This window comes from Rubripirellula reticaptiva, from assembly GCF_007860175.1.
GTDB lineage: Bacteria > Planctomycetota > Planctomycetia > Pirellulales > Pirellulaceae > Rubripirellula > Rubripirellula reticaptiva.
Window position 1 is genome coordinate 507,380 of the sequence record NZ_SJPX01000003.1, and the last position, 461,373, is coordinate 968,752.

The 461,373-nt window shown below is 54.6% G+C and carries 285 protein-coding genes, 2 tRNA genes and 4 pseudogenes (1 of these 291 running past the window's edge); 141 read left to right on the forward strand and 150 right to left on the reverse strand.

Features of this window, described 5'->3' with window-relative positions; genetic code table 11:
- Positions 1-454 precede the first annotated feature (454 nt).
- A complete protein-coding gene (locus Poly59_RS14875; RefSeq protein ID WP_246151662.1) occupies positions 455-1,162 on the forward strand; it encodes a hypothetical protein in 708 nt (235 codons plus the stop codon).
- Between the two features lie 1,065 nt (positions 1,163-2,227).
- Here the strand turns inward: Poly59_RS14875 and Poly59_RS14880 are convergent.
- A complete protein-coding gene (locus tag Poly59_RS14880) occupies positions 2,228-2,602 on the reverse strand; it encodes a hypothetical protein (protein WP_186776274.1) in 375 nt (124 codons plus the stop codon).
- A gap of 431 nt (positions 2,603-3,033) precedes the next feature.
- On the opposite strand from Poly59_RS14880, the gene Poly59_RS14885 reads away from it, so the two are divergent.
- Positions 3,034-3,420: a hypothetical protein gene (locus Poly59_RS14885; RefSeq protein WP_146534894.1), complete on the forward strand. Its 387-nt coding sequence runs from the start codon at positions 3,034-3,036 to the stop codon at positions 3,418-3,420.
- A gap of 582 nt (positions 3,421-4,002) precedes the next feature.
- Positions 4,003-4,476, forward strand: coding sequence for a hypothetical protein (locus Poly59_RS14890; protein WP_186776275.1), 474 nt, complete (start codon positions 4,003-4,005; stop codon positions 4,474-4,476).
- A 482-nt stretch (positions 4,477-4,958) separates the two neighbouring features.
- Here the strand turns inward: Poly59_RS14890 and Poly59_RS14895 are convergent, their stop codons facing one another.
- Positions 4,959-5,312, reverse strand: coding sequence for a VOC family protein (locus tag Poly59_RS14895; RefSeq protein WP_146534896.1), 354 nt, complete (start codon positions 5,310-5,312; stop codon positions 4,959-4,961).
- A 54-nt stretch (positions 5,313-5,366) separates the two neighbouring features.
- Positions 5,367-5,975: a GyrI-like domain-containing protein gene (locus tag Poly59_RS14900; protein WP_222436111.1), complete on the reverse strand. Its 609-nt coding sequence runs from the start codon at positions 5,973-5,975 to the stop codon at positions 5,367-5,369.
- Positions 5,976-6,255: 280 nt separating this feature from the next.
- Between Poly59_RS14900 and Poly59_RS14905 the strand changes: the two genes are divergently transcribed.
- The 3 genes from Poly59_RS14905 (at position 6,256) to Poly59_RS14915 (ending at position 10,393) form a co-directional block, all read left to right on the forward strand.
- Positions 6,256-6,642: a group II truncated hemoglobin gene (locus Poly59_RS14905; RefSeq protein WP_146534898.1), complete on the forward strand. Its 387-nt coding sequence runs from the start codon at positions 6,256-6,258 to the stop codon at positions 6,640-6,642.
- A 232-nt stretch (positions 6,643-6,874) separates the two neighbouring features.
- The gene (locus tag Poly59_RS14910; protein ID WP_146534899.1) at positions 6,875-8,173 is read left to right on the forward strand and encodes a Gfo/Idh/MocA family oxidoreductase; all 1,299 of its coding nucleotides are present in this window, start codon (positions 6,875-6,877) and stop codon (positions 8,171-8,173) included.
- A gap of 72 nt (positions 8,174-8,245) precedes the next feature.
- Positions 8,246-10,393 (forward strand): HEAT repeat domain-containing protein, encoded by a 2,148-nt coding sequence (locus tag Poly59_RS14915; RefSeq protein WP_146534900.1) that lies wholly within the window; start codon positions 8,246-8,248, stop codon positions 10,391-10,393.
- Positions 10,394-10,465: 72 nt separating this feature from the next.
- Here Poly59_RS14915 and Poly59_RS14920 read toward each other — a convergent pair whose 3' ends face one another.
- Both Poly59_RS14920 and Poly59_RS14925 read right to left on the reverse strand, forming a co-directional pair.
- The gene (locus Poly59_RS14920) at positions 10,466-11,725 is read right to left on the reverse strand and encodes a FecR family protein (protein ID WP_146535310.1); all 1,260 of its coding nucleotides are present in this window, start codon (positions 11,723-11,725) and stop codon (positions 10,466-10,468) included.
- Positions 11,725-12,267, reverse strand: coding sequence for a sigma-70 family RNA polymerase sigma factor (locus tag Poly59_RS14925; RefSeq protein ID WP_146534901.1), 543 nt, complete (start codon positions 12,265-12,267; stop codon positions 11,725-11,727). The genes Poly59_RS14920 and Poly59_RS14925 overlap by 1 nt, the downstream gene beginning before the upstream one ends.
- A 213-nt stretch (positions 12,268-12,480) precedes the next feature.
- On the opposite strand from Poly59_RS14925, the gene Poly59_RS30190 reads away from it, so the two are divergent.
- The 3 genes from Poly59_RS30190 (at position 12,481) to Poly59_RS14945 (ending at position 18,676) form a co-directional block, all read left to right on the forward strand.
- Positions 12,481-16,296, forward strand: a complete 3,816-nt coding sequence (locus Poly59_RS30190) for a DUF5060 domain-containing protein (protein WP_246151728.1) — start codon at positions 12,481-12,483, stop codon at positions 16,294-16,296.
- 388 nt (positions 16,297-16,684) lie between these two features.
- Positions 16,685-17,914 (forward strand): pyrophosphate--fructose-6-phosphate 1-phosphotransferase, encoded by a 1,230-nt coding sequence (locus Poly59_RS14940; RefSeq protein ID WP_146534902.1) that lies wholly within the window; start codon positions 16,685-16,687, stop codon positions 17,912-17,914.
- Positions 17,915-18,250: 336 nt separating this feature from the next.
- Positions 18,251-18,676 (forward strand): hypothetical protein, encoded by a 426-nt coding sequence (locus Poly59_RS14945; protein WP_246151663.1) that lies wholly within the window; start codon positions 18,251-18,253, stop codon positions 18,674-18,676.
- Between the two features lie 26 nt (positions 18,677-18,702).
- Here Poly59_RS14945 and Poly59_RS14950 read toward each other — a convergent pair whose 3' ends face one another.
- On the reverse strand, positions 18,703-19,143 hold the full coding sequence (locus tag Poly59_RS14950; RefSeq protein WP_186776276.1) for a methyltransferase family protein: 441 nt from the start codon (positions 19,141-19,143) through the stop codon (positions 18,703-18,705).
- 213 nt (positions 19,144-19,356) lie between these two features.
- On the opposite strand from Poly59_RS14950, the gene Poly59_RS14955 reads away from it, so the two are divergent.
- Positions 19,357-22,479, forward strand: a complete 3,123-nt coding sequence (locus Poly59_RS14955; RefSeq protein WP_146534904.1) for a PVC-type heme-binding CxxCH protein — start codon at positions 19,357-19,359, stop codon at positions 22,477-22,479.
- 22 nt (positions 22,480-22,501) lie between these two features.
- On the opposite strand, the gene Poly59_RS14960 is transcribed toward Poly59_RS14955, so the two are convergent.
- The gene (locus Poly59_RS14960) at positions 22,502-23,965 is read right to left on the reverse strand and encodes a prolyl oligopeptidase family serine peptidase (protein WP_146534905.1); all 1,464 of its coding nucleotides are present in this window, start codon (positions 23,963-23,965) and stop codon (positions 22,502-22,504) included.
- A 256-nt stretch (positions 23,966-24,221) separates the two neighbouring features.
- Between Poly59_RS14960 and Poly59_RS14965 the strand changes: the two genes are divergently transcribed.
- The 11 genes and pseudogenes from Poly59_RS14965 to Poly59_RS15020 all read left to right on the forward strand — a co-directional run bounded on the left by Poly59_RS14965 (position 24,222) and on the right by Poly59_RS15020 (position 31,462).
- A complete protein-coding gene (locus Poly59_RS14965) occupies positions 24,222-24,506 on the forward strand; it encodes a hypothetical protein (RefSeq protein ID WP_146534906.1) in 285 nt (94 codons plus the stop codon).
- Positions 24,466-24,729, forward strand: a complete 264-nt coding sequence (locus Poly59_RS14970) for a spherulation-specific family 4 protein (protein WP_146534907.1) — start codon at positions 24,466-24,468, stop codon at positions 24,727-24,729. The genes Poly59_RS14965 and Poly59_RS14970 overlap by 41 nt, the downstream gene beginning before the upstream one ends.
- A gap of 182 nt (positions 24,730-24,911) precedes the next feature.
- Positions 24,912-25,145, forward strand: coding sequence for a hypothetical protein (locus Poly59_RS14975; RefSeq protein WP_146534908.1), 234 nt, complete (start codon positions 24,912-24,914; stop codon positions 25,143-25,145).
- Between the two features lie 256 nt (positions 25,146-25,401).
- Positions 25,402-25,623, forward strand: a complete 222-nt coding sequence (locus Poly59_RS14980; protein ID WP_146534909.1) for a hypothetical protein — start codon at positions 25,402-25,404, stop codon at positions 25,621-25,623.
- Positions 25,624-25,726: 103 nt separating this feature from the next.
- The gene (locus tag Poly59_RS14985; RefSeq protein WP_146534910.1) at positions 25,727-26,254 is read left to right on the forward strand and encodes a transposase; all 528 of its coding nucleotides are present in this window, start codon (positions 25,727-25,729) and stop codon (positions 26,252-26,254) included.
- A gap of 268 nt (positions 26,255-26,522) precedes the next feature.
- Positions 26,523-26,939, forward strand: coding sequence for a TadE/TadG family type IV pilus assembly protein (locus tag Poly59_RS29560; RefSeq protein WP_261343496.1), 417 nt, complete (start codon positions 26,523-26,525; stop codon positions 26,937-26,939).
- 54 nt (positions 26,940-26,993) lie between these two features.
- Positions 26,994-28,109 (forward strand): vWA domain-containing protein, encoded by a 1,116-nt coding sequence (locus Poly59_RS14995; protein WP_146534912.1) that lies wholly within the window; start codon positions 26,994-26,996, stop codon positions 28,107-28,109.
- A gap of 8 nt (positions 28,110-28,117) precedes the next feature.
- On the forward strand, positions 28,118-28,567 hold the full coding sequence (locus Poly59_RS15000) for a TadE/TadG family type IV pilus assembly protein (RefSeq protein WP_146534913.1): 450 nt from the start codon (positions 28,118-28,120) through the stop codon (positions 28,565-28,567).
- 509 nt (positions 28,568-29,076) lie between these two features.
- Positions 29,077-29,883, forward strand: a pseudogene (locus Poly59_RS30195) (spherulation-specific family 4 protein).
- Between the two features lie 550 nt (positions 29,884-30,433).
- Positions 30,434-30,628 carry a hypothetical protein gene (locus Poly59_RS15015; RefSeq protein WP_146534916.1) on the forward strand — a complete coding sequence of 65 codons (195 nt, stop codon included), beginning with the start codon at positions 30,434-30,436 and terminating at the stop codon, positions 30,626-30,628.
- A gap of 111 nt (positions 30,629-30,739) precedes the next feature.
- Positions 30,740-31,462: a YebC/PmpR family DNA-binding transcriptional regulator gene (locus tag Poly59_RS15020; RefSeq protein WP_146534917.1), complete on the forward strand. Its 723-nt coding sequence runs from the start codon at positions 30,740-30,742 to the stop codon at positions 31,460-31,462.
- Here the strand turns inward: Poly59_RS15020 and Poly59_RS15025 are convergent.
- The 10 genes from Poly59_RS15025 to Poly59_RS15070 all read right to left on the reverse strand — a co-directional run bounded on the left by Poly59_RS15025 (position 31,435) and on the right by Poly59_RS15070 (position 56,340).
- Positions 31,435-33,663 carry an efflux RND transporter periplasmic adaptor subunit gene (locus tag Poly59_RS15025; RefSeq protein WP_146534918.1) on the reverse strand — a complete coding sequence of 743 codons (2,229 nt, stop codon included), beginning with the start codon at positions 33,661-33,663 and terminating at the stop codon, positions 31,435-31,437. The two genes, Poly59_RS15020 and Poly59_RS15025, sit on opposite strands and share 28 nt — an antisense overlap.
- Positions 33,663-35,654, reverse strand: coding sequence for an efflux RND transporter periplasmic adaptor subunit (locus Poly59_RS15030; protein WP_146534919.1), 1,992 nt, complete (start codon positions 35,652-35,654; stop codon positions 33,663-33,665). Before Poly59_RS15030 ends, Poly59_RS15025 begins: the two co-directional genes overlap by 1 nt.
- A 54-nt stretch (positions 35,655-35,708) precedes the next feature.
- Positions 35,709-36,542 carry an efflux RND transporter periplasmic adaptor subunit gene (locus tag Poly59_RS15035; protein WP_146534920.1) on the reverse strand — a complete coding sequence of 278 codons (834 nt, stop codon included), beginning with the start codon at positions 36,540-36,542 and terminating at the stop codon, positions 35,709-35,711.
- Positions 36,543-36,614: 72 nt separating this feature from the next.
- Positions 36,615-38,552: a preprotein translocase subunit SecA gene (locus Poly59_RS15040; RefSeq protein ID WP_146534921.1), complete on the reverse strand. Its 1,938-nt coding sequence runs from the start codon at positions 38,550-38,552 to the stop codon at positions 36,615-36,617.
- Positions 38,552-40,408 carry a TolC family protein gene (locus Poly59_RS15045; RefSeq protein ID WP_186776279.1) on the reverse strand — a complete coding sequence of 619 codons (1,857 nt, stop codon included), beginning with the start codon at positions 40,406-40,408 and terminating at the stop codon, positions 38,552-38,554. The genes Poly59_RS15040 and Poly59_RS15045 overlap by 1 nt, the downstream gene beginning before the upstream one ends.
- A 206-nt stretch (positions 40,409-40,614) precedes the next feature.
- Positions 40,615-51,183 carry an SdrD B-like domain-containing protein gene (locus Poly59_RS15050; RefSeq protein ID WP_146534923.1) on the reverse strand — a complete coding sequence of 3,523 codons (10,569 nt, stop codon included), beginning with the start codon at positions 51,181-51,183 and terminating at the stop codon, positions 40,615-40,617.
- A gap of 237 nt (positions 51,184-51,420) precedes the next feature.
- Complete coding sequence (floA, locus tag Poly59_RS15055) at positions 51,421-52,401, reverse strand: flotillin-like protein FloA (protein WP_390621487.1); 981 nt, start codon at positions 52,399-52,401, stop codon at positions 51,421-51,423.
- Positions 52,402-52,667: 266 nt separating this feature from the next.
- Positions 52,668-53,732: a sensor histidine kinase gene (locus Poly59_RS15060; protein WP_146534925.1), complete on the reverse strand. Its 1,065-nt coding sequence runs from the start codon at positions 53,730-53,732 to the stop codon at positions 52,668-52,670.
- 508 nt (positions 53,733-54,240) lie between these two features.
- Positions 54,241-54,861 carry a response regulator transcription factor gene (locus Poly59_RS15065; protein WP_315852595.1) on the reverse strand — a complete coding sequence of 207 codons (621 nt, stop codon included), beginning with the start codon at positions 54,859-54,861 and terminating at the stop codon, positions 54,241-54,243.
- 222 nt (positions 54,862-55,083) lie between these two features.
- Entirely contained in the window at positions 55,084-56,340 is a 1,257-nt protein-coding gene (locus tag Poly59_RS15070) for a hypothetical protein (protein ID WP_146534927.1), read from the reverse strand.
- A 528-nt stretch (positions 56,341-56,868) separates the two neighbouring features.
- On the opposite strand from Poly59_RS15070, the gene Poly59_RS15075 reads away from it, so the two are divergent.
- Together Poly59_RS15075 and Poly59_RS15080 are read left to right on the forward strand one after the other, a co-directional pair.
- A complete protein-coding gene (locus Poly59_RS15075) occupies positions 56,869-57,540 on the forward strand; it encodes a HEAT repeat domain-containing protein (RefSeq protein ID WP_246151665.1) in 672 nt (223 codons plus the stop codon).
- 57 nt (positions 57,541-57,597) lie between these two features.
- Complete coding sequence (locus Poly59_RS15080; RefSeq protein WP_146534929.1) at positions 57,598-57,849, forward strand: hypothetical protein; 252 nt, start codon at positions 57,598-57,600, stop codon at positions 57,847-57,849.
- Positions 57,850-57,981: 132 nt separating this feature from the next.
- On the opposite strand, the gene Poly59_RS15085 is transcribed toward Poly59_RS15080, so the two are convergent.
- Complete coding sequence (locus tag Poly59_RS15085; protein ID WP_246151666.1) at positions 57,982-59,205, reverse strand: DUF255 domain-containing protein; 1,224 nt, start codon at positions 59,203-59,205, stop codon at positions 57,982-57,984.
- Positions 59,206-60,130: 925 nt separating this feature from the next.
- Here Poly59_RS15085 and rho point away from each other — a divergent pair.
- Entirely contained in the window at positions 60,131-61,522 is a 1,392-nt protein-coding gene (gene rho, locus Poly59_RS15090; RefSeq protein WP_146534930.1) for a transcription termination factor Rho, read from the forward strand.
- Between the two features lie 182 nt (positions 61,523-61,704).
- Positions 61,705-61,786: transfer RNA gene (locus tag Poly59_RS29565), tRNA-Ser, on the forward strand.
- Between the two features lie 105 nt (positions 61,787-61,891).
- Here Poly59_RS29565 and Poly59_RS15095 read toward each other — a convergent pair.
- From Poly59_RS15095 to Poly59_RS15120, 6 genes are all read right to left on the reverse strand, one after another.
- Complete coding sequence (locus tag Poly59_RS15095; RefSeq protein ID WP_246151667.1) at positions 61,892-63,187, reverse strand: CehA/McbA family metallohydrolase domain-containing protein; 1,296 nt, start codon at positions 63,185-63,187, stop codon at positions 61,892-61,894.
- A 23-nt stretch (positions 63,188-63,210) separates the two neighbouring features.
- Positions 63,211-64,629: an SLC13 family permease gene (locus tag Poly59_RS15100; protein WP_146534931.1), complete on the reverse strand. Its 1,419-nt coding sequence runs from the start codon at positions 64,627-64,629 to the stop codon at positions 63,211-63,213.
- A gap of 107 nt (positions 64,630-64,736) precedes the next feature.
- Positions 64,737-65,477, reverse strand: coding sequence for a dienelactone hydrolase family protein (locus tag Poly59_RS15105; RefSeq protein WP_146534932.1), 741 nt, complete (start codon positions 65,475-65,477; stop codon positions 64,737-64,739).
- Between the two features lie 53 nt (positions 65,478-65,530).
- On the reverse strand, positions 65,531-66,430 hold the full coding sequence (locus Poly59_RS15110) for a hypothetical protein (protein WP_146534933.1): 900 nt from the start codon (positions 66,428-66,430) through the stop codon (positions 65,531-65,533).
- A 58-nt stretch (positions 66,431-66,488) separates the two neighbouring features.
- Positions 66,489-68,024 carry a sulfatase-like hydrolase/transferase gene (locus Poly59_RS15115; protein WP_146534934.1) on the reverse strand — a complete coding sequence of 512 codons (1,536 nt, stop codon included), beginning with the start codon at positions 68,022-68,024 and terminating at the stop codon, positions 66,489-66,491.
- A gap of 96 nt (positions 68,025-68,120) precedes the next feature.
- A complete protein-coding gene (locus Poly59_RS15120; RefSeq protein WP_146534935.1) occupies positions 68,121-68,777 on the reverse strand; it encodes an RNA polymerase sigma factor in 657 nt (218 codons plus the stop codon).
- A 123-nt stretch (positions 68,778-68,900) separates the two neighbouring features.
- Here Poly59_RS15120 and Poly59_RS15125 point away from each other — a divergent pair, with 123 nt between their 5' ends.
- Positions 68,901-71,165 (forward strand): serine/threonine protein kinase, encoded by a 2,265-nt coding sequence (locus Poly59_RS15125; RefSeq protein ID WP_246151668.1) that lies wholly within the window; start codon positions 68,901-68,903, stop codon positions 71,163-71,165.
- Positions 71,166-71,230: 65 nt separating this feature from the next.
- Here the strand turns inward: Poly59_RS15125 and Poly59_RS15130 are convergent, their stop codons facing one another.
- Together Poly59_RS15130 and Poly59_RS15135 are read right to left on the reverse strand one after the other, a co-directional pair.
- On the reverse strand, positions 71,231-72,061 hold the full coding sequence (locus Poly59_RS15130; RefSeq protein ID WP_146534936.1) for a hypothetical protein: 831 nt from the start codon (positions 72,059-72,061) through the stop codon (positions 71,231-71,233).
- 116 nt (positions 72,062-72,177) lie between these two features.
- Positions 72,178-72,591 (reverse strand): hypothetical protein, encoded by a 414-nt coding sequence (locus Poly59_RS15135; RefSeq protein WP_146534937.1) that lies wholly within the window; start codon positions 72,589-72,591, stop codon positions 72,178-72,180.
- A gap of 231 nt (positions 72,592-72,822) precedes the next feature.
- On the opposite strand from Poly59_RS15135, the gene Poly59_RS15140 reads away from it, so the two are divergent.
- The 3 genes from Poly59_RS15140 (at position 72,823) to Poly59_RS15150 (ending at position 76,077) form a co-directional block, all read left to right on the forward strand.
- Positions 72,823-73,773 (forward strand): hypothetical protein, encoded by a 951-nt coding sequence (locus tag Poly59_RS15140; RefSeq protein WP_146534938.1) that lies wholly within the window; start codon positions 72,823-72,825, stop codon positions 73,771-73,773.
- 75 nt (positions 73,774-73,848) lie between these two features.
- Complete coding sequence (locus Poly59_RS15145; RefSeq protein ID WP_146534939.1) at positions 73,849-75,054, forward strand: S1 family peptidase; 1,206 nt, start codon at positions 73,849-73,851, stop codon at positions 75,052-75,054.
- Positions 75,055-75,270: 216 nt separating this feature from the next.
- The gene (locus tag Poly59_RS15150) at positions 75,271-76,077 is read left to right on the forward strand and encodes a hypothetical protein (RefSeq protein ID WP_146534940.1); all 807 of its coding nucleotides are present in this window, start codon (positions 75,271-75,273) and stop codon (positions 76,075-76,077) included.
- On the opposite strand, the gene Poly59_RS15155 is transcribed toward Poly59_RS15150, so the two are convergent.
- The 3 genes from Poly59_RS15155 to Poly59_RS15165 form a co-directional block, all read right to left on the reverse strand.
- Complete coding sequence (locus Poly59_RS15155; RefSeq protein WP_146534941.1) at positions 76,074-78,377, reverse strand: 4Fe-4S binding protein; 2,304 nt, start codon at positions 78,375-78,377, stop codon at positions 76,074-76,076. The two genes, Poly59_RS15150 and Poly59_RS15155, sit on opposite strands and share 4 nt — an antisense overlap.
- 119 nt (positions 78,378-78,496) lie before the next feature.
- A complete protein-coding gene (locus Poly59_RS15160; protein ID WP_146534942.1) occupies positions 78,497-79,795 on the reverse strand; it encodes an FMN-binding protein in 1,299 nt (432 codons plus the stop codon).
- Between the two features lie 126 nt (positions 79,796-79,921).
- Positions 79,922-83,005 (reverse strand): hypothetical protein, encoded by a 3,084-nt coding sequence (locus tag Poly59_RS15165; RefSeq protein ID WP_146534943.1) that lies wholly within the window; start codon positions 83,003-83,005, stop codon positions 79,922-79,924.
- Positions 83,006-83,346: 341 nt separating this feature from the next.
- On the opposite strand from Poly59_RS15165, the gene Poly59_RS15170 reads away from it, so the two are divergent.
- The 5 genes from Poly59_RS15170 to Poly59_RS15190 all read left to right on the forward strand — a co-directional run bounded on the left by Poly59_RS15170 (position 83,347) and on the right by Poly59_RS15190 (position 89,571).
- Entirely contained in the window at positions 83,347-84,300 is a 954-nt protein-coding gene (locus tag Poly59_RS15170) for a GDP-L-fucose synthase family protein (RefSeq protein WP_146534944.1), read from the forward strand.
- A 63-nt stretch (positions 84,301-84,363) separates the two neighbouring features.
- Positions 84,364-85,380, forward strand: coding sequence for a GDP-mannose 4,6-dehydratase (gene gmd, locus Poly59_RS15175; protein WP_146534945.1), 1,017 nt, complete (start codon positions 84,364-84,366; stop codon positions 85,378-85,380).
- Positions 85,381-85,444: 64 nt separating this feature from the next.
- Positions 85,445-85,777, forward strand: a complete 333-nt coding sequence (locus tag Poly59_RS15180; protein WP_146534946.1) for a co-chaperone GroES — start codon at positions 85,445-85,447, stop codon at positions 85,775-85,777.
- Between the two features lie 208 nt (positions 85,778-85,985).
- Positions 85,986-88,457 (forward strand): dockerin type I domain-containing protein, encoded by a 2,472-nt coding sequence (locus tag Poly59_RS15185; protein WP_146534947.1) that lies wholly within the window; start codon positions 85,986-85,988, stop codon positions 88,455-88,457.
- Positions 88,458-88,605: 148 nt separating this feature from the next.
- Positions 88,606-89,571 (forward strand): ZIP family metal transporter, encoded by a 966-nt coding sequence (locus tag Poly59_RS15190; protein ID WP_146534948.1) that lies wholly within the window; start codon positions 88,606-88,608, stop codon positions 89,569-89,571.
- A 13-nt stretch (positions 89,572-89,584) separates the two neighbouring features.
- Here Poly59_RS15190 and Poly59_RS15195 read toward each other — a convergent pair whose 3' ends face one another.
- The 4 genes from Poly59_RS15195 to rsmG form a co-directional block, all read right to left on the reverse strand.
- A complete protein-coding gene (locus Poly59_RS15195) occupies positions 89,585-90,286 on the reverse strand; it encodes a hypothetical protein (RefSeq protein ID WP_146534949.1) in 702 nt (233 codons plus the stop codon).
- Between the two features lie 155 nt (positions 90,287-90,441).
- Positions 90,442-92,388, reverse strand: coding sequence for a sulfate adenylyltransferase subunit CysN (cysN, locus tag Poly59_RS15200; RefSeq protein ID WP_146534950.1), 1,947 nt, complete (start codon positions 92,386-92,388; stop codon positions 90,442-90,444).
- A 113-nt stretch (positions 92,389-92,501) separates the two neighbouring features.
- Complete coding sequence (gene cysD / locus Poly59_RS15205; protein ID WP_146534951.1) at positions 92,502-93,413, reverse strand: sulfate adenylyltransferase subunit CysD; 912 nt, start codon at positions 93,411-93,413, stop codon at positions 92,502-92,504.
- A gap of 81 nt (positions 93,414-93,494) precedes the next feature.
- Positions 93,495-94,160 (reverse strand): 16S rRNA (guanine(527)-N(7))-methyltransferase RsmG, encoded by a 666-nt coding sequence (gene rsmG / locus Poly59_RS15210; RefSeq protein ID WP_146534952.1) that lies wholly within the window; start codon positions 94,158-94,160, stop codon positions 93,495-93,497.
- Positions 94,161-94,253: 93 nt separating this feature from the next.
- On the opposite strand from rsmG, the gene Poly59_RS15215 reads away from it, so the two are divergent.
- Entirely contained in the window at positions 94,254-94,679 is a 426-nt protein-coding gene (locus Poly59_RS15215) for a gamma-glutamylcyclotransferase family protein (protein WP_146534953.1), read from the forward strand.
- Positions 94,680-94,707: 28 nt separating this feature from the next.
- Here the strand turns inward: Poly59_RS15215 and Poly59_RS15220 are convergent, their stop codons facing one another.
- From Poly59_RS15220 to Poly59_RS15245, 6 genes are all read right to left on the reverse strand, one after another.
- Positions 94,708-95,301, reverse strand: coding sequence for an HAD family hydrolase (locus Poly59_RS15220; protein ID WP_146534954.1), 594 nt, complete (start codon positions 95,299-95,301; stop codon positions 94,708-94,710).
- Positions 95,302-95,403: 102 nt separating this feature from the next.
- Entirely contained in the window at positions 95,404-96,690 is a 1,287-nt protein-coding gene (locus Poly59_RS15225) for an outer membrane protein assembly factor BamB family protein (protein ID WP_146534955.1), read from the reverse strand.
- 76 nt (positions 96,691-96,766) lie between these two features.
- Positions 96,767-100,045: a transcription-repair coupling factor gene (mfd, locus tag Poly59_RS15230; protein WP_146534956.1), complete on the reverse strand. Its 3,279-nt coding sequence runs from the start codon at positions 100,043-100,045 to the stop codon at positions 96,767-96,769.
- 94 nt (positions 100,046-100,139) lie between these two features.
- Positions 100,140-102,710 (reverse strand): alpha/beta hydrolase-fold protein, encoded by a 2,571-nt coding sequence (locus Poly59_RS15235; protein WP_146534957.1) that lies wholly within the window; start codon positions 102,708-102,710, stop codon positions 100,140-100,142.
- Positions 102,711-102,851: 141 nt separating this feature from the next.
- Positions 102,852-103,325 carry a hypothetical protein gene (locus Poly59_RS15240; RefSeq protein WP_146534958.1) on the reverse strand — a complete coding sequence of 158 codons (474 nt, stop codon included), beginning with the start codon at positions 103,323-103,325 and terminating at the stop codon, positions 102,852-102,854.
- Between the two features lie 134 nt (positions 103,326-103,459).
- The gene (locus Poly59_RS15245; RefSeq protein ID WP_146534959.1) at positions 103,460-104,185 is read right to left on the reverse strand and encodes an FkbM family methyltransferase; all 726 of its coding nucleotides are present in this window, start codon (positions 104,183-104,185) and stop codon (positions 103,460-103,462) included.
- 224 nt (positions 104,186-104,409) lie between these two features.
- Between Poly59_RS15245 and Poly59_RS15250 the strand changes: the two genes are divergently transcribed.
- Positions 104,410-106,095, forward strand: a complete 1,686-nt coding sequence (locus Poly59_RS15250) for a cation:proton antiporter domain-containing protein (protein ID WP_146534960.1) — start codon at positions 104,410-104,412, stop codon at positions 106,093-106,095.
- An 81-nt stretch (positions 106,096-106,176) separates the two neighbouring features.
- Here Poly59_RS15250 and Poly59_RS15255 read toward each other — a convergent pair whose 3' ends face one another.
- Positions 106,177-110,733, reverse strand: a complete 4,557-nt coding sequence (locus Poly59_RS15255; RefSeq protein WP_146534961.1) for a DUF6797 domain-containing protein — start codon at positions 110,731-110,733, stop codon at positions 106,177-106,179.
- Between the two features lie 81 nt (positions 110,734-110,814).
- Positions 110,815-111,252 carry a VanZ family protein gene (locus Poly59_RS15260; RefSeq protein WP_246151669.1) on the reverse strand — a complete coding sequence of 146 codons (438 nt, stop codon included), beginning with the start codon at positions 111,250-111,252 and terminating at the stop codon, positions 110,815-110,817.
- A gap of 176 nt (positions 111,253-111,428) precedes the next feature.
- On the opposite strand from Poly59_RS15260, the gene Poly59_RS15265 reads away from it, so the two are divergent.
- From Poly59_RS15265 to Poly59_RS15275, 3 genes are all read left to right on the forward strand, one after another.
- Positions 111,429-112,214 (forward strand): 3-keto-disaccharide hydrolase, encoded by a 786-nt coding sequence (locus Poly59_RS15265; protein WP_146534962.1) that lies wholly within the window; start codon positions 111,429-111,431, stop codon positions 112,212-112,214.
- Positions 112,215-112,238: 24 nt separating this feature from the next.
- On the forward strand, positions 112,239-112,736 hold the full coding sequence (gene tadA, locus Poly59_RS15270; protein WP_146534963.1) for a tRNA adenosine(34) deaminase TadA: 498 nt from the start codon (positions 112,239-112,241) through the stop codon (positions 112,734-112,736).
- Positions 112,737-113,081: 345 nt separating this feature from the next.
- Complete coding sequence (locus Poly59_RS15275; protein ID WP_146534964.1) at positions 113,082-114,287, forward strand: hypothetical protein; 1,206 nt, start codon at positions 113,082-113,084, stop codon at positions 114,285-114,287.
- A gap of 236 nt (positions 114,288-114,523) precedes the next feature.
- Here the strand turns inward: Poly59_RS15275 and Poly59_RS15280 are convergent, their stop codons facing one another.
- Together Poly59_RS15280 and Poly59_RS15285 are read right to left on the reverse strand one after the other, a co-directional pair.
- The gene (locus Poly59_RS15280; protein ID WP_146535315.1) at positions 114,524-114,706 is read right to left on the reverse strand and encodes a hypothetical protein; all 183 of its coding nucleotides are present in this window, start codon (positions 114,704-114,706) and stop codon (positions 114,524-114,526) included.
- 204 nt (positions 114,707-114,910) lie between these two features.
- Positions 114,911-118,345 carry an aminotransferase class I/II-fold pyridoxal phosphate-dependent enzyme gene (locus Poly59_RS15285; RefSeq protein WP_315852601.1) on the reverse strand — a complete coding sequence of 1,145 codons (3,435 nt, stop codon included), beginning with the start codon at positions 118,343-118,345 and terminating at the stop codon, positions 114,911-114,913.
- Between the two features lie 240 nt (positions 118,346-118,585).
- On the opposite strand from Poly59_RS15285, the gene Poly59_RS15290 reads away from it, so the two are divergent.
- Positions 118,586-119,998: an asparagine synthase-related protein gene (locus tag Poly59_RS15290; RefSeq protein ID WP_390621479.1), complete on the forward strand. Its 1,413-nt coding sequence runs from the start codon at positions 118,586-118,588 to the stop codon at positions 119,996-119,998.
- Positions 119,999-120,016: 18 nt separating this feature from the next.
- On the opposite strand, the gene Poly59_RS15295 is transcribed toward Poly59_RS15290, so the two are convergent.
- A complete protein-coding gene (locus Poly59_RS15295; protein ID WP_246151671.1) occupies positions 120,017-121,150 on the reverse strand; it encodes a 5-(carboxyamino)imidazole ribonucleotide synthase in 1,134 nt (377 codons plus the stop codon).
- Between the two features lie 35 nt (positions 121,151-121,185).
- The gene (gene purE, locus Poly59_RS15300) at positions 121,186-121,692 is read right to left on the reverse strand and encodes a 5-(carboxyamino)imidazole ribonucleotide mutase (protein ID WP_246151672.1); all 507 of its coding nucleotides are present in this window, start codon (positions 121,690-121,692) and stop codon (positions 121,186-121,188) included.
- 399 nt (positions 121,693-122,091) lie between these two features.
- On the opposite strand from purE, the gene Poly59_RS15305 reads away from it, so the two are divergent.
- From Poly59_RS15305 to Poly59_RS15330, 6 genes are all read left to right on the forward strand, one after another.
- A complete protein-coding gene (locus Poly59_RS15305) occupies positions 122,092-122,781 on the forward strand; it encodes a ribonuclease H family protein (RefSeq protein WP_146534966.1) in 690 nt (229 codons plus the stop codon).
- Positions 122,782-122,872: 91 nt separating this feature from the next.
- Positions 122,873-125,176, forward strand: coding sequence for a 1,4-alpha-glucan branching protein GlgB (gene glgB / locus Poly59_RS15310; RefSeq protein WP_146534967.1), 2,304 nt, complete (start codon positions 122,873-122,875; stop codon positions 125,174-125,176).
- A 232-nt stretch (positions 125,177-125,408) separates the two neighbouring features.
- A complete protein-coding gene (locus Poly59_RS15315; protein WP_146534968.1) occupies positions 125,409-125,822 on the forward strand; it encodes a bifunctional nuclease family protein in 414 nt (137 codons plus the stop codon).
- Between the two features lie 5 nt (positions 125,823-125,827).
- Positions 125,828-126,664 (forward strand): pantoate--beta-alanine ligase, encoded by an 837-nt coding sequence (gene panC, locus Poly59_RS15320; protein WP_146534969.1) that lies wholly within the window; start codon positions 125,828-125,830, stop codon positions 126,662-126,664.
- Positions 126,665-126,742: 78 nt separating this feature from the next.
- Positions 126,743-128,062, forward strand: a complete 1,320-nt coding sequence (locus Poly59_RS15325) for a hypothetical protein (protein WP_146534970.1) — start codon at positions 126,743-126,745, stop codon at positions 128,060-128,062.
- An 8-nt stretch (positions 128,063-128,070) separates the two neighbouring features.
- Complete coding sequence (locus Poly59_RS15330; RefSeq protein WP_146534971.1) at positions 128,071-129,144, forward strand: hypothetical protein; 1,074 nt, start codon at positions 128,071-128,073, stop codon at positions 129,142-129,144.
- A gap of 31 nt (positions 129,145-129,175) precedes the next feature.
- Here the strand turns inward: Poly59_RS15330 and sdhB are convergent, their stop codons facing one another.
- The 3 genes from sdhB to Poly59_RS15345 all read right to left on the reverse strand — a co-directional run bounded on the left by sdhB (position 129,176) and on the right by Poly59_RS15345 (position 133,151).
- Complete coding sequence (gene sdhB, locus Poly59_RS15335) at positions 129,176-130,030, reverse strand: succinate dehydrogenase iron-sulfur subunit (RefSeq protein ID WP_146534972.1); 855 nt, start codon at positions 130,028-130,030, stop codon at positions 129,176-129,178.
- Positions 130,031-130,156: 126 nt separating this feature from the next.
- Entirely contained in the window at positions 130,157-132,145 is a 1,989-nt protein-coding gene (sdhA, locus tag Poly59_RS15340; RefSeq protein ID WP_146534973.1) for a succinate dehydrogenase flavoprotein subunit, read from the reverse strand.
- A 151-nt stretch (positions 132,146-132,296) separates the two neighbouring features.
- Positions 132,297-133,151 carry a succinate dehydrogenase cytochrome b558 subunit gene (locus tag Poly59_RS15345; RefSeq protein ID WP_146534974.1) on the reverse strand — a complete coding sequence of 285 codons (855 nt, stop codon included), beginning with the start codon at positions 133,149-133,151 and terminating at the stop codon, positions 132,297-132,299.
- Between the two features lie 162 nt (positions 133,152-133,313).
- Here Poly59_RS15345 and Poly59_RS15350 point away from each other — a divergent pair, with 162 nt between their 5' ends.
- The 4 genes from Poly59_RS15350 (at position 133,314) to Poly59_RS15365 (ending at position 140,183) form a co-directional block, all read left to right on the forward strand.
- A complete protein-coding gene (locus Poly59_RS15350) occupies positions 133,314-134,753 on the forward strand; it encodes a GntP family permease (RefSeq protein ID WP_146534975.1) in 1,440 nt (479 codons plus the stop codon).
- A 127-nt stretch (positions 134,754-134,880) separates the two neighbouring features.
- On the forward strand, positions 134,881-135,426 hold the full coding sequence (locus Poly59_RS15355; protein ID WP_146534976.1) for a DUF2760 domain-containing protein: 546 nt from the start codon (positions 134,881-134,883) through the stop codon (positions 135,424-135,426).
- Between the two features lie 4 nt (positions 135,427-135,430).
- Entirely contained in the window at positions 135,431-137,284 is a 1,854-nt protein-coding gene (locus tag Poly59_RS15360) for an Hsp70 family protein (protein ID WP_146534977.1), read from the forward strand.
- Position 137,285: 1 nt separating this feature from the next.
- Positions 137,286-140,183 carry an Hsp70 family protein gene (locus tag Poly59_RS15365; protein WP_246151673.1) on the forward strand — a complete coding sequence of 966 codons (2,898 nt, stop codon included), beginning with the start codon at positions 137,286-137,288 and terminating at the stop codon, positions 140,181-140,183.
- 24 nt (positions 140,184-140,207) lie between these two features.
- On the opposite strand, the gene Poly59_RS15370 is transcribed toward Poly59_RS15365, so the two are convergent.
- Together Poly59_RS15370 and Poly59_RS15375 are read right to left on the reverse strand one after the other, a co-directional pair.
- Positions 140,208-140,567, reverse strand: coding sequence for a hypothetical protein (locus Poly59_RS15370; protein ID WP_146534978.1), 360 nt, complete (start codon positions 140,565-140,567; stop codon positions 140,208-140,210).
- A gap of 14 nt (positions 140,568-140,581) precedes the next feature.
- Complete coding sequence (locus Poly59_RS15375) at positions 140,582-141,925, reverse strand: outer membrane protein assembly factor BamB family protein (RefSeq protein WP_146534979.1); 1,344 nt, start codon at positions 141,923-141,925, stop codon at positions 140,582-140,584.
- A gap of 232 nt (positions 141,926-142,157) precedes the next feature.
- Here Poly59_RS15375 and Poly59_RS15380 point away from each other — a divergent pair.
- The 7 genes from Poly59_RS15380 to Poly59_RS15410 all read left to right on the forward strand — a co-directional run bounded on the left by Poly59_RS15380 (position 142,158) and on the right by Poly59_RS15410 (position 150,399).
- Positions 142,158-142,231: transfer RNA gene (locus tag Poly59_RS15380), tRNA-Arg, on the forward strand.
- A gap of 850 nt (positions 142,232-143,081) precedes the next feature.
- On the forward strand, positions 143,082-143,837 hold the full coding sequence (locus Poly59_RS15385) for an IS4 family transposase (RefSeq protein WP_186776281.1): 756 nt from the start codon (positions 143,082-143,084) through the stop codon (positions 143,835-143,837).
- Positions 143,838-143,891: 54 nt separating this feature from the next.
- Positions 143,892-144,410, forward strand: coding sequence for a transposase (locus Poly59_RS15390; RefSeq protein WP_186776282.1), 519 nt, complete (start codon positions 143,892-143,894; stop codon positions 144,408-144,410).
- A gap of 485 nt (positions 144,411-144,895) precedes the next feature.
- On the forward strand, positions 144,896-145,600 hold the full coding sequence (locus tag Poly59_RS15395; protein WP_146534982.1) for a TetR/AcrR family transcriptional regulator: 705 nt from the start codon (positions 144,896-144,898) through the stop codon (positions 145,598-145,600).
- Positions 145,601-145,803: 203 nt separating this feature from the next.
- Positions 145,804-147,147 carry a DUF1254 domain-containing protein gene (locus tag Poly59_RS15400; RefSeq protein WP_246151674.1) on the forward strand — a complete coding sequence of 448 codons (1,344 nt, stop codon included), beginning with the start codon at positions 145,804-145,806 and terminating at the stop codon, positions 147,145-147,147.
- Positions 147,148-147,238: 91 nt separating this feature from the next.
- A complete protein-coding gene (locus Poly59_RS15405; protein ID WP_146534984.1) occupies positions 147,239-148,777 on the forward strand; it encodes a DUF1254 domain-containing protein in 1,539 nt (512 codons plus the stop codon).
- 74 nt (positions 148,778-148,851) lie between these two features.
- Positions 148,852-150,399 (forward strand): DUF1254 domain-containing protein, encoded by a 1,548-nt coding sequence (locus tag Poly59_RS15410; RefSeq protein WP_222436113.1) that lies wholly within the window; start codon positions 148,852-148,854, stop codon positions 150,397-150,399.
- 573 nt (positions 150,400-150,972) lie between these two features.
- Here the strand turns inward: Poly59_RS15410 and Poly59_RS15415 are convergent.
- Complete coding sequence (locus Poly59_RS15415) at positions 150,973-152,016, reverse strand: tyrosine-type recombinase/integrase (RefSeq protein WP_146534985.1); 1,044 nt, start codon at positions 152,014-152,016, stop codon at positions 150,973-150,975.
- A gap of 1,662 nt (positions 152,017-153,678) precedes the next feature.
- On the opposite strand from Poly59_RS15415, the gene Poly59_RS15425 reads away from it, so the two are divergent.
- Positions 153,679-154,272, forward strand: a complete 594-nt coding sequence (locus Poly59_RS15425; protein WP_146534987.1) for a hypothetical protein — start codon at positions 153,679-153,681, stop codon at positions 154,270-154,272.
- 36 nt (positions 154,273-154,308) lie between these two features.
- Complete coding sequence (locus Poly59_RS15430; protein WP_146534988.1) at positions 154,309-155,349, forward strand: hypothetical protein; 1,041 nt, start codon at positions 154,309-154,311, stop codon at positions 155,347-155,349.
- 969 nt (positions 155,350-156,318) lie between these two features.
- On the opposite strand, the gene Poly59_RS15435 is transcribed toward Poly59_RS15430, so the two are convergent.
- Positions 156,319-157,602, reverse strand: a complete 1,284-nt coding sequence (locus tag Poly59_RS15435) for an outer membrane protein assembly factor BamB family protein (RefSeq protein WP_186776283.1) — start codon at positions 157,600-157,602, stop codon at positions 156,319-156,321.
- 522 nt (positions 157,603-158,124) lie between these two features.
- On the opposite strand from Poly59_RS15435, the gene Poly59_RS15445 reads away from it, so the two are divergent.
- Both Poly59_RS15445 and Poly59_RS15450 read left to right on the forward strand, forming a co-directional pair.
- The gene (locus tag Poly59_RS15445; RefSeq protein ID WP_146534991.1) at positions 158,125-158,508 is read left to right on the forward strand and encodes a BlaI/MecI/CopY family transcriptional regulator; all 384 of its coding nucleotides are present in this window, start codon (positions 158,125-158,127) and stop codon (positions 158,506-158,508) included.
- A gap of 36 nt (positions 158,509-158,544) precedes the next feature.
- Positions 158,545-161,631 (forward strand): M56 family metallopeptidase, encoded by a 3,087-nt coding sequence (locus Poly59_RS15450; protein ID WP_146534992.1) that lies wholly within the window; start codon positions 158,545-158,547, stop codon positions 161,629-161,631.
- 159 nt (positions 161,632-161,790) lie between these two features.
- On the opposite strand, the gene Poly59_RS15455 is transcribed toward Poly59_RS15450, so the two are convergent.
- Positions 161,791-162,660, reverse strand: a complete 870-nt coding sequence (locus Poly59_RS15455; RefSeq protein WP_146534993.1) for a hypothetical protein — start codon at positions 162,658-162,660, stop codon at positions 161,791-161,793.
- A 216-nt stretch (positions 162,661-162,876) separates the two neighbouring features.
- On the opposite strand from Poly59_RS15455, the pseudogene Poly59_RS15460 reads away from it, so the two are divergent.
- Positions 162,877-163,191, forward strand: a pseudogene (locus Poly59_RS15460) (IS3 family transposase); the annotation flags it as partial.
- A 114-nt stretch (positions 163,192-163,305) separates the two neighbouring features.
- On the opposite strand, the gene Poly59_RS15465 reads toward Poly59_RS15460, so the two are convergent.
- Both Poly59_RS15465 and Poly59_RS15470 read right to left on the reverse strand, forming a co-directional pair.
- Positions 163,306-163,461, reverse strand: a complete 156-nt coding sequence (locus Poly59_RS15465) for a thioredoxin domain-containing protein (protein ID WP_146534994.1) — start codon at positions 163,459-163,461, stop codon at positions 163,306-163,308.
- 69 nt (positions 163,462-163,530) lie between these two features.
- Positions 163,531-163,908 (reverse strand): RNA polymerase sigma factor, encoded by a 378-nt coding sequence (locus Poly59_RS15470; RefSeq protein ID WP_146535321.1) that lies wholly within the window; start codon positions 163,906-163,908, stop codon positions 163,531-163,533.
- Positions 163,909-164,067: 159 nt separating this feature from the next.
- On the opposite strand from Poly59_RS15470, the gene Poly59_RS15475 reads away from it, so the two are divergent.
- The 5 genes from Poly59_RS15475 (at position 164,068) to Poly59_RS15495 (ending at position 175,671) form a co-directional block, all read left to right on the forward strand.
- The gene (locus Poly59_RS15475) at positions 164,068-166,065 is read left to right on the forward strand and encodes an adenylate/guanylate cyclase domain-containing protein (protein ID WP_146534995.1); all 1,998 of its coding nucleotides are present in this window, start codon (positions 164,068-164,070) and stop codon (positions 166,063-166,065) included.
- Between the two features lie 34 nt (positions 166,066-166,099).
- Complete coding sequence (locus tag Poly59_RS15480) at positions 166,100-166,462, forward strand: hypothetical protein (protein ID WP_146534996.1); 363 nt, start codon at positions 166,100-166,102, stop codon at positions 166,460-166,462.
- Positions 166,463-166,748: 286 nt separating this feature from the next.
- On the forward strand, positions 166,749-168,935 hold the full coding sequence (locus Poly59_RS15485) for a c-type cytochrome domain-containing protein (protein ID WP_146534997.1): 2,187 nt from the start codon (positions 166,749-166,751) through the stop codon (positions 168,933-168,935).
- An 86-nt stretch (positions 168,936-169,021) separates the two neighbouring features.
- The gene (locus Poly59_RS15490; protein WP_146534998.1) at positions 169,022-170,380 is read left to right on the forward strand and encodes a hypothetical protein; all 1,359 of its coding nucleotides are present in this window, start codon (positions 169,022-169,024) and stop codon (positions 170,378-170,380) included.
- Positions 170,381-170,511: 131 nt separating this feature from the next.
- A complete protein-coding gene (locus Poly59_RS15495; RefSeq protein WP_186776284.1) occupies positions 170,512-175,671 on the forward strand; it encodes a CHAT domain-containing protein in 5,160 nt (1,719 codons plus the stop codon).
- Positions 175,672-175,719: 48 nt separating this feature from the next.
- On the opposite strand, the gene Poly59_RS15500 is transcribed toward Poly59_RS15495, so the two are convergent.
- Entirely contained in the window at positions 175,720-176,844 is a 1,125-nt protein-coding gene (locus Poly59_RS15500; RefSeq protein ID WP_146535000.1) for a hypothetical protein, read from the reverse strand.
- 113 nt (positions 176,845-176,957) lie between these two features.
- Here Poly59_RS15500 and Poly59_RS15505 point away from each other — a divergent pair, with 113 nt between their 5' ends.
- Positions 176,958-177,416 carry a cupin domain-containing protein gene (locus tag Poly59_RS15505; RefSeq protein WP_146535001.1) on the forward strand — a complete coding sequence of 153 codons (459 nt, stop codon included), beginning with the start codon at positions 176,958-176,960 and terminating at the stop codon, positions 177,414-177,416.
- Between the two features lie 313 nt (positions 177,417-177,729).
- Here Poly59_RS15505 and Poly59_RS15510 read toward each other — a convergent pair.
- Positions 177,730-177,900 (reverse strand): annotated as a pseudogene (locus Poly59_RS15510) (deoxyribose-phosphate aldolase); the annotation flags it as partial.
- Positions 177,818-178,012, reverse strand: coding sequence for a hypothetical protein (locus tag Poly59_RS30680; protein ID WP_186776285.1), 195 nt, complete (start codon positions 178,010-178,012; stop codon positions 177,818-177,820). The gene Poly59_RS30680 and the pseudogene Poly59_RS15510, both read right to left, overlap by 83 nt.
- Positions 178,013-178,551: 539 nt before the next feature.
- Here Poly59_RS30680 and Poly59_RS15520 point away from each other — a divergent pair.
- Complete coding sequence (locus Poly59_RS15520) at positions 178,552-179,094, forward strand: hypothetical protein (RefSeq protein WP_146535002.1); 543 nt, start codon at positions 178,552-178,554, stop codon at positions 179,092-179,094.
- Positions 179,095-179,259: 165 nt separating this feature from the next.
- Here the strand turns inward: Poly59_RS15520 and Poly59_RS15525 are convergent, their stop codons facing one another.
- The 4 genes from Poly59_RS15525 to Poly59_RS15540 all read right to left on the reverse strand — a co-directional run bounded on the left by Poly59_RS15525 (position 179,260) and on the right by Poly59_RS15540 (position 184,082).
- On the reverse strand, positions 179,260-179,559 hold the full coding sequence (locus tag Poly59_RS15525; protein WP_146535003.1) for a type II toxin-antitoxin system RelE/ParE family toxin: 300 nt from the start codon (positions 179,557-179,559) through the stop codon (positions 179,260-179,262).
- On the reverse strand, positions 179,546-179,797 hold the full coding sequence (locus Poly59_RS15530) for an addiction module protein (protein WP_186776286.1): 252 nt from the start codon (positions 179,795-179,797) through the stop codon (positions 179,546-179,548). Before Poly59_RS15530 ends, Poly59_RS15525 begins: the two co-directional genes overlap by 14 nt.
- 827 nt (positions 179,798-180,624) lie before the next feature.
- Positions 180,625-181,971: a DUF1552 domain-containing protein gene (locus tag Poly59_RS15535; RefSeq protein WP_146535005.1), complete on the reverse strand. Its 1,347-nt coding sequence runs from the start codon at positions 181,969-181,971 to the stop codon at positions 180,625-180,627.
- Positions 181,972-182,036: 65 nt separating this feature from the next.
- Positions 182,037-184,082, reverse strand: coding sequence for a DUF1592 domain-containing protein (locus Poly59_RS15540; protein ID WP_246151676.1), 2,046 nt, complete (start codon positions 184,080-184,082; stop codon positions 182,037-182,039).
- Positions 184,083-184,346: 264 nt separating this feature from the next.
- On the opposite strand from Poly59_RS15540, the pseudogene Poly59_RS30790 reads away from it, so the two are divergent.
- A pseudogene (locus Poly59_RS30790) lies at positions 184,347-184,484 on the forward strand (IS256 family transposase); the annotation flags it as partial.
- A gap of 368 nt (positions 184,485-184,852) precedes the next feature.
- On the opposite strand, the gene Poly59_RS15550 reads toward Poly59_RS30790, so the two are convergent.
- From Poly59_RS15550 to Poly59_RS15565, 4 genes are all read right to left on the reverse strand, one after another.
- Positions 184,853-185,350, reverse strand: a complete 498-nt coding sequence (locus tag Poly59_RS15550; RefSeq protein ID WP_246151677.1) for an FKBP-type peptidyl-prolyl cis-trans isomerase — start codon at positions 185,348-185,350, stop codon at positions 184,853-184,855.
- 225 nt (positions 185,351-185,575) lie between these two features.
- The gene (locus Poly59_RS15555; protein ID WP_390621488.1) at positions 185,576-185,860 is read right to left on the reverse strand and encodes a hypothetical protein; all 285 of its coding nucleotides are present in this window, start codon (positions 185,858-185,860) and stop codon (positions 185,576-185,578) included.
- A gap of 134 nt (positions 185,861-185,994) precedes the next feature.
- Positions 185,995-187,824 carry an SMP-30/gluconolactonase/LRE family protein gene (locus Poly59_RS15560; RefSeq protein WP_246151679.1) on the reverse strand — a complete coding sequence of 610 codons (1,830 nt, stop codon included), beginning with the start codon at positions 187,822-187,824 and terminating at the stop codon, positions 185,995-185,997.
- Positions 187,825-188,014: 190 nt separating this feature from the next.
- Positions 188,015-190,750, reverse strand: a complete 2,736-nt coding sequence (locus tag Poly59_RS15565; protein ID WP_246151680.1) for an endo-1,4-beta-xylanase — start codon at positions 190,748-190,750, stop codon at positions 188,015-188,017.
- A gap of 228 nt (positions 190,751-190,978) precedes the next feature.
- Between Poly59_RS15565 and Poly59_RS29575 the strand changes: the two genes are divergently transcribed.
- Positions 190,979-194,248 (forward strand): oligogalacturonate lyase family protein, encoded by a 3,270-nt coding sequence (locus Poly59_RS29575; RefSeq protein WP_186776289.1) that lies wholly within the window; start codon positions 190,979-190,981, stop codon positions 194,246-194,248.
- A 131-nt stretch (positions 194,249-194,379) separates the two neighbouring features.
- On the opposite strand, the gene Poly59_RS15585 is transcribed toward Poly59_RS29575, so the two are convergent.
- The 8 genes from Poly59_RS15585 to Poly59_RS15620 form a co-directional block, all read right to left on the reverse strand.
- On the reverse strand, positions 194,380-195,186 hold the full coding sequence (locus Poly59_RS15585) for an HAD-IIB family hydrolase (RefSeq protein ID WP_146535009.1): 807 nt from the start codon (positions 195,184-195,186) through the stop codon (positions 194,380-194,382).
- A complete protein-coding gene (locus Poly59_RS15590) occupies positions 195,179-197,185 on the reverse strand; it encodes an alpha-amylase family glycosyl hydrolase (RefSeq protein ID WP_146535010.1) in 2,007 nt (668 codons plus the stop codon). Before Poly59_RS15590 ends, Poly59_RS15585 begins: the two co-directional genes overlap by 8 nt.
- Positions 197,151-199,391 carry an HAD-IIB family hydrolase gene (locus Poly59_RS15595; RefSeq protein ID WP_246151681.1) on the reverse strand — a complete coding sequence of 747 codons (2,241 nt, stop codon included), beginning with the start codon at positions 199,389-199,391 and terminating at the stop codon, positions 197,151-197,153. Before Poly59_RS15595 ends, Poly59_RS15590 begins: the two co-directional genes overlap by 35 nt.
- Before the next feature lie 370 nt (positions 199,392-199,761).
- Complete coding sequence (locus Poly59_RS15600) at positions 199,762-201,027, reverse strand: hypothetical protein (protein ID WP_246151682.1); 1,266 nt, start codon at positions 201,025-201,027, stop codon at positions 199,762-199,764.
- A gap of 217 nt (positions 201,028-201,244) precedes the next feature.
- Entirely contained in the window at positions 201,245-203,248 is a 2,004-nt protein-coding gene (locus Poly59_RS15605) for a glycoside hydrolase family 32 protein (protein ID WP_146535012.1), read from the reverse strand.
- 316 nt (positions 203,249-203,564) lie between these two features.
- Positions 203,565-204,455, reverse strand: a complete 891-nt coding sequence (locus Poly59_RS15610; RefSeq protein WP_146535327.1) for a helix-turn-helix domain-containing protein — start codon at positions 204,453-204,455, stop codon at positions 203,565-203,567.
- A gap of 207 nt (positions 204,456-204,662) precedes the next feature.
- A complete protein-coding gene (locus Poly59_RS15615; RefSeq protein ID WP_146535013.1) occupies positions 204,663-206,417 on the reverse strand; it encodes a LamG domain-containing protein in 1,755 nt (584 codons plus the stop codon).
- Complete coding sequence (locus tag Poly59_RS15620; RefSeq protein WP_315852597.1) at positions 206,414-206,971, reverse strand: sigma-70 family RNA polymerase sigma factor; 558 nt, start codon at positions 206,969-206,971, stop codon at positions 206,414-206,416. The genes Poly59_RS15615 and Poly59_RS15620 overlap by 4 nt, the downstream gene beginning before the upstream one ends.
- A 261-nt stretch (positions 206,972-207,232) precedes the next feature.
- On the opposite strand from Poly59_RS15620, the gene Poly59_RS15625 reads away from it, so the two are divergent.
- The 9 genes from Poly59_RS15625 (at position 207,233) to Poly59_RS15665 (ending at position 222,930) form a co-directional block, all read left to right on the forward strand.
- Positions 207,233-208,465 carry a DUF1559 domain-containing protein gene (locus tag Poly59_RS15625; RefSeq protein WP_146535015.1) on the forward strand — a complete coding sequence of 411 codons (1,233 nt, stop codon included), beginning with the start codon at positions 207,233-207,235 and terminating at the stop codon, positions 208,463-208,465.
- Between the two features lie 80 nt (positions 208,466-208,545).
- Positions 208,546-208,728 carry a hypothetical protein gene (locus tag Poly59_RS15630; RefSeq protein WP_146535016.1) on the forward strand — a complete coding sequence of 61 codons (183 nt, stop codon included), beginning with the start codon at positions 208,546-208,548 and terminating at the stop codon, positions 208,726-208,728.
- Positions 208,729-208,933: 205 nt separating this feature from the next.
- Positions 208,934-211,405 (forward strand): family 78 glycoside hydrolase catalytic domain, encoded by a 2,472-nt coding sequence (locus tag Poly59_RS15635; RefSeq protein WP_246151683.1) that lies wholly within the window; start codon positions 208,934-208,936, stop codon positions 211,403-211,405.
- 101 nt (positions 211,406-211,506) lie between these two features.
- Positions 211,507-212,949, forward strand: coding sequence for a Gfo/Idh/MocA family protein (locus tag Poly59_RS15640; RefSeq protein WP_146535017.1), 1,443 nt, complete (start codon positions 211,507-211,509; stop codon positions 212,947-212,949).
- A gap of 89 nt (positions 212,950-213,038) precedes the next feature.
- Complete coding sequence (locus Poly59_RS15645; RefSeq protein WP_146535018.1) at positions 213,039-214,439, forward strand: sulfatase family protein; 1,401 nt, start codon at positions 213,039-213,041, stop codon at positions 214,437-214,439.
- A gap of 42 nt (positions 214,440-214,481) precedes the next feature.
- Complete coding sequence (locus tag Poly59_RS15650; protein WP_146535019.1) at positions 214,482-215,795, forward strand: sulfatase family protein; 1,314 nt, start codon at positions 214,482-214,484, stop codon at positions 215,793-215,795.
- 26 nt (positions 215,796-215,821) lie between these two features.
- Entirely contained in the window at positions 215,822-217,786 is a 1,965-nt protein-coding gene (locus tag Poly59_RS15655) for a hypothetical protein (protein ID WP_186776290.1), read from the forward strand.
- Positions 217,787-217,841: 55 nt separating this feature from the next.
- Positions 217,842-221,315, forward strand: a complete 3,474-nt coding sequence (locus Poly59_RS15660) for a glycosyl hydrolase (protein WP_146535020.1) — start codon at positions 217,842-217,844, stop codon at positions 221,313-221,315.
- A 364-nt stretch (positions 221,316-221,679) separates the two neighbouring features.
- Positions 221,680-222,930, forward strand: a complete 1,251-nt coding sequence (locus Poly59_RS15665; protein WP_146535021.1) for a DUF1559 domain-containing protein — start codon at positions 221,680-221,682, stop codon at positions 222,928-222,930.
- A gap of 124 nt (positions 222,931-223,054) precedes the next feature.
- Here the strand turns inward: Poly59_RS15665 and Poly59_RS29580 are convergent, their stop codons facing one another.
- The gene (locus tag Poly59_RS29580) at positions 223,055-223,228 is read right to left on the reverse strand and encodes a hypothetical protein (protein ID WP_186776291.1); all 174 of its coding nucleotides are present in this window, start codon (positions 223,226-223,228) and stop codon (positions 223,055-223,057) included.
- 728 nt (positions 223,229-223,956) lie between these two features.
- Between Poly59_RS29580 and Poly59_RS15670 the strand changes: the two genes are divergently transcribed.
- The 15 genes from Poly59_RS15670 to Poly59_RS15740 all read left to right on the forward strand — a co-directional run bounded on the left by Poly59_RS15670 (position 223,957) and on the right by Poly59_RS15740 (position 249,626).
- Positions 223,957-225,378: a sulfatase-like hydrolase/transferase gene (locus Poly59_RS15670; RefSeq protein WP_146535329.1), complete on the forward strand. Its 1,422-nt coding sequence runs from the start codon at positions 223,957-223,959 to the stop codon at positions 225,376-225,378.
- A 60-nt stretch (positions 225,379-225,438) separates the two neighbouring features.
- Positions 225,439-226,947, forward strand: coding sequence for a sulfatase (locus Poly59_RS15675; protein WP_246151684.1), 1,509 nt, complete (start codon positions 225,439-225,441; stop codon positions 226,945-226,947).
- Positions 226,948-227,206: 259 nt separating this feature from the next.
- Positions 227,207-229,117 (forward strand): endo-1,4-beta-xylanase, encoded by a 1,911-nt coding sequence (locus Poly59_RS15680; protein WP_246151685.1) that lies wholly within the window; start codon positions 227,207-227,209, stop codon positions 229,115-229,117.
- A 62-nt stretch (positions 229,118-229,179) separates the two neighbouring features.
- Positions 229,180-230,574, forward strand: coding sequence for a sulfatase family protein (locus tag Poly59_RS15685; RefSeq protein ID WP_146535022.1), 1,395 nt, complete (start codon positions 229,180-229,182; stop codon positions 230,572-230,574).
- Positions 230,575-231,313: 739 nt separating this feature from the next.
- Positions 231,314-232,603, forward strand: a complete 1,290-nt coding sequence (locus tag Poly59_RS15690) for an L-rhamnose isomerase (protein WP_146535023.1) — start codon at positions 231,314-231,316, stop codon at positions 232,601-232,603.
- Positions 232,604-232,690: 87 nt separating this feature from the next.
- A complete protein-coding gene (locus Poly59_RS15695) occupies positions 232,691-234,121 on the forward strand; it encodes a purine-cytosine permease family protein (RefSeq protein ID WP_146535024.1) in 1,431 nt (476 codons plus the stop codon).
- Positions 234,118-234,315, forward strand: a complete 198-nt coding sequence (locus tag Poly59_RS15700; protein WP_146535025.1) for a hypothetical protein — start codon at positions 234,118-234,120, stop codon at positions 234,313-234,315. The genes Poly59_RS15695 and Poly59_RS15700 overlap by 4 nt, the downstream gene beginning before the upstream one ends.
- 62 nt (positions 234,316-234,377) lie before the next feature.
- Positions 234,378-237,776, forward strand: coding sequence for a glycoside hydrolase family 78 protein (locus tag Poly59_RS15705; RefSeq protein ID WP_146535026.1), 3,399 nt, complete (start codon positions 234,378-234,380; stop codon positions 237,774-237,776).
- 72 nt (positions 237,777-237,848) lie between these two features.
- On the forward strand, positions 237,849-239,810 hold the full coding sequence (locus Poly59_RS15710) for a sulfatase (protein ID WP_146535027.1): 1,962 nt from the start codon (positions 237,849-237,851) through the stop codon (positions 239,808-239,810).
- 17 nt (positions 239,811-239,827) lie between these two features.
- The gene (locus Poly59_RS15715) at positions 239,828-241,231 is read left to right on the forward strand and encodes a sulfatase family protein (RefSeq protein WP_146535332.1); all 1,404 of its coding nucleotides are present in this window, start codon (positions 239,828-239,830) and stop codon (positions 241,229-241,231) included.
- A gap of 50 nt (positions 241,232-241,281) precedes the next feature.
- Positions 241,282-242,670 carry a sulfatase family protein gene (locus tag Poly59_RS15720; protein ID WP_246151730.1) on the forward strand — a complete coding sequence of 463 codons (1,389 nt, stop codon included), beginning with the start codon at positions 241,282-241,284 and terminating at the stop codon, positions 242,668-242,670.
- Between the two features lies 1 nt (position 242,671).
- A complete protein-coding gene (locus Poly59_RS15725; RefSeq protein WP_146535029.1) occupies positions 242,672-244,621 on the forward strand; it encodes a sulfatase-like hydrolase/transferase in 1,950 nt (649 codons plus the stop codon).
- An 82-nt stretch (positions 244,622-244,703) separates the two neighbouring features.
- Positions 244,704-246,347, forward strand: a complete 1,644-nt coding sequence (locus Poly59_RS15730; protein ID WP_146535030.1) for an arylsulfatase — start codon at positions 244,704-244,706, stop codon at positions 246,345-246,347.
- Positions 246,348-246,408: 61 nt separating this feature from the next.
- Entirely contained in the window at positions 246,409-247,782 is a 1,374-nt protein-coding gene (locus Poly59_RS15735) for an outer membrane protein assembly factor BamB family protein (protein WP_146535031.1), read from the forward strand.
- 80 nt (positions 247,783-247,862) lie between these two features.
- Entirely contained in the window at positions 247,863-249,626 is a 1,764-nt protein-coding gene (locus tag Poly59_RS15740) for a hypothetical protein (protein WP_186776292.1), read from the forward strand.
- 227 nt (positions 249,627-249,853) lie between these two features.
- On the opposite strand, the gene Poly59_RS15745 is transcribed toward Poly59_RS15740, so the two are convergent.
- The 4 genes from Poly59_RS15745 to Poly59_RS15760 form a co-directional block, all read right to left on the reverse strand.
- Positions 249,854-250,396, reverse strand: a complete 543-nt coding sequence (locus tag Poly59_RS15745) for a response regulator (RefSeq protein WP_146535033.1) — start codon at positions 250,394-250,396, stop codon at positions 249,854-249,856.
- Positions 250,397-250,413: 17 nt separating this feature from the next.
- Positions 250,414-250,800 (reverse strand): response regulator, encoded by a 387-nt coding sequence (locus tag Poly59_RS15750; protein ID WP_146535034.1) that lies wholly within the window; start codon positions 250,798-250,800, stop codon positions 250,414-250,416.
- Positions 250,790-252,427 carry an ATP-binding response regulator gene (locus Poly59_RS15755; RefSeq protein WP_146535035.1) on the reverse strand — a complete coding sequence of 546 codons (1,638 nt, stop codon included), beginning with the start codon at positions 252,425-252,427 and terminating at the stop codon, positions 250,790-250,792. The genes Poly59_RS15750 and Poly59_RS15755 overlap by 11 nt, the downstream gene beginning before the upstream one ends.
- Positions 252,428-252,848: 421 nt before the next feature.
- The gene (locus Poly59_RS15760; protein WP_146535036.1) at positions 252,849-253,964 is read right to left on the reverse strand and encodes a cis-3-hydroxy-L-proline dehydratase; all 1,116 of its coding nucleotides are present in this window, start codon (positions 253,962-253,964) and stop codon (positions 252,849-252,851) included.
- A 550-nt stretch (positions 253,965-254,514) separates the two neighbouring features.
- Here Poly59_RS15760 and Poly59_RS15765 point away from each other — a divergent pair.
- Both Poly59_RS15765 and Poly59_RS15770 read left to right on the forward strand, forming a co-directional pair.
- Positions 254,515-255,672 carry a c-type cytochrome gene (locus Poly59_RS15765; RefSeq protein WP_186776293.1) on the forward strand — a complete coding sequence of 386 codons (1,158 nt, stop codon included), beginning with the start codon at positions 254,515-254,517 and terminating at the stop codon, positions 255,670-255,672.
- Positions 255,669-258,038 carry a PVC-type heme-binding CxxCH protein gene (locus tag Poly59_RS15770; protein WP_146535038.1) on the forward strand — a complete coding sequence of 790 codons (2,370 nt, stop codon included), beginning with the start codon at positions 255,669-255,671 and terminating at the stop codon, positions 258,036-258,038. The genes Poly59_RS15765 and Poly59_RS15770 overlap by 4 nt, the downstream gene beginning before the upstream one ends.
- Here the strand turns inward: Poly59_RS15770 and Poly59_RS15775 are convergent, their stop codons facing one another.
- From Poly59_RS15775 to Poly59_RS15785, 3 genes are all read right to left on the reverse strand, one after another.
- A complete protein-coding gene (locus tag Poly59_RS15775; RefSeq protein ID WP_146535039.1) occupies positions 258,039-261,278 on the reverse strand; it encodes an efflux RND transporter permease subunit in 3,240 nt (1,079 codons plus the stop codon).
- Positions 261,275-262,765: an efflux RND transporter periplasmic adaptor subunit gene (locus Poly59_RS15780; protein WP_146535040.1), complete on the reverse strand. Its 1,491-nt coding sequence runs from the start codon at positions 262,763-262,765 to the stop codon at positions 261,275-261,277. The genes Poly59_RS15775 and Poly59_RS15780 overlap by 4 nt, the downstream gene beginning before the upstream one ends.
- A gap of 111 nt (positions 262,766-262,876) precedes the next feature.
- Entirely contained in the window at positions 262,877-265,684 is a 2,808-nt protein-coding gene (locus tag Poly59_RS15785) for a sulfatase-like hydrolase/transferase (RefSeq protein WP_146535041.1), read from the reverse strand.
- 94 nt (positions 265,685-265,778) lie between these two features.
- Between Poly59_RS15785 and Poly59_RS15790 the strand changes: the two genes are divergently transcribed.
- The 3 genes from Poly59_RS15790 (at position 265,779) to Poly59_RS15800 (ending at position 271,296) form a co-directional block, all read left to right on the forward strand.
- A complete protein-coding gene (locus Poly59_RS15790; RefSeq protein ID WP_146535042.1) occupies positions 265,779-266,381 on the forward strand; it encodes a sigma-70 family RNA polymerase sigma factor in 603 nt (200 codons plus the stop codon).
- Between the two features lie 168 nt (positions 266,382-266,549).
- Positions 266,550-268,550 (forward strand): hypothetical protein, encoded by a 2,001-nt coding sequence (locus Poly59_RS15795; RefSeq protein ID WP_146535043.1) that lies wholly within the window; start codon positions 266,550-266,552, stop codon positions 268,548-268,550.
- A 214-nt stretch (positions 268,551-268,764) separates the two neighbouring features.
- The gene (locus Poly59_RS15800; protein ID WP_146535044.1) at positions 268,765-271,296 is read left to right on the forward strand and encodes a serine/threonine-protein kinase; all 2,532 of its coding nucleotides are present in this window, start codon (positions 268,765-268,767) and stop codon (positions 271,294-271,296) included.
- Between the two features lie 151 nt (positions 271,297-271,447).
- Here the strand turns inward: Poly59_RS15800 and Poly59_RS15805 are convergent, their stop codons facing one another.
- Positions 271,448-272,404, reverse strand: a complete 957-nt coding sequence (locus Poly59_RS15805) for a ThuA domain-containing protein (RefSeq protein ID WP_146535045.1) — start codon at positions 272,402-272,404, stop codon at positions 271,448-271,450.
- Between the two features lie 506 nt (positions 272,405-272,910).
- Between Poly59_RS15805 and ppk2 the strand changes: the two genes are divergently transcribed.
- The 3 genes from ppk2 (at position 272,911) to fbaA (ending at position 275,950) form a co-directional block, all read left to right on the forward strand.
- Positions 272,911-274,080: a polyphosphate kinase 2 gene (ppk2, locus tag Poly59_RS30200; protein ID WP_146535046.1), complete on the forward strand. Its 1,170-nt coding sequence runs from the start codon at positions 272,911-272,913 to the stop codon at positions 274,078-274,080.
- An 82-nt stretch (positions 274,081-274,162) separates the two neighbouring features.
- On the forward strand, positions 274,163-274,579 hold the full coding sequence (locus Poly59_RS15815; RefSeq protein WP_186776294.1) for a CBS domain-containing protein: 417 nt from the start codon (positions 274,163-274,165) through the stop codon (positions 274,577-274,579).
- 288 nt (positions 274,580-274,867) lie between these two features.
- The gene (fbaA, locus tag Poly59_RS15820; RefSeq protein WP_146535048.1) at positions 274,868-275,950 is read left to right on the forward strand and encodes a class II fructose-bisphosphate aldolase; all 1,083 of its coding nucleotides are present in this window, start codon (positions 274,868-274,870) and stop codon (positions 275,948-275,950) included.
- A gap of 151 nt (positions 275,951-276,101) precedes the next feature.
- Here the strand turns inward: fbaA and Poly59_RS15825 are convergent, their stop codons facing one another.
- The 6 genes from Poly59_RS15825 to Poly59_RS15850 form a co-directional block, all read right to left on the reverse strand.
- Positions 276,102-277,718 (reverse strand): sialate O-acetylesterase, encoded by a 1,617-nt coding sequence (locus Poly59_RS15825; protein ID WP_146535049.1) that lies wholly within the window; start codon positions 277,716-277,718, stop codon positions 276,102-276,104.
- Between the two features lie 83 nt (positions 277,719-277,801).
- Positions 277,802-281,242 carry a family 43 glycosylhydrolase gene (locus tag Poly59_RS15830; protein WP_146535333.1) on the reverse strand — a complete coding sequence of 1,147 codons (3,441 nt, stop codon included), beginning with the start codon at positions 281,240-281,242 and terminating at the stop codon, positions 277,802-277,804.
- Between the two features lie 57 nt (positions 281,243-281,299).
- Positions 281,300-283,402: an arylsulfatase gene (locus tag Poly59_RS15835; RefSeq protein ID WP_146535050.1), complete on the reverse strand. Its 2,103-nt coding sequence runs from the start codon at positions 283,400-283,402 to the stop codon at positions 281,300-281,302.
- A 170-nt stretch (positions 283,403-283,572) separates the two neighbouring features.
- Positions 283,573-284,739 carry a XylR family transcriptional regulator gene (locus tag Poly59_RS15840; protein WP_186776295.1) on the reverse strand — a complete coding sequence of 389 codons (1,167 nt, stop codon included), beginning with the start codon at positions 284,737-284,739 and terminating at the stop codon, positions 283,573-283,575.
- Between the two features lie 228 nt (positions 284,740-284,967).
- Positions 284,968-288,129 (reverse strand): glycoside hydrolase family 2 TIM barrel-domain containing protein, encoded by a 3,162-nt coding sequence (locus Poly59_RS15845; protein ID WP_146535051.1) that lies wholly within the window; start codon positions 288,127-288,129, stop codon positions 284,968-284,970.
- Between the two features lie 205 nt (positions 288,130-288,334).
- Positions 288,335-288,613: a hypothetical protein gene (locus Poly59_RS15850; RefSeq protein ID WP_146535052.1), complete on the reverse strand. Its 279-nt coding sequence runs from the start codon at positions 288,611-288,613 to the stop codon at positions 288,335-288,337.
- A gap of 146 nt (positions 288,614-288,759) precedes the next feature.
- Here Poly59_RS15850 and Poly59_RS15855 point away from each other — a divergent pair, with 146 nt between their 5' ends.
- Positions 288,760-290,346 (forward strand): sodium:solute symporter, encoded by a 1,587-nt coding sequence (locus tag Poly59_RS15855; RefSeq protein ID WP_246151686.1) that lies wholly within the window; start codon positions 288,760-288,762, stop codon positions 290,344-290,346.
- Positions 290,343-291,746 carry a sulfatase-like hydrolase/transferase gene (locus tag Poly59_RS15860; protein ID WP_146535054.1) on the forward strand — a complete coding sequence of 468 codons (1,404 nt, stop codon included), beginning with the start codon at positions 290,343-290,345 and terminating at the stop codon, positions 291,744-291,746. Before Poly59_RS15855 ends, Poly59_RS15860 begins: the two co-directional genes overlap by 4 nt.
- Before the next feature lie 342 nt (positions 291,747-292,088).
- Here the strand turns inward: Poly59_RS15860 and Poly59_RS15865 are convergent, their stop codons facing one another.
- The 6 genes from Poly59_RS15865 to katG form a co-directional block, all read right to left on the reverse strand.
- On the reverse strand, positions 292,089-293,063 hold the full coding sequence (locus tag Poly59_RS15865) for an alpha/beta hydrolase (RefSeq protein ID WP_146535335.1): 975 nt from the start codon (positions 293,061-293,063) through the stop codon (positions 292,089-292,091).
- A gap of 205 nt (positions 293,064-293,268) precedes the next feature.
- Complete coding sequence (locus Poly59_RS15870; RefSeq protein ID WP_186776296.1) at positions 293,269-295,155, reverse strand: sialate O-acetylesterase family protein; 1,887 nt, start codon at positions 295,153-295,155, stop codon at positions 293,269-293,271.
- Positions 295,156-295,435: 280 nt separating this feature from the next.
- Positions 295,436-296,476: a fatty acid desaturase family protein gene (locus Poly59_RS15875; RefSeq protein WP_146535056.1), complete on the reverse strand. Its 1,041-nt coding sequence runs from the start codon at positions 296,474-296,476 to the stop codon at positions 295,436-295,438.
- Between the two features lie 742 nt (positions 296,477-297,218).
- Entirely contained in the window at positions 297,219-299,117 is a 1,899-nt protein-coding gene (locus Poly59_RS15880; RefSeq protein WP_146535057.1) for a cation:proton antiporter, read from the reverse strand.
- Between the two features lie 318 nt (positions 299,118-299,435).
- Positions 299,436-303,386, reverse strand: coding sequence for a DUF4347 domain-containing protein (locus Poly59_RS15885; protein ID WP_186776297.1), 3,951 nt, complete (start codon positions 303,384-303,386; stop codon positions 299,436-299,438).
- A 243-nt stretch (positions 303,387-303,629) separates the two neighbouring features.
- Positions 303,630-305,996: a catalase/peroxidase HPI gene (gene katG / locus Poly59_RS15890; RefSeq protein ID WP_146535059.1), complete on the reverse strand. Its 2,367-nt coding sequence runs from the start codon at positions 305,994-305,996 to the stop codon at positions 303,630-303,632.
- Positions 305,997-306,239: 243 nt separating this feature from the next.
- Between katG and Poly59_RS15895 the strand changes: the two genes are divergently transcribed.
- Positions 306,240-307,130 (forward strand): LysR family transcriptional regulator, encoded by an 891-nt coding sequence (locus tag Poly59_RS15895; protein WP_146535060.1) that lies wholly within the window; start codon positions 306,240-306,242, stop codon positions 307,128-307,130.
- 193 nt (positions 307,131-307,323) lie between these two features.
- Here the strand turns inward: Poly59_RS15895 and Poly59_RS15900 are convergent, their stop codons facing one another.
- Together Poly59_RS15900 and Poly59_RS15905 are read right to left on the reverse strand one after the other, a co-directional pair.
- Positions 307,324-308,052, reverse strand: coding sequence for a 3-keto-disaccharide hydrolase (locus Poly59_RS15900; RefSeq protein WP_146535061.1), 729 nt, complete (start codon positions 308,050-308,052; stop codon positions 307,324-307,326).
- A gap of 83 nt (positions 308,053-308,135) precedes the next feature.
- Positions 308,136-309,494, reverse strand: coding sequence for a DUF1549 domain-containing protein (locus Poly59_RS15905; RefSeq protein WP_186776298.1), 1,359 nt, complete (start codon positions 309,492-309,494; stop codon positions 308,136-308,138).
- Positions 309,495-309,654: 160 nt separating this feature from the next.
- Between Poly59_RS15905 and Poly59_RS15910 the strand changes: the two genes are divergently transcribed.
- Complete coding sequence (locus Poly59_RS15910) at positions 309,655-310,416, forward strand: AraC family transcriptional regulator (RefSeq protein ID WP_146535063.1); 762 nt, start codon at positions 309,655-309,657, stop codon at positions 310,414-310,416.
- A 21-nt stretch (positions 310,417-310,437) separates the two neighbouring features.
- Here the strand turns inward: Poly59_RS15910 and Poly59_RS15915 are convergent, their stop codons facing one another.
- The 15 genes from Poly59_RS15915 to Poly59_RS15985 all read right to left on the reverse strand — a co-directional run bounded on the left by Poly59_RS15915 (position 310,438) and on the right by Poly59_RS15985 (position 335,466).
- A complete protein-coding gene (locus tag Poly59_RS15915) occupies positions 310,438-311,628 on the reverse strand; it encodes a kappa-carrageenase (protein ID WP_146535064.1) in 1,191 nt (396 codons plus the stop codon).
- Positions 311,629-311,845: 217 nt separating this feature from the next.
- Entirely contained in the window at positions 311,846-313,033 is a 1,188-nt protein-coding gene (locus Poly59_RS15920) for a winged helix-turn-helix domain-containing protein (protein WP_222436114.1), read from the reverse strand.
- Positions 313,034-313,143: 110 nt separating this feature from the next.
- Positions 313,144-314,565, reverse strand: a complete 1,422-nt coding sequence (locus Poly59_RS15925; RefSeq protein ID WP_146535065.1) for a DUF1501 domain-containing protein — start codon at positions 314,563-314,565, stop codon at positions 313,144-313,146.
- A 9-nt stretch (positions 314,566-314,574) separates the two neighbouring features.
- Positions 314,575-317,103, reverse strand: a complete 2,529-nt coding sequence (locus Poly59_RS15930) for a PSD1 and planctomycete cytochrome C domain-containing protein (RefSeq protein ID WP_146535066.1) — start codon at positions 317,101-317,103, stop codon at positions 314,575-314,577.
- A 462-nt stretch (positions 317,104-317,565) separates the two neighbouring features.
- Positions 317,566-318,933: a sulfatase family protein gene (locus tag Poly59_RS15935; RefSeq protein WP_186776299.1), complete on the reverse strand. Its 1,368-nt coding sequence runs from the start codon at positions 318,931-318,933 to the stop codon at positions 317,566-317,568.
- 205 nt (positions 318,934-319,138) lie between these two features.
- The gene (locus tag Poly59_RS15940) at positions 319,139-320,887 is read right to left on the reverse strand and encodes a sulfatase (RefSeq protein WP_146535068.1); all 1,749 of its coding nucleotides are present in this window, start codon (positions 320,885-320,887) and stop codon (positions 319,139-319,141) included.
- Positions 320,888-320,945: 58 nt separating this feature from the next.
- A complete protein-coding gene (locus tag Poly59_RS15945) occupies positions 320,946-321,872 on the reverse strand; it encodes a hypothetical protein (protein ID WP_146535069.1) in 927 nt (308 codons plus the stop codon).
- Between the two features lie 149 nt (positions 321,873-322,021).
- A complete protein-coding gene (locus tag Poly59_RS15950) occupies positions 322,022-323,842 on the reverse strand; it encodes a sulfatase family protein (RefSeq protein WP_246151687.1) in 1,821 nt (606 codons plus the stop codon).
- Positions 323,843-323,921: 79 nt separating this feature from the next.
- Positions 323,922-327,038, reverse strand: coding sequence for a DUF6797 domain-containing protein (locus Poly59_RS15955; protein WP_246151688.1), 3,117 nt, complete (start codon positions 327,036-327,038; stop codon positions 323,922-323,924).
- A 76-nt stretch (positions 327,039-327,114) separates the two neighbouring features.
- The gene (locus Poly59_RS15960) at positions 327,115-328,512 is read right to left on the reverse strand and encodes a FecR family protein (RefSeq protein WP_186776300.1); all 1,398 of its coding nucleotides are present in this window, start codon (positions 328,510-328,512) and stop codon (positions 327,115-327,117) included.
- Positions 328,509-329,042, reverse strand: a complete 534-nt coding sequence (locus Poly59_RS15965; protein WP_146535073.1) for a sigma-70 family RNA polymerase sigma factor — start codon at positions 329,040-329,042, stop codon at positions 328,509-328,511. The genes Poly59_RS15960 and Poly59_RS15965 overlap by 4 nt, the downstream gene beginning before the upstream one ends.
- Before the next feature lie 772 nt (positions 329,043-329,814).
- A complete protein-coding gene (locus Poly59_RS15970; RefSeq protein WP_246151689.1) occupies positions 329,815-330,696 on the reverse strand; it encodes a hypothetical protein in 882 nt (293 codons plus the stop codon).
- Positions 330,697-330,809: 113 nt separating this feature from the next.
- Entirely contained in the window at positions 330,810-331,976 is a 1,167-nt protein-coding gene (locus tag Poly59_RS15975; RefSeq protein ID WP_146535074.1) for a tRNA-uridine aminocarboxypropyltransferase, read from the reverse strand.
- Positions 331,976-332,908, reverse strand: coding sequence for a transglutaminase family protein (locus Poly59_RS15980; RefSeq protein ID WP_146535075.1), 933 nt, complete (start codon positions 332,906-332,908; stop codon positions 331,976-331,978). The genes Poly59_RS15975 and Poly59_RS15980 overlap by 1 nt, the downstream gene beginning before the upstream one ends.
- A 5-nt stretch (positions 332,909-332,913) precedes the next feature.
- Complete coding sequence (locus Poly59_RS15985) at positions 332,914-335,466, reverse strand: circularly permuted type 2 ATP-grasp protein (protein WP_146535076.1); 2,553 nt, start codon at positions 335,464-335,466, stop codon at positions 332,914-332,916.
- Between the two features lie 134 nt (positions 335,467-335,600).
- Here Poly59_RS15985 and Poly59_RS15990 point away from each other — a divergent pair, with 134 nt between their 5' ends.
- Positions 335,601-336,710 (forward strand): acyl-CoA dehydrogenase family protein, encoded by a 1,110-nt coding sequence (locus Poly59_RS15990; protein ID WP_146535077.1) that lies wholly within the window; start codon positions 335,601-335,603, stop codon positions 336,708-336,710.
- An 8-nt stretch (positions 336,711-336,718) separates the two neighbouring features.
- On the opposite strand, the gene Poly59_RS15995 is transcribed toward Poly59_RS15990, so the two are convergent.
- Complete coding sequence (locus Poly59_RS15995; RefSeq protein WP_146535078.1) at positions 336,719-337,552, reverse strand: DUF1853 family protein; 834 nt, start codon at positions 337,550-337,552, stop codon at positions 336,719-336,721.
- 111 nt (positions 337,553-337,663) lie between these two features.
- Between Poly59_RS15995 and Poly59_RS16000 the strand changes: the two genes are divergently transcribed.
- The 3 genes from Poly59_RS16000 to Poly59_RS16010 are packed head-to-tail and all read left to right on the forward strand — an operon-like array spanning position 337,664 to position 342,012.
- The gene (locus tag Poly59_RS16000; protein WP_246151690.1) at positions 337,664-338,401 is read left to right on the forward strand and encodes an ABC transporter ATP-binding protein; all 738 of its coding nucleotides are present in this window, start codon (positions 337,664-337,666) and stop codon (positions 338,399-338,401) included.
- Complete coding sequence (locus tag Poly59_RS16005; RefSeq protein ID WP_146535339.1) at positions 338,401-340,764, forward strand: ABC transporter permease; 2,364 nt, start codon at positions 338,401-338,403, stop codon at positions 340,762-340,764. Before Poly59_RS16000 ends, Poly59_RS16005 begins: the two co-directional genes overlap by 1 nt.
- Before the next feature lie 9 nt (positions 340,765-340,773).
- Positions 340,774-342,012, forward strand: coding sequence for an efflux RND transporter periplasmic adaptor subunit (locus Poly59_RS16010; protein ID WP_146535079.1), 1,239 nt, complete (start codon positions 340,774-340,776; stop codon positions 342,010-342,012).
- Positions 342,013-342,065: 53 nt separating this feature from the next.
- Here the strand turns inward: Poly59_RS16010 and Poly59_RS16015 are convergent, their stop codons facing one another.
- Positions 342,066-342,926: an alpha/beta hydrolase family protein gene (locus Poly59_RS16015; protein WP_146535080.1), complete on the reverse strand. Its 861-nt coding sequence runs from the start codon at positions 342,924-342,926 to the stop codon at positions 342,066-342,068.
- A gap of 270 nt (positions 342,927-343,196) precedes the next feature.
- Here Poly59_RS16015 and Poly59_RS16020 point away from each other — a divergent pair, with 270 nt between their 5' ends.
- From Poly59_RS16020 to ndk, 6 genes are all read left to right on the forward strand, one after another.
- Complete coding sequence (locus Poly59_RS16020; RefSeq protein WP_186776302.1) at positions 343,197-344,456, forward strand: efflux RND transporter periplasmic adaptor subunit; 1,260 nt, start codon at positions 343,197-343,199, stop codon at positions 344,454-344,456.
- Between the two features lie 2 nt (positions 344,457-344,458).
- Positions 344,459-345,700, forward strand: a complete 1,242-nt coding sequence (locus Poly59_RS16025; RefSeq protein ID WP_146535082.1) for an ABC transporter permease — start codon at positions 344,459-344,461, stop codon at positions 345,698-345,700.
- Positions 345,701-346,435 (forward strand): ABC transporter ATP-binding protein, encoded by a 735-nt coding sequence (locus Poly59_RS16030; protein WP_246151691.1) that lies wholly within the window; start codon positions 345,701-345,703, stop codon positions 346,433-346,435.
- 111 nt (positions 346,436-346,546) lie between these two features.
- Complete coding sequence (locus Poly59_RS16035) at positions 346,547-348,589, forward strand: TolC family protein (protein WP_146535083.1); 2,043 nt, start codon at positions 346,547-346,549, stop codon at positions 348,587-348,589.
- A gap of 133 nt (positions 348,590-348,722) precedes the next feature.
- Positions 348,723-350,042 (forward strand): DUF3472 domain-containing protein, encoded by a 1,320-nt coding sequence (locus Poly59_RS16040; protein ID WP_186776303.1) that lies wholly within the window; start codon positions 348,723-348,725, stop codon positions 350,040-350,042.
- A 158-nt stretch (positions 350,043-350,200) separates the two neighbouring features.
- On the forward strand, positions 350,201-350,656 hold the full coding sequence (gene ndk / locus Poly59_RS16045) for a nucleoside-diphosphate kinase (RefSeq protein WP_146535084.1): 456 nt from the start codon (positions 350,201-350,203) through the stop codon (positions 350,654-350,656).
- 33 nt (positions 350,657-350,689) lie between these two features.
- On the opposite strand, the gene Poly59_RS16050 is transcribed toward ndk, so the two are convergent.
- The 7 genes from Poly59_RS16050 to Poly59_RS16080 form a co-directional block, all read right to left on the reverse strand.
- The gene (locus Poly59_RS16050; RefSeq protein WP_146535085.1) at positions 350,690-350,929 is read right to left on the reverse strand and encodes a hypothetical protein; all 240 of its coding nucleotides are present in this window, start codon (positions 350,927-350,929) and stop codon (positions 350,690-350,692) included.
- Between the two features lie 156 nt (positions 350,930-351,085).
- Positions 351,086-352,294, reverse strand: coding sequence for an amidohydrolase family protein (locus tag Poly59_RS16055; RefSeq protein WP_146535086.1), 1,209 nt, complete (start codon positions 352,292-352,294; stop codon positions 351,086-351,088).
- Between the two features lie 158 nt (positions 352,295-352,452).
- The gene (gene ispG / locus Poly59_RS16060) at positions 352,453-353,586 is read right to left on the reverse strand and encodes a (E)-4-hydroxy-3-methylbut-2-enyl-diphosphate synthase (protein WP_146535087.1); all 1,134 of its coding nucleotides are present in this window, start codon (positions 353,584-353,586) and stop codon (positions 352,453-352,455) included.
- 64 nt (positions 353,587-353,650) lie between these two features.
- A complete protein-coding gene (locus Poly59_RS16065; RefSeq protein ID WP_146535088.1) occupies positions 353,651-355,321 on the reverse strand; it encodes a hypothetical protein in 1,671 nt (556 codons plus the stop codon).
- A gap of 39 nt (positions 355,322-355,360) precedes the next feature.
- Positions 355,361-355,897 carry a CinA family protein gene (locus tag Poly59_RS16070; RefSeq protein WP_146535089.1) on the reverse strand — a complete coding sequence of 179 codons (537 nt, stop codon included), beginning with the start codon at positions 355,895-355,897 and terminating at the stop codon, positions 355,361-355,363.
- A gap of 9 nt (positions 355,898-355,906) precedes the next feature.
- On the reverse strand, positions 355,907-356,251 hold the full coding sequence (locus tag Poly59_RS16075; RefSeq protein WP_146535090.1) for a hypothetical protein: 345 nt from the start codon (positions 356,249-356,251) through the stop codon (positions 355,907-355,909).
- Between the two features lie 131 nt (positions 356,252-356,382).
- Positions 356,383-356,793 carry a hypothetical protein gene (locus Poly59_RS16080; RefSeq protein ID WP_146535091.1) on the reverse strand — a complete coding sequence of 137 codons (411 nt, stop codon included), beginning with the start codon at positions 356,791-356,793 and terminating at the stop codon, positions 356,383-356,385.
- Positions 356,794-357,100: 307 nt separating this feature from the next.
- On the opposite strand from Poly59_RS16080, the gene Poly59_RS16085 reads away from it, so the two are divergent.
- Positions 357,101-357,637: a hypothetical protein gene (locus Poly59_RS16085; RefSeq protein ID WP_146535092.1), complete on the forward strand. Its 537-nt coding sequence runs from the start codon at positions 357,101-357,103 to the stop codon at positions 357,635-357,637.
- A 178-nt stretch (positions 357,638-357,815) separates the two neighbouring features.
- Positions 357,816-358,790 (forward strand): serine O-acetyltransferase EpsC, encoded by a 975-nt coding sequence (gene epsC / locus Poly59_RS16090; RefSeq protein ID WP_146535093.1) that lies wholly within the window; start codon positions 357,816-357,818, stop codon positions 358,788-358,790.
- Between the two features lie 72 nt (positions 358,791-358,862).
- On the opposite strand, the gene Poly59_RS16095 is transcribed toward epsC, so the two are convergent.
- From Poly59_RS16095 to Poly59_RS16130, 8 genes are all read right to left on the reverse strand, one after another.
- Positions 358,863-360,854, reverse strand: a complete 1,992-nt coding sequence (locus Poly59_RS16095) for a SulP family inorganic anion transporter (RefSeq protein WP_146535094.1) — start codon at positions 360,852-360,854, stop codon at positions 358,863-358,865.
- Entirely contained in the window at positions 360,851-362,404 is a 1,554-nt protein-coding gene (locus Poly59_RS16100) for a proton-conducting transporter transmembrane domain-containing protein (RefSeq protein ID WP_146535095.1), read from the reverse strand. Before Poly59_RS16100 ends, Poly59_RS16095 begins: the two co-directional genes overlap by 4 nt.
- 1 nt (position 362,405) lies before the next feature.
- The gene (locus tag Poly59_RS16105; protein ID WP_146535096.1) at positions 362,406-363,800 is read right to left on the reverse strand and encodes a proton-conducting transporter transmembrane domain-containing protein; all 1,395 of its coding nucleotides are present in this window, start codon (positions 363,798-363,800) and stop codon (positions 362,406-362,408) included.
- Complete coding sequence (locus tag Poly59_RS16110; protein WP_146535097.1) at positions 363,797-367,003, reverse strand: DUF2309 domain-containing protein; 3,207 nt, start codon at positions 367,001-367,003, stop codon at positions 363,797-363,799. The genes Poly59_RS16105 and Poly59_RS16110 overlap by 4 nt, the downstream gene beginning before the upstream one ends.
- Before the next feature lie 339 nt (positions 367,004-367,342).
- Positions 367,343-368,284 (reverse strand): cysteine synthase A, encoded by a 942-nt coding sequence (gene cysK / locus Poly59_RS16115; protein WP_146535098.1) that lies wholly within the window; start codon positions 368,282-368,284, stop codon positions 367,343-367,345.
- Positions 368,285-368,364: 80 nt separating this feature from the next.
- Positions 368,365-369,372, reverse strand: coding sequence for a 2-oxoacid:ferredoxin oxidoreductase subunit beta (locus Poly59_RS16120; protein WP_146535099.1), 1,008 nt, complete (start codon positions 369,370-369,372; stop codon positions 368,365-368,367).
- An 80-nt stretch (positions 369,373-369,452) separates the two neighbouring features.
- Positions 369,453-371,327 (reverse strand): 2-oxoacid:acceptor oxidoreductase subunit alpha, encoded by a 1,875-nt coding sequence (locus Poly59_RS16125; protein ID WP_146535100.1) that lies wholly within the window; start codon positions 371,325-371,327, stop codon positions 369,453-369,455.
- Between the two features lie 290 nt (positions 371,328-371,617).
- Complete coding sequence (locus Poly59_RS16130) at positions 371,618-372,250, reverse strand: DOMON domain-containing protein (RefSeq protein WP_246151692.1); 633 nt, start codon at positions 372,248-372,250, stop codon at positions 371,618-371,620.
- A gap of 305 nt (positions 372,251-372,555) precedes the next feature.
- Here Poly59_RS16130 and Poly59_RS16135 point away from each other — a divergent pair, with 305 nt between their 5' ends.
- The 3 genes from Poly59_RS16135 to Poly59_RS16145 all read left to right on the forward strand — a co-directional run bounded on the left by Poly59_RS16135 (position 372,556) and on the right by Poly59_RS16145 (position 375,862).
- Positions 372,556-374,310 carry a hypothetical protein gene (locus tag Poly59_RS16135; protein ID WP_146535101.1) on the forward strand — a complete coding sequence of 585 codons (1,755 nt, stop codon included), beginning with the start codon at positions 372,556-372,558 and terminating at the stop codon, positions 374,308-374,310.
- Positions 374,311-374,433: 123 nt separating this feature from the next.
- Positions 374,434-374,997, forward strand: a complete 564-nt coding sequence (locus tag Poly59_RS16140) for a hypothetical protein (RefSeq protein ID WP_146535102.1) — start codon at positions 374,434-374,436, stop codon at positions 374,995-374,997.
- 151 nt (positions 374,998-375,148) lie between these two features.
- Complete coding sequence (locus Poly59_RS16145) at positions 375,149-375,862, forward strand: CDP-alcohol phosphatidyltransferase family protein (protein ID WP_186776304.1); 714 nt, start codon at positions 375,149-375,151, stop codon at positions 375,860-375,862.
- A gap of 87 nt (positions 375,863-375,949) precedes the next feature.
- Here the strand turns inward: Poly59_RS16145 and Poly59_RS16150 are convergent, their stop codons facing one another.
- Entirely contained in the window at positions 375,950-376,531 is a 582-nt protein-coding gene (locus Poly59_RS16150; RefSeq protein WP_246151693.1) for a superoxide dismutase family protein, read from the reverse strand.
- Positions 376,532-376,733: 202 nt separating this feature from the next.
- Positions 376,734-378,740 (reverse strand): LamG-like jellyroll fold domain-containing protein, encoded by a 2,007-nt coding sequence (locus Poly59_RS16155; protein ID WP_146535104.1) that lies wholly within the window; start codon positions 378,738-378,740, stop codon positions 376,734-376,736.
- A 317-nt stretch (positions 378,741-379,057) separates the two neighbouring features.
- Here Poly59_RS16155 and Poly59_RS16160 point away from each other — a divergent pair, with 317 nt between their 5' ends.
- Positions 379,058-380,095, forward strand: coding sequence for an endonuclease/exonuclease/phosphatase family protein (locus tag Poly59_RS16160; protein ID WP_146535105.1), 1,038 nt, complete (start codon positions 379,058-379,060; stop codon positions 380,093-380,095).
- Positions 380,096-380,149: 54 nt separating this feature from the next.
- Here Poly59_RS16160 and Poly59_RS16165 read toward each other — a convergent pair whose 3' ends face one another.
- The 3 genes from Poly59_RS16165 to Poly59_RS30210 form a co-directional block, all read right to left on the reverse strand.
- Complete coding sequence (locus tag Poly59_RS16165) at positions 380,150-380,464, reverse strand: cupin domain-containing protein (protein WP_146535106.1); 315 nt, start codon at positions 380,462-380,464, stop codon at positions 380,150-380,152.
- A 64-nt stretch (positions 380,465-380,528) separates the two neighbouring features.
- The gene (locus Poly59_RS16170) at positions 380,529-381,380 is read right to left on the reverse strand and encodes a YwiC-like family protein (protein ID WP_146535107.1); all 852 of its coding nucleotides are present in this window, start codon (positions 381,378-381,380) and stop codon (positions 380,529-380,531) included.
- A gap of 222 nt (positions 381,381-381,602) precedes the next feature.
- Positions 381,603-381,980 (reverse strand): GxxExxY protein, encoded by a 378-nt coding sequence (locus tag Poly59_RS30210; protein ID WP_246151694.1) that lies wholly within the window; start codon positions 381,978-381,980, stop codon positions 381,603-381,605.
- Between the two features lie 427 nt (positions 381,981-382,407).
- On the opposite strand from Poly59_RS30210, the gene fucP reads away from it, so the two are divergent.
- From fucP to Poly59_RS16235, 13 genes are all read left to right on the forward strand, one after another.
- Complete coding sequence (fucP, locus tag Poly59_RS16180) at positions 382,408-383,868, forward strand: L-fucose:H+ symporter permease (protein WP_146535108.1); 1,461 nt, start codon at positions 382,408-382,410, stop codon at positions 383,866-383,868.
- Between the two features lie 21 nt (positions 383,869-383,889).
- Positions 383,890-384,174, forward strand: a complete 285-nt coding sequence (locus Poly59_RS29595) for a hypothetical protein (RefSeq protein ID WP_186776305.1) — start codon at positions 383,890-383,892, stop codon at positions 384,172-384,174.
- On the forward strand, positions 384,171-385,532 hold the full coding sequence (locus Poly59_RS16185) for a vWA domain-containing protein (RefSeq protein WP_146535109.1): 1,362 nt from the start codon (positions 384,171-384,173) through the stop codon (positions 385,530-385,532). Before Poly59_RS29595 ends, Poly59_RS16185 begins: the two co-directional genes overlap by 4 nt.
- Positions 385,533-385,572: 40 nt before the next feature.
- Positions 385,573-388,173, forward strand: a complete 2,601-nt coding sequence (locus Poly59_RS16190) for a tetratricopeptide repeat protein (protein WP_146535110.1) — start codon at positions 385,573-385,575, stop codon at positions 388,171-388,173.
- A gap of 101 nt (positions 388,174-388,274) precedes the next feature.
- Positions 388,275-390,233: a fructose-bisphosphatase class III gene (locus Poly59_RS16195; RefSeq protein ID WP_146535111.1), complete on the forward strand. Its 1,959-nt coding sequence runs from the start codon at positions 388,275-388,277 to the stop codon at positions 390,231-390,233.
- Between the two features lie 62 nt (positions 390,234-390,295).
- Positions 390,296-391,297, forward strand: coding sequence for a family 43 glycosylhydrolase (locus Poly59_RS16200; protein ID WP_146535112.1), 1,002 nt, complete (start codon positions 390,296-390,298; stop codon positions 391,295-391,297).
- Positions 391,298-391,448: 151 nt separating this feature from the next.
- Positions 391,449-392,645, forward strand: coding sequence for a DUF6786 family protein (locus Poly59_RS16205; RefSeq protein ID WP_146535113.1), 1,197 nt, complete (start codon positions 391,449-391,451; stop codon positions 392,643-392,645).
- Positions 392,646-392,717: 72 nt separating this feature from the next.
- A complete protein-coding gene (locus Poly59_RS16210) occupies positions 392,718-395,120 on the forward strand; it encodes a glycoside hydrolase family 95 protein (protein ID WP_246151695.1) in 2,403 nt (800 codons plus the stop codon).
- A 199-nt stretch (positions 395,121-395,319) separates the two neighbouring features.
- Positions 395,320-397,476, forward strand: a complete 2,157-nt coding sequence (locus Poly59_RS16215; protein WP_246151696.1) for a glycoside hydrolase family 172 protein — start codon at positions 395,320-395,322, stop codon at positions 397,474-397,476.
- Between the two features lie 67 nt (positions 397,477-397,543).
- Positions 397,544-399,976, forward strand: coding sequence for a glycoside hydrolase family 95 protein (locus Poly59_RS16220; RefSeq protein ID WP_246151697.1), 2,433 nt, complete (start codon positions 397,544-397,546; stop codon positions 399,974-399,976).
- Positions 399,977-400,077: 101 nt separating this feature from the next.
- On the forward strand, positions 400,078-402,468 hold the full coding sequence (locus tag Poly59_RS16225) for a glycoside hydrolase family 95 protein (RefSeq protein ID WP_146535114.1): 2,391 nt from the start codon (positions 400,078-400,080) through the stop codon (positions 402,466-402,468).
- A 45-nt stretch (positions 402,469-402,513) separates the two neighbouring features.
- The gene (locus Poly59_RS16230; RefSeq protein ID WP_146535115.1) at positions 402,514-403,674 is read left to right on the forward strand and encodes an alpha-L-fucosidase; all 1,161 of its coding nucleotides are present in this window, start codon (positions 402,514-402,516) and stop codon (positions 403,672-403,674) included.
- Positions 403,675-403,870: 196 nt separating this feature from the next.
- Complete coding sequence (locus tag Poly59_RS16235; protein ID WP_246151698.1) at positions 403,871-404,290, forward strand: hypothetical protein; 420 nt, start codon at positions 403,871-403,873, stop codon at positions 404,288-404,290.
- Positions 404,291-404,458: 168 nt separating this feature from the next.
- On the opposite strand, the gene Poly59_RS16240 is transcribed toward Poly59_RS16235, so the two are convergent.
- The 4 genes from Poly59_RS16240 to Poly59_RS16255 form a co-directional block, all read right to left on the reverse strand.
- The gene (locus Poly59_RS16240; RefSeq protein WP_186776306.1) at positions 404,459-405,082 is read right to left on the reverse strand and encodes a sugar-binding protein; all 624 of its coding nucleotides are present in this window, start codon (positions 405,080-405,082) and stop codon (positions 404,459-404,461) included.
- 298 nt (positions 405,083-405,380) lie between these two features.
- Positions 405,381-406,850, reverse strand: a complete 1,470-nt coding sequence (locus tag Poly59_RS16245) for a DASH family cryptochrome (RefSeq protein ID WP_146535117.1) — start codon at positions 406,848-406,850, stop codon at positions 405,381-405,383.
- 396 nt (positions 406,851-407,246) lie between these two features.
- A complete protein-coding gene (locus Poly59_RS16250; protein WP_146535118.1) occupies positions 407,247-411,212 on the reverse strand; it encodes a serine/threonine protein kinase in 3,966 nt (1,321 codons plus the stop codon).
- A gap of 194 nt (positions 411,213-411,406) precedes the next feature.
- Positions 411,407-412,024 (reverse strand): RNA polymerase sigma factor, encoded by a 618-nt coding sequence (locus Poly59_RS16255; RefSeq protein WP_146535119.1) that lies wholly within the window; start codon positions 412,022-412,024, stop codon positions 411,407-411,409.
- A gap of 176 nt (positions 412,025-412,200) precedes the next feature.
- Here Poly59_RS16255 and Poly59_RS16260 point away from each other — a divergent pair, with 176 nt between their 5' ends.
- Both Poly59_RS16260 and Poly59_RS16265 read left to right on the forward strand, forming a co-directional pair.
- Positions 412,201-435,648: a PKD domain-containing protein gene (locus Poly59_RS16260; protein ID WP_146535120.1), complete on the forward strand. Its 23,448-nt coding sequence runs from the start codon at positions 412,201-412,203 to the stop codon at positions 435,646-435,648.
- Between the two features lie 150 nt (positions 435,649-435,798).
- Positions 435,799-436,359 carry a hypothetical protein gene (locus Poly59_RS16265; RefSeq protein WP_146535121.1) on the forward strand — a complete coding sequence of 187 codons (561 nt, stop codon included), beginning with the start codon at positions 435,799-435,801 and terminating at the stop codon, positions 436,357-436,359.
- Positions 436,360-436,445: 86 nt separating this feature from the next.
- On the opposite strand, the gene Poly59_RS16270 is transcribed toward Poly59_RS16265, so the two are convergent.
- Both Poly59_RS16270 and Poly59_RS30405 read right to left on the reverse strand, forming a co-directional pair.
- Entirely contained in the window at positions 436,446-439,274 is a 2,829-nt protein-coding gene (locus Poly59_RS16270) for an SHD1 domain-containing protein (RefSeq protein WP_146535122.1), read from the reverse strand.
- A gap of 275 nt (positions 439,275-439,549) precedes the next feature.
- A complete protein-coding gene (locus Poly59_RS30405; RefSeq protein ID WP_146535123.1) occupies positions 439,550-439,972 on the reverse strand; it encodes an RNA recognition motif domain-containing protein in 423 nt (140 codons plus the stop codon).
- A 391-nt stretch (positions 439,973-440,363) separates the two neighbouring features.
- On the opposite strand from Poly59_RS30405, the gene uvrA reads away from it, so the two are divergent.
- Entirely contained in the window at positions 440,364-443,213 is a 2,850-nt protein-coding gene (gene uvrA, locus Poly59_RS16280; protein WP_315852599.1) for an excinuclease ABC subunit UvrA, read from the forward strand.
- A gap of 1 nt (position 443,214) precedes the next feature.
- Here uvrA and Poly59_RS16285 read toward each other — a convergent pair whose 3' ends face one another.
- From Poly59_RS16285 to Poly59_RS16300, 4 genes are all read right to left on the reverse strand, one after another.
- A complete protein-coding gene (locus Poly59_RS16285) occupies positions 443,215-445,935 on the reverse strand; it encodes an MGH1-like glycoside hydrolase domain-containing protein (protein WP_146535124.1) in 2,721 nt (906 codons plus the stop codon).
- Positions 445,936-446,114: 179 nt separating this feature from the next.
- Positions 446,115-447,869 (reverse strand): DUF1559 family PulG-like putative transporter, encoded by a 1,755-nt coding sequence (locus Poly59_RS30555; protein WP_146535125.1) that lies wholly within the window; start codon positions 447,867-447,869, stop codon positions 446,115-446,117.
- Positions 447,870-447,996: 127 nt separating this feature from the next.
- Positions 447,997-448,953, reverse strand: a complete 957-nt coding sequence (gene ylqF / locus Poly59_RS16295; RefSeq protein WP_146535126.1) for a ribosome biogenesis GTPase YlqF — start codon at positions 448,951-448,953, stop codon at positions 447,997-447,999.
- Positions 448,950-449,912 carry an SMP-30/gluconolactonase/LRE family protein gene (locus Poly59_RS16300; RefSeq protein WP_390621489.1) on the reverse strand — a complete coding sequence of 321 codons (963 nt, stop codon included), beginning with the start codon at positions 449,910-449,912 and terminating at the stop codon, positions 448,950-448,952. Before Poly59_RS16300 ends, ylqF begins: the two co-directional genes overlap by 4 nt.
- Positions 449,913-450,156: 244 nt before the next feature.
- Here Poly59_RS16300 and Poly59_RS16305 point away from each other — a divergent pair, with 244 nt between their 5' ends.
- Positions 450,157-453,336 (forward strand): mechanosensitive ion channel domain-containing protein, encoded by a 3,180-nt coding sequence (locus tag Poly59_RS16305; protein ID WP_246151699.1) that lies wholly within the window; start codon positions 450,157-450,159, stop codon positions 453,334-453,336.
- On the opposite strand, the gene Poly59_RS16310 is transcribed toward Poly59_RS16305, so the two are convergent.
- Both Poly59_RS16310 and Poly59_RS16315 read right to left on the reverse strand, forming a co-directional pair.
- Positions 453,333-454,961, reverse strand: coding sequence for a proprotein convertase P-domain-containing protein (locus Poly59_RS16310; RefSeq protein ID WP_146535128.1), 1,629 nt, complete (start codon positions 454,959-454,961; stop codon positions 453,333-453,335). The genes Poly59_RS16305 and Poly59_RS16310 overlap by 4 nt on opposite strands.
- Positions 454,962-457,685, reverse strand: a complete 2,724-nt coding sequence (locus Poly59_RS16315; protein WP_146535129.1) for a secretin N-terminal domain-containing protein — start codon at positions 457,683-457,685, stop codon at positions 454,962-454,964.
- A gap of 359 nt (positions 457,686-458,044) precedes the next feature.
- Here Poly59_RS16315 and Poly59_RS16320 point away from each other — a divergent pair, with 359 nt between their 5' ends.
- On the forward strand, positions 458,045-459,157 hold the full coding sequence (locus Poly59_RS16320; protein ID WP_186776307.1) for a redoxin domain-containing protein: 1,113 nt from the start codon (positions 458,045-458,047) through the stop codon (positions 459,155-459,157).
- A gap of 95 nt (positions 459,158-459,252) precedes the next feature.
- On the opposite strand, the gene Poly59_RS30685 is transcribed toward Poly59_RS16320, so the two are convergent.
- From Poly59_RS30685 to Poly59_RS16330, 4 genes are all read right to left on the reverse strand, one after another.
- On the reverse strand, positions 459,253-459,684 hold the full coding sequence (locus Poly59_RS30685; RefSeq protein WP_390621481.1) for a hypothetical protein: 432 nt from the start codon (positions 459,682-459,684) through the stop codon (positions 459,253-459,255).
- 30 nt (positions 459,685-459,714) lie between these two features.
- The gene (locus Poly59_RS30410; protein WP_261343497.1) at positions 459,715-460,152 is read right to left on the reverse strand and encodes an IS3 family transposase; all 438 of its coding nucleotides are present in this window, start codon (positions 460,150-460,152) and stop codon (positions 459,715-459,717) included.
- 133 nt (positions 460,153-460,285) lie between these two features.
- Positions 460,286-460,486 carry a transposase gene (locus Poly59_RS30415; protein WP_261343498.1) on the reverse strand — a complete coding sequence of 67 codons (201 nt, stop codon included), beginning with the start codon at positions 460,484-460,486 and terminating at the stop codon, positions 460,286-460,288.
- Between the two features lie 75 nt (positions 460,487-460,561).
- Positions 460,562-461,373, reverse strand: the 3' portion of a protein-coding gene (locus Poly59_RS16330; RefSeq protein WP_246151700.1) for a TIGR03032 family protein. The gene runs 328 nt beyond the window's last position; only the last 812 of its 1,140 coding nucleotides appear in the window; its start codon lies off the right edge, out of view — the gene reads right to left on this strand; it ends in the stop codon at positions 460,562-460,564.

Below are 461,373 nucleotides of genomic sequence, written 5' to 3' on the forward strand. Positions count from 1 at the left end.
CCCACTACATAGCGCCCACACCGAAACCGCAGGACGGCGGCGAACCATGAATTGCAACGAAGTACGCGAGCAAAGCAACTTGGCCATCACAACGTCGTCCGCGCGTACTCGCTGAATTCCAACGTTCTGGCATTGAATGTTCGACGCAAAGCTCGTTCCGCTCCAGGCCTAGCGTCGATTCAATCGCTCCAATCCGTAATTTTGTCAGTGCAGCACTGCAAAATCGAGACGGAATAGTACGTCTCGCATGCAACGAATCGTACACGTCAAGTTCGCGTCCTAATTTTCCGGGTACTCAACCCGAATCGAAAGACGCACGATGAAACCGACCGTTCTTATTATCTTTGCATGCACCTGTTCTATTGGGATAGGCGTGTGTGGTACGTATTGCTTAACCGGCGGCACGAATGCCGAGTCGAATTCCTTCGCTCCGGTCACGCTTGTCAGCAGTAGCATGACATCTAAGGACTGTCGTGATGTCGTTATCGAGGCTGTCTCCGCTGAAGATCCCGACGCGGATCAAAGTCTTGATCCGTCACAATCGGATTCAACCGCGATGGACGCGGAAGCACGGGTTGAACCGACCGAGCCAATCGTAGAGGTCGTGAAGTTGGAGCAGAAGGTTGTAAAACGAACGAAGAACTACGTCTATCGCGGATGGAGAGTAGATGTTGCGAACACGCTGGACACCAATGTCGAAATATACATTGAGGTGGAATGGCTAGATGCGGATGGATTTCGTGTTGACTACGCAAATGAATCGAGAGTCTTGGCACCCGGCGTCAACGTAATTTCGAAAGTCGAAACGTTTGATCAGCAGGAAAACTCCAACGTAAGCTCATTTAGAGTCGTTCGGATCCAAGGCGAAACAGCAGACCGATCCGATCTCGGATTCGCTCGAATCAAAGACAAAGTGACCAAACGAACCAAGGCCTATGTCTACCGGTCGTGGCGCGTTGATGTTGTCAATAATTCTGATCATATGATAGATGCATACGTTGAAGTCGAATGGCTTGACAAGGACGGATTTCGTGTTGACTACGCAAACGAGTCACGAAAGTTGTCGCCAGGCGTTAGCGTAATTTCAAAAGTGGAGACCTTCGACAAACTTGAGAATTCACGCATCAAATCATTTCGAGTTGTGAAGCTCAGTGGTCGATAGGACATTCACAGGCACTTATCCTATTCCAATCGAATATATGCGGAAATGAACAGCACCAAATCTGTGAACCTATCTTCGACGTACAGTGAATCCGAATGGATCAAATTAGGCGATTCGTTCTGGCTGTCCGCAACGCCGGAAATGTTTAAATGGCTTGGCTGGACGGCAGCGATCGTCGGGCTCGCATACGCCGCCGAAATCAGTGGCGATCCTGTGACCGGGGCTCTTCTTGGTGTGTACCTCGTTGCGATGTTCTTTTATTTCTCTGCGTACTTTTATTCTTTTACATTCAAAATTCGGCCTTTCGCAAATCGACCCAGGACACAACGACTCTTTTCGTTGGGCTTGTCCGCCGTCCTTTCTACGGGTGCTGGATTGCTGGCGTTGCACGCAGTACGCATAATATCGATTGTTCGATCCTAGCTGAAACGATGGATCCATCATGTCGGTACCCGCATCGAAACAGCCAGAACCATGTGGTGCACCGAAGTCGGACCTGCGCCTTTGCTCGGCCATCACAACGTCCATCGTTCCGACTCGGTGACCACCGACGTTACCGGGGCTTGCCTATAGCGGTATTGCATCCGCTCCCAAACTCTACCGTTGGCACATCGGCTTGCGGTGGGCAACGCCGCTATGGTCGTGGTGTCGATCACTAGTTCCCCGCCATGATTTCTGGCTTCGCTAACACCGATGGTCGATGATGGGATGCTTTGGTTGGCGTGGTAGCCCGATGGCGATCGACACTGGTTCTGTCCGCATTGGTCACTCAACCGATGTTGCAATCGCTAAGACGCTGTTTCGGACTGTGGTATCGAGACGGGACGCAGTTTGGCCGCCGGCATATTTCCGGTTGCCAACGAACGGTTTGTTGCTCGGTCGGCTTAGCGTCGGCTACAATGCTTTCAACACAGCGGGCAAACCGTAGGCAATGGAGCACGCGGTATCCGGTAACCAAAAAATGCACGTGAGCACGGGTGGTGTGGTTTTTGGTCTGCTTGCATGTCAACTGCCCGTGCCTCGTGATTTTAAACGTTATCCGACTGACCTAAGTCGAACGCAATGCTAATCTTTGTCGTCGCATTCCTGATTGTTGCCATTGGACTTGGCATCGCTTCGTTCGCGATTCTCCACGAATGCGATTGGCGAAAGCGCTTGCGGAACTCCGTTGTGGTTGACGGAATCGTCATCGCCGAACACAGTGAACCTGAGTGGGAAAACACTCGGGCCGAAATCGAATACGAAATAGACGATCATGCACATAGGTTCGTATCCAGATACGGGACTGGCATGCTTGCCGTTGGTGATCACGTCCGTGTATTCGTGGACACGACAACGGGTGACGCTGAACGACTTGCATTCGCGACGCGGTGGGTGTTTACTATTGGCCCAATCCTTCTTGGAGCCTTTTTTGTGTACTTCGGCCTTTCCATCGCCCATCAATACGGCGGATAACCATCACATGCACCGGAGGACGGGTGGTCCGTTTCATCATCTGCTTGCAAGCGGTTCGCCCGTCCCCGGTGATGTGGAACGTTATGCACCCAGAGAATTTAATCTGAATGGCTAAGCAAGGACGTCGCCGCAACAAGAAATGTGCGTATTGTGGAGAGGTTAAACCGTCTTCGCGGGATCACGTTATTCCCCGATGCTTGTTTACTCGACCACTGCCGGAACACATGATCACTGTTCCCGCCTGCGATGATTGCAACGGCCAAAAGGCGCGTCACGACGATTTTCTCCGCGACCTGTTGGTAACTGATTACGCTGGTTCGCAGAGCCCTATCGCCCAACAAATTTTCGCTGATAAGACAATCCGGTCGCACCGACAAGACAAATCTCTGCTTGGTCGTATCGCAATGAGTGATTCAATGACCGAACTACCAATCCGCGACGAATCCGGCGCTGACGATGTTGCCGTGTTCGGGACATTTGACTTTGATCGCGCGATGGAAATGTTCTCGTTGATTGTTCGCGGTCTCTATTTCTCATTTCGTTCGGTCGTGTTGCCTCAAGACTGCAGCTTTCGGGTCGGTCGATTGTTCAAGGATGATCTTGATACATGGGTTGCGTTTTTCAATGACAACGGGGCCTTTGGTCCTCACCGAATTGGTGACGGCGTGTTTTCATGTGTTTACAACTACGGCGCGACTACGGAAGATGCCACTTTTTGGCTTTTGGAATTCTACGATCGTGTACAATATTCGGTGTTGACCACTCCCGCTGGATTCAAACCGAAACTCGAATCTGGTGCATAACAAAGGGTTGCACACGGAGCCGCGGGTCGCGCGGCTTTTGAGATCAAACCGGTTTGCCGCGGCCCGGTGAACCCGGTCGTTATCCAATAGAGATGCAGCACCGACCCGGCCACGTATCGACCACGGCGACAGCGTTGATCCGACACGTCGGCGATCGGCCCTTCCGTCCACCATGGCTCCGATACAACCCACAGATGTTTGCTTGCGCAAGTCCAGAACTTGACGGAAGCAACGCCACCTGGGATATCGTCACACGTTCGTTAGCTCCTGCCACGAAAGATTGGGACTACAGAATCGTTTTTCAGCTTGCCGCCCATCGTGGTCCCCACGATGCGTTGTCCGCCGGGCTCCGTTTTGACCTTTGCGAAGGCCATCGTTTGCCTATCTGGACCGGTATAATACTATCTACCGAAATTAAACCACGCGATCCTTCGTACTGGTACCGCACTGAACGATTCTGGACTGAGCGATATGGATAACCATGGCATGCACACGGAGCGGGGCTTGCGGCCGAATTTAAAATGGACAACTTTACTCTCCCCGCCCGGTGATGCCGGTCGTTCGCCGACTGAACACATGATCGTGCGTCATCACATTGTTTTCGCTTTGATTGGATGCCTGCTTCTGCTTGTCGTTGGGTGTGGAGCGAGCGCCGAATCCTTCGATACGGCATCCAGCATTCCCGCCAACTCAATCGTTGAGGTTCCGTCGAATGCGACGCAAATTTCGGTAACCTATGGCTCCGGACAGCACAGCGCGACATTCACTGCTGATACAAGCGATGTTGAGTCGTGGGTCGCGAGCCTGCGGAAGCTGAAACCTGAGCTGAACTCCAACCCACCTTCACCACTTTGGCTTGCCGACGCCAACGAATACCTGAAGCCAACGCTGATTGCTGACGAACGCGACACATTTTCGCTTCGGATCGGATCACCAAACGGCTTCACCGAACACATGCTAAAATTCATCATCGTACGTTCTGCCCGCGGTGGCGTGACGACCGTTTGGCACGATCCTGACAAATCACACAACTACCTCTGGGCCGTGTACAAGTAGCGGCGAACCAAACGATGCAACCGAGCGGCGAAATCGGGCGTTTTGAAGTGGATGATCTTCCGTCGCCGCCGGCTGATCGTAGACGTTCCCTCAATGAGTTGACATGTGATACGTCGCACCCTCATTTGCACTGCGATCCTTCTGGCCATCGCGGCGGGATCGTGGGGCGTGTGGATCGCGTCTCAGGTCGCCGGAATACCACGCGAGTTATACCTGTTCCCATTCCGAACACAGCAGTCAAGCTTTGTGAGTCGATGATAGTGCCTACCAGTGCGAAAGTAGATATTGCCAGATTTTTAAACCCTTCTTTGACTTCGGTCAAAGAAGGGTTTTTTTATGCACACTCAAGATCGCATGCCAAATAGGGCTTCGGGTGTCTCAAGAAGAACTGAACGCTCACGCGTTGCGGCTTACGAATTTTAGAAGTCCTTACAGCCTTCGAAACGTTTTTTCGATGGTTTAGTGCATGGACGTCGTTTCGGCTATTTGTCGGTCCAGGCAGCCAGTTCGTTGCCGGTAGGCTCGGTGAAGTGAAAGCGTCGGCCACCAGGGAATGTGAACATTGGTTTGCAGATTGTTCCGCCGTTGAGTTGGACTTTGTCAAATGTCTGTTCGATGTCTTCGCTGTGCTGCACAATCAGCGCCGAACCGTCGTCGGGCGAGGCGGCCAAATCAGCCTTGAAGAATCCACCGTCGAGTCCCGATCCTTCGAAGGCAGTGTATTCCTGTCCGTAGTCGGTGAACGTCCATCCGAAACACTTTGCAAAGAACGTCTTTGTGACCGCGAGGTTGCGAGATGGAAATTCGATGTAGTTGATCTTTTCGTGTTTATTCATTGCTTTGAAGTCTGATTGAGAGTTCAAATTGATAAGTTGCTTGGGTGGGGCTGGCTAGGTCGTGACGGGTTGTCTGAGCATCGTGCGCAGTTTTTCGGGGGCAACTTTGCGGAAGTCGTTGAAGTAGATTTCGTGATGCTTGCCTCGCATTTGAAGTCCATTGTTGGGGATAAACTTCTCGTGCATTTCCTTCAACACAGGGCCTTCGTCGCTGTACGAGCCGATATGCATCGTTTGTACGCAGATACCCTCGTCAATTTGCGTAAGCCGAAGCTTGTCGATACTGGGCGGTGCTTTTTTGGCGGTGACGTCCGATAGGCTCGACTGGACCATTGCATCGGTGATCCAATCGGGGACCATGATCATCGCGGTCCATTCCCATTGCGATTGGTCAAATTTTGTTGTGAACGCGTCCATGTCTCTCGCCCACCAGATTGCTTCGAGCGGTGGGACGACGTAATCCTTTTCAAGCGATCGTTTCGACATGAATTTCAGATGGTAGGCAACGGGATAAAGCGTCTCGATTGCCGCGGTAAATTCTTTGGACGCTGGCCCCTTGTCGCCATTGATCGCAATGAAGTTCATGGTGGGTACTTCAATCACCGAGAACTGCCCTGACTTCGCTTTGTAGCTGGCAATTGATTTTTTGAAATCGACTTTCACTGAGACTGCCTCTCGCGTGCTGATAATTTGGAATTCTGGTAAAAATTTAACAGATGTTCTCATGCGTCGGCGTCGCATCGCATAGCGGGAAGATAACGCTGGTGCAGCCGTCTGTTCGCAACGATGCGGCGAGGTATCTTTGTTGTTGGATTCTGCTTTCAACGGCAATTGGTTATTGCCTGTGGTTTGTCAGTTTCGGTGGCTTCGGTATTGAACGTGGCAGCGCGAATCTGCTTTGCGCGAAGTCGTTTGCCTGACAGTACTTTTGGGGGACACCAGAATGGACAGCATTACCACTTACGACAGACTAGGCGGCGAGACGGGCCTTCGTCAGTTGGTCGATCGCTTTTACGATCTGATGTCAGAATTGCCCGCCGCGGAACCGATTCGGGCGATGCATGCGGATGATTTGACCGATTCGCGAGCCAAGTTGTTCAAGTTTCTATCGGGATTGTTCGGCGGTCCATCACTGTATATCCAAGAGTTCGGGCATCCGATGTTACGAGCTCGCCATTTGCCTTTTGCGATTGGTGAAAACGAACGAGATCAGTGGTTGTTGTGCATGAATCAAGCAGTTGACGAGTTGGTCGTTGACAAACAGCTTGTCTTGCAATTGAAAAACGCCTTTTTTCGAACGGCTGACCATATGCGGAACAAGCAAGGTTAGTCGGAACTGCGATTGTGACTTTTTTCGTCGTTCTTTGTCGCTTTTCAAGCTTCGGAGCCGCGAATTTGCTTTGGTGGACGCATTCGGTTTTCGTCGCAGCATTGAAAAGGTCACGGCAAACGTGGAATTGCGATTTCCGTGACGCTATGATCTGAGGGTATAGGGATTCACGTCCCCTGCGTCGTGTGTGTTGGCACGTATGCATTGGATTTACTCGATCAGATGAGCAGTCATGTTGAAAACGAATACTCGAGTGCCTCGACGCCAGTTCCTGAAGACATCTGCCGCGACGGGAAGTGCGGCGTTGTTGGCGCCGACAATCATCCCTAGCTCGGCACTTGGGCTCGATGGTGCGACCGCGCCGAGTGAGCGGATTGTGGTTGGCGGCATTGGTATCGGCCGTCGCGGAACATACGACTTGGGTTGTTTCTTGGAACAGAAGGACGTTCAGTTCATCGCGATTTGTGATGTGAAAGAAAAGCAACGCACCGCTGTGAAGAAGATGGCCGACGAGAAGTACGGCAACCAGAACTGCGCCACGTACATCGACTTTCGCGAACTGCTTGATCGCAGCGACATTGATGCGGTGTTGATTGCTACAGGCCCGAACTGGCACGCGACGGCCGCGATGAATGCGGCTCGTGCCGGCAAAGATATGTACTGCGAGAAACCTGTTACGAAGAACATCGCCCAAAGTTTAATTCTGGCCGAAACGATGCGCCGGACGGGACGTGTGTTTCAAGCCGGGACCCAGCGACGCAATTTGCCGCACTTTGCATTCGCCTGCGAACTCGCACGATCCGGAAGGCTTGGCAAACTTAAAAAGGTCTACGCACACCCGGCCGGCATGCAGGCGCTGATGAGTGGATGGTTGGTTCCTGAGACCGAGCCAGACAAAGAAGTGGTCGACTGGAACATGTACCTCGGTCCTGCTGCGTGGCGACCGTACAACGCAAAATTGCTTGACGGTTTCAACTTTGAAAAGGGCGGTGGCTTTGTTGGTGCGTTTAACGGCGGCGGTGTCTTGGAGTGGGGATCGCACTGCGTTGACCTGTGCCAATGGGCGGTCGGTGATTGTCCTCCGCCCGTTCAGTACGACGCGCCGAAGGATGGCGAGTTAGTGGCTCGATACGAAAATGGAACCGAGTTGATTTTCCGCGAGAAAGGCTGGATCCCGCTCGGTTCGTGCCCTGTGCGTTTTGAGGGTGAGAACGGTTGGGTCGAGGCCGGCGATAGCGGGAAGATGGTGCTGAGTTCGCCGGAGTTGCTTGCTGGTCGAGAAGTGGCCGAAATTGGAGGCTATCCAGCAACCTATCACGTACGCGATTTCCTGGACTGCGTGAAAACTCGCAGCCAGCCCAAGGGGAACGCCGACGCGGCTTGCAACGCTCACATCGCTTGTCACGCGGCAAACATCGCGTTGCAATTGGGACGCCAAGTGAATTATGACAACGCGACCAATATGTTCATTGATGACGAGCCAGCGAATCGTTTGCGATCGGAGGCACTGCGAGAACCGTGGCGAGTGTAGGGACAGTTCAAACGTCCTGCCACGGTCCTGTCGTCTGTTTTTCTATCGCTCTGATTTGTCTGGAACTATCTCATGAATACCCTTCGATTTTTTTCTCTGTTGCTCACGCTGATGGTGGCGGTTGCATTTGGTGCGGATAAGCGTGCGTTTTCCGATGAAACGCAGGCGTCTGCAAGTCCGAAAGAACAGGCGTTGTTGGCCGTTCTTCGCTCTGAATCTGCGGGGGCCGAAAAAGCCATCACGTGCAAGAATTTGGCAATCTACGGAAGCAGTGCTTCCGTTGCCGAGCTTGCAAAACTGTTGCCCGATCCTCAGTTGGCTTCTTGGGCGCGGATCGCGCTGGAAGTGATTCCGGGGCCAGCGGCTGACCAAGCGCTGCTCGCCGCAACTGATGAACTGGACGGCTTGCTGTTGGTTGGCACGATCAATTCGATCGGTGTTCGACGTGACGCCAATGCGGTTGAAAAGTTGGCGGCTCTGTTGCAGGACAGTGATACAGAAGTCGCGTCGGCGGCCGCCGTCGCGTTGGGACTCATTGGCGACGCGGCAGCCGGCAAATCGCTTCGGCAAGCTTTGGCTGCGGCGCCTGCGGATGTTCGATCGGCGATTGCCGAAGGCTGTGTTTTGTGTGCCGAGCGATTTCTTGCCGATGGCAACGCTGAAGAAGCGATCGCGACCTATGATGAAGTCCGTAAGGCCGACGTCCCCGGGCAACGTGTTTTGGAGGCGACTCGCGGCGCGATATTGGCTCGCGGCCAAGACGGCATTCCGTTGTTGATCGAGCAATTCCGTTCACCCGAAAAAGCCATGTTCCAGTTGGCGCTTGGGACGGCGCGTGAGTTTCCGGGGGATCGCATTGACCAGGCTTTGGCTGACGAAATGGTTAAATCGGCCCCCGGTCGGGCCGCATTGATCGTTCATGCGATGGCCGATCGGCCGAATACGGTTGTTTTGGCGGCGATCACAAAAGCTGCCCAGCATGGCGACAAGCAAGTGCGGGTTGCGGCCATCGACGCGCTCCAACGAGTCGGTGACGAATCTTGCCTAGCGGCGTTGTTGGAGATTGCGGTGGATTCAGATGCGGATCTGGCCCAGGCTGCTCGGGAAACGTTGGCGTCGCTTCCGGGCGACAAAGTTGACTCGCAACTAGTTTCGCAACTGGCCAGCGCGCCGCGAGAGAGTTCTGCGTTGCTGATCGAGCTGATTGGCAAGCGGCGCATTGATGCGGTTGCTGAAGTGTTGGAATTTGCGGATGATTCGGATTCAAAAGTGCGGCACGCTGCGTTAGTCGCACTCGGTGAAACCGTGTCGCTGAAGCGTTTGCCAGTGCTGGTCGATCGCATGATCGAGCCAAAGTATTCTGAAGATGCTGCGGTTGCCCAGCAAGCATTGAAAGTGGCCAGTGTGCGGATGCCGGATCGCGAGGCATGTTCGGCTGAGCTTGCTATGGCGGTGGAGCAATCGCCAGCGGCGGCTAAGACAAGCTTGCTAGAAATTCTGAGCGAGGTTGGTGGCACGACGGCGCTGCAGACTCTCGCTTCGGCGGCAAAGAGTGACGATCCACAGTTGCAGGACACGGCTAGCCGGTTGCTCGGCAAATGGAACGGTGTTGATGCAGCGCCGGTGTTGTTGGATCTGGCGGAAAATGCGCCGGCAGAGAAGTATCAAGTTCGCGCACTGCGTGGTTATATCGGTTTGGCAAGAAAGTTTGCGATGCCTGAGCCTCAGCGTGTCGAGATGTGCCGAAACGCGATGGATGCAACACAAAGGTTGCCTGAACAAGAGCTAGCGTTGGACGTGCTGAAGCTTCATCCGAGTCACGCCGCGCTGCGATTGGCAATCGATGCGATGCAAAAACCGGCCGTCAATGAGCAGGCGACTCAGGCCACGCTCGTCATTGCTCAAGCGCTTAGCCGTAAGGGTTCCGACGTTTCGGGGCCGCTGGCGAAAGCTGGATTTGCGAACATCAAGTTGGAGATCGTGAAGGCGACCTACGGTGCTGGAGCGGTTCAGAAAGACGTCACCAGTGCGTTGCAAAAGCAAGCGGGGGATTTGCCGCTTATTAGCTTGGCATCAGGTAACTACAACGCCAGCTTTGGTGGTGATCCGGCGCCCGGGAGTGTGAAACAACTGAGCGTCAAATATCGAATCGACGGGGTGCCCGGCGAGGCGACGTTTGCCGAAAACGCGCTGATCATTTTCCCGTTGCCGAAACGCTAAGTTTCGCGGCGGGCAGTTTTAATTTTTGCGAGCGAGCGTCGTTCGCGGCTCAGTCGTTCACGGCTCAGTCGTTCACGGTTCAAAGGTGAGGACCAGTTCAGGTGGTGTGTCGGATTCTCGGGATCCGAACCAGATATCGTCTTCACCCGTTTTGTCGAGTGTGATGATGATCGTTAGCGGTCCCGGTTTCTGGACCGCTGCGGTCACATCGACCGCGACGACTTGGCCGCGTCGAACGACGCCTCGATGCTGTGCCACTTCCCGAAGTGGTTGGGGGACACCGTCTTTGGTAAGGTCGTTCTCGTTCCAATCGCTGTGGTCGCCGACGAAGAACTTCAGCGTGCCGCTGCCGGAATCAACGTCCTGGGTTAGTCGTACTTTGGCAGAACGAAGGCCCGCGATATCAGGGATCTCAAATCGCAAGTAGATCGTGCGTCGCTTTCCCTCCACCTTCAAAAACTGCTTGTTTCTTTCCAACTCGCCGTGGTCGAGCGTCAAGTCATCGGTCGCCAACAGGGTTTCGGTCTTGATTGGCGATGACGAGAGTTCTTGAACGGCCAGGTCATCGGTTGTTGCCATTTGTTGCGAGCCGACATTCACTGCGGCATGATCACTGCTTCGGGTCAGCGTGACGCTGCCCTCGTAGACCTTTAATTCAGTGTGCCCCGTTGCGACCAGTGAAAACACGGTCCCCATAACGGCAATGGTAGAGTGGCCTGTTTGCACCTCGAACGGAGGATCTCCATCGTGGCGCGGTGCGATTTCGAAATACGCTTCGCCTTGCTGCAGGACGACTTGCGGCGCGGTGGCAGCCAGTCGCAATTGTGACCCCGGTTCCATCGAAAGGATCGAGCCATCGGTTAGTCGCAACATCGCTTGAGTTTGGGAGTCGCAGGTTACCTGATCGCCGACTTGTAACGCATAGCCAGACGTTGCGACATCTGATTCGGTGTTGCGTTTGACGGTCAGTTGGCCGCTCCCGGACACGCTCATGCAGGTACCCATCGCTGGTTCTTCATCCGTGACGCCTCGCAAAATTAGAGCACCGCCGAACAGTAGCCCAATCAGGGCCGCAGCGGTTGCGGCGATCGCGATTCGGCGCCATGCAAATTGCTTGCCCCGCACCGGTTCGGTTGTTCTGGCAAGTGATTGCAGTTCGACTCTTTCGCTAAGCGTTTCGCGAAGCAGCACGTTAACGCGAGTCTGTTCTTGAAACCGCTGCCGAAGCGAGTCCGAACCGATTACTGCGGCGTGCAGTTCGGCCAGTTCCGTTTCAGACAGCTCGCCGTCCAAGTAGCAAGCCATCAATTCGTCAAATCGTTGATCTAGCATCATGCGTTTCCCTTGTGACCGATCGGGTTGATTCGGCTTTCCTTGGCTTCGATGCAGACTCGCAACTGAGCACGCAGGCGGGCCAGGGTGGTTCGGATGGATCCTTGTCGGATCGCCGCAGACTCGGCAAGCGCTTGCCCCTTGATGTTGTGGCCGTACCGCAACAGCAGCAGGTTCTGCATCCGATCAGGCAACTTTTGGATACAGCGTCGCAGTTCAATCCGCTCGCGGCGCCACATGTCATCATCGCCCTGCGACGCGACCATTGCCAATTCGCTAAGCATGTCTGTTAGCCCGTTTGATGGCATCTTGGCTTGTCGGCGCCAATGCTGAAGAACCACATTCTTGGCGATGCCGCACGCCCAAGGGACAAAACTTCGTGCGGGATCAAATCGTTCCTCGCTTTTCAGGATCTCGATGACCGTCTCTTGGAACAGATCCTCTGCGACCTCGAAGTCGCCGACCATCGATACCAGCACCGCCAAAATACGAGAACGATTCTCGCTGATGGTCAAAAACGCGGCAATTGATCGATCGTCCATGGATTCCGTCAAGAAAGGAGTGTGAGACTAGACTATCGTCCCGATTGTCATTGCAGCGAAGTCGCCGACCGTGCACAACCAATTTGCAATTTTCGGAGTCGCCAATTTTTATGTGCACGATTCTCACCTTCGAGTCAATGTTTCGGTAAAGCGGAACGTTTCGGTTCGCTTTGGACTGAAAACACATCATGAAAGGCGGAAACCGTGAGTCGAATGATTGGATTGTCAGCATATTGTCTGGGTGCATTGCTGCACCTTAGTTTGCCGGGGCTAGTCGCTAGCGCGGCGCCAATTGATCCGGTAGGTGCGGATCAGACCGGCGTGTCGGTGTCGGGTGAACTTCAACAGTGGCACAAAGTGACGCTGACGTTGGATGGGCCGCAGGCTTCCGAAGATGGCGAACCCAATCCGTTTCTCGACTACCGATTGCAAGTCACGTTTCGCCATCCGGCAACGGGACTGACGTATTCGGTTCCGGGCTACTATGCAGCCGATGGTGACGCGGCCAATTCATCGGCGACCTCGGGCAACAAATGGCGTGCCCATCTAGCGCCCGATCACGAAGGCGAATGGACGTACTCGGTCTCGTTTCGTCAGGGGCCAAGTGTCGCGATCTCGGACGCTGAAGACGAAGGGACGCCTGTCGAGAAGGTTGACGGTTTGCAGGGCTCATTTCAAGTTGCCAAGACCGACAAATTATCGCCAGACTTTCGCAGCAAGGGACGCTTGAACTACGTTGGAAAACACCATTTGCAGTTTGCCGGCACTGGCGAGTTCTTTTTGAAGGCGGGCGTCGATGCACCCGAGAATCTGCTTGCCTACGAAGACTTCGACGGCGACTTCAAGACCGACGGCAAGAAAGACAACCTGATCAAGAACTGGGCTCCCCATGTTCAAGACTGGAAGGCTGGCGACCCGACTTGGCAAGACGGAAAAGGCAAAGGGCTGATCGGTGCCATCAACTACTTGGCCTCCGAGGGACTCAATGCGTTTTCATTTTTGACGCTGAATATTAATGGCGATGATTGCAACGCGTTTCCGTACACGGATTACGACGAGCGTGAACGGATGGATTGTTCGCGGATGGACCAGTGGGAAACCGTTTTCGCCCACGGGACAAACCTGGGCATGCACTTGCACTTCAAGACTCAAGAGTGCGAGAACGTTCACTTGTTGGACGGCGGGCACATGGGGCCAGAACGAAAGTTGTACTACCGCGAATTGATCGCACGTTTTTCGCACCACTTGGCGATGAACTGGAACCTTGGCGAAGAAGTTGGTTTGAATAGCGACCCAACGACTCAAGACAAAATAGACTGGGCCGAGTACTTCTGGACTCACGATCCGTACCAGCACCCGATTGTCATCCATAACGGTGACAACCACTACGAGATGCTCGGTGAGGCTTCCAAGTTGACTGGTTTTTCATTGCAGACCAATAAGGCGGACTTCAGCCGTGTCCACAACGCGACTCTCGATTACATCAATCGATCAGCCAAGTCGGGTAAGCCTTGGGTGGTTGCCTGTGACGAACCCGGCGATGCTTCGCATTCGTTGGTTCCCGACGACGAAGATCCAACCCGCGATAACGCCCGCAAGAATGCGCTATGGGGCAACATCATGGCCGGCGGTGCGGGTGTCGAATGGTACTTTGGTTACAAGCACGCGCACAGCGACTTGACGTGCCAAGACTACCGAGTGCGCGGGACGATGTGGAAACCTTGCCGCATCGCACTTGAGTTCTTTACTACGCATAAAATTCCGTTCTGGAATATGACCAATGCCGATGATTTGGTCGCGAACCAGGAAGCGTATGGTTTGGCTGATTCGGGCAAGCTGTATTTGGTTTACAGCAAACGAGGGAAGCAGATAAAACTGAACCTCGCCGGCACGGAAGGCGTGTTCCAAATTCAGTGGTTTAATCCTCGCACGGGTGGACCTTTGCAGTTTGGGTCAGCCCAAGCCGTCCGCGGTGGTGGCATGGTTTCGATCGGTGATCCGCCGGGGAACGACGGCCAGGACTGGTTAGCGATTTTGCGTCCCGGTGATTCCGCGCGCGACTATCCGCCTGCGGTCAGTGCGGGAGCGAATTTGTCAATCATGATGCCGCAATCGAGCGATTCGGTAGCCGTCAAATTGAGCGGCGAAGTCAGCGATGACAAAACGAATGCTGCGAGTTTGGATTCACTGTGGACCAAGACAAGCGGTCCAGGAACTGTCACGTTTGCGGATGCAAGTTCGGCAACCACCACGGTAAAGCTTGGAAAAGTTGGGACGTATGTGTTGAAGTTGACGGCAAGTGACGGGGCAGGCGAGTCAGCGTCGACCGTCACGATCACCGTCGATCCGTTTCAAGCCAAAGTGACGCGGGCGATCAGTCCGATAGACGACGCCTACGTGGAAGACGCAAACGTTTTCAGCAATCAACATTTGAAGGTTGAAGGCAAGCGGAGATCCGCGTTTATCAAGTTCAACATTGATGGGCTTCCGGCGAATTTGATTGACGTCCAACTTCGGTTGACCGAAGGCGGTGACTCGGGCAGCGGAAAACTGAAAGTGTTTCGCGCGTTGCATTCAGACTGGATTAGCAAGTCGCTTGATCAGTCGTCCTTTCCCAAGCAAGATGAACTACTTGGCGAGCAAACGGTAAACGTGGGTGAAGGCGATTCGGTAACGATTCCTTTGAAATCGATGTTGACTGGTGACGGCGTTTACACGTTGGTGGTCAAGCTTGACGAAGGAAGTGACGACATTTGGTTTGGTTCCGGTAAAAGCAAGAACGGCCCCAAGCTATTGATCACTTTCGAAGACCCGGATGGACGCTATGAATCGTTCGGTCGGAATTCGGCGAAATCGGGTGACGGTGCTGATGCTGGCGATGCGACCGTGCTTTCCGCGTTGACTGACTTCGAGCTTGCGCCTGCCGATCAGTTTGTGCTGGGATACAAAGACCAAGCACGACGAGCTCTGGCGATCAACGCGGCGAAGTATCGCGACAAGTTCGCGGCAGCGGAATCGAAATACAACGGCTCGGCTGGAATCTACGATCTGGTTCTGACCACGCTGACTGAAACGGATGGTGAATCGTCGTATCGGTTGCTCGTTTCCGGCAAGCAGATCGGCGCGGTGCAAAACCCAGAAGCTAAACGCGACTACGAACCAATCAAGCATCGATTCAGCGGTGTGAAGTTGAAAGCGGGTGACACGATCCGGGTCGAGTTCAATTCCGACTCCAATAGCTCGATTCCCGAAGGTGATGGTTTTGCGTACTCACGTGGACGTTGGCAGTCGGTCGCGATCGTCAAGCCAAATCAAACGACGTCTCACTCGCCCCAGGCGGCAAAAGAACCAGCACCGGCAGTTGTGTTCGAAACGACGTACGATCCAGGGAACGCGTCGAAGGTACATGTTCAATCGGGCAGTTCCGTGGTCGTCGAAGCGGAAGACTATGACGCGGTCGATCATCAAGAGCATCGCCAGTGGATGCTAACGACTGCGGATATAACGCCCAGCATCAAGCCCGATCCGGATGGCAACCACAGCAAAGGAGCGGGCGGTGGAGCTTACCTTGAACTTTTGCCCGACACGCGAGTGACACATAGCGATCCCTTGGTCAACGGCGTCAGCTTTGCGGGGCAGGGTGGCCAGTGCAGCGTGCTGTACTATCCGATCGAATTTGCAGAACCTGGTCGTTACTACGTTTGGGTGCGAATGTGTTGCACCGGATCGGAAGACAACGGATTGCATGTCGGACTCGATGGGGAATGGCCCGAGTCGGGAGCCCGAATTCAGTTCACTGGACATCACGGTCAGTGGCAATGGGATTCACGTCAGAGAACCGAAAAAGTCCACACCGGCGTGCTTGGTCAAATCTGGCTGGACATCGACAAACCCGGTCTTCACACCGTCATGTTTTCGATGCGAGAAGACGGGTTCGAGTTGGACCGTTTTCTGTTGACCAAGGAAAAGGACGCGATGACGAGCAAGAGTCTTGAACTCGGTCCAGCGACGAGCCCGAAACGCAATTAGATTTTTGCGCACTCTCATCAACGGAGAGCCTGTCTCGAATCGGATGATCGAGGCAGGCGGTGAAAAAACGAACGAGTTTAGTGCTGTCGTTTCTGGTGTAATCTCCCCCCGAACGTGGTTGGCACGCCAGTTGGCCGCGAGTTATCGACGGCTATCCAGCCCCTAAGGCCTGATTGGATGCGGTTTCCCGGCCTACGTGGGCTGGCCAAGAATGACGGGGCACTTCCGTCTAAAGTTGAAGGCAAAATGAGTGGTTGTTGCGACCATTATCGTGCCTCGTAACCCTGGCAAAGAACCTGGAAAAGGCCGATAACTAACGTCGTTACGAAGGTGCGAGCTATGGCAGCATCGCGGATTTATTACCTCCACCAGTTCAGGAACAAAGATCATGTCGGTTAAGCGAGTTGGGATTCTGACGGCCGGGGGACTTGCCCCTTGTCTTTCGTCGGCTATCGGTGCGTTGATCGAGTCCTACACCGCGCTGGCACCTGAAGTTGAAATTCTTTGCTACCGTTCTGGTTACAAAGGTCTGCTTCTAGGTGACAGCTTTGTCGTCTCGCAGTCGTTCCGCGACAACGCCAGCGTGCTGCACAAACATGGCGGCAGCCCGATCGGCAACAGCCGCGTCAAGCTGACCAACGTTGCCGATTGCGTGCAGCGCGGGTTGGTTCAAGAAGGCCAGGATCCGCTGCAAGTTGCAGCCGAACGATTGCAATCGGACAAAGTTGATGTCTTGCATACGATCGGTGGCGACGACACCAACACAACCGCAGCCGACTTGGCGGCGTACTTGGCCGAGCATGGTTATGACCTCGCTGTGGTCGGTTTGCCCAAGACGATTGATAACGACGTCATTCCGATCAAACAGAGTCTGGGTGCTTGGACGGCGGCCGAAGAGGGTGCGAAGTTCTTTGAAAATGTTGTTGGCGAGCATAGTGCCAATCCAAGAATGCTGATCGTACACGAAGTCATGGGACGCAACTGCGGCTGGCTGACCGCAGCGACCGCAGCAAAGTATCGCGAGCGACTCGATAGCCTGGATTTCTTGCCCGAAGCAGGACTCAGTCGCCAACGCCGCGAAATTCACGGCGTCTACGTGCCTGAAATGCACATGGACCTAAAAAAGGAAGCGGAACGTTTGAGCGTGATCATGAAAGAAAATGATTGCGTCAACATCTTTATCTCCGAAGGCGCGGGGCTGGATTCGATTGTCGAGGAAATGGAGTCGCGCGGCGAGGAAGTGCCCAAGGATGCTTTCGGTCACTACAAACTTGATTCCGTGAATCCAGGCAAGTGGTTCGGCAAGCAGTTTGCCAGCATGCTTGGTGCCGAGAAGACTCTGGTTCAAAAGAGCGGCTACTACAGCCGTGCGGCACGAGCTAACGCCGAAGACATTGCCTTGATTGGGCGTTGTGCGCGGAAGGCCGTGGAGTGTGCGTTGGTTCACGATGGTGGCGTCATCGGCGAAGACGAAGACCAAGGCAACGAACTGCGTGCGATTGAGTTCGAACGCATCAAAGGTGGCAAGCCGTTCGATATCAACGTCGCTTGGTTCGGCGAATTGCTAAAAGGCATCGGCCAACCCAAAGGCGACGTCGTCGAGACCGCCCACGCGTAAGTCGCCTTCGCGCATGTTGAAGTCTCAGACGTCGGTCGGCGACTGAGACTTCAAACGATGCGCGCCCCTTGGGACGTGTTCCCCTGCCTCTTGCACATCCGAAACGCGACGGAATCGCTCATCTGTGCGGCACAGCACATTCTGGTGAGACTCTTTCGCTGATTTCCCTATCAATCTTCGTTGGCACTGGGAATGCATTGGATTGAAAGTCACCACGGGCTCACAACCGAAATCGTGGCGACTTTGCATTGGCGGATTCGCTCGCCGCTTTTTCTCGTTGTGATGCTTGGTTTTCACTTCGCGGGCTTGCCGCTATCCACAGCTATGGGAATTGCCATGAAACGTCTTCTACTTTGTGCCCTCGTGTTGACGACTCTTTCGTTCGCTTTCGGCGAAACTCCGGTCGATAAGAATGACGACGGTCCTCTGCCAACCAAGCTGACGCCGTTGATGCAAATGAAGTTGGACAAATCGAAAGCGATCTTGGAAGGTTTAACTCTGGAGGACTTCGACAAGATCAAATCGAATGCTCGTTCGCTGCACCTGTTAAGCACAGAATCAGGGTGGAGTGTTATTCAGACTCAAGAGTACGCAGACCAGAGCCGAGATTTTCAACGGGCAGCAAACTTGGTTGTTGATGCTGCCGAAGCCAAAGACATCCATCGGGCCACGCTGGGTTACGTCGCGATGACGGTTCGCTGTGTCGAATGTCATTCGTACATGCGAAAGCACCGATTAGAATCCAACAAGCTGAATCCGTGATTACCGTTTGATTTTCGATCTGCGCATCACTGTTTCGAAGATCTCCACGTCGGTAGCAATCGCCCGACTCGAGATCGATAGTCCGTGTAATCCACGAATCGCTCGGACATCGCTGCTTCTTCTTCGCGAGTTTTCAGCAGCAAGACTCCAAGCAAAGCGACCCACACGCTCAATCGCCACCACGCGAAGTCGCTTGCCAACAGTGCCGCAGTGAACCACAGCAATCCGGTGTACATCGGGTGGCGGACGATGCCGTAGGGACCAGCGGTGATCAGCCGAGTTTGGTCGGTGGTGCTGGGGTGGATCCGGATTCTTCGCAGTCCCATCGCCCCCCAAGCCCACAAGGCGAAGATCAATCCCGGCATCGAAATCAGTAAAGTCCCCCACGGGATTGGCAACCATTTTACCGACAGAACGAGTGCTGCGGCGAGCACAAACTGGCCAGCGATCAACAGTGAATGAAACATTTGACCATCCGTTGTGGGTGTGCTTCGACAGCGGTGGGAGACACGTTGCCCGCTGAATGATAGCCGAGATGGAGGCAATGCGAACGCCGTCGGTTCCTGCAATCTGGAACAACGATAATTGGCAAATTCTTGCATGTGGGGCGTTGCGCACCTACAACTCAGTGCCGTTAGAAACTGCCATTCGCGTACGTCCCGCCTGCCTTGAATTTGTTGATGTATCCATTCAGCCCCGCCGCTCAGTCTCGGTTTCTGTTGCCCTTCGCGCTGACGCTGCTGTTCGCAAACGCGATCCCGATCCCGATCCCGATCCCGATCCCGATTGCCACAGCGCAGGAAAGCTCGCAACCGGATGATCAAACCGTTAGCGAGTCTGATCGTTCGGTTGCTGGTAACGAGCAGGTTGCTGAGATCATTCGCACGTTTGCCGGGCGCGGCGTGATGCGAGATGATTCGCAACCGACGTCGGCGGAAGTTGCCGTGGACCAATTTCGCGTTCTCGATGGATTCGAAGTCGAATTGGTGGCGTCCGAGCCCGATGTCTCGCAGCCGCTGTTCTTGTCATGGGACTCGCGAGGACGCATGTGGGTCGTCCAGTACCGGCAATATCAATTCCCCGCGGGCTTGAAAGTCGTTCGTTACGACCAGCACCTTCGTGCGGTGTTTGATCGTGTCCCCGAGCCACCGCCGCATGGGACACGCGGACTCGACACGATTTCAGTTTACGAAGACACCGATGGCGACGGCGTTTACGACACTCACAAAGACGTGATCACTGGATTGAACATCGCCACATCAGTCCAGGTGGGACACGGCGGCATCTGGGTACTGAACCCACCCTATTTGTTATTTTACCCGGACAAGGATCAAGACGATGTGCCGGATTCGGATCCCGAAGTGCATCTGTCGGGATTTGGATTGCAGGACACGCATTCGGTCGCCAATAGTTTGACTTGGGGACCGGACGGATGGTTGTACGGTTGTAACGGCAGCACGACGGTCGGCGATGTCAGTTCGGAAGTCAGCAAAGGGGTTCGCTTTCAAGGTCAATGTGTTTGGCGTTATCACCCGGATACGAAGGTGTTCGAAATCTATGCCGAAGGTGGCGGGAATACGTTTAGCTTGGACATCGATTCCAACGGCCGCGTCTTCACCGGCACCAACGGCGGCAACACGCGAGGCTACTATTTTCCGCAGGGCAGTTACAGTGAAAAGAACTGGGGTAAACACGGCCCGCTCACCAATCCCTATGCCTTTGGGTTTTTCACTGCAATGAAATTCCAGGGCGACGGTCGACGTTTCCCGCAAGCGTTCTGTATCTACGAGGGTGGGCTGTTTCCAAGCGAGTTTGATCAGACGATCGTTGCCCCGAATTCGCTGCACAATCTGGTTTGGCACAGTCAACTGCTTGCCGATCAGTCGACGTTTCGCACGGTCGATTTGCCGAATCTGATCGAAACGCCCGACCGTTGGTTTCGTCCGGTCTATTCGGGGGTCGGGCCGGACGGTGCGGTCTACCTAGCCGATTGGTACGACACGCGGCTAAGTCACGTCAGCCCGGTGGATGATTGGCACAAAGAAAGCGGTCGAGTTTACCGCGTCGTTCCCGAGGGTCGCCCCGCAATCTACCAAGACGGCGACCTGTCCAGCGCCGACAATAAATCGCTCATGCAGAAGTTCTCGCATCCCAACAAATGGGTTCGCCAGCGAGCCTCGCTCGAGTTGGGGTGGCGAGCAGATCCGACGATCGCTGATGAACTGATCCAACGCGTTGAAAACGACGCGTCGCTGGAATCGTTGTGGACGCTCAATTCGATCGGCAAACTCGACCGTACGCTCGCCGCTCGCTGGCTTTCACATTCTGACAGTGATATTCGCCGCTGGATCGTGCGGCTGATCGGTGATCGACACGAGGACCTTGCCGCGCTCGCTGAACTTGCTCGGTCCGAATCGGATGTCCACGTCCGCAGCCAATTGGCGTCGACGGCGAAGCGATTGTCGGCGGACGTTGGTCTTTCCATCGTGTCTGCACTGTTGCGGCATGACGAAGACGCAAACGATCCGCACTTGCCGCTTTTGAATTGGTGGGCGATCGAGGCGCATGCTGAATCATGGCCAGCGATCGAAGCACTGTTCACAGACCCGGGGCTGTGGCAAGCAGCGCAGGTCCAGCAGACGGTGTTGACGCGACTGGTCCAGCGATACGCGTCGGCCGGTGGTGCCGAAAACTTTGAACGCTGCAGCCGACTGATCGAACTGGCGCCTAACGATGTGTCCAAGACTCGGCTGATTCAAGGAATCAGTTTGGCGTTCCAAGGTCTGGCGATCCCGGAATTGCCCGCGTCACTTGACCTGGCGCTTGCCGACTACCGAGCGTCGATTGGGGAATCGGGATTGATTTTGTCGCTGCGGCGCGGTGATTCAAATGCGATTAAGGATGCGATGAATCTGCTTGCGAAACCGCAAACGGATTTGCCGTTGGCGATCGAAGTCGCAAACGTCTTTGGCGAAATCCAAGTCGCTGACGCTGCCGAATCGCTGCTTGCTTTGGCGACCGGGCAACGTGCGTCTGATCCCGCACTACAGCGTGTCGCGATTGCTTCGCTGCGAAAGTACGACGATGTCGCGATTGGCAGCAAGTTGCTAGCCGCATTCGGTAGCCGCATTTCCGAAGAACACGGTGTGCGAGCTGCAGCGTGTCGCACCCTGGCGTCTCGGCCCGTCTGGGCAAATCAATTGCTAACCGAATTAACTGAGTGGCGTGTAAAACGAGAACAAATTCCATCGGATGTCGTTCAGCAGCTTCGTGCCTACGAAGATCCTGTGATTGCGAATCAGGTTGACGCGGTGTTTGGATCAATTACCGCATCGGCGACTGCGGAACAAATTGCCGAGATGAAGCGTTTACGTGACTTGTTGGGATCGACGCCCGGTGATGCAAACGCCGGGAAAGCGATTTTCACCAAGACGTGTGGTGCGTGCCACCAACTGTTCGGCGAAGGAGGCAAAACGGGACCGCCGCTTGACGGGTACGAACGAGGCAAAGTCAGCTTTTGGGTCGACGCGATCGTATCGCCCAGTATGGAAATTCGCGAAGGCTACCAGTCGTATCTGGCGCTGACCGTCGATGGCCGCGCGATCAACGGGATCATCGCCGATCAGACACCCCAAACCGTGACGCTGAGAAATGCCGACAACCAAAACACCATGATCCCGCGTAGTGAAATCGAAATGCTTCGCGCGCTGCCCACTTCGTTGATGCCATCCGGGCTTTTGGTCGGAATGACCGACGAACAAGTTTGCGATCTGTACGCCTACCTGTCATTCGGTGCAAAATAGTCGACAGCGTTGGGTACGGACTTTACTTGGCTGTAACGCCCCATAGGTTGGTTAGCAATTCAAAGGCGGCAGGGTCGTGCGACGCCAGTTCCTTTTGGTCGTACGGAAAGAAGTCGTTGCGGCTAAAGTACGCCTCGCTCGTTTCAGCAAAGTACTCTTGCGGCGTCGTCATCGCGTAGGCTCGGTCGCGGTGCGTTTGACCTTTGGCATCTCTGCGTTCGACGTCATCGTACTTGCCCGATGCTTTCGCTTTTTCGTAGACCGATTTGACTTGTGCGTTGCCGAAACCGTCGGCGAGCACGCGGTGGTGGTACGCATGAGCAAGTTCGTGCAACGCAAAGTTTGGCATTCTGCGAGTTTCTGCTTCGAAGATGCGGACATTGGTGAACTCAACGCTTCGCGCCATTCGTGAATCGCGTCCGTTGTTTGCGAGCCATTTAGGATTGGGATGATAGGCCGCGTGCGGAGCTTCATTGGGATACTGTGGCGACATCCACAGCGAAACCTTTTGCAGTTCGGCAACGGCCGGCGCTGGGACGACGCGCACGATCTCGTCCAATTGGTCCTTTAGCAGTTTCAGCGCTGTTGCCGTCGCCTCCGCGTTTTGTGATTGCAGCGATCGGTTCACGTTAACCGTCCAGCCCGACAAGACTTGCGTGTCGTATGACTTCGACAAGTCGTCGCCTGCGCGAGTGTGGGTCAGCACAAAGTCAACCAACCGAGTTGGATCGGTGAGCGAATGGGGATGATGGCCGACGCCAGGCTTGTGGATCACTTCGATCGGTCCGCCGAGTGCTCGATAGCGTGTTTCGACAATGGCCGTGTTTTCGGCGACCGGCACTACATCGTCATCATCGCCGACGACGTGCAAAAGCGGCACGTTTTGCGCGGCAAGCACTTCAAGGTTGTCGATGGGATTGCCTGGGTACTCGAGTGCCTCCGGTTCGGTTAGCCCGTACGCCGCAAGGCAAGCTTGCCAGCTCTTGGAATCACCCTTTCCCTTGCCTTGCTTGCCCGGCCAAGTTTTGAAATCGCAAACAGGTGCGTCGGCATAGATGCAGGCAACGCGTGTCGGATTTGCAATCGCCCAGTTGTAGACGATCAACCCGCCGCGGCTCATTCCTTCGAGTGCGGGCTTGTCCGAAAACCCTTGGTCTTCCGTCATGAATCGGTAAAATTCGTTCCAATGGGCGACTGCTCGAGGACTGCCAAATAGATTCGAGACATCGCAATACGCGACATGAAAGCCTTGCTTTAGAAGGGCAACGTCGAGCTGTGGTTCGTGGCCAAAAAAACGAGCACGCCAAATCCAGGGTCGACCCTCGGCAGTCGTTTCCGGCTCAACGACAATGCAATCGCGATTGTCGACTGTAAAATCGTGTCGTTTGAAACCTTTCCACTGGGATACTTTCCCAGGAAGATCAGCGGCAACGCCTACTGATGCCCAGGCCATAGCCATCAACATGGCGACACTCAACTTATGCACTCTGCTGCTCCTATCATTCAAAATCAATCAAAGGTGATACGTCATCGGCCGAGGCCGCCGCCGCCAATTGTAGGCCCGGGCAATTAGACCGCATGGCGGCAGTTCGCGTTTCTCGTCACCGGCCTTACTAGCAAGCAGCTTATCTGAACGTTCGCCGACGCGGGCTCCAAATTGCTCAATTGACAATCTGGCATTAATCGAGACCGAGCGAGTGCAATCGCGAGCCCATTCGTGCCACTCGTCGGACACCATTGAAATGGCTTTCCTACGAAATGTCTACATTGCACCGATTGCTTTTTACCTAGCAATGCCTGGGGCGACCACGCTGTGGGCGGCCACCGTCGATGTGCTGGTTCTGGCATATGCAAAACCTTGCTGTGATGCTGGCCCCAACATGTGGTTGTCACTAATTACGATCGCAAGCGACCCGAATCGCAATTTTCAGTTGCGCGTCAATTTTAATTCAGCGTCTGGTCCTGGTGCGGCCCGTGACGGGAACTATGTTGACGCCACCGGAATGGCCTTTACGAGGTCTTCGTAGCGCCGGCGTAATCACGCATGGATACGTGGCGACGGGCTTTGGCGATCGATCCATTGCCGCAGTCAACGCTGACATCACTGCGTACCTTACCAGGTATGATGCCGGCTTTGTCGACGGCGTATTCTTCGATGAAATGTCCAACGGCTTGGCTGACCTCGGATACTATCAAGACCTAGAGAGCTCTGTCGATTCGGTGAAGACGCCAAAGGGTGCACAGGCCTGAATGCCGCGTGGGCAAGCAGTGAATCACTGCATGTAGTCGATCTTGGTGCTTGCTGGCACTGCGGGTAGCGATAGCAAAAGTGGTACGGCACCTTGCGCGCCAACCAAACCTTCAAACACGACCGAGCTCTGTTCTGATGGACTGAACTTCAAAACCCAGTTCTCCAAAACAAGAGCCCAGTCGTGCCCTCAGAGTTCAACCGATTGTTGGCCAAAGTGGCCGCCAGTCTGCAAGCCGAACCGGAACAGTCGTTGCTCTTTGAGCGGTTCTTGCCGGCCGCTGAAATCAACCAAGTCTGTCACGATCTTGACCACTCGTTTTGCGATCGAATCTACAGTCCCGTGGTCACGCTCTGGATGTTCCTCGGGCAGAAGCTTTCATGGGATCACTCTTGCGAGATGCTGTGGCCCGCGTGAACGCATGGCGGGTAGAACATTCAAAACCGAAAGCCGATGGCAATACAGCCGCGTACTGCGAAGCCCGGCAGCGTCTGCCTGAGGCGGTCGTTGCAGAAATCGCTCGACGCAGTGGGCAGCGATGCCAGGCAACCGCCGACTCGAATTGGCAGTGGAAGGGGCGAAACGTCAAGCTTGCCGACGGGACCACATTGACGATGCCTGACACAACCGAGAATCAAAAAGCATATCCTCAGCAACGAGGCCAGAAGAAAGGGTGTGGTTTCCGATCCTGCGTTGTGTGATGTTGTTCTGTCTCGCCAGCGGCGCGGTCTTGGATATCGCCACGGCCCCTTATCGTGGCAAGGAGACCGGCGAGAACAGTTTGCTGCAAACGATCATCGACCTGATTTTTCCCGGCGAAATCTTGCTTGCCGATCGTTACTACGCCACGTCGCGAACATTCACCGAGCCTATCGGAAAGGTTACGACGTTGTGATGCGGTCGCATCACAAACGCAAGATCGCGTTCCGAAAAGGCTAAAACTAGGCAGTTACGATCAGATCGTTGCGTACCACAAACCAGCCGACCGGTCAGTCTGGATGTCGAAAAAGGAGTTTGACGATCTTGATGATTTCGTTCTCGTCCGCCACCTTCGCTATTGCTTCAAACAAAAAGGCTTTCGAGTTCGCTATGTCCTTTTTGCGACAACGCTTCTTGATGCATCGGAGCACTCGGTAGAAGACCTTGCCGTTCTGTACGCGCAGCGATGGCAAGTCGAGTGGGACATCCAAAGTCTGAAGGCCCACATGCAAATGGAACACCTTCGTTGCAAGAGTCCTTCGATGGTTCGCAAGGAGATCTACGCTCACCTGATCTCGTTTAGTCTGATTCGTTACCTGAGCGTGCGAACGGCACTACGGCACTCGACGGCCCCGAAATATTTAAGCCACACGGCCGCGGTCCAGTCGCTCAATGCGTTTTCGGGAAACTGCAAGCCGGAAGTTGCGGAATTGATCAACTCGAAAGGGTCCGGTTGGAGTCAATCAGTGAGCATCCGGTCGGCGACCGAAAACCCAGAGTTCACCCTCGAGAAATCAAACGCCGCCCCAGTTCATACAAGCCAATGAATCGTCCCCGACACGCCGGCCGAAGCTCAGCAGCGTGAACAACTTACGTCTTAACCACGCGGCATTCGGGCCAGTCCCCCTTCGATCGGGGTCGGTGATTCCCGTCAACAACAACCGCCATATTCGTTATATCTGGGCAACTGTCAATCGATGCGCTGATTTTTCAGTGATCGAGAGCCTGAAGCTGCTTAAACGTGACATAGCGTTCCAATGCATTGTTGTCTTGACCCGCCAGAGCCGTGTCGCGTTCCCTTACCATTTGATTTCTATGTTTTGCACCCGTCACCATAGAACACCTAATTGCAGTACCCGGAAAGCCGTTGCTGTCGTCGAACTAGCGATTTGCATGCCGATTTTGGTCTTGGTTTTGTTCGCCACGATCGAAGCTTGCGTGATGCTACAACTGCAGCACAACTTGGCAATTACGGCTTATGAGGGCGCTAGAATTGGCATCATGCCGGGGACCAACGCTACCAGTGTTCAAACGCAGTGTGAAATGTTGTTGGTTGACCGAGACATCGCTGGATATACCATCACCCTCGATCCACCCGATCCATCGACAATGGATGTTGGCGATGCATTGACGGTGACAGTCGAAGCCGACTGCGTCGCTAACACCGTTCTAGCGGCGATGTTTTTTGACGGAAAAATACTCAGTGAGTCGGTCGTCATGCTTGCCGAATGACCCTTTCACCTGGCACCCCTGCCGATTCTTATCATACACCTGCGAGCTAACGCGATGAAAAGTATATCCAATCAGCATCGAGCCGGATCGGCGATGGTGGCGGTCGTCATTTTGGTGTCCGCCCTGTTCGTTGTCGCCGCGATGGTGATCAACCTCGCGCACATTCAAGTCGTCAATGCAAAGGTCCAAATTGTCGCCGATGCGTCAGCGCGTGCTGCGGGACGAGTTTACGCAGAAACCGGCAATGAAGCCCATGCCTTGGTTGCCGCTCAGCAGCTCGCCGCGATGAATCCGATTCAGTCGGTGGTCGTACCGATCGAAGCAGGCGATCTGGAGTACGGGTTGAGTACGCGAAATTCCAAGAATAAAGCTTATACATTCACTGCAGCCGAAAACGGCAACTCCGTCCGTGTGACGACCAATGCGTTCGCCAACGGTAGCGGTACTGGCGTTTCAACTGTTTTTCCCGCGTTCGGCCAGGGCATGGAGATCCGACCGGCCCGCACCGCTACCAACACTCAATCGACGCTTGACGTGTGCTTGATCGTCGACCGCAGCGGATCCATGCGGTATGCAGCAAATGAAGATAGCCGCAGCGGGTCACGGCCGGCTTCCGAACCATCGGGTTGGAGCGCGGGTGATCCGGTGGCACCCAACAGTCGCTGGCTTGACCTGGTTGCGTCGGTCAATGGTTTTTGTGACGAGCTATCGCTGACTGCAAAGTCCGAAAAAATTGGTTTGGTCAGCTACGCGAGTGATGTCACCCGCGAAGTGGACCTGACCACGGACTATTCGGAAATCAGTGCCTCCAACTTTGCGATTTCATCCAGTTATTACAATGGGATGACCAATGTCGGTGGGGGCATCGAAGACGGATTGCTCGCGGTAACGCATCCAAAATACGCGCGGCCTTGGGCCAACAATGCTTTGGTGCTGATGAGCGACGGGAATCACAACACCGGTACTGATCCCCTGGAAGCGGCAGCTTCTGCAGCGAGCCAACAAGTTCCGATTTACACCGTCAGCTTCAGTGATGAAGCGGATCAAGTCCTGATGCAGCAAATTGCGGATATGACCGGCGGTACGCACTACCACGCCGTTGATGCTGCCCAGTTAAACGAAGCGTTTCGAAACATTGCGCGACGACTGCCGTCGATGCTGACCGAATAGGATTTCCGATGTCTGCTGTCCGTCAAAGAACCGTCAATCGTCATCCTCAACGTCACGGTGCAGTCGTGGTTGAGTTTGCGATCGCGATCAGTATTTTGTTGCTGCTCGTCTTCGCGTCGCTTGAGCTTTTTCGGCTAAATATGCTCAAGCACTCCGTCGAACAAGCCTCGTACCAGGCGGCGCGAAAAGGCATTATCATCGGTGCAAAGGTCAAGGACGTTGAGCAAGAAGCTAAGAACCATCTCGCCAATCTAGGCGTTTCTAACGCGGCGGTGACAATCAGTCCTGGGACGATCACTGACGACACGCAAGTGGTCCAAGTTGACATTGACGTTCCGATCACCGGCAATAGTTGGGTCTCACCAGTCTATTTTTTCGGCAATATCCATGGAAAAACACGCATGCTTGCCGAACGTGCCGCCGCAGACATGATGGGAACGGTCGCACCACCGCCTTGACCACCATCATCGGATGCAGTGAATGGAACTCAGTTGATCGGGTGTGTTTAACCACAAATCACACGTCGATGGTGGTATCAATTTAACACATCAACGGAAGTCACGACGTTTCGTGGTTGAATCGCCATTGCACTCAGCTATCGGATTGAGCAGTCGCAATGATGCGATCCAGAAACGGTCGGAAAAGGTCCGCGTAGGTTCCGTCAATCAAGTCAACACGGTCAATCAACGGTGACATCCGCAATGAATTCATCAAGTGTCCGCGTGCAGTGGCGGAGTGACCTGGAAACTCGGGTGGATTGTCGGCATGGGAGTGAGGGATCGCTCTTCAGATAGACGAATCAATTCTTGCCGTTGAGGGAAAATTGCGTGATCGACCATCTGGAATATGCGTCGTCGGAATGAGCACAATCGAGTAACTATTCAAGCTTTTTGTCGGACGCCGTCCAAGTGATCTGCCTGCAAATGTTTTCGTTGCACTTGTCGCAATTAGGCTAGGAATATCAGGGATGACCGCACTGTGGGCGGCTACCGTCGATGTGCTTGTTCCGGCGTATCCAAACCCTTGTTGTGATGGTGGCGCAAACATGTGGTCGGCACTGATTTCGACCGCAAGTGATCCGAATTGCAACTTTCAGTTACACGTCATTTTCAATCCAGCGTCTGGACCGGGAACGTCACGTGATGGCAACCATGTGGATGCCTCCGGAGCGGGACCGTTGCGAGATCTACGAGGTGCCGGCGGGATCACATACGGATACGTGGCGACGGGATTCGGCGACCGATCCATTGCGGTAGTCAAAGCCTAGATTGATGCGTACCTTACCGGGCACTGTGCCGGTTTTGTCGATGGACTGTTCTTCGATGAAATGTCCAACGACTTGGCGGACGTCGGATCCTTTCAAGATTCAAACGGCGATGTCGATTCGGTTCAGTCGGGTGTCCACACGTTCGGCAATCCCGGCACAACCTTTGTGAACAATCCGAGTTCGCAATCTACCTTCACGGCAGCCGACTATGTCGATTCGCTCGACACAATTGTTTCGTTTGAAAGCACCAGCAACGATTACACCAGCAACTACAAGTCGTTTCTTTATCGAGAGGGCTTGGCAAGTAAGAAAATGGTTCCCATCGTCCACACCCAGGCAGATTGGAATCGGTCACTTGTTGAAACGGCGTCGCAGCGAGGTGCCGGCTTCTTATACGTGACGAATGGCTCCATGGCAGGCGACGATAATCCTTATGACACGTTGTCGACCTTCTGGACTGATATGGCGGATTGGTGTTTCGGCGTTCAATGCAAGCGATGTTCCTGAACCATCAACAATGGCGATTGGCTGGATGGCTTTTGTTGACATTGATTCGCAGACGACCGCTGCGTCGAGTTTGTCGAATTGTTTGAAAGTTTGACGCTGGATGTCGCGCGGCCGTTTGGTGGCTTCATGGAAGTGAGGCCTTCAAGCTGATTTGGCTGCGGGCTACTTTTCAAGTCGAAACTATCCTGCGAGTTAGCCGTTCGCTCTATCCGGCTATGGCTGCTGTTGCCGGCTATGGCTTGCTTGCGATACCGCTTGCAATTGCTGTTGGCCAAGGTTCTCGGGTCAGCAGACTGCGTTTTCGTGCGGTCTTCGACAGCGCATCTCATTCGTTTTTTGTGGTCGACCATAACGGTTGATTTGCCGACGTCAATTGTCGAACCTGTTTGTCCTTAGGATACCAGCGTGAAGAACGATTGAAGATGCGGTTGACCGACATCACGCCGCGGTTGTCACATGGCTGAATTATTGTCAGGTTTTTCTCATTTTGGTCGTCAATGCTCGCGACTGGTGCTAGCGGTCGTGTTAAGAGTCGGTTGGTTCGATCGATGTGGTCAGTGAGGTGGGGGGCGGCAGTCCCTTCATCATTCCGCTGCCGTCCCATCCGCTCGGCAAATGTGAGATCAAAGTTCAGACGGCCGGATCGCGAATCGTCAGCGGCCTGCCGTTTTCGCTCGGTGAACTGTCAGAGGGCGTTCAGAAAGCGATCGCGGCCAGCGACGATGTCGTGAACATCGCTAAGTGACCGGAAATTAGCAGCGTTGATCCAGGGTGGCTAGTAATTTCCCATTGCCAGACGGTAACATTTGCTCCATTGTTAATCTCTTTGGCACATTTTGTTCACGAGTATCATGCGATGGGTAGAGGATTTGAGGTCCGCAAAGTTTCGATGGCCAAAACGGCCGCGCAAAAGTCGAAAGTCTATTCAAAGTACGGCAAGCAGTTGTATGTGATGGCGAAGAATTCGGGGGCGGACCCGGACTGCAATCCTTCGCTTCGCACATTGATTGAGAAAGCCAAACGCGACCAAGTGCCCGCGCACGTGATCGAAAAAGCGCTGGAAAAAGCGAACGGAGTCGGTGGCGAAGACTATATCGCCGCACGCTACGAAGGTTTTGGCCCGGGTGGTTGCAGCGTGATCATTGATTGTCTGACCGACAACAACATGCGAACAATCACCGATGTTCGAAATTGTTTCACGAAGACTGGATCAAAGCTGGGGGCGCCCGGGTCCGTCGCTCACAGTTTTGACCACTTCGCGATTCTGTCGTTCAAGGGTGAAGACGAAGAGCATTTGCTTGAAGCGATGCTGAATGCGGAAGTCGATGTTACCGAAATCGAGTGCGAGAACGGAAACCTAACTCTGTTTGCTCCGGCGACCGAACACCACAAGGCAAAACAGGCGTTGTTAGAGGCCATTCCCGACGTTCAATTGGAAGTCGACGAAATCACGTTTGTGCCGCAAATGAGTGCCGAGGTTTCAGCAGACGATGTGCCATTGTTCGAGAAGTTCATGAACATGCTAAACGACTGTGACGATGTCCAAGACATCTACCACAACGCAATTTTGCCAGCGTAGTCGTCGGCGAGGCTCCAAATCTTGGTGGCGACACTGCGTGGATAGCGGCCAGGTTCAACTTGGCCGGTGACGCCCGCTGGCAACCGATCGGCGTTGGACAGCAAGGCTCGTGCTGCGAAGCGTGGCTGGACGAGTTCAACGTCGTCGGCCGATTCTGTACTGGCTGATCTCGTGTCTGCCGATCCAACGCCGGCTGCATGCCGGACGGCGAGGGGGCCGCCACCGCTGGCCATCAATCGCGGATCGGTTTTGATTTCGGCATGCGGCTGGATCAGCGTCAAGGTTGCCGTAACGTCGCTAGGGAAACTCGACGATACGAAACGCACCTCGCGACCAAGTCGTTCGGCGAAGTACTCTCCGTCGTTTTGAGCGATCGAGACGATGACTTCTTTGTTTGCCGGATCGACGATTTGCAAAATCGCATTTCCTTCGGAAAGATAGACTCCCATTTGGTCGTTCAATCGCCGCCGGGAATCAAGCGTCATGACTGTGCCTGCGATTGGGGCTCGTAAAGTCAGTTGTTCGATTCGTGACTCGGTTTCAGACAGTCGCGCGGCCAACGCATCTGCAGTCGCGATCTCTGCCTGATAGGTCGCAATGTTGCCGGCCAATTGCTCCTTTCGAGCTCGCAGACGGGTGATTTCCATGGTCGCCCGCATTCGTTTTGCTTGGGAAAGCAGTTCGACGTTCTCGAGTCGGGCCAACGGTTGCCCTGGGGTGACAACTTGGCCTTCGGCGACGAACAATTCGGCCACAAAACCATCGGCTCCGGCACGGATGGTTTCAGCATTGGCGAACCCAACGACAGCGGGCGCGGACACACCGACTGGCCACGGCATGATCATTGCAGCAGTTAACATCGCGAAGCCGCACGGTGCCGTTCGTGTCAATAAATAACGGCGACAATTGGCGGACTGAATCGTTCGCTGAGATAAGAATCGAATCGTTCGCAACGCTGGAATCCCCCACCACATCGCCAGACTGATGATGGCCAGAATCAAACCGAATCCGTGCATCAAATGTGCCGCCGCTACTGCTAAACCGATGCATACGATCACTCGCCATACCGATGCCGCGATTCCGTAGACAATCAGTGTCTTCCACCGATGTGCGATGTCCATCGATAGAGTTGTGTTTCGTCCTAACAGCCAGCGGTTGGACAGTTGCGACAGGACTTGTCGTGACGACGCTGCCAAGTTGGGAAGGTCCAGCATGTCGGAAAGCAGATAGTAGCCGTCGAAACGCATTAGAAAGTTGGCATTGAACAGTAGCGTTGTCAAACTACCCGTCAGCATCACATTGAACAGATGAAACCGCATGACAGGATCGGTTACGTGAGTCCAGATGATCGCCGCGATCGCAGCAACGGTGAGTTCGGCTAACATCCCCGCCGCGGATACAGCGATTCGGTGCCGTCTCGATGCAAAGCTCCAACATGATGTGACGTCGACGTAGGGGACCGGGACGAACAAGATGAACACAACGCCGAACTCACGCACTCGCCCACCCAGCCGGTCACAAACGATCGCGTGACCCAATTCATGAACAATCTTTAGCCCTATGAACGTGGCCAACAACCATACTGCAGAGTTTGCCGACACGACTCCATCAAGGGACTGCGCAATTGCGGCTCGGTCATCAAGAACGAACCACGCCGCGACAAAAAACAAAACGGCCAACAGCACCAGCGTGAAACGCCGTTTCACACACTCGAACCGAATACAAAACCGTTCGAATCGCTCGCCGGGTGATCCGAGCGGAACTTTCAAGAACAGTGGATTTGCATTCGCAGTTGCCGCAGCTCGACGGGCGCTGGACCGTTGATCTTGTAATCCCGAAACGTGATCAATCGTTCGGCCCTGCGAATCGACTGCGACCGCCAAACGACTGTCGATCAGCCATCGGCACGTGTCAGCAGCTTCGGCCATCGTGATTGCCGACTCGCCCATACGCGTAGCAATTTGCGAAACCGCACTGTGCAACGTGGTGTTCCCGTCCATCAGCGACATAAGTGCGTACTGGGTCAGGCCGATTTGAAAGAAATCGGACGAGACCGAATCTTCGACGATGTAGGATGTTTCAGCGTCTTTACTGGAGGGCATGATTTTGAGGTCACGTCGCAGCTTCAAGCGAGTGTTCGCCAGCTCAAAAGTATCAGCATCAAACGCGACTTCACTGTCATTGGGATTTTGCGAGTTCACTATCGGAAGCTCCCGTAGACGCTTTCCCAAGCATGGTGAAACATGACCCAGCCGAGTGGACGATGATCGGCGGTGATCTTTGTTGTCCCTCGCATTCCGGGTCGCAGACGGTTGCCGTCATTCTGCAGGATGACCTCTGCCAAAAACACATTGCGAGAGTTCCGAATTTCGGACATTGGACGCAGGTTGTCGACCTTTCCCGACAACGTGTCGAGCGGGTTACCGTCAATGGCCAGTCGTACGGACTGGCCCGGTTGAACGTAGGAAACGTCGCGTTCGGGGACTTCCAGTTCGGCTCGCAATGTGTCCAGCGGGGCCACTTGCATCAGTACATCGCCGACATGCACCATTGCGCCTCGAGCGTCATGCCAATCACCTTGCAAAACGATGCCGTCAACATCAGCGGTGATTTTTAGATGGTCGCGTTGATGGGCGATCAAGTCCAGTTGGGCCGTCAACTGAGTGACTTCGAGTGATGCAATTTGGGTCGCCGATGGGTCCCGTAACGTTCGTTGAACATCAACCCGTTTGATCGCCCGTTCGCGTTGAGCGGACAAGTCGGCGTGCTTCAGTTCGAGTTCGACGCCATCCATTTCTGCCAGCACTTGTCCCTGCTTCACGTGGTCGCCGGGACGAACGTGGGCCATCTTTAGGATGCCCGTGTGAGGCGCAGTGGCGAATCGCTGGGACGTTGGCTGCAGAATGGTTGGGCATTCAATTCGATGCGGCACGGGAACGATCATCGCCGCGGCACCAATCAGCATGCCGGCGACCAGAATTGAAGGCCGGACCAAAGATCCCGCCACAGAAATTTTTCGTCGTGATCGTGCAACGACTCCTTCGCTCGAACGACGTGCGCCTGAAAGCCCATCAGCAAGGTACGGTGTTACGGTTTCGGCGAAGCGATGGCTGCCTGAGTTCGCCGGCGTTTCGGCAGCGAAACTGGCCATCCAGACACCGACCACGGTTCCCTTCGAAGTGACGAGGGGATAGCTGACGATACGCCCTACTTTCGTGGATTCTGCAAGCGATTGATGCGCTAATTGCATCAGTCCGGTTTCGGACCGATCAACACGGAAATCCGTTGACGATTCGCCCAGCGAATCGTACCGCACTAACGATTCAGACATAGCCGCGGTGATCAGTTTCGCGGTTGCAGCGCCTTGATCAACTTTGGTGGTCGAAGATATCCCTTCGATACGCGCTCGGCCATGTGATACCGCGACAGAGTCCCGATCGACCGAGTAGGGACGGCAACTGCCCAGTACGACTGATTCGGCGTTTAGAAAGTCGGCGATTCGGTTCGCGGCGATCAGGTGTGCGTCCGCCAAGTCGGTTGCCGATGCCATCTCGGCTAGCAATTCCGCGATCGCAGCTGTCGCATCTGCCTGCCAGTCGGTTTCACGAAGGGTACAGCGGTCATCGAATCGTTGTACGCATGCAGCAGCGAGCTGCCCGACCAGCAGGAACGGTTCGACATCTCGGGCTGGCAGTTCTAACACCAATGAAATGCATTCGGCGTCCGTGGCGTTTGCCGAAATCGGGATGCATAAAACCGATAGCGGCGTCAGAAAGGCAACTTGGGCTGTGTTGGTCTCGAATGTTTTCTGGATCGTTGGCAGGAAGGTCGAATGAGACAAAGCGAGGTTTTGTGATGCCAATCGATGGTGCTCACTTACGATCTCGATTGACTCGGCGTTTTCCGTTTGAGCAATTCCTACCCAGATCGCATTCGTGACACCACTAACGGCTCGAACGAGAAGACCTAGCATTTCGGCGCGATCAATCGACGCCGTGGACAATGTTTGTAGTCGACGTTGCAAAGAGTCAATCGAGAGGTCTTCGTGGGAAGCATGCGCAGCGTCAAAGCGAAAATCGTCAGCCAGGTGGCAAGTCGCTGAACGTACTTCGCTGTTCGTCACGGTGGGCGACGAACGTCGATGCCGCTCGGCGTCGGTTGGTTTCTCAGGCTTTGCAGAGGACAGGTTCAAAACGATTGCTCTCGAAAAAAGATATTTTGTTAGAGACGAAGGTCGCCTTTCCCATCAACGTCGCTGGGCAACTTGAGCGGTCTCGCGCTGCAGGACGCATCGAACGCCGCTGCGATAAGTTCCATCGCGGTTGTCGATCAGCACTTCGACGCGGACGGTTCCACTGCTCGAGTCTGTTACGGCGGCGATGTAGTCGATTTTCGCGGTCACCGTTTGATTGGTTTCTGGAAAATGGATCGCCAACGCCTCACCGACTCGAAGCGGTGCGGCGATCTGGGTCGCCAAGTCGTAACGAACTCGCAATTGATCTAGCCTGACCAGCTTTGCAACGTAACCGTCTGTCGCGTTGACTCGCTCGCCCACTGAAACAGGGAGTTCAACGACGACCCCGTCAAACGGTGCCACGACTGAGCGACGCCGAATTTGCGACTGAATTTGAGCGATTTCCTGCTTGGCGACCTGCAGTTGATCTTCGGCACTTTGGCGACCCGCCATCGCGACTGCGACGTCTAGCTTGGCATCGATCACTTCCTGGTCGCTGGCGTGTTCCTTTTCGTGCAACAGTTCAAGTTGTGATAGGTGGTTCTGGCGATGAGCGAGCGTGGCTTCCGCAGCTGCTAGATTGCCGCGACTATTCCAGCGCGCTTCTGCGGCGGCGAGAGAAGCACGCAGGACCCCTGAGTCAAGTGCACAAATTAACTCGCCCGAGCGAACTTGGGCACCTTCACGAATTCCGATTTCGGCCAAGACGCCCGAGTCGGCAACCGCCAATTCAACCTGTTCGACCGGGCGAGTGAATCCTTCGTGCGCATGAAGTTCTGCCATGCTAGTGGAGGCAATCGCGATCAAAGACGCTATTGCGATTGCTACGATTGATTTGATTCGCATGTCGAAAACTCGGCAAGTTGACACCTGCAGCTCGGATTGCGGCAGGCGAGGTAGGTTTGCTAGTAAAATTGGCTAGGCGACTTGGTGACGGAGTAGGTTCAGTTGGGTTTCATTTCGGACCATTGCTTCGCGAATTTCGGTCTGTTCTCGTTCTGCGGTCTGCTGCAATCGAGTGATTTGGCGGTCCCATTCACTGTTGGCTGTTGTTGCGCAGAGTTTGCTCAATTTGGATTGCAAAGCCGGATCGTAGCGATGGACGAGTGTGTCGTTGGCGGAAACAAGAAACTGTCCGCTGCCGGGTTGCCCTTGGCGACCAGCCCGTCCGAGCAGTTGGCGATCGACTCGAGACGACAGGTTGCGTTCGATCCCGATCACGTGCAGTCCGCCGGCCGCAATCGCATGGTTGTCTGGCACGATGTCGGTGCCGCGTCCTGCCATGTTGGTTGCCACGGTGACTGACCCGTACCGACCGGCGATCGAGACAAGTTCGGACTCGGGCTGATCTTGCAAACCGTTTAACATCCGGTGACTGATTCCGGCGGCTGTTAATGCCGCCGACACTTGATGCGTTTGATCAATCGACTGAGTTCCGATCAAAATCGGTTGCCCAGCCGCTTGGCGTTTGGCAACGTCGGATTGAAGATATCCAAGCTTGTCGGCAAACGAGGCAAAGTACTGCGTCGGCAACTCGTCGCGCTGGGATGGCAAACGAGTTGGGATGCTGTGGACTTGCATCGAGTACGTGTCCAGCCAACTTCTCGACTGGTTCCCTGCCGTTCCGGTCATTCCGCACAGCAACGCGTAGCGACCGAAGTAGCGTTGACGCGAAATGCGTGCCATCGTTTGGCGTTCTTCGGTGATCGTGACGCCTTCGATAATCTGCACGGCTTGGTGCAAGCCTTCGTTCCATTGCCGATCCGGAACGATGCGGCCGGTTGGTCCGTCAACAATTTGAATCTCGCCGTCGCGGACGACGTAGTCGACGTTCTTCTTGAGCAAGTGTTTGGCTCTTAACGCCGCAGTGATGTAACCGTTCCAGGGCCGAGCGAGTTCCCAATTCACAGACGCAGCTTTTCGGCCAAATTGTTCGGCTGCGAAACGTTTTCCCGATTCAGTCAGCCGCAGCGACATGTCGTCGCGATTCGCGACAAAGTGAGTCGACGATTCCATCATCAAGACAGTCTCGTTCGCCCACTGGGCGACAACTTTGGTCTTGTCTTGGTTAGTTGACTGAGAAGCACTTAGCACCAAAGGCGTCATTGCTTCGTCGATCAGCACGCTGTCGACTTCGTCGATGACGGCAACATGGTGGCTTCGCTGGACACGTTTCGACGACGCCTGAGGATGCGACAGCGACTGACGCAAGCGACGACCAAGAATTCGTGGTCCGCGAGCTGCTAGGCCGAGTTGGTCGCGTAGGTAGTCGAACCCCAGTTGGTAGCCAGTCGCGTAGGTAATATCGCACTGGTAGGCGGCGGCTTTCTGGTCGACCGATTGATCCGCATCGGACAGCCCTGTCGTCAGGCCGAGCGATTTGAAAACCGGTTTCAGCAAACGCTGGTCTCGTTCGGCCAAGTATGTGCTGGTGGTTGCGACGTGGACTTGTTGTCCATTTAAAGCATGCACGATCGCCGGGATGGTGCCAGCGATGGTCTTGCCTTCGCCCGTCTGCATTTCAGCGATCCCACCGTCGACCATGGCCGCACCTGCGATCAACTGGACGTCGTAAGCCTCGACTCCTAAGCCGCGGCGAATCGCTTCGCAAGCAAATGCAATGGAGCGACGGTTGCGAGCTGTCGCTGATGCACTTGTTTTTTCGATGGAATCGGCACTGCAGCGATGCTGTTGTGCGCTGGACTTTAGATCCGACGCTGTGAGCGGTCGCAGTTGTTCCGACATTTCGCGAATGGATTGGATGATACGATCAGCGTTACGTTCGCCGATCGTCGTGACCGATCGGCCGTGACCATTCCATGCGCGTCGAATCGTTTCACTCCAAATCGCGAACATTATTCGATGAGTCCCGTTTCGATCATGCCGCCGCTCGATTCCAATTGATACGGGCTGATCGACTCGCTTGGCTGCGATTCGAAAACTGGCTGAACTGACAACGCCGAGACTCGGTACATGTCTTTTTCAACGATCGTGGTTGGAAGTCCCTCAAGGCACGCTGTTCCTTCGACGATTTCTTCGGACTGTAGCAAGGTTCCGGTGGCTCGTTTCAAATTCATCAGCGACAAGTTGTAGGTCGTTTGTGCTTTTGCAAACTCGTACTCGTTTGCTGTGACTTCTGCTTGAGCCCTCAGGACGTCTTCCAAGTACAGTCCGACCGACTGGTTTTTGCCCGGCAAATGAGTCCATCGTTGGCGGACACTGTCTAGCCGTTGGTTGCTGGCCACCATCGACGCAAATTTGGCTTGGGCGTCTCGCTGGGAGGTTCGGACTTCGCGTGCAGCCACCTTCGTTTCCATCAACAGCGTTTCGACCGTCGATCGGAATTGGTTTTGCAGTTGCCGGACCTCAAGTTTCCGACGCGTCAGACGAGCCTTTGCTGCACGATTGTGAATCGGCATCTGATACTGTAAGCCGACGGCGTAGCTTGGCCGCCCAGTATCGAATTGATCCGACCAGGCACCGCCAATGTCGCTATTGCCTCGCAAACCTGCAACGTAAGTCTCACCGATGAAGTCGAACTGAGGCATCAACTCGTTGCGTGACATTCCCAAGCGGATGCACGCAGCACTGATCTGCTTGATCGCTTGCGAGACTTCCGGACGCGACTGCAACGCGGTCGACAACGCATCGCCAATGTCCAACGTGGTTGGGTCGTTGGTCGGCAAGTGCGTGGGAATCATTTCCAGATTCAAGGCCAACGCAAATTCCGGATCGTTCACCAGCGCAAGGATCCGGTCCTGCGCGTTTCGGACCGCCATTTCGGCGCGTACCAAGTCCGACCGACGTTCGGCAACCGCCGCCGACACGCGAAGCAGTTGGCTGCCGACAACATCGACACTCGCTCGAGCCTTCAAATTGACCTCGATCTCTTCGCCCATCTCCAACAGACGTCTCTTCTGCAGCAGCGAAACTCGTTCGAGATATAGCCCCCAGTAGGCTCGCGTGACTTCCAGCAGATGCGATTGCAACTGGCGAGAGAACTCGTCCTTCGCAACGCTCGTATCGATCTTGGCTAAGACGACCAGGCTTTCGTTGTAGACCTTTCCGCGACCACGGGCTAGAGGTTGAACATAGCTAAGCCGGATCCGTGACGTGCCTTGGTTGTTGGGCTGGAAGAACGTGCTGTTGGTGTTCTGGTGTCCCAGATCTTGAGCCACTTCGAAACGGCCGCCAAGCGTGTTTCGGCGAGCCAGTCCGGCGGTTCCCGTCCATTGATGATTTTCGTAGCGGGAGGCGCCGCCCGTGGTCAGCGTATTGCCGACTGGATCGTTAGCATCGTCCCAGCGGGTGTTCATGAACGCCGACCAATCGAACGCGGCGCAGGCTTCGGTGATAGCCGTTTGGCGAATCAAGGGCAGATCGCTAAACACCTTCACTTGTGACGAGTGCTCGAGCGTTCGAATCAACAACGATTCGACATCAACGGGTGTGACCGTCGATGCCGGTTGCATCGGTGATGCCAGCGCATTGTTCCACCAGGGAACATAGTCGGTGGGAATCGCACCGACATTGACCATGCTGGACAATTCAGCAGCGTCGGAAGACGCGGCGTTACTGATGTACGGCTGGAATGATTCCGCCGTCGCAGGTGCGTTGGAATACTGCGCTGTTACAACCGTGGGCGGCAACGAGATTGCTGCCGCTAGTAACGAGGCAGACGATAAGCATGCACGCTGAAATCGTGTCTTCATAGGCTCGAGCATTAGTTTGGTAGACTTCAGCGTGGGGCAAACGTAAAATGAACCACAAGCGAACTTTTCCGCTGCGATACCCTTTCCATCGGGCTATTCGAGATGCAATTGTTAACGGCACGCCGTAACGATCGCATGTACACGTCGCATCGTTTTGTCCACCTAAAACGGAATGCTCAGTTGCGCCGGTTAGCACCCCTCAACTATCAATGCGATGCAACGTTGCTTGACGCGGCGTTGAACTGATAAAGGTGAGCTCGCAGCCCCAAGCTAAGCGGGTTCAAATGAGCCTGGTGCATTGCCTCGACCGTTTCACTTGGCGTCTCTCTCATCACGCCACCGACCGTGGGGCGTTCGGTCATGTAGAGCGAATGATGCGAAGCGGGGTGAAAGTATCGACGCAAGTTGAATCCGGCATCGGCCGCTTCGTTTTGAATCGCGGCGACTTGTTCGATCTCCATTCGATGCGGATGTTTCCAGATCACAGAACCCGGGAACGTCGCCAACCAGTTGCCGCCAACATCGGCGACGACTTGTCGCTCGCCCATCACACGGCCAGATTCATCGTAGATGCGGATGCTAAGGGTCGTGCCAGGTTCGGCCAATCCGCTAAAGATCGGATCGACCGGCAGAGGACGAAGCATGCGATCGGGCCACAACGCGGCGGCTGGCAATCCGTAAGCCTGTTGATCTTCGTGAACGTCTTTGCTGAAGTTCTGGAATGAATCAAAGGCAAATGTTGTCAGCTCGTCGAGAGTCGGCGCGACATTGTTCAGGTAGGTCGTTTCGGGACCACTGAGTCCGTCGTCGGCAACCACCGCAACCGTCACAATCTGGTCCGCCAACGGATCCGCCGGTACTAATGGAACACTGACCGACAAAACCAACGTCCGTGATTGACCGACGTCCAGGTTGCCTACGTTCCAACGAAGGTCGCCGGTTGCCAGGTCAACGGTCGTGTTGCTCGGATCATCACTGGCGATCGAGTTCGGATCGAGAATGTCGATCGGCAGTGTGTCAGTGACGAAGACTCCTGTTCCATCTCGCTGGCCCGTGTTGGTGACAACGATTTCATAAGTAAACGAATCTCCACCGCGTGCTGCTTTGGTCAAGGACGACTTGTTCGTCACCGCATAGTCGACCTGACCCGGATATCCGAAATCGACGGCGTCTTGACTAACGCCGGGGGACAGAGACACCAAAGTTTGGCTGTCTAACGTTCCGTCTAATTCGTAAGTTGATGTTGTGATGACGCTATCGCCAAGCGTCGATGGGTCAACGGTGACTCGGTAGTCGGCCGCGATCAGATGATCGAACGAGTACCGACCGTTTGAATCCGTCAGCATGGCCAATTGATGGTCAAAGTTGCCGTCGCCGTCAAAATCTAGATCAAGCGTCACCAATGCGCCGACGATGCCGCGATCACCGTCAGCAGTGTCAAACACGCCGCCATCAGCGTTATGGTCGATGAAAATGGTGTCACCAATTGAAAGCGTTCCTGCAAAACCGAAATCTTCGTCAAGGTCAACGCCGCCGATCGAAAGCGAAACGTCGACCGTGCCAACCTTCGAATCTGGTCCCGAAATCGCAATGATATCAGCGGGAAGATCCGCATCGCTCGTATCAACCGACACGCGAAAGTCGCCAGCCGGCAGCCGGTCAAACAAGTAGCCGCCCATGCTGTCCGTAATCGTTTGCATTGCGAAGTCGTCGGTCGTTCCGAAGGTATTGTCTGGGCCTGCGTACGTCAGCCGCACGCTAACGTTTGCCAGGCCAGGTTCGCCGGACTGACGGGCACCGTCACCGTCGGAATCTAGCCAAACCAAGTCGCCGATTACCCCTGTTCCACGATATCCGAAATCTACCTCCAGTCGATCGCTGCCCGCGACCGCAATGTTCGATGTTCCGTCGATGATGACGGTTGCATCATCGGTCTCGAACGTTCCAACCATTCCAAGCGGCAAGTCGCCAGCAGTGACCGTCACTCGGTATTGGCCGTTGAACTGATCGAGAAACTGGTAGGCTCCGTTGGCGTCAGTCGTGGTCGTTGAGATTAGGTCGTCACCATCACCGAACAGATTGTTCGATCCGGCGTAGTGCAAAGTAATTTCGACGTTCCCGAGTCCTGGTTCGTCGCCCGATTGAACTCCGTCACCGTCGACATCAAACCAAACGGTGTTGCCGATGTCCCACAGTGCCTCGCCAAAATTCTGGCCAGTCAATCCGGTCAGCGGCAGAGTCACGTTCAAGTTGTTTGGCGAGGTCGTCGTGTAAAGTCCTGGTTGTAGCTGGACGATTTGGTAGTCACCGGCAGGACGATTGATGAAAAGGTAAGTTCCGTCGGCGCCCGTGACTTGAGTTTCCAATAGAGTCGTACCGGACGCGTCCCACAACTGGATCGTAACGCCACCGACGCGAGTGGGCTCGTCGCCTTGCAAGACGCCGTCACGGTTGTCGTCTAAGAATACTGTGCCGCCGATTCCGATCCCTCGTTCACCGAAGTTGTATAGGGTTCCGTCGGTATCTTGATTCAAATTGATGCTGCTGATCACATTGCTAACCGACACGTCGCCGTTACTTAGTGAGCCGTCGGAATGAATGCCGTCGACAAAGTTGGACGGCTGGGTTTCGACAATTCGATATCCTGTTGCGTTGGATGGTCGCAAGTTTGTGAATGTGTAAGCGCCGGTTCCGACGTCGGTTGTGGTGGCCAAGTTGATGCTGTTGCCAAGGTCGTCGGTTCCTAGCAATGAAATAGAGACTCCGCCGATCGCTGTGTCAGTGCCGCCGAACAGGCCATCGTTGTTCTTGTCGTTGAAGACAAATCCCGACAAGCTGGACGGCAAGACTTCACCAAAGTTGTTTTCAGTGCCATCGGTGTCCGATACCACTACGGACGTGATGGTATCGGCACCCAGGGTGCCGCCTTGGCTGCCAACGGAATCAATCCCGTCCAAATATCCAGCCGGTGTCGTCTCGGAAATCTGGTAGCCCGATGAGTCGCTTGGCCGCAGTCCCGTGAACGCATAGTATCCAAGCGTCCCGGCGGCTGACGATGTGGTTGTTGTGATATCCACGGCGACACCCAAATCGTCCGTGCCGGTCAACCGAACTGTGACTCCGCCAAGCCCTGTTTCGCCGGTTCGGCTGCCGTCGTTATCGGTGTCGTGATAGACGTAGCCCGAAACGACGCTGCGGACAACTTCGCCAAAGTTGTAGTTGGTCGCAGTACTGGAAGCGACAAGCTCGATTGACGAATTCGTGTCGTTGGTTGAAACGTTGCCATTGTTCAAACTGCCGTCGGTGTCACGTCCGTCGGCGTAGGCGCGACCGGATGGTGCGTTGAAAGTTGGCTGTGTCTGAGAGACCGTGTAGGTTCCCGGTCGCAGCTTGTCGAACGAGTAAGAACCATCGCTATTGGTAACGACGTTCTGTGCCGTGATGGCACCAAAATCGTCGACGCCGGAAAGCGTAACGGTGACGCCGCCGATGCCGGACTCGCCAACGTCCTTGACGGCATTGTTGTTTGCGTCGTGATAAACGAAGCCGCGAAGTTCGGCCTCTTCGAGTTCGCCAAAATTGTTGTTCAAACCATCGATCTCTGAATTTGATGGTAAAACGATATTGGTGAATCTGTCATTGATCGATGCGTCTCCGCCCGGTGTGCCAATCGTGTCAAGTCCGTCCAGATAATCTTTGCCCGATGTTGCGACGGTTGGCTGGGACTGTTGGATGGAGTACGTGCCGGGACGCAGGTCGACGAAGGAGTACGAACCATCTGCTAACGTCTGGATCGTTGTATCGACAGAGTTCCCCAAGTGGTCATTGCCTTGTAACCTTATGTTGACACCAAGGATGCCTGCTTCCCCTGAATCCTTTACGCCGTCATTGTCAGCGTCAAAGTAGACAAAGCCAGCGAGCGAGTGTTCGCGGATCCGTACTGAATCATTCGACGTATCGCTTCCGTCTGAATCTGGATCAGTGTCATTGCGTTCGCCTGTCACGGCGCCCGACAAAGTGCTGGCCTCTTCGATGGTCGCAGTGTTGATCAAGACTGCGTCGGTTGCGACCGTGTCCAAAAGATCAACGGTGAACGTGAAGGTCGCTGTTGCACCGGCGGCGATGGTGCCACCGGAATACGATAGATTGCCGGTCGAAGAGACATAATTGGCCGTGAACGATGCTGGGTAGTCGACTCCCGAATTCCCCAGCGCTACGCTGTTGCGATCGTACTCGGCGGCGGACAAAATGTCTTGGATTTTCACGTCGTAAGCGTCAGCGAGTCCGGTGTTGGTCACGGACAATTCGATCGTCATCGTTTCGCCTGCGTTAGCAAGCAATGCCACAATGTTCTTGGTGATCGCCAAATTCGATTCGACGACAGCGACATTCACTTGGTTACTTGCAATCGGAGCAACGCCGTCGCCAGCGACATCGATCGTTCCAACGTTTGTCAACGTTGTCTGGCCAGATCCATATCCAACGTTGCTCGCCACGTCGCTTACTTGCGCGGTTACCAAGATCACGAAAGCGTTGTTGCTTGAATCATTGTCGACGGTGGTGTTGATCGTTCCGAACGTGAACTGAACGTCGGCACCGTCCGTCGCTCCACCTGTGATTGTCGGCGTGCCGACCGATCCGGCGTAGTCAGCCGCCAATAAACCGCCCGACGACGCGGCGTCGGTGATGAGTGAGTATCCCGAATAGATCAAGCCAGTTGGCAATTGATCTTCGACAACGAGTCCAGGCGAGGATCCTTCGGGCATGCGGACCACAAACGCGAAAGTCACGTTCTCGCCAATCGTGACATTCGATCCCGACGTTTCCGTCTGGTCGGTACTGAACAACGACTTGTTAAGTGTTACGGGGTTGATCGTGATCGCAGCCGGATCGCTCGCCGTGTAGTCATAGCGAGTGTCCGCCGCATTGGTGCCATCACGTTCGCCATCGTCGAGGGAACTTGCGGACGACCGAGTGACGACGTCTCCATTCAGGCTGGTCCACTGGACCGACGGAGTGTTTGCGATCGATTGGTTAGGTGTGACTTGGCTGGAAATGGTTCCGTCAACAGTGATCGTGACCACGCGTCCCGTTTGCGACTTCAGAAGATCGAAGTCCACGCTGCTCCCAATGGACAACGTGTATCCGGCCGCATCGCTGCCCGACAACACAAAATCGCTTGACGACAAAAGACCGGCAGAATCTGTGACCGAGAAAGTTACGCCCGTGATCGCCGAGTTTCCGCTGGTGACGGTGGGTAACTCATCGACAAAGTCCAAGTCGAACGCATCGACGGGGCCTGGGTTGGACAAAGTGATCGTATAGCGAGCCGAATCGCCTGCGTCGCCAGTCGTTTGGCCTGGATTGCCGGCCACCATGATGGTGTTGTTGATCGCGACCACGGCTTCGCGAACGGTGACGTCAGTTGCATCGACGGTGATTGCCGTTGACGCGTCGCCGCCCCACTGGAATGTCGCCGAGTTGTCCAACGCCGTGTTGGCTTGGTTGCTGGCCACGTTCAAGACAACGGCTTGATAACGCAGCGTGATCGTGCCATCGGTGTCGTTTGCAACGTTCGCGTCGGTGACGGTGCCTAGGTTCCAGGTAATCACTTGTCCATCCGACGTGACCACTGGTGTCGTCGACCCAGAGTAGGTGACGTCGTTGGACGAACTAGACACCATTCCTAAAAAGGCAAGTCCGGCGTCGAGCGTGTCGACAATAGTCGCACCAGGCACCGTGGCCTCGGGGAAGGTCACCGTCAATTCATAAGTCACCAGTTCGCCGATGACGACGTCCAAGTTGCCATTGGAAGCGTTGACGATCTCGCTAGAAACAAGCGTCTTGGTCAGTGCCGTCACGGCGTCGATTGTTACGGTCGCCAAATCCGAATCAAAGTAATCGTTCGGGTTGCCGGAAGCTCCGCCTGATCCGTTTCGTTCGCCCGAAGTTGCACCGCTGGTTGAATCGTAGGTTGTCGATCCGGTTTCGCCCATTCCGTTGTTGGTACTTAGACCATTGATCGACGCAAGCGAACTGCCGGTTGCGTTGGCACCGGTTCCAAACTCGCCCGGCAAACTGCTGTAGATGACGGTGGCGTTGTTTTGCAGCGTTTCTTCCGGCTCGACGGCGATGTTGATCGTTGCCGTGTAGACGACCACGACTTCTTCGCCTTCGTTAACTCGGTCAAACGTCAGGTCCAGAGTGTTGCCGGACGAAGCGTTCGTTGGCGTCACATTGACGCCCGCTTTGGTGGTAGACGTGATCGATCCGAAAGTCATGTTGGTCGGCAACGTGTCGGTCAACCGAACATCGAATGCATCGCTGTTGTTGATTGATGAAGTTGGCGTGAATTTGATTGTGTAAGTAATCGTGTCGCCAGCATCGCCGGAAGATGAACTTGCCGTCTTGTTGACATTGTTGATCAAGGGTTCGACGATCGTGATCGCCGGACGAGCGCCGCTGGCGATCGAATAGAACGCGGTTGCGCCTGTGTTGATTGTTAGAGAATTGTAAAGAGTCTCGCCGGCGTCATTGCGCGCGGTCGCATTTTGGCTGTTGTTATTGACCAACGCGTTGAACTCGATGATGACGTACTCGGCGTTCGTGTCACTTTCTGAGTTCACGATGTCACCCAGCTTGAAGCTGAAGTCAGATCCGGGCGCGTAGTTATCGTTGTTGGCTGTGGACTGAGTCGAAAGTGCTGCGTCGGGCAGGACAAAGGTTGGCGTGACCGACGAGGACGTCGATGCCAGGCCAACGCCGGACAGCATCGATGAGGTGATCGAATCAGTGTCCGAAACCAATGCGATGGTTGCTGTGCCGTCGTCGATGAATGTCAATCCGGATGGCAATTGGTCACGGATCTGCATGTCGGACACGCTTCCTTCGGGCAGAAGCACGGAAATGCGGTATCGTACGATTTCACCGATCGTGACTCGTTCCCGCCCGCTCTCAAATCCCGTGTCTGCTTCGCTGGTTGCGACGATCGTTTTCGTTGCGTTTACATTGCTGATGGTGACCGAGGCGTCATCGGTCAGGTCGATTTCGGTGTGATCGGCACCGCTTTCGCGGCCGGCGTAATTGAAGAGCGTCGCGGTGTTGACGAGCGTTTCGTTTGGCGCCACGGCTGTATCGGCAATAGCGTCATAGAAAACGATGACGACATTGCGGCCACTCGCTGCGTCGTATCCATCGATCGCACCTCCATTGGTGCCGTCCGGATTTGCCGGCGTCGCGCCAGGGTCACTGAGTTCGATGCCACCGCCGAACAAGCCCGGATCGCCTCCATCAACGTCGCTGAACCCGACCGACGCACCCGTTCCATCGACGATTTGCAGACTGCCGCCAACGTATGTCATTCCGGTCGGCAGCAGGTCGCGAAGCTGGACATCGAACGCGCCCGTCTGGCTGTTGCCCGTGTTTTCAATCACGATGGCATATCGCACGATATCACCAGCATCAATGCCGCTGGTGATGTCGGCGTTGATTCCTTGGATCGCCAAATCGTCGGATCCGATTGTGCCGCCACTAAATGGTGATCCGATGGTTCCGGCGGTTGCAAACGAAATCCCCGATGGTCCAACCACGTCACTGAACGAAACGCCGGCCTGGTTGGTGCTGACGACACCTTTTTGGATGCTAAGCGACGGCTGGGTGACTTCGATTTGAATGATTCGGTCGATGATCGTTGGGGTTTGCTGTGTCGTGCCTTCCTCGACTCGGACGATGTTGGTCAGGAACAATCCATCGGCAGTTGGTTCGTCCTGCGCTGTGACGCTTAAGTACAGCTCGATCGTATTCCCTTGGCTTGTCGGATCATCGTAGTCGCCAAAGAAGATCTCGACGCCGTTACTGTTGTTGACCGTCACGGTCGGAACGATATTTGAGTTTGGGGAAACTGAGTTGTAGAACGTATCGCCTGCACCAAACTCGATCTCGCCCGAGCCCGGGACCGCGGAATCAAACGAGTTGCTAATGTTGAAAGTCCAAGAATCACCGCCGACACCGTCAGCGTTGTGGTCGTCGGCGCTAAAGATTGGCAACGGCAGGAAGTCGGTAAGTACTAAATCCTCGAAGTCACTGGTCGGAACTTCGTATCGAATTCGGTACGTCACAAGGTCCCCTGCAACCAAGACAGGTAACCCGTTGTCGCCCATAGGCAAGGTCGTGTTTCCGTTGATCGCGTAGACTTCCTTTGTCAGCGTACCGCTGCGAATCGCGATGCTCGCCGAGCTGTCATCGCTCTCGGTGCCAATCACGTTGGTGATGTCGCCGGTCAAACCATTGATCTCTGCATTCTCGCGCGTGGTTCCAGAAATTTGCAACGTACTGTTGGTGATGACGTCACCTTGGTCGACACTTCGGTCGCCGGATTGGAACGTGTCGCTGTAGTCTTCTTGGATCACCGTGCGAAAGCGAATCGTCCCAGTGGCCGCACCACGATTGATATTGTCGTCGTCATCAAGCGTCAGCCCACCCTGCAGCACGCCATCAACCGCACCGCTATCGACCAGCACTTTTGAAATGTCAAACGTCAACGACGTTGACCCATCGCTGCCGTCCGGTGTTACACCATCTTCGCTGCCATCATCGGACGTGTTGATCTGTGTTTGGTCGACGACCAACGTGGTCGTACCGTCGACATTGGCGACTTCATGAACGGTGAATGTCCCTGAAACGTTGCCATTTGAATCTGTAATGTCGAAAGTTGCGCCGTACGTAAAGTCGAATCTTTGGCCATCCTGGAAAGTGTCATTGACGATCAGATCCCCGAACGTGAAATAGTCCGAAATTTGGAATGTCATCGTGTACTCTAACGTGTCGCCTGGTGTTGCACCGGTATTTCCGGTGTCGGTAATCACCGCAACTGATTTCTGAATCGCAATTGACTTGTCATCAAGCGTGTGCTCAAAGCCGGTTGGATCAGCGACAGCATTGTCGGTTCCGCCGGCGTCTCGAATGTCGGTCGGAGTCCAATCGCCCATCGCTTTGGCGTCATTAAAAGACCGTGAATCCGGATTAGACACGGTGTCATCTTCGCCGTCGGTTGGGATGACACGATTCGACGCGGCGTCAAATTCCGCGACATAGAAGCTGAACTGAACCCGCACGTCCGTCGATGAAGCCGATCCCGTGACCGGGTTTGTCAACGTGACTATCAACTCTTGATTGGCACCTGGTCCAGTCAACGTTGATAAGTTGTCGGTGTAGGAAGCGACGACGCCACCGACAGTGACACTATCAATCGATGTGACCACGATGTTGTCGGGTAAAGAATCGATGATATCCAGATTGGCGATTACTTGTCCCGAGGCGATATCGACGTCGATTTGGTATCGTCGCTCGAAGCTTGGCCCAGTCGCGGTCTCGGACTCGGGCCCAAGATAGGTTTTGCTAAGCGTCATTAGTGTCGGTGTCACCGCCATCTGCTGCGTCCAGCTTTGCGACGCGACGGCGGTGTCCGTCACGTTGTTCACCGTGTCGCTCAGCAATGAGGGATCGGTCGACGGATTGTCGAGAGCATCTTCGCCATATCGAAAACCGCTTCGAGCCTGCACGACAAGGGCATTACCTAAGTCCGCCAATTCGCTGACCGTTGCCGAGACTTGAACCACGATCTCAGGCTGTCCGAATGTTACAGAGCCAAATGGCAACTCAATCACCACCAACTTGTCGCCCGCGACACCGGTGATCTCAAGCGGTTGACCACTGCTGTCAACTGCAAAGGGATGATAGACAACGCCAGTTCCGCCGCCGTCGTCCGGAAACGTCAATTCAACGACGTTGAGTGATTGCCCCAAATACGTGGCATTGTTGAAATCGATTCCGTCTGCGGTGTCGCCGCCCGCCGCACCATCGGCTCCATTGACCGGAAAGATTAGATCGATAAATGGCCCGTATCCGGTGTCGGCACCGGTATTGTCGAACACGACGGTGAACTGAAAGTCACTGCCGATCTGTATGTCCTGATCCGCAGAAATTGTGACCTCGGGACCGGCCGCTAAGACGCTTTCGTAGGAAGCTTGAATTTGAGCCGAAAACGGAATCGACACATTGATCGATCCTGTTTCGTATTCCAGTGTCCAGTCGCCGCCTAAGTCCACGTTGCCAGTGTCATTCGAACTCGCGGCAACGTCTGCTGACATCAGCATCGCAAGCGAGTCAACAAAAAATTGACCTTCGTCCGACTGAGCAACGTCACAGCCATAGATCAACAAGTCGCCGCCTTCGCCGAGTGACGCGCCCCACATGGCGACATCGCCGGCGTGTGCGGCAAGGTTGTCGTTGGTCAACCACGTGCTGCCGATCCGAACCGATGCATCTTCCCCGTGCGAAATCAGATGAATCGCGTCGAGTCCCTGCCGCAATTTCAGCAGTTCTGTGATCTGCTGGACGCCTTCTTTATCGCTGTCCAAAAAGACGATTTCCAGACTGCTGGCACTGTCCTGATTCTGCATCAAGTCATCGACGAGTTCTTGATAGTTGTCGACGCTGGTGTCAACGATCAATAGTTCGTTGCGAGTGACCTTAGCAACGGAACGGGAACTGGATCGAAGTTCACTTGACGAGGAACTTGCCAGATCTGCATCGGCCGAGGCGGCATCTTCCGCGTAGGCATGAACGGATGCGTCAAATGAGCTAGCGCCGGCACTGGCGTCGACTTCTTCGCCGTTAACGGAGGCGTCCATCGCAGCATCAAAGAGGACACGGTCCTCGAGCTTACGAAGGATCAGGGACGATGCGCGCTTGCGCAGGCGTCTTGGTAACGTCATGTCAATTTTCTCGGAGCTTCGTGCTTCGGTCGGGTTCCACCCATCAGAGGCTGACAAGTCCCAGCGGGACAGAGTCAGGGGGCAAACAACCCTAGCTCACGAATCTGGGTTAGGCAAAAAAATGGAGCTAGCGAAGCTCTACTTTTTGCGAAACCGGTTTGGGTTGCGATGACTTTGACGAATCTTACGGTTTGTCATCGCATTGACGTTCTTGATTGATGCGGCGGTGCCAGTTCGCTAGCTGGGACTGACACGTTTACGGCGCAGTTGGCCATTGTTGAACGCGACGGCCAAGGCGGCAGGAACTTCGCCTTCGGCGAGTACAAACAGGGCTTGGTTTTCGGTGACCTTGGCCTTCATTTGCTGTTCAAGAGCAACGGCTTCGGCGCGTTGTCCTTCGGCGTGCGCCCGCGCGATCCGCATGTCGGCCGCGGCTTGGTCGGTTTGCAGGCGAGCACCGATGTTTTCGCCCACATCGATGTCGTAGATATCGATCGACACAATTGCAAACGCAGTGTTCGCATCTAGCCCATTGGAAAGTGCGCCTTTTGAGATTCGGGCCGGCTGTTCAAGAACGTCCATGTGAGTCTCGGCTGATCCGATTGCCGTGATGATGCCTTGCCCAACGCGTGCGACGATCGTTTCTTCGGTCGCACCACCAATCAGTTGATCCAAGTTGGTACGCACGGTCACGCGAGCACCAACTCGCAGTTCGACTCCGTTCTTGGCGACGGCGCTTAGCGTCGCTGCGCTTCCTTGTCGGTCACTAGGACAGTGGATCACTCGCGGCGAGACACTTGTTTGTACGGCCAACAGCACATCGCGTCCGGCCAAGTCGATGGCCGCGGCACGGTCAAAGTCCAAATCGATGTTCGCGCGATGTGCGGCAATTTGCGCTTGCACCACGTTCATCACATCGCCGCCGGCCAAGTGGTGGGATTGCAGACGCTCGGTGCTCATGCCCGAGCGGCGATCGATCGACAAGCCGGCTTGTCTTGCCATGATCTTCGCCGTGACGATCAAACGCTGATCGATGCCCAAGAAGGTCATCGCGATCAGGCTGGTCCAGCTGACGTCAGCACCCGACATGTAAGCCTGGAACCAATACGATCCCCATTTGGCAAAAATACCAACTACGAAAATCGCTGCAAACAAGGCGACGATACTAAGGCCGGCGATCCATGTCGACGAGCCGGGGAAACTCACTGCCGCAATCATATCCATTGCTGCTGCATCCTTTGTGGTGAGCAGAATCATGCAGCATGTTGAAAAAACGACTGTTTCCGACAGAGGCCTACCCCAAGTTGTACTTCAAATGCATCGTGCAACGCAGGGCGGGATCAAAAACCCGGCAAGACGCAGGCTTTTTAAGGCAATTTAACGAGAAATTGGCGTCGACTCGATGCTCTTGTCCGTGCCGTGGCTGCCTAGCGAGCCAGCGATTTCACGACCGGTCCCTCTCGGTTGGTCCCACATCTTCCCGGCTAGTCCCACAGTCGACGAGCAAACCGGCGGCTAAGGGTTTGCGATTGACCGGTTCCGTGAGGCTGCATCGATAGTTGAAACCCGATGCAGGCCGACGGGTTGTCGCTGGGTGATAGGACTTTGAACACGATCGAATTGGCGCTTGCGATCGCTTTGCACGATTCCAAAGTTACGGAACTTCGGATCTGTTTTGATGACACGCCGAACAGTTGAGTCTGCAAGGCGAAATCCGTTTCTACTCTAAGCTCAAGTCTCGACTTGTCAGCGTCAAACTCAATCGTGACCTTCGGGGACAATTCCTGATTCGGGTTGCTCGTGCGAAAGATGACCAGAAGGCTAGCGAGTAACACATCAAACTGAACGCGATCGATCATCACATGGAAAGGGGCATCAGGCCGTTGGAATTCAATCCATGAATCAAGTGTCGCGTTGAACTTCGAAACGAAGTCTTCGATCAAGACTACTAAGTCCCATTTTTTCAAATTCGAAAACCATGGTGACACCGCTTCTTTGAGGGTTGCGATCGTTTCTGACGCACTGGCCGAAGCGTCCTGCAGCAGATCCAAGCACGGCTTGATTGCTTCGGCGGTGTCGGTGCCGGCGTTGCGACGCATCTCGATGATGGACACTGCGTTTTGAATCACGTGAATCGGCTGGCTTAGTTCATGAGAAATCGATGCCGTCCACTGAGCCATTGCGGCTGAGTTGGCTTCGTCGGTCAATCGTTGAACCTCGCTCCGGTGGATTCGGATCATGCTGAGGATCGCGTACCGACCTGATTCTAATTTGCGCAGCGAGCAAATGGCTTGATGTCTTTCAAGTCGGCGGACCAGCGCGTCGCCGTCAACGTCCAATTGGCCGATTTCGGATATCGTGAGTCGGACTTTTTCGAGACAGCTTTGCACATCAATCGCGTCGAGCATCGCTTCGCCAACCGAAAACAAATCTCGCGCCACGTTGTTGATCGCCAACAGTGACATCTCCCCGCGTTCGAGCGAGAAAATGGCGTAACCGTCTTCTTGGGAACCAAATTGGTGTTCCCAAAGTACGTTGGCAATGTCCATGAATGGCCCGTACGGCAACAATTAGAAAGCGAGCACAGTCGTGTTCGCAGAGGGCAAATGAGGAGGATGCAAGAATGTCCGATAAGTGAACACCCCCCAACAGAGAAAGAGGGTTGGGATCGCAGGGCATTCAGTCAACCGTTTGCCCCGGCCCGCTAACCACCATGCAAATGGCGGTCGCGGACACAGTTGTTGAATGCTGCCCCTGCGAAACCGTGGTTTGGCATCGGCGATTCCAGAGCGAAGACGCCGTGCCTCCAGCGAGAGTATCGGCCTGAAAGCCGCCTTGATCAATCGCTTTTGAGCGGATTTGCGGTCATCCGCGATTCTTTGGGCTTGGGCAGGGTGCGCGAATCTGTTTGGAGCATGTGTGAATCTAATCTGCGTTGCTCCTGTTTCAGCAATGGTCCCACGTGTTTGGGGAAGATCGTGACAGCCTAGTGCACCGGAGCCGACTTTGCGCAGGAAAGTCCCTGGGCCTCCGACGTGCATCGACACATCGCAAACTTTACTCGGATTGACCTGCCAGCCAGACTTTGACCATTCCAGCGATCGAATTGACGTCAAATTTCTTAAGAATTCTCGCCCTCCGAGCTTCGATGGTTCGCAGACTGACATCCAGTTTGGATGCGATAACCTTGTTCGCTAATCCGTCGAGCAACAATCTTGCTACTTCAATTTCATGTCCATCTAGAGACTCAATTTTCGTCTTTGCATCACTTCGCTCGGCATCCAGCACGCTATTGCGAGCGTCCAAGCGGATGGCTTCCAAGATTCCTGCCCACAGTTTTTCGTTGCTGCAAGGTTTTTCGATCAAGCTAATCGCTCCGCCGCGTATCGCCCGAACAGTCATCTGGGTATCGGGGAATGCGGTGACGACCACGACGGGGATCGTCAAACTTGCAGTCTGCAATGTCTCGATCAACTCAATGCCGGACATGCCTGGCATTCGTTGGTCTGTCACGATGCACGCAGGTCGTTCTCCTCTGTAATCAGCTAAGAACGCTTCGGCGGAAGAGTAGTCCTGTACAGGCAGAGACATAGTTTTGATCGTTTCAACGATCATTTTTCGAGAGTTATCGTCATCATCGATGACAAATACGATTGGACCCTGCATCACATCGCCCATTTGTTGGGTGCCGCAGTTGAACCGGTTCCCTGGATCCGCCGCCAAACGGAAGTTTCACGTAACAGCGTAAGAGTACTACAGCCGACATTACCACACTCTGTTGGGGATTTCAATGCCTTAGCATCGGGCTATGTGCCATGACGCACATCGTTTTTTTATTCAGTCGCGGTCAGCTTGGCGTCGCGAAACCAGACTGGCTTTGTGTCTAAACCTGCGCACGACCTACTTTGCTCGAAACACAATCTGTTTCGCTTCCCATGTTGCGGTTACGCCCGCCATGTTTGCGATCGTGTCAATCAGTTCTTTTAATGTTTGATCGACAGCCTCGATTGTGATGATTCGTTCACAAGTGGACGCTGCGTCAGCTTGGATCACACAAGTTCGGTTGGCAGCTTGGCAAAGTTGCGTCAGCGCGTTTCTAGCGGACGTCGTTGACTTCAGCGAGAAACGCGGCTCGTCAGTTGCACCAGCAGCGTCTGGTTGGTTTGCGGCGCGTCCATTTGCATCTATCGCTGGGGCGGTGGCGAGCATCGCTTGGGTTGCGATCCGGTGTGCCGTCGCGAGTGCGTGCACTTCGAGTCCTCCGTCGGCTGGGCGGATGCGAGCCGCCGGGTCGCTCGCCATGACGGCGCGGCGAATGGACGCCAAGTCGGGTGACTCATAGCGACGTCGAAACCGTTCGCTCATTTTCGCTTTGGGGTGCGGCGCGCGGTTGTCACTATTTGTGTTGGTTGTTTCGGTTACCGATTTGCCCAACTCGACAGAAAAGAATTGGTGACGGACTAGCGCTTCGGCAACCGAGCGATCAATTTGTTTCCACTCGGCCGCAGGCCAAAGGTCATGCGGCAACGTGGTATCGGAGTTAGTGGGCGGCGATTGTTTCGACTTGTTTTCGTTTGAAAATATGGTTGCAGCAAGTGCTTCGGTGGGTGTCGAGAGCCGTGGCCACCGGATGTCGGCTAATTCCGGTGTTTGCCTGGCTGTCTTGTTTGCCGCCTGCACCAAGTCGATGGTCACCGCATCGACCCAGTCTGCGGGGCCGATGATTACGACTCCCGCCACGTATTGAACCTCACAATTCGCAGCCTTAGCGATTTGCTGGATCGCGGCGAACGTCGTCGGTCCAACTGGGCCCGTCTTGATCGTTACCGACGGGTCGACGCTACGGCAAACCCACAGATTGACGTCAGCACCGCTGGCCAGGCGTACCAATGCATCACGCCGTTTCAGTCCATCGACAATCCCCTGCATCGGCGCCGCTAGCCGAGCGGCCGACGGGTCTCGTAGCGACAGTTCAGACGCTCGGTAGGACTTGTTATCTGCCGCAAATATGGCGGAACAAAACAGCAAACCGGACGCCATCCCCACTACCGTGCCCAATAGTCCCAGCAGTCGAGCGGTCTCAAACCCCAAATTTCTTACGAAATTTTGGCCGGTGGATGCCGAATCTGACGGTTTGGCGGCTCTTGGTCTCAACATTGGATAGCCTGGGCATTTTGCGTTGTGATGGAATCCATGTCGGGTGATGTCTGTCATCACTCGTGCATGATCGCCGTCGGATCGGTTTGTAAGCGAGCGCTGGTGCCACCGATTGAGCCTGCCGGATGCGTTTGGTGCCGTTAAATACGCCTATCTGGTAGTGGAATGTGTCTCCCATCAGACACGAAACTCGCTCGGGATGCAGCGATCCGAGCCCATTGTAGCCTGTCAAGCAAGCCGATTCGTGGGCGATTATGGTCGACTCGACTGGCAACCTGGCGATACCAATGAACCGTCCAGCGGGGCTACGGCAAGGCCGGCGAATTTGCCACTAAGGCCAATCTAGGTCATTCGAACCGTACATTTGTCGATCTCGGCCTCTGTGATTTGCATCTGGCGCAGTCGCGCACGCTGGGGGCATGGCTTGTCCGGCAACTGCAGGTGACTAATATGCCCACCGATAGCAATGTCGTTCTGAGTTTATGGCGTTGCCGGAGTGTGACGCGAAAACCATATGACGGAGAGACTGTGACTACACCCCTGGTTCGGACCACTCATCTTGCAGCCGCGTATCGTCGTTATCTCAACTCAGCCGATGCGCCCCGATTTGCTTCGGATGTTGACGATCGATATTGCGGATCAACATTGACTTCGTTGCTTCGCCGCGGTGACGTTGAACTTCGTCGTGCAGCCGCATTGTCATTAGGAACGCTTGGCGATCATTCTGCGATCGAGCCACTCGGACGCGCACTGGGCGATTCGGATCGTGGTGTCCGATTGGCGGCGGATGATTCGTTCCGTGCCCTATTGGTTCGCGACGCCGCGCCGCTGCATCATCAGCAGTTGTTGAAAGTCATGCACCTCAATGATGGTGGCGAGTACGCAGGGGCACTCGCGCCGACCATGATTTTGGTCGACCAAGCACCACGTTACGCCGAGGCGCACCATCAGCTCGCGATCTGCTGGCACGGTCTGGAAAACTTTTTTCAAGCTGAGGCCGCTTACACAGCTTGCCTGTGGCATTGCCGATATCACTATCCGGCATGGCAAGGTCTGGCGCGATGCCGTTTGATGTTGGGCGACGGAGAGGCGGCGATCTCGGCACTGAAGCGTTGCTTGGACATTTGTCCGGATATCGAGAACGCCCGAGCCCAGATTCGCATCATCGAACGTAAGTTGCGCCAAGCCAACGATTCTTGAGCGTAGACATCTGAATGCGTGCGTCAGTTTGCCCCTTTTGATTTGCGAGTTTCGCGAATGAGTTACGACGAACCGTTGGTAGGCGGGCTGTCGATCGTGATGTCGATGATGGCCATGTTCATTGCGGTTGGTCCTTGGGACCAGCCCTACCAATTGAAAACCATCCACGCGGTCCAGCATCGTTTCGGTAAGTTGGCCGCGCGAATCGTGTGGGCTGCAATCGCGATCGCTGCCATGGCCGCCGGAATCGCGATCCTTTCGGGCATGCGGCCAAGCTATGCCACGCAAACGGTTACAACCGCCGAATAGTCGCCGGTTCATAGCCGTCGGTTCCTCGTTCGGTTCGGACGTTCGTTTCACACACGCGAGCGCGCACAAAAAAACCTTGCGAAGAAGACGTTCGCAAGGTTTTCAAATTCTAAACCGTTCGTTCCTGTTCCACTACGGATTGGATTCTTGGACAGCAGTTTCCATCACCTTGATGGCTGCGTCGACGTAGCGGTCGTAGCTGTTTTCGAAGTGCAACATCGCGGCTTTGTCAGCGAAGAAGAACATACGGCGGTTGGTAGGATCTTGCAGAGCCCATTCGCGTTTGCCTTGAACGATGACGCGTTCTTCGAAGAACCGTACCACGTCGATTTCATTCAGCATCGGCGTGTAAGGAATCGGCTTGGCCAAGAACGTTGCCATCTTTTCTTTGCTGGCGAATAGATACAGTTTGCCGAGGTGAATCACACCAAACTCTGGACTTCCTTCGACCCACTTGGCGTCGTCGACCACCGTAACAGCACAATAGCCGTCCATTGCCAGTTCGGGCTGTGATGCATCCGTGGCGATTGCAGCGGATGCATTCGAATTGGTTGCCTTTGAAACTGCTGCGTTCGCTGCAGTCGCAGCGGCAGCAAGCGGAGCCGATACGCTGATCGATGGAGTCTTCGTTTCCGGTCCACTAAGTTGCTCAGGAAGCGACATCGCCAGGTCTTCGACACGCGAGCTGGCAAGCTTGGTGTTGTCAGCAATCGTCGAAACTGATTTTGGAAGTTCCAGGCTGCTGGCTTTCTTTTCGACAGCTAGCTTGGCCGAGTCAATCGCTTCGCTTGCAGCGACTTGCTGAGTTGCGATCTTCGTCGATGCTGGAGTAACCGCATAAGTTGGTGCCGCAACGGCCGATTTGGCTGGTATCGAGGCTGGTGCAGCAGTTGGAGCGTTCGAAGCAATTGCTGACGATGAAGCGGCCGCCGGGTTGGGGGCGGGCAAGTTCGAAAGCGTGCTTGCCAACATCGCGGTGTAGCGAGTCGCTTCTTGCGGGCTGACGCCGTGCGACAAAGTCTTGCCGTCGGTCGTGACAATCACGTCCATCGGAAACTTAGTGACTTTGAACATCTCGGCCAGTTTTGGACTTTGCCCAGCGTGAACTTTCACGGCGACAAAGTTTTGCGAGATCGAAGCGTTGACGCGTTCGTCTTGGAACGCTCCCGCTTCCAGCTTGTCGCACCAGCTGCAATTATCGGTGAAGAAATGCAACAGCAACAGTTTGCCTTCGGCCTGAGCCTGGGCGTGTGCAGTGCGAAGATTGGTTTGCCAAGCGATTTCGGCGTTGGCGGGGCTAACGACCAATAGCGTGATCGCCAACGTGGTCATCAGAGTGAGGGCTACCGCTTTCATGAAATCTGCTTCCTAATCGGCCAGTGGCATCGTGAATCTTGTTTTGGGAGGCGAAAACACTTTCCGCGCTGTTGTCGTATCGGCCATGCCGCTGGTAACACTTCAGTCGATTCTGATGAAAGTGCAGATTAGGTCGACTTTGATGATTAGGCGGGCGTGATGGCTCGGACAGCTGAGTGTCGAATGCACGTAAAACACGGAATTTTTGTGTCTCCCGTCGACGGCTGAGGTATTAAAACCCCCGCGATTGTCCGCCCGCGGGGTTTGACTACGACGAAAGATGTGGTCGCATGTCCACTCGTGTTTCACGCTGGACTTGACAAGACCAGCGCAACGGGTATATTTCAGAAAAGTCATGAAGGTACTCTCTTGTTACCCGTGTTCGATGACAACGATGTTGCGACCGGGTTCTAAAAGACTCCTCTCCCTGGACGACCTGACACCGTCCTTCTCAAATAGCGATCACGCTCGATCAATTAATTTCGATGCGACCGCACGATCTCAAAGGCGAAATTTGCCTGCCGAGGAAACTGGCACGAGATCGGAACTGAGAAAGGATGCCCAGGTCAGATCAATTGTTTCGGAGCATTACAACGGTTCGATAGACCGTTTGCTCTAAGGGTGATTCCTTTGGCGGCATAAAATGCCGCGTCGGGGATTACTGAATTCGAGTGTGATTCGCAGCCAATTGCTGCGTGTTGCGTTAGAGAAACTTGTTGAAACTCGTTTTCGATTCGACCAGTCACTCCGATGGAAATGAACCGCGATTTCCATTTCCGGAGTTCAACTCCTTCTTTCCTTCGATGCGGCACTTCTTCAATCTCGCTGATCTCTCTGCAGGCACAGGCCTCACGTCATCTGGTTTTCTGGACTGACATGATGCGTTTTGTTCCCCGCAAAAATTGACCAGTCTTCTGGATGACAAATGGCAAAGAAACGCACCAATCGCAATCGGAATGGTTCCGGAAATCAAGGCAACGGCAGTCCCAATGGCGGATCCGGTAACGGCGGCGGCTACAACGGTGGCGGAGGCGGCGGAAACGCAAATGGTGGTGGCGGCGGAGGAAGCGGCAAGCCTCGCGTTCGGAGACGTCGCCGAGGTGGTGGCGGTGGCGGAGGCGGCGGAGGAAACTCAAACGGTGGCGGCGGAGTAGATCGCGAACCGGAAATCGCCAACGATGCACCGCTCGTCGAAGGCGAAGGCATTCTGGAATTGCACCCCAACGGATATGGTTTTCTGCGAACTGCCGAAAGTAACTATTCTCGCGAACGAAGCGATCCGTTTGTGCCCGGCACGATGATCGAAAAGTTCGGCCTTCGCCAAGGTGTCTATATCAAGGCGATGGTTCAAGAAGCACGCCGCCAACAGGGGCCGCGTGTTCGTGAAATTTTAGAAGTCGAAGGCATCAAGCCAGAAGACTATCCCGAAGTCGCCAACTTCGACAATTTGACAGCGATCAATCCCGAAAAATGGCTGCGGCTCGAAACGGGACAGCGCCCCATCACGAACCGCGTCATCGATTTGCTCGCTCCGATGGGATTGGGGCAACGAGCTTTGATCGTCGCACCGCCTCGCAGCGGTAAAACGATCATGTTGCAGGACATCGCCAGCGGAATCGCAGCGAATCATCCAGATGTCAAATTGATGGTGCTGTTGATCGACGAACGACCGGAGGAAGTCACGGATATGAAGCGAAGCATTGTCGGTGGCGAAGTCATCGCAAGCTCGTTAGACATGGATGTCGAAAGTCACGTTCGACTGAGCCAGTTGGTCATTGATCGGGCCAAGCGTATCGCTGAATCGGGCCAAGATGTCTTTCTGATGCTCGATTCGATCACGCGTTTGGCGCGGGCGTTCAACAAATGGGTTGGCCGAGGCGGACGCGGTGGCGCGACCATGTCGGGCGGCTTGGACATCAAGGCGATGGACATTCCGAAAAAGCTGTTTGCGACCGCACGTGCCTTCCAGGAAGGCGGATCGTTGACGATCGTCGGCACTTGTCTGGTCGATACGAATAGCCGCATGGACGAAGCGATTTTTCAAGAGTTCAAAGGCACCGGTAATATGGAATTGGTGCTGGACCGTAAACTCGCCGACCGCCGTGTTTGGCCGTCGATCGACATTTCGCAAAGCGGTACACGCCGCGAAGAACTGTTGCACGACGAAGAAACTTACGAAGCCGTTACGATGCTCCGCCGGACGCTCAGCTCGATGCATCCGTGCGATGCGATGGAACAGTTGACCAAACAACTGGGCCGTTTTGTCAGTAACGATGAATTTATTAAGCTGATCAGTGGCGCGAAAACGTCGCTGTAATTGCCTGATTCGTGGACTCTTTGACGACCGCTGACCCGCAACCTCGATTGCGGGAACCGGTTGTCCGAAATCGGCACTCCGCGAGCTGGATTTGCAATTGCCGAGGCGCTTTGAAACGAAGCAAACCCGACCTTGCAAAATACTGTCTTAAACGCCAAAATAAGCGTACGCGAAAATCACCCGGAGGATAAGCGAATGGTGAGCGGCCTCACTGGAACTGAGGTACCCCGCAAGGGGCTGCGAGTTCGAGTCTCGTGTCCTCCGCTTTGATGCAAAACACCCCAGGCAACGCAAGTTCCCTGGGGTGTTTTTGTTTGTCTAAGATATATTCTTAGATCAATCGAATACGTGGTTCATTCGAGCCGCCGCTTATCGCAACTCGCGCCATCCCACCGGCTGTGTCCATGCTTGTTGTTTCTGGCCGGTGAACGATGGATCTTTCGGTGGTTCGCTGCTGGTCACCACCGCGCGAAGATACAGTTCTTTGCCAGTCATCGTGTACTTAGCCGATGTTTGATCTGAAGTGGCCACGACGACTCCGATCCGGTGCTCGTCAATCGACTCCGATTCCTTTCCATCCTCGCTGGATTGATTTGCAAGGGATGCGATGAAGTCCGTTCGATAGGTAACGCCAGGCTGTGCGTCGATTTCGATTGCCAGAGTTTTTGTCGAGTCATCGAAACGTACGTCGGTCAGCGAAACACCGCTGGACGCATAGAAGTCGCCCCGCTTCATCGCGCGAATCAAATGCTCGGGTGTCAAATATCGGCTGCGAACCATTACCCATCCGCGACCCGGACGCGAGCCCGGTTTGCCGTGGTACTCATGGGAATCATCGGTGGCGATTCCCATCATTGGTGGAATATTCAGCGAGTTTTGCCGGATCGCGTTGATCAGATCCCACATTCGCTCGATGCTGGGGTGATCATCGTCACCGAGTTGGTTCACACCCGGGTGTCCGTTGTAAACTTCGAAAAACTGTTCAGAAATCACCGCCGCCAAGTCTTCCGCTGTGATCGCATATCCAAAGTTGGGATGATTCACGTGAGGCAGGACTTCACGTCCATGCGACTTCTCGTGTTCTAGGATTGCTCGCAGATTGTTTTCGATGGTTTCGCGAACCGTGTCGCCACCGACTGGCTGTAACGCTTCGGCAACGTTGGTGGCATTGATGTGGACCGGCTTTCCTTCGGATTTGTCGCTAATCTCCTCTGCTGGAATTAGGATGAATTTTCCCGATTGTTCCAGCAAATATCGAAATTCGTCGAGCGGTTTCAAACGCACTTGATGGTCTTTTTCGCCGGTCTCGCCGGTTGTTTCGACCCAGTCCTCGCCAAACCGCTGGCGATACCGATCCAAGATTCCAGCGTCACTTCGCTCGATAATTTTCGCCATCGGCATCCAACGCATCCCCTCGCTTAGCACGTTGTGATCGGTGAGCGCTAGAAAGTGGTAGCCTCGTTCGCGATACCAGTCCGCAATCATTTCGGGGAACTGGTCACCGTCGCTCCAAAGCGAATGCGTGTGCAGATTCCCTTTCCACCAAGTTGCAGGCAGCCTGGTGGAAGGTGGATCAGTGGAAGGAAGTTGCTTTTCCGGTTCGTCTGCAAAAACGTTGCACGCAAAAGTTAACGTCAAAACGATCAAAAGTGTCCACGGTCGCATCGCATTTATCTTTCAGTGGAGGGCTAATTTCCGATGCCTGATTTTAGATCAAGAACGAAGTAACAAACTGCGGTAATCACAACGACGCCGATCAAATTAAGTGCAAAACCGGCTTTGACCATTTCTCGAATCGTGATCTGGTCCGATCCAAAAATGATCGCGTTCGGCGGCGTCGCAACCGGTAACATGAAAGCACAGCTGGCCGACAGGGTGGCGGGAATCATCAACGCCGACGCATCGAATCCCGCACCGACCGACGCTGCGCCTAAAATAGGCATCAGCAATGTCGTGGTTGCCATGTTGGATGTGACTTCGGTCAAGAAAGTCACCGTCAAGCAAACGATGCCGATCAACAGAGCCGGATGAATTCCGTCTAGCATCGCTAATTGGTTTCCAATGCTCTGGGACAATCCGGTGACCTCAGCCGCTTTGGCGATCGCCAGTCCACCACCAAACAGAATCAGTATGCCCCAGGGAATGTCGTGTGCGGTTTCCCAGTCCAGTAGTGGTTTGGGACTGCCCTGCGAGTCGACTTCGCCGCTGGGGACCAAAAACATCAGCACGACAGCCGCTAGTCCCACGGTCGCGTCATGTGCCATCGGCATGTCCAGCCATGCCGCCCAGCCGCCAAACGGAGCGCTGCGAGTCATCCAAAGCACGGCAGTGCCGGCTATGATCGCCAACACTCGCTTTTGCGCCGGTGTCCAAGGCCCCATTTGATCGGTTCTGGGTGTCACCGCTTTTCCCAAGCCTCGAGTCAGCCAGGCACCGGCGACAACCAACATCAACGCCGAAACCGGAACGCCGATTTTCAGCCAAGAGAAGAAGTCGACCGTGCGACCGGTCTGTTGTTCATAAATGGATACGAAGACCCCGTTAGGTGGCGTTCCAATGATGGTGGCCATGCCACCGAGGCTGGATCCGTACGCCACCGCCAACAGCAACGGCGCGCTAAGCTTCGCATCCTTTTGTTCTTGCAAAACGGCGATTGCAACTGGCAACATGATTAGCGCGGTTGCAGTGTTGGAAATCCACATGCTGCAAAATGCAGGCGCTAGCAGAAAACCTAACACGACGCGTCGTTGGGATCCGGTGCCCAACAAATGCATCATTCCATGGGAGACTCGCAGGTGGCTTTCGGATCGTTCGGCGGCACGCGAGATCATGAAACCGGCCAAAAACAGCAACACGAACTTGTCGCCGTACGCCTGTGCCAACTGTCCGTGGTCGAGCACACCGGCAAACGGGAACACGACAAACGGAACGAGCGACGTCACCGGAATCGGGACCGCTTCGGTGCACCACCAAACGCCACACAAAAGTGTCACCGCGGCAGTCACGGCCGTCGGATGCGATACTCCGAACGTCGCTGTGCAGACGCCATACGCGATGATTGCCAAAACGGACCCGGCTGCGATGGCGATCCAGCGGAAGTGTTGCATGAGAGAAGGTTTCGTTCAAAGGCTGGTCGGCAAGGTCGAAGCAACATTCTAGCTTCAACTGAGTGCTCGTAGTTTTGCAAACTGGACCAGACCAAATGTCGAATTAGCTATTTCAAACAGCTTGTGAATTGTTGGCACGCCATCGAATTAAGAAGCTGGGCGAGAGCCGGATCGTAGCGATGACCTTCGTCGCGCATAAAAGCGTGCTCGCCATTGAATTCGTGCCAAGTGAACCGAGTTTCGGCGGCTGTCATGGTGTCGTAGATCAATCGACGACCTTCGCCCGGGATGTGCGGATCTTGACGGCCCCAAATCATCATCATTTCGCCACCGATTTCAGGAACGCGGGCAAGCGTATCGTCGGCCATTCCCAAGCCGAGACTGCCTTTGTGAATATCGGTCGCGTAAAAGCAAACCCCGGTTGCAACTTCGGGATTCATTGCGGCGCGAAATGCGAGGTGTCCGCCCAAGCAGATTCCAACGCTGCCGATTCGGCCGGTGCACCCTTGATCGTTGCCAAAGAAGTCGATCACGGCTCGTGCATCAGCGTCGTAGCTTGCCAGTTCTTTCTTGGTCTTAAGATCGTTGCCGCGATCGGTCCCTTCTTTGTCGTATGCGAATGCTTCACCAGGTTTCGTGAATTCGTGATAAACATCGGGAACGGCGACCAGGAAACCATGTCCAGCGATCATCGCTGCGGTGCGAGCAATAGGGCCGGTCATTTGATAAATCTCGGCGAACAACATCACTCCCGGAAATTTTCCCGGACGATCGGGCCGGAACAAATGCGTGTGCATCGGGCCGTACGGAGTATCAAGTTCGACAGCAGTGACAGGTTGGATTCGCATGCGGTGCTATTCGAGCAGGAAGGGGGGAAGTGTTTGCGTTGACGGTTGATTCTTCACCGTCGTTTTTCAGCCGACATCGTCTTTACGTCTCGTCGATCGGTCAGCTTGATTGTAAAGATTTGTTGCTCTTCGAGATGCACGGTTGAATCGACGCCCATCATCGACGTCGCGACGGTTCCTTTGGCATGGAACGTTTCAGTAACGTCAGTGACCCATCTCCGTTTCGTGTCAAAAAGGATCTCGCCACGCGCATGATACAAACGGAATTTTGCGTTCTCGATCGAGAAAGGAAGTTTGGATGACGGGACCGTGTCTTGCGGCGTTGGCGGTCGATATTCCAGTTCGTGAGTGTATTCGAATCGTTGCAAGTTCCGGCCTTGAGAGCGACCTCGGTAATTCGTTCTGCCATACCAGCTGCCCAAGTTTCCCCAGTCGTGAGTCGACTTGCGAATGAATGGCTTGCCGATCCGTTCCGTTTTTCGAGGCTCGAAGAATGTCAACTGAGCGATTTCTTTCCAACCGTCCTGGTCGATCACCGTCGAAACCAACACGGATTTCGATTCCGGTGAATCGACTTCTTCGACCTTGCTGTCATTGGTGAATCCCGACATCGAAACGACTTCGCCTGCTTGGTTGATGAAGTAGGTGAATTGGCGTCCCCGCAGTTCGCCAAGCGCCTGAGTGAACATGCCTCGCGACATCAAGTCGGCTTCAATCAACTCAGTCGTTTCGACTGTTTGCAAAGCCTTTCGCAGTCCATGCTCATCGGGCGCGAACAGGTCCAGAGAAGAAAAAACTTGATAGTGGATCTGTTGTTTGATCGCTAAACCCTGCACCACAAAACTTGGTGCTCGCCGAATGTCAATGTGCTGATAGAGCCGCTCGACAGGCTCGTCGGCAATCACAATCGCCGCAAAGCAAAGAGAGCACAGTACGGAAAGTAGACGGTTCATGGCGGCGCTCATCCTCTCTATAACGATCTGCGAATAATTCGCTCACTAGGGAAAGGGACTATCGCATCTTGAATGTCTCGTCGTATCTCGGCATTTTGTTCTCGATCCAGCTATTCAGGCCGTTTTCCGTGTCGTGCCACTGCGGATCTCGGTGCGTCTTGCTCCACTCTAGGCCGTCATCGATCATGCTGCTGAGGACCGCTTTGTGGGACGATGCCACGTTGTCCAATTCGCCAATGTCAGTCGACATGTCGAAGACTTTCCAAACGGCAAAGTTTTTGCGGTAGGCCTTTAAGTTGCCGCGACGGAGTGAAACCTCGTTCCCGCCGCCGTGATGCCTTAGCCAGTACATGGTCTCGTTTTCGTGCGAGTCCTTACCTGCTAGGAAATTCTGCCAGATGTCCTTCCCATCCAGAATCTTATCGCTCGGCACGGTGGCGCCGGCCAATTGGGCCAGCGTCGGATACAGATCGAGTGCCAGCACGGGATAGTCGAACACGGATGCCGCAGGAACCTTCGCGGGCCAGTGCATGAACATGGGAACTCGAATGCCGCCTTCGTGCGTCGAACCTTTGTCGTCTTGCAGCGGCGCGTTGCTGGCACCCTGAGCGATCTTGCCTCCGTTGTCGCTCAGGAAAACGATTAGCGTGTTGTCCATGATCGAGTCAGTTTTATCGGAATCGCCGTTCGGGTCTTCCAGTGCACTGACGATTTGCCCAACACCGCGGTCAACGGCATACATCATCGCAACGTAATTCTGGCGAGTTTCGTAGTCGCGGTAGTCCACTCCATTGCCTGGATTCTTTGGCTGATGTTCGGGGTACAAAAACTTCAAGTCTTCTGTCTTCGCCTGCAGAGGCGAGTGCGGCGCGTTGTAGGCAAGGTACAAAAAGAACGGCTTTTTCGCGTCGGCGTTGGTCGAGACAATACGAACCGCTTCGTCAGAGAACATGTCGGTTAGGTAGGCACCCTCGGGCGACAGGTAGTCTTTGCCGTTTCGTTCCAAGAAATATTGATAGTCGTTGATTTTGGGTTCGACATTGTCCGTCACCGATGGAAAGTACTGATGCCCGCCGCCCACGAATCCAAAGAACTGGTCGAAGCCGCGTGTGTTGGGGTGAAACGGCTTGCTGGAACCGAGGTGCCATTTGCCGACACAGCTTGTCGCGTAGCCAGCGTCCTGCAAAACGGTGCTGATCATCGTTTCGCTTTCCGGAATTCCCTTCGAGTTGTAGTCCTCGAGGTGCTTGGCAACATCGGGCAGATTCTTTTGTCCGCCAAAGCAGTGCTGCATCCGTCCGGACAGCAGCCCCATTCGGCTGGGTCCACAAAACGGGTGCGTGACGTAGGCTTGTTTGCAAATCGTGCCACCGCGAGCGAGGGCATCAATGTTAGGCGTCACCACATCGGTTTTAACGCCGAATAAGTCAGCATTGAAACCAACGTCGGCGTACCCGAGGTCATCGCAGAAAATCAGAACGATGTTCGGCTTGTCGGTGGTCGCAGGTGTTCGCGCGACGGCGGTAAGGCAGGGCAAGCTTGCGATCAACCCTATCAATAATGCGGATGCGATTGACGCAGTTTTGGTTTTCATGCTTATCTGGATTTAGGCAGAACTAGGAATCAGTGCCATGATAGCCACTCGAAGAGGTTGCGGACTTGATCGTTAAACTGCCGTTTAAACCGTCGGTTAGCGTGTTGGCTTGACGTCTTCGAGCAGTTTTTCGAGCTGCCGCATGCTGCGGGACAGCAGCACGCGAATCGCGACGTCGGTTTTGCCAAGCTGTTCAGCGATTTGTTTGGTTGCTAAGCCATCAGCGTATCGCATACGAATCACAGACTTCTGTTCGTCGTTAAGGCTGGCGATGGCCAGTTGCATTCGGTTTAGGCGTACGTCTTGGCTGAATGCCGCGCTGGGCGACGTCATGCTGGCCGCCAACAGTTGTTCGAGTCCCATGTCTTGATCGCCGCCACCGTTCGGTGCATGCAGCGATTGCTGGCGGCGCGAATCACGTCGCTGGGCACCGAAGTAATAGCGGTGTGCATCAACGACTCGGCGTCGGGCAACCTGTTGCAACCACTGCATTGGCTCGTACTGGTCTAGCGGGGCCGTGTTCAGGCTTGAAACTGCCGACGTCGCAACTTCCTGCAGCAGATCATCTAACTCGACGGCGCTCAACAGACGTGCCGTCGTGATCGATCTTAGGAAACCGATCAACTGGGTTCGGTGGCGTTCGATGTAGTGACCAAGCGATTCAGAATCATGCTGTTTGATCTCAGCAATGAGTTTCGCATCGATCGCATCGAATGATTTTTCTGCGTCACTGGCGGATTCGTTCGACGTCATGATTGGTACTTTGAAAATAGAATCTTGTTGCTTCCGGCGGGTGTTGATCGCGGACGATCAACGGAGGAAGTATCTTGAGCTAGAATATCGCATCTCCAGCCGCCCATCACACTCGAGTGAACCTTGAACACTCCGATCGATTCTGATCCAGAGCCGAAAGATGGCAACACGACGGCGCAAGTTCCGGGAAATGCGGTATCAATCGACGCAGACGATTGGCTTGACGTTTGCTTGAACCGGCTGGCCGAGCATGGCAGTGTTGCCGATCCGGTGGAGTTGCGTGCGTATTTGCCAGACCTGGATCGAGACGGCCGCCGCACGTTGCTGATTGAACTGGTCAAGCTGGATATGGCGATGTCGGCCGATTCCGGAAGAATTCGTCTGATCGCCGAGTATCTTTCGATCGACGAATGCTTGTTGTCGGCGGACAGCGTTCCGATTGATTTGGTGATGGAAGAAATGCAGCTGCGAATGGAAATCGGCGATCCACCCGATGCCAGCGAATATCAGCTTTGCTATCCGCATTTGGCGACGATGCTGACACCACTTGAGCAATCAATTGCAGGGATTCCTTCGGCAGTCGAGATGAAGGTGCCGCCCGAGGCGAATTTGGGCGATCAGATCGACGATTTCTTGATTCTGCAAAAGCTTGGGCGTGGGGCTTTCGCCCATGTCTATCTGGCTCAGCAAATTTCGATGCGGCGGTTGGTTGCTCTGAAAGTCTCGCGTGGTAAAGGCGGCGAGTCACAATCATTGGCCCAGTTTGATCATCCCAATATTGTTCGTGTGTTTGATCAGCGGCTAATCGAAAATTCTTCGCTGCATCTGCTGTACATGCAATTCGTTCCGGGCGGCACGCTGGCCGATGTGGTGCAGATGTTTCGTTCGTGCCGTGCCCAGGATAACGAGTGCAAAATCGGCGGAGCGATCTTGCTGCGATCGGTCGATGAACAGTTACTCGAGGCTGCTCAGGTTGTCCCCGATCAGTCCAGCACTCGCGAATGGATTGCCGATTCACAGTGGCCACAAGTGGTGGCTTGGGTTGGCTTTCACCTTTGCCGGGCGCTGCATGAAGCGCATTCGCAGAATATTTTGCATCGCGATGTAAAGCCGGCCAACGTGTTGCTTTCCGCCGAGGGGATTCCGAAACTAGCCGATTTCAATGTCAGTTTTTCGGACTCGGCCGAACAGGCTGGCCAAGCTGCTTCGTTGGGCGGTTCGCTTGGCTACATGTCGCCCGAACATGTGCTGGCGATCATCGACAACGATGCTGGTGCCCAAGACAAAATTCGCGAACCGGCTGATTTGTATTCGCTTGCGGTGTTGTTGTGGGAACTGTGGCAAGGACAGCGGCCATTTCCAACTGCTGCGGCTGCCACGTCGTGGAAGCAAGCCGCCGCCGACCAGTTGGCCGCCCGCCATCGACCGATCGTCATGCCCGACTGTCAACACCAGAACTCTGATGCGGCCGAACGCGTGTTGGCAAAGACGCTATGCCGGGCGTTATCAGTCGAGCCGTCGGATCGTTTCGCCAACGGCGCCGAAATGGCGGGCCGTTTGCGGTTGTCGTTGTACCCGCAGGCGGCGACTCTGTTTGATCCACCCGAATCTTCGTGGCGAGCTTGGCTGTCGCATCAATCGCCTTGGATGATGGCGTGCGCGGTGCTGCTAATTCCGCATGCCTTTGCGGGCGGATTGAACTATCAATACAACATGAACGAAGTCATGCAGACGGATCAGTTGAAGTCCGCACTTCAGTCGATTTCGTGGATCGTCAACTTGACGTACTTCCCACTAGCAACCGTCTTTGCGGTTTTGCATACTCGCAGCATGGTGCGGGCCGTCGAGAACGCTCGCCAGAACCAACGAGTCGACAGTCGTGATCTCGGCAACATGCTTGAACTAGGACAACGGGCGGCACTGATCGGTGGTTCGATGTGGATATCATCCGGAATTCTGTTTCCGTTGATCTTCCACTCCATGAGTCCTGATTTCCACTGGATGGCATCGATGCAACTGTTTCTGTCGTCGCTGATATGCGGCGGAATCGCGATGGCCTATCCGTATTTTGGAATGGCTTGGTTGGCGACGTTTGTGTTCTATCCGCTGTGTTTACGGAACACGATGCAGGACGCTGACTTTGATGCACGGGCCGCTCGGATGACGAACCGAGGCGAAGTCTACACCTTGATCGCCGCAATCTTGCCGCTAGTGGGTGGCGTTTTGATGATGTCGAGTCCGTCGTTATCTCGATGGTTCATGTTGACGGCCGTTGTGGCAGGCATGTTAGGTCTAGTGGTTGCCACGTCCATCCAGCAACGAGTCGTGAAGGCATGGACGCAAATGGGACAAGTTCTGTCGACCAAAGTTGCAACGATCCCAATCTGAAAAATCCGCCCGGTGTCAAATGATGCCGGACGGATACAAGTTTCGGGTCTTGGATACTGCTTACCTCATCGAGACGTCACGGCAACTTCCGTCGACTGGGCGTTCAACTTGTCCATGGCGTTGCGTAGTGCATCGACGTTGACGCTATCTGTTTCCGTTGGTAACGAATCGTTTGGCGATAAGGGAGCGGGGGTATCCGTCTGCGGTGTCGGGCTATTGGGAGCAAGTTCTAACTCTGCGGCTGGCTGAATAGTCTGCTTCACCGTTTCCGAAACGAATGGTACTGCGGACGCCGCGATTGCTTGCACGTTGTTAGCTTCGTTCGTTTCAATCCATTCGTCATGACAGTCAATGACCACAACTAGCGATTGGAATTCGATCATGGTTCCGTTGCGATTTCCCATCGATAGAGCTTCGTTGGGAAGCACAACCTCGACTTCGACGGCGGTGCAAGGTTCGATGGCACAGGTGCGGACGGTTGCACTAGGACAATGCGGATGGATGGCACCCAAGAGTGCCACGACTGAGACGTCGACACCGTCAACTTTGTGCTGGCTTTGGTTCATCACCGTGATCATGAACCGCGGTCCACAAATTTCGGCCTCATCAACACGCCGATGAACCGAAACGATTTGCAGATCGCCGAGGTCGGTTGCTGGGACCGATGCGAAGCCGAAGGGCGTTGCCGCGACGGTAGAAGCCGCTATCGAGTTGTCGACGCTCTGGTTGACTCCGTGACGACGGATTTGTGCGATGACGTGGTCGCAGCGCGGATTGCCACGTAGAACTTGCCATGTGTCGACGGTTTGGCTTTTGGCGATGGCTGCGAAACAGATCGCGACGGTGGTCGTGATACAAACGATGACTGAGAAGCGGATGGCTTTGGAAATAGGCATGAGTTTACCTGTGAATGATTGGGCATGCGGTAGAAACAAAAAATCCTGGCAACCCCATCGAGAGAGTTGCCAGGCATGGAGTGGAACGTTGTGGGCAATCGCCGCGTCGGTCTTGCTTAGTAGCAACCCCAGTAACTGGTGTAGCAAGGTGTGTAGCAAGAGTAGCTAGGCGTGTAGTAAATCGGTGTGTAGCAACTGCTGTACGAGTGATAGCAGGGGTTGTGCCAGTTCGTGTAGCACGAGCGGTAAGACGATCGGTGTTGGTAACCGCCATAGCTGCCGTAGCCACGTCCGTATCCGCCGAAACGTCGGAAGCAAGCGGCGATGGCGTCGCTGTCGTTATTTTCATCGTCGCCCAGTAACGCGTCGACGTCGGCTTGGCCGAGTTTATCGGGTGTGGATTCGGCGTCGGTCACGTTGTTGCTAGTGGTGTCCATCTTGGCGATGGCAGAAAGCAGGTCATCATTTGCTTGAACCGAGCAAGCGAGCAACATCATGGGGGCGATTGCGAATAGGGCTGTCTTGAACATCGTAGAGTTCTCCGGAAATTGGCAGAGTAAGTTGAGAAAGCGATCGTGAGTCTGCCGTGTCTCGTCGTCGCTGGGCGTCACTTGACTAACCGACCAAGCGACGGCGGCAGGGATGTGTTACGAGAAAGTTTGGAAAATTATTCGGTCGCCTCTGCCATGTAACAAAACGCCCCTTCTCTCGCTTGGATAAGTCGAACCCCCATTCGTCTTTACTCTGATGCGAGTTTTCCGATGCGATACCGATTCCCTTGCGTGTTGTTGGCTGCTAGTCAATTCTTGCTGGCACCGAACTTTCTAGGTCAACCTTTCGACAACGAAGCTAGGGGCGATGATCCTCTGTTTTCTGAGATTGCGATGGAGTCCGTCTTTGCCAAGTCGGTCACCGCGTCGCCAGTCGTCGCGACCAAGAATGATTCGGCCGACTTTGGCCGGATCACGGGGCCCAGCTCGTTAGCGACGGTGCTGAAGTCGTCCGGTTTCGAACCGAAACAAGACAAGGAAAGCGTTTCCTTTGTGGTCGCACGAACGGGATGGAAGCTGCCGGTTGCGATGAAGGTTGATGTTCAACAGGATCAGATTTCATGCCACATGTCGCTGACCAAGATCGATCCTGATGCGAGTCTCAGCAGCGAAACCATCCTTTCGTTGATGGCCGCCAGCAACCAAGCCGAGCACGCCACGTTCGTCTATGACGACGATCGGAAAATGATCCAACTGCGATGTTTGCTGTCCAACCGCGACGTCACGATGCAGTCTCTTCAAGATCGAATGACGACACTGGCGGACATCGCCATTGCAAATTCAGTGGTCTGGATGGCGTTGAAGACGTCACCAACTCTGACCTCAATATCTGCCAGCCGATCGCCCACTGATGGCAAGACGTTGGTCAGTCAGGCATCCGTTTTGGGACGGTGGGGGGCCAGTTTGCCGTCCAATGCGTCGATTGCGATTGAGTTTAGTAGTAACGGGACTTTCAAAATGGCTCATGTCGCCGGCAAGCAGTCGGCCATTTCGTCAGGAACGGTGCAGCGTGAATCCAACCGATTGACGCTTTCGGAAACCGGGAAACCCAAGGTGGTGTTCCAAATTGATTCCGTCACAGCGACGGCAATGGAACTGCGTTTGATCGATACGGCTGGCAAGTCAGGGCTTTTGATCAAATTTACGAAAGTAAACCCGTAACACTTTCGCACGCCTTTCGCTTGTCTAGTTATCCCCGCTCCGTTCACACCGACATGGCCATCGAGGTTACCAATCATGTTCGCAATTAGCCCCCTCTTAGCCGTCATGGGCACCGCCGCCCTAGCGAATCGTTACCTGTTGATCGCCGCACTAGCGATCACGGCTGCAACCGCACGCGGCGACGCCGACACGTACGCTCGAGTCGTTCAATCGACTGTTTGGATCGTCACCAGCGACGCAAACAACGAAACCGCCACCGGTACGGGCGTTTTGGTCGACGCTGAAAAGCGAATCGTCATAACCAACGCTCACGTGGTCGGCGACAGCCGCACAGCGGTCGTGTTTTTCGCTGATATCAAAGACGGTTTGCCAAACGTCAAACGGAAACACTATTTGGACAACGTTCTGAAACTGGCCCAGCCCGGCAAAGTGGTCGCGGTTGATCGACGCCGCGATTTGGCACTGATTCAGTTGCCAAATCTGCCCGACGGCGCCAAGGCGATCGAGATGTCTGAAAATGGCACCAAGCCAGGCTCGACGATTGAATTGGTAGGAAATCCTGGGAACAGCGATGTGATGTGGGTGTCCACATCCGGGTCGGTTCGGGCCGTTTATGACAAGAAGTTCAAGTCAAACCATGGGGAACACAACTTTCGTGCTGTCGAAACGCAAAGCCCTATTCAACCCGGCGACAGCGGCGGTCCTATCGTTGACGGTGAAGGGAAACTGGTCGCACTGGCCCAGTCGTTCTCACCCGACAATTCGCTGATCAGTTTCTGTGTCGATATCACCGAGATCCGGGCCTTGTTGGACAGCAGTTGGAAGCAAGCACCGATCGCAAGCAAAAAACTACTCCAAGACGCCGATATCCAGCACACCGTCACTGCAGCCGGGCACTATCAAGTCGACCATCCGCTGGCCGATAAGACGACGCAAACGGTTTTTGTGGCTAAGGACACCGAGTACTTCGAGCGAGCAGATGTGCGAAAAATCTGGTCGCTCGTGCAAGTCAGTAAGGACCAGCCATCGACCGAACTGATGAACCGTCTGCTACGCCAAAGCTCGGTCACCAAGATCGGTGCATGGGCCATCGAGAAAAATGATGCCGGTGAACATCTAGTGATCTACGTCGCCAAGCTTGATGCAACCGCGCCGGACGAGGCGATCAAAGGAACGATTGAATATGTCGCCCGGATCGCTGCCGCGATGGCAAAGGAGTTGAAACCGAAGGCGGACGAAAAATCGGCTGCCGAAACGCTGGCTTCTTGGCTGGCAAAGTGAGTTTTTGCGGTAAATAACGTGTGTGAAGCGATGGGGTCGCTCGGAAGGAGACGCGGATCGTTCGAGGTAACTTGAACGGTGCGCGTCTCTTTTTTTGTTTTTCAAGAATCTCGGTAACACATCCAAGGTGCCGACGCTTGGATTGTTAGCGGACAATCGTTCGCGAAAGAAAGTCATCCAGAAATCACGAATCCCTTCAAAGTAGGAAACCAAGCCATGACCAAGAACTTCAAACGACTGATGATCGTCGGCGCCATTGTCTGCAGCACCGCCCAAGTCTCCAGTGCCGGCGGATGCGGCGGCGGCAGTCGGGGCGGCTTCCGAGGGGGCATCAGTATCGGCTTTGGGGGCGGCGGAGGCATCCGAGCGAGCGTTCGTGCTCCTCAAATTTCGCATCAAGTTCATCGTCCGATCCAACATCATCACGTCATTTCGCAGCCGACCTATGCTGCTCCCATTTACACCCAGCCGACCTACATCCCGCCGGTTTACCAACAGCCAGTGCAATCGCAGCCCGCTTTCGCTCAGCCGGTCGACTCTCAGCCAGTCGTCTCTCAACCCGCTCCGGCATCACCAGTGGTTTCGTCAGCTCCTGCAATATCATCTGCTCCGGCGAATTCTGTAGCAACGCCGGCGGCTCCATCGGCGCTACAAATGTTGGCTTCCCTGACGAATGAGTCCGCCAGCGAAACCGACGCTGTCTCGGCGGCGACAAGTATCCCCGAATTCTCTGCGACGACATCGTCCGTGCCGACAACCAGTTCGGGCACGTGGAAGGTCTCACTGCCTGGCGATCAGTCAGTCGAACTGATCTTGAACGACAACGGACAGTTCTCGTGGACGGCGACCAAGGCAGGTGCAACCAGTTCGTTTGCCGGCACATTCCAATTGGATGGCGATCAACTGACTCTAGTGCGGTCAACTGACCAACAGCAAATGCGAGGTACTTGGACGGCAACCGCAAACGGATTCACGTTCAAGCTGGACGGTGCAACCACCGGCGGGCTTGCATTCACTCGCTAGACCCTGCTTGGATCGGACGCTAACAAGCGGTCTTCATAGCCATCACCGGTTTCGACGATGATGGCGGAATGGTGAAGGTGCTTTTCTTCTTTGACATTGACCGCAAAACACCGAGTTTGGCATAGACCGCATCCGACACAGCGGTCTGCAAGCACGACGGGGGCGAGAAACCCCGTTCCTTCGACCGGCACGCCGCTCGAATCGACTTCGGTATGAACCTGAGTGTATTCGATCGCGTGATAGCCGGCCGCGTTGCATTCTTGGACACAAAGATCACATTCGCCGGTCGCGGCGAACGGCAAACAAGTGGACTCGTTGACGATCGCCAGCCCCATGCGAGTTGTCTTCTTTTCGACGAGCGGCAACGGGCGAATCGCGCCGGTCGGACAAACTTGGCCGCAGGCATTGCAACTTGATTCACATCCCGCCCAGTCCGCGTTGACCAGCGGAGCCCACAGCCCCTCGAGTCCTTGTTCGAATCCTTCGGGTTGCAGCACGTTGTTCGGACATGCTTTGAAACACTCGCCACAGCGAATGCACATTTCCAAGAATTTGTCTTCGGGGACGCTGCCCGGCGGACGGACAGGGCGAACGGCGTCTGCAGCATCAAGGTTGGCACCAAACGCTTTCGTTGTTGCCGCGACGCTGATTCCACCCACCACCGCAGCCGATCCGCCGGCCGCCAGCGATAAGAAACCTCGGCGACCGAGCGATGTTTCGCCAGTCGGCGGATCGTTCGGGATTTTCAGTTCAACGACGTTCCATCGCTCGACAAACTTGATCGCATGAGTCGGACAAACGCCGCCGCAGGATTGGCACATCGTGCAATCGGAGGTGCGAGTGGTGAAGTCGGGCTTGATCGCATCGAAAGGACAAATCTCGACACACTTGTTGCAGTTGATGCAGGACGATTCGACCTTTCGCTCGGTCACACGAAACAAGTTTCCCAGCGAAAAAACGGCGCCGCTTGGGCAAACGTATTTGCACCAGAACCGCGGACGTAGAAAGCCTAATCCAAGCACGACCGCGAACATCACAATCGAAATGACCTGTCCGACGCCGATGCGGGGAACCAAGTGCCAGCCTCGTGTCGATCCGCTGACAAGGGGATCAACGATAAACAACATCGCTCGCGTGATCACGGGAATCGCAGAAAAAAATCCCGATACTAAGACACCGGCAACCGCCGCAACCAACGTGCCGGCCAACAAATAATATTTGATGTGAACCCACCAACCATCGTCGGAAACTCGAAACCGTTTCGTTCGGCCGGCGATGGCCCAATCAAAAAGGTCGATGGTGGTTCCGAGAGGGCAGAGGTATCCGCAGAATCCTCGCGGGATCAAAACGCAGACGATCAGAATAACGCACGCGGAAACTAATGATCCGACCCAACTGCGAGAGGCAATGGCCGTTGAAAGGCTGACCAAGGGGTCGATGATCAGAAACGTTTCGGCAGGGATGACTTCTTTGCTGGCCAGATTGTCAGTGTAGTGAGATGACCAGGTGTTCGGGTCGGACTGGTAAAGACGAAACGAGCCCGAACCGGTAAAGAATGCATCGAACACTTCGGGCGACACCTCACCTTGAAGATTCAACCAAACCTGATCGTCGTGCTGCTGTGTCACTTCAAATTCGCCAATGCAAACGACGCTCTGATTACTCGCGGCGGCGCTTGCAATCATGTCATCGGCGACGAAGACATGGAGGCCGCTGGCGACTGTTGATTTATTGTTAGACGGTTTCGACAGTACGAAATGTCCTGACACATCATCAATGGTTTGGAAGGTCCAACCCGCCGATGCTTGTGGTGCTGGCATTGGCCTCGCGCTGTATGGCCAACAAACATACAGAAAAAGCGTTAGGAACGTCAGCAAACAAAATGACTGAACGACTCGGCGTACGGGCGATGCCAGCCACGAAATCCCAAGTCGCCTTAGAAACTTCCGAAACAGACCTCGACGTTTTGTGGCATGGTCAGATTGCAAAACACCTGGCGTCACCGTCCGCAGAAACCGTGCAGCGAGCGACGATGAAGCCGGTTGGCCTTTGCGCAGCTTTCGCAGCGCCGGAACGAACCAGTCTAAACGAATCATGGCTGACGAACGACCGCGATCAAAACTTGTCAGGAACATGATCACGCTGGCGGCGATCAATACCAATCCAAGCGAGATCGCCAATTTAAAACGATCGTGGAAGACGCGTTGGTAGGCAACGTGTCCGGTCACAGCGGCCGTGACGATCACGCCACCGAAGATTCCAGTGGCGAAAGCAATTACTCGGGATCGAGTTGGATTCATCGATGCTTTTCCTCCAACCTCAGCCGCCCGAATTGAAACAGGTTTATTCGCCAACGCACTGGCTGGCCACTCCGCCATCGCTTACTTTTGTCAGCTCGACTCGCGACGTTCGCTAGCAGTCACTTCGATCCATCGGCGAGTGCTTTTGCAGTTGCAGCGATGATGGCTTGCGATGTGATTGTCGCGCCGCTGGTGCCGTCGACATCTTTGATGCCTTGTAGTTCAATGATCTGCTGTGGCGTATCTGTCAACGCTGCGTAGAATTGTTTTTCGCGGTGCTTGGTTACTCGAACCTGCAGGATTTTTGCTGACGCCACCTCGACTTCGACTTCGACCTGGCCGTTGTAGCCCATGCTTGACGCCGTGTACGTTCCGTCGGCAACTCGTCGCACATCCGCGCGATCAAACAATCGAATCGCTTCGATCGCGTCACTTGCTCGGCCTTTGAAACGAGCTAGGTATTCTTGGTTTCGAGCTTCGTCGCGATCGATCACTTGCTGGTAATACGTGATCGCTTCGTCGAATCGCCCCGCGCCTCGAAGGGCATCGCCTGCGTTCAAAAACGCTTCGTTGAATTGCCGTGTTTTACTGTACACGTCGGTCACGGCAAGAGCTTTGTCGATTTCGCCCATGTCGCCGAATAACTTGATGGCGCTAAAATGCACTTGTTCGCTGTCGAGCATGGATAATGCCATCGACCGATTGCCTAATCGCCAATAGCACTCTGCCAAATAGACTCCGACGGGATTAGCAGCAGTCGCGTCGGATTTCTGCAGCCAAAAAGCAGCACGAGAGTAGTCGCGGAAAAGCGTAAAGTACATGTCGCCGAGCTTTTGCATGTCGCGGCTTAGCAACTCGTGGTTGCCCTGGTGCAGCTTCATGCACTGATAAACCAATTTCAGCCCAGGCTTCCACCTTCCCTCGTTCGGGTTCACTCGCCCCCAAATGTACTGGCCTACATTTTTTGATTCGTTCCACGGGCCGGGCGACTTCAGCGGCCAATTTAATTCCAGTGATTGCGGATGATTCAGTTCGGTGGACTCAAGCCACTTGGGCGGTTGGCTGCCGACCGACTCGATCAACGCGAGTACTTCGTCGCGGGTGCGTCCGCCATTGTTATCGGAATTGCCGTCCAGCGATGTCTTCTTGCCGGCCTGAGTGACCGAACGGATTTTGGAGAACGGATAGGTCCGCTGAAAGCTTCGACTACCAATCTTCGTAAGGAAGTCGATCTCGCTTTCTTCCTCGCGAATCTTGATAATTTCGCCGTTCATCGTCGACCCGTTGATGAACTCGATCGAGTCCTGAGCAAACGTCGAACCGGCCAATGACAAATACAGCAGTCCCAAGCCGACCATCGGGCGGAAAAATTGGGAAGCCGTTGGAAACGCAATCGAACGATGGGATGGAGTCTTCATGGCGAAGATTCTAGCGACTGACAACACGTAGTGCGTTGTCAACCGATCAAATTATCACGATTTAGAGCGCTCGCTCACAATCGATCGTGTGCCCAACTTGGTCTTGCGACCACAACCAACTCGCGATCAACGAGTCTGTTGATTTTGTAGCGCGATTCGCGGTGCATCTTCTTCGCTCAGCGCGATCGCGATCCATCCGCCTCGCAGTTCCAGTTGGCTGACGGCAAGTCCTTTGGTGGATGGGTGCTGGGTCAGCGCGGGCAGCGTCAACGGCAGCGGACGGCTTTGTGCCAGCACCTTATTGAAGATTGCTCGCACTGGCAATCGCTCTCGCATCGACATGCCTGGTCCACTGATTCGCAAGTGTCCATCGCGGACCAGCGAAGCTTCCAAACCGTTGATCTGCGGCACGTACGATGCACGGACGATGAACTGAGTCAGGTCGACTCGGCTACCTTGATTCAACCGAACGATTCGCATCGTGACCCAAAGCTTGCCTTCTTCGACTTCGACCGTGATCGGACGAGTTCGTGCGAATTGAATCGTGACGCCTTCGGGCATGTCTGCAGGCATCGCAATGGTTTGTCCGAACAAGTTCGCGGCTCGGTTGACGACTTGCGAAATTTCCATCGGCTCGTCACGAGGAACCAACTGTTCAAGCGTGTTGTTAATAGCCGACTGGTGAACTTGCAGACTCAGCAAGTTTGACTGCGGTGCACGTGGTCGTGGCGTGAACGCGGCAAGTTGCCAATCGCCCGCCAATCGGTAACGAGCCAGCAAACGATTGTTGGTGGTTTGCATGTCGATGACTTGCGGGTCTAAGTGCAGTTTGCCCAAGGGACCGAGGACCAAAGTCGACAGCTTCTCGGTTGCCGAACCCACTTGTTCGTTCAGTCGCGTTTGGACTTCCGAACCGACTTCAATCTTGATCTTGTTCGACGCGATACGGTTGGAAATCGGCGATGACTGGTCGTAACGTGTTTCAGCGATTGCTCGGACCAGGCTGCCGACTAGCGGCCACGAATCGTATTCCGATCGGACTCCGCTCAGCCGCGTCCCACCTTGGACGTCGACCGAAACATTGCCGGTTTGGATACCGTCGCGAGTCACTTCGATCGGGGTCGCGGCGGCGAAACGCGAGGTTCCGCGAGTTCGAATGGCGACGGGGCCATTGATGCCAGTCGAATTTGTCGAAACGTTTCCGTTGGTTTGCAACTGCAGTGACCAACGATCCCGTGACGGGCTTAGCGAGATCGCCAGGTCACTGTCGATGTAGCTGGTTCCGCGAATCCGTGTGCCCAACATGGTCGTGTTGAGCGGAACGCTTTTCGGATCAATCGATGGCAACATTCGGTTTAGCATGTCTTGGCTGATTGCCATGCGTACGTTCGCGTTGCGATAGTAGGCGCCGAGCGAATTCGAGATCTTCACAGACGCAGGGTTGTCGGCAAAACGAAGCGTTTGCACTGCGTCAGCGATTTCAATCGCAGCCATGTCGATCGCGTCGCTTTCTTGTCGTTCAATCTGAGCCAACAGGTCAGCGTAGTCGACGGCACCACGTGCCCAAGGACGAATCGTGCTAGACAATTGACGAACGCTCTCACGATCCAACCAGCCCAAATGGACTTCCTGCAAAGCGTGCCAACTCAGACGCGAAAGCAAACGCTGAGCCACCAACGAACGTTCTTCGCGTTTCGCAATCTCACGAGAGTTTGAAATCGCAGCGGATTCGATCTCGTCAAGCAACAAGTACGACGACCAACCGGCTTCGTCGCCCGTCTTGGGCAGTTCGCCGCGAACGCTCGCGATCGCTGCAATCACGTCGTCGATGGACGCCGTTTCGCTCGAGTTGGTTTGGTCGGACACCATCCAAGTGGGTTGGTTTTCGCGAGTGATCTGCCAAATGGGATTCCAGACTTGAACGCGGCGATCGAGAGCGTGGACGGCACGCAACCAAGCAACCTGGTCCTCACGATCCTGCAGTTGTTCTGCGGCGACTTCACCAGTCCGCGTCAGACTTGTCAATTGCTCAAGCACCGCACCGGCTCGTTCGTCACCCAGTCGTGGCAACGTTCGCAGTTCGAGCATCTGTTCCGAAACCTGGCGACTCCATACAGCAATCGATGGATCGTTAGTCGAATCGATCAACGCGGCAAGTTGGCTGTCCAGTTGACTGGTGACCGGCCATCCGGCGGGCCAGGTTTGAGTTGAATGTTTCGCAACAGCAGCAGGTTTTTTCGCCGAACTGTGTGCGTACGTCTTGATCTGCGGCAAATCGGTCGCGTAGGACTGAGTCGGGTCGTCGTCGCTAGTCGATAGCGTTTCAAGAACCGGCTTCTCGATCCGTGCGGGCTTGGCGAGGATTCGGTTCGATTCTGGCAAGCTGGACTTTCGCACCGACGGCTTCAAAACAAACTCGTTGGGATCAAGCGAGTTGTTGGGCGAGGCCATGATCATCACGATTGCGTCATCGTCGACAACGACTTCATCCTCAACGATCGGCGGGACCGTCAGCACCCGAGTTCGGTTGCGGAGACTTTGCAGCGTTCGGCGGTTAAGCGGCGAGTCGCTGACAATGCAAGTTCCTTCGGCTAGCCCTGCCCGATTGAAGTTGATGTCGGATTGAAGGCTTGACGCGGCGGCTTTCAATTCCTTCGCCAGTCCGGCCAGTTCGTGCTGCGACGTGCGGACTGGCGCCATCAAAGGCAAGCGATCTCCTTTTCCGAAAACATCTTGCCCAAAAACAGATGCGACTCGTTCGGGCAATGGTACTCCGCGAGCACCGTGTTCGTCGCGATCGCTGACGTCGGACTGGCCGATCACAAGTGACGGCAAGCTAGCCATCGGGAAGGCTTGCGTATTGGAAATTCCCAGTGACGCACCCAAATCGGACGCGTCGGAACCAAATGACGCGAAGTTCGACGCAAGCATGTCCGACGCACGGCGTGCCGGCGGCAACGGCATCGTCCAAAACGCATCTTCGGGCGTTTGGAGCTTGGGTTTCTGCAAGTCCGTGGTCCAGCATTTGATGGCCGTGCGGCAACCCGACACTTTCGTCGCGGCCAGCGTGATCGGACGCTGGATCTGAGTCATTGCGGATACGGTGCTGTTAATGGCGGGCAAATTTAGTCCCATCCATGACACAGCCGTTACCGCAGCCGACGCGGCGGCAGGCCATAGCAATAGCGATCGTTTGACTTCCTTACGCATCCCTCTGTCTCTTCCTTGCAGGAGGTTTCTCTTACGCTTGCTCGCTAATCGGGCCCTCCGAATCAACGACACTCGCGTAAAGTCACCAATCGGCAGCATCCGCTGACTGATCTAGTGTCCCCTACCATCGTCCCCCAACCGCAAAAGACGCCTCAAGATGGACAACCGGGATAACCCGATCCCATTTCCCGATGGTGCAGGTCTGCGGTACTTATTTGAAGCGAATTATCGAAAAAGCTTCACTGCATTGCCCCTATAACCGATCCAGTTCGCCGCTGGATGTCGCGGGACGACGCAATTCCACCATTCCAACCGATGAAAAACATGATTAACCTCTGGGGATGAATACTGAACTTTCAGGAAAGATTTTCGTTGCCGGACATCGAGGGATGGTCGGTTCGGCGCTCTGTCGGCGACTGGCCGATTCGGATTGCCAGATCCTGACGGCTGACCGTCGCGAGCTTGACCTGTGCGATTCAGCCGCTGTCAGCGATTTTTTCGCGACACATCGACCTGATTCCGTCATCTTTGCGGCCGCAAAGGTCGGCGGCATCGTCGCCAACAATACCTATCCGGTCGAGTTTTTGTCGCAGAACGTGATCATGTCGATCGCCGCGATCAACGCAGCGTTCCAAAGCGGCGTGAAGCGGTTTCTCTTTCTGGGCAGTACCTGCATTTATCCACGGAACTGTCCCCAACCGATCCGCGAAGAGTCCTTGTTGACCGGACCTCTAGAACCAACCAACGAAGCCTACGCGCTTGCCAAGATTTCTGGGCTGAAACTTTGTGAATATTATCGCCGGCAACACGGTGTAATGTTCCACAGTGCTATGCCGACCAACTTGTACGGTCCCGGCGACAATTATCACCCCGAACATTCGCACGTATTGCCGGCATTGATTCGTCGGTTCCACGAAGCCAAAATGGAATCATTGCCATCGGTGACAATTTGGGGCACCGGTTCGCCACGCCGCGAATTTTTGTTCGTCGACGATTTGGCTGACGCACTGGTTCACTTGTGCACTCAAGCCGATCCGCCGAGTTGGGTCAACGTGGGCACTGGGATTGACCAAACGATCCTCGAATTGGCCCACATGGTCGCCAGGACCGTTGGTTATGAAGGCGAGATTTTGACCGATGCGTCTCGCCCTGACGGAACGCCCGTCAAATGTACCGATGTGTCGCTACTGCACTCGACCGGCTGGAACCATAAAGTCGCGCTGGCCGACGGGCTGGCTAAAACCTACCAGTGTTTTTTGACTGAAACTGGCGCCGGAAATTTGCGTTCGGTCTAGTGAGTCTTTTTCGTTCTTTCGATCGTCCGATCCTCGTCTCTACCCTCCCCCAATAATAATCTCATGACAAAATCAGCTCTGATAACTGGCATCACTGGCCAAGACGGCAGCTACTTGACTGAACTGTTGCTCGACAAAGGCTATGACGTTCACGGACTGGTTCGCCGCAGCAGCACGTTTGCAACCGAACGGATCGAGCATCTTTACAAGGATCCTCACACCGAATCACGACTGCGTCTGCACTACGGCGATTTAACCGACGGCCAGGCGCTGACCAACTTGGTTTTGGAAATTGAACCCGACGAGATCTACAACCTGGGCGCACAAAGTCACGTGCGAGTTTCGTACGACCAACCCAACTACACCTTGCAAACCGTGGGTGTTGGGGCGTTGAATGTGTTGGAAGCGGCGCGTTTGCTGAACAAGACTAAGACGGTCAAGGTTTACCAGGCCAGCAGCAGCGAGATGTACGGCGAAGTGCTAGAGACGCCTCAGAAAGAAACGACTCCATTCAACCCACAGTCACCTTACGCATGTGCCAAGGTTTATGCGTATCACCAAACCGTCAACTACCGCCGCGGGTATGACTTGTTTGCAAGCAACGGGATTTTGTTCAATCACGAATCCGAACGCCGTGGCGAGACTTTCGTGACTCGCAAGATCACGCGCGCGGCCGGCCGAATCAAAGCTGGCCTGCAAGAGAAACTGTATCTGGGCAACTTGGACGCCAAACGTGACTGGGGTTACGCCAAAGATTACGTCGAAGGCATGTGGCGGATCCTGCAACATGACGAGGCCGACGATTTTGTACTGGCGACCGGACGTACCGAGTCCGTTCGTGACTTCTGCAAGTTGGTGTTCGAGCAGTTGGACTTGAACTACGAAGACTATGTCGAAATCGATCCGCGTTATTTCCGTCCTGCGGAAGTTGACCTGTTGTTGGGTGATGCATCAAAGGCGAAAGCAAAGCTGGGTTGGACAGCAACGACCAACCTTGAAGAGCTTGCGAGGATCATGACCCAACATGACTTCGAACTGGCCCAACGTGAATCGCATGCCAAGAGTTTCGTGCCGAGTTGAGTTATCGACGTTCAGGCTGTAACTTCACGGCTTGTTCACAAAAAGGATGACCTTCGGAGTAACGATGGGAAAAAAGAAAGCCGCTGCTACGTTTGAGTACGTCGAACCTATCGGCGACCGGGTTCTCGTTCGCAAGGACGAGCCGAAACGTGAAACGCGCGGCGGAATTGCGCTGCCCGATGCAGCCGAAATTCCCACGATCACAGGGCGGATTGTCACGATCAGTGCCGCCGTCGAGAACGACGAGGAATTGCCGTTGCGGCAATACGACAAGATCCTCTTTCATCCCAAAAACGCGATCCCCGTCGACTTAGAACACGACAATCAGCTGTTTGTCGTGCCGGTCGACGATATCGTCGCGGTTTTCCGTCGTTCGCCGTCTCAGGACGACGAATAGTCGCTGGGCGACTGATTTCGGCTGCCACTGAACTCGGGCTGCCAATCTCTCCGGTACCCGCCCCAGCCAAGGTTTGTTTCTTGTGTTGGGCGATTGGGACCGAGTTTGCTAAGCTTCGATTGCCTTATCTTCGCAGTTTGTCTGTCGAACTGCTGCAATCGAAAATGGGATGGTTCTGCGATGCTATCCCAATTTGCTTAGGACCAGCATGAATATCTTGATGCGAAACCGCAAGAATTCCCGGCACCGTCGCCGATTGGATTTCCAATCTCTGGAACGTCGGCAGTTGCTGGTCGCCGAAGGCGACGTGTTCAATCTTTCGGCAAATGTCGATACTGCGGGCTTGGTAGGCAATGCGTCCGCCAAGATCGACTGGGGCGATGGGGTGGTCACTGCCGCTGAAATCGCAGGGGGGAATTCGACTGGTCCGATCAAGATCTTATTCGACTACTCCCTCGACCAAACAAAGTTCTTTGGTACCAGTGCCAATGACCCGCTGCGGGTCATGCTGCAGCAAGCCGCCGATTCGCTGACATCACGATTCAATGACACGCTTGATGCAGTGTCCCCGAAACAATTTGTGAAGGTAAAGCCGAGTATCTTTCATCCGTCGCAGGGTTCGCCCAATAGCGCCGCGGGTGATCTTTTTGCCCTGCCAGAAAACCCCACGATCGCAGCAAACACGATCATCGTCTATGCGGGTGCACGCGATTTGCCGGGTGATGTTGCTGGTGTGGGCGGTGGAGCATCGATAAGCTTCAGCCGAACCTGCATTCCCGGGCCACAGTGTGATCAAGCGATCGCCAATCAGAATGCAACCTTTAGCCGAGGCGAGGCGGGGGTGTTGGCATCGCCAGCCACGGATGTCGCCCCATTGTTCGGATCGATCAGTTTTGATTCACCACGAAAGTCGCTTTACTACACCGGTGACGATCCAAGTGCGGTCCCGCCGGGTGGTTTGGATTTCTTTAGCATCGCAACTCACGAACTCGCGCATGCACTTGGTTTCGGAACGTCGGATTCCTGGAACACGTTCGCGTCGTCGGGCTCATTCACCGGGCCCAAAGCCAAAGCCGCGTACGTCGGATCTGGGAATGTCCCCCTGTCGCCTTCACACTGGGCCGATTCGGTGTTTGATCCTGTCACGCAACCGACTTTGATGAGGCCGATAATCAACGGTGAAATTCGAACTCTATTTTCGCCACTCGACTTTGCCGCAATGGACGACATTGGATGGGAAGTCGTTGATACATCGGCGATTGTCACTGCATCGCATCGATATTTAGACGACGGAAACTATACGCCGGTGGTCCTGTTGGAAGGTTCGTCGCTCGGGCGTTTGACTCAGAACGGTCCAAGTGTATCCGTCACCAACGTGGCTCCGACGTTGACGGTCGCAAGCGATGAAACGGTCACGATCGGAGAAGCCATCTCGATTCAGGAAATCGGCAGGTTCACGGATCCTGGTGACGAGCAAGAGTACACCTTCTCGATCGATTGGGGCGACGGCACCAGCGATGATGGTAACGCCACGGTCCAGCAGCGGGCCACGGCAAGTGGCGGTGATAGCGCCGGTGCCTTTGGCGGCAGCCATACTTACGCCGAAGTGGGATCCAAAACCGTCACGATTCGAATCCAGGACGACGACGGTGGATTTGACCAAGAAACGATGACGATTAATGTTCTTCCGGCGCCGTCGCTCGCGCTGGAAATCAGTCAGTCGAGAATCAAAGAGGATGGCGACGTTGATGCTGCATCGTTGACTGTCCGACGCAGTGGGGCCGCAGCCAACGTCGATACCGTCATTTCGCTTTCGTCAGACGATGCGACCGAGGCGACGGTGCCAGCTACTGTGACGATCCCGGCTGGTCAAACAACGGCTACGGTTTCGATCAGTGCTGTGGACGACAATTTGTTAGACGGCGATCAAACGGTGACGTTGTCTGCGTCTGGGGCGGGCATCGCATCGTCCACCGCCCAGTTGGTCGTGGGCGACGCCGAATCGATTTCAGCAACCGTGACGGGCAACATGATTGCTGAACAGGATGCTGGGTCGGTTTTTCTTGTCCTGGCGAGAAGCAACACGGACGTTGGTGACGCGATCACGGTGAACATCGCTGGATTTGATCGGTCTCAACTGGACCTAGCGGCAAGTGTCGAAATCGCCGCCGGACAACAAGAGGTTCGAGTCCCGATTGTTCCGGTCGATGACAACGTTCCCGAACTGACTCTCGCGGTAACGTTGACGGCGTCGGCTGTGTTTTATGAATCGGATTCAGTGGACTTCGAGATCCTTGATAACGAACCGCCGAAGTTTCAGAATCCCGTTTCTCGGTACGACGTCAACGGCAGGAATGGTGTGACGGCGCTCGATGCTCTGCGGGTCATCAATCGCTTGGCGATCCAAACGACGCCGCAGCTTGATCCGAGTACAGCCGAACCCAACGGCGTTTTCTTAGATGTTAACGGCGATTACCGAGTGACAGCGGTCGACGCACTTCAGGTGATCAATCAACTGTCGAGTGTGGGTGACGCTGGCAGCGGCGAGACGCTGGCAGCCGATGCGGTCGATCTAGTTCTACGATCGCCAATGTTAAGTCCGATCCAGTGGGTCGACTTCGATGTTGAAAGCGAAGATGACGACCTGATCCCATTCGAACCGATTCCGTTCCTGACCTAGCAATCAATCGAGGCATAAATTTCGGCGAGATCTCGTTGCCCGAACGCTGGTTGTCCTCGCCGATTCTCAGTTTTCGTCCTATCGCTTAAGCTTTGCGATCGAATGCACCACCAAGCAATCTGTCCGCAATCTGTTCGCGATCGGCTTCATGAGACTCGAATCACTGCTTTTTACCTACTGTGTCGTGATCGTCATCGCTTCGATGGCCGGCGGATGGCTGCCGGCGTTGATGAAAATGACTCACCTGCGGACTCAACTTCTGATGAGTTTTGTGTCGGGGCTAATGCTCGGCATCGCGACTTTGCATCTTTTTCCTCATGCAACGGTGGAATTGAACTCCGCTAGCAAGGCAGGAACCGGTGCACTTTGTGGGATCCTATCGATGTTTTTGCTGATTCGCTTGTTTCATGTTCATCAGCACGACGCTCCCGCGATTGAGTCGGGTAAAGCCGAACAACTCTCGCACGTTCACGACCACGCCGCCGGATGTGATCACGACCATTCGCATCACAAGCCGCACAACCATGCCAACGCTGGCTGGGGTTGGCTGGCCATGCTGTTTGGGCTCGGGCTGCACACCTTGATCGACGGAGTCGCTTTAGCGGCCAGCGTCGTGGCTGACGCACAGCACGGTTCCTGGCTGCCACTTGCGGGCGTGGGGACATTTTTGGCCGTGGCGCTGCACAAACCCTTGGATGCGTTCTCGATCACGTCGGTGATGCAGAAAGGCGGATGGACGCCCGGGCAACGCACGTTGGCCAACATGACGTTCGCGATGGCCTGTCCGATTGGCGCCGCGCTGTTTTACTTTGGTGTCATGCGGATCGACGGTGGTTCGACTTATCTAGGTTGGGGGCTCGCTGTTTCCGCAGGTTTCTTTATCTGCATCTCGCTCGCTGACTTGTTGCCCGAAGTCGCCTTTCACGATCACGACCGCGGAAAGTTGACGGCGGCATTGCTAATCGGAGTCGCCTTGGCCGTCGCGGTTGAGAATCTGCCGGGACACCGGCACATAGCTCCTAAATCCTCGACAACGATCAATACGGTCGAGCCGAGCAGCGATACGGCCGAACTTCCGGTAATCAAGCCTTCGCCCACCGAGGCGAACGATTGATGAGTCCTGCCGGTTAGCTGGGCAGGTCGTTCGATTCGTCGCCATCAGCAGCATCATCGCTTTCAACATTAGCTTCGGCGACCTTCGAGACCTGTTCTGGTTCGCCGCCGACGATCATTTCTCGCGGGATCTGCGACTCGACCCATTCAACAATTCGGTCAGTGTTGTCACGGTTGTATTTCAGATCGTCGACCACAAACTTGCGAGCAATCCCGTCATCCGTTTTGTAGTGAAAGACGCCGATCCCTTTCTTTTCCCATTTCGCTTTGTTGAACTGAGTGATTTGGGAGATCTTCATTTCGACGCCGGAGCTGTTTTTCAGGCTGTCCTCGGTCGATTCGATCCAGCTTTCCTTGTCCATGAAGTACTTCGCCAGCATTGGCAAGCCAATCAGAATGCCCAGGACCAAAAAGATGTACTGGTCGAAGATTTTACCGTCCAGCGCTTCGCTTGATTCGTCGCTGCTCGGTCGTCGTTTGCTGTAACCTTCGCGCTGGGCGATCTCTTCCCACCGCTCCTTCAGATCTTCGTCGTCCAGCCCCGGGCTCGATGCGACTTCCTCTTTTAGCTTTTCCCAGGCATGCAGCCGCGGATAGCCTTTCGGATATTTAACGAATCCATCGTATGCGGACAGCGCCGCGAAACCGAGCAGGCCGAGCGAGATCAACAGGAACTTGAGTAGAAAATTCGACTCGGGGACGGCACGGAGATTCATCAGCAGTCTTCGCAGCAAAAATGAGTTCAGCGGACGAGCGTCGGCGACTTAGCACTGGTTGCTTGTCTGTTTCCGTTTGGTCGTGCAGGTTGGCTGCCCGCACTACGGCATTGAGGATTCACGCATTCCTGAGCCGTTCAACTCGACCGACACCACTAGCGAATGATCGACTTGGATCGTAACAGCTCGATCACTTGGTCGGCACACTGGTCGACCGATTGCGTCGATGTGTCGAGAGTTAGATCGGCATTCGTCGGGGCCTCGTAGGTCGCGGTGACGCCTGGGAAGTTTGCTAGTTCGCCTGCGTCTGCCTTCGCATACTGGCCCTTGGTGTCTCGTTGGCGACAAACTTCCACTGGTGTGGCTACGTGAACGACCAGGAACCGGTCTGCACCGATCAGCTTGGCGACCTTTTGCCGCACGTCATCCGACGGCGCTACAAAGGACGCGACACAGATCAATCCAGCATCGTTCAGCGTGTGAGCCAAGTGGCCGCTGCGGCGCAGGTTCTCGCTGCGATCTGCGGCAGTGAAGCCAAGGTCGCGGCTGAGTCCGCGGCGGACAGCTTCGCCGTCGATCATTGCGATGGCTCGCCCTTGGTCAAACAGTTTGCGTTCGACGGCTGTTCCAATCGCGGTCTTGCCGCTGCCGGTCAGGCCCGTCAACAGCACCGTTGCGGGCTTTTGCCCGAATCGTGCTGCGCGTTCATCCGCTGATACCTGCGACACTTCGGTGGCGTCGCCGTTGTCGCCTGACTCTTCGTCGTCCCAAACGGATTTTGTTTTTGCATCGCCCGACTTGTCCAGGATCATCCCGGCGGCAACCGTTGCATTAGTGATGCGGTCGATCACGATGAACGCACCGGTGCTGCGGTTGCGGCGATACGGATCCAAGTGGATCGAACCGGTCAACGAAACACTGACTCGGCCGATTTCATTCAGCTCTAGCGTCGGCGCGGGACTCCGATGCAACGAATTGACATCGACTCGGTATTTCAACGTTTCGATTGTTCCCGGCAGAGTCTGCGTGGTGTGCTTGATCAGGTACGTTTTGCCAGGAACCATCGCATCGGCATTCATCCACACCAACATCGCGTCAAAATCCGACTTGGACCGTGGCAGGTTGCCTGGTTTGACCATCATGTCGCCGCGGCTGGCGTCGATTTCGTCAGCAAGCGTCAGCGTGATCGATAGTGGCGCGAACGCTTCTTCGATGTCTCCGTCGAAGGTGACGATGCGTTTGACCGTTGATTTTTGACCGCTCGGCAGCACCATGATTTCTTCGCCGGTGCGAATGATGCCGGACGAGATCGTTCCGCAGAAACCGCGGAAGTTCAGGTCGGGTCGGTTCACATACTGGACCGGCATGCGGAAGTCTTGCAGGTTCCGATCGCTGCCGATGTAGACGTTTTCCAGGAAGCTCATTAGCGTGTTGCCGTTGTACCACGGCATGTTTTCGCTGCGATCGACGACATTGTCGCCGTCCAGAGCACTGATCGGAATGAAGTGCAAGTCGGGCAAGTCCAACCGCGTCGCAAAAGACCGGTAATCGTCGCAAATCTGTTCGAAACGTTCTTCGCTATAACCGACCAAGTCCATCTTGTTGATGGCAACGACGACGTGCCGAATACCCAGCAAAGATACGATGAACGAGTGACGCTTGGTTTGGGTGAGCACGCCGTGATCTTCGCGCGCGTCGATCAGGATGACGGCCAAGTCAGCGGCTGACGCACCGGTCGCCATGTTGCGAGTGTATTGTTCGTGGCCGGGCGTGTCGGCGATGATGAATTTGCGTTTGGCGGTGCTGAAGTACCGGTACGCAACGTCAATCGTGATGCCCTGTTCGCGTTCAGCTTTCAAGCCGTCCATCAACAGCGCTGTATCGATCTTACCGCCCGTGGTGCCGACCAGTTTGGAATCGACTGCCAACTGAGTCAGGTGGTCTTCGTACACCATCTTGCTGTCGTATAGCAGCCGACCAATCAGCGTGCTCTTGCCGTCGTCGACGCTGCCACAGGTGATGAAGCGAAGCAACTGCTTCTGCTCATGCTGTTTCAGGTAGGCGTCAATGTCGGTCGCGATGAGATCAGATTTATGTGACATGGGAAGGAAGTCGGTTCTAGTAATTAGGTTTTAGGTTTTAGGAAAAACGAAAGCGTTAGAGGAATTTTGGTTGAGGCATTTGTCCTAACACCTAAAACCAAATCCCTAACACCTTAGAAGTATCCTCGCCGTTTCTTTTCTTCCATTCCTGCGCCGCCTTCGTCTTGGTCGATGATGCGGCCCTGGCGTTCGCTGGTGGTGGCCAACAACATTTCTTGGATGACTTCTGGCAACGTGGTGGCCTCGCTTTCGACGGCGCCGGATAGCGGATAGCAACCGAGTGTCCGGAATCGCACCATCTTGGTCTCTTCCTTTTCGCCGGGCAGCAACGGCATGCGCTCATCGTCGCGCATCAGCAACACGCCATTGCGATTAACCACGCGGCGAGGCGCCGAAAGGTACAGCGGCACGATTGGAATGCTTTCCAAGTGGATGTATTGCCAAACGTCGAGTTCCGTCCAATTGCTCATCGGGAACACACGGATCGATTCGCCCTTGTTGACTCGGCCGTTGTAAAGATTCCAAAGTTCGGGCCGTTGGTTTTTCGGATCCCAGCGGTGCGACTTGTCACGGAAACTGAAGACGCGTTCCTTTGCCCGACTCTTTTCTTCGTCACGGCGAGCACCACCAAAGGCGGCATCGAATCCGTACTTGTCCAGTGCGGCCTTCAACGAGTCCGTTTTCATGATTTCTGTGTGACGCTCGCTGTCTTCCCACGGTTTGATGCCCAGTTTTAGCCCTTCTTCGTTGATGTGAACCAACAAGTCCAAGCCGAGTTCCTTGCGCGCATACTGTTCGCGGAACTCGATCATTTCGCGGAACTTGTACGTCGTGTCGACGTGCATCAGCGGGAAGGGGGGCTTGGCAGGGAAGAACGCTTTGCGAGCCAAGTGGACGAGCACGGCCGAGTCTTTGCCGATGCTGTACAGCATCACCGGTTTTTTAAACTCGGTGATGACCTCGCGCATGATATGGATGCTTTCCGCTTCAAGTTGCTTGAGGTGCGTGAGGTTGTAGTCCGACATGTCGCCAAAGATTTGAGTGTGCGAGAGATTGCGAGAACGCGATTATAAACGGCGTTTTGAGGGATAGTAGTCCGACCGCGATCAGGTTTCCTGGAACCGCGTCGACTCTTTGGGCCATAGCTGAAGGATGACGCCTTCGGATTCTTCGGCATCACCGAGTGGGTAAGTTGCGACTTTTCGCATTTGAAGATTCGCCAAGACGCCCAAATGGCGTGCTTCGCCCCGTTCCTCTATCCACTTGGGGCCTTTCACCAACAGTAGCCGGTCGACGTTCTGCCACCGTGGTTCGATCCAGCGACAGAATTTGGCAATGCTGCCGACCGCTCGCGAAACCACGGTCGTGAACCGAAAATCTTCCAGCAGATCTTCACCGCGAGCACCATAAACGGGCACGGGAACGCCGATCTCCGCCACAATCTCGCTCAGCACTTTGGCTCGCTTGGCAACCGATTCGGCCAAAGAGACTTCGATGTCGGGCCGCAGAATCGACAGGGGGATCCCTGGAACTCCGTTTCCGCTGCCCAAATCCAGGACTTCTTCACCGGCTTCCAGCAAGGGTGCCAGTTGCAAGCAATCGCGAAGATCACGGCTGACGAACAGTTCCCACGTCGTATGCCGGGTCAGATTGATATCTTCGTTCCATCGCCACATGACGGTCACGTAGTTTTGCATCCGCAGCGCGGTCGCCTCGTCCATTTCGATCGAGTGATTTGCGAGAGCGGCAGCGAATTCGGGGTCGAGCGACATGGTCAGTGGGTTCGCGAGAAGGCGAGGAGTCGGAAATATGATCGGTTTGACGGTAAGATCATGACATATCGTACCTAGTTACCGAAACCCATCATGATTGACCACGTTTTTGTTTACGGCACACTCAAAACAGGCCAGTGCCGAGGCGGCTTGTGGCCGGCAAAGCCACTATCCGTCCAGCCCGCCTGGGTGCGTGGGACGCTGTATGGTCGACACGACTATCCCGCCATGATGCCAGGAAATGACCGCGTGTTGGGCCAAGTCTGGAGTTTTGACCCAAGCGATATGACTACCGTGATGCGCGTCCTGGATCAAATCGAAGGCACCAGCCAACCGGGGTATCCGGATCTGTATGTCCGAGCGACGTTGCCGACCTTCGGTCTGGATAACGCCCCGATCGCGCTGGCCCACGCGTACCACTATGCCAAACCACCCGAGCTTGACGGGTTCACGAAAATCGTTGCAATCGACGACCCACCGGGATTCGCACAATGGCCCGCTGTTTCGATGCCATCATAAAACCTCAGGAGCGAACCCTGCGTCCGTTTTATCCAGCCGGGTAAAACGGTCGGACATCGATCCATTTCATCCCAGCCTTCTCGGCCGCCTCGAAACCGAGCGGCGAGTCTTCGAACACCAAACATTTCGTCGGATCGACGCCGAGTTGCCGAGCGGCTTCCAAAAAGACGTCCGGTTCTGGCTTGTGTTTTTCAGTGTCTTCGGCCGTCACGATGGAACCGAACAGTTCGGTGATCCCCATCTTTGCCAATTGCCGATCAATGATCGGGCGAATTCCACCGCTGGCGACCGCCATCGGCAACTTTCCGTGATGGCGGCGAGCAACATCGACGACTGCATCCAATGTTGTTAGTTGGTCGATCAGTTCAGCAAACCTGGCTTCCTTTTTCACCGCCGCTTCATCGGAGTCGACGTCGATCCCCTGCTGCTCGGACAACACCGCGATGATTTTCTCGCTTGGCATTCCGCCCATCGAATAGAACTGACCTTCGGGAAACGCGATCCCGTAAGTCTGCATCGTTTCTCGCCAAGCCACATAGTGCAGCGGCATCGAATGACTAAGCGTTCCGTCGCAATCAAAAATCAAGCCATCAAACTTGTCTGTAAAATCTTCTGTCAACATCAACGACTGCCACCCAAGGTGTTTCCACGACGTCGCTCGCGAATTGAAAAAAAACGATCCCTGCACGCGACGTTGCCAGGGGCCATGACTGGTTGCTGGTGGCTACTGGCCGATTCGGACCAGTTTGCTGCCTGTGCGAACAAGAAAGCCGTTCGCCAGTGGGACGACCGCGTACTGGATCTCGCCACCGAAGTTACCGGGTTGGGCTTCGCCCGTTGAAGTCCACAATCGATTCTCGGCCACGATGTCCAGTTCCGGCCCATTTGCCAAGACTGCGGTGGTGCCGTCCTTACCAAACACGAAAACATGTTCACCGATACCAACCGGCGTTGCCCAATTGGATTCGGGAAGCCGGCCGGTGTATACCGTTTCGCCAGTCGCCATGTCCAGACAATAGACCACGCCGGCGCGATTGGTATAGTAAGCATATTCTCGGTAAACCAGCGGCGAGCCGAATGAGCTGGTCGCCGACGTGTTTCGCCACACGACTTCGGTCGAGTACTTGTTCTCGCCGTCGATTGCGTTGACCTTCATCAACAAGTTCGATTGTTTCGCACCTTCGGATTCTTCGCCGTTGCGTCCTGGCGATGCACCGATCAAGAAGCTGTTGTTTTGTGCCGCGATCGGAGACGCGACAGTGTTGCCGCCGACTTCATCGAATGTCCAAAGCAATGCACCGGAGGCTGGATCGTAACCGTCAACACTGCCAGCGGAGGAAACCACCACCTGTGGCTTTCCATCAATGGCGATCATCATCGGCGACGACCACGAAATCCTTGGCGAACGGTCTGTCTTCCACGCGGTCTTTCCGGTCGCTTTTTCAAACGCGGCGAGATAGGCCGGACCATCGTTGTCGGCCAAAACAAACAGATGCTTATCGTCTTGCGCGACTGAACCGCCCAAGCCAAACCGGCCTTCGTACTTGCCGTAATCGTCAATCAGGTTTCGTTCCCAGCGAACGTCGCCGCCGGGCGACAGAGCGACCATGTCGCCGCTTTCGAAGAACACATAAACACCATCGGCATCGGCGACAGGTGATGGCGCGGCGCGGCTTGTGTAGACGTCGTTCTTGACCTGCAGCGAGCTTGGAAACGACTTTTCCCATTTCTTGGAACCATCGCCCAGCGAATAACACATCACCAAATTTGACTCTTTCATCGGACCATCGACGGCCGTGATGTAAACGTTGTCACCAATCACGATCGGGCTGGATTGGCCGTGACCTGTCAGATCCGCCGTCCAGGTGATGTTGGATTCCGGTGTCCACTCGATTGGCGGATTGAACTCGGAAACTTGCGTGTCACCGCCAAGGAATGTTGGCCAGTCGGCCATGGCTACCGAAGCCGAAGCCGCGACAACCAGGAGAGCAAGAACGGTCGGTTTAAACATGGTCGAATCCTAAATTTCAGTGCAAAGTTGAAGGGAGGCGACATGCTTCGCCATCATAGATTTAATCGCTTGCGATTTACCCCAAGTGCAGGGCAGCCCGAGCGAGTTGCAGCCAGCTTGTGCCGGCTGCATCGGCGTTCATGTCATACGCCTTTGTTGGAATGTACGCACGCTTAGCGTCAACGATTCGAACGGGGACTTTGGTGTGCTTTTCGAGCTGTTCGATTCGTCGTTTATTGGCGTAATGCAGCACGATGAAGCGATCGTTCGTTGTGATCGCCGCAATCTGCCACGCGGCCGCATCCATGCGCAGTTCGGCTAGTTCCAGCATCCGATTCGCGGCCGCCGGCGGCTTCCCGAATCGGTCTTCCAGTTCTTCGCGAATCGCACCGATTTCGCTGGCACTATTGATCTTGGCAATCCGCCGATACAAATCGATCTTATGACGAAGATCGGGAACATAATCGTCGGGCAAGTAGGCTTCGACGGGCAAATCGATGTCGACGTCCGCTGACAATTTCGGCGGCAGCTTCTGCAGCGTTCGCACGGCGTCTTCGAGCAGCGAACAATACAGTTCGTAGCCGACTGCCGCGATGTGCCCCGATTGTTGACTGCCCAGCAAGTTGCCTGCACCGCGGATTTCCAAGTCTCGCATCGAGATCGCGAAGCCAGCGCCCATCTGGCTGAACTCTTCGATCGCACGCAAACGTTTTGATGACTCGGGCGACAAATGCTTGTGCTTGGCCACGATCAAGTAGCAATACGCTTGGTGCTTGTAACGACCCACGCGCCCGCGTAGTTGGTGCAACTCACTTAGCCCGTAACGGTTGCCGTCGTCAATGAACATCGTGTTCGCGTTTGGAATGTCCAAGCCGCTTTCGACGATCGTGGTCGCCACCAACATGTCAAACTTGTGCTCGATGAAGTCCACCATGACTTGTTCGAGTTCGCCTTCGGGCATCTGTCCGTGACCGACGCCAATCCGAACCTCGGGCACGATCGCTTTGAGTTTTTCGACCAGTTGAGGCATGTCGCCGATGCGATTGTGGACAAAGAAAATTTGCCCGCCGCGGTTCAGTTCGCGGACAATCGCGGTACGGATTTGGTTGTCGTCCCAGCGAACAACTTTTGTTTCAATCGATCGCCGTTCGGCCGGTGGCGTTTCCAAGTTGCTGATGTCACGAACGCCGACCAGTGCCATGTGCAGGGTTCGCGGGATTGGCGTCGCCGAAAGGGTTAGCACGTCGACGTTGCTGTGCAGCGTTTTCAGTTTCTCTTTGACGGCAACACCGAAACGTTGTTCTTCGTCGACAACGACCAAGCCGAGGCTGCTGAACTTGACGTCTTTGCTTGCCAATCGGTGAGTACCAACGACGATGTCGACCTTGCCGAGCTTCAAATCCTGAACGGTTTGTTTTTGTTCGGCACGCGTGGCGAAGCGGGACAGCTTGCGAATCTCGACCGGAAACTCGGCCATCCGTTCGCGAAAGTTATGATAGTGCTGTTCGGCTAACACGGTCGTCGGGACCAACACACCGACTTGGTAGCCACTGGTGACCGCCTTGAATGCCGCTCGCATCGCGACTTCGGTTTTACCATAGCCGACGTCACCGCAAATCAAGCGGTCCATCGGCCGAGTGGATTCCATGTCGACTTTGAGCGCCTCGATCGCCGTCAATTGATCGGGCGTTTCCATGTACGGAAAACTGGCGTCAAACTGTCGTTGCCATTCATTGTCGCGGTCGAACGAGATGCCTTGTTTGGTGGTTCGCTGGGCCTGCATTTCCAGCAATTCTTCGGCCATGTCGGTGACCGCTGACTCGGCCGCTTTTCGCTGGGACTTCCAGGCTTGGCCGCCAATTTTGGCCAGTTTGGGTTGCCGCGTTGTGCCGCCGACGTAACGCTGGATCAAACCGATCCGTGACGCCGGCACGTAGATCTTGCTGCCTTCATCAAACTCGATCGTCAGATGTTCGAGGTGCTGGCCGTTTTTGTCGATGTTGGTCAGACCGCGATAAAGCCCGATGCCGTACGACAGGTGAATGACCAAGTCGCCCGGTTCCAACTGCATCAGACTGTTGATCGGCTTGCCGCGCGACCGCGATCGACCGCGCCGCACCGGGCTGCGGTGGAACAGTTCCGCACCCGTCAACACCAGGACTCTTGCCGCAACCAACCGGAATCCGCCCGACAGTTCAGCGACCGTCAAGTGCAAGCGGCCTTCGCGAGTCGCCGCAGTGTCGTGAAGCAGTTCGGTCAAACGTTCGCCGTCGGCCGGTGTGTCGCCGACCAAGATGACTTCGTGTTCCGCCGCGACAGTGTCGATTTTTGTGAGCGTTTCGTCGAGTGATGTCGCGAACGCGTCGGCCGTGCTGGTTTGCAGATCGACGATGTCTTTCGGTTTTCCTTCGGCAAGCGAAGTAGCCGAAATGACGGCATGGCCCGATAACGATTTCATCAGCTCGTCATAGCTGATCAGGTTGGCGCCGTCATTGGTTCGGCGAATCAAATCGTCAGCCGATTTTTGCGTGCTCTGTGGATCCACCACGATCACGATCGCATCGTCAGGCAAATAGTCGGCGATCGAACCGAACGAGCCCGCGGTCGGTCCTGCGTCGTCTTCGTCGCTGCTGACGCCAACGGCGGCGATCTCGACGTGGTCAAGCGATTCGATGCTGCGTTGGCTGCCCGGATCGAACTTGCGAATCGACTCGATCTCGTCACCAAACCACTCGATGCGGATCGGCTGGGGCTGGTCAGCCGAATAGATGTCCAGCAGTCCGCCGCGAGTCGCAAATTCGCCTGGCAGCGCCACCGCAGTTGTCGCCGCGAAACCGGCTTCGGCCAACCATCGACGAATTTCCTCGGGGTCGACTTCGTCACCGACTGAAATTCGCCGAGTCGAATCGCGTAGTTTTTCGGGCGTCGGCACCAACTGCATCGCGCCACCGATGAACGCTGTCACCAACAGCGGTTTTTCGGGCGACTCGTTGCGCTGCAAAAGTTGTTGCAGCACTTGCAGGCGGTCCGCGTAATCTTCATCGCGAATCGAAGAAGCCGAAACGTCGGCCGATGAAAGCGGCAACGACACGGCGTCGGCCAAACCGAATGCGATCGCGTCGCCGGCGACGATGTCCGCGTCGGCTGCTTGCGGCAACAGCATCAAGATGTGCGGCCGCTCGATCGCGACGGCCGCCGCAAAGACGCCTCGCAGCGAACCCCAGACGCCAGAAAACGCCAGCGTCTTTTTGGTCGTGTGTTTCGACAAACGCGCGCTGATACCCGCGGCCTTGTCCAACAGACGGGGCACGTCAGCGAGTGAATGAACGGTCGTCGAGGAGACGGAATTTGCCATCGGTAGCAGCTTACCGGATACGTCAAGCTTGACTAGCGACCATGCCTCCAACAATTCACGGAACCGGACATTCCGTCGCCCCTTTCAGTATTTGCTACTGGACCATCAAACGTCGACGAAACACTGTGTTTCCGTTGGTCACGTACAAATACTCGTGATTCGCACCGGCCAGCACGCAGCTTGTCAGCGGGTTTGCCGCAATCGGTTTGGGCAGGACACCACACTGACGTCCGGTAGGATCGAAAATCTGTACGCCGACGTCGCTGGTCACGTAGAAGCGTCCCGACTTGTCGACTGCCATCCCGTCACCACGCGAGGCCTTCACATACGGCGGCGGCTCGTTGAACTTGAAGTCGCCCTTCGCATCGATCGGCAACCGCATTTCCATCGTCGGCATCTTCGCGTCAAGTGTTCCGCCCGGACCGACTCGGAACGTCCACGTGTGCTCGCCACCCGAATCCGAAACTGCCAACGTTCCTCCGTCATTGGTTAGTGCGATGCCGTTGGGCCGAGTGATGCCCGTATCGACGACACTGACTTCGCCCGTTTTCGTGTCGATGCGTGTGACTTGTTGCGACTTGGTTTCGGTAATCAAAACAAAACCATCGTTCGTCACGGCAAGGTCATTCGGCGCCAGCCCACTGGCCAGTTCCTTGACCTCGCCCGATTTTGGATCGATCGAGACCACTCGCTTGTTCGCACCCTGGCATCCGTACAGCAATCCATCCGGACCGAACTCCAAACCGCTGACGGCCTCTTTGGCGATCACGGTTCGGGCGCCCGTGGCGACATCGATACGGTAGATCGCAGGCGCCTTCATGTCACAAAAAATGAAGTTGCCGTCCGCGTCGGTGCAAGGTGCATCGGCAAAACCGAGCCCATCGGCAACAACTTCCCAGGACTCACCTGGAATCAGCAGTTTCAAAATCGTCAGGTCGCCACGCAGGTCACCGCGAGTGTCGAGTGTGGGGGTGTGTGTTTCGTTTCGCCACAACCACTTCATCGCTTCGGGGAACTTCAGCCCGCCAAAATCGGGACCATGCTTGTATCCTTCGGCCCAATCGAATCGCACGTCGTAACCCATGTAGTCAAGCGCCGATGCCATCAATTGGTTCGCCCAAGGCCAACTGCCAAACGCGTTGTCGACGTCGCCGCTGGTGTCTGCCATGTAGACGCGGATCGGTTTTTGTTCGGTTTTGCGAACGAGCGACGGATAAACGTTGCCGCCGCGCAAATTGGTGAAGCTGCCGACGCTGCTGTAAACCTTTCCGAACTGGTCCGGTCGCTCCCAAGCCGCGGTGAAAGCACAGATTCCGCCGCTGCTGGATCCGCCGATCGCTCGCATCGCAGGCTCTTTCGCGATGTTGTACTTGGCTTCGACGATCGGCAGGATTTCTTCCATCAACAACCGCGAGTACCGGTCGCCCAATCCGTCGTATTCCAGGCTGCGGTTGGAGGGTTTTTTGTTGCCGGGTTTTGATTTTGTGTTGCCCGGATCAACGAACACCGCGATCGTCGGTGGCATATCGCCAGCCGCGATCAAGTTGTCAAAAACGGTGGGGACACGCCACTTTTGCTTCACGTCAGCAAATCGAGTTCCGTCTTGGAAGACCATCAGTGCTGCGGGTTTGGCGGCGTCATACTGAGCGGGGACATAGACCGACCAATTGCGAACGGTATCGACGAAGATCTTCGATTCGAACGGATCCATCTTGGTCAGCGTTCCCTTCGGCACGTCGTCACGCGGCACAGCATCGGGATGCGGTTGCCACTCGGGCTTGGTTTCTTTGTTTACGGCGACGTCGGAAACCGAATCCTCGTCCCACAACCAACGAAGTGCACCAGGGAATTCTTGGCCGGCGAATTGGCCGCTGTGTCCGCCTTCGGTGAACACTAGTTTGTGGTGGTAACCTGCGAACGCGAGCGCCGCTGCCATGTCTTGGTTGCCGAGTGGCCAATTGCCAAACAGATTGTTCAGGTCGTCCTTGCCTTCTTGCAAATACACCTTGATCGGTTTGGCAGAGTCCTTTGTTTTGCGAATCAAACCGGGATAGGCCCAACCGCCTCGGATGTTGGTGAAGCTGCCGATGTGCGAAATGACTTTGCCAAACTGGTCCGGTCGTTCCCAAGCCGTTGTGAACGCGCAGATGCCGCCCGAGGAGATCCCAACGACGGCTCGATCAGCCGGGTCACTGGAAACGTTCAGCGAATCTAACGCGACCGGCAGAAATTCGTCGATCAAGAATTTCGAATAGCGATCACCCATCGAATCGTATTCGAACGATCGATTGCTGCGATCGACCGCACCTTGGAGTGTCTTTTTGACGGTGCCTGGATTCACAAAAACTGCGATCGTCGTCGGCATGTCGCCCGCGGCAATCAATTCGTCGAAAACCGCTGGAGCACGAAACGCACCGTCTGGTTTCCAATAGTTCTTGCCGTCCATGAACACCATCAGCGAAGCGGGCTGATCGGCATCGTACTGTTCGGGAACATAGACGGCGTAGTCTCGAGTTGTCCCCGGGAATACAGTGCTGTTGTCGAAGACGCCCTCGATTAGCTTGCCGGCCGGTTCGGAATTCTGTTCGGCGGCGAAAACCAGCGACGTGCTGGGCAAGTGAGTGGCGAGGGCAAGAAAGACGGCGAGCAGGGAGGCTGGCTTCATGGCGAGATGTTTGTTTGGCGGGAAGGGCGGGACGATGATCGTTGGACCATGATCATCGTCTGCCAGAGTGCCACAAACAAGTCGTGCAGCAGCCAGTCGTCACCAAAACCGCCAGCTTCAACACCCCTCTGCCATCAACAACTACGGGAAGCTGCGCAGTTGCAAAGTTGGGTATTGGCTTTGGCGGCGACCCGGGAAAGCACTGTCGTACTTGTGTTGCCACTGAAAATATGGGTCGTCTAGCAGGTCGGGCGGGTTGAAGCTGCCGTTTCGGTAAGGATCGTAGCCGTAGCCACTGAAGCGATAAGAATCGGGATAGCCGAAACCGGGGTATCCGGATCCATAACCGTAGCCGTAACTTGATCCCGCAAAACCGGGGCCAGCGTATCCATTGCCGATGCCAATCGAGATTCCGATTCCCGACGACGAGTACCGCTGCGACTGATAGCCGCCGTAACCTTGGCTGCCAAAGCGTTGGTTGCTGTAGCCATGTCCAGCACGGCTGCCGCTGCGGTGACTGTGACTGTTGCTTTGATGATGGTGTCGCTGAGCCTCGGCGGCTGAGTTGCCCGATGCCCAAACGACGGCGGCGACAATGACTAGCAAACGGAACATTCTTGAGCCTTCGTTGAGACGGTGACAGATACCGTCTGAACCCTACAACTCAAACCACGCAATCGCGTTGACAATCTCTTCTGATTCGATCGCCAAGCACAACGTCTTCGTCACATTCGTTGCATCCCGTTCGTTCATCGCCAACACAACAATTGAGTCTGAACAGCACCGACGGATGCCTGCCAATCGCGCAGGTGTGCTGGCAAAGCGTGCTCGCCCAAACGTGGTTCTTGTTCGATCGTGAAACCGGCATCGGCCAACAATCGAGTAATTCCGGCGACTGAGTTGCGATCGATGCTGTCATCTGTTTCGTGAACTTCGACATAGATCGCTTCGATTCGCGGCAAGCAATCTGCAATCTCCTCGATCACCCGTTGCTCGGCACCTTCGATGTCAATCTTCAAAAAGCTGACCTCGCGGTCCTTGATGTACGACGACAGCCGAACACCGCGAACGCTTGTCTGTGTCGTTCCCGCGCGTTTGGCCCAAGCCGGATCGACTGAGTTTCCTCTCGCGTCACCGGTCGTTTGAATATCGCCATAGAAATCGATCGGTCCGTCCTGGTCGACGACGGCTGCGTTGATGCATTTGACGCCAGGCACGTCGTTGAAATCGAAGTTTTTTTGCAGCACCTTGAACGTGAAGGGATCGGGTTCGAAACAAATGATTTCTGCAGTCGGCCAGCGCGACTTCCATTCCATCGCCGAAACGCCAATGTTGGCGCCACAGTCGATAATCAGCGGCCGATCACCCTGGGGTGTAAAGAAGGAGGGGAAGTCGTCGATCTGGCGCACCATCGACTCAGCCGCATCGCGATTGTGAAAGAACAACTGAAAGCCGCGGAATTTCATTCTTTGCATGAATGCATCGTTTGGGGGGGGCTGAAAGCGGACAGCTTAGCGAAGGAATCGCAATTCCGGTGCTTGGGCGATGCAGATTGGAGAGTCAATGGACCTGCACGCACACCCTGCACACGTCAATCGAACTCCGTTGGCAAGCTCCCTTCACCCGAAGCCGCCGTTGATTCGATATAACCACGGACTCGCAGAGCGTCCAAAACTGCCGCCCGACCGATTTAAATTCAATGACTGATTTTCATCTTCACATCTCCGGCACGCTTGGATTGTTGCTGGGCGTTTGCTTAGCCGCGGGCGTGTTTGCGGATCTGCTGTACCTGCCCAAGGTGACGGCGTATCTGCTGGTCGGCTTGTTGGTCGGCCCCAGTTTGCTGGATTGGGTTCCGGGCGAGCACCTTGAAATGCTCGAACCCTTATTGATGCTGGCGATGGCGATCGTGCTATTCAACTTGGGTTCCGAATTCACTTTCACCAAATTTCGGCGGGTGGCGAAACGTTGTTTGGTGTTATCAGCAGCCGAGATCTTTGCGACGGCGACGCTGGTGACGGTCGGACTGTTGATGTTCGGTGCCTCGCCTAGCATGGCGTTGCTGCTGGGCTGCCTGGCGGTCGCGACGGCACCGGCGACGACGATTCTGGTGCTGAAAGAGTTTCGCTCGGAAGGCCCGGTGACCGAAAGTACCGGCTTTTTGGTCGCGATGAATAACTTCGCTTGCATCTTGATGTTCGAGTTTGGCTTTCTTGCGATTCAGTTGATTCAAGGAAAGATGGAAACGCCACTGGGCGAGCAACTGCTTAGCGTGGTCACGGACATCGTCGGATCCTGCTTGTTAGGTATCGCGGGCGGTTTGCTCGTCAGCTATGGATGCGGGCTGCTGAATTCAAAACGTTGGTTGGTGTTGCTAGTCGCGACGACCACGTTCTTGCTAGGACTAACCGAGTCGCTACACATTCCGTATCTGTTGACGTTCTTTGTGATGGGAGTCACTGTCGCCAACACGTCCGACTATAAATCCAAAATCGCCGACGAACTGGACCATTTGTCCGGTTTATTGGCAGTGCTGTTTTTTGCCGTTCACGGAACCGGGTTAGACATTGGACAGTTCTTGGCCGCAGGTATTTTGGGCGCCGTGTACATCGTATTTCGCATCGCCGGCAAGTGGATTGGCGTTTACGTTGCCGCGCGTGTCACGAAACAACCGATGGAAGTGCGTCACTGGCTGGGAGCCTGTTTGATGGCCCAAGCAGGCGCGGCAATTGCGCTGTCAGCGATCGCGGTCCAGCGTAACCCCGAACTCGGCAAGCCGGTCCAGGACATCATTCTCGGGTCAGTCGTGTTGTTCGAAATCATCGGGCCGCTGCTGATTCGCAAGTCGCTGTTGGAAACCGGCGAAGTCCCCTTGGCTCAAGCCATCAATCACACGACTCGCACGCCGATGGAACAGTTTCGCAGCGTGGTGGATCGGTTTCGTTCGAGCATGGACGGCCGAGAAATTGCGCCGTCGAAAAACAGCCGCGTCAAAGTCAGCGATCTGATTCGCAAAACCAGCGGGATTCATCAATCGGCAAACTTCGACGAAGTCGTTGACCACATCGAGCACAGCCATGACAACACCTATCCCGTTGTCGATGACAAGTTTTCGGTCGTGGGAGTGATCCGCTATCCACTGCTCAGTGACGTGATGTTCGACTTGAGCGCATCGACGCTGGTTCGAGCCGAAGACTTGATCAGCGTCAGCGACGTGATTCTGCATCCCGATGAACCTGCGACACGTGCGTTTGAATTGTTCCAGAACGAAACCGACGACTGCATTCCGGTCGTAACACGAAACAACCCCAGTGAGTTGCTAGGCGTGGTCCGCCGCAGTGACGTGGTTCACGCGCTGATCAGTCAACGTCGCAACAAGAGATAACGCCGGCGCGCTTCAAGCCAATCGGATTCTAATTTTGGCTGTTTCTCTTGAAGAGGACTGGCGCCCCCATTCGACAAGTGGTTACTCAACGATCATGGTTCCGTTCATGACCATCCAATGGCCCGGAAACGTGCATAGAAACGGGTAGTTGCCGGGAGCGGCAGGAGCGATGAAGTTGACCGTTTGTTCATCACCTGGATCAACGATGTCCGTGTGGACGAGTACTGCGTCCGTCTCGGGAATGTAATGACGCGACACTGCGGTGGGGTCAGCGATCAAACGGTTTCCCAATTCGCCGACTTGCTTTAGCGTTCCCGGTCGCACCAACACCCAGTTATGAGGAACAACGTCTGGATTAGAGAGTCTAAGCGAGATTGGCTCGTTGGCTTTGACCCTGAATTGTTTCGTCGCGAAGGCCAAATTCTGGCCGGTTACGATCTCGATCTTTCGTGCCGAAGCAATCTCGCTTTGCCAAGGATTCACCTTCTTTACGTTGTCAGCCGCAAGATCAAACAGCAATGGGTGAACCGCGATCGTTTTCTCGCGTGCGACATATCCGGGAAAGTCAACGAATGGTTGGGCCATCTTGTGGACGGTGACGAACAAGTCATGCCCCATACCGCTCGGCGAACACGTCAACGTGTCGACTTCGTTGACATGCATACGAAGATGCAATTGATTGACCGGTTGCAGATCCGGAATTTCAAGAAACACCGAACGACCATCGGGCAGCACCGTTGCCGATGTAATCGACAAATGATCGTGACCCGGCGATCCTGGATGTGTCGTTGACAGCTCCGGCGATCCATAGGCGGTGCTGTAGTGGTAGTTCCAGCACTGGGCAAATTGTTGCTCGGGATCTTCGGCAATCGCGGGATCAATCGCAGCGGAAAACGTAACTTGAACGCCATTGCTGTGGACGTGAAATCCCGTCGGGACTTGAACTGAATCGCCGGTGTATCGCACTCGCTGAAAACAACCATCGTCGGGCGTGTACGATCCCCAACCGTTCATACCGGAAACGTACAACTGTCCATCAACAGGGTTAAATCGACCGCGATGGGCACCTGAAAGGAAATCGCCCGTCATCGGAACAACGGCTCCTTGCGATTGTCCATCCACTTCGTCACGCAAAACAACGAACCAGGATCCGGTGCCGAACGAGAAATGCACCAACTGTCCGTCGAGCGGGCCAAAGGTATCGCTCGCAACGTAGGCTTGCCCGCCAGCGCTATTGTCAATTCCGCGGGGCAGATAAACCAACGGCAACTCGGGCGGTTGGCCATCGATTGGTCCTCGGTACCCAAAGTGGGATGGCGATTCTGACGCCGAGTGACTCGATGGACGAACCAAGTTGATCGCCGAGGCTGGCGTCCATTGCCCTTCCGACACCGGAACGGTCACGCCACCGTCCGGCAAAATCCCCAATCCGTCTGGATTGCGAAATCCTGTTGCGATGGTTTCCGCTTTTGTTCCGTCACCGCTGATCCGCAGTAAACCCTGGTTGCCCGATGCCGTGTAAAAGTTGCCCGCCGCGTCTCGTTGCAAGCCGCAAATGAAATCGTGTCCAGCTGGCGAAGTGACAAAGGCGTTGCTGAAACATTCGTAGAAGTCTGCTTCGCCGTCACCGTTTCGATCTTCGAGGCGTGTCAATTGATCGCGACACTGAACAAAAATCTTCCCATCCGAAACGACCAAGCCGAGAGGCTGGTGCAGTCCAGATGCGAAACGTCGCCAATGTGCTTTGCCTGACTGGTTTGATCCGAATGTGATTCCCGACACTCGCCAAACATCGCCTTGCATCGTGCAGACCAGTGCGCTGCCGTCAGGTAGGAAATCGTGGTCGCCGCAGAACAGGGGTATTTTCCACGGATTGTCCGTCGGCAACTCGATCGTATCGATCGCATAGGGAGTTTCGGTTCCGAGCACCACGTCGGTCTCCAGCACATCCGGCCACTGAGACGTCCCGCCCGAAATCGCCGCTCTTAGCGAATGTTTATCCACGGGCGCAACTTCGCGAACGAATTTTCCATCGTCGACCCAAGGTGAATCGAGATACTCGGCGTCGCCGATGCGGTAGGCAAACACAATCCGTTTTCCGTACCTGTAAAAGCCGTGGTACTGAAATGATTGGTCGGGTGCCTTGGATTTTTCGTGTTTGACGAGTTGGCCTCGCGGTTTCAAGCCGTCGACGAAACCATGACGAACCGAATTTAGTTTGACAAAACCGCCCGACCAGACTGCGTCGTACGAAAGAGTGTCCGGGTTGAAACAAGTTGCCAACTCGCCGTCATCACCAAGTTGCACGCATACGCCGCGAGGAATTGTCAGCCCCTTTGCACGAAAGACACCTGACTGAACCGAACCAAGCTTGGCGTCGTTCCAGCGCCCGTCCGCCCAAGTCTGTTCGTCCTGGTTTCCCCAATGGCCTTGGTCGCCACCATCGAGTCCAGGGTACGGCGCGATCAACGCGCGAAAATGCGTAGCAGCGCGATAGTGCTCGGCTTGCTTCGTGTAAAAATCGTACTGTCGGTCACGATTGACGTCGGCACGGCAGTGTGGCCAACGACTCGGTTCAAGTGGCTCGCGTGTGACCTGAAAGTGCGCAGACTGATGCGAGTGAGCTGTTTGCTGCTGCGTTTCACGGATTGCGTGTTGCAGGGATTCACTTAGCGGTTGGCCGTCGCGTCCCAGTTCACTTAAGAACCGAAACAAGTCGACCTGTTGCTCGTCTCGCATCGCGCCGGCCAGTCCGTCTGGCATCACTGTATCACCCGCAATCAGTTGCTCAATATCGTCGGATGCGATTCGAGTCTCGACGTTTGTGTTGGTGTCTCGCAGTGTCACACCAACTTCGTCGTCAGCGATTTTGTATCCCGACAAGATTGACCCGTCAGATCTTAGAATTCGCCACGTCGTGTACTCGGGTTTCACTTCACGTTTGGGCCACAGCACTGATTCAATGATTTGATTTACCGTGCGATCTTTTGCCAAGACCGACAAGTCGGGACCAACCGCGCCACCGAGTGATCCCACGCGGTGGCATGACAGGCACGCTGTTTTTGAGTCGGCGAAGACTCTGGCTCCACGTTCCGCATCACCATGTTTGAGCGATTGAGCGGCGAAGCGTTCCACAATCGCAGCGTCGTAGGGCATCTCCGTCAGGCTCGATTGACTAATTGCCGGCTCCGTCGCTTTCGGGGGTTTCGCTTCTCCGATCGCGGTGAGGTTCCAGTATCCAACAGTTGCTCCGTCTCGATCAACAATCGTCGCAGCCTCCGCACTCAGTTCGCGAATCCCTTTCGAGATTCGTACCCAGTCGATCTGGCCATCACAGCGAAACGTTCCTTCGACCAATCTTCCGATCGCAAACGCTCCGGCGACCCTGGTTTCAAGATTGCGTGATTCGATTGTTTGATCCGCGACTTGTTTGCCATCGGCATATAAACGCACGCGATGTGCCTCGTAGTGCATCGCAAGTGAATGTGGCTTCCCATCGCAGATCATCGACGTGCTACGAACGTGATCAGGAACGCTGCCAGGCAGGTAAACCGTTAGCTCGCCGCTTCCCTTCATCGTGAACATTTCCCAGTGATCTGACGACGCCTTTGTATCGCTGGCCACCAACAAGTTGTATTGATCGCGACTGTGAATCGTCGCCCGAACTTCAACGGTGATTGGCGGGACGCGATAGGCACTCGCACCGGGAAAAACACGTCCCGATGATCGGCTGGAATCGTTTGTCGAGGGTTGGGGACCGGTCGGCTTTGGACCGCCGCTGCCAGGTTTGGCGATCTCTTTTCGAACCCAGTCCAGTCCATCGCGATTTTCTAACAGCGACTGGCGAGCGTCCAATTCTGGGCGATGGTCGAGGATCCCGATCGGACCTTGGTAACCACTTGCGACGAGAGTACGAATCATTGCCAGTTCGTGTTCCCCTTTGCCAATGCCAAGTATCTTTGGCTGAGCCTGTCGGTTCATGCCGTTCAAGTTCACGCACAGCAAATAGGGCAGCATCTGATCGAGTGATTCTTTCCAGTCGTCGATATGCCCATGGCCATGATGGAAGTTGTAAACGATGCCGACGTGAGTTTGCCCCAGCTCGTGCAGTCGCTTGCAAACGGCCACAAGATTCTTTGGCTCGCCGCCCCAACCGCCATGGTTGTACAGTCCGAGTTTGCAATCTATCTCGCTGGTGCGGCGGCATAGCGGCAGCAGACTCTTTGCAGCGGCTTGAACTTGTTCGGTTGCTGAGCCTTCGCCAGGAGCCGCAAGCGTTTGCCAAATCTGAGGATGGATCTCGTACTTTTTAAACAGCTTGAACGCGTCCTCGTGAACGCTCCAGAATGCAAAGAACTCGATTCCCTGCTTTTTGTATTCCAGAATTTCCTGTTCAAAGGTGGGCACATGCTCGTCGCGCCAATCGTAGGCACACCGAGTAATCCTCAGTTCCTTCAGCATCGACGCGCGTTCGGCTGGGCTGCGTTTCGTCGCGTCGAACGGGACGATGCACCAAGCCACCTGGTTGTCGATACGAAGCAGATCGGCAGGCTCGGCACACCACGATTCGCCAATGTCCAGTACCGAAAGTAGGACGCTTAAAAAGATCGGAAATACCGTCGCCTTGGTTTTATTCATCGCGACATTGTCTGCGACACCCCATCAGCGATCAAGCGTTTGCGATCAAACCATACGACTCTAACCAATCAGACGATCCGATCAGACGGCCGGGCGGCGGTTGACAACGATCATCCGAGCCACTGCATAGCAACCAATCGCGGTTAGGATTCCGGCCGTGTCGGCTGCGAAATCCATCACGTCCGTTGTTCGGCCAGGTACCAGACCTTGAGTGATCTCGTCAAACGCGGCGTAAGCCATGCCAACAGCCGCGATCATCGCGAACCGCTTCAGCAACCGGTCGGAGTTCGTCGTATAGCACATCAGTAGCGCCAGGCCAAAGAAAGCCGAGAAATGCTTGATCTTATCGTTGACCTTGGGCGAAAAATCGTGAACCGCTGGCAAGTGCGTTCCGGTAAATATCGCGATCCAGTAAATTGCTAGCGCAACGATGGCTAAACGGATTCCCAGGAGCGAAACTTTGGTGACCGGGCGCATCGGCGGGTTTTCGATCGAGTAGGCTGGCGAGTAGGTTGACATCCTAGCGGCAGTGGCTGGGACCATCCGACGTTGAATTGGTTGACGAGTTTGTAGCACACGTTTACCCGTTTTTCGTAGAAACTGAAAGTCGCCGCATCGCTTTCGGACAAACCGCTTTGACCCTCGCGATCACTTTCTTCCGCACAAGCTTCCATCGTTCTTATAAGGTGCCTCTCGTGAATCGTTTTGCGACATGCTTGCTGTTTTCGACATGGTTGAGTCTTACTCCCTTGTCCCGTGCCGACGACCCTAATACCGCCGCAGCGGAATCGAAGGCGGTTTCAACTAGCCCAGTCGGAGGGGCGGCGTCAGAAAAAGAGGCAGCCTCAGAAAAAGGGGCAGCGCCAGCAAAGCAGTGGAAGCCGCTTTCGGCAAAATGGACGGCTTGCCAGTTCGGCGGCGACGGTCCGACTGAGATCACGCCAAACGAGAAAGAGGGCGCTGCGATCAAAGTCGAAATCGGCGATCCTCTCTCCGGAGTCCGCTGGGACGGTGAAGTCGCCAAAGAAAACTACGAAATCGAAATGGAAGGACGCCGCACCGAAGGGTTCGACTTCTTCTGCGGTCTGACTTTCCCGGTCGGTGACAGTCACGTCACGTTTGTGCTGGGCGGTTGGGGCGGCGGCGTGGTGGGGATCAGTAACATTGACGGAATGGACGCTAGCGAGAATGCACAGGCGTTCTATAAGACGTTTGCGAACGGCGAGTGGCAGAAGATTCGCGTCCGCGTCGACCCCGAGCAAATCCAGTGCTGGATCAACGACAAAGTTGCGATCGAGCAAACTCGATCCGATCACCGTTTCGATCTTCGCTATGAGATGGAAGTCTGTCGGCCGCTTGGGCTTGCCGCTTACATGTGCAAGGCCGAATACCGGAACATCCGAGTACGTGAGTTGACCAAAGCCGAGCTAGCCGAAGCCAAAAAAGCAGCGGAAATCCGGGCGGCCGAAGACGATGAGTGATGAACCACGAATGATGCGCAACGAATGATAAACAACGAAGAATCTGAAAAGCTGCTGCTTGAATTTGATACTCACTGGATGACGCGAGCCCTCGAGCAGGCGTTCGCAGCATCGACGGCCGACGAGGTTCCCGTCGGTGCGGTGATTGTTCGCGACGGCGATTTGATTGCGTCGGCATCGAATCAGCGAGAATCGCTGCATGATCCGACTGCTCACGCGGAAATGATCGCCATCACTCAAGCAGCCGCGTCCATCGACGATTGGCGTTTGGAGCGATGCACTCTGTATGTGACGCTAGAACCGTGCCTGATGTGCGCTGGTGCGATTCTGCAATCCAGAATCCCGCGCGTCGTGTTTGGGGCGACCGATCCCAAGGGCGGTGCCGTCACCAGCCTGTTTCACGTGTTGGAAGATCCCCGGTTGAACCACCAATGCTTGGTGACCGGCGGGATCCTGGCGGAACAGTCCGGCCGCGTGCTGACGGAATTCTTTGCCGCAAAGCGCGCGATGGGCAAAAAGTAGTTGCTGTTTCTCGTTTGCAGCGAAAAATCAGCTTGGTCGATCGGAAAAGGCCTGATTCAGCCGGGTTTCGCGCTTTAGCGTCGCTTGGGCAGCATGGTTTAAGTTGTTCCGGTTCTGATGATTCTTACTCTTTTGCCACTTCTATCGCCAAAGAAGCTAAGCCTTTTCGACTGACCTGGCCGATACTACCGTCATAACCCGAAGTTTTCCGGTTTGACGCGGCTTTTGTGGCCTTGTCGGAAGGAAACGGGGGGCGTCGAAAGTTGTTTCGGCGATTGGGATGACGGGAATCGGCTGCGGGTCGGTTCCCCGAGAAAAATTAACTGCAAGACGGTGGAACAAGCGATGTCGGTACGGAAGCTGACTGCAAGTCTACTCACAGCCCTGGCGTTGCTGGGCGGAGTCGCATCGGTAGGCGCCCAGGAACATTTTCCTGCGGCTGATCCTTTCGCGTTCGATCCCGACTTCAATTGGTTCGAGCCCGTCTACGACGTGGACTTGGCCGATATGAAGCCGAGTAAGCGAGCGCCAACAGGTTGGTTCGCGACATATGATCGCTTGAACCTTTACGGCTCGCGTCCTGAACTGGACGAACCGGGCACCAACTTGTCAGGCACGACGAATGCCGAAACCAAGTTGGATTCGGGTTGGGGGCACCGATACGAAATCGGTTACATGCTTCCCGATGCCGACAAAGGCTGGACACTCAATTGGACTAGCAACAACGTTCACCAAGCCTACGCGGTTCGGCGTGAACGGTTTAACCGGTACAACGGTGGTCAAGTCACGGGCGGCAGCGGTGACAGCGACGCTTTCGGCGCGTTCGGCTTTGAAACGCCACCCGGTGTCCGGAACAACGAAGGCTATAGCTATCGATTCATCGATATCGCGACGTCGGAAAACTTCATCAACTACAACAGCTACGAATTGAACAAGACGTGGCGAATGGAACCGTATCACTATGGTGGTATTCTAGAACCGTTGGTGGGTCTGCGTTGGATGCGAGTGAAGGACTACAACTTCTCGCAAAGCTTTAACGTTGACGTCAGCGACCCACTTCAGGGTGAGCCCATCGACAGCATTGTCGAGCAAATGACATCCGACAACGCGATCACTGACAACGACTTGTTGGGTGGGCAAGTGGGTTTCCGATACATGAAAGCGATGGGTCGGTTCACGTACTCAAGCGACTTCAAGTGCTTCTTCGGCGGCAACTATCAGTGCTCGACCTACGATCGAACGATCGAACGCGTTGTATACGACAACCCGGTGACCATCGGTGATCCACCGATCTTCATTGATCACGATAAGGATACGACCCGTCCTCAGTACACTCGCAACGAAGAGTTCTTTGTTGGATTCGACGTCCGAGGCGAAGTTGGTTATCAGTTGACCAGGATGCTCCAAGTTCGTGCTGGCTTTCAAGTCATCGACATCGCTCGTGGCTTGTGGCGAGGCGGCTCAGGCACCGGTGGTGTCGTGTCGGCTGGCGACAACGATCAAGACTATGTCATGGTCGGCGGAACGTTCGGGTTGAGCCTGAACCACTAAGAAAAATCGTTATCCCAATTGCGAAATCGAAAGCGGCTGCTGGAAGGAAACTTCCGGCGGCCGCTTTTTTTCGTTGCGCCGACAAATTCAATCGCAAAAGCTTCGGCACGTATGCTTGGCCGAATGATCATATCTAGGCGCATAAAAAAACCGAAACGATGGCACAGTCCTGAGACTAGCAACCGTTTCGGCGATGTGTGTTCTTCAATCGGGTCTCGGCCGCGGCCGATTTCGAATTACGCTTTGGTCGCGAGAGCGCGTAGTTCGTCAAGTTCAACCGTCAAGCGGTGACGCAGAGGGCTTTCTGGACGCAGTTCGTCTTCGAGCAATTCCTCGGCCTTGTCAAAAGTTTCTTCGGTTCGGTCGTTGGTCTTCATCAGTTGCCGAAACATGGTCTCGACGGTGGACTCGGTAAGCAAAATATTCTCCCTTTTAAAATGAAACACGGCAATGCTGCGAGGAACGATGTGTCTCGAATCGCGGACTTAATTAGAGAACCGTCCCTGTCGCCATCCGCAGCAATCTCGCACCCTCTAATTCTAGAATAGCGAAACCTGTCTGCAAGGGCTAAAGATCGTTGGGTTGGCTCGAACACCAAAGTAAGTTGTCACCGCGACTGCAAACTAAACGGCCGCTTTCTCTTCGACGCTGCCGCTACGGAGTTCCGCAATATGCTTGGCGGTCTGCGCGACTGTGAACCGAATCTGTTCTTCACTGTGCTCGCTTGTCACGAAAAAACGTAACCTCGCAGCCGATTCGTCGACTGCGGGATACAAAATCGGTTGGACGTTGATGCCATCGGCCTTCAAACGGTTCGACAAACGAAGCGCGAGCATCGAATTGCCCGTAATGACAGGGACGACCGGCGTTCCGGCGCTATCGCCGGTGTCCAGGCCCGCTTCTTGACAAAGCGACAAGAACAATTCGCTGCGACTGCGCAGTCGATCCACTCGGTCGGGTTCGCGCTCGAGCGTGTCGATTGCCGCGAGTGCGGCGGCAACTTGTGCGGGGGGCATTCCTACGCTGAACACAAAGCCGGGCGCGGTGTAACGCAGCAATTCGACTAACGCCTCGCTACCGGCGATGAAACCGCCGCACGATGCGGCACTCTTACTTAACGTGCCCATCCAAATGTCGACGTCGCGTGCGTTGACACCGAAGTGTTCAGACATCCCTCGACCGGTCTTCCCCATCGTCCCGAAACTGTGGGCTTCATCGACCATCAACATCGCACGGTGCTTTTTCTTGACTTCGATGAACTTCGGCAGGTTCGAAAAGTCACCGTCCATGCTGTAGACGCCTTCGATGACGACCAACACGCGACGATACTGATCTCGTAACTCGACTAGCATTCGGTCGAGTGCGTCGTAGTCGTTGTGCGGGAACGGTCGGCGACGCGCCCCGGAAAGCAACGCGCCTTGGACAATGCTGTTGTGTGCTAAAGAGTCGTGAATAATCAAGTCGCCAGCACCGACCAAGTGGCCGATCGTCGTTTCATTGGTTGCGTGACCACCGACCATTAAGATCGAATTGTCGACTCCGATCCAATTTGCGATCCGTTTTTCCAGTTGCCCGTGGATTGGTTTTTCGCCCGAAACCAAACGGCTGGCCGACACGCTGGTGCCGTACTCGCGAACCGCATTGGCCGCAGCATTGGAAACGTCCGGGTGGCCGCTGAGTCCCAGGTAGTTGTAGCTGGCAAAACTGATCAGTTTTTTGCCGTCAACGATCGTCGTGTCGCCAACGATTCCGTCGTGGACAGTGAAGAACGGATTTGGCACACCGGTCATCAGCATCTGACGCATGGTCGTTTTCAGTCGACGGTACTCGGCGAACTGTTCAACGCTGTCTTCGGCTTCGACCGGCTCGACTTTAGCGGTGCGGACGCCCGTTGCTGTGATGCGAGAATCAGCTGTCATCGCATCGTCGTCGTGAATTTCGCCACGCAACATCGCTTCGGCGATCGATTCGCCGCCGGGTGGCAAATACCGCTGGATCGCAACTGCAGTTTGTCCGATGGTTTCGATTTCATCCAAAACTTGTTCGGGAAAGCGACCACCAAACGTGCGTTCTAGCTTTCTTGCGATTTCCAAACGTTCCAGACTGTCCAAACCCAAATCCAACACGATGTTGGTGTCCAGGTTCAATTTTCCTGCCCGTTCGCCAGCGACGTGACGCACATGGTGACCGATGACTTCGACAATCGCGACGCTGACGTCGGATGCATCGATCGCCTGCGTACCGCTCGCCGAGGCTGCTTGCATCATCGGCGCAGCATCCGTTGGAGCGTTCCCACCGGATTCTTCCCAGCGGACCCATTTGGCGATCAATTTCAAGTCGCCGTCTCGAACCGCGTGCAAGCAAGCGTGACGCTGGATTTTGCCGCTGCTGGTTTTCGGGATGCTACTGTTGCGGACCAAGTAAACCGCGTCCGGAGGTAACTCGTGCTCGGACGTTACGGCTCGCCGAATTGCTTGGATTTGTGAATCCCAATCGATGTTTCGGTCGCGAATGACTTCGGCAACGATCACCAACTGTTCGCGACCATCATGCTCCATCGCAACCGCCCCGACCGATCCAGCTTGAACGGCCTCAGACGCTGATTCGACCGTTTCTTCGATGTCTTGCGGGTATCGATTCACGCCACGGACAATGATCATGTCCTTCAAACGGCCGGAAACGTAGAGCTGGTTTTCGTACAAGAATCCCAGGTCACCGGTCCGCAAGAACGGCCCGTCGCCATCGATCGTTGTGGCTCGAAACGTTTGGTCTGTTGCCTCTTTGCGACGATAGTAACCTTGTCCGACCGATGGGCTTTGGACCCAAATTTCGCCGATCGAATCACCCGGCAGTTTCTCGCGAGTTTCAGGGTCGACGATTAGAACCCGTTCGTTTGATAACACGGCGCCACAGCCCACTAGCTGGCGAGCCGCGTTATGTTCGGACGAAACCGGACGTACGATTTTCTGTTCCAATCCGCGACCGTCAAACGTCGTGATCACTGGACGCGGTGTCGTCGGTCCGCCAGTGACAATCAACGTGGTTTCGGCCATTCCGTAACATGGCAGCGAGGCGGACGCATTGAAGCCGAGCTTACCGAATCGATCGGAAAACTCTCGCAGCGTTGATTCGCGAATAGGTTCAGCGCCGTTGAAGGCGATTTTCCACTGCGAAAGATCAACGCCCTCGAGTTCTGAATCCAAAATTTTGTCAGCACAGAGCTGGTACGAAAAGTTGGGACCGCCGGAAATCGAGACGTTGTATTTCGATATCCCTTGCAGCCATCGCACCGGACGTTGCAAGAACGTCATCGGGCTCATCAACACGTTTGGCCGTCCCATGTACAACGGCATCAGGACTCCGCCGACCAATCCCATGTCGTGATACGTCGGCAACCAACTCATGCCGACAAATTCGTGGTCTGGTTCAAACGCTTCCAAGATCAATTCACTGTTTGCGATCAGGTTGCCCTGGTTCAGCATCACGCCCTTGGGCGAACCCGTCGATCCGCTGGTGTACTGCAACACCGCCAACGAGTGCTCGCTAAGTCTTGGGCGTCGCCAGCCGGCTGCGTTTCGGCATTTGGGATCGTCGGTACCAAGCAACTGCACGCCGATCAAATCATCGTGCTGTTGGTCGCCGGAAAGTTGTTCAACGATGCTGCGGGTCGACAGTGCCCACCGCGCATTGGCGTCCACCACGATCGAACGAATTCGCGAAGCCTTGCGGTTTCGCCGCGGCGGATAGGCTGGGACAGCGATTGCGCCAGCCGCATGACAGGCAAAGAACCCAGTGACAAATTCCAGACCGGGCGGGTAAACCAACAGGACTCGGTCGCCTGCTCGAACGCGACATTCCGACTGCATGTAGCCCGCCAGCGCGCGCACTTCGTCCCACAACTGGCTGTACGTCAGTCGTTGTTCGACCGATTCGGTATCGGTGAAGATATACGCAGTGTCGCTCGGTCGGTGCGCAGCCCAATGTTCCAAGACCGATACGAAATGGTCTCTCGGAGGCGACTGGGTGCCGAAATACGTGTGCAAGTCCACGGAGCGAATCACCGATTGGTTTGCGGGAAAAAAAACGAAGGAACTGAGATCGGGCCTAATACGTTAACCTGTTTCAAACAATCCTTTAGAATACCGAAACGGTCATTGGCGTCATCGTGGCACTGTGAGTTTCGGAAGAAAACGGATCAAACTACCTGATCCCTACCGATTCCAAGCTTTGTGCGGATGTCGCACCTGGACAAGCCGAGTCACGATTCTAATCAACCTCAATCTTTCAACCGACTAAAGATGCCGACTTCCAAACCAACCGCCGGTAACGAGTCTCAGCAACCAAAACAATCTATAGCCGACATGGAATCCCCCCCGGTGGTTGGTCAGCCGATGGCATTGGTCGACCGAGTGGTCAACTTGCTTGATCCGGCCGGGAACATCTTTATTGGGACCAGTTTCGATGATGCACGAATTGCCGTGCGCAGCGGTAACGTCGACGCGATTCGTCGAATCGGCGGTCAATTCGCGATCTTGGAACAATCCGGCAAGACCCTTCGCATGGCCCGTTCGATTGGCCGCCCGATGCGATATTTTCTGGCCAAACGAGCCGAAGGGCCGGCGTTAATCGTTGCCGAACGGATGGACGAGATCGCCGAGCAACTTGAAAAAGAAGGGCTGATCGACCAGTTTCGTCCGGCTTACACGCGAATGGTGCCGGCTCACCATCTGTTGGAACTGCAATTGGTCGGTTGTCCGGATCCCAACCCAAAATTGCATCGGTTTTTTGCACCCCAGCGAAATCGTTTGCCCGCCAAGATTGACGAAATTGGACAGGCGTACATTGGACGTTTGGCCGAGTCGATCGACGGATGGCTGGAAACGATTTCGCCAGACGAGCCGATCGGCGTGATGTTCAGCGGCGGCGTCGACAGCGGCGCGGTGCTGATGGTGTTGGATTTCCTGGTCCGACGTCGCGGCCAGTCGCCATCGCGAATCAAAGCGTTCACGTTGTCCGTCGGCCCCGATTCAACCGATTCACAGCAAGCGGCTGAGTTTTTGAAACGGGTCAATCGCGAAATGTTTTTGGAAGTCGTCACGGTGCCAGTGTCTTCGGTGTCGTGGCGAGACGCGGTGCGAGTGATCGAGGACTACAAGCCGCTTGATGTTCAGTCGGCGACGATGGGGTTGGCACTGCTGAAAGAAGTTCGCCGGCGCTATCCGGATTGGATCCACTTGATCGATGGCGACGGTGGCGACGAAAACCTAAAGGACTACCCCATCGAAGAAAACCCGGAACTGACCGTCCGCAGCGTGCTGGGCAATCGGATGCTGTATCAAGAAGGCTGGGGCGTTGATGCGGTCAAGCATTCTTTGACTTACAGCGGCGGGCAGAGCCGCGGTCATGTGCGAACCAGTGCACCGGCTACGTCACTGGGATTTCGCGGATTTAGTCCGTTTGCGGTTCCCGACGTGATCGAAGTTGCCGAGGCGATTCCGTTTGTTGAATTAACGGACTGGGATCACGAAAAACTGTACGACCTAAAAGGCCAAGTTGTCGCATCCGGCGTTCGTCAGATCACGGGCGCCGAAATGCCAGCTTTCCCGAAACAGCGTTTCCAACGTGGCGCCGTCGACGCAAAAACATTCGAAGCGATGTTCCCCACCTCGGACCGCGAATATCGCCAAGCGTTTAGCGAACTGTTCGGGTAAAAGTCAGCTGGCAAGCTGTTAACTGAGCATCCTGCGTGCGGCAAGCACACGTTCTTTGGCCTCGTTGCCACTGTCGGCCGTGATCGTCAGGTGGCCCATCTTGCGGCCCGGTTTTGCTGTCCGTTTGCCATACAGATGCAGCGAAACGGCGCCGTCTTTCAGCACCGAATCCCACGCAGGCGGGCGTCTATCGTGGACCCAAAGGTCGCCTAGCAAGTTCGCCATCGCTGCTGCGCCACAGCGCAGGCTTGTCGATCCCAGCGGCAGACCACAAACGGCGCGAACGTGTTGTTCGAACTGGCTGGTGTGGCACGCCTCAATCGTCAAGTGAGCCGAATTGTGCGGCCGGGGCGCGACCTCGTTGATCATCACTTGATCACCGGCAACGAAAAATTCGACGCACAACAATCCGACCACGTCCAGCGTCTCGGCGGCGATCGTCGCAATTCGACGTGCTTCATTCTCGATCGCCTGGGACACGGTAGCAGGGACTACCGAAACGTCCAACACATGGTTGGCGTGCGAGTTTTCGAACACCGGAAAACACTCGCTGACGCCGTCATGTCGACGCGCGACCACGACCGAGACTTCGCAATCAAACGGGACCCATTTTTCAGCGATCCACGAATCAAACGAAGACCAAGGAACAGTGTCTGCGTCGTCGGCTGTTTCAACTTTGTATTGGCCTTTGCCGTCGTAACCACTGCGGGCCGTCTTAACGACTAGCGGCCAACCCAACGTTTGGCTTGCCGCGACTAAGCTTGCCGCGTCTTTGACTTCCGCGAACGGAGTCACCGACAAGTCGGCGTTTCGCAGCGTTGACTTTTCGACCAGCCGATCCTGAGCTGCGGCCAACACTGACGACGATGGGAATGTCGGTGCAAACTGGCTGCAACGGGCAATCGTTTCAGCTGGGATGTTTTCAAACTCTAACGTGATGACATTGCACTGAGCCGCAAACGCATCGATCGCGTCTTTGTCATCTAGTTTTCCGACCACACTGCGCGTAGCAACCTGCGCGGCAGGAGTATCGACGCTTTCGCAAAAAATCACAACGTCGTAACCCATCGACGCGGCAGCCATCGCAAACATGCGGCCAAGTTGTCCGCCGCCGACCATGCCGATCGTAGAACCGGGCAGGATCGTTTTCATCTTTGTTTTGTCAGTATTCACAATCATGTCGATTCTTACAGGTCGGCTGAGTCCAAGACCGCGTCGGTTTGTTTCCGGACAAACAAGTCTAACTTCGCTCGCAGCGTGTCGTCCGACAGTGCCAGGATCCGTGCCGCCAGGATACCAGCGTTTCTTGCACCGGATGTTCCAATCGCCATCGTTGCCACCGGAATTCCACCCGGCATTTGAACAATCGACAAAAGCGAATCGAGTCCCTGCAACGCGCGGCTTTGTACAGGAACCCCGATGACCGGCAAATTCGTTTCCGAAGCGACCATGCCAGGTAAGTGAGCCGCTCCGCCGGCCCCGGCAATGATGACTTTCAATCCTCGCTCGGCCGCACCGCTTGCGTACGCGACCATACGAGCGGGCGTACGGTGAGCCGACACGACGTGCTTTTCGTGCTTGACGCCCAATTCGTCAAGGATTTCAGACGCGTGACGCATTGTTTCCCAATCATTGCGGCTGCCCATGATGACACCCACCACTGCGTCCGTCGGGCCAAAATCAGACTTCGTCATCGGTGAATTCTTTGATCGGGGAACGGGAAACGCGAAACGCAGGTTTTAAGCGATCGGAATACGGTTGACCATGGATGGACGAGATCCGCGGCGAGAACTGACAAGTTCCGAACAAGGCAAGTCGAAGCTTTGTCCGGTCGTGCCGGATATAGGTTTCGATTCGCCACTTGTCAAACAACCCAGGGTTTTTCTTTCAGTCAATCTTTAATGAAGGGGTAGAGTTTACCGAACAGGTACTTAGCACGACTTCCGTTGTTGAGTTCACGATCCTGCATTTCGTGATCACAGAACCTTGTCGTTGAATTTCCGATGGATCGGAGTTTTCCAGATTAAGTGTGGCCAATGACGACGGCGAGTCGTTGGTTGCACGCCAGACCCATCGTAACCGGATTGATTTCTGTGAACGCTATCCCCACGCCCGATCACGCATCTGACGACCGACTCGCGAACGATTCGAAACCGATTGACGCTTGTGCCGAATACCTATTGGTTTGCCAGGCTCAATCCATTGAATTGAATCAGGGCAGTTGGCGATTCACACTTGAATCGGCTGATGGCGAATTGGTTCTCGAAGCCAGTGACGATGAAATCGGTGACTTGAACCGGCTAACTTTGTTGGCGACGGTTCGGGGACTTGAATCCATCGAAGGCGCATCACGAGTCACGTTGCTTAGCACGAACCGCTACCTGATTCGGTCGTTGTCGGATTCGCTGCCGCGTTGGCGTGAGAACAACTTTGTTTGGGAACACTTCGGGCGCCGTATCGACGTTCAGCATGCCGATCTTTGGCGCCGTGTTGACCGAGCACTTTCGATTCATCGTGTCGAAGCTTGTTTGGTTTCGTCACGTTTGGTCAGCAATGTTGAACCCACTGCACCGGTTCGACGTGATCTCGAAACGTCAGGTGGCCAACTGAATCTGCGAATCGATAAAGGACACGCGGGTGTTCCAAGTCGAACGCGACAAGCCGGCCAATCCAACGGCGGACCCAAAGATCAACTGCGACGTTGGTTGATGGGAACTGCCGAGACGTCCGAGGCCGCGACTGCGCGCCGCCGTTTTTCAGCCGCCGATCTGTGTTCTTCCTAAGTCACGATCTTCCAAGTCATCACTCGCGAAGTTCCAGCGACTGACATTTGCCACATTCCTTACCTACCTGTTAACTTCGAACTGCCTCCCCATGCAAACTCAAGTTTCGCTGTCCAGCATCGGACGCCTCATCAACGGAACTCACGAGAATCCCAGCAGCGTGCTGGGGCCACACCGTATCGATTACCGTGGTGAGTCCGCGATCGCTGTGCGAAGTTTCCTGCCGGATGCCCACGCGGCATGGATTATCGACAATGCCAGCGGAACACGGCGGCCGATGCGGAAACTCCATCCAGGCGGCTTTTTCGAGGCAATCTGCACCACTATGGCAACCGACCAGGCCGCCCCTGTCGACGCGTGCGATCGAGCGGGCGAAGATAGGGGGACCAAAAGTACATTAACATCTAGTTTGACAGCCTTGACCGCTTCACCCTACCGCATCCAGATGACCAACCGAGACGGCGAGATGATTGATATGCCAGACCCCTACGCAGCACCTTCGATTCTGACCGACTTCGACCGGTACCTCATCGGCGAAGGCCGGCACCATCAACTCTACGAACGGCTCGGTGCGCAGCTTCGCACGGTCGAGGGAGTCAAAGGTGTCAACTTTGCAGTCTGGGCACCAAACGCTCGGTCGGTGCAAATCGTTGGTGACTTCAATGGCTGGGACGGTCGCTCGCACGTCGCCCGCGGTAGCGATTCTGGCATCTGGGAACTGTTCGTTCCAACTGCTCAAGCCGGCGATCGCTACAAGTTCCGTTTGCACGACATGAATGGTCACTGGGTCGACAAATCGGATCCCGTCGGTTTCGCCGCCGAGTTGCCACCGCTGACTGCTTCGATCGTGGTCGACCTGACCAAGCACACTTGGTCGGATGACGAGTGGATGGATTCACGTCGTCAGTGGAATCCGATGCACGAGCCAATGAACGTGTATGAAGTTCACTTGGGCAGTTGGCAAAAAGGCCCGGGACGGACTCACGGTTGGTTGGACTATCGTGACCTCGCCGTACGCTTGACCGATTATTGCAAGCGGATGAACTTCACGCATGTTGAACTGATGCCGATCAACGAGCACCCGTTCACCGGATCGTGGGGCTATCAAGCGGTTGGATACTTTGCGCCGACCAGCCGTCACGGATCGCCCGATGATTTCATGTTCTTTGTCGATCACTTGCACCAAAACGGAATTGGGGTGATCGTCGACTGGGTGCCCGCTCACTTCCCCAAAGACTCGCATGGCTTGGCCAAGTTCGACGGCACGCCGTTGTATGAGCACGCCGACGTTCGTCAGGGTGAGCATCCGGATTGGGGCACGTTGATCCCGAACTATGGACGAAACGAAGTTCGAAACTTCTTCGTCGCCAACGCACTGTTTTGGTTGGACAAGTATCACATCGACGGTTTGCGAGTCGATGCGGTCGCTTCGATGTTGTACTTGGACTACAGTCGCGAAGACGGCGAGTGGGTGCCGAATGAACACGGTGGCCGCGAGAATCTAGGTGCTATCGATTTCTTGCGTGAATTCAACATGGCGGTTCACGAAAAGTACCCAGGTGTTGTTACCGCCGCCGAAGAATCGACTGCTTGGCCAGGCGTATCGCGTCCCGTTCATGACGGAGGACTCGGTTTCACCTACAAGTGGAACATGGGCTGGATGAACGACTCGCTCCGTTACTTCCAAAACGAACCGATTCACCGTCAGTATCACCACAACGAATTGACGTTCAGCTTGATCTATGCGTTCACCGAAAACTTCATGTTGCCGCTATCGCATGATGAAGTGGTACACGGCAAAGGTTCGCTGCTGTCGCAAATGCCAGGCGACATGTGGCAGAAATTTGCGAACCTGCGTTTGCTGTATTCGTACATGTGGACTCACCCGGGCAAGAACTTGCTATTCATGGGGTGCGAGTTCGGTATGTGGAATGAATGGAATCACGACGATGGTCCATCGTGGATGTTGTTGGACTTCGAGACTCACCGTGGCGTCCAACAATGTGTTGCCGATCTGAACAAAGTCGTGATCGAGAACAAGGCACTGCACGACTTGGACTTCTCGGGTGATGGCTTCGAGTGGGTTGATTGCATGAACAATCAAGACAGTGTGTTGGTTTACCTGCGAAAAGGCTTGGATGATGCACCACCCGTCTTGGTGTGCTGTAACTTCACGCCTGTCGTTCGCCAACAGTACCGCGTTGGTGTGCCGAAGTCGGGTCATTGGAAAGAAATTTTCAACAGCGATTCGATTGCCTATGGCGGATCGAACCAAGGAAATGCCCCTGGTTTGAACACGATTGGCGCCGGTCACCACGGTCGTCCCGACAGCATCGAAATTACGATGCCGCCACTCGGCGTATCGATATTCCGGCTTGAATCGGACAGCGCATAGTTCTACCCGCCTCACGCGGAGGTCGTGCAGCTTTCCTTCACCCTCCTGTTCAAGGAGGGGCGGCTCTCCCTGAGGATGAGTGGAGTAAACGCCTATGGAATAACACCTGAAAAACACCCGCCATACTTTGGCGGAGTGAGGGGAGGCAACGAGATTTGTACCGAGAAATGGTATACTGAAGCCAATACTCCACTGCACTTCTCTCTTTCAATTCACTGGCTACCCCAGCGTTATGCCCGTCAAAATGCAACTTGCTCGGATCATCATTTCCGAGCTGACCGAGAATCAAGTCATCTACTTGCAAGAAGTCGATGGGCAGCGTGAATTCCCGATTTTGATCGGAATCTTCGAAGCCACCAACATCGACCGACGCGTCAAAGATGACTACGAACCGCCACGTCCGCTGACTCATGATCTGATCGTCGCCGTTGCACAGTCGCTCGGGGCGACACTGCAAAGTGTCATCATCAGCGATCTGAACCAAGCGACTTATTACGCAAAGCTTGTCTTGCAAAAAGAGGACGGTGAAACCATCGAAATCGATTCTCGGCCGAGCGATGCGATCGCGATCGCTGTGACGTTCTCGCCGCCACTGCCGATCTTTGTGGCCGAACATGTGTTGGACGAAGCGACCTCGTCGCTCTAGATCGCATGCAAATCATCCACAGCGGCGATGAAGTCCGCCAATTGGTTTGGTCGATGCGTGGCCGTGGCAAAACCGTGGGCGTTGTTCCAACGATGGGCGCGCTGCACGATGGGCACGTGTCGTTGGTGCGCAAAAGTGTCGAACTGTGCGACCACACTATCGTCACCATCTTTGTGAACCCAACCCAGTTCGCCGCTGGCGAAGACTTGGAAAAGTATCCACGAACGTTTGACGCTGATTGTCAGGCTGTGAAGGCCGCCGGCGCCGTCTGTGTGTTCTCGCCTTCGATCACAGAAATGTATCCGGACGGATGCAGTACGTTTGTCGATCCGCCTGCCGTTGCGTTGCCGCTTGAAGGTATCTCTCGACCAGAACACTTCCGCGGCGTCACAACAATCGTTGCCAAGCTGTTCAACCTGATTCCAGCGACGCATGCCGTCTTCGGCAGCAAGGACTACCAGCAATTGAAAGTGGTCGAAGCGATGGTCAGTGACCTGAATTTTGGTATTCAGATCGTCGCGGGCGGGATCATCCGCGAACCCGATGGTTTGGCGATGAGCAGCCGGAATCGATACCTTTCGCCAGCCGATCGAGCATCTGCGTTGTCATTGTCGGCTGCACTTCGCGGTGCGAAAGAACTTGCCCGTGGCGGTGAGACGGACATCGCAAAGCTCGAAGCCGCGATGCAGAAAAGTCTGGCCGGCGTCGACAAACTCGAATACGCGACTATCGTTGACGCCAACACGTTACAGCCAATGCAGACGCTTCGGTCGCCTGCCCAGGCTCTGATAGCTGCGCGTGTCGGGACTACACGGTTGATCGATAACGAGCGGATTTTGTAGGTTTCGTAAAACCGTTTCGTTCTAGGCTGCTCGTGAAGCCAGTGTTTGCGGAAGGCGACAATCCGTTACACTTCCGGCATGTTCGGACTCTTTCAATCTCGCCCGCCGCTGTCGACTTTCGCTCGCGTCGATATCGAATTGCTGCTGCGCCGCTGTGTCGAAGTCATCGGTGCTGACGTGGTCGTCAGTGCGGAGGTCATCACCGACATCAAACAATTGGATCTGAACGCGGATTCGCCTGCAAACTTGATCGCGTCCGCAGCCGAGCAAGTTAGCCGTTGTTTGCAAGTGGATATTCGCGACATCCAGTTCCTGCACGACGACGATCCTGAATTTGCATTCGCGTCGACCTACGCCAATGGCACGATCAGGCTTCACCGCGAAGTCACCACGGACCCGCTGCGAACTGTGGTCGAGATCGCCAATCAACTGGCTCACCATTTCTGGGTGCATCAGCCTGCACCACGGCCGCTCGATACTCATGCACGAACGACCACGTTGATGCCGATCGCGATGGGGCTGGGGGTATTGGCCAGCAAGGCGTCACTGCAAGAATCACACTGGAACGCGGCCGGATACAGCGGTTGGTCGATGTCGCGATGCGGCTACTATAGCGCTCTCGAAATCGGGTACGCGTTGGCATTGATGGCGAGGCTTCGCGGTGAGTCGTCGCCCGCCTGGCTTTCGAGTTTGCGATTGGATACTAAGAAGACATTCCAGGCTGCTCAGAAGTATTTTTCGAAACATGAATCCGCTGGCGGTGAGTTGCTCTTCGACGCCAGCCGCATTCCATCGAGCGACCGGGACGCCACCGAGTTGTCCAACTGGTTGGCAGGCAGCGATTCCACGTTTGCGATGGCGGCTGCCTATGCGCTTGCCAAGTTCGACCAAATTCCGAGTGTCGCGGCCGACGCCGCGCTTGCATTGACTCGTTCAAAGGATTCCGAGTTGGTGGTCTTGGCGACAAGACTGCTCGGAAAAACGTCTAACGAAGATTCGCGAATCAACCCGCAAATCTTGACTCTGGTTGCTCAGCGAATCAACCCGATTGCTTTAGCCGCTCTGCATTCGGCTAGCCAGCGTGGGATGCCGATGTTGGCGTTGAAGCCACAGATCGAAAAACTGCTGTCCGACCCCTCGCTCGACTTGATCCCAGTCGTCGATTTGATTCGTAAGCACGCCCGCGAACTATCTTCCTTATCGGCGGCTGTTTGCCAACAAACTGCTGCCGCGATTCGCTTCAAAGACGACGAAGCTACCGCGACGCTGTTGGAATGTCTTTCGCAAATGGTCGACGACCCAGTCTGCGAAGTTGAAAGACACATCCGCAACGCGGATACTAGGGCCTTGGCGATCGAGAGACTGCAAGCGGGCAAAGCAAGCAAGATTGGCGATTGAGAGAACCCATGACCACTCAACCGATCAGCGAAACGGCTGAGCCAAATTTGGATCAGGCGGCGATTGCTGATTATTTTGCGTCGGAACAGTTCAAGCGGTCTTGTTCGACCAGGTTGTCGGAGGACGAAAAAGCGTTCCGCGACGAAGTTCGGTACGATCAGCGACGCGGCCGATTGCTGCGAGCTTGGACTCTTGAGTTGGAACGAGAAGACGGTCTCAGCATGGGGATCGCTTTCTACGGATTGGGTTCCTGTTGGTTAGCGATTGCCATTTTTGTGCCGCACGGCGTTTGGATGCTGGGCGGGTTCACCAATCAAGTGTTCGGGTTCTGGATCACGCTGGTGCAGTTCACGTTCGCGCCGATGTTGATGTGTTTGGCGATGATCTCGGTCACGTCGTCGATGTGGTACGTCTCGCTAGCGAAGCGTTTTGCGACGGCGATCGCAATACTAACACCGGCGACGTTGATGCTGATCTTTGGACTCGTCCAGATGTCGTGGATCGAATGGAGTGACGTGTGGCCGCGAGTCCCATTCTTGGTGATCTCCTTCTGTGTGGCTTCGACCGCAGTGACACTGCCGCTGCAGATGTGGGGCGGATGGTCATTGTCGCAAGCTCGCGAGATGCCGCGGGAATTGCCTCGGCTTAGCACCTACCAGTTCCTAGAACTCACTGCGATTGCGTCCGTGATTTTCGCTGTCGGCGTATTCGTGCGGGATCGCAGCATTTGGTATGAAGGGCTCGCATGCACCCTCATTTCTCTGCTATGCACGTTGGCCGTCACCGCGATGATCGTCACTCGGTTGAATAAACTGCGACGTTACCGTTTCATCGGGTTTGTCATCGCATCGGTGTTTGGATTTACCGCGATGTTGATTGTCAGCTTGTTCGGGTTTTCCCGATTCGAAGAAACCATGTTCTGGAACAATCAAGCCGAGCAAACTTTCGCGATCTTGATTGCGTCCACGATCGGAGCCGCGATTTTCGTCGGGACTATGCAACTAGCCACATGGTGGCTGCATTTGTGCGGATGGCAATGCGTCAAACTCAACAAAGTCGAGGGGGCGGCACCTTCCGATTGAAGGTCACGCGCCCCATCTCTAAGTGCCGATGTTATTTATTGAGCCACTTTGTGACCGCACGCACGGTCGTTGCGCGCCCGGCACGGGCGATCGATGTCGTCAGCGGAATTTCTTTGGGGCAAACCGAGACGCAGTTCTGTGCGTTGCCGCAGGCTGCCACACCGCCAGGACCCATCAACGTGTCCAATCGTTCGTTGGCAAGCGTTTTTCCGGTCGGATGGTTATTGAATAGCATCGACTGCGAGATTGCGTGAGCGCCGACGAAACCTTCGCTGAACTCAGCTTCTTTGCGAGCTTCGAACGCTTCGTCTGACTCGTCTGCTCCTTGCGTCAATTCGATCTTCGTGTATTGCGGGCACGCTTCCAAGCAACATCCACAGCTCATGCACTGGCTAAGCGGGTAGTTCTGCTCTTGCGTTTCGCGCGGAATCCGTTCGCCGGGTCCAAGGTTGTAATAGCTGTCGACTGGTACCCAAGCTTGGACGCGTTTCAGGCCGCTGAACAAACGTTGGCGGTCAACCATCAAGTCACGTAGAACCGGAAACTTGCTCATTGGTTCGAGCACGATTTCGTCGGAATTCTCTTTCAACAGCTGGTCGACCAGTGCGCTGCAGCTTTGACGTACTCGTCCGTTGATTAGCATCGTGCAGGAACCGCAAACTTCTTCCAAGCAGCCGCAATCCCATGATACTGGGGCAACCGATTTGCCGTCCGACGTCTTCGCTTGCTGAGCGAGACGCATCAGAACAGTGATCACGTTGAGCTCAGGCTCATATTTGATCTTATGCAATTCCCAATACGGCTCCTTCCCAGGACCATCTTGGCGACGCACGCGGACATTGATGAATTCAGGTCGTTTTTTGGTGCTGGGTTCGAGGGCAATCATCCGTCGATCCTATCTGCGTTGGAATTAGAATTTGGATTGATGAAAATCTGTAGTCACGGTTAGGCAACCGCAGCCAAGTTCTGCGACGTAATTGAGTTTACGTCGCAATCAAGTCGTCGAGTGCGATCAGGCGTTTACCGCAACCGCTTGCTGTTGTTGCTTCTTGGCCAATGCCCGCTCATTCCAGACCTTTTCGATGTCTTCCGCTCCGACCAAACCATAAAGCCGAGGTCGTGGCGGTTGCAGCGAAGTGTCAACGTCTTCGTAGGTGATTTCGGGCATCATCGTGTCCTTGTTCCAGGTCGCAATCGAGCTCTTCAGGAACTTGCGATTGTTTTCCTCGAAGTCATCGCACCACTGTTCCGCCTGCTTCCGACGTTCAACCGGATCTTCGGAAGTCAACGATGGTTTCGCAAAGTCGGGTTTGAAGTGAGCACCGCGGCACTCATCTCGCATCAACGCGCCCTTGAGCAGCGTCTTCGCCAACGGGAACATGTCCTGTAGAGCTTTCGTGAAGATCACGTTCTGGTTGGACCAGGTGCCTGTATCTGACAATTTTGCCTTCATCGCACGCTTGTGCAGCGCGTCGACTTTTTCAATCGCATCGGACAGTTGATCGTTCCGGCGAACGACGGTCGCGACCCGAGTCATGATGTCACCGAGTTCTTGGTGAATCAAATAGGGGTTCTCATCAGCCGAGGCATCGCCGTTGAGCAACGCGTCGTGACGGTCCTGTTCCTTCTTGACCGCCGCATCCGAAATCGCGGGCGACAAATCTTTGTAGCCTTCTTTCTGGCTGGCCGCGTAGTTTTGAATGGACGTGCCCGTAAACAGGCCGGTGAAGATGCACGACAACAGCGAGTTCGCACCCAACCGGTTTGCACCGTGATAGTGGTAATCGCATTCGCCGATCGCGTACAAACCCGGGATGTTGGTCATATGATTTCGCGGGGCACCAGCTTCCATCCCGCCGCTGGAGCTCTTTACATAATCGGCCCACAATCCGCCCATGCTGTAGTGGACGGCCGGGAAGATTCGCATCGGCTCGATTCGTGGGTCAACGCCCTGGAACTTTTCATAGATTTCCAAGATGCCACCGAGCTTGCGATCAAGTTCAGCTTTCGGAATGTGCGTCAGGTCCAAGTAAACTGACATGCGATCTGATTCGATGCTGAGTCCTTCGTTGACACAGATATCGAAAATCTCTCGAGTCGCAATGTCCCGCGGCACCAAGTTGCCGTACGTCGGATAACGTTCCTCGAGGAAGTAATATCGTTCGTTTTCTGGAATGTCATTCGGCTCGCGTGGGTCCTGCGGAGTCCGCGGCACCCATACTCGGCCGCCTTCGCCCCGAGCCGATTCGCTCATCAAACGCAGCTTGTCGCTGCCCGGGATTGCGGTCGGGTGGACCTGGATAAATTCGCCGTTACCGTACTTGGCACCCGCTTGGAAACAACGGCTCGCTGCACTACCGGTGCAGAAAACGCTCATCGTGCTACGGCCATAGATCAGGCCACAACCGCCTGTTGCGACAACAATCGCATCCGCTGGAAAGGCTCGAATCTTCATCGACACCATGTCCTGAGCGACTGCACCGCGACAACGGCCTTCGTCATCCAAAATTGGTCCCAAAAAGTCCCAGAATTCGTACTTCTTGACCAGGCCTTCACTTTCGCGGCGGCGCACTTGTTCGTCCAAGCCGTAAAGCAACTGCTGACCGGTGGTCGCACCCGCGAATGCGGTTCTCTTGTAAAGAGTGCCGCCAAAACGTCGGCGGTCCAAGAAACCTTCATCCGTGCGGTTAAAAGGAACACCCAAGCGGTCCATCAATTCGATGATCTTGGGGGCCCAGTCGGACATTTCTTTGACTGGCGGTTGATGGTTCAGGAAGTCACCGCCATAAACCGTATCGTCGAAGTGATTCCACTCGCTGTCGCCAAGCTGTCGAGTCTGATCATTGCAACTGTTGATCCCGCCCTGCGCACAGACGCTGTGCGAGCGTTTTACAGGAGTCAGACTTAGCAGGTCGACCGCGACACCCAGTTCGGCCAATTTCATGGTCGATGCGAGGCCTGCCAAACCGCCACCGATAACCACTACGCGATGTTCTGACATGGGATGCTGTTCCTAACCGTTTTCAATATCTGACGTTGAGTTCAATTTTGCAGACTTTGGATCTGCACGCTGTTGTTTTACTCGGTGATAACCGCGATTTTCGAGGCAAAATAACAGCCATCACCTGGCTGCTCTCTGACTTGCCAACCGGCTACTCAGTCTCTACCAGTTCAATTTCGACGACTTCGCCACCCGTAATTTGGGTATCCCGTTTCGAGCGTTTTTCTTCGTTTTCGGGGATCCAACCAGACTCGACCGAGGCTTCATACATGCGGTCTTCAATCTGTCGGTATTCGGCAATCTCTTTTTCACCCGGCGCGACTGCGGCCCACCAAGCTGTGGTCCCGATGAACGCTATCAGTACGCCAAACACCGTGCAGATTTTCGATGCACGAGCTTGTGCGTTTGGTGAAATCCAAAGTCCCCAAGTAATCCCGGCAGTCCACAAACCGTTGGCCAAGTGGTACACGCAGGCCAACATTCCGACCAGGTAAAACGCCGGCCATAGGTAGCCTTCCATCGCTTGAACCAATGAACTGGCGGCGTTGTAAGGCGAGAACGCACCGAAACCGATCGGCTGAATCACGCTCAACCAAACGTGAGCGTGCAGCCAACCGTGCAGGTGTAGAACGTGAAAAAACAGATACACAAGGGCGATGATGCCCGTCACCCGTTGCCAAACGTAGCGGCGGTTGTTGGTGAATTTGTAGTGGTCGCTATTGGAACGCCCCGTCTTGGCGATCCAAACTCCGATGATCGCATGAAACAACAGCGGCAAGAATATTCCACCCCACTCAATTACCGGCAGCAATTGCCCCGGACTGTGGATCAAATACACGGCTCGTTGAAACATGTCGGACCCGCTGATCAAACTGGCGTTCGTCGTCAGGTGAACGCACATGTACAGACCAAGCGGAACGATGCCCAACAACGAATGAATGCGGCGAATCGCAAACTCGTGTCGCATGAAAAAGCTGTGTGCCGATGGGGAGGCGGGCGCGCTCATGTGGTGAGATCGATTATGAGTGTTGAGACATTGCGAGTAGATGGTGCGAGTAAAGCACACGCTCACCTCGCTAAGCGTTAGGTTAATGCAAAAACCCTTCGAGGTGTGATGCCACCAAGGGTGGATAAGTTGTCGCAGCAAGTGCGATCTTGGAACTTTATTATGAATATCTGGATCATTGTTTCGTCAGCCGTCGCCGTCGTGCTGGTCAGCATTTTGGTTTTTCGACTGCACGCGTTTCTGACGCTGCTGTTGGCCGGAATGTTGGTCGCTGTTCTAGCAACCGGCGAACCGATCACCCGGTTCACCGAATTTCAAGTCTCTGGCGGCCAAATGTCGTCCGTTGATGCATCCGCGATCTTGAAAATGTCGCCGTCCAGTCGGTTGGGGCAGGCGTTCGGAGAGACAGCCGGCAAAATCGGAATTCTGATCGCACTAGCCAGTGTCGTCGGCGGATGTTTGCTGGAATCGCGAGCGGCGTCGGTGATCGTCGATCGGATGCTCAAACTGGTGGGCCCCAAACGAGCCCCCGAGGCGATGGCGGTCAGCGCGTTTGTGTTGGCCATTCCTGTGTTTTTTGACACCGTTTTTTACTTGATGGTGCCGCTGGCTCGCAGCTTGCGCGAAAAAGTCGGCGCGAACTACGTGCTGTTCATCTTGGCGATTTTGGCGGGCGGTTCGATCGCACACTCGCTGGTTCCGCCCACACCCGGCCCTTTGCTGGTTGCCGGCATCATCGGTGTCGACGTTGGCACGATGATGATTGCTGGTTTGTCGATCGGCTTCGTCAGCAGCATCCTGTCGCTGTTTGCTGCCCGCGTCATCAACCACTTTGTTGACGTGCCGTTGCGGTCGATCGAAGAAACTCAAGGCGACTCAGCTGGCCCCGTGCGAACGGACGAAGAAAACGCGATGCCAATGCCCTCGCTGCTCGCCTCGCTGCTGCCGATCGGAATTCCGGTTGTCTTGATCGCGATGGGGTCGATCGTTTCGTACCTGTTGAAATCCGGCAGAATCGAATCTTCGGTGGCCACGGACGTGCTGGGCAGTCTCGGTGATAAGAACATTGCGTTGGGAATCGCGGTCGTTTTCGCCTTTTCGTTGCTGCGCAATTGCCCGGCCCGCATTCGAGCGACGCTGGTCGGTCGATCGCTGGCGTCAGCCGGCAACATCATTCTGATCACTTCCGCCGGCGGTGCGTTCGGTGCGATGCTGCGCCAGGCCGGAATCGAAGAAGCCGTCGGTGACCTTGCCGGCGGTGTTCCCGGATTGATGATCCTGCCCGTCGCGTTCTTGGTGACCGCAGCGATCCGAACGCTTCAGGGCTCGGCAACCGTCGCGATGATCACGGCGGCCGGAGTCTTGCAGGGGCTGGCCCAAGCCGATTCGTTGCCGTTTCATCCGGTCTACTTGGCGATGGCGATCGGTGCGGGCAGCAAGCCGATTTCGTGGATGACCGACAGTGCATTTTGGATCATCACTCGAATGAGCGGCATGACGGAAAGCGAGGGACTGAAAACGATCTCGCCCATGAGCACCGCGCTGGGGTTCTCGGCCTTGACGGTCACAATGATCTTCGCGGCAATTTACCCGGCGGTCTGATCAAGTTCCTTTGATTTCGGTCGTCGCGTCCACTCCATCGCGGTTCCCGTCCACCCGTTGACGGCCCCGACCGGATCGCCAACCCTAAACGTCGTAAAAAACACGTAAACGGCAAGGGTAAACACTCATGGGACTCGGAATCGCACTGAAAGCCTTCTCGGCTGCGCTCTTCGACGCACAAAAGTCCGATCAAATCGCCAAATTGCTCGCCGGGGAACCGATCGCGGCATCGAAACCCGCGGCGCTCGAATCGCCCAAGCAAGCCGAGCCGACGAAGCCGATTCTGCCTGCCAAGCCCGCACGCGACTCGGCCGTCACCTTGCTGGCCACGTTGCAGCGAGAAGCCCGTTTGATTGACCTGCTGCAGGAAGACCTCGGCAAGTACTCCGACGCTCAGGTCGGCGCCGCCGCTCGACCGTGTCTGCAACAGTGCGGTGGTACGCTGAGACGGTTGTTTGAAATCAAGCCGCTTGTCGACGATGCTGAAGGATCGACCGTGGTAGTCGGCGACAGTCCTTCGCCGATGCGATACCAGTGGGTTGGCGAAGGAACGGCCGCCTCTGGCAAGCTGATCCATCCGGGGTGGCAAGCTGCCAAAGTCGAATTGCCCGAGTGGTCTGGCCAGGCCGCCGATGCGAACGTGATCGCGCCTGCTCAAGTGAAAGCAAATTAGTTTTATGGCTGCAAAGTTTTCTGTCGGAATCGACCTTGGCACGACGAATTCGGTCGTTGCCTTTACGCCGATCGCCGGGTTACCAGCGGATTCACCAGAGTCGCAGGGCGCACCGAAGACGCCCGCAAGTGAGCCTTCGATCTCGCTATTGCCGATTCCCCAGCTCGTTGGTCCCGGTCAAGTCGAATCGCGATCGTCGCTGCCGTCGTTCCTGTATTTGCCTCGTGAAGGCGAAGTCGAATCGCTGAAGACGTCGCTGGTTGGCGATCCACAAAAAGGCATCGCCGGTCACTATGCCCGCGCTCAATCGGCCGACAATCCTCAGCGCGTGGTCGTGGCGGCCAAAAGCTGGTTGTGTCACGGCCGCGTGGGGCGGACCGAAGCGGTTTTGCCGTGGCAATCGCCGCCGGAAGTCACCAAAGTCTCGTCGCTCGATTGCACTCGCCGATTCTTGACGCACCTCGTCGCCGCTTGGCACGATGCACATCCGGACGCGCCGCTACGCGAACAGCAGGTCGTGTTGACCGTCCCGGCCTCGTTCGACCCAGCCGCTCGCGACTTGACTCGCCAAGCCGCGGTGGAATCCGGATTGCCCGCCGATTTCTTGTTGCTCGAAGAACCGCAGGCCGCGGTCTATCACTGGCTGGCGACGCATGCAGCCGATTGGCGACAAACCCTCTCCGCCGGCGACGTGTTGCTGGTCATTGATGTCGGCGGCGGTACGACCGACCTGACGTTGGTGAACGTGGATGAAACCGATGGTGATCTGACTCTGAATCGATTGGCGGTTGGAAATCACTTGTTGCTCGGCGGCGACAACATGGATTTGGCGCTGGCGCACCATGTCGGCACTCGCATGCAAGCCGAGGGTCACGACCTTGATCCATGGCAAAGCGTTTCTTTATGGCACGCCTGTCGTGATGCGAAAGAATCGCTGTTGTCGGACGACGGAAACGACGAGCAGACGATTTCCGTGCTCGGTCGTGGCAGTTCACTGATCGGCAACACGATCTCGGCCGCGATCACTCGCGACGATGCACGCGCTTTGATCGTTGACGGGTTCTTTCCTGTCTGCAGCAAAGGTGATCGGCCCCATCGAAATGTCGCTTCGGGGTTCCAAGACATCGGGCTGCCGTATGAAGCCGACCCGGCGATTACCAAGCAAGTCGCTGCGTTCTTGGCCGACCATGCGGACAACTCGACGGGTCTGACTCACTTGATCTTTAATGGCGGCGTTTTCCGCAGCGAAACGCTTCGTACTCGCATGCACGATGTTCTGGCCGGATGGTCCGATTCGTCGCCCACGGTGCTGGGCGGGTTGGACGAACTCGATGCCGCCGTCGCTCTCGGTGCAGCCTACTATGGTTGGTCGAAACAGTCCGGTGGCATTCGCATTCGCGGCGGCACGGCACGGTCGTATTACATCGGCATCGAAACCGCTGGATTGGCAATCCCCGGCGCGCCGCGGCCACTGCGTGCGCTGTGCGTTGCTCCCCAAGGAATGGAAGAAGGCAGCGAAGCCGAAGTCGCTGCGTCACCGGGTAACAGCGGCGAAGTCGGACTAGGCGAAGTTGGACTGGTTATTGGACAACCCGCCCGCTTCCGTTTTTTCTCGTCGACGATGCGATCAACTGACACGGTCGGAAAGACGATTGATCGTTGGTCGCCCGACGAACTGGTCGAAGGCCAACCGATCGAACTGACGTTGACCAGCGAATCGGCTGGCGATGATCCCTTCGTTCCGGTTCGATTCGTCAGCCGAGTGACGGAGCTTGGCATGTTCGAACTGTGGTGCCATTCCACTCGCAGTGACGACCAGTGGAAGATGGAATTCAACATCCGCGAAACCGGGGCCTGAGGTGTCGAACGCAAACGCGGGTTCCGAAGGCACGGCTCTGAATGATGCGGCTGCCAATGTTGCGACCTCGGATACTGACCAGCCATCACGCTTCGTCGTCGGAATCGACTTAGGAACCACCAACTGCGCGATGGCGTTTGTCGATACAACGGTCAACGACTGGACGGTTGAAACGTTCCGAGTGCCCCAGTGGGTCGACGTTGGGCAAATCGAGTCTCGCGAAACGCTGCCGTCGTTCCACTACCAATGGACACCCGCCGAAACCACCGGCGCGACGTTGCCCTGGCAATCAACTGGTGACGTGCCAAGCAACTGCGTTGGCGTGATGGCGCGAGACGCCGGTTCACGTCACCCCGGCCGTCGAATTTCGTCAGCGAAGAGCTGGTTGTCGCACGACGGAGTCGATCGGTCGGCGGATTTCTTGCCGTGGCACGGTGATGCGGACGTCGCTCGCATGTCACCTGTTACCGCATCGTCACGCTATCTGGATCATCTTCGCCGCGCGTGGAATCATGCGAATTTGAATGATCCGCTGGAACAACAAGATGTCGTGATCACCCTGCCCGCGTCGTTCGACGAAGTGGCTCGCGAGTTGACAATTCAAGCGGCGAAAGAAGCCGGGCTCGGGCGAGTCTATTTGATCGAGGAACCGCAGGCCGCGTTCTACGCCTGGATCGATCGTCATCGCGCCGATTGGACCGAATCGGTTCATCCTGGCCAACTGATTCTGGTCTGCGACATCGGCGGCGGAACGACCGACTTGACGTTAATCCGAGTCCAACCGGCAGGCGATAACCAAGACCAAGTTCAGTTTCACCGCGTCGCCGTCGGACGCCACCTGATCCTGGGCGGCGACAACATGGATCTGGCGATCGCCAGGCTTGCCGAAAAGAAACTTGCGGAACAGAAACTTGCCGAGCAGTCTGGAGGCGAACATGCAGATGCACCGGAGCTGTCGCCCGGCCAGTGGGATCGCTTGATCCAGGCATCCCGTGCGGTCAAAGAGACGATGCTGGCGGGCGACCGTCCATCGTCCTACACGATTCACTTGGCCGCCGAAGGATCCAGCCTGCTAGCGGGCGCCGTCCAAGTGGAATTGTCGGCCGAAGAGGTCGACGCGGCTCTCTTGGACGGTTTCTTTCCGGTTGCCGATCTGACCGATCGCCCCAGCAGCGTGCAAAGCGGTTTCCGCGAGTTCGGTTTGCCCTACGCTGCCGATCCTGGTGTGACCCGTCACTTGGCCGAGTTTTTGTCAAACCACCGTCGAAGCGGACTGGATGACGCCGACGTTGAATCGGCAGATCGTCCGGACTTGGTGCTGTTCAATGGCGGCGTGATGGTCTCGCCGGCCGTCCGAAATCGTGTCACCGTGTCTCTTAGTCGTTGGTTCGCCGGCCCCGGTGAAACGTGGCAGCCAACCGAACTCTCTGCGCCGCGACTCGACTTGGCCGTTGCCCACGGCGCTGCCTACTATGCGATGGTCCGCCGTGGCCAAGGAGTACGCATCGCGGCAAACCTCGGCCGGTCGTACTACATGCAAGTCACCGGCGAAGACGCTTCCGCTGGCAAACCGGCAACTGCAATCTGTCTGATTCCGGGCAATGCCGAAGCTGGGCAGCGGTTCCGAGCGGACGAGCATCCATTGCAGTTACAAGTCGGTGCACCCGTGCAGTTTCCGCTGTGGGTCAGCAGCACTCGGTTGGCCGACCGCGTCGGTGAACTCGTCGACGTCGAACCCGCTCAGATGTCGCCGTTGCCCCCGATCTGCACGGCGCTAGTCCGCGGCCGACGACGCGATGAAGAACAACTCAGTGTGCTGATTGAATCTGAGCTCTCCGAGATCGGCACGGTCGGCATGTACTGTGTCGATGTCGTTCAAGGTAAACGTTGGAAGCTCGACTTCGATATCCGCAGCACGCTCGAAACCGATCGGACGTCGCACGAAGGGGCCGGCGAATCAGCCGGCATCGTCGACTCGGACACGGTCATGGCTTGTGCCACCCAAATCGCACAGACCTTTGGCGAAAACAGCTCGTTGAAGCCCAATCGCGTTGTCGACGAACTGCAAAAGCTGACCGAAACCGGTCGTAACGCTTGGCCACCTTCGCTTTTACGTGAGTTGTGGCAGTTTCTGGTCGACGATCAGGCTGGCCGTCGCAAATCGGCTGCCCACGAAGCCCGCTGGATCAATTTGGCCGGATTCTGTTTACGGCCCGGCTACGGCGTCGCTGTCGATGATTGGCGAGTCACGCAGACCTGGAAACTTTTGCACGGAAAGCTCGCCTTCGCCGCGCCCCAGTCGAGGACAGAATCACTGATTCTTTGGCGGCGAATTTCCGGCGGACTTACCGCCACCCAACAGCAACAATTGGCAGCTCCGCTGATCGCAAGCTTGCAAGGAAAGACAGGCAAACTTGAAACTCACGAAGCTGGCGAGATCTGGCGGCTACTTGGATCCCTGGAACGGCTTTCGGTCGCCGAAAAAATCCGTCTCGGGGACATCGCGATTGCAGAATTGCCGCGAAAGAAGACCGAAAAGCTGCGTCCGGCGCTCCTGTGGGCGCTCGGACGACTAGGCAGTCGCCAGCCAATCTACGGCCCGCTCAACACAGCCGTTCCGTCCGCAAAAGTCGCCGACTGGATCGAGTCGTTGATCGCATTCGATCTGGATGAACCGTCAAGTCCACTGGCGATCGCACAGCTTGGTCGCAAAACGGGTGATCGCTACCGTGACCTTGATGAATCGGCCAGAACCAAGGCAGCGGACTACCTCGCAAAAAAGTCTGCCAACCCGCACTTCATCACTCTGCTAACCGAAGGCGGAAACCTCAATCGCGAAGAGGAAGCCGCCGTCTTCGGCGACTCATTGCCCTTAGGTATCCGGCTGGCCCGATCCTAGTCCATACATGGACTCACTCGACCGTCAAGGATTCGCGTCTTTCGGGTCGTCGCGTTCCAAAAAACGTTTTGCCTTTTCGCCTAGCGCTCGGATCGTTGCATCGGAGCTTTCGGTGGCCGTTTCGGACAACTTGTCCGCGTCCATCTTCCGGATCGCTTCGACTGCTTTGCCAGCGCCCGCACCGACCACCGGTTGGACGTCATCGGCGAACGACTGGAACCGAGCTTCCACACGTTCGGTTGTCGCTACTGCCCGTTCAAGTTTCGGCAGCATCAGGAAAACGATCGATGCCGCCAGCACCGTCATCACGACCAAATTCGCGATACCTAGCCACACCAAACGCTGAATCCCAGCGGCAATGGAATCTTGTGATGATTCGCTCAACGACTATTCCTTAATTATTCCTCAATCCGATAGATCGCCGAGTCTGTTCGCAAAATCATCGCATCGTCAACGATCGCAGGTGATGCCATGATCTTGCCGTCGACTTCATTGACCGCCACGATATTCGCTTCTCGGCCCGGCTTCATGACTGTGACTTTGCCGTCGTGTGATCCAAAATAGATCAGGCCGCCGACCAAAGTAGGCGATGCCGAGTAGTCGCCGCCGATGCGTTCTTTCCAGAGCATTTCACCATCCTCGATGTCGAAACAGCTCGCCACACCGTTGTCCGAAACGACGTACAACAATCCATCATGCAACAGCGGTGACGGTCGGGCCGGAATGCCCGATGTCGACGTCCATTCGACGTGCGAATCCGTCACGTCGCCCGAACCGTCGACGCGAACCGCCCACAACTGAGGCTTTCCAAACCCCGTCGAAAAGAAAACCACGTCGTCATGAAACACTGGCCTTGGAACGACCGAGAAACCCTTGCCGTGATACAGACGCCAAATCTCTTTGCCGGTCTTTGATTCGTAAGCGACCATCCACTGCGCGCCCATACAGATCAGTTGGTGCCGGCCGGCTGAATCGTTGATCACAATCGGAGTGCAGTAGGACTTTGACGTGTCCGGTGTGGCATCCTTGAACTCGGGCCGCGGCGTCTCCCAAATCGTTTCGCCGGATTTCTTGTTCAGTCCAATCACATACTGCTGGTCCATGCCATCTTGGATCAGCACCAAAACGTCGCCGTCGACCACTGGCGAGCTGCCCGGTCCCACACCGTGCTCCAGCGGAAAGCGTCGCTGCCAAGCGATCTCGCCGCTTTTTCGATTCACACAGTAAGTGCCATAGGTCCCAAAGTGACAATACAGAAAGCCCCCATCGATCACGGGGGTGGGCGATGCGTAACTGTTCAGCGAATGAATCGCGTCCGGCTTTTCAATCGTCGCAAGCGGAATCGTCGACAGCACGTCGCCTGACTTTAAATCGAGCGAGATCAGCTTCAGCTCGATGGCTTTGGCAATCGCCAGTTGTTTCATTTTCTTGTCTTCGATGCCCGACTCGCGCATCATCGCAACGCGTTCTTCGTCCGTCGCCGTCCGCTCGACTGCCGACGTCACCCAGATCACATCATCGGCGATCACCGGCGAAGACCAAGCCCGGCCAGGCAGCGGCGTTTTCCAGGTCACATGTTGGTTCTCGCTGAACTCAACCGGAACCGATTGGCCCGCGACGATGCCGTCACCCGAAGCCCCGCGAAATTGCGGCCAAGATCCATCGGCCAGGACCGACTCAGATGCCATCAAACAGAGGCCCATCAGAACCCAAGCACCACTGACCCATCGAAAACACAACATCGAAAGAAAATCCAAATTCAAGGCGGGCAAAACAGGGCAACACAAACCCTCGGCCCAATTCTAACTTACCCGAGGACACCCGTTGCAATCGAAGCCCCAACCACCGCCAAAATCGGCTTAACTGAGCCCTCGAAGAAAAAAACAAAAACGAACCCTCCGAACCCACGCCTAAGCCCTGGCGTCCCCAACAAGATCTTGCTAAATTCCCACCAAGCGAGTCCAAAGCCCGCATGCACCCCTAGCTCAATTGGATAGAGCATCGGTCTACGGAACCGAAGGTTACTGGTTCGAATCCAGTGGGGTGTATTCGACTTACGTCGATTCTCCATTTGAAGTGTACCCAAGTTTTTTGGGTACACTTTTTTCTTGCCTGAGCAGTTTCAACGCCTGAATCTCGCTTGCTGACAGCTCGAAGTGCGGAGCCGTCGCGTGACATGCCGCATTAGCGAAAACGAACGACGGAGCAGTCGCGAGGAACTAGCGGTGCGTAGGAGGGAGTGGAGCGAGCGGCGCGTGTCGCGGCGGCGTAGCAGAATGGAGGCTTGGAGTGCAGGCTCACGGACAAGCACTGGTGGTAGCGAGGTACGAGCAAGCCGGGGTTTGTCGGTGAGGCAAGCTGAACCTCCACCGCCCGAGAAAAATGTTGCAGCGCTAAAACAGCTACACGCCATGCGACAGAAACAACAGGCGTCGAGCAAGCGTTCGATCTAAACCAAGCTGGCAGCACGCCCGCAACGAATGTGTCCAGACTGATGAGCGGTGACCCCCCAATTGCTGGAGTCGTCAGGGTATGCACATTCGAACAGGTGCCGCCAAGTTGGTGAGAATTGCCATCCGTGGCAAGAACGTTGAGCTGCGGTGACTCCGGTGTCGGCCGCCGGTGCGCCAAAATAGCCCGTCGAAAGTCGCGTCGGTGTCTGACACCGCCTGCAGTTTGGCCTTTTCGTTCGACGCGGAAGTTGGTCCAACGAATGGCACGTAGATTTCTGTAAAGTGTTTGCCAGAAATGATATATGCAAAGAGGGCCTCGCTTGCGTAGATGGATTTGTCAAAGATTCATCAACGGCAAGGAGGCCCAAGGATGCGGTATTCTAGCGATCGTTCGTTTCGGCGTCAGTTCGAGTTTCTCAGGCGTCAGTTTCTTCAAGAAGGTGAGTTGCCGTTTGCCGACGTTTTATCTCGCGATACGGCTCAGCAGGCGCTGGATACGATCGAGGTTGCCTGGAACGAACGCATCTACACACCTCTCGTAACGCTTCGGATCTTTCTCGGTCAAGTCATCAGTGCTGATCATTCCTGTCGAGCTGCCGTTGCTCGATTTGTGGCTCATCGGATCTCCCGGGGTGAAAGTGCATGCTCTTCGCATACTGGTGCCTACTGCCAGGCACGGAAGCGGCTGCCAGAAAAGTTCTCCGCGCAAGTCGCTCGTGGAGTCGGGGCAGCACTCGATGAGAAGGCGAAATCTGACTGGCTATGGAAGAACCGCAAGGTCTTCATGTTCGACGGCACAACGATCTCCATGCCAGATACGCCGAGTAATCAACAGGCGTATCCGCAGTCGAACAAGCAAAAACCCGGCATTGGTTTCCCGTTAGCTCGTATCGGCGCGATCTTCTCGTTGTCGTGCGGAGCGATCCTTGATCTTGCAGTCTCGGGGTACTCAGGCAAAGGCCAAGGCGAAGTTTCCCTCTTCCGCCAGCTCTGGGATCTCTTCGGGCCCGGCGACGTTGTTCTCACCGACGCTTTGATGTGCAACTGGCGAAACCTCTGTTCGCTGCAACAGCGGCAAGTCGATATGGTCACCCGGCTCAACAAAGCTTTGAGGAAGGCCGATTTTCGGCGTGGCAAGCGGCTTGGAAAGAATGACCACCTCGTTCGATGGGGCAAGCCAAGCATGCGCGATATCGATTGAGCAACCTATCGGTCGTTCCCGGATTACATCACCGTACGCGAGTGCAAATTCTATGTGGACCAACCTGGCTTTCGCTCTCATGAAGTCATCATCGTCACGACCATCTTAGACCCGCGTGTTGCCTCGGTTGCCGAGTTGGCCGAACTCTATGGTCTGCGGTGGAACAATGAAACGGATTTCTCTTCGTTGAAAGTGACTCTGCAAATGGACGTCTTGCGCTGCAAGACACCGGAGCTTGTTCGCAAAGAGATTTGGACTCACGTGCTTGCGTACAACCTGATCCGCACGATCATGGCTCAGTCTTGTTGCCGCGCAGGCATGCTGCCTAGAGAGATCAGCTTCAAAGCAACGGTGCAAACTCTGGAAGCCTTTCAGCCTTTTATCGCATCACCGAGCAACCGCAGTCTTTCCGATCGGCTGCTGCTGTATCAACAAATCATGGACGCAATCGCCGCTCACCAAGTTGGCAATCGACCAGGGCGCGTCGAACCTCGATTACGAAAACGCCGGTTCAAGAAGTACGACTACATGACGAAGCCACGGAAAGAGATCAAACTCCAACTGCTGAAATGACTTACGGAAAAGTATGTGACATTCGTTGGTCCAACCGCCGCGAGTTGCGAGTGATCGAGCGGAGTTTCTTTGGGGCGACTTATGCGCCTTTAGCGTCCGCCAATTGAAACCGCATACCTTTCCGCCCAATGCAGTTAGAGGGCACCCTATCAGCAGCGCGCGCGCGAGTCACGCTCGTGGTTCAGTTCAAACAGCCCGATGACTTCCGGCCGGCGGCGAGACGGCTTACTGCAACTCGTTGTGGAGTAGAAGGTTAGCGAGTTCAAATCCCGTCGCCAGGCTCGCTGCAAGCGACTGGCGACGATCAACTTCGTTTTGCATCGACCCGCAACCAAAATTGTTATGCCTCACCTCGCACGCTACGAGTTTGCTCGTGGGCCCTCGATGCCGTGAGGTCTCTACGTGCTCGACCGCCGAATCCATCGAGTCTCGAGGATTCGACGCCTCCTTGCGATTGTGACGTTACGTCAGTACAATCTGACGTCATGTCAGATTCCAAACAATCTCAGATTCGTCGCAGGAACGATCCCAGCCAGAGTTCGGCGTTGCGCAAGTCCGAAAGAACTCGGCAAGCGATTCTTGATAGTGCATTGGATTTCCTGTGGACGCATCCCTTCCGTGAGTTGACGGTTGGTGAGTTAATGTCCCTCGCCGGCACCAGTCGGTCGGCGTTCTATCAGTATTTTGCTGACCTTCATGAATTGATGGAGGCACTGCTGCGGGGAATTGAAGACGACATCTTTGCGGCTGCCACGCCCTGGTTCGAGGGAGCGGGCGACCCCATTCCGCTGCTCGAGGAAACGATGGCTGGGCTGGTAGGAGTTTGTTATCGGCAAGGGCCGATTTTGCGTGCCGTTTCTGACGCTGCTCCCATGGATGGCCGGTTGGAAAAAGCCTGGACGGGTTTTCTGCATGATTTCGACGTCGCTGTCACGGATCGGATCGAACAACATCAAGCCGCCGGCTTGATCAAGCAATTTGAGGCTCGCCCGATAGCCATTGCGCTCAACCGAATGGACGCTTATCTGCTGATTCACCATTTTGGACGCCGTCCGCGCGGGAACCAGGAATTGGTTCAGAAAGCGATCCTCCGAATCTGGATATCCACGCTCTATGGTGACGAGGCGCTGGCAGCATCCGACTCCGAAAATCGATCGAAGCGGCGAGTGCCAAAATCGAAGAATAAATAAATCTCCTGGACATATGGAAAGGCCATCTCATGAAACTCAGAACAACCTTCGTATTAACACTTGGATTCGTCTTTGGATTAACGATGACTTCTGCCGGAATTGCACAGGTACCCAAAATGAAAATGACCACAGAAACGCCGCCGGGGATTGCGACTCCGGACAAATTGGAAACGCGCCTGGGCACTTTGCGACTGTTCGATGGAGTGCCCGACAAAGAGACGGCTCAAAGAGTCTATGACAACCTTGATTTTCAGCGCGGTGTGCAGGCCTATTTGAACAGTATTCAAATTGCCTCGATGGGCGGCATGCGAAAGGGCATCCTTGAATTTGGTCCGCCCAATACGACCGCGCTGCTATTCGAAGAACTCATGGATTCCACGACACTCTTTCTGACGCCAAACACGACGTCTGTCTACATGGTCGCTTGGCTCGAAATGAAGGACGAGCCATACGTGATCGAAACTCCTCCGAATGTCCTTGGCATCATTGATAGCCATTGGTTTCACTATGTCGCTGATTTTGGCAACGCTGGACCGGACAAAGGCAAGGGTGGCAAGTTTCTGATCCTGCCGCCCGGCTTCAAGGGCGATGTGCCCGACGGCTATCACGTCGCCCAGTCTGACACCTACGGCAACTGGGTCATCTGGCGAGGTTTTCAGGTGGACGGCGATCCCAAGCCGGCTGTGGAGACAACCAAAAGGATCTTCCGCATGTATCCACTCTCACAGAAAGACAGTCCGCCGAAGATGAACTTCATCAATGTCTCGGGCAAGAAGTTCAATACGATCCATCGGACTGACTATCAGATCTTCGAAGAGATCAACGACGTCGTTCAGGCCGAGCCGAGCGAAGGGCAAGATCCAGAGATACTGGGTCAACTGGCTTCGATCGGAATCAAGAAGGGACAGCCTTTCAAACCTGATGCCAGGATGCAAAAAATTCTCAAAGAGGCCGCTGATGTGGGTGCCGTGACGGTTCGTACGCTGACGGCGCGTCCCCGAGATGAAATGTTTTACTTCTACCCGGGCGAAGGTGTCTGGAGCACTCCATTTCCGGGCGGGAGTTATGAATTCCTGGACAACGGTGCTCGCGTGCTGGACGCCCGCAGCTATTTCCACTTCTACGCGACGGGCATCACCCCGGCGATGACCATGAAGATGGTGGGCAAAGGCTCGCAATATGGCGTGGCCTACATGGACGCGGATGGCAATGCTCTCGACGGCAGCAAGACCTACAAAGTGCATCTGCCGCCCAACGTGCCAGCCAAGGATTTCTGGTCGTTCACGCTCTACGACAATCAGACTCGCTCCGAGCTCCAGACCGACCAGCGGTTTCCGGGCCTCGACAGCAACAAGAAAGGCCTGAAGCAAAACACCGATGGTTCCTTCGACATCTACTTCGGTCCCGAAGCACCGGAGGGACAAGAGAACAATTGGATTCAATCCGTTCCCGGTAAAGGTTGGAACATGCTAATCCGCCTCTACGGCCCGGAGCAACCGTGGTTCGACAAGACCTGGCGACCGGGTGATCCGGAGTTGGTTGACTAATTCATCGTAGCTCCGGGGCCTCTCCTGGCACACGCATCGCCGGGACAGGTCCTGGCCTACCTTTCTACAAACTAACGACAGAGAACCATCAATGAAAACCAAACGAATAGTCGTGCGCGCAATTGTCGCGGTGTCCGTAACGCTGGCAGGAATCAATTGCTGGGCGCAACCGCCGAAGCTGAAGATGACCACCGACATTCCGACGTCAATCACGGCTCCGGATAAGGTCGAAACTTCGATCGGTACGCTTGAGTATTTCGACGGTGTGCCGCAGCCGAAAACGGTCGAAACCGTTTACGACTATCTCGATCGCTCCAGGGCTGTGCAGGTGTTTCTCAACTCCATTCCGGCCATGTCCGTCGCCACATTGCGTGAGGGCCAGGCGAGCGTCGGTGCGGACACCTGCAACAAGATTTGCATCTGGGATTCCCTGATGGATTCCGAGTCACTGCTGCTGACCGGGAACACTTCCACCATGTATGCCGTCGGTTTTCTCGATCTGCAGAAGGATGGCCCCTCGGTGATCGACCTTCCACCCGGCATGCTGGGCATCCTGGACGACATGGAATTTCATTACATGTCGGATCTTGGTGTGGCTGGCCCTGACAAAGGCAAGGGCGGGAAGTTTCTGGTGCTGCCCCCCGGCTACAAGGGCGACGTGCCTGAGGGCTACTTCGTAGTGCCGTCAAAGACAAGCGGCGTGTGGGTTTTCATGCGTGGCTATCTGGACAAGAGCCTGCCGCTGGAGCAAGCGATTCCAGCCGCCTCGGCCAACATTCGCAACAGCCTGAAGGTGTATCCGCTGGCGACGAAGGACAATCCGCCGGCGATGGAGTTCATCAACGTCTCCGGCAAGAACATGAACACGGTTTTGCCGAACGATGACAGCTTCTTTGAAAAGCTGCACGCTTTGATTCAAACAGAACCGGAGAGTTATCTCGGTCCTGAAGCGAAAGGCATGATGGCCGCCATCGGTATTGAAAAGGGAAAGCCATTCAATCCCGACGCGCGGATGAAAAAGATCCTCACCGATGCAGCCGCAGTCGGGAACGCTGCCGCTCGCGCCATCAGCTACTTCCCACGCGATCCAGGCAACCTGCTGTACGGCAAAGACAGCACGTGGGTCATGGCCTATGCCGACAAGGACACGTCCTTCACTCGCAATGGCGCCTATCGTCTTGATCCGCGCGTGCTCTTTCACTTCGGATACATCTGTGTGTCTCCGGCCATGGCTGTCACGGTTGCCGGCAAAGGTTCGGACTACGGTCTGAATATGCTCGACGCCAAAGGACAGGTGCTCGACGGTTCCAAGACCTACAAGCTGCATCTGCCGCCGAACCCGCCAGCCAAAGACTTCTGGGCGGTCACGATGTACGACACGCAAACTCGTTCGCAACTGCAGACTGACCAGCAGTTCCCAACGCTTGGTAGCCAGGACAAAGGCATCAAGAAAAACGCCGACGGTTCGTACGACATCTACTTTGCACCCAATGCACCGCAAGGCCAGGAAGGCAACTGGCTGCAAACGATTCCCGGCAAGAGCTGGTGGATTGGTTTGAGAATGTACGGTCCACTGCAACCTTGGATCGACAAGACATGGCGACCGGGCGAGATCGAGCTGGTTCAGTAGCATGCAACAGTATGTCTACGGAGGCAAATCCAGGCATTGATTCTCGAGACAGCATTCAACAACGGATAACCGACATGAAAATAACACGATGTGTTACAACAAGCTTGGCCGTGATGATGGCCCTTTGCCTGGTAGATCCCGCGTTGGCCCAACAGGCCGGGGATACGTCTGAAGAGACCGTGAACCTTTTTGAATCCGTGGGAAAGAAACAGACAGCCAGGGATTTCAAACCGGCACCCGACAAGATGGAAACCAACTTTGGCACGCTGGAGTTTGAGGGCGGTTCGTTTCCGACAGAAGCGTCGACGCAAAAGATCTACGATGAGATGGATCGGCAGCGCGCGACTCAGGCTTATATGGAATTCTATCCGGCGCTGTCGCTGTACTCGATCGTGAAGTCGCAGATTCGCGACTTCGGGTTCAAGTCCGCTTCGGACGTCGGCGTTATGGCCGATTTCATGACACCGAGTGAGAATTACTTGACTGGCAACAACATCACGGTCTACGCCTTTGCCTCCATCGACTTGAAAGTGGACGGGCCCACCGTCGTGGAAATCCCGCCGGGAATGTATGGCAATGCCAACGACGCCGCTTTCAAATACCTCACCGACTTCGGCCCCACCGGACCGGACAAGGGCAAGGGCGGCAAGTACCTCTTTCTGCCTCCAGGTTACAAAGGCGAAACTCCAAAAGATCATTTTGTGTTCCGATCACCGGGCTACCGGATCTGGGCGATGATGCGTGGCTTCGGCGAAGTTGGTAATGGCGATCAGGCCGTAAAATGGTTCAAGGATCGCTTGAAGGTTTACCCCTTGGCCACGGGGCCCCGCGAACACACCGCCGTCAATTGCTCCGGAATCGGTGCCAATACTCTGCCTCCCGAAGACGGTTCAGTGTTCACGATGTTGAACGAGATCATCCAGTATGAGCCGACGGAATTGTTCGACAAGGAATTGTTGGGCCGACTCGCCACGCTGGGCATTGAAAAGGGCAAGGCCTTCAAGCCGGACCAGCGGATGCAAGGCATCTTCGACACGGCAGCCAAGCAGGGTGTCGCCATGTCGCGGGCAATCGTCTATGCATCGCGCGATCCGGATATCAACTATTGGCCGAATCGGCATTGGGAAAAAATGTTCATACGCAACACCGAGTTCGTCGCTGACGGCCACGACGACATCGACGCCCGGACCCTTTGGCACTATCAGGCCATTTGCGTTTCACCGAATCTGCTTTCTACGACAGCGGGCGTGGGCACGGCCTATCTCACCGCGTTTAGAGACAAAGACGGCGCCTATTTGCTCGGTGACAAAAACTATCGACTGCGCGTGCCGGCCAAGCCTCCTGTCAAACGCTTTTGGGCAGTGACTGCCTATGACCCAATCAGCCGAAGTCTGCTCGGTTCGGGAGGGAACATCAACGTCGGCAGCACGGGTAAACCCGACATCAATGCCGATGGCTCGGTGGACATCTACTTCGGCCCGAAAATGCCAGCAGGGAAAAAGGGCAACTGGATCAAGACAGATCCTGACAAGGGCTTCTTCGTCGTCTTCAGATTCTATGGCCCACTCGAAGGCTACATCGAAAAGTCATGGGTCCTCAACGACTTCGAGCTGCTGAAGTAAGTCAACTAAGACGGCGAGACCGTTGATATCTCGATGGATGCGCAGTTCGACACCGCGCAGGACAACGACTAGCAGAGTCTTTGATGGGTGTGCTCAACGGTCTCTACCAATTGCATATGAACATCCTGTCAGTCAATTGCACAAGTTGCGACGAACCAAAAGATATATCGTGAACAATGCCCCCGGTGTCTGAGCGTTGTGAACAGCTAAAGCAACAACCCCGTGTGGTCAAAATACTCAGCCGACACTCAAACAACGTGAAAAACGGGATTCCAAGCACGGCCCCGGTACGCATCTGAGCCGAGATCTCTTGCGAGTCAGCGTCGACTAGGTTCTCGTAATCAGTAAACCCGGAACAGGGTTGGCGTCACATCGCTCGGCGGCGTCCGCAGATGCCAAGGGAGCGAAAAAGGCCATTAGTACTCTTGGCAATTCGTCTCCTTGCGTGCCGAGGTTGCATCGACCGAACGCTCGAATTACATGGCGGAACTCGCATCGGTGTCTTTGAAGCCGGGACACCTCGGCGCCGAATCGCAGGCTGAGTTAGACGCTCCGGATTCATCGACCGGTAGATCATCCGCCCGCGAACTTCCGCCGGCAGCAAGGGCATTCACCCTCGATTCCCTGTGGTAGAGCCATGAAAGCGGAAGGCTGAGGGATCGTCATGATTGCTTTGAATGCCAATGGATCTCGATGAGCATAGTGCCGGTACGTGACGCCGCTCACAGAGTGACCGAGGATTTCGATGGAAGACTCAGGCAGGTGTTCGTCATAGTATGTCGCGCAGGTCTTGCGGAGGTCCTTCAGCAGCCAGTCTTTGGCAACGCCGGTTTCAATGTCGACTTTATCGCGAATCCCGGCGAGGGCGATCAACCGTTTGAAGACCGCGTTGGGTCTCGCAGTTCCACCCACGAAGATCGGTTCCTCCGGTACGAGCGTCGGAGGTTGAAGGCGACGCAAATGTGCGTGAACCGCTCGATTCATCGGCCGATAGAACGATTTGTTCGTTTTAACTCGTCGATAGAATATCCATCCATAGCGAGATCGAAGCTTCGATTGTCGATCGGGCGATTCACGGCTCCAGAAAACGTGCCGCCATAAGAGCGGTTCGTGAGTTGTTTTGGTCTTCCAGATGGTACCCGTGTCCAGGCCGTAGTTGAAAAAAAGAACGATTGCGGATCGCCAGTACTGGCCAAACGAGTGCGGTTGCTTCCACGCGCGTGGTCGGCGCATCTGGTACGTGGCAAAGTAGAGTGCGTTCAGTTCCGCCTTGCTCAGATACTGACGACCAGCGACATCGCGTTGCGGACGCGGCTTTGGGAATCGCGGAAGCGATTCAATGATGTCGTTTTCCCATGCCCATGCGGCGACAGCGCGGACATGATCACGTGCCTTGTTCGATGTCCGCTCCGGATTCTCACCCCCTTGTTCAACCGCATCGTCGTAAACCCAATCCAGGAAATCTCGAATGCTTGATCGAGATAGCTGTTCCAGAGGAATCTCTTGCCCCCAACTGATCCACTTTCTCACGGTGGCTTTGTACTCGTCGCTTGTACCCTTCGAGTGCTTTTTGGCTTTGCAATAGCGTTGGACAGCGGATGGAAACTTTGTCGACATTTGGAGAATCTCCTGCATTGCCGTCGACTACCTCCAGTAGGCTCCGCTCGACGTGCTACGGGGCTGAGTGCTCCTTGCTCGACTTCCGAATCTGGGAATGGAAATGTGACTTTCCAGGATAGTTCGAGCAAACGCGACGGATCCAGGTCGATGAACCGGTGGATCGTTAGATCGTGCGTTGTACTGGACTGTTGAGGTCACCGACACGCATCTTGTGGCCTGTCGCAGTCGTGGAACTGGCATATTCGCGCCCAGGCAATTGAGGAAGTGAGCCTGTCACAGGTGCATGCACGATTTATCGACCGAACGGACAAAACCAATCAGAGACCGCCATGACCACTACCTGCCCTCGATGCAGACAGACGTTGCAGAGCGGAAGCGGATTCTGCGTAGGTTGTGGTCTCACTTGCACGGACGTCGATTCGCGGAAGTTCAGATTAGAACAGGATGCACGAAGTCGAATTGACCGGGCAAGGCTACTTGGAAGGCTATTCCGATTCCTACGTTGGATACGATGGGTTCGCTGAGAAATTCGTTGCTACCATCGTTTTGGCGCCCAGGCACCCTCTTTAGTTCCAATCACTACGTCCGTACGATGAACCGGAGCAACCTCAGGCGTCGGCCACCGGACCAGCCAAGACTGCCGCCAAAATGCCACGAAAGAGTCCGCGTACCTTTTCCTCGTCCGCCCCCTTCCCCTTTTTCGATTCGTCACCCAAACGTGACCAGTGCACTGGCGACGAGCGCCAGAACGCACACGCATATCGGTCTCGGTTCTGTATAATCACCCATCGTTTCATCAGCGGTATTCGATTCGTCGAAAAGTCATGGCATTCGACAACCCCGACGACCGGGGCAGAGCTTAGGGCCGTTCTTCAGTTCCGCTGCGCATCGGACAACTCGTCCTCTCGTTGGCTGATGAAAAGACAGTGCAATTTCTGGTGACTACTTCAGCACGGCCATGTAATGGCTGTCGAGGTCTGGGTAACAATTCAGGAAATCCGCTCCCCGAACCAAAACGCTAGGAACGCGTCATTGGTTTAGCGGGAATCGGCGATGAACGGCACAATTTCAATGAACAAAGAGAATTGACCAATGGCAGCGGACGAATGGGAAGATTTGAGGACGAAGGTTAGATGCACGCTGGCGCCAATCAAAGAGGTCGACGCCAATACGCAAGCCGAAAAGGACTTCCTGTTCAAAGCTGAGGAGACGGTTGAGGGCCGACAACTGCCGCCGTACCAAATCGTTCACTTTCTTTTTTGCGATTTGCTCGGATTCCGGAACCTTGGCCGATTCGAGAAAATCGCGTGGTCAGTTCCGATCGACTTCGACGGTCGCGCATTTCTTATTGAGCATCGAAAGTTCGGACTGGGCTTGTTCGCACGCGACAAAGATACAGACAAGGATGACGCCCGGCAAATCGTAAAAAAGATTCGGAAGGCGTCGAAGGTCGCACGCCCGTACTTTGACTTTATTGCGAGTCGGGCGGTAGCTGCATCTGAAATAAGCGTTATGAACCGGTCGAATGAGCTTTTTGAACGATTCACTTTCTTTGTCGAACTGTATCGCGGCGAACGGGGCGAGGCTGAATCAAGGAAAGACGAAACGATCAAGACAGTCAATGGAAACAGCACGCTCATCCAATTTCCGCACAAGCAATTGGAACGCAACGCAAAGTGGCTGGCTATTTCTGCGATTGACGCATTTTACAGTTGGACAGAGCATTTGTTCGTACACATCGCGATCGTCCTTCGCGGGATTGACAGTGGCGAAGCGATTGCAGAGCTGACCGGCGTTGAGTGGGGAGATAAATTCAAAACGTCAATTGGCATCGACCAGCCCGTTGCGAAGAAATACTACGACGAATTGGTCATCGTTCGTCGACAGCTTCGCAATTTCTTGGCTCATGGCGCGTTCGGGAAGAACGGCCAGGCGTTTAATTTTCACTCCAGTGCCGGTGCCGTACCCGTCTTGATGCCACACGACAAGAGCAAAAGCCGTTTCGCTCTCGATGATAACTTGGCCTTCGAGGAAGACGCTGTGATTGAACTCCTGGAGAAGTTCGTGGACTTTCTTTGGAAAGGTGAAACAGAAACGGCAATGCATTATGTGCAGGAGAGCTATCTCCCCTCCATCCTGACACTTGCAAAAGACGGGACTTACGCCAAAGCAACAAACTCCCTTGAGGAAATGAATGAAATGATCGATCACCTTTCGGGGCAATTCGATCGCGCCGCAAACATGGACTGGTAGCGCCGAGAGCCGACAAGTACTTAGAACCAAAATCAAATGAACGACAAACCGGATATCGAGCGCATTCGCGTTCTACACGACGTGCAAACTCATTTTGAGTTGCCGAACGACGCAAGAAAGAACTTAGAATCACAGCTCTCGTCAGTAGACCAAGACCGAGTCGAACGGTTTGTTTCAGGTTTCAAGATAGAAGACTGGTTCGAGTGGATTTTCTGTGCGATGCCGTGGGCTGTCCTGATCCATGGTCTCGATCAGCAACAGTTTCCAACGCGATCAAAATCTCTTTACCAGGTTCCGGACTTCCTGATGCTGGTTGAAACAACGGCATTGACTCACCAGCCATTGCTCGTTGAGGTCAAACGAGTCCAGCGAGACAAAACGACGCTAAAACTGGCGTCGTCTCAGGTTTCCATCGCGGAGGCGTACGCGGAGAGTCTGGGGATGCCTATCGTGTATGTTGTATACTGGGAAAAGTTTAACGTCTGGACGGTCAACACGCCTGACACGTTGAATCGCAAGTCGTCAAGTGCGAAGCTGCCGCTGACCAGGGCACTCGAGTTTGATTGCAGTCTCATTCTCGGTGACGTTTCGTATTTCCTGCCACAGTCGCTCCAGCGGACGTCACTCTTCGACAAGTCCGCCACAATAACTGATTCGTCTGTACGACACACAGATCACGGAGCGATGGTTTGCGATTCAGCGAAGCTAGGAGATCGAACAGTCGAATTGGAAGGCTTCGAGTCAGCAGCAATCGATTGTGCGTTGTCCATGATAGAAAGAGACATCCGCACCTCCCCTGGCGGACAGGTACAAAGCAAATCAAGTCCCAGTGACAACTACATGATTAAGTTGAGTACTTGGATCACGCGGCATTTGGCGATATTCGACACTACTCCGAGTGAAACTCTCTCCAACGGGTCGGCGCACGCAATCACTGAATTGATGGAGAAGCTTGGGTGCCCCAAACTACAAATGTTCCCGACCGATCGATCATTCCAAATACAACAACTTGCGACCCTATTCATGACTCCCGCGCAGGTTGAAGAAGTGGCGACTTCTGATTCGCATGCGTCCTAGACAATTCAGGTGAAATAGAAAAGGTTCCACGACTTGAAATTCGGTTCGCGGGTATACCTAATAGGTGACTAGATTGCGGAACATATCGCATGAGAGATAGGATTCTCTAACCGGCTCCGGTGGCCGACACCGAGTTCTTGTGACGCGTTCAGAATCAGGATGGTCAGTCAGTTGCGAAACACGTCTTTGCTAGGCCGTGGATATCATTTGAAACCTTGAGAGAAGTCCTGCTTCAAACGTCTGTCGACTCGCTTCCGTCAGCAGTCCGAACCGCTGTGGTAACAACCCATCAGCATCATCGTCATCACTTGGCTCTAGAGCGAGGACTGCCCTTTGGTGGTGCCAACTACTGGATCCCTGTTCCGGACGAAGCTTGGTCGATCCTGGTTTTCCGAATGCGTTCTACGAAGGTGGCGAAGCCGGCCACGTTGAGATTTGGGAAGAAGTGATCCGCATTCTTTCAGGGCTGCATCACCTCAAAGGAAATGAACTGATCGAGCAGATTGGGAATTGCCCTTACGGGTTCCCCAATGCATCTGCCAGTTTGACGACTTCGTTCCATTGCTCTTGGGATCGAGCAAGGACGAGCGTCTCGATCAGTCGATCCGATGGCTTCTCCTGATAGCCGTAGCGGCACGCAACCTCCACGGGCAAGCTACTCAGGATTCGGCGGTAGGTACGATTGCTCCTGTGCCTGAGTTCCTCATCGTCCTCGCCGGCATCGCTTGCCATCATCACCGCTGTAGTGAGGCTCGCATCATTCGCCACAAGTCGATTGAGATCTTCTCCAATTGAGATCTTCTCCACTCGCAGCGTACTGCAAGCCTGTCTCTCGGAAAACGTGAGGGTGGATACCCAAACTCATCGCAAGTGAAGCCCCTTGCTGTCAGCCGAAGCTACGCTGACGCAAAGCAATGCCTTGCGCGGATTGACTGCCGTTCGTGCCGGACGCCGATTTGGCTGTTGGCCTCACTCTTGAGGGCCTAGTCGATAGAGAAATTGATCGCTTCGCAGGAGAACGCTTCCGTCACTGATCACCACGGGCGAAGCGTTGAAGATCGAATCATCTCCGTCTAGGTTCGTGTGAGAAAGCAACTTGAATTCGGGGGTTGCGGCGACCGTGAAGATGCCGTTCTTGCGACTGACATAATACAGCCGTCCGTCGGCGAGCAGTGGCGAGGCGTAAATCAAATCGCTGGACGGATTGAGTCGTTGCTCGTAATTCGTTTCACCAGTCGTGGCGTCAACGCAATACACCAGTCCGCCTTTCTCACGTGCCCAATACACATGCCCTTCGTGATACACGGGTGACGATACGTTGGAACCTTGCACAATGTCCCAGATCTTGTGCGACTCGGTGACATCCCCAGACCCGCCACTGCGAATGGCAATCAGTCGGCTTCGTCGGCCACCACCGGCGTAGAGGATGCCGTCTTCAACGATAATGTTGGGACAAATGTAGTCGTCGATGCCAGCGCAGCTCCACAGTGGCTTGCCCGTGTTCGGATCGAAAGCCAAGATCTTTCCCTTGATCGACAACGCCAATTCGTCGCTGTTGGTCTGGCTTTTGTAAATGACTGGCGAATTCCATGACTCGCCGATACCACCCTGTCGCCAAACTTCACTGCCATCAGACTTTTTCAACGCAATCAAGTCACCGCTTTCGACACTTGCGTTGATGATCACGGTGCCCTTGTAAAGAACTGGTGAATTGCCCGAGCCGAAGCTATGGGTGTTGGATCCGCAATCGGCTTGCCAACGCTGGTTGCCATCGAAGTCGAACGCGATCAGTCCGGCTTCCGCGAAGTATACGTAGACTCCCGTCTCATCGACGGCAGGTGTGCTCGATGCGTAGCCGTGGACACCGACGCCCCAGTTGTTGTATTCGGCTTTGTGCGAGGGAGCCGGCACGTCTTTCTGCCAAACGATGCTTCCGTCGGACAAATTGATACAGAATAGGTGCCGAACCAAATCACCGGGATTGCCAGGCGCATCATCGTTGATGCCGAAACCGGTGTACGCAGTGACGTAAGCACGATCTTTGAAAACGACCGGACAGGAGCTTCCGCGCCCCGGAAGAGGAGTCTTCCAAGCTACGGCATCTGAGTTCCAAAGTTCGGCGACTTGTGACTCTGAGGTGCGACCAAAGTTCGAACCGCGGAACTGATTCCATTCTTCCGCCCGCAGTCCGACGGAATCGAAGGTGACAAGAGCAGCTGACAGAAGCAACGAATAAACTGAACGTCGAATCACGATCTTCTCTCCGAGGAGTTTGGTAGTCATGGCTGGGTTGCAAGAAGCGTTCGGCTCGAGCACATGGGACTCGAACACATTGCTGAGTGTAGCTTCATTGTTGTCCATGTCGAAGGCGACGCTGAAAACTCCAGTAATCGATACTTCTGTCAGTTGGCGCTCAAACAGCGCCAGTGATTGGCGCCTCAAACGGTACCAGTTGATCCCGCACCCTGGCCCCGCGTCCGGTGGTGGGTTTTCACATCCGAAAACCCACCGACGAGGGCCTCATGGCGAATCAACTGGCGATGGACAAGTCCCTTGCAATCAACAACTTACGGCGTGCCGGGTATTCCCAGCGACGCATCGCCAAGACCCTCGGTGTCTCTCGCGGGGCCGTGCGGAGGCAATTGGAGGCAGAAAGCTCAAACAGGACCATAGCGCCAACGGTTCCGATCCAGAAGCGAACTTTACAGAAGCTCTGTTGACAACTCGTACGAATGTACAAATAATGTTGATTGTACATCTGTACGAGGAGAGGTCATGGTACGTAAGAAGAAAAATTTGCCGCCCGTCAGCCCAGCCGAGACGGAGATATTGCGGCTCGTGTGGAAACTTGGGACGGCAACCGTTCAGCAAGTCTGTGACGCGCTGTCGAAGAAGCCGCCTGCCAATTACGCCACCGTGCAAACGTTAATGCGACGATTGGAAAAGAAAGGCTATGTCGAGCACGAAGTTGACGGCAAGGCCCATGTGTTTACGGCTGCGGTGAAACAGGAGGACGTGATCAAACGCACGGTTGGCGATTTCGTTGACCGACTCTTTGGTGGCGATCCTTTGCCGTTGATGCTTCATCTTGCCGATCAAAGCGAGCTTGGTGATGACGATATCAAGCGATTGAAGAAACTGATCGAAAAACACGGCTAGATCGACGCGAACACTTACCGGGATGTGGAGAGAACCATGGAAACTGTCTTTGATTGGGTTGCCGGATTTCTTGCCAATCAGAGTTGTCAGTTGATCGTTGTATTTGCGATCGCGGTGGTTGGCGCATGGTTGCTAAAAAATCAAAGCGCTCATTGGCGTTACCTGCTGTGGCTGCTGGTGATCGGCAAATGTTTGACTCCATCGCTGATCAGTGTTCCGGTGGGGGTATTGCCCGCGAGTTCGGATGCCGTTGTTTCAACGCTGACCATCCCGAGCATGGTTGTTGACGGAAGTGTTGCATCGAAACCAAGGGCGCAGAGTTTCCAACAAACTTCCGCTGCGACAGCACGCACAATTGCCTCCGTCGTTGACACGGATGTCGACACACAGGTCACCGCGCCGGTCTCGCTGCGCTTGGCGACTGTTAAGCCGAAAACAAGCATTAACATTTCGGCGTGGCTAGTCCTTGGTTGGATCGTGGGTACGACGGTTTTCTTGACGGTATTGTTCGGCAAGATGTTTGAGACTCAGTGGCGATTGAGACGTCTGCGTGTTCCAGCGGAAGAAGAAACGCAATCGTTCGTTGCCTCAATCGCCGGTGCAATGTCACTTTGGCGAGCGCCTAAAGTCTACGTCGTTGCATCAAGCTCACAGCCATTCGTGTTTGGCTGGTTGCGAGGTGATGTCTATCTGCCGGCCGGCTTTAAGAATATCGAATCAGTCGCGCAGCGCCGGGCAATCTTGACTCACGAGTTAGCCCATGTTGGCAGATGGGATTTGGCGATCAATCTGGTTCAGATGTTCATTCAGGCCATTTTTTTCTTTCACCCAGCAGTCTGGTGGGCCAATCGAAAAGTTCGAGAAGAGCGGGAGAAATGTTGCGACGAATTCGTTTTATCGGACTCAAAGACTTCGCCAAAATTGTACTGTGAAGCCATTGTGCAATTGCTGGATCTCGAAAGAAACTTCGATGCGTTTCAGTCCGTGCTGGCGGTCGGCGGTTCGACGAAAAACATTGAGGATCGGATTTGCACGATGCTGTCTGGGACTCGCAAGTTCCGTCGGCGACCCTCGCTTGCAGCGCTCGTCGTCCTGGGAACCATCGCAGCGATTGCTTTGCCGTCTACGATCGTTGTCACGAATACCACTGCGGTCGCCGCGATGCCACAAGAAGCAACGAGTGAATCACCAGCAGATTCGCCAGAAACGACGACGGATCCGAAAGTCGACTGGGACAAAGGGCAGACGATGGAGTTTCGAGTGATCCACTCTGAAACGAAAGAGCCGATTCCTGATGTCGATCTGGAACTGCAGTACATGGGGAAAGGAATCGACTTTAACGATGTCAAAGTGCAAACGACCGATGCCGAGGGTAAGTCGATCATCACATTGCCAGACTTGCCAATCAAATCGATGCGAGTCTATCCAAGTAAGCCTGGCTTTGTGCCGCTGCGAGTTTACTGGGAATCTGAACCGACTCCCGTACTGCCAAAAACAATTTCGATTCCACTGGACCCCGGAAACACGATCGGCGGAACGATCGTGGACGAGGATGGTAAGCCCGTTGCCGGTGCTCGGGTCTCGATGCACTATTGGGAAGAAAGCACGGGTAAAGCACTTGGCGACAGCCCACATGTCCGGGTCAATATTTGTGATTCCAATTACAACTGCAAAGGGATCGCGACCAGTGACAAGGATGGTCGATGGAAGCTGGATATCTTGCCAAAGGAAATCGACAAGGACAGGTTTCACCTTTACTTTCAACATCCCAGCTTCATCAGTGACCACTCGGTTCGTGGATTGACTTCGAGGTCAATCTACGAAGCTCCCCCTTTGCAGAAACTGTTTGACTCGTCCGCTGTGGTGACGATGAAGAAAGGGAGACTTGTTCAGGGCATCATCACCAACGAAGACGGTCGGCCGGTTCCATCGGCAAAGATATTTGCCTTCCTTCACGATCACCGCATTGATGAACCGATTGCGACGACTGAAGGAGACGGCAAGTTCAAGTTCTCGGCTCAGGCGGTCGAAGTCGTTGGCGACCAAGCGTGGTCTGCCCGTTCGACTGAGGCGGAAAATTTCCTGGTCGAAGCAAAAGGTTATGCACCGGAACTATTTGGGCTCCAAGACGGCCCGCTGTTCATCAAATTAAAACCTGGAAAAACTCTTCGCGGTCGCGTCGTCGATGAACTCGGCAAGCCGTTAGAGAAGGCGACCGTTTGGGCTCAGAATTGGCGAGGCAAACGAGGCCGACTTCGTGTCGAGGCAAAAACTAACGCGGACGGAAGATTCGTGGTGGAGGACCTGCCTGCGGATGTCGTCGATTATGACGTCGGAAAACAGGGAAAGATGAGCATCGACGAAACCCCGATGATTGCCGGCGAGAAAGAGTACACACTGACGCTGACGCCGCCACTTACCGTCAAGGTAAACGTCACTGACGCCGAGACTAGAATGCCAATCAAGGATTTAACCTACATGATGGGGTTCGAGTACGACGATGGCAGGGCACCAGACTGGCAACTCTATCCGAAACCACGCGTATTAACCGGGACGTTCGAAAAAGTATTCAGTCAGACGGGATTCCCGCAACGCATTCGGGTGGAAGCGGACGGGTACGAGCCCGGAATATCACGAACGATTGAAGCAAAGCGAGATGATAAAAAGCACACGCTGTCAATCAATCTAAAACTGAAAAAGGGGAACCCGGTGACGGGGTCAGTGAACGGCGTCGACGGGAAACCGTTAGCGAATGCCAAAGTGATCCTCGCGCGAACGCGTATCAACGTCAGCAAACGTGACGAGCAAGTCTATGACGGGGAAAACCCTGTAACGACCACAGATGGAGAGGGCAAGTTTCAGTTTCCACCCGAGACGGAGAAGTTTTCCGTCGTCGTCATTCACAAAAACGGCATTGGAATGGTCACCGAAAAGGATTTGGTTCCGGATACGCCGATTCAGATCGAGCCATGGGATGACAAGAATGAACAAATGCAGATCATTCGTTTGCCAGCTGAAATGCAGCACAGCGACTTTCCAAAATATGACCCGTTCGAAGAAAGACGGAAACGGGAAAAAGCCAAACAGGAAGCTTCCCCGGCCAGCGACGTGCCGGCTTTCTGATTCCCGCGAAGTCGCGAGACGGCGATGGCAATCGGGCACCTTGCGTCGACGTAGGGTGCGTCGCACGACGAACGTCTAGTTCTTAAGCGAATGTGTTGTCCAGACGTGCATCGATCAACCGTGCATCGATCAACCGTGCATCGATCAACCGTGCATCGATCAACGCGTGGTCTGTCTGCGTTTTCGTCGAGTCATCGCAGCAGAAATGCAGATCGCCAGCGCGCCTGCGAATGATGGTTCCGGGACCGACACGGCGGGGAAAGCGGCAATGAAGGTTGGGTAAATCGTGTTGCCGTTGCTGAAGTCGTCGTCCCAAATTCTTAACGAAGTAATCGTACCGCCATGTCCAATACCTAGATCGGTAAGATCGACTAGCTGCAGACTGGGACGTGGCGTTGCGTTGCTGGTGCCGAGGAATCCTGATGGCGTCGTGCTGTTGAGAAAGTCGGATGGATCCGCAATGGTATCAAAATACGTGAACATCGGCATGGAATTTACGGGCGATAGATCAAAGTCCGCGGACCGATTGACCATCAGCGGAGCCCCACCATCGGCCGAAAGCCAATAGGGACCTGGGCTTGTTTCGAACGATCCGAAATCAAATGTAATGAACGACAATAACAAGTCGCTGCCGACATCGTTGTAGACGGGTTGATTGAACGTGTACTGAGTGAATTCATCGCCAGGATTGAAAACGCCATCGCCAAGTCCGGGGTCTAGCAATCCGCGATTGAGTACTGGGCTGCTGAGAAATCCGTCTACCGCGCCTGCCGAAGGATAGCCATCGGCACTGATCACGGTCGCACTGGAAATGTTGACGGCAGTGACCGAACCCGTGATCCAATCGGATCCCCGATAGGCGTACTGTGTTCCGCCTCGATTCACACCAACTCGCTGCAGCGTTACCGCGTCGGTGAACGTCGAAAACGACGTGTCCACGAAAGTAATCTCGCCGATGGCTGGCGATTGAATTGCGAGCGAGACCGTGAGAAACGAAATGCACAAAAAGAAGCGGAGTCGACAATTCACGGTTGCAAGGCTCCAAAAGTTGAAAGGTGTGGGCAAAGTCGCTTAGCGTTGCCGCCGCCTGCTTGGAGGTCGTGCGGTCTTTCTGCACCCTCCTTTTCAAGGAGGAGCTGAGCCTGAGCGCGGGGCGGATTCCAGCACTGAACCCTCTTGAATGGCGGCGTCTACCTGCCCTAGTTCTGGCATCTTTATAACCACCAAAGCCCCTGTCAAGAAAGTCAAGCACTCACGTTTCGCGAGCCAAGTGCGGGCCTGATCGTTCACAGCGATCGTGGCTCCCAGTTCGCAAGCGATCATTTTCGCAGGCGTTTAGTGGCCAGTGGGCTTGTTCAAAGCATGAGTCGTCGCGGGATCTGCTACGACAACGCACCGATGGCATCGTTCTTCAAGAGCTACAAGACCGAGGAAGCACAGCAAATTTACGACACGCACGAATACGCCACACGCGGCGTGTCTGACTACATCGAACGATTTTACAACCCTCATCGCCTGCACTCGTCGTTGGACTACCTCAGTCCAATCGACTTCGAGTAAGCGATCAAAGAACCGTCACTCGTTGGTGAATCCTGATCCAAAGGACTCGCCTCTTACCCTTCCCTTAAGATCGGTCCACTGTCAACTTTTCGTGGGCAATTCCAAACCTCAAGATCAGTTCAGAGCACATGGTGAGCCGAACAGTATTGGGCCAGGACCCATCATGCGACAAGGACCGCACCAGGAAGCCCAGAAGTTGACCAAGACGGGGGCGGAGGAATGGGGCACAACGGCATCAAAATTGGCATCAGTCACGTGAATCGTGGACATGGTTGGGTTTCAAAATGGAGAAGACAGGAAGGGCGTGCTTTTTTGACGTCCCGTCCAAGCGATGTCTTACTAGAAAATCAGAAATGCCAGTTCCTTCTTCAATCGACCGCGTGCTCGCGACAAGCGACTGCGGACGGTTCCGACATTGATCCCCAGAATTTGGCCGATCGTGCGGTAGTCAAAGCAATCGAACTCGCGAAGCAAGAGAATCTTGCGATCGTGAGGCTTCAGCCGATTCAGCGCCACGCCAACCAACTCCCTCTGCTCGGACATTTCCAATCGATGCAATGTCCCCTCCGAAGCATTCACGACCGTTTCGCTGATGCGGCCGACCTCCTCGACGGATACCACCGCAGCGCCCAACCCAAGAAGATACTCAAGGGATGCGAACACAAACAACCGATTCACGCCGCTAGCAGCGCTGGAGAGTGAGCCGCTGCGTTGCATAAACAAACAAAAGTGGGTCCCGCGAACGCTTGTTTAAGGGGCTAGTTGGTCAAAAGTGAGATCTCGCGGCGGAATTCTTGTTAATCTAGTCGGCGTCGTTGCGACGTTTTTCTCATTGAAGACAAACGACGCGGTCCCAAGCCACTCACGAGTCTGCTGATGCCGTCAGATGCCACACGATCGACTCGGCGGTGTCCGGCGGTTTGGCTGCTCGCAATCATCGGCTTGTCGTTCGGTTCGATCGCCGCGTCGCTTTTCTACGCCGGCGGCCAGTGGGTTCGCAACGCTATGCTTTCGGCGTCGGACTTCTTGATGATTTCCGACACCGGGCCGCAGTTCGGAATGCGTTCCGATCCCACCGACATCGTGCTGATTCACTATGGACGTGCCAGCGCGGAGCGGTTGGGGACCAAGCCGACCGTGGAAACCGACCGCAAGTTGCTTGCGGAGTTGCTTGACGCCGGCGTGAACGCGATCGCCGACCCGCGACTGATCGCGTCCTTGTTGCCCGAAGATTTTGAACCGGTCGCGCGACCGACGCTGGAGATGATGCGCGACCTGGAAGGCGGACGCGGTCGCATCGTTCGCGAAATCATGCTCGGCAGCATGGTCGACTACGAAACCGTTCGCGGCTTCGACGACTTCATCCGGCACGAATCGATCAGCATGCGATCGCCGGCGGACTCGGAACGACACAGCCGCATGTGTCCGATCGCGGACCACGACTTGTTTGTGATGCGTGAGACGATGGCGGTTTGGTTGATGCGAAGGTACGAGAATCTGGACATTTTGATCGATGACGGCGTTGAGGATGCGATCAGCCAGTGCGGCATGGCGGGCGTCTGGCGAGACTTCTTTCCGCAAATGGAGAACCTGTTGTCGGAGTGCGATTTTGAGCCACCGATCTCGGACTACAAAATCGGCGATCGGATGGTCAGTTGGTTTTCGTACGAAGGTCAGTGGCCGCAGGTCGCGCCGTTCGCGTTTTGGATCGACCACACGCAGCATGTCGAAGCATTCCAGCGGTTGGACTACGGCGATGTCGCGGAAGGCGACTTTGATGCCGAGCTTGTTCGCGGAAAACTGGTCGTGATCGGTATGGATCCGGATTTTGTTCGGACCGACCAACGTTTTCGTGTCCCCGGCCAGCGCGAGCAAGTCGGCAACTCGGTGATGCTAGCGCTCGCCACACAAACGCTGATTAACGGTCGATTCATGCGGGAGATGCCGCTTTGGATGTACATGGTCATTGCGATCGTATTTTCATGCGTAACCGCGATCCTGGTCGGACGGTTTCCACCACTAGCCGCGCTCGTCGGCGGCGTCGCGATTCTGGTTGTGTACTTTGGAATCGCGATTCTGGCTTACCGTTCCAATTGGTTTTCCGACATGGCGATCACGTCGGTGACGATTGCACTGGCGGGCATCGCCGCCGGGGTGACTCGTTACGGTTATGAAATTCGGTGGCGAAATCGCATGACGGATTTGTTCGGTCGCTACGTGCCCCGCGCGGTCGTCAGCGACTTGATTTCGAAGCGTTCGCTGCAAGCGATCTCGGTCGGCGGCACTCGACGGGATGTCACCGTGATGTTCGCGGACATCCGTGGCTTCACCCGGTTCACCGAGGGCAACGAACCCGAGGCAGTCTTGGATCGATTGAATGAGTTTCTGGGCATCATGGTCAATTGCACTTTTGAACAAGACGGAACGGTCGATAAGTTTATCGGAGACGCGATCCTGGTCCTGTTCAACGCTCCGACGGATCAACCCGATCACGCCCTTCGCGCGATCAAGGCGGCGTGGGCGATCCAGTCGCGGCTGGCCGATTTTTTGAAAGCCCAGGATTCCAAATCGGCCGCGTCAACCAGTAGATTGTCGATCGGCATCGGCATTCACACCGGGGTCGCAATCGTGGGAACCGTCGGCACCCCGCAGCGGTTGGAGTACACCGCGATCGGCAGCACTGTGAACACGGCGTCACGTTTGTGTGACAAAGCCGCCGGCGGAACGGTGGTGGTTTCCAGAGAAGTCGTCGACGCGATCGGCAATGCGTTTCGATTTCGCGAAAATGAACCGATGGAAGTCAAAGGCATCGATCGACCTTTGATGACGGCAACCGTGATCGGCCCGGCCGAGACGAATGACTCGCCGGCTTAATTAAGACTCTTATCGATTGAATGATCAGAACAAGATGAAAACATCGAATCCCAACGCTGAACCGGTCCTATTCAAAGGATCGATGAAAGTCGGTTACTTCAACGCGCAATTGTTCGTTGACATGGCCGTGACACCGCCGACGCTACTGCTTCGTGCTTCGCTGAAGTCGTTCCGCATTGATCGCGAGAACGTGTTAGGCATGGATGAACTATGGCTGTTCGGGTTCATCTGGCGAGGAATCCGCATTCGGCATTGTCAACCTGGTTTAGCCACGAAGGTTATCTTTCGTCCGTCGATGAAGCGTGAGACATTTTGGAGTCGTTTCGGTGAACTCGGCTGGTCATGGGGACCGAACGGCCATCCGGTCTCGGAACCGGAAACGAACGGGACGCCGTGAGAAGGAACCGTTTTCGCTATCGGTAGCGAAGTTGGGCGCAGGGGGAAAAGCGGCGGGTTTTCCGTCGGGACGCATGGGACACCTTCGGTGATTTGCTTGGGGGAAGAATTGGGGTCAGCAATCCAACTTCGTCAGGCTGAATTGGCAGACCAATGCTGATACGTCGGAAATTCGGTGGTGGTGAAAGTATTTCTTTGCAGCTACGGTGCCCCCAACTTAGTCTAGGGCGGCTATCTCCCTGTTTTTGGTTTCGAAGGTCATCCTCTTTCAATTTCTCGGAACAACAATGCGGTTCTATTACTCGGCTCGCGTGCGGGCAGCGTTTCTCTTCTTTGCTTGGCTTTCGCCACAAACGATTCACGCAGATGACGCTGAAAAGTTAGCGGCCGAAGTCAAGAACATCTTTCGCGCGCGATGTGCTGAGTGTCACGGCAAGACGCGGCGTGAAGCAGATATCGAAATCCTTGAAACGAGTAGTTTTGTCGGCGAGGACAACTTCGTGACGCCAGGAAGCGTCGACGATTCAAGTCTGTACGACTACATCGTCAGCGAAGACGAAGGGTCAAGAATGCCAGAACCTCCGCTTCCGCCATTGGAATCGTTCGAAATCGAAACCGTTCGCAAGTGGATCGAAGCAGGCGCCCCCGCATTCCCGAAAGACATTCAACAACCGGATCAGCAAGATAGCGACTCAGCACTGTCCAACGTTGTCGGTGCAGAGTACGTGTTGACGCAAATTCTGAAGCACGTCAAAGCAACCCCTCGCGATGATCGTCCGTTCTTGCGTTTCTTTAGCAGCAACCATTCTCTCGTCGAAGGAGCCACTGCGGCTGAACTAAAAGTCAACGGCCAAGCCCTTTCCAAAGCGATGAACCATTTGTCTTGGGAGCCAGCAATCGTCAAGCCCACGAAGGTTGACGAAATTGGATCGATCTACGCGGTCGATATTCGCAAACTCGGCTGGCACAAACGCCCCTTTCGCGTGGTCGATGCGGGGACCGAGACTGTCCCCAGTTCAACGGATCTGTACGACATGGTGTTGTTGGAGTATCCCTATGCGTTGGCGTTCGAGAATTCCGAGACTTTCGATGAACTTTGGGAAACTTACCTTCAGCCGGCTGAATTGATTCGCCCGATCCCGTTTGTCCGAATCGATTGGTTCGTGAGTGTTGCGACGCAGTTCCCGTTGTATGAAGATATGCTGCAAATCCCTTTTCAGTTGCATGATTTGGAAACAGAGCTCGGCGTTGACTCGGCTGAAAATATCGAAAACCACATCGCGAAACGCGCTGGGATGACCGTCTCGGGCGTGTCCCGAAACAACCGCGTCGTGGAACGCCATCCTGCTCGATATGGAGCGTACTGGAAAAGCTACGACTTCGAGACCAGCAAGGGTCAGCAGAATATGTTCGTCGACCCAATCGACTTTCATTTCGCGGGCGGTGAGATGATTTGGAACCTGCCAAATGGACTTCAGGGATACTTAATCACCGACAATCTTGGCAACCGAATCAATGCAGCGCCGACATCGATCGTCACAGACAAGTTTGCTGAAGACAAAGTCGTTCGCAATGGCTTGGCGTGCATGCGTTGCCACGACCGCGGCATGAAACGGTTCAACGACAACATTCGTCCAGCATTCGTCGCGCTTCCCGACAGCACGGGATTGGACAAACGCGACATCCTGCGAATGTATGTCGCGAAGGACGAGATGGACGAACTGCTTGATCGCGACGAAAAGAAATTCATGCGAGCGATGAACGACGCGTTGGGAGAACCACAAGACAAAGAGCCGCTGATCCCTCTGTCTCGACGATTCCTTGACTCGCCATTGGCGATCTCGCAAGCCGCCGCAGAACTTGGGCTGCAAGACTCCGGTAATTTGCAGCAAGTCTTTCGGCTTCCGCAGTTCACCCGACTGGGACTAGCAGGTTTGTCGGCCGGCGGAGTCGTCCGTCGTGACACATGGGAAGACTATTTCGATCGGATCTCTCAACAACTGGGGCTTGGCGTTCCCATTTCACCCATTGATGGATTGACGCGTCCCGATCACCTATCCGATGGCATCGCGTTTGATTTGAAACTGAAGACCAACAAACGCAGCAATATCTTTTCACCCGGTGATGACATGGTCATTCAGGTTGAAAACAAGACCGGTCAAAACTTGTTTGTCGAAATGATTGGAACCAGTTCGCGCGGGAGCACCGCCATCCTGACGGACGGCGTGATCTCTTTGCAGAATGGATCGACATTGCGCTTTCCTGAAAACGGCAGCATCAAAATCCGGCCGCAGCTAGGCATCGAGTTCATCACGATTTTTGCCAAGCCGACGAGATTCGAAGCGGGTGTGTTGCTGCGAGGCAAAGGAGTCGCTGATCGCTTCGTTCACCAGTTTTATGACTTCAACAATTCACATCTTAGCAACGTGCCCGAGCAACTCATCAAGAAAACGATCAAAATCGAAACTCGCTGATCCACCCAAGCTTGCGAATTTATCCGCAAGGATCACTCGACTCGCACCCAATCGCCGCCCAGCTAGCACCGTTTAGGATTCAAGAAATGGTAACTCGTCGACTCCAGTGTTTTCTTCTGACTGCATTCGTCGCATTCGGTGGAACCAAAGCTCTCGCCGAATCGATCCACCAGCAACTTCAGAAACAAGTGCCCGCAGTGGTGGAGTACCTCGCCGGCAAAGACGTCAAAACGGTTGGGGTGTTAAAGTTTCGCGTTGCCAAGCCAGGCGAAAAATTGACCGACAGCGCCGGACCAGCAAACTCTTTGATCGCTGACCGATTGGAAGTGGGACTGATTTTGGCGAATTCCTTTGATGAGTCAAAGCAGCTGAAAATCATCAAGGACGCAAGCTCGCAAGTTGATAAAATCGAGGGAGCAACGCACCTGACGGCGGCTGGCCGCGAGGCCATTTTCGGGACCCGCTACAAACTAGCCTGGGGTGGAGAATCCGTCACGGCCGATGCTTTTCTTACCGGCATCATCCAAGTTCATGAAGACAACAAGACCGCCAGTATTGGTTTGCTATGCTTGCTCAAGAACGGACAGAAACTTGAACGCGCATGCGATGTGTTCGAAGCAGACTTGGATGCATCAACACTGAGCGAACTGGGCGAGAGTTTCTTGTTACGGGGTGCATTTGATGGAGGAACGAGTCAGCTTACCTTCGAAGATCGTCAGGAAGAACGCCAGCAGTTGGTCATTCAACAGGCACAGCAAGTCAAGACACAGGCCGCGACGTTTCCGCTGAATGATTCTGCAGCGTCCTTGAAGATGGAAGTACTCTTTGATGGACGCTCCGTAGAGATCGAGACCCGACAAGGCCGTGCGTTCATCCCAGAGCCTGTCACTGGCCAAAACGTCGAGTTTGCCTTGACCTGTAATGGTGACTTATCGCAGCGACTCGGAGTCGTTTTGAAGGTCAATGGCGAAAACACTTTGTACCGTCAAACATGCCGAGACATCGATTGCGCGAAGTGGATTCTCTCACCGCAGAATCCAAGCGTATTAGTCCGCGGTTACCAATCATCCGATCGCACGACCGCCGAGAAATTTAAGGTGTTGTCCAGGTTCGAATCAGCAAAACGAGCGATGGACTATGGTCGCAATGTGGGCCAGATCCAACTGACCGTTTTTCAAGAGCTGACGGGGCCAAAACCAGAGCCCAAGCTGATCGGTGGGGACGAAGAAGACTTGATCGCCATGTTGAGAGGTATCCAGCCTGAAGAGACACCCATCAATCTGAGCGTCTTGAAGGGCCGACTTCGGAGCGCTGGCCGAGACGATCAGCAGACTCGCGGTTTGATCGTGCAGGGGGAAAAGACTGACAATGCGGTTCAAGTGGTGACCTTCAATCCCGATCCGACTCCGGTCATGTCAGTCACGATCACGTACTACAAACCATAGTCGCGGCGAGCTGCTGTCAATCGCGAACTGAGACAGCATGGCCGGATAAGCCGCTTTGTTTTTTGCATCGAGACTGTCACTCAGTTTCGTTCAAACCTGATGAATAGCGTTGTCCAATAAAAGAAACTTCAGTGAATCATCTCCGGCTATCACTTCTTCGCCCGATCGTTTTCGTGCTTTCCATTGCGCTGGCCGCTTTGCCTATTTGCATGGCCCAGAATGGCCAGCAGCAGACCGCTCAACAGCAATACGTTGTCGTGACGGCGCCGATCGGTTATCTGACAACCGACCAGGGCGACATCATTGGTCGGCTGCCAACTTGGACCCACTTGCTGGTTGTGCGGTCCACCAAGACCGACTTTGTAGTGATCACGCCGACGGGCCAGCGAGGATCGATCCGACGCGAGCTCGTTCAGCACAATCCGCTGACGAATGCAACATTGGCCGAATTGACCGCGGCCGAGTCGGCGGTCGTGATGCTGACCCAGGCCCATGAACAGATCGTGAAGCAAGACTACGCAGCCGCTTTGAATCTCAATAGGCAGGCGGGACGAACGGTCGAGGAAGCGATGGGACGCAGCAATCCGCTCTGGCCATGGATCATGAGCAGCGTCGCGCATCTCCAGTTGGCCAATGAAGAAACGATTGGCGCAAAGCTGACCATGGACGCGGCGGAGGCAAGTTTGCAAGGGCTGAAAGAAAAAGGCCCCGCGGAAGCCGACCTGCTGAATGTTCGCGCGATGTTGCTAGAACAGACTGGCGATCAAACTGGAGCAATCAGCACCTTTCGCAATGCCGTCGAGGCGGCAATCCGTCATGGTGGCGAGGCACATAGCGATGTTCGAGTCGTCATGTCAAACCTAGCGCATACACTTGGTGAGGCCCAGGAGTACAAAGAGGCAGCTCGTTTCCAAAAGACTGTCTACAACATTGGAAAAGACATTCTTCCCGATAGCACAACCGAGCAGGCGGACGCTGCGTTCGCCTTAGGCGTGTACTTAAGCATGGACGGACAAGAGGCCCAAGCCATTCCGTATTTCCGCGAGGCGCTGGCGGTCTATGAACGAACCAAGGCCAACGACGACCCCGATTTGGTTGCCACCCGTGAAATGCTTGCGGAAGTTTCTAAAGTCGCTGCACCGATCACGCCTAGTGTTGTTGTCAAACGTCAGCCCTATCAAACTTCGCAGGGTCGACTGCGCGTGATCTCAAAACACGCATACATTCGTGACAATGCAGGACGCATTTTAAAGACACTGTTTCGACACTCGTCAGTCAAATTCCTCCGCGAAGTCGACGATAAGTACGAAGTGGAATATCGAAAAACTCAAGGATGGGTCCACGCTGGCCAACTTGTTCCCGATCCAACGTACGCGGTGGACGATCTTGAACGGGAAGTTCGTGATCAGGTGAACGAAGCAAGATTGTTGCACGAGGAAGCTCTTGTCTACCTTGAACGCGATCAGGACTTGGTTCGTGCGCTCAAGCATTTAGAACGGGCACACAAGATCGTGAGCCAGTTCGATGATCAAGCAACAACATCCTCGGTTTTGAAAGAGATTGCTTATTTGCATGCGATTCAAGGCGATGCTTCGTTGGCCAATCAAGAGCTCAGTCGTGCTAGGCAATTGCTCAGCGTAAGCAAGTTGGCACAAAACCCCATTCTGATTGCGGAGCTCGAAAACGCCCGGGGTCATAGTGCATTCAACGGATCTGATTTTGATACCGCGTTGACGAGTTATACACGGGCGCTCGAAGCACTGCGTTCGAACTTCGGCGACATGAACGCGGGGACGGCTGCACTTTATGGCAATGTCTGCAAAGCAACGTCCTACAAAGGAGATTTAGTCAACGCCAAGCCAATTGCTGAGAAATTCATCTCGACCATGCGAGCTGTGTTTGGCGATGACACCAATGAACTGTCTTATGCGTACGCGACCTATTCCGAAGTACTCAGCGGCCTTGGGGATCACACGCAAGCTCAAAACTACTCAGCTCGCGCTTTAGCAATCCGAACGAATTTGCTTGGGCCTGACGACATTCAAACCGGCAACGCGCATGCGGACTACGGTAGAATTCTCTGGTTTAGCGGTGACATCGACGAAGCCGAAAGACAGCTGGATCGCGCTTTGGAGATTTGCAAGCGAATTAACAGCCAACGGGCTGAATCGCTTGAGGTATCAACGCGGATGTCGCTCGTTGAAATGTTCAATGAAGCAAACATGCCGCTGGATGCGTTGACCCATACGGGGTCACTGTTGGAGTTGATGAGAGCTTCGGATGGTGACTACAAGGACCAAATTGCGAAATACACCGCACTTGTGGAAAACCTCAAGGTGATTGCCAATCGACCGCAGGCAGCAGCTCAGCAGATGTTGATCGTGCTACGTGACGGTCGCATTCAGGACCAGACTCGCGTGGTGACAACGGTGCCGCCCGGAACGCGGTTGTGGTCTTTGAAGGAACAGGATGGATGGCACAGTGTCATCGTTAATGCCGACGGGGACAAACAGATCGCCGGATGGATCAAAGGGCAAACGGTCACAAGTGTTGAAGCGGAACTGTTTCAGCAGACCCAATCAAGCGACCTGCTTCAAAAACAACAAGTTGCCGCGAGGATCGCTGGAGTCATGCAGGCGAATCAGGATCTGTTTAGCAATACCAACCCAACTCGCGAAGATTTGGTTCGAGCGGTTGGACTCGTCGATGACGTGGCTAGAGACGTCGAGTCCGTCGGGAACAATTTTATGCTGGCATCGATTCGCCAGATGTTGGCCGGAATTTACGATCAATTTGCCGAGTACGGGAAAGCGAGGAAGCACTTAGAGTCGGCGTTGGAAACGCATATCGAGCACTTGGGCCGCAACCACCCGGTGACCGCGCAGGACCGACTCGGGCTGGCTCAAGTTCTGGTAAACATCGGCGACACAGTGGGCGCCGAGCGTCAATTTCGTGAAGCAGTGCGGGTGATCAGCTCGACGACCGGCCAAACAAGTGAGATGGCTTCGGACGCAAATGCAAGACTTGCCCTTCACCTCATCAACAATGGTGCGATTACGGAAGGTGAGGCACTACTACGATTCGTTCAGAAAACCGAAGCTGCGGCTGGGCGCGATGATCGTCCCACGATGATCACGGTGCTCATCACTTTGTCCAGCTTGGCAATCAAGGCCAACAAACCGCAGGACGCGATCGCACTGCTTCAACAGGCTCAAAAAATCCGCGAGTCGCAAGCAGCGACGGCTGATATCGTCACCGACATCATGCTGCAGACCCAACTTGGACTTGCTCAACTGCGAACAACGGAGCAGGAAGAGGCTTTGCGAAACTTGACGAGCGCGCATGAGCAAGCTGTTCGAGATCTCGGCCCGGCGCACTCCATCACGTCAAGTTGCCAGTCCATTTTTGGTTATGCAATGTCGCTCAATGGCGATTCGGATCAGGCATTGCAGTTGACTCAATCAGCCCTTGAAAATGTGATTAAAGCTACCGGACCGGAGCACATTCAAACGGTCGATGCGCTTGTCAGTGTCAGTGCGGTCCAATACCAAGCCGGGAACCTTCGGGAAACGCTCGATTTACTGGGACGCGCTCGAGCGGTGACAAACAAGTACGTAAGAGAAACCTTGGTCGAAATGCCGGCCCAGGCCCAAGTGCAGTTCTTGGAGAATAACGACCGTCGAAAACGTGACGCGGCTTTGTCACTTGTGTTGAAACACTCTGACGACCAAAACGTCGTCGACCAGACAGCCATTTGGATCCTAAACACGAAAGGACTGGCTGTCGAAACTGCCGTAGCACGCGGCTCACTGGAGAACTTTCTTAAGACCGAATTCAGCCGCAAGCAGTTTGAGTCTTGGCAAGAACTGCGTCGCCGGATCAGCACATTTCCCTTGGAAGGTGCCAATGAAAGTGTTCGCGAAACTCGCAGAGTAGAACTGCAGCAACTGAAAGAAGAAGAACAAGCGTTTCGCTCGAACATCGCCCCTGGCTTCGCCGAACAAGTCGCACGCCAACAAAGCGGCTTGGTCGATTTGAAATCCGTTCGCAATGAAATCGCGGATGACTCCATTTTGATCGAGCTTTTTCGTCTGAGACCCGTCGACCTACCAAGAATTATCTCACCGGATGAACCGCAGCCCGCCAGATACATTGCATGGATTATCCCTCCCGCCGACGACGGCCCGGTTCAGTTTGTCGACCTGGGATTAGCAGAACCGATTGACACACTCGTGGCGACGACGCAGGAGCAGATCAATGCGTCGGGAGCGCTGATCAATGGACTTGGTTCCATCGAATCCACCGAGCGGCTTTACGAAGCGATGCGACCACTGACGACGGCCGTTTGGGAACCGATTCGAAAGACGATTGGCAATTCAAAGAAACTCATCATTAGTCCCGATGCCAACTTGTGGTTGATTCCGTGGGCCGCGATTCCTGTTGGCGACAAACGCTACCTTGTCGAGGACTTTGAAGTTCAGTTACTCAACACCGGACGCGATCTAGTTCGCCCGATCAATCCGGCGGATGAACTTAACGGTCCGGTCATCATCGCGGACCCTGCGTTCGACTCGGATGCCAGAGAAATCGAAGACACCGTAAGGGCTATGGAACTTGACACACTTCGCACCCGATCAGCCGTTCCATTCAATCGAAATTTCGCTGAAAAACGTCTGCCGGGAACTCGTAGTGAAGCGATGATCATTCAGCCGAGTTTACAGATCAGCGATGGCGAGGCTCCGGAAACATACATGGGCGAACAAGCTGCTGAAGCGGTTTTCAAATCGCTGCAGCGCCCCCGAGCTCTGTTGGTGGGAACCCATGGTTTCGTGTTTCAGGCCGAACAATCTGATGCGTCCAATCCATTGGCACGATGCGGGCTGTTGCTGGCTGGCTGTAATAACAGTGCTGAGAATCTTCGCACCACCGGCGAAGACGGCGTTCTGACCGGATCCGAAATTGTGGGAACGGATTTGCGTGGAACCCAACTGGTAGTGCTCAGCGCTTGCCAGACCGGGTTGGGCACCGTCCAAGATGGTGAAGGAGTTGCGGGACTGCGTCAAGCTTTTCAGCTTGCCGGTGCCGAGTCCGTCGTGGCAACGTTGTGGTCGATCCCAGACCAAGCAACCACGGCGTTGATTGTGAGCCTATTTGACAACCTTGCGTTAAAAATGACCAAACCCGCTGCGATTCGCGCAGCGCAGATCGAAAGCATTCACCGACTGCGAGAACGCGAAGGTGCGGCGCATCCATTTTTCTGGGCCGCTTTCACCCTGACGGGCCAACAGTAATTGTATTATCGGGTAGGCCTGGTTCCGAATGGTCCTTGCTCCACGTTTTTACCAGGGTCGCTTCGGTCGCGTTCCGTTGGCGATATCACGGAGTTGATCTTCGTCATACGGTGACCGCATGACTTCGGCCGACAAGTGTTGCGTGCGAAATAGGTTGACGATGTATCTCATTCGTTCACGCAGAATCGTCCAATCGTTCGCTCTGGTGTTCAACAAGCCATCACGCTGCACGTCGTACCCTTCGTCCCCGTTAAGAAACTCTCGCAGTTCGGGCAAATCAATCTCCTGCAGAGTCTTAGGAAAGGGTTCGTCGCCTAGTGGAGGCACATCGTCGTGAACCGCCAATTGTCGCTCGCCAACACTGTAGGTCATCAGTCGCTGGGTCACGCACTTGCTAATCAGGAACGGCAGAGAATCGCGAATGATAGGTTGCAACCGAATGTGCTCGTGCAAGACAGCCAAGCAATTTGCAAAGAAATTTGCCTCATGCTGAACCTTTTCGACGCGAGAGCATCTTGCCATTTCGTAGGCGGAAAATGCTTGCTTCAAAAGGTCTTGGCCATCGTTTTCCGTTGGAGCGGGGCGAAGTGAATGAATGAAAGTGGCAAAAGCAGATTGCTGTTCACTTCGATCGATCGCATCAAGGGTCTGGTCAGCGTTCTCATTCGTTGGCGGTCCAATTTGGGCGACGTAATCCAGGTATCGAGCAGAGACCAATCCGATATCCTCCAAAACGATTCTGTTCCCGTGGAGGATAAGCTTTGCGGCGCGGGAACGTGTGTAGCCAGCAAGCAGGAATCCGCTGAATCCGCCTGCGATCGCTCCGGTCACAGCCCACGCAGTCATCGCGCTGGGCAGGGACCATTGCATCGTCCCATGCAATCCGAATCCGACAGCCAAACCAACTAGCGTACCGACGATGCCCGCTACAATGGTTCCGTCGCGAGAAGCTTGATCGCGGTCTTCTTGTCGGACGGTAACCCCTGCCTTGCGTGAACCCCACACGGCCCAACTGTGGAAATTGGCTCCCGCTTCGTGTCCGATTGCATCAAGCAACGCCTGCGACAACAGCAAATGCACTCGAGTGATCCGCAAATTCGACAGAGTATAGTCGTCCGTTCGGATCGCCTCGTCGATCATCGTCTTCCACTCTTCAAGTGTTCTCGTCGTCATTTGCTGCTCCCATGTATCCTCAGTTTCGGTCGATTCTTGGCTCTCGCCTACGGGCGTAGCGCGAGCTGCTACTCTATAGCGCCATCACATCAACTGTTCAAGGAACCCCATTGATGATTCTAGAGCGAAAGTTTGTTTTGCCGGGCGAGGGCACTCGTTACGACGTCTTGGGTGGTGACCAAGTCACGATCAAAGTAACTTCGCGGGACACCGGAGGCGAGATGACGGTGTTGGAAACGGTCGTTCCTGCCGGGGCCGGTCCGCCACGTCACGTCCATACACGCGAGTCTGAAACGTTCTATGTTTTGGAAGGCGACTTTGAGTTTGAAGTCGACGGTGAAAGAACGAATGCGTCGGCAGGTGCATTTTTGATCGCGCCGCCGAACCTTCCGCACTCGTTTCGGAATGTTTCGAACAAACCAGGGAAGCTACTGGTTGTGGTCCAACCCGGCGGCTTCGAGGAATTCATCGAAAAGTTCGCCTCCCTGCCGACGGACCAACCGCCAGACATGTCCAAGATGGCGCAAATGGGCGCGGAGCACGGCGTGACTTTTTTGCCGCCCGCACAGTGATGCGGGACGCAGCGCTGTTCTCGTCACCTGATCCGGTACGACGTGCGGGACAGTGAAGCGGGAGCGACGTTTTCAATTCGGACGCTTCACAGCGAATATCGAATAGGTGTCCGGTACGAATCGCACAAGATTACCAGCGTGTTGATTTTCACTGTCCGGGCGCAATTCGATGCAGGCAACGCTTGGAGACTTTGTGGGTGGGAAGAATTGGGGTCTGGCGAAGAATTGGGGTCCGACTAGCGATTCGGGTTTCGGGATTCAGCTCTCCTTCAATCCCGAAACCCGAGTCTGACCCCTGGCGAAAGCCCCCAAGCTAGTAACCCGAAGCGTGTGTGGCTTCGACCTCGATCGCGGGAAGTCCCAGACGCTTGCGGGCTTGGCCCATCATTTCTGCGGTCCGGCTAGCACCGCAACGCGTCACTCCCAGATCGCGCACCGCAAGCAGCGCGTCCAGATCTCGCACTCCGCCGGCCGCTTTGACTTGGAATGTCAGCGATGCGATTGGCAATCTCATCTGACCAAGACTCGCGAATCTCTGACGATTCGTGGCCTTTAGATTCGCCTTCCAAACTGGCAAGAATGGCGCTGGCGATCACTGCTCGATCCGCGGGAGCAAGTTGCAACGCAGAAGCGATCAATTGTTGAGCTGTTTCGGATATGAACGAATCTCACTGAACGGTGGTGACGATCTAATTATTTTATCAGGCGTCGATCATGAAATTGAAGCCCGACTTTTGACGATCGTTTGAACGATGTCTTTCGTTGCTTGGTCCAGAAAGGACCACGACCGCACCATGTCGCGTAGAGCAGCGTCTTGGCTGAGTGCTTCGCCTTCTGCTTCGGGTACCCCGAAAACCTCGCTAAACGGCCGTGTTTTCGTGGATGTTTCACATCCTCTGGGGTGAATTGAAACCCGCATCTGACTTCTTCTAGAGACGTCGGATACGGGTTTTTTTTGTGGTTATTCGGTCGCCGAAGTGTCTCTTGGGTGCCAATTCATGTGTTTCGGTCGCGGGGAACATTTTCGTGAGTTTGATCGCTGCGGAGCGTGGATCTCGGCGGAGCGTGGATCTCCGCGCCAGTGACGGCTTGTATGTGCGCCATTCAACCGGAAGTGTTTGTCGAGACTATTGCTATGTTTGCAAAGAGTGATGCCAACGAATACCGATTTGATCCGGCCGTTGAGGAGAACCAAGATCGGGCACGTCGATGCCATGAGTTGCTGAGAAGCGTTGTTTCATTTCCTGGCTACGGAGCAGCCGAAGAGCTTGGTGGCGTGAATTATTGCGCGGCATTGTGGGTGGAACAGGTTTTGGAACATGCGAATACTGAACAGTTTCAATGTGAGGTCGTGGATCAGCTGGCGGAAATTTTCACTCGCGGAGCGGTTGCCGAAATTGAAGACTGGCCTAGTGACACACTTGCGTCCGCGATCAACCTAGTTGATACCGAGGCTGGAAGGTCACACTTGGTTCGATCTTTGCAGAATGACCGGGGCATGCACTACGTAGATCACACAGGCAACACGAATCGAGAGATCGCAGCGCGATTCCGGAGTCGAGCAACAGTTGTGCAAGAATATTGCCCGGCCGCCGCCGAAGCAATTAGCGGCTACGCGATAATGATTGAACGCGAAGCAAAACGCTTGGTAGAGGAAAGCCGATGGGGAAGGGACTGAATGTTATGTTTGTCGCTTTGAGACGTTCTGATGATCGTCGCCGTACCAGTGCAGTCGGTCTTGATTTGCCAACAAACTGTTTAACTTCTTGCTCTGAAGTTGTGGCAGTGAATCGGTAATTGATGGAAGGATGCTTGGTAGAAGGTGTCCTCGATCCGATCGCAACTATCTCGACAAACGGTCGCGCCAATATCCAGGCCGTCTTCGCGTGTGAGCGACGGCGATCACGATGATTCGTTCGTCGCGAACGATAAAGGCCATGACGAAAGGGAAACCACGGAATCGGAAGCCTTGCGTTCCATGGAAGTACGGTCCCCAGGATTCGGGCGACCGATGAACCAGTTCTTCCGCTCGATCAAGTTCGAGTTTGAATCGTTCGCCTACGTCAGGATTGACGCTGGAGTACCAGTCAAAAGCGTCGGCGATTTCATCGGATGCGGCGGGATGGTACTCAAGTTCGGCCACTGGGTTTTCCGCCGATTCGTTTCCATACTTCCGACGAAGGCACCGTCTTTACCCGACCGCTGTCGATGTCGTCGATGCGCCGGCCAATCTCCGTGTCCCAAGCGGCGTCAATCTCTTCCTGGGTCGCTTCCGAATCGGCGGCCGAATCAATGCTGTTCAACATTGCATTGGCAAGCGCGACACGCTCGGAAAGCGGCATCTGCATCGCGGTCGCGATCAGGTCATTAGCGTTGGGCATTTCGGGCATCGAGCAAAATCCAAAACGAAAGCGAAACCGACAATACGATTGTAACCAAGAACCATCATTGGGTCGAAGAACCGTTCTTTACGAGAATTAAGATAGCGGATCGGATTGCATCATTAAGCGTCGGCCAACATCGCACCAAGTCAGCAAGCTGCTCGGCGTCCGTGCTGGTGATTGCTGGTGTCACTGCATTTTGCACCGCGTTTTCCGACAAGTTTTGTTTCGTCGCAACGTCGCAATCGGGCTTCCCTACCTCTGGGGTGTATTGAAACCCGCATCTGACTTCTTCTAGAGACGTCGGATACGGGTTTTTTTGTGGTTATTCGGTCGCCGAAGTGTCTCTTGGGTGCCAATTCAAGTGTTTCGGTCGCGGGGAACATTTTCGTGAGTTTGATCGCTGCGGAGCGTGGATCTCGGCGGAGCGTGGATCGCTGCGGAGCGTGGATCTCCGCGCCAGTGACGGCTCGTAGAGAGGCTGCCTCCGAGCACGCTTTATCGAACTGAGCGCTGCATTCATGGTGGCGCGTGATCGATTGAGGTGCGAACCGACGAGACGATCACGAAAGAAGCCGACCGCTGCAACGTCAAAACAACAATCCTAAGAGTCTATCCCGGCGGCTTCGCAAACTGTGATCAGCTGCACCGGCTCCGCGGCGAGATGCATTGAAAGAGTTCGGGAATCGTCCGATTCGGGTTGCCTTTGCCGCCATTTCGGTACTTACCCTTTTCGCTTTTGATTTTCTTACCGTCCGTGTTTCAGAACACGCGAAAAGGTGAGTGTGTCGGCATGGCGCGAGAGGGCTGGTGGACGATTTGGATCTCTAAGCCATCAACGATTTCACGGTGCCGGTGCTGTCGGCGAAACGTTCGATGTCGAGTCCCAGCATTCGTGCTTGGGTTAGCCACAGGTTTGCCAGTGGCGTCCCGTCGGGCAGATTGATGTGTTGTCCTGACTGCACTCGCGAACCGCCACCGGCGACGATGATCGGTAGGTCGTTGTATTGATGCGTCGATCCGTCGCCCAGCCCAGATCCGTAGGTGAACAAGGTGTTGTCCAGTAAGGTGGATCCGTCAGCTTGTTCGATGGAATCCAGTTGGCTGACGATGTATGCAAACTGCTGCATGTGGAATCGGTCCACCTTCAGTAGGTCATCAATCATTTTGGTCTGATTGTGAGACATCTGATGATGGCTGCGTGGTTTGTCGAAAAGTGTCTCGAACTTGTACGGCGTGTCCCATCGCTCAGGCCCGACCATAAACGTGGTGACATTTGTCAGACCGGTTTGCAGCGCCACGACCATCAGGTCGGCCATCAAACGAATATACTCGCCGCGCGGCAAATAAGCTTCGGGCGGTTCGTCCATGGTCACTAACGCCAATTCCGATCGCATTTTTTCGAGACGATTCATTTGCGTCTCGATGGTCCGTATTGAATCAAAGTATTCAGCGAATTTGTGCCGGTCGGCGTAACCGAGTTCACGACGCAGCGTACTGGCGTCTTCGAGTACGAGGTCGGTGATGTCTCGGTAGCGGTCCGTTTCGTCGGTCGAAAACAGGCGATGGTACATCTTTCGCGGATCTCGAATCGACGGCGCCAAATGCCCGGTGCCGTACCACGAGATATTGTCGAAGTAAATTGATTCCTTGTTGTCGAGGTGGCTGTTGCAGCTGAACTCCAGCGTCGGAAACGGAGTCGCGGTGCCGATCTGATCGGCGACCAAATGATCGAGCGTGCGGTCCAGCGGCCAGGCGGTGCCTTCAATGGTGTAGGGAGGTGCGCTGCTGAGGTAACATGACGCGCACTGGGCGTGCACGTCGGTGCCTTGCTGGAACGTGCGGTCCATTCCTGTGATCAGGTTGATCTTATCACGGTGTGGTTCCAGCGGTTGCATTGTTGGCGTCAGCTCAGTCAGTGGTGTGACGCTGAATCTTGGGTTCTGTTTCCCGAGTGACTTCATCACTCCCCCCAGATTTCCTTTGGGGATGATGTGTTCTGCCTCGCCAGGAAAAAAGCCTCGACGCACGACTCCGATTGGCACGTAGAAATGAGCCATCCGCATCGGAACGGCTTTCGCGGCGGCTGCCGTAGCCACGCTTTCCATCCACGGCAGTGCCAGCGATGCGGCACCCATACCGCGCAGAAACGATCGTCGTGTCGTGATTGGCATTGCGAGTTTCAGGTGGGGCGAAGGGGTGGTGGGAGCGGTCAGGATCGCTGACACGCTGGATGACGCTACGGAGCAACGGGGGAATTTGCGGGCGTCGATTTCGTTTGAAATGGAGCACTCATGATAACCATTTTCAGCAACGTTTGGATCTTGTAATCGTCGTCGATTGTCGCGCCCGTGATTTCGTCGAGAGTGATCTGGTCGGCAGGGCCCAGTTGGCGGGCCAAGGCGAACGACAGCAGGTGGCCGGCGAGTGCACGGGTGAAGCGGTCTTTTTCGACTAGGATTGCGTCTTTGAACTGCACAACATCGTTGAATTCATGCTGCCGCATCAGTGTGCCGGCCATGTCGACGTCGCGACCGTTCTCGTATTGGTCACGCCATTGTCCGATCGCATCGAAGTTCTCTAGTGCGAACCCCAGTGGATCGATTTGCTCGTGACATCCCTTGCAGTCGCTGCGCTGGCGGTGCAGCGATAGGCGTTCTCTCAGCGTCAGATTTTCTTCGCCGTCAGCTGGCTTTTCTCCGAGTGCTGGCACGTCAGCCGGCGGTGGATCGGGCGGGTTGTTGAAGATCACGGTGGCGACCCATGCGCCACGCGTTATCGGATGGCTTCGGTCTGGTCCCGAAGTCATCGTCATCACGGCGGCATTGGTGATCACGCCGCCGGTCCGCCGATCCGCAAGCGGGATGCGGTGAAACTTCAGCACGGTCGGGGCGCCGCCACCGCCCTTTGTCATGGGTGATTCGCTCCGCAGGTCACCATAGGCATCCTCAAGTGTGACCGACCGATAGCTAAAATCAGAATCGATCAGTTGGGTGATCGGCAGATTTTCGATCAAGACGGTTTCAAACAACAGCAGCGGCTCCAGCATCATGTGCATGCTGTCCCGATACTTCGCGAAATAGAACTTCGGGAACCGTTGTTCGTCAGGAACCGACGAGATGATCCGTTCCAGTTGCAGCCACTGGGCGGGAAAACTGTCGCAAAAGCGTTTCAATTTACGGTCATTGACCATCCGGTCAAATTGTCGGTCCAAGACGTCAGGACGCTTTAGTATTCCGCGGCCGGCCAGGTCCAACAGCTGTTCGTCCGGCAGACTTCCCCAAAGAAAGAATGACAATCGCGAAGCGAGTTCAAAATCGTCGAGAGCACCAGTCGGTTGTTCGCCACTCGACTTGTCGTACAGATACAGAAAATTCGGAGACGCGATGGTTGCCGCGGCGACAGATTTCATCGCGTCGGTGAAAGAGGCTCCGCGGGCTAGTCGTGCGTCGACAAACGAAGCGTATCGTTCCAGCTGTTCAGGCGTCACCGAGCGGCGAAAAGCTTTTGTTAGGAAAGGCTCTAGCCGGCGACGGACTTCGTTGCCGACGCCATCGGTATTGTCAGGCGGTGCAAAGAACGATTGCCAGATGCCGACGCGGCTCGCCACGAAGTCGGGGCTTTGGGTGATTGATTGACCGAGCTTCAGAAACGATTCCATCAACAGAGGTGATAGCGATAAGTGGTCGCCGCGATTGTCGTATCCGTGTTCGGCTCGTAAGTCCTGTGGGAACGCCGCAACGCCGGCCAGTCGCGGTTCGATCATCTGTGATTTGCCCAGCGGCCGGCTGCCGACGTTGACCAGATCCGCCATCTTTCCAGTTTCCGGCCGGAAATAGTTCTTGTGATCACGCATCATTCGTTCGGGCAGCGTGAACACGATGCAGTCTAAGCCGAACAGGTCGATCACTGCGTTGTTGTACTGGAACCGATTCATGCGGCGAATTGGCGTCGCGGCAAATCTGTCCTGGGTGGTAACGCTCGTATGAAGAATTGATTTCAGCTCTGTGACCAGATTCTGTCGGCTTTCTGGATCGAGTGCTTGATCGGCATTCGGTGGCATCTCTTGTAAGTCGAGGACGTCGATCAAATTGGCGACGAGCTCTGGCGAGTTGCTTAATCGAGACAAGTTCAGGTCGCTCAAGTCGACGTCGCCTTCGATCGTGTCACCGTCGCCATGGCATTCGACGCAGTGCCGACGGAACGCGGACGCGATCAGGTCGCTTGGAACTGATTCATCCGCGGTTGCATTGCCGCAAGTTGTGGCGACCAGAGAAATAGTCAACGCAGTGATTATCAGCGATTGACAGGAATGCACTATCAAACGTTGCGTCATGAGGATTGTCGCCGATGATCGATTGCAATGAAGGTCACTACGAAGTCCAGTTCCGTTGCAATCGGTGAGCGGCTAGAACGGCCGGTAGCGGGGGCCATCAGTGTATTCGTGGTGGATGCCTGAATCAACTTACTTGCCGGCTTGCCTACGTGATACTTCGATTCGCTTTCTGTGACGGCGGGCACGTCATTGACTGGCAAAACTGCGTTTGTACTGCAATGGTTTGAAGAACGAACCCGTGAAGATATCCAGATTGCAATCAAGATTGTCGGTGATGCCGTTCGCGGTCATATCGATGAACTCGTACGATCGATGGTGGAGGACACCTTGAACAAGCTGCTTGATGCCGAAGAACTCTTCGCAGGCGAACTCAAAACACATCGCTGAAGCGTTCGCCGGACAGAAAGACTTTGGCATTGAAGATTAGCGATCGTGCAATATCGCTCGTTGATCGGACGCAATAAGTCGCGACCAAACGGGCACGTTGGCGATTGGATGTCCACCGATTTCCCGCCAGACCACCGAGCTCTTGTTTCCGCCGCTTCCGATGGCAAATTGCGTTTTTGGTACCTGAACCTGTGCGGGCCAGCGATTCGATTGGATGCACATAGCGGACACATTCACTGCGTCGTATCTTAACCCGGCGGCAACTAAGGTGCCTCAGGAAGCGGGGATCGAAACGTCAAGCTTTGGTCGAGAGATTGACGTTGCCAATCGGTCTATTCGACGTCCACGAGTTCAACGACGAAGTGAAGATCCGAGTGTGCAGGGATGGAGCCTGGCGAACCGGCTTCGCCGTAGCCGAGCCTTGAAGGCACCCACAATTCGATCATTCCACCTTGGCCGATGAGTTGCATGCCTTCGGTCCAGCCGGCGATAACATTTCGCAAGGGAAAAGTTGTTGGTTCACCTCGCTCGTAGGAACTATCGAACACTTTTCCACCATCGAGCCAGCCGCGATAGTTGACGGTTACCGTGTCGCTGGCCGTCGGTTTCTTAGCTTCGGAGTTTCGCAGAACGCGATACTTCAGTCCTGAATCCGTTGCCGAGAACTCTGACGCGATTTCCGCATCCATCGGCCCCGCGCCGGCTTGAAGTTCGGGCGCGTCGGTAAACGTGGTCGGTTTCCATTGGGCGGATGGAGCAAACGCGGATGCCGCCGTGGGAGTTTGGTCCGGGCCGAATTTCGCGGCGGAGCGACATCCCGGAACCATCATCAGGATGCTCAATAGACACCACGGCAAACAACTCTTCATCGCTGTTTCAACGCTCCAGTCTCGTGTTCCGCATCAATCCAATGCGCCCATCGGAGGCGAACCTTGCCGCCACCCTCGCAGCGGAGACTACTGAATTCTGGCCTTCACTGAAAGTCCTTCTTTGGTCCAGCGTTGCGTTCCCGCCCAAAGCACTCGGCGGGCGGCAATCAAGCTGCGGCGGGAGTGCTAAGCCGGGTCGGCAAGGATCTTCCCCGTTCGGTCGTCCACTCGGTGTAGGCGAGTGGCCACTCCCATCGCACTGTCGCCGGGTTTTAGGGATACCAACCAATAGGGATCGGCAGGCACATTCGCGTCGACCATTGCCCGCAGGATCTCACGATCATGCACGCCGTTCTCGCTGTATAGCTTCGCGTAGAAATCCTTTTCCCGGCGAATTCTCTCGGTGTCGAAGAATACCGCGGAACACTTCGTGCCCGGCGGAATGTCATCGAAGTGTTCGATGACAATCATGATCGCCGCCTTCTGGTCGATTTCTCGTTTCGTCAACGCTTGCTCCTAATCCTTGCAACTTGCATCACGGAAAATGGCAGGATGGATGCCCATCCTGCAGCGCGGTGGTTTACCTTCCCCGAGAATCCATTGAGCTAGAGTCTCGGTTTCGGCGGCACAACCGCGGGTTGCCAAGGGGCAATTCCATCGAGCTTGGTCTTTCGGGAAAACACCTTGCTGCCGCAAGTGACGTACAACGTCGACATCTCTTCGCCGGCGAGCACACAGTTGGATAGCTTACCGGACAAGCTGGGCCGTGAAAGAATCAGGTGAACACGTCCGGGCGGGTCAATGATCTGAATGCCCAGTTTGGTTGCCACCAATAGCGAGCCGTCCTTCGTCATCGTGACTCCGTCGGCGCCGCCGATCATGTCGTCTTGTGGCGTGTGCACGTAACTGTAGGGTTGGCCGTGCAACAGTTCGCCCGACTGCGAGTCGATCTTGTACGACCAAACGTATCGGCCTTCCGCATCCACGACCATCAGGAAACGCCGGTCGGGAGTGACGATCAATCCGTTGGGTTTCTTGGGGCCCGCGCCGACATTGATCGGTTTGCCATCGCCGCGAGGATTACCGTTCGCGTCGATCGGCAAGTACCAAACCGCTTGCTCGGTCGGTCCCGTGAAATAGATGCCGTGATCGAGCACCACCAAGTCGTTGCAGGAAACGCCAGAACACAAGTCGGTGCGACCGCCATCGGGGTCGATTCGTGTCACGGTCAGAGCTGTATTGCGAGCACAATAGAGACGACCTTCCGCATCGAACATCAACGCGCTGACTCCGGGCAAGTCGTCGACAAACTTGGTCGCGTGATCGGTGCCGGAAGCAATCTTCCAAATTTCGCCTCGTGGCCCATCAATAAAATACACGTCTCCGTTGGGTGCGACCGCGGGGCCTTCGGTGTATTTGTGGCCGTCACTGATCAGCTTCCACGATTCACCTTCAATCAGCCGATCTTTGAGTTCAGGGTGGTTCGAAACGTCCGACTCGATCGGCTGGTCAAAGTCTTGCCATAGCCAACGCATCGCATCGGGAAAGATCGCAGCGCCGTGTTTGCCGTTATGGCCGCCCTCGCCCCATACATTTTTGACTTGGTAACTGGCCCACTGCAGTGATGCGAGCATCGATTGATTCGCGTGCCACCAACTGCCGCCATAGATGTTCAAATCGTTGCTGCCGTCCTGCAAAAAGATCCTTAGCGGTTTGGGTTCGTACTTGCGAACCAGGGTCGCGTATTCGTTGCCGCCTCGCAGTCCTACGAATGTGCCGACCGTGCTGAACACGCGGCGGAATTGATCGCTGCGGTGCCAAGCAACGCCAAACGCCGCGATGGCGCCGCTACTGCTACCGCCGATGGCTCGCAGATTAGGATCATCGGTGATCGCGTAGGACTTGCGGACTTCGGGAATTAGTTCATCGATCAGGAACGACGCATACCGATCGCTGACCGTGTCGTATTCAAAGCTGCGATTGAATCGATCCTGAGCACCGTTGCCGCCGGGCACAACACCGGGGTTTACACAGATGGCAATCGTGACCGGCATTTCACCGCGATGGATCAGATTGTCAAAGACATGGTGGATTCGATATTCGCCTTTGTCTTGGACGTACTTTGCGCCGTCCTGGAAAACCATCAACGCGGCCGGCGACGACTTGTCGTACTGTGCAGGAACGTAAACAAAGTAGTCTCGCTCGGTGCCAGGATAAACCGTGCTGTCGGTGAATCGATGCGCTGTCACCACGCCCTGCGGAACTCCGTCTTTGGCCACCGTGTCGGGGTGAACGGGGTAGCTCTCCTGAGCAAACACCACAAGTGCTGGCAACAGGAACATGACAGCAAAAACGTGAACGCCGGTACGCGTTAGGCTTGCGGTCAAAGATCCAGCAAGCCGAAGTCTCGGGCACTGGTGAATCGCTGTGTTCATATCAAATCGCTTGGAGAGTGTGTGAATACTCGGAAGGCTTGGTGTGTGGGTCGGTCAACAAGATAGTCGAAAAGCAACGCGTCCGAGTCGCAATTCATCGCCCTGGTTCTTCACCGACAACTCAATCGAAACCAACGGCCACTCACTCAACGCCGATAGTTGGGCGTTCACGGGCGTCGCCCTTGAATAACTACTGCTTTTCGGTGGAAAGCAATTCGTAGACAGCGTCGAATGCTGGCTTCGGCTTGCGATCGCGGTTGAATAGCAGTGGATGATTGACTCTTTGCCACGGAAAATAGTTTAGCCAGCTCTGGCCGTCATGCAGGTTCCAAAATGATACGCGAGCAATCGTGTCTTGGAACTCGTCGAACAGACGGAATAGATCCACGTACTGTTGGATCATCTGTGCTTCTATATCGGCTGGCATGCCATCCTTGTAAGGATCGAACGACTTGAGCTCGTCGCGGTGCTTGTTGCCGTCTGCCCACCAGCGGCCTCGTTTGACGACGTCGATGTCAAGTTCCGACACGACAACTTTCAAACCAAGCTTTTTGAGTTCGACAAAGGTCTTGCGTAGATCGTCAAGCGAATTGTCACCGAGTTCAAAGTGGCCCTGCATTCCGTAGGCGTCGATGGGAGCTCCCTTCGCCTTCAGTTCAGTAAGGAACTCGATCAACTTCTCACGTTTGCCCGGCAAGTGGCCGTTATAGTCGTTGTAGATCAGCATCGCATCGGGATCTCCGGCTCTCGCAACCTTGAATGCGGTGACAATGAAATCCATTCCGGTCGTCCGCGAATAAACCGAGTCTCGCAGCAGGCCATCACCGCTGTCGCCAATCGCTTCATTTACCACGTCCCAATGGGTGGCCACATCTGCGTAACGATCGACAACCGTCTTCACATGCGACTCGATGCGTTGCAAGAGTATCTCTCGCGAGACGGGAGCGTCACCTTCCTTCGTCATCCATTCATCGGTGCGGTCATCTTTCGCCCAGACAAGACAGTGACCAACCATCTCAAGATCATTCTTTCGAACGAACTCCGCAAAGCGATCGCTTGCCTCGAAATTCCATCGGTCTTCCTCGGGATGAATGCCTTGCGGCTTCATGCAGTTTTCCGGGGTCAGGATTTGAAAGTGCCGACGAATCAAAGCAACGTCTTCGACATCCTGCAGCACTCGATGGCTGACTCCCACACCCATCTTGAAACGCTTTCCGACGGCATCTTTTAGGGAAGGAACAACGGCAATCGCGTCCAATCCTTCGGTGCCAAACGGATAGGTCGTGACGCCAATCTTGTCGAGCAACGCTCCATCTTCGCGATACTTGATGGTTAAGGTGTGTTTGCCAGGACTTGGTTCTAACGCAGCGATTTTGACCCATTGCCAGCCACTGGTTGTCAGTCCGTTGACCGACGCAAAGTTCTTGTCATCGAACTTCACCCAAAACGAATCGTCGTCCGCGGAAGGACAGTTCACTCTGGCGTAGACGTAGTACTTCGCGTTCTTGCTCGTCACAAATGGAATCGTCAATGCGGCGCGATCGCTATTCGGAACAGCTTGTGGACTGTTGAGACCAGTTTTGACCGCAAGGTATTGTCCGCCGGAAGCCACCGGATCGCTGCCGGTCACCCAGTCGGATCCGTAAGACGTCGCCTCTGCCTCGAACGTGAAGGTTTCGATGTCCTGGTCATCGAGAGTTGGGAAGGTTGAGTTTCCTGTTGTCCAAGCGTCGTACCAGAGTTCATGGTCAACGGTCTCAAACGGGTGTTTGGTAACCGCGGTATTCGCATCCGTTTTGCCGAGCAAAAATTTGTCCACGAATGCTTCGACTTCGGGACGTTGACTCGCAGGGAGCTGGCAATGCTGGTGACCGCCGACGATTGAAAAACCAAATCGATCACCAATGCCAAACGTCTTCCAAACTTTGTGAGCAGCCCGACAAGACACATATCCGGACTCATCCGCTAGCCATTCGTAGTCGGGATTTCCGAGGACCAGCAACGCTCGCGGAGCAACCATTGCCATCAACTCATGGTGGTCGTACGGAAGTTTTTCGACGGCGTCCGAAAACTGAAACATGTCTTCCAAGAACCATGCGCGACTTGTTTTGCCGAGCGTTTCCACGTTGCCGAGCGTCTCCGAAACTCGCCACGCCGCAGCACCTCCTCCGCCAGGTTCCTGAGTGATTGTCAGCGCAATTCGTTCGTCGAAGGCTCCGGCAAACAAAGCCATCTTTCCGGCAAACGAACAACCAGTCACCGCAAGGTGTTTGCGATCAATCGGAAGGTCATTTTCGACAAGTTCAAGGCCATCAATGATTCGACTGACTCCCCAAGGCCATGCACTGTAGGCTCCGATGTGAATCTGGTCGGGGTAGAGTCGGTTGATGGGTTCGTCGCCACGAGTTTGTGTGTGCGACATCACCTGACCAAAGTCGAAGGCAATCGTAGCGATCTTTCGGCTTTGAAAAATGTCTGCGGGCAGGCTGCCCGTTCCTCGCCCCATTCCAATCACAGCCGGAAATGGTCCGTCGCCGTCCGGTAGCTCAACGCGCGCCGTCAACGTCAGCGTTTCACCATTCTGCGTCACTTTCACGGTCAGCATGCCATCTTTGAAATCGGCAACGATGCCCTTTGGCTGAGGCGGCTTCGTGCCAATTCCGTAGTGCTCAATTTCCGTCTTGATTTCCGAACGACGACGAGCCCAGTCGTTGAATTCAGTTGAACGTCCGCTGCCGTCCGACCACGCAAATGGATCGGGAAGAGGCCGAACCGAGGGCAACTTTTCGAATTTGGGCAGCGCAGGTTTCGGGAACTCCGATCGGGCGTGCTCAACGTCATAGACAAGAGGAACGTTCTGCGCGGGACAGCTTCCGGCCGCGAAAATGAGTAGCGTGAATCGGACGATCATCGCTGAATATGTCATGTTTTCTAGCATGTACGGTGACTTTCAAAAAGATGATGGCTCGGCAGCGTTCGCAGTAACACCAATTCAGCAGTGAGAAATGCTTCGCACTAGGATGTAGGCTTACTCGTCGTGAACATGCATCATTTTCGCAAAGCAGAAGCCATGCGACTGCAACAATGCAGGCAATCTCGACAATAATGATCGAGTCATTCTATCCATTTGAAATCGCGAGATGCGAGTTTATCAATGAAGCATATTCTAGAAGCGTTTTTGCTCAGAGCTTTTTTGGTGCTGCTGACCGGTTGCTCGATAGCAGTGGCAGGCGACCCACCCCGCGAATGGATCGACGCGAAGACGGGGCATCGGGTGGTGCGACTTTCTGAGCAAGCCGGCAGCGTGAGTCTGTACTTTCATCAAAACACGTACTCTCCCGAGGGAGACAAGCTGCTGATTTCAACACCGCGCGGGCTGGAAACCGTTGACTTGCATTCGTACGAACTAAAAGTTGTCGTGCCTCGCAGTGATTTTCGGATGGGTGGCAGCAGTGGTGTCGAGATGGGACGTAAGACCCGCCACGTTTATTATGCAGCACGAACTCGCGAAGGTACGGTCGTTCGAGCGACTCACATCGACACGGGTGAAACTCGTGATCTCGTCACTCTACCGCGGGGGGCCGGTTTTAACGGTGTTAACGCTGATGAAACGTTGTTATTCGGATCGATCAGAGATTTCGAGACGGCGGACCGTTCGGGAGATCGTGATCGTTCTCGCAGCGGCCAGCGTGATTCAGAGCGGTCGATGAAGCTGTTCACTGCGGACATTGCCACTGGCGAGATTAATACCTTTCATCCATCAAAGGCGTGGCTGAATCATTTGCAGTGTTCGCCGACCGACCCAAAGTTTGGACTGTTTTGTCACGAAGGCATTTGGCAGGACGTCGATCGCGTTTGGACGATTACATTGGGAAGTGAAGACGCGAAGTTGATGCACCGTCGACAACAGCAATACGAGATCGCTGGACATGAATTTTTCAGCGCCGATGGTCAGTGGGTCTGGTACGACCTGCAAACACCGCGGGCTGATCAGTTCTGGCTCGCAGGCGTGGATGTGAAGACCGGCGAAAGAATTCGATACTCATTGAAGCGACAAGAGTGGTCCGTTCACTACAACCAATCTCAAGACGGGAAACTGTTTGCGGGTGACGGCGGTGGACCGGAAAGTGTTGCAAACCAAACACCGCTGCCAGAAAAACGACGGTTGAATCCTGCCGGCAACGGCCAATGGATTTACTTGTTTCGACCAAGCGATGAATTCACTGAAGCAACGGTCGGTGGCGAACCAGCAAAGTCGGGTACGTTGACCGCCGAGCGTCTAGTCGATCTTTCGACTCATGACTACGACCTTGAACCCAACGTCAACTTCACACCGGACGGCAAGTGGATTGTGTTTCGGTCCAACATGCACGGCGAACGGCATGTCTACATGGTGAGTGTCGAACGGGACAAGGGTGCTGGTGACACACCGGCCTTGGAATCTGCATCGCTCTCAGCCGACACCACACTCGTTCAACGCCGATTGGTGCTGATTGGCGACTCCACCGTGAAGAACGGAACTGGTCGGGGCGACGACGAACTTTTCGGCTGGGGCCAGTTCATCGACAATCACTTCGACACCAATCGCATCGAAGTCGAGAACAGGGCGCTGGGCGGTCGCAGCAGTCGGACGTATCTCACCGAAGGTTTGTGGAAGAAGTCGCTGGATCGTCTGCGCAAAGGTGACTATGTGATGATGCAATTCGGCCACAACGACGGCGGCAAGATGTTTGACGGTGATCGGCCACGAGCGTCCATCAAAGGCAACGGCGACGAATCAATCGACGGAGTGGTTGCTGAGACAGGCAAGGCGGAAACCGTTCACAGTTTCGGCTGGTATCTGCGGAAGTATATTGCGGATGCGAAAGCGAAAGGAGCCATTCCTATCGTTCTGTCGCAGGTTCCTCGCGATCGCTGGCAGGAAAGCCGCGTGATTCGTTCTGATCGTGACTACGGTTTATGGGCTAAGCAAGCTGCTGAGCAAACGGGAGCATTGTTCATCGATTTGAACGAGATTGTTTGTCGCCGGTATGAAGAGTTGGGCGAAGAGAAAGTTGGCCGTGAACTGTTCACTCCTGACGACTGGACCCATACACGCCGAGAAGGCGCCGAGATCAATGCGGCTTGCGTCGCTGAAGGAGTCGAGACGCTAAGAGATTGTTCGCTTAAAACGTTCCTGCGCGAGGACGAGGGCAAGTCTGCAGAGACTCAAAGTTCTTGGCAGTTTCATTTTGGTGACGGCCCGGCCGAATCAAGGCACTCGCACGTTCGTCCCAATGACGAATACTCCAGTCAACGTGGTTATGGATTCCTGAAAACCGACTCAGACAAGGCTGCCGTTTTTGCAATCGACATTGAAGAAGGCAATTACGCGGTGACCATGCGTTTCGGGCATGCCGATCGTTCCACGTCAACCACGATCAAAGCAGAAGCTCGTCGATTGATGTTGGAAAACGTCGAGACAGCACCAGGCGAGTTCGTGACGCGAACTTTTAGTGTTAACGTGCGGGGCCCAATGATTTCGTCTGGCAATAAAGTTGCATTAAATAGCCGCGAATTGGAAAATAACGGGCACCCCAACTGGGACGGTCGACTGACGCTTGAGTTCAATGGCAAACAGCCGCGTGTTGACGCAGTGACCATCGAGCCGGCGACTGACACGACAACGATCTTCATCGCTGGCGATTCCACCGTCACTGATCAACGCAACGAACCATACGCCGGCTGGGGGCAGATGCTAACGCGGTTCTTTAAACCAAGCGTCACGGTATCGAATTACGCTGAATCTGGATTGGCACTTCGTTCCTTCGAGTATCAACGACGACTCGAAAAGGTTCTCAGTACGATGAAGGCGGGTGATTATCTGCTGATACAGTTTGGGCACAACGACCAGAAGGATAGGCGAAAAGACGCAGGCGCTTTCACGACTTACAAGAGGAAGTTGGCGGAGTTTGTCGAAGCGGTTCGTTCGAAGCAGGGAATTCCCGTGTTAATCACATCCATGGAAAGACTACGAATGGACGAGCGAGGTAATCAAACACCAACGCTTTTCGAGTTCGCTGAGGCCGTCCGTCAAGTCGGAATGGAAAAGGATGTGCCCGTCATCGATCTCAACGCGATGAGTCTAGAATTCTACGCTGCCCTTGGGCCGAAACGAGCCACCGAAGCGTTCGTGTTTTATCCCGCGAGAACCTTTCCGGGGCAAGTCGAGGCACTGGAAGATCGCACGCATCACAATTCGTATGGAGCGTATGAATTGGCCCGTTGTGTGGTCGAAGGAATCCGCGCACAGGTCCCTGAACTGGCGGGGCATTTGGCCAACGATGTCGGAAGCTTTGATTTATCCCACCCCGATGATCCTAAGTCCTTCCATCTTTCACCAAGTCCGATGGTTCAGGTATCTAAGAAGCCGGTTGGAAACTGAACTAGCGTGATCATTGTGTCTTTATTTCTCACCCGACCAAAATGCCGTCGGTCAGCGTCAAAGCTTTCAAAGTGGGCGCGATTCGACCTAGTATCCGGTTCGTAAGGACAGAGGCGAGTTTGTTGAGACTGCTATCTTACGAAACATCTTAACCCTTCGAGGACACCGCTCGTTGCATGGGCTTTTGCGATGATCAATCGGTTTGTCCACCCTGCGGAATCGTGGACGCGGCGAACTTCGGCTGCAACGGACTCGTCGGCGTTTCCGACGACGATGCTGCAGTACCCTGCGGTTAAGGCGGCGAGGTCGTTTCCTGAATCGCCCGCAAACGTGATGGAGGCTTGGTCAGTACCGGTATGACTGGCCCACCACTGCAACGCGTACGCCTTTGAGACTCCCGTCGGCAACAAGTCGATTAGGCCGCGGCCAGTGAACGGGTCAATGCTGTCGATGACACGGTAGGGAGCCTGGTCGTGGCTGAGTTGATCTTTGATCGCAGTGACCAACTTGTTCAAGGTCGCGGCGTCACAGTAGTAGCTGATCTTGTATCGTGACTGCTTTTCGTCTTCTTGCAGTTCTAGGTTGCCAAACTGATCAAGCGATTGCACGATTCGGTTTCGGTCATGATTGCCTACCAATTGTCCCAAGTGATCGGTGTACCCCTGGACCAAAACGTACTTGCCAGCATCCCCCGATTGATAGATTGATGCACCGACATCGCAGATCATCCAAGGCGGCGACGGAAGGCCATGGGAACGGACCGCGTCGAGTACAAGTTCGAGGTGTCGGCCGGTCACGTACATTAATGCAATGTGGTTGCGATCAAGTTCCAATTGAAGTTCGTGCAAATCCAAGCGGTTCTGTTCGTTTCCATCGAGTGGAATGAACGTTCCGTCCATGTCGGTTGCGAGTACGACGATGGGGTGCGATTTAGACACGACTTAGCCAGAGGTATTGGTACGGTTGGAGGTGTAAGTCTTCGCTGGTTCGAAAGGTTTCGCCGGTGATGGCGTCCTGGAAGAACCGTCCGAGTCCGGCCGTGCGTAGGACGTTACCGGTGAGGGTTTGCGGGAACTCAGAGAAGTTTGCGGCGACGATCAAGCGGTGCCCGTCGTGGTATCTCAAGAAGCACAGAACATGCGGATTGCCGGTCGACACTAGCTCCATGGCTTGTCCGGATAACGCGGGCAGCGACTTGCGGACGCTGATCATTCGCTGCAACGAACGAAAGATTGACTTGCGTATCGAACCGTCGCGAGACCCTACGTCGTCGCCAAGGTCCTTGAGAAATTCCCACTGCATTTTTGGACGATGAACCCAGCGAGTGTCGCCAGCCTTGGCCGGATCCATCACAAAGTCGTAGTCGTTGAGCATTCCCCATTCTTCGCCCAAATAGATCAACGGGATGCCGCCGATGCTTAGCGTGATGTTCTGCAGCAACAGCATTCGGCGCAAGGCCAAATCACGCTGCTCGGGCGAATCCTGTTCAATCGCCAGTTCGAGTCCCGCCAGCGAGGCGAGCGTACCGGCGATGCGCATGTCGCCGGTTTCAATGTTCTCTTGAAACGGGACGCCACGGGCAAACGAATTTGGAAACTGACCCGTATAAAACCGATTCAAAAACTGACGATGATCGTAAGCATTGATGCCCAGCGCCGCCGCGTCCGCGTCGTCGAACGTCCAACCGATATCATCATGGCATCGAAGGTAGTTGACCCAAGCGGTTTGTTTTGGCAGCTCGTGCCGATGGCTAAGCGAGCGGACTAGCAAGTCGACTTTTCGAGTCGCCAGGGATTCCCACAACAGTGCCATCAAGGTTGGGTTGTACGAAATCTGGCATTCTTCATCACTGATGTATTTTACAACATCGTCCGGGTGCACGATCGCCTCGGACTTGAACAACAGACTTGGCGTTGCGATCCGCGCTAGTTTGTTAAACGCTCGAATCAACAGGTGAGCTTTCGGCAAATTCTCGCAGCTCGTCCCCATCTCTTTCCAGATAAAGGCGACTGCGTCGAGCCGTAGCGCATCGACGCCCGTGTCGGCGATGAAGAACATTTCTTCCAGCATGGCACGAAAGACCGACGGATTGCTGTAGTTCAAATCCCACTGGAAACTGTTGAACGTCGTCCAAACCCACTGCTCCATTCCATCGTGCCACGTGAAGTTGCCACGTCGCACGGTCGGGAAGATTTCTCGCAGCGTTTTCTCGTACTGGTCTGGAATTCGTCGATCGGGAAAAATGTAATAGAAGTCCTGGTACTCTTGGATTCCCGCTTGCGCCGATTGAGCCCATAGGTGATCATCCGACGTATGATTGAATACAAAGTCGAGGACCAGCGTGATGCCGGCGGCTCGCAGTTCATCGGCCAACAGTCGCAAGTCGTCGATTGTTCCTAATCGTGGATCAACACTTCGGTAGTTGCTGATCGCGTAGCCGCCGTCGTTGTCGCCCGGGCGAACCGCGAACAGTGGCATCAGGTGCAAATACGTCAGTCCGAGCTCTTTGAAATAGCCAATGGACTCTCGCAACTGACCAAGATTGTCACTGAACAAATCCACGTACAACGCGCCGCCGACAACCTTCTCGGACGAAAACCAATCAGGTTCATTAATGCGTTGCCGGTCGAGATTCCGAAGCGACTCGGGACGATGCAGCCACGCCGTCGCTGCGGTCAGCAGGATTTGTTCGAGATGGTAGAAAAAGTCGTAGCGATTGCCGTACAGGTCGAACAACAACTCGAAAAGCTCGGGCCAATGCTCAGCAAGACGCACGTCGAATTCGTGCGTCAACTTTTCATCCGCCTGCTCGGCGGCCCAAAGCGTTTCTAGGCGAGGCTGCAAACGCTTGAGTGACAGTTCGGCTTTTAATTGAATTGGATTCGGCGCACCGACAGCCCCATTACTCGGCGTTCGTCGGTGGTTCGATTCGATCATTAGGAATCACGATGTTTTCTAAGAAGTTGTAGTACTGGATGCCTTCGATGACACCGCGTGCATGGTGTCCGTTGGCAAAATAGATTCGAGGTTTGCTCCGCAGACGTTCCAATTCGGGGCTGTAATTGCCAACCACCACGCCCAGCGTTCGTCCGAGCAACATCCCAGCATCGTTACCCGAATCGCCAGCGACTAGCACATTGTCAGGCGAAAATCCCCATTTCCACAGCAGATGTCGCATGGAAAGATCACTGCCGCCGCGGACCGGGATAACATCAAGATACATTCCCAACGATAAGACAACTTTAGCACGCAATCCGGCTTCGCGAAGCAGCTTTTTGATGTCCGCAAGGCTCGGTGATTTCTCAAAATCAATTTCATAGCTGATCTTAAACTCCGACTGGTTGTCATCTGTTTGTCGGAACAGTCCCGGTAATTTCACCAACAGGGAATCAACATCGTTCGGTCGCCACGCAAAACCAATTTGTTTTCGCCAACTTCCGTCCGCTGTCAGTGATGCACCATAGTGCAACTGAGTTCCAGCATCAGTGTCTATCACGTCGGGTTTTGGAAGTCCAAGTTCGTCGATCAATGCCATCGCGCTATCAAGGCGACGACCGGTCGCGATTCCGAATCCGATGTGGTCGTTTTCACGAATCAGTTCGTTGAACTCGGCCAGCGCTTCTGGATCTCCCGTCAGAGTATTGTCCAAGTCCGTAATGACTAGCCGATCAAACTCTGGCAACCGACGTTCGCGAGATCGGTCGGCCAGGGCAGGCTTTGTCGAGTGTTCGAGAATGTCGTCAAGGTCACGCAGATAACGCTCGGCATGCTTGCTCCACGAATAATGTTTTCGCGTTCCCTTGATGCCATTGTCGGACCATTTCTGCCACTGCTCGGCATCATCCAACGTGCGCAACAGCGCATGTTCGATTTCTTCGCTGCTCATCGGATCAACCAGTAATCCGTTATCGCAGTTGCCAATGATGTCACGCGGCCCGCCATCATTGGTGGCAACAATCGGCAAACCTGTCGCACCGGCTTCTAGCAGTGTTAGGCCGAACGGTTCAGTGAGCGCTGGGTTGATAAAGACACCTTTGCCCGTCACGGCGAGGCGATAAAGGTCAGGGATGTCGGTTGGCGTATGAGTTTTCGGATACGCAACTTTGCCGTACAGGTCGTACTTATCGATCAAGTACAACACGTTGTTGACGACCTGTTGCTGCGATTTGGGAAGTTCGCGAAGGTCGTCGCGCATACCCATGATCATCACCAAGTTGGCGGCCTCGCGCAACTGCTCACTTTCGCCGTAAACCTGAACAAGTTTCTCCAAATTCTTGCGTTCGTCTGGACGAGCCAGTGTCAGGATCATCGGCTTGTTCGGCTCCCGCAGAAACCGATTCACTTCTCTTGCAATTGGCGGTTCAACGAAGTCGTCAGCCGGTGGCGAAAAATTTGTCAGATCGACGCCCGGTGGAATCACCTCCATCCGTGATGGTTGGTAATGATCGTAGTGTTCGTATTGATCGGTGACTTCTTGGCTGGTGCTAGTGACAACCATCGACGCGGTTTCTAACGCGATCTCTTCGGCTTCGTTGCGAAGGGAGAACTTGTATTTTCTTTCGAGGGCGTCCGGGTTCGCTTTGCCCAACAACAGTCGTTCACGTTTGACTCGCCCTAACGAGTGGCCGGTGAAGATGTAGGGGACATGCAACAAACGAGCCAATTGAGCGCCCGCCAATCCGGCGTCCGCGTAATGGCCATGAATGATGTCGGGCAACCCGTTGCGGCGAAAATGAGCAAGAGTTTGGTCGACGAACATCTCCATGTATGGCCACAGAGCTTCCTTTTTTAGGTAGCGTTTGGGGCCAAAAGGAATGCGTACGATCTTTGCGTTCTCGGAGATCTGCTCGTCGAGCTTGGCGTAGTCCGACGAAACTTTGGGATCAATGATTTGGCGGGTCAGCAGTTCGACTTCACGCACGTGCGGATGTTTGGCAAGTTCACGTGCCAGTTCGAGTACGTATTTGACTTGACCGCCGGTGTCTGCGTCACAACCGAGCTCAGCGTCTTCGCCTCGAATCAGACCATGCAAACTAATTAGACAAATTTTAAGTGGTTCTTCGCGATTCAGGAGGCCCATGTTTGATTCGGTATCCGTTGATTCGTTTGAAATGGTTTCGGTGCTAGTGGACGCAATCGTCATGGTCTATTGATCCCATTATCGAGTGATCACGCTTGCACGTCTGATCACGCTCGCACGTACCGACTCGAGCGCCGCACGACGGCAAAGGCGGTTTGCCGTGGTCGCTCGAGAGTGAAAAATCGTTGCCCGCACTAATCGCTAGCAATTGATGCGCCAAAAAAACGAGAAAGTGAATTCGCTGACAATTCACATTGGCCAAACACCAAAAAACCGGGGCCAGTCGCACGATTGCATTGGATTCTGCCGGACTGATCGTAATTCTAGCATCTTTCGCGAGAAAATTCTTCCGCACCGATGCGAGGTGTTTTACGAGCAGCGTTTCTGTTGCATTGGTAGCAGTCTCAGCGAACTTTGCTAAGAAGACTGGCAACTACTCCGACGCAACGATTTCGCTGATGTCGATCAGATGCAGTTGGCGACCTTCGCCTGAGTGGGGCGAGTCGATCGCGACGAGCTTGCCATCGTTGCTGCTGCGCGGGTGCGTGTCGCACCGCCACTCACCGGTGTATTGCGGCGGCGAATGAAAGCCACCCAGTTCAACTCGGCGGCCCGTCGGCACGTGAAAAAGATAAGGGTGTTGGTTGCGTGTCCTGTTGTCGGGATAGGTGTCGTTGAGGATCCATTCGTTGTCGGTGTTGGGAACGTAAGTGTTGTGGCCGTTGAGAGTCATCACGCCCTCGCCAACAATCTCGACCTCGTCGGTTTGATCCTTAAAGACGTAGAACGCATCCTTCTTTCCGGCCGGACGTGTCCATGCACAGACATGATCGGAGTCTCGCCAAATGAAGTGAGAGGTGTAGCCAGATGGATCGAGGATGAAACGCTGTGATCCGTCCATGTTGACCGTGAACATCCTGGTCGTGAAGCGTCCTGTTGGTTCGGCATCCGGTCCGTCCCCGGTGCTGTCACGCCAACGATGCAGCACGATGAAGCGATTGCTGTCGGGGCTGATCAGCAAGTGATTGAAGTAGTTCCATTTGTCAGCGAGCGGTTGGCCGAGATGATCGATCCGTGCTGCATCGGCGAGCGAGAAGATCAGCTCCGATTCACCTGTCTCGAGGTTCATCTTCCAGACACCCGAGTCCTCCGGTGCGCGCTGTTGGGGATACGCTCCGCTGAGCCCAACGTATCCGTATCCGGGACGCATGCGCTGAATCCGTGCAAAGTCGGCCGTGATCGCCCACTTGCCGTCTGGGCTTAATGCATAGACGGGGCGCGGCAGCGTACGCATCTTGCGAGTTTTTACGTTCATCACTCGGCAGACGTACTTGTCACCGTCGCGATCGTTCCAAACCACTTCCGAATCGGACATCGGACGCCACTGCAACATGCATCCTTGTTGCCAACCCCAAGCAGTCGTGTTGCCCAATTCAATCCATTTGTCGTGATCGCCCGTATCGATCATGCCAACGCGAATTTCGTCATCAGCGCGGGGCGTTCGGCCTTCGAAGTCAACTTCGTTTGACAACACGAACCGGTTGGTCGGGTCAAATTCGAGTTTGTCGTAGTACCCGAACCAGTGATGCTTTGGGCCGCCGGTGATCGTACGAACTGGCGGTAGTGTTTGTTGGCTATCTCGACCGCGAGCAAGGGAATTCCACAACGGAAACGTTGACGCCGCAGCAAGAGACTTCAAAGCGGATCGTCGTGATGAGTGATGCGTCATGGATTGTTTTGTGATCGGGAGGCGGTGTTTCGCGTGCTGCCAGCGGCGATATGAATCGATCTCGTAGTATATCGTTTCGCGGTTTGAACGTTTGAACTGACGGGGCAGTCCCCCAACAGGATTCGTTCGTTCTCGCTATCCGGACTCTTGCTGGATCCGGCAACTACCAATGAAACTGGAATGTTTCTTAGTTTTTCCATGTCGATTTGAGTTCACGAATCTTTAGGTCGTGAATCAGCGCGTCACCGCCAACCGAATGGATCGACATCGTTTTCGGTCCGTGGTTTGGGTGAATGTAGTGCGCGCCAAAGTTCTGGCCGTCAAACGCGAAGGCTTCGACGGTTAGCCGATCCACTAGCAGTCTTAACGAGACCTTGCCTTGTTTGGAACTCAGTTTATCAATGCATATTTGCAACTCTGATTCGCCCTTGTCGTTGACTCCCGTGTGATTCAGGACCTGTTTCTTGACGTCGTAGCGTACAGATACACGCGGCAGGTCGAACACAACTTCCGACGCATTGCCCGGGCTGAATGTGACTTCCAAATCAACGAGATCCAGATTTTGGATGCCACTGAGCGCGTTGATTCCGTCGGAGAGTTTTACCTGACCCAAGTCGTGCGTCTTGCTGACGAGCGAATCGATTTCGGAAATCGGCGACACAAACAATCGCACTCCATCGTCTGTCGTTTTCAGACTCAGATCACAAGGGAACGCCATCTGTTGGTTATGCGGAACGTCGAACGTTTCCGCCGCGTTAGGGCCTCCTCGCATCCAACCGATTTGAACAACTCGGCCGTTGGGGGCTTGGTTGAAAGTCTGGGCCGCGTAGAAGTTACCGCGACCGATCTGCAACGCTTCGGTTTCCGTTTTAAATTCTTTGCCATCAAACGTGCCAATTTCGTAGTCGAAACTTGCATCATAAATCAGGCACTTCATGTTGTTTTCGTCACCATCGACTGGCAAGAAAACAACATCCATGCATTCAAACGCCCAATCTCGCATCAAGTCTGAAGCAAATTCCCAGTCGACCAAGTTCTTTGACGTGAACCAACGAACTCGGCCAGGTTTTTCACCGACCCAGAGCGCCATCACCCAATGCTGCGACGGTTCGTGCCAGAAGACTTTGGGGTCGCGTTCACCGTTGTCAAAGCCTTGGTTTTCGACCACTGCGCGACCTTCGTTCCAATAGGTCCACGATGCACCGCTGTCGGTGCTGTAGGCCATGGCTTGATAGAACGCGGGCTTGCCGGCAAAGGTATAGAAGGCACACATGGTCTTGGTGTCGCCGACTTGTTTGCCCAGACTGTTGTTGTGGTCGATCACCGCCGTCCCTGAGAATACAGTGCCTGCCTGGCGATCGACTCTGTATGGCAAAAGTGCGTGGTCAAGTTGAGTCCAATGGACCATGTCTGGGCTGGTGGCGTGGCCCCATGTCATGTTGCCCCAATCGGTTCCTTTGGGATTGTGTTGGAAGAACAAGTGATAGTTCTTGCCGTCATAGACCATTCCGTTGGGATCGTTTAGCCAGTTCTTTTTCGACATGAAATGAAACTGCGGCCGATTGGGTTGGTCGTATCCAACATCGGGATAAGCCGTAGCTGAGATGTCGCCGGTAAACGCAAATTCTTTTGTGGTATCGGGCGAAGGTTTTTCGGTGCCACGAAAATCGTCGGCATTGATGTGGCCCCAGCCGCCGGTTGCGTTGTCAAAGATTTGCAACTGAGCCGACTTGCCAACGTAGGCCTTCACATCGCTGCTGTGCATGACCATCGATTCGTCGTCAACGCCAGTCGCCAACTCGATTACCTTGCCGTCGACCAACAGGTTCACACCGACTTTACCGGGCAGGTGTCCCGCGCCAACGCGAAAGGTGATGTAGGGTCGTTCGATGGTGAACTCTCGCGAGGTCAACGTGCCGGTAAGGCTGTCGCCAGCGGTCTCGCCAGGCTTGCCTTCTTTGCCGTTGTACTTCTCGTATCCGCCAATCCACCATGTTCCTTGCATGTTGGCTGGTTCACGATTGCGAGCTGCTGTGTTGTCGCCTTTGGTCGGCTGGACTCTAAATGCGTCGCCTTCGACCGTCCAACCTTCGAGTGTACCGGATTCGAAGTCGGCGTTCGGAAATAGCAGTTCGTCGGCGTGCACGGTCGAGGCGGCGAGCAGGATCGCGAGAGAGATGAAGTGCTTCATAGGATCGATCTGCAAAAGTTAGGCGGGTTATGGAGGCATTTTTCTTGGTCGAGTACGCAAGACGGACTCAAGCGAATCCCAGCAATATAGACGGTTCGCGGTCCGCCAGCGAGGATTCTCGAGCGAGGGGGATGGCGAAGGACTCGGAAGCATCCATTGCATCGCGGCATGCATTTTGAACGCAAACCATGAATCCGTCGGTGCGTCTGCTAACGCCGCACTCGTTGCCGCCGCTATCCGAGCGTGCGCGTAACGCTTCGATGTTGGTAACACGAATCAACGTTCGGTCGCGTGGACTCAAGCGAATCCGCGACCGTCAGTCGTTGATGCTGCCGTGGGCAGAGGAGTTGAGGTTGTGTTTGCGATAGTCGCGTGGTGACGATCCGATCAGGATTTTGAATTGTCGACTAAAATAGTTGCTGTCTGCGAATCCGACGGACATCGCGATATCAGTGATGCTCTTGTCGGTTTGGGCAAGCAGTTTGCAGGCTTGTCGAAGTCTCAGTCGAATCAGGTAGGCGATTGGTGGGCAGCCCATCGTCGCCTCGAACGTCCGCAGAAAATTTCGGCGCGACATGCCTGACATTTCAACCAGCTCGTCGAGCGTGATCGGATCCGAGTAGTGACGTTCAATCTGGGCAATCGTCTCGGCAATTCGAAGCAACGATTTGCTTTGCGGACTGCGTGATTGGCTGTAGCACCGCGACAGAAAGGTTGCTAACTGCAAGAACGCCGTCGTAGCCATCACTCCAAATCCCGCGTCCCGCTCGGCCAGTTCTTGTTCCAGTTGATCGGCAAGCCGAATTGCCTGGACAAGTTCCGGGGGCGAGAGTTGCAAGCGACTGTTAAAACCGTGGCGTTTGCGCCAAGCAGGTTCCAGCGTGAACAGTGCGTGATACCCAGGCAGCGATGGCAAATCGCTTAGCGTCATCGGCAACTCGTTTCCGTCGAACAAGACGTTGATCAGACGCAACTGGTCCATGTTCAAATAGTCATGGGGACGCGAAGGCCCGATGACAAAGGTGTCGCCGGCGACAAGTTCGTAAGAATCCTCGCCGGTGATGTGTTCCCCCTTGCCGCCGGTAATGATGACGATTTCCGAGAACTCGTGGGAGTGAAGCCCGAACGGTTCCTGCGGATCACGCCGTTCCACGACGATCGGAAACCCGTCCGCGTGGAACCAGTCCTGCTTCTTTAGCACCTGCATAAAAAGTTGTGGGGCTTGACGAGGGTGGGAACGCAATGAAGTATCGCGAGCGCTCGGGTGGGAACACTGGACAACATCGGTTTGGCGATGCCGTCGAAGCCCGCCATTGTGTTGATGCACATCACGCGCGTCAAGGATTTTACGCCACGCTAATCACTCAATGCTGATCGCCTGTTGCTGATCACTTGACCAACTAATCATCCGTCGCTACTTCGATGTCGTTTCTGAATCGCCAACATCGACTAGTCGCCCGGCGGCTTTGATGTGGCTTCGAAGTTCTTTGGGCGAAAGGCTTCGGTCATAGATCGCGACCTCGTCGATCTGGCCAACGAATCGCCGTTCGGCTCGCGATAGATAGAGCTGGCCGATCACAATCTGCATATTGTTGTTGAGCACACTGACATCAGAATGCTCCGCAGTTAAACGCCCATCGAGCCACACCGAAATACGTTCGCCTTTTTTGACTGCGGCGATGTGTTGCCAAACTCGAACTTTATACGGTCTGCTTGCGACGACGTTGCTGCCTTCCAAAACGACGCCTGATGCGGGTGTCCGATGGACAAATCGCAACGTGTTGGGGCGAAGCCCTTCGAGGTCGTTCTTCCAGTGTTGAGCGAGCGTCTCTAGGATGACGGTGTGTGGATACCGTCCGTCTTCTTCCTGAACTCTTTCGTGCATGCAGAGCAATTCGCCGTGATGGTACAGTTCCGGCTTTACCCACATTTCGATCGTGTACTGGTCAAGTGGTTTAGCTGGCCATAGGCCGGAGCTGTGAAAACCGGAAGAGCTTCCGAGTCGCCCCAGTTCGCAGACTTGGTTTTCGCCGTACTGTCGCCAGCCGGGCTCGCCAATCAAGACAGCGTCCATGTTGTCCGCGCTGCCTTCGTTTGCGACGTGGTAGGGCGGTTCGCCGCTGATTTCTTCAAACCGCCAGTAGACGCTCGGCTTGGACTCTAGCACTGTTTCAGCGTATTTTTTATCCAAATTAAGCGGGTCGAACGCGGAAGAACGAGCCGACACAAAACTAGACAGCGACGCTTCGAACATGATCGCTAAGTGATCGCCGTTGGGTTGCGGAGAAAACCGAACGGCCTCGCCATCAACCAAGCAGAGTTCATGAGAAGTCGACACCGCCAGAGGCTTCACCAAGGCACGACCCGTGAAGACGTGCAGTTCGCTTTGCATGCCGTTGGACACCAAACCGATTGAACTTTGACCATCGATTGAAACTTCACCAATGGGGCCATCGACCATCATGTTCCCGCTGCCGGTACCGAGCGATTTTGCCGTCAAGATCCCGTGACGCAGTTCAAGTTGGCCGTCACCTCGAATGAAAATCCCAGCCGGACCCTCAAGTCGTACCAGTGCTTCGCCAGGCGTTCCTTCACCGATTCGGATCTCGGCAATGCCCTCCATCAGTTCCAGGTTCTCGCCGTGCTTAATGGAGGAACCTACGGTTGGATCCGACTCACTCGAAGAGCTCCAAATGCATGCGGTCATCGAAACCAATTGTGGTGATATCGCCGGCACACCGATTTCAGCTGGCGGTCTTTGTGCAAGCCACTGCTTTGCGCTGGACCACACCAACGAAGCGATCAGCAAGTTGCTAGCCACAAGTGCCAATAGCCATGGGCTTTTCATCCATCCGACGGACGGGCGATCGAGTGGGTCGTCAAGGTCACAGGATAGCGTTTCGTTTCGTGCAGAGCTTCGGGACAGGGTTCCGGTCGGGGATTCGTAGGCCATGGCCTCCGATAGAACCTCGGCCATCGCCATTGAGTCTAGGTTCCCAGAATCGGTAAAGGCGCATAACTGATCAATCAAAGCCGCAGCTTCGTTCGCGCCGCCGTCCGATTGGATCAAAGCATTGAGTTTTTCGATCTCGGCATCGCTGAGTGGTTCGGAAAGTAACTTCAGGATCAGGAAGCGCAGATCTTGAAGATTGTTTGCTTCAGGGCTCATTGGGTTCCCTCGCTCACAGAGCGGTCAACACATCTGGACAGTAGGCCGTGGACACGGCTTAGTTCTCGGTAAATTGCATGAGTCGAACGGTCAACGCGACGGGCAATCTCACTGACACTCAACGACTCAAAATATCTCTGGTGAATCAGATCGTGATCCGCAGCCGGAAGTTTTTTCATACAATTTGCAAGCGCTGTTCGTCGCTCATTGACCTCGGCCGATATCGGCACAGCAGCCACCGCCAACTGCTCGATGGTCTCGTCGCTAAGTATTCGAATTTTGTTCTTGGATTCTCGATATTTCAAGAGTTCGAAGTGCGCGATTCGGCAAGCCCAGGCCGCGAAGTTCCCACCTCTGTCGAACTGATTGAACTTTTGCCACAGCACCATGCACGTTCGCTGAAAAACCTCGTCGGCGTCATCCACTTGATTCATCGAAATGACTCGCGCAAATGACATGATCTGACTCGAATGCGCAGCCAGCAGCCGAACGAATTCGTCTTGAGAAATCTTGTTTTCGATGATTCGGTCCGCCGCCAATGTGAACGCGTTCAATTAGCACGAAAGTGCCATAGCTTAGCACGATCGTGACACATCCGTGCAAGTAGTTACCCGGCGATCGCCAATTGTTTCGCGTTCTTTCTGCTCGGTTTTTCGAAATAGTTCTGGTCTTTAAGAAAAAATTCCGTGTTTTTTCAAAAATCGAGCGCGAAGAAATTAGGAGATGCCGGGTAATACCCCGTAAGAGAGTCGCTGTGTTAGATCAGCGGCCCGAGTCACGGTTTCTTTTCTTGTGTTCTATTTCGGAGTTTTCAGATGAAACGCAAACAAGCCGCGTTCACTTTGGTCGAACTGCTGGTGGTGATTGCCATCATCGGTGTATTGGTGGGGCTGTTGTTGCCTGCCGTTCAGGCCGCTCGAGAGGCAGCTCGCCGTATGAGCTGTAGCAACAATTTTAAGCAAATTGGCTTGGGGATCCACAATTACCACTCGGCGTACAAGCAGCTTCCAACATCTGGTACGGGCACCGATGATATTGCTGGTCGCGACATGTGGGATAAACAAAACGACCTTGTCACGGTCAACCGCCGGCTGTCATTTTTGGTCAGCGTGCTTCCCTTCATTGAACAACAGGCGATTTGGGAGCAGATCAGCAACCCGCTTGGCGTGAACGCCAACGGAACGACTCGGACGCCACCGTGGCAAGCAATGGGACCGGGCGTTAGCCGGATTGAATACGGTCCCTACGTGACCGAGATCCAGACATTTCGTTGCCCCAGCGATCCTGGCCGAGGTCTGCCTGCACTCGGGCGTACGAATTACGCATCGTGTCATGGTGACTCGTCGGTGTTTACGCGGGACCCGTTCTTGGACGTTGACGAAGTCTCCGCCGGTGCAACGATTCCTTACAGTCAAGAAAACACGCAGTCGATTCGGTCAAGAATCTGTCACCGCGGCATGTTCGTGTTGGCACGAGACATGAAGTTCCGCGATTGTTTGGACGGACTTTCCAACACCATCATGTGTGGCGAGATCGCTTCGGACTTGGGTGATGGCGATGCCCGTACCAACCTGCCACGCTCTGGTGCTTATTCGGACCTGGCCGGCAGCGGGCGTAACGAGTGTCGCAAAAATCCATCTTGGGGCGAGCAGTTCTTGGATCCCTTGCGTCCTCGTTTCTGGATCCAGGCTGCTTCGTCGTCGGCAAACGCCACCGAAGCACGCGGGTACCGTTGGCACGATTGCTATACCGTGTTCAGTCAGGTTCACACTGTTTTGCCACCAAATTCGGCGATGTGTTCCGGTGGACGAGCTCACAACGACAACGTGCTTCCCCCATCGAGTCGTCACCAAGGTGGTGCTCACGTGTTGATGGGCGACGGGGCGGTCAAGTTCATCACCGATTCGATTGAAGCTGGAAACAAAACAGCGACACAAATCGGATACCACGGTAGCCCTCCTACCGTTCCAGGTTCCCAAAGCCCGTTCGGACTTTGGGGAGCTCTCGGTACTCGGGCAAATTCCGAAGTGATCGATGAGGACATCTAGATCCTAGCCGGTTGTTCGAGTGAACGGCCATCGATCACCGCTGCTATTCCGACATTCACAATTTTTCCCGAGGTCACATTATGACACGATTTGTTTTTGCTCTGCTTGTCTGTGTTCCGCTGTTTGCGATTGGTTGTTCGTCCGAGAACTCAACCATGATCGAAAACGCTACTGACGAAGATGTTGCGAATTACGAAAGGCTGATCGCCGAAGCGAACGGTGAGGTGGAAGCTCAGGACGAAGACGGTTCCTTTGACGAATAGTCGTTAGGATTCGAACAACCTCGCCCCCGTCGCCGATGGCAACGGAGGCGAGGTCACTGCTGCCCCATTTGGACAGCGGTAGCTAAAATAGAAACGGAAAGGCTGACGTGACCTACGCGTTGGCCTTTTTTTCGTCCTGTGATCTCACCAGCGCCCCGCCCTTTGGCCCCCGTCGCATTCGCAATTAACAATTAAAGCTTGCAACATGACCTACCGAAGTTTTTCGTTCTTATTTTCTTTACTGATGCTGGTTGGAACCAGCTTAGGACAGGATTCCCAGACTGCTTCAATTCTGAAGCCTGTTCTAGGTGGCGACGGCGAATCGGGTTACCACGCGATGCTTAGCCGTGGGTACAAGCCGCTGTTCAACGGCAAGGATTTGTCAGGGTGGCGGAATCCGTATCCGCATGGCGAAGCCAAGGTGGTTGACGGCGAAATTCATCTGCTTGCGGATCAAAAGTTTTTTCTGGTCACCGAACAGAAGTACTCGGACTTTCGCGTCAGCGTCGAGATCCATCTGCCCGAAGGCGATGCCAACTCGGGTGTCATGTTTCGGTGTCACGTCGACGACGACGCCGTGAAGAAAGTGTTCGGCTATCAAGCCGAGTGCGATGGTTCGGACCGCCGATGGTCGGGCGGCTTTTACGACGAGTCGCGACGAGGTTGGATTTGGCCGAGCACCAAGGGACGCTCGGAAGATCAATTCCTACGACACGAAGAGGAATCAAAAGCCGCGTTTGCAGATTCAACCATCGCCAATGCGTTAAATCGAAATGGCTGGAATCGTTACGTCGTCACTTGTGTGAAGGATGTGATCACGATCGAACTCAATGGCGTGCAAACGGTACGATTTCGCGACGCGACGGACATCAGCGGATTCATTGGAATTCAGCATCACGGCGAAAAAGGCCAGACCTATCGTTTCCGCAATTTGTTCATCAAAGAACTGCCCGAGATTCCCGCGGAAGAACACGTTGCACTCGTGCAACAAGAGCCGGTGTCGATCAAACGCATCAGCGACAAAGTCACTCAGATTGATTTTGGTAAAGTCGCGTTTGGCAACCTTGTTATGCCGATCGCCGCCGGTGGCGGATCAGCCAGCGTGCATTTCGGCGAGAAGCTAAAAGCGGGTCGCATCGACCAGAATCCGCCGGGCACCGTCCGCTATGGAATGACTCCGATTCGCAATGGCCAGCAACTTGGAAACTGGGTCGTGCCGGCTCCCGTTGACACACGCAACGTTGAACAAGCCGGGCTGATGAACGCGAATCCGCCGGCGGTTCTGACGCCTGCCAATTGGGGATCCGTCATGCCGTTTCGATGGATCGAGATTGAAGGGCTTGCGGACGACTATCCGTTTGAACTGATCCGCCGGCGAACAGCGTTTTCGGCAACATGGAATGATGACGCGAGTTCGTTCGAGTGCTCGGACGAGATGCTGAACAAGATCTGGGATCTGTGCAAATACAGCATCAAGGCAACAACGTTTGCCGGCGTCTACGTCGACGGCGACCGTGAACGTATTCCTTACGAAGCCGATGCATACCTAAACCAATTGAGCCACTACACCACCGACGACAACGTCAAGATGGCGGCCCGGTCCTTTGATTGGCTGATGGAAAATGGCACTTGGCCGACCGAGTGGGCGCCGCACATGGTTTTCATGGCGCACGCTGAATGGATGTACTCGGGTGACAACGAATGGCTGAAGCATCGCTATGAATCGTTGAAGGCCAAAACACTGATGCACCGTAGTGGTGACGACGGGTTGGTCCGCAGTTCCGAAATTGATCAGAAGCGAACGGACATCGTTGATTGGCCGCAGAAGGAACGTGACAAGTTCGTGTTCACTGAGATCAATACGGTGGTCAACGCATTTCACATCGAGGCGCTCAAGCGTATGGCGGTAATGGCCAGCGCGATTGGTAAAAACGACGACGCGAAAGCGTTTGGCGATCGAGTCGAACTAGCGAAAGCAGCGTTCCAAAAAGCGTTGTTCGACGACGCGGCCGGGATCTATCGCGATGGTGTTGGGACCGAACATAGCAGTATCCATGCTAACTTTTTTCCGTTGGCATTCGGAATCGTGCCTCAGGAAAAAATCAGCGGCGTGCTCGCGTGGCTTCGTGAAAAAGACATGGCCTGCAGCCCCTACGCGGCTCAGTACTTTATGGAAGCGTTGTTTCGCGGTGGCCTCGACGACAAAGCTTTGGACTTGATGACGGCCGATGGTAATCGTAGCTGGAAACACATGGTCAACAGCGGAACGACGATCAGTTGGGAAGCCTGGGATTTGAAGTACAAACCGAATCAAGACTGGAACCATGCTTGGGGCGCCGCACCGGCCAACCTGTTACCGCGATACGTGCTAGGTGCCGAGGCCGGTTCACCTGGTTGGACGAGCGTAGCGATCCGCCCAAATCCTGGAAAGCTTAACTACGCTCGTGGTCGGATTCCAACACCACGGGGGCCCGTTGAAATCGATTGGAAAAATGAATCGACGTTTACGATTTCGCTCGCGCTCCCAGACGGCGTCTCGGCCAAGGTGGATTTGCCCGCAGCGGATGCATCGAAAGATGTTTCCGTCGACGGGAAGAATGTCGACGCGACGAAGGCTGATGGGCGTTGGATTTTGAACGACGAGATCAGCGGCAACGTCATAATTGAAGTCAAGTAAGACAGACGCTTCCAACTTTGTTGAAACAATCGCAGCGCAGGCTGGCTGCTCTTGATATCCAATCGACAATATTTCCAATTCTCCCTTCAGCAAGCATCGCAATGAAGACAACGAATCGACGACAGTTTCTGTCCACCGCTGTGGCCGTCGGTGTGACCAGTTCGCTAGCGTCACGCTCTCTAACCGCCGAGAGTGCCAACGAAGAAATTCGCCTCGGGTTCATCGGCTGCGGAGGTCGTGCAGGAAAACTGCTCAGCCAATTTGAGGGCCTTCCAGGTGTCGCGATCGCTGCACTTTGCGACGTCGATGCTGATCGTTTGTCGTCGGCGAAGGAACGTTTTCCGGCGGCAAAAAGTTGTCAGGACATGCGAGAGCTGATTGAGGACTACGACGTCGATGCGGTTGTGATTGCAACATGCAACCACTGGCATTGTTTGGCCGCGATTTGGGCGATGGAGGCTGGCAAGCATGTCTATGTCGAGAAACCACTTTCCCATACCCAGTGGGAAGGGAGGCAGGTCGTCGCGGCGGTACGAAAGTACGACCGCATCTGCCAAGTCGGAACGCAGCAACGTTCCGACCCAATGCAAGCCGAGATCAAAAAGTTCTTGCACGAAGAGAAGGCTCTGGGCGAAATCCAGTCCGCTCGCGTGAATCACTACTTCATTCGGAAGCCAATCGGTAAACGCGACACGCCGCTGCCAGTCGCCAAGAACGTTGCCTATGACTTGTGGTGCGGCCCGGCTCAAAAGTCGCAGCTGTTTCGTGACAGCTTGCACTACGATTGGCATTGGGATTGGAATACCGGTTCCGGCGACATGGGCAACTGGGGTGTGCACGTGTTGGACGACGTTCGCAACAATGTCTTTCAGGATTCCGTCGCGTTGCCGAAACGAATTTTGGCAGGCGGTGGTCGGGTAGTTTTCAACGATGCGGGCCAGACCCCGAATGTGCATTTCGCCTACTTCGACACCGGCTCGATCCCGGTTGTGATCGGGCTGACCAATCTTCCCGGCCGGCCCGGTTCGAAAAAAAGCCCGGACCATTTGGGTCCTGGCAGTGGTTACATTGCCTACTGTGAAGGCGGAAGCCTCGAAGGCCAACGAAGTCGTGCGGTCGCCAAAGATACCGATGGCAAAGTTATCAAAGAGTTCAAAGGCAACAGCGGCGACGTTCTGCATCAACAGAATTTCATCGATGCCGTGCGAAGTCACGACCGATCGATCCTGAACGCAGAAGCTTCGGTTGGCAACGACAGCACCGGTTGGTGCAATCTGGCGAACGTTGCCTTCCGAGCCGGCGGATCGTTCAACAATGACACAGCCGAAAGTGTCTCGTTGGACGATTGGAAAAATGTGCTTTCAGCGATGGGCGAACACTTGAAGACCTACGATCAAGGTCTGGCCACTGACAGCATTCGATTAAGCCCGATGTTGGAACTTGATCCAAAGACCGAGCGTTTCGTCGGTAGCCATGCCGATGCAGGTAATCCGTTTTTGAAACGAGAGTACCGCCAAGGATTTGAAGTTCCCGAATTGGCGTGACGCGTAAAAGAACGGTGGATACAGAAGCATTTTTGAACACCTAGCCCGATGGCGACATCTCATTTCTATCCTGCAGTTTCGAGTTATCAATGAAGTGCTTTGGTATCCAACTGATACTTTGGTCATGGGGATTCGTCTTCGCCGTTTCGGTCTTTGCTGCTGAATCACAGCGACAGCCTGACATCGTTGTTTATCTCGCTGACGATCTGTCGGCGGCGGATGTTTCGTCGTATGGCGGAACGAGCATCAAGACTCCGGCGATCGACCAGTTGGCCGCGGAGGGGATGTCGTTTGACTGTGCCTTCGTTGCCAGCCCATCCTGTGCGGTCAGTCGTGCGGCACTGTTGACCGGGCTGATGCCAGCTCGCAACGGCGCCGAAGAGAACCACAGTTATCCTCGCGAAGACGTTCTTCGTTTACCGAAGCTGCTTGGTGAACTTGGTTATGAAACGGCGGCGTTTGGCAAAGTCGCTCACTTGCGAAGCGCACCGGACTATCACTTCGACACATTCGATCTGAAGCAAGACATTTCCGATCTGCGAGGAACCGTAAAAGAGTTTCTCGAAAACCGTACCGACAAACGGCCACTGGCGTTATTCGTCGGTGTTTCGGATCCACACGTGCCTTGGCCGAGCGAATCAACGATCGACCCGCAGTCGACGGTGATGCCGCCCCAATTGCTCGATACGCCACGCACGCGAGTACAGCGATCGCGGTACTTGCAAGAAGTGAAGAATCTGGATGCTTACTTGGCAGAGCTCCGCGAGCTGACGAACAAGCACCTGTCGGAGGACAAGCAGTTTGTGTTTTCCAGCGACCACGGAGCTCAATTCCCTTTCGGCAAATGGACTCTCTATGACGAAGGCATACGCGTACCGCTGATCGTTTCTCGACCAGGCAAGATCAAAGCGGGATCACGGTCAGATGCGATGGTTAGTTGGATCGACATTCTTCCGACGATGATTGACATTGGTGGCGGCAACGTGCCCGAGAATCTGGATGGTCGTTCGTTCGCTGCGGTACTTCGTGGCGAGACAGAAACGCATCGCGATCGCATCTTCACGACGCATAGCGGTGATCTGTTGATGAATGTGTATCTGAGTCGCAGCGTCAGGACGGATCGATACAAACTGATTTGGAATCCGCACCCCGAGTTTGCGTTCACCTCGTACATCGATCTGCTGTTGCGTGAAACGTCGGGGGACTACTTCAAAGAGTGGATGACAGCAGCGAAGACGGACCCACACGCTGCCGATGTGCTAGCACGTTACTACGGCCGACCGCAGTACGAGCTATTCGATCTAGAATTAGACCCGCACGAACTGAACAATCTTGCCGGACGTCCAGAACTTGCTTCGGTTCAACAGGAATTGTCGTCTGAGTTGAAACAGTGGATTGCCGACCAGGGTGACGAGCTGACGGTTTTCCATGAACCGTTGATGCTGGATGCACCGGAGACTTGGTTGCCACGAAAGAAATCTCGAAACTGAATTGCTGCCGCCGGCAAGTTACCCATTGATCCGAAGCCCGTCATGAATCGCTTACCTAAGATCCAATTTCTGTCGTTCGTAGTTGTTTTATTCACATCCAGTTGGGTTCACGCAGATCGTCCGAATGTCGTTTTTCTTCTCAGCGACGACCAAGGTTGGGACGACTACGGATTCATGGGACATCCGCACCTACAGACTCCCAATTTGGATCAATTGGCAAACGCTGGGCTGTCGTATGAACGCGGCTATGTCACGGCACCGCTTTGTCGACCGTCTCTGGCCAGTTTGGTGACGGGTTTGTATCCGCATCAGTCAGGAATTCGTGGCAACGACCCATTGTTGCCCGAAGGCGTCAGCCGATCAGTGGCGAAAGACAAACCGGTCTCGATCGCAATGCGAAACCGAATGACCGCGCCGATGTTAGAATTGCCGTCATTCGTAAAATTGCTAAAGCAAAACGGGTACGCGACTCTGCAGACCGGAAAGTGGTGGGAAGGCAATCCGCTGGACCATGGTTTCACAGACGCGATGACGCATGGCGACCATGCACGTGGTGGACGGCATGGCGACGTGGGATTGAAGGTCGGGCGCAGCACAATGCAGCCAATCTACGACTTCGTCGACAAGGCCGACGCGAACGATCAGCCGTTTTTTATTTGGTACGGCGTCTTCTTGCCACACTCGCCTCATGACGCTCCGGATCGGCTGTTCAATAAGTACAAAGACATTGCGCCCGACGAGCCGACGGCACGTTACTGGGCCAATATCGATTGGCTCGACGAAGGTTGCGGCCAGATCGTGGACTACCTGAAACAGAAGAACCAGTACAAAAATACGATCTTTGTTTTCACATGCGACAATGGCTGGGTCCAAGATCCGAGCCGCAAGAACGCCAGCATTCGATCGAAACGCGAACCAGTCGAAGCTGGCATCCGCACGCCGATGTTCATCACGCAAGAAGGGAAAGTTGCTCCGCTGCGAGATCAGGAAACGTTGGCCAGCAATATCGACATTGCCACAACGATCTTGCGAGCCTGCGATATCGAACCACCTTCGGTGATGGAAGGCCTCGATCTTTGTCAGCCGCAACAGTTGCGTGATCGGAATCGTGTGTTTGTGGATGTTTACGATCACGACAGCGACCTCGATCAGCTCGCAGATCTGGATCATGGACTGATGGCGCGAGTCGTCATTGACGGCTGGGACAAACTGATTTCTCGTCCCAATGGAAACGAGCTCTATGACTTGAAGTCTGATCCGGACGACCGGATGGATTTGTCGTCAAAGGACCCGGCGAAGGTTCGAGAACTCGTCGGCCTGATCGATGCGTGGCTCGGCAAGACGGCCGCCAATTGAAAATCCCTCACCGAAAGCAAGACACCATGGACCGACGGAAATTTATTGGCTCGCTAACTGCTGGTTGTGCGGGCGCGTCGTTGATTGCGGATGGGATGTGGTTTCCCGTCGCTACGGGTGCAGAAGATGCTTTCCCAGTAGCCGACCGGCGAAATGAGAATCGTGAATTTGACGCGCTGACCAAGAGTTTGTTGGTGGATTGGTGCGATGGCATGATTCGTCACCAGATCGACGCTCCGGATGATCCGACTCGTCATGGCGCGCTCGCCTGTCCCGCTTGCACGCACATTCACGGTCGATGCAGCGACGCGCTTTATCCGTTTTTACACTTGGCGCACGTGACTGACGACAAGAAGTATTTGGATGCGGCGATCAATGTCTATGGCTGGGCCGAAAACAACGTCAGCCAACCAGACGGTAGCTGGGCAAACGACATCAATCCGAAAGCCTGGCGAGGAACGTCGATCTTTGGCGCGATCGCGCTGGCCGAAGCGTTGCACTATCACGGCGAAGCGTTGGACGAGCGGCGCCGTGCGTCGTGGATGAAGCGTCTAGACGATGCGGCAGGCGGCTACCTGTACCGTGACTTCAAGACAGTTGACTTTACCAATTTAAACTACGGTATGACTGGTGTGTATGGTTTCCACCTTTTTGGACGGATCCTCGACAATCAGAAGTACACCGATCGTAGTGAACAGTTTTCAGAACGACTGAAGGAGTTTTTTACCGAGCCGAACAAACTGCTGTGGGGCGAAGGAAAACCGAACAACGGTCGCAGTGGCCGTGGACTGCTGCCGGTAGATCTGGGTTACAACGTCGAAGAATCGCTCAACGGAGTCGTGCTGTATGCCTTGGAAGTCAACGATACCGAGCTGCTTGAACTGTTGACCGAATCGCTCGACGGGCATCTGCAGTTCATGCTGCCCGATGGTGCATGGGACAACAGTTGGGGAACGCGGTCGTCGAAATGGAGCTACTGGGGCAGCCGCACGTCCGACGGATGCCAGCCCGCATTCAGTTTGATGGCCGGTTATAATTCTGCGTTCGGAACCGCAGCCATCAAGAACGCCGAGTTACTGAAGCGATGCACCGAGGACGGCTTGATCCACGGCGGCCCGCACTTCGTTTCGCATGGCGTCAAACCGTGCATCCATCATACGTTCGCCCACGCCAAAGTGATGGCACTTGTGCAAGACAAGATGCATGCGATGCCGAAGGTCGACGTCAACACGCCGCTGCCTCGTTCGATCGCTCAAGGCGTCAAGCATTTTCCGGAACTGGATGTATGGTTGGCGGCCAAAGGGCCATGGCGAGCGACGGTATCCGCATATGATTCAATCTACAGCACCAAGGGTTCGGGGCCGGTCCAACAACCGACCGGTGGGGCACTTTCCGTGCTGTATCACGGGCAGGTCGGCACTCTGTTGGCGTCCAGCATGGCTCGCTACGTCTTAGTGGAGCCGCTAAATCAACAGCCACAGCCTGGCGACGACTTCCCGTTGACTACGCGAATCGAAACGCGAAAAGACAAAGCTTGGTACTCGAATGTTTTTGATCTCAAAGCTGAAGTGGAGACTCGTAAGACTGATTCGCAAGTCACCGTTGACGTCAAAACGACGCTGCAAGACGAAGACCGCAATGTGGTTCCCAGTGGTTTGTCCGATTGCAAGTTGCGGTATGTATTCGAAAATGAAAAAGTGACCATCGCCGCCGCGTTGTTGGGGCCCAAAAATGCCAATTCCGGCACTGAGTTAGTGGTTCCAATCGTTTCTCCATCGGGCGAAGTGGTCCGGCAGGTTTCGGATCATCGGATCGAGATCGACAAGCCCGAAGGCACCGTCGTCGTGCAGGCGAACGTTCTGCTGAAGATCAAGGAAAGTGCGAGTGGCCGAATCTTCAACATGGTTCCAGGGATGGAAGTCGTGCCAATCTTCGCCGAGTTTCCAGCCGCGCAATCCACCGAAGTTCGCTGCGAGATCTTCGTTGTCTAAAAATCAAACTCCCATTCATCGAAGTCGTGTGCCCGTGAGATTTCAGCGTTTATTCGTGTCGTTGTTTCTTCCAATGCTGGTTTGGGCTTTGGTTCCAAGTCTTGCCTTTGCCCAGACGACTTCGACCGACAATTTGGCGAAGGAGTTTCTGGCACCGCCCAAGCAAGCGTACCCCGAAACTTGGTTCCATTTGATTGGTGGCAACGTCAATCGTGAAGCGCTGAGCACTGATCTGGAAGCGGTTGCCGGTGCGGGAATCAGCGGGATTCAATTGTTCCACGGCAAAGGCCAGGCATGGCCCGACGTCGAGCCTCAGATTCAAACGCTCAGTCCGACTTGGGATTCGTTGATCAGCCATGTGGCGGATGAAACCGATCGTCTTGGATTGAAGTTCACCATGCAGAACTGTCCCGGTTGGGCGATGTCAGGCGGGCCGTGGATCACACCCGACAAAGCGATGCGGCACTTGGTCACCAGTCGCCAAAACATCACTGGTGGCGACACGGTATCGATCGACTTGGACATCCCGCAGCCAAGCGGCGAAGATTGGCGTGATTACCAAGACATCGCCGTACTAGCGTTTCCGACTCCTGCGGGCGACTCCGGACATTGGATCCGACCCGATGCGATTCAAAGCAACTTGAAGGATGCATCCTGGCGAGAATTGCTGGCCGGAAAGAAGGTTGCCGTGCAAATTCCGGTTTCGCGCAACCAGCCGAGTTGGGTGGAATTTGCGTTCGCAAATTCGATCACGCTGCGATCCATCGAATTGCCGCCGATCGAATCTCTGATGAAACGATTTAACTTTGATCCAGATTCATCCATCTCCATTTTTGCTGCCAACGATGGAGGTTGGAAAGAACTGATCAGGCACGACGTTCCACGCGGCAACTGGCAAGATCGTCAGGACGAAGTTCCTTATGTGCTAGCCGTCCCCGATGCAAAGTCAGATCGATACAGAATCGAATTTCACAACAACCGAGCAATGGAGCTTTCGCAATTTCGCCTGTCCACTGGCGCATGTCTGCAAGATTGGCGCGGCCAAGCCGGTTACGCGCTGCGTAGTCTCGAGCGCCGTACCCCCCCCGAGCAATCTGCGGATGCCTGGATTCAACGTGACGCAGTCGTTGACCTCACCGAGCGTGTTGATTTGTCCGGACGTCTCGACTGGGACGCCCCCGAAGGGAACTGGACAGTGGTTCGTTTTGGGCACGTCAACACGGGCGTCAAAAATAAGCCAGCGCCTCCGGAGGCCACTGGATTTGAATGCGACAAGCTTTCACCCGCCGGAGCAGAACAGCATTTCGCTGGCTATATCGGTCGCCTTTCCAATTCTGGCGGAGCCGCCGATGGTGGGCGTTTGAAGGGGATGTTGATCGATAGTTGGGAGTGCTACACGCAGACTTGGACTGCCGAGATGGAACGCGAGTTCGAAAAGCGTCGTGGCTATTCGCTCCGTTCTTGGATGCCTGCATTGGCAGGCTGGGTAGTGAACGATCATCGATCCAGCGAACGTTTTTTGCGTGATTGGCGGGCGACGATCAGCGATTTGATCGTTGAAAACTACTATGGGCGGTTGGCCGAATTGGGACGCCAGCGGGGAATGCAGCTTTCGTTTGAAACGTCGGTCGGCGATGTTTCACCAGGGGACATTCTGCAGTACTTCAAGTCGGCCGATATCCCAATGTGTGAAGTCTGGCAGCCAAACGACCCGCACGACGGAGGATTGGAAGCCAAGCCGATCGCGCCGACGGCATCGGCGGCACACATTTATGGCAAACCACGGGTTGCTGCGGAAGCATTCACGTCCGCGCCGATGAATTGGAAAGAACATCCGTTTGCGTTGAAAAACGTGGCCGATCGTAGCTTTGCTCTCGGAGTAACGCATATGGTGTTTCATACCTATACCCACAACCCGCGGGATGAAGTTCCCGGCACGTCTTTCGGCAGTGTCATCGGCACGCCGTTCCTGCGAGGCCAGACGTGGTGGAAACACATGCCAGCGTTCACTGATTATCTGGCCCGATGTGGCTTTCTGCTCGAACAAGGACAACCGGTTGCTGACGTGCTTTGGTACCTCGGTGACGACGTGGATCACAAGCCAAGACAAGACTCGCCATTTCCCACCGGCTACCATTTCGACTACGTCAATGCGGATGCCTTGGTGACGCGACTGAGCGTCAAGGACGGTGACATCGTGAACCCCGAAGGCAACCGCTGGCGAGTCCTTTGGTTGCCGCGCGATCATTGCCGACGAATGACACCTGCAACCCTGCGAAAGATCAAGGAACTGTTGTTGGCGGGTGGCACCGTCATTGGTGAAGCCCCCGACATCAATCCGTCGCTTAGCGGCGGCGATGAAGCGGATGTGGCGTTTGAGAGGCTGGTCAATGAACTTTGGGGCGATGCGGCCAGCGGTGATCGCGGCATCGGCAGCGGACGGTTGCTTTGGGGCGGCAGCTTGGAAGAATTACTTACCAAGCGCGGTATCGCGCCCGACGTTACCGGAACGCTGCCCGAGCGATGGTTTCACCGGCGCGTTGGCGACACCGAAATCTATTTTGTGATCGGCGATCGGCATCAATCGCTAAACGCCAATCTGCACTTTCGCTCGCGTGGAACGCCCGAGTTTTGGAATCCGGTCGACGGTAGCGTCACGCCGATTGCCGCGTTCAAAACCACGGGCGAAGGTACAACGGTATCAGTTCAGTTGCCGGTCGCAGGTTCGGTCTTTGTCGTTTTTCGCCCCGAACCCACAGAGCCTCGTGTCGAGCGAGTCATACTTAACGGAGACGTCTTGTTAGACGTGAACGACGCTACGCGACTTGACACCGCAGTAAGCTACCCGGCTTATGGGGTGTCTCGAAAAACAACGATCCAACCTTGGGTGGACCCTGACCCCCTGACCATCGGATTGGCCGATCGTGGAGAGCAAATGGTTGCTTGGGTGGATGGCGAGTACAAAATTCAAAACGCGAACGGGCAGACGTCTTCGATCCATGTTTCCGGTACAGAAGAAATAACCCTTCGATCGAATTGGAAGATTTCATTTCCTGTGGGTTGGGGGGCCCCCCAATCGATTGCGATCGATCGTGTCGGACCGTGGTCCGAGATGCCACATACGGCCATGCGTCATTTTTCAGGCACGGCGACTTACCGGACAACTTTGACGGTCGCTGACGTTGGGAAAGACGACAGATTCTTGCTGGACCTCGGGCAAGTTGGCAACATCGCGAAAGTCACCGTCAATGGGAACACTTCGGCTTCACTTTGGACGTCGCCTTTCCGCGCAGACATCACCGACTTCGTGAAGCGAGGCGAGAATCACGTTTCGGTTGAAGTAACCAACACGTGGCATAACCGACTTGTTTATGAAGCCGGTCTGCCGCCCGAGCAACGAAAGACATGGACCATCGCCGGTCCACCCAAAGATTCGCCCTTGGATTTCTCTGGGCTTGGACCCGACGTCCAGTTGCGACGTGGGAAAGTCGTAACGCTACCAACCACTGCGGGTGCGACAGTGAACTAAAAGTATGAAACCGATGAACTTCCGAACATGAATCTAGTTCTTTGACGTTTATCAATCGATTATCGGTTGACGTCAGGATCGAAGAACTAGCACAAACATGCCGTTGATTAGCACAAACGTGCCGTGGTCTAGCAAGGTTGTTACTCCCCGAGTATTTAGTTACCGAGTCGCCACAAACAACTTCGACAATTTCGACAAATTTGTAGGAATGAACCGGAACTACGGTGTAGTCTCCGGCGTTCAAATGCCTTGGTGGCATTATAGCTGGCATCGCCAGAATTAATCGAAGCTAAACAGATCGTTGCACCAGTTCAACGATTCCAACAACTGATTTTCTTATTTTGTTCCCTTTCGGAGTTTTCAAATGAAGCGTACCCAATCCGCGTTCACGTTGGTCGAACTGCTGGTGGTCATTGCGATCATCGGTGTGCTCGTCGGCCTATTGCTGCCTGCGGTGCAGGCTGCCCGCGAGGCAGCTCGGCGAATGAGTTGCAGTAACAATTTCAAGCAAATTGGCTTGGGAATTCACAACTACCATTCTGCTTTCAAGCAACTGCCCATACACGGCTCGGGAACCTATGTTCCGAGCGGGCGAGACTTGTGGGATCAGCCGAGTCCGGTCAACGGTTACACGGGGACATCCAATCATCGCTTGTCGATGCTCGTAGGCCTGACCCCATTCATCGAGCAACAAGCTTTGTGGGAACAGATCAGCAACCCACTCTCGTTCAATACCAACGGAAGCACACGAACGCCTCCTTGGCAGGCGATGGGGCCTCGACCCGACGAAATCAACTATCCGCCGTACGCGACGGACATCCCTACTTTTCGCTGCCCCAGCGACCCAGGTATCGGGCTTCCCGCCTTGGGCCGAACCAACTACGCCGCCTGTACCGGCGACTCCTCCTATCGCTCGCGCGACCCGTACTTGAATGTAAATGAAGTTGGCGAGGACGGCAGCGTAACCAACCCTTACACGGCCTCGGCCGGAACGGCAGGACATTCGAATGCCGCGCATCGCGGGATGTTCGTGCTAACTCGGGGAATGAAGTTTAGGGATACGATCGACGGCCTTTCGAACACCGTCATGTGTGGTGAAATCACGACGGACCTAGGCAACAACGACGCTCGGACTTCGCTTCCTCGGGGCGACGGGGTCGGAGTCACCGGCGAACGTCAAAACTGTCACTTGAATCCGTCGTTTTTGGAAGCAACGTTGGACCCTTTGCGTCCACGGTTCTGGATCGCCGGGCGTAACATCAACGCCAACTGGGGCCGCGGCTTCCACTGGCATGACTGCATGCCTGTTTACACTCAGATGCACACCATTCTGCCACCAAACAAGCAAATTTGCACTGATGCCAACGGAGCTGGCCACGGTGACTTGGTTGCTACTGCTTCGAGCCAACACCAAGGTGGGGCTCACGTGCTGATGGGCGATGGTGCAGTCAAGTACATCACCGATTCAATTGAAGCGGGCAATTCTAGAAACCCAGTTGTTTTCCTCAATGGAACAGCAGCGAACAACAATTACCCCGGTGCGAAAAGCCCGTTTGGTTTGTGGGGTGCTCTGGGATCTCGCGGTGCTTCAGAAATCATCGATAGTGAATTCTAGAACGGACAAGGCAATTCCGAGCACGTAATTGCGTCAGGTTAAATTAAAAACAGCGTCGTTCCGATCATCGGAACGACGCTGTTTTCGTTGAGTCAATTCAAGTCGCCAAAGTTGGCTCAGGATTCTACTTAGGGCCGTCGTAACCGCCCAAAGCTTTGGCATCTTCTTCGGCCTGCTTATTGTAGGCGTCAATCTTTGCTTGGTCAGCATTCTCTAGAACATTCGTGTTGCTCTCTGAAGAGCATCCCGAAATCGCGAGAATAAGAATAAGCGACATCCCAGACAACAATCGAGTCATAGTTTACCTCGTACGAAGAATCACAATCATTCAGCCAATCCAAATTGGCAATCGACGAATTGTAAGGTAATCCCAAAGCGGCGACCATCTACGAATAACTTCAGATGTCAAGAAATCTGCGATTGCCACCGACCGATCATCAAGACGCCGGTGGCGAGAGTTGAATTGGGAACAACCGCAGCCTATGACCGCTCCGGCGTTACAGCGGTTTCTCGATCTGGCAATTTAGAGGATGACATCATCTAGGCGTTGGATTTTCTTGGCGAAGTTGTGTTTTGAAAAATCCAAATGAATCGCCATGGAAAAATTCTGTGATTCTTTGGTTTTGTCTCGCAAGGAAATGTCATAGCGCCGGGTGTTATATTAGCAAGCGGGCGCGCTAGATTCCTTCTACAGTCCACATCACTTCTTTCATGCAATCAATGGACCATGCAAAGACGGATCCGGCCAATTGGGCGCGTGCTAGACTTTCGACTCACGCAAACCGCGTAGGGGAAAGCCGAGCCTAGTCGAGGTTTCGGTGATCATCACGATCTTCGACATGCTTGGACGCGAAGGTCCTTTCAATCCGTTTCCAATCCGCTCTATAAAGAACATTCAAACGTCCGAGTCCCACGCAGTCGATGTTGGCCCCTCATCTCTGATGGTCATCGACTATCGCGCGATATGACGCAAACACCATTCGAGAAGATCCTTTGACACAACTGCCCTACGACAAGACCCAAGCGATGCTCGCTTTGTGCCGTGCTCTTTTTGCCGTTGTCTTGGGACTGATCATTGTCGATTCATCCAAAGCAGTCGAACCAGCATCTCCCGAACGACCGAACATCGTCTTCATCCTGGCAGATGACCTGGGTTTCAATCAGATCGGTGCGTACGGTGACACGCCGATCAAAACGCCGCACTTGGATCGTTTGGCGAATCGTGGGATTCGTTTCACCGATGCATATTCCGGCAACACCGTTTGTTCGCCTTCCCGTGTTTCGCTGTTTACCGGACGCGATGGTCGATTGATGCAGAACAACTCGAACAAGGTTCAGTTGGCCGATATCGACGTCACGATTGCTCATGTGCTTAAACATGCCGGCTATGACACTGCGTTGTTCGGCAAGTATTCGATTGGATCACAAATGGGCGTGACGGACCCGTTGGCGATGGGGTTCGATACTTGGTACGGGATGTATTCGATTCTGGAAGGTCACCGCCAGTACCCGTCGATTCTGTGGCGTGACGGACGGAAGTTGCGGATCGCCGAGAACGAAGGCGGACACAAAGGAGCATACGCGCAGGAATTGTTCGCGAAAGAAGCGATCAGCTATATCGCTAAAGATCACGACAATCCGTTCTTTGTCCTGCTGGCGTTTTCATCGCCACACGCCGAATTGGCCGCGCCAGAGGAATTCGTCAAACCGTACGAGCAAGTGTTCGACGAGACGCCCTACCTTGGCATGTCTACTGGCGAACCTTCAGATCAATACGCCTGGTACTATCCCGAACCGGTTGCCCGTCCGCGTGCGACGATGGCCGGGATGGTCACCGCGTTGGACGCGTATGTTGGCAAGATCGTTGACACGCTCGATCAACGTGGCATCGCCGATAACACACTGATCGTTTTCACGTCCGACAACGGACCGCACGACGAGGGTGGTGGTGATCCGACTTTCTTCAAAGCGGCGGCGCCCTACAAGGGAATGAAGCGGGACTTGTTTGACGGTGGCATTCACGTACCGATGATCGTTCATTGGCCAGCGAAAATCAAAACCGGCCGAGTCGATAACACGCCGTGGGCTTTTGCGGACGTGCTGCCAACATTCGCCGATTTGGCTGGCGTTTCGTTGACGTCGGTACCGCGAGTCAAAACGAATGGAACTTCGATCTACTCACTTTTAAATGATTCGCCGCAGCCAATTCCCGAGCGAACGCTTTACTGGGAATTCGGTAAGCAAGTCGGCGACCCCAACTCGGGTATCGTTGGCGAAGTTTTTCAAGCGGCACGGCGGGGTAAATGGAAAGCCGTTCGCTACGGATTGGATCAAGCGATCGAAGTCTTCGATCTCGAAAGCGATCCCGGCGAATCACGCGAACTCTCAAAACAACACGCTGACATCCATCACGAATTCGAAACCTTGTTCGAGAGTTTTGAGAGCTAAACACGTTTGCGTGTGGCAATCCGCTTTATAAAGCCTCGGCAAAACAAACACAAAGCAGACATGAGCATCGTTTCAAGCGTTTCGCTTCGCGTCATGACGTTGGCGGCGATCGCCCTGATCGTGGTTTCGCGTGGCCTGGCTCAGTCAGATAATCGCAGCCAGCCGGCGCAGACGAAGAACGTGTTGATTTTCTACATCGATGACCTGCGTCCGGAACTGGGTTGCTATGGCGTGGACTCGATCCGAAGTCCGTCGATCGACACATTGGCGGCCCAGGGACTCCTTTTCAATCGAGCGTATTGTCAGCAGGCGCTGTGTGCTCCGTCGCGGATCAGCATGATGACGGGGCTGTATCCCGACCACACCGGCATTTGTGATTTATTTACGCCGCTTCGCAAAGTGAACGAAACAGCGATGACGTTGCCGAGGTACTTCAAGCAGCATGGGTACATAACGGCGTCATTTGGAAAGGTTTATCACCATCGTCGAGATGACGCGACATCGTGGTCGGAATTTGCCGACTATCCGACCGACAAATACGCCAATCCCCAAGCGCTTCATGCGATCGCAAAGCGAGTCGAAGATGCAAAGCAACGAAATCTAAGTGTTGATGAAGTGCGCAACGCGGCGAAAGGTCCGGCCACTGAAATTGCGGAAGTGGACGACGAAGCGTACATCGAGGGCAAAGTTGCAGCACAAGCGATTGCATCGCTTCGCAAGAACAGAGACAACCCGTTCTGCATGTGCATCGGTTTTGCGAAACCGCATCTGCCATTTGCGGCTCCCAAACGATTCTGGGAACTTTACAAGCGAGAACAGTTTACGGTTCCAAAACGCGAGCTACCCGACGGAACATCCAGCTTGGCAATCACTTCGTGGGGTGAGCTGCGTGCTTATCATGGGATTCCAATGGAGGGACCGCTTTCAGACGAGGTGACCCAGGAATTGATGCATGGATACGCCGCGGCGGTGAGTTTTTCAGACGCTCAAGTAGGTAAAGTCCTAGCCGAACTCGATCGCCTCGGATTGCGAGAAAATACCATCGTCGTCCTGTGGGGTGATCACGGATACAAATTGGGCGAGTACGGTTTGTGGTGCAAGCACACCAACTTGGAACTTGACACTCGGGTGCCGCTGATCATTTCCGCGCCCGGATACGCTCACGGGCAACGCACAGAATCGCTCGTGGAGATCGTTGATGTTTTTCCAACCGTCGCTTCGTTGGCTACCGGCGACGTGCCCGATTCGATCGACGGCAAGAGCTTGGAGCCTTTGTTGCAAGATTCCAAACTCAATTTTCGGCCCTTCGCAATTAGTCAATATCAACGTGGATCCAACATGGGATATAGCCTTCGAAACGATCGGTACCGTTACACAGAATGGATTCAGGCTGGCTCCCAACGCATCGTTGCGACAGAACTGTATGACCACCAGGACACTGACACGCCGAGCGAGAATCTTGCCGACAAGCTCGAGTATGCTGATTTGGCTTCGCGTCTTTCCGAACAACTCGGATCGGCTCAGCGAATTCAAACGACCAACGTCAAATTGAAAACGACAGGTAAATAGAATGCGACTTCGTTTGATAACCCTGATGTTTCCCTTTTCGATGCCTTAGCATTCTTGATTATCGGCATCAGTGATTCCGCAGTCAGCGGATTGCACTGAGCGCGGGCGAATGCTTCGTCGATCCTGTCGAGTTTTGAACAATCTCGATCAGAGGAATTTGAACGAACCGCTTGCTGAAGATTTTGCAGTTGACGGGTCGTTAGCTAGGTTCACTTCCAGCGATTTTTTAATCATTTTCTGCCGCGTTCAGAGACTTGCGATGCTTACCAATGCTGCGAAACCGGTCCACCATGCTCGTTTCATGGGGCAGGTTACACTCGCTGTATTTCTGCTGACGGCTAGCGTTGCCAATTGCTTTGCGGAGGACAAGCTTGCCCAAGCCACTGTGATCACGCCGCCTGACGGAGGACGCGATGTCTTGTCGTTCGGACCGAGTCAAACGGTTGAGTTCGAATCACAGAATGTCGTTGCCGCGGCGAAGTGGATTGACACAAAAGGTCTGCCATTTGCCAAAGCGTACGGCATTGATTCGGACACTCGCTTTACCGATCCTGACAACATGCGATTGCACATTCCAATCAACGGTTCGGTCCGCAAGGGTGATGTCGTCCTGATTTCGTTCTGGATTCGACGCCCTGGAGCCGGTGGGCAACCGAACAACGCTTACTTGTTCGTCGATGCAAAGCCGGGGGTAACGTCTTACCAATACAGCTTGTCGGCTTACCGAGAGTGGACGCAGCACGTGCGCTCGTTTGTAGCGACAGACGATTTCGATTCATCTGATAGTTGCCTGCGAATTCAGTTGGGCGAAGCCGGCGAGGTGGTGCAAATTGCTGATTTGCGTTTGGTAAACTATGGGGCTGGTTACGATATTGCGACGCTTCCCAGATCGACGATCATGTACGAGGGCCGCAACAAGGATGCGGCGTGGCGGAAGAAAGCACTCGTTCGCATCGAGGAAATTCGTAAGGGGGATATTGCGATCACCGTTGTTGATGCAGGCGGTAGGCCCGTTCCGAATGCCACGGTTCATGTCGCGATGCAGCAACATGCGTTTGGCTTTGGCAACGCGGTTAATTCCGAAGTGTTGGGAGCGGTCGAGAGTGATTTTCCGATCAACCCCAAGAAGAAGATTTCGGTGTCGTGGGTAGAGGCCCAAAAGTATCGCCAGATCGTAAAAAAGTATTTTGACCGAGTCACGTTCGAATCCGAGTTTCGGCCACACAACTGGAAAATGCTGCAAAGCAATACAGAATCCTGGCGTCGCAAGAATCGCATCTTTGTCGAAAACACAATCCCTTGGTTGCTCGACAACAACATCGCGGTGCGGGGCCACTACATCGGATGGGCACCGATGGACTTTAACTCCGTTGAAAAGGAATTCGTCGGAAATCCCGACGGGCACCGAGCATGGTTGTGGGAACACATGGCCGATGTGTTGCCAGCAACGGCTGACTATGTGACCGAGTGGGACACGATCAATCACATCATCGGTTGGGGGAGTCATACGTACGAAAAAGAATATGGCGGTCCACAGATCTACGCCGAAATCATGGCCGAAGCGAGACGTCTAGCGCCGCAAGCCTCGCACGCGATCAACGAAGGCAAAGTGTTGCCGGACGGTTACAAGCGCGAACCGTATAAAGAAATCATTCGTTTCTTGAACGACAACGGGCAAGCGCCCGACATCGTTGGCTTCATGGGGCACTTTGGGCTGACGTCGTTGACTCCGCCCGAGGAGTTGTTAAAGGTCTATGACGAGTTCGCCGAGATCGCTCCGCGTCTACAGCTTAGTGAATTCGACGTCGAGGCAGGCGACGATGAAGAGTTGCAAGCCGACTATTATCGCGACGTAATGATTGCTTCATTCAGTCACCCCAACTTCGTTGCAATTATCCAATGGGGCTTTTGGGAAAAAATGCACTGGAAGCCTGCCGCCGCATTATGGCGTGAAGACTGGACGCTCAAACCATCCGGCCAGGCGTTTGTCGATCTGGTTGCCAGTCAATGGTGGACCGATGAGACTTCCGAAACTGATATCGCCGGCAAGTGTCGGGTTCGTGGCTTTTTTGGCGAGTATGAGATCACAGCCGAGAAAGACGGCGCATCGAAGATGGTCCATGTCACGGCGACATCGGACGGTACCGTCGTGCAAATTCAGATCCCGTGAAGTCCATCGCGACCGAGTGTCGTCACGTTCAAACGCTTCAACCTCCTTCAACTGAAATTGAAATGTCAAAATCTTCGTCTTATTTGATCCTCTTTGTCTTCGGTATCGTGACTTTTTCGACGAGTCGTACCCAGGCGGTCGAGGTTGGCGAGATTCAATCCGAAGTGGCGCCGATGAATGTCTTGGTGTTGTATGCGGATGACTGGCGGCATGACACGCTAGGAGTCGCCGGCAATCCGGTCGTGAAAACGCCGAATCTTGATCAGCTTGCTTCCGAGAGCGTTCGGTTTACGCAAAACTGCGTGACGACATCCATTTGTGGCATCAGCCGCGCGTCGCTGTTTACGGGTCAGTGGATGTCCAGGCACGGCAACCGTTCGTTCAAGCCTTGGGAGACCGCTTGGGATGAAACTTACCCGGGACTGCTTCGCAATCATGGGTATCACCTTGGTCATGTCGGTAAGTGGCACAACGGAACGATTCCCGCTGATAAGTTCGACTTCAGCCGTTCGTACTATGGAACTCACTGGATCAAGCAACCGGATGGGTCAAAGATCCATGTCACGAAAAAGAACGAAAAGGATGCGTTAGACTTTTTGAAATCTCGGCCAACGGACAAGCCCTTTTGTTTGACGGTTGCGTTTTTTGCAACTCACGCCGAAGACTCCAGCCCGCTACAGTTCTTGCCACAACCCGAGAGCATGACTCTGTATCAAGACGTCACCATTCCGGTTGCCGTCAACGCGACACAGGAATCGTTTGATCGGTTGCCGGACTTTGTGGGTAATGAAAAGAACGAAGGACGCAATCGTTGGCACTGGCGATTTGACACACCGGAAAAACACCAAACGATGATGAAGAACTACTATCGCTTGGCCACCGAAGTCGATTCGACCTGTGGGCGGATTCTGGCCGAACTGAAAAAACAAGGCGTGGATGATAACACCTTGGTCATCTTCACCACCGACAACGGCTACTACCACGCCGAGCACGGATTGGCGGATAAGTGGTATCCGCATCAGGAAAGTATCCGCGTTCCGTTGATGGTCCGTGATCCGCGAATGCCAGTTGATCGCAAGGGCAAAACGAACGATGAATTCACGCTGAACGTCGACTTGGCACCAACGATTTTGGCGGCGGTCGGGATTGATGCCCCGGAAACGATGCAGGGATCAGACATCTCGCCGCTGTATCTGTCGGACGAGAATCCAAAGTGGCGGGACGAGTTCTTTTACGAGCACCCGATGTTGAAGAGCACAGACTTCATTCCCGCGTCCGAAGCGCTCGTTCGTAAAGACTGGAAGTATTTCTATTGGCCCGAGTTTGATCGCGAGCAGTTGTTTGATTTGAAAAACGATCCGATCGAAGAAAACGATCTCGCTGCGGACCCGTCCTACGCGGCTCAGCTTCGCGACATGCGAACGCGTTTCGCACAGCTTAAAGCGGAAGCGAAGTAGCAAGCGGGCAATCGAGGTTTTCTTATTGTCATCTGCGGCAAAACTTCGCTGACGTTGCAATAGCGTTTTTCGCCAAGACCAGATCGGACGTTGCTTTCGGAGACAATTTTTGAGTGCTTCCGAGAGCACCGCGGTCTTCGGTGGCCGGGTTAGCGGTCAGTTTGAGTGGCGTACAACTTAATCAATCTTCGAAAGGTTGATTAAAACGAAGTTGTTTGCGATAGATGCACGGCGACGCCGCTTGCGTTAGCTTTTTGGAGTTTCCGGTCGGCAAAGAAATGGTCGAACTTGATTGGCGGACCTTGACTATCTGTGGCTGCGTGAGAATGGCATCGTTCTGCTGTCGGGAGATCAAGGTTCATCATTCCGGAGCCTGCTTTCGCCGAATTTCAAGCGAACCTGCTTGATTCGATCAAGTGACTGGCGATCCGCTGGTACCGCTCGGAACTGATCGACGTGTTCGCTGGGGCAATGAGTCGGACAACGTTAGGGGTTACGCAGTTTCGGGGATTCCCGGAGGACTCTTTGGTGGCACTATAGTCCTGTTTCTTGTCGCGATCGTCATGGTTTCTGAAACATTGGTGATCTAAATTATTTCCTTGTTGGCACTTTTGTTGACGGAAACAGGATCGTGATCGTGGGATCGTTGGCAACCTAATCCAGTCGCTGATTCACTCGGCTACCACACTCTTCTGTAGACTTCTCTGTCATTCACTCACTTTGCATAGGACACCGCGGCATGTCGAACTCAGCAAACCTTCAAAAAACTTTCGAGCTTGCCGTCGAGCGATATGAATCGCTTGGCGTGAACGTTCAACACGCTTTAGATCGACTGCGCGACGTTGCGATTTCGGTCCACTGCTGGCAAGGCGACGACGTTGTCGGATTCGAAGGTAGCGATGGTGCACTTGGCAACGGGCTTGCCGTTACCGGCAATTATCCCGGACGCGCTCGGACACCTTGTGAACTTCGCAGTGATTTGGAACTTGCCTATTCGCTGATTCCCGGCAAGCACCGGTTGAACTTGCACGCGTTGTACGGCGAATTTGATGGGCCGGTTGATCGCGACGCGATTGGCGTCGAACACTTTCAAGGTTGGATCGACTGGGGACGCAGCCAAGGTGTCAATCTAGACTTTAACCCGAGTTATTTTTCGCACGAAAAAGCAAGCGACGGATTCACCCTGGCTCATTCGGATTCTGGCATTCGCCAGTTCTGGATCGATCACGGCATTGCCTGTCGCAAGATCGCAGCGGCAATGGGTGCGGCGCAAGGCAACGCATGTGTCAACAATTTCTGGGTACCGGACGGTTGGAAAGACTCACCTGCCAGCCGCAAGGATCCGCGAGAACGGCTCGCTGCATCGCTTGACGAGATCTTTGCCGAGAAGCTTGACGCCGCTCACACATTGGACGCCGTCGAGTGCAAGTTGTTTGGGATTGGCAGTGAAAGTTATGTCGTAGGGTCGCATGAGTTCTACATGGGCTATGCGATCTCGCGAAACAAAGTGCTTTGTCTCGACGCGGGGCACTTTCATCCGACCGAAGTGATCTCGGACAAAATTTCATCGGTGATGATGTACGTTCCCGAGTTACTTTTGCACGTTAGTCGCGGCGTTCGCTGGGATAGTGACCACGTAGTGACTTATACGGACGAATTGCAATCGATCATGCAAGAGATCGTTCGCGGCGACTATTTGGATCGCGTCCACATCGGACTCGACTTCTTTGACGCCAGTATCAATCGAGTGGCAGCGTGGGCAATTGGAACTCGTAACGCGTTGAAGGCTGTCTTGGCTGCACTTCTAGAGCCGACCGAAACCTTGCAACAACTTGAACGTGATGGTGACTACACCGGACGCTTAGCGCTGCTTGAAGAGCAAAAGATGATGCCGCTAGGCGCAGTCTGGGATTACTACTGTCAATCGGCTGGTGTGCCGGTCGGTGCCGAGTGGCTGGACAAAGTGCGTGCCTATGAAGCGGCCGTGCAGTCGCAGCGTTCATGCGAGGTCGGTGCGGTGGTTGGATAGATCGGCGTCGTTGACTATGCGGAAGTCGTGCTGGCAAGTGAATCACTTGCGTCAAAACAAAACTCTTAGGTACCGGAACGAACATTCATGAGTGAAGACAATTCAAATTCAGGCGGAGAGTTTGAACGCGAGCCAGTTCCCGATTCTGCGTTGCTTGGATCGGGGAAGTTCTGGGGCATGTACGCGGGAGAACACGCCGCAGGCACCGAGTTCATGATTGGGCCGTTGTTTTTAGCGGCTGGCGCTAGTTTACAGGACCTGATCCTGGGCTTGTTGCTTGGCAACTTCCTAGCGGTTTTGACATGGCGATTCTTGGTCACTCCGATCGCGATGGCGAAACGGATGACACTGTATTACCAACTCGAACGGATTGCCGGTGGATCACTGGTCAAGTTCTATAACTTAGTCAACGGTTTGCTGTTCTGTTTTCTTGCCGGTGCGATGGTCACCGTTTCTGCATCAGCAGTGGGCGTTCCGTTCGGCATTACGTTCGACGTGCCCGACGCAATGTTTGGTCTAAGCAATCTTTCGTTCACGGCTTTGGTTGCCATCGTCGGCGTGGTGATTGCGTTGGTCGCTGCAGGTGGCTATGAACGGGTTGCCCGATTCGCCAATATCGCTGCCCCGTGGATGATCGCGGTGTTTGCCGCTTGTGGAATCGTGTCGCTTGCTCAAATGGACGCGACTAACATGGCGGTTCTTTCGGAAGGCAAGTTTTGGACCGACGCGATCGCATTTGTGCAAGAAAAGAACGGGCCACAGACCTTTGGTTTTTGGCAGATTGTGGTGTTTGCTTGGTTATGTAACGGAGCGATGCACTTTGGGATGGCCGACCTTTCGATCTTTCGATTCGCGCGCAGCAAAGCGTCCGGATGGGCGCCGTCAATTGGAATGTTTCTAGGACACTACATGGCCTGGATCGCAGCCGCATTGTTGCTTGCCGCACTGATCAAGATTCAGCCGTCGCTTGCACTTGGTGCCGACGGGAAAGTAGTCGCTAACCCAGGACTACTTGCGTTCGAGTCGCTCGGTTGGGCGGGAATCATCTGCGTTGTGATCGCCGGTTGGACGACTGCCAACCCAACGATCTATCGCGCGGGTCTTGCCTTCCAAGGTGTGATCCCCAACAGTTCGCGAACGGCGATGACACTTGTAGCCGGCGCGGTCGCGACGATCGCAGGCGCTTTTCCGAATCTATCGGCCCAGTTACTTGGATTCGTTGGGCTGTACGGAACTGTGCTCGGGCCAATGGGCGCAGTGATTTTTGTTGACTTCTATCTGATGAAGAAGTTTGGCTTGAAAGATGAGTACGCGATGCACAGTGGAGTGACGGCTAACGTCGCTGTGCTGGTGGCTTGGTTGCTGCCGGTCGCAGTGGGGCTCTATTTGATCTTTGCACAAGGATTGTTTGCCGCTTACGCGGTGATCCCATGCTGGATTACCTGTGGCGTGATTTACCTTGTGCTTAGCAAGGTCACGCAAAATTCTATCGCAACCAACGAAGGACTTACCCAATGAACATGCCTGCAAAACTAGTTTCGCTTGTTTCGCTTGGTGCGGTGATGATTCCGTGTGTCCTCTACTTTGCTGACGCGATCAGTTTGGACACGGTGAAGTGGACAGCGCTCGCTGGAACGATCGGTTGGTTCTTGGCAACACCGTTGTGGATGAGCCGTGAATTGCCAATTGATTCAAAAGAAGTCGAAATTTGACGACTCGTTTTCTGACTCAGCACGATCCCCCGCCTGCGAAAAACCACCCTCAACTTCTCACCATGACAAAACTGAATTTCTTCGCCACTTTGTTCCTCGGCATTTTCGTAGCCTGCACAACGACTGCGGTCATTGCACTTGAACCAGTGCATTTGCGATGTGAATACATTGACAACCCACATGGGATCGATACAGTCCATCCGCGCCTAAGTTGGAAGGTGTCGTCGGACGAGCGGGGCGACTCACAGGTTGCGTACCAGATATTGGTTGCGTCATCGGCGGCAAGTCTGGCAAACGGTGAAGGAGATCTTTGGGATTCTGGAAAAGTTAATTCCGATCAGACTCTGTTCGTTCAGTACCAAGGAAAGCCGCTGAGGAGCGGCCAGCAGTGCTTTTGGCAAGTGAAGGTTTGGAACACGGAATCCGATGATCCAGTCGCCAGCGAAGCTGCATCTTGGTCGATGGGATTGTTGAACGAGACCGACTGGACAGCGAGGTACATCAGTTACCACGACGAAACGCCGGTCTATCGCGATACCACAACGCTGCAACTGCCGGCGGCGCGTCAGTACCGCAAAGAGTTTCGCGTGGAAAAGGAAATCAAGCGGGCGACTGTCTACGCCACAGCGCTGGGGATCTACGAATTGCACATCAACGGTAGCACCGTCGGTGACGCCTACTTTGCACCGGGTTGGACGGACTATCGCCAACGCGCGTACTACAACACTTACGACGTGACCGAGATGATGCGGTCAGGTGAGAACGCAATCGGGGCGTGGGTTGCCGATGGTTGGTACAGCGGCTATGTCGGGTTCGGTTTGCTGACCGGAATGAGCACCGAAAAAACTGGCCGGGCGGCTTACGGAAAAACGCCGGCGCTGATGGCGCAGTTGGAAGTCGAATACTCCGACGGTTCCAAACAAATCGTCGGCACCGACAAGAGCTGGAAAGTAACGGGCAACGGGCCGATCCAAGAAGCCGATTTGTTGATGGGTGAAGCTTACGATGCCCGCAACGAGATGCCGGGTTGGTCGCAGCATGGTTTCGATGACGCGGCTTGGGACAGTGCGGTCTTTGCCGAAGACAATGGCAACCCGGTCGCCGATTTTTATCAGTTTCGCAACCCCGACGGTGAGCGAAAGAATGTCGCGATTGTCGGTGAAGAATACGAACTCGGTTTCAAGCGTCCGAAACTGGAAGCCTTTCCGGGACTGCCCGTTCGAATCACTCAGGAGATGCCGGCTAAGTCCGTTACCGAGCGAGAACCTGGCACGTACATCTTCAACCTCGGACAAAACTTTGCCGGGAACATTCGTTTGAAAGTCACGGGACCGGCCGGGCAGCAAATCAGAATCCGTTATGCAGAAATGCTGCATCCCGACGGGCGAATGATGACCGAGAATCTCCGTAAAGCACGCGCTACCGATTTCTATACTTGTAAAGGTGATCCGGCCGGCGAGGTCTACCAGCCTCGATTTACTTTCCACGGTTTCCAGTTCGTCGAGCTGTCGAACTTTCCGGGAACACCGACGCTCGACACGGTGACCGGTTTGGTCATGCATAGTGACACGCCGATGACTAGCACGTTCCAGTGCAGCGACCCGATGGTCAACCAACTTTTTAAGAATGTCGTCTGGACCCAGCGGGCCAACTTCCTGGACTTGCCGACCGATTGTCCACAGCGTGATGAACGTATGGGATGGACTGGCGATGCGCAGGCTTACGTGGCAACGGCTGCCTACAACGCGGACATCGGTGCGTTCTACACAAAGTGGTTGCGCGAATTGATGGAGTCACAGCGACCAAGCGGCGCGTTCCCAGGCTACGCGCCGTACCCGTTTCAGCACGGTTGGGATTTTGGCACCGCCTGGGCCGATGCGGGCGTGATTTGTCCTTGGACGATCTGGCAGTTCTACGGTGACACTCAAGTCATCGACGACTGCTGGGAACCGATGACTCGATTCATGGGCTGGCGAAAACGAACCAGCGTGGATGACCTTGGCGTTACTCACGGCAACGCTTGGGGCGATTGGTTAGCACAAGGAGCCGAGACGCCGCTCGACTATATCGACAGCGTTTACTTTGCGATCTCGGCCAAGATGATGGCTGAAATGGCGGAGGCGACTGGCCGAGTCGCGGAAGCCGATCAGTATCGGAAGCAGTTCGAAGCGACTCGCGCTGCGTTTCAAATGAAGTACGTTAGCGTCGATGGTAGTGTGAACATCAAAACGCAAACCGCGCAAGCCTTGGCGTTATTCGCTGACCTGGTTCCGGCGGACCAGCGCGAAAACACGGGACGTCACCTGGCATCGATGCTGGCCGACAATGGCAATCATATGGCGACGGGGTTCTTAGGAACACGGCCTCTGTTGCCTGTGCTGTCGGCATCCGGGCAACACGACTTAGCGGTCTTCTTGATCCAGTCTCGCGAGTTTCCGTCGTGGGGATACGAGATCGCGAACGGCGCGACCACGATTTGGGAACGCTGGGACAGCTATACCAAAGAAGACGCCTTCGGACGGCACAATGCGGCAATGAACTCATTCTCGCACTACGCTTTCGGTGCCGTTTGCGAATGGATGTTCGCGACGCTTGCGGGGATCCAGTCCGACGGCCCAGGCTTTAAGAAGATCATCATTCGCCCAAGTCCGCCGTCGCCCGAAAGCAACGCGATGCACGACTCCATCGACTGGGTGAAAGCATCTTATGACTCGATTCGCGGAACGATCCGCAGCGACTGGAAAATCGAACAAGGCAAGTTTTACCTGCGAGTTTCGATTCCGGCAAACTCGACGGCGACGGTCTACTTGCCGACCAGTAAAGCTTCGAGCATTACCGAAAACGGAAAGGCGTTGGCCGGACATGCCAATGTCAAGTTGGTAAGTCAGCAGTTGGATGTGGCGGTATTGTCCGTCGAATCCGGCGACTATCAGTTCGCAGCCGACAGTGGAGTCATGCCTGCGGATGTGCCGTTGAAGACTTCGAAGCCAATGGACATGTCGATCAATCCTGATCAGATCGACCTAGCCGGGGCCACCAAGCTTGCGACCTGGGACTTCTCGAATGCGACCGACGTTGCGAAGTGGAAGGACCAGAAGAGTGTGGAAATCCGCAGTCGCGGCGGCAAGGTGTTCGTGGCTGCAACGGGCGATGACTCGCAGATGTCAGTGCGTTTGGATCGTCCCGCGGCTGGCAAACTTGCGATCGTGTTGCGGGCGATGCCGGCTAGCGGCGCGACAAGTCAATTCTTTTGGTCGTCACCCGGTCGAGGATTCAATGGACAGCAGCAATCGAAACGGCGGCTCGCGAAATCCGATCAAATCAACGAGTACGTATTCAAGATCCAAGGCAACGATCCAATTCAAGGCATTCGATTTGATCCGTTTGCAACTTACGATCAACATGCCGACGCTGGTGAAATGGAGATCGAGTCGATTTCCGTCTATCAATTAGCGGATTGATCTGAGAACGGCAGACGGCAGTCTCATTGACTCGCGGTCCAACTGCCTCGCCCCACCTACCGAGTGAATTTCATGCGATTGAACCAAACGTTTCTGTATTTGTTGATGGGTGGTTTGTTTGTGAGCGGTTTGCTCGGGCAAGGGCTCGCGGCGGCCGAGGAGAACCTGCGACAACCTAATGTTGTGTTCATCCTGGCGGATGATCTTGGTTGGTCTGACACGACACTGTTTGGCACGACGAAGTTCTACAAGACGCCGAATGTCGAGCGTCTGGCAAAGCGAGGCATGACGTTCACGCGTGCGTATTCGTCCAGCCCACTTTGTTCTCCGACACGTGCAAGTGTGCTAACGGGACTGAGTCCGGCGCGGCATGGAATCACGTCGCCAACATGTCACTTGCCCAAGGTGGTGCTGGAGCCGGTTGTCAGTCGCTCGGCGGCCCCGAATCAGAAGGCAACCATTCCGGAATCGGTAACGCGATTGGACACCGACTACTACACGTTGGCCGAAATGTTCAAGGACAACGGATACGCAACCGGTCACTTTGGGAAATGGCACCTGGGGCCCGAACCTTACTCGCCGCTGCAGCATGGCTTCGATGTGGACGTGCCACACTTTGCAGGTCCGGGACCTGCCGGAAGCTACGTCGCGCCTTGGAAGTTCAAAGACTTTGACCATGATCCAAACATTCCCGATGAACACATCGAGGATCGGATGGCGAAGGAAGCGACGCGGTTCATGGAGCAACGCGCCGACGCGCCGTTCTTTCTGAATTACTGGATGTTCAGCGTTCATGCACCGTTTGATGCCAAACAGAATTTGATCGACCAGTATCGCAAAGTCGTCGATCCAAGTGATCCACAGCGCAGCCCGACGTACGCAGCGATGATCGAAAGCATGGACGATGCGATTGGAACGTTGTTGGACACAATCGATCGGCTAGGCATCGCGGACAACACGATCATTGTGTTTGCGTCGGACAATGGCGGCAACATGTACAACGAAGTCGACGGGACCACCGCAACCAGTAACGCACCGCTGAAGGGCGGCAAGGCGACGATGTATGAAGGCGGCGTGCGTGGTCCGGCGATCGTGATTCAGCCAGGTGTCGTGAAGCCTGAGACGCATAGCGACGCGATCATCCAGAGCATCGACTTTTATCCGACTCTGCTCGAGATGCTCGCGATCGCTCCGCAGCCAGAACAATCATTCGACGGCATCAGCCTCGTTCCAGCACTGCAGGGCGGCAAGCTATCACGCGAAGCGATCTTCACGTTCTTTCCTCACTCCCCTGGCATTCCAGACTGGCTACCGCCCGCGGTCAGTGCTCATCAAGGCGATTGGAAATTGATTCGGATCTTTCACGGTGGTCAGGACGGCGCTCATCGTCACAAGCTCTTCAATCTTCACGACGATATTGGTGAACGCAATGATCTTGCTGAAAAGTACCCTGATCGAGTTCAGCAAATGGACGCTTTGATCCAGCAACACTTGGAAGACGCAAACGCTGTCTGTCCGCTGGCGAACCCCAATTTTGATCCTGCAAAGTACGACATCACCCAAGAAGGTAAAGCGTCGCTGAAGGGTGGCGCCAAAGAAGCAAAGACGCCGCATGCGCGACCGGCCGGAAAACCAGTTGCGGGTTGGCAACCGAGCGGTACTTGTAAGCTTTCGCTCGTTGCAGGCGGTCTGCAAGTTCAAAGCGATGGTAACGATCCCCACTTCAGCTATCAGCTTTCGGAACCAGTCGTGGGTGCGAAATTGTGGTTGAAGATTCGGATGAAGTCCGACTCGGCTGGACAAGGTCAGGTGTTTTGGAAAAGTAATGACGCTCCCTATGCCGCCGAGCGTAGCACGTTCTTTGATGTCTACCATGATGGCAAATTACACGACTATGAAGTTCAAATCTCGCCCACTGGATCGACTCAGGGAATCCGTTTGGATCCGTCGCGAAGTCGTGGCACGATCGAGATTTTGCAAATGCAGCTGACCACCGAGAACGACGAACTCGTCAAGCAGTGGAGCTTCAATTGATTCGGTTGCTTTGGCAGATGTCGACGTTGTTGTTGATTGCCGCACCGGTGTTTGGTGGCGATCGCAGGCCGAATGTGATCGTGATTTTCACGGACGATCACGGCTATGCGGACTTGGGATGTCAAGAAGTCTTTGAAGACGTCAAGACGCCGCACTTGGATGCGTTGGCCAGCGGCGGCGCAAGGATGACGGATGGTTATTGCACCGCGCCTCAGTGCGTGCCTTCGCGCGGCGGTTTAATCAGCGGCCAGTATCAAACCAAGTGGGGTTTGGAATCGAACCCGCAATTTCAAGACCGCAGCGTCATGGAACGGTTTGCCGAATTGAAGACCATTCCCGAGCGTCTTCAGGGTGCGGGTTACAAAACCGGGATGGCCGGCAAATGGCATTTGGGGCCAAACACGGCTGGCGCGATCGCCAAGCACGGCTTTGACAAAGTGTTTTTTAAACACAGCAATGCTGATGGGCACTGGAACATGAATCTGCGCGGTGAAGATGTTCCGCCCCAAGTTCAAAAGGGGGGTGGATATCATCTTGATCTTGTTTCCTCGTTTGCGTGCTCGTTCATTGAGCGATTCCAAGACGAGCCGTTCTTTTTATTTCTCGCCTATCGAGCACCGCATGTTCCGCTGGATGCTCCGCAGCGTTACTTGAACCGGTTTCCTGGTGAAATGCCACAGCGGCGACGGCAAGCGCTTGCGATGTTATCGGCAGTTGACGACGGAGTTGGCAGCATCGTGGCAAAACTTGCCGAGCATGATTTGGATCAGGACACGTTGATCTTTGTGATCGGTGACAATGGTGCGCCGCTGAAAATGCACAAGCTCGACGCGCCCGGTGGTGGGCCGGGCTGGGATGGATCACTTAACGATCCCATGAACGGCGAAAAAGGATTGCTTACCGAGGGCGGGATTCGCGTGCCCTTTGTCGTTCATTGGAACGGAACGATTCCGGCTGGACAAGTTTACTCGCATCCTGTTACGTCGCTGGACGTCGGCGCAACGGCGTGTGCATTGGCCGGTTTGCCGGACGATCCGGAGCTCGACGGTGTTAGTTTATTGCCTTATCTGTCGGGGCAAACCGACGGCATTCCACACGGCACTCTTTATTGGCGCTGGCTAGGCCAGTCAGCGATTCGCAAAGGGAAGTGGAAGTACCTGCGAAGCGACCAACGCGAGTTCCTGTTCGATTTGGAAAATGATGTCGAGGAAACCAACAATCTGATCGAGGACCGTCCTGACGTTGCTCGGTCGTTGGTGAAGGAGCTGACAACGTGGGCTGCGACCCAATCACCACCGGGAATCGGGGCGATGAAGTCTGAGGCGATGAGTCGTCAGGCGAGTACGTTTCTGGACTGGTACATGGAAGACAAACAGACGATCACAGACGTCGAAGTTCATACAAAGGTCGAAGTAGAGTGATGCAGAGATTTTGTAACTGGGGAATTTGTCAACTGAGCCTTTTGTGCGTGATGATGTCTGCTGCGACAGGATTTGCTGCCGATCGTCCCAACGTTCTATTCGTACTGACGGAAGACCAGGGCGCTCACTTGAGTCTGCTGGACACGCCAGGCTTGAAGACGCCCAACATCGATTCGCTGGCCAAATCCGGCGTCTACTTTTCCAATGCGTTTGTCGTCTACCCGGTATGTTCGGCGTCAAAGTCCGCGATCTATACCGGACTGCACAACCACACCAACGGTATCCTGAACAACACTCACAATTTTCATGTGCCGGCTAACAAAGTGACTGCGGCTCAACGTGGGCTGAAGCTTGCCCAGATCAATCGTGTTCGCGATCAGTATCAAACGTTGACCGAGATTCTCAATCAGGCCGGGTACTATCAGGGCGTGACACACAAGCTGCATGTGCTGCCAAACGAGAAGTTCCCGTATGACGAATTCCTTCACGGCAGTCGCAAGGAAATCCAAGACTTCATTAGCCATGCCGCTGAGCAACAGCAACCTTGGTTCTTGATGGTCAACATTCCGAATTCGCATCGTCCGTACCCGAACAGTGACAAGAACCCAATCCGAGTCGATCCGGCGATGGTAAAGCTGCCGGCCTATTTGCCGGATTCACCGGAAGTACGAAAGGATTGGGCCGAATACCTGGCAGGCGTCGAACAGGCTGACGCGTTGACGGGACAAGCGATCGAAGTGCTCGAACAATCGGGGCAGCGTGACAACACCATTGTGATTTTCATGAGCGACCATGGGCCGACGTTCCAGCACGGCAAGATGACGCTTTATGACCTCGGTTTGCGAGTCCCTTTGATCATCAGCGGTCATGGCGTATCACAAACCGGAACGAGTGAAGAACTCGTTAGCGAACTCGATCTGCTGCCAACTCTTTTGCAGTTGTGCGACGTTGATCACGAGTTCGATTACGCGTTGCACGGTAAATCGGTAGCCCCGCTGCTGACCGGCGAATCGAAACTGCCGAATTCCGAACATGTGTTTGCTGAGATTTCAAATCGCGGGCCGCTACCGAATGACGGAATGCAGGAACGCAGCGTCTTTGACGGACGTTGGAAGCTGATTTATCGCGAGAAGGTTGATACGGCATGGCGACAGGTCAATGCTGACTCACGTGAGTTCAAGATTTGGGGCAACCGAACTTACGCCGAAACAATTCGCTTAAAGGATGAGTTCCCGAGGCAATATCAGATCTTGGCTGAAATGGATCCTCAGAATCTCGGCGCCGTCGTGCCAAAGCTTGAATTGTACGACTTGCAGTCCGATCCTGACGAAATGACGAACTTGGCGAATGACGCTGAACACCAGGACCAGCAGGGTCGTCTGATGACAGTGCTGCGGGATTGGGTACAACGAACCAACGATCCTGCGGTGAGTCCTTAACTTGAAAATCAACCTGTTTTGTTTCAGCATCGTATTATCGCTCTTGGTCTGTTTGGGGGCGTTGCAGTCGGTTGCAGCGGAGCGGCCGAATATCGTTTTGATTGTCGCTGACGACGTCGGGTATTCGGATATCGGCTGCTATGGCGGCGAGATCGAGACGCCGAACTTAGATCGTCTGGCTGCCGAAGGCATTCGATTCAGTGAGTTCCACGTCAATCCGATGTGCGTTGTCACTCGGACTAGTCTGCTGAGCGGCCACACCCACTCGCAATCCGACAACTATCGTCGATCGCTCCCGTTTCCTCGATTGATTCGCGAAGCAGGTTACGCCACCTCGATCTCGGGCAAGTGGCATCAGCCGGGCAATCCGCTCGATTCGGGATTTGATTCGTTTTATGGTTTTCTCAATGGAGCGATCGACAGCTGGACTGGTTTTGAGGGTCGCAAACCGGCCATCCAAACGGGCCGTCAACCACCGCAGCCTGTTCCGCCGGGCTGGTACAGTTCGGATGCGTTCACTGATGACGCGATCGAGCAAATCGCTGCTGCGAAAAACGAAGGAAAACCGTTTTTTACCTACCTAGCTTTCAACGCGCCGCACAGTCCGCTGCATGCGCCGCGCGAAAACGTTGAAAAGTACTACGGACGCTATATGGCCGGCTGGGAATCTTTGCGGAACGAGCGTTTCAAACGTATGAAAGCGATGGGCTTGATCGATGATCGATACGTCATGTCGCAGCCGGATGCCGAAGTGCGTCGCTGGGACGAACTGCCAGCTTCGATCCAGCAGCAAGAGAGCCGTCGTATGGCAGCGTACGCGGGAATGCTTGATCGCCTCGACTGGAACGTGGGGCGATTGCTGACGTACCTGGATGAACAGCATCTTGCCGAAAATACCATCGTGATTTTCATGGCGGACAACGGCGGAGCGTACAGCAACGGTGATATCCGCACGTACGATCAACAGGTTCCTTGGCAAGCTGGTTCTAATCCGTTCGTTTCCAACGGTTGGGGATATCTGAAGAACACGCCGTTCCGATGGTACAAATCGTGTGCGCAAGAGGGCGGCGTTTCGGTGCCAATGATTGTGCGCTGGCCCAGCAAGTTGGCCGATCAAGCGGGCAGCCTTCGTGGTCAGCGTCTGCACGTCACGGATTTGTATCCAACGTTTCTTGAACTCGCAAACTCATCGTACCCGAACGGTGACGACGGTCGCTCGATTGAACCGCTCTATGGAAATTCGTTTTTGCCGTTGCTGAGTGATCCGTCGCTCGATCACTTGGCAATCCACGACGAGATTTTTTGGTGCTTCAATCAAACGGGCAAGGGACTAGTCAAGGGAGACTGGAAGATTTCAAGCATCAGCGACGGTCCTTGGCGTTTGTACAACGTCAAGGACGATCCGGCCGAATCAAATGACTTAGCGAGTGCGCAACCGGACGTCGTCACCCGAATGAGTAGCCATTGGTACAAATTTGCTGTGGATCGGACCGCGATGGACCAGTCGTGGCGTGCGCCGTTGAAACCGTATCAAGAAGGCTGGGGCTTCCATCGTATCCGTATGGTGATGCCAGGGTTCGTGCGTGCCGTGCCGGCGTCGTCGGCAATGAGTGTGGATGTGGACACTGACTTGACTTTCTATTTTTCGAAGCCTATTGGTTTTGCCAACTCGACCGGCAAAAGTATTCGGCTCTACGAAGCGAGTGACGTCGCCACTGTCGTCTGGCAGGCTGATCCAGAATCTGGACATCCAGCCGAAGGAACGATGCAGATCACGTTCAACGATCTGCCCAAACTGAAACCGGATACGACCTACTTTGCACTTGCCGACGCAGGATGGATTAAGATCGGTGGAAAACCTGTAGGCCCGCTGAACGACGGTGCTTATTGGTATCGATTCCGAACCGGATCGGACGAGCATGTACGCCGAGCTGACGACTCAAATCGTTGAAGCGGATCGTTGATCGTGCTATTTCGACGAAGCCATCGGTTGGCTGCGTTTGCAAAAGATCACACACTGGACGCATGAGCAAATGAGATCAAGCCACTCAAGAAATTCGATATCGATTTTGGTCCTGGCCGTTTCGATTGGCATGATGTTGGCCAGTCACGTGTCTGCTCAGCGGCCAAATTTTCTTGTCATCATCGCCGACGATTTAGGCTACTCAGACGTTGGTTGCTATGGCAGCGAAATTGCGACTCCGAACTTGGATGGTTTGGCGGCGGGCGGTTTGAAGTTCACACAGTTCTACAACACCGCACGATGCTGGCCGACACGTTCGGCTCTTTTGACGGGGTATTACCCGCAACAAATTCGCAGGGATGGGATGCCCGGTGCGCCGAGTGGTTTTGGTGGATCTGGGAAACGTCCTGCTTGGGCACAAACGATTGCCGATTATTTACGACCAGCCGGCTACCGCAGTTATCACTCGGGCAAGTGGCATGTCGACGGCAAACCAACCGACAACGGATTTGACCTTTCGGATGAAGCGACACGTAGCCATGGTTTCTTTGATTCGATCAAGCGAGAGGACCGTGATCCAGATTTTTATCGCACAACGGCGACCGCGGATCACGCGATTGAGTGCTTACAGCAACACGCGGCGGAGTTCGCTGACCAACCGTTCTTTCAATACGTCGCCTTTCATGCTCCCCATTTTCCGTTGCACGCACTGCCCGAAGACATCGAACGCTATCGCGATCGTTACGTCGACGGATGGGATGCGCTACGGGAAGAACGGCATAAGCGTCAGCAGGCTTTGGGGATTACCAGTGCCGAGCTTTCAAAGTTAGAAGAAGACGTCGGACCGCCATACGCGTTTCCTGACCAGATTGCGTTGCTTGGACCGGGCGAGATCAATCGGCCTTTGCCTTGGGGAAAACTGACTCAGCAGCAGCAGCGTTTTCAGGCGACGAAGATGGCGATCCATGCGGCGATGATTGACCGAATGGATCAGGAGATTGGGCGCATTGTTGAACAGCTTCGCTCGATGAGTGCCTTCGAGGACACGTTGATCTTGTTTCTGTCGGACAACGGCGCAAGTGCGGAGATGATGGTGCGTGGCGAGGGCCATGATCCATCGGCCGCGCCCGGATCGGCCGCGACGTACTTGTGTTTGGGACCAGGGTTTTCGAGCGCCGCGAACACACCGTTTCGCCGACACAAAACTTGGGTGCACGAAGGTGGGATCTCGACACCGCTGATCGCCCACTGGCCCAAGCGTATCAGTGCCCGAAACGAGCTGCGTTGGACGATCGGTCACGTGATCGACATCGCGCCAACGATCCTGGATTTTGCGGGTGTCGAGCCTGCCAGCAGCAGTGTGCCAGCGATGATCGGCAAGAGTTTGGCGCCAGTACTGTTGAAGGGCGATGTCGCGCTGAATGACGAAATCTGGTTCTACCACGAAGGCAATCGGGCTTTGCGGCAAGGCGATTGGAAGATCGTGCATGGCAATGTCGCACGCGATTTCCCGTGGGGGCGATCCAAGGCGGCGGCCAACGAAACGGACCAAGCGGAATGGTCACTCTATGATCTATCCACCGATCGCGCCGAACAGAACGATGTCGCCTCCGACCATCCCGAAATTGTCGCGGCGATGCAGTCGCGTTGGTTGGAACTGCGGGATCAGTTCCTGCGAGATTCGGCGAGTGCCCTCCTGCCGTCGACGGACTGAAACTCTAAGGTAATGGCACCGAAGTTTGTCATTTAGCCATTTGAAAAGGATAATTCAGCGAATGATGTTTTCCGCTGTTGGACAATTGAACCAGACACTCCGCTTTTGCATTGCCGTTCTGTTGGCAAGCTTACTGGCGATCGCGATGTCGATGCCGGGTTATGCCCAGCAACCTTGGACTCAGTTCCGCGGTCCAGACGGTTCTGGCATTAGCGAAAACTCGAACGTGGAATTGCAAATCGATCCGCTCAACGGAGCGGCCTGGCGAACCGAGACACTCGGTCATGGCTGGTCGTCACCCGTCACCGATGGAAATATCGTGTGGATGACGGCGGCGAAAGTGACTCTGGCAACCGCCGAACAAAAGAAGCAGGCGCTTGCCGATGTTCAGCTCGCTGACATGAAGGACGTTGCTGGTTCCGTTGAACTGTTGGCAATTGCGTTAGATGCTAAGACAGGAAAGACTTTGCACGTCATCGAGTTGGGCCAGGTCGCCGAACCAAAACCGATTCATCCGATGAACGGCTATGCTTCGCCCACACCGGCGATCGATGGTGACCGGGTAGTCGTGCATTTCGGTCAGTACGGCACTTGGTGTTTGGATTTGCAAAGCGGCGATGTCCTTTGGCAACGGACTTTTGTCGTCGACGATAGTGTCGGGCCTGGCAGCAGCCCGGTGATTCACCAAGGCAACGTGATTTTGACGTGCGACGGAATGGATAAGCAATTCGTTGTCGCGGTTTCCTTGGCAACCGGCGAAACCATTTGGAAAACCGACCGACCGACCATTGACGCGTCGAACGAAGAATATCGTAAATCTTACTCGACACCGTTGCTGATCCAGGTAGACGGAAAAACGCAGGCTGTGATTCCATGCGCCCAGTGGTGCGTCGCCTACGATCCACAAACTGGCCAAGAACTATGGCGGGTGGATCATGGCAACGGATTCAGCGTGACGCCGATGCCTTCGTTTGCGGGTGGGAAATTGATCTTCTCGACCGGATTCATGAAGGCAGAATTGATTGCCGTTGATCCGCACAGGCGCGGAGACGTGACCGGATCGCACGTGACTTGGCGAGCCAGCAAGGGTGGTTCGCGGATGTCGAGTATGGTGACCGACGAGTCGCGGATCTATTCGATTAGCGATGACGGAATCTTGACCGCATTACGACTCTCGGATGGACAGACACTCTACCGTGAACGTTTGGGTGGCAAATACTCAGCGTCGCCATTCCGTGTCCAAAATCGCATCGTGTTGGCGAACCATGATGGTGAGTTTACCGTTTTCCGCACTGGTGACAAATTCGAAGAACTAGCAAAGTACGAATTCGACGAACAGGTCATGGCAAGTCCTTGTGTGATCGACAATGGCTTGCTGATCCGCACGGCGTCGGCCGTTTATCGGTTCGAACCACACGCGCGAATCAATAAATAGCGAGTGAGGGAAACTCTGTGATCGTTGTCGTGTCGCTCTTGAAGAACTACTTACACTGAATGTTGAACCTCATTTCACCTATGAATTTACCGCAAGATCGATTTTGTTTTTTGCTCGGACTTTTTGCGGCGGTCTCGCTTCACTTTGCGATCGAAGCACCCGCACAGAACCCGGGCACACCTTGGCCGGCTACCGATGCGCTATCGCGATCGATGCCAGCATCTTCGGACGTTTCGCGAACGCGACCGGACCGGTTTGTCGGCATCTTCTATTTCCTGTGGCACGACCGAAACAGTTCGGTGCTTCCCAACGATCTGTCCAAGATTCTGCCGCAGGATCCGGACTTGTTACAGAAACCTAAGTCGCCACTGTGGGGACGTCGAGGTCCATACTACTGGGGACAACCGTTGTATGGTTACTACGACGCTCGGGATCCCTGGGTGTTGCGGCGGCATGCGAACCTGCTTGTCGACGCCGGTGTGGATACCGTGATTTTCGATGCGACGAATCGGCTGACCTACCCCGACGTTTACCTGAGTCTGTGTGAGGTGTGGTCGCGAATCCAACGGGAAGGCGGGCGGACACCGCGGATTTGCTTCATGGTGAACACAAAAGCGGGCGAGGCGGCGGATGAGATCTATCACGACTTGTACGAACCGGGCCGGTTCAGTGAGCTGTGGTTTCAGTGGCAAGGCAAACCGTTGTTGATTTGTGATCCGGCGAAAGCGAGCGAAGAAGTGAGCCAGTTCTTCACGCTCCGCAAAGCCCATTGGCCGTTCACGATGGAAGACACTCACAACGCGTGGCATTGGGAAGCGACTTACCCGCAGCCAATCAGCTACGACGATGACCCTGCCACGCCAGAACAGGTCAACGTGTCGGTCGCGCAAAATTTGCACGAGACCACGGGCAAGGTCGTCAACATGAGCGAGGGGACGGCGCGAGGGCGCAGTTTTCACGAAGGAAAGCAGAACATTACCGCGGACTCCGTGAACCACGGGAACAATTTTAACGAGCAATGGCAACGAGCTATCGAACTGGACCCGCCGTTTGTGATGATCACCGGTTGGAACGAATGGATCGCAGGCAAATTTAGTCGACCGGGCCTGCCGGTTGTCTTCGTCGATCAATTCGATCAGGAATTCAGCCGCGACATCGAACCCGTGCGCGGGTTGCACGGCGACAACTACTACTATCAGATGGTTTCCAACATTCGTCGGTACAAAGGCGCACCGCCCGTTCCCGCTGTGTCGGGCGTCAAGACAATCAAGCTTGATAGCGGGTATGACCAATGGAACCACGTCGAACCAGACTTCACCGATCATGCCTTCGACAACGACCATCGTGATTTCGGTCGCGGTGAGTTGCACTACACAAATACCAGCGGACGCAACGACATCACATTATGCAAAGTCGCTCGTGATGCGTCGAACGTCTACTTCTATGCCAAGACTCGGAATCCGCTGACGCCCCGCACCGATCCAAACTGGATGTGGTTGCTGATCGACGCTGACCAGGACGCAAAGACAGGTTGGGAAGGCTACGATTATGTCATCAACCGCAGCATCGATGGCAATCAAACGTGGCTTGAAAGGAACGTCGGCGGGTGGGCTTGGCAGCGAGTACAGCAAGTTGAGATCGCGGTCGCAGGCAACGAACTAATGTTGTCGGTTCCGCGTGACCTGTTGAGCTTGACGAACGCCGACTTCCCTCAGTTCGATTTCAAGTGGTGGGACAACTCGCGGAATCCGGGCGATATCATGGACGCCTATTTGCACGGCGACGTCGCACCAGACGCCCGCTTCAAATTTCGGTACTCGACTACAACAGGCGATTTGGAATAGCTGTCACCGGCCAAGAAGTGGGTGAAGACCTCGCTGAAACTGAAGTGGTCCTACCGCATTAACGGCGGGAGGTGAGCAATCGATTCCACTTGCTCTGGCGAGAGGCGAGTATCACCGTGTCTCTGATTTTGTTGACGTTCCTGACCGCCACGAATCATTAACTAGACCCATTGGATGAGACTCGCGTACGTCGTTCCGTTTAGCCTTTCCAATGTTGGAAAGGTGGATCAGGCGTTGTTTAGGTAATGATCGACGGCATCGGCGAGTGCATCGAGTGGGACTGGCTTGCGGAACACTTGATGGGCACCAAGTGAGTGCATTCGCAATTCGAGTCCGTGCTCGTTTAGCCCGGTCATGATCACGACTGGGATTCGAGATGTGTCGGGGTGTTGGCGAAGCTGCGCAAGAACTTCTTCGCCGGTCGTGTGCGGCATGTGCAAGTCCAACAGAATCATGACGGGGTTGAATTTGAATGCGAACTTGTAGCCTTCTTCGCCCTCATGCGCACGGACGACGTCATAGCCTCGCTGCTGGAGTTTCAGTTTCAGTCCGTGCAAGAACTCTGCGTCGTCATCAATGCACAAGACCCACGGGCGGTCTACTGGATACTCGGCTAGCCTGTGGGCGCCATGAGTATGCAATTGCTGTTCTTCACACTCGTCCAAGGCGATCAACGTAGCGATCGCCGACTCGGGCACCGTCGAGAAATCGGGCGAATCGAACTGGGGAGTGAACTTGTCGGAGTTGTCGTCAATCAGTAATAGGTTCATTGTTTGTCTGCCTTCGCTTAGATGTTGGCGGGTGATTGTGATGCGAGGCTGGACGCAATCGCAGATAGCATCGTTTGATTGATGTAGGGCTTGGTCAGAAAGAAGTGTGCCCCCGATTCTAGTGAAGTGTGTTTGTCGCCCGGACTGGCTGATGCGATCACCACGGGGATATCAGAGGTGCGTGGATCGGCTTTAAGTTTCGCCAAAGCTTTTAGCCCGTCCATCACTGGCATTCGAACATCCATCAGGATGGCGTCAGGTCGTAGGCTGACGGCTTTGTCGAACGCTTGGGCACCATTTGCTGCGATCGAAACCTCATAGCCATTGAAAGCGACGCGGAGTTGGGTTCCGTGCAGGATAGCTTCGTCGTCATCCACAACCAGAACATGCTTTTTAGCCGACACAAGATTCTCCTTGCACGATCACACTTGCATCACCGAACTGCGGCGTTCTCAAACTTGGGATTCTGGGTCCTTGATGTCTTAAATCTAGGCGTTGATGCATCATCGACATCGCTTCACGCAGATCAAATGATCCTTCGGAATGGAACCGAATGCATGGCATTGGCCCCTGCGGGCGGTTTCGATTGATTGATTCGATTTCTGAAGTAACGCGAGCGAGAAACTCCATCGATTCTGCGGGACTTGCTCTTAGGATCAATGTCCATTCAGACGGATTTGGATGCAGCAGCAAGTCAGGAGCGCGTACCAGGTAATTGAGCAGCAGTTTGATCTCTCGTTCGGTTTCGTCCGTTGCTTTTTCGTCAGCAGCCGAAATTAAAAAGATCGTGATTGGCCCGAACGCTTCGATAGCAAGAAGGCGTGCGAAGTATCGCTTGGCGACTTCGCCGGCGTCGTCGTAGGGAACGGTGAACGAGAACGTGCTTCCGGCGCCGACTTTACTGTCAAGTGAAAGGCATCCCAGGTTGAGGTCGACGAGTTCCTTTGCGATATTCAAACCTAGACCAACACCGTCAATGGACTGGTGCAAGCCCGTTTTGACTTGGCTGAATCGCTCGAAGATCCTCTTTTGCTGATCGGGTTCGATTCCTGGTCCGCAGTCCGTGACGGAAAATCGGCACTCGCGATTGGAATCACAGGTAGAGACTTCGATGGTGACTTCATCGCCGGTGGCCGAAAACTTGATCGCGTTGACAATCAAGTTGATCAAGGTTCGAGAGATCTTTTCGGCATCGCCGAACATGGTTTTTTGGGTCGGGTCTGGAATGTACTTTAGTTCGATTCCGCGAAGCGCCGCTCTTTGCCGAAGTCCTGCCAAAATCCGTTCAACGATTTCATTCGAGTCACAGCGATCTCGCTTGGCGGCCAATAGCCCTGATTCGTGCCGGCTGACGTCAAGCATGTCGTCAACCATATTATTGAGGTCGTCCACACGGTCTTCGATGACGCGAAGCATTCGGCATTGTTCCGGCGTGATTGGGCCGACCACTTCATCCGCAATAAGGTTAGCGTATTGCTTTACAACGCAAAGCGGAGTGCGGAATTCGTGTGAGACATTGTTAACGAATGATTGGGAAGAGTCGCACAACTTTTTGAGGTGAGCGTTTTTCTCGGCGAGCTCTTGGCCTTGTTGTTGGAGAGCCGATTTTTGACTTTGAACCGCTTCAACGAGTCTTTCGATTTCGTTGCGATGGAGTTGGCGTTGGATGCTTTGTTGCACACAGCGGTGAATGATCGGCAAATCCGCTTTGCACAGATAATTGTCCGCGCCCAGCGAAATCGCTTGAATGTACAAGTCTTCGGCGTCGCTGCCCGAAAGCGCAATGATGGCCGCTGAATGGCACTCTTTGCTGAGCCGAGTGATGGCGGACAATCCGAGCGAATCAGGGAGCCCGAGGTCGGTGATGATGACTTGAAATGGTTCGCGAGCGAACTGCTCAAGCCCTTCATTCAGCGTCATCGCATGGTGAACTTCGTAGTTCCCAGGCGATCGCGTGAGGGAGCGCCGTACGAGCATCGCGTCGCCGGCGTCATCTTCAATCGACAGGATTCGAGTTGGTTTGGTATTCATGGTTTGCCCCAGTTTGAGCGTGAACGCTCGTATCAAATCGCTTGCCCCAGCGCTTGATCATTCTTCGAAACCTAACCCGCAACTTCGATGGAGTACGGTTGAATACTATTCAAAACTTTGACTTATCCGATTGTTCCGGATCGGCATGTCGTCAATTCGGGTTGTCGGGCATACCGGTATAATCAGACGATTCGCTTGGAGCGATCGAAATAGCCGACCGTCGAGAACTGGTGGAAGCGATATTGACGAGCCAATTGCATCAAATCAGCTACTTACTTCTTTCACTGCTCAAAGCATTGAACACGCACGCACCCTACGTGACGCTTTGCCATTCGCCTATCAACGAAACTTATCGTCGACCTGTTTTGCGAGCCGGCTACGTTCACTCAGTGCTGATCGCGCTCCCGCTGCGAGTTGATCGTCAACTAGCCGATGCTGGAATTGAGCAAACTGCATCGCCAAGGACATCAAGTCGGGGTTGGATTCCCAATCCGGGTTCGCTCGATGCTGCCATTCGTCCATCGACTCGCTGTGGTGCGCCGTCCGCGATTGAGGTCGTCACGTAGCTGTTGAAGTCAGTCGAAGTAAATTGGTACTCCGGCGGAACACCTTGAGCAAGGTGCGCGATTGCTGCGGTCACAATGTCCCCGCCCCAACTGTCTTCCAACGTCATTGCGATGCCTAGCGAGACACACAAGTCGCGCGCCTGTTTGGCTCGAGTCAGACCGCCAAACTTACTGATCTTGATGTTCACAACGTCCATGGCTCCGTCCGCGGCACCCTTTAGGATTGCCGCCATCGAGTCGATCACTTCGTCCAAGACGAACGGCAGTGTCGTGTTGCGCCGGATACTCAGGCATTCTTCGTACGACATGCATGGTTGTTCGATGTAGACGTCCACATCCTTGACGGCATTGATCACCCGCATTGCTTCATGCATCAGCCATCCTGTGTTTGCGTCGGCAACCAACTTGTCGCCGGGTTCTAACACTTTTGCGGCAGCGTGAATCCGAGCAATGTCTTCGTCGGGATTCCCACCGACCTTCAATTGAAACCGTCGGTAGCCTTCGGCGCGATACTTGGCGACATTTTCCGCCATCTCTTCGGCTGGTCGCTGTGAAATGGCTCGGTACAGTGTTACGTCCGAACTGTAGCGACCGCCCATTAACTCACAAACTGGCAGCCCGGTCGTCTTGCCAAGGATGTCCCAACAAGCGATGTCGATTGCCGACTTCACGTACGGATGCCCTTTCAGTTGGCGATCCATTTTGTCGTTCAATACGAGCAATTGACGCGGATCGTCACCGATCAACGAGGGGGCAAGTTCTTCAATTCCCGTTCGCACGCCTCGAGCATAGGCAGGTAAGTAGACCGGTCCGAGCGGGCATACTTCGCCGTATCCGGTGACTCCAGCATCCGTCTGAATCTCGACGACCGTCGAGTCAAAAACGCCCACGCTCTTGCCTTCGGACCAACTGTACTTGCCCTCGTGTAGAGGCAAGTCAACTTGATAGACATTGATACGACTGATCTTCACGGATGGATTCCCTCGTCAAATTTCGCGAACAAATACGATCGAAGCCGAATGGCAGAGTCGTTTGAGCGAATATCTTACGCGACTTGAGCTTCCGCGAGGTGGTACCAAGCACATCTCGCCGTCGCGATTTGCCTCAAGACGACGAATTGCCACGTTTCGAGATCAGGTGACTGTCGTTTTACAATTTGTGAACGAATCGCCAAGCGTCGGGCTAGTTCGGCGGAGCATCAGCATGCTTCGGTAAGCTGGTTTGCGGGAGGTTCGTAGAACGCGAGGTCGCGGTGGTTGTGGGGCAACCCTTTTGTCAAATCGACTGGCAACAGGGGGTGAAGTTCGAGCAAACAGCGTTTGGTGCAAGATAGTTCGAGTATGCTCTAGCAACCGCAATGCCGAATGTCTCTTAGTTTTTCTGCGAACTCTCGTTTCATGCGTGTCAACGGCTCGCGTGTTTCGCAACATCCTTTCGTCGTAATCCGGAGAAGCCCTATCCATGAGGTCAACTTTACGCGGTCGATGTTCACTGTTGTTGTGTGTTGTCGGGACGATCACGATGGGATGCAACTCCACCAGTGTTCGTGCGGCGGAAGACGGAAAGTCTTCAATGCAGATGTTGGTCAGCACGCTGAGCAATGTTGACGACCCAAGTGTCTTGAACGCATTGTTACGAGGGATGCTTAAAGGATTGGAGGGGCGTCGGGACGTGGTCGCGCCTGGGAACTGGACACCGCTTGTTGCAAAACTAGATGCCAGTGGCGATGGGCGTACTCGCGAATTAGTGAGCCAGTTGTCGCAGATCTTTGGCGACGAAGCTGCAATCCAGCGAGCTCTGGCGATCGTCCGAGATGCGAATGCTTCAGTCGAAGATCGGATCCGCGAGTTGACGAGCCTGCTATCTCAGCAAAACCGGGAAGCGTCCGATCTGCTTGAAAGTTTGCTGGACGTTCCCGCGTTGCAGTTGAGTGCGGTTCGAGGTTATGCGGCAATCGAAAATACTTCGGCGCCGTCGGTGCTGCTGAAACGTTATCCTCATCTATCGGATGAACTGCGTCGCGCGGTGGTTGAAACGTTGTCTGCCCGCAAACAGTACGCTGACGCATTGCTGGCCAGTATTCAAAATGAAACGATCCGGCGGGAAGATATTCCTACCCATGTCGCTCGTTCATTGGAAGCGTTGCTCGGCGAACGGTTCGTCGACGTTTTCGGCGAACTGCCGAAACTTGGGGCTGATCGAGAACAGCAGATTGCCAAGTGGAAGACACAGATCACGGCCGCCGCGCTGGCGAAAGCCGATGCGTCCCGAGGACGAGCCGTTTTTCAGAAAACATGCGGTGCATGTCATCTGTTGTATGGTGAAGGCGGAAACATTGGTCCCGATCTCACCGGTTCCAATCGTGCAAACCTGGATTATCTGTTGCTCAACAGCGTTGACCCAAGTTACGACGTCCCGGCTGCCTATCGAATGGTCACGATTTTGACCACCGACGGCCGCGTTGTGAATGGCGTTGTTGCCGAGGAAGACGATACACGTGTCGTCTTAAAAACCGTCGAAAATCCTCGGCTCGCGATTGCAAAGTCGGACGTTGAAAGACGCGTTGTGTCAACAAAGTCAATGATGCCGGACGGACAACTCGATGCACTGAAACCGGCTCAGGTGATTGATCTGGTCAAGTATCTGAAAACGACAGAACAAGTGGAGTTGGTGAAATGACGACTGACAAATTTCTATGCGGCAAATTTTTGCGGTCGGCTGTGTTCTTGATCGCGGCTCTACCCCTGTGGGCAGTGCCGGTTTGCGCTGACGACGATCAACAGCACGCGCGCAACGAGTTGCCAATGAAGCAACATCGTGATAGTGATGCGCCATTCCTGACTCCGGATGAAGCGGTTGCGAAGATGGCGATACCCGATGGATTCGAGGTCTCGGTATTCGCGTCGGAACCGGACATCGCCGAACCGATTGCATTCTGTTTTGATGACCGCGGACGTTTGTGGGTCGCAGAGAATTTTAACTATCAGACTCGAAAGAGCCACACGGACGAGCCTGTCAGCCGGATTCAGATTTTGGAAGACACTGATGGTGACGGCGTTTTCGATAAGAAGAAGACGTTCACCGATACGCTGACCTTCACATCAGGATTAGCGTGTGGTTTTGGTGGCGTCTTCGTTGGATCGCCACCGAATCTGACTTTCATTGCCGACAAAGACGGTGACGACAAACCGGACGGTCCGCCCAAAGTCTTGCGAGACGGATGGGGAATGGATGATCGACATGAAACGTTGAACAGTTTCATTTGGGGGCCGGATGGATGGCTTTACGGCTGTCACGGCGTGTTCACTCATTCCAACGTCGGCAAGCCTGGTGCTGGTGACGAGGAACGGCAATCCATTGATGCCGGGATTTGGCGTTACCATCCAATTCGTGACAAGTTTGAGATCTTTGCTCGCGGACTGTCGAACCCGTGGGGATTTGACTTCGATGATCACGGCCAGGGATTTGCGACTTGCTGCGTCATTCCGCATCTGTTTCATGTTGTGCAGGGCGGTGTGTATCACAAACAAAGTCGTCCGCATGTGAATCCGTTTATCTATGACGACATCAAAACCATACGCGATCACGCGCACCTGTCGGCTCACGGCGGTGCTCGGTTCTATCTCGCCGATGCGTTTCCCGAGACGTACCGAAACCGGTTGTTCATGTGCAACATCCACGAGCATGCGGTGCTGACGGACGTCATGGAGCCAAAGGGATCAAGCTTTGTTGGCAAACATGGCGATGACTTCATGCCGACGAACGATTTGGCGTGGGTTGGATTCAGCATCGAAATCGGTCCCGAGGGCGGCGTCTACATCTTGGACTGGCATGACCAAGACGTTTGCGGGAACGCCATCAAGTTTCCCAACAGCGGACGCGTGTACCGGATCATGCCGACGGGCGCGGCGCCGACTGTGCGACCGAACTTGGGCGCGATGTCCGATACGGAATTGGTGCAACTTCAACTTCATCCCAACGACTGGTATGTCCGTCAGGCTCGGACGATGCTGCAGTCCCGGGCGGCTGACCAAACACTCGCTCGCTCACTCGTCCATTCGCAGTTGGCGGCGATGTTCGACTCGGCGACCAGCACGCCGAAACGGCTGCGTGCGATGTGGGCGTTGCATGTTACCGGCGGACTGACGACCAAGCGGCTCGTTGAATTGCTGGATCACGATAGCGAACACGTCCGCGCCTGGGCGATTCAGTTTTTGGGTGACCACAGTCGCGTGAACGCTTTCCAACCTGATCGCGCAGGGAAGCCGGACGGTTCACATTGGTCCGGTACGGTGCTCGATCAGTTTGCAAAGATGGCCGAGTCTGATTCTTCGCCGATCGTTCGTCTTTACCTGGCGTCCGTCGTCCAGCGAATGCCGTTTGATCAGCGTTGGCCGATCCTGAAAGGCCTCGTCTCACACGCCGAGGATGTCGGCGATAACAATCTGCCTCGCATGTACTGGTTTGCACTCGAACCGATGGTTCCGAATCATCCCGAACAATCGCTGAGCCTTGCGATTGCTGGCAAGATACCGCATTTGCAGGAATCGGTTGCTCGGCGAATCACGACCGGAAACAGGGAGATTGCGGCCCATGATAAACCTGGAAAATCGGACGCCTGGGGCAAACTGATTCAATCCGTTGCAACGGGCTTCCGGGTGGAAAAGAGTGGCGAAGGTGGTGTCGTCCATCACGCCATGTTTCGAAACCGGGTTGCCGTGCAAACTCACCCACACGACAAGAGAACTCCGTGCATTCTGAAACGAAGCGCCATCGACGTTCCAAAGTTGGGCAAGACTCGACTTGATCTGCGGGTCAGCCATCATCCGCACGGCGATTGGCAACTGCGAGTACTGGCAAACGACAAAGTACTCGCTGACCAGGTCGTCAGTTCAACGACAGTGGGCAGCGACGAGTGGCTTGACGTGTCCGTTGATTTGACACCGATGGCCGGACAACGCATCGACCTTCGTGTCGAAAATCGTGCCAACGATTGGCAGAATGAGTGGGCTTACTGGAACCGCATTGAGATCGTGACCGAATAGCTAGAGTGAGTTAGACTCCTTGTAAGCTGTTTCGTCAGGGGTCGCGACCGGTTCAGCGTTTTGAATGCAATCAAACGCACTCTGCATTTTTGCAATGAGAAAGATGCCGATAGGTGCCAGAATCAGTACTAGCACGGTGCCGAAAATCAATCCGAAACTAAGGCTGGTCGCCATCGGGATCAGCACTTGAGCTTGGCGGGAAGTTTCAAGCAAGATCGGCATCATACCGCCAATCGTGGTCAGTGACGTTAGCAGTACTGGGCGACATCTTCTGCGACCGGCGTCGATGATCGCGTCATTGAGTGACAAGCCGTCTTTGACGCGGCGGTTGATGAAATCGATCAAGACGATTGAATCGTTGACGACGATACCGGACAGAGCGACCAGCCCGTAGATGCTGAACAGAGTGAACGGCAGTCCCATGATCACGTGGCCGAAGATCGCTCCGCAGGCACCGAACGGAATGATGGACAGAACCAGAAAGGGTTGTAAGTAAGACTTGAATTCAATCGTGAACAACAAGTACATGGCGATCATCACAGCGATGAACGCGTACAGCATGCTGTTGATGGATTCGCTGGTTTGTTCTTCTTGACCTTCCCACAGAACTCGAAGGCTTGGGTAGTCTTCAGCAAGCTTTGGTATCAGTGTTTTCTTTAAGTCTGTGGTGATCGCGAACGCGTTGGCGACTTCTTCGTCCACATCGGCGGCGATTGTGACAGACCGCATTTGATCCAGACGATGAATTGCCGAATAGCTGCGCGCGATCTCGATATCGGCAAGTTCCGTCAACGGTCGCTCCGTTCCCTCGTCGTCGCGGACTCGGATTTCGTCAAAGTTGGCCAGTGATTCACGTTGCTCGCGGGGATAACGCACTCGCAATTGCACTTCATGGCGGCCACGTTGCAGTCGCATCGCTTCCTCGCCGTAGTAGGAAGCGCGGACCGTACTGGAAAGGTCGGCCAGCGACACGCCCATCGCCTGAGCGTCGTCTTTGATTTTTAAACGATATTCCCATTTTCCAGGGCGTCCACCTGCGGTGACATCGTGAACGCCGGGATACTTTTCAAGTTGCTCGACGCAGGCCGTGACGGCGGCTTCGAGTTTCGGGATGTCGTTGCTGCGAGCAAGCAGCGAAAATTCGATCGGTAAACCAGCCAGACCGCGCGGACCGGAACCAAACGAAACGATGTCGGCACCTAAGAAGTTGCCTGCCCTCTTACGCCAGCGCTGAACGAAATCTTGACTGGTCATTTCACGGTCGCCGACTTCGATCAATTGCACGGTCAGACTGCCGACATGGCTTCCCGACGATACATCGCCGTCGGTGCTTGCCCCGTAGCCGACCGTTCGATGCAGTGCGCTGACGACGCCCTCGGGATTCTGTGTCAGTCTTTCGTCAATGGATTCTTGATTGATCTTACGAACAGCGACTTCGAGTCGTTTGGTTGCTTGGTCTGCGATGCGTTCGGGTGTGCCGTCTGGGAACGCGATCATGACAGTGCAAAAGTTTGAATCAATTTGCGGCAGAACAATGTAGGGAACGATTCCGCTGCGAACCGTTCCGACGGTCACCATCAACAGCGTGATCGCGACGCAGACGATCAATGCGGGAAAACGGAGTGAGAACCTAAGTGCCGGCAAATACAGTCTTTCGATGAACGCCTCCAGAACGACCGATACGAATCGGTTGATGTGCTGAATCCCGATCGCCAGAAAACGAAACGGACCAAACAACCAAGTGGCCGTTCGCATTCCCACACCGTCGGCGTGTGCGAGGTGCGAGGGCAGGACCGTGAGTGCTTCGCCGAGGGAGAACAGCAAGATGGCGATCATCGCCAACGGCAAGACTTCGGTGAACCTCGCCAGCCGTCCGGTGATGAACAGCATGGGCAAGAAGGCCAGGATCGTTGTCAGAACACTGGTAACCACCGATGGCATGACTTCGACGGTGCCGTCGATCGCGGCGTCGCGAAGTGACTTGCCCATCGTGCGATGAACGTAGATGTTCTCTCCGATCACAATCGCGTCATCGACCATGATTCCCAACGCAATGAGGAATGCGAACATCGAAGTCATGTTCAGCGTCTGGTCGGTGAAGTGCATCACCGCCAAGGCGCCCGCAATGGACAGCGGGATGCCCATCGATACCCAGATCGCTAAACGCAATTCTAGAAACAGCGTCAGCAACACAAATACCAACAGTAGGCCCTGCCAGCCGTTTTTTACGAGTAGCAGCAATCGAGCTTTAACATCGTCGGTGCGGTCACGGAAATAGATCAATTCGTAACCCTCCGGCATGTCGTAGACCTGTACGAAATTTTTGACCACATCTCCTACTTTGATGATGTCGTCTGTTTTCGCAGTGTCGATCTGCACCGCCAGACCGGGCCGACCATTGATGCGGCTGATCGCTGAATCGTCGGTAAATTCGTCACGGACTTCGCCAAGATCACCGATCGTCAGCACGACACCACCCGCGTCTTTGATCAGCGGAATCGCGGCGATGGATGCGCCGGTGGATTGTCGGTTGCTGCCGCGGAGCAAAATGTCCTGAGAGGATGTTTTCAACGTGCCGCCCGGTACTTCGACGTTTTCGTCGCGGACTACCTCGGCAACTTGCGAAAGCGTCAAGTTGTATTGTCGGAGCACGTCTTCGCTGATTTCGACGTCGATCTGGTAGTCAGGAACGCCGACGACCTCTGCTTGTGAGACTTCGTCTTCAAGCAGGACTTCGTCGCGGACTTTCTCGGCCAGATCACGCAGTGCCAAACTCGCCTGGACTGAACTCTCATCGGGACCGATGACGCCGATGCTCAGTGCGGTGGTACGTGGTTGCTGTCGCTGGACGACGGGCTGTTCGGCGAGCGCAGGAAAACTGGGAATGTTGTCCACCCGAGAACGGATTTCGCCGAGAACTTCCTGCACGTCGGCTTCATCGACGCCGGAGTCCAATTCGACCATCACCGTGCCCGTACCCTCGCGAGCGACAGAAGTGATTCGATAGACGCCGTTGACGCTACGAACGGATTCTTCGATTCGCTGACAGATCCCTTCTTCGACTTCTTCGGGGCTAGCGCCGCGGTATTCCACGCTGACCTGGACGACATCCAGGTTGGAATACGGCCAAAACTCTCGCTGCATCGATGAGGCACACCAGATACCCAGGATCAGGATCGCAACGACAAGCGTATTGGTAGCGGGCGCATTATCGACCGCCCAGCGGACAACCGACTTCATTGCAATGCCGCCCGTCGCTGACCGTCTCGATGTTGGCCTTGGAGCGCTGGTTCCCGACCTGGCTCGCTTGATTGGCGCTCGACAGGGGCAACTGCCGCTCGCATTTCAAGTCGGTTTTTTTCGGGCCGGGCGCCCAAGACGGTCAACGCCAGTCCATTTTTCGCATTTGGCACAGGTGAACTTACAATCTGGTCATCGATTTGCAGCGGCGAGTGAGTCATGTCGATGTACACCTGTGAATCTTCAATCCGAGCGATCCTCAACGTTTCCATTTTCAGCTTTTGGTTACGCACTAACCAAACCTGCTTACCGGGGCGGAGCACGGATTCTGGAATGACAGCGATTGAATGCGACGGATGGCAATGAAGTTTGGCTTTGACAAACATCCCTCGAACGAGCGCGAGAGGCTCGACGTCGCCGCCATTCAAATAACCCGCCGCCAGCTGATCCGCCATGGAGTCGGGAATCCGATTGGTTGTCGGATTGGAAACGTGGATGCGAACGGGCACGGTCCGCGTCGATTGGTCGAGCCCAAGACCGTCTTGACGACTTAGGACCCCATCCCAGGCGTACGAATAACCACTACGCTGGTACTCGATGGTCACCGGAACCGGCGGAAGCTCGTAAGCATTCACTCGGGCCGAATCGGACGCCTGAAGGAACGGCATGTCTTCGCTACGAAGGCTACATCGCACTTCGACGCTGGAAGTGTCTTCGATAATTGCGACCACCCTGCCTGGAACAAGGTTCGCATTTTGCTCGATACGATTTGCAATCACGACGCCAGAAAAGGGAGCGACGATTTCGGTGCGAGCCAGGTCCAGCTTTGCTCGCTGCAAATGCAGTGACGCAAGCTGTCGAGACATCTTTAGAGTCTTTGTTTGCGTATCAAAACCGCGAATCTGGTTTTCTTGAATTGTGGTTTGCTGCATCGCTGTCAACAGCGCAAGTTCGACTGCGTCACGTTCAGCCAAGGATGTCGCGTTGCTGCGTCTCAACTGTTCCATGCGGTCGACTTCGCGTCTTTTGATTGCTACCACGTCGCGACTGATCTGGACCAGTCGCTGGGCATTTTCGATGTCGATGGTCAAGCGTTCGAGTTCGACGTCGGCTTGGGCGACTTCCTGCTCCAGACGTGCGACGTCCAACTGATAGTAACTGTTGTCGATTCGCAGTAGCGTTTCGCCTTTGGTAACGAAGCGTCCGGGGCTAAGCGAATCGGACTTAAAGACAACCTCGCCTCCAACGCGAGCCGAAAGTTCGACCTCGCGATGTGGAATCACGACGCCGCTGGCAATGACGTCCAGAGTCCCAGTGTGAAGCCGCGCGCTGACGACTTCAACCTGCACCGATTTGCGAATGAGTGGCTTTTTTCGATCCGGTTTGTCGCGGCTTCCCATCGCGTAGACGAACCAACCGCCAAAGAGTAGCACCGCGATCGGTGCGAACCAGTGAAATAGAATGCTTTTTGTTGGCGGGCGTTTCATCAGACGTACTGTGTTGCAATGCTCTCGGAAGGGATGCTACGAATTTCACGAGTTTTCACGAATGAAGACATATCCGCTCGTCCCGATTCGTCTGAATCGTGTCACAAAAAACTACCGTGCCCGACGTCCGCGACCGTTCATCGGATCCACGTCACCCCAATAGCCGCCGATGATGTGCGGGAACTTTCCGGGCGTGACGTGATAGTGGGGGCCGCGTTGGTCGTCGGTGTGCAGGTTGAAGTCGTTTAGCGGGTTCTGCGTGTCGTCCTTTGCCAACATTCCGTCTGCTTCATAGGGCCCGTACACCGGAAAGCCGTCAAACGCAAATCCGATCACTGACGAGTGCATCTTGCCTTCGTCGCTCCAGGGCGTTTTCACGCACACGGGATACTTGTGATAGTGGTAGGCGCTTTGCGGACTTGGGTGACCACAGCAACGATCCAATCGCCACACGGCATCGGTTTCAAAAATGTGGTCGAACGGATTGAAGAAAATCACTCCGTTGGTTGCTACGCCGATCGGCCCCATCGGCAAACCACCGTTGGAGTTTTTGGCATCCATCGCGATCGGGTCCTTCGCCAATTTGGGATGCTTTGGCAAATACCAAGTGTTCGCTTTTTCTTGAATGTAGGAAGGATTGCCATCCAGCATCCGCCATTTGTCTGGGAACGTCGCGGTAGGGTGATTCGGCAGATTACGACTTCTGATGACGATGTGATCATCACTGACCGTAATCACAACCGCGTACGGCTTTTCTTCGTCTTTATCAACCAGATTGCCGTCGAAGTCTTTGTAACCCGCTCGCAACCACGACGACATGTTGCCGGCGAACGGCGCCTCGAAGCGATCCGATTTGTAAAGCAACTGATCGGAATTCGTGTAGTCGAATTGCTTTGGAACTTCTTTGCTGCCGCCTTGCGGATCGTAGTACCAACGACCGCCTAGCGAGACTAGCGAGTTAGCATTGGGCTGAGGAAAATGCCGGTCCACGCCGGCCGGTGGTTGATAGTCTGCCGGAGTCGCGATCGGACGCAGGTTCATCGACTGCACCCAGAACTCCGACTTCTCGTCTTGGCCTTTACCGTCAGCAAATCCAACACTCAACTTAACCGAATCGACTTCGGAAAACGGTGTGCGGAAATCCATCGCATACGTCCGCCAAATCGAGTGGCCAAGGCTGGCGTTGGTTGATTCATCATTGAAATCCTTTCGCTCTCGCTTGACCTGCGGATAGATCCTTGTCTTGACCAAGTCCAAAGAATCGGTTCCTCCTTTTTGAAAGAACTCGACCTTCAAATACAAATTGTCTTGGTCGACATCGAATCCATCCTGAGCCATGCCGGTGATGTCGTAGCGATACCAACGGCGAGCCGACGACACATCCGAACTGACAATTGACGCTTGCGCGGCGATCTCGCCATCACTGTTGATGTCGGCACCAGAGAACAGTCGAACACCGCGACCATTGGATTCAATCAGTCGATCACCAAGGATGCTGTATTCGGCATCGCCGAGAATTTCAGCGTCTGCCAGCGATGAACCTTCGTTGATGCCGGCGTCGGCCGACACAAGTGTCGTGGGTTTCGTGGTGGATTGGTCGGCGAATGGCTGGTCTGTGCCAACGCACTGTTTGAACTCGCCCAGCGCATCCATCAATTGTTTAACGATGGCATTTCGTTGTCCAGCCAGATTGTTTTGCTCGCTGGGGTCGCGGGGGATGTCATAGAGTTCTAAATCACCGCCAGCAGATTGAATCAGTTTCCAGTTATCACGGAAGATCGCAAAGTCTTCTTCCGCGATCACCGTGGTTCGTGGCTCGGTTGTTCCAGCGATCAGACTTGACCAAACATCCTTGCCATCGAGCGGCTTAGCCTGTTTCAGTGAAACGCCGGTTGCGCCTGCGAGTGTGGGTAGCAGATCGTGAATTGCGACAATCTGTTGTGACGTCGTACCAGGCTTCGTATCGCCAGGAGCTTTTACGATGCAAGGAACTCGAATGCCGCCTTCATAAACTTGACGCTTTTGACCTCGAAGGGGCGCGTTGGTTCCCATCCTTGCTGCACCATTATCGGACGCAAACACGACGATCGTATCGTCACTGATTCCTGCTTTTTCGATTGCCGCGAGAATCTTGCCAACACCTTGATCCAACGAATCGACCATGGCGGCGTAGATTGCGTTTTGCTGGTCAAGTTTGTTGCTGTATTTGGCAATCAAGTGCTCGGGAGCTTGAAAAGGCGTGTGCGGTGCGTTGTATGACACGACCATGCACAACGGTTTCTGTTTGTTGGGTTTTGCAAGAATTCGAATCGCTTCGTTCGTCAGCAAGTCCGTTGCATAGCCTTGCTCGTTGACCGTTTCACCATTTCGCTGCCAGTCAACTTGCCCACGGTTGCTTGTGTGTTTGTAGTAGTCGACGGACGCTTCCAAGAATCCGTAAAAATCGTCAAACCCGCGCTGGCTGGGATTGCGTTCCAAGTCGGTTGAGTGGTTTAGGTGCCACTTGCCAATCAGTGCCGTTTGATAGCCCGCTTCCTGAAAATCTGCGATCAGCAAACGCTCGGTTAGCGGTAGACCTTCATCGCGAGGTCGAACTGGCCCGCTGATCCCATAGCGACCGGGAAATCGCCCGGTCAACATCGCGGCCCGAGCGGGGCTACACGCGGGGAAGGCATAGAACCGTTGCAGTTCTAATCCTTCCTTTGCGAGTTTGTCGATGTTTGGCGTCTCAGCAACGCCTCCATGAAAACCGACATCTCCCCAGCCAAGATCATCCGCGAGCAGGACGACGATGTTCTTTTGTTCTACCGCAGCTGTCTGTTGGGCTTGAAGAGACGTCGCCTTAGCAAACAGCATGCATAGAACGATCGACACCATCAGGAATTGGCGGGGTTGAATGCACAATGAGCTGATTCTCATAAGGAGTCTCGGATAGTAAACTGGTGTTTCGGACTGGTTTCATTCACTTAAACCCGCCAAACCCTGACGATCTACATCTTTCCCGCGAGTTTTTATGTCCGATGACCTCGAACAACGGCTCGCCGAGGGTGACACGACTGTATTCGGGGAACTGTTCACGATTCATCGACCAAGGCTTTGGCAGATCATTCACTTTCGAATCAATGACAAGATTCGTGGACGTGTCGATACGGATGACGTGGTGCAGGAGGTGTTTTTGGATGCCGAAAAGCGACTGAGGCATTACATCGACGGTGACTTTCCGTCATTCTTTTTGTGGTTGCGTCTCGTCACCGGACAGACGGTAAGCAATATTCATCGAACCCATCTTGGAGCCGAATCACGATCCGTGTTGCGTGAGGCCAGTGCCGCTGTATCGGGCCTGTGGGGTAAGACGTCGCTGTGTCTGTCTCAGCGTTTCGTTGCTCATTTGACATCACCCAGCCAAGTCGCCGTAAAAAGTGAACTGATTGATGAAGTGCGACAAGCAATCGAGAACATGAGCGAAATGGATCAGGAAGTACTCGCGCTTCGGCATTTTGAAGAACTGACCAATCAAGAAGTCGCGATCGAATTAAGTATCCAGCCAAAGGCCGCGAGCATTCGTTACATGCGGGCACTGGAACGGTTGCGAGGTGTTTTGGCCATAATCGATTGATGATTCGTGAGATTCGTGGTTTAAATCTTTTCTAGTCGGTAGATTCGGGCAGTCGCTGGGGTTTATGAGAAGTAACACTCTTCTTCCACTCTGTGAGACCATCTGATGCGCCGTTGTCGACTCTTGATTGGCATTTGTTGCCTGACTTTTTTCGCTGCCGATTCGTTCGTGCAAGCTCAACCGCCCGGTCGGCCCGGAGGTCGCGGGGAACAGGGGCGTGGTGCGGGAGGCCAACGCGGCGGACCAGGCCAAGGTGGTCCCGGTGGTCGACAGGGACAGGGTCAGCAGGCTCCGGGAGAACGATCCGGCCAACAGGCTCCACCTTGGATTGGAATTTTTGATACCGACTCTGATGGTGAAGTTTCAGCTGACGAAATCAAGAACGCTGTCGCTTCGCTTACCAAACTTGATCGCAATGGTGACGGTCGTTTGGCCGGCGAAGAACTCCGTCCAACCGGCGGCGCGCCAGGCCAGGGCGGACCTGGGGGGGGACCGCAAGGTCAGCGCGGTCCAGGCGGCCCCGGCAATGCAGGCGGTCGAGGCCCCGGTGGACCAGGTGGCGGTGGACCAGGTGGCGGTGGACCACGCGGTGGTGGACCAGGCGGTGGTGGCGGACGGGGCGGTGACCCCGCACAGGCGGACGCGGCATTCGCGGCTCAGGTCATGTCGCTTGACGCAAACGATGACGGTCTGATCGCACTCGCAGAACTTCCCGAGCATATGCACGAGGCATTTGAAATTGCCGATGCCGACAAGAGCGGTTCACTTAATGAAAAAGAACTGCTCGTGCTGGCAACGCAGTTTCGCCGCAACATGCTGAACCCCGACGACGGGCCAGAAATGAAGAACTCACCGACCCAAGTCCGCAGCGGTCCTGCCGCAGCAAGCCAAGGCCAAGGGCGTGGCGCTCCGAGTGCGGAAACAGGACAACCCGGCCGTGGGCAGGCAGCTCGCGGTGGTCAGGCTGCGCGGGGTGAGGGGGGCCGACCACGCGACAAGGTTCGCGGGCGCGACACGTCATTCCTGGAGACGTTTTCAAAAGGCACAGTGCTGCCGGATTCGCTGCAGCTTTACAATGTTGACCGCGAATTGGTCAAAGCCAACAGCATCTTCAATGCCGAATACACCGTTGTCGTGGGCGGCTGTCTGACTTGTCCCGAATACCGCAACTCGTATCCAGAAATCGAAGCGGTGGCCGCAGACTACCGCGATAAAGGCGTGCAGTTCTACTTCTTATATCAATCGCTGACTCACCCCGAAAATTGGGACTTCGTACAGCCAACATCGATCCAAGAACGGTTCGCTCAGGTCGAGCACGCGAAAGAGTTGCTGCAGACAAACATCCCGTGGCTGACCGATACGATGAATAACGAAATGAAGCAGCATTTCGGCATGACGCCGAATTCACAGTTCGTGTTCGACCGTGACGGAAAAATTGTTCACCGCGATTCTTGGGGACGAGGTTCCAGCTTGCGAGAGTCTCTCGAAAAACTGGTCGGTCCTTCCGAAAAAACTACATCGGTTGCTGAACTAAATTTACCTCAGTTTGGACGACACAAAACGTCCCCAGCAGACATGCTCGTCGAAAGAAAAAGTGTTGAAGGCGTTGCCGTACCGCTGCGAGTTGCTGCGGGAGGTGAAGATGTGAACGCTAAAGATCTCAAGTCCTACGACTTCGGAGCGTCCAATCGCTATGCCAAACTGCGTCCCGAGGCGGATCAGCAGCTGATGCAGACTGGAACCGGTCAACTGTACCTAGGCTTTCGGCAGGATCCTATCCTGGGCGCAGCCTGGAACAACCTTGCCACTCCACCAAAGTATCGTGTCACTGCCGATGGCGTCACGTTGACACCGGCAATGGCCGAAGCTGAAAAGCTGAGCGTCGAATCGGACACCGAACCGCGTGAGTTCCTGCTTGATGTGCAGAACTGGGATGCCGGTAAACCGATCAAGGTGGAAATTCAGTACTTTGCTTGCAATAAGGAAAAGGGCTGGTGCAAAGCGGTGACGCAGGAATTCACGGTATGGCTCGAACAGGACCGGACCGCTGGCATGGTCAATGGTCGAACTCACTTTCCCGGAGGTGGCGGTCAGGCGGGCCGCGGCGGTGGACGACCGGGCGGCGGTGCTGGCCGACCCGGCGGTGGGCAGAGACCTGCCAGGCAATGAGAAAATCCCGTTCGGCAACTGAGTATGTTTACATCTAAGTAGCGAGAACTTTCTTGGCGTCGTGGATGTAGTCAACGGCTTGTGATTTAATTGCGAATCGAAAGACGCGTGAGAGCCGAGGGCCGTCGGGTCTCGACAGTTCGGGAGTGCCTGTCCACTTACGCGTTGCGGCTCACTAGAACAATCAGCCATTCATTCTCTGCTCAATCACGACATGCAAGCTCCAGAGACAACTGCCGAAGCTGACGACGCCCTAGCAATCGTTGATGCCCTTGCCTGCGATTTTCTTGCCCGATATCGCGATGGCGAACGACCGACTGTCGAAGAGTATGCGAGACGGCATCCAGAATATGGTGATTCGATTCGACGAATGTTTCCGCTGGTTGCATCCATCGAACGAGTCAAGATCAACGAGCAAGTTACCGAAGGCGGTAACGCGACTTTAGCAGGCCACGTGCTGTCCCAGCTCGGTGACTTCCGCATTAATCGAGAGATCGGTCGTGGTGGGATGGGGATTGTCTTTGAAGCCCATCAGGAATCGCTTGACCGAATTGTCGCCATCAAGGTTCTGCCTAAACAAAACCTGCTGGACGATGATGCGCTCGACAGGTTTCGCAAAGAAGCCGCAACAGCCGCTGCGATGCATCACGCCAACATCGTGCCGATTTATGGTACCGGTGAGTCGGACGGATCGCACTATTTGGTGATGCAACTGGTCGATGGACAATCACTGGACACCGTAATCTCTAGCGGTAAAGACTTCTCGTTCGTCGAGGCGGCGCACATCGGCCAGCAAGTTGCCGATGCCATCGCCTATTCGCATGCCGGAGGAATCCTCCACCGCGATATTAAACCCGCCAACATCTTGATCGAAGAAGACGGCACCGCGCAAGTCACTGACTTCGGCATCGCCAAAAACCTCAATCACGATGCTTCCAATACTCGAGCCGTTAGCGGAAGCCTCCGGTACATGGCTCCCGAGCGATTCGGCGGTGTATCGGGCGAGGCTGGTGATGTTTATGGAATCGGCATCACGCTCTATGAAATGCTTGCCGGGCAACCAGCCTTCAAAGCAAGCGACGCCGAGCATTTGATTGGTTTGATCACGAATGGCCGGCTGAAACCAATCAACCTGGTTCGGCTCGGCGTACCGACGGATCTGTCGACGATCATTGGCAAAGCGATCCACGTTGACCCCGCACTGCGATATTCATCGGCGGCAGAACTGCGGGACGACTTGCATCGGTTTCTTGTCGACGAGCCAATCAAAGCTCGCAGGACCTCGATTTGGGGGCGACTGATTCGCTGGGTACGGCGAAATCCCAAGCTTGCGGTTGCGGTGGGAACTGCTGTGTTTGCCTTGGTCGCCGCGACACTCGTTTCAACCATCGCATTTCTAGTCACCGCTGCTGCGAATCAGCGATCGGTCGAGGCATTGCAATCATCCGAGCAAACCGTCGACTTGGCACTGCAGTCGCTCGATGGCGTTGTCGATGTTGTTTCACAGATACCTACATCGGCTAGTTTTGCTCTGGGTGAGGACTTTGACGCCGACGACTTGTTGCCCAATGTCGGCATTGAACCCTCACCGACTTCTGCCAGGATTCTGGAGCGGCTCCAGCCGATCTATGAACGTCTCGCGCAGCAATCGCCGACTCGCAGCGACATCATTCTGCGAAGGATCGACTCCAGCATCCAACTCGCGCGAATTCAGCAAAGTCTTGGCCGAACAACGGACGGCATTGAAACGCTCAAGTCGAGTATCGAGTTGCTTAACCATCGCGGTGAACTCGTGTCGATTTCCAATCACGATTTGCATTTGCGGCTTGCGCGGTTGAATAACGAACTGGGGGCAATGTTTGCTTCCGAGTTCAATCGGATTGAATCGATGCAGTCTTACGCTGCCGCCGTCGAGGCCGCGTCTCGGCTTGACGCGTCGAACATTGCTGGACTTACTGAACTGGCGAGAGCGCACTTGAATCTAGGCAATCGTCCCCCTCAACTTCGTCGCGGCGAGTCGCTTAGTCCTGAGCAGCGAGCTAGCGATGTCGGACACATTCGTCATGCGATCGAGATCCTGGGGGGACTCGAGAAAACGCAGGGGCAATCAAAAACGGCCAACATCTTGTTCGCGAATAGCCTGCGGGCTCGATCACGACTGGCAACGACTCCACGTGCCAAACGCGCTGACTTTCAGGCAGCTGTGAAGGTACTTCGAGAACAATTAGACGCAACGCCTGATGACCCCGTGGTACGGTTTGAGTTGGCCGAGATTCTCGCGGATGTCAATTTGCGTGGGCAGCGATCGCCAAGGCAGTACGATGAATCCGGCGAGCGACTACGCGAAGCGCTCAAGGAAATCGGAACACTTCGCTCGACCAATCCAGACAACTCGGTCTATTTGGCGACCGAAGTTCATCTGCGGCATAAACTGTCGGCGATTGCTCGGACTCGATCACGTTTTGATGATGCCGACGCTCTTTTGTCCGAAGCGATACGCTTACAAACGCAGCTGATGAAGACTTGGCCCGAAAATGTTCAGCATCGTTGTTGGCGTGCGATGCTTTACCGTAGTCAAGCGACGCTGTATTTCGACTCTGGCAAGCCAGACGCGGCCAAGGCGTCGATCGCCGTAGCACAATCGGATCTCGGTGCGATTGATATCCAATTCACAAATCATCCTCTTGTTATTCGTTCGCGTGAAGCGATTCAAGAACTTTCTACCGAGGATCTGAACGTCAACTAACGATGCACGACGTTGTAAATGCCGTTCGCATGCGCCACGACTAGCTGCTTGATCGCTGGTCCCGGTCTCGGGATCCGAAATCTCCGCTAGCGAGGAGTTGCTGACTAATTCGATCAGTCATAAATCACTACGCAGGTTCTAGTCCAAGACTCTACGAAGCCTTCTTCATCGCTGCTGGCTTTTTCTTTGGCTTCTTCGGATCCAGGTTGGCGTCCAACTGTTCCTGCGTTACCGACGACTCGACTCCGTTTTCTGGCACCTCTGCTTTGACTGCCCACAACAACGCATTGAGCACGACCTTGCGGTAGTTTTCATTGCCCCAGTTGTCGTGGAAGTGGCCGCCGGTGAATCCAAATCCACGTCCACCATCGGGTCGCTCGACCGTCCACATCATTGCCTCGGCCCGGCCCTGTGATGCTTGAATGTGTTGGTAGGGGCCTTTGGGATGAACGTATGGGCCGTTGCGAACGGTATCGGACGGAGTCGCAACCAGGATTGGTTGAAACTTCATGCCTTCGATTTCGGCAGGTTCGTTGCCCGTGATGTCATCGACAAATCGCATGTTGAAATACCATTCGTCGTTCGCCTTGAATGGCTTGACTCCATTGGTGATCGGGTGATCGGGAAGAACGGCGAAGTATGGTTCCCAGATCGGGTTGCAACTGTGCATGTTCTCATAGTGGCCCCCGATCCAGCGTTTGAATTCAGCACTAGCGTCTTCTTTCAAGATCTCGACGCCGTAATGCATGAACCCCAGACCGACACCCTTCTTTGCCAATTTGTCGACCAGCTTCATGCGGCGACCGTTCTCTTGAACCACTTCATGTCTTCCGCCGCCATCCATGTAAAACACGATCGCATCGGCGTTTTCCAAAACCGATTCGTCAACGGGCCAACCGTTCGTAATCACCTCGACTTGGATTCCATCGACTTCTGTCAACGAATCGGCCAAAAGTTGGACACCCGCGTTGAATTCATGCATCCGCGGTGGGTGTGACGGTTTGCCCGCCATCAACACGATCGTTTTAGTCTCGGCGTGCAGGTTTTTTGCGAACAGAGTGCTGCACACAATGGCAAACAGGAACAGAGTGGTGAACGCTGGTTTCATGGCTGGTGAGTGAGATCTGAGGTGGGGGGATTGGAAGCAGACGCGTGGCGACGCCAGCGAAGTTGGCGGCGTCAAACGCTCCGTTGTCCCCATTGTAATGCAACTACGAATCTAAAACCCGTGCCAGTCAGGTCTCCGGATCCAGTGACCTCGTTTACCCGGTTGTCCGAAGATCTCGCTACTGCGTCATCTTCGATCGCAGTCGGGCGGAAGCGGAAATCGCCACCTGGAGATCTCCTTGCTCACGTGATTGGAGCCGCCAAAACGAGATCGTGCATGTGCTCGGACGGCACAGTTCGATCGGTTGCCTGCACGCACTGTTCGGGGGCAAATGACCATTTTGGCACACCTGGTTACATGTAGTTGTGTGCTCGGCAGTAGATCGGGGCGAACCGCCCAGTGGTACAGAAGTTGCCTTAGTTCTTGGTTGAGAAAAAGACTTTCAAGGCAACGTAAATCGGTTGGTGGATCAGCGGATTCGTTGACGCAGTGAAACTGGAATTGGAATGAGCGAAGAAGCGAAGTCGGTGTCGGCCGAAAGAACGCGAGTCGAGCAAGGGGCGAAATCTCGAGGAAAAACGAAGTCAGATCCGAAACTCGCGAAGCCTAGGCCGGTGCGCAAAGGAGATGTCGCGTCCGCGAAAACGCAAAAGGGTATCGAGCGTTATACGGTCGGTGAAGCCATCGAAGCGGCGCAGGAGGCTAAGGTCAACGCGGTAAAGGACATCATCGGCAAGACGCCGCCGTACGACGTTGACACTCTGGCCGCAGTACTGCACGGGATCATCAATGGTGCGTCCACTGACGACGCCGAAGTGCTTCGAAACGCGTTGCTGCGACAACCGTACGCTCCCAAACCTGGTGATCCGACGACGGACGATGCGTTGGCCGCGAATTGGCGCGAGGGTGCGTATCCGTACAAGAATTTGATGACTCGCAAGCGGTACGAGAAAGAAAAGTACAAGCTGCAGGTCGAGTTGTTGAAGTTGCAATCGTGGGTTCGAAAGACGGGACAGCGGTTAGTAATTTTGTTTGAAGGTCGCGACGCGGCAGGCAAGGGAGGCACGATCAAGCGGTTCATGGAGCACTTGAATCCTCGCGGTGCTCGAGTTGTCGCGTTAGAGAAGCCAACCGAGGCGGAACGTGGCCAGTGGTATTTCCAGCGGTACATCGAGCACTTGCCCACGGCCGGCGAAATCGTGTTGTTTGATCGATCGTGGTACAACCGCGCCGGAGTTGAACGGGTGATGGGATTCTGCAGTGATAAGGAATACCAGGAATTTATGTTGCAGGTTCCAGAGTTCGAAAAGAGCTTGATTCGCAGTAACACGCACCTGATGAAGTTTTGGTTTTCGGTCAGCCAGGATGAACAGAAACGACGCTTCGACGCGCGGACGATTCACCCGCTAAAGCAGTGGAAGCTGTCACCCATCGATTTGGCGTCGCTCGACAAGTGGGACGACTACACCAGCGCCAAAGAAGCGATGTTTCATCACACTGATTTGCCTGAGTCGCCTTGGATCGTGATCAAGTCTGACTGCAAGAAACGCGCACGCCTGAACTGTATGAGATACGTCTTGGATCGCATGCCCTATGACGGCAAGGACGAGTCTCGAATTTCGGACGTCGATCCATTGTTGGTCGGGCGTGCCAGCGCGGTTTACGAACTCGGATAGTCCGGCCCATTCAGATAGCAAACCACCCATCAATCGAGCGACTTTTCTTTCACGTTACTCACTCCAACGAAGCGCAAGACAAATGAAAAAGAACGAACCTGTTACCCGCATCATGTCTACTGATTTGGTCACGGTCCATGACCACGAACCTGTTTCAAAACTGCGCAAGGTATTTGAGGATGGCGACATTCATCACGTGCCCATCGTTAGCGGCGAAAAATTGGTTGGCATCATCAGCTCGAACGATCTGATGCGGATCTCGTTTGGCGAATTCGGAAACCAGGATGGCAAGGAGCTTGACGCGATCTTGGATCACACATTCACGATTGACGGTGTGATGAACAAGAACCCAGTATCGTTGCCCGTTTCGGGGTCGATCCGTGATGCCGCTCGTTTGTTGGTCACGCACCGCTTCCATGCCCTGCCTGTCGTCGACGACGGAAAACTGGTTGGCATCGTGACTTCCACCGACCTGATGCATTTCCTAGCCGAACTGTGATCTAACCTCTGCCGGAGCGGGACGAACGAGGGGCGGGATCGGTCAGATTTCTATCGATCCCACGGACTGAGAGAGGCCCTAGCCCCCAATCTGCCGCATTGACGGTGCGACTCTGGTGGACATTCCGCCCACCGGAGGCGTCGTAAGCAGTAACGATTGAAACGATTTGCCGCCCGTTGAAAACTTCGGCAAACAAACCGACAATGCCGGCCTGGAAAACTGGTTTTCCAGAAGTCGCAGACTTTTTTCTTTGCAACGTTTTGTAACCATCAGCCAGAAATCACGTTCATGAGCGATTCACAAATCAAGCCGGGTGTTGTGTCCGGCAAAGCCCTCGATCGTTTGCTGCGTCACGCCAACGAAAACAACTACGCCATGCCTGCGGTGAACGTCGTCGGTACGGACTCCGTTAACGCTGTGCTGGAAGCGGCCGCGGCAGTGAACTCGCCCGTCATGGTGCAGTTTTCCAACGGTGGCGGCGTGTTTTACGCTGGCAAGAGCCTGTCGAACGATGGCCAAAAAGCGGCGATCGCCGGTTGCGTTTCCGGTGCTCAGCACGTTCATGCGATGGCCGAACACTACGGCGTACCAGTTGTTCTGCACACCGACCACTGTGCCAAAAAACTGTTGCCTTGGATCGACGGTTTGCTGGATGCCGGTGAAAAGCACTTTGCTGCCACGGGCAAGCCGCTCTACAGCTCGCACATGCTGGATTTGTCGGAAGAGCCGCTCGAAGAGAACATCTCGATCAGCAAGAAGTACTTCGAACGCATGAACAAAATGGACATGCTGATCGAAGTCGAGCTGGGCATCACCGGCGGCGAAGAAGACGGCGTCGACAACTCGGACGTTGACAGCAGCAAGCTGTACACCCAGCCATCCGAAGTCGCCTATGTCTACGAAGAACTCAGCAAGGTGTCGCCTCGCTTCACGATCGCTGCTGCGTTCGGAAATGTTCACGGCGTTTACAAGCCGGGCAACGTTAGTCTGCAACCGATCATCCTGAAGAACTCGCAGGACTACATCATCGAGAAGTTCGGCACCGGCAAATTGCCAGTGAACTTTGTGTTCCACGGTGGATCGGGATCGACCCGCGAAGAAATTCGCGAAGCGATCGACTACGGAGCGATCAAGATGAACTTGGATACCGACATGCAATGGGCAACCTGGAAGGGCGTCCTGGACTTCTACAAGAAGAACGAAGGTTACCTACAAACTCAATTGGGCAACCCAGACGGTGCCGACAAGCCAAACAAAAAGTACTACGACCCACGTGCTTGGTTGCGTTGCGGCCAAGTATCGTTTGTTGACCGCTTGAAGACGGCTTTCGAAGACCTGAACTGCGTCAATCGCTGCGAAGGCCTCGTTTAGTCAGATGCGGGGCTGACCAGACACGCTTAATTGGATCGGTTAAGCCCATTAATCGAATCGCAAAGCGGCCAGTGTCACGATGACGCTGGCCGTTTTTATATACGCAGTTCGATAAGATCCGATTAGCGATCGAAATCTTCGATGTCAGAAATCACTCGATCGCGAGCTGGGTGTCATCGCTTCGAAAGGGGCTGGCCACCAGTCCTTCTTGATTTACAAGATTTGGGTTTTCTGGATTGTTGGACCACGCATAGCGAACGTGCTTGATTGAGGCGACCTGCGGCGAGGAAACAACGACTGAATTGTTTTCGATCGCCGCATCTGCATCGACGAACGAAAGATCATTGCCAGCGACTTGAAAATGACGCAGTGGTTTTCCGTCGAGCGATACCAGGCCACTGCCGATGTGGTCAAAAGAAACCGTCGCTCGATTACCGTCAATCTTGACGGAATTGAATACCGGACCTGAATAGACGATCTCTTCGCCATATTCGTTGCCTCGGGCGAACAGGGCGAGCCGTTGTCCCACTGGCATTTTATTTCGAGGATGAATGTCCTTGGGGTCGCCCACGTCGATCGTCGTGACCATTCCCGTGTTTTTGCCTTCCTGCCAAAAACAAAGCATCTGTTCCCGAATGATTGGCCAACCCTCCGGATGCCCGTTGGCATAGTTCGGAAGTTGCACAAGATAGAAGGGGAAGTCGTCTCGCGATTGATCGGTCGATAAGCCGCTCGCTGTGTACCAATCGGCTCGCCAGTCTTCGACCAAGGCGAGCATCAGGTCTTTGTACTGGGAACAAAACGGTGGGCGAGAGTTTGCTTCGCCTTGATACCAGATCGCACCCGCGATGGCGTACGGTTGCAGTGGCGCGATCATGGCGTTGTAGTGACCGGATGGTCGTTTCACGTGATCACGATGCAGCGGTTCTCTGGGAGCTTGTCCTTGCACAGGTTTCTTCGCGATTTTCGCCGCCCGCTGCTTTGCCGCCCAAGCTTTCTTTTGCGTTTCGAACTTCTCGAGACTCTTGTCACCGTTACGAACGATCGCATCCCAGTGGATCCGCGTCACTTCGGCTACGGGGTCGCTATTGTAGGTGGCGGAATTGATCCACGAGTAGGCATTGGTCCCGCCGTTGGCGGACTGAATCAAGCCAACGGGAACGTTGCGATCGCGATTGAGTGCTCGGCCAAAGTAGAAAGCTGCCGCGGAAAAAGCCGACGCAGTCGCCTCGTCGACCTTGCTCCACTGTGCGTTGACGCGGTCGAGCGGCTCGTCCGAACCTTTGACCGGAACGCGAAACAGTCGCAGCGTGCTGAACGAATCCTTTGCCGCGATCTCTGCCTGGATGGTTGCATAGTCTGTCGAATTGCGAACCGGGGCAGCCATGTTGGACTGGCCTGAACACAACCAAACTTCACCGACCAAAAGATCCGCAACCGTTACCGATTCGTCACCGCAGTGAACACGCAAATCTTGTCCGGCGGCATTCGCGGCGATCGGTTTCAAATACGCCATCCACTTGCCCGCTTCGTCACTGACCGCCGACACACTTTGCCCCGCAAACTCGACGGCAACCGTTTGCCTTGGCTTTGTCGTTCCCCAAACAGGAACTTGCTGGTTCTGCTGAATAACGCCGTGGTCCGTAAAGAGCGGATGCAAATGCAAGTCGGCGGCTGAAACCGCGACACAACTGAACACGGATAAGACAACTGCCAAAACGCTGGCTAAGCCGCGAGTCTGGCTGGTTCGAAGATCTGGATTCAACATGCGAGCACTCTCGGTGAAAGTATGGGTAGAACAGGCTGTTAGCCTATTCGACGACAGCAGTGAATGCAGGATAGCAGCTCACATCATGACGAAAATTTCTGAGCTTCATCCGGGCCGGGCGTTGCATACGCAGGGTCTTTGGCTCGAATAAAAACTTCGCCATTTTCGAGCACGCGAACATCGAGCGGAACGATCGTGACGCCTTGTTCGTTAATCGTTTGTGCGTTGTCGCCAATGTCGCGTTGTTCGATTCCTTCGCGCGGCAGCGGTGGAACATTGGCGTTGAAGAACGCGGTACACCACCATTTTCCATCCTTGTCTTGGAAGGGAGTTCCGTGTCCCAGGAATCGACCAGCGAATCTACGCGGGCCGTAGGGACCGGTGATGTTGTCGGCGACGCTGTAGTAAAGATTGTACGATCCCTTGCGTCCCTGATCGGTCGACCAGGCAGTGCCCAGATGCACGTACTTGCCGCCCACTTTGATCATCGTTGCGCCTTCGTGGCCGATGCGGCGGATCAATTCACCGTCGGGGCCTGGGCGAGTGTCCGAGGGATCGATGCGAACTGGCTTGCCCGTGTACTTCGACAAGTCCTCATTCAGTGGGGCAACGAAGGTATTCCCCCACAGCATCCAGACGCTGCCGTCATCGTCAGTAAACAAGGACGGGTCGTGCCGCTCGCCCATCGCACCTTGCATGGAATGCGTCCATGGCCCGGACAAATCTTTGCCGGGCGAGAGCGCCAGGCTGGAAACTTGTTTCGGACAATGAACGAGCGCCCAGCGACCGGTTCCCGCTAAGTTTGGCATCCAGTGAACCTCGGGAGCCCAAATGCGTTTTGCATTCGGACTGTTGTTGCGATTTTCTTGCTTCAGCAAATCTGAAGTTGAAAACACAGTGCCGAGCGATTCCCACTTTGTGAGATCCTTGCTTCGGTAGACGCGAATCTGATTCCCAACGATGCTCTCGTCGCCCAACCCAATATTGTATGGATTGATGGCTTCGCGGGGGTCACCTTCGTTTGGCTGAGTTCCGGTCAGGTAATAAAAACCGTCAGGCCCAAAAGTGATGTAGGGATCGCGTATCCAACCGGACTTAATGTACAGCGCTCGATCATGTGCTTTTAAACCCGCCCGAATCGTCGCGGCATCCATCACAGGTCCCGGCTTGCGATCTGTCTTTTGTTCAACAAACGCAGAATTAGGAAACTGATCAGCCTTCGCGGCCTTGGTGGCAGATTCAACCTTCGGTTGTTTCTGGAATAACGGTTCGTGCAGTTTTGCTAGTTCGTCAGCCGGAATCTTGATGACCTTTCGGTCGTAGGTCATCAAACCATTGATCTCGCCTTCGACGTCGGTGGTCTGCGTATAGACGCCCGCCGCGATGCCTTGCTGCCGCAGATCGTTCAGCATATTGATGGACGTGACGTAACGAGATTTGTACTCGGCTTCGTCTTTGGGAATGTCACCGTAACCCCAGTTGCGACGATTGGCATCCCAAAGGTGTTCGTTCACCGGAAAACCATGGCCGCCAAATTCGCCGATCACTTTGATGAAGTCATCGAAGCGACCGTTGGAATTCAGTTCAAACGGAAATCCCGGATGTGGGTAACGATGTTCGTCGACGATGTCACCAGCCGGCCAGAAGTTACCGCCGCTGGCGACATTGACGATACGCGAAGGGTCGCGTTGGGAAGTCCAATCGCCGACTTCGATCGTTTGATGTTGGCCCCACGCTTCATTAAATGGCGTCCAAACCATGATCGATGGATGATTCTCAAGCGAGCCAATCATCTCCTCAAATTCTGTCATGAACTGTTTGTGCTGCATTGGTGGCCACTTGGCATCAACCGGATCGGGCTTCAACCGAGTCCACTCGGGCCAACCTTGATTGCGTCCTTTTCCACCACTGACTTGGTCCTGCCAAACCATCATCCCCAACCGATCGCAGTGGTAGTAGTAGCGTCGCGGTTCGACCTTGATGTGTTTGCGAATCATGTTGAAACCAGCACTCTTGAGCCACTCGATATCGAATAGCATCGCTTCGTCCGATGGCGGGGTCAGCAGTCCGTCCGGCCACCAACCTTGATCAAGTGGCCCCCAGTGGAAGATGATTTCGCCGTTGAGCGTGAATCGCCAATTGCCGTCGGCGTCTTGGACTTTGCCGACATCACGAATACCGGCGTAGGACGCGACGCGATCGATTACTTTGCCGGAATCATCACGCCATGTCAGTTCGACGTTGTAAAGATGCGGTGATTCGGGCGTCCACAACTTTGCATCCGGTACGGCGACGGTAATTGCATCCGAACCGGACGATTCGGCAACTACCTTCTCGCCGTCTTTCACAACTACCGTTGCCATGCCCCGATCCGTTGCGATTGGCTTGACGGTGATGCTGCCGTTCTTTGCATCGGTCGAAACTTTGACGTCGTTCAAGTGATTGGCGGGCACTTGTTCCATCCACACCGTCTGCCAAATTCCTGAAACCTGCGTGTACCATATGCCGCGAGCATTGATGACTTGCTTGCCGCGAAGTTGCCATGCCTCCGTTGCGTCTTCCACGCGAACCATCAAGGCGTTTTCGCCGTCTTCCAGCGCATCGGTCACGTCGAACGAAAACGGAGTATTGCCACCAACATGCTTGCCGACGGTTTTTCCGTTGACGAAAACTTCGCATTGATAGTCGACCGCTTCGAAATTCAGCAACCAGCGCTGACCATCCTGTGTCGTCGCATCGAACGTGCGGTGGTACCAAAGCGCTTCGGTGGCATCGAGCAAACGCTGCACGCCGCTGAGCTTCGATTCCAAACTAAAGGGAACCAAAATCTTTCCGTTCCACTTTGACGGAACTTCGCCTTCCTTGATCGAGGTGACTGCGTAATCCCAGTTGCCGTTCAGGTTTTTCCAGTTATCACGCTTCATCTGCGGACGCGGATATTCCGTCCAAGCATTCTCCGCGGTGACCTCGTCACCCCACTCGGTGATCAAGTCCGATACAAATGGTTTCGTACTGCGCTGTGTCTCAGGCAGCGTCGGCACGTTATCAGCGTCAACCAAGTGAACGTCGATGAACTGGCCACCGGTTTTTTGGCTGCAGTGAACTGCCATTAGGTTGCTGCCGGACTTGATCGCTGCCTGCTTGCCAGCGGGAATCGGCACAACTTGGTAGTCGGATGTGAATCCTTTCAATGTCGCGACACTCTTGCCGTTCAGATAGACCTCGACGTCCTCATCGTGGTGAATAAGCAACGCTGGTTTTGCAGGGACTTTTGCAAGATCAAACGACTTCCGTAACCAGATACTATTCGTTGACCAAGTGGTACCGACTCGCGATCCCGGCGTATCCTGGACGCCGAATCCGCCGCTTCCCTCTGTCCAAGCGGCGTCGTCAAAGTCTGACGCTCGCCAGCCATCTGCCGGTTTACGGAGTGTATATTTCCATGTGTCGACGATTTCCTGAGCGGAAATTGAACGGCACACCAGAAAGAGAGAGAAAATCAAGACTGAAATTCGTTGGATCATTGGAAGCGTCTTTGACTTGTAGTATGGGCTGCTGACACGTGGTACGTGGTACATGATTTAGCGTTGTTGTTCTGGGTTGGTAGCGTGCAACGCGTGGCGGAGGACTACTCCATTGAACGGATTTGGAGACTTGTAGTCGCCGGCTGATGTTCTTTCGTCTAAGCCGATGCTGAGATCGTCGATTGGCTGTACTGGAATGAGTCCGTGTGACGGCTGGCTGATTGAATCGCCTCCGTCGACTGACAACGTCATTGTGTCCGTGGAAAGAGTTGCAGTGAGTGTGATTGTTCCCGAAACAGGATCTTCGGCGAGCAGTCGTTTGACTTTCCCGTTGATGCGAATATCAAACGCTGGTTTGCCATTGATGAAGTGCAACGCATAGCCGTGTTGGTTGCCGCCATGCGCGAGCGCGACTCCATTGGGCGATTGTGATTCGACCGTCTGTTCAAGTCTTAGCATGCGATTTGCGATCTGTGGTGAGTCCGTCTTCAAGCTGCGAACGTTGTCTTGCGGTTTCCAGATCACACCAACTCGCCGTGCCCACGCGTCCCAGTCCGCAGTCATCTTTTTAACTCGTTCAGGGTCTTTTTCAGCCAAGTCATTCATCTCGCAGCGATCTTCGGCCAAGTTGTACAGTTCCCACTTCAACTCATGCGGCATTCGCTTGGCGTAGACTGCTTTCCAGTCACCTTGGCGGATAGCGTGGGCAGCTTGATGGTCAAAGCCAATGGTTCGGTCCGGCAACGATTCACCCATGAATGCCGGAAGCAGGCTTTTGCCTTCGAGCGGCGTGATTCGGTTTCCCTTGAGCTCTTGCGGATACGTTGCCTCGGCTGCATCGATCAGTGTGGGAAGAATATCCATCAGGTGCGCTGGATCACGCACCCACTTGTTCGGTTTGCCGATTCCTTTTGGCCAATGGGCAATGAACGGAGTGCTGATGCCACCTTCGTGCGTAAAATGTTTGTAGAGTCGAAACGGGGTGTTGCCAAGATTTGCCCAGACGCTTCCGTACGACTGGTGGGTGCCGCGCTGACCAATCTCGCGAATTTTATCACCCGTCCGTAAAGTTGTTTCGCCACGGCGAGACTGCCCATCAAATCCAAACGGCCCCCATTCGTAACACGCTCCATTGTCGCTTAGGAACAGGATCAACGTGTTGTCGAGGTCGCCGGTTGACTTCAAATGCGAAACAAGTTGGCCGACGCCGTTGTCAACGCCTTCGACCATAGCGGCGAAGATTGCCATGCGTCGTGCGAGATCAAGTTGCCGGTCTTCTTCAAGCGAATCCCATGCCGGGTTTGGCTCGCCAGAAAAGCCGTTTGCGATCGCGGATTTATCGACAGGGACGATCGACCTCGGCGATAACTTCCAATGATCGCCATCGACCAATCCCAATTTTTGCATTCGCTCAAAACGTTCTTCACGCAATATGTCCCAGCCGCGACGATAGACCTCGTCGTACTTGTCGGCTCGCTCGGCGGGAGCCTGAACGGGGAAGTGCGGAGAAGAGTGACCGAGAAACAAAAGCCACGGTTTTTCGCTCTTCTGGCCCTGCTTGATGAACTCAATTGCGTAGTCATTGAAAACGTCTGTCGCATAGAAGTCGTCCGCCGAAGCATCGATTTCTTTCACCCGGTCCGCCGGCAAACGCTCGTAATACTCTGCATCGTATTGGTCATGCGAATGATCAAACGTGTAGCCATAAAATTCGTCGAAGCCGCGTTTGATCGGTCCCGTTTCGTGGTGCATGTGCCATTTGCCAACGTAGTAGCAATTGTATCCGGCTGGCTTCAGTACTTCTGCGATCGTCGCACAGTCGTCTCGCAGTCGGCCCTGGTATCCCGGTCCGCGATCCGGACTGGGTTGGCTAGTTGTGAAGTCGCCAATCCCAGCCTGTGTCGGATAAAGTCCCGTCATCAACGAAGCGCGACTTGGACAGCACCGCGCCGAGTTATAGACCTGTGTCATCCGCACGCCAGCGTTTGCCAACGCATCGATATTGGGCGTGCTGATTTCGCCGCCATAACAGCCAAGATCTGAATACCCCAAGTCATCAGCCAAGATGACAACGATGTTTGGTCGTTCTGCGTAACTCAGGCTGCCAGCCTGCAGCAAGACGAATAGAATGAGGCGGGTAACTTGAGCGAGACTCATCATGTTTTGTTTTCGCCGAGAACTTGAGTGCTTAACCCCAATTGTGCAGCCATCACATCAAACCACGCGGCTTAGATTTGCGAGGGCAAAGACGACTTAGGATTTCACTTCGAGAGACTCATTTTAGGCCCGCTGCTCAGCATCGCAATGAGAACGCCCGGATTGAGTGTAAGCTATTTTGTCACGCTGGAAGTCGGTTTAACCTGCTGCCTAAATTGTCCTGGTGTGATGCCCAGAACGCGTTTGAAAACAACGTGCAGGTATTCCGGGTGGTCAAAACCGCAGAGAAAGGAGATCTTTTCGATCGACAGATCGGTGGTCAGAAGCAACTCGCGAACCCGTTTGACTTGGACAAACCGTATTTCCTCTTGAGGCGAACGTCCGAGATATTTTCTCAGCTGACGCTCCAGCGTGCTCCGTGACACACTAGCGTTCGCGGTCACTTCGTCCACGGTGATCCCTCGGCAGGCATTTTCACGAATGAGCTTCACGGCCGCCGCGACGGCTGGATCATCAATGGCAACCACATCCGTTGATTGACGGGTGGCTACGCCAAGCGGTTCAAGTTGGTAATCAAACACGGTTGCATTTCCGCTGTCCATCATTTCGGTCAACAACTCGGCCGCTCGATATCCAATACCTTCGGCGTTCGGGATGACGCTTGAAAGCGGTGGCGCACAGATACGACAGAGCAACTCGTCATTGTCGACGCCGACTACAGCGGCTTCTTCTGGAACAGACAATCCAGCCGTTGAGCACGCGTCGAGTACCTGCGTGCCGCGAATATCGCTGCAAGTCATGATGCCAAATGGACGAGCAAAGGTTTTCAACCAGCTAACGAGATGCTGTTGTTCGTCTTCCCAACTGCGAGCGGATCGACCGTACCATCGCGAGTTGTAGATATCGCAGGAACAGCCCGCCTCATGTACCGCTTGTGCGAATGCCTTTTCCCTTCGGTGTGACCACGCTTCACCACGAAAGCCACAGAATCCGAAACGTCGAAATCCGCGTTCCAATAAATGGTCGGCTGCCATGCGTCCGATCGCCGCGTCGTCGGAGCGAATACAGGGTAACGTGATACCGTCTTGGCGATCAGTCAACTCGACAAGCGGAACCTGCGTGGCTTGTACGGCGGCCACCAATGCGGGAGTCGTCGCGCGAGAAATGACTCCGTCACCTTTCCAAGTTGCGATCCAAGATGGTGGTTTCTTCGTCAGATCACGCTGCTCAAGAAAAACGGACCAGTCATCATGCATTCGCATGAACCGAACAATGCCCGAAAGCAGGTCCCGTCCGTAAATACTGGAGGTTTCGATAATGAGTGCAACGCGTCGTCTCATGAACTGAATTCTATCAGTTCAGGAAAGTTGCATTGGTCGGTAACAAACGGCATCTTTGGGCGGGGTTCGTTTCGATTAATTTCATAGGATGAACCGTCGCTTTTGACCGAAGGATCAACCGCGAAGCAACAGATGACTCGCATTTTGCTCCGTAGCAACAATTGGCGGGAAACGATCTGCTAACGCATTTTCGCGCGACGGGCTAGTCTTCATCGCGATCATTCAAAATCATTCGGTCGCTTCCAGTTGAAACTCGTACTGATAGCTACCGTTTGCCTTGATGCGATACTGTTCGTGCGGAAGGGCTCCCCAAGAATTATCGCCCGCGAGACCTCGTTGCAGATAGTCAACGTTCACGGTGAACAGGTCTCGCTTTGGAATCTGATACGCATGCTTGTGCGTCTCGAGATCCGACATCAAACATGGGTAGGCGCTGGCTTGTAGCAGCGAATCACCGATCGCTGAAACTCGCACACCTGGTCCAGAATCCGGTGTCCACTCCATCCAGCGGACGTCCGTGCGATTGCCCGACTCTTGTGGCTCTGCGTATTCATAGACCAATTCAGCTGTGGGCCGCTCGAAAACGCCTACCCAAACTCCTGATTTGCGGTCGCTGTATGACTCTTCGGGGCCATTGCCGAACCAACGACAGGAATCCAAGTTCGTTGCAATCTGACACTGCATTCCGATGCGAGGAAGCTCTGGCAACTGGCCCTTCGGATCGACAATGACTGAAACTGCCAATCCACCGGATTCGGTCAATCGGTATGCAAGTTCCCCGGTTGTCTTTCCGGCCGGAATGCTCAAGGCATATCGCACGGTTGGAGTTCCGTCCTGCACGTCGGCCGATACCAGCTTCGCGCTCGTGTTCTCGCCCGCCGATTTCCAGACCCCGCTGTTACTGGGCATCTTGTTGCCCTTGTCATTGTCAGTTGGCGGACGCCAAAAATTCAGGTGCATCGGCGCAACCAGCATCTCGGTCCCGCGATGTTTCCAGCTGGTCAGTTGTCCGGTTGCGTTATCAAACCGGTAGATCGACTCGTTGCCGGAAAGAGTCGTCGCAGCGTCTGTTCTTGCAATCTCACCACTGCCCAATTTCGGTTTAGGCGCGACCGAATTGCCCGAGATCTTGAACTGATCCCAAGCCACAACGTGACCGCGTTTCGCCCATTCGGTGTCTTCGGTCAATCGCCATTCGATTCGGCAATGCAGTTCTTCGTCCGTTGCAGGTATGTTCAGTTTGACGTTCATGGTCTCTGTCTGTTGCGGACCAACAGCAGGCGCGACTGCGGTCAACTCTTCGATAACGACACCCGATTTCCGCAGCGACACCACGGGCTCGAGGTGCGACAAGTCGATGAAGTTCGACTCGTTGAAGACCTGGACGTCAAATTGTCCCGAGACAACCGAAGTCGCTTGCTTCGGTAAACTAACGTGAACGTTCTGGTAGACTTTGAAGACTTCGGCCGCTTGTGGATTGGGCACTCGGTCGGCATCCACAATTCCGTTACAGCAAAAATTGTCGTCGTTGGGTTTATCGCCGAAATCGCCGCCATAGGCCCAGAATTCAACAGAACCTCGGTCTGTGTCTTTCTGCTGACGCAGTCCTTGGTCGACCCAGTCCCAAATGCATCCGCCCTGCATCAACCGCTCACTGCGAAACAACTCCCAGTAGTCAGCAAGGTTGCCGGATGAGTTGCCCATCGCGTGTGAGTATTCGCACTGAATCAGGGGACGTTGTTCGTTGAGCGGTTTCGATTTTTGTTCGCGACAGTATTCCCGGCATCGCTGCATGGTCGCGTACATCGGCGTGAACATGTCCACGTGCGACGCCTCTTTGCCTTGTTCGTAGTGCACGGGATATTTGACTGCCGCGTCTTCATGCAACCACTTAGAACAGGCTTGGAAATTGACTCCATCACCCGCTTCATTTCCCATCGACCAAACGATGATCGATGCATGGTTCTTGAATGCACCGACCATGTTTTTGACTCGGTCCAAGTGTGCAGCTTGCCAGGTTGGATCCTTGGCGAGTGATTCTTTGCCATAGTGCATCCCGTGCGATTCGATGTTTGCTTCGCAGATCACATAAAGTCCGATTTCATCGCACAGTTCGTAGAAACGCGGATCGTTCGGATAGTGTGATGTTCGCACCGTGTTGATGTTCATTTGCTTCATCAGCGTGATGTCCCGTCGCATCATTTCCTCGGGAACATAATGCCCGGTATCGGGATCGTGATCGTGGCGATTAACGCCTTTGACAAGAATCGCTTGTCCGTTGATTTGAAGTTGGCCTTCTTTGATCTCGGATCGTTTGAACCCAATGTTCTGGGCATAGTGCGAGATCGGCTTTCCGGCAAATTCCTGGCACGTGACCAGCAGCGTGTAGAGCTGCGGATCTTCGGCACTCCAAGGTTTGACCTCGAACGGAAGCGACTTTAGCGACAGCGAAGCGTTGCTCGTTCCGGTGGTCGCCGAAACATCGATTGACTTGGTGAAGAGCGATGTAGCATCAGGATTGCCTTTGCCCCCTTCAAGAATCTCGACGACGACCTTCAATTCCGATGCCTTCTTGCTGTAATTGGCAATCAAGGCGTTGACGTCGAGGGTCCCTGTTTTGTAGTCGTCGGCCAAAGAAGCAACAACCGTCAGGTCAGCAAGATCGATCGCCGCAAGGGATGTCAGATACACATCGCGAAAGATTCCCGACAGACGCCAAAAATCTTGATCCTCCAAATATGATCCATCACTGTAACGATAGACTTCGACCGCGATCAGGTTTTTGCCAGGTTGGACGAACTTCGTTATATCGAACTCGGCCGGCGTTCGAGAGTCTTGTGAATAGCCGACTTTCTGTCCGTTTACCCAGAGGTAGAAAGCCGATTCGACACCGTTGAAAGTCAGGTGGGTTTGTCGTCCTTCCCACGATGCCGGCAAGTCAAAGGTGCGACGATAGCTGGAAACAGGATTTCGTTCGGTGAACGTCGTAAAGTCCTCGGGTGGAGTATCCATCAATCGCGGCGGCGACTTTTGAAATGGGTACGTCATATTTGTGTAGATCGGGGTACCATAACCCAGCAGCTCGACATTGGACGGAACTTTGATCGAGTCCCAGTCCGCGTCGTTGAAATCTTGTTCAAAGAAACCCATTGGCCGTTTGTCAGGGTGGTTCACCCAGTTGAATTTCCAATCACCGTTGAGCAGTTGACACCATGGCGATTCGAGACGCTGAGTTGCGATGGCTGAACCACGAGTCGGAAACGGCATCTTTACTGCGTGCGATTTCATTTTGTTGACACGAAAGACCGATGGGTTTTCCCAGTCATTGGCCAAACAGACGGTCCCGATCAGAGCGAGGACAGCAAAAGGAAAAACTCTAAGTTTTGTCATGGAAGCTACTTGGGCGAATAAATGGGCGCAAATGGTATGCAGCGATAAACAGGAGGATCGAGCGAATCGGCCTGTTAAAGTTGCGTTTTGGAGGTGGGACGCCGATGCGAATTTTCGGTCAAACCACAATTCTAACTTGTCTGATCGACCGTTTCGAATTTTGATCAAATTCGGCGGGAAACAACGTCATATGAGCGTCTGGCTTTTATACCAAATGACGCAGGGATGTCGTCGGCGTGCAAGGAAAGAAAACGATCCGAACAGTCACAAATTCCATCGAGACGTCGTTTCGCAGATGGGTGTCGGCAGGATAGACGCAATCCATCGATGGCGGATCAATCAAAGCATCGAGCACGATCTCGATCGCTTTTTCGCGTTCGCTGCAACCTGTTTTGGTCATCGCTTGCAGGTGCAGGTGCAGGTGCAGGTGCAGGCCAACGCGAAGGTGTTGGTTCGCCCGAATGACGTCGGTGCCTGTGTTCATTGCTTGCACTGCAAAAATCTATCGACTAGAACCGACTGACTTTTGATCATGACGCGTACCGTCAAGGAAGTGAATCGAATGTTGTTGTAAACCCGGCGAGAACAGGTCGAGAAGTTTTTGAATAGGATTGGTGTTCTGTGATCGCAGTGGTGTTTTTTAACGGTGTCGACTGGGCGGTTCTGATTGGCTATTTCGTTGCCATCATGTCGTTGGGCTTATTCTTTTGGCGACGAAACAATTCGGCCGACGAATTCACCGCGGGTGGCAGGACCCTGCCGGGATGGTTATGCGGCTTGTCAATTTTTGCGACCTACCTGAGCAGTATCAGTTATCTGGCGCTGCCGGGGAAAGCGTTTGTCGACAATTGGAACGCATTCATGTATTCGCTCGCGCTGCCGTTTGCAGCATTGATTGCGGTTCGGTTTTTTGTGCCGTTGTATCGCAAATCAGGTGAGATATCGGCCTATTCGTTGCTAGAAACGCGATTCGGTTTATGGGCGCGAATCTACGCGAGCAGCTTTTACTTGCTGTATCAGATCGCTCGCATCGGTGTCGTGATGTACCTGATGGCGTTGCCGATGGCGGTACTGTTCGGATGGGACATTCGCACCGTGATTCTGTTCACCGGTGCGATCGTCACGGCTTATTCCTTTGTGGGCGGGATCGTGGCGGTGATTTGGGCAGACGCGATTCAGGCGGTCGTGTTGTTGGCGGGAGCCTTGCTTGCGTTAGGAATCATGTTGTGGGGAATGCCTGGTGGTCCTTCGGAAGTGATTGCGGTAGCCAACGAGAGCGGCAAGTTCTCGCTGGGCAGCACGTCTTTGTTTGACGTGTCAGAGCCAACCGTCTGGGTCGTACTCGCGTTCGGCTTGTTCGATAACCTGCGTAACTTTGGCATCGATCAGAGTTACATTCAACGCTACATCGCCTCGAGCAGCGACCGCGAAGCAGCGAAAAGTGTTTGGTTGGGATCGATGTTGTATGTTCCCGTCAGTGCTCTGTTCTTGTTCATCGGATCATCGCTGTTTGCGTTTTACGAGAGCCATCCTGCGGATACGCAGGAGGTTCGAATCATTGTTGCCGAGCAGAAGTTGATGCAGGCAGGCATTTCGTTTGATGCGGCAGACTATCAACAGCGACTTCAGGAAACCGCCGCAAAACTGACTTCCAAAGATTTGGGCGACCGAGTGTTCCCCCATTTCATCGCGGCGCATCTGCCACAAGGTGCACGTGGTCTGCTGATTGCTGCCGTCTTCGCGGCGGCGATGAGCACGGTTTCGACGTCGCTCAACTCGTCGGCCACTTTGGTGATGAGTGATTTCTACAAGCGGTTGTATCGTCCGTTGTCAAACGATCAACAGGATGTTCGCGTGCTTCGTTTTGCGACCATTGGTTGGGGAGCGATGGGGACGATGATGGCGCTAGCGCTGGTGCGTTTGACCGAAAGCGCACTTGATGTTTGGTGGTTGCTGTCGGGCGTTTTGGGCGCCGGGATCATTGGATTGTTCCTGCTCGGGTTGATGGTTCCTGCGATCCGAAGCAAGCGTTCAATCTGGGTGCTTGCGTTCGGGATGCTGGTGATCGGATGGATGGCTGTTTCAAAGAGCGACTACTGGCCCGAATCGCTCGATCAGTTCACCAGCCCATTTCACACTTTCTTGGTGATCGTGATTGGACCTTTGGCAATGATCCTCGCTGGCTGGCTAATTGCCGATCGAAGGAGCAGTGCATGATGCGTGGTTTGACGTGCCGGTTTTTTTTAAGTCTTGTCGTTCTGCAGACGGGGTTCACGGCGGCGATGGCCGACGAGCGTGATCCGTCAAGGCCGCCCAATGTGATTTTGATTTTGGCAGATGATCTTGCCGTCGGTGACTTAGGCGGTGGAGACGGCAGTCCGTCGAGGACGATGCATTTGGATCGTCTGGCTGAGCAAAGTGTGCGTTTCAATCAGGCCTACAGCGCCTCATGTGTCTGTGCACCGGCGCGTGCGGCTCTATTGACCGGTCGGTACCCGCATCGCACGGGCGTAGTAACGTTAAACATGAACACGTATCCGGTGATGACTCGCCTCCGCCGCGATGAAGAGACCATGCCCGAACTGCTGCGTCGGGCAGGTTATGTGACTGGGTTGATCGGGAAGTGGCACGTCGGTTTGGGAGACGGCTTCCACCCGCTCGATCGTGGCTTTGACGAATACGAAGGTTTCAGTGGGTCGAGCGACGTCGGTTACTATGAGTATGCGTTTGATGTCCAAGGTAAAGTTCGGCGTGTCGCTGATCGATACTTGACCGACGATTTGAACGATCGAGCAATCGAGTTTGTAAGGCGCCATCGAGACCAGCGGTTCTTTCTGCATTTAGCGCACTACGCACCGCATCGGCCGCTGCAAGCGCCAGCCGAAATCATCCAGAAATATTCTGATCATGGGTTCGACGAATCGACATCGACGATCTACGCGATGATCGAAGTGATGGACCACGGGATTGGAAGGTTGCTAGAAGAGCTTGATGAGTTAGACCTTGCCAAGGAAACGGTGATTGTGTTTGCCAGCGACAACGGTCCGGACCCACTGACTGGTGTACGATTCAACCACCATCTACGAGGCACCAAATACCAAGTCGATGAGGGTGGGATTCGTGTGCCTCTGTTTGTTCGCTGGCCAGGTGTGTTTGCCGCTGGCGAGCGAAATCAACAGGTTCACTTTGTTGATCTGCTACCAACGCTTCTGGACTTCACCAGAACCGATACTGTCACGACTGCAAACCCGCTGGACGGAAAGAGTTTCGCACGAGTGCTTCGTGATCCGTCTGCTGACTTTTCGCCGACGCGTTTCTGGCAATGGAATCGAGGTCGGCCAAATTACACTCACAATGCTGCCGTTCGCGAAGGCAAGTTCAAACTGGTTCGCCCCTTTGTCACGCGAGGCAGCAAGATTCAAGATTCGACATTGCCAGCGGAACTCTATGATTTAGATTCGGATCCAACCGAGTCAACGAACATCGCTGCTGAACATCCTGATCTGGTGCAGCAGCTCGGCGGCAAACTGCAACGGTGGGCCGATGATGTGGAGAAGGAACGAGTTCGGCCTGAATCAGAAAAACGTCGCGATGATTTGCCGTTAAAGATTCGTTAGATCAAATCGGCTGCGATTGCTCGCTGAAGTTTGCGGATCCCGCTAGAACAAATATTCGAGAGTATTGAAAAGGAATCCAGGCTTTGTTTCACGTCGGCGGATAGAACACCGCCATCAGAATAAAGAAACACGGGCGAGTTATGATCGTCGCAGTAAAAATTTCCGTTCGCGAACTCGCGGGGAATTAGGAGCAAGCGGTTCAAGAAAACGATGCAAGCCAACAAAAACAACGCGAGCTTCTGGGACCTGTCGTTTCTAGAATCAATCCCAAAGAAGAATCGCTTCAAACAGGCTAAAGCCGCTTGCAGAAAAATACTACCGAGCGATCAGAGCTGTCGGCGACTACTTGTTGCTCTTAAGTGTCGCGATCAGATAATCGGTTGACGTGGCGTGCTCGACGTTTGGCGCATTGGGGTAAATAAGTTCGCAATCGATGCCCATTTCGATGCAATGTTGCTGTAGCTTTACTCCAAAGTTGGATGTGTGCGTTGGGTCCTTCTGATTCTTGCCAAGTGATGGAGGGCTGCTGTACCACAAATAGACGCCTGGATCATCTTGGCTAACCAGCGCGTATGGTGAGTACTCTTCGATCCAGGGTAAAATGCTTTCGCGGTCGGTTAGGAATTCGGCAAAGTTCTTTTTGCCGAATGCATGCCCTCCGTATTTACTGTTGGGCGTCAATTGCTTCATCTGTTTTGGATCGAGAGTCGTTTGTGCACCAACCACCGCCGCGCACCACAGTCGACTTGATTGTCGGGCGACCGGGTCATCGCTTTTGGAATCAGCCAAGTCATCGTGAAAAGCCAACCACAGGCTGGAGCACGCACCCGCCGAACCACCAGCGGCACCAATGCGGTCCATGTCGATGTTCCATTCGGATGCTTTTGTACGGACAAATTGCAGTGCTCTAGCGGCATCGTGCAGCGGGGCTTTTACTGGGGGCATCATATCGCCCGCCTGTCGAACGTATCGGTAGTTGATTGCCGCGACGGAAATGCCGGCTTCGAGTAGTGAGGAAACATTCACGAAACGATGAACAATTTCTTTGCTGCCGCCTGTCCAACCGCCGCCGTGAATCACAAACACCAGAGGCGTTGGCGTGTCCGATTCAGCCTTCCAAAAGTCAATCACATTGCGGTTGTGATCGCCGTACTTGATTTCGGTCAACGTTGGTTTAGGAACTGATTCGTCATACGCTGCGGGGGTCTTAGGCGATTGCGTCTTCGGCGGCGAGGTCTTCTTTGCGTCTTCGTTCGTTTGAGCGGACGCAGATACAGAGACGATCAGACCGAGCAGGACACAGACGACGGTTTGCATTGATCGCACGATTGTTCTCACTATGATTGGATGTCGTTTCATTGAATTGGCTTCGTTCAAGATTTTCGGCGTCGCAGAGTCTATCGCAGTTGAACTTAGTTTTTCGAAATCACTGGAGCCTTTTTGTGGCTGTGCAGCGGTGTCGCTAGGATTGAAGAGTGTCGCTTAAGCAATCGGGGATTAGCGCCACGACAAATTTTGAGTTCTACTTTTCGGCATTTGCATTTAGCAGGACCTTGGCTTCGTGCTTTCGACGATCAAGGTCTTGTTGCCGGAGTGCTGCTTGAATTTGTTGCTTCTGTTTTCGATCAAGCTTTTCAGGAATCTCGTTAAAAATTCCCATCGGTATGGATTCGAGCGGCCAGTCGTCGCTGCGCTGGGTCGCGAAGGGGATGTCTGTGATTCGGTCCGCTTGCAAATTGCCTAGTGGACTGCGCGCCCATGCGTACCGATAGTGAACCGGACTTGGCACCATAGAGCTGCTTAGAACCAACGAGGTCGTGTCAGACTTTGGCTTACCGCGATCGTCTTTGCCTATGACGAGATGCGTTGCTTCGGCGGGATGGAACCTGCGATCCTCGCCCGCGATCGCAAAGCCTAGGATTGGTCCACCGTCGTCAATCGCGCTGGCTGGTTCATCAAGCCGCAAAACGATTCGTCCATCATCGACCTTCATATCGACAACGATTGGAGGCTTCCAGCGAATCGAATTGGAAAATCCATACTGTGTCGCCAATGCCCATCGCGAGATTCGCTCGCCCGCTGGGATCTTTTGCTGGGGGTGATACCAACGGCGCCGCAGATCGTAGGTGCTGGTGAAGCCAATGTTCTGGTCACCGGCTTGATAGAAATCCAGGAAAGTCTTGTACTGGGCTTCGCGAATGAAGGGCCCCGCATTCGACATCATTTCAGAGAAATTGTCGAGCGTCTGGACGGGGCCTTCCGTACACAGCGATAGGATTCCGAACGGCAACTGAGGATCGTTAAATGCGGCACGCCAAGCAGTGATCATTTTCGGAAATAGTTGCCGATACATCACCGCACCCGGAGTACCGTCAAAGCAGTTGTTGTATCCCTGGTGAAAGATTGCACCTTTAATTTGCAATCCAGCGATAGGCGATATCATGCTGGCGTAACAGTTGCCGGGCCGGTTGTGGTCGAGTGCGGGGCCAGGACGTAAATCAGTTGGCACGGTTTCGTTGGAAGGCATTTGCTTGCCTTCCTTTTCAACACGAGCGACTTTGCTGCGATAGTTTTCGATGCGACTATCGAGGTCAGCTTTCGCATCCCAGTCGGCAACCTGCTTGTCCCACCGGGCAAGTAGGTCTGTGACTTGCTCGGTTTCCACTTGTCGCAACACCGCGTCGGGTATCCAAGTTTCCACCGTGGTTCCACCTCGCGACGCATCGACGACCCCGATGGGAACTTGAGTTGCCATGTGGATGCGGCGTGCGAAAACGTATCCGATCGCAGACAATTCTCGTGCGATTTCGGGCGAGCAAACGTCCCAATCGCCTTTGCGGTAGTGGCGGCCGAACCATTGGCTCCATTCATGCAGTCGCGGAAATCCCTTTCGATCTTCGAAACCGTTCGCTGCAGGAACCGTTAGGATTCGGATGTTTGTGTAGTTCGCTGAAACAATTTCAAGTTGGCCATTTTCGATTCGGTCCAACGGAAATTCCATGTTGCTCTGGCCACCAAGCACCCAGACGTCGCCGACAAGAATATTGTCAAGCGTTAGAGTCTGCGTCTCGCCGGTGACCTTCATTTCGCCAGGCAAAGATCTGGCTTCCATCGCCGGCAGTTCAACTTTCCATGATCGGTCCTCGGCGGCAATTCCGACTTGTTTTGCTCCGCCGAACTCAACTGTGACCTGTTCACCGGGTTTGGCCCATCCCCAAATGACCATTGGCTTGTCTCTCTGCAGAACCATATTGGTTTGAAAGACGTTGCTAACACAAAGGCCATTGCTGATCGCTGGGATGTCGATGACGTCTTCGCGAGGCATCCGTTTCGACCTGTCTTGCGATGACGCCGATTTATTCGTCAAGAAGACCAGTGCAAAAGCAAGAATGGCTGCGGTTCGAATCATGGTAAATCCTGTTGGATGTTCAATGCGGCGTCGCATGCGTTCAATCCACGTCGGAAGCGAGGGCGCTTGCTGCGTCAACTATCATACTTCGGATCAACGCCAGCAACTGCCGCGTGCCGGCTTCCCCGAACCGTAAGAACGTCAAGAGCCACACCAACAACTCGCATAAACGCGTTTCCAAGAATGGAGACGCAAAGGATGACTGGAATCGTTTCTGCGACTTCTGGAAAAGTGCTGCCTTCCCATGGTGCGTTCACTTGCAGGAAGTAGACAATGCCTTTTATCCGGGGGAAGCGGAACCCTGGTCCCAGCGTGAATTTTCCACAAGCTCGCGGACGACCGAGAACCAACTTGGATATACCGTTGCTCGATAGGCTGAGTCCTTCGGCAATTCGGCCATCAACCGCCGGTGGGCAATCCCTAGGTTATGGTAAGGCAGTCTGGGGAACAGGTGGTGCAAGCCGTGATAACGCATTCCTAAAGGAAACAGCAATTCAGTGAAAACGGTTGTGCCTGTCACATTCGCCGAGTCCAAAACTTGATCGTCGTGCGATAAAGGTTGCCCGTGCGAAAGATATCGATGAGCCGCCAGCGTGCGTATGTGGTTCAATCCAAGCGCAAAAGCGGCGAGGCAATAAAGCTGAGGAAGTCGTGTCCACTGTGTCACGCCTGCAATCACGCACGCAAAAATCGCCCATGCGCGGATGCTGCACGCGAGATCCATCAGTGCCCAAGTGCGTAGCGGCGCACGCGGGGGAATCATCCGACAATACTTGAAATCGATGACGAACGAGGATGCATGCTGAAGTGTCCAGAGTCTCAATCGGGGATGCAAGAACGTAAGGGGGGTTAACAGGAATCGCAAAGTCACCAATATCGGTTGCAGGAAAATCTGAGCAAGAAATACCCCGATGGACCAATGCGATGACGCTGCAAGCGGCAGGTACTCGCCATCGTGATCGGTCCCGTAGTGTCTCGCGTTGTGATGGTCGACGTGGCTCTCGTAAAAGAACGTTGGCGTTAACATCGGAATCCCAGCAAGCAGATTCCAAACGATTCTAAAAGTTCGCATTTCCCTGGATCGGAAATGAACGATTTCATGCATGAAGGAAGCAACGCGATAGAGTCCGCAGCCAGCGATCAAGAAGCTAATGATCTGGGTCGCCGATAGCATAGATGCGCTAAAGTATACCGCTGCTGCACCATAGGCGACTGCTAGGCTGAACAAAAAATCCGTCCAGTAAATTGCCGCATTGTGATCGAAAAGGTCCGCCACGATCTTGCGAGAACTGACAGAAATCGGTTGGTGGTTTTTACACATGTTAGACTCGTTTTGAAGCTAGCAAGTTGCCCGCCACTTTGTCGCGCCGGTTCGGAAGCTATGTCAATTGCAGCTCGCCATCCTTGCGCCGATGTTATGGAAGATCGTTGTTGAAGTATGGAGAGTCATTCCTTACCGATTTTATTCATTAGTGGCGCGAGCCGTCTGGAGGTAAGGCTGGATGTTTCTGAAGCCGATTCGTGAACGATTGATCAGTGATTGGACTGATCCGTGTTGAAACCGTGCCTGACAAAGTGAGGCAATTGCTTTCGAGATTAGCATTTTAGTTGCAACTGAGTTGGCTAAGCAAGCACTTGCTCACATGCCAACAGACGTGTTTTTCGATCGAAGGCAATGTAATTTAAACGTCAACCCCGCGATAACTATCTTCGCTCGGTTAAGGCTGCATCTCAGTACCCAAGATCTTCGTGCTGATATTTTGTTCGCCGCAAATAGGTTGCGCCAACAACTTGGATTAACGAACTGCACCCGTCAAATTCGTAGAATGATTCGCGAATCCAAGAGTCGAATCGCCCACCGTAACCAAGTTCGCGAAAGTCATCGTTCGTTGGCGATTTAGGCCTTTGCGGAGGTGCACCAGCAAAGACGGCTGTTTTTTCGACTTATCTTGACCGTTGACCATTGGCTATTCGATTGCTCGGCGTCTGCAGCATGTTGCTGCTAGGTTCCTCTCGAGCGATTCAGTTAAGTTCTCCGAAATGCACAGCCAACAAATTCCTCATTAGACGGTTGAATCAGTATTTGGCAGATTGCTGTTGGGGGAGCCGCTTGGCGGTCGAGCAACATGATTTTCGGGTACAGCCGTTGCGGAAACCATCGCGATCAGTTGCTGGCCAGGTAGCGGTTGCAGAGGCTTGTCGTCAGTGTCGAGAACTAAGACACCGTCTTTGTCGATCGTCGCAAGAACCTGGGCGCCGTTCCCGTACTTTTTCTTGAAATCATCATACGAGAACTCGTTTGTCAGTGGTGTCGTTTTGAAACGTGCACCAGCGACGTGCATGGCACGCAGTTCCGAAAACGTGCTGCCTTTGCCAAACAGTTCTCGACCCATCAAATTCTTTGTCAGACCCCGTCGGTGGTGCGAATTTTCGCGAGTGAATGTCAGCTGGTAAACCTGGGAACGTTCGAACAAGTGAGTGCATTCTCGCACGGCTAACGAGTTGACTTCATCGTTGGGGGTCATCGCCAGCAATCGACCGATTCCGGTTAACGGTAATTCTTCAATGACGTGTTTATTCAAAATGTTCGCACAGACCGCATTGATTCCATCGACACGCGCTTTCGATATCTTATTGTAGTTCGTGTCAACCAACAGCACGTTGATACCGGACTTCGTCAGCTCTTTGGCGAAGTCTCTCACCCAAATATCGGCGCCTGCAATCAGCACACCGTTGGTCGACGTGTCGGCTAGTCCAAGCAATTTTGCGAGCGGTGTGGCTGAAAGTCCATAGATCGCAACGGTGCCAACGATTACCAAGAATGTCACATTGGCCAACTGATCCGAACCCGGAAGATCGACGTGACCAAAATGACTTTCCATTTCCAACGCGAAAACACTACTGACGGCAGCCGCAACGATTCCTCGTGGTGCAAGGCCGGCAATGAATGTCTGTTCGCGGATGTTTAGTGGGCTTCCTAACAGTGAAGTGTAAACCGAGATAGGACGCACGATCAGGATTAAAACCATCACGAACAAGACACCGGGAAATCCAATCGCAAAGATGTCGTCCAGGTTGACGCGGGATCCTAAGACGATGAACAGGCAACCGATCAGCAACGTGCGTAGGTTCTCTTTGAACTCGATGATATGTTCAATTTCGATACTGCGCTGGTTGGTCAGCCATAGCCCGATGATGGTGACCGTGATCAATCCTGATTCGTGTGCGAAGTGATTGCTGACGGCATACAGCAACAAACCGACCGATAGAGCGGCGACACCTTGCAGTTGATCGGGGATCAAAAACTTGCGTAGCGCGAACCCTAACATCGCGCCGCCAGCGGCTCCCAAGACGAGACCAATCAGAAGAATGTGCAACAAGCTCAGCAGGACACCGCTAAAGTCCAGTTCTTGCGTATTGAGCATCAGATGCTCGAAAACCAGGACCGCTAAGATCGCGCCGATCGGATCGATCACGATGCCTTCCCATTTCAACGTCGATGCGACACGTCGACTTGGCCGAACTTGCCGGAGCAGTGGCCCGATAACGGTTGGCCCCGTGACAGTTAATACTCCGCCAAGCAAGAATGCCATTCGCCATTCGAAACCCAGGATGAGGTTAGCGGCAACCGCCGCTAAACCGAACGTGATGGCTGCACCAATTGTGCACAGACGCAGCGCCGCACTTCCGGATTCGCGAAGCTCCTGCAATTTTAGCGACAGGCCGCCTTCGAACATGATGATGGCGACTGAAAGCGACACTAACGGAAACAGCAAGCTTGGACCGGCCTTCTCGTTTCCTCCGGTCAGTTCGGTCAGATATTCGTCGACTTGAACAAACTGCCCCAAGATCACACCGAACACCAACAGCAACAGAATGCCAGGCAAATTTGTCCGCCATGCGATCCACTGAGCGGCCAACCCAAGGGCTGGAACGAGTGCAAGGTAAAGCAGAAAGTCCATGGCGAATGGTCGATGCGTGGAGATAATTCGCTGAGGATTCAGCAAGATTGTGTCCGCACAGGGTACGCCAAAATGCTACTTCCAGGGAAGCTGACGAAGAACCGAGCCGCTGGCTCGGGAAACGAAGTCGACGCAGTCACGCCCTGGTGACTTTTCACCATCGTTGTATGGGGGGAATAATGACCATTGCAAAACGACATGTGCTCCACCGTCGCCGAAGACCGTAACAACAGCGAAATTACGCCCGCATTCGCCCTGCATTTTTCTGATCACTAGGCGAGCGGGCGGAACGACCGAGCCCTGTCTGAAATAGGTGGCTTAACCAGACTCGGATTCATCGTTCAGCAAGTTACCTGATACCGAATTACCCTCAGCGACGTCGGGCAGGTCAGCGATCGAGGTTGGTAGTTGGTTGACGGCAGCGATGCTTGCGTATTGAAAGTATCCGTTGGTGTGCAAAATCTCGCTTTGGCGATAACCAGGCACGATTCCATCAGCAGCCAAGTAGGTACCCGTTGAATAAACATCTGGTGCTTCGGTTTGGTACGCAACTCCACTAACTTCGATTCGATCGATCGCTACGTTCCAATCGATTCCTGCGGCCGGTTCGTATCGGTCATTGATGAAGTTGATGCGAATGTCGCCGGGATCGACAAGTGAATTAGTGGCCCAATTCAGTTCAACGTAGTTTTGATCCGACAGGTCGCCTGCTTGTCCGCCGAAGTCAGAAAGCTTGAACGTGGCAACTTGCGAGCCGGCAACTTCGAGCGTCAATATTTCATTGCCCGACGTCCCCGCAGCGAAGATCTTTACCGAAGTGGTCTGCTGACTCGAGTCATTCGCCAGGCCAGGTGTGCCGTTGATTTGGCTGCTGGCAACCCAATTGGTCGCCACGTTGTTGTCGAGTGCTGGATCAATCAACGATAAAGAGAATCCATTTCCGTCAGGCTCGGTCACCCACGGTGCAGCGTCGTCGTAATCCACCGCATCGACGACATTGCCGGACAAGTCGACAAGTTCGACCAGTTCACCGCCGCCGCTCAGTCCGCCGTCGTACTGCTGAGCGACAAAGGGGTTGCCGCCATGCTGGGTGGTGAAACGCGAGAAGTTGTCGGTGAAGACAATATGCTGGCCCGGCAAAATCACCGTTCCGAATTCGATCTTCAAACCAACCGCGTCGATCGTCCAACCAGATAGATCGACCGATTCGGTTGCCGAAGCGTTGTAGAGTTCGAGGAACTCTGCGTCACCATCAAGCGGGTTGTAGTGCAATTCGTTGATCACGATATCGTTGACGCCGCTTGCCGATCCCGGCATGCGGATTTCGTTGGTGAACGCTGTCTTTCGGGCGTCTAACGCTTCTTGGAATTGTTGCGCCCAAAACGGATTTGCAAAGAAATCAGAGCGTCCCCATTTGGCGAGTTCGAGGGTTGAGTTTGTTGCGCCGATTTCAAGTCGCAGTTCCTCGAATCGATTCGTCAAGTTGGTGGTGTCGTCCAAGTAGGTGTCGACCAGCGTTTGCATCCGACGCCAGTACATGTCTTGGAACTCGGGTACTTCGAAGACAGCGTTTAACAGTTCCGCATTGATCGGTTCGGGTGTCGTGAAATTACCTCCGTCGCCGTCATCAGGGACAACCCAAAGTCGATCCAGATCCCATTCGACAACCGACCATCGGCCGGTTTCGTCGTCCAACAGCATGTAGAAGTTCTGGACGCGTTGATCGTCATGTCGCATCAGTGTCGAAAGCGCCATGTGATTGACCACGTTGGGAATATCAACTTTGTCGTACAGAAACGCGGTCTTCGCGTCGGACGGGGGTTGGATCAAAACATCGTTCAACAATTCGATCGAGGTATAGTCGCCATCGTCTGGTGACTTCTTGTCGAACTTGGGATAGCTACCAAAGGCTCCTTCTTCTGCTTTGTAAAACTCGTCGCTGTCGCTGATTCCGTTCACGTCTCGCCAAGCGCCGTCGTACAGTTCTTGGAAGCGAAACACGCCATGAAAGTCGCCGTTCACTTCGGCGCGGACGAAGAATGAATTGGTAATCGAGTTCGTTTCGGCGTTGAAGATGTCCCAGTTGATATCGGGAGTCACAAGGGACCAGTCACCAAAGTCGGCTTGGATTCCCCATTCGTCGACAAGGTAGCTGACACCGTTGGTGCCGATGTCAATGTCGTAGCCCTTGGGCAATTCGAACTTCAAACTCTTCTTAGGATAGAACTCACGCGAGTAGTCGCCACCGCGAACTCGAACCGTTGCGTTGTCGATCACTTCACCGTTGTAATAAACGACCGCCTCAATTTTTGTATTGGTCAGTGCCAAGTCGGTTGTCGTCAGTTCTGTGAATTCGGCTTCGTCGACAAAGAACTGGAACAAGGGCAATTCGTTGCCCACGACATCCGTGGGTGACACGACCACACCAAAGTAGTTGATCGAGTCAGCAAATGGAGCAAAGGCAACGTCCGATTCGATGCGGTACCGGACCAGCGTCCCTGCATCCGCACCGGGCAGGGTTGCCGTCCAGTTGTCGCCTCCGGTACTGGTCATCGCAACCGATTGCTCGCCGCCGAACATGACTTTGTAGATCAGGTTGGCGGACGTGGCGCCTTCGATGGTCGCGGTGATTGAGAAATCCTGATTCGGCAACACGACACTTGGCGTCACAACGATGTCCGTGATCGGATCGACGGGTTGAACACCAAAAACAGAATTGGCTGCCGCAGGTGTTGGTGCGCCGATCGAGGCCTGCCAATTGGTTGCGACGGAGTTATCAAGTGCCCAGTCGCTTAGTTCTAACGAGGGTCCGTTGCCGTCGGGTTGGGATGTCCAGGGCGGATCATCGGTATAGTCGACTTCGTCGATGACGGTAACTCCGTCGGCCGCAATCAACTGCAGCAGTTCGCCACCGCCGCTTAAGCCGCCGCCGGCAAATTCAGCAATCGGGGTTACGCCCCAAGTCGACTGGGCTAGCGCGATCGATGGAGCAACGATGGCGTATTGGCCGGCACCGATTGTGGTTCCCGGCGCAAACGTCAGATCGAAACCGGTGAACGACATGCCACCCAGATCGACCGTCTGGTCACCCGAGTTGTAGAGTTCGAGAAATTCGGCGTCGCCATCGACGACACCGTCCGGTCCCGGGTTGTAGTGGATTTCGTTGATCACCAGCAGACTTGGGTCGCCGCCGGGATCAACGGTAGAACCGGCATACTGAAAGTAACCGTTGGTGTGAAGCGTGTCTGACAAACGGTTTCCCGGAGCAATGCCGTCGACGGACAACCAAGTGCCGGTCGAGAAGACCTCGGGTGCTTCGGTTTGATAGTCGACGCCGTCAATGTTGATCTTGTCGACTCGCAAGTTTCGGTCGATGCCGTTGGCAGGGTCATAGAAGTCGTTTGTGAAAACAATGCGAACTTGGTCGGCGTTCACACCGTCGGCGTCGAACAAATACTGCTGGAAATTGGTGGAGAGGTTGTTGTATGTTGCGACGGTGACTTCGTCGATCTGCAACAACATTTGTTCTTCGCCAGTCGTTCCGGCTGCGCGAATGGTGATCGGCAAGACGGCTTCGTAGGATTGGCGTGTCAGTACATTGAAAGCCAAACCGGCTTCGATGTTGCCGACGTGCTGTTCCAAGTCCCAGTCAGCACCTTGTGACGAAGCACCCGTCTTGTCGGTCGACGCGGCGACATCGGCGCCGGTCAGTTTTGCGAGGGCCTTGATAAACTGCAAGCCTTGCGTGCCCGCACCGGTCTCGCATCCATAGATCAGTATGTCGGCATCTGCCGTCAACGAACGGGACCAGCCTTTGATTTGTCGCTGGTTCGTTTGGACGGTTTCGGTGTCGACCAACTGATTGCCGAGTTGCAATTGCCCAGATTGACCGTGCGCGACGATATGGATGCTGCCGACGTTGGTGCGGCCTGCAAGCGTCTGGCTAATCTGTGATAGCCCATCGCGATTTGGGTCCAGCAGCACCAACTCGTGATCTTGGTGGATTCCATCAAGCAAGTGGCCAATTGATTCGACGCCCGAATCAATGAAGACAATGTTTGAGCATGCATCGGCTTGCACTGGTGACGCCCGCCCGACTTCGGCCGCGACGGGATTAGCTGATGAGGCCGCGGCACTAAGGACGACGCCGCAATCGGCGGCCAACATCACTCGCTTTTCGAGTGATGAAATACTCCACCGATTACCGCCACTTGAACGATGATTCTGGCGACAGGATACGGTTTTGCGGGTTTTGGAGTGACGGATCATGGCGGCTACCTCGAATGGGGGCGGGTTCCTTCTATTTAGAGAGTACAAAACTTTGGGGGGTCTGTGCACACCCGAAGATGGTTGGCCGCACAATTTTTGATGTTTTGATTTGGGAAGCGGAATTGATGTCAAGGAGCCGCTAAGGGTGACATCGCCAAGGGTGTATCGTCGGCGCATAAAAAAACAGCGCTTGCCGGACACAAGCGGTGTACAAAATTGACGGTTTGGACGCTTTCTGAACGATTATTCAGTGCGTGAAGAAGCTAGCAATCCGCTTCGCTGTGCTGGCGAGAGGTCGAAGCGGTCGGCATTCATGACTTTGGTCCAGGCGGCAACGAAGTCGTCTGCGAATTTCGCTTTCGAGTCTTCGCTTGCATAGACCTCTGAAATGGCTCGCAACTGCGAGTTCGACCCAAAAACGAGGTCCACCGAAGACGCTCTCCACTTTGGATCGCCGGTCACGCGGTCGACGCCCTCGAAGAAGTGGTCGCAAACGGCTGACTTTTTCCACACTGTGTCCATATTCAGCAGGTTGACGAAGAAGTCGTTGGTCAATTTGCCCGGACGATTCGTCAGGACTCCTAGTTTCAGGTTGTCCGCGTTGGCATTCAAGACTCGCAAACCACCCACGAGCACTGTCATTTCTGGCGCGGTTAGGTTCAGCAGACTAGCGCGATCAACCAACCATTCTTCCGCCGGTCGGTTGAGTTCGCTGTGCCCAAAGTAGTTGCGAAAGCCATCGGTCTTGGGCTCAAGCGGCTCGAATGATGCAACATCGGTTTGCTGCTGCGAGGCATCAGTTCGCCCTGGCGAAAACGGAACCTTGATTTCATGCCCGGCATCCTTGGCGGCTTGCTCGATGGCAGCCGCGCCGCCCAAGACGATCAAGTCGGCGAGCGAGACCTTCTTACTGGACTGCGAGTTGTTGAACTCGGTCTGGATGCTTTCAAGCTTCTGAAGCACTTCGGCAAGTTGCGCTGGCTGATTGACAGCCCAATCTTTTTGAGGCGCCAGGCGAATGCGTGCTCCGTTCGCACCGCCGCGCTTGTCGCTGCCGCGGAAAGTTGACGCCGACGCCCACGCAGTCTGCACCAACTGAGAAACGGACAAACCAGACTTCAGCAGTTTGCCTTTCAGGTCCGCGATCTCCTGGTCGTCGATCAGAGGATGATCGACGGCGGGCACCGGGTCTTGCCACAATTGCGGTTCGGCGACTTCGGGGCCGAGGCATCGCGAGTGCGGTCCCATGTCGCGATGAGTCAGCTTGTACCAAGCCTTCGCAAACGCCACTTCAAATTCCTTGGGATTGTCGTGGAATCGCTTCGAGATCCTTGCGTAGGCAGGGTCAATCCTCAGCGCCAAGTCGGTCGTGAACATGATCGGTGCATGCGACTTGGAATCGACATGGGCATCAGGGACGGTTCCCTCGGCCGTAGCATCGTCCGGAGTCCACTGATGGGCGCCGGCGGGACTCTTGGTCAGCTTCCACTCGTAACGAAAGAGGTTCGCGAAGTAGTCGTGAGAAAACTGTGCGGGCGTCGACGTCCAAGCTCCTTCAAGGCCACTGGTGATTGTGTCTTCGGCGTTGCCCTTTCCAAATGAATTCTTCCAGCCGAGGCCCTGCTCTTCGATACTGGCGGCTTCCGGGGCGGGACCAACAAACTTACTTGGATCGGCGGCCCCGTGAGCTTTCCCGAACGTGTGTCCGCCAGCGATCAAAGCGACGGTTTCTTCATCGTTCATTGCCATCCGGCCAAACGTTTCACGAATGTCTTTGGCTGCTGCAAGTGGATCAGGTTTGCCGTTGGGGCCTTCGGGGTTCACGTAAATCAAACCCATCTGCACGGCAGCGAGTGGATTGTCGAGTTCGCGATCGCCCTTGTACCGCATGTCGCCGAGCCACTGAGTTTCCGGTCCCCAGTTGATGTCGAGCTGAGGTTCCCAAACATCTTCGCGACCACCGGCAAATCCAATGGTTTCGAATCCCATATTTTCGAGCGCACAGTTTCCGGTCAGTACCATCAGGTCGGCCCAGGAAATTTGCTTGCCGTATTTCTGTTTGATTGGCCACAGCAACCGCCGTGCCTTGTCCAAGTTGCCATTGTCTGGCCAGCTGTTAAGCGGCGCGAAACGCTGGGTGCCGTAACCCGCGCCGCCTCGGCCATCGGCAACGCGATAAGTTCCCGCACTGTGCCAAGCCATCCGAATGAAGAACGGTCCGTAGTTTCCATAGTCAGCGGGCCACCAGTCTTGAGAAGTGGTCAACAACGTGTTGATGTCACTCTTGATCGCTGACAGGTCAAGCTTATTGAATTCGGCTGCGTAGTCGAACGCTTCGCCCATCGGATTGCTTTTCAGCGAATTCTGATGGAGGATTTGCAAGTTCAGCTGGTTCGGCCACCAATCGCCATTCGAATAGACACCTGCCGCGGTATTCCGAGTTTCGGGTGAAGAAATCTCGCCCATCACCGGACAAGTTGCCGTTGGTTTGGCTGTTTGAACCTGTGAATTTACGCTCGGTTGGTTCTGAGCGATGGCAGGCGTGGCGATGCACAGCACCGCAAGATTCGCCAACGTACGAAGTGAGTGTTTGTGGGTGGGCCTAATCATTTCCGCTTCCTGGGGACTGAGTTAACGAACAGCTAATCGGTACATGCGGTGCAATCTGCGGAATCCGCAGGACTGCCTTGTCGGAATCCGGTTAGCCAGCTGTGCCAATTGTCAGCCAATTTACCGTATCTGTCCAACGCATTGTGTGCATACTGGGGATGTGTAAAACGCATAGCCAATGTGTTTGGCTGTAAAACAACGGCGAAACAGCTACGTGTCATTGTACGACGAGGTGAATCACGCATGGATATGGACCAGCTTTCGCATTTCCGGTCGCTCGCCGATCTGCGCAACTTTACTCACGCGGCAGCCCAGCTTGGCATATCTCAGTCCGCACTAAGCCGTTCGATCATGCGACTCGAAAACGAGTTGGGCCAGCCGCTCTTCGAACGCAAGCCTCGCTCGGTCGATCTAACAGACGCCGGGCAACTGTTTCACTCGCGTGCCGAACAGATTCTGCTAATCCTGGAAGATTGTAAAGCAGAAATCTGTGATGATGGGCAAAGTGGCCGTATTCGCGTCGCTGCGATTCCAACGATCGCTCCGTTCTTTCTGCCCAATTTGCTGCGGACGTTTTCCGATGCGTATCCGAAGGCAACGCTAATCGTTCAGGAAGACACGACTGAAAATTTGATGAAACGATGCAAACAGGGCGAGTTAGACGTTGCCATCGTCGCGTTGCCCGTCCCGTCTCGCTATGTCGAGGTCGAAGAACTTTTTGACGAGGAGCTGAGTCTTGTGCTGCCGCAGAAGCATCCGCTTGCGGAAAGGAAACGGATTCGCATCGAAGATGTAGAACACTACCCATTCGTTCTGCTCGATGAGGCACACTGTCTTTCGGACAATATCACTTCGTTTTGTCGTCAGCGATCGGTCCATCCTGTGGCCGTTGAACGGGCCAGCCAATTGGTCATGGTGCAAGAGTTGGTTTCGTTAGGGCACGGCGTTTCCATGATCCCCGAAATGGCCAAGAAGCTCGATCGAACCAAGCGGCGTGTCTACCGTTCGCTGTACGGTAACAAGCCAAGCCGAACAATCGCAGCGGTGTGGAATCCGTACCGTTTCCAAAGCCGCTTGCTGCGAGAGTTTCGAGACCACCTTCGCAACTATTCTGCGGCGTTTGTAGAAAACTGAAAGCAGCCGTTTCGGGATGACGTTCGCTTCGCTAGGAAATCAGCAATGGTTTCGCGTGAAGCGACTCGCGAAAGCAACATCGACCGACTCAGGTTAGTTGTTGTTAGCGGGGTAATCGTATGCCGGACTTCAACGACCTGACGCCTTTTTTATACCGCGGAACGACTCAGGCAATCAGTTCGGTGAAGGTCAATTACTTTTCCGTCAGAAGTTTGTCGGTTGGATTCTCGACCGCAATCAAGCCGCGAAAGTGAAACTCTTGCGGATCTTTGTTGCTGTGCAATTGCAAAGCGATCGGGCACTTTTTGAGTTGGTCCTTCGTTTCCGTGTGATCAATGACGACCGTTCCACCGGCAACCATTCGAATACGATTGCCGACGACCAAGATTTCAATTTGATTCCAGTCACCATCCTTTTCCCAAGGCACTTCCTTCATGGGGCCTTTTTGTTCGGGCGGGAAAATACGTCCGCGTGTGTACGCACCCCAGATTCCCCAGTCATGACAAAACATTAGTAGCGGCCCCTTGAATGCAAACTCACTGCCAGCATCTGTGAATCGCTCGCCAAGCGCGGCGACGGACGAGTGCATGATCGAGTAGCCTTCGCTACGATTCTGTTTGACCTCGAACAACAAACGGAACTCGCGAAATTCCTGGTCAGAAAAAAGATACGTACTATGCGAGACAGGCTTGTCGTTGGCGGCGCGGATGGAATGATTGACGACCGAAAAGTATTCCTCGAGTCCCTTCCAGCCCGTTAGGTCATGACCGTTGAACAACTCGATTGCGTGCTCGCTCGCGGGTAAGGCGACCTGGTGACTCCAGTCGGAATCGCCGTCATGGGCGCAGACGCCAGAAGCGAACATCGAAAAAAACAAACAGGCAAATACGGGACCGAGGCAACGCATAGCAATAGCTTTCATTGAGTGGTTGATCAAACGCTTTGCAAACGGAATGGTAACGCCGAACGCAGCGAGTTTGGACGCCTCAACTGTAAAAGATTTTCTTAAGCGATCAGGCCTTTCACGACGTGACCATGAACATCGGTCAGACGAAAATCTCGTCCTTGGTAACGGTAAGTCAGCCGTTCATGATCGATACCCATCTGGTGCAGGATTGTGGCGTGAAGGTCGTGGATGTGTACACCGTCTGAAACGACATTGTAACTGAATTCGTCGGTTTCGCCGTGCACGTGCCCAGGTTTGACTCCGCCGCCGGCCATCCACATCGTAAAGCAACGTGGGTGGTGATCGCGTCCAAAATTTCCGGGCGTGATTTTACCTTGGCAATAACTGGTACGTCCAAACTCGCCGCCCCAAATCACCAATGTGTCTTCCAGCAGCCCGTGGTTCTTTAGGTCTTGAATCAGCCCCATCATTGCCGTTCCGACGGTGTGCGTTCGGTCGGCAACGTTCTCGACGCGGAACTCCTCGATCGCGACTCCGCCTTCTTTTTTGTGTGAGTGCAGGCGGTTGAAAGTGGTGGCGAGCTTTTGCTCTCGCGTCGCGTTGGGCAAAAGGTCTCCGGCTAATTGCCAGGTGATGAATTCGTCGTAGGGCATTCCCGTTTGAAACGCCTTGATGACCCAGTCGCGATAGGGCCAAACGAATCGTTCGTCGTCACGTTGAAATCCGTACGAATCTGCGTACCGGGCCACGTCCAGCCACTCGCTCGTCATTCGTTCGGCGTAGGCGTCGCTGGTTAACAATCGGTCGATGACAATGTCGTCAGCGTCCGCCGAAGTGTCAGAAACGTATTCGCTGATTTCATTTTCGGTGGGCGGCAATCCGGTCAAATCAAACGTGACTCGTCTTAGCCACTTGTTCTTGGACGCCGGTTTGGCGGGCGTCAATTCGTTTTCAACCAACGCCTTCGCAATGAACTGATCGATCGGTCCCTTGACCCAATTGACCAGGCCACCGAGATCCGTTTGTTTCGGCGTATCAACCTTCGCCGGCAAAGGTTCGAACGCCCAATGCGATTCGAATTTTGCGCCTTCAAGAATCCATTGATCGAGGGTTTCTTTGTCTGCATCCGATAGCCGCTTCAACGAGCCGGCGGGCGGCATCGGATCGTCGTTGTCGTGAATCCGAACATGAAATTCGCTCTTTGCTAGATCGCCGGGAACAATGCCAAAGTATCCGCCCAGGTCGACGGTAGCGTTGTCGAACTTGTCGACACGGAACTCCGAGTCCTGGTTGGCCGCGTCGGGGCCGTGGCACTTGAAACAACGGTCCGACAAGATTGGCCGCACGTCGCGATTGAACGATACCTCGGCCGCGCCGGCCAAACTCGTCAAAGCCAGACAGACGGCGGCAGCCAATCTCGCATGGATCCAGTTCGGTTTCAGGACTGTCGATTTCATCACGGGCTTGCTGTTTCCGAAAATGCGAAGCGTCGACAAAGCAAGGCGACAATCGGTTTCGCCGGTGCGCTGTTGTAGGGAGTTCAACATGCCGTCAATTATGCCCTTCGGGGGCATCAGCGTCTTGTATCGCTAATCAAGTTTGTGGTACGTTTTGACGATGAAGCCTTCGTCCGCTTATCCGTCTCGGGTGTTTCAAGACTCGTTTTTTGCGAAAAACCCTGGTGTTCGCCAGGTGTTCGAATTGTACGAATACCTGCCGGACGTGCTCTTTTATGCCAAAGACGCTCAGCATCGTTACATCGGTGCCAATCGGCGGACGTTGGTCGATGTGTTTGGCATGGAGAACGTTGATGAGTTGCTCGGTCGCACGGACTTAGATTTCCAACCGCCCGCACTCGCCGAGGCCTATCACGCCGAAGATCGGCGGGTGATGGAAGGTGGTAAAATCATTCCCAACCAAGTCTGGTTGGTGCCGCACGTTCGCGGAACTCCTCGCTGGTACGTTTCGACCAAAACGCCGCTGTTCAGTCCGGTCGGCGAAACGATCGGGATCGCCGGAGCGATGTATCCGGTCACCACCCGCGACGACCAATTGGCGTTCTTTCAAGAGCTGTCGCCAGTGATCCAGTACATCGATGATCATTATACCGAATCGATTTCAATGACAGAAATGGCGGCGCTCGCCAATCTATCGGCGACTCACTTCAACACGCGCTTTCGAGCCGTCTTGCGATTGTCGCCAACCGAGTACGTGTTGTCTCGCCGTATTCAACAGGCTCAGCAGTTGCTGACTCAAACTGAAAAAACAATCATCGAAATCGCCTGCGAGATCGGCTTCTTCGATCAGAGCCATTTCACCAAACGTTTCCGGCGTGTGACAGGCTTAACGCCGCTGGGATACCGGAAGCGTTTTCGGTAACCGGCACCGATATTTTCGCTACTAGTTATTCGCAGCTTTCGTTTTGGTGTACCAGATCTGTCGCTCGATTCCGGACGCGACACCATCCTCGTTCGTGTCGATCTCTTTGAAGTTTGATTCGACCTTGCTTTCGTTCCAGTTCCAGCCATTCTTGTCCCAGTTAGCTTTTTCTTTCACGATATACGTTTGCATTGTCCAATCGGTCGACGCTGGTTTGGTCGCCGACCCGTTCATCGGCTTCTTTGTTACCAGTTTCTTTGACGGAATCGTTGCCGCCGTCGATGGCTGAAGGGAAGCGTACTTTGGGTTCTGCCAGACTCGTACATAATCAACCAGCATTGCAGTCGGAAATCCATCGGTCGTCGTTTCTTCCAGTGCCGGAACTCGTTGTCCGTTCTTGTACGCTTCGAATGGGTGCCGTAAACCGAGCGACAAAGTGATGTGCATTGGCAGGTGCCAGTAAAGGTTGGGCTTGCGTCCGACTTCTTTGCCGTCGATGTACCAAACGATAGTTTCCGGCGTGTTTTCGACAGCGTAGATGTGGTAGTCGTCGCGAGGGTCCCAGGGCGAGTCGTACTCGTTTTTGCACATTTCAGGTTTCGAATTCGGCCGGATCCAATGTTTCTGGCCGTCGATCAGCAACTGAGTGTGCAAGTTGCAATCGATTCGATTGACTAAATGCCGAGATTTCGTTTCGTTGTCGAATTCACACTGCTGTAGTTCAACGATGTCAATTTCCGAATACGTCACGGTCTCGCCGTCTTTCGCTTGATAGCGGTTCGCGGGGCCTTTGCTGTGCAGCCAAAAACTCGGGCAGGCACCTGGATAAAGCGAGCAGCCTTTGATTCGGGCTTCGAAATATCCGTACGTGATGGTGCTGAAACTTCGGGCGATGCCCGACGTATAAGCGAGTTTTTCGTTGCCGCGCTGGTGGTCATGCTGAACCATTTGCAGAGACATTGAGCCGTCCGCTTCAGACGTATTGTCCGGCTCCCAGCTCCAAGTGCCCCAATCTTCGGTGTTGATATTCCACTTCTTGGTGTCGACTTGGGACCCTTCGAATTCATCGGAAAACTCAGACGCGTACTTCCACTGGACGTCGCCCGCTTTTAAGACGTCACCCGTCGGTTGCGGATCCTGAGCCATCGAATTTGAGGTGATGGCAAGTGAAATGGCGCAAGCAGCGAGGGAGCGGCGTTTGAACTTGAGCATGCGATTGAGTTTGCGTTGAAGAGAGACAGAGCGACTCCGGAGTGGAGTACGCCAAAAATATCCTTGCCGCCACCGCAGCGGAAGAACCAGCGAGCGGCGTTAGAGAACGCGACGACTTAAACAATGTATCCGGGAACGCACCGTGTCACGCTTCAGATCAATGGGAAAAGTTTCGGTACGGCGACGTATGATCTTGTGAAGTAGAACTTTGTATTTGTTAGCGAACGCGATTCGGGCAATGCCAGATGACTTGATCGACATCGGCAAGTCGAGCCAGTCGTGTCAGTTCTGCTTCCAGTTTGTTGGTGCGCGAAACAGTCCATTGGATCCCTGGCTCGGCCCAAAGTTTCGACACTGCCAGCACGGACTTGTTGCGATCGGCTTGAACTTCGATGCGTCCGACGATCCGATCGCCCTCAAGCAGCGGATAGACGTAGTAACCCCAAATCCGCTTCGCCGCAGGCACAAACATCTCCACCCGATACTCGAATCCAAACAGTCGCTGCAATCGCGTGCGATCTCGGATCAGCGGATCGAACGGATTCAAAATTCGCAGACGTGATGTGGGAGTTTCCAGTTCGTCGATCCGCGTCTCGATATCGCAAGGCGCGTGCGCGGCAATCCATTCACCATCATGAGTTTCCCACTGGACGGGAACTCGATAAGGAGATTGGTCGAGCCACTGGGCAACTTCTTTTGAATCAGCCGCCTCCCAGAACTTCTTGATGTCGGTCGCCGTTCCAAACACCAACCGATCTAAGGCTGTCGTGCAAAGTGAATCTAGTTGTATGGTATCGTCGAGTCGCTGTTGCATCAGTTGATCGGGAAATACTCGCTCGGCCAAGTCATAGTATTTGGTGAACCCCTTGCGGTGGCTGGTAGCTAGGTCGCCGGCGTACCACAGATAGTCCAATGCCATCTTGTGAGGCGGGCGAGCCCACATCTTCTTTTTACCCTTGATTTTGGTGTCGAAATCGTGCGTCGACAAAGGCCCTTCGCGATCGACGCGAGCCATGATCTCCTTCCTTCCGATATCGTCCGTCATTCCTTTGAACCAATTGGAGTTTTGAATTCGCTCGCGTTTGCGATCGAATTGGCGGCGCCAGATCGGCAGGAACTCCATCGGCAGGATCGAAGCGTCGTGAGTGAAATGCTCGAACACCTGTCGATCGCGTGCCATCAGTAAGTCGAGCATCGGCTCGCGATAACTTTGTTGGCGACTCCAAATGATGTGGTGGTGGGCACGGCTGACCACTTGAATCGTGTCGAGCTGAACGAATCCAAGGTCGCGGATGATCTGCATCGTGTCGACCGAACCGACAGGCGCAGTCGCAAGCCCCTGGGCGGTCAACCATAGCCGTCTGGCGTCTTGGTTTCGTATCTTTAACGGTTCTTGGTTTGACACCGAATCAGGAGGCCCCAGACAGGTTGCAAGCTGGATCACGCCGTAAACGCACTGTCGCGTGCCAGCATCCTAACGCATGCAGGCGATGGGCTCGAGGAAGGGGCGACGATTTACGCCAGTACTTCGCTGACGACTCGGGCCGGTTCAACACCCGTCAGTTTGAAGTCGAGTCCCTGGTGACGGTACGTGAACCGCTCGTGATCGATACCACACAGATGCATCAACGTCGCCTGCAGATCGCGTATGTGAACAGGATTTTCGGCAACGTGAAAGGCAAACTCGTCGCTGCTGCCGTAGATCGTTCCCGGCTTGATGCCGCCGCCCGCCATCCAGATCGTAAACGCACGCGGATGGTGATCGCGTCCATGAGCCGAAGCATTGGTGATATCACCTTGGACATAGGGCGTGCGTCCGAACTCGCCGCCCCAAATCACCAGCGTATCGTCCAGTAAACCCTTGGCTTTCAAATCTTTGACCAGCGCGGCACTGGGTTGATCGGTGTCTTGGCACTGGATCGGCAGTTGGTTGGGAAGGTTGCCGTGTTGGTCCCATCCCGCATGCATCAGTTGAATGAAACGCGTGCCACGTTCGGCCAAGCGACGCGCCATCAAACAGTTGTATGCGTAGCTTCCTTTGCGATGGACGTCTGGCCCGTACATGTCGAGCACGCTTTGAGGCTCGTTTGAAAAGTCCGTCAACTCGGGCACACTCGCCTGCATCTGAAACGCCATTTCATACTGTGAAATTCGCGTTTCGATTTCCGGGTCTGCAAAACGGGCGTGCGCCATTTGGTTCATCTCGGCCAAACTGTCTAGCATTTGACGACGTGCTTTCCGCGAAATGCCTTTCGGGTTGCTCAGGTACAAGACCGGATCGCCAGCACTGCGAAACGGCACTCCCTGATGCTTGCCCGGCAAGAATCCTGCACCCCAGTAGTAATCAAAGAACAACTGGCCGCACGAACCCTGTTTGTCTTGCGAGGTCATCACAACGAATGACGGTAAGTTCTCGGCCATCGTGCCAAGGCCGTAGGTCAGCCAGGCTCCGATACTGGGCCGGCCCGGCAAGTTGTGCCCGGTCAATATTTGAGTCATCGCGGGTGCGTGATTGATTTGTTCGCCGTGCATGCTGCGGATAAAGCAGAGGTCGTCGACGACGCTGGCCGTATGAGGCAACAAATCGCTAACCCACATGCCGCTGTCACCGCGTTTGGATCCGTTCCACGCTGCGGCCATGCAGGGTTTCGATTTCTGGCCGGCCGTCATCGTGGTTTGTCGTAGTCCCTGCAGAATACTTTCGGGAACTTCTTCGCCCTGCATCTTCTTGAGGGTTGCTTTGTCATCGAACAAATCCACATGCGAAGGGCCGCCGGATTGCATCAGGTAAATGACGCGCTTTGCCTTCGGCGGAAAGTGCGGCAGTCCTTGCCCGGCTTCCGATTCAGATGCCAGCAGCGAACTGAGAGCTGGTGCGCCGACGGAAAGCCCCAGGCTGCCGAGCAGTTGACGACGAGTTAGGTGTAAGTGGTTCATGAGTTGGGTCTACTTTGAAAGCGTCTCGTCGAGGTTGAGAACGAGCAAACAAACGGTCGTCCAGGCAGCATGCTCAGTCGATTCCATTCCGGAACGACTTATCGCGTCACCGACCGTCAGCAGTTCTGCGGATTCGTCGGAATGGTTCGCAAAATGTTTTCTTGCTTGATCCAGTGACGATTGCAACGATTTGATTTCGTTTGCATCGGGTTGACGCGCCGTCGCAGCGTAAAACATTCTTGCCAGACGCGAAGCATCGTCGGGCAACATCGATAGGGCGTCTGCCCAAACGCGAGCGGCTTCGACATAGGTTGTGTCGTTGAGCGTCGTGAGCGCGTGCAGCGGTGTACTGGTGCGCTGCGGTTTGACGTTGCAACTTTGCCGACTCGGCGCGTCAAAGAAATTCGCTGGCGCGACAACTCGCCGCCAAACGGTGTAGAGGCTGCGGCGGTAAAGGTCGTCGCCATCGTCCTGCATGTAGTGGTTCTTGTTCAGACTCATCGGTTCCCAAATTCCGGGTGGTTGGTAGGGTGCGACCGGAGGACCGCCGAGTTCCGGTACCAACAAGCCCGACAGCGCCAACGCTTGATCTCGCAGCAATCTAGAATCGAGTCGTTGTCGCGGTCCGCGAGCCAGCCAGATGTTCTTCGGGTCTTTCGCCACTACGCTTTCGTCCACCGCGGCGGATTGGCGATACGTCTTCGACAAGGCAATGCTGCGCAGCAGACGCTTCACGCTCCAGCCTCGTTCCCGAAAATCGACCGCCATCCAATCCAGCAGATCTGGGTGCGACGGCAGTTCGCCTTGCAATCCAAAATCGTCTGGCGTGGTCACCAACCCGCGGCCAAACATCAATTGCCAGTACCGGTTTACGGTCACGCGAGAAGTCAACGGATGTTCCGGCGAGACCAGCCAATTGGCAAACGCCAATCGGTCCGCTTTGACGCCCTCGGGCAATGGTGGCAAAAACTCTGGCACACTCGGCGACACTTTTTCGCCGGGCGTTTCGTAGTTTCCGCGTTCCAAGATGAATGTGTCCCGTTGTTGATCGTCACGCATGACCATCACCAATGGAATCTGTGCCTCGTAGTTTTGTTCTGCCTTTTCAGCCTCGGCGACAGCTTTCTTCAGACCGGACCACGGTTCGTGGTTACTGATAAAATAGTCAACCAGGCCACGAGTTAGTTTGTGCTTCAGATTATCAAGCGGCGCAAGATTGACGTTGCGGCGAATGTAAAGGTTGTCGATTCGTTCCTCTAGCAGTTTCGGATCTGCCTGGATTTCTTTGATCCAAACCAAAAACTTTGGCTCGAACTCTGAGCGAGTGGCTTCCAATCGGTCTTTGGCTGCCTTGGTCGCTTGTCGCAGTTGATCGAGTTTCGACGTTTGCTGGTCAGTTGCGATCGCAACGTACGGTTTGTCGACCCAAAATCGCTCCTCATAGCGATCCTGTTCCTTCTTCGCCGTGAACTGCTTACTCGCTCGGCCGGTTTCACTGATCTGGTTAAAGAACGAATACATCGAGTAGTAGTCACGCTGCTTCAACGGATCAAACTTGTGATCGTGGCACTGGCAACAGCCCACCGTTAGCCCAAGCCAAGTGGTACCTGTCGTTTCGACACGGTCGAAATTATTCTTCGCAAGATTCTCTTCAGCGATCGAACCGCCTTCGCCGTTGATCATGTGATTGCGATTGAACGCGGTCGCGATCATTTGGTCCTCGGTCGGATCGTCCAACAGATCGCCCGCCAATTGCTCCCGCGTGAATTGGTCAAACGGCATGTCGCTGTTCAGCGCACGCGTCACCCAGTCACGCCATGGCCAATTCATCCGATAAGCATCCATCTGGAAGCCGTTGGTGTCGGCATAGCGCGCGACGTCCAACCATTCGAGCGACATGCGTTCGCCATAGTGGGGTGACGCGAGCACGCGATCGATCGCTGACTCGTAGGAAATGTCGCCACGTTCCAGGACGTCCTTTTCGAAACCGTCCAGTTCCGCAAGCGTTGGCGGCAATCCGATCAAGTCCAAAGAAACGCGGCGCAGCCACTTTGCCGGCGTTGCAGGCGGTGCGAACTGCAATCCGTGTTTGGATTGACGCTGACCAACAAAGTGGTCGATTGCTTGGGAGGTTTCCGCATCCTTCACATCATTCTTGACCGGTGCAACAAAGGCCCAGTGGTCTTCGTACTGTGCGCCTTGTTGGATCCAGCGACGGATAAGGTTGATTTCGTCATCGCTGATTGGTTTCTTGTGGGCGCTTCGTGGCGGCATCACCTCGTCTTCATCGTCACTGATGATCCGGCGCAGCAGTTCCGAGTCATCGGGCTTGCCAGGTTCGATCGCGTCGCTAGCCGCTTCGGCTTGGTCAAGACGCAGTCCGGCTTCGCGGTGATTTTCGTCAAAGCCGTGACAAAAGTAGCACCGGTCCGACAGAATCGGCCGGATGTCGCGATTGAACGAGACGTCATCCGCCCACAGCGGCGACGCGATGATGCCAAACAGCAGCACTCGGGCAAGTAGTTCCAGATTTCTCATCCGACCATTGTAACATTAGTCGATCAGCCGCCCATTTACGAATGTGCGTAAACAAGTTGCAATTCAGGCAAGCGAATTTGGATCGTCGGGACGCTCGACTAGACGCTCGCGGATCGCCAAGGCCACCGCTGCGGTGGCTCCATTGACGTGAAGCTTTCGGTAAATGCACCGAGTCACATAGTCGAGAGTGTGAGTGTTGGGATGTCTCGCCTTTTGGGTTACGCACTAATGTTTGGTTTGCAAATAATCCAGCACGAATTTGTATATTTTTCCACCGGGTTATTCGCTGTTTCGACACGTCGGTGGAAACAGGCCAAACCGGCGATTGAGGTCAAACCTGCGATCCAGATTCAGCCGCAATTTCCCTTTTTCCACCACGAATCCTCCGGTGAAACTATCGGCAAAAAAATTGACAGGACAGAGTAAGTGTCTAGCACTCTCTGGTTACCCGACGTCGCGGCGTCAACGTGCGGTCTCGATCCCGGAAATCCCCGGTATCGAAAACTCTGTCAGTAATTTCGGCGGTCCACTGAGTGACTGATCGTCATCGACTTCGATCATACGGTTGGTAACTAGCTCGCGAAGTTCAGCAAGTTTCTCAGCTTGTTCGGGTGCCGCTGCCAAATTGTTCTTCTCAAACGGATCGTGTTCGATGTCGTACAATTCTTCGGCTGGGTTGCTGTGATAGTCTCGTAAGAATGCTGCCGCATTGGGATCGGTTTTGGCGGTTTCGAGATACGACTGCCAGTGGTGGCCAGCGTGTGCCCAGTGCTCGTCGATACGTGGAACTTCCTTGGCCCAGACGTCCGTGTGCGTGGTGTAAGCGAACTCGGGGTGCAGGTTACGGATGTATTTCCATTTGCCCACGCGGACGCTGCGAATCGGGTAAACGTTCTTTTCGTTGTCACCCTTGTGCGTTGCGAAAATCACGTCGCGATGCTTGACGGATTCTCCAAATAGCACCTTCGCGAACGAACGGCCATCGATACCTGAGGGCGACGTTCCACCGGCCAAGTCGATCAGCGTCGGCATCAGATCAATCCAACTGACCATCGCATCCGTCGATGAACTGGGCTTGATCTTGCCGGGCCAAACCGCAATCAAAGGAGTGCGGATTCCCGTTTCGTAGAGAGACCATTTTGCAAACGGCCAAGGCATCCCATGATCAGAAGTGTAGACAAGCATCGTGTTGTCCAAGTTCAGGTGCTTGGCGATCAATTGTCGAGTTTGCCCGACACGACGGTCGATCGCTTCGGCTCCTTCAACGTATCGGCTCATTTCCACGCGAGCTTCAGGCGTGTCAAAAATCTTAGGCGGAATGACGACGTCTTCGGGTGCGATTCTGGCCTCTTCCTTCGGAGGCCAAGCGGTGTGGGTGTCCGTCCAACCAAGGAACAGTGCCAGGGGTGGCGCGTCTTCGAGGCGTTCCTTGAGAAACCTTTCCACCTGATCCAGCGTCATCGTCTGCTGCAAACCACCACCGCCGAGAATCCTCACACCGTCGGGCACGTACTGGCCGAAGTGTTTCCGCCCGGCGTGGCCAACCTTGCCATGAAAGACAACTTCGTACCCTTGTTCCAAGAGTGTTGACAACAGCGAAACGACACCAGGTTTGAGTTCAATTTCATGATTACCAACGATGCCGTTGCTGTAAGGCATCCGTCCTGTAAATAGTGCCGCGCGACTGGGCGCGCAGGCTGGGGATGCAACATAGGCATTGTCGAATCGAATCCCCTCTTTAGCCATTTGTTGAAGATTCGGGGTTTGGAATTCGCTGGATCCATAGACGGATGAGTGATGAACGCCGTGATCGTCTGCAATGGTGATCACGAAGTTCGGCTTCGCAGCAAAAGATGTTCCTACACAAAGCAGCGCAACGATGACAGCGATGGCCGGCACAGGACGTTGCTTAGTTGAACTCAACGGATTGTAATTTCGATAGCGGGGTTTCATAACGTCATCTAACGTGTTGCGTGTTGGCTGGTGTAGGCTTGAGGCGTCGTTTTTAAGTTGCATGTAGTTTCACCGGTGGAAGCTATTTGGATGAATTCATATGAGGCTTGATACCATCGGGGATCAGTTCAAACCTGGGATCACCATCGATGGTTCGGATCGCGCGATCTGCGCCCAGATATTGGCGACGCAAATCAACAAACGGGCGTTTTCGCGACTCTTTCCTTGGATCGTAAGCTGGGTTGAGTGCCGGTGTGTATTTAACGTCGACGTTTTCGTCTATCCAATCGTTCAGTTCGATGAACAATTCGCGTGCCTTGTCCGGCAACGCCGCTGACAAGTCGTTCTTCTCGAACGGATCGTCGACGATGTTGTAGAGTCGGATAGCCCCCGACCAATCGAAAATCAATTTCCAATCCCCGCTTCGGATGGCGGATGAAGGAGCCGATGGAAAGCCGTCTTCGGGACTCTTGACGATCACATTCAACGGATAGTGTTGAAAGAACGTGTGGCGAGGATAATCGCCATTGGTGTTGGACGGATCTTCAAGCAACGGTGCGATACTGCGACCGTCGATGCCGCCCGGCTTGGTGTATTGGGAAGCATCGTAGCCAGCCAGTTCCAGTACTGTTGGAAAGACATCATTGCAATCGATCGGGACGTTGCTCCAGCGATCTCCGTTGACATGACCCTTCCAACGAATCACCAACGGCACTCGAATACCGCCCTCAAAATGAGTCCCCTTGCCACCTTTGAAGGGAGCATTGTTGGTCGCGAGCGGATCGGTGTACATCACGCCTCCGTTGTCACTCAGAAAGACGATCAGTGTGTTTTCATCCAGACCGGTTTCTTCGAGTGTATCGAGAATGCGACCGACTGAAACATCCAAACGTTTCACCATCGCCGCGTAAACGGCATTGTCATGACCATTCCAACCACGCGTCGCTTTCTGTTCAAAGTGCGCGACATCTTCCGCTGGTCCTTGAAATGGGGTATGGACCGCGAAGTGGCAAAAGTGCAGGAAGAACGGCCTTGCGTCGGGTTGCTTTGAATCAGCCTTGTGTCGCAAGTACTTGATGGCGTGCTCGGTCAATTCATCCGTTAAGTACTCCTGTCCTAAGTTGCCGCCTGATTTTCCACGCAGTAGTTTCTCTTGGGGAGTCATCGGGTGCAGCTTTTTTTCGCTGTCCCAAATGCCTCGCCAATTGAAGTAGGGTGATCCGCCTTCATCGAGGTAAGAGATTTCTTCAAACCCTTGATCGGCCGGCTGCCAGCCTTCCGAACCGTGGCCGCCCAGGTGCCACTTGCCAATGAAAGCCGAATCGTGTTCGGGCATCGCTTCGGCGAGCGTCGTTTCGTTCTGCCCATTGTCCAGCCGATGCCCCGAGGCCAAGCCATCACGAGTCGTACCGTTGACGAGCGCCTGTTGAATGTCGATTTTGTCCTTCCAAACCAACGCGTCCTGAGCAACATAACCTGGCGGCGGCTCGATCGCTTGGTTGTAGAACGTCTGCACGTTGCCGCCAACCGCCGTTGTGAATCCAGTCCGAGCGGCGTACTTTCCCGTCAACAGACTTGCCCGCGCGGGCGAGCAGAGATGGCAGGCGTAAGCTTGTGAAAACGCCAATCCTTCTTTCGTCAGTCGATCTAAATTAGGCGTCTCATAGTACATCTGAGAAGCTTTTGCGCCGGTGAACTTCGACGCGTAGGCGTTCATGTCTACGATGCCCAGATCATCAGCTAGGATCACAATCACGTTGGGCTTCGACGCATGGGCAAGGGAAGCGAGTGAAGCAGAAATGCAGATCAGAAGAACAACGATTCGGCTCATAATGAAACTTTTATTTTAAGTTGATTTGCTTAACGGTCAAAACTAGATTCCGTAGGCGTCAAGATTTCGGTTCAATAAGACGCCATCGTTCGTCAGCGTACTTTGCTTTGAGAGCATCCAAGTTCGATGCGATTTCCTTTTCTTCACCAACGATCAACCAATAGCGATATCGAAACGTTGACTTGGGACTGAGCATAACGCGATCGACCGGGGCGACGTGCATGCAGGGTCCGTCGGTGGGATTGTCGCTAAGCCCACCGCCGTGAGGACCGAAGTTCCAGCTTTCACCAGAGGTCGGTGAATAGACGGCAACTCCCTGGCCGGATGCTTCGAACATTGCCATCGCCTTGAGTGGCGGATTGGCTCGGCCCCAAGGAGGGCCCGGCGATTGGTGCTCGGTTCGCCATTTGCCCTCGCCTAGATAGGTTCGCACTGAATCGAAGTTACGCGTGAAATAGCAAGCGGGAAGTTCTTGTGGGCTCTTTCTGGCGGCGCCCCATGGATCATCTTGGCGCCGCATCGCTTGAATTTCGCACCGTACACAAACGACGCCCGGAAGGGTTTGGTCCAACGTCGTCCATTGACGCATCACGGCATCTGCTTCTTCGTCGGGCATGTCCCATAGTTTTGGGATTGTTTCCGAATACAAGGCATTCTCATCTTTTCGAAACACTGTCACGCGTGACCACGTTCCGTTGCCGCCAACACTACCGACGCCACCACCCTGAATCGGATTCCATGTCCACGGACTCCATGCCTGGTGTTGCCCCGCCGATGTCCGGTCAAGTCTGCGTCCTGCATAGTAGGACTGCTGGATCAAGCGACCTGGGTCAGCAATGTTGACGATGTTGTTTGGATACCTGTCGGACGATAACCAAGTGACGGCCCCGCCTTTCTCGCGATCAATTCCGACTTTTACTGAGCCATTGTCGATCGTTAGCAAATCTTCCGCGGAAACCAGATTCAGAGAAGAACAGCAACTCAAGAGGCAAATTGCTTGCCAACAGAAGCATTTGGTATGAAGAAGTGCCGAAACGCAGTTCATCGAAAAAGCCTAGGTTTACGGAAGTTCGTGCGAGTGCCTTGTGTTTATCTGAACACGGCTCAGGGTTGTCGCGAGGGCGGCAGGCCGTGTTACTGCATCAGCGTTACCGTTTTCCCGCTAGCGGGTTTCAGTTCGATGGACTTGATCGAAGTGGTACCGGCGGGAATTTGGACACGGACATGAATGATCTTCGGCCCGCCGGGCAGGCTGGTTTGGATTGTTTGCCACTGGTCGGACTTTGTGACCACAAGGTTCACGCGATTAGCCGCGACAAATTCCTTGTCGTGTGAGTCTCGCCAAGCCAGTCCGATCGTGCCGGAGTTTGTCGTCTTCACAACCAGATTGACGGAAACGGGGCCGGCAAGATTCAAACCATTTCTGGTAATGAAAGGTGTTTGCTTGGCATCTTGCTTTTGCGTTGCTATCTGCAAGCCCTCGCTGCTGATATTCATTTTGCCGTTACGAATGATCCATGGAGACGCTAGGTCCTTTGATTTTGCGTCGGAGTTTGACGAGTCTGTTTTTGGAACGAATTTTTCACGTAGGGACGCTGCCGGTTTGTGGTCGAGGTAGAAATCAAAATATTCTGTCGCCGCGTTGGACATGCTACCGCTGGCGAGACCCGGCGGGTCGAGCTCGCTGGCCCACAGGGATAGCTTCTCGCGTAGGCGATCGGCAATCTCTGGATGCTCGTCGGCGAGGTTACGTTTCTCTTCGAGATCATTCTTCAAGTCGTACAAGTATTCACGTTCGCCGCCGCGCAGCAGTTTCCAGTCGCCTTCACGGATGGCCGATTGGGCAACCCAACGCCACGCGAGAAATTCATGCGGAGCTTCTTTCTTTTTACCCGTAAGAAACGGGATCAGATTGACGCCGTCGAAATCTCCGGGTTCCGATTCGATCTTAGCCAGTTTGGCAGCCGTTGCTGCGACATCCAGGGCGCTCACCGGATGATCGAACACTTGGCCGGCGGGAATCGTTCCAGGCCAAGAGATCACGAACGGAACGTGCATGCCGCCTTCGGATAGCATCCCCTTTTCGCCGTTGAGCGGGTCGTTCAAAGAACCGTCCCAACCTGGCCCGCCACCCGGTGCATCTCGCTTGTGAATCTTCAATGGCGCGCCGTTGTCGCCGATATAGAAGATCAGCGTCTTTTCGGTCAGGTTGTTTTCGGCCAGTGTCCTGGTGATCAACCCGACGCCATCATCGACAGCCGACAGCATCGCCAACGCCTGCCGACGTCGCTCCGGCATTTCGCCCGGAAATCGATCGAGGTACTTTTGCGGCGCATCCAATGGGACGTGGGGCGCACGGTAGGCGACATACAGAAAAAATGGATCATTTTTGTAACGTTCGATTAGCGAAGCGGCGGCCTGGCTGCAAGCGTCAACATGATACATCTGTTGCCGCTGCGTCGACATCTCTCGGTCTCTGCCATCAAGACCCACATTGGCCGCGAAGGGTGCGCCGGAGTTTTGGTTGAACACGTGCTTGAATCCGTGCTCAGTGATTTTCGGTCCCGGACCGAGGTGCCATTTGCCGAATTGCGCGGTCACGTAACCCGCTCTTTGCAGTCGCTGGGCAATCGTCAGCTCTCGGTCAAAACCCTCCAACGTTTTTCCGTTGGCTTCGACGCCGAATTTCGATTGGAACTTTCCGATCAACAATCCCGCTCTCGACGGCACGCACTGCGGTGCAGTGCTGTAGCCATGCCGGGCGAGTACACCATTCTTTGCTAACGCATCCACATTGGGCGTCTTGATGTCCTCGAGAACTCCTTGACATGACAAGTCCGCGTGCCCATGGTCATCTGTGTAGAACACGATGATGTTGGGGCGTGATTCTGTGGCGTTGGCAAACGTTGCAGAAAGCCAAACCAGCGAAACGCAGAATGCTATGAACTTATACAATTGGCTGCCTTGGGTTGAATCTTGATGCGGGTGAAAGTTGGAAGTTAAGCTGCGACCATATTCAATCAAATCTGATGGATCAACCGTTTGGGATTCTGTGAATGGTCCAGTAGACATCTTCTTTGAATGGTTTTCCATTTGAATCCATCACATCCATTTGAAGATGTAGTTGATTGACGGGACGCAGATTTGGTGTTTTGAGTGAAAGCGTTTTGCCGTCCTCGCTGACGGAAACCGAGTCGATCCGCAAGACCTGTTTGCCAACTTCACCCGTTTCGGGATGGTAAAGATCGGATCCGTAACTGTCGGTCCACTTGTAATTCCATTGCTCGGCCGCAAACGCAGCCGCGCGAATGGATGCGACGCGATCGAGCGGGAAATTGAATTGCAGACGAAGTTCACCCGGATGTACTTCGCAGTGCGTGATCATGCGAACGGGTTGGCCAGTGTAGCGAACTCGATAGATGCCGCCATCAGCAAGGTCTCCACGTCCGTTGTCGTTCCAGCCATTCAGCCCGGTCACATACAACTGGCCATCGACGGGGTTGGTGCGCGCTCGCATGATGCCAGTGCCAAAATCGTGCGGGAACTGAACCAAGGCGGCTTGCGATAAACCGTCCACTTCCTGTGTCATCAGATAGAACAAATGTCCCTGGCCAAAACTGGTATGCAGCAAGCGCCCCGCCAACGGTCCGAACCGTTCGTCGCTCACGACGACCTGACCGCCCGACGAATTGTCGACCTCCTGCGGCATCCAAATCAGCGGCGGGTCGAAGGTCTTGGGAGGCACGACTTTTCGGTGATCGATCCTTCCTCCGTCCGGAGCCCAGGCCTTGCCACCTTTGTTTTGCACGTACCCATAAAAGCCATCACGTTTGACCAGATTGATCTTCGACGCTGGCATCCACGTGCCCTGGTTGTCGCTCACCGTCAATCGACCATCCGGCAAAATCCCCATCCCGTTGGGCGTACGCAGACCAGTGCAAATGACCTCGCGACTTTCTCCATCGGCAGAAACTTTGACGATCGCCCCCGGCAGTTTGTAGTCCGTGTACTGACCGCTCTTGGCGTAATAAAAGTTGCCTTCTACGTCCGTCTGTAAATCGAAGTTGAACGCATGGAAGAACGTCGAAACGTCAGTGTCGGCGCTGAAGCTTTCATAAAAGTCTGCTTCACCGTCGTTGTTCAGATCGTGCAAACGTGTCAGTCGATCTCGACAAGTGACATAGATCAGCCCGTCGACCACTTTGATTCCGAAGGGTTCATACATCCCGCCCGCATACCTTTTCCAACGGACGTTCAGCAAATCGTCGTCGATGCCGGACACAATCCACACGTCGCCACCAACGGTTGCCACTGCCATCCGTCCATCAGGAAAGAAGTCGATGGCTGAAGTGCGAAACCACGTATTCCAGGGTGTGGATTCCGGGATAGAAATCGTATCGACCGCGTAAGCACCCGATTGAAAGCCTCGGTATCCGATCGTTTCAAACGTTTCCGGCCAACGCAGATTGCCGCCCTTGGTCATCGTTAAAGGGTCGACTTTCGAGAGCGTCTGATTTTCTTCGGCGACAGAAGCATCAGCGAATCGAACGATATTAATCAAACGTGTTGATTCACCTGCGGGGATCGTCACGACCCACCGTTTCTGGTCATCCAAAGCAAGCGTCACGTCATCGATGTCGCCTTTCATGATGGGGCGAGTACGACCAGCCTCTGATTTCCCGACAGCCAAGACCAAAGCCTGGCCGCCATGGATCGTCAGAGTGTGTCGGATCCCCGTTTGGTCCTTCAATGGCGATGGCACTTCAAAAACCTCGCGCCCATCGATCGAATAATTCAAAACGATCTGATCGCCGCAGAGAAAGTGCCCGTGATAGTCCAGCCAGCGCTGCGGTAACGAACCACGCGGCAACAGATCCGCTTTTGAATAGTCGAGCGACCCGTCATGTCCCCAATGCCAAAGGTCCAGCGCCGCGATCATCTCGCCACGCGGTTCAGGATAACCTTCGCCTCGACCGCGTTTGTGTTGTGTCTGATCGACGTCCAAAAAACCGCCTGACCAAATGGCAGCTTGATCCATCGTGTGCAGATCGTAAGCGATCGACATATCGGTCAATTTGATCGTCAACGCGCTGTTGACGTCGCGTCCCAGTTGCGATGCCAGTGCCGGACCGTAATCGCGATCCGGGTCGAGCTTGAAATCCCCCATGTCCGTGCCCTTCGGCAGCGAACTCAGATATTTCGGCGTGACCGCAAAGTAGTTTGGGTTAGAGTCCTTCATGAAACGCCTACGAATGTAGGCCACGACCTCGTATCGTTCCCGCGGCGACAGAGCCGAGGCTGCGGCCATTAAACCGTTTCCATGCGAAAGCGTTTTAAACATGCTGTGCGGATCAGCACCAAACTTTAACTGTTGCGAACCGAACGCCCGAGCCGTCGCCAATGACGGCGTATTTCCATCCTTGCCATGACACTGATAGCAAGTCGATTCGTAAATCTGTTTGCCACGTCTCAGATTTCCGTTTTCGACCAGCCGAATGATCTGTGCATGATTCAGATTGATGGTGTCGTCTTTGGGAATCAATTGCTCCGCTGTCGGCTTCAGTTCGTCCGCTCGCTCTTGGCCACCTTCATGAACCGCAAACAGGTATCTGACCAAGTCCAAGAACTCCCCCGGAGACTTCAGTGTTTCGATCAGGCCCGCGGGCATCATCGACACTTTGGAGTTCCTGCGAACCTCGATGTCGTCTTTCGCGACCGAGAGATTAGCTTGCAGATCTGCGGCGTCTCGCAACACGATCTTGTCGTCGTCTTCAGACACCATCATTCCCGAACGAACTTCACCATCAACGGTGATCAACTGGACGGTTTCATAGCCTTTGCGAATTGATCTGGACGGATGCAAAAGCGATTCGACCAGATGCACGTCGGTAATCTTTTCCCCCAAACGGGTCAGGTCTGGTCCGAGCGGCGATTGCTCCGCACCCGTCACATGACAATTCGCACACGCGGCTGCCGAAGCATAAAACACGATTGCCCCACGTTGCGGATCGCCACGCAGTCGAGCTTCTTTTGCAATGAGGTTTGCATCGACCGATTCAAACACTTCTTGCAACGTCGCTGTTTGAGCAAATGCGGGTGCAGCAGCAAATACAACGATCAGCGTGATAAAAGCGTTAAACGGGCGGGACATTCGTGATCCAGGTGAAAGAATAAAATGGCGAAGCAAGTCGTCCGCCAAAGGGGAAAATTCTGATGTCATGTCGCTTTTACTGCTTGGAGATGCCTTTGACGGCGATGCCGTACATCGCCTTGTTTCCTCGGTCGCCATCCGTCTGCGGGGGACCAAGTTTAACACTGCCCGCAACATCAACACGTTTCTTCCAGACCGAGTACTGAACGTAGAGGTCACCATCGCGATTTGGTTCGATACCCTGGACTAAAGGACTCACCGGTCGCCATGGACCGCTGCGAAGTGTGAACTGAGTTTTTTGAAAATCATTCTGTAGCCAAGCAGAAGGCTTCCGGCGCAGGTCGTGCATGACATAAACGTTTGCGGATCCGCCAAGCTGTAGGGAAATACTCAGCGTCTGTTCTTGCCGATCGATGTGGAACGGGCAAACGACATCTGCACCGAGCAACTCGGCAGGAAACTCTTCGCCTTCCGCGGCATGCCAAAAAACGTCCGGGCGAGGAGTGGAGGCATGCGACGTATAGGCGATCGTCCCTTCACGCATGCCACCTGCCATGATGCCATAGAAACGGTGAAAACCGTCCATCTTCGAATTGTCCGTTACGTCGACGACAGTCGAAGACGCGTCGCTCGCAGACAGATTGAATTCTTCCTGTGACAGCCAGACAGCGGAGAGCCGACGTGGTCGTCGCCCTTTGCGGAGTCGGACGCCTTCGCCTTCGAAGACTTTTATCGGACCGCGCATGTTTGCATCGCCTTGCGATTTGACTTTCACTTCACCGTCGAAGACAGCAACGCTTGCTTCGTCATCCGATACGTCGACGCCAAATCGAGTACCAAGATCAATGATTTCTCCATGATCGGTCACGATCGTAAACCCCTGACCAAACTCGCCAACATCCGCATTCAGCCGGCCCTGAGTGAGTCGCAAACGCATCGAGGACTCCAGGCTTCCTTCCAGCGGACCGTACAAATCGAGGATAACGCCGCTGTCCAATCGAACCCGAATGGTTCCCGTCTCGAGGCGAATTCGACTACAGTCGAGCCGATCGCCAACCCGGACATCCTGATCGACACCAGCCAGCCTGGCCGCGTCGAGTGAAATGATTTCAACAGTGCCTGCCGCATTCGTGGTCACCGGTTCGGTCGTTGGCGTGAACCAGACGATTCCAACAGTCAGGAGTACAGCAGCAGCGATTCCGCCCAATACGAAACTTTTTTGCCAAGATAAACTTGGAACGACAACGGCGATTTCAGGAAGAAATGCGTGCTCAGAATTGATCGCATCGAATTCCGAATCCGAGAGTGCGGCCAAGTCAGATAGCGATGAATCCAGATTCAGGTACTCGATGAAATCACGTCGAAACTCCGCATCCCTGCGAAGCGATTTTTCGAGCTCGCGGAAAGCATCGGCTTCAATGGTTCCGGCTGCATAGTCTGCAATCAGATTTTGCTTGTCGGTTGGGCTACTCATAACGGTCCCTCCGTTTGAAGAGTCCGCCGGGTACATTCGATCAGTTGCAAACGTGTCCGGTGCAACCATTGATAAAACGCACCGACCGTCCGACCGCTCTGCTGAGCAACTTGCTGAATCTCGACTTCCGGCGAATAGGCAGCTAGCACAAGTTGTCTCTGCTGTTTCGGCAGCTTTTCAAGACATTCATCCAACGCCTCACGCTGCGCAGCCAACCATGCTTCACGCCGAGTGGACTCTTCAGCTAATAGGTGAATCACGTCCTCGGAAAGTACATGCCGGTCACGACACTTGTCACGTAGCCATCCCAGCGATTCGTATCGAGCGACACGAAACGCCCACTTGCGGAAGCCAGCATGATCGTCCAATTCGTGAAATTTTCGCCACAGGACAAGTGCGATCCCTTGCATCACATCTGCGGTATCCTGCTGAGTTGGCACCAAACGGCGGACGAACGCCCTAATTGCCGCCTCATTCGCTGTAAACAGCGTCAGGAAAACCTCGTTTTTGTTCGCAGTTTCTTCGTCCATGCCCACTACACTCCACCAACCCAATCGTTTTTACGAAAAAAACGTTTCGAATCTTCCGCCGCATACTATCGAGTTGCCGATGGATCGCGTCTTCACGAATCCATCAGTATAAGAGCTAGTAGTTAGCCGATCATCGGGTAGCGATGCGATTCAGATCGAACGAAGCACATCACCCTGAACGCAAACTTTCTGAATCCATGGCTGGGCACCGGGCCGGAACAGGTGCCAAAAAAGAATCCCGTGTGAGTCAGAGAGCGAACGCCCCGAGCCTCAAAGCTCAGCCCAACACATCACCCCAAAAGCGGTGAGAATCCCGGCTGATTCTATCGGCCAAAATGCTCCAAAATCGGTTAATCGGCGGCGTCAGCCCGTCTTGGCCCATTTCCGTGACCTCAATCGCAGATAGCGGGCTCGGACATTGGACGTCGTAACGACGATCGGCATTCCGCCGATTTCGGCATGGTCGACGGCCAAGTTGTGGTCCGATTGAGACTTCAACAACGGCGTAAACGTTGCGAAGTCAGCCTAATCGGATGCATCCAATCGAAAGAAACATGGGAATGCGTAAGAACGAGGTTGGTTTGGATTGAAGCTCAAGATCGCGGGAACAACGGCAACACAAGCCAATAAACGTAGCGTCTCAGATTGTGAGGGAGCATTGGGATCGGACGGTTGAGAGCAAGCGTGGCCATGTTGGGCGGACAGTCTACTCTGTTTTCGTCGCCTTCGCCGAACGTTCCGCCAACTGCAACTGCAACTGCAACCCGTCCAGCTAGGCGGCGCCGTTGTCCCGAAGGTCTTGCTGGAACGTTGTCCAGAAATCCATGTCGCGTGCATAGCGATCCGGATCGATCTGGTTTTTGAAATAATCCAGATGTTCCATCCAGTCCTGAGTCACCTTAACGTATGAATAGTCGTCGGCGGTCATTGGGTTGACGAAGTCGGGGTGTCCCGGAGCGCGCGAAGAAACGACTCTGCCATCCGCGTCGGTGATGAAGTTTGCAAATAGCACCGGCAACTTCATTTCGAGTTCGTAGATCATCCGCTGTTCAAATGGCATGCCATCGGTTGCCTGTTCCCACGCGGCGGTCACTGTGGCCGGAGTCGTGCTGTCGGGAAAGCGAATGCCGTAGGCAGCACCGGATTGCGTCAGACCGTCGCGATTGAGATCGACTTGCGCGGCCGGCGGGATCAACAGGTTCAGCGCTCCCTCTTCGGTCAGCGAGTCGACCTGGATCCCATCCGCTAACCAATGTGCATTTTGCACAGCCTTTAACTCATCCTCGGACAGGCTTTTCAAAAAGGACTTCGGTTCGATGTAGGCTCCCGCGTCGTACGCCTTGGCTAATACGTTGCCGAAGGTGTCACCGAGATCGGCTGGCGCTTCTTTGCTGGCGTATCGTCCAAGCAGTTCGGTCCGGTACCAACTATCCCATGAGGCTTGGACTCGATCTGCCAATGGGGCAATGCCACCTGCTACGTCGAGCGAGTGGTCCGTCGAGTCGGTCGTTTCAGAGACTTCTGCCGACGCATAGCCCACTCGCCCAGCGTTCTGCAGCACTTCGCTGAAGACGCTCTGCACATTTTTGTCCTGTGCCAGGCGGGCCCGTTGCAGCGTCATCACACCTGATTGCCGGCCATCGATCTTCAACACAGAACCTCCGAACACGCATGTAGCTTTTCAACGTTCTGATCGGCGTTTCCATGAACAGTTCTGTTGCGAAATTTTTCCTGTTGTGCCGATTTTATGCTCTGGTAGGGCGACGCCTACGATTTCCCCGTCGGTTGCTGGCTGAGTGCAAGGGTTAGGCGGATAGCGTTGGCGAGGCGTTCAGCGGCGCGAGTTTCATTGATCGGGGCAACGCTAGTGGATGATTCTGGATCGGGTGCGTTGATCGCTTTCAAAATCAGACAGGTGTGATCGCAAAGTTTGTTGACGCTGATCAGTTTGGCGAGTCCCGCGTGATGGACGACCAGAATATCGCTGGGACGCAGAAACAGTTGCCATTGTTTGCGGAATTCGTCAGCCGAAACGGCTGACTGTATTTGCGACGCCGACAGCTGCAGTCGATTTGCAAAGTACGAGTCGTTCAGACAATCGTTTTCAATGGCCATCTCGAATGTCTCGCCGCTACTCATCCGCTGCGCCATCCAATAGACAGGCTTGGCGGGATGTTTGGGACGAGGTTGATCATCGGTCGATCGATAGTCTCCTTGTTCCTGTTCGCCGTAGACCACCACGATGTTCTCTTGCGATCCCAGCAAGGCTCGGGGTGTGTTGGGTGCCCCCACCGTACGACGCGTGTTGGCACGCCAGTTCGATTTAGGGCATTTCAGTTGTTGGTCGACCATTGCGTGGAACGTTGCCATCAACTGGTCCAATTGTTCGCGGACAGTGGCCGACTCCGGTTCATTCTGCTGTAACGCAGCGACGACGGCTTCAAGAGTCGACAACGCATGGTCGTTGGGTTCCCGACGGATTCGGTATTGGCCAGGTTGGGGAGGCGCCAGTCGAACGCGTGGTAGCGACGAGAGACCGGGCACGTCACGCATCAGCGTCTTGGTGTGGTGCCATGTACCATCCAGCACCACAAGTTGAGTTGGGCGATCAGCCAAGTCAAAATCGCCGATCAGCGGCACATCATCACCTGGGTAGAGTACGACTGTGTTGGCATCAAGCTTCGTTTCCGCAAATTGGCGGGCCAATTCCGGCGTGTGGTTCACGATCAGACGGCACCGTTTTAGTGCCATGTTGACGATCCGCGCAGTATTGAACGGGTGCTCACGTTCACGGCGATGCTGCAGAATCAGCACGTTGGTTTGATTGTCAACCGATGGTACCGAATCACAGTAGCAACGATCCATCGGTCGAAAGCAACGGACACAGCGGATCGCATAAGGAACTGCAGTTTCGGTATCTTGCGATTCACGCATCAGACCGTGTCGACCAATTCGATCGGCTCTACATCTACGCTTACTCGCAGCGACGTCGTGCCACCGCCCAGCACGACGCCCCGCATTGGGCTAACGTCGCTGTAGTCTCGGCCGACGCAAATCGGAATGTGCTGCGAGCCGACAAAGCACGCATTCGTTGGGTCGCAACCGATCCAACCGTGAGCTTCGCCTGAGTACACGCTCAACCAAGCATGGGACTCATCGGCGCCTACCATGCGATCAACCCCTTTCATCGGGATCGTTCGCAAATAACCGCTGACATAACGTGCTGGAATCCCAAGCGATCGGAGGCAGGCAATTTGGACGTGAGCAAAGTCTTGGCAAACACCTGCTTTGATTTCAAACGCCTTTTCGGTGGTGGTGTTCACGTCTGTCGCGTCTGAATCGTACTTGAATTCACGATGGATTCGCTGGGTCAGATCTAAGCTTGATGCCAAAATCCCTCGCCCGGGCGTGAACGATTTGCTAGCGTAGGACGCGAACAAATCCGAAACCGAGATTCGAGGCGAGTCGCAACGGTATTCGAGGATTCGTAGTGGCATGTGCAACGGTGGACGCGACTGCGCGGCGATCGTTTCCCACGGAATGTCGTCATTGAATACCGGCTGACCGGCATCTTGGTGAATGGGTGAAATACTAACAGTCGCGACCGTCACATCACTGCTGGCGACGACTTTCAATTCGCGGTGCAACGATTCGATAGCGAACGAGTAAACGTGGTTGCCGAAGTAGTCGTTGTGTTCGAAGACGCTATCAGGTTTCGGATGGATCGCGATTGTCGACGAGTGAACCGTCATGCGTCCGCCGGTGCGTGGTTGCATTCGCAATTGGTTTTGGCAAATCGCAACCGCGTCGCTGTACGAATAATGCGTACGATGAGAAATGCGATATCGAATAGGAGTGTCGGACACGATTGTTATTTAGCTTCTTTCGAGTGCAACAATGAAACCGTTGGTGAAACGCCCGTCAACGATTGCGTGGTTCCAGTATGAATCAGGTATCGCGCGGCGATCGCGTTCGAAAGCTCCGGTAATCCATCCAGAATATGTTCAAGCAAGCGATTCAGTTGGACACGGCGATCACTGTCGCCACTGTTTGATAGAACGTTAGGGTCCGCCATTCGCAAATGGTGCAGCATGTCGAATGCAATTTTTTCGTCGACGCCTAAACCAACAACACGTTTGCCGTTGGGCAGTTGCTCGAAGACTCGCGCGATCTCGTCCAACTGATAGCGGATCGATCGCGGATTCGATTCGTCGGTGACAAGCAAGTCCAACGTCGGCGCAACTTGCACTAGATTCAAATATCGGGACCGATACGTCATCAAGCTGTCTGACGTTTCCAAGACGGCTTCGCAAATTGCTCGCTCGCCCTCGCCAACCGGTACTAGGGTGGCCGACAACAACTCGGCTGTTTGATAAGCCCGCTCGATTCGTCGACCAATTTCCAGAAATTGCCATGCGTGCGTGCGAGTAAAACTTTCGCTTATCACGCCGGCGAAGGCTAGTAGGTCGCCGATCAAGCCGTTCATCCGTTCGATCAGTCGACCGATGGTTCGTTCGGCAAGAGGCGCGTTCAAGTCGGCCTCGGCATGCTGGATGATTCGATACGCGTCGATCGACAGACGGTCTCGAACGATTGACGCATTATGAACGACCGATCGAATCGTGCTCTGCAGTCCACGCGGCTGGCTGACGTCGAGCACCGACGCTGGCAAGATGTCTTCCAATTTCGGCATCGCCACTTCGAGAGGTGCGATCGCGTAGTCAGGTTCGATTTGGCCGATTGCAGCTAGCGCGGCGATCAGGCGGGGAACTTCGGGCAATGCATCGAGTTCGTTTTCGCTAGCCAGTCGAATCAGTGTCGATCGCAGCAGCCGCGCGATCGACTCGCCGCGTTCAGCGTACCGTCCTAGCCAGAACAGATGCTCAGCGACACGGCTGGGGAGTTCGTCACCAGAACGTTTCAAGACGATTGTTGCGTCGGGTGACGGCAGCAGGGTGGTTTCATTGTCGACCGGTTGATCACTGGCAACCCAAACATCTTGCGTCAATTGGCCGCTGGTTCCTGATCGCCCCAGTTGATTCTCGGTCGGACTAAGTCTCGCCATCGCGCCCGGCAGAACCTCGACACCCCGATTGGTTTGTAACTGAAAACACCGAAGCGCGACGTGCCACGGTTGCCAGTGGTTGTCCTTCCAAACCGGTGTGGTGCTGTGGAGCAGTTTTTCTTGAGCCACATAATTAAACGGTTTTCGTTTGATCGCAGCAACAAGTTCCTTGCGTGCTTCGATTGAAAGCTCTGATGCAATGATTGGCGGTGCGGAGTTTTCGCCGAATGCGTTGCGAACCGACAGTGTTTCAAGATTGGCGAGGACAAAATTAAGCTCGGTCGCGCCACCGCACCAATAGGTTGCAACTGATGGCAAAGTCAGTTTTTCCGAAAACAAAAACTCATTCGCGCCCGCTAGGAACGGCATCAGGGCCGGCGTCTGTGCCATGACACTTCCAATCGCATTGGCGACGGCGACGTGGCCGCCGCGAACTGACCGCAGCAAACCGGAAACGCCTTCTCGCGATGTCTCACCCAATTCAAGTGGGTCGCATTTACGATCCGAAACATGTCGCCACAGAACTTCGATTGGAAGCAGGCCACCGAGTGTCTTCAAATTCAGTTGGCCGCCACGAATGGCCAAGTCGGTGCCTTGGACAAGCGTCAGCCCCAAATATCGAGCGAGATATGCATCTTCGAAGCCTCGGTAACTGTCTTCGCCTCGAGTCAGGAGCGCAACTCGTGGATTGTCTCGCATTTCGGGGGCGAGCGACCGTAGGTGATTGCGAAGCGATTCGAAAAACTTAGCCAATCGACGCGTGCTGCCCTGACGAACCAAGTGCGGAAACACACGGCTGGTGATAATCCGATTTTCAAGCAAGTAACCCAACCCGCTGGGGGCTCGCGTTCGGTCACTGACAACCCACCATGAACCGTCCGACGCGCGAGCAATGTCAGTCGCGGTGATGTGCAGTCGGATCCCGCCGAGGCTTGGCAAATTGTGATAAGCGCGTTGGAACATTGGGTTGGCGGCCAAAATTTCCGCCGGGATGATCCGTTCTTTGATCAGTCGCTGCCGGCCGAGTAAATCTTTTAAGACCGCTTCGAGCAGGCGGGTGCGTTGGGCCAACCCCGACTCTAGCTTTGCCCAGGCCGACGAGTCGATGATCAGAGGAACCGCTGACAGATTCCAAGGACGGTTCTGGCTCCCTTCGGCGTCTTCGAACATGAAAGTCGTCCCATGTTCGCTAAGCAATTGGTCGATCGTCGACGTTCGCTCGGACATCCCATTGATGCCCAAAGTTTCGATGTGTTTCGCAAACGTCTCCCACGATGGGCGCATTGTCCCGTCACCCGCTTTACATTCGTCGTACCGATCAACGGCTGGTCGGTATTCGTCGAGCGAAAATTTCGTCATGACGGGGGGATTCAAAGCCTGAGTGCCTATTGCGGTGGGAATGTCGAAGTTGTGGCACCATATATATCTGAATCCGGCGCCGGTGGTAACGGCGCAGTTTTGAGAAGGCCGTTTGCTCGGCTAGACTGATTCGTATGAAGACAAATGAAGCACAAATTGACTCGCCAAGCGCCAATTCGATGGACGCTCTGTGCGACGCACTGCGTCATTCGGCTTCGCGATGGCAGACCAATGCGGATTGGCCAGGCGAGTCGTTGGCGTTGTGCGGTTTAGCGGGAGTTTACCGGTGGTTCTTGCCTCAAAGCGAGGGTGGGATAGGGTGGTCCGCCGAAGACCAAACGCGTGGCTATCTGCGATTGGCGGAAGCTGATTTTACAACCACGTTTGTGATCACCCAGTACATGGGCGCAATCCGCCGAATCATGAGCAGCGGTAACCATGCGATGATCGACCATTGGATCGAGCGTTTGGTCAGTGGCGAACAATTTGGGACCGTGGGAGTCAGCCATCTGACCACGAGCCGCCGCCACTTGAGCCGCCCCGCGATGTTGGCGACAGAAACGGCGTCTGGGTTTTGTCTCGATGGCCTGTCGCCGTGGGTGACCGGTGCGCCGCACGCAGACATGTTCGTCGTCGGAGCGACGATGGCGGATGGTCGCGAAATCCTAGCCGCAGTCCCAGCGAGCACGCCCGGGATTGTCGCCGGAAAAGGGATCAATTTGATCGCCCTGTCGGCCAGCTGTACCGATCAAGTCAGGTTTGACAGCGTAGCGATTGATCGCGAATGGGTTTTGGCCGGTCCCGCCGAGAACGTGATGAGCGTGGGCAGTGGTGGAAGTACGGGCGGACTGCAGACGTCAACTTTGGCGGTCGGTGTGTCACGGGCGGCAACGAACTTTTTGGCTGACGAAGCAACCCGGCGACCCGAGTTGCGGCAAGTCAGCGCCGGATTGACTCGAGAGCTAGATCAGTTGCAGGTAGCGCTGATCCAAGCCGGACGTGGCGACGATACGGCTACGAATTGCGATCCGTCAATCATCCGAGGCGACGCCAACCGATTGGTGATGCGAACCACTCAGGCGGCATTAGTTGCCGCGAAAGGCGCCGGCTTTATCGAAGGGCATTTGGCGGGACGCTTATGTCAGCAAGCATTGTTTTTCTTGGTCTGGAGCTGTCCGCCGCCGGTAAGTCAGTCGCATCTGTGCGAGTTGGCGGGCATCGAGCAGATGGATCCGTGGCAATAGCATTGTTTCTAGCGGCTAAGCACAAAGAAGCGTTCGGCTTCAATCATCGCGCCATCGCGATGGATCAATCGAGTAGCCAGAACCGGTGTTGGGTCTGACGCAAAGCGGTGCTCAACTTTCTCGGTGAACTCGGCTAGGTCCAATACTCGGATGTCGTCTGGATCGGTCGTTTGATCCGACAACCAGAACGGCTTCGTGGAAAAGCAGAACATTGCACCGGAGAAACGCTCAGTGTCATTAAGTTCTTGCTGGTGAAAGACGCCGCCTCGGAGGTGGTCGTTTGCCAGTCGGTTGGGATAGTGTGTTGGTAAAGCGCAGTCGTTTGGATAGAAGATTCGTCCCTTCACGATGGCGTTTCGAACTTGCACGTCTGCGACATGAGTCCTGCTAAGCGGCAGTTGGTGCGTAAAGATGCGGTCCATCTTTCGCTCGAACGTGTCCTGGCGATTCGGACCAACAAAGTGGCTGCCATCGACGGGATGATCAGGCTGGTAGAGATAGAACTTGACCGCCACTTCGAGATGATTGAGCTGGTCGTTTTCGTCTCGAAATAGAAAGTCGATCTCGCCGAGTGTCGTCTTGCCACTTCGGATTGGCATCGCGTGCGTAATCACGTTGACTTTGCGTACGTGGGTTAGCCAATAGAGCACAAGTTTTTCAAAGTACCGACCGACACGGCGAGGCGGCCCGCCGCTGAAAAAGTGGCTCAGATGATTTACGTCGATTTCAACGGTGGCGACTGGCGCAATCGTTGGTCCGCAGTTGATCAACGCCTTGCTGTTGATGGCCCAGCAGAGGTCGCGACAAAGTTGTTCACGATTCGCGGGCGGCGGCAACGGCATTGACGTCTTTCAAGAGAAGGCTGAATGCCAGATGGCAAAAAATGAGTTGTAGTGCATCCGAGTTGTCGTTCGAATCCTTTTGCAGCGGCTTCGACTCATCCGGTGGGGTGAATGGTACATTGTAATGGTATGGACGCCACGAATCAGACTGCCGTTTTTCGCGCTGTTGATGTTGCCAAGATTTACCAGATGGGTGAAGTGGCCGTTCATGCGCTTCGCGGCGTGACGATGGAACTGTATGAACACGAATTTGTTGTTCTGCTGGGGGCATCCGGAAGCGGGAAATCGACCCTGCTGAACATCTTGGGTGGGCTGGACGTGCCGACGTCAGGGACGGTCCATTACGAACAGAAGGAATTGACGGCTAGCGACGATGCTGAGTTGACTCTCTATCGACGCGAGAATGTGGGGTTTGTGTTTCAGTTCTATAATTTGATCCCGAGTTTGACGGCTCGCGAAAACGTGGAACTAATCACCGAGATCGCCAAGTCGCCGATGCATGCAATGGACGCACTCGATCTGGTGCGAATGAAGGAACGAGCGAACCACTTTCCGGCTCAGCTTTCAGGCGGTGAACAACAGCGTGTCGCCATCGCGCGGGCGATCGCCAAGAATCCCAAAGTGTTGTTGTGTGACGAACCGACCGGAGCACTTGATGTGCAGACTGGCATCATCGTGTTGGAAGCGATCGCACGGATCAACCACGAACTTGGCACGACGACGGCTGTCATCACGCACAACGCGGCAATTTCAAAGATGGCTGACCGAGTCATCTCGTTGTCCGATGGACAGATTTCGGGTGTTGAAGTGAATACGTCGAAAATCGCCGCGTCGGAGCTGTCGTGGTGATGCGAAAGCTTGATCGCAAACTGCTGCGCGACCTCGCCCGTATGAAAGGCCAAGCCTTCGCGATCGGGTTGGTGATCGCGGCGGGAGTGGCGACGTTTGTGATGTCGATGTGTTCGTACAAGTCACTGGACTGGAGCAAAGAGTATTTCTATCGCGAGTTTCGGTTTGCCGATGTGTTCGCCGAAACTCGCCGTTCGCCCGACGCGATTGTCCCACGTATTGCCGAGATATCGGGTGTTGCCGCCGTTGAAACTCGGTTGATCTATGACGTGCTGTTGGACGTCCCTGAAATGAAGGAGCCGGCGACGGCCCGGTTGATCTCGGTTCCCCAGTCCGGCGAAAGTTCGCTCAATCGCCTGTACGTTTCTCGCGGCCGGATGATGGAACCGGATCGGACTGGCGAAGTCGTGATCTCAGAAATCTTTGCCGACGCACACGGTTTCGTGGCCGGCGATTCCGTCAGGGCGATCATCAACGGCAAGAGCCAGGTGTTGAAGATTGTCGGCATGGCGTTATCGCCCGAATATGTGATGCAGGTTCAACCAGGCAGCATTCTGCCAGACAACAAACGGTTCGGAATCTTCTGGATCAACGAGCGTGATTTGGAAGCAGCGTTTGATATGGACGGCGCGTTCAATAGCGTCGCCTTGAAGCTTGCTTATGGAAACAATCGCGAACAAGTGATCGACGATCTGGACCGATTGCTAGAACCCTACGGCAGCGTCGGTGGATATGGTCGTGACGAGCAACTTTCGCATCAATACCTTTCTGACGAACTGACTCAGCTTCGCGGGATGGCGATCATGGCGCCCGTGATTTTTCTGTCCGTGGCCGCGTTTTTATTGAACATCGTAATCTCGCGTATCATTGCGCAACAACGTGAACAGATCGCGGCGCTCAAAGCGTTCGGGTACACGAATATGGAAGTCGGCATGCACTACTTGACACTGGTGCTGGTGATCTCGCTCGGGGGAACGACGCTGGGAACGCTTTTTGGTTTGTGGATGGCGTTAGGGATGACAAAAATGTACGGCGAGTTCTATAAGTTTCCGGTGCTGAAGTTTCAATTCGATGCGTTGGCGATCGGATCTAGTTTTCTAATGACGACCGCGGTTGCTGTCTTCGGAACTTGGTTTGCGGTTCGCCAAGCGATTCGGTTACCGCCCGCCGAGGCGATGCGTCCGGAGCCACCGCCGAGTTACCAGCCGACGTTGCTGGAACGTTTTCTTCCCCGCCGATTGATGCCGCCCGAGTTGCGGATGGTCGTTCGCAATGTCTCTCGCAAACCGATCAAGGCAAGCTTGTCTGTGATCGGGATCGCGATGGCTGTGTCGGTGATGGTGCTGGGCAACTTTTCGATCGACGCGATGGATTACATGATGGACTTTCAGTTCCGCAAGGCCCAGCGTCAGGATCTGACGGTCACATTTGTCGAACCAGCGACCGCCTCGGTAATTTATGAAATGAGCGAACTGGACGGTGTTCTGCACAGCGAGACGATGCGGTCGATTGCGACGAAGATCCACTACCAAAACCGTTCGCGGCGAATCGGCATCGTGGGATTGGAGCCAAACCCGCAGTTGTACCGCTTGTTGGACAAACGCGAGCGAGTGGTGAAAGTGCCCGAGTTCGGCATCATGCTCAGCACGAAACTGGCGGAACTATTGGTCGTCGAACTGGGTGACTTGGTCACGATCGAAGTGCTCGAGGACAAACGGCCAACCGTGACGGTCGAGGTCACCGCGCTGGTCGAAGAGTACACGGGACTAAACGCGTACATGAACAAGAGTCAAATGCACAAGATGTTGAAGGAATCCTCGGTCGCGTCGGGAGCCTTCTTGAAAGTCGATTCCAATTTGATTGACGAGGTCTTTCATGAATTGGAATTGCGTCCGGGGATCGCCGGCGTGACGATCAAAAACGCGATGCTAGACAGTTTCCGCGATACAATCGCCGAGAATATTTTAGTGATGCGTTCGTTCATCATTTTCTTTGCGGCGGTGATTGCGATTGGCGTGGTCTACAACAGCGCCAGGATTTCGTTGTCGGAACGAAGTCGCGATCTGGCGACGATGCGTGTGGTCGGATTCACGAAACAAGAAGTATCGATCGTGTTGCTGGGGGAAATTATGTTGTTCACGCTGGCGGCGATTCCGCTGGGGTGTTTGTTCGGCTACGGCTTGGCCGGCGTGATGGCGGCAGGGCTGGATACTGATAACTATCGAATTCCGTTGATCATCAGCAACAGCACCTACGGTCTCGCTGCGCTCGTGATCATGGTGGCGACGTTCTTGTCAGGGATGGTGGTGCAGCGTCGCATCAACGGCTTAGATTTGGTCGGCGTGTTGAAGACGCGGGAATAGAAAGTCAAAATGAAATTTTCAATCCAAACGCTTCTGCTTGGTGTCCTCGTCGTTGCGCTGGGCATCGTGGGTTACCTTTCGCTCAGTCCGTCGGCGGTCGACGTGGAGTTTGCGACGGCGACGATTGGCCCCCTGCGGGTGGCGGTTTTCGAAGACGGAAAGACACGAGTTCGCGAGAAATACACGGTGTCGGCTCCCGTGTCAGGACGGATTTCACGAATTGAACTGAACGCAGGCGACTACTGCAACGAAAAAACTTTGCTGGCAGTGATCTTGCCGAGTGCGCCTGCGATCTTGGACGCCAGATCGCGCGCGGAAGCCAACGCAAGAGTACAGGCGGCTCAATCGGCAGTCGAGCGTGCCAAGTCGAGTGGCGAGCAGGCGAAGATCAGTCACGATCTGAGTGAGGCAAAGTTTGATCGAGTTGAAAAGTTGTTGGCCTCGCAAGCCGTCTCGCGTGACGAGTACGACATCGCCAAGGCTGAACTACTGGCCAGCGAACAGGCGATCCAAACGACTCGATTTGATCAAGAGATTGCGACGTTCGAGTTGGACATGGCGAAAGCTGCCGTCAGCCAGTTTAATGGTGACAACGATGAGCCCTCAGCCAATCCATTCGAAATTTATGCACCGATTTCAGGCCGAGTGCTCCGAGTGATTCAAGAAAGTTCAGCAGTCGTTACTGTCGGTACACCGCTAATCGAACTGGGGGACCCGAGCAATTTGGAGATCGAGATCGATGTGCTATCCACCGATGCAGTACGGATCAAACCGGGCAGCGAAATGACCGTTGAACACTGGGGAGGCGGATCGCCGCTGAAGGGATACGTGCGCGTCGTCGAGCCAGCGGCTTTTACGAAAATTTCTTCGCTAGGCGTGGAAGAGCAACGCGTCAACGTGATCGCTGATTTTAACGAACTGCCCGAACGAATTGCCTCGCTCGGCGATGGCTATCGCGTGGAAGCAAGCATCACGGTGAACGAATTGGACGAAGCACTGTTGATTCCCAACAGCGCACTTTTTCGACACCAACGTGCCTGGCACGTCCTGTCGATCGTCGACAACCAAGCGACCCTGCAGCCTGTTACGATTGGTCTGCAAAACGATTCGCAAACACAAATCACGAAGGGACTTGATGAAGGCGATTGCGTCATCGTCTACCCCAGCGACACGTTAAAACCAGGAACCGCGGTGCGCGCGGTCGCGACTGCGGCTAACATTGCTGTGTCTGCTCAATCGTCACGTTGATCGCTAATTCGGCTACCAAATCAGCGACGTATCCAGCAGCGTTCGAATTGCGGCTACTTATCAAGATGCGTGACGAACCAGTTTACCATCGCTTCGGTCGCCTTTTTTGCATCTTCGCCGCCGAAACCATGACCTGCGTTTTCGAACTCGATCAACTCGCTTGTCACACCGGCTTTTTCAAAAGCGGCCTCGATGTTGCGACTGTACGAGATTGGGACCAGATCGTCTTTCGCCCCAGCCAGCAAAAGTGTCGGTGCGTCGTCGGCGGTGACAAAAATGATTGGTGAGTCGGCAGTGGCCGACTTGGCGTCGATTTCGAGTGCCGGAAAACGATCGTAGGCGGGCAGACGATCGGGCGCGTCTTTGGCCATGACCCGCAGATCGGTGGGGGCGACATACGCAACGACAGCATTCACGCGATCACTGATATGTTCGACTGGATCTTTCGATTCGGCGTTCCCTTCATCGGATGCTGTTCCCAACATCAACGACAAGTGGCCACCCGCACTCATGCCGAACACACCGATTCGGTCAGGATCTACTTCGAAGCGATCGGCGTTCCCGCGAATGAAGCGGACGCTGCGACGGACATCGTCGACGGCTTCGGCGATGGAGAATTTCGGACTGCTACCGTGCCGGACGGCGAAAACGGTGAAGCCTTTGTCGGTCAACGGCTTGAACATATGCTGAGTCTGTTCGGGTGGTGACCAATTGGAAAACCATCCCCCACTGACCATGAACAGCACGGCGGCTCCGTTAGCATCCTGTTCTGGCGTGAACACATCGCAAGTCATCGCGAGACCCGACTTGTGTCCGTAAACGACATCCGGCGAAATCGTGACTTCCTGGCCCTGGCAACAAGCCGCCACGGATGCGTAGACGAGCAAAAAGATAAATTGCAGCGAGGTTCTCATGATTTTCTTTCTGTGTTGGTTCAGGCGGGTGGTTTGTGGGTGAACCTAAATGCACGGACTTGCGACGGGCTGTTTGTATTAGACCATGAACGAGACGAACTTGAGCCTAAGATTGGTCTGCTAAATCTGGGATTAGTCGTGACTTCGCTTTGGTGTACGTTCTGATACAAGGACAATGCGGGGTGACAGCGAGCATCGGTTATGATGGAGCATGACGAAGCTGATTTGTGGTTTCGCGTCATTCGCTATAGAAGTTGCCTTCGGCTCGGGATGAATAGATTTATTAAACTGTTGATTGCTGTCGGTTTGATTGGGGCGGCCGGTGCGGTTGGCTATCAACCGGGGATGAAGTATCTCGCCAAACGCAATAAGATCAGTTGGGAAACCGTGAAAATGGAGTCCGGCGATATCACTCGCTATGTCGAGTCGACCGGAACGATTCAGCCAGTCTTGTCGGTTTCCATCGGCTCCTTTGTCTCCGGTCCCATCGTTGAATTGAACGTCGATTTTAACGACGAGGTCAAAACGGGCGACGTTCTCGCTCGTGTCGACCCGCGGTTATTCAAAGCCAACGTGGACCGCGACGAAGCCACGTTGGCGACTCGCGAAGCTGATCTCGAACGCGTCGAAGCTCAGTTGCAGCAGTCGCTCAACAATTACATGCGAGGCAATCGGCTTCGTGAATCGAATGAAGACTTTATGTCCGATCGCGAAATGGATGCGTTGACGTTTGAAGTGAAGTCGTTACAGGCCCAGCGGAAACTCGCCAAAGCGACCATCTTGCAATCAAAGGCATCGTTGGAAACGTCGCGAGCGAACCTGCAATACTGCCAGGTCACGTCGCCCGTCGATGGAGTCGTAATCAACCGACTGATCAACCCCGGTCAAACTTTGGCGGCTCAGTTCCAGACCCCAGAGCTGTTTGTTGTAGCGCCAGACCTGCGCGAGAAGGTTCACGTTTTTGCGTCGGTTGACGAAGCCGACATTGGCTTGATTCAAAAAGCGAAAGCCGAAGGGCGTCCGGTCACGTTCTCCGTCGATGCTCACCCCGACGAAGTTTTCAATGGTGAAATCGAACAGATTCGTGTCAGCAGTGTGGCCAACCAAAACGTCGTGACGTATCCGGTTGTGATCGCGGCCAGCAATGCGGAACTGAAACTATTGCCCGGGATGACCGCCAGCATCTTTTTCGAAGTTGATTCGACTGAAGACGTTCAAAAAATTCCTAACGCTGCACTGCGGTTTATCCCCGACGACGCGAAACTCGTGCGTAAGGAAGATCAGCACTTGATTGACGGTTCGACCTGGAAATCGAAGCCTCAAACGGACGCCGACGAGGATGATAAGTTGACGGCGACGGAAAAAGCGGCGGCTGCAAAGAAAAAGAATCAACGTCATGTCTGGATGGTGGAAGGTGAGTTGTTGAAAGCCGTTGAAATTACGACTGGCTTGATCGATTATAAGTTCACCGAATTGGCCGCGGGCGAACTTGCCGATGGCGCCGCATTGGTTGTCGGAAAAAAGGAATAGCGATGTCCTTCTTCGATACCGTTCGAATCGCGCTGCGGGCGTTGATGAAGAATAAGATGCGAGCGGTGTTGACCATCATCGGTGTGGTGATCGGGATCGCCGCGGTGACCACGATCGTGTCGATTGGGCAAGGTGCCAGCAAGTTGGTCAGCGGCGAGTTCGAGGCGCTGGGCACGAACGTCGTGCTTGTCTTTCCGGGGCAAACAAAGCGTGGCGGTGTCCGACAGTCGGGCGCGCCGACGTTGACGGCTGCCGATGCGGAAGCGATTGGTAGGGAATGCCCATCCGTTTTGGCTGCGTCGGCGATTGTTGGTACGGCTGGCCAAATCATTTACGGCAACGAAAACTGGAACCCGAAAGAAATGCAGGGCGTCGGTGCCGACTATCTGACCGTTCGCAATTGGACCTTGGATGCGGGTGGCTTTTTTTCGGAAGGAGACATCAGTTCCAACGCAAAAGTGTGCGTGATTGGGCAGTCGTTGATTCCAAAACTGTTTCGTACCGTCAATCCGATGGACGAGACGATTCGCGTCAATAACGTTCCGTTTCGCGTGATTGGGATTTTGGCCAAGAAAGGCGCCAACATGGTTGGTGACGATCAAGACGACATCATTCTGATGCCCCATACGACGGTTCGCAAACGAATCAACGGATCGCCGCTCGACAACGTGCACCTGATCATGGTTTCTGCTCGCAGCACCGATCAAATGGGAAAGGCGACCAAACAGATTGAATCGCTGATGAATGAACGGCATGAGGTCGGCCCGGCGAAGGAGGCTGACTTCAGTGTCCAGGACACTACGGAGATCGCTGCAACGTTAGGAATGATCACCGGAACGTTGACGTTGATGTTGTCAGCAATCGCGGGTATTTCGTTGTTGGTAGGCGGCGTCGGCATCATGAACATCATGTTGGTCTCGGTGACTGAACGAACCCGCGAAATCGGTATCCGGATGGCAATCGGCGCTCGCGGTAAAGACATCTTGAGGCAATTCTTGATCGAGTCGGTGGTGCTATCTTGCATCGGCGGTGCGATTGGAATAGCGATGGGCACCGCCGCATCGATGGCGGCAACTCTGCTGATCAACGCCTACAAGCCAGGCACTGAGTGGCCGATGGTGGTATCAATTCCCGCGGCACTCGTTGCGATGGGATTCGCAGCGGCGGTCGGTGTTTTCTTCGGCTATTATCCGGCGCTGCGAGCCAGTAAGTTGGACCCGATAGACGCACTGAGGTACGAGTAGATGGCTTTGATCGAGCTCAATGACGTGCGCCGCGTCTATGACTTGGGCGAAGTCAAAGTTCACGCACTTCGCACCGTCACGCGAAACATCGAGCTTGGCGAATACATTGCTCTGATTGGTGCGTCGGGCAGCGGCAAGTCGACGTTGATGAACACGCTCGGTTGTCTCGACCGGCCGACGCATGGCAGCTATCTGTTAGATGGCGAAGAAGTTGTGACGATGAACCGCGATCAGCGCGCCAAGATTCGCAACAATCAGCTAGGCTTTGTCTTCCAGAGTTTCAACTTGCTGAACCGAACATCGGCGCTCGAAAACGTTGAACTGCCCTTGATGTACGGAAAGAAGATTCCGGCTCGCGAGCGACGTGATCGCTCGATGGAGATGCTTGGCAAGGTCGGCTTGGCGGATCGTTATCATCACCACCCCAGTCAGCTTTCCGGTGGACAACAGCAACGTGTCGCGATCGCGCGGGCGCTGGTGAATCGTCCTTCGATTCTGATGGGCGACGAACCAACGGGTAACTTGGACTCGAAGACCAGCCGCGAGGTGATCGAATTGTTCCGCGAATTGAACGAGGAACAAAAGATTACAGTGATTTTGGTCACGCATGACCAGAACGTCGCTCGGAATGCAAAGCGAACCATCGTCCTGCGTGACGGCGAAGTGGTCGAAGACACCAATGACTTTGCGTTGGCAAAGGCGGCTCTCGAATATGACCCCACGCTGAACACGTAAATTCGTTGACGACCCTACGGCGGTTTTCCTAATCGTTACGACCTGACCTTTTGTATCAATAGGGATCAGCGCTAGTTCCGGTCGTGACGGCAAAGGCGAAACAATAGGCGAATGCGTTGCAGTCGTCCGATTTTTGACGGTATGGGAAGTCACACCAAACGTCACCGCCGGAACCGCCGATTGCTAGCACTTGCGTTAGCTGCTGGCTCTACCGCAAGCCTGCCGCCAGTGACGTTAAGCGAGGATCCGCATCGACCGATTCTGCCCGAGCAACGTTGTCTAGAAATTCGAAGCCCAGGACAATTGTGCCAAGTCTGCGTGCCAGTCACGCCCCGGCCCGCGACCGTTTTGGATAATCAATTTGATTTTCCCACGAGTTATCTGACGCTCAACGAAGCTATCAACATTACGCTTGCCAATTCAGAGGTCGTGCGTGTGCTTGGTGGGGTGACCGCGTCAACGAGCGGCCGAACGATCTATGACGCGGCGATTACGAATACGACCATTGACGCGCAGCGAGCGACGTTTGATCCCAATCTTCGACTGAACAATGTTTGGAATCAGACTGAAAGTCCGAACGCTGTTTTTGACCCACTTGATCCCGCAAACGCGATCATTGGTGGAACTCAAAATGAGGGCTACGGACTCGACTTTGGATTGTCTAAACGAAACATGCTGGGCGGAACCTCTAGTTTGGGCGTCAACAGCAACACGAATCGCATTACGCCAGGCATCGTGCCGTTAAACCCCGCGGACCGAACCACGACCGAACTCAGTTACACACAGCCGTTCTTGCAAGGTGCGGGACGCGTCGTCAATCAGGCTCCGATCGTGCTGGCCCGCATCGACACGGAACGATCATATTTTCAATACAAGAGTGCCGTTCAACAGTCGGTTCAAGGTGTCATCGAAGCCTACTGGTCCCTCGTGTTCGCGAAGACGGATCTCTGGGCGCGTCGTCAACAAGTCGAGCAGGCCGATTTTGCGAATACGCGAACCGAGGCTCGTATCGCAGCGGGTGATGCCAACGCAGGTGACCTTGCCCAGTCCCAATTGGCACTTGAAAACTTTCGCGCCAGCCTACTGGCTTCGGAAGCCAACGTGTTGCAGCGTCAAGCTGCGTTGCTGAACATGCTTGGTTTGCCGCCGTACGAAGCCCAACGCACGATTCCGGTCACGCCGATGGCGGAAGAACTGATCGAGGTCGACTGGGCGGCGATCAATGAACTGGCTCAGCGCGAACGGCCTGATATCATTGAGTTGAAGTTGATTTTAGAAGCAGACCAGCAGCGGTTGTTGTTAGCCGACAATCAAGCTCGCCCCCAACTCAACGGCGTCGCACTTTATCGCTGGAACGGTTTAGAGGGAATCGCGCCGTCGGGGAATCGAATTCAAAGTGGATCCGGTGATTTCGAAGACTGGTCACTAGGCGTGAATTTTTCAGTACCGCTGGGACTACGAGCCGAACGGGCATCGCTTCGACAACGTCAGTTGCTGATCACACGAGACCGCGCGAACTTAGACCAGGGGCTGCATCAAATGCAGCATTCGTTAGCACTGAGTTTGCGAAACTTGGAGCAATTCTTTGCTCAGTACGAACGCTTTCAAGCCGTCCGTCAAGCCGCGCGGATCAACCTGGAACGGCAACTGGCGCAGTACAACGAAGGCATCGTGCAATTCATCGTGGTGTTGCAAGCGATCGTTGACTGGGGAAACTCCGTTAGCGCCGAGGCTCAGGCTTTGTCGCAGTACAACACCGAAATTTCGCGACTCGAATTGCAAACCGGAACCATTCTGCAAACTCATAACGTTGTGTTCTTCGAAGAACGTTTTCGTTCAATCGGTCCGATGGGGCGACTCGGTGAAGAACCCTGTTACCCGCGTTCGCTTCCACCAACGGCGTCAGTGGATCGGTATGAAGGCGGCAGCCAACCGTCAGAAGAGTACTTTGATCTGGAAGATCCTGTTGCCAAGCGGGACGCTGGGGCATCAAATTTGCCAAATCCAGTTGATCTAGATAGAGAGGTCGAGTTCCAAAAGGTTGACGAGACTGATAGCGACGAGATGACGGATGAAGAAATCGACGAAGTCTTGCGAAAGCGAAGTGCGACGCGAACGTTGGGTGACCGAATCCGGGGCTTGTTCCGCCGCTAAGCAATGGGTTTTCTGTCTCTGCGAAATTCGTTGTGACGACCGAATCAATACGTTTGCCAGACTGGCTGCTTGTGTATGCGGCTGAGTTCAACCAAGATCTTTGGATTACTTGAACTCACACGAGGCACCGCTGATGAAGTTTCTGTGCGCTGTTATGACGAAGTTGGTCTTCGCCACGTCATTTTTATCATGTCTTACCTTGTCGCCGGTTTGTGGTGAGCAGTGGACGGTTCCGGTTGCCGGGAATGCATTTCCGAGCAACGGTCCTACCAATGAGGCACGCCGTGAAATTCGTTTTTCTCGCAGTGGCGAACTCCGGCTTGTCGATCCCGCAGAATCATACTCTGTCTTCTTCCATGTTGATCGTCCGGGCAAAGTTGCGTTGTCGATCAAGGCCAGCAAGGTTAGCGGTTCGCCGGTCATTGCTGTGACAGCGGACGGCAAGTCGATGAAGTCGGAAGTCGGTGATTCTCAGTCGGCAATACTTCGGGTAGGTGAGATAGACATTGCGAAGTCTGGCTACGTTCAGGTTGATTTGCAGTTGGATGTTGCAAGTGGATCGGCAAACGCGAGCGTGTCGGACTTGATCGTGACGTCAGACGTCGAAGGCATGTCGGTCGAGTTTGTTCGCAACAACGATGGCAACATGTTTTATTGGGGACGTCGCGGGCCGTCGGTCCACTTGGGATACAAGTTGCCCGATGCGGTGAAGCTGACCTATGCCTACAGCGAGATCACGGTGCCCGAGGGCCAGGATCCGATCGGGTCGTACTTCATGGCAAACGGTTTTGGCGAAGGCTACTTTGGCATTCAGGTTAACAGCAAGACGGAGCGGCGGGTCTTGTTTTCGGTTTGGAGTCCTTTCAAGACAGACAATCCGGCAGACATCCCGAACGAGCAACGCATCGTAACTCTTGCGAAAGGCGACTCGGTTCATGCACAAGACTTTGGCAACGAAGGTTCTGGTGGTCAGAGCTACTTAGTGTTCCCGTGGAAGTCTGGCACGATCTATCGTTTTTTGACGGAAGTCAAACCGGATGGCGCAGGCAATACGATCTACACGTCATGGTTCGGCGAGGCGAGACGCGAAGAGTGGCGGTTGATCGCAAGCTTTCGTCGCCCGGACACGAACAAGCATCTGACTGGCTTTCACTCGTTCCTGGAAAACTTCTCGCCCGCGACTGGCAATCAGCAACGATCAGCACTGTACGGGAATCAATGGGTTTGCGACGTCGATGGGAAATGGCATGAAGTCACTCGAGCCAAGTTCACGGGTGACAACACGGCGCGTGGCCGGCACCGGCTTGACTATGCTGGCGGATCAGACGACGACCACTTCTTTCTTCGCAACTGTGGCTTCTTTAGCGACCGTGCGAATCTTGATGAAGTTTTCCAGCGGGACGCTGCGGAAGGTCGACATCCCAAGGTCCGTTTTTCGGAACTGCCGCGGTAGCGTGAGCTTGGAAATGCGATTTGCAACCAGGTGCTGATCCGTCGCTAATCACTAGGCCGATGTTCAGTCACCTTTGCGCAGACGCTGGATCACGAGATAATTTCGCCACACTGAGACTGACTTACTTAAATTCTCGAGACTTAGGAAACGACCAACCGATGCAACGTACTTTGGTGCTGTTAAAGCCGGATTGTGTGCAACGAGCCCTGATGGGAAAAATCATCAGCCGATTCGAAGAAAAGGGACTCAGCATCGTCGCCATGAAGATGCTGCATGTGACGCCTGAGATGTCACGCGAACACTACGCGGAGCACGTCGAGAAGCCGTTTTATCCAAGCTTGGAAGAATTCATCACGTCGGCGCCAGTCGTTGCGATGGCAATCGACGGTTTGGACGTGATCTCGGTTGTTCGCGAACTGTTGGGTGCGACGAGCGGATTGAAGGCCGCTGCGGGAACGATTCGCGGTGACTTCAGCGGAAGCCGGCAAATGAACTTGGTTCACGCCAGCGACAGCCCCGAATCGGCGACTCGTGAGCTGAAGATCTACTTCCCTGAAGGCGCGTGCTCCTACGAGCAAGCTTCGAAGGACTTTTTGCGAGCCTGCGACGAATAGTCATCGCAATGCGATCTTAAACCGAGATCGGGATTACCGGCGGTTCAGTTTTTCTTCGGCCTTGGCTGCTTTCAATGCTGCGGCTTCACGCGGCAGTTTGAACTCTGGGCCGGACGGGAAATACTGGACGTCGTCTTGCAGGTAATACGGGCTCGGCAGGGTTTGGCCGTTCATTGAAACCTGACACCCGGTCGAGCTCAGCAGAGAGAAACCAGTGACTGCCATCAATGCGAGGGTGGTCGCGGTTCGTCGAATATTAGCGGTGCGATTCATCTTTGTTGCCTTCGCTGTCTAATCTAAATCTGGGTCGATCAGGCCGCACTGGTATCGCTGGCCGATACCCGTGTGGTTCTCAGTACAACTGTCATCGACCGGACAACCCGCATATCTTTACTCGCGGGGTGATTATTCGCGGAAAAACATTCAGCCTCACTCGCGACCGCCATTTAGCAGCGTTTTCGTGATCCAGCGGTCGTCCCAGGCGAACATTAACATCGCCAGCGGCGGCGATGCGCCGGTTTGCCAAGGAATCGTGGGCTCGATGACAACCAGATCCGCACTCGCCCCGACCACGATTCGGCCTGCATCTGACCACGAAAGCGCGTCGGCGTTTCCTGCGGTGATCGCATACCAGGCCTGTGCGGCGGTTGGATATTGTTCGCCAAGAGTCGCGGCGGTTTCGATCATCGAACGTGCGACACGGACCATGCTGCGTTCATAGCCCGCACCGATATCGCTGCCTAGGGCCAGTTTCACGCTGTCGCGGTTCAAGTCGGCCCAGGACATCGATCCACTGCGCAGAAACGAGTTGGCGGTTGGGCAGTGAGCGATCACGGCACCCGACTGTTGCAGTTTGCGGCGGTCCGAGGCCGTCAAATGAATACCATGCCCCAACACACTACGATCGGTCAGCAATCCAGCATCGCGGTACACATCAACATAGTCGGCTTGGTTGAATAGTTGCTGGACCAGTTCGCATTCTTGGCGAGTCTCGGCCAAATGTGTTTGAACGATCGCGCCGGTTTCAGCAGCCAGTTTGCCGGCGGATTCCAACAGCGGGCCGCTGCACGAAATCGCAAATCGAGGGGTCACGGCTGCCGAAACTCGGTTGCCGGCCGGAAACATCGATTGCAGCCTGGCAGCTTCGTCGATCAACTGGCCGGCAGAGCGGCAAAGGTCAGCGGGAGCTTGTCGGTCCATCAGAACTTGCCCGACTACGCCCCGCACTCCACGACCAGCCAACGTTTCGATCGCGGCGGCGGCCGATTCATGATGGACGGTCGCATAGGCGGCGACGCCTGTCGTGCCCACCGAAATCAACTGATCCACAACACGGTCCGTCATTGCACGGGCGAAGTCGACGTCCGCCCACTTCATCTCGCTCGGGAAGGTAACTTCCCCGAGCCACTGCAACAGCGGCATGCCGTGGGCCCCGATCAGATCGAATTGCGGCAGGTGCAGATGAGTGTCAATGAAGCCGGGTGAGATCAGAGCATCAGGTCCGCCGATGTCAAAGTGTTTTGGCGAATCACCCAAGTTGACTTCGGTGATGATGCCATCGTCAACGCGGACCGTTCCTGGTTGCGTGACGCACTCCTCAGAATCGTTCGCCAGTAACAGATGCCCAAATAGAATCACGGATCAAGGGCCTTAGGAACTTGGTCGGAAATAGCAGCGTCAACGATACACTCAGAAACACTCTCCCGAAGGAAGAACGATACCGCGCACCTATTTACGTAAGACTCTTTGACAGCGGGCATCGAAGTTCGGCTGTGGCGAGCGCGACAACTGGTTCGCTACTTGGTCGCGATGATCGCGTCGAGTTCGGCTTTCAAACGGGGCAGAATTTCATCGTAACCGAAGGCGCCGAGTGCTTCGGTGCCGCGTTTCAAGTTGACCTTGGCTGGGCCACACCACAGTCCCAAGTCCGCGTCGTCCGTTTCGCCGGGGCCGTTCACTCGGCATCCCATCACTGCAATGGTGATGTCGTAATCTTTCGCGTACGTCGACATCTCTTTGACGCTTTGCGCCAAGTCGATGAACGCTTCGTTTTCAACTCGCGAACAACTCGGGCAACTGATGATGTTCAGCGCCTTGTCGTCGAACTTGACCACGCTGCGGACACGTCCGGCGTAAATGTCGTCGATGATTTGCCGGCCGGCGTCGATCTCTTCGGGCTTGCGATCGTTCGGCAGCGTCAATGAAACTCGAACCGTGTCGCCGATGCCATGACCGATCAGTTGTTCGAAAGCAACGCGAGTTTTGATGACGCCTTCCGGTGGCATGCCAGCTTCGGTAACGCCCAAGTGCAATGGCACGTCGGGACGTTCTTTGGCGAATCGCCTGTTGACTTCGACTACCTTCGCCGGATCGCTGTCTTTGAGCGAAACGACATAGCGAGTGAACCCTAGCGAGTCGACGAACTCGCAGTGTTCGAGCGCGCTTTCGATCATTGGCGTGATCGAATCGTGCGCGTCATACTTTGCTTTTTTCGCAGGGTCGACGCTGCCACAGTTCACTCCGATGCGGATGGCACAATCGTTCTCCGCCGCTTGATCGATGATAAACCGCACCTTGTCTTGCCACGGTGTGTCGCGGCCATGGTGGTATAGGTGCCCGGGGTTGTAGCGGATCTTGTCGACGAAGGGTGCGACCAGTTCGGCCAGTTTGAAGTTCTCTTGCAAATCTACCGCCAAGTTTGCCGTTGTGCCTTGGCGAATTTCGCCGAGCGCTTGCGCGTCCTTGTCACTGTCGACTGCAATCCGAACGACACCGGCACCGGCCAGGCGATAGGCTTCGGCCTGCGCCACGGTCGCTTCGATGTTTTGAGTCTTGGTTGCCGTCATGCTTTGGACAGCGATCGGATTCCCGTCACCGACGACGATGTTTCCGATCTGAACGGCACGAGTTGGATTGCGAGTGATTTTCATGATTTATTTTGAATAGGAGGCAAGCATAAAGCTTGTCATGATTTGCCGAGAATCGCCAGTACCATTAGCGGCCCAGCAATGCCGCAGTGATCTCGGCGACTGCGGGGGCCATCTCGGCGTGAGCACGTTGCAGATTTCCCGCTCGTGAACTCGACAACCCACGTTGTTCCAGCTGCGCGACATTCTGCGACAACGCCTGCCATCCGTCCAGCAAATGGTCTGCCTCGGGTTGTAGTGCGGCAACGTCGGCGCGGCCGGCCAGCATTGCGTGCAATTGTTTCGCGTGCCGATAGACCTCGTCCGCGGCTGCCACGAAAGATTGGCCGAACGACGCCGGTTGCAGATATCGCTGGTACCGCCGGGTATCGGCCAAAAAGTACTCGCTTGACCCTTCGAGCGCTGCCGCGGCCCGCATCAGTGACGCCGGATCGAAATAGGCGCTGCCGCTGCTTACACCGAGCGCTTCGCGGAGCGTTCCAAGTTCATGATCGATGCCTGCGAGCAATGCGGGGTCGAGACGTTGGATTTTGGTGTAGATGCCGCGCAGTACGACCCAGTCCTTGTCGATCGGAATCAGTGCTGCGGCAAGCGGCTCGCGGCGAGTTCCTGCGGCAGCGGCTTCTTCCAATTCGCGGGCTTGGCGGAACATGCGTCGGCTGCCTTCCATGACGGCTGATTGTTCACGAAGTTCAAGGTTCACCATCGATCGAATCGTCAGTTGATCTAACAACTCGCCAAGACTGTGTTCCAATCGGTGCGCCGAAGCGACCAACGACTTTGTGTTCTGCGGCGGTGGCATCCATAACAATGCGTAAGTTTGGTCGCCACACTCGCGAATTCGATCGAGTCGCCGGGCGAGGTGGGGATCATTGATCGCATAAATGGATTCGCCAATTGGACTCCATCGACTCACGAATTCGGTAAACGACGTCATCACTTCCTCGTAGGTGACCGTGTCGATCCGGTCCGCTTCCTTCATCAACTGGCCGCGAATCAAACGGATGTCATGGCCGATGCGTTCCGACACCACTGGCGAGACACGTGCGATGGCCAAATCATCGACCAGCGTATCCATGTGCGTGGCGACGATGATCATCAGATCGTGCAGTCCATGTCGATCGAATTGTGGCTGCAGATTCAGCATCCGGCACATTGATGACACAAGCTGGTCGCACGACCGAACCGCTCCGGTGCATTGACTGGACAGACCGTCCTGGGATCGAAGGCCAAACGAAAGCTGACGCCATCGGGCATCGACTTCTGCGTAGGGAGCTGAAATTGCATCGAGCGAGGCCAGACCGTCACAACGCGCGATCAGAGCGCGAGTATCCGCGGAAACACGATAGGCTTCCGGGATCAGAGTTCGTACCGATGGGTTGTTCGTTGCAGCACTGCGCAACTCGCCGACCATGGGATCAAGGCTGCGGCTGAAGCTTACCAGTTTTTCGACAAAATCAGCCGCCTCGCGAGAACGGACGTTGATCGCGGGTGACGATTGACGGCGGCCCGTTTCGTTGCGACCCGGCTCAATACGACCCGGCTCAATACGACTGGGACGTTGCGGTCCTGTAAACTGGGGGTTGGTGCCGCGTGGATCCGGTCGGGGAGGGGTTTTGTCGTTTTGCTGAGACGCTTCTGCAATCGCCCGGAACAAGTCTTCGATCAACGCGCCGCGTTGGGCGGCGGCAGGCGATGCAAACAGCAACAGAATCAGAAGCGTCGTGTATTTTCGCATTGCGTCAAATCTTGATCGAAGAAAAGAAGAGGGCGGCGATCAATCTTTGGTCGATCGCATCAAAGTCAGAGCGTTGATCAAGCAACGCAGCACCGTTTGCGTTGCTTCGATCTGTCTTGCCTGCCGGCCAACCGACTTCATTCTAAACGATCGCGCGTCACAGCGGACCGACCCATCGTCCATTCGATTGCAAGTGCCTACAAAAACCAACCCGTCAAATCCGTCCGGTGCGTCGGGTCCAAAATGACCGGTGATGGAGACGGCAAGGTCCGCTTCGGGAGTTTTGTCCAGGACACCCGCGGCCATTTGCCGGGCTACTGGATCGCTGACCGCGGTGTGCCGGTCAATGTCCACAGCGCTGACACCGATCCAGCGGACCTTGGTGTCGTTGCGATACGTGACCGCTGATCCGCAAAGCCACTCAGAAACGCCCGGTATCTTGCCCAATTCGCACGCCACCATTCCGCACGTGCAGCTTTCGGCAAATACGATGCGGCACTTTGCCTGGGCAAGCCGGCCGACGGTTTCGGTGGCCAGCTCGCGCAGTGATTCGGTCAGCGATGATAAATCATCCATCGACGACGACTACCAGCCGATGCCGATCGATACGCCGCCGCTACGGTAAGCTGGATAGCCACCGCGATACGATGGGTAACCGTATCCGTAACCTCGATAGCCGCTGCCATAGTAGCTGCTGCCGTAAGGTTGGTATCCGCCGGTACCAATGTTGACCGAAACGGCTGGCCGATAGGCGCGAACGGAATAGGCCGGCGCGATCACAGGAACTCGGCGGACGATAACGGGGGCCGGTGCGCGATATACGCTTCGTGCTTGCCGGCGAGCGTATCCGCGGCCACCAAAAGCATCAGCATCCGCAGCCAACGATACGGACGTGATCACAGCGAACGCTGCCAATAGATATTTCAACATTCAGAAACTCCTAGATTCGAGGAGTGTCTATTGTCTATCCCGCGTCAATATTGAACAACCGCCCGGTCTATTTGAGCCGCAAACGCGTGTGTTTTGACGTCTGGCGGGTGAATCGTGGGGCCAAGCGGTCCCTAACGGCGAGTTTGGCCGGGAATCGCCGTCGACGCGACCGTTTGCAAGCTAGGAAGCACAACGCCTCGTTTACGAGCCTCATATTGCAGAGCTCGCTCGAAGTACGGAAAGGGAAACGCAGCATTGCGCTTCATCGCATATTGCTGGACTGCGATCACCAAACGGGCCTCGAGTTCCTTGTTTTCGACCTTTTTGATCACCAGGGCAAGGTAGTCGCGTTGGTCTTGGCGAGTCGCCCGCAATTGGTTGATCAGCCGATCCGACAGGTTCGCTGTTGGGTTGAATGACGAGATCGCACCCGAGGGAGTGACAATTTGAGCTTGCGCCGATGTTTGCACTCCGATGGTCAGAAAAACGGCGATCGCGGCACTGATTCCGATCCGGCGAGTGTGATTGATTGTCGTTCGCATCGCTGATGTCCCCAAAACTGATCCGTTGTGGCTGCGGCTGAGCTCGATTGTGTGTCCAGGAAGTACCAAGCGGCGGCCCGAGAATGCAAGACGAGACCCGATAGATGGAGGTTTGGGTGGTTTGGCGAATTGATGAGGTCGCCTTTTATTTCTGTCTGGTCTGGTCAGGCCGATTGTGTGCACCGCAGCGAATGGGAAGCCGAAAGAACGAGGGTGAGCGAGGTGGCGAACGGATCGCACCGCAGCACTCAAATGAAACAACCATTTCCGCCCCACCGGGCGGGCATAAAATCGGAAGGATTCCGCAATGTATCGTTGGCTATTGATGGGGTCGCTCGCGGCCCTTCTTGTCGGATCGACCGGATGCCTGCACCACAATGTGCGAGGCGGCGGGTGTCAGTCAGGCAGTTGCAACACGGGCAGTTGCAACACTGGTTCGTGTGGCGACACTTCGTGTGGCGGTTGCAATGACTGTGGCAGCAACACGTCGACGGGCGTATTGACCCGAATGAAACAGAAGCATGCTGCGAATAGCTGCAACAGCTGCAATGGCAACTGTGGTAACAGCGGTTTGCTGGGCCGTTTGGGGTCGATGACCGGAATGGGATGCTGCAACGGCGGATCCCGTACCGGATGCCAAGCTGGGCCTCTGGGCTGGCAACAAGGCGGACTCGATTACAGCTCGCACTTGAACCCAGGTCTATTGGGACACAACGCGGGTAACGCGATCAACAGCCAACCATTCACCGCCGGCCCACCAACCGGACAAGTCGCTTACCCGTACTACAGCGTACGTGGACCACGTGACTTCTTCATGGACAATCCGCCAACCATCGGCAACTGATCCGATTCGTCGGAAACCAGATATGCGAACCTTTGTTGGTTCTCAACACACTAACGACCAGCGGGACCGGTTCCCGACTGGTCGTTGTTTGTAGAATCAGGCGGCTTCTTTGCCTGTTTCGAAACAGAATCCAGTACCAGCGCAAACTTCACAGCACACTCGCACCCAGAGCAGCACCGTGGCATCTGACTTTCGGCTGAAAGAACAGCTTCCCAACCTGACCGAAGAAATCCTGGCGACTTATACGCCCGAAGACTCGATCAACCATCTTGGGCACTGCGCGCTGCCAAGCTATACCGGGGTGGTCGAGATTCTGTTGAACATCAAAGACATTCTGTATCCCGGCTACCGCCGCAAAGTCGGTTTGCACAAAGGCAATATCCGCTACCACGTCGGTGGTCTTGTCGACACGCTTCACGATCAATTGACGACTGAGATCGCGCGTGCGTTACGGCACGAAGACCGAGTGACGGCCAAACACAATGACTGCGAAAGCGACATTGATTTCGAAGCCAAAGGTCAAGCGATGGCAATCGAATTGCTGAAGTGCTTGCCGAAGCTTCGTCGCACTCTGGCCACCGATGTCCAGTCGGCCTACGACGGTGACCCTGCCTGCCAGACGACGGACGAAGTCGTGTTTTGCTATCCCGGATTCGAAGCGATCACCGTCTATCGGATCGCGCACGAATTGGTGCGACTGGATGTGCCCTTCATTCCACGAATGATGACCGAGTGGGCTCACAAGGAAACCGGCATCGACATTCACCCCGGTGCGACGATTGGTGACTACTTCTTCATCGACCACGGCACCGGTGTCGTGATCGGCGAGACTTGCGAAATCGGCCAGCACGTCAAGCTCTATCAAGGCGTGACCCTGGGCGCGCTCAGTTTTCCAACCGACAACGAAGGTGCGCTGATTCGCGGCCAGAAACGGCACCCCACGATCGAAGATCACGTGGTGGTTTACGCGAACGCGACGATTTTAGGCGGAAGAACGATCGTGGGCCACGACTCGGTGATCGGTTCAAGTGTTTGGATTACCAAATCCGTATCCCCTTATACCACTGTGGTACTTGAAAAACCGCAACTGAAAGTCCGCGGCGCATCGTCGGATAACGATATGTTCGAGCACAACTCCAACTTCCAGATCTAAGATCCTGAAAGTTGGAGAGTCGCAAGGTCGGACGACCTTTCAATATTGTCGCACGCCAGAGATCGTAGTCGGCTACACCTCGACTGGCATTCTCGGCGTCGCGACAAAAGCGTTCAGGCGAGATACTTGGACGGATTCGACCACGAACGTCAAACGATGGTTGGGCTGTATTTCACCACGGATGAATTCCAGGATGTCGGTGCATACCGCAGGCGTGACCATAACTTCGAGCCGCACTCGCGGAACTGCCGCGATTGAGTCTCCGTCAATCTGTTGTTTGCCCACACCGCGACAATCGACCGATGTGTAACCCGTCGCGCCGCGTCTGGCGAACTCGGCCGCCAACAACGGTTCAATTTCGGGATCCGTCATCAACGTGATGCGTTTGATTGAGCATAGGCCTTTGCGACGAGCAGCGTCCTGGTGAGAGGTTAGTGGTTGATGCTCGTCCAATCCAATGACTCGGAATACGAGTCCCGCTTGCTCGAAATCCTCGGTCACCTCGTGAAGCTTGTCCATCACGGTGTGGTCGACGAATTCCGTTTCAGACAAGTCGAAATCAATGTTCTTGCGTTCCAGCAAGCCTGCGCTTTCGATCAAACGTCGGATCGGGATCCAGTTACTGAACACCGCCGACTTGTAGGCAACTAGGTGTACTGTTTTGCCGTCATCGCCGGCAATTTCCACGTCGGGTTTGAACAGCGAACGCACGGGGACGCCATTGGACAGGTGGATGATCGCCTTGGCCGCGATTCCGATGGCAATACCGATCAACAAGTCTGTGGCCAACACGGAAACTAAAGTGATCACGAAGATGATCAACTGTTCGCGGCCGATTCGCCACGCGTTCATGAACTCATGGGGGTGAGCCAAACGGAATCCTGTATAGATCAGCATCGCGGCAAGAGCAGCCATTGGGATGCGGTGCAGGATCATCGGGATGATCGCAACGCAAACGAGCAAGAACATGCCGTGCCAAAAATCGGCAAAGCGAGTTCGCGCGCCGTTGTCGATGTTTGCTTTGCTACGAACAATTTCTGAAATCATCGGCAAGCCACCGACCATTGACGCACAAAGATTGCCTGCACCAACGGCGATCATGTCGCGGTCCATGTTTGTCTTCCGACGCCAAGGGTCGATCAAGTCGACCGCTTTGGCGGACAGCAACGATTCCAAGCTGCCGATCACAAAGAACATAAACACCCATGTCCAAGCTTTGGGTTGCCGAAGCGCCGAGAAGTCTGGTGTCGTGATCTGGTCAAACATGCCAAACACGCGATCAGGCATCGCAACGAGATACTGTTCACCGAGCTGGTAGTCGTGATGCTGAAGCGTGTAGCTGTGCGCATGCATCAAGTCGAAAATCATGCCCATCGGAACTGCGACTAGCAACACGATCAGCGGCGATGGAAAGAGCTTGGCGAATGAGAATTTTCGACCGACTTGCGGCCACAAAAACATGATTAAGATACTGACCACGCCGATCGACGCGATCGCCGGGTTTGCTTCGGCAACGTAGTTCGGAATATTCCTCAGCATTTCCAGCGGCCCGCCTGATGCCGTGACGCCGAGCGCTACTGGAACCTGTTTTGCGATGATGATCACACCGATCGCTGCCAACATGCCGTGGACTGCCGAGACCGGGAAAAACTCGCCCAGGATCCCTGCGCGAAAGAACCCAAAGCAGACCTGCAGGACCGCTGCCGCGACACCGACCGCAAGCGCGGCGCGATAGGCGCTCACGTCGGCTTCTGACCATCCGCCCGCGATGCCGTCGCCACCAAATGCTTCGATGCATCCGATCGCGATGACGATCAGACCAGCGGCGGGGCCTTTGATCGTCAGTTCAGAATTACTGATCACAGTCGCGACGATCGAGCCCACGATTGCAGTGAAAATACCTGCGATGGGCGGATAGCCGCTGGCGATCGAGATGCCTAAACACAGAGGAAGCGCGATCAAGAAGACCAAAAAGCCTGACACCATGTCAGCCTTGATGTACTTGACAAATCCCGCGGCATTGCCCTTGGGAATTTCTCGATCGTTCGATGGAGGTACGTTCATGGTTGTGGGGTTTCGATGTGGCCGGGTGGGGTAAGAATGAACGAATCGCTGTTGGATTCGTTCGAATGGTATTCGCGCTCTTGGTGTATTGACTCAATCGTTTCATTGGCGTCATCGGAATGGTCGACGACTTCGTCCGCTTCCTCGACATCGATCGTCATCGGGTTTTGTTGTCGTTGTTCCGACAACTCGTTCGCCGCGTGATATCGAGATGCGACGCCGGGTTGCGGAACTAGCCCGCCCCCGATGATCAGAACGCTTAGGACCATCACAGCGATCCGTTCGGATAGTCTGGCATGCATCGGAATCAAAGTCGCATTGGATCGTCCGGTAAAGATTCGGAAGTACGCCAGCATCACCGTGATGCCGCAGAAAGCCGCTGCGATGACGACCATCGTGCCGACCAGGGGATAGACTTCGACGGCGCCTTCAATCAGCAATTCCATGCCGACGAATCCGACCGTAAACGGGAACCCAATTGACGCTAGTCCGGTCAGCAGGAAGAAACCTGCCAACGTTGGCATCTGACGATTGAGCCCGTGAAAGTCAGCCAGTGATATCCGCGAGATTCTCGCTTCGATCGACCGCAGCGTGATACCAAATCCGGTCAACGACATTCCCACCGACAACCAAACGCAAAGTGCACCGGTCAAACCGATCGGTGTGACCAATTCCAATCCAACCAAAACCAGCGATGCTTGGCTTAGGAACAGGAAACAAAACATTCGGCGTGCTTCTTTCTGCACCAGTGACATCGCACCCCCATAGACCGCAGTCGTCAACGACAAAATTGCAATGCTTTGCAGCGCCCAAGACGGCGCGATCGGTAACACAAAACGCATGACGGCGTAGGCACCGGTCAGCGGAGTCACAAACAGGATGGCGGTGCCAAAGGTGGCCTTTTCAAACAGGTCGGTCATCCACAGATGTAGCGGTGCGATTCCGCTGCGGATCAGCGCAGCGGCGGTCAGCAAAGCACCGGGAATCAAGACGGCTTCGGACGAACTATCCGTGAATTGAAGTGAGGCCCAGCCCAGCACCAACAAAATGACGAACGCAAACATGTGCAGCGCGTAGATGCGAGTGCAACGACTTCGACGTTCTAATTCGATATAAACTGGCACCGTGGCGGCAGCCATCAACGCAACCAAAGTCCACGATGCACGACAACTGAACGTTGCCAGCAGAATCGCCTCCGAAACCAGCGTCGAGGTCAACGAGAAACGTGGCGCCTTGGTACGCAACGTCGACATCACAACCACCAAGTGAATCAATGCACCCAGTGGCAACAAGAATGCGCTGAGTTCATCAACGACGAATACTTCTTGGTCAAAGAGCCAATTGATGAACGCCCAGTGATCGTGCGCTTCGAAGGTTCCCAGTGTGACAAAGTCAATCAACTCACCCACCGTCAAGGCGAATGTTAACGCACAGAAAGCAACAGCTTGGCGAAGCGAATTTTCGGGATGCGCAAAGAAACGAATCCAGATTGCGCCCAAAAGTGGAATCAGAATCGATGATTCTAGCCACGGGAAATGCAACTCACCCATCTTAGGTCTTCCTCCCGGTTGATTCCGGATGCAATTCGGCTTTGTCGGATTCACGCGACTCTTCGTGAGATATCCAATCGGTTGTGGCACGCTCCCATGAATCGAAACGTTGGAAGATTGAAACAAAGGGCGCTACAATCCATTGGTCAAGCGCCGTGTCCATGAACCCGCGGCCAAACCCAAATCGATAGCACCATCGTTCTAGCCAGACGGGTATCCATTGATCGATTCGTGATCGGGAAGTCGGCAATCGGCTACCCAATGCGTTTTCCATCGTTTGGTAGTCACGCAGCAACGTCGGAGCACGCAACAACTGCATCGTTCGCATGCAAGCGTGGCCGACGATGTGGATCAACGCCAAGTATTGGAACCCCAAACCGATTTCGACCACGATGATGCCGACCTGTGTCAGCGACGCATAAGCAAGCGAAACTTTCACGTCGTGTTGGACTCGCGACATTAACGCCCCACTCGCCGCTGACAAAACACCCAGCGTTATCACCATCACACGTAGCGTCATCGAGACATCGAACAGCGGACTGACCCGCAGCAACAGATAGGCACCTAAGTGAACCGACAGCGCGCCATAGAAAATGGCACTCGACGGTGTCGGTCCTTCCATTGCGCGAGGCAACCAGCCCGAGAACGGAAATAATGCCGACTTGCCGGCGGCAGCAACCAACAACAACGTGCCAACAAACAGTGCTTGTTGAGGTGTGACAGCAGCCGTCCCGTCTGGCCAAATGCCACTGCTCATCAAGCCGCCAAAGTCACCTTGGCCGGTCATGTGGTGTATCGAAAGAGCGGCGATCAAAAACGCAGCATCCGACAATCGATAAATCGACCAAACTCGCTGTCCGCTACGAACCGGTGTCTCGCGTTCGTCAAAGTACGCGACCAACAGAGCGGATGACAAACCGACCATTTCCCATCCGACGAACAGCGTTTCAATGGTCCCGGCTAACGATGAGGTCACCATGCCGGTAAAGAACATCGCATAGTACAAAAAGAACCGCGCATAGCCCGCTTCGCGGTGCAAATACCGGCGTGTGAACGAACCGACCACGCCGCACAGCACGCACGACAGAATCACAAACGGAACGCTCAACCGGTCAAACACGAACTTCAAGTGAAAATGAAAATCGTGTTGCGGAATGGTCACCCAGTCGCCCCATTCGATCGGAACGTAGCGTGTGCCCAAAACCAACATCATCGCCAAAATTCCGATCGCAGGAATTAGCGAAAATAAGACCGACGCCTGCGTTAAACGGGAAATCGAGCTCTCGTTTAGCGGGCGTCCTGACAGCGCAGACAGCCCCAGAATGGCAAGCAAAATAGCTGGACTCGCGACAACAGCAGTCCCTAGCAATTGGAAGACAATTTCAGTCGTGTTCATTTGCCACCTCGATTCGACTCGAGGTCATTGGAAGGTTCGGTTGCGAACGCAGCACCGATCGAAGCAAAGCTTCGGTGTTCGCGGCGGTTGCCGTACCAATCCATGGACGACGACGCCACCGGTAGTGTGTCGGTGGTTGGGACATAAGTTTGAAAGCGTCCGTCGTTAAACACTTTGATCGCCGAAGTTTCACCATCGAAAACAGCCAGCTGAACCCAGCGTCCGGTCACCAATCGATTGATTGTTTCGTTGTTTTTCATGATCGAGAGCATTTTTTGCGGTGTGGTTTCGATCACAAAGAGCATCCGCATCGGTTCGTGGATCTCGATCATCTGCTGTGACAATCCGGGACGCAGATCGCTGGACGCGCCAGTCATCACGCCCAACATCGACGAGATATTGTGGGGTAGTTTCGATCCGCAACCGTAGCCTTCGTTGTCAACGGTCGAGAAATAGTACTCCAGCCCGATGCCTGCACAGACGGGGATCGCGGCGGCTAGGATCCGAGCCAAAATGGTGGCGTCATCGTCGTCGATGGCTGGATCGTAAGACGTCAAGAACGACCGTCGATCCAGGAACAGTCCCTGACTCCATTCGCGTCGCCCCACCAACACCATCGCCGAGGTCGCGTGGTTGTATTCGGGCCGAGCTTGGGAAAGATCCTCGGATCGCTGCTCGACATGTTCGAGAGCTAACTTGGGTGTCATATCCAAGGGAGCGGATTCGAACCGTCGCGATCGTTCATGAGCGTTTCGAGCTCGAGCCTCGTCAACAGATGCTTCGATGCGACGGAACAGATTGCGATGCGAACGTGGCAACAAGTCCAAGTCATAGTACTGGACTGCATCGCTGCAGGTATTGTGATAGGCACCCACAAAGCGAACGTCGTCGGTCAAGTTGATGCCGCGCTGGGCCACGATGGCACGGACTCGCGAATCGTTCGCCATCATGCAAAACGCTCGTGCATTCGGACCTCCACGGCCACCGCTGCAAGCGCCGCAATTGTAGGCCGATTCATGCGGATTATTCAGGCTGCTTGATCCGTGGCCAAAGAACACCGTGATCGGAGGGAAGTTTTCGACCATGCCGATGTCTTGCAAAATTCGCACGACAATCGTTGCCATTTCGGGCAAGCTGTAGCCGAGTGCGTCGAAGTCCTGCCCCGGTTCCTCGGTGATCCGTTCAATGTGCAACTCGGTTGCTGGCGGACGGGTGAGCGACCCGACAAGTTCGCGAATCTGCGCCGTCAATCTTGGCGCCAAAATTCGTGCGACCAACGGAAACGTCGCTAGCGCACCAAAGATGCCGGTGATCCATCCGCCCAGCATGGTTCGTGAACTAGCGTGGACCTGGTGAGTCACGGTTCCGATGCGGCGACGGCGTTGAGCACGTTTTTCGTTGTCTTCGACCGACGAGAACAAGGGTTCTTCGCGGACATAGTGCTGGGGCGTGATCACGTTCGGGCAAAGCGGCCGATAATTGGCGTGGTCTGCACCTTGGTAATACATCGCGACCGCATAGAAACCGGCCGCCGAAGAAGTCTCGCACTGCGGGTCGACTTCTTCGAGGTGCCGACGAATCGATTCTTCGCGATCGTCGATGCAGAAGATCGCTTGATAGGCGGGTGGCGATTTGGCTTCGGTTTTCGCTCGCGCGGCGACACGTTTTCCGTGGATTGCCAGAGCGTCGAGAGCTTCGGTTCGGTAGTGTTTTTCATATGCCAGGTGAAGGATTCGTCGCCGATCGAGTTCCGAAAAAGCTTCGATTTCGCTGATCAATCGTTGCCACTGGGGCGATGACGTCGTCAGCAATTGTGCGGGCATCCAGCCACCGGTTTGTGCCAGTTGGAAAACGGTATAGGTCCGCTGTTCGACCGAGGCAATCGGCGTCGCCGACGCTTTGGCCGAGGCATGAGTATGAATTTCACGCAGGTCTTCGGTGCCGTACAGTCGCTTTCCTGCATCGGCGATCGCGTGACGTTCTAAGATCAAGTGGATCGCAAGGTACTCGTCCAACGATCCCGCCGGTGCCGGCTTTGGAAAGAACGGCGCGGCGGTTTCCATTTGCCAGATCATTCCAGCCCAACCGCGCATCGCCAGCAACGTTTCGCCGATGTACTCGTCCTGTTCGGCTTCGTCGATGCCGAGCATCTCAATCGACTGTGCAATCGAATCGTGCGCGTCCCACTGGCCGTTCGCAATCGCCCGCAATTCGTCTCGGATCGGTTTCATCCAGGTAGGCATCATCGAAAACGGCTGCAGAAACAGCTTTGCAAACGAAACTGCGAATCCTTGTTCTCGCTCGGGCAACGACAGGCCGGCAAAACCTTGATCGAGGAAACAGCCGCAAAAGCGAATCAGTGTTTCATGAACCGGTTGGTCGGTATCGATGCCGGTTGCCGCTAACAGAAGGTCGCGGTGTCGCAACTGTTTTGGCATCGACGGGGTCGCCAAACCAGCCTGTTCGACTCCGCGGTGACAAACCGTCCACAACAGCTCTAGAACGAACGCGGTCCATTTCGCGGGCGACCAGAACTCGATGTTGTGGTCGCGAAACTTGGCTAGCAGCGACTGCAACATCGCTGCGTCTTCACTGCTAAGTGGCGTCGTCGGTGCCGCGTTCGGGGGGCGGCTCTTAGTGTCGTTGCCGGCTCGGTGACGAAGCACCCAACTACGAGTGCTGGCGACGACCTGTTCGATGTCGCGAGTCGAAACAGAGTCGTTGAACTTGCGAAGCAAATCAGATTCGGCCAACAACCATGTCAGTTCCGCGTCGGGGACTGCGTGAGGCGGCATTTGCAACATAGAAAGTCGCAGCGTGTAGCGAGTTCCGAAAGTTGCAATCAGGTCATCGGCTTCGTCGCCCAGATCCGTTAGCAGCACGTCGCATACATCGTCGATGCAGATCCGTCCGCGGCTCAGGGCGTCACGATAACGGGCTTCGGACAAATACGGTTCGCAGTGATACATCGAACCGCCCACCAACACCGCGTCTTCGAAGGGCAATTCTTCGAACGAATGCAGAGTGTTGTGGTGGACGAAGATCGAGATCGGGCCTTGTGACGGCAAGTAGTGCGTCGCGTGGTGAATCGACTCTTTGATTCGTTCCACTCGGTCGTTCGACACCACGCCAGCGACGTCGCCGTCTGCCGAAGTTGCCAATGAATCTTGGGAAGAGAGTGCATTGGAAGGAAATTCGTGCATGCTAGAAGGGCTGCGAGAGGATCGGCATTGTCGCGGCTCCGTCGATCCGGCTCCACGCAATTCCTTTCACAATGCACGCCATGTGCCAACCGCCATCATGCACGAAGGCGGCAATCGATTTCACAGCAATTCGCCGCAGAAGAAATTTTCGAAATTTCGCCGCCACGCGTTAGAAAACGAAACACTGCAATCGTCTGCATTCGGCGTGCAAATAGTTGCACGCTGGATTCTGCATGCTGAGCTCGCTGGCAAGAAAGGCCTGCAGCCGATTGCAACGCCGATCAGATTCGCAGGTCCCAAACAGGTTAGCAGCCTGTGGTAATTTGGGTTGCCAGTTGGTCACATGCCTAGGTCAGCGAAAAGTGGCGTGCTGAGGTAGCGTTCGCCCAGGCTGCACATGATCGTGACGATTCGCTTGCCCTTCATTTCGGGGCGTGCGGCGACTTGAGCGGCGGCCCACATGTTAGCGCCGCTGCTGATCCCGCCGACGATGCCTTCCATCTTGGCCAGCTTGCGGCCCCATTCAAATGCGTCGTCGTCATTGCACTGGATCACATCATCAATGATCGAGACGTCCAAGTTCTTTGGTACGAAGCCCGCACCGATGCCTTGAATGCGGTGCTTGCCGGGGCTACCGCCACTGATCACGGGTGAATGAGTGGGCTCGACGGCGAAAGCTTTGAAGTTTGGGTTTTGTTTTTTTAGGAATCGAGCGACGCCAGTGATCGTTCCGCCTGTTCCAACACCTGCGACGATTGCATCAATGTCGTGACCGCTGTCTTCCCAAATTTCGGGACCCGTGGTCGCTTCGTGGATCGCAGGGTTCGCAGGGTTTTCGAACTGCTGAGGCATGTAGGCACCAGGCGTGTTGTTGACCAATTCGCCCGCACGATTGATCGCACCCTTCATGCCTTCGCCGGCTGGCGTTAGCACCAAGTTTGCGCCCATTGCTCGCAGCAACGCCCGACGTTCGACCGACATCGACTCGGGCATCGTCAGCGTCAACTTGTAGCCTTTGGCCGCGCAAACAAACGCCAACGCGATGCCGGTGTTGCCGCTGGTCGGTTCGACGATGTGAGTGTCTTTGTTGATCAGCCCATCACGTTCGCCCGCCGCGATCATGGCCGCGCCGATGCGATCTTTGACGCTATTGAGCGGGTTGAAGAATTCGCACTTTGCAAACACCGTCGCACCGCCGCTGGGGATCAAACGATTGATCTGGACCATCGGGGTGTCACCAACTGCCTTGGTTACGTCAGAGAAGGTATTGCCTCGTGCCATGTCCATGCTCTCGCGAAAGTTCAACGTTTGGGAAATGTTCTGTCGTTGCCTCGCGCATCAAAGCGACGAGGCGATTCAACCTATTTGACGGTCCATGTGTCGCCAGCCGAAAACAGCTTGTCTAGGTCGCCTTCGCCCTTGGTCGACTTGGCCGTTTCAACTTGAGCGTTGATTTGGTCGTCGTACGTTGCTACACCTTCAACGGCTCGCAGGACGCCGATCGGTTCAGGCATTTCGGGGTAACTCATTCGAGCCAGCATCATGTGGATCGATGGGTTCGGCGCCTTTTCGTCGTGGATCAGCAAGTCGTCCGCTGGCACATCGGCGGTATTGACGATTTCCAGGTGGTTGCCAACCAAACGAATGCCCTTTTTGCCTTCGTCAAAGATCAATGGTTTGCCATGCTGCAGCTCGATCACGTTTTGAGCACGCTGTTTCTTTTCTTGGGCGTACGCCATCGCACCGTCATTGAAGACATTGCAGTTTTGGTAGACCTCGACCAGTGACGTGCCTTTGTGAGCGGCCGCGCGAGCAAGCGTTTCGCCAAGGTGTTTGACGTGCGCGTCGATGCTGCGAGCAACAAAGGTTGCTTCGGCAGCAAGGGCTAGCGAAAGCGGCATGATCGGGTGATCGATCGATCCCATCGGCGTGCTCTTGGTGATCTGACCTTCCTTGCTGGTCGGGCTGTATTGACCCTTGGTCAAACCGTAGATGCGGTTGTTGAACAGCACGACGTTGACGTCGATATTTCGGCGCAGCATGTGGATGAAGTGATTGCCACCGATCGACAAGGCATCGCCGTCGCCCGTGATCACCCACACCATCAGGTCGGGACGAGTCGATTTCAGGCCCGTCGCGAAACCTGGCGCACGCCCGTGAATCGAGTGCATGCCGTACGTGTTCATGTAGTACGGAAAACGGCTGCTGCAGCCGATGCCGCTGATGAAGACGATCTTTTCGCGAGGCACGCCGAGTTCCGGCAATACCTTTTTCATTTGAGCTAGGATCGAATAGTCGCCACAGCCGGGGCACCAACGCACGTCTTGGTCGGATGCGAAGTCGGCAGCTTTCAGTACAGGAAGGGACATGGAGAGCAGTGCTAGGTTTTGAGTGTTAGATGTTGGGTTGAAACAGGCGAATCAGCGGTCGAGATTGACCAGGTGATTCACTATTCGTTTTCAGCGGCGACCACGATCTCGGTAAACCGTTCGACCAGCTCGGTGACTGAGAATGGTTTGCCTTGAACTTTGTTGATGCCGATACAGTCGACCAAGTGTTCTGAGCGTAACAACATTCGCAGTTGTCCCGAGTTCAGTTCTGGCACAACGACTTTCTTGAACGACTTCAACAACTTGCCAACGTTCGCGGGCATCGGGTTGAGGTAACGCAAGTGAATGTGGCTGATCTTGTGGCCAGCTTTTCGGACACGGTCCACTGCCGTATGGTTCGAACCATACGTGCCTCCCCACGAAACAACTAATAAATCGCCTGTCTCCGCGCCGAACACGTCTTGTGGCGGCACTCGGTCAGCAATCATCTTGACCTTCGCTGCTCGCGTATCCGTCATGTGCTGGTGATTGTCGGGATCGTAACTGACATTGCCCGTCACGTCTTCTTTTTCCAAACCACCGACGCGGTGCATCAGTCCAGGTGTTCCTGGGACCGCCCAAGGACGAGCCAAGTTTTCGTCTCGCTGGTACGGCTTGAAAGCCGTCTCGCCGTCGCTGCCTTCGGGGTGAGTGATTTTGATCTTCGGCAGATCCGCGATCTTCGGTATTCGCCACGGCTCGCTGCCGTTGGCGATATATCCGTCCGACAAAATGATGACCGGACACATGCACTCGACCGCCAAACGCCAGGCTTCGATTGCAATGTCGAAACAATCGCCAGGCGAACGTGGGGCGAGGACTGGCAGCGGAGATTCGCCGTTGCGGCCAAACATCGCCTGCAACAAATCGCTTTGCTCGGTCTTCGTCGGCAAGCCAGTGCTAGGACCACCGCGTTGGACGTCGATGATGATCATCGGCAATTCAAGAATCATGCCCAATCCCATCGCTTCGCCCTTGAGCGCGATGCCGGGACCACTGCTGGCCGTGACCGCCATCGATCCACCGAACGCTGCGCCGATCGTCGAACAGATCGCTGCGATTTCGTCTTCGGCTTGGAAAGTACGTACGCCAAAGTTCTTGAACTTCGTCAACTCGTGCAGAATGTCACTGGCCGGCGTGATCGGATAAGTGCCGTAGAACATGTCTTTGCCGCTGATCCGCGACGCAGCGACCAAGCCCATTGCGATCGCTTGGTTACCCATGATGTTTCGGTACGTGCCAGGAACCAGTTCGGCGGCTTCGACTTGATAGCTCTCGCCGAACGCTTCGGTAGTTTCGCCGAATGCCCAACCGGCGCGTAGAGCAGCCACGTTTGCTGCGGCGACGTCTGGTTTCTTGCCAAACTTGGCTTCGATGAAACGCAAGGTCGGTTCAAGCGATCGGCCAAAGAGCCAGTACACCAACCCCATCGCGAAGAAGTTCTTGCAGCGATCGGCAAGCTTGACGCCTAGATCGAAACTCGACACCGCATCGCGAGTCAGCGTGGTCATCGGAACTTTGACGACGCGATAGGTTTCTTCGATCACGCTGGCGTCCAGCGGATTCGATTCGACTTTGGCGAGCTTGAATTCTTTATCGTTGAATCCGTCTTCGTTCGCGATCAGGATCCCCCCCTTGCGCAGGTCACTGAGGTTGGTGACCATCGCCGCCGGGTTCATCACAACAAGCGCGTCCAGGACATCGCCGGGCGTGAAGATCTCTTCGCTCGCAAACTGGACCTGAAATCCCGAAACACCGGCCCGAGTACCGCGAGGTGCGCGGATTTCGGCGGGGAAGTCGGGGAAGGTGGCGACGTCATTCCCAGCCAGCGCGCTGGTATTGGTCAATTGCGTGCCCAGCAATTGCATGCCGTCGCCAGAGTCACCGGCCAAACGCACGGTGATGCCGGATACGGATTGAACGTTTTTGATAGTCGTGGGGGAGGAAGCCGTCATGGAGTGCTCGTGATGCCGCCGTCACCGAAGACCGGATGGTCGCTGGTGGTGGGGCCGTGTTTAGGCGTGAGTGTGAGGGACTTTAGGGGTTGTATCGAATGTTCCGGATCAAGAACTTACCGAAATTCTATAATTCGCGGGCGTTTTGGTAACGGGTTGGCGACCGATTCTGTCATCGGAACGCTGTTTTTCCCGAAAAAAGCTGGTTCAAGAGTCCTGCAGGCTGCCGGAATCGCTATGCCAGCGTCACGAAAATCGCAGTTCCTGCCGTTTGACGTTTACAGCACGGTTTAATCCTTTGTGCTGACCAAGACGGCTTCGCCCCACAAGCTTGGGTCTTCGATGACGGGGTATTCAGGCCCAAGTGCCATCGTTTGCCAGCCAAGTTCTCGGTCGATCACGGCAAAGTACAGGCTGACGCGAGGCTGGTCCGACGGGTCAAAGCCGGTCATCGCGTCGGCTGGAACAAAGCCTGACATTTCGTATCCGTCATGGCGTGGCAAACCGACGATCTTTAGTTGGCCAGGACTAATCGCTTTGGGGTGCAAGCGAGCTCGGTTGATTGGGATCATCGCCGCGGTAGCATGTTCGCGTTTAGGGCCACCCCCGGCCGGCATGAACAGGAATCGATGGCAATATTGAGTCGCTCGGTGGATCAGCGGGCTGCAACGCGTATCGATCCAAAAGTGAAATCCGTCACTATCTTCCAGTCGCGAGTCTCGGCACCAGGGCAATTGGCGTTTTCCATTGACGCTGATCTGAAGCCCGATTCCGGCTTTGCACCAAGCCATCCGAACGTCGGCAAAAACGGGTCGGTCGCCAAGGGCACCCAGCGACGGCAAACGACATTCCGGCGGCAACTTCAGTCCTTTGCTGGACCAAGTGCACGGATTTTCCTGCAAATTCAGTTCAAATCGAAACAAAAAGCTCGGGTCGATCAGTGATTGCGTTTTCAGTTCGTCCAGCGGTCCGTCTCGCGCGAGTGAAAAGGTGACAAATCAGTCTTAGTCCTTGAAAGATTAGTTTGACGGCTAGCCAGACAATCGGCCAGGACACTGGACCGAGATCCAGGATTACTGTGCCGCGACGCCACGACCGTTGTAAACGGAACACGAAAACCCGCAATCTTTGGGGGGTGAGCATGAAAGCAAGTTCACTAACTAAATCCGTCCTAGCGTTGATTTAGGGCATCGTTTCTGAATTTCTACTTTTGCGACGGCTACATTCCATGGGTTATACGGGCTACACCTCCAAACGTCCTCGATCGATTCTTGTGATCGTTGGTGGTCTCGTTGCAACATTTTCGCTAGTCTTTGGCGCGTTTTTCGCGACGCCACAGCTTCATTATGCGTTGACGATGGATCCAACGCCCGTCGAAATGACTTGGCAAGAACTTGTAGAAAACGGTCTGACCGACAACGCGCACGTTCGCTTGACCGACGTCGCGATGCTATCCGAAAACCCGCTTGATGGTTTTGATGGACTTCCGGGACTGGATCAACGCGAACAACAAGCGATGTTCTTGCAAACATTCGCAGGTGAGAAATCGCCGCTGATCGTTGCTCCGACAGGTGACGCCGCCAACTCGGTGACCACGCCCGCCAGAATTGTCGTCCCCTACTTTGTGTCGTCGATCGAATCCGCTTATGAAGAAACGTTGACGTCAGGCACTTTGACAGGCCGGTTCACGCTCGTCAAATCCAATGACTCAGCCAACGAGTTTGCGGACATGTTGCTCGCCGCCCGATCTGGTGACCTTTCCGGATTCAGCAACGGCATGGGCCTTGGTGACGAAAGTGACGGAGACAAGAATGGCCTTGATGCGATGGCCGATGACGTTGGGAGCATCGAAGTCGAAGATGGTGCCGAATTGGCCAGCGACGAAACAAACGCGACTGAACCGTCACAAGAGCAGTCGCAATACGTCTTCGAACCGATTCACTCAGTCGCAAGTCCTCAGCAAGCGATTCAGTGGTTTGTGCTGAGTGCTCTTGGCGTTGCGTTGGGATTGGTCGTCTGTGGGGCCGGCGGACCATCAATTTTGTGCTGTTTCTTTTTCCAAGGTCCATCGTTGTTAAGCCTGTTGGGTTTCCCGATGCGTTACGGACGGCCAGGTTTGATCACTCGGTTCATCTACGCAGCGATCGGCATATCGCTTGTCAGTTATGGATATGAACAACTAACCGTCACCGGTCGGATCGACCAACTCGATGGTGACCTCGCATACTGTGTGCTCGGCTATCTCGCCGTGTCGGTTGGCTCGGCCGCATTGTTGGGTGTGATCGTAAGCTTGGCAGCACAGAAATTGAGTACGTCGACGAAACCGAAAACGACAACGGCTAACAAGCCAAACTCCAAAATGTCGTACGCTCAAGCCTGTGGCATGGAAGCGGATGATGCAATCGGCACTCGCCGCTATGTCCAGAAACAACTTTCGATCAGCGATCGCAGTCCGTCCGGACGCGTCAACGAAGCGGCTGAAAAGCTCGTGAAGGTCGGTTTCTCGGTACCGAAAACACTGACGGGACGTTCGGCCGAAGGCGTGTCGATCGGCTCGGTTCAACTTGGCTGCCAAGACATGGTTGTTGTCGAAACCGAGGACACCGACGACGAACTGCAAATGCGAATGATCAGCATCCTAGAAGACGGTTTGACGCTGATCACGTTGTCGCCCGGTCGTTGCAGCGTGGCCGAAAAACGGCTTGGCACCTCGGGCTACTACAGCGTTTGTCCAAGTGATGATCCGGAAGTCCTGTTCTCCTTTCACTTGGAACAAACCGTCTCGATGGCCGAAAAACGTAAGACGGTGATCGTCTCGTTTGATGAAGCTGAACTGACAGACGTTTGCGAGTTTGCGAACCGAATCTTTGCCGACATTCAAACACAGTACGGCGAAGCGTATTTTGAAATCGGCGATGCTCGACACGGCCGGTTCCGATATCCGCCTCAACCGATCCGCCAAGAGAAATCGAAGGCTAGCTAATACTTTCGACAACATCGCGATCGCAGCGTTGGTTCCGCAACCGCTGCTTAAACGCTATAGATGCGTAATCGATCGGCAAGCTGCTGGTCGATCTTTTCCAATTGCGTTTTTTAGGTTTGGCAAATGGCGTTTTCGCTGCGATATCAGTCGACCGAAGCGATGCATCCGGCTCGTGCGTTCGAAATCAAGGCGGACGCAGCAATCCTGGTCGCCAAATACCAGTGGACTCATTGCCAGGCGATTGACTTGGATCAACCCTCTGATGGTCGCTTGGTCGGGATCAGCGAGAATGATCCCGAGTGGTCGAACGACTTCGTGGATACCAAGGAAGATGTTCCGGTGGGCACCGTAATCGTGATCGCCGAACTGCTGTGCGAACTGTCTCGCCGCCACCGAGTCGGTTGGGAGTTGGCGGATGCGGATTCAGGTCAATCAATCGGCGAAATCCGTAGCGGGACCATCGAAAGCCGACTGATCACGCAGCTTCAGTGGATCCACTCAGCGGATCAAATGCTGGACGAAACGTCCGGCGACGGTGATGATGAATCGTCGGATCTCTTGGACGAAAACGAGTGGTATTCGGTTGGAATGAACCTGGACATTGACGTGAACGCGCCGGTAGTCAAGGACGACCATGACGACGGAGAAGACGACGGGCCACGATTGCTGAAGTTCCCGGGTAAATAGCAGTTGCCGCTTTTGTCGTGATTCGCTGCTTAAGTTTCAAATGGCAGATTTTGATCGCGGCAAGAATTTTTTGCGCTGTGTGTTTCCGGCGACAGGTTCTGGGTTAGTTGACGCTGCAAAAGCAGACTCTTCTGACCCAGGAACCTTAGCGATGTCGAAACGAGTTTCCCACAGCCTGCTGGATCCCTACATCGGTCCGCCTCTCGCCGCTCTCTATCCTCGCTTGCCAATCCCAAGGTGGTTTCCACCCGAAGGAATTGTGGCGATCGGACACTTGTCTGCGATCGGCGGTGCGATTGGCTTAGCCATTTCGACTCAGGTCTGGTGGGGCGGTTTGATTGCCGCCGTCGGCATTGCCGGAAATCACTTTGCCGATTGCATCGACGGCCGGCATGCTCGTGCGACCGGCCAGTGTCGGAACGGTGGCGAACTGTTGGACCACTTTACCGATCCGTTGTCATTCACGTATTGGATGGTCGGGTTAGCGGTCGCATGCGGACGGTTGGACCTCGGCTTGGTTGCCGTCATCGCGCTGATGGCGATGGCCGTACTGACGAACTTGCGAGCCAAGTTGACGGGCGAGTTTACTCTGGCCGCGTTTGGTCCGACCGAGTTCAAGTCGCTGTTGGCTGGGTTTGGTGTCGTGCTGGCGATCATCGGTTCACTCGCCGGATTGGAAATCGCGTTGGCAAGTGCCACGGTGGGGCTGGCGACGCTTTGCATCCTTGGCGTCACGCTGCTGCCGATTCAGTTGTTCCAGTCTGTTCGCGAAGTCAACCGCTTCGGTGGCCAGCCTGACACTAGCGATTGGGAAACAACTCGCAGCACGACGCATCCGGCAGCGCAAAAAAACAGCGCCGCTTGAACTGGTCCAATCGACGCTGCGAGTGCTTGGCAATCGAACCGCCAAGAGCGTATTCGATTGCGTCCAATGAGACAGCTATGGTGGCGTTTACTTGCCGGCGGCTTTGTACTCTGGATTTCCAGCGCCGATGATACCAACGCCGACGCGAGGGCCAGCGTCACCACTGGGTTGGCTGGTCAAGTCATCCTTGCCAGCATGGACAACAAAGCTGCGACCCAAGATGAAGTGCAACATCGTGTGCTCGAGCGTGACATCAACTGTTGCTTCGCCTTCGGCGTTTGCAGTGATGTTGCCCAAGTCACCGACGTGACCGTGACCAGGGGCGCCGTGTGGCACGCCGCTTGGGTTGAAGTGACCGCCGGCGCTGGTGCCATCTTTCATGTTTCGCATGTCGCCAAACTCATGGATGTGAAACCCATGGTCACCAGGCGTCAGATTGCGAATCTTGCCCATCACTTGCAGGTTTTCACCCTTTTGCATCAAACGCAGCATGCCGCGAACTTTGCCGCCGGCGGTCGGCTGGATCACCGCAACGCCAAGAGTCGGCATGGCAGCGTGCGCGCCGGCGTGTTCGTGGTCGTGTGCTTTCGTCTCTTGAGCAAAGCTTGATTGCATCATCAATGCAGCAACAGCAAACGCGGAAGCAAAGGAAAACGTGGATCGAATCATGGGGAGAATCCTTGGATCGTGGGGAAGGAATGGGCGGCAGCGCCCGAGCGATATCGTAAAGGCTGGAGTGGAAACTAACCACTAGTTCTAAAAGCGTTGCAGATACTGTGCCGAAGCCGTCATTGCGATTGGCAACATGAACGTCTAGCGAAACAGAAACTCTGGCGTAACGCGTACGCCGGTCGCTTCGCTGCGTCCTATTCTACTCGGCCGGGACAAGTCGGTCGTCAGACCCCAACAATCCCATCGTTGCCGAACTGCTGTGGTCTAGCACAAACGGCCCAAGAGTCCGGTCCAAGTGCATCAGCAATCTGGTCGCAGGAGTGACTTCATGACGTTTTTCGGGCGTAAAGTCGGCTTCGTAGGCGGCGCCTTCGGTGATGCGAACTTCATTGATTTTGCCAAGAAAACCTCGCACCGCTGATCCGTTTTCGTTCGTGTCTGCACCGATATACAGCGGCAAATCGTTACGAGTTCGTTTTCCGCTAGCGGTTTTCGAACCGGCCAATTTTCCGTCCACATAGACGCGTACTTCGGTTCCGTCGTACAAGCCGGCGACATGCGTCCACTTATGGTTGAGCATCTTTTTCGTTGCTTTCGCACTGACGTATTTGCCGTTCAAGTGGACGTCAAACTGTGGCACACCTTCGTCGATGAAGATCGCAAACTCGCTGCCCTGTGTTTTGGCGATCGCACCTCGCATCCCAGCCGATTGGTCGGGATTGAACCAAGCTTCTACGGTGAACGGTCCATCGGGCAGATTCAATTCGGACGATTCGATTCGGACTGCATCCTGTTCGGTCGTCATGTTCAAACATCGATCAGGTTGGTTGGCAAAATAATCAGCAGGGACCGCCGACAAACGCATCGAAACAGGTGTCAGGACAGGTGGCATCGCGATTCGCGCCGATTCGCCAACGTATTCCATGTCCAAGCGAATTTTGGGAACACTCAACGTCGATTCAGGGTCAGCCAAGCGACGAAGTGCCACCTCGATGACTTTGGATTCGCCCGACTGGATCTTAAAGTGATCATGGTCAAGCGATGATTTCCAATCCGTCCCGATTTGATCCAACGATACCGTCAAGTCGACTGGCCGAAGTGCCGGGTTCTTGATCTCGAACGTCACCGAACCGGACGCCGATCCATCGACTTGCAGTTGCATTTGGTGATCAGTCTGTTCAGGTCGAATTCGTTGTGCCTTTTCGATTTCAGCTAGAAATTCGGGTGTGAATTCAGTCGGGTCGATGACCGATCCGATTGGCAGCGCCGCGACGGTCACGCCGGCCGGGCGAACTGTAACCACGTTTAAGTGATGCAAGTATCCGGCGCCTGGGATTTCGGCTGACAAGTGACCGCCGGTCGTCGCCAGGGTGTAGTACGCAATGCCATCTTTGGGACCATCGAAACGCATGTGGTGAATGTGTCCGGCGAACACGGCTGAGACATTGCCCGCAGATTTCAGCATTTCATGAACGACGTCCCAGTTGCCGCCCGTGTATCCACGGCCTGTCCATCGCGGGTGGTGCAAAAAGACGAAAACGTGGGCAGCCGATTTGTGTTGTTCGAGCGCTTTGCGAAGGAAGTCGAGCTGTTCATCGCTCATCGTTTGCAGCTTGCCGGAATTGAATCCCTTGACGTTCTTTTCGCGGTCGCCCTCGTCACTGTACAGAACAACGAACGCTGAATTCTTGTGTGCGAACGAATACCACAGCGGACCGAAATGCTTTTCGTAGCTTGCTTCGTGTTCGCCCTGCGGCGGCTCGGTCCTGCCTCGCCAATAGACGTCGTGGTTGCCAGCGACCGGGAACCACTTCATTTTCAACTGGTTCATGATGTCCTTGTATTCGGTCATCTGCTCCATCCACTCTTCCGTCTCGTTGTACCCCTGGATCAGGTCACCGACGGTCATCACCATGTCGGGATCCAGCAAGTTGGTATCGGCAACGGCTTGTTCAAGGACACGCAAGCCTTCGGGAACTCCGCCCGTACGATCGCCGTACACAATGAACTGAAAAGCGTCTTCCTCTTTTGCCATCGGCAAGGTACGCGATTCGCCGCGAGTGGTGAAAATTGCCTTCCCCGATTCATGATCGTGCGAATGTTCGCCTTGGCCGTCGTGAGCCAGAGCGGCTGTGGGAACGATTGAACAAACCAGCAGGAAAGCAATCTGAAAAGCGGGGATTGGCAACGGCGATCGGATCGGCATCGTGGAGTTCTTTTGTCGGGAGAGTGAAAATAGACAATTGTCTGGCGGGAGTTCTTCTCCGCACACTTTAACCGGTCTCCCGTCTGTTTGCTGGTCCACAAGGCAGTGAACATTCTGTGAAATCGGCGTGAACCTGTTGGGTAGGATAGGTTCGGACGGCGTTTTATGCGGTGTGATGCTGCAACATGCAGCGTCTCGCTGGTGACGATGCTGGAAACCGTATTGATTCCTGAGTCTGTACCAATCGGCGACGGCAGTCCAGAATGATGTTTCGTGTTCGCCCCACTCGCCTTTACTTTTTGTTGGATTCGCTTTTCGTGCACACATCGAAAACTACCTCGCAAACTATTTCCATCGCCCGCACCTTCGCCTGCCTGCTGGTCATGTCGGTTGTCGTTCTGGTGACTGGCGGTTGTGATCCCGCGCCGGTGTCCGTGTCTTCGTCGACACCGGCTGAAATTCCGGCTGCGACCGTTGCTGAATCGATTCCGCAGCCCAAGGCGATTGATGCGACAGTCGACGCGCCGCTGGATCAGCCGACCAACGCTTGGGGCGAATTGATTTCGGTTGTGCCTAGCGAATTTCCGGATGACGATGCGATCCGAGTCTTGGCCTGGAACATTGAATCCGAAGGCGCCAACGCCGATACGATTGCCGACCAGATCATGGCGCTGCCGCGTTACGACATCTATGGATTTTCGGAAGTGCGTCCGCAAGATTTTGCGACGATCCGTGATCGCTTGGGCAACGACTATGCCTGTCGATACAGCAAGTCGGGGTACAACGACCGGTTGGCCTATGCGATTCGCAAAGACCGCTTCCAGATCGTGAACCAATACGAATTGAAAGAGTTCGAATCTCACACGCTGAATCCGGGAAACTACCGTTCGCCGTACATCACCGAAGTGAAGGACATCAAGACGGGACGTGAGTTGACGCTGGTGCTGAACCACTTGGCTCGAGGGAAAGCCGAAATTCGCCAGGCACAAGCGGCGGGATTGAGTGCCTGGGCAGCATCGCTTGGCGACACGCCGCTGATCGCGATCGGCGACTATAACTTCGATTACGTTTTCGCGACCGACAAAGGCAACGATGCGTTTGACGTGTTTTTGAAAAACGACGTCGTCAAATGGGTACGTCCAACGCCGATGGTGGATTCAAACTGGTTCGACGGAAACGGCGACGGAGTCGATGACTATCCGGGGTCGCTGCTGGACTTTGTCTTCGTCGGCGGCGAGGCAAAGACATGGAAGTCGGAATGCCGCGTCCTAGTACGTGAAGGCGACTTCCCTGACGACAAAATCACCAGCGATCACCGCCCGGTTGAGTTCACGATCTTACCGCAGGCGAATTAACGCTGGCGGGATCCCCAACTTCAAACCGCTGTACGCGAAGGCAGACGAATCTGCTTACTTTGCCATCGTGATGATCACGACGCTGTCCGTTGTCGCGGTCAACGAGTGCAATTCGCCAGCGCTCAGGCTGATCAGATTGCCGGCATTCATTGCAAATGATTCCTCCGACGCGGTGAACGCGACTCGGCCACTCAGACACAGCACCGTGATCTCTTTGGCCGCTTTGTGTTCGGGAATCGTCTTGCCAGCCGGCATCGCAAGTCGCATGTGCTTGAATGATTCGTTCTGTAATACCAACTTCGGTTTTCCTTCCGGCTCGCCGCTTGCAATGGATAGGTCGAACATTTTGGTCGGTTGATTGTCGTTCATCGTGGTTCTCGTAAGAGGGCGTATCGGAAAAAGAATCAAAGGTTTAAACGGCTCGTTCGATCCACTACGTGATCGTTATCATCCAGGCTGCGGACGCGGCCGTGCCAACCACCAATGTCCAACCCACTCGTTTGAGTTGCTTGGCCGGCGGCGGAAAGATTAACAGTAACAAGCTCATCGCCAACATCGGTGCCGTCACGATTGCGATCGAGTGTCCAGCAAATACGATGCTGCCCGCCAACGCCACCAGCGCCAAGATCGCGATCCAGTGAGTCACACGTGGCGACCGTTTTTGCGCTGCGATGACGCTGCGAACGGCCATTGTTGTTGACGTGAATCCAATCAACCACATCGCCCACAACTGTATCGCAAGGGCGGGCGAAGTCGGACCGGCAAGCAGTATCGGGACACAGGGAACCGACAAGCCGACGACGCCCCAAAGTTGACCGACCGCAGTGCGATGACATCCAGCGATCGCGATGATAAAGCTGACCACGGCCATCAACAAACAAGCGACCAACGACAAGCGAACGTCGTTGGTGCCCAACGCCATCGCCGTGCTGCCACAGAAAATCATCATGCCAACTAGTAACAACGTTCGCTTTCTCGCCGCCGGCGTGGTTCGCTGTGCACGTGAACCGCGGTGACCAAGAGCAACCACGAGCGGTTCGTGCGCCATGAAGCCGGCGATCGATGCGGCTGCAACGCAAACGCCCACCACCGTCGCACCGGCAATCAACAGCGATGTGACAATCGGAATTCCCAGAATCGCATACGCGCCGTGCTCTTTCGGCTTCAACTTGGCCGCCGTTTCGAAACTACGTCGCGGCTTGTTCGGGACATGACCTGGATCTGGTTGAGTGATCGTGGCTGTTGGTTCCGCCGCTTCGATCGGCTGAAGGGTTCCGGTTGTCATGAGTGGACTGCTTCGAATTCGCGTTGATGATGAAAGTGCTGGGTTGCGTAGGGCGTGACCTTATTCCGACGTCGAATTCCCCACGCAATCAAGCGCTGTGGGGTCAGTCTAATCTAATCTGCATGGCGGTGTGTAGAATAGGCGGCGTGGATAGCCCCGTGGCAAGCGGCGTGGATAGCCCCGTGGCAAAAGGGCACGCTCATGCGACGCATCACAAGTTGTTCACGACATGATGAATGCCATTTTGACCAAGTGCTCATCGAAGTTGATCAGCCTACCCAACATCAGGTTGCGCAGCCTCAGATAGGTTGGCACTCGGGTTGCGGAGATCGCGTTGTATTGCGAGACCGCCTTGCTCTCGACGATAACCAAGTCATTGACCACAAAGTTGATCCGAAGCGGTGTGGAAAGCGTGACGTCTTTGTAATGAATGTGTGTTTGCGTTTGACGTTTGACTTCGCATCCAGATTGCTTCGGTTCGTAGGCAAGGGCTTCTTCGTAGACGGATTCAAGCAGTCTCCTTGGCCGCCAAGAGTTCGATGAACTTCGATTGCAGTCGTAACGATGATCTTGTTGATTTCGTTCTCGTTCATTGGTCACTAAAAGTTCGCAGAGTGGTTTTGTCTTAAAAAGCGAAGCACATTTTCGAACGCAAATCCGCAGAAACGGAAAGATTATTGATCCACTCGGGTGCTTTCCTTTGCGTCCTCGCGGCTTGGCGGCTTTGCGTTTCCAGGTTGTTAGAATCTGCGATTCGCCCGATGCGAGATTGGGCACAGGCGTCTGAACGTCTGGCTGGGCAAGGTTTGCGGATTGCCTCTTCAGAATATGGGTGCAAGTGTCGCAAATTGCCTCCCAGGTGCCGCAAAACTGTATCTTGGCGGCTGCCTTTTTCAGTAATATGTGCTGTTCAGCGTGCACAGAGGGTGCCGCAAATGCTTCTCGTGGACTTTTCACGCTGCAATCAATCGCGCCAGTCATACCGCCCTTCGGCGCCGACGACTGTGTGCCATCAGGAACCGATTCAATGACTGATCACGACGCTCAATCCGACGGTAGTGTTACCGACGACAGACGTACTGACTTGCCTGTGGTGCCTCGCAAGTTCCTTTATCCCTTCGTGATTGTGACAACGCTGTTCGCGTTGTGGGGATTCGCCAACGATATCACCAACCCGTTGGTGCGAGCGTTCAAAGAGATCTTTTTAATCAGCAACGCACAAAGTAGCCTGGTTCAGTGGGCTTTCTATGGCGGCTATGCAACGATGGCGATCCCGGCGGCTCTGGTGATCCGCAAGGTCTCGTACAAGTCGGGGATCATCATCGGTCTGTTGCTTTACGCGATCGGCGCGCTGCTGACGATACCCGCCAGTTTGTTGATGGACTTCAATATTTTTCTGGTTGGGTTTTACGTGCTGACCTTTGGTCTCGCGTTCTTGGAAACGACCGCGAACCCGTACATTTTGTCGATGGGACCTCGCGAGACTGCGACGCAGCGGTTGAACCTTGCACAAGCTTTCAACCCGATCGGATCGTTGACCGGGATGGTTGTCGCAAGCACGTTCATTTTGCCAGGACTACAAGTCTCCGAGTTTCGTGACGCCCAACAAAAGGCTCACCCCGAATACGCCACGATGTTGCCCAGTGAAGTTGATGGATTGATCACGCAAACGATGGTGCAGCACGCCGAAGATCAACCCGAAGCGCGGCAAGAAATGGTGGCTCACGATTTGAGCGTGGTGAAGACGCCGTACGTCGTCATCGCGATGGTCGTGCTTGCGATGTTGGTCGTCTTTGCAGTCTCGAAACTGCCGGACACGGGTGGCGAAGAAGACGAGATCGCAATCATGACGCTAATGAAGCACTTGATGACCAATTGGCAATACGTTGGCGGTGTCATAGCACAAGCGTTTTACGTGGGCGCACAAATCATGTGCTGGACGTTCATCATTCACTACGGCATGACGCTGGTGGGACTCAGTGCGGCACAGGCCCAGAACTACAATATTGTTGCGATGGTGATCTTCTTGGCCAGTCGGTTTATCTGCACCTTCATCCTGAAATTCCTCTCGCCTGGATTGTTGTTGGGGATTTTGGCGGTGGGTGGCTGCTTGCTGACAATCGGAGCGATTTTCGTTCAAGGGTTGCCGGGTTTGTATTGCCTGATTGCTGTTTCAGCGTGCATGTCGTTGATGTTTCCGACGATCTATGGCATCGCGCTGAGCGGGTTGACGCCGAATGATGCTAAGTTGGGTTCGGCCGGCTTAATCTTTGCGATTGTTGGCGGTGCCTTCATGCCTCGATACCAAGGCGCTTTGATCGACGGCGAAGGGATGACGATTGCAGGGCAAGCTTTAGAGTCCGTTCGCGTTTCGTTCTTTTTGCCACTGATCTGTTTCGTTGTCATCGCGATCTTCGGTTTCGCGGTCTACTTGTTCGCTGGCAAACAGGATTCGGGTCATAGCAGTGCCAAGGGAGCAACCGCATGATGCCGGTGGTGGGCACGGCAGATGGCTCACGTTGAACGTTTCAAGATCCGCATCGCGATGACGAACAATGGTGGGTACTCAACGACTGATTCAGCGTTAATTATCCTGACGGAAAACGCAAACTTTGGAGCTCGGATGATCGAAAGATTCAAGCCAATCACAGCCGTGGTTAATGCTGATGTGATCGAGGTGATCGTCCGCCCCGAACGAGATGCACGTAGTGCCAAACTAAGGCCCCCAACCGCCACCGCATTCTCAATCGATAGCGGTGCGGAGGATTTCCGGCGGATGGGGAGCTCGTCATGACAGTCACGTCATCGCCGGCTAGTTTCGACGATGAATTGGTTGTTGTTTCGAACGGCAACGAGTTCTTGCGCATCGTGAGTGAAGATTTGCCAGCCGCTACGGCGGGCGGTTTTTATAGGCCACAAGACCGCGGTTTGACCATCGTCAGTGACGGCGAGAGCCCGTTTGAGATTCCGGCCGCTCAGTTGGAATGGGCCAAGGCGAACGGTTTCCGCGACGTAATGAGGACGCCGTTGTCGACCGGCGATTTCCAGGACAAGACTGCCGCCATTGATCTTGAGTATCTGAACGAATTGAGCGTGGGCAACGTCGAATCGCACGACGAGATCGCTAGCGAGTTGGAAGGCATCGAAGGTTGGCGGCGCGGTTTGCTGCGTTTGCGGTTCTGGATGGACGCGCGGCGTGCCCAGTTGGGCCGACAACTTGGTGGCGCCGGGATCAGTGTTCTGGTGCACGTCGCTGTGATTTTGTTGCTGGCGAGTTTTGTGTTCATTGAAGAACAGCCTGAGATGCTGGGATTCGTTGCGTCAGTTTCATCGACGGATGACGTCATCGACGAAGTCATCGTGGATGTAACACCGCTCGAGATTGCCGAACCAATAGACGTCGCCCAACCGGATCCCCAGCCCGAGCCGAGCGAGGTGCCAATGGAGCTGATAGACGTGGTTCCGGACTTGGCGGGCGTGATTGTCGGCGAAGCGATCAAACCACCGGCCAAGCCCGTCACCAGCCCAACGCAGAAGCCGGTCACGCCGACGGTTTTCGGCAGCCAAATGGCGGCAACGAATTACGTTTTCGTGATCGACAATTCCAACAGCATGACCAAGGGCCGATTTGAAACGGCGCTCTATGAATTGATGTTGACGATCAACCAACTGACACCCAAACAGCGGTTCTATGTGATCTTCTACAGCGACACGGCCTATCCGATGATGCATCCGGATGCGGTGCTGAAGTTGGTTCCTGCGACCGACCGCAACAAGCAGTATCTGTTTCAGTGGTTGCAGACGGTGCCGCTGTGTTTGAAAACGAATGGGAAGGAAGCGATCGGGGCTGCATTCCGGCTTGAGCCTGACGTGATCTATGTGCTTGGCGACGGCGCGTTCACGGACAAAGCGGCCCAGTTCTATGCGTCGCGACCGAACCCGCGAGTGATCGTTCACACGCGAGGAATGGAAGTGAAGCCATCGGACGCGGTGGAGTTCAAGAAGCTAGCCAATGCCCACCGTGGAACTTACAAGGACGTAGGTGTTTCGCCTCAGGGAGTCCAGATGGCGAAACAGTATCCACGCCCACGAAACAATATCCGCGGACCTGTTTGGGGACTCACACTTCCGGTAACGGCCAACAAGAAATGATACAAATGCTCGCGTCCCCGCCAGCCCGAGTTGTCCAAGCATGAATCATCGTGGACAGTGTCCCGCATGCCACAGGGTTGTTGAAATTGAATCCGAGGATCTGCCAAGTTCGGTCCGCTGTGATTGTGGGACCAAGTTGATCGCGCTGTGTGCCGCCAGCATGGCGGAATTGCCGTTTCACTGTGATGCGTGCGGTGTGTCCTTCGTGGTCGAACCCGGCGACGTTGGCGATCTGATCACTTGCGATTGTGGTGCAAAGATCGAAGTTCTCGACGCTGTGATGCGTGCTCCGATGAAGGCGGTGGAGCGTTCCGATCAATTCGAATGTGGGGCGGCACCTAGGACCGCGAACGATCCGAAGCTTATGGGCGATAGCGATCCTGTGTCGGCAAAGTCGAACGTTGATGAGGAGGATCTCTTTCGCGAGGCAAAGACGTCTGGACGCCGAACGAATTGGTTGCCGGTCGCAGGCATGGCTGCGGTGATTGGCTTTTTTCTGTTCTCTGTCGGCGCATTTGTTCTCAGTCGACGAGCAAATGATCTAGATGATCAAAACAACAAATCGAGGCAACCTGCAGCGACTACGAAATCAACACCGCCATTGGCCGACCAGAAGCTAGACCGACGCTTGTTGGCAAAGCTGCTTGTCGAAGTTCCTGATCCCCAAACAGAATCGAGCCGCGGAATTGAATCGTCAAACATCGCGAGTCTGGTGGGGTCGGCGACTGATACAAAGAAACGTGTGTCGAAAGACGAGATCGCAACGCGGCAACGGCGTTCGCCCTACGGTGGTCCCGTAGCGAAACGCAACGTTCAGCTACCGAAAGCCGGCTTACCGCGCCCGCGTATCGAGGAGGTTCCGGTGGATCGTCCCCGTCTAGCTTTGGAAGCTGCCTATCGGGACATGTTTGAAAGCTATGAAGTGTTAGGTGCGTTCGACGAGAAAGAGAAAGCTGACCTGAGTGATGACTACCGAAAAACGCTTGGCGAAACGCTCTTTCTTTGCCGTCATGCTTTCCAGATCGCACAGGCGGAAAAGGACCAAACCAAAGTCAATGAACTGACTTACCTGCTTGCGTATCTTTCTTACACTGCAGGGCAAGTGATCGAAGCAAGCATCTATGGTGAAATGGCGGCTCGATGGGGATCACCCAGAGACGCAGCGACACGTGAGGCTGCGATGATCGCGATCGCCGCTTGCCAGGAAGCCAACGCGTGCCACTGGGGAATTGCCGACAAACTTGGTGAGCTGGATCAACAGAGAATGGTTGCTGAGATCGTTCAACAGCGCTGGCCCGATAACGATCAGCTCGATGCCATTTGGATGCATCTGGCCCAGTCGTATTTCGCGTTCGGGAAGCCGCGGTTGGCAGCCGAGACATTTTTAAAAATCAAAAATGGATCGGACCAGTTTGAGTCGGCGCAGTTGGCAGCCGGGAATGCGTATTGGTCCTATTTTATTGATCAAGCAAGCGCTACAGATCCGGCCCCCAAAGAGATGGTGTCGCTGTTGAAGTTGGCGGAAAAGCATCTTCGCGTTGCGGTCACTTTGATGCAGCAGAAAAAGGGGGCGTCGCCAACGACGAATCTGGTTTCGGCAAAACTTCTGCTCTCGAAAGCGGCAGAACGTCTTGGCAAGGAAGGCGAAGCATTACGCTGGCTCGAGGCGGGGCCGATGGCAGTCACCCGAACGATCACGACAGAATCGAAAAAGAGAAGAGGCAAAGTTCAAATCGACAAAAGGACTGCTGACGCGGTGTTCGATACTTTGTACCGAATCAAAGTTTCTAGCGGAAAATGGAACGAAGCCTACCAGTCGCTCGTCAAACTTGATGCTAAGTCGCATCCCGAAATTGGATCACGATACACGGCGATTGCCAAAGGGCTGATCAAAAACGTGGAACAGACCGGCACTGTCTCGGAAGCCCAGGTGGGGCTGCTCAGGAAACTATTCGACGCGGTGGCGAAGCACGACGCCGAACGATCCGATTCGATGCAAGTTTGGGTCGGGCAATCTTGGGCGACCGTCGGTACGAAAGCGGATTCGGACAAGCTGTCGAATGCTTGTCTGCAGAACGCCGAACGTGCATTTGAAAACGCAATGAATCAACCGGACTTTCCCGAGTCGTCTCGATTGACGGTAACGTTGCTGCGAGCGGATTTGTTTCAGCGATCGGGTAACCCCATGGCATCACTGGAAATGATTCGCGAGGTCTTGAAGACTTCACCGAACGCAGTCACGCTGCAAGTGCGTGCCGCAAAACTGCTGCAAGAAATCGCTTTCGAACAAGACAACGTTGGCGGAATATTGGAAGCCATCAACGGCCCGCCGAAGCTGCCGGCCAATGGCGAATCGTCGCCGATTTGGGGATGGGTCAAAGTATCCAACGTGTTGCATCAACTCAGCTACTCGGACAATGCGACTGACGAGCATAAGACGTTGTCCCACGAGGCAAATTATCATCTGGCTCGGTGCCAATGGTTGTTGGCTAAGCTAACTCAGGATTCTTCGCAGCGTGAGAGCCAATTCAGAAAACTAAAGTCTCAGCTTTCTCGCCGGATAACGCTATCGGGTACTGATCCGGGCCAAGGCGACGTTTGGCAAGTGGGGCTGGAGTCTCTGCTAGAAAAAATCGAATGAGTCCGAACGCCTTGCGTCTTCGAAATCAAAACGTCAACGAATTGGCGACGATCGTTGATCTAACAAACATCTTCCCGAATCACGACCAAAAACGCTGAGTTATGCCCAATCCTTCTGACAAGTCACTAACCGTTCTCCGACCGCTCGCCGAGCGGTTTCCGAATGTCGATTCTGCGATGGCCGAAATCGCTAGGCTCGCGGCCATCCGGACTCTGCCCAAGGGCGCCATCCATGTGATCAGCGATATTCACGGCGAGGATCAGAAACTGCGCCACGTGATCAACAACGCTTCGGGATCATTACGGCCTCTGGTCGAGAAAATGTTCGGCGACCACATGGACGCCGACGAGTTTCGCGATTTTCTTACACTGATTTTTTATCCTCCGGAGGTCATCAAAGTCCTGCGGCAGAAGCCGTTCACCGACGAGGAATTACGATCGTATGCGACGACGACGCTTCGAAATCTCTTCGAACTTGTTCGCGTACTCGCAGCCGGGTACAGCCTAAAGCGAGCTATCGGAATTTTTCCGGTGGAGTATCGCGAGTTGTTCTCCGAAATGTTGCATGAACCGACCACGTCGCGTCGTCAGGAATTCATTTCGGCGATCGTCAATGAACTTGCCAACCGCGACCGTGTTTGGAACCTGATCCACGTTACCGGGCGGTTGGTCCGTAACCTTGCCATCTACGAATTGATTATCGGCGGCGACTGTTGGGATCGCGGTCCACGTGGTGATCGCGTCGTGGATTATCTGCGTCAACAGCCAAATGTTTCGTTTGTCTGGGGCAACCACGATGTCGCGTGGCTTGGAGCCCATCTTGGGCATCCGGCACTGATCTGCAACGTGTTGCGAGTGTCGCTGCGTTACCGCCGGATCACGCAGATCGACGAAGGCTATAGCATTCCGCTGACTTCACTCGAGCATCTCGCGCAAAACGTTTACGGTGACGACCCCGCCGTGCACTTCATGCCAAAGAGCACCGGACTGCGTTCGATGGAGATGGTCGCACGGATGCAAAAGGCCGCGGCCGTGATGCAGTTTAAGCTCGAAGGCCAAATGTTGCAGCGTCGCCCCGAATGGGAACTGGATCACCGGCGTCTGTTGCACTTGATCGACTATGACAACGGATCGATCGATTTGGGCGGCACACAATATCCGCTGCGTGACACATATTTCCCTACCATCGATCCGAAAAATCCGTACCAGCTTTCCGCCGAAGAAGAACTTTGTCTAAAAGGCCTCCGGCACTCCTTTGTCAGCAGCCAAAAGCTAGGCGAGCAGATGCGGTGGCTTGTCAGCCATGGGGCGATGTATTTGATTCGTGACAATCACTTGATTTTTCACGCCTGTTTGCCGGTCGACGAAGACGGCGAATTTCTGTCCATGCAGATCGGTGGCGAATCAGTCAAGGGACGCGACATGCTGGTAGCCCTTGAAAAGCTGCTCGTCCGAGTCATGGATCGTCCCGAAGAAGCCGACTTGGACATTCTTTGGTATCTGTGGAGCGGTCCTTGTTCGCCGCTGTTTGGTAAGGACCGCATTGCGACATTCGAACGTGACTTCATTGCCGACAAGGCGTCACATCATGAGACGAAGAACCCCTACTTTGCCTTGATTCACGAAGAATGGTTCTGTGACAAGGTGCTCGCCGAATTCGACGTCGATACGAAAATGGGGATCATCGTCAATGGGCACGTGCCAGTCAAAGTCGACGAAGGCGAAAGCCCGCTGAAGAAGAGTGGCAAAGCGGTCACGATCGATGGAGCTTTTTCAGAAGCCTACGGTGACCGAGGTTACACGATGGTGATGGAAGCTGAGCGTACATTCCTGGCTCTACATCACCAGTTCGAATCGGTCGAAGCTGCTGTTCGCGACGGCGTCGACATCATTCCTAGCTTGACCGACATTCGGATTTGGGACACGCCGCGGCGAAACGCCGACACCGAACTGGGAACGCATTTCAGTTTCCAGATTGATTTGCTGGAACAATTGATCGAGGCCTACCGCAACAACGAAATCGCTCAGGCCGCGTTATCGTCCGGCGCACGTTTGGTGTGATCCAAAGCAAGCACTTTAGCTCGCAAAGTCAAATGGATTCCTTAACTAAGAAACTAAACTTCATGAAACGTACATCCATCGAACTATCATTTGCCGCTGCTCTGTTTGCAGTGACTTCCCTGGCCGCGGTTGCGGAAGATAGGCCCATCGGTACGGTAACAATTTCGTATAGCGATCTGTCGGGCATTGGTGCCGAAGAAGGCGTGATGCGGCGTGACCCAAGCGACATCGTCAAGGTCGACGGTATCTATTACGTCTGGTACTCGAAAGGCAAGATCTCGCCGGGTTACGATGCAACCATTTGGTGCGCGACATCGTCAGATGGCCACAAGTGGACCGAAAAAGGAATGGCACTCGCCAAAGGCGAAGCCGGAACGTGGGAAGGCGCGAGCGTGTTCACGCCGAACATTCTGGTTGCCGAGGATCGTTACTGGTTGTTCTATACCGGGACGTCGAGAACGTTTGGCAAAGGATTCAATCCAGATTCAAAAATCGGAATCGCGGTATCGGATTCACCTGATGGACCTTGGGAACGTCTTGCGACCAATCCGGCTTTACGGAATAGCGACAACGCAGACGACTTTGACAGCCACTTGATCGACGATGCCTGCCTGTTGGTTCGTGATGGAAGATACTGGTTCTATTATAAGGGCCGCCAGTTGGGAAAAAGTCCCGCTCAAACTCAGATGGGCGTCGCCATCGCGGACAAGCCCGAAGGGCCATACGTGAAGTATGAAAACAACCCCGTCATTCCAGGCAACCATGAAGTGATGGTTTGGCCACAGGACTCAGGAGTGGCCGCGATGATTGGCACCACTGGCCCGAAACCGATTACGCGTTCGATCCTTTACTCGGACGACGGTTTCCATTTCTCGAAGACTCACAACATCATCGCGGTTCCGACAGCAGCCGGCGCCTATCGCCCGGAAGCTTTCACACAGAGCGGCAAAGGAAAGCATATCGAGTGGGGTGTGCATATCGGCAAGCAAAAAGGATTCCTGCCGTTCGTCGAGCGTTTTGACGTTAAAGTTGAAGAGTCATTGTCGGACTCGCCTGATCGATGAGCCAACTGCCCTGTTTTTGCTTATCTGCACTTAAATCTATCCCGACCCATTTCTCCGCATCGAGAACCACGTCATGCGATCAATGTTGATTCTGTTCCCCAGATTCACCCTACCACTTTTCCTGTTCCTCACGATCGATTGCGGAATTAACATGACCAATGCTCAGGAGAGCCCCGTTGCTGCGAACACGTTCCGGGCCGATCTGGATTTTTTGAAAAAACATACACCGATCGTTTTGCTCGAAAGTAACGGCGCGGCGGTCGCAGTCGCTCCTGACTATCAGGGCCGAGTGATGACCAGCACCGTCGATCTGCAAGGCGGGCCGAGTTTCGGTTGGATCAACCGCAAGGTCATCGAAGCAGGGTTGTTGTCGGATGAAGATCGAAAGGGGCAACTGGAGGAGCACATTTACATCTTCGGTGGCGAGGAACGCTTTTGGTTGGGCCCCGAAGGCGGTCAATTCGCTTTGTTCTTTCAACCCAACACAAAGTTCGAGTTTGAAGACTGGACCACGCCGGCGGCGATCGATACCGAGCCGTTTGAATTGGTCGAGCAATCAGCAACGTCGGCAAAGTTTCAACGCAATTGCGAGATGATCAACTTCAGTGGCACCGAGTTTGCGATGGGGATCCAGCGAACGGTAAGTTTGCTTGACGAGGCCGCGATCGCGGCTTCGCTCGGTGGAACCGCGCTGCCAAGCGGCGTCAAGTGTGTCGCTTACCAAACTGACAATCGCCTGACCAATCGAGGCGATGCAGCCTGGGCACCCCAAACCGGGATGCCATCGATTTGGATTTTGGGAATGTACAATCCGTCGCCCAAAACAACGGTAGTGATCCCGTTTAAAGCTGGTGACGAATCGGAACTGGGGCTTGCGGTCAACGACTCCTACTTTGGAAAGGTGCCGCCAGCCTATTTGACGGTCCACGACGATGTGTTGTTTTTCAAAGGCGACGGTACTCATCGGGGCAAGATCGGCGTTTCGGCGTCGAGATCCAAGGGTATCGCAGGCAGCTATGATGCGGTCGGTGGAGTCCTAAATATTGTGACTTACAATGTCCAGAGTGCGCCCAGTGGCTATGTCAATTCGATGTGGGAACATCAAGAAAAACCGTACGATGGTGACGTGTTGAACGCTTACAACGACGGTTCACCTGCACCGGGCGAACCACCGTTGGGGCCGTTCTATGAACTTGAAACATCGTCGCCGGCCGCAGCGCTGAAGCCTGGTGAAACGATGCGGCATATGCAAACCACCTTGCACATTCAAGGTTCCAAAGACCAACTCGACACGATCGCCCAGCGGATGCTGGGAGTCAGTCTTGATGACGTCATAGTGAGTGAATGAGCGAGTAACGATCCTGACGCAGTCGGATCGGCAAAGCCGTTATCTAGATTCGGTACAAGTACGAACGCAAACTTGAGTATCACAAAGAAGGCAGGTCAAGTGCATCGAGTTCTTTTGACAGTCGCGATCGCTGGTTTGATTTCGCCAGCAACGTCTTGGGCAGCACGCCATGACGTCGACGAGAGCAGTAACCCCCAAGCAAACCAAACGTATACCGACGAGGCTGCTGCGCCCGACGAGCCGCTGACGCTGTGGTATCGCAAGCCAGCGACCAAGTGGGAAACCGAGGCGTTGCCGGTTGGAAACGGGCGACTGGCCGCAATGGTTTTCGGCGGAGTCAATAACGAACGAATCCAGCTTAACGAGGAAACCGTTTGGGACGGAGTGCCGACGGATCACGACAATCCCGATGCTCTGAAGGCATTGCCGGAAGTCCGTCGGTTGCTGTTCGAAGGCAAGAACGACGAGGCGACTCGGTTGGCCGGCCGAACGATGATGGGACGTCCAATGAAGATCAAGTCGTACCAGACGCTTGGCGATGTTCACCTCGATTTTCCCGACACGGACAAGGTCTCGGGTTACCGACGCGATTTGGATCTAACGACGGCGATCAACCGGACTCAGTACACGGTCGAAGGGGTTACCTACACGCGAGAAGTGTTTGTCAGCGCGCCGGACCAGGCAATTGTGATTCACCTTACGGCAAGCCAACCCGGAAAGATCAACGTCACAGCCCGATTTGCACGTGAAAGTGCGACGACGAAATCGGCATCGGATTACAGGCTCGTGTTGCAAGGGAAGCTTGGCGTTGACTATGAGGCGCAGCTTCGTCCTGTGGTCAGTGGCGGCAGTGTTACGTCCACCGACGGAGAACTGAAGGTTTCGGACGCCGACGTTGTGACGCTTCTGGTGGTTGCTGCGACGAGCTACAACAGTGCCACGGACATTACAGGAGATGCAACGGCACGCTGCGAAAACTACGTGCAATCGCTGAGCAACAAGTCCTACAAGGATCTGCGTGCCGCGCATGTAGCTGATTATCAAACATTGTTCAATCGTGTGCGGTTGAACTTGGGATCAACCGATGCGGTTAACAAGCCGACCGACGAGCGATTGCGAGACATCAAGAAAGGCAATCATGATCCGCAGTTCGAAACGCTGTATTTTCAGTTTGGACGCTACCTGTTGATCAGCAGTTCCCGTCCTGGCTATCTGCCCGCTAACCTGCAGGGCAAGTGGGCGCAGCAGTACAACGCGGCTTGGAACAGCGATTACCACTTCAACATCAACTTCCAAATGAACTATTGGCCGGCACAGACGACCAACTTGGCCGAGTGTCATCAACCGTTTTTCGATTACGTGGAAAGCCTCGTTCCGTTTGGAGAGAAGACAGCCAAGGTGCACTATGGCGCCAGCGGCTGGACGCTGCATCACCTTTCGGACATCTTCGGTATGACGGCTCCGGCGGATGGCGTGCACGGCATTTGGCCGATGGGAGCAGCCTGGGCAAGCCGCGATCTGATGGAGCACTATCGCTTTGGTGGCGACAAGGAATTCCTGACTCAGCGGGCGTATCCGATGATGAAGGGTGCGGCGGAGTTTCTGTTGGACTATTTGGTCGAAGCACCCGAAGGAACACCGGCGGCCGGTCGATTGGTCACCAATCCATCGCACTCACCGGAGAACGCATTCATTAAAGCTGATGGAACGGAGTCGGTGTTTACTTACGCGTCGACGATGGACTTGCAGATTGTTCACGATCTTTTCACCAGTCTCTTAGAAGCGAATCAGGCGATCGATCCGTCAGGAGATTTCGACAAAGAGTTCCGCGGCGAACTTGAATCGGCGCTCGCCCAACTGCAGCCATTGCAGATCAGTGCCAGGACCGGTCGCTTGCAGGAGTGGGTCGAAGACTACAAAGAAAAGGACCCAAATCATCGCCACACCTCGCACCTGTATGGTTTCCATCCTGGCAATCAGATCACCAAAAACGCGACGCCCGATCTCTATGAAGCGGCCAGGAAATCATTGGAAGCACGCGGAGATTTCGGCAAGGGATGGAGCATGGCATGGAAGGTGAATTTTTGGGCTCGTTTCCACGATGGCGACCGCGCTCACGTGCTGCTTGGCAATCTTCACAAGAAGATGACGCTCACCAACCTTTTTGACACGCATCCACCGTTCCAGATTGACGGCAATTTCGGCGGGACGGCGGCAATCGCAGAAATGCTTTTGCAAAGTCATGACGGCGAAGTGCACCTGTTGCCCGCGTTGCCAGCGGTTTGGAAAAGTGGATCCGTCAAAGGCCTGCGTGCTCGTGGCGGTTTCGAAGTGGACATCGCATGGAAGGACGGCCGGTTAACCAACGCTACGATACGCTCGCTAGGCGGAACCCCGTTGCAAGTTCGCTACGGCAACGAAGTTCGTAAGCAAGATCTTGCCGCAGGCGAGAGCTTCACGTGGGATGGATCCTAGGCAGTGCTGAAAAAGAGTGACTTTGAAGAAGTGGCTTGTTCGTTTTCAGTCGCTGTTAACTCCAGCGTTGGATGCCACAAATTTCCGGCGGGATAGCGGTGCAGACAATGCGTAACTGAGAGGGCTCCGTTTTTGTCGCCCTTGAAATGGATGCGTTAGTAGACGCACCCACATTTGAAATTTTTTGAACAGCGAGACGATGAATATGATCTTTAAAACAGCCTGTTTTTTTTCTGCCGTGATGGCATTGTCTGTTCTTGCGGGGCAATCGCAAGAGCCTGTTTCGGTCGATTCGCTGCTGAACGAAATGGTCGATCGGGATGCAGTGGCACGTTATCCGGAAAAGGATTTTCGCCTGAAGCAGCATAGCAGCTACAACCGGGCATCAAAGACGCCCGATGAACCCGCGGGCTGGTTCAACAACAAGGACAACAACACGCGGGACAAGGACAAGTGCTTTGTTCGTATCGAAGAAAACAACGGACGAAAGGAATGGGTCTTGATGGATCACGAGGGGCCGGGCGCAATTGTGCGCACTTGGGTGCCTTGGCGTGGTCACTCGGACGCAAGCACTGATGTCAAGATGCGGATCTATCTCGATGGTGATGACGAGCCCGTGCTGGAAGGAAACATGCTGAGCATGTTTGATGGCAGCGGATTGTTTCCGTATCCCTTCGCGCATCCGTCCCTTCGCTCGGCGGTGAATTTTTTTCCAATTCCCTATGCAAAGGGCTGCAAGGTGACCACGGATCAAATGCCATTCTTTTTTCAGATCACTTATCGCGAATACGACGAAAGTACTCCGATCAAGACCTTCACGATGGAGGAATTTGAGTCGGCGAAAGAGTTGACTGAAAAGACGGGCAAGCTGCTCTTGAATCCGGGTAGCGGAACGGGGCAAGAGATTCCTGAATCTGCTGGGCCGAAAGTCTTAGTGACTTCCGCTACGATCGATGCTGGAGGTGAGCAGTCGCTGGATCTTCCTGCAGGTACGGCCGCGGTGCGGGAAGTGTCGGTAAAACTGGGCAGCTATCAGGATCCAAATGTCACTCGCCAGGTGGTGCTGAAGATCGAGTTCGACGGCAAGGAAACGGTTTGGTGTCCGATTGGAGATTTCTTCGGTTCGGGTATCGGTTTGAATCCGGTGCAAGGTTGGTCTAGCACCGTTGCCGAAGACGGGGCCATGACGTGTCGCTGGGTAATGCCTTATCAGAACAGCGGCAAGGTCTCGCTGCTAAACCTCAGTGCCGCGCCGGTGGACGCCGAATTGGTCGTCCAGACCGGCAACTGGAACTGGGATGATCGCTCGATGTATTTCCACGCTGGATGGCACGGCCAGTACCCGGTGCCGACTCGTCCGTATTCGGATTGGAATTACGTCACCCTGAAAGGTCGTGGTGTGTACGTCGCCGATACACTGACAATCATGAACCCGGTCGAAAGATGGTGGGGCGAGGGTGATGAGAAGATCTGGGTCGATGGAGATGACTTTCCATCAATATTTGGAACGGGAACCGAGGATTACTACGCCTATTCATGGGGCGGTGTCAGCACTGACTTCTATGAGCACCCATTTCATGCCCAACCGCGTGCTCACGAATACAACAAATTGAACCGCAAGCCTGCGGCGGAGGCGTTGGTTCGCAACACGCATGGTTACAGCGTCGAGAGCCGTAGTCGTGCGTTGGATACGATGCCCTTCGGCAGTTCGCTGCAGTTGGATATGGAGGTGTGGTCCTGGACGGACTGCGAGATGGGATATGGCGTCGGCATGTCTTGGTATGGATTTGCGGACACCGATTCCAACCGCAAACCAGAACCGGTCGAGGTGCGCAACGTTCCGCCAGTGCCGGATCTCAACATCGCTCCCGCGGTCTCCTCTGCTCATTCGTTCAAAGACTCCGTCGAGATTGTTCCCGAACAAGTTCTGTCGAAGACGGCCGGGACCGCGCTGAAGATGCAGGACTTGAAAAGGATGAAGTTCAAGGGCAAGTGGAATCTTGGCACACATCAGTTATTCAAAGGCGCTCACGTCGGTGACGCCATTGAAATTCGTATCCCGGCTGCCAGTGATGGTGCGGAAAGGTTGGCTTTGTATGCCACGAAATCGAATGACTTTGGTGTTCTGCGTTTTTCGGTGAACGGAAAAACTGCTGGCGTGGAAGTCGATCTCTATGCCGCCAAGCCTGTCCCGACCGGCGCGATCGAACTGGGCGAGTTCGAGCCGGTCGAAAGTGCTTATGTGTTGCGAGTTGAGGTGGTCGGCAAGAATTCCAACAGCAAGGGCACATTCTTTGGCCTCGATTGCGTCACCCTGTCTTTGCCAACGAGTGAAAGCACGGACGTCAATCAATGAAAGAGAACTGCATCAAAGTGACTCGTGGGAACGCGCCTCAATCGAAGCAACAAGAGAGTCATCAGTCATGAGCATTGGGAAATTTGTAGCTACGCTTGGTATCTTGCTGGCGTTTGTAACGTTGGCCGTGGCCGATGAACGCTACGTGCTGCGGTACGACGCGCCGGCCAACGACAATTTTGAAAAGTCGTCGAAAGGAAAACCCAAGGGGCTCGGCTTCATCCAGACGGCGCTGCCGCTGGGCAACGGTCGGTTGGGGGCCATGTTTTCCGGCGGTATCGATACCGAGCATCTGCTAATCAATGACATCACGTTGTGGATGAACGCCAAGCGTGGACAGGATGCGGTTGCGCAGTCCGGCACTCGTGTCGTTGCACCGGCGGACTTTGAGACGGTTCGGAAAACCTACCGAGAAGGAAAATTCGGTACCAAGCCAGGCAGCATGGAAAGCGTGTCGACGAAGTATCTCAGCAGCACCGAGCCGCTGGGGAACTATGCACCGTTTTCCGATCTGTTGATCTCCACCGGACACGATCGGGCATCGATCCGCGACTACCATCGCTCGCTCGATTCACGTACTGGCCTGGGAACCGTCAGCTATTCGGTAGGCAACGGGACATTCACCAGAGAGTTCTTCTGCAGCTATCCTCACGATGTGGTGGTGGCCCGCTTTACGGCCGACGATGCAACGTTGAACTTGACGATCCAGACCACCACTAAGCATCAGGTGGCACATGTGAAGGCTGCGGGCAACCGGATCACTCTTAGCGGTAAAGCGAAGATGGTTCAGGACGATGTCGAGTTCATGCAAATCGTTCAGGTCGATGCCGGGGACGCCGAAATTTCGCCGCAAGCTGATGGCTCGATCAAGATCTCCGGCGCTAGCGATGTGAAGATCTACTTGGCGGGCTATTGCGACTATCTGCCGGTCTATCCGTCATTCAAAGGACGTGACTACCAAGTGGATTGCGAAAAGGCAATCTCGGCGGCGGCCGAGATTGGGTTTGGTGCTCTTAAGCAGTCGCATGTCGCCGATGTTTCTTCGCACATGAATCGCTGTCGTTTGAAGCTGGATTTTGAACCGTCCAGATTGACCACCGATAAACTCGTTTCCAGCGATGGCAGTTTGGAACTTGAAAATCTGTACTTCAACTACAGTCGTTACTTGCAGTTGAGTTGCTCACGCGGCGCACCGGTTCCTTCGAATCTGCAGGGAATTTGGAATGCAGACCTCAAGCCGGCGTGGAATTGCGACTACCACACCGACATCAATGTGCAGATGAATTTCTGGATGGTTGATCCCGCGAATCTGTCGGAGTCGTTTGGTCCGTTTGCTAAGTGGACGAAGATCGTCGCGGAATCAGGCGCGCACACTGCCCGAGAAACCTTTGGCGTCGATAAAGGCTGGAGCATGGGGCTGAACGGCAATGTCTTTGGCTTCACCGCACAGAATGTTCACGGCCGGCGCAATCAGCAGGCCGGGCACTGGCTTTGCCAGAACTTGTTCGATCACTATGCCTTCAATAAAGATCGTGCCTACCTCGAAGAAATTTATCCGATCCTGAAAGGCGCCGCGGAGTTTTTTGTCGAGTATCTCGCACCTTGGAAGGACGGCACCCTGGTTGTCTATCCCACCTGGTCGCCCGAAAACACTTACCTGACCAAACAGCACGGCAAATTGAACAAGCAGGCTTACGGCGCGTCATGGGATCAGCAACTCGTACTGAATCTATTCACCGACTGCATCGAAGCGTCCACAGTTCTTGGATGTGACGAGTCGTTCCGCAGAACGCTGCAAGGCATGATTCCGAAGCTTTGCCCTCAAAAGATTGGTCAGTACGGTCAATTGCAGGAGTGGCCAGAGGACTGGGACAACCCAAAGGATACGCACCGCCATATCTCTCATTTGATCGCGCTGCATCCCGGTCGGGATATTTCGCCACTGACAACAAAAGAGTTGTATCAGGCGGCTCTGGTTACGATGAAGCATCGGGGCGACGAGTCGACCGGCTGGAGCACCGGTTGGAAGACTTGTTTCTGGTCGCGTCTGCACGATGGCGACAGGGCGCACAATATCTATCGATTCCTGACTTCCCAACGAGCTTACCCCAACCTGTTTGATTTTCATCCGCCGTTCCAAATCGACGGTAACTTTGGTGGCGCGGCAGGCGTGTGCGAAATGTTGTTGCAGAGCCATCTGCGCAGCGTGAATGTAGATGCGAAGACAATCGAAGGAGCGGCGTTTGTCGCGTATCAAATAGATCCGAAGGAGCCGACGCATTTTGTTCCGGTTGTTCCGGACGAATCACTTGCCGACGCACCGTATATCCTGCACCTGCTGCCCGCGTTACCGTCGGTCTGGCCTAGTGGGAAGATCAATGGGCTGAAAGCGGGGGCGGTTTTGAAGTCGACATCCAGTGGGAAAACGCGGCGCTGGTTCGGGCTACCATTCGGGCGTCACGAAACGGTGAATTTCGTATTTATGCTGGCGGTGAACTGAGCGAAGTGGTTTCGCTTGAAAGTGGTGAGTCTATGGTCTGGCCGCTCGTTCAATAGCACACGAATCAATTTATCAAACGCTCGATGGAGCGGAGTCACTCAATGTTTCGATCCAACTTGTTCTTCCTGGTTTCTTGTCTTCTCACCTTGCCGCTTCAAGCAGATACCAAGAGTGATTCGAGCTACACAAATGAAATCTGGTTCCGGCAGCCGGCAACTGAGTGGACCGAAGCGTTGCCGATCGGCAACGGGCGTCTTGGGGCCATGGTTTTTGGCGGTATCGACCAGGAACGGTTGCAGCTCAATGAAGACACGCTCTGGTCCGGCGGCCCCCAATGTTACGACAATCCGGATGCTTACCAGCATCTCGCGACCGTTCGTGATCTGCTTCAGCGAGACGAGTATGCCGAAGCCGAAGCGATCGCACAGCAGATGTTGGGGCGTCCGAAATACCAAGCAGCCTATCAGCCGTTGGGGGATCTGTTTCTGGATTTTGATCACGGTGATTCAAATGATCAATCACCGAGTGACTATCGGCGTGAATTGAATCTTGACAACGCCATCAGCACTGTAAGCTATCAAGTCGGTGCAGCACGTTTCACTCGAACCGTGTTTGCATCGCATCCAGACGAAGCGATTGTGATGCATCTGGATTGCGACCAGCCAGGGAGAATCGCGTTTGATTTGTTCATGGACAGTTCCCATGTGTTTCAGTCGGAAACACCATCCAACGACACGCTTTTGTTGACAGGCCAAGTCGCGCCGCGGGGTGAAAGCAAACTGAGCGGGTCCAGAAGTTTGATCGCGCCGTGGGACGGTCCTGGTTTGAAATTCGCTGCCCTAGTGAAAGTGAAGGCCGACGGCGGAACGGTTGTATCGCGCGGCGGAAAAATAACGGTTCGCGATGCGGACACAGTCACGATCTGTTACTCAGCCGCGACGAGTTACGTCAATTTCCAAGACACCAGTTGCGATCCGCAGGAAAAGGTTGACGGCTATCTTTCAGGCGTCGAAGGGAAAACGTTCGACCAACTGCATCAGCGACATGTTGACGACTATTCATCGTTGTTCGGGCGAGTTTCAATCGACCTTGATGTGGACGAAGCCAATTTGCTGCCGACCGATGAGCTGGTTCGTCGCTCGACCGACGACAATGATGCCGTGCGTCATTTGACTGAATTGGTATTTCAGTACGGTCGCTATCTGATGATCGCCGGTTCGCGTCCGGGGACTCAACCTTTGAATCTGCAGGGAATCTGGAACAACGAACTCGATCCGCCTTGGGCGAGCAAGTACACGATCAACATCAATACCGAAATGAACTACTGGGTCGCGGAAGTTGGCAACCTGAGCGAATGTCACGAACCGCTACTTCGCATGGTTGCCGAGTTGCAAACACCGGGGCGGGCAACGGCTCAAACGCACTATCGCGCCGGTGGTTGGATAGTGCATCACAATACCGACCTTTGGCGTGGCACGGCTCCGGTGGACGGTGCTCAGTGGGGAATGTGGCCGATGGGTGGTGCGTGGTTGTGCCAACATCTTTGGGAACACTACCGATTTACTGGCGATACCGAACACTTGCAAAAGTCTTACCCGATTCTCAAAGGCGCCGCTGAGTTCTTCATGGATGCTCTGGTCGAGAACTCGGAAGGTTGCCTGATCACGTCACCATCGCTGTCACCCGAACACAGTCACGGCGGCGGCACGAAAGATGGCCAAAGCGTTGGTCGTTCTGGGATCTCGCTTTGCGCGGGTCCTACGATCGATCTGCAAATCCTCCGTGATCTGTTCGCCAATTGCATCGCCGCATCTGAAACTCTGGATATCGATTCAGAGTTCCGTTCGCAGTTGATTCAGACACGGGCACGTCTCGCACCGATGCAGATTGGGCAACATGGCCAGCTTCAGGAATGGTCGGTCGATTGGGACAACCCCGAGGATCAACACAGTCACGTTTCGCACATGTATGGACTGTTTCCGAGCAGCCAGATCAATCCACGCGACACGCCTGAGCTGTTTGATGCGGCGCGGACCTCCATGATCCATCGAGGGTACTCGGGCGGTTGGTCCGGTGCTTGGCGAGTCGCGTTGTGGGCGAGACTGGGCGATGGTGAGCGGGCACTGACAGCGCTGACTCAGCATGTGATGCCGCGACTGGGCGCAAATTTGTTTAACGGCGGAGAAAAGTTTCAAATCGACGCCAACTTTGGCGCGACGGCCGGCATCTCGGAAATGCTCCTGCAGAGCCAGCTTGACGAAATTCACCTGCTGCCGGCGCTACCGCAGGCATGGGAAAGCGGGACCGTGAACGGACTGCGGGCACGTGGCGGTTTTGAAGTCGACATTGCGTGGAAGAACGGCCAGTTGACCGAAGCAAAAATTCGTTCACTCGGTGGTAAACCGTTGACGGTTCGTTACGGCGACCAAACCCGTAGAATGGATCTGTCCAAAGGCCAGACAACCATTTTCAAACCGGTTAGCAATCAATAGCTAGAAACACAACTTGTCACTCTTACTCATTGCATCGAGGCAGAAATGAAACGTCGCGAATTCTTAGACAAAGCTGCCCGAGGCACTGGTGCTGCCGCATTGGCCGTCAGTTCGGTGGACCTGTGGGGGCAAGAATCGGCAGTGCAGTCGTCTGCCGGTGATCCAGGGTTGACGGTGCCCTCGTACTTGACGGACGTCGCGGATCTCTACCAGCAGGATCCTCGCAAAGCAGCGATCAAGTGGTTTCAAGACGCCAAGTTCGGACTATTCATTCACTATGGGCTTTACTCGTTGCTAGGCCGTGGCGAGTGGGTGCAAATCAAGGAAAAGATTCGCGTCGCAGAATACGAAAAATTGGCTAGCCGTTTTACAGCGGAAAAATTCGATGCCGACTTCATCACAGACATGACGCTCGAATCTGGGATGAAGTACATCAACATCACAACGCGTCATCACGATAGCTTTTGTCTGTTCGATTCGAAGTACACGGACTTCAAGAGTACGAACACGCCTGCAAAGCGAGACTTGGTTGGCGAACTTGCCGAGCAATGCAGTGCCAAGGGGCTGGGTTTCTACTTGTACTATTCCCATGGCCGCGATTGGCGGCATCCGCACGCGCCCAACAATTGGGGTTGGGGTGGCTCGGCTCGACCAAAATACGATCCTCCGGAGACGTTCTATACAGAAGGCCCCGAACACGATCTGCAGATTTACGTTGAGTTCATGAAAAATCAGGTCACCGAATTGTTGACCAACTACGGTCCTATTGGCGGCATTTGGTTGGACGGCATCGGCGTGCCGCTGTCACGTCGTGGCAAGATGGGCCAGTTCCATACTCAAGAACTGTACGACCACATCCACTCGCTGCAACCTCAAGTACTGGCATCATACAAACAAGGGCTGTTGGGGACCGAGGACTTTAAGGCACCCGAGCGGAACTGGAAGGGCGAGTCCAATGTGCCACTGGAACTATGCGATACGTTACAGCCACACGGTTGGGGTTACACGAAATCCGATGACGGCAAGCACAAGACGCCCGAGCAAGTGATGGCGATGCTGGACAACGCGAAACAGATGAAGGCGAACTTGCTATTGAACACCGGCCCGATGCCCGACGGTTCGATTCATCCCGAAGACGTAAAGACATTGAAACAGGTGGGCAAAAACTTGGCGGCCGGCAAAAAGAAAGTCACCGATAAGTCGTAGGTTGCGAGCCTTTACGCTTAGGACCGAGCCGAGAATTACTGTTGTGGTGGACGGGGCGACGGGGCCAGTATGAGGGACTCAATGCCTCGTCCAATACTTTTAGATCGGACACTTATTTCCCGCTCGGTCCTTAGGTATTTCATGTCGACGGGTCGCGCGACGTGGATTCACGTAGACAGTTTTCAGAGAAGCTATGATGTCGAACCAAGACCCTTTTGACCAGGCGAATCCTTATGCTCCGAGCAGCGGGCCTTCGATGGCGTTGCCAACCGAAGGCAATTTAAACGCGAGCGAATTGAAAAAGGCAGAGGCCATCATCAAGGATGCGAGGCAGTTTTGGTTAGGGATCTTACTCTGTTTTTTGTGTAGCGGTTTTGGGATGGTCATCATTGGTCCGTGGTATCTGACCCGGCTGTTGCAGTGGAACAAGATGTCAAAACAACACCCCTTCCTCATGAATCCAGAAGCACTACCACTCAGCTTGCCCAAACGGTTTCAGTCATCCAAATGGAAACTGATGGCCGGCTTGGGATTTGGATTACTGATGTTCCTGTTGCTTGGCCTACTGTTGGTGGTCAGCTTCGCAGCAGCATCACAAGCTGTCCCCCGTCAATAGAGCAATCAAATGGGGGCGGCAACTGCAGTGAGAATCGCAGTTTATCGAAGCCGCTTTCAAACTATTGGTCGCTTCGTTGATTCAAGATTGAGACAGTGGGCGATCGATTCGAACCAATCTTCATCGCCAAGTGGTTTGTCACGAGAGCAAGCGTTGAACGACGCGAGCCTATTTCAACGTCAAGGTTCCGAAGTTCTCAGTGCTCTCCCATGAATCGTTTTCAGCATGGCTCCACTTCGCAACTGATACGCGATCGCCGCTGCCGTCGTCATTGTTGACTTGAAGTTCCAAACCAAGCTGATCACCGGCATGAAGTGGCGAATCGGTCATGTTGATCGACATCTCGACGAGATAGCCGGATTCTGTCTTCGTGCTCACTGCCTTGACATCTGATTCCGAGAAACCGGTGCCGAGGCCGCTGATCATGCCCTCAAAATTGACTCTGTACTGAGCATCATCCGCTTCGTAGGACGCTGACGCTGCGTGGTTTCGATCCACGAAAAGCTCGATCGAATCATGCGCCCAATCGTCACTGGATTTCGCCGAAAGTTGCGAGTCATTGACCTGCCACAGCACCGAGAGCTGATCCTTGCTCCAGAGCACGCGAACGTCTGCCGTTGACATTTCTACTTTGGATACCTGAGTCAACTCGTCAATCGGCCTGTCGACCTTGATTGGCGTGGCTGTGCTCCAAACTTCGTCGATTTCACCATCAACGACTGGCGTTCCCTTGACGGCAGTTGCCATAACGCCCGTCGCAGCCGCTTTTTCCGTTTCGGTAACCGTTTTCACTTCAGTGCTATCCTCATCGCCCGCATGGGCAGTACATGGAAGAACGCAGATCGCAATGGAAGCAACGGCAAATTTTAAAACACGCAACATTTGTCTCTCGCCTTTGATTATGACTCTAAGCGGGGAATCCTCGAAAGATCGCATTCTAAGCGACACGATTTGCTCGGTGGGGCGAGTGGATACCAATCGGTCTCTAGATCAGATGCCCGGACTTTCATCGGGCACTCGATTCGCCAAACAGACCTGTGAGATAACTTGCGGAGCATCGTGCCGCTTCGCGACAATGCAGGACTGCCGTTTAGTCTTTCTCGCCTGTGAATAAAAGCTGCTGCCGATCGGCTGACGCGAATAGGTCGACGATCGGGGCGGGGTAGTCCACTCCAATGCCGACACTAAATTTCAGTTGTTCGTCGCCGGAGATTTTCCATGGCGTATGAATTTGATCACGAGGGACGTTGGCGAGTTCCGGCAACCAATGCTTCACGTACGCTCCGTCGGGATCGTAAACGCCCGCCTGTTTGATTGTGTTGAACCAACGAAACTCTCTCGCATCGTTACCGACTCCGGCGATGTAGTTCCAATTGCCGTAGTTGCTGCAAGGGTCGTAGTCGATCAGCAACGACTCAAACCACTGGGCACCCATCCGCCAATCAACACCAAGATTTTTCGTCAAGAAACTCGCTGCGTTTTGACGGCCTCGATTGCTCATGAATCCGGTCCGCGCAAGCTCTCGCATGTTGGCGTCGATCAAGGGATAACCCGTCCGTCCCTCGCGCCAAGCGTCAAAGCGGAACGCGTCTTGGTTCCAAGAATACTGTTGTTGCTGAATTCCGCCGACGGTAAACACTCGCCGGCCATGTTTGGCGACGACGAACGCAAAGTAGTCACGCCACAACAACTCGAAGAACATCCAGTAGGTCGAGTCGTTCTTTGCCACCTGCTGTTCGTAGCGTTTGACTTCATCGTAGATTTTTCGCGGCGACAAACAGCCCATCGCAAGCCACGGCGAGAACTTCGACGAGTAATTTGCACCCATCATTCCGTTGCGAGTTTCTTTGTAGCTTCGTATTCCGTGAGTCTGCCACAAGTAGTCATCCAAACGGGCCAGCCCTGCCGTTTCACCGCCTTGGAAACTCATCACACCGCGAGGATCCGGTTCGATGCTGGACGAAGTAAAGAAGTGAATGCCATCGATGTCTTGGCTCGGTATTTTCGCGGCAATCTCTGAGGGAATATTGAGAATCTGATTCGGCGGGGGCAGAGCCGAAGGTGGTTCGTATCGTTTTTCAACCTTCCCACGAAATTTAGTGAAAAGTTCTGGTAATTCCTCGACCCCAAACGGCAAATCTTCGACTTCGTAAAGAGTGTTCGCCGATGCAACCTCGAGTGTACAGTCGATCCGCGCCAATGCGATGCGAACGCGTTCTTGAGTATCTCGCTCTTCGCTGGCGTACTCGAGATGGCAATGAACGCTCGATGCCTGAGCTGTCTTCGCGATAGCCGCTAGCGTGTCAGCAGGATCTCCCACCACGACATGTAAAGTTCCGCCGACCGCATGCAATTGTTTTCGCAGATCAACGAGCGACTCTCGTAAGAACTGCAATCGAAACTTCCCGATCCGATCAAACCCAAAACCGGTCTTTCCAAACGCTGCTGGATCGAGGACGTACACGCAAACGGTTTGGTCGGATCGCTCGATAGCCCGAACTAACGCGCGATGATCGTGTAGACGAAGGTCATTGCGAAACCAAACCAAAGAGATCGTCATCAGAGTACTGCCAGGCTGAAAGAATGAACCTCGCCAGTATTACCAACCGTCAAACGGGTTCACGTCGTTAGAGGAATTGACAAGGGTACTCGGCTTCCTGACCAAGTGTCACCGCCGTTGTTGAATGGCTAGGTGCCCGAAACGCTAGCCAGGCCTTGATTGCCGAAAGCATGACTCTTCCGCCAAATACTGCTCCCCAATGCGGACCGTCGATGCCTTTCAGCCGCAATAAATAATAGATGTAGCGTTTTCGACTGTAGAGATTAGAAAAAAAATCTGTGGCTGAAACCATAGCGAACGTTGCCGGTGATCGGGGTCGCAAACGCAGACTGTTAATCTTTCGTGAGATGAGTCCAACGGAACGCAAGTTCACGCACTGACAGCAATCGCGAATCTTCATTCGTTTTGTGAGCTGAACATCGCGAGTGGAACGAATGTGCAGCGATCGCTTTCGTGTGTGCAGACGAAGGTAAGCGATTGCTCTGGACGATAGGTTGTCCGTTCGAACCCAGACGCCCAAACTGCGGGTTCGTAATTGTTTCCATCCGTGCTAGTGAACCGATCAATTACCGGATCGCTCTGGACCGAATCGAGCACTTCGCCATCGGGTGAGATTGACACCCAACTATTCGGTTCCGTCGCAAACACCATTGCTTGAAGTTCGGCATCTGCGTTCCAAATGGCAGCGGGGTAGATATGGGCTGAACGAATCCAACTGACAAACCCTTGATCGATCGGGTTCTGTGACGCTCCGTCGTGTCGCAGTCCATAACGCTGTCCAGGATCGATCTCCGTAACGACGCGACCTGTCGTCGGATCCAATTTCAGCCAAGTGTTTGCATTGATCACGACAATATTGCCCACTGAATCAATCGTCAGGTTTGAAAATCCAGCGAGTTGCGAAGTCTTAACTTGCCAAATTTTGTTTCCTGTCGAAGACTGAATGGCCCGAATCTCAACGCCGTCATCGAAACTTGATGCGAGGAAGATTGATGAACCATCGTGGCTAATGCGGACGGCAGGAGCGTTTCCAATGTTTTCAACACGATGCTGAAACAGGACGCGACTTTTGGCTTCGGAAACTTCATGCACCACGATTTGGCCGGAGCCATCTGATTCACAAAACCACGGTCGGTCTCTGGCGACCGACAGGCGGGCGGGCTGGCCTGTTGTCGTGCGAACAAAGAGATTTTCTATTCTGCCGTCGTGATCGACCCGAGTGATACAGCAATATCGCCAATCGGTCTCCTCACGCGGGTCAGCGTCGCGAAGTTGTTTGCTTAGTTCGTGAAACAAAGGTTTTGGCAAGATTGATATCGAAAACGAAGTCTGCTTTCTGTTCAGTTTTGTTGTCGGTTCTTTATCGGTCGCTTGATCGATCCACGAAACATCACGCAGCATATAGCGTCGTTGGGAGTTTGAAGTTTGAAGGAGTTTGCCGTTGGGCACGCAGAATCGTGCCACGTTCGTTTCTCGGAAATGTTCCTCGTTGGGCGGTGCGCGCGGGATCGGTTGGCTGGAGAAAGTGCCCCGTCCATCAATAGCGATCCCCGAGCCATCGTGGCGAAACATTGCAAACCCACTTCGAAGCGGAGACGGTGTTGCATCGATGAACGCGTCGCAGCGGGGCAGTCGCGAGATGGTTTCCAAGCGGTGGTTCCACACTTCGGCATGGCCTCGCCATGCAACCGCCAGCCTGTCTTGCGCCGGATGAATGGCTACGCGAGGAAACAAAAGACGATCTCCGGGGCATCGAGTCGTCTTCGCTGAAAACTTTCCGGACAGTGGGTAGTCTGCTGCTTGTCTTAGTTCCAAGTGATTGACGAACCCTTGCAGGATTGTGAATTTGCTATCTCTACTAGCTGGCATGACCTGGTAGTGATTGGAAATGGTTTCACCCCGCGGGATACAAGCGACTCTTGTCCCGTCATTTAGCAAATGAAAGCTGAATTCCTTTTCCGTGCGCATGACATAGTGTTCGTCGTCTGCTGCATAACGCAAATCGATGATTGACTTGGAATCGGCAATTGGATGGGCTCCGACGAGTCGCCAAGACCACTTTGGGGACTCGGCAGAATCATCGGTATCATTCTCGGCGAGATCTACATCTGTCGAAGCTTGTTTTTGCGATTCTTGGGGCAAACCGAAATTTGCGATCCAGTGCTCAATGCCCGCCGGAGTTTGAAGTAAACAGCTGGGGCGATCGCTGACGGAATCAAAGTTCAACACATCGATTCTAGCGAAAGGATCTTGGACATCGCGGACTTCGGGATCGTAGCAGTGCAACTGGTTTTGTGTTGCCACCAGGATCAGAACTCGTCCTTGATCTGTAACTGTGCGAATCGAAGTGATCCCGTCAAATGATACTGGCTGCACGTCTACGGTGGTCCGATGATTGCTGCCGAATCGAATCAGACCCACAAAGTTGTACGACGCAGCGATCAACGAGCCATCAACAGGGTTCCAACAAATTGCTCTGGCCCATTGGGATGGGCCGTCACCACGCATGGTGTAGTGCAGAGTGAACTGTTTGCCATCCCAGTTGTAGACACGAATTCGATTTCGGATCGTTAGCACTGCGAGACGTGTACCGTCGTGTGACCACGCCATATCAAGAATTTGATCGTGCGGTGACACCGTCGACACCGCAGCTAGCTTGATGGTCGGATCGGATACCTGCAGTCGGCTTAGCAGTCGTTCGGATTGCGAGGCGAATTCAGTATTTGTTTCTGCTTCAAATTTTAGAAAGCCGTGGTACTCGGTTCCAAGCACCGTGTAGCCGTATGGCGAGCGTCGGGTCACGGTCGGAAGAATTTTGTTTGGTTCGTTTTGGTTGTCCGCGAATTCGCTTCCATCCTTTGTTGAATTGAGGTTGCTCGAAGACAATTCGGTTGACGTGTTGCCCGGCAAGGACAATCGTGGGATTAACGCAACGGAAGCCGACGAAACGTTGCTCGTGGCTCGAATACGAACGCTTCGGTTCACTAAGAATTGAAACGTTGTCGAAAACAGGACCAAGGCCAAAGCAAAAAGTCCGATGACGAGGAGACGGCTAAGTCGATTCCGTTTGGCTGGCCGAATCAAATCCGTCAATCCAACCGTTTGGCCCGATGCCTCAGGCCAATCATTGGGTTCCGAAGCTGACAAGATCAATTTGCTCAGATCGGCCCTCAAATCGCCATCCGGCGTAGCGTCCTGATCGAGTATTTCCGAGAGTGCTCGCGAAACATCTTTCATGGTGCGCGGTCGGGCCGTAGGATCCTTCGCCAACATGGAATCAATCAAAAGCTGCACGGATTGTTGTTGCGCGTCGCTGCCCTGAGTAGCGTCCAGTTCGATCCGAGGTGGTTTTTGATGGCGATGGCCGGCGATGAGTTCGACAATGCGTCCCGTGCTTCCAGTCGTGCTGGGCAAGTTGCCGAAGGGGGCACTCGTCGTCAGCAGGTACTGCAGCGTGCAACCGAGCGAGTAAATGTCGGCAGCAAACTGATCGTGGATTTCCAGCGACACGCCATCCTGTGATGCATTGATTCTCTCGGGGGCGAGAAAGCCCAGGGTTCCGAAATCATCGATGACATTCGCACCACGATGAGACTCGGTGGATTCCGTTTCCGGATTGACCGTCTGGGCGGTTCCCAAATCCAGAAGTTTCACGACGCCGCCGCGGTCTAGCATGATGTTGGACGGTTTGATGTCCAAGTGTGCCACGCCTTCTTGATGCGCATAGTCCATTGCGACGGCTACGTCGCGAGTGATTGTTACGGCTTCGATGATCGAGAGCGATCCGGACTTTTTGATTAGCCGTGAAAGGTCCAGGCCATCGATTAGCTCGGTAATCAGATAGGGACATCCTTCAATGAGTCCTGCATCGGTCGCGGTTACGATATTCGGATGCATTAACCGTCCGTGGGCCCGCCACTCACGCAAGACTTGTTGTGCTCGACGGCGAGAAAGTGTGCGTTCGCCGTTGAGCCACTTGATGGCAACGGAGCGTCCTAGATTGACGTGGCGACCCTCGTAGATTGACCCCATCCCGCCGACAGCGATCAGTCGCTTGACTGCGTAGGGGCCAATCCGATCGGGGATCGGCGAACTGATTGTTTTTCGATGAGAAGGATCACGTCTCGCCGATAGCAGACGAAAGATTGTGTGATCGGTTGGTTCAATGGGTCGGTTCTTTAGCTGCTGAAGCGGAGGATGCGGATTCGAATCAAGTTCTTCAACACGATTTTGGCAGGACTCGCATTCGTCGATGTGATCAATGACGATTTCTAGGTCGTCTGAATCTAGTTTTCCTTCTGCGCAGCGGCGCAGCGTGTCCGTCGTTGGACATGGCTCGCTCGTCGAAGTAGGTCTCGGCACGTGAGGTTCCGTCACGAGGATTCGGCGGTGGATCGGCTGAATGGCTGGCAATCCATCAACCCAGTCAGACGTTACCGGCTGGTTCTGATCGTTGCTTTACCTTGTCTATCGCTGGGACTTGGACATGAAGCGCGCTGACGAGTAAAAACGGCGAAATTGATTAGGACTCACCCATGGTCAATCGTGTTGGTTGGTTACTCAAGATTTTCTCCGAAATGTTCTCTCAGTTTCGCCAGTATTCGCGACTTCGCTTTGTAGATAGCCCATACGGAAATGCCCAAGTCATCAGCCACATCCTTAGCGGCATCGCCTTCGACAGCGACCCGCCAAAACGCTGTCCAAGTCGTTTCGTTGAATGAAAGTTTTAGTTCACCGAGCAGTCGCAGATGCAGATCAGCGACGTCTTCGGTCGTTTCCGGCGATTGATCCGGCAGCGATAGGATTTGCTGAAGAGCGCCCGTGCCGCCACCAGCTTGGGCTTTACCAGCAGTACGTCGTTGGTGGTCAGCAATCTTGTTGCGGGTGATCGTCCACAACCAGCCTCGGAATGATCCGGTGCCTGGCGTCTGTATCGGTCGAAGCTCGAAACGGTCCAGCGACTCGCTGACGCCTAGCAGCACCTCTTGGCTGACGTCAAACGCGTCAGATTCTTGCAATCCGCAGCGACGACACCATCCGACCACCAAGGGGCCGTAAATCCGCACGAGCCGCTGCCAAGCCACGGCGTTGCCTTCGCGGATCGCAAACAGCAGCGTCGGCGAAGTCGTGTCGTTGTCCGTGGGATGTGGTGAGAGCATTAAGGTTTGATGCATCGTCGGCGGCAGTTCAATCCACCGACTAGACTAGCTCAAAATGCCGGCCCCCGAAACGATTTCACACTGAAAAACGGCTGCATTTTGAATTGTCCTGCCTGAAAAACGGCCTCGATGTCCAACTCGCTGCGATAGATGACCAGCGAACTCCGTTTTCTCCATCGTCGCAGTCGATCATGAACCGCTCTAAATCCGCACACTCAGCCGTCAATGAACGAAAACGCGACTCTTTGAAACGCCGGAGGATGCTGGCCGAAACTTTAGAGCAACGGCAGTTGCTGGCAGGCGACTTCGATACCGAAGTATTCGGTCCGCAACCACTTTACGCTCAAGTTTCCGCGGAAGGGGAAGGCTCGCTTGACGGGGTGGCAGAGACGATCGACGGGGCGGCTGCGGTAGGTAGCGATGCGATCAATTCGTTCGCATCGGGGCTTCGCGAGGCCGTCGACCAGATTTCACGCGTGGTTTCGGCGATCGACTCGGCCCCCGCACTAGCCGCCGAGATTCCGTATCTCGGGTCGCTGGTTCCTGAAAGTGTCGCCGGGACGACATTGATTGACACCGAATCGATTGCGTCGCTGTATCGACTTGCTGACCGATTCGAAACCGATGTGGCTGTCCCGCTTGCAAACTTTTTGGACAGCAATCCGACCGCGACGGCGTTTCAGTTGATTTCGCAGTTTGACTTTTTGGATTCGGCGCCGGGTTTGGAGTCTGGCCAGCAGGGCGTGCGATTGAACTTCAATCTGAGCGAGCAATTTGATTCATCGCTGGCGACGCTGTTGGAACCAATCACGTCGCGAGCCGATAGTCTGCTCGATGCTGTCGACGGTGATGCGTTGGCGACCGATCTGCCCTTTGATTTATCGCTGGAAGATTTTTCGTTCGATGTCATTCGTGACGCAGCGGAAAATGTCTCGGTGGCGATTCCCGATATCGTGCTGCGTTTGGCCAGCGCCGATGCCGTGCCGATCAATTTTTCCGCTCAGGTTGGATTCTTGGCCGGCGGGGTGACGGGCGGTTCGTTGTCCGCCGATGTCGGATTGCAGATCAACACCAGCAATTTGTTGGGGGGGACGCTGTCGCTTGATTCACTGCGCTCGCTGGATCTTAGCGAAGCCTTAAATTCGCTCCGCGTCGAAGTTGTCGGTCGTGGTCTGGATTTGCGGTTGCCGTTCGAGTTCGAGCTATCCGGATTCAACACGGGTGGATTCAATCCGGTCTTCGTGCTAACCGATGCGAATCCGTTCGATTCAATTTTGCCGCAGGTCGATTTGCAAATACCTCGTGGCGCACCGTACGACTCCGGTGCAATCACAGGTTTCGCCAGCATCGACGCGACAGCCATTCTGACAACGCTTGATGAAATCGGTGCTACGTTTGGTGTTTGGGAATCCGGAGATGCGCTGAATTATCCGATGCCGTTGGGCGACGATGTTTCGTTGGGCGACGTAGCGGGCTTTGCCGATGCCTACGGCGGCGCCGTGTTGCAGTTTCTGAAAACCGATGACGGATTGCCGGCGTTCAATTCGATTCAGGAACTGGTCAGTCTGATCCCTTCCGTCGCCGAGAACGCTGCCGAATTTGTCAACTACGACCCCGCGTCGAAACTGCTGACGATCGACATCGGCGTAGCTTGGCAGCCGGATCCGATCATCCGCCGAGCCAACTTGTCCGTCATCGCCGGTGCGGCGGACTCACCGATCGCGTCAATCCAGATGACGCCTGGCGACGATGGCACCAACAACGTACTGACGATCAACGGCAACGCGTCGTTCGATTTTGAACTAGAGATTGATTTGTCGGGCCGTGAGTCAAATCGGCAAGTTGATGTCGACACAATCGGCGTTGATCCCCGGGGGCCTAACGCGGTCAGCGCGAATGGCCGAAACGATATTGTTATTGATCAAACGACCGTGGCACTATCGACGCCGATGAGAACGATCGCCGATCGATTCGGTTTGACGTATCTGCGCGATGAGCAGCAAACGTTGCGGGTAAAGCTTGAGAATGGACAAGAATATTCGGTTGATATGGGAGTCATTGACGACCACGTCACACTGGCTGAATGGCTGGAACGCGGGACAGTGTTGGCCGATGACGGTACGCCGTTGATGACGTTGGAATTCCGGCCGACCGTGGTGGTCGGTTCCGAATTCGATTCGTCCCGCGACCGATTTCACGTGATTGATCACACCGCACGCCAAGATCGTGTTCAGATTTATCCAGCGTTCGTTAACGCTACGAATGTTGGGTTTCTTGACGATTCGGCCTACAGAGATTCCGAGCAGTGGTTCCTTCGTACCGTTGGCGAAGCTCGCCGATATGCGTTCTACGAAGCGGTTGATCATCTTGAAACTCTGCTCAGCAAAGCTGGTGGGGCGGGCGAGTATCGGATCGGGGCCACTTACCAATCGATCCCGGACGAAGTTCGCCCCGACGGTAGCGTCAATACGACGTTGGCATTTGCTGGTCCTAGCCATTCCGAAGCAGGCAATGCCAGTTTCGGCGGCGATCCGTCGCTGGAGTACCCAGTCAGCCTGATCGACCATCTTTCCGGTGGTCCGACACAGCCGCAGTTAGCTGATGGCAAATCCGCCGTCGTCATCAACGCCACGTTTAATTTGGACGTTCCTTGGGACTACAAGACGTCCGGCCCATCAGATCTTGAAAAGTTCCCCTTTTTCAAAATTGCTGTTCACGAGTTGCTTCACGGCTTCGGATTCTTATCCAATTTTAAAGAGAACGGTTCGTTACCGGCTAATACGCGACCAGCGGTCTTTGATTCATTCATTGCGCTTGCCGATCGCGATGACATCACTGAAACCGGCGTGACCTTCACGCCGATCATTGGTCTGCCCAACGACGCAGCCCGAGCGACCGCGTTCAAGAGCAATCGTTTGTATTTCACCGGGTTGAACACTTCGGCGTCCAATCCGAATGATCCGGGAATGCCCGTCAAGTTGTATGCGCCGGCTTTGTTCCAGGGCGGATCGTCGGTTTCGCATTTCGATCAAGAAAGTTACGAGCCCGATGAGACAATGGTGCCGTTCTTTTCAGACAACGACTTCTCACCCGCGCAGATAACCGCGCTGTCGCGGGCGGTGCTTGAGGATCTCGGATACCAAACCGCTCAAACTCCGAAGACGCAAGTCTTATCGACCGATCCGTTTTGGGAAACGATTTTCAGTAGTCAGACAGCTGGTTCGGGCGTGCCATCGAGTCAGCCACTCGATTCGGCGGTCGGCTTGGTGGACACCACGACGCCGCTGAGTCACTTCTTTCCGCGCGACATGCCGGGAATGGATCTGCCGTCGCAACCGCTACAACTTACGCTTCTGGATGGCAGCGTTGTGGATATCGAATTGGGGCCGATCAATTCACTGACGATTCAGGACCTGCAAAATGCGCTGTCTGATCAAGATAATTTTGAATATGTCTTGCAACCGGTCGAGGACCGACTGACGGTGATCGACAACACCACGGCGGTTGCCGGTGGTGTTTTGCAAATCCGCCGCGCCGCGGGGACCAGCGGATCGAGATTGATCGAGCGTTTCCTGCCGGTGATTTCAGCTAACCCGAGCTCGGACACATTGCCGCTTGGTGACGCGGTCACGCCATTGCCAGAGAACGAAACTTACTTTCGTTTGCATTCGACGACGTTGTCCGACGTGTTGACGCGCGAAGAAGGTGCGCTGATCTATGGTCGCGAACACACGGCGCAAATGACGTTAGTTGATGGTCTGGAAATCCCGATCACCACCGGCGTGCTGACTGCTGAATCGACGCTCTTGCAGATCGCGAATTCGCTGCGACAGAGTTTCCCCAACCTACAGCCTCGAGTCGATGTCGGAATTGCGCCGGGCGATGATCGAATCTATATTCATGATCGCTACTTGGTCGTACGGGATGACTTGTTTCGAGAGATTGATCCGGCGAACGGGACAATCGATCAGGTGGCGTTCGGATTGTCAGATTCAACGCCCGGAGGCAACGGCATTTTCGATCTGTTGTTCGCCTCGCAACATCTCGACGACCGAGGCATCAATCCTGATCAAGACGAGTACATCTTCAGCGACTCATTGACGACGCGTGTCGGCAGCAAACTGTCGACGAATCCCGAATTGTCAGTTTTCGTCGACGTTGAAACCGAAGTTGATCCGCGGACTCCTCTGGACATCTTGATCGATCGGCGTCTCGGCAAAACCATGGGCTTGATCGACCAAACTTTTCGGATTCTTCGAGCCGATGGTAGCGAAGCCGTTTTTACGTTGCCCGGCGATGCTCGCGGATACACGTTGGAGTCAGCGATTGAGCAATTGGTTGCCAGGGACAATGCAGGAAACGAGTTGGCACGAGTCGTTTTGAACAATAACCGCGCAGCAATTCAAACCACACTGGCCGAGCAAAACTGGCAATTCGCCGCCGGTGGCGATCTGGCGACCGTGCTGTTTGGATCCAAGCGCTTCGAAGTCGACGGTTTGATATCGGGCACTCCGCTTTCGGACACCGTTTTGCATCGTCATGCTGAAGACACCCGAATTGAACTGTTCCTCGAACAGGGATTTGCGAGGTTCAACGGTAGCGACGACTATAAATACCAGACTTCTGGGAATGCATTGGTGGGCGACCGAAAAATTGCCGACCTGACGATGCGACTGTTTGATGGCACCCAAATTGACGTTGAAGTTCCAACATTCGGCGGGTTGACCCTCGGCCAATTTGTGCAGTTTCTGAACGTCTCGCGCGATGGCACGCCGTTGATCCGTGCGGTTTTCAAGGACGACGCGATCGAGATCACTGACTTGACTCGCCAAGACGGTGTGTCCAGTTCACTATCGGATGCTTTTGCGATCGAATACGCCGACGGTAGTACCGGTTCACTCTGGCTACGCTCGTTTATTCCATTCGACGTGGACCTGGACAGCGATGGAGTACTTCGTGGGCCGCGGTTGTTTCCCGAATTGCCCCAGAATCTCGATGCCGCGGTTAACAGCAATACGCTGCTTAGCGACGTGACCGGTCGATTGTTCCTGCCAGACCTTCAAGGCACGCGGCCATCGTTGATCGCAAGACTGAGCGACGGCGTTGCCAGGACGCTGGTGTTAGATCTAGTCGACCAGGACACCACGCTGTTCGATATTGTTCGCGGTCTGCGATTGTCCGAAAATGGCGGTGAAGTGATCGATGCGAATGTGGTGGGTGACCGCTTGGTGATCAGCAATGTGGAGAGCGTTCCCGGAACGTTCTCGTTGGAAGTTGATCCTAGTGGTGACTCGCGTTTATTTGTCGCGATGGGGCTTGTGAATGATTCTTTCGGCCCGGTTCCAGCGCCGGTCATCGGCGACATTGAACGTCGTTCTCTACCGCTATCAGTTTCTCCTTTGTCTGTGCGAACGCTGTTGTCGGAAGTCTTCGGCGATAACCATGCATTACTCGGTGGCGACACAATCACACTGGGTTATGACAACAGTGGAGCGTTCGAGCCGCTGACGATTGAACCTTTTTCGGTTGGACCTTTCGGGCCAACATCAACCTTCGATGACCTGCTGAAGTCGCTGACCAACGGGTTTGGAGATAGGGCGGTGCGAAACCGCTTGTCGGCGAGCCTTTCGAGGGGACGGATCGTTGTCGCCCATGCGGGCGGCCCAACCTCTAATCAGTCGACCACGCTTTCAATTGTCGAAGCGAATTCGCCGATGGGGCAAGCATTTGCCGAATTGTTCCCGAGTCTTTCCGATCTTGATGACGACGGACAGTTTTTGAGCCGTCTGCTGACCATCCCGCTGCCCGCCGAATCGATCCAGCCCCAAACGCCGCTGCGTCATTTGTACGAAGGTGGCGAGTTTGATCGCCGAATCGGGGCGAATTCCGTTGTTCCGATTCAAATCCAACTGCGGGACGGGACGACCGAAACAATCGACATCGCGCACGACTCGTCGATGACAGTTGCACAGTACATCGATCAATACGAAGTCCGACGTAATGGAGCAGTTGTTCTTTCTGCATCGCTTCAACCGGTTGCCAGCGCTTCTGGTCCGTCGACCTATCGGGCGATGCTGGTCGATCAAACCGTTCCGGTCAGCGGTGGCGAGTTGTCGGTCACGATTGATCGTAGTCAGGGCGAAGTGCTCAACGCAATTCCGCTTGAACTTGGGCTAATCGGCATCGATCAAACCGGTGCAGGAAGGATTGTGTCGGGTGACCTGACGACGCCAGCACAGCGGGAGCCTCGCATTCGTATTTCGCGAGCCCCACAACTGCACGCCGAATTTTCGGCAGTGGCCAGCAACCTTGTTGCAACCGCTGGCATCGGGGATCTAGTCTCCGCGACCGTGGATAACGGTTCGGCGTCGCTGAGCGGATCGATTTCGCTGGGTGTGCCGATGCCCGCGGGACAAGACTATCTGACATTAGCCGACCTGACTCGCTCGCTGATCGATCCGTTCAATAGTCTGGACCTAGATGTCGATTTGGACTTGTTCGTCGACGCGGATGTGACGTTGGACTTGGCCGGTTTGAATGAGCAACCGCTGCCCGCGGAACAGCCGCGGATTGAGTTGCAGTGGGACAACATCATTGCAGTGGATCCGCAATTCCGTTTGCAACCCGAAAACTTTTCACTGACCACCGAAAACTTTGACAATCTGATCCAGTTCGGTCGTCTATCGGTTGAAGACATTACGAATCTGATTCGCAAGTTGGCAGATTTCATCACCAACTTGACCGGTGAAGATTTACTGGACCGTCAACTGCCATTGGTCAACACTTCATTAGGCGAAATTCTGAATGCGGTTGACTATGTCGCCGAACTTGTGGACCGGATCAGCAACGATCCCAACGGTTCGCTCAACACGCTGGAAACCGAGATCGAGTCGATGCTAGGGCTTGCGCCGGAAGAACTAGACCTTTCCTACGACCTTGTCGAACATATCTTCCGTGTCGATTTAAATCTTGGTTTCGACGAAACCACTTCGGCATCATTTGATTTAGATCTAAGCGATCTGGGATTGTCGCAATTGGATGGGCTGGTCGATTTCAACACGTCGGGCAGTGTGGGTGTTCAGGCGGGCGGCGAACTTCGGGCCCACCTGGGATTGGATCTCGACGAATTGGACCACGCGAACTTTGATGACGCCGTTGTTGTGTTCGACACGTCGGGTTTTTATGCGACCGCTCGAGCCTATGCGGACGATATCGCGTTTACGACTTCCGTCCTGTCGTTGGGGGTTGACGTAGGGCCGGGGCGGATCGCGCTGGATGCCGATGGATTGAACTTTGATGGAACGGCGGAGAACACCGACCGAGCCGAGCTGTCGATCGCACCGGTGGGAACATGGAGTGGCGGACGCAAACCTTTGCTCGAACTTTCGGCAAGCGATTTTGAGTTCAACTTTGATGAAGATTCAATCTCGTTGGGGGTCGATCTTCCCGTCACGTTCTTGGGATCGACTGAACCGTTTCAAATTCAATGGAATGATCTAACGTCGTTTCAATTCGACGTTTTGGATCCGGGCGTGACGATCGACGCTTCCGGTAGTACCGCCAACAACGTCATTGCGGTTCCAGATATCCAAGCTGCAACATCGAACATTTCACTTGGCGACGGATTGATCGCACTGGCCGAAGGGCTGCAAGGCTTGTTCGGCGTGATCGATGACTACCTGGGTGACGAAGTGTTGGGCATTCCGGTGCCATTGATTGGCGAAGGTTTGGCTGATGCGGTTTCGTTTGTCGAATCCTTTGTTGCGCCGCTAGCCGATGAACTTCGCGGAGCAACGTTTGACGACGCCGTGTCGATCGTCGGGCAACGGATCTTGTACGACGTGCTGGGGCCAGGTGACACATTACCAGGACTGAACGTACTGCGGGATCTGAACAATGACGGCGAAATCACGCTGGCGGATGTCGGTGTGGTAGTGGATGGACTCGACGAAATCGCGTACGAAATCAGTATCGGTCGCGCTGGATTGGAATTGCGAACGCCGATCAATTTGGACGTCGGTGGCAGTGCGCTCGGTTTGGATCTGGAAGGACAAGCGGCGATCACAGCGGGCTACGGTCTGAACCTGATTGTCGGTTTCACTCGTTCGGAAGGTCCGTATGTCGAATTCGGCGATCAAACCGAGTTTTCGATCGACTACTTTGCTGGAATCGAAGATCTGGTCGGCGAAGGTCGCTTGGGACCATTGTTTGTCACCGTTGAAACGATCGCACCAGAGAATCTGAGCGATGATCTTCGCCGCCGTGCGAGATTGGACGAGAATCTCGTCTCTACCGAAGCGATCAACGCCATTCGCGGCAGCTTTGGTGTCGACCTGCCTGCCGGTCGTTACACGTTGTCGACCATTGGCGGCGCTCTCTCGCAAATCAATTTGTCGGCCGATTTTGTAGGGTCGCTGCATGCCCAAATCAATACCGGCATCAACACGACGATCGAGGGCATCCCGTCGCTGGTCGCCGATCTGCATTTGACGTTTGACGATCCGGCCGAAACGACGCTTGCTGGAGTGATCGATTCGATCGCGTTGCCGACCGTTTCGATCACCAACGTGGGGCTGGACTTGGGTTCGTTCGTGACGAACGTGTTGGCACCCGTGCTGGCACCGGTCAACGACTTCCTTGATCCGATCCGGCCTGTGCTCGATCGTTTGACGTCGCCGATCCCCGGAATCTCGGAGTTGATCGGCCCGACAACGTTTGTCGATCTGATTGGCGCATTTGGCGAAGGCGGCGAAACGGTCGGCCAGTTCGTTGGCGCGGTTGCGAACATTGTAGAACTGATCGATATCCCGACCAACGCCCAAACGATCATCCTGCCGCTGGGCAACTTTGACACGGCGATCGACGACGTTACCGGAGAGCTTGTGCCCGTTCCGATGGGCGGGCAATCAAACTTTGACGATTTTCTCGATACCGTCGGCGAGGACGCTGCGGAGATTCGCGACTATCTGCGTAACATTCCGCAAGAGGAACCTCAATACAACAGCAGCGGCGAGTTGACGGTGACGCCCGGAATGTTTTCGATTCCGTTGTTGAAAGATCCTACTTCGGCCATAGGACTGCTGTTCGGCAACGATGTCGATCTGTTGAAGTATCAAGCCCCGCGTTTGCAAGCGTCGTTTGAATTTAGTCAGTCGATTCCGGTCTTCCCCGCATTTTCGCTGGCCTTCGGCGGACAGTTTTCGACAACCATCGATTTTGCGTTTGGCTATGACACTGCGGGTATATTTGCGTACGCCGATAGCGGCCGAGCGATCGATTTGCTGGACGGCTTTTTCTTTGACGACCGGGCTGTTTTTGAAAACGGCAACAAAATCAGTGACGTTCCGGAACTGACGTTTCGGTTTGCAGTGACTGCTGGTGGGCAACTCGATTTATTGGTCGCTAAGGCAGGTGTGGACATTGGCATCGGGGCTCAGTTGAACCTCGATTTGAACGATCCAAACCTCGACGGCAAGATTCGGTTCGACGAAGTAATTTCAAATCTGCAGTTGGGCAACGCGCCCGGGCTGGGGCCGTTGTGGATCTTTGATCCTTCGGGACAACTGGACTTTTTTGTCACAGCCTACGTCAAAGCGTTTGGCATCCGCGTTTCAACGACGCTGGGGCCGAAGGTCTTGGTCAACTACGACTTTCCGCGTCCCGAACCAGCCAACCCGGTGCTTGGTCATGTCGAGCCCGGTGGACAATTGGTGATTCACGCCGGGCCGAATGCGGCGCTGCGTGTCGAGGGTGATCTATCCGACGGTGACGACATCATTTTTGTCAGCGGGGACGAGGACACCGGCGAAACCATCATCACCGGTTATGGAACAGATCAGCGGTTCAGCGGTGTGACGAGTGTCTTTGTGGATCTCGGCGAAGGCGATGACGGACTGTTTGTCGACGAAAACTATGCACGTCCGATCACGGCATTCGGTCGTCTGGGTCGCGACGAGATCACTGGCGGTACGGGACGGTTGACGGCGTATGGTGGTGGCGGCGACGACGTGATTTTCGGCGGCAGCGGTGATGACCGGCTTTATGGAAATGGCGACGCAAACGGATTGGGCGCAAGCGCGCTAGGCACGATCACTCGTACATTACCCGACGGCAGAGTGCTGAGCTTCAATGTGACCGACGCGGATCTGATCGACGGCGGCGATGGCAACGACCAAATCTTTGGCGGTGAAGAAGACGATCAACTGCAAGGCGGCGGAGGCAACGACCGCATCCACGGAGGCACCGGTGCGGACTATGTCGGCGGCGGCGATGGCGACGACGTTCTGTTCGGTGGTGACGGTGACGATACGCTGTCCGGTGATGACGGCAACGATACTGTTTACGGCGAAGCCGAAGACGGCACCGGCGTGGGACGCGATTTTTTGCAAGGCGGCGATGGGGACGACGTGCTGCGAGGAGGCCCGGCCGATGACGAATTGTTCGGTGGCTATGGCAGCGATCAATTGTATGGCGGCGATGGTAACGATCTGTTAGTCGGTGCGATTGCGCCTCGGGACAGTGAAAACTATGCGATTCTGCAAGGTACGCCCGACGCGTCGCCACACTATTTTGACGGTGGCGCGGGTAACGATTTGATCTATGGAACCGAAGGAATCGATACGGTCACCGATTCCGCCGGGCTGACTCGCGTGTTTACCTACGGCGGGAACGATGTGATCTCAACGGGCGACGGCGATGACTTGATCCGATCCGGCGATGGCGATGATGTGATCAACGCGGGCAGCGGCAACAACCGAATCTACGCTGGCGAAGGGTTTGATATCGTCGATTCAGGATTCGGTGATGACCTAATCGATCTACGCGGTGCGGGACTTGGGCTAACGCAAACCGGGGTGAACTCGGGTGGTCAAGTCACCGACATGGGCGGCAACAATCGCATCCTAGGTGATGGCGGCGACGACATCATCGACGTCCTTGGATCGGGTTCGAACTACATCGATGCTGGCGGCGGTAACAACCGCATCGTCACGGTGGGTCGTGGTGGCGACCGGATCCGCACGGGTTCTGGTGTCGACGTCATCGATGCGGGCGACGGAAACAACAACATTTCGTCGGGCGCTGGCGATGACATCGTTCGTAGTGGCAGCGGGAACGACAGCGTGTTCCTTGGCGATGGAAACGACGAAGCGTTCACGGGTGCAGGCAATGATGTCGTAATCGCCGGTGCGGGCAACGACTTCGTCGATGCGGGCGCAGGCAGTGATGTGATTCGCGGCGGCGATGGCGACGACGAACTTGTCGGCGGCATCGGCAGCGACACCATTCGTGGCGATGAAGGCGACGACGTCGTTTGGGGCGGACGATTGATCTATGAGCGGGACGTGTTGCTGGCGACGTTGGTCCGGCCGACCGAGTATGACGCCAATGCGTCCAGCATTGTCTTCCCCGCGATGGTACCCGCGGTCGTCATTGATGGTCCGCTAGAAGGTTCGCTGGAAGACGGGAACGATTTGATCTTTGGCGGTGGCGGAATCAACTTCATCTTCGGTGGCGGCGGCAACGATGACATCAGCGGTGGCAGCGGATCGGCGTACATCGATGGCGGACGTGGAAATGACATTCTGCGAGGAACGCCTGGCAACGATGTCATTCGCGGGGGTGCTGGCAACGATACGATCGAAGGATTACAGAACATCGATTTCAGCTATGGCGATTCAGGTGATGACTTCATTATCGGCGGGTCGGGCGTCAATATCGATGGGACCCATCAGACGTTCGGGCAGCGTTCGTTCGGTGGCAGCGGCAATGATGTTTTGTGGGCTTATGCTCATACAACAGGTGCTGGGGAAGTCTCACTTCGCGGTGAATACCTGGACGGCGGTGAGGGCGCCGATGAACTGCTAGGTAATCTGCGTCAAGACGTGCTAATCGGTGGCGGTGGCGACGACCGTTTGCTGGGCGACGCTTTGGCGGGCCCCGACTACGACAGCAACGACGACTTCCGAACCTTCGGCGGCGATGACTTGATCGTCGGTGGGTTCGGCGATGACTTACTTCAGGGCGGTGGCGGCAACGATGTGCTGTTTGGTGGCGGGAACGTTGATGAACTGGAAGGACACGACGGCGACGATCGATTATACGGCGGTCGCGGAATCGATTTCCTGCGACTCGATGTTGCAGCCGAGTACGGTGATGACCTGGACGTCCTCGATGGTGGCTTCGCCGACGGGCCGGATGAGACGCCGTTCGGTTTGGACAATGCGACAGACATCATGATCGTCAATGGTTCCGATCAAAACGACGTGATTACGATCGCTGGCAACGGTAATCAAGCGATCGTCAATTACCAGGTTGGCAATCAACCTCTTCGGCAAATCGACATTCGCGTTCAAGACGCCATGGGGAACACGCTGGTCGAGCAATATCAGATCAACGGTTTGGCCGGGAATGATACGATCGGTTTCGATGCGTCGTTTGACACCAGTGACTTGGCCGCACGCAGTCGTGACTGGGTAGGTGTTTTCCAAGGTGGATCAGGCGATGACACGCTGATCGGTTCAGCCGGTCGCGATCGACTTGACGGCGGACGCGGAAGCGACACTGTGTTTGGACTAGGTGGCGACGACCGACTTTGGGGTGATTCCGGTGAAGGACGTTCGAGTGACATCGATCGTCTGTTCGCGGGAACCGGCAACGATGATTTGCTAGGCGGCGTGGGGAGGAACTACTTGTACGCCTGGTCGAGCGATCCTGCGACGACTTCGCCGTACGGGATCTTTGATGACGACGGCGAGGCCGAGGACACCGGGCTAAATCGAATGCTCGGTCGAGATCAAGACGACTTTTTGTATGCGGGCACGGGACTCGACTTCATGTACGGCGGTGATGGCCGCGACCAGCTTCACGACGTCGATGGAAATCTGCTCGAAAACTTTGGTGTCCCAGAGGATGAAGAATGGCTCGAGTATGCTCGAAACAACGATTCCGTTTGGTACTACGGTGCGACCGAGCGTGACGACATCATATCGGTGGACTTTGTCACTGAACCGGGACTGCTGGGTAACCATCATCTGATCACGCGGCTGACCGAGAACAATGGTTTCTTCTCGTTTGATGCTCAAGTTCGACTCGACTTTTCCGCTACCAATCCGGACGGTTCGCTGGTTTGGGATCCGAGCGATTTGGTGCAACGCGTCGAGGAAATTCGTGGCGCCGTTGGCGACGATGCGCGACAACTTGTGGCGAGATCGCTTGAGTTGTCAGGCGACCTATTGCCTGCCGAAGGCGACTTCACTGCCATCATCATCAACGCCGGTGCCGGCGACGATCAAGTCTTTGTCGGACCGACCGTACAAAAGACCGTGTGGACGGGCGCAGGCGCTGGCGACGACACCGTCGAGTACGCCGGAGGAACTGCGATCTTGGTTGACATTGCGGACGCCGATCCGCGCAACGAAGTCTTCGGTGACGCCGATGATTTTTCGCGGGCGTATGAAATCTCCGATTCCGAAAATGGTCAACCATCCCGACTTCGCGAAACGATCTACTTCGAAAAGTTGACGCTCGACTCGCCAACCGATGTGGATTGGTTCACTTTCGTAAGTTCAGGGATGACGCCCTCGGAACAGCTGCGCGTTGTCGTCGATTCATTGTCAGATGACGATGCCATCGAAGTCGAATTGTACGAATACGTCGATGATGATGGCATCAACGAGCTTGCCTCGGTGGGGACTCTTGAAACAGAAGCTGCTGCGTTGGATCCAACCAGGCCCTCGCGGACGTCACTTGTTCGCGGCAACGCGCTGTATCCTGACGGCCAGCGACTTTATCTCCGTGTTCGCAGCACCAACGGCAGCCCGACGTCGTACAACCTGGGCATCGACTTCGGCGGCGACGTTGCACTGGGATCCGCGCGGGTTGAATTGGGGTCACAGTCCAACACGTTCCTTCGTCGTGACGTAATCGTTGGCGGCGCCGGTGACGACATTCTTCGTGGCGGTCCCGGTGAGGACTGGGTGATCGGTGGCGACGGTGATGACATCATCACCGGTGGTGTGGACGGCTTTGCATCGGATATTTTGATCGGTGGTGATGGCAACGATGTGTTCCAGATCATTCCGTCGGATGTCGGCGAACTCGATCTGACGCTCGCCGACGAGATCGAAGGCGGCGATGGGTATGACCGTGTGTTGTACCTTGGTGGAGACATCGATGATCGCGGCAGGCCAGTGCCGGACTTCGTCACACTGCGCTATCAACCGTTGCTAAACGCCTGGCAGCTAGCAGCCAAGGTTTGGGACACGGCGAACCAGCGTTTCGAAACCAATGGCAACGAATTCGTTATCCACTCGGCGAGTTATCGCGCACGTCAGATCGAGGCAACTGAGTTTGACACCCGCGCGGGTGCTGACCAAGTCAGATTGGACGAGGCTTCCTATAGCATTCTTGATGACGAGATTGTCAACGTATCTGGATTCCAGTTTGACCTTGTCGATGGAACCAACGACCAACGGCAAACCTATGGTGTCTCACCTGGCGACCGTCAGGTTGGTGGCGGAGCAGCGAATTTCATCATTCGTGGCGGATCTGGAAACGATTTGCTTGTCGGTTCGCCCTATGGGGATGTGATTTTTGGTGGTGACGGACTCGACCAAATCATCGGCGGTGGTGGCAATGACAGCCTTGATGGCGAAGGCGGCAACGATTTGATCGTCGGTGACTCAATCGCTTCACCGGCGTCTGTGTGGGATCGGTTTGAGGTGATCGCTGGTCAAGATCGATCGAACGACTCGCCCGCCTTTGCGACGCCTGTCCAATTTGTTGGGGATTCGCTTGAGAACTTGACGCTGCACGACGGAGATGGTGGTGACTGGTTTGTTCTACCGGCGTCTGCAGCGGCCGATCCGCTGGCATCCAATGATCTGGTCGTTGATTTTGATGATTCCGAAATGGAAAGCTTGTGGAGCAGCATCAACCAAGCCAGCGGACGCAATGGTGCGGAAGTGATCCCGGCTTTGGTGGATCCGCAAACCGGCAACTACACGCCCACGTCTGGACAGCCGGATGTGTACCTGATCGGGGTCAACAACCCGGTCGGTCAAGTGATTGTCGCGACTTCGGCACCAAGACTCGATTTGATTGGCGATGGGCAAACGGTTGGCGCTGCATTCGTGCTGGACATTTCTGGGCAACCCACGGTGACGGTTCGATTTGACGTCTCCTCGGGCCAATCCGGCGAATCGATTGCTGACAATATCAACCGAGAACTAAACGATCAGCTTTTGCAATTCGATGTGCAAGCTTTCTACGACGCGACGCGAGCTCGTTTGATTCTGGTTTCGCTGAGGGGGCGTGCGATGACGGTTCGTTCCGAGAACATCTTTTCCTTTTCCTACCTTGGGTTCGAGGATGGGCAAGTTCCCCGGCAACTTCCCTATGGACTCGGTGGCTACCGAGTCTCGGTCGTCGATAACGAAATCGTGAACCAAGCACCACTCGGACCGTCGCTGCCATCGCTCGTATTTGAGTACGAGACCGCGGACCGAAGTGTGCTGAGCGCGACTCCTAGTCAAGCAATCGGGCTGAATGATGCTGGCTTTGCTGTGGCGACTGCGGCACGAATCGAAGGTGGACGTCGTGACGAGATGATTAGCGAAGTGGTGCCGCTGGGCGACATCAACGCGGACGGCCGTCCCGACTTTGTTGTACCGGGGGAAACAAAAGCCTACGTTTTCCTCGGACACGTAGATCCGAATTTCTTGTTCGGCGATCAGTCCGATATCCGTGATGCAGCGGACTACGTTTTGAACTATCCGAACGCCGGTACGATCGAATGGATCAGCGGCCCCGTTGATGTTGACGGCGATGGCTTTGATGATCTGACCTACGCTCGTACTAGTTTCAGCGATGCTGCCCGCACGGATGGGGTGACCAGCGTTAATATGATCAGCGGAAGCAACCTGACGCAAAACTCGGCCCAACTTTTTGCGATCCCCATGGGTGGTTTTGAGTATCAGGATCTCGACCACCAGTTTGACCTGTTCGGCAAGCAATTGGCCTCGCTTAATCGATCAGTTGATGTGCCGATCCAGGCGGAATGGATTCGCTACAACAACGACGAGTTTGCAGATTTAGCGATTTTTGGCAAGGAACCCAGCCTGCGTCGTGGCGTTGCTAACGTGAACTATGGCGGAGTGCTTGATGGTCAGCAAATTCATGATCAGGTGGTCAACAACTCGACCGGTAACAGCAACTACTTGACCACCATTGTTCGCGGGCTAGAAGATTCTGGCGTTGTTGCGGCAACGCACTTTGACGATCCAGCATCAGTCATGTATGTGGGTGGTTCGCCGGAAGCATTCTTTGATTTTGGCGATATCAACGGTGATGGTCTTGATGACATCGTGGCAACCGTGCCGCGTGGATGGGAGTTCAGCACCAACGGGTCTGTTGAGCCAGACGTGGTGATCTCGCGAACGTATCTGCGGACCGGCGGTAGCTTCGGTTTCGGAGGTCGATTAGCTTCGCCAATTCTGCAGTTGGCGGCCGAGACGGCGGGACTTCGCGACCCGAACAATCCTGATTTAGGAAATCAGGGGGCACTTAACGCCGAGTTGCCCATCGTCGTCAAAGATCTGGACAACGACGGTTTCGCTGATCTGATCGCGATCAGTGATCTCGGCAATCCAGGCCCCGGGTCTGGATCGCTGCTGATCTATACCGGACAAGAACTGACGAGCGACGACGATTTTGCAAACCGTGAAGTGGCTGTAACCTTTGCCCGAATTCCAGCATCAGGTCGCAGTCTTCTGGACGCTCGCGTTTCGATTGGTGACTTTGACGGCAACGGAAAACAGGATCTTGGATTTAGTTTTTCAAATCCAATCTTGGCAGGGACCAATATTTTTTACGACGCAATTGATGGTGGAAGCGTTCGGTCAATCAATGTTGGGTTGCAGCGTCCCACGCCGGTGACCTCCATTTCGTCGCCAGTCGGTGCTAGCAACTTCGGATTAGCCGGCGGTAACGCAATCGACCTCAACGGGGATCGCATCGACGATTTGATCCTTGCCGACCCAGAAGCGACGACGTCGGCTGGTGATCTACGCGGCGGAATTCTTTACGTCGTTCCTGGAAGTCAACGGCGTGTCTTCCTTCCCGATGAATCACTTGTCGTGGATCTTGGAAATGATTCGATACGCGGAATAGGTGATGTGTCGCGTGATTCGCAAGGACAACTTCAGGTTAAATCAACCATTCAAGCAAGCACCGAAACAGACTGGTACCGTTTCCGGACGGTCGGCGACGGACAGATTGGCGATGTGATTCGTTTGTTGCCAACCACTGACCAGTTTGTTCCGGCAACCCGTGGCGCATCGGGGATCATCAGCGGGGGCAACGCCTTCGACAACGTGCCCAGTGTGGTGTTCGATTCAAATCAAACTGGCGTTTACGAGATTGATTTGTCGCGACTGCTGACTGTATTCGACGATCCGGCCAGCATCGGATCAGCAGAACTGCGACTGCGCGGTTCGGCCACTAGGACGCCCGTCGACTCGGCGCCCGCACTGAGTTTGCTTGAAGAACTAACGCCTGTTTCGGGTGGTGGATTCGGTGAACGTGTCTTCTTCGTTGCGGTCGCAGAAGATAAGGGAAGCGAACTGTACGTCACCGATGGAAGTGCTTCAGGAACTCGTTTGGTTTATGAAACCATCGCAGGACCGGAGTCAGCGAATCCGGCCAATCTGACGGCGATCGACGATCGTCTCGTATTTTCGACCAGCGTATTTGAACTGCTCGAAGAATCATCGACGGTCAGCTTTTTCGTCACCGATGGAACGGACACCAAGCCAGTTGGTAATCCCGACAATCTGAACCTGCAGCCAGGATCCGAACTGATGGAATTCGGTGGCGATCTTTACTTCTCTGCGTTCGATCAATCTAACTTTACACGCGTCCTTGCGGTCATCCGATTTGAAGACGATGGTTCGTCGGAACTGGCCATCGTTGAACAATCACGACGAACTCCGATTGCGACAACAACTAACGCGATCTTCTTCGCCAACAACGGCGAACTTTCGAGGATGGAAATCGATCAGGAAGAACCTACCGTCGTTAGTGACCAATTCGAATTCATTCCTGGTGCTGACTCGTTGACCGCGCAAGAAGGACTACTGATTTTCGCTGCGTCCGATAAGAGTTCGGGGAATCTCGGCGTCTATGTCACTGATGGCTCTAGCATCGATCCGTTGGATGAGTTTTCTGACGACTTTGACGACTTAGCGTACGGGTTTCAGACGACCGTCGATGGCGTTTTCTACTTGGTTCAGGATCGAGTCTTTTTCTACGACGGATCGTCAGTTGAACGAATCGCGACCATTGATGTGCCCGATGCGACTCGCAGCAACGGAATGTTCCGAACCTTCACCGACGGTTCAGTCCTGGTGACGATCGGCAACAACGGCAATAAAGAACTTCGCATAAACGCGTTCAATGACAAGGGTAATAAAATATCGGAGAGCAGCCTCGGTACGGGTCGCTATATCTTCTCGACCGATGCGATACTTGATGGAGACGAATTGTTAGTTGGGTACCAATCGCAAGAAGAGGCTTTCGGAGAAGTAACGCTCGGCTTGTCGACGTTCCATATCGTCGATTCTACGGTCAAGCTGTTGGAGGAATTTGTTGATACCCCACAATCGTCGGGCACCTTCGATCAGATGACAAGCAGTGGCGGCAATGTGGTCATGGAAGGCTATCGGACCGACAATGTGCTGGGCGGACGCTTGTGGGCGGCAGATGTTCCGGACAGAACTGCGGCACCTATTGAAAGCGACAACAGCACCGGGATGCCAACTTCCGGTTCCGTTACGTTCCAGATTGCCGGTGGTCGTAATGACCTAGTGATCACCGGTGACGAACTTGATGAAAACTTTGTGATCCAAGGTACGATCACATTGGATGAGACCCCGACATTGCAGACGATCGATCTGTCGGCTGACATCGATCAGATTCGCCACTTGTTCGAACTTGGATATCGCTCGCTTGTTGTGCAGTTGAACGTTGCCGATGGCGATGCGGTATTTGAAGAGATGGTTTTGTCGGATGACACTGGACTTTTCTTGGGTGGAAACGGACGCGGAGTGTCAGGGCAATTGCTCGATTCCGAAGGCCGAATGATCGCTTCCGATTTCAATCATTTGGACATCCGCAACTTGGTTGCCGGTGAATACTTGATTGGTGTATCACGCGTAGCCGATGGGACTTCGACGACCCAGGAATACTCACTTGAACTTGACGTTCCGCGATTGGGCGACGCGCATGACACTTCGTCAGATGACGTTTTGCGTGGTGGCGACGGGGATGACGTCTTGATCGGCGGTGCCGGGAAAGATCGTATTTTCGGTGATAGCGGTGATGATAGCCTGATCGGTGAGTTGTTCGAGCTACGCGGTGCCGCCAGCAACGATGCGATCGGGAGCCCACTTCCTGAGGAACGGTTCTCGGACTCGCGGTCGCCGCGTCAGCATCGAGATCCTAGGATTGTGATCGGCGCTGCCAGTGCCGGCTTGCAATCCGGGCAAGTCTCTATCGGCAACTCGGTGTTGGCTTTGGCGATTGCAGATGCCTTGGGAACAACGATCGAAAGGTCGAGTGATGGATCAGAACATTTCGCTCGCCCTGTCTTTGCAAGTGATCTCGGTTCGATCTCGTCGCTCGATCTATTCGGACTTGGACTGACATCGATCGACGGAGTGCAACACCTGGTCAATCTTCGCTGGCTCGATTTGTCGCGCAACGATTTGAGCTCGGCTGCGATCAGTCTTCTTCGCCCTGGGAATGATGGTACTACCGGATTGCAACATATTCAGCATCTCAATCTAGACGGCAATCGTCTGACCGGGTTGGGGAATCTTAATTCACTAACAACCCTTCGTTCGCTTAGCCTTGCGGATCAACGCAATCGAGGTATCACGGGTGTCGTTGCGATCAGATTCTTAACAGAGCTTCGGTATTTGAATGTATCGGGAAATCAGGTGACCGATCTTTCGCCGCTCGCGGATCTAACGAACCTGCGCATTCTGGATGCTTCGGGAGAAGAGTACGCTCAGGCGGGCTTGAACAATATCGACATTTCTTCTTTCCTAGGAATCCGCTTCGAGGACGCTTCGATCAAAGGTACCTCGGGTGACTGGTTCTCGGGAAGCAATCCCGATGCGGTCGCCGGCAGCTATCTTGCTCTGGACGCGACACTCAGTGACGCCGGGGACTCATTGACCTGGGCCGTCGACAATATTGATGTCAAGCGTCCGTTTGATGTTTACGCTTTGTGGCACGGTGATGCATCGCACGTTTCGCAGGCGATCTACCAAATCAATGGAGAAGTCATTGGCTTCGCAGATCAGCGTGTAGCAAGTTCAGGATTACCGCTCGGGTCGCGGCAGCTCCAACTCGTCGGTTCCTATGAGGGAGACGAGGAGGATCTGAATATCACAGTGTTGGCGGGATCGGCCGACGGGATACTGATTGCAGATGTCTTGGTTCTCGTTCCGCAAATTGCCTCGCCCGCTGAACCGTTGATTCATGTCGACGTGCGAGGTACTTCGATCGATCCGATACAGAGAGACCTTTTGCTGGGCGGTGTTTTAAACCGTGGCGGCGTGCTTCACGCGGACGACAACGCCGCTCCAACGTTTGTCGGCCCGTTCGGATTCGCTTTGAAATCTGATGAACGACGCTCATTTGCGCTCAGCACACTTTTCAGCGATGATCAGAACGGTTTGCTTGCTTACTCGGTGCAAACCATCGGCGACTCGATTCGGGCGACGGTCAATGGATCGAGCATCGACATCGAAGCCGGTAGCCAGTCCGGTCATGCGACCATGCAAATTACCGCAACGGATGCGGCAGGCGCATCCACAACAATCGTGCTGCCTGTCTCGGTTGGATACGCTCTGGTGCAAGGACGAGTAACGGACACGTCTGACAAGCCAGTCGAAGGTTTTCGAGTGACAGCGGACGCGGGCGTCGTGTTCCAAACCCCGACGGATTCGGATGGTCGGTATTTGTTGATCATCGAAGTTGACCAGCAAACAATCACGCCATCACCGGGACAAAATATCGCGGAGTTCACTGGCGAACAGGCGTATTTCTTAGACATTGATGTACCAGAAACCTTCGAGGGGCTCGATTTTGTTGTCAAGCCAGCAATTGAGATCGATGACGTTGGATCGGCGCTAGAAGGAGCCTCGGTCATCGTCAATTCGACTTCTAACCTTACTGGTGATGTGCAGTGGACGGTGACTGGTGGATCCGCCAATTTTTCTGGTGAATCCACAAACCAGCTAACATTAAAGTCTCTTGATTCGGGTATCTACACGGCGACTGCGACGCTCAGAGTTGGTGACGACGTCTTTACCGCTTCTCGGACTTTCCATGTCGAAGAAGTGAAAGCCGTTCTCACTGTTGGCGACGATCAAACGACGGCAGAGGGATTGTTCTCTGCAACGCGAACACTTGTGAATGATCCGGGGTCCGACGAAGTCACCGTTTTGGTCGACTATGGTAACGGAGATACGCAAACGTTCTCGGGCACGTCCGCTCGCAATTTCTCTCTCGAGACGGTTTATGGTCATGCCGGCGACTACGTCGTGAATGTCAGTCTGTTTGCTGACGATGAGGTCCAGACAGACTCATTCACCGTTGTTGTGAAAGAAACGTCTCCTACGTTGGACATCTCGATTGACGAAGACTTTTCGGCCGAGGGAAGATCTGGATCGCTTGAATTCAGTGTCTTCGACCCATCGAGACAAATCAATCGCGTCAACTGGTCCTACACCGTTGATTGGGGTGATGGATCTCTGATCCAGGACATCACGGATGACATCGTCGTTGTCCTCGGACGAACCGGACTTGCTGGGCTCGGCCACCTCTATGCCGAAGGTACTTACCAGGTGACCTTCCGGGTGATCGACAATGATGGCGAAACGTTTGAAGTTCAACGCGATGTGGTTGTCAACAATGATGTTCCGCAAGTCGAGCTTATTCTGCCTGGTTCAATCATCGAAGATTTGTCGTTCAGTGCCGCGGTGGTGATCACGGATGCCGATGCGACTTCGACGGTATGGGACTTCGGTGACGGGTCCGCTTTACAAACGACTAACACGCCGACGCATACTTTTGGCCGTGACGGGAATTTCACGATCACCGTGACTGTCACGGATGCTGATGGTCAAATCGTTACGACATCACGCGAAGTGACGGTGAACCCCAGCAATGACCTTCCCGTACTGCCACCGATTGCGCCGGCGACTATTACTGAAACGTTTGCACTGACGTTGCCAACCTTCGCCATCGACCAGGATGGAGACGCGTTGTTCTACAACCTCTCTAGCGCTCCCGATGGCGTCACGATTGACGAATTCGGAGTGCTCCACTGGACGCCGACCGCCGACCAAGGCCCCGCGACTTACACGTTCAATGTTGAAGTTGAGGATGATGGCGGTGGCGTGACTCGTCCTGTGACGATCACTGTTCTGGATACGGGTTCGATTTCCGGCGAATTATTTGTCGATTCCAATGGTAACGGACGCCGTGAAACAAGTGATGCTCCGCTACTCAGCCGCGTGGTGATGATCGACGAAGGCAACGATGGTTCATTCGAGCAAACATTGATGGTGGACGACGAAGGCCGTTTCCAGTTCGCCAACTTGCCGATCGGACTTTACCGTGTTGTTGCCGATCTCGGTGACGATCTTGGTGCGTCGACGCCGCAGTCTTTCCTGATAAATATGACGACCCCCGACGATGTTACGTTGACTCCGATGGGTGTTAATGTTGACATCGATGGCGACGGAATTAGCAACCGCAACGAGCTCAATGCGCTTGCTGGACCGGATGCGAATGAAGACGGGGTCCTTGATTACTTGCAAAGCAACGTGGCATCGATCGAGACGGTGGGTGGCCCGGTTACGTTCATCAGTTCACCGGGAACGACACTTGGTGATATCGCGGCAGAAGATGCGATTATTCACCAAACAATCAGTCGTGAATTTCCAATCGGTCGCCTCTCGTTTTCGGTAAACGGGCTCTCAGAAGGAGCGACTGCGACCGTTGAGATTCGGACACCAACTGATGCTGCGATCAACTTGGTTTACACCTTGGACGATCGAATCAATCCGCTAGAACCGTTCTTTGCTGAGTATGGCGGCGAGTCCGACGAAACAGTCGAGTTGCTCTCCGATCGAATCCGCTTGACCGGCGATGATGGAGGTGACGGTGATTTGGACGGCAGCGTTAATGGCGAGCGGATGTTCTCGTTGCAACCCGCCACGGTCGACTTGGTTTGGACCAACCCCGTCGAGTTTTCGGACGTCAGCGGTGACGGTCGAACGACGGCGCTAGACGCTCTGCTGATCATCAACGCGCTGCGTCGTAACAACGGAGAGTTCGACCTCGACGGACCACGCCCGCGTGACGCGCATTACCTCGACGTCAGTGGTGACGGACGAGTATCTGCGCACGACGCTTTGTTGGTGATCAATCAACTTCGACGCCAATCGTCATCTGAAGTCAGAAGCGGTGAATCCGAATCAGCTCAAAGTCTCGATTTACCAATTGCACCGCTGGCAGAAATTGACAAGGAAAAGAAAGATCCGCGTCATGGACGGCAATTCTGAGATTGCGTAAGGGGGGCTTTGTGAATTTTGAATCACCTTTCCCAGGTTTACTGAGGGGCTGTGACGCACGAGCACTGAAATCATTGGACATCGGGTCCTGACGCGTCTACAGTGATGCGTCACAACCAAACAATCTGATCGGCAAGTAAAATGCGTACCTTCTTAACTGCTTTTGTGTTGCTTGTCTGCTTGAATGTTTCGGCGACACAGGCTGCCGTTGTCGTTCAAATGCGTGAGATGGCTGGCGATGTGGTTTTCTCGTACGCAGGCAGTTTGGACCTAAGTGGGGTCGGCAATCCCGGGCTTTCGTTCAGTTTTGGCGGTATCACGCCATCCGGTGGAGATCTCAGTTTTGCATCCCCGAGCGGAACGGAGACGGAAATCTACAGCACTGCGATCGCTACATCCTCTGTGTTTGGTAGTGGGGGTAGAACACCTGGAAGCGTATTCCAGGGTGATCCTTTCAGTGTTTCCAGTTCGGCTATCACGATGCCGCGGAACTACATTAGCGGATCCCCGATCGTTGGCTCGTTCAGTTTTCAGGGTCAATCATTTAGCAGCCTTGGTATCAACAGCCTTGCGGCGCCCTATGTTTGGACGGTCAATGGCAGCGGTGATTCGATCACACTAACCGCGGTGCCAGAACCTTCATCGCTCGCGGCCTGTGTGTTGTTCCCGGTTTGGTATGCCGTCCGACGAAAGCGTCGGTAGCATTCACACGGAACCCTTTCTTAAGTTTCGTGCCTTTGACGTGGTCTTGCTTCGCTGACGCATCGCTTGCTTCGATTCAGCGAAACCTAGTTGGCGATGTCGACGAAGCCTTTGATAGTCAGTAGGGTAACGCCAAGGCCACGTTGGTATTTCGGATAGATGATTTCTTCCGGGACTCGGAGGTTGTCGAAGAGCGCGTAGCTTGCGTTGCTCGATTTTTGAAGTTCGTTGCCCAACTGTTCGTCTCCGCTTAGATGGACCGAATAAGGGACGCCGCCCACCGCAGTACTCCATGCCGATTGGTCTTGATAGACAACGCTGGCTTTTTGAATCCATGGCGTGACGGAGTGGGTCTCTTCGCCACTTCCACTGCGAGTTCCAAATCCGATGGTTCGGTAAGTCAACGTTTGCGTCTCTCCCGGGCCGGCTGATCCCGTCAATGTGGCTTCGCTCGTCGAGTCCTCGATCCAGCCATTTGCTTTCGCGGCCCTACGTAGTCCTGCTGCGATTTGTGGCGGAGCCTGAGGGTCAATCTTGATTCGGCTACCACGGACCAGCATTCGAATAGATTCAGGATCGACTTGTTTCATCATTTCAACCGCGTCTCGGTGCGGTACGCCAGCGACGCCAACAAGTGCCGACTTGCCCTTGGATCCTCCCATCGTCGCTGCGACCAGCATCTTGGTGCCAAGCATTTGCTGGTGATGGATGTTGACGTCGTCGATGTACTTGCGCAGATCAGGTCTGCCAAAACTCGCATTGCGAGCGCTGTCGTACGCCCACGCGATCAACCCCAATCCGCTGCTGTACAACTGTGGCCCGGCAACCAGCCAACCACCACCCAAATCCGCCAGCGGAGTGTCTCGTTTGACTTGAACACCACCGATGGGCAGCGTTTGAACTGGGTTGGTGCCGATCAAATCCCAGCGATAAATCTCCGATCGGGTCGCCACCACCAACCGTTTGCCATCGTGACTGAAACATGCCGTTGTATCGCCACTGCCTTCTAAACTGCCTTGACCGGACAATTGTCCTGTTGCCGTTTCATAAACACCGACCGTGTTTGTTCCGCTCATCGCTGCGAAGTGTTGATGGTCGGTGTTGAGTTGAAAGTTACTCGATTGCAAATCGCCGACTTGATAGATCACGCGACGTTCGTCCAGATCCCATAGCGACACCATTCCACCGTAGCCGAACAGCATTTGGTGATCGCCGATCAACTCGGCCCGAACAGGGTCACGGTTAAAACTGTTTTTCTTTTTCGGAATGTTGACGGTGAATTCGGGCACCGCAGTCGCTTGGCCAGCGTCGATGCGATAGAACGAAAGTTGGTGCGGTTCGCTCCACGTTCCACGGACACTCGCGACCACCGCGCGTCGCTGTTGCGGTGAATAAGTCACAAATCGTTGGTCAGGATAGAATTTCGGACCGGCCGACGATTTCTTTTGCGTCAAGCTAGCCCAATAAAGTTGGGAAAGCATTTTTGCGTCTCTCGAGCTCCACGAGGTATCGTGCGTCCCGACTGCGATCCATCCCTCGCTTCCTCCGATGGGAATAACCGATCCGACCGTATGTTTCGGTTCGATGGAAAACGCTGTGCCGCTTTGTGGCAAGGCGACCGTCTGCTGAGAAACGCGTGGGCCTAACGCAATTGTCAACGTCGACAAATCGGGACCGCTAGCGCCGCGGTTTGTCCCTGGGATCGACGTTCCGATCGAAGGACGACTTGGGGTTTCGGAAATTAAACCTGCACCTGCCAGTTCGACCAAGGGTGGGCGGCGAGCAATCACAGGTGTTTCGCGAAGTAACTTCTTAAGCGGAGTGCTTAGTTGTTCGATCGCGACACGGATCTCGGTCTTGTCTTCCTTCAAGATGGTGACGTGCGTTTCATCGCGAGCCATGAAGCGGCCCATGATCTGCGAATCGCCGGTCGCGCTCGCCCACAGACGCCAATGCCCTTCGCCATTGGGATAACGAAGGTCATCTAGTTCAAACAGTTCGGTCTTTTTACCCCAAGTTCCTGCGTCGTATTCAATCAGCGCGCCTACCACTCGGACTTCTTTGACGACGCCGTCATACCAAGTCGAACTAACGCGAGCTTGAATTTGATCGTCGACGCGAATGGGCACCGCTCCATCAATCTTGTTCAGCTCGCTGGTGATCGGTGTTTTTGCAAGCAGCGTTCGCAGCGATCCGTGCAAGCTGGCGATCGGCATCGTGACATCGCTGCCATCGGTTTTGCGAATCGTGACATCCGTTTCCGTTCGTGAAATGAATCTTGCTTCGACTTGGAACTTTTCGCTGGCGTCTTTCCAGATCTGCCAGTGCCCTTCGCCATTGGCAAAGCGGATATCTTCTAACTTGAAGGATCCGGTGCTTGGACTGGATCGACCCACGTTGTATTCAACCGTTGCTTTGTCGTTCGAAAACGACTTGACTGTACCGGGATACCATTTTTTCCAAGACTGCACTTCCACTTGATCACCAGCGCGGACGGGGGCCACGATGTCGGCGGTGACGGGGGTCTTGGCAAGCAGTGCACGAATTGTCGGGTGCAAACCGGCAATTGGCACCGTTGCTTCGTTGCCATCAGCCTTGCGAATCGTGACGTCCGTTTTTGTCCGCGAAATGTACCGTGCTTCAACGCGAAACTTGCCTGTTGCGTCCTTCCAAACCGTCCAATGCCCTTCATTGTTGGGGAAACGCATTTTCGTGACGTCGAACTCAGACGACTTTTCACCGAACGACGATGTGTATTTCACCATCGCTTTGCCAGCGGCATAGCTTTCAACGACGCCGGGATACCAAGTTGAAAACGACAGGACCTCGATCTGATCGCCGGCCCGAACCGGATCGATGTCTTCTTGCGCGTGGACAGGTGAACTCGACAAAAGCATCATCATCAGCAGCGTCATGATGGCCCATCGCAAACCGAACTTAATCACTACACCCCCCAAAAAAAACGGTCCTCACAGTTTGAGGCATTATGACCGATTCTACGGCGATCCGCGTGTATGGGCGAACTTGTGTCGACTGAATCAAGCGACAGTCGCGTGGGTTCATTTGCACCGCTTGCAAATGGGGTTAGCAGTTTGACGTCGTTACGAAAAAAGGGTGCTCGGCATAAACCGGGCACCCTTTCGTTATTCAGTGTTTGACTGATTTCTTTAGCTTCGTAGCTGTGTTCGGCTTAGTAGCGATCGCCACCGCGTCCGCCGCCACCACCACCGCCACCGTAGCCGCCGCGATCGCCACCACGGCCACCGCCACCGCCACCGCCGCCACCACCGTAACCGCCACGACCACCGCCGCCACCGCCGTAACCGCCGCGTCCGCCGCCACCACCACCGCCGCCGCCACGATCTTCGCGTGGACGAGCTTCGTTAACGGTCAACGAGCGACCGTCGTGTTCTTTTTCGTGCAGGCCACTGATCGCCGCTTGAGCTTCCTCGTCGGTGCCCATTTCAACAAAACCAAAACCTTTACTTCGACCAGTGTCACGATCTGTGATGACCTGAGCACTATCGACTGTCCCGAACTGAGCAAACAACTCTTCGAGGTCGGAGCTTGAGACATTAAAGCTCAAGTTTCCGCAATACAATTTCCTTCCCAACGCTAACTCCTAGGCAAGGATTCACGACCCGTCGTTTACTTTCCGGGCCAAAAAGAAAGAGGCCAGCTTGGAGACCTACCAAGTGGGACGAACGAAAAGGGAACGGGTGTCGCGGTGGAACCGATGAGGGATCCAGGCGACAGTTTCAAAATCGACGAACCAACCATCGGAAATGTTACCCGATTGCAGGCTGGCGAACAGCCCAAACTCCGATACCTGCCAAAACCAACTCAAAATTCATTTTTTTCGGCTTCAGGACATAAAGCTCAAGTGATTTGCGACTTTGGCGTATGGTTGGCCCCTGTTCGGCGCGCCACCCTTCGTTCAAACGCCAAATGGTGTCAGAATTGACGCGTCCATTGATGTCCTTTTTAAACCGGAACCGATTGTCTTGTCGCCTGATGTCATTTCCGTTCGCGGTTGCCGCGTCCATAACCTGCAAAACGTCGACATCGACATTCCTCGGGGCAAGTTGGTCGCAATTTGTGGCGTTTCGGGCAGCGGTAAAACTTCCCTCGCCTTGGACACTTTGTATGCCGAGGGACAGCGATGCTATATCGAGAGTTTTTCGGCCTACACACGTCAGTTCCTGCAGCGGCTCGACAAGCCAGATTGCGACTTGATCGATGGGATCCCGCCCGCCATCGCAGTGACTCGGGCCGGCGGATCCAAAACCAACCGCAGCACCGTCGGCACGTCGACCGAAATCGCGGATCACTTGCGGTTGCTGTTCGCCAAAGTGGCAACGCTGTTTTGCTATTCCTGTGGCGAAATCGTTGAAAGCGATGATCCGGCCGTCGTCGCCCAACAGTTGTCGGGCCAACCAGATGGCACTCGCATGATGATCGGGTTCTCGATCTGGTTGCCCAATCCCAAAGCGGCCAGCGAAATTCTGTTGGGATTGCAACAGGAAGGCTACCTGCGGCTTGTCGCTGGAGACGAAACATTCCACTTGTCCGATGAAGATCGCGCGCGATTAGCAAAGAAGATTGGCAAGAACGGGATGGAGATCACGGTGATCGTTGACCGGGTGACCGGTGCCGACTCGATCGAACGACTCACGGAGTCGATGGAAACGGCCATGAACGAAGGCAACGGTCGCGCGGTCGTGTTCCTGAGCGTGACGGCGAACGCGATCACGGATAAACCAACCTTGCCGGCCACTAACACGCGTGCCACCGTCACGATTGATGGGCGTGATTGGATTCGGCGAGTGGCAAGCCGCGATCGTCGCTGTGATGCCTGCGATATCGATTATCCCGATCCCGTGCCACGATTGTTCAACTTCAACAATCCGCTCGGCGCTTGTCCGGTTTGCGAAGGTTTTGGCGATGTGGTCAGCATGGACATGGACTTGGTCGTGCCGGACAAGTCGTTGTCGCTTGCCGAAGGTGCGATCGCACCCTGGAACACTCCGTCGTACGAACACGAGAAGTTCGAGCTGCTGGAATTGGCGGATGACTACGGCATCCCGGTTGACGTGCCGTTTCGCAAGTTGAAGGCGAAACATCGAAAGTTGATTGTTGGCGGAGTTCCCGAACGAAACTTTGGTGGACTCAACGGTTTCTTTGCTTGGCTAGACCGCAAGAAGTACAAGATGCACGTCCGCATCTTTGCCTCGCGTTTTCGATCGTACGCTCCATGCGATGCGTGCCACGGCAAGCGTCTGAAACCGGAAGCCCTGGCATACCGAATCGACGGACGCAACTTTGCGGATCTGCTTGCGATGCAGGCTGACCAGGTCTCGTCGTTTTTCGATGCCATGAAATTGGCGGCGCGAGAAACCGTGATTGCAAGAGAACCGATCACGCAAATCACTGACCGGATCGGATACTTGCAGGACGTCGGGCTTGGCTACCTACAACTCGATCGGACTTTGCGAACTCTTTCGGGTGGCGAAACGCAGCGAGTTGCCTTGACGTCGGCACTGGGCAGCAGTCTGGTCAATATGTTGTACGTTCTTGATGAGCCGACCGCAGGGCTGCATCCTGCCGACGTTGATCGCTTGTCGCACGCCATTGTCGGGCTTCGTGATCGGGGCAATTCGGTGATCGTGGTCGAGCATGATGAAACGATGATTCGTTTGGCTGATCGCTTGATCGAGATTGGCCCGACCGCAGGTGTCGCTGGTGGCAAAGTGATGTTCGAAGGCACCATGGCGGAAATGTTGGCCGACGAAGACAGTTTGACAGGCCAGTTCTTAACGGGGCGACGAGGCGGGACGCTGCGAAATCACATACCGCGGACTCCGCACAGTCACATCACGTTGACGGGAGCCAGCGGACACAATTTACAAAACGTCGACGTTGATTTTCCGCTGAACGTGTTGACTTTGGTGACCGGAGTATCCGGCAGTGGGAAAAGTTCGCTGGTTCAGGACACGCTTTTTGGCGCTATTCGTGCGGCAAAGATGGGCGAGTCGACGAAGCCATTGCCGTTCGGTTCGATCCGCGGGCTCAGCCAGATCGACGACTGTGTGATGGTCGACCAGTCGCCGATCAGTCGGTCGGCCAGAAGTGCGCCGGTCACTTATGTCAAAGCATTCGATCCGATTCGAAAAACATTCGCCGACACGGTTGATGCACGAGTGCGAAACTTTTCGCCTGGACATTTTAGTTTTAACAGTGCCAAGGGCCAGTGCGAAAATTGCGAAGGCGCCGGCGTGCTGGAAATCGACATGCAGTTTTTGGCGGATGTGTCGATGCGTTGTCCGGTCTGTCGCGGCACGCGTTACCGCGAAGACATCTTGAAAGTACGCTATCGCGACCGAACGATCGACGATGTGTTGCAAATGTCAGTCCGCGAGGCGCACTCGTTCTTTCGCGGCGACGACAAAGTGCAAGATCGCCTACAACGAATGCTGGACGTAGGGCTCGACTACATCAAGCTTGGCCAGCCCGCGACGACTTTGTCGAGCGGCGAAGGGCAACGGTTGAAGCTGGCTACGTTTCTGGCCAGTGCTAAACGCCGGCGCACATTGTTCATCATGGACGAACCAACCACAGGTTTGCACTTTGCTGACATTGTTCGATTAGTCGACTGTTTTGACGCACTGATCGACGATGGCCACAGTTTGTTGGTGGTCGAACACAATGCGTTGCTGATGCAAGCGGCTGATCATATCATCGATCTTGGTCCGGGAGCGGCAGGTGAGGGTGGCCGCGTTGTCGCGACGGGAACACCCGCCGAAGTGGCAAAGGTCAAGGAAAGCGCGACCGGACGAGTGCTTGCGACGGCGTGACTCAGGTACCTTCGCAGTTGCTTCGTATCATTGTTGCGACAAGTGCCGTCCAGCCTGTTTGATGACTCGCGCCAAGACCTTTGCCCGAGTCAGCATGGAAGTACTCGTAGAACAGGATCAAGTCTTTCCACGCAGGATCTTTTTGATAGACGTCGTCGTTTCCGTGAGACGGGCGGAATCCTTTCTCGTCGACTTCGAACAACGAGATCAGTCGTCGTTCCAGTTCATGCGAGACTTCCATCAACGTCATCAGATTGCCGCTGCCCGTTGGGCATTCGACTCTCATGTCGTCGCCATAATATCCGTAGTAGCGTTTCATGGCTTGGATCAGCAAGAAGTTCATGGGGAACCAAATCGGTCCACGCCAATTGCTGTTACCGCCAAACATACCGCTGTCGCTTTCGCCCGGTACGTAACGGACTTCGTGGTGCTGACCCCCAAAGTCGAACACGAACGGTTGGTCACGGTGGATCGCCGACATGCTACGAATTCCGAACGGCGACAAAAACTCATTCTCGTCAAGCATCACTTCGATCAGGCGTCGCAGCCGAGTTTCCGATGGAATCGCCAACAAGCGTTTGCCGCCGGTTTGTCCTTCGGGACATTCGAACTCCATGTACGTCATGTGCTGGCTTAGATCGTCGCGGTTGTCCAAGAACCACTTCATCCGGCGTCTGAAACCGGGCAGTTTGTTGATCAGCTCTTCTTCCAGTACGACCGCGGTCGTCAGCGGAAACAGCCCCACCAACGATCGGACGCGGATCGGAATCGATTTTCCGTCCAGGTACAGGTGGTCGTAATAGAATCCGTCCTCTTCGTCCCAAAGACCGGTGCCGTCCATCGAATTCATCGCTTCGGCGATCGCAACGTAATGCTCAAAGAACTTACTGGCCATGTCACCATAGGCCATATCGTCTTCGGCCAATTCCATTGCGATCCGCAGCATCGATCCGCAATAGAACGCCATCCATGACGTTCCGTCAGCCTGTTCAAGGTGGCCCTGCGGCAACGGTTTGCTGCGGTCGAACACACCGATATTATCGAGTCCCAAGAAACCGCCAGCGAAGATGTTTTTCCCGCGAGGGTCTTTTTGGTTCACCCACCATGTGAAGTTCAACAGCAACTTCTGAAACGCGCGCGCTAAAAAGACGCGGTCACGTCCGTCCGTTTCGCCGGTGGCTTTGTAAATTTCCCAAACGCCCCAAGCATGGACGGGCGGATTGACGTCGCCAAGTTGCCACTCATACGCGGGAATCTGGCCATTCGGATGCATGTACCATTCACGTAAAAACAGAATCATCTGCTCTTTTGCAAAGTGCGAATCCAGCTTCGCAAATGGCACCATGTGAAAAGCCAGGTCCCAGGCCGCGTACCAAGGGTATTCCCATTTGTCAGGCATTGAGATTACGTCGCGATTGAACAGGTGGCGCCATTCGCTGTTTCGCCCACCTGCACGCGCTGGGCTCGTTTCAATGCCGTTGGGATCGCCGTCCAGCCAAGTCGCAACGCTGTAGTGATAGAACTGTTTGGTCCACAGCAATCCCGCGTACGCTTGCCGCATGATGGCCTTTTGCTGGGCGTCAAGTTTATCATCGATGATCGTGCGATAGAAATCGTCCGTTTCATTGATTCGCTTGGCGAAGGTTTCTTCGAACGACCTGTCGAACGCGAGCGTTGCAAACTTCTTGGCGTCGCCGCTCGCGGTTTCGGCGATTAGAGGCTCGTCGACGTGCGTCATCCGTAACTGGATCGTGACGGTTTCGCCTGCTTTGATGTCCAGTTTTGCGTAGGCGCCACATTTGGTGCCGCGTTGATCTGGGTTTACCGCGTTAGCGTCTCCGTTGACAATGAAATTGTTGAAACCGTCTTTGAAGAATTCAGATTCGCTAGGCAGTCCCGGATGTCGCTTGATATTCGTTTCGTTGTCGGTGAAAAGCCATTGGAATTCGGTTGAACCGTTCTTTTTCGCCGAGTCGTTGACCTGTTCGCATGCCATCCAGAATTGGCCAAGCGTCTCGTGATTTGTTTTGATCACGCCGTCTTGCAGTCGCATGGTCGGACGCACGGTGCATCCTTCTTCGGTGCACTTCCATGTCCATGTGTTACGGAAAAAGAATTGTGGAACTACATGCAGCTGTGCCGCTGCGGGACCACGATTTGTGATCGAAAGACGAATCAGTAGATCATCGGCAGCCGCCTTCGCGTATTCGGCGACGACATCAAAGTAGCGTGAACCGTCAAACGCGGGTGTGTCCAGCATCTCGTACTCGTCGTCCGTACGACTTCGTTGGCTGCTGATCGCGACTAGTTCTTCATACGGGTATCGCGACTGAGGATACTTGTAGAGCGCCTTCATGTAGCTGTGTGTCGGCGCGCTATCCAGATAGTAGTAGCACTCTTTGACGTCTTCCCCGTGGTTGCCCTCTGGCCCGGTCACGCCAAACAGTCGTTCTTTCAAGATGCTGTCGTTACCATTCCAAAGGCCGACATTGAAACACAGTCGGCACTGTCGATCGCTGATTCCTAGCAACCCGTCTTCGCCCCAGCGATACGCGCGGCTGCGAGCATGGTCGTGCGGGAAATAGCTCCACGTCGCATCACCACCGTCGCTATAGTCCTCGCGGACGGTGCCCCATTGGCGTTCCGACAGGTAAGGCCCCCAGCGATGCCAATTGACTTGCCGACGACGGCTTTCCGAAAGTCGTAATTCTTCAGCAGACATTGCGGTGACTAGGGTTCAAGTTTCCGGATGGTAGATGCTGATCGTACCGGGCAGACGGAATCAGGCAAAGCCGCAACAAACCCGCCCTGGTTTGCTGCGACGTCTGTATCAGTCGATATGGACGGACTTTGGTCAAGTCCGAGCTAGAAGCACCAACACCTTGCGAGAATCCGACGCAGCTAGAAGTCCATCAATGCGTCAATGTCTTCGCCGTTATTGGCCGTCCCGAGAGCACCCCATAATCCGTAGGGGCTGGGATCCGGCTTTGCTTGGCTGGCATCCGTGTCAACCGCAGTTTCGGTCGGCTCCGATACGATAGGAATCAAAGCCGCGTCGCCGGCTTCGATCGAGTCCGTGATAAACTTCACCGCTCCATCGCCCATCAAGACGTGGCAACCGCCCTGGTGCAGACTGCCGGCCGAGTAGATTCCGTCGACTGCGACGCTGCCGCCAACCGCACAACTCGGTTGGTTGGGCGGCAATAGGGTATTGGCCAGCGAGAATCCGGCTGCACCGTCCGCCCACCGGCCACCTCGCCCCAGACTGCCAAGTTTGATTTCGTCTGTGTAGTAGTTCGGTCGCTCGGGATCCACCAGGTTGCGGCAAAGCGAAGGATTATCAAGTAGCGAGATCGGCTGTGATATCGCGAATTGGCCGTTCACTTGGCGATCGTCGATGACTGCCATCTCGGTCATTGCGATTGTGTTGCTTAGCCCGTCTGATACGTCTCGGAACGTTGTCGTGATTTGACATCCGAACATGCCCCGCATCGATTTCGGCGTATGAACGTCGTTTGGCGAGTCGCCAATGCAGAACGTATAGCTGGTCAAGCCAAACTCATTAGACAAAAACGGTGAACTAGGACAGTGCAACGTCTGCATCTGTTCTCGCCAGGGCGAGTACTCCGAAACCCAGGGAGCTGGCCCCATCGCAGGATAGGCCACGCTGTCGATGACAGCAGGATTTGAAATTTGTTCCCATAGAGATTGACACTCGATGAACGGAACAAGCCCGACGAGTCCACTGATGCGATGCTCGTTGGCTTCGGTTCCTCCCATCGCCATCGGCAGTCTCTTAAAGGCCGAATGGTAGTTGTGAATCGAAAATCCGATCTGCTTGAAGTTGTTCGAACAAGACATCCGTCTGGCCGCTTCGTTAGAAAACCGCATCGACGGCAACAACAATCCAACCAATACGCCGATAATCGCGATCACGACAAGCAACTCGACCAAAGTAAAGCCCATCTGATTTCGGACACGACGCAATTTCATTGAACTCTTCATCGCATGACCCTTTTGTTGCAAAACCCAGGACTCGAAAAGGACGATCGGCGTGATCCAGCTGGCCCACGCATTGACGCGGTAAAACCATTCAGATTCGGCTTCGATGTAGCTTGCCGCACCCGCGACGACACGCAGAATCAGTGGCGATAGCAGCAGCAAAAAGCAGCGTGTTGTCCAACGCCGGTGATCATCCATTCGTCCGGATCTGGCCGTCTGCATCGCCATCACGGCTGTCACGCCGGTGGCTATTGAAAGTGCAGCAAATCCGACACCCGCAATCGGTCCAGCGTGTGCACGAATCGACATCGCCAATCCAGTGGGAACAAGGACTGCGATCACCAGCGTGATGTGGTACTTTGCGAGGCTCCGGTGCAACTTTAGGTGTCGCGAACGCAGTCCACTAGACATCAAGAACGCTGCCGACACAATCGAAATTGGACCGGCAACAATGTGGGCATAAAACGCGGTTGCATACCAACCGTAGAAATTGCCTTGCATTCCGTTAAGAAAAGCCGAGTCAAAGTTAGGTGGCAAATAGTTGCGGTATTCCCACAGAATCAGCAACCAGACCTTCGTCGCAAGCGCCGTGACCGAAATCAGGGCCACAGGGCCTAGTCGTGAACGACGTGCCGGAAAACCGAGGGCATTCATTTCGCAAATCGCCAGCGGTGGTTTTCTGCGGGAAGCAGGTGGACGGATAAGTCCAAAGATGAGCCTGGTGTGCTTCCGTCACTTCCATAGTATCGAATTCGAGTCGCCGTGTCGAATTTTTATCGGACTAGCGTCTCTCGCGAGATTCTCGCTTTGCCTTTTGCTTGGCGACAAACTTTTGTTTCCGGCGGGCGTCGCGAGTTGCTGCGCTTTCGTTCTTGGCAGCGACGGCGGCGGCGGTTTCGGCTTTCTCTTTTTCCATGATTTCAGGCGATTCCAACGTCAACAACCCAAAGACACCCTGCCGCAATTCTGTCACCAAGATTCGCGACGCACGGTCAATGTCGACCACGCTGCTCTTGCCTAAGCATCCGCGTTTTCGTCCGATCGCTTCGATCGTTTCAAGTTCAGATGCCGGAACTTCATCCAGGTCGTATCGTTCGGTCAATTGTTTTGGATAATAGTCCAGCATGAACCGTGCGGCAAAGAATCCGATCTCGGCATAGTCCATCGCCGTTTCTTTGATCGATCCCAATAACGCCAAGCGATAGCCGCTGTTCGGGTTGTGCACGTTCGGCCACATCATGCCGGGCGTGTCGTACAACGTGATTCCGTCACCGATGTTGACACGTTGTTGGCTCTTGGTGACGGCGGGGGTGTTGCCTGTCTTGGCGACTTTCTTGCCGGCTAAAAAATTGATGATCGTCGACTTTCCAACATTGGGAATGCCCATGATCATCGCGTTGATCTGTTTGTTTTCACGTTCCGGCAACATGCGGATCGCCAGATGCTTGATGCGGCGGATCGTCGGCACGTCTTCGGTGGTCACGGCATGAGCACGCATGTTGGCCGATCGGCCAAAGTAGTCCAGCCATAATTCCGTCATGCTGTCGTCGGCCAAATCGCTCTTTGAAAGTATTTTCAGACAAGGCTTGTCGCCGCGTATTTCGGCCAGCAACGGATTCTCGCTCGAATACGGAATCCGCGCGTCCAGGACTTCGATGACCAAGTGCACTTTCGGAAGCAACGCTTCCATTTCCAACCGGGCTTTGTGCATGTGCCCGGGAAACCACTGAATTGTCATTGAATCTGGTATCCGGGTTGAGCTGTTGGGATCGACCACAACGTTCCGCCTGCCGTTACAAACAGCGTCTTGCCATCGGGGCCGCCGAAGGCGCAGTTGGTGGTCTCATCTTGCAAAATAGGTGCGAACGCGACTTGTTTTCCGTCGGGCATAAACACATAGATGCCGGCGGTTGGTGGCGTCGCTGTCTGCTCGGGCAGGCGAGGCTCGTTCAAACCAGCGGCAACGTAAAGACGCCCCGAAAGATCTAACTTCATCCCGTCCGGTCCTCGCGTGGTCTGCCAGTCGTACAGCATCTTTTGCGACGCCAAGTCGGGCGTGCCGTCGGGACGCATGTCGAAACGCCAAAGTTTGCGAGCACCACCAAGTCCATTGTTGTTGTCAGCAACGTACAAGTACTTGTCATCTGGCGTGATGATCAGCCCGTTGGGGCGGTCGACTTCATGAGTGATGATGCGTGTGACGGTTCCGTCGAGATCGATTCGGTAGATGCCTTCGACGTGTTTGCCATTGGCGTCGAGCATCTGCATGTTCGATCGGTCGCCGTACTGAGGATCGGTAAAGTAGATCCGGTTTTTCGAATCGATCGTCAAGTCGTTCGGTTGATTGAACTTCATGCCGTCGTACGAGTCGGCCAGGACGGTTAGCTTGCCGTCGGCTTCGAGCCGAGTCACTCGGCGATTGACGTTTTCGCAGATTACCAATCGGCCCTGACGATCAAACAACAGCCCGTTGGATCCGGCTCCGTCGCGAAACACATGACTCGAATTGTCGAGTGCGCGTCGATTGATGTTGCCGTCGCCACTGGTCAGAAGCCCCAGTTGGGGGTGCCAGACAGGCCCCTCGCCGGCTCCGCTGGATTGGATCATTTCCGGTTGGCCGACGAAAACAGAATTGTCAGCAGTTGCGATCGGAACGATCAGAAAACTGAATGCGATCGACGCTGAGATGGCTTTCAAGAACGACACGATTGGCTCTCGGAAATTGGGGAATGCAGTGGCTGGCAGAAATGAAGGCATAGTCTAACCCCGAGCCGGGCTTCTCATCAGGCCTTGGGCACCGATTGGACGGCTGTGAAACACGATCGGTGTGGCATCGAACCGCGATATTCGCTATTCCCCGTTGGTTCATTTGCGAGACGAGACGAATCGGTTGATTTCTCGCGTGGTTTCTATTCGTCACCTTTCCAGGCAACGGTCGAAGATGGCCCATCGAAGCATCTGCCCATTCGCAAATTTTCCGCACCACGCACGTTCGCTGACGGCGTCGACCACCGCGATATGGCTAGCGTTTCTTGCGGTAATGGGTGCTCAGGTTGGGTTCGCCCAGAACATCATCTATCACCAGCCGATAACAAGTTCTTATCCGGTTAGTTCATTTCCGACAAACTCGTATCCGACCAACTCGTATCCGACCAACTCGTATCCGACGACGGTCTACCCTAGTTCGTCTTATCCTGTGTCGTCCTATCCGACGACTTCGTACCCGACGACTTCGTACCCGACAAACTCTTATCCGAGCAGCCAGCCGGTCGTCGTTCATTCATCGACAACGACGTCGGTACCGGTCAGGGCTTTGCCTGCCAACGCGACAACCCACACTCAGCCAAGGCAATCCGAATCGATTTCAGATTCGTCAACGACGTTGCTCGCCACGCCCAGCGGTTCAATCACGCGTCTCGCCAGCACCCGCAGCGACTCGCAACGTTCGCGGTTCACTGATCGTCGAAGTGACGACGGCTACCGCGAGCCGTTTCCGACGCCTATCGAGCGAATGTTACCGTTTGGATTGACGATGATTCAATCGGCACGCAAAAGCGCCGATCAGTTTCGTCAAATCGCGCGAACCGCATCGCCAGTTGCTGCCGACGTCGCCGAACGTAATGCCGAATTGGCGGATCAGTGGGTTGAACTTGCCGAGACGCATGACCGTCTGACCGATCGACTCAACGTGGCGGCGACCAAACTGGATGAAACCACGCGAGACTTCACTGACGTCGCGGCCAAGCTTGATCACTATGGTTTGACTCCTACGGTTGGTCTACTGCTTCGTCATAAGAAAGAACAGCTTGACGCTTGGCAAGTTCAGGATTCGCAAACCTTGTTTGCCGGCGAAGAACTCAAACGAGCGCGGACCGAGCAGTTGGAACTCGACCTAATCCGACACGACGGAACCGACGTTGTCGCACAGGCCTCGGCAATCTTGACCGCCGGCGGAATGAACCCCAAGAGTGACCAGAATGCCTCGGTCGTGTCGCAGGTTCAAGACTTGCTTCGCCAGCGGGCTCAGTGGCTAAAGTCGCTGCGCAGCGGATACCATGACTATCAACAAAAACTTGGCGAGCTTGACGCGACGACTACCGCTTCCACGCAGTTGACTCGCGATTACCGTCGCCTAATCGATCGACAAATCACCTGGATTCGCAGTGACGATCCGCTGGGTTTCAGCGACGTCGGAAAGATCCCCAGCGGGCTCGGAGCGGTTCTGGATTCACGCCGCAGCCATGACTTTGGTCAAGCGATCCAGCGAAAGTGGCGCGCGACTCCGGTTAGCGGAATTGGATTGGTGGCGTCAGTCGTTCTTCTGTGCTTGTTTCGTTGGCGAGTCCGGTCATGGCTGATCAAGATTGGCTCTGGCAACCGAATGAAAGAGTCGACCGCGGATGCTCGAAAAGCAGCCGCCAGCATTCTGACAACACTGACCGCAATCTTGATTCCTGCGATCTTCTATGCGATCGGGCGATGGCTTGGCAATGGAGTCGTTTCAGAGTCGACGTTGCACGCGTCGAGTGGTTTCTATGCCGCAAGTCTTGTGTCGCTGTTCGTCGAGGTTCCCCGTCAATTGCTTCGCAACTTTGGATACCTAGATCGTCACATCAATGTTGAATTGCCCGGTCGATCACGAGCGATGACGTATTTGACGTTGATTGGTGCGGGACTGGTTTTGGCTGCATACGTGGTCACGTTGATTGGTGTGATTGATCATGGCATGTGGCGAGACTCAACCGCTCGTTTTGGTTTCATCGCCGCGATGATGTTGGTCACGTGGACCGCGCACTTGGCACTTCGACCGACCGGTGGATTTCTGGAACCGATGATCGCCAAGTTCGGCGGTTCGGTGATTCACCGTGTTCGATTCGTAGTGTATTTAGTGGGCGTCGGGTTTCCGTTGGCAATGATCGGACTGTCGGGGCTTGGGTACGGATTTACTGCTAGCGAATTGATACAGCGAGCGATTTGGATGCTTGCTGGACTAGCAATCGCAGCAACACTTTGGGGAGCGGTTAAGATCCTGTCCGCGGGTGCTTGGCAAAAGTTGACCGGCACGACTCCGCCGCCACGAAAGTACGACGAGTACGGAATCCTGGAACCCGAAACGTCGGTTGGCGATGCAGGCGTGCTTGGCGAACACTTCTTGGAATTGAAGCATCACCTCGCATTTCTGTTTCAGTTCGCGCTCGTGGTCGCCACCATAGGTTGTATCGGATGGATTTGGGTGGACGTGTTTCCCAACGCGCACTTGGGCAACCCGGTGGTTTGGATTGCAGATGGTGAACCGATCACTGCCATGAATTTGGTGATGGCGTTTGGAACGTTGTTTGTTGCTTTCCAGCTCGCCAAACTGTTGCCAGCTCTGTTCGACGCTCTCGTGTTGCAGCGAGTTTCCTTTGACGAAGGCATGGAGCATTTCTCGTTGGTGCTAGGCCGGTGCCTGTTGTTCGGCGTTGGTTGCTTCATGGCCTGTTCGCTGATCGGTGTCCGTTGGCAAGCCATCCAGTGGTTGGCAGTCGGGCTAACGATCGGACTTGGATTTGGTTTGCAGGACATGGTGCGAAATCTGTTCGGCGGCTTGATTGTGCTGTTTGAAAAACCGGCGCGGCTAGGTGACTTGGTTACCGTCGGAAAAGTAACTGGACGTATCGCTGCGCAGAAGCTTCGCACGACTGTGGTGACGGATAATGATGGGCGCGAAGTCATCATTCCCAACAAGAGTTTTGTCAGTGAAGACGTGATCAATTGGATGGGAGCGGGCCGACTGCGTGCGATTCCTTTCGAGGTCGCGGTCACTCGCGATCAGCGTCCGGCGGACCTGTGCCGGATGTTGTACGAGTTGGTGATCGACCAACCTGATGTCTTGCTGTCGCCCGCGCCACAAGCGACGCTTGTTTGCGTTGGAAAGCGATCGCAACGCATCGAAGTTCGGGCGTGGATCGAAGAAGGACAAGACGCATCGCGTTTCCGTGATTCGTTGTTGCGGACCGCAACATCGTTTCTGTCGGAAAAGCGTTGGTTGGCTGCTGATCAACCCGAACAACCGGCGATGCAAAGCACCATCGACCGGGACTTTGGCAGCACGTCACGCGGTCGAAAACGTTCGGCCTAGCTTCCGCCGATGGCTTGCGGAGCGTCGTTTGGTATGGCGAAAACGCCCAGGGGTTCGTCGATCGGAATTTCGGCCGGCACTTTCTCGGGCTCGAGCGACAAGCGGTCTTGCGGTTTGATGTTCAGCGACCATTGATGCAGCATGCCAAATCGCTCGCTTCTCGCGCCGGTGATCACTAATTGCCACGTTCCTGTGGCCTTCTTTCCGTTGAACTGGCTCAGTCCAGGTTGGCGATTCGTGACAGCTTCGGGCAAATAGGATCCATTGAAAGGTGCTCGAGCTTTCGTGAGGTGAGTATCACTTTGGTCGTCAAAGATGGTTCGGTCAAAATTGTCATCGCTGCCGCCGATCGCCGTGAACAGTTCCAATCGCACGCCCTCGGGGCTGATCAGGTATCCGTCCAGTTGGCTCAGATACGAGTGTGTGATTGAAAGTTGGACATTCAAATCGGAGATTAAGAAATCTTCGTCGATGGTGATTTCCGAAATCGTTGTCTTACGAGGCGGCAAAACTTCTGCGTTTGTATTGGCAAAGCTTCCGCCCATCATCGCAGCAGACTGTGATACTTCGGCTAGCGTCAGCAAGCCGTCATCATTGACATCGAGTGCGGTGAATGTGGCAAGCGATTCTTCGGACCACTCGTCCGTGTACTCAGCCATCGTGACCTGTTCGTCGCGATTTTGGTCGCGTTCGTAAAACCAAGTCGGCACGCCGAGCGATTCATCACCGACTTCGTCTTGCAATCCGCTCAGGTACGCATGCAATTCGTCTCGCGACAACTCGCCGTCTCGATCCACATCGATCCGGCCGGTTGGGATACCGAGCCCCACGCTCTCGATGGGGTCGAGTCGACCGTTGCGGTCTTTGTCGAAGCGCCCCAGGACAGATGCCGTCAAATAGTAACTGCTGCCGCCACGACGCCACCATCTTGAATCGTCGCCGTCGGAACGTTTGGATTCGTTGCCGGATGGGCGGATGCCGTTTCCGACTCGTTGGGCGCGTTTGACCAATTCTCCGGACGCACCATCGAGCAATCGCCGACGAGCGTACCGTTGGCTCAATTCCAATCGGCTGAGCCGACCATCAAAGTCGTAGTCGACTTCGAACGGATCGCGGTGAGTCCAGTCGCCACGACGAGCCTCTGCGCGATCGATGAATCCATCGTGGTCTCGATCAAGCCTTCGCAAAATGCGTTCGGCATCGTCGAGGTCTTCTTGAGTGTAGGGATACTTGATCTCCGGCAAACCGAACTCGGGAATCAGCACCTCGTCCTCGGCGGGGCCGAATTTCCTCACGCTGCTTTCAAGATCAGGCTCAACGCTCTTTCTGGCCACGCCGTTGACCAATGCGTAATAGACTCGTGCAGCCTCTTGCCATTTGGAAATGTCGTTAGAGCGTTCCAGTGACATCCGGCGTGCCTCGCCAACGCGTTCCAAATAGGGACGTGCAAGCGGTGTGATTTCGTCCGGATCAATCTGACCATTCTGGTTTCGGTCGAGTCTCTCAAGCGATTCGCGCAGACCAGACTGTGCGTTGGCGATAGTCGGCGCCGAGAAGGCCGATAGCAAGACGGCGGCGGCGACAATCGATTTTCTTCGCCACCTTGGTTTCACAAAGTCAGTCATCTATCGGCCTCGCGATGATGTGCTGCGAGAAGTCGATGCTGGCTTAGCCGTTGATCGAATGGCGCCAGTCGATTTTTCGTCGGACGTCAACTGCTGCAACAGCAATCCGTAGATCTCGCTGTTCATTGGTGTGATGACTTCGACAGCCTGTTCGCCACGCGAATCGATTCGCTCGATCAACGATTCAACTTCGGCAAGCAACGCTTCCGGTGCCGTGATGATCAGTGAATTCGTTGCCTCATGAACGGCAACCGTCATCTTGGGTTCCAGGTTGCGGGCTGGCTCTTCTTTGGCAGCTTGTTTTGCGGCCGCGGCTTTCGCTGCTGCAGTGGTTGGGCGAGGTTCAACGCCACCTTTCAAACTGGACGGTCCCGCGGCACCGTTTTGAGACTTGGTGTCTTCGGCGACTCGGCCAACAAACGCGTCTCGAATCGAATCGGCAACATCAGCAGCTTTGGTGTGTTGCAGTTCGATGACTTTTGACCGGCCATAGGTTTCGATCGACGCGATACTTTCGTCCTTGTCGATAATCGTGAGGTAGCCGGCGACTTCTTCGATGTCTTCGGCGGTGCCCTGGACGATCAACCGATTCAGTCGCGAATCGGCAACGACAGTGATGGAACCTGCCATCATGGTCGTCGTTCCTTCGCGCGACGAGATCATGCTGAGATACGACCCTGATGGTCCACCGGAAACGTATCCGTTAACCAGCGTTCCGGCTTCGCCTTCGCGAGCCGATTGGCCTCCTTCGAGCAATTCGCCCAAGATCCGCAACGCGTCATCGGGTCGGCAATGCTGTAGATAGAATACAACGGGTTCGGGCGGCAGCAGATCCGCAGGACCGGCGATCGTTTTTAGATGTGATTCGAAACGATCGAGTGCTTCGGTGTCGTCGGACTGCAACAGGATTCCTTGTGGAGTAACCTGGCAACGAATCGTCGGGGCTTTTGCGTTTGATACAACCGTCAGTTGGCGTGGCCCAGCGTCTCGATGGGGTGAGGCAGCAGGCATCGACGCAGCATGCGTTCGAAACGCCAGTTCCTTAGCCGATTTTGTCTCGTTGGGTGCCGCATCTTTTGAGCCATCGTTTTTCTTCGCTGGCACCCGCTCGGTCGAGTTCTGTGGTCCGCCAAGCGTCGGGTAAACAATCACGGGGTTCCCGGATCGCCAAAACGTTGCCGCAGTTTCCAATGCGTCTTCGGCTCGTTGCCCCTTGATCGGAATCACTCGAACTTGTTCGGTACCTAGTGAATCAGCGGCGTGATTGGTGGGGTTCGCCGAAGCAGCGGCGCTTGATTCCAAGCCGTCCACGATCGTTCTGATTTGATCAAGTTCGTGCCGCTTGGCACGCACAAACAGTCGCTTGTTCCCTGGATCGGCATCGATCCGTGGTGCCGCCGGATCGACGTCGTCTGGATCATCCAGCGGCGATGGCAGGTCAAGCATCTGTTCCAACAATGTGATCACAAAGTACGGATCGGTGTGGTTCAGCGGGATCACTTCGAACACGGCATCGGATGCTTGGACTTGCTTGACCGTGTCTTGAATTTGTTTTTGAACATCGGCGGTCGCAAGAGCAACGATCGAGCTAGCGTCCTTGTCGACGGAAAGCCGAACCGTTTTGCCGGACAACAATGTTTGCAACACGTTGTAGACCGTGTCGACGTTGCCACCTTCGACCAAGTGAGACTGCAACGTCATCTCGCCGCCGATTTCCAGCCCGTTTGATTTTGGCTGGTCGATCGACTCGACCAGTCGCTCGATTACTTTGACTTTGTCTTCGACGCCCGTGACGAAGATGTGTTTGCCGAGCAGGTCAGCCGACAGACTGACATCGATGCCAATCATCTCGCCCGTGGCCAAACCCAAGTGCGGACGCGCGACCAGCAAGACGTCTTCGGCTTCGACGTGTTGCAGCGAGAACGTCTTCACGACCGTTCCGTTGTCCATGAAGCTGGGTTCGAAAGCGGACAGCACGTCGCGAACGTTACGAAGCTTTGCGACCGTGTCCGTGATCATTAATTGATTGGTCTTTGACAGCACCTTGGGAGACGACATCAAGCTAAGTGCCGCCAGCTCATCAACTGCGTCGTCCGCTTCGATTTCACCGAGCGCGAAAATGCACTTCACCACTTCGTGGTTGCTTGGCATGTCTTCGAGCGATTCGACCGGAATTTGTTTGGCCAACAGGTCGAGTTGTTGAAGGCTGCGAGGGTCACCGAGGTTGATCACTGACAACAGTTGCCCACTGCGAACGAGCGTGTAACCTTCGGCGAGCAAGAACAGGTTGATTCGATCGATTGCGCCAGATACTTCGTAAGCTGACGCATCCGAGTAAGTAAAACTGCCGGGCGGCAGGTCGCCAACATGAAGTGCCAAGCCAGACTGGTCGGCGACCCAGCGAATGACTTCACGCCAAGGCGTTCCATTGAACGAGAAACGCAGTTCGCCATTCGCAGAAGCGTCGCTGCTGAAAACGTCGCTGTCCGGAGCACTGATCCCAGAAACGGCTGGGGTTGGAACGATCGGTTCCGCCTCATCAACTGCCAGCGTCGTTGAAGGAGCTTCGATAGCATCAATCGCACCGTTGGCGACTTCTGCCGGAGGATCAACCAGGGGATCCTGTCCTACGGCGATAGGAGAGGCGGCGATTGATCCGAACAGGCATGATCCGATCAACAATCTGCGAACCCGATGTGAGGTTCGGCGTTGGAGCGTTTTCATTTTCATGCGACCAGCGGACGACCCGAAGGCCGAGCGTCATGCGGGGAGGTGGGAGAGACAGTGAAGGGTAGTCTGACAAACACCAGCATCCGATGGCTGGCGATTTTCGAGGGGTCAGAGCCGGCTTCAAGCTCGAGGGTGGGACTTAGCGGTAGGACTCGATAGTTTACTGGTTTGGCAAGGAATGTCAATGTTTTCGGGCGTGCCCTGATCCGCTGTCGACCCGAGAAGGCCGCATAATCCGACCTTTTGGCGGACTCTTTCGGTTGGTCAGCATTGATAGGATGGAAGTTGACGCAACTCTTCTCGCCTATTCTCTGTTTCTCGCAAATTCTACTTGCCTCGACCGGAAACGTCCTATGATTCGCTCTTCTTTCGGCTACCGACGGGTTTTGCCGTATGTGCTAGGGGTACTTGCTGCTTTGACCCCACTTTTGGCGATTCAGCACGTTCTGGCCGCGGGTGAAAGCGACCTGGTGCCACGCTATTTGTTGGGGCTCGTTCATGCTCCCGAAGTGCACCGGGAATTGGACCTGACCGCTGACCAGGTCGTCGGTCTGGAGAGTCTGTTTCAAGAGATCGATCCAGTATGGTTCCCCGCTCGAAATTTGCCGACCGACCAGCGTTTGGTCGTCGTTGATGAACTTGAAGGACGGGTACGGGACTGGTTTTCCGAAAATGCGTCGGACCAGCAAAGTCAGCGTTTACGCCAGTTGGAGTTCTACGCGCAGGGCAGTCGGATTCTTTTGCGAGACGACGTTGCCCAGGAACTTGGGATCGATGCCGCCCAACAGGCAAAGATTGCTGAGGTTGCCGAGGCCAGCCAGGCGGCTCAGCAGAAGCTTGCGGCGACAAAGTATGGTGACGAATCGTTAGCCGAACTTCGCGCCGATGTGACCAAGAAAGTGGCCGCCGAACAAAGCGTGATGAACCAAGTCTTTCGCCCAGAGCAACGGGGGAAGTTGTCGAAGATGTTGGGTGAGCGATACGATCCCAGTCGGTTGTCGCGGATCTACGCGATGGCACCCAATTTTGGGCCGTCGCAGGAGTGGATCAATTCATCGCCTCTGTCGATGGGAAAATTGCGTGGCAAAGTCGTGCTGGTCCATTTCTACGCGTTTCAATGTCACAACTGTCACGCCAACTTTGACATCTACAGGCGCTGGGCCGAAACGTATTCCGACGACGAGGTCGTCGTGATCGGCATCCAAACGCCGGAAACCAGTCGCGAACGAGACGCCGGTGCCGTTCGTGCGGCCGCGAAAGAAAAGGGATTGACGTTCCCCATCCAAATCGACCTCGATTCAAAATCCTGGGCCGCCTGGGGCAACACGATGTGGCCTACCGTCTACGTCGTCGACAAAAACGGCTACATCCGCCATTGGTGGAGCGGCGAACTGAACTGGAAAGGCGCCACCGCCGACAAAACAATCGAGCAAGTCGTCGACAAGCTGCTAGCCGAAAAAGTCTAGCTGTACCGAGTCAGTATCATCGAATGGGCGTGCCAGCGAGTTGTTTGTCTGAACAACTGAGCTCTTCCGGCAATAAGCAGAGAATTCAGCAGGAATTACGGAATTGCCACGAAAAGTTGACAGTGGATCGGTCCTAACGGGAAGGTAATTGGTGCGTCATGTGGATCAGATCGCGCCGACGAGTAACGGTTCTTTGATCGCTTGCTCGAACTCGATTGGACTTCGGTAATCCAGTGACGAGTGCAGGCGGCGAGGATTGTAAAAGCGTTCAATGTGGTCCGACGTGTGGCGTGTTCGTGCGTTTCGTAAATCTGCTGGGCTTCTTCTGTCTTGTAGCTCTTGAAGAACGATTCCATCGGAGCGTTGTCGTAGCAGTTGCCGCGACGACTCATGCTTTGAATGATTTCGTTGGTGGGTAATCGGCTTCGGAAATGTTCGCTGGCATATTGCGAACCGCGATCACTATGAACTACCAGCCCAGCTCTGGAGGAACGACACGCAAGTGATTGATCCAACGCCGCGACCACCAATTCAGAATCGATGTTGAGACTGGTGTTCTAGCCAATGATCTTGCGTGAATGCAGATCGACAAAGGCGCACAGATAAGTGAATCCCTCTTTGGTCGGTATGTACGTGATATCAGTGAGCCAAACTTGATCGATGGTTTCAGTAGAGAAGTTTTGGTTAAGCAGATTGGGGGCGATCGGTTGGTCGTGGTTGGAGTCGGTGGTCGAGATTCTGAATTTGGTTCGGCGATTGGCTTGGATTCCTGTTATCCGCATGCACTTTGCGACAGTGTTCCGGCAGCACTCAATACCGCGAATGATCAGTTCTCGGTGCATTCTTGGACTTCCGTAAGCATCGAAATGCTTCTCTAAATGAACCTCTTGGATGGCCCGAGTGATTTGCGTTTGTTTCGTTTCGGTTGCCGTGACATCGAGATGAGTGAACCGGTAGTACGCCGCACGCGATACTTCGAGAGTTCGACAGAGCACCGCGATCGGCCACCGGTCGCGATGCTTGTCAATGAACTTGAGCCTCAGTTGCTTTCTTTGGCGAAGAACGCCGTCGCTTTTTCTAAAATGTCGTGTTCCATCTTGAGTTGTCGGTCCTCCTAACAGAGCCGCTTCAACTCGGCCTCGACCGACTGGCTGCCGGCGGGGTGGCTGGAAATGTCCCTTCTTCATCAAAGGACTTCTTCCATTTGCGAAGCATGGTTTCACGGATACTCAAATCTTTGGCGACAACGGCATACGTCAGCCCCTGTTCGATGATTTTCTTTACGGCGGCCAGTTTGAATTCTCGGCTGAATGTTCGACGCTTGTCCATGGTTCGGATCTCCTGTCAGAGAAGTCTGACATCTCTCCATCCACTGTCAACTTTTCGTGGGCAATTCCAAACATCTTAACGGCGTAGTTCGGCTGGTACGTCCGCGAGCGCCGCGTCGGGCAACTCATACGAACCCGCTAACAACTCGCAGTCTTCGTTAACCAGTTCGGGGTAAGTCGATCCGTGCAGCACTTCGACGGCGAAAATCTCTTGCACGGCGTCCTCGAACTTGACGAAGGCGACGATCTGACCAGATTCAATGTTTACCACCCAAACGCCGCAGGTTCGTTCGGCGAGTTCTCGCTCGGCAATCGGTACGCCGCCGAACACAGACGTCTCGCGGACCTGGGACAAGCCGATAAACGCCAGCGGTCCACAAAAGGAAAGCCCGCGAGTGAACCCGGGCAACTCGATGATCGATTCGTACGCGCCCGTCACCGGATCGATCACGCCGAATCCACCGGTGCCGGAATGCAACAAATACAAGTTTCCGTTGTACCAACGCGGGGAATGAGGCATCGATAGTCCGCGGGCGACGATCTCATTGGATGCGACATCGATCAACAGGCCACCGTCTTTCTTGTTGGCTCGCCATCCACCGGGTTCGTCGGTTTCACCCAGCGCCGTAACACAGTCGACTTTGCCGTCGCGGGTCGCCATCCCGTTGAGGTGACAACAGTCGCCAGGGATGTACTTCGTGATAAACGAGGGCCGCCAAACGGGTTCAAAATTGAACGTGCCACTGCGCCGAGCCAAACACGAGAACCGCGTGTTGACGAATACGACATCGTCATCGATCCAAGCCATCTCGTGGATGTCGATATCACCGGTAAAGTGCGACACTCGCGGCAGGAAACAAGCATCATGCGGATGAGGACTGGCCTGGC

Bases quoted from the DNA above. Each gene is read 5' to 3' on its own strand.
- Poly59_RS16255 (WP_146535119.1), bottom strand. From the start codon at position 412,024: ATGCATCAAACCTTAATGCTCTCACCACATCCCACGGACAACGACACG.
- Poly59_RS15035 (WP_146534920.1), bottom strand. From the start codon at position 36,542: ATGCGAATCAAATCAATCGTAGCAATCGCAATAGCGTCTTTGATCGCG.
- Poly59_RS15500 (WP_146535000.1), bottom strand. From the start codon at position 176,844: ATGACGACGAGAACACTTGAAGAGTGGAAGACGATGATCGACGAGGCG.
- Poly59_RS15915 (WP_146535064.1), bottom strand. From the start codon at position 311,628: ATGCTCAAGTTCAAACGCCGCTCCCTCGCTGCTTGCGCCATTTCACTT.
- Poly59_RS15170 (WP_146534944.1), top strand. From the start codon at position 83,347: ATGAATACTGAACTTTCAGGAAAGATTTTCGTTGCCGGACATCGAGGG.
- Poly59_RS15095 (WP_246151667.1), bottom strand. From the start codon at position 63,187: ATGCGACCGTGGACACTTTTGATCGTTTTGACGTTAACTTTTGCGTGC.
- Poly59_RS15640 (WP_146535017.1), top strand. From the start codon at position 211,507: ATGAAGACAACGAATCGACGACAGTTTCTGTCCACCGCTGTGGCCGTC.
- Poly59_RS16165 (WP_146535106.1), bottom strand. From the start codon at position 380,464: ATGAACGACAATCAACCGACCAAAATGTTCGACCTATCCATTGCAAGC.
- Poly59_RS15990 (WP_146535077.1), top strand. From the start codon at position 335,601: ATGAAGACAAATGAAGCACAAATTGACTCGCCAAGCGCCAATTCGATG.
- ispG (WP_146535087.1), bottom strand. From the start codon at position 353,586: ATGAAAATCACTCGCAATCCAACTCGTGCCGTTCAGATCGGAAACATC.
- Poly59_RS15225 (WP_146534955.1), bottom strand. From the start codon at position 96,690: ATGTTTAAACCGACCGTTCTTGCTCTCCTGGTTGTCGCGGCTTCGGCT.
- Poly59_RS14885 (WP_146534894.1), top strand. From the start codon at position 3,034: ATGACCGAACTACCAATCCGCGACGAATCCGGCGCTGACGATGTTGCC.
- Poly59_RS16155 (WP_146535104.1), bottom strand. From the start codon at position 378,740: ATGCCGATCCGATCGCCGTTGCCAATCCCCGCTTTTCAGATTGCTTTC.
- Poly59_RS15140 (WP_146534938.1), top strand. From the start codon at position 72,823: ATGCGATACCGATTCCCTTGCGTGTTGTTGGCTGCTAGTCAATTCTTG.
- Poly59_RS16320 (WP_186776307.1), top strand. From the start codon at position 458,045: ATGATTCGCTCTTCTTTCGGCTACCGACGGGTTTTGCCGTATGTGCTA.
- Poly59_RS15745 (WP_146535033.1), bottom strand. From the start codon at position 250,396: ATGAACCTATTACTGATTGACGACAACTCCGACAAGTTCACTCCCCAG.
- Poly59_RS14915 (WP_146534900.1), top strand. From the start codon at position 8,246: ATGAATACCCTTCGATTTTTTTCTCTGTTGCTCACGCTGATGGTGGCG.
- Poly59_RS16140 (WP_146535102.1), top strand. From the start codon at position 374,434: ATGGCGTTTTCGCTGCGATATCAGTCGACCGAAGCGATGCATCCGGCT.
- Poly59_RS14970 (WP_146534907.1), top strand. From the start codon at position 24,466: ATGTTGACGCCACCGGAATGGCCTTTACGAGGTCTTCGTAGCGCCGGC.
- Poly59_RS29595 (WP_186776305.1), top strand. From the start codon at position 383,890: ATGGCTCACGTTGAACGTTTCAAGATCCGCATCGCGATGACGAACAAT.
- Poly59_RS15690 (WP_146535023.1), top strand. From the start codon at position 231,314: ATGTCGAACTCAGCAAACCTTCAAAAAACTTTCGAGCTTGCCGTCGAG.
- Poly59_RS15415 (WP_146534985.1), bottom strand. From the start codon at position 152,016: ATGTCGACAAAGTTTCCATCCGCTGTCCAACGCTATTGCAAAGCCAAA.
- Poly59_RS15520 (WP_146535002.1), top strand. From the start codon at position 178,552: ATGTTTGCAAAGAGTGATGCCAACGAATACCGATTTGATCCGGCCGTT.
- Poly59_RS16260 (WP_146535120.1), top strand. From the start codon at position 412,201: ATGAACCGCTCTAAATCCGCACACTCAGCCGTCAATGAACGAAAACGC.
- Poly59_RS15190 (WP_146534948.1), top strand. From the start codon at position 88,606: ATGAGACTCGAATCACTGCTTTTTACCTACTGTGTCGTGATCGTCATC.
- Poly59_RS15110 (WP_146534933.1), bottom strand. From the start codon at position 66,430: ATGAACCGTCTACTTTCCGTACTGTGCTCTCTTTGCTTTGCGGCGATT.
- Poly59_RS15615 (WP_146535013.1), bottom strand. From the start codon at position 206,417: ATGAGCCCTGAAGCAAACAATCTTCAAGATCTGCGCTTCCTGATCCTG.
- Poly59_RS15220 (WP_146534954.1), bottom strand. From the start codon at position 95,301: ATGTTGACAGAAGATTTTACAGACAAGTTTGATGGCTTGATTTTTGAT.
- Poly59_RS16220 (WP_246151697.1), top strand. From the start codon at position 397,544: ATGAGCATTGGGAAATTTGTAGCTACGCTTGGTATCTTGCTGGCGTTT.
- Poly59_RS15790 (WP_146535042.1), top strand. From the start codon at position 265,779: ATGTCCGATGACCTCGAACAACGGCTCGCCGAGGGTGACACGACTGTA.
- Poly59_RS15630 (WP_146535016.1), top strand. From the start codon at position 208,546: ATGACACGATTTGTTTTTGCTCTGCTTGTCTGTGTTCCGCTGTTTGCG.
- Poly59_RS15215 (WP_146534953.1), top strand. From the start codon at position 94,254: ATGATTGACCACGTTTTTGTTTACGGCACACTCAAAACAGGCCAGTGC.
- Poly59_RS15165 (WP_146534943.1), bottom strand. From the start codon at position 83,005: ATGCGTAAGGAAGTCAAACGATCGCTATTGCTATGGCCTGCCGCCGCG.
- Poly59_RS15560 (WP_246151679.1), bottom strand. From the start codon at position 187,824: ATGAACACAGCGATTCACCAGTGCCCGAGACTTCGGCTTGCTGGATCT.
- Poly59_RS15130 (WP_146534936.1), bottom strand. From the start codon at position 72,061: ATGCCTATTTCCAAAGCCATCCGCTTCTCAGTCATCGTTTGTATCACG.
- Poly59_RS16200 (WP_146535112.1), top strand. From the start codon at position 390,296: ATGAAACGTACATCCATCGAACTATCATTTGCCGCTGCTCTGTTTGCA.
- Poly59_RS15355 (WP_146534976.1), top strand. From the start codon at position 134,881: ATGGGACTCGGAATCGCACTGAAAGCCTTCTCGGCTGCGCTCTTCGAC.
- Poly59_RS15100 (WP_146534931.1), bottom strand. From the start codon at position 64,629: ATGCAACACTTCCGCTGGATCGCCATCGCAGCCGGGTCCGTTTTGGCA.
- Poly59_RS14985 (WP_146534910.1), top strand. From the start codon at position 25,727: ATGTCGAAAAAGGAGTTTGACGATCTTGATGATTTCGTTCTCGTCCGC.
- Poly59_RS15150 (WP_146534940.1), top strand. From the start codon at position 75,271: ATGACCAAGAACTTCAAACGACTGATGATCGTCGGCGCCATTGTCTGC.
- Poly59_RS15905 (WP_186776298.1), bottom strand. From the start codon at position 309,494: ATGAAATCGACAGTCCTGAAACCGAACTGGATCCATGCGAGATTGGCT.
- Poly59_RS16095 (WP_146535094.1), bottom strand. From the start codon at position 360,854: ATGAACGTACCTCCATCGAACGATCGAGAAATTCCCAAGGGCAATGCC.
- Poly59_RS15465 (WP_146534994.1), bottom strand. From the start codon at position 163,461: ATGTCCACGATTCACGTGACTGATGCCAATTTTGATGCCGTTGTGCCC.
- fucP (WP_146535108.1), top strand. From the start codon at position 382,408: ATGACTGATCACGACGCTCAATCCGACGGTAGTGTTACCGACGACAGA.
- Poly59_RS16120 (WP_146535099.1), bottom strand. From the start codon at position 369,372: ATGTCCCTTCCTGTACTGAAAGCTGCCGACTTCGCATCCGACCAAGAC.
- Poly59_RS15295 (WP_246151671.1), bottom strand. From the start codon at position 121,150: ATGAAAACGATCCTGCCCGGTTCTACGATCGGCATGGTCGGCGGCGGA.
- panC (WP_146534969.1), top strand. From the start codon at position 125,828: ATGCAAATCATCCACAGCGGCGATGAAGTCCGCCAATTGGTTTGGTCG.
- Poly59_RS15330 (WP_146534971.1), top strand. From the start codon at position 128,071: ATGACCACTCAACCGATCAGCGAAACGGCTGAGCCAAATTTGGATCAG.
- Poly59_RS15680 (WP_246151685.1), top strand. From the start codon at position 227,207: ATGCTTACCAATGCTGCGAAACCGGTCCACCATGCTCGTTTCATGGGG.
- Poly59_RS15315 (WP_146534968.1), top strand. From the start codon at position 125,409: ATGCCCGTCAAAATGCAACTTGCTCGGATCATCATTTCCGAGCTGACC.
- sdhA (WP_146534973.1), bottom strand. From the start codon at position 132,145: ATGTCAGAACATCGCGTAGTGGTTATCGGTGGCGGTTTGGCAGGCCTC.
- Poly59_RS16030 (WP_246151691.1), top strand. From the start codon at position 345,701: ATGGCTTTGATCGAGCTCAATGACGTGCGCCGCGTCTATGACTTGGGC.
- Poly59_RS15610 (WP_146535327.1), bottom strand. From the start codon at position 204,455: ATGCAGGTGCTAAAGAAGCAGGACTGGTTCCACGCGGACGGGTTTCCG.
- Poly59_RS16190 (WP_146535110.1), top strand. From the start codon at position 385,573: ATGAATCATCGTGGACAGTGTCCCGCATGCCACAGGGTTGTTGAAATT.
- Poly59_RS15865 (WP_146535335.1), bottom strand. From the start codon at position 293,063: ATGCAAACCGTCGTCTGTGTCCTGCTCGGTCTGATCGTCTCTGTATCT.
- Poly59_RS15910 (WP_146535063.1), top strand. From the start codon at position 309,655: ATGAAGCCTTCGTCCGCTTATCCGTCTCGGGTGTTTCAAGACTCGTTT.
- ppk2 (WP_146535046.1), top strand. From the start codon at position 272,911: ATGAGCGAAGAAGCGAAGTCGGTGTCGGCCGAAAGAACGCGAGTCGAG.
- Poly59_RS15830 (WP_146535333.1), bottom strand. From the start codon at position 281,242: ATGATCCAACGAATTTCAGTCTTGATTTTCTCTCTCTTTCTGGTGTGC.
- Poly59_RS15850 (WP_146535052.1), bottom strand. From the start codon at position 288,613: ATGAACACAGGCACCGACGTCATTCGGGCGAACCAACACCTTCGCGTT.
- Poly59_RS15700 (WP_146535025.1), top strand. From the start codon at position 234,118: ATGAACATGCCTGCAAAACTAGTTTCGCTTGTTTCGCTTGGTGCGGTG.
- Poly59_RS15065 (WP_315852595.1), bottom strand. From the start codon at position 54,861: ATGGGCGATGTGATGCAGGGTCCAATCGTATTTGTCATCGATGATGAC.
- Poly59_RS14875 (WP_246151662.1), top strand. From the start codon at position 455: ATGACATCTAAGGACTGTCGTGATGTCGTTATCGAGGCTGTCTCCGCT.
- Poly59_RS15180 (WP_146534946.1), top strand. From the start codon at position 85,445: ATGGGAAAAAAGAAAGCCGCTGCTACGTTTGAGTACGTCGAACCTATC.
- Poly59_RS16070 (WP_146535089.1), bottom strand. From the start codon at position 355,897: ATGGATGATTTATCATCGCTGACCGAATCACTGCGCGAGCTGGCCACC.
- Poly59_RS15185 (WP_146534947.1), top strand. From the start codon at position 85,986: ATGAATATCTTGATGCGAAACCGCAAGAATTCCCGGCACCGTCGCCGA.
- Poly59_RS29580 (WP_186776291.1), bottom strand. From the start codon at position 223,228: ATGACTCGATTGTTGTCTGGGATGTCGCTTATTCTTATTCTCGCGATT.
- Poly59_RS15770 (WP_146535038.1), top strand. From the start codon at position 255,669: ATGACGACTGACAAATTTCTATGCGGCAAATTTTTGCGGTCGGCTGTG.
- Poly59_RS16170 (WP_146535107.1), bottom strand. From the start codon at position 381,380: ATGACAACCGGAACCCTTCAGCCGATCGAAGCGGCGGAACCAACAGCC.
- Poly59_RS15245 (WP_146534959.1), bottom strand. From the start codon at position 104,185: ATGCAAAGAATGAAATTCCGCGGCTTTCAGTTGTTCTTTCACAATCGC.
- Poly59_RS15940 (WP_146535068.1), bottom strand. From the start codon at position 320,887: ATGAGCCGAATCGTTGTTCTTCTGATCTGCATTTCTGCTTCACTCGCT.
- Poly59_RS15985 (WP_146535076.1), bottom strand. From the start codon at position 335,466: ATGACGAAATTTTCGCTCGACGAATACCGACCAGCCGTTGATCGGTAC.
- Poly59_RS15955 (WP_246151688.1), bottom strand. From the start codon at position 327,038: ATGTCCCGCCCGTTTAACGCTTTTATCACGCTGATCGTTGTATTTGCT.
- Poly59_RS15475 (WP_146534995.1), top strand. From the start codon at position 164,068: ATGCCGTCAGATGCCACACGATCGACTCGGCGGTGTCCGGCGGTTTGG.
- Poly59_RS16195 (WP_146535111.1), top strand. From the start codon at position 388,275: ATGCCCAATCCTTCTGACAAGTCACTAACCGTTCTCCGACCGCTCGCC.
- Poly59_RS14910 (WP_146534899.1), top strand. From the start codon at position 6,875: ATGTTGAAAACGAATACTCGAGTGCCTCGACGCCAGTTCCTGAAGACA.
- Poly59_RS15675 (WP_246151684.1), top strand. From the start codon at position 225,439: ATGAGCATCGTTTCAAGCGTTTCGCTTCGCGTCATGACGTTGGCGGCG.
- Poly59_RS15875 (WP_146535056.1), bottom strand. From the start codon at position 296,476: ATGTGTAAAAACCACCAACCGATTTCTGTCAGTTCTCGCAAGATCGTG.
- Poly59_RS15375 (WP_146534979.1), bottom strand. From the start codon at position 141,925: ATGTTGTGTTTTCGATGGGTCAGTGGTGCTTGGGTTCTGATGGGCCTC.
- Poly59_RS16100 (WP_146535095.1), bottom strand. From the start codon at position 362,404: ATGGGTGAGTTGCATTTCCCGTGGCTAGAATCATCGATTCTGATTCCA.
- Poly59_RS15785 (WP_146535041.1), bottom strand. From the start codon at position 265,684: ATGAGAATCAGCTCATTGTGCATTCAACCCCGCCAATTCCTGATGGTG.
- Poly59_RS15410 (WP_222436113.1), top strand. From the start codon at position 148,852: ATGAAAATAACACGATGTGTTACAACAAGCTTGGCCGTGATGATGGCC.
- Poly59_RS16040 (WP_186776303.1), top strand. From the start codon at position 348,723: ATGAAGTTTCTGTGCGCTGTTATGACGAAGTTGGTCTTCGCCACGTCA.
- Poly59_RS16205 (WP_146535113.1), top strand. From the start codon at position 391,449: ATGACCAATGCTCAGGAGAGCCCCGTTGCTGCGAACACGTTCCGGGCC.
- Poly59_RS30190 (WP_246151728.1), top strand. From the start codon at position 12,481: ATGATTGGATTGTCAGCATATTGTCTGGGTGCATTGCTGCACCTTAGT.
- Poly59_RS15805 (WP_146535045.1), bottom strand. From the start codon at position 272,404: ATGAAACCAGCGTTCACCACTCTGTTCCTGTTTGCCATTGTGTGCAGC.
- Poly59_RS15975 (WP_146535074.1), bottom strand. From the start codon at position 331,976: ATGCGTGAATCGCAAGATACCGAAACTGCAGTTCCTTATGCGATCCGC.
- Poly59_RS14880 (WP_186776274.1), bottom strand. From the start codon at position 2,602: ATGGGCGATGGAAAGGCCGAAGTACACAAAAAAGGCTCCAAGAAGGAT.
- Poly59_RS15085 (WP_246151666.1), bottom strand. From the start codon at position 59,205: ATGAAAGCGGTAGCCCTCACTCTGATGACCACGTTGGCGATCACGCTA.
- Poly59_RS15825 (WP_146535049.1), bottom strand. From the start codon at position 277,718: ATGTTGAATCCAGATCTTCGAACCAGCCAGACTCGCGGCTTAGCCAGC.
- Poly59_RS15070 (WP_146534927.1), bottom strand. From the start codon at position 56,340: ATGTTGAGACCAAGAGCCGCCAAACCGTCAGATTCGGCATCCACCGGC.
- Poly59_RS16235 (WP_246151698.1), top strand. From the start codon at position 403,871: ATGTCGAACCAAGACCCTTTTGACCAGGCGAATCCTTATGCTCCGAGC.
- Poly59_RS15655 (WP_186776290.1), top strand. From the start codon at position 215,822: ATGGACCGACGGAAATTTATTGGCTCGCTAACTGCTGGTTGTGCGGGC.
- Poly59_RS15445 (WP_146534991.1), top strand. From the start codon at position 158,125: ATGGTACGTAAGAAGAAAAATTTGCCGCCCGTCAGCCCAGCCGAGACG.
- Poly59_RS29560 (WP_261343496.1), top strand. From the start codon at position 26,523: ATGTTTTGCACCCGTCACCATAGAACACCTAATTGCAGTACCCGGAAA.
- cysK (WP_146535098.1), bottom strand. From the start codon at position 368,284: ATGGCACGAGGCAATACCTTCTCTGACGTAACCAAGGCAGTTGGTGAC.
- Poly59_RS15040 (WP_146534921.1), bottom strand. From the start codon at position 38,552: ATGTTCGCGATTTGGAGTGAAACGATTCGACGCGCATGGAATGGTCAC.
- Poly59_RS15120 (WP_146534935.1), bottom strand. From the start codon at position 68,777: ATGACGTCGAACGAATCCGCCAGTGACGCAGAAAAATCATTCGATGCG.
- Poly59_RS15530 (WP_186776286.1), bottom strand. From the start codon at position 179,797: ATGCCCAACGCTAATGACCTGATCGCGACCGCGATGCAGATGCCGCTT.
- Poly59_RS15345 (WP_146534974.1), bottom strand. From the start codon at position 133,151: ATGAGCGCGCCCGCCTCCCCATCGGCACACAGCTTTTTCATGCGACAC.
- sdhB (WP_146534972.1), bottom strand. From the start codon at position 130,030: ATGATTGCCCTCGAACCCAGCACCAAAAAACGACCTGAATTCATCAAT.
- Poly59_RS16020 (WP_186776302.1), top strand. From the start codon at position 343,197: ATGAATAGATTTATTAAACTGTTGATTGCTGTCGGTTTGATTGGGGCG.
- Poly59_RS16075 (WP_146535090.1), bottom strand. From the start codon at position 356,251: ATGTTGAAATATCTATTGGCAGCGTTCGCTGTGATCACGTCCGTATCG.
- Poly59_RS15275 (WP_146534964.1), top strand. From the start codon at position 113,082: ATGTCGGTACGGAAGCTGACTGCAAGTCTACTCACAGCCCTGGCGTTG.
- Poly59_RS30415 (WP_261343498.1), bottom strand. From the start codon at position 460,486: ATGGACAAGCGTCGAACATTCAGCCGAGAATTCAAACTGGCCGCCGTA.
- Poly59_RS16000 (WP_246151690.1), top strand. From the start codon at position 337,664: ATGGTACATTGTAATGGTATGGACGCCACGAATCAGACTGCCGTTTTT.
- Poly59_RS15450 (WP_146534992.1), top strand. From the start codon at position 158,545: ATGGAAACTGTCTTTGATTGGGTTGCCGGATTTCTTGCCAATCAGAGT.
- purE (WP_246151672.1), bottom strand. From the start codon at position 121,692: ATGACGAAGTCTGATTTTGGCCCGACGGACGCAGTGGTGGGTGTCATC.
- Poly59_RS15895 (WP_146535060.1), top strand. From the start codon at position 306,240: ATGGATATGGACCAGCTTTCGCATTTCCGGTCGCTCGCCGATCTGCGC.
- Poly59_RS14895 (WP_146534896.1), bottom strand. From the start codon at position 5,312: ATGAATAAACACGAAAAGATCAACTACATCGAATTTCCATCTCGCAAC.
- Poly59_RS16310 (WP_146535128.1), bottom strand. From the start codon at position 454,961: ATGACTGACTTTGTGAAACCAAGGTGGCGAAGAAAATCGATTGTCGCC.
- Poly59_RS14940 (WP_146534902.1), top strand. From the start codon at position 16,685: ATGTCGGTTAAGCGAGTTGGGATTCTGACGGCCGGGGGACTTGCCCCT.
- Poly59_RS15480 (WP_146534996.1), top strand. From the start codon at position 166,100: ATGAAAACATCGAATCCCAACGCTGAACCGGTCCTATTCAAAGGATCG.
- Poly59_RS15050 (WP_146534923.1), bottom strand. From the start codon at position 51,183: ATGACGTTACCAAGACGCCTGCGCAAGCGCGCATCGTCCCTGATCCTT.
- Poly59_RS15860 (WP_146535054.1), top strand. From the start codon at position 290,343: ATGATGCGTGGTTTGACGTGCCGGTTTTTTTTAAGTCTTGTCGTTCTG.
- Poly59_RS14955 (WP_146534904.1), top strand. From the start codon at position 19,357: ATGTATCCATTCAGCCCCGCCGCTCAGTCTCGGTTTCTGTTGCCCTTC.
- Poly59_RS16215 (WP_246151696.1), top strand. From the start codon at position 395,320: ATGAATATGATCTTTAAAACAGCCTGTTTTTTTTCTGCCGTGATGGCA.
- Poly59_RS15360 (WP_146534977.1), top strand. From the start codon at position 135,431: ATGGCTGCAAAGTTTTCTGTCGGAATCGACCTTGGCACGACGAATTCG.
- Poly59_RS15145 (WP_146534939.1), top strand. From the start codon at position 73,849: ATGTTCGCAATTAGCCCCCTCTTAGCCGTCATGGGCACCGCCGCCCTA.
- Poly59_RS16150 (WP_246151693.1), bottom strand. From the start codon at position 376,531: ATGATTCGATCCACGTTTTCCTTTGCTTCCGCGTTTGCTGTTGCTGCA.
- Poly59_RS15625 (WP_146535015.1), top strand. From the start codon at position 207,233: ATGAAACGCAAACAAGCCGCGTTCACTTTGGTCGAACTGCTGGTGGTG.
- Poly59_RS15485 (WP_146534997.1), top strand. From the start codon at position 166,749: ATGCGGTTCTATTACTCGGCTCGCGTGCGGGCAGCGTTTCTCTTCTTT.
- rsmG (WP_146534952.1), bottom strand. From the start codon at position 94,160: ATGTCGCTCGACCCCGAATTCGCTGCCGCTCTCGCAAATCACTCGATC.
- Poly59_RS16135 (WP_146535101.1), top strand. From the start codon at position 372,556: ATGGGTTATACGGGCTACACCTCCAAACGTCCTCGATCGATTCTTGTG.
- Poly59_RS15135 (WP_146534937.1), bottom strand. From the start codon at position 72,591: ATGTTCAAGACAGCCCTATTCGCAATCGCCCCCATGATGTTGCTCGCT.
- Poly59_RS16305 (WP_246151699.1), top strand. From the start codon at position 450,157: ATGGCCCATCGAAGCATCTGCCCATTCGCAAATTTTCCGCACCACGCA.
- Poly59_RS15060 (WP_146534925.1), bottom strand. From the start codon at position 53,732: ATGGACATTGCCAACGTACTTTGGGAACACCAATTTGGTTCCCAAGAA.
- Poly59_RS15740 (WP_186776292.1), top strand. From the start codon at position 247,863: ATGAATTTACCGCAAGATCGATTTTGTTTTTTGCTCGGACTTTTTGCG.
- Poly59_RS15535 (WP_146535005.1), bottom strand. From the start codon at position 181,971: ATGCCAATCACGACACGACGATCGTTTCTGCGCGGTATGGGTGCCGCA.
- Poly59_RS15020 (WP_146534917.1), top strand. From the start codon at position 30,740: ATGGGTAGAGGATTTGAGGTCCGCAAAGTTTCGATGGCCAAAACGGCC.
- Poly59_RS15105 (WP_146534932.1), bottom strand. From the start codon at position 65,477: ATGCGAATCCAACCTGTCACTGCTGTCGAACTTGATACTCCGTACGGC.
- Poly59_RS15045 (WP_186776279.1), bottom strand. From the start codon at position 40,408: ATGAAGACACGATTTCAGCGTGCATGCTTATCGTCTGCCTCGTTACTA.
- Poly59_RS16145 (WP_186776304.1), top strand. From the start codon at position 375,149: ATGTCGAAACGAGTTTCCCACAGCCTGCTGGATCCCTACATCGGTCCG.
- Poly59_RS16035 (WP_146535083.1), top strand. From the start codon at position 346,547: ATGCGTTGCAGTCGTCCGATTTTTGACGGTATGGGAAGTCACACCAAA.
- Poly59_RS16285 (WP_146535124.1), bottom strand. From the start codon at position 445,935: ATGTCTGCTGAAGAATTACGACTTTCGGAAAGCCGTCGTCGGCAAGTC.
- Poly59_RS15635 (WP_246151683.1), top strand. From the start codon at position 208,934: ATGACCTACCGAAGTTTTTCGTTCTTATTTTCTTTACTGATGCTGGTT.
- Poly59_RS15250 (WP_146534960.1), top strand. From the start codon at position 104,410: ATGACTGATTTTCATCTTCACATCTCCGGCACGCTTGGATTGTTGCTG.
- Poly59_RS14925 (WP_146534901.1), bottom strand. From the start codon at position 12,267: ATGGACGATCGATCAATTGCCGCGTTTTTGACCATCAGCGAGAATCGT.
- Poly59_RS15565 (WP_246151680.1), bottom strand. From the start codon at position 190,750: ATGACATATTCAGCGATGATCGTCCGATTCACGCTACTCATTTTCGCG.
- Poly59_RS15720 (WP_246151730.1), top strand. From the start codon at position 241,282: ATGATGTCTGCTGCGACAGGATTTGCTGCCGATCGTCCCAACGTTCTA.
- ndk (WP_146535084.1), top strand. From the start codon at position 350,201: ATGCAACGTACTTTGGTGCTGTTAAAGCCGGATTGTGTGCAACGAGCC.
- Poly59_RS15775 (WP_146535039.1), bottom strand. From the start codon at position 261,278: ATGAAGTCGGTTGTCCGCTGGGCGGTCGATAATGCGCCCGCTACCAAT.
- Poly59_RS15470 (WP_146535321.1), bottom strand. From the start codon at position 163,908: ATGCAACGCAGCGGCTCACTCTCCAGCGCTGCTAGCGGCGTGAATCGG.
- Poly59_RS14920 (WP_146535310.1), bottom strand. From the start codon at position 11,725: ATGCTAGATCAACGATTTGACGAATTGATGGCTTGCTACTTGGACGGC.
- Poly59_RS15160 (WP_146534942.1), bottom strand. From the start codon at position 79,795: ATGAAGACTCCATCCCATCGTTCGATTGCGTTTCCAACGGCTTCCCAA.
- Poly59_RS15995 (WP_146535078.1), bottom strand. From the start codon at position 337,552: ATGCCGTTGCCGCCGCCCGCGAATCGTGAACAACTTTGTCGCGACCTC.
- Poly59_RS15605 (WP_146535012.1), bottom strand. From the start codon at position 203,248: ATGAAGCACTTCATCTCTCTCGCGATCCTGCTCGCCGCCTCGACCGTG.
- Poly59_RS15840 (WP_186776295.1), bottom strand. From the start codon at position 284,739: ATGAGACGACGCGTTGCACTCATTATCGAAACCTCCAGTATTTACGGA.
- Poly59_RS15755 (WP_146535035.1), bottom strand. From the start codon at position 252,427: ATGAATACCAAACCAACTCGAATCCTGTCGATTGAAGATGACGCCGGC.
- Poly59_RS16005 (WP_146535339.1), top strand. From the start codon at position 338,401: ATGCGAAAGCTTGATCGCAAACTGCTGCGCGACCTCGCCCGTATGAAA.
- gmd (WP_146534945.1), top strand. From the start codon at position 84,364: ATGACAAAATCAGCTCTGATAACTGGCATCACTGGCCAAGACGGCAGC.
- cysD (WP_146534951.1), bottom strand. From the start codon at position 93,413: ATGTCGGACTACAACCTCACGCACCTCAAGCAACTTGAAGCGGAAAGC.
- Poly59_RS15395 (WP_146534982.1), top strand. From the start codon at position 144,896: ATGTCAGATTCCAAACAATCTCAGATTCGTCGCAGGAACGATCCCAGC.
- fbaA (WP_146535048.1), top strand. From the start codon at position 274,868: ATGAGCGATTCACAAATCAAGCCGGGTGTTGTGTCCGGCAAAGCCCTC.
- tadA (WP_146534963.1), top strand. From the start codon at position 112,239: ATGATAAACAACGAAGAATCTGAAAAGCTGCTGCTTGAATTTGATACT.
- Poly59_RS15490 (WP_146534998.1), top strand. From the start codon at position 169,022: ATGGTAACTCGTCGACTCCAGTGTTTTCTTCTGACTGCATTCGTCGCA.
- Poly59_RS30555 (WP_146535125.1), bottom strand. From the start codon at position 447,869: ATGAATGCCCTCGGTTTTCCGGCACGTCGTTCACGACTAGGCCCTGTG.
- Poly59_RS29575 (WP_186776289.1), top strand. From the start codon at position 190,979: ATGAAGCATATTCTAGAAGCGTTTTTGCTCAGAGCTTTTTTGGTGCTG.
- Poly59_RS15800 (WP_146535044.1), top strand. From the start codon at position 268,765: ATGCAAGCTCCAGAGACAACTGCCGAAGCTGACGACGCCCTAGCAATC.
- Poly59_RS15555 (WP_390621488.1), bottom strand. From the start codon at position 185,860: ATGATTGTCATCGAACACTTCGATGACATTCCGCCGGGCACGAAGTGT.
- Poly59_RS15715 (WP_146535332.1), top strand. From the start codon at position 239,828: ATGTCGACGTTGTTGTTGATTGCCGCACCGGTGTTTGGTGGCGATCGC.
- Poly59_RS15835 (WP_146535050.1), bottom strand. From the start codon at position 283,402: ATGATGAGTCTCGCTCAAGTTACCCGCCTCATTCTATTCGTCTTGCTG.
- Poly59_RS15930 (WP_146535066.1), bottom strand. From the start codon at position 317,103: ATGAGAAATCTGGAACTACTTGCCCGAGTGCTGCTGTTTGGCATCATC.
- Poly59_RS15815 (WP_186776294.1), top strand. From the start codon at position 274,163: ATGAAAAAGAACGAACCTGTTACCCGCATCATGTCTACTGATTTGGTC.
- ylqF (WP_146535126.1), bottom strand. From the start codon at position 448,953: ATGACAATTCAGTGGTTTCCCGGGCACATGCACAAAGCCCGGTTGGAA.
- Poly59_RS15845 (WP_146535051.1), bottom strand. From the start codon at position 288,129: ATGACAAAACTTAGAGTTTTTCCTTTTGCTGTCCTCGCTCTGATCGGG.
- Poly59_RS15685 (WP_146535022.1), top strand. From the start codon at position 229,180: ATGTCAAAATCTTCGTCTTATTTGATCCTCTTTGTCTTCGGTATCGTG.
- Poly59_RS15000 (WP_146534913.1), top strand. From the start codon at position 28,118: ATGTCTGCTGTCCGTCAAAGAACCGTCAATCGTCATCCTCAACGTCAC.
- Poly59_RS15870 (WP_186776296.1), bottom strand. From the start codon at position 295,155: ATGATTCGAACCGCAGCCATTCTTGCTTTTGCACTGGTCTTCTTGACG.
- Poly59_RS16015 (WP_146535080.1), bottom strand. From the start codon at position 342,926: ATGAGAACCTCGCTGCAATTTATCTTTTTGCTCGTCTACGCATCCGTG.
- Poly59_RS14965 (WP_146534906.1), top strand. From the start codon at position 24,222: ATGGCTTTCCTACGAAATGTCTACATTGCACCGATTGCTTTTTACCTA.
- Poly59_RS15155 (WP_146534941.1), bottom strand. From the start codon at position 78,377: ATGAATCCAACTCGATCCCGAGTAATTGCTTTCGCCACTGGAATCTTC.
- Poly59_RS14945 (WP_246151663.1), top strand. From the start codon at position 18,251: ATGAAACGTCTTCTACTTTGTGCCCTCGTGTTGACGACTCTTTCGTTC.
- Poly59_RS15900 (WP_146535061.1), bottom strand. From the start codon at position 308,052: ATGAAAGCTATTGCTATGCGTTGCCTCGGTCCCGTATTTGCCTGTTTG.
- Poly59_RS16025 (WP_146535082.1), top strand. From the start codon at position 344,459: ATGTCCTTCTTCGATACCGTTCGAATCGCGCTGCGGGCGTTGATGAAG.
- Poly59_RS15235 (WP_146534957.1), bottom strand. From the start codon at position 102,710: ATGAAGCCAGCCTCCCTGCTCGCCGTCTTTCTTGCCCTCGCCACTCAC.
- Poly59_RS16225 (WP_146535114.1), top strand. From the start codon at position 400,078: ATGTTTCGATCCAACTTGTTCTTCCTGGTTTCTTGTCTTCTCACCTTG.
- Poly59_RS15595 (WP_246151681.1), bottom strand. From the start codon at position 199,391: ATGACGATTGCGTCCACTAGCACCGAAACCATTTCAAACGAATCAACG.
- Poly59_RS14950 (WP_186776276.1), bottom strand. From the start codon at position 19,143: ATGTTTCATTCACTGTTGATCGCTGGCCAGTTTGTGCTCGCCGCAGCA.
- Poly59_RS15195 (WP_146534949.1), bottom strand. From the start codon at position 90,286: ATGAATCTCCGTGCCGTCCCCGAGTCGAATTTTCTACTCAAGTTCCTG.
- Poly59_RS16010 (WP_146535079.1), top strand. From the start codon at position 340,774: ATGAAATTTTCAATCCAAACGCTTCTGCTTGGTGTCCTCGTCGTTGCG.
- Poly59_RS15255 (WP_146534961.1), bottom strand. From the start codon at position 110,733: ATGAATAAAACCAAGGCGACGGTATTTCCGATCTTTTTAAGCGTCCTA.
- Poly59_RS15405 (WP_146534984.1), top strand. From the start codon at position 147,239: ATGAAAACCAAACGAATAGTCGTGCGCGCAATTGTCGCGGTGTCCGTA.
- Poly59_RS16105 (WP_146535096.1), bottom strand. From the start codon at position 363,800: ATGAACACGACTGAAATTGTCTTCCAATTGCTAGGGACTGCTGTTGTC.
- Poly59_RS15325 (WP_146534970.1), top strand. From the start codon at position 126,743: ATGTTCGGACTCTTTCAATCTCGCCCGCCGCTGTCGACTTTCGCTCGC.
- Poly59_RS16230 (WP_146535115.1), top strand. From the start codon at position 402,514: ATGAAACGTCGCGAATTCTTAGACAAAGCTGCCCGAGGCACTGGTGCT.
- Poly59_RS15780 (WP_146535040.1), bottom strand. From the start codon at position 262,765: ATGAAACGCCCGCCAACAAAAAGCATTCTATTTCACTGGTTCGCACCG.
- Poly59_RS15665 (WP_146535021.1), top strand. From the start codon at position 221,680: ATGAAGCGTACCCAATCCGCGTTCACGTTGGTCGAACTGCTGGTGGTC.
- Poly59_RS15710 (WP_146535027.1), top strand. From the start codon at position 237,849: ATGCGATTGAACCAAACGTTTCTGTATTTGTTGATGGGTGGTTTGTTT.
- Poly59_RS16270 (WP_146535122.1), bottom strand. From the start codon at position 439,274: ATGACGCTGCTGATGATGATGCTTTTGTCGAGTTCACCTGTCCACGCG.
- Poly59_RS15550 (WP_246151677.1), bottom strand. From the start codon at position 185,350: ATGATGGTTCCGGGATGTCGCTCCGCCGCGAAATTCGGCCCGGACCAA.
- Poly59_RS15080 (WP_146534929.1), top strand. From the start codon at position 57,598: ATGAGTTACGACGAACCGTTGGTAGGCGGGCTGTCGATCGTGATGTCG.
- Poly59_RS16085 (WP_146535092.1), top strand. From the start codon at position 357,101: ATGTATCGTTGGCTATTGATGGGGTCGCTCGCGGCCCTTCTTGTCGGA.
- Poly59_RS16315 (WP_146535129.1), bottom strand. From the start codon at position 457,685: ATGAAAACGCTCCAACGCCGAACCTCACATCGGGTTCGCAGATTGTTG.
- Poly59_RS15695 (WP_146535024.1), top strand. From the start codon at position 232,691: ATGAGTGAAGACAATTCAAATTCAGGCGGAGAGTTTGAACGCGAGCCA.
- Poly59_RS15240 (WP_146534958.1), bottom strand. From the start codon at position 103,325: ATGTTCCGTTTGCTAGTCATTGTCGCCGCCGTCGTTTGGGCATCGGGC.
- Poly59_RS15730 (WP_146535030.1), top strand. From the start codon at position 244,704: ATGAGATCAAGCCACTCAAGAAATTCGATATCGATTTTGGTCCTGGCC.
- Poly59_RS15505 (WP_146535001.1), top strand. From the start codon at position 176,958: ATGATTCTAGAGCGAAAGTTTGTTTTGCCGGGCGAGGGCACTCGTTAC.
- Poly59_RS15765 (WP_186776293.1), top strand. From the start codon at position 254,515: ATGGGATGCAACTCCACCAGTGTTCGTGCGGCGGAAGACGGAAAGTCT.
- Poly59_RS15960 (WP_186776300.1), bottom strand. From the start codon at position 328,512: ATGAGTAGCCCAACCGACAAGCAAAATCTGATTGCAGACTATGCAGCC.
- cysN (WP_146534950.1), bottom strand. From the start codon at position 92,388: ATGTCACATAAATCTGATCTCATCGCGACCGACATTGACGCCTACCTG.
- Poly59_RS15115 (WP_146534934.1), bottom strand. From the start codon at position 68,024: ATGAAAACCAAAACTGCGTCAATCGCATCCGCATTATTGATAGGGTTG.
- Poly59_RS15705 (WP_146535026.1), top strand. From the start codon at position 234,378: ATGACAAAACTGAATTTCTTCGCCACTTTGTTCCTCGGCATTTTCGTA.
- Poly59_RS14995 (WP_146534912.1), top strand. From the start codon at position 26,994: ATGAAAAGTATATCCAATCAGCATCGAGCCGGATCGGCGATGGTGGCG.
- Poly59_RS16245 (WP_146535117.1), bottom strand. From the start codon at position 406,850: ATGACGATCTCTTTGGTTTGGTTTCGCAATGACCTTCGTCTACACGAT.
- Poly59_RS15735 (WP_146535031.1), top strand. From the start codon at position 246,409: ATGATGTTTTCCGCTGTTGGACAATTGAACCAGACACTCCGCTTTTGC.
- Poly59_RS15590 (WP_146535010.1), bottom strand. From the start codon at position 197,185: ATGATCGAATCGAACCACCGACGAACGCCGAGTAATGGGGCTGTCGGT.
- Poly59_RS15880 (WP_146535057.1), bottom strand. From the start codon at position 299,117: ATGGACTTTCTGCTTTACCTTGCACTCGTTCCAGCCCTTGGGTTGGCC.
- katG (WP_146535059.1), bottom strand. From the start codon at position 305,996: ATGATTAGGCCCACCCACAAACACTCACTTCGTACGTTGGCGAATCTT.
- floA (WP_390621487.1), bottom strand. From the start codon at position 52,401: ATGATTGCGGCAGTGAGTTTCCCCGGCTCGTCGACATGGATCGCCGGC.
- Poly59_RS16125 (WP_146535100.1), bottom strand. From the start codon at position 371,327: ATGACGGCTTCCTCCCCCACGACTATCAAAAACGTTCAATCCGTATCC.
- Poly59_RS15260 (WP_246151669.1), bottom strand. From the start codon at position 111,252: ATGTCAACCTACTCGCCAGCCTACTCGATCGAAAACCCGCCGATGCGC.
- Poly59_RS15290 (WP_390621479.1), top strand. From the start codon at position 118,586: ATGCCGACTTCCAAACCAACCGCCGGTAACGAGTCTCAGCAACCAAAA.
- mfd (WP_146534956.1), bottom strand. From the start codon at position 100,045: ATGGCAAATTCCGTCTCCTCGACGACCGTTCATTCACTCGCTGACGTG.
- Poly59_RS16050 (WP_146535085.1), bottom strand. From the start codon at position 350,929: ATGAATCGCACCGCTAATATTCGACGAACCGCGACCACCCTCGCATTG.
- glgB (WP_146534967.1), top strand. From the start codon at position 122,873: ATGCAAACTCAAGTTTCGCTGTCCAGCATCGGACGCCTCATCAACGGA.
- Poly59_RS15670 (WP_146535329.1), top strand. From the start codon at position 223,957: ATGCTCGCTTTGTGCCGTGCTCTTTTTGCCGTTGTCTTGGGACTGATC.
- Poly59_RS15885 (WP_186776297.1), bottom strand. From the start codon at position 303,386: ATGATCCGTCACTCCAAAACCCGCAAAACCGTATCCTGTCGCCAGAAT.
- Poly59_RS16110 (WP_146535097.1), bottom strand. From the start codon at position 367,003: ATGCACGAATTTCCTTCCAATGCACTCTCTTCCCAAGATTCATTGGCA.
- Poly59_RS15430 (WP_146534988.1), top strand. From the start codon at position 154,309: ATGAACGACAAACCGGATATCGAGCGCATTCGCGTTCTACACGACGTG.
- Poly59_RS15350 (WP_146534975.1), top strand. From the start codon at position 133,314: ATGAATATCTGGATCATTGTTTCGTCAGCCGTCGCCGTCGTGCTGGTC.
- Poly59_RS16065 (WP_146535088.1), bottom strand. From the start codon at position 355,321: ATGCGAAAATACACGACGCTTCTGATTCTGTTGCTGTTTGCATCGCCT.
- Poly59_RS16265 (WP_146535121.1), top strand. From the start codon at position 435,799: ATGCGTACCTTCTTAACTGCTTTTGTGTTGCTTGTCTGCTTGAATGTT.
- Poly59_RS16080 (WP_146535091.1), bottom strand. From the start codon at position 356,793: ATGCGAACGACAATCAATCACACTCGCCGGATCGGAATCAGTGCCGCG.
- Poly59_RS15645 (WP_146535018.1), top strand. From the start codon at position 213,039: ATGAAGTGCTTTGGTATCCAACTGATACTTTGGTCATGGGGATTCGTC.
- Poly59_RS14905 (WP_146534898.1), top strand. From the start codon at position 6,256: ATGGACAGCATTACCACTTACGACAGACTAGGCGGCGAGACGGGCCTT.
- Poly59_RS15650 (WP_146535019.1), top strand. From the start codon at position 214,482: ATGAATCGCTTACCTAAGATCCAATTTCTGTCGTTCGTAGTTGTTTTA.
- Poly59_RS16185 (WP_146535109.1), top strand. From the start codon at position 384,171: ATGACAGTCACGTCATCGCCGGCTAGTTTCGACGATGAATTGGTTGTT.
- Poly59_RS15925 (WP_146535065.1), bottom strand. From the start codon at position 314,565: ATGAACCACTTACACCTAACTCGTCGTCAACTGCTCGGCAGCCTGGGG.
- Poly59_RS15965 (WP_146535073.1), bottom strand. From the start codon at position 329,042: ATGGACGAAGAAACTGCGAACAAAAACGAGGTTTTCCTGACGCTGTTT.
- rho (WP_146534930.1), top strand. From the start codon at position 60,131: ATGGCAAAGAAACGCACCAATCGCAATCGGAATGGTTCCGGAAATCAA.